Origin of the sequence: uncultured Tateyamaria sp. (assembly GCF_947496075.1) — a bacterium.
Classification (GTDB): domain Bacteria; phylum Pseudomonadota; class Alphaproteobacteria; order Rhodobacterales; family Rhodobacteraceae; genus Tateyamaria.
The window spans coordinates 1,014,740-1,404,855 of sequence record NZ_CANMBJ010000002.1 but is presented as its reverse complement, the minus strand read 5'-3'; the positions used below and the strand labels follow the sequence as shown (position 1 = coordinate 1,404,855).

The 390,116-nt window shown below is 57.8% G+C and carries 385 protein-coding genes, 4 tRNA genes, 2 pseudogenes and 1 riboswitch (1 of these 392 cut by a window edge); of the genes and pseudogenes, 183 read left to right on the top strand and 208 right to left on the bottom strand.

Annotation, left to right across the window (positions count from 1 at the left end; translation table 11 throughout):
* Positions 1-77 (top strand): annotated as a pseudogene (locus Q1A51_RS24335) (sulfopyruvate decarboxylase subunit beta); the annotation flags it as partial.
* A gap of 519 nt (positions 78-596) precedes the next feature.
* Positions 597-989 (top strand): chemotaxis protein CheD, encoded by a 393-nt coding sequence (locus Q1A51_RS10955; RefSeq protein ID WP_299671284.1) that lies wholly within the window; start codon positions 597-599, stop codon positions 987-989.
* Positions 990-1,362: 373 nt separating this feature from the next.
* On the opposite strand, the gene Q1A51_RS10950 is transcribed toward Q1A51_RS10955, so the two are convergent.
* From Q1A51_RS10950 to Q1A51_RS10910, 9 genes are all read right to left on the bottom strand, one after another.
* On the bottom strand, positions 1,363-1,755 hold the full coding sequence (locus tag Q1A51_RS10950; protein ID WP_299596152.1) for a hypothetical protein: 393 nt from the start codon (positions 1,753-1,755) through the stop codon (positions 1,363-1,365).
* A gap of 3 nt (positions 1,756-1,758) precedes the next feature.
* Positions 1,759-2,622, bottom strand: coding sequence for a protein-glutamate O-methyltransferase CheR (locus Q1A51_RS10945; RefSeq protein WP_299599614.1), 864 nt, complete (start codon positions 2,620-2,622; stop codon positions 1,759-1,761).
* Positions 2,622-3,080, bottom strand: a complete 459-nt coding sequence (locus tag Q1A51_RS10940) for a chemotaxis protein CheW (RefSeq protein ID WP_299596155.1) — start codon at positions 3,078-3,080, stop codon at positions 2,622-2,624. The genes Q1A51_RS10945 and Q1A51_RS10940 overlap by 1 nt, the downstream gene beginning before the upstream one ends.
* Positions 3,077-5,116, bottom strand: a complete 2,040-nt coding sequence (locus Q1A51_RS10935) for a chemotaxis protein CheA (RefSeq protein WP_299596158.1) — start codon at positions 5,114-5,116, stop codon at positions 3,077-3,079. Before Q1A51_RS10935 ends, Q1A51_RS10940 begins: the two co-directional genes overlap by 4 nt.
* A 7-nt stretch (positions 5,117-5,123) precedes the next feature.
* Complete coding sequence (locus Q1A51_RS10930; protein ID WP_299196418.1) at positions 5,124-5,489, bottom strand: response regulator; 366 nt, start codon at positions 5,487-5,489, stop codon at positions 5,124-5,126.
* On the bottom strand, positions 5,486-5,788 hold the full coding sequence (locus Q1A51_RS10925) for an STAS domain-containing protein (protein WP_299596162.1): 303 nt from the start codon (positions 5,786-5,788) through the stop codon (positions 5,486-5,488). Before Q1A51_RS10925 ends, Q1A51_RS10930 begins: the two co-directional genes overlap by 4 nt.
* A 171-nt stretch (positions 5,789-5,959) precedes the next feature.
* Entirely contained in the window at positions 5,960-7,042 is a 1,083-nt protein-coding gene (locus Q1A51_RS10920) for a dihydropteroate synthase (RefSeq protein ID WP_299196422.1), read from the bottom strand.
* A 165-nt stretch (positions 7,043-7,207) separates the two neighbouring features.
* Complete coding sequence (locus Q1A51_RS10915) at positions 7,208-8,137, bottom strand: methylenetetrahydrofolate reductase (protein ID WP_299596166.1); 930 nt, start codon at positions 8,135-8,137, stop codon at positions 7,208-7,210.
* Positions 8,138-8,162: 25 nt separating this feature from the next.
* Entirely contained in the window at positions 8,163-8,459 is a 297-nt protein-coding gene (locus Q1A51_RS10910) for a virulence factor (RefSeq protein ID WP_299196430.1), read from the bottom strand.
* A 207-nt stretch (positions 8,460-8,666) separates the two neighbouring features.
* On the opposite strand from Q1A51_RS10910, the gene Q1A51_RS10905 reads away from it, so the two are divergent.
* The 3 genes from Q1A51_RS10905 (at position 8,667) to Q1A51_RS10895 (ending at position 11,536) form a co-directional block, all read left to right on the top strand.
* The gene (locus Q1A51_RS10905) at positions 8,667-9,344 is read left to right on the top strand and encodes a sulfotransferase family 2 domain-containing protein (protein WP_299596169.1); all 678 of its coding nucleotides are present in this window, start codon (positions 8,667-8,669) and stop codon (positions 9,342-9,344) included.
* A gap of 68 nt (positions 9,345-9,412) precedes the next feature.
* The gene (locus tag Q1A51_RS10900; protein WP_299596172.1) at positions 9,413-10,537 is read left to right on the top strand and encodes a Ppx/GppA phosphatase family protein; all 1,125 of its coding nucleotides are present in this window, start codon (positions 9,413-9,415) and stop codon (positions 10,535-10,537) included.
* 273 nt (positions 10,538-10,810) lie between these two features.
* Positions 10,811-11,536, top strand: coding sequence for an RlmE family RNA methyltransferase (locus Q1A51_RS10895; protein ID WP_299599616.1), 726 nt, complete (start codon positions 10,811-10,813; stop codon positions 11,534-11,536).
* A 48-nt stretch (positions 11,537-11,584) separates the two neighbouring features.
* Here Q1A51_RS10895 and Q1A51_RS10890 read toward each other — a convergent pair whose 3' ends face one another.
* Positions 11,585-12,577 (bottom strand): GlxA family transcriptional regulator, encoded by a 993-nt coding sequence (locus tag Q1A51_RS10890; protein WP_299596175.1) that lies wholly within the window; start codon positions 12,575-12,577, stop codon positions 11,585-11,587.
* Positions 12,578-12,752: 175 nt separating this feature from the next.
* Between Q1A51_RS10890 and Q1A51_RS10885 the strand changes: the two genes are divergently transcribed.
* On the top strand, positions 12,753-14,126 hold the full coding sequence (locus tag Q1A51_RS10885) for a class II 3-deoxy-7-phosphoheptulonate synthase (protein ID WP_299596178.1): 1,374 nt from the start codon (positions 12,753-12,755) through the stop codon (positions 14,124-14,126).
* Between the two features lie 67 nt (positions 14,127-14,193).
* On the opposite strand, the gene Q1A51_RS10880 is transcribed toward Q1A51_RS10885, so the two are convergent.
* Entirely contained in the window at positions 14,194-14,856 is a 663-nt protein-coding gene (locus tag Q1A51_RS10880) for a PAS domain-containing protein (protein ID WP_299596181.1), read from the bottom strand.
* 215 nt (positions 14,857-15,071) lie between these two features.
* On the opposite strand from Q1A51_RS10880, the gene Q1A51_RS10875 reads away from it, so the two are divergent.
* The 12 genes from Q1A51_RS10875 to phoB all read left to right on the top strand — a co-directional run bounded on the left by Q1A51_RS10875 (position 15,072) and on the right by phoB (position 26,052).
* Entirely contained in the window at positions 15,072-15,986 is a 915-nt protein-coding gene (locus Q1A51_RS10875) for a YicC/YloC family endoribonuclease (protein WP_299196447.1), read from the top strand.
* Positions 15,987-15,990: 4 nt separating this feature from the next.
* Positions 15,991-16,641: a guanylate kinase gene (gmk, locus tag Q1A51_RS10870; RefSeq protein ID WP_299596184.1), complete on the top strand. Its 651-nt coding sequence runs from the start codon at positions 15,991-15,993 to the stop codon at positions 16,639-16,641.
* A complete protein-coding gene (locus Q1A51_RS10865) occupies positions 16,638-17,165 on the top strand; it encodes a gamma carbonic anhydrase family protein (protein ID WP_299596187.1) in 528 nt (175 codons plus the stop codon). The genes gmk and Q1A51_RS10865 overlap by 4 nt, the downstream gene beginning before the upstream one ends.
* Complete coding sequence (locus Q1A51_RS10860; RefSeq protein WP_299596190.1) at positions 17,165-17,488, top strand: hypothetical protein; 324 nt, start codon at positions 17,165-17,167, stop codon at positions 17,486-17,488. Before Q1A51_RS10865 ends, Q1A51_RS10860 begins: the two co-directional genes overlap by 1 nt.
* A complete protein-coding gene (locus Q1A51_RS10855; protein WP_299596193.1) occupies positions 17,485-18,672 on the top strand; it encodes an aminotransferase class I/II-fold pyridoxal phosphate-dependent enzyme in 1,188 nt (395 codons plus the stop codon). Before Q1A51_RS10860 ends, Q1A51_RS10855 begins: the two co-directional genes overlap by 4 nt.
* 12 nt (positions 18,673-18,684) lie before the next feature.
* A complete protein-coding gene (locus tag Q1A51_RS10850; protein WP_299596196.1) occupies positions 18,685-19,746 on the top strand; it encodes an ATP-binding protein in 1,062 nt (353 codons plus the stop codon).
* A gap of 132 nt (positions 19,747-19,878) precedes the next feature.
* Positions 19,879-20,919: a substrate-binding domain-containing protein gene (locus Q1A51_RS10845; RefSeq protein WP_299599618.1), complete on the top strand. Its 1,041-nt coding sequence runs from the start codon at positions 19,879-19,881 to the stop codon at positions 20,917-20,919.
* Positions 20,920-21,029: 110 nt separating this feature from the next.
* Positions 21,030-22,502, top strand: a complete 1,473-nt coding sequence (pstC, locus tag Q1A51_RS10840) for a phosphate ABC transporter permease subunit PstC (RefSeq protein WP_299596198.1) — start codon at positions 21,030-21,032, stop codon at positions 22,500-22,502.
* Entirely contained in the window at positions 22,502-23,830 is a 1,329-nt protein-coding gene (pstA, locus tag Q1A51_RS10835) for a phosphate ABC transporter permease PstA (protein ID WP_299596201.1), read from the top strand. Before pstC ends, pstA begins: the two co-directional genes overlap by 1 nt.
* A gap of 9 nt (positions 23,831-23,839) precedes the next feature.
* On the top strand, positions 23,840-24,637 hold the full coding sequence (pstB, locus tag Q1A51_RS10830) for a phosphate ABC transporter ATP-binding protein PstB (RefSeq protein WP_299596204.1): 798 nt from the start codon (positions 23,840-23,842) through the stop codon (positions 24,635-24,637).
* A gap of 11 nt (positions 24,638-24,648) precedes the next feature.
* Positions 24,649-25,350 (top strand): phosphate signaling complex protein PhoU, encoded by a 702-nt coding sequence (phoU, locus tag Q1A51_RS10825; RefSeq protein ID WP_299596207.1) that lies wholly within the window; start codon positions 24,649-24,651, stop codon positions 25,348-25,350.
* 12 nt (positions 25,351-25,362) lie between these two features.
* A complete protein-coding gene (gene phoB, locus Q1A51_RS10820) occupies positions 25,363-26,052 on the top strand; it encodes a phosphate regulon transcriptional regulator PhoB (protein ID WP_299596210.1) in 690 nt (229 codons plus the stop codon).
* A gap of 170 nt (positions 26,053-26,222) precedes the next feature.
* Here the strand turns inward: phoB and Q1A51_RS10815 are convergent, their stop codons facing one another.
* Positions 26,223-26,855 carry an OmpA family protein gene (locus tag Q1A51_RS10815; RefSeq protein ID WP_299596213.1) on the bottom strand — a complete coding sequence of 211 codons (633 nt, stop codon included), beginning with the start codon at positions 26,853-26,855 and terminating at the stop codon, positions 26,223-26,225.
* Between the two features lie 235 nt (positions 26,856-27,090).
* Between Q1A51_RS10815 and Q1A51_RS10810 the strand changes: the two genes are divergently transcribed.
* The 4 genes from Q1A51_RS10810 to tssI all read left to right on the top strand — a co-directional run bounded on the left by Q1A51_RS10810 (position 27,091) and on the right by tssI (position 33,484).
* Positions 27,091-27,819, top strand: coding sequence for a protein phosphatase 2C domain-containing protein (locus Q1A51_RS10810; RefSeq protein WP_299596216.1), 729 nt, complete (start codon positions 27,091-27,093; stop codon positions 27,817-27,819).
* Positions 27,820-27,824: 5 nt separating this feature from the next.
* On the top strand, positions 27,825-28,688 hold the full coding sequence (locus Q1A51_RS10805; protein ID WP_299596219.1) for a M15 family metallopeptidase: 864 nt from the start codon (positions 27,825-27,827) through the stop codon (positions 28,686-28,688).
* On the top strand, positions 28,685-31,078 hold the full coding sequence (locus Q1A51_RS10800) for an ImcF-related family protein (protein WP_299596223.1): 2,394 nt from the start codon (positions 28,685-28,687) through the stop codon (positions 31,076-31,078). Before Q1A51_RS10805 ends, Q1A51_RS10800 begins: the two co-directional genes overlap by 4 nt.
* A 93-nt stretch (positions 31,079-31,171) precedes the next feature.
* Complete coding sequence (gene tssI / locus Q1A51_RS10795; protein WP_299596226.1) at positions 31,172-33,484, top strand: type VI secretion system tip protein TssI/VgrG; 2,313 nt, start codon at positions 31,172-31,174, stop codon at positions 33,482-33,484.
* On the opposite strand, the gene Q1A51_RS10790 is transcribed toward tssI, so the two are convergent.
* The 14 genes from Q1A51_RS10790 to Q1A51_RS10725 form a co-directional block, all read right to left on the bottom strand.
* Positions 33,471-33,938, bottom strand: coding sequence for a TagF domain-containing protein (locus tag Q1A51_RS10790; protein ID WP_299596229.1), 468 nt, complete (start codon positions 33,936-33,938; stop codon positions 33,471-33,473). The two genes, tssI and Q1A51_RS10790, sit on opposite strands and share 14 nt — an antisense overlap.
* On the bottom strand, positions 33,920-37,468 hold the full coding sequence (tssM, locus tag Q1A51_RS10785; RefSeq protein ID WP_299596232.1) for a type VI secretion system membrane subunit TssM: 3,549 nt from the start codon (positions 37,466-37,468) through the stop codon (positions 33,920-33,922). Before tssM ends, Q1A51_RS10790 begins: the two co-directional genes overlap by 19 nt.
* 2 nt (positions 37,469-37,470) lie before the next feature.
* On the bottom strand, positions 37,471-38,817 hold the full coding sequence (gene icmH, locus Q1A51_RS10780) for a type IVB secretion system protein IcmH/DotU (protein WP_299596235.1): 1,347 nt from the start codon (positions 38,815-38,817) through the stop codon (positions 37,471-37,473).
* Positions 38,814-40,148, bottom strand: coding sequence for a type VI secretion system baseplate subunit TssK (tssK, locus tag Q1A51_RS10775; RefSeq protein ID WP_299596238.1), 1,335 nt, complete (start codon positions 40,146-40,148; stop codon positions 38,814-38,816). The genes icmH and tssK overlap by 4 nt, the downstream gene beginning before the upstream one ends.
* A 17-nt stretch (positions 40,149-40,165) precedes the next feature.
* A complete protein-coding gene (gene tssJ / locus Q1A51_RS10770; protein ID WP_299596241.1) occupies positions 40,166-40,627 on the bottom strand; it encodes a type VI secretion system lipoprotein TssJ in 462 nt (153 codons plus the stop codon).
* Entirely contained in the window at positions 40,624-41,937 is a 1,314-nt protein-coding gene (tagH, locus tag Q1A51_RS10765; protein ID WP_299596244.1) for a type VI secretion system-associated FHA domain protein TagH, read from the bottom strand. The genes tssJ and tagH overlap by 4 nt, the downstream gene beginning before the upstream one ends.
* Positions 41,934-42,962 carry a type VI secretion system baseplate subunit TssG gene (gene tssG, locus Q1A51_RS10760; RefSeq protein WP_299596247.1) on the bottom strand — a complete coding sequence of 343 codons (1,029 nt, stop codon included), beginning with the start codon at positions 42,960-42,962 and terminating at the stop codon, positions 41,934-41,936. The genes tagH and tssG overlap by 4 nt, the downstream gene beginning before the upstream one ends.
* On the bottom strand, positions 42,926-44,794 hold the full coding sequence (tssF, locus tag Q1A51_RS10755) for a type VI secretion system baseplate subunit TssF (protein ID WP_299596250.1): 1,869 nt from the start codon (positions 44,792-44,794) through the stop codon (positions 42,926-42,928). Before tssF ends, tssG begins: the two co-directional genes overlap by 37 nt.
* Positions 44,794-45,522: a type VI secretion system baseplate subunit TssE gene (gene tssE, locus Q1A51_RS10750; RefSeq protein WP_299196681.1), complete on the bottom strand. Its 729-nt coding sequence runs from the start codon at positions 45,520-45,522 to the stop codon at positions 44,794-44,796. Before tssE ends, tssF begins: the two co-directional genes overlap by 1 nt.
* 3 nt (positions 45,523-45,525) lie before the next feature.
* Positions 45,526-46,062 (bottom strand): type VI secretion system tube protein Hcp, encoded by a 537-nt coding sequence (locus Q1A51_RS10745; RefSeq protein WP_299196689.1) that lies wholly within the window; start codon positions 46,060-46,062, stop codon positions 45,526-45,528.
* 40 nt (positions 46,063-46,102) lie between these two features.
* Positions 46,103-47,608 carry a type VI secretion system contractile sheath large subunit gene (gene tssC, locus Q1A51_RS10740; protein ID WP_299596255.1) on the bottom strand — a complete coding sequence of 502 codons (1,506 nt, stop codon included), beginning with the start codon at positions 47,606-47,608 and terminating at the stop codon, positions 46,103-46,105.
* Between the two features lie 3 nt (positions 47,609-47,611).
* Complete coding sequence (gene tssB / locus Q1A51_RS10735) at positions 47,612-48,148, bottom strand: type VI secretion system contractile sheath small subunit (protein ID WP_299596258.1); 537 nt, start codon at positions 48,146-48,148, stop codon at positions 47,612-47,614.
* 24 nt (positions 48,149-48,172) lie between these two features.
* Entirely contained in the window at positions 48,173-49,294 is a 1,122-nt protein-coding gene (locus Q1A51_RS10730; protein WP_299596261.1) for a type VI secretion system ImpA family N-terminal domain-containing protein, read from the bottom strand.
* 81 nt (positions 49,295-49,375) lie between these two features.
* Positions 49,376-51,451, bottom strand: a complete 2,076-nt coding sequence (locus Q1A51_RS10725; protein WP_299596264.1) for a serine/threonine-protein kinase — start codon at positions 51,449-51,451, stop codon at positions 49,376-49,378.
* A gap of 150 nt (positions 51,452-51,601) precedes the next feature.
* Between Q1A51_RS10725 and tssH the strand changes: the two genes are divergently transcribed.
* The 5 genes from tssH to Q1A51_RS10700 are packed head-to-tail and all read left to right on the top strand — an operon-like array spanning position 51,602 to position 58,416.
* Positions 51,602-54,274, top strand: a complete 2,673-nt coding sequence (tssH, locus tag Q1A51_RS10720) for a type VI secretion system ATPase TssH (RefSeq protein ID WP_299596267.1) — start codon at positions 51,602-51,604, stop codon at positions 54,272-54,274.
* Between the two features lie 51 nt (positions 54,275-54,325).
* Positions 54,326-55,384: a DUF2169 domain-containing protein gene (locus Q1A51_RS10715; RefSeq protein WP_299596270.1), complete on the top strand. Its 1,059-nt coding sequence runs from the start codon at positions 54,326-54,328 to the stop codon at positions 55,382-55,384.
* Complete coding sequence (locus tag Q1A51_RS10710) at positions 55,381-56,409, top strand: 3-oxoacyl-ACP synthase (protein ID WP_299596273.1); 1,029 nt, start codon at positions 55,381-55,383, stop codon at positions 56,407-56,409. Before Q1A51_RS10715 ends, Q1A51_RS10710 begins: the two co-directional genes overlap by 4 nt.
* Positions 56,406-57,431 carry a DUF4150 domain-containing protein gene (locus Q1A51_RS10705; RefSeq protein ID WP_299596276.1) on the top strand — a complete coding sequence of 342 codons (1,026 nt, stop codon included), beginning with the start codon at positions 56,406-56,408 and terminating at the stop codon, positions 57,429-57,431. The genes Q1A51_RS10710 and Q1A51_RS10705 overlap by 4 nt, the downstream gene beginning before the upstream one ends.
* Before the next feature lie 28 nt (positions 57,432-57,459).
* The gene (locus Q1A51_RS10700) at positions 57,460-58,416 is read left to right on the top strand and encodes a hypothetical protein (protein WP_299596278.1); all 957 of its coding nucleotides are present in this window, start codon (positions 57,460-57,462) and stop codon (positions 58,414-58,416) included.
* 6 nt (positions 58,417-58,422) lie between these two features.
* Here Q1A51_RS10700 and Q1A51_RS10695 read toward each other — a convergent pair whose 3' ends face one another.
* The 5 genes from Q1A51_RS10695 to Q1A51_RS10675 form a co-directional block, all read right to left on the bottom strand.
* The gene (locus Q1A51_RS10695) at positions 58,423-58,770 is read right to left on the bottom strand and encodes a hypothetical protein (protein WP_299596280.1); all 348 of its coding nucleotides are present in this window, start codon (positions 58,768-58,770) and stop codon (positions 58,423-58,425) included.
* The gene (locus Q1A51_RS10690; protein WP_299596282.1) at positions 58,770-59,201 is read right to left on the bottom strand and encodes a DUF6484 domain-containing protein; all 432 of its coding nucleotides are present in this window, start codon (positions 59,199-59,201) and stop codon (positions 58,770-58,772) included. Before Q1A51_RS10690 ends, Q1A51_RS10695 begins: the two co-directional genes overlap by 1 nt.
* Positions 59,202-59,435: 234 nt before the next feature.
* The gene (locus Q1A51_RS10685) at positions 59,436-60,452 is read right to left on the bottom strand and encodes a hypothetical protein (protein WP_299671279.1); all 1,017 of its coding nucleotides are present in this window, start codon (positions 60,450-60,452) and stop codon (positions 59,436-59,438) included.
* A 6-nt stretch (positions 60,453-60,458) separates the two neighbouring features.
* Positions 60,459-62,657 (bottom strand): glycosyltransferase, encoded by a 2,199-nt coding sequence (locus Q1A51_RS10680; RefSeq protein ID WP_299596288.1) that lies wholly within the window; start codon positions 62,655-62,657, stop codon positions 60,459-60,461.
* 12 nt (positions 62,658-62,669) lie between these two features.
* Positions 62,670-64,919 (bottom strand): hypothetical protein, encoded by a 2,250-nt coding sequence (locus tag Q1A51_RS10675; protein ID WP_299596291.1) that lies wholly within the window; start codon positions 64,917-64,919, stop codon positions 62,670-62,672.
* A gap of 16 nt (positions 64,920-64,935) precedes the next feature.
* On the opposite strand from Q1A51_RS10675, the gene Q1A51_RS10670 reads away from it, so the two are divergent.
* The 3 genes from Q1A51_RS10670 to Q1A51_RS10660 all read left to right on the top strand — a co-directional run bounded on the left by Q1A51_RS10670 (position 64,936) and on the right by Q1A51_RS10660 (position 66,355).
* Positions 64,936-65,385: a hypothetical protein gene (locus Q1A51_RS10670; protein WP_299596294.1), complete on the top strand. Its 450-nt coding sequence runs from the start codon at positions 64,936-64,938 to the stop codon at positions 65,383-65,385.
* Positions 65,386-65,459: 74 nt separating this feature from the next.
* A complete protein-coding gene (locus Q1A51_RS10665; RefSeq protein WP_299196780.1) occupies positions 65,460-65,798 on the top strand; it encodes a hypothetical protein in 339 nt (112 codons plus the stop codon).
* Complete coding sequence (locus tag Q1A51_RS10660) at positions 65,798-66,355, top strand: hypothetical protein (RefSeq protein ID WP_299596296.1); 558 nt, start codon at positions 65,798-65,800, stop codon at positions 66,353-66,355. Before Q1A51_RS10665 ends, Q1A51_RS10660 begins: the two co-directional genes overlap by 1 nt.
* Here the strand turns inward: Q1A51_RS10660 and Q1A51_RS10655 are convergent.
* Entirely contained in the window at positions 66,352-68,208 is a 1,857-nt protein-coding gene (locus Q1A51_RS10655; RefSeq protein WP_299596298.1) for a hypothetical protein, read from the bottom strand. The genes Q1A51_RS10660 and Q1A51_RS10655 overlap by 4 nt on opposite strands.
* Positions 68,205-70,199, bottom strand: coding sequence for a caspase family protein (locus tag Q1A51_RS10650; protein ID WP_299596300.1), 1,995 nt, complete (start codon positions 70,197-70,199; stop codon positions 68,205-68,207). The genes Q1A51_RS10655 and Q1A51_RS10650 overlap by 4 nt, the downstream gene beginning before the upstream one ends.
* A 204-nt stretch (positions 70,200-70,403) precedes the next feature.
* On the opposite strand from Q1A51_RS10650, the gene Q1A51_RS10645 reads away from it, so the two are divergent.
* The 3 genes from Q1A51_RS10645 (at position 70,404) to Q1A51_RS10635 (ending at position 74,709) form a co-directional block, all read left to right on the top strand.
* A complete protein-coding gene (locus tag Q1A51_RS10645; protein WP_299596302.1) occupies positions 70,404-71,375 on the top strand; it encodes a radical SAM protein in 972 nt (323 codons plus the stop codon).
* 1,502 nt (positions 71,376-72,877) lie between these two features.
* Entirely contained in the window at positions 72,878-73,867 is a 990-nt protein-coding gene (locus tag Q1A51_RS10640) for a TIM barrel protein (RefSeq protein WP_299596305.1), read from the top strand.
* Positions 73,864-74,709 (top strand): PfkB family carbohydrate kinase, encoded by an 846-nt coding sequence (locus Q1A51_RS10635; protein ID WP_299596308.1) that lies wholly within the window; start codon positions 73,864-73,866, stop codon positions 74,707-74,709. Before Q1A51_RS10640 ends, Q1A51_RS10635 begins: the two co-directional genes overlap by 4 nt.
* Here Q1A51_RS10635 and Q1A51_RS10630 read toward each other — a convergent pair.
* Together Q1A51_RS10630 and Q1A51_RS10625 are read right to left on the bottom strand one after the other, a co-directional pair.
* Positions 74,694-75,536, bottom strand: a complete 843-nt coding sequence (locus Q1A51_RS10630; RefSeq protein ID WP_299596311.1) for an amidohydrolase family protein — start codon at positions 75,534-75,536, stop codon at positions 74,694-74,696. The two genes, Q1A51_RS10635 and Q1A51_RS10630, sit on opposite strands and share 16 nt — an antisense overlap.
* Positions 75,533-76,561 carry an aldo/keto reductase gene (locus tag Q1A51_RS10625; RefSeq protein WP_299596314.1) on the bottom strand — a complete coding sequence of 343 codons (1,029 nt, stop codon included), beginning with the start codon at positions 76,559-76,561 and terminating at the stop codon, positions 75,533-75,535. Before Q1A51_RS10625 ends, Q1A51_RS10630 begins: the two co-directional genes overlap by 4 nt.
* 93 nt (positions 76,562-76,654) lie before the next feature.
* Between Q1A51_RS10625 and Q1A51_RS10620 the strand changes: the two genes are divergently transcribed.
* From Q1A51_RS10620 to Q1A51_RS10610, 3 genes are read left to right on the top strand one after another with little or no spacing between them, the layout of a single operon-like run.
* Entirely contained in the window at positions 76,655-77,452 is a 798-nt protein-coding gene (locus Q1A51_RS10620) for a BtpA/SgcQ family protein (RefSeq protein WP_299596317.1), read from the top strand.
* Positions 77,452-78,546 (top strand): M20/M25/M40 family metallo-hydrolase, encoded by a 1,095-nt coding sequence (locus Q1A51_RS10615; protein WP_299596319.1) that lies wholly within the window; start codon positions 77,452-77,454, stop codon positions 78,544-78,546. Before Q1A51_RS10620 ends, Q1A51_RS10615 begins: the two co-directional genes overlap by 1 nt.
* On the top strand, positions 78,546-80,033 hold the full coding sequence (locus tag Q1A51_RS10610; protein WP_299596322.1) for an FGGY-family carbohydrate kinase: 1,488 nt from the start codon (positions 78,546-78,548) through the stop codon (positions 80,031-80,033). Before Q1A51_RS10615 ends, Q1A51_RS10610 begins: the two co-directional genes overlap by 1 nt.
* 24 nt (positions 80,034-80,057) lie before the next feature.
* Here the strand turns inward: Q1A51_RS10610 and Q1A51_RS10605 are convergent, their stop codons facing one another.
* The 4 genes from Q1A51_RS10605 to Q1A51_RS10590 form a co-directional block, all read right to left on the bottom strand.
* Positions 80,058-80,531 (bottom strand): GNAT family N-acetyltransferase, encoded by a 474-nt coding sequence (locus tag Q1A51_RS10605; RefSeq protein WP_299671276.1) that lies wholly within the window; start codon positions 80,529-80,531, stop codon positions 80,058-80,060.
* A 134-nt stretch (positions 80,532-80,665) separates the two neighbouring features.
* The gene (locus tag Q1A51_RS10600) at positions 80,666-81,586 is read right to left on the bottom strand and encodes a carbohydrate ABC transporter permease (protein WP_299596327.1); all 921 of its coding nucleotides are present in this window, start codon (positions 81,584-81,586) and stop codon (positions 80,666-80,668) included.
* Entirely contained in the window at positions 81,583-82,608 is a 1,026-nt protein-coding gene (locus Q1A51_RS10595; RefSeq protein WP_299671273.1) for a sugar ABC transporter permease, read from the bottom strand. The genes Q1A51_RS10600 and Q1A51_RS10595 overlap by 4 nt, the downstream gene beginning before the upstream one ends.
* A gap of 153 nt (positions 82,609-82,761) precedes the next feature.
* Positions 82,762-84,390: a substrate-binding domain-containing protein gene (locus Q1A51_RS10590; protein WP_299596331.1), complete on the bottom strand. Its 1,629-nt coding sequence runs from the start codon at positions 84,388-84,390 to the stop codon at positions 82,762-82,764.
* Positions 84,391-84,606: 216 nt separating this feature from the next.
* On the opposite strand from Q1A51_RS10590, the gene ugpC reads away from it, so the two are divergent.
* Genes ugpC through Q1A51_RS10570 form a run of 4 tightly spaced genes read left to right on the top strand, consistent with a single transcriptional unit; the run spans position 84,607 to position 87,673 of the window.
* Entirely contained in the window at positions 84,607-85,647 is a 1,041-nt protein-coding gene (gene ugpC, locus Q1A51_RS10585) for a sn-glycerol-3-phosphate ABC transporter ATP-binding protein UgpC (RefSeq protein WP_299596333.1), read from the top strand.
* 2 nt (positions 85,648-85,649) lie between these two features.
* A complete protein-coding gene (locus Q1A51_RS10580) occupies positions 85,650-86,297 on the top strand; it encodes a GDSL-type esterase/lipase family protein (RefSeq protein WP_299596336.1) in 648 nt (215 codons plus the stop codon).
* A 24-nt stretch (positions 86,298-86,321) separates the two neighbouring features.
* Positions 86,322-86,768 (top strand): RbsD/FucU domain-containing protein, encoded by a 447-nt coding sequence (locus tag Q1A51_RS10575; RefSeq protein WP_299596339.1) that lies wholly within the window; start codon positions 86,322-86,324, stop codon positions 86,766-86,768.
* A gap of 2 nt (positions 86,769-86,770) precedes the next feature.
* Complete coding sequence (locus Q1A51_RS10570; protein WP_299596342.1) at positions 86,771-87,673, top strand: ribokinase; 903 nt, start codon at positions 86,771-86,773, stop codon at positions 87,671-87,673.
* A 1,430-nt stretch (positions 87,674-89,103) separates the two neighbouring features.
* On the opposite strand, the gene Q1A51_RS10565 is transcribed toward Q1A51_RS10570, so the two are convergent.
* From Q1A51_RS10565 to Q1A51_RS10550, 4 genes are all read right to left on the bottom strand, one after another.
* The gene (locus tag Q1A51_RS10565) at positions 89,104-89,949 is read right to left on the bottom strand and encodes an enoyl-CoA hydratase/isomerase family protein (protein ID WP_299596345.1); all 846 of its coding nucleotides are present in this window, start codon (positions 89,947-89,949) and stop codon (positions 89,104-89,106) included.
* A gap of 88 nt (positions 89,950-90,037) precedes the next feature.
* On the bottom strand, positions 90,038-90,826 hold the full coding sequence (locus tag Q1A51_RS10560) for an SDR family NAD(P)-dependent oxidoreductase (RefSeq protein WP_299596347.1): 789 nt from the start codon (positions 90,824-90,826) through the stop codon (positions 90,038-90,040).
* Positions 90,827-90,838: 12 nt separating this feature from the next.
* The gene (locus Q1A51_RS10555) at positions 90,839-91,804 is read right to left on the bottom strand and encodes an LLM class oxidoreductase (protein WP_299596349.1); all 966 of its coding nucleotides are present in this window, start codon (positions 91,802-91,804) and stop codon (positions 90,839-90,841) included.
* Positions 91,805-91,817: 13 nt separating this feature from the next.
* Positions 91,818-92,594, bottom strand: coding sequence for a CmcJ/NvfI family oxidoreductase (locus Q1A51_RS10550; protein WP_299596352.1), 777 nt, complete (start codon positions 92,592-92,594; stop codon positions 91,818-91,820).
* Between the two features lie 110 nt (positions 92,595-92,704).
* On the opposite strand from Q1A51_RS10550, the gene Q1A51_RS10545 reads away from it, so the two are divergent.
* Positions 92,705-93,616, top strand: coding sequence for a LysR family transcriptional regulator (locus Q1A51_RS10545; RefSeq protein ID WP_299596355.1), 912 nt, complete (start codon positions 92,705-92,707; stop codon positions 93,614-93,616).
* A 668-nt stretch (positions 93,617-94,284) separates the two neighbouring features.
* On the opposite strand, the gene Q1A51_RS10540 is transcribed toward Q1A51_RS10545, so the two are convergent.
* The 17 genes from Q1A51_RS10540 to Q1A51_RS10460 all read right to left on the bottom strand — a co-directional run bounded on the left by Q1A51_RS10540 (position 94,285) and on the right by Q1A51_RS10460 (position 111,532).
* On the bottom strand, positions 94,285-94,989 hold the full coding sequence (locus Q1A51_RS10540; RefSeq protein ID WP_299596357.1) for a GntR family transcriptional regulator: 705 nt from the start codon (positions 94,987-94,989) through the stop codon (positions 94,285-94,287).
* 55 nt (positions 94,990-95,044) lie between these two features.
* Positions 95,045-95,791, bottom strand: a complete 747-nt coding sequence (locus Q1A51_RS10535; RefSeq protein ID WP_299596359.1) for a DUF1028 domain-containing protein — start codon at positions 95,789-95,791, stop codon at positions 95,045-95,047.
* Complete coding sequence (locus Q1A51_RS10530) at positions 95,788-97,569, bottom strand: gamma-glutamyltransferase family protein (protein ID WP_299596361.1); 1,782 nt, start codon at positions 97,567-97,569, stop codon at positions 95,788-95,790. The genes Q1A51_RS10535 and Q1A51_RS10530 overlap by 4 nt, the downstream gene beginning before the upstream one ends.
* Positions 97,570-97,580: 11 nt before the next feature.
* Entirely contained in the window at positions 97,581-98,468 is an 888-nt protein-coding gene (locus Q1A51_RS10525; RefSeq protein ID WP_299596363.1) for an ABC transporter permease, read from the bottom strand.
* A gap of 1 nt (position 98,469) precedes the next feature.
* Positions 98,470-99,414 carry an ABC transporter permease gene (locus Q1A51_RS10520; RefSeq protein ID WP_299596365.1) on the bottom strand — a complete coding sequence of 315 codons (945 nt, stop codon included), beginning with the start codon at positions 99,412-99,414 and terminating at the stop codon, positions 98,470-98,472.
* Positions 99,415-99,466: 52 nt separating this feature from the next.
* Positions 99,467-100,987 carry an ABC transporter substrate-binding protein gene (locus Q1A51_RS10515; RefSeq protein WP_299596367.1) on the bottom strand — a complete coding sequence of 507 codons (1,521 nt, stop codon included), beginning with the start codon at positions 100,985-100,987 and terminating at the stop codon, positions 99,467-99,469.
* A gap of 17 nt (positions 100,988-101,004) precedes the next feature.
* On the bottom strand, positions 101,005-102,108 hold the full coding sequence (locus Q1A51_RS10510) for a dipeptide ABC transporter ATP-binding protein (RefSeq protein ID WP_299596369.1): 1,104 nt from the start codon (positions 102,106-102,108) through the stop codon (positions 101,005-101,007).
* Positions 102,105-103,076: an ABC transporter ATP-binding protein gene (locus Q1A51_RS10505; protein ID WP_299596372.1), complete on the bottom strand. Its 972-nt coding sequence runs from the start codon at positions 103,074-103,076 to the stop codon at positions 102,105-102,107. The genes Q1A51_RS10510 and Q1A51_RS10505 overlap by 4 nt, the downstream gene beginning before the upstream one ends.
* Before the next feature lie 538 nt (positions 103,077-103,614).
* Positions 103,615-104,043, bottom strand: coding sequence for an integrase core domain-containing protein (locus Q1A51_RS10500; RefSeq protein WP_299596375.1), 429 nt, complete (start codon positions 104,041-104,043; stop codon positions 103,615-103,617).
* Positions 104,030-105,247, bottom strand: coding sequence for a hypothetical protein (locus Q1A51_RS10495; protein WP_299596378.1), 1,218 nt, complete (start codon positions 105,245-105,247; stop codon positions 104,030-104,032). Before Q1A51_RS10495 ends, Q1A51_RS10500 begins: the two co-directional genes overlap by 14 nt.
* 433 nt (positions 105,248-105,680) lie before the next feature.
* Positions 105,681-106,334 carry an HAD-IA family hydrolase gene (locus tag Q1A51_RS10490; protein ID WP_299596381.1) on the bottom strand — a complete coding sequence of 218 codons (654 nt, stop codon included), beginning with the start codon at positions 106,332-106,334 and terminating at the stop codon, positions 105,681-105,683.
* A complete protein-coding gene (locus Q1A51_RS10485; protein ID WP_366869858.1) occupies positions 106,331-107,227 on the bottom strand; it encodes an HAD hydrolase-like protein in 897 nt (298 codons plus the stop codon). The genes Q1A51_RS10490 and Q1A51_RS10485 overlap by 4 nt, the downstream gene beginning before the upstream one ends.
* Before the next feature lie 5 nt (positions 107,228-107,232).
* Positions 107,233-108,048 (bottom strand): phosphonate ABC transporter, permease protein PhnE, encoded by an 816-nt coding sequence (gene phnE / locus Q1A51_RS10480; RefSeq protein ID WP_299196832.1) that lies wholly within the window; start codon positions 108,046-108,048, stop codon positions 107,233-107,235.
* Positions 108,048-108,863, bottom strand: a complete 816-nt coding sequence (gene phnE, locus Q1A51_RS10475; RefSeq protein ID WP_299596385.1) for a phosphonate ABC transporter, permease protein PhnE — start codon at positions 108,861-108,863, stop codon at positions 108,048-108,050. The genes phnE (Q1A51_RS10480) and phnE (Q1A51_RS10475) overlap by 1 nt, the downstream gene beginning before the upstream one ends.
* Positions 108,860-109,651, bottom strand: coding sequence for a phosphonate ABC transporter ATP-binding protein (gene phnC / locus Q1A51_RS10470; RefSeq protein ID WP_299596387.1), 792 nt, complete (start codon positions 109,649-109,651; stop codon positions 108,860-108,862). The genes phnE (Q1A51_RS10475) and phnC overlap by 4 nt, the downstream gene beginning before the upstream one ends.
* A 59-nt stretch (positions 109,652-109,710) precedes the next feature.
* Entirely contained in the window at positions 109,711-110,685 is a 975-nt protein-coding gene (phnD, locus tag Q1A51_RS10465) for a phosphate/phosphite/phosphonate ABC transporter substrate-binding protein (protein WP_299596389.1), read from the bottom strand.
* Between the two features lie 10 nt (positions 110,686-110,695).
* Entirely contained in the window at positions 110,696-111,532 is an 837-nt protein-coding gene (locus Q1A51_RS10460) for a DeoR/GlpR family DNA-binding transcription regulator (protein ID WP_299596391.1), read from the bottom strand.
* A gap of 168 nt (positions 111,533-111,700) precedes the next feature.
* Between Q1A51_RS10460 and Q1A51_RS10455 the strand changes: the two genes are divergently transcribed.
* Genes Q1A51_RS10455 through Q1A51_RS10435 form a run of 5 tightly spaced genes read left to right on the top strand, consistent with a single transcriptional unit; the run spans position 111,701 to position 118,197 of the window.
* Positions 111,701-113,362 carry a Na/Pi cotransporter family protein gene (locus Q1A51_RS10455; RefSeq protein ID WP_299596393.1) on the top strand — a complete coding sequence of 554 codons (1,662 nt, stop codon included), beginning with the start codon at positions 111,701-111,703 and terminating at the stop codon, positions 113,360-113,362.
* Positions 113,359-113,826 carry an NUDIX hydrolase gene (locus Q1A51_RS10450; RefSeq protein ID WP_299596397.1) on the top strand — a complete coding sequence of 156 codons (468 nt, stop codon included), beginning with the start codon at positions 113,359-113,361 and terminating at the stop codon, positions 113,824-113,826. Before Q1A51_RS10455 ends, Q1A51_RS10450 begins: the two co-directional genes overlap by 4 nt.
* Before the next feature lie 57 nt (positions 113,827-113,883).
* Positions 113,884-114,909: an ABC transporter substrate-binding protein gene (locus Q1A51_RS10445; protein ID WP_299196867.1), complete on the top strand. Its 1,026-nt coding sequence runs from the start codon at positions 113,884-113,886 to the stop codon at positions 114,907-114,909.
* Positions 114,910-117,123 (top strand): iron ABC transporter permease, encoded by a 2,214-nt coding sequence (locus Q1A51_RS10440; RefSeq protein WP_299596402.1) that lies wholly within the window; start codon positions 114,910-114,912, stop codon positions 117,121-117,123.
* A 12-nt stretch (positions 117,124-117,135) separates the two neighbouring features.
* Positions 117,136-118,197, top strand: a complete 1,062-nt coding sequence (locus Q1A51_RS10435; protein WP_299596405.1) for an ABC transporter ATP-binding protein — start codon at positions 117,136-117,138, stop codon at positions 118,195-118,197.
* A 570-nt stretch (positions 118,198-118,767) separates the two neighbouring features.
* On the opposite strand, the gene Q1A51_RS10430 is transcribed toward Q1A51_RS10435, so the two are convergent.
* Complete coding sequence (locus Q1A51_RS10430) at positions 118,768-119,559, bottom strand: inositol monophosphatase family protein (RefSeq protein WP_299596408.1); 792 nt, start codon at positions 119,557-119,559, stop codon at positions 118,768-118,770.
* Between the two features lie 42 nt (positions 119,560-119,601).
* Here Q1A51_RS10430 and Q1A51_RS10425 point away from each other — a divergent pair, with 42 nt between their 5' ends.
* The 3 genes from Q1A51_RS10425 to Q1A51_RS10415 all read left to right on the top strand — a co-directional run bounded on the left by Q1A51_RS10425 (position 119,602) and on the right by Q1A51_RS10415 (position 122,241).
* Positions 119,602-119,967 (top strand): hypothetical protein, encoded by a 366-nt coding sequence (locus Q1A51_RS10425; protein ID WP_299596411.1) that lies wholly within the window; start codon positions 119,602-119,604, stop codon positions 119,965-119,967.
* A 584-nt stretch (positions 119,968-120,551) separates the two neighbouring features.
* Positions 120,552-120,734 (top strand): hypothetical protein, encoded by a 183-nt coding sequence (locus tag Q1A51_RS10420; protein ID WP_299596417.1) that lies wholly within the window; start codon positions 120,552-120,554, stop codon positions 120,732-120,734.
* Positions 120,735-121,941: 1,207 nt separating this feature from the next.
* On the top strand, positions 121,942-122,241 hold the full coding sequence (locus Q1A51_RS10415; RefSeq protein WP_299596421.1) for a hypothetical protein: 300 nt from the start codon (positions 121,942-121,944) through the stop codon (positions 122,239-122,241).
* 123 nt (positions 122,242-122,364) lie between these two features.
* On the opposite strand, the gene Q1A51_RS10410 is transcribed toward Q1A51_RS10415, so the two are convergent.
* The 4 genes from Q1A51_RS10410 to Q1A51_RS10395 all read right to left on the bottom strand — a co-directional run bounded on the left by Q1A51_RS10410 (position 122,365) and on the right by Q1A51_RS10395 (position 128,423).
* Positions 122,365-124,254, bottom strand: a complete 1,890-nt coding sequence (locus Q1A51_RS10410) for a S8 family serine peptidase (protein ID WP_299596424.1) — start codon at positions 124,252-124,254, stop codon at positions 122,365-122,367.
* A 126-nt stretch (positions 124,255-124,380) separates the two neighbouring features.
* The gene (locus Q1A51_RS10405; RefSeq protein ID WP_299596427.1) at positions 124,381-125,574 is read right to left on the bottom strand and encodes a phosphatase PAP2 family protein; all 1,194 of its coding nucleotides are present in this window, start codon (positions 125,572-125,574) and stop codon (positions 124,381-124,383) included.
* A 33-nt stretch (positions 125,575-125,607) separates the two neighbouring features.
* Positions 125,608-127,581, bottom strand: coding sequence for a winged helix-turn-helix domain-containing protein (locus Q1A51_RS10400; protein ID WP_299596430.1), 1,974 nt, complete (start codon positions 127,579-127,581; stop codon positions 125,608-125,610).
* Between the two features lie 194 nt (positions 127,582-127,775).
* Positions 127,776-128,423, bottom strand: a complete 648-nt coding sequence (locus Q1A51_RS10395) for a hypothetical protein (protein ID WP_299596435.1) — start codon at positions 128,421-128,423, stop codon at positions 127,776-127,778.
* A 345-nt stretch (positions 128,424-128,768) separates the two neighbouring features.
* On the opposite strand from Q1A51_RS10395, the gene Q1A51_RS10390 reads away from it, so the two are divergent.
* Positions 128,769-129,122: a hypothetical protein gene (locus Q1A51_RS10390; RefSeq protein ID WP_299596438.1), complete on the top strand. Its 354-nt coding sequence runs from the start codon at positions 128,769-128,771 to the stop codon at positions 129,120-129,122.
* A 266-nt stretch (positions 129,123-129,388) separates the two neighbouring features.
* Here the strand turns inward: Q1A51_RS10390 and Q1A51_RS10385 are convergent, their stop codons facing one another.
* From Q1A51_RS10385 to Q1A51_RS10370, 4 genes are all read right to left on the bottom strand, one after another.
* On the bottom strand, positions 129,389-129,829 hold the full coding sequence (locus Q1A51_RS10385) for a universal stress protein (RefSeq protein ID WP_299596441.1): 441 nt from the start codon (positions 129,827-129,829) through the stop codon (positions 129,389-129,391).
* Positions 129,826-132,438: a TRAP transporter permease gene (locus Q1A51_RS10380; RefSeq protein WP_299596443.1), complete on the bottom strand. Its 2,613-nt coding sequence runs from the start codon at positions 132,436-132,438 to the stop codon at positions 129,826-129,828. Before Q1A51_RS10380 ends, Q1A51_RS10385 begins: the two co-directional genes overlap by 4 nt.
* A 104-nt stretch (positions 132,439-132,542) precedes the next feature.
* Positions 132,543-133,490: a TAXI family TRAP transporter solute-binding subunit gene (locus Q1A51_RS10375; RefSeq protein ID WP_299201070.1), complete on the bottom strand. Its 948-nt coding sequence runs from the start codon at positions 133,488-133,490 to the stop codon at positions 132,543-132,545.
* Positions 133,491-133,546: 56 nt separating this feature from the next.
* Positions 133,547-134,410 carry a MurR/RpiR family transcriptional regulator gene (locus Q1A51_RS10370; protein ID WP_299596446.1) on the bottom strand — a complete coding sequence of 288 codons (864 nt, stop codon included), beginning with the start codon at positions 134,408-134,410 and terminating at the stop codon, positions 133,547-133,549.
* A 108-nt stretch (positions 134,411-134,518) separates the two neighbouring features.
* Here Q1A51_RS10370 and Q1A51_RS10365 point away from each other — a divergent pair, with 108 nt between their 5' ends.
* The 8 genes from Q1A51_RS10365 (at position 134,519) to Q1A51_RS10330 (ending at position 141,550) form a co-directional block, all read left to right on the top strand.
* Positions 134,519-135,838 carry an aspartate aminotransferase family protein gene (locus tag Q1A51_RS10365; RefSeq protein ID WP_299599620.1) on the top strand — a complete coding sequence of 440 codons (1,320 nt, stop codon included), beginning with the start codon at positions 134,519-134,521 and terminating at the stop codon, positions 135,836-135,838.
* A gap of 282 nt (positions 135,839-136,120) precedes the next feature.
* A riboswitch (TPP riboswitch) is annotated at positions 136,121-136,210 on the top strand.
* Positions 136,211-136,255: 45 nt separating this feature from the next.
* Positions 136,256-137,029: a hydroxyethylthiazole kinase gene (gene thiM / locus Q1A51_RS10360; protein WP_299596450.1), complete on the top strand. Its 774-nt coding sequence runs from the start codon at positions 136,256-136,258 to the stop codon at positions 137,027-137,029.
* On the top strand, positions 137,026-137,664 hold the full coding sequence (gene thiE / locus Q1A51_RS10355) for a thiamine phosphate synthase (protein WP_299596453.1): 639 nt from the start codon (positions 137,026-137,028) through the stop codon (positions 137,662-137,664). The genes thiM and thiE overlap by 4 nt, the downstream gene beginning before the upstream one ends.
* Complete coding sequence (gene thiD / locus Q1A51_RS10350) at positions 137,661-138,479, top strand: bifunctional hydroxymethylpyrimidine kinase/phosphomethylpyrimidine kinase (RefSeq protein WP_299596456.1); 819 nt, start codon at positions 137,661-137,663, stop codon at positions 138,477-138,479. The genes thiE and thiD overlap by 4 nt, the downstream gene beginning before the upstream one ends.
* Positions 138,476-139,414, top strand: coding sequence for an ABC transporter substrate-binding protein (locus Q1A51_RS10345; RefSeq protein WP_299596459.1), 939 nt, complete (start codon positions 138,476-138,478; stop codon positions 139,412-139,414). Before thiD ends, Q1A51_RS10345 begins: the two co-directional genes overlap by 4 nt.
* Positions 139,411-140,097, top strand: coding sequence for a thiaminase II (tenA, locus tag Q1A51_RS10340; protein ID WP_299596462.1), 687 nt, complete (start codon positions 139,411-139,413; stop codon positions 140,095-140,097). The genes Q1A51_RS10345 and tenA overlap by 4 nt, the downstream gene beginning before the upstream one ends.
* Positions 140,094-140,822: an ABC transporter ATP-binding protein gene (locus Q1A51_RS10335; protein WP_299596465.1), complete on the top strand. Its 729-nt coding sequence runs from the start codon at positions 140,094-140,096 to the stop codon at positions 140,820-140,822. Before tenA ends, Q1A51_RS10335 begins: the two co-directional genes overlap by 4 nt.
* Entirely contained in the window at positions 140,819-141,550 is a 732-nt protein-coding gene (locus Q1A51_RS10330) for an ABC transporter permease (protein WP_299596468.1), read from the top strand. Before Q1A51_RS10335 ends, Q1A51_RS10330 begins: the two co-directional genes overlap by 4 nt.
* Before the next feature lie 91 nt (positions 141,551-141,641).
* On the opposite strand, the gene Q1A51_RS10325 is transcribed toward Q1A51_RS10330, so the two are convergent.
* The gene (locus Q1A51_RS10325; protein WP_299596471.1) at positions 141,642-142,289 is read right to left on the bottom strand and encodes a GntR family transcriptional regulator; all 648 of its coding nucleotides are present in this window, start codon (positions 142,287-142,289) and stop codon (positions 141,642-141,644) included.
* A gap of 140 nt (positions 142,290-142,429) precedes the next feature.
* Between Q1A51_RS10325 and dctP the strand changes: the two genes are divergently transcribed.
* The 5 genes from dctP to Q1A51_RS10300 all read left to right on the top strand — a co-directional run bounded on the left by dctP (position 142,430) and on the right by Q1A51_RS10300 (position 148,113).
* Entirely contained in the window at positions 142,430-143,416 is a 987-nt protein-coding gene (gene dctP, locus Q1A51_RS10320; protein ID WP_299596474.1) for a TRAP transporter substrate-binding protein DctP, read from the top strand.
* 66 nt (positions 143,417-143,482) lie between these two features.
* Complete coding sequence (locus Q1A51_RS10315; RefSeq protein ID WP_299596477.1) at positions 143,483-144,031, top strand: TRAP transporter small permease; 549 nt, start codon at positions 143,483-143,485, stop codon at positions 144,029-144,031.
* The gene (locus Q1A51_RS10310) at positions 144,031-145,347 is read left to right on the top strand and encodes a TRAP transporter large permease (RefSeq protein ID WP_299596480.1); all 1,317 of its coding nucleotides are present in this window, start codon (positions 144,031-144,033) and stop codon (positions 145,345-145,347) included. The genes Q1A51_RS10315 and Q1A51_RS10310 overlap by 1 nt, the downstream gene beginning before the upstream one ends.
* Entirely contained in the window at positions 145,344-146,582 is a 1,239-nt protein-coding gene (locus Q1A51_RS10305) for a malonyl-CoA decarboxylase (RefSeq protein ID WP_299596483.1), read from the top strand. The genes Q1A51_RS10310 and Q1A51_RS10305 overlap by 4 nt, the downstream gene beginning before the upstream one ends.
* Positions 146,583-146,598: 16 nt before the next feature.
* Entirely contained in the window at positions 146,599-148,113 is a 1,515-nt protein-coding gene (locus tag Q1A51_RS10300) for a malonyl-CoA synthase (RefSeq protein WP_299596486.1), read from the top strand.
* 120 nt (positions 148,114-148,233) lie between these two features.
* Here the strand turns inward: Q1A51_RS10300 and Q1A51_RS10295 are convergent, their stop codons facing one another.
* The 3 genes from Q1A51_RS10295 to Q1A51_RS10285 form a co-directional block, all read right to left on the bottom strand.
* On the bottom strand, positions 148,234-150,036 hold the full coding sequence (locus Q1A51_RS10295; RefSeq protein ID WP_299599622.1) for an NAD(P)/FAD-dependent oxidoreductase: 1,803 nt from the start codon (positions 150,034-150,036) through the stop codon (positions 148,234-148,236).
* A gap of 145 nt (positions 150,037-150,181) precedes the next feature.
* The gene (locus Q1A51_RS10290) at positions 150,182-152,008 is read right to left on the bottom strand and encodes a sigma-54-dependent Fis family transcriptional regulator (protein ID WP_299596489.1); all 1,827 of its coding nucleotides are present in this window, start codon (positions 152,006-152,008) and stop codon (positions 150,182-150,184) included.
* A 168-nt stretch (positions 152,009-152,176) separates the two neighbouring features.
* Positions 152,177-153,694, bottom strand: coding sequence for an ABC-F family ATP-binding cassette domain-containing protein (locus tag Q1A51_RS10285; protein WP_299596492.1), 1,518 nt, complete (start codon positions 153,692-153,694; stop codon positions 152,177-152,179).
* A 368-nt stretch (positions 153,695-154,062) separates the two neighbouring features.
* On the opposite strand from Q1A51_RS10285, the gene Q1A51_RS10280 reads away from it, so the two are divergent.
* The gene (locus tag Q1A51_RS10280) at positions 154,063-154,827 is read left to right on the top strand and encodes an SDR family oxidoreductase (protein WP_299596495.1); all 765 of its coding nucleotides are present in this window, start codon (positions 154,063-154,065) and stop codon (positions 154,825-154,827) included.
* Here Q1A51_RS10280 and Q1A51_RS10275 read toward each other — a convergent pair.
* Entirely contained in the window at positions 154,824-155,693 is an 870-nt protein-coding gene (locus tag Q1A51_RS10275) for an acyl-CoA thioesterase II (RefSeq protein WP_299197120.1), read from the bottom strand. The genes Q1A51_RS10280 and Q1A51_RS10275 overlap by 4 nt on opposite strands.
* Positions 155,694-155,705: 12 nt before the next feature.
* Entirely contained in the window at positions 155,706-156,914 is a 1,209-nt protein-coding gene (locus tag Q1A51_RS10270) for a serine hydrolase domain-containing protein (protein ID WP_299596499.1), read from the bottom strand.
* A 77-nt stretch (positions 156,915-156,991) separates the two neighbouring features.
* Here Q1A51_RS10270 and Q1A51_RS10265 point away from each other — a divergent pair, with 77 nt between their 5' ends.
* Positions 156,992-157,603: a glutathione S-transferase family protein gene (locus Q1A51_RS10265; RefSeq protein WP_299596502.1), complete on the top strand. Its 612-nt coding sequence runs from the start codon at positions 156,992-156,994 to the stop codon at positions 157,601-157,603.
* Between the two features lie 88 nt (positions 157,604-157,691).
* Here the strand turns inward: Q1A51_RS10265 and Q1A51_RS10260 are convergent, their stop codons facing one another.
* From Q1A51_RS10260 to Q1A51_RS10215, 10 genes are all read right to left on the bottom strand, one after another.
* Positions 157,692-158,396 carry an ABC transporter ATP-binding protein gene (locus Q1A51_RS10260; RefSeq protein ID WP_366141795.1) on the bottom strand — a complete coding sequence of 235 codons (705 nt, stop codon included), beginning with the start codon at positions 158,394-158,396 and terminating at the stop codon, positions 157,692-157,694.
* Positions 158,393-159,148, bottom strand: coding sequence for an ABC transporter ATP-binding protein (locus tag Q1A51_RS10255; protein ID WP_299596506.1), 756 nt, complete (start codon positions 159,146-159,148; stop codon positions 158,393-158,395). Before Q1A51_RS10255 ends, Q1A51_RS10260 begins: the two co-directional genes overlap by 4 nt.
* Entirely contained in the window at positions 159,145-160,443 is a 1,299-nt protein-coding gene (locus tag Q1A51_RS10250) for a branched-chain amino acid ABC transporter permease (RefSeq protein WP_299197239.1), read from the bottom strand. Before Q1A51_RS10250 ends, Q1A51_RS10255 begins: the two co-directional genes overlap by 4 nt.
* Positions 160,440-161,459: a branched-chain amino acid ABC transporter permease gene (locus Q1A51_RS10245; protein ID WP_299596509.1), complete on the bottom strand. Its 1,020-nt coding sequence runs from the start codon at positions 161,457-161,459 to the stop codon at positions 160,440-160,442. The genes Q1A51_RS10250 and Q1A51_RS10245 overlap by 4 nt, the downstream gene beginning before the upstream one ends.
* Before the next feature lie 75 nt (positions 161,460-161,534).
* Positions 161,535-162,776: a branched-chain amino acid ABC transporter substrate-binding protein gene (locus tag Q1A51_RS10240; protein ID WP_299596511.1), complete on the bottom strand. Its 1,242-nt coding sequence runs from the start codon at positions 162,774-162,776 to the stop codon at positions 161,535-161,537.
* 183 nt (positions 162,777-162,959) lie between these two features.
* Positions 162,960-163,988: a phosphotransferase family protein gene (locus Q1A51_RS10235; RefSeq protein WP_299596514.1), complete on the bottom strand. Its 1,029-nt coding sequence runs from the start codon at positions 163,986-163,988 to the stop codon at positions 162,960-162,962.
* Entirely contained in the window at positions 163,988-164,986 is a 999-nt protein-coding gene (locus tag Q1A51_RS10230; RefSeq protein WP_299596517.1) for a nitronate monooxygenase family protein, read from the bottom strand. Before Q1A51_RS10230 ends, Q1A51_RS10235 begins: the two co-directional genes overlap by 1 nt.
* A 64-nt stretch (positions 164,987-165,050) precedes the next feature.
* On the bottom strand, positions 165,051-166,247 hold the full coding sequence (locus Q1A51_RS10225; protein WP_299596520.1) for an acetyl-CoA C-acyltransferase: 1,197 nt from the start codon (positions 166,245-166,247) through the stop codon (positions 165,051-165,053).
* Positions 166,248-166,338: 91 nt separating this feature from the next.
* The gene (locus Q1A51_RS10220; RefSeq protein WP_299596523.1) at positions 166,339-167,223 is read right to left on the bottom strand and encodes an SDR family NAD(P)-dependent oxidoreductase; all 885 of its coding nucleotides are present in this window, start codon (positions 167,221-167,223) and stop codon (positions 166,339-166,341) included.
* A complete protein-coding gene (locus tag Q1A51_RS10215; protein WP_299596526.1) occupies positions 167,220-168,044 on the bottom strand; it encodes an SDR family NAD(P)-dependent oxidoreductase in 825 nt (274 codons plus the stop codon). The genes Q1A51_RS10220 and Q1A51_RS10215 overlap by 4 nt, the downstream gene beginning before the upstream one ends.
* Positions 168,045-168,182: 138 nt before the next feature.
* Here Q1A51_RS10215 and Q1A51_RS10210 point away from each other — a divergent pair, with 138 nt between their 5' ends.
* Positions 168,183-169,178, top strand: a complete 996-nt coding sequence (locus Q1A51_RS10210; RefSeq protein WP_299596528.1) for an NADPH:quinone oxidoreductase family protein — start codon at positions 168,183-168,185, stop codon at positions 169,176-169,178.
* Here the strand turns inward: Q1A51_RS10210 and Q1A51_RS10205 are convergent.
* Positions 169,175-169,837: a histidine phosphatase family protein gene (locus tag Q1A51_RS10205; protein WP_299596531.1), complete on the bottom strand. Its 663-nt coding sequence runs from the start codon at positions 169,835-169,837 to the stop codon at positions 169,175-169,177. The two genes, Q1A51_RS10210 and Q1A51_RS10205, sit on opposite strands and share 4 nt — an antisense overlap.
* A gap of 26 nt (positions 169,838-169,863) precedes the next feature.
* Here Q1A51_RS10205 and Q1A51_RS10200 point away from each other — a divergent pair, with 26 nt between their 5' ends.
* From Q1A51_RS10200 to Q1A51_RS10180, 5 genes are all read left to right on the top strand, one after another.
* On the top strand, positions 169,864-170,865 hold the full coding sequence (locus Q1A51_RS10200) for an NADP-dependent oxidoreductase (protein WP_299596534.1): 1,002 nt from the start codon (positions 169,864-169,866) through the stop codon (positions 170,863-170,865).
* Positions 170,862-171,332 (top strand): MaoC family dehydratase, encoded by a 471-nt coding sequence (locus tag Q1A51_RS10195; RefSeq protein WP_299596537.1) that lies wholly within the window; start codon positions 170,862-170,864, stop codon positions 171,330-171,332. Before Q1A51_RS10200 ends, Q1A51_RS10195 begins: the two co-directional genes overlap by 4 nt.
* Positions 171,333-171,394: 62 nt before the next feature.
* Positions 171,395-171,838, top strand: a complete 444-nt coding sequence (aroQ, locus tag Q1A51_RS10190) for a type II 3-dehydroquinate dehydratase (RefSeq protein WP_299596540.1) — start codon at positions 171,395-171,397, stop codon at positions 171,836-171,838.
* Entirely contained in the window at positions 171,835-172,584 is a 750-nt protein-coding gene (locus Q1A51_RS10185) for a LuxR family transcriptional regulator (RefSeq protein WP_299197437.1), read from the top strand. The genes aroQ and Q1A51_RS10185 overlap by 4 nt, the downstream gene beginning before the upstream one ends.
* Positions 172,584-173,186 carry a histidine phosphatase family protein gene (locus tag Q1A51_RS10180; protein WP_299596542.1) on the top strand — a complete coding sequence of 201 codons (603 nt, stop codon included), beginning with the start codon at positions 172,584-172,586 and terminating at the stop codon, positions 173,184-173,186. The genes Q1A51_RS10185 and Q1A51_RS10180 overlap by 1 nt, the downstream gene beginning before the upstream one ends.
* Positions 173,187-173,555: 369 nt before the next feature.
* Here the strand turns inward: Q1A51_RS10180 and pip are convergent, their stop codons facing one another.
* The 6 genes from pip to Q1A51_RS10150 form a co-directional block, all read right to left on the bottom strand.
* Positions 173,556-174,473, bottom strand: a complete 918-nt coding sequence (gene pip, locus Q1A51_RS10175) for a prolyl aminopeptidase (protein ID WP_299596545.1) — start codon at positions 174,471-174,473, stop codon at positions 173,556-173,558.
* Positions 174,474-174,538: 65 nt separating this feature from the next.
* Positions 174,539-175,414, bottom strand: coding sequence for a translation elongation factor Ts (gene tsf / locus Q1A51_RS10170; RefSeq protein WP_299197475.1), 876 nt, complete (start codon positions 175,412-175,414; stop codon positions 174,539-174,541).
* A gap of 73 nt (positions 175,415-175,487) precedes the next feature.
* On the bottom strand, positions 175,488-176,303 hold the full coding sequence (gene rpsB / locus Q1A51_RS10165) for a 30S ribosomal protein S2 (protein WP_299197478.1): 816 nt from the start codon (positions 176,301-176,303) through the stop codon (positions 175,488-175,490).
* A 386-nt stretch (positions 176,304-176,689) separates the two neighbouring features.
* Positions 176,690-177,541, bottom strand: a complete 852-nt coding sequence (locus tag Q1A51_RS10160; protein ID WP_299599623.1) for a lysophospholipid acyltransferase family protein — start codon at positions 177,539-177,541, stop codon at positions 176,690-176,692.
* A gap of 2 nt (positions 177,542-177,543) precedes the next feature.
* Positions 177,544-178,305 carry a GNAT family N-acyltransferase gene (locus tag Q1A51_RS10155; RefSeq protein ID WP_299596548.1) on the bottom strand — a complete coding sequence of 254 codons (762 nt, stop codon included), beginning with the start codon at positions 178,303-178,305 and terminating at the stop codon, positions 177,544-177,546.
* A gap of 94 nt (positions 178,306-178,399) precedes the next feature.
* The gene (locus tag Q1A51_RS10150; RefSeq protein WP_299197487.1) at positions 178,400-178,582 is read right to left on the bottom strand and encodes a DUF3553 domain-containing protein; all 183 of its coding nucleotides are present in this window, start codon (positions 178,580-178,582) and stop codon (positions 178,400-178,402) included.
* Positions 178,583-178,620: 38 nt separating this feature from the next.
* Between Q1A51_RS10150 and Q1A51_RS10145 the strand changes: the two genes are divergently transcribed.
* On the top strand, positions 178,621-179,214 hold the full coding sequence (locus Q1A51_RS10145) for a histidine phosphotransferase family protein (RefSeq protein ID WP_299596551.1): 594 nt from the start codon (positions 178,621-178,623) through the stop codon (positions 179,212-179,214).
* On the opposite strand, the gene Q1A51_RS10140 is transcribed toward Q1A51_RS10145, so the two are convergent.
* The 9 genes from Q1A51_RS10140 to Q1A51_RS10100 all read right to left on the bottom strand — a co-directional run bounded on the left by Q1A51_RS10140 (position 179,211) and on the right by Q1A51_RS10100 (position 185,971).
* Positions 179,211-180,476 carry a glutamate-5-semialdehyde dehydrogenase gene (locus tag Q1A51_RS10140; RefSeq protein ID WP_299596553.1) on the bottom strand — a complete coding sequence of 422 codons (1,266 nt, stop codon included), beginning with the start codon at positions 180,474-180,476 and terminating at the stop codon, positions 179,211-179,213. The genes Q1A51_RS10145 and Q1A51_RS10140 overlap by 4 nt on opposite strands.
* Before the next feature lie 75 nt (positions 180,477-180,551).
* Positions 180,552-181,658, bottom strand: a complete 1,107-nt coding sequence (gene proB, locus Q1A51_RS10135; RefSeq protein ID WP_299596556.1) for a glutamate 5-kinase — start codon at positions 181,656-181,658, stop codon at positions 180,552-180,554.
* Entirely contained in the window at positions 181,646-182,680 is a 1,035-nt protein-coding gene (obgE, locus tag Q1A51_RS10130; protein ID WP_299596558.1) for a GTPase ObgE, read from the bottom strand. Before obgE ends, proB begins: the two co-directional genes overlap by 13 nt.
* A gap of 36 nt (positions 182,681-182,716) precedes the next feature.
* Positions 182,717-183,253 carry a GNAT family N-acetyltransferase gene (locus Q1A51_RS10125; RefSeq protein WP_299201076.1) on the bottom strand — a complete coding sequence of 179 codons (537 nt, stop codon included), beginning with the start codon at positions 183,251-183,253 and terminating at the stop codon, positions 182,717-182,719.
* 2 nt (positions 183,254-183,255) lie between these two features.
* Entirely contained in the window at positions 183,256-183,858 is a 603-nt protein-coding gene (locus Q1A51_RS10120) for a LysE family translocator (protein WP_299197579.1), read from the bottom strand.
* Positions 183,855-184,406 (bottom strand): GNAT family protein, encoded by a 552-nt coding sequence (locus Q1A51_RS10115; protein WP_299596561.1) that lies wholly within the window; start codon positions 184,404-184,406, stop codon positions 183,855-183,857. The genes Q1A51_RS10120 and Q1A51_RS10115 overlap by 4 nt, the downstream gene beginning before the upstream one ends.
* The gene (locus Q1A51_RS10110; protein WP_299596563.1) at positions 184,403-184,906 is read right to left on the bottom strand and encodes a GNAT family N-acetyltransferase; all 504 of its coding nucleotides are present in this window, start codon (positions 184,904-184,906) and stop codon (positions 184,403-184,405) included. The genes Q1A51_RS10115 and Q1A51_RS10110 overlap by 4 nt, the downstream gene beginning before the upstream one ends.
* Before the next feature lie 93 nt (positions 184,907-184,999).
* Positions 185,000-185,269, bottom strand: coding sequence for a 50S ribosomal protein L27 (gene rpmA, locus Q1A51_RS10105; protein ID WP_189370744.1), 270 nt, complete (start codon positions 185,267-185,269; stop codon positions 185,000-185,002).
* 12 nt (positions 185,270-185,281) lie between these two features.
* Positions 185,282-185,971: a 50S ribosomal protein L21 gene (locus Q1A51_RS10100; protein ID WP_299596566.1), complete on the bottom strand. Its 690-nt coding sequence runs from the start codon at positions 185,969-185,971 to the stop codon at positions 185,282-185,284.
* Positions 185,972-186,265: 294 nt separating this feature from the next.
* On the opposite strand from Q1A51_RS10100, the gene Q1A51_RS10095 reads away from it, so the two are divergent.
* Positions 186,266-187,279 carry a Hint domain-containing protein gene (locus Q1A51_RS10095; RefSeq protein WP_299596568.1) on the top strand — a complete coding sequence of 338 codons (1,014 nt, stop codon included), beginning with the start codon at positions 186,266-186,268 and terminating at the stop codon, positions 187,277-187,279.
* A gap of 24 nt (positions 187,280-187,303) precedes the next feature.
* Here Q1A51_RS10095 and Q1A51_RS10090 read toward each other — a convergent pair whose 3' ends face one another.
* The gene (locus tag Q1A51_RS10090) at positions 187,304-188,074 is read right to left on the bottom strand and encodes a DUF2059 domain-containing protein (RefSeq protein WP_299596571.1); all 771 of its coding nucleotides are present in this window, start codon (positions 188,072-188,074) and stop codon (positions 187,304-187,306) included.
* The gene (locus Q1A51_RS10085) at positions 188,075-188,902 is read right to left on the bottom strand and encodes a DUF2059 domain-containing protein (RefSeq protein WP_299596573.1); all 828 of its coding nucleotides are present in this window, start codon (positions 188,900-188,902) and stop codon (positions 188,075-188,077) included. It lies immediately after the preceding gene.
* A 160-nt stretch (positions 188,903-189,062) separates the two neighbouring features.
* On the opposite strand from Q1A51_RS10085, the gene Q1A51_RS10080 reads away from it, so the two are divergent.
* The 13 genes from Q1A51_RS10080 (at position 189,063) to Q1A51_RS10020 (ending at position 197,507) form a co-directional block, all read left to right on the top strand.
* Positions 189,063-189,152, top strand: a tRNA-Ser gene (locus Q1A51_RS10080).
* Between the two features lie 220 nt (positions 189,153-189,372).
* Positions 189,373-190,662, top strand: coding sequence for an integrase arm-type DNA-binding domain-containing protein (locus Q1A51_RS10075; RefSeq protein WP_299596576.1), 1,290 nt, complete (start codon positions 189,373-189,375; stop codon positions 190,660-190,662).
* Positions 190,663-190,852: 190 nt separating this feature from the next.
* Positions 190,853-191,059 carry a transcriptional regulator gene (locus Q1A51_RS10070; protein ID WP_299596578.1) on the top strand — a complete coding sequence of 69 codons (207 nt, stop codon included), beginning with the start codon at positions 190,853-190,855 and terminating at the stop codon, positions 191,057-191,059.
* 111 nt (positions 191,060-191,170) lie between these two features.
* Complete coding sequence (locus Q1A51_RS10065; protein ID WP_299596581.1) at positions 191,171-191,539, top strand: helix-turn-helix domain-containing protein; 369 nt, start codon at positions 191,171-191,173, stop codon at positions 191,537-191,539.
* A 192-nt stretch (positions 191,540-191,731) separates the two neighbouring features.
* Positions 191,732-192,400, top strand: coding sequence for a hypothetical protein (locus Q1A51_RS10060; RefSeq protein ID WP_299596583.1), 669 nt, complete (start codon positions 191,732-191,734; stop codon positions 192,398-192,400).
* Positions 192,393-192,725: a hypothetical protein gene (locus Q1A51_RS10055; RefSeq protein WP_299596586.1), complete on the top strand. Its 333-nt coding sequence runs from the start codon at positions 192,393-192,395 to the stop codon at positions 192,723-192,725. Before Q1A51_RS10060 ends, Q1A51_RS10055 begins: the two co-directional genes overlap by 8 nt.
* On the top strand, positions 192,722-193,015 hold the full coding sequence (locus Q1A51_RS10050) for a hypothetical protein (protein WP_299596588.1): 294 nt from the start codon (positions 192,722-192,724) through the stop codon (positions 193,013-193,015). Before Q1A51_RS10055 ends, Q1A51_RS10050 begins: the two co-directional genes overlap by 4 nt.
* Before the next feature lie 139 nt (positions 193,016-193,154).
* Positions 193,155-193,589 (top strand): hypothetical protein, encoded by a 435-nt coding sequence (locus tag Q1A51_RS10045; protein ID WP_299596591.1) that lies wholly within the window; start codon positions 193,155-193,157, stop codon positions 193,587-193,589.
* Positions 193,586-193,888: a hypothetical protein gene (locus Q1A51_RS10040; protein WP_299596593.1), complete on the top strand. Its 303-nt coding sequence runs from the start codon at positions 193,586-193,588 to the stop codon at positions 193,886-193,888. The genes Q1A51_RS10045 and Q1A51_RS10040 overlap by 4 nt, the downstream gene beginning before the upstream one ends.
* A 2-nt stretch (positions 193,889-193,890) precedes the next feature.
* Positions 193,891-195,045: a phage portal protein gene (locus Q1A51_RS10035; RefSeq protein ID WP_299596595.1), complete on the top strand. Its 1,155-nt coding sequence runs from the start codon at positions 193,891-193,893 to the stop codon at positions 195,043-195,045.
* Positions 195,038-196,633, top strand: coding sequence for a phage major capsid protein (locus Q1A51_RS10030; RefSeq protein WP_299596598.1), 1,596 nt, complete (start codon positions 195,038-195,040; stop codon positions 196,631-196,633). The genes Q1A51_RS10035 and Q1A51_RS10030 overlap by 8 nt, the downstream gene beginning before the upstream one ends.
* 149 nt (positions 196,634-196,782) lie before the next feature.
* Positions 196,783-197,301: a hypothetical protein gene (locus tag Q1A51_RS10025; RefSeq protein ID WP_299596601.1), complete on the top strand. Its 519-nt coding sequence runs from the start codon at positions 196,783-196,785 to the stop codon at positions 197,299-197,301.
* 20 nt (positions 197,302-197,321) lie between these two features.
* Positions 197,322-197,507 carry a hypothetical protein gene (locus Q1A51_RS10020; protein ID WP_299596604.1) on the top strand — a complete coding sequence of 62 codons (186 nt, stop codon included), beginning with the start codon at positions 197,322-197,324 and terminating at the stop codon, positions 197,505-197,507.
* 68 nt (positions 197,508-197,575) lie between these two features.
* On the opposite strand, the gene Q1A51_RS10015 is transcribed toward Q1A51_RS10020, so the two are convergent.
* The 5 genes from Q1A51_RS10015 to Q1A51_RS09995 all read right to left on the bottom strand — a co-directional run bounded on the left by Q1A51_RS10015 (position 197,576) and on the right by Q1A51_RS09995 (position 202,397).
* Positions 197,576-198,658: a hypothetical protein gene (locus Q1A51_RS10015; protein WP_299596607.1), complete on the bottom strand. Its 1,083-nt coding sequence runs from the start codon at positions 198,656-198,658 to the stop codon at positions 197,576-197,578.
* A 289-nt stretch (positions 198,659-198,947) separates the two neighbouring features.
* Positions 198,948-199,910 carry a hypothetical protein gene (locus Q1A51_RS10010; RefSeq protein ID WP_299596610.1) on the bottom strand — a complete coding sequence of 321 codons (963 nt, stop codon included), beginning with the start codon at positions 199,908-199,910 and terminating at the stop codon, positions 198,948-198,950.
* Positions 199,911-200,231: 321 nt separating this feature from the next.
* Positions 200,232-201,653 (bottom strand): hypothetical protein, encoded by a 1,422-nt coding sequence (locus Q1A51_RS10005; protein WP_299596613.1) that lies wholly within the window; start codon positions 201,651-201,653, stop codon positions 200,232-200,234.
* On the bottom strand, positions 201,653-201,889 hold the full coding sequence (locus Q1A51_RS10000; protein WP_299596616.1) for a hypothetical protein: 237 nt from the start codon (positions 201,887-201,889) through the stop codon (positions 201,653-201,655). Before Q1A51_RS10000 ends, Q1A51_RS10005 begins: the two co-directional genes overlap by 1 nt.
* Positions 201,890-202,064: 175 nt before the next feature.
* Entirely contained in the window at positions 202,065-202,397 is a 333-nt protein-coding gene (locus Q1A51_RS09995) for a hypothetical protein (protein WP_299596619.1), read from the bottom strand.
* Positions 202,398-203,047: 650 nt separating this feature from the next.
* On the opposite strand from Q1A51_RS09995, the gene Q1A51_RS09990 reads away from it, so the two are divergent.
* On the top strand, positions 203,048-204,187 hold the full coding sequence (locus Q1A51_RS09990) for a ParB/RepB/Spo0J family partition protein (protein ID WP_299596625.1): 1,140 nt from the start codon (positions 203,048-203,050) through the stop codon (positions 204,185-204,187).
* Between the two features lie 4 nt (positions 204,188-204,191).
* Here the strand turns inward: Q1A51_RS09990 and Q1A51_RS09985 are convergent, their stop codons facing one another.
* The gene (locus Q1A51_RS09985; protein ID WP_299596628.1) at positions 204,192-204,347 is read right to left on the bottom strand and encodes a hypothetical protein; all 156 of its coding nucleotides are present in this window, start codon (positions 204,345-204,347) and stop codon (positions 204,192-204,194) included.
* A 347-nt stretch (positions 204,348-204,694) separates the two neighbouring features.
* Here Q1A51_RS09985 and Q1A51_RS09980 point away from each other — a divergent pair, with 347 nt between their 5' ends.
* Positions 204,695-205,963, top strand: coding sequence for a DUF6538 domain-containing protein (locus Q1A51_RS09980; RefSeq protein WP_299596631.1), 1,269 nt, complete (start codon positions 204,695-204,697; stop codon positions 205,961-205,963).
* Here Q1A51_RS09980 and Q1A51_RS09975 read toward each other — a convergent pair.
* Positions 205,882-206,181 carry a hypothetical protein gene (locus tag Q1A51_RS09975; RefSeq protein ID WP_299197683.1) on the bottom strand — a complete coding sequence of 100 codons (300 nt, stop codon included), beginning with the start codon at positions 206,179-206,181 and terminating at the stop codon, positions 205,882-205,884. The two genes, Q1A51_RS09980 and Q1A51_RS09975, sit on opposite strands and share 82 nt — an antisense overlap.
* A gap of 536 nt (positions 206,182-206,717) precedes the next feature.
* Here Q1A51_RS09975 and Q1A51_RS09970 point away from each other — a divergent pair.
* Entirely contained in the window at positions 206,718-208,802 is a 2,085-nt protein-coding gene (locus Q1A51_RS09970; RefSeq protein ID WP_299596635.1) for a DUF3363 domain-containing protein, read from the top strand.
* A 209-nt stretch (positions 208,803-209,011) separates the two neighbouring features.
* Here the strand turns inward: Q1A51_RS09970 and Q1A51_RS09965 are convergent, their stop codons facing one another.
* From Q1A51_RS09965 to Q1A51_RS09930, 8 genes are all read right to left on the bottom strand, one after another.
* A complete protein-coding gene (locus tag Q1A51_RS09965) occupies positions 209,012-209,878 on the bottom strand; it encodes a transglutaminase family protein (RefSeq protein ID WP_299197712.1) in 867 nt (288 codons plus the stop codon).
* 272 nt (positions 209,879-210,150) lie between these two features.
* The gene (locus Q1A51_RS09960) at positions 210,151-210,672 is read right to left on the bottom strand and encodes a hypothetical protein (RefSeq protein WP_299596639.1); all 522 of its coding nucleotides are present in this window, start codon (positions 210,670-210,672) and stop codon (positions 210,151-210,153) included.
* 70 nt (positions 210,673-210,742) lie between these two features.
* Positions 210,743-210,988 (bottom strand): hypothetical protein, encoded by a 246-nt coding sequence (locus Q1A51_RS09955; protein ID WP_299596642.1) that lies wholly within the window; start codon positions 210,986-210,988, stop codon positions 210,743-210,745.
* Between the two features lie 65 nt (positions 210,989-211,053).
* Complete coding sequence (locus tag Q1A51_RS09950; protein ID WP_299197765.1) at positions 211,054-212,175, bottom strand: alanine/ornithine racemase family PLP-dependent enzyme; 1,122 nt, start codon at positions 212,173-212,175, stop codon at positions 211,054-211,056.
* The gene (locus Q1A51_RS09945; RefSeq protein WP_299596647.1) at positions 212,172-213,254 is read right to left on the bottom strand and encodes a DUF1611 domain-containing protein; all 1,083 of its coding nucleotides are present in this window, start codon (positions 213,252-213,254) and stop codon (positions 212,172-212,174) included. The genes Q1A51_RS09950 and Q1A51_RS09945 overlap by 4 nt, the downstream gene beginning before the upstream one ends.
* 205 nt (positions 213,255-213,459) lie before the next feature.
* Positions 213,460-214,311, bottom strand: a complete 852-nt coding sequence (locus tag Q1A51_RS09940) for a hypothetical protein (protein ID WP_299599624.1) — start codon at positions 214,309-214,311, stop codon at positions 213,460-213,462.
* Positions 214,301-214,654: a hypothetical protein gene (locus Q1A51_RS09935; RefSeq protein ID WP_299197790.1), complete on the bottom strand. Its 354-nt coding sequence runs from the start codon at positions 214,652-214,654 to the stop codon at positions 214,301-214,303. The genes Q1A51_RS09940 and Q1A51_RS09935 overlap by 11 nt, the downstream gene beginning before the upstream one ends.
* Positions 214,651-214,941 carry a hypothetical protein gene (locus tag Q1A51_RS09930; RefSeq protein ID WP_299671265.1) on the bottom strand — a complete coding sequence of 97 codons (291 nt, stop codon included), beginning with the start codon at positions 214,939-214,941 and terminating at the stop codon, positions 214,651-214,653. The genes Q1A51_RS09935 and Q1A51_RS09930 overlap by 4 nt, the downstream gene beginning before the upstream one ends.
* A gap of 265 nt (positions 214,942-215,206) precedes the next feature.
* Between Q1A51_RS09930 and Q1A51_RS09925 the strand changes: the two genes are divergently transcribed.
* Both Q1A51_RS09925 and Q1A51_RS09920 read left to right on the top strand, forming a co-directional pair.
* A complete protein-coding gene (locus Q1A51_RS09925) occupies positions 215,207-215,623 on the top strand; it encodes a hypothetical protein (RefSeq protein ID WP_299197818.1) in 417 nt (138 codons plus the stop codon).
* Between the two features lie 172 nt (positions 215,624-215,795).
* Positions 215,796-215,996: a hypothetical protein gene (locus Q1A51_RS09920; protein WP_299197832.1), complete on the top strand. Its 201-nt coding sequence runs from the start codon at positions 215,796-215,798 to the stop codon at positions 215,994-215,996.
* Positions 215,997-216,056: 60 nt separating this feature from the next.
* Here the strand turns inward: Q1A51_RS09920 and Q1A51_RS09915 are convergent, their stop codons facing one another.
* Entirely contained in the window at positions 216,057-216,788 is a 732-nt protein-coding gene (locus tag Q1A51_RS09915) for a Crp/Fnr family transcriptional regulator (RefSeq protein WP_299197838.1), read from the bottom strand.
* A gap of 154 nt (positions 216,789-216,942) precedes the next feature.
* Here Q1A51_RS09915 and Q1A51_RS09910 point away from each other — a divergent pair, with 154 nt between their 5' ends.
* Positions 216,943-217,179, top strand: coding sequence for a hypothetical protein (locus Q1A51_RS09910; protein WP_299197842.1), 237 nt, complete (start codon positions 216,943-216,945; stop codon positions 217,177-217,179).
* A gap of 47 nt (positions 217,180-217,226) precedes the next feature.
* Here Q1A51_RS09910 and Q1A51_RS09905 read toward each other — a convergent pair whose 3' ends face one another.
* Entirely contained in the window at positions 217,227-217,352 is a 126-nt protein-coding gene (locus Q1A51_RS09905; RefSeq protein WP_299197853.1) for a hypothetical protein, read from the bottom strand.
* 256 nt (positions 217,353-217,608) lie between these two features.
* Here Q1A51_RS09905 and Q1A51_RS09900 point away from each other — a divergent pair, with 256 nt between their 5' ends.
* The 3 genes from Q1A51_RS09900 to Q1A51_RS09890 are packed head-to-tail and all read left to right on the top strand — an operon-like array spanning position 217,609 to position 219,613.
* On the top strand, positions 217,609-217,815 hold the full coding sequence (locus tag Q1A51_RS09900) for a cold-shock protein (protein WP_299197892.1): 207 nt from the start codon (positions 217,609-217,611) through the stop codon (positions 217,813-217,815).
* Between the two features lie 39 nt (positions 217,816-217,854).
* Positions 217,855-218,883: a fatty acid desaturase gene (locus Q1A51_RS09895; protein WP_299596658.1), complete on the top strand. Its 1,029-nt coding sequence runs from the start codon at positions 217,855-217,857 to the stop codon at positions 218,881-218,883.
* Between the two features lie 49 nt (positions 218,884-218,932).
* On the top strand, positions 218,933-219,613 hold the full coding sequence (locus Q1A51_RS09890) for a hypothetical protein (RefSeq protein WP_299197917.1): 681 nt from the start codon (positions 218,933-218,935) through the stop codon (positions 219,611-219,613).
* A gap of 695 nt (positions 219,614-220,308) precedes the next feature.
* On the opposite strand, the gene Q1A51_RS09885 is transcribed toward Q1A51_RS09890, so the two are convergent.
* The 3 genes from Q1A51_RS09885 to Q1A51_RS09875 form a co-directional block, all read right to left on the bottom strand.
* Positions 220,309-220,548 (bottom strand): hypothetical protein, encoded by a 240-nt coding sequence (locus tag Q1A51_RS09885; protein WP_299596661.1) that lies wholly within the window; start codon positions 220,546-220,548, stop codon positions 220,309-220,311.
* A 271-nt stretch (positions 220,549-220,819) separates the two neighbouring features.
* Entirely contained in the window at positions 220,820-221,200 is a 381-nt protein-coding gene (locus Q1A51_RS09880) for a VOC family protein (protein ID WP_299596664.1), read from the bottom strand.
* Positions 221,201-221,240: 40 nt separating this feature from the next.
* Positions 221,241-222,329, bottom strand: a complete 1,089-nt coding sequence (locus tag Q1A51_RS09875) for a PQQ-dependent sugar dehydrogenase (protein WP_299596667.1) — start codon at positions 222,327-222,329, stop codon at positions 221,241-221,243.
* A 158-nt stretch (positions 222,330-222,487) separates the two neighbouring features.
* On the opposite strand from Q1A51_RS09875, the gene Q1A51_RS09870 reads away from it, so the two are divergent.
* The 8 genes from Q1A51_RS09870 to Q1A51_RS09835 all read left to right on the top strand — a co-directional run bounded on the left by Q1A51_RS09870 (position 222,488) and on the right by Q1A51_RS09835 (position 229,312).
* The gene (locus Q1A51_RS09870) at positions 222,488-223,687 is read left to right on the top strand and encodes an ABC transporter substrate-binding protein (RefSeq protein WP_299596670.1); all 1,200 of its coding nucleotides are present in this window, start codon (positions 222,488-222,490) and stop codon (positions 223,685-223,687) included.
* 88 nt (positions 223,688-223,775) lie between these two features.
* Positions 223,776-224,558, top strand: coding sequence for an ABC transporter ATP-binding protein (locus Q1A51_RS09865; RefSeq protein WP_299596673.1), 783 nt, complete (start codon positions 223,776-223,778; stop codon positions 224,556-224,558).
* Complete coding sequence (locus Q1A51_RS09860) at positions 224,555-225,127, top strand: hypothetical protein (RefSeq protein WP_299596676.1); 573 nt, start codon at positions 224,555-224,557, stop codon at positions 225,125-225,127. The genes Q1A51_RS09865 and Q1A51_RS09860 overlap by 4 nt, the downstream gene beginning before the upstream one ends.
* Positions 225,127-225,840 carry an ABC transporter ATP-binding protein gene (locus Q1A51_RS09855; RefSeq protein WP_299596679.1) on the top strand — a complete coding sequence of 238 codons (714 nt, stop codon included), beginning with the start codon at positions 225,127-225,129 and terminating at the stop codon, positions 225,838-225,840. Before Q1A51_RS09860 ends, Q1A51_RS09855 begins: the two co-directional genes overlap by 1 nt.
* Before the next feature lie 2 nt (positions 225,841-225,842).
* The gene (locus tag Q1A51_RS09850) at positions 225,843-226,316 is read left to right on the top strand and encodes a hypothetical protein (protein ID WP_299596682.1); all 474 of its coding nucleotides are present in this window, start codon (positions 225,843-225,845) and stop codon (positions 226,314-226,316) included.
* The gene (locus tag Q1A51_RS09845; protein WP_299596685.1) at positions 226,316-227,326 is read left to right on the top strand and encodes a branched-chain amino acid ABC transporter permease; all 1,011 of its coding nucleotides are present in this window, start codon (positions 226,316-226,318) and stop codon (positions 227,324-227,326) included. The genes Q1A51_RS09850 and Q1A51_RS09845 overlap by 1 nt, the downstream gene beginning before the upstream one ends.
* A complete protein-coding gene (locus Q1A51_RS09840; protein ID WP_299596688.1) occupies positions 227,323-228,627 on the top strand; it encodes a branched-chain amino acid ABC transporter permease in 1,305 nt (434 codons plus the stop codon). The genes Q1A51_RS09845 and Q1A51_RS09840 overlap by 4 nt, the downstream gene beginning before the upstream one ends.
* A 1-nt stretch (position 228,628) precedes the next feature.
* On the top strand, positions 228,629-229,312 hold the full coding sequence (locus tag Q1A51_RS09835) for a DUF2306 domain-containing protein (RefSeq protein WP_299596691.1): 684 nt from the start codon (positions 228,629-228,631) through the stop codon (positions 229,310-229,312).
* Here Q1A51_RS09835 and Q1A51_RS09830 read toward each other — a convergent pair.
* Together Q1A51_RS09830 and Q1A51_RS09825 are read right to left on the bottom strand one after the other, a co-directional pair.
* On the bottom strand, positions 229,302-229,541 hold the full coding sequence (locus Q1A51_RS09830; protein ID WP_366869788.1) for a Dabb family protein: 240 nt from the start codon (positions 229,539-229,541) through the stop codon (positions 229,302-229,304). The two genes, Q1A51_RS09835 and Q1A51_RS09830, sit on opposite strands and share 11 nt — an antisense overlap.
* Positions 229,542-229,661: 120 nt before the next feature.
* Entirely contained in the window at positions 229,662-231,203 is a 1,542-nt protein-coding gene (locus Q1A51_RS09825; protein WP_299596697.1) for a helicase HerA-like domain-containing protein, read from the bottom strand.
* A gap of 417 nt (positions 231,204-231,620) precedes the next feature.
* Between Q1A51_RS09825 and Q1A51_RS09820 the strand changes: the two genes are divergently transcribed.
* Entirely contained in the window at positions 231,621-232,265 is a 645-nt protein-coding gene (locus Q1A51_RS09820; protein WP_299198166.1) for an invasion associated locus B family protein, read from the top strand.
* A gap of 46 nt (positions 232,266-232,311) precedes the next feature.
* Here the strand turns inward: Q1A51_RS09820 and Q1A51_RS09815 are convergent, their stop codons facing one another.
* From Q1A51_RS09815 to Q1A51_RS09800, 4 genes are read right to left on the bottom strand one after another with little or no spacing between them, the layout of a single operon-like run.
* Positions 232,312-233,520, bottom strand: a complete 1,209-nt coding sequence (locus Q1A51_RS09815) for a beta-ketoacyl-[acyl-carrier-protein] synthase family protein (RefSeq protein ID WP_299596701.1) — start codon at positions 233,518-233,520, stop codon at positions 232,312-232,314.
* A complete protein-coding gene (locus tag Q1A51_RS09810) occupies positions 233,520-233,780 on the bottom strand; it encodes a phosphopantetheine-binding protein (RefSeq protein ID WP_299596704.1) in 261 nt (86 codons plus the stop codon). The genes Q1A51_RS09815 and Q1A51_RS09810 overlap by 1 nt, the downstream gene beginning before the upstream one ends.
* A gap of 33 nt (positions 233,781-233,813) precedes the next feature.
* Positions 233,814-234,905, bottom strand: coding sequence for a UDP-3-O-(3-hydroxymyristoyl)glucosamine N-acyltransferase (gene lpxD, locus Q1A51_RS09805; RefSeq protein WP_299596707.1), 1,092 nt, complete (start codon positions 234,903-234,905; stop codon positions 233,814-233,816).
* A 36-nt stretch (positions 234,906-234,941) separates the two neighbouring features.
* Complete coding sequence (locus Q1A51_RS09800) at positions 234,942-236,507, bottom strand: L,D-transpeptidase family protein (protein WP_299671260.1); 1,566 nt, start codon at positions 236,505-236,507, stop codon at positions 234,942-234,944.
* A gap of 354 nt (positions 236,508-236,861) precedes the next feature.
* On the opposite strand from Q1A51_RS09800, the gene Q1A51_RS09795 reads away from it, so the two are divergent.
* The 3 genes from Q1A51_RS09795 (at position 236,862) to Q1A51_RS09785 (ending at position 239,777) form a co-directional block, all read left to right on the top strand.
* Complete coding sequence (locus tag Q1A51_RS09795) at positions 236,862-237,431, top strand: DUF882 domain-containing protein (protein WP_299198224.1); 570 nt, start codon at positions 236,862-236,864, stop codon at positions 237,429-237,431.
* Positions 237,432-237,662: 231 nt separating this feature from the next.
* Positions 237,663-239,621, top strand: a complete 1,959-nt coding sequence (locus Q1A51_RS09790; RefSeq protein ID WP_299596711.1) for a bifunctional 2',3'-cyclic-nucleotide 2'-phosphodiesterase/3'-nucleotidase — start codon at positions 237,663-237,665, stop codon at positions 239,619-239,621.
* Between the two features lie 79 nt (positions 239,622-239,700).
* Positions 239,701-239,777 (top strand) — tRNA-Arg (locus Q1A51_RS09785).
* Positions 239,778-239,862: 85 nt separating this feature from the next.
* Here Q1A51_RS09785 and Q1A51_RS09780 read toward each other — a convergent pair.
* The 13 genes from Q1A51_RS09780 to Q1A51_RS09720 all read right to left on the bottom strand — a co-directional run bounded on the left by Q1A51_RS09780 (position 239,863) and on the right by Q1A51_RS09720 (position 250,016).
* Positions 239,863-241,092, bottom strand: a complete 1,230-nt coding sequence (locus Q1A51_RS09780; protein ID WP_299596714.1) for an MFS transporter — start codon at positions 241,090-241,092, stop codon at positions 239,863-239,865.
* A 266-nt stretch (positions 241,093-241,358) separates the two neighbouring features.
* Entirely contained in the window at positions 241,359-242,579 is a 1,221-nt protein-coding gene (locus tag Q1A51_RS09775) for a cysteine desulfurase (RefSeq protein WP_299596717.1), read from the bottom strand.
* A complete protein-coding gene (locus Q1A51_RS09770) occupies positions 242,572-243,177 on the bottom strand; it encodes a Yip1 family protein (protein WP_299596720.1) in 606 nt (201 codons plus the stop codon). Before Q1A51_RS09770 ends, Q1A51_RS09775 begins: the two co-directional genes overlap by 8 nt.
* Positions 243,174-243,656, bottom strand: a complete 483-nt coding sequence (locus Q1A51_RS09765) for a YIP1 family protein (RefSeq protein ID WP_299596723.1) — start codon at positions 243,654-243,656, stop codon at positions 243,174-243,176. The genes Q1A51_RS09770 and Q1A51_RS09765 overlap by 4 nt, the downstream gene beginning before the upstream one ends.
* 1 nt (position 243,657) lies before the next feature.
* Entirely contained in the window at positions 243,658-244,932 is a 1,275-nt protein-coding gene (locus Q1A51_RS09760; RefSeq protein WP_299596727.1) for a SufD family Fe-S cluster assembly protein, read from the bottom strand.
* Complete coding sequence (sufC, locus tag Q1A51_RS09755) at positions 244,932-245,687, bottom strand: Fe-S cluster assembly ATPase SufC (protein ID WP_299596730.1); 756 nt, start codon at positions 245,685-245,687, stop codon at positions 244,932-244,934. The genes Q1A51_RS09760 and sufC overlap by 1 nt, the downstream gene beginning before the upstream one ends.
* A 32-nt stretch (positions 245,688-245,719) precedes the next feature.
* Positions 245,720-246,034 (bottom strand): heavy metal-binding domain-containing protein, encoded by a 315-nt coding sequence (locus tag Q1A51_RS09750; RefSeq protein WP_299201084.1) that lies wholly within the window; start codon positions 246,032-246,034, stop codon positions 245,720-245,722.
* Positions 246,035-246,044: 10 nt separating this feature from the next.
* Positions 246,045-246,377, bottom strand: coding sequence for a hypothetical protein (locus tag Q1A51_RS09745; protein ID WP_299596733.1), 333 nt, complete (start codon positions 246,375-246,377; stop codon positions 246,045-246,047).
* Between the two features lie 90 nt (positions 246,378-246,467).
* Positions 246,468-246,722: a hypothetical protein gene (locus Q1A51_RS09740; RefSeq protein WP_299596736.1), complete on the bottom strand. Its 255-nt coding sequence runs from the start codon at positions 246,720-246,722 to the stop codon at positions 246,468-246,470.
* Entirely contained in the window at positions 246,719-246,910 is a 192-nt protein-coding gene (locus tag Q1A51_RS09735; protein WP_299596739.1) for a hypothetical protein, read from the bottom strand. The genes Q1A51_RS09740 and Q1A51_RS09735 overlap by 4 nt, the downstream gene beginning before the upstream one ends.
* 3 nt (positions 246,911-246,913) lie before the next feature.
* Positions 246,914-248,437, bottom strand: coding sequence for a Fe-S cluster assembly protein SufB (sufB, locus tag Q1A51_RS09730; RefSeq protein WP_299198375.1), 1,524 nt, complete (start codon positions 248,435-248,437; stop codon positions 246,914-246,916).
* Positions 248,438-248,456: 19 nt separating this feature from the next.
* Positions 248,457-249,500: an aminotransferase class V-fold PLP-dependent enzyme gene (locus Q1A51_RS09725; protein ID WP_299596742.1), complete on the bottom strand. Its 1,044-nt coding sequence runs from the start codon at positions 249,498-249,500 to the stop codon at positions 248,457-248,459.
* 54 nt (positions 249,501-249,554) lie between these two features.
* Positions 249,555-250,016 (bottom strand): Rrf2 family transcriptional regulator, encoded by a 462-nt coding sequence (locus Q1A51_RS09720; RefSeq protein ID WP_299198381.1) that lies wholly within the window; start codon positions 250,014-250,016, stop codon positions 249,555-249,557.
* Positions 250,017-250,174: 158 nt separating this feature from the next.
* On the opposite strand from Q1A51_RS09720, the gene Q1A51_RS09715 reads away from it, so the two are divergent.
* The 4 genes from Q1A51_RS09715 (at position 250,175) to Q1A51_RS09700 (ending at position 252,954) form a co-directional block, all read left to right on the top strand.
* The gene (locus Q1A51_RS09715; RefSeq protein WP_299198384.1) at positions 250,175-250,828 is read left to right on the top strand and encodes an alpha/beta hydrolase; all 654 of its coding nucleotides are present in this window, start codon (positions 250,175-250,177) and stop codon (positions 250,826-250,828) included.
* Positions 250,828-251,067: a hypothetical protein gene (locus Q1A51_RS09710; RefSeq protein ID WP_299596747.1), complete on the top strand. Its 240-nt coding sequence runs from the start codon at positions 250,828-250,830 to the stop codon at positions 251,065-251,067. Before Q1A51_RS09715 ends, Q1A51_RS09710 begins: the two co-directional genes overlap by 1 nt.
* Positions 251,064-251,639, top strand: coding sequence for an HD family hydrolase (locus Q1A51_RS09705; protein WP_299198390.1), 576 nt, complete (start codon positions 251,064-251,066; stop codon positions 251,637-251,639). The genes Q1A51_RS09710 and Q1A51_RS09705 overlap by 4 nt, the downstream gene beginning before the upstream one ends.
* Before the next feature lie 100 nt (positions 251,640-251,739).
* The gene (locus Q1A51_RS09700) at positions 251,740-252,954 is read left to right on the top strand and encodes an NADP-dependent isocitrate dehydrogenase (protein WP_299596750.1); all 1,215 of its coding nucleotides are present in this window, start codon (positions 251,740-251,742) and stop codon (positions 252,952-252,954) included.
* On the opposite strand, the gene Q1A51_RS09695 is transcribed toward Q1A51_RS09700, so the two are convergent.
* Both Q1A51_RS09695 and Q1A51_RS09690 read right to left on the bottom strand, forming a co-directional pair.
* On the bottom strand, positions 252,951-253,784 hold the full coding sequence (locus Q1A51_RS09695) for a class II glutamine amidotransferase (protein WP_299596753.1): 834 nt from the start codon (positions 253,782-253,784) through the stop codon (positions 252,951-252,953). The two genes, Q1A51_RS09700 and Q1A51_RS09695, sit on opposite strands and share 4 nt — an antisense overlap.
* A 3-nt stretch (positions 253,785-253,787) precedes the next feature.
* Positions 253,788-253,994, bottom strand: coding sequence for a DUF6356 family protein (locus tag Q1A51_RS09690; RefSeq protein WP_299596756.1), 207 nt, complete (start codon positions 253,992-253,994; stop codon positions 253,788-253,790).
* Between the two features lie 114 nt (positions 253,995-254,108).
* On the opposite strand from Q1A51_RS09690, the gene Q1A51_RS09685 reads away from it, so the two are divergent.
* The 3 genes from Q1A51_RS09685 (at position 254,109) to typA (ending at position 256,859) form a co-directional block, all read left to right on the top strand.
* Positions 254,109-254,567 (top strand): Lrp/AsnC family transcriptional regulator, encoded by a 459-nt coding sequence (locus tag Q1A51_RS09685; protein ID WP_299596759.1) that lies wholly within the window; start codon positions 254,109-254,111, stop codon positions 254,565-254,567.
* A gap of 11 nt (positions 254,568-254,578) precedes the next feature.
* On the top strand, positions 254,579-254,914 hold the full coding sequence (locus Q1A51_RS09680; RefSeq protein WP_299198416.1) for an SMR family transporter: 336 nt from the start codon (positions 254,579-254,581) through the stop codon (positions 254,912-254,914).
* A 127-nt stretch (positions 254,915-255,041) separates the two neighbouring features.
* Complete coding sequence (gene typA, locus Q1A51_RS09675) at positions 255,042-256,859, top strand: translational GTPase TypA (RefSeq protein WP_299599626.1); 1,818 nt, start codon at positions 255,042-255,044, stop codon at positions 256,857-256,859.
* Positions 256,860-256,897: 38 nt separating this feature from the next.
* Here the strand turns inward: typA and Q1A51_RS09670 are convergent, their stop codons facing one another.
* The 4 genes from Q1A51_RS09670 to recA all read right to left on the bottom strand — a co-directional run bounded on the left by Q1A51_RS09670 (position 256,898) and on the right by recA (position 261,901).
* A complete protein-coding gene (locus Q1A51_RS09670) occupies positions 256,898-257,449 on the bottom strand; it encodes a hypothetical protein (protein WP_299596764.1) in 552 nt (183 codons plus the stop codon).
* Positions 257,450-257,675: 226 nt separating this feature from the next.
* A complete protein-coding gene (locus Q1A51_RS09665; protein ID WP_299198442.1) occupies positions 257,676-257,963 on the bottom strand; it encodes a DUF1330 domain-containing protein in 288 nt (95 codons plus the stop codon).
* Between the two features lies 1 nt (position 257,964).
* Positions 257,965-260,652, bottom strand: a complete 2,688-nt coding sequence (gene alaS, locus Q1A51_RS09660; RefSeq protein WP_299596768.1) for an alanine--tRNA ligase — start codon at positions 260,650-260,652, stop codon at positions 257,965-257,967.
* A 169-nt stretch (positions 260,653-260,821) separates the two neighbouring features.
* The gene (recA, locus tag Q1A51_RS09655) at positions 260,822-261,901 is read right to left on the bottom strand and encodes a recombinase RecA (protein ID WP_299198488.1); all 1,080 of its coding nucleotides are present in this window, start codon (positions 261,899-261,901) and stop codon (positions 260,822-260,824) included.
* A 198-nt stretch (positions 261,902-262,099) separates the two neighbouring features.
* Between recA and Q1A51_RS09650 the strand changes: the two genes are divergently transcribed.
* Complete coding sequence (locus Q1A51_RS09650; RefSeq protein ID WP_299599627.1) at positions 262,100-262,699, top strand: gamma-glutamyl kinase; 600 nt, start codon at positions 262,100-262,102, stop codon at positions 262,697-262,699.
* Between the two features lie 5 nt (positions 262,700-262,704).
* On the opposite strand, the gene Q1A51_RS09645 is transcribed toward Q1A51_RS09650, so the two are convergent.
* The 3 genes from Q1A51_RS09645 to guaB all read right to left on the bottom strand — a co-directional run bounded on the left by Q1A51_RS09645 (position 262,705) and on the right by guaB (position 267,818).
* Positions 262,705-264,912: an ATP-binding protein gene (locus Q1A51_RS09645; RefSeq protein WP_299599628.1), complete on the bottom strand. Its 2,208-nt coding sequence runs from the start codon at positions 264,910-264,912 to the stop codon at positions 262,705-262,707.
* 252 nt (positions 264,913-265,164) lie between these two features.
* Positions 265,165-266,325: an RsmB/NOP family class I SAM-dependent RNA methyltransferase gene (locus Q1A51_RS09640; protein ID WP_299596772.1), complete on the bottom strand. Its 1,161-nt coding sequence runs from the start codon at positions 266,323-266,325 to the stop codon at positions 265,165-265,167.
* 44 nt (positions 266,326-266,369) lie between these two features.
* On the bottom strand, positions 266,370-267,818 hold the full coding sequence (guaB, locus tag Q1A51_RS09635; RefSeq protein ID WP_299198531.1) for an IMP dehydrogenase: 1,449 nt from the start codon (positions 267,816-267,818) through the stop codon (positions 266,370-266,372).
* A gap of 105 nt (positions 267,819-267,923) precedes the next feature.
* Between guaB and Q1A51_RS09630 the strand changes: the two genes are divergently transcribed.
* The 5 genes from Q1A51_RS09630 (at position 267,924) to Q1A51_RS09610 (ending at position 272,999) form a co-directional block, all read left to right on the top strand.
* Positions 267,924-268,910: an acyl-CoA desaturase gene (locus tag Q1A51_RS09630; protein ID WP_299596777.1), complete on the top strand. Its 987-nt coding sequence runs from the start codon at positions 267,924-267,926 to the stop codon at positions 268,908-268,910.
* Positions 268,894-269,850 (top strand): agmatinase, encoded by a 957-nt coding sequence (gene speB, locus Q1A51_RS09625; protein ID WP_299596780.1) that lies wholly within the window; start codon positions 268,894-268,896, stop codon positions 269,848-269,850. The genes Q1A51_RS09630 and speB overlap by 17 nt, the downstream gene beginning before the upstream one ends.
* A 163-nt stretch (positions 269,851-270,013) precedes the next feature.
* Entirely contained in the window at positions 270,014-272,053 is a 2,040-nt protein-coding gene (locus Q1A51_RS09620; protein WP_299596782.1) for an ASKHA domain-containing protein, read from the top strand.
* A complete protein-coding gene (locus Q1A51_RS09615; RefSeq protein WP_299596785.1) occupies positions 272,050-272,889 on the top strand; it encodes a class I SAM-dependent methyltransferase in 840 nt (279 codons plus the stop codon). Before Q1A51_RS09620 ends, Q1A51_RS09615 begins: the two co-directional genes overlap by 4 nt.
* Positions 272,890-272,925: 36 nt before the next feature.
* Positions 272,926-272,999, top strand: a tRNA-Gly gene (locus tag Q1A51_RS09610).
* 5 nt (positions 273,000-273,004) lie between these two features.
* On the opposite strand, the gene Q1A51_RS09605 is transcribed toward Q1A51_RS09610, so the two are convergent.
* Positions 273,005-273,409, bottom strand: a complete 405-nt coding sequence (locus Q1A51_RS09605) for a helix-turn-helix domain-containing protein (protein WP_299671257.1) — start codon at positions 273,407-273,409, stop codon at positions 273,005-273,007.
* Here Q1A51_RS09605 and Q1A51_RS09600 point away from each other — a divergent pair.
* From Q1A51_RS09600 to Q1A51_RS09580, 5 genes are all read left to right on the top strand, one after another.
* Positions 273,306-273,638, top strand: coding sequence for an NAD(P)-binding domain-containing protein (locus Q1A51_RS09600; RefSeq protein ID WP_299596792.1), 333 nt, complete (start codon positions 273,306-273,308; stop codon positions 273,636-273,638). The genes Q1A51_RS09605 and Q1A51_RS09600 overlap by 104 nt on opposite strands.
* Before the next feature lie 60 nt (positions 273,639-273,698).
* On the top strand, positions 273,699-273,863 hold the full coding sequence (locus tag Q1A51_RS09595; protein ID WP_299596795.1) for a hypothetical protein: 165 nt from the start codon (positions 273,699-273,701) through the stop codon (positions 273,861-273,863).
* 121 nt (positions 273,864-273,984) lie between these two features.
* The gene (nrtS, locus tag Q1A51_RS09590) at positions 273,985-274,227 is read left to right on the top strand and encodes a nitrate/nitrite transporter NrtS (RefSeq protein ID WP_299596798.1); all 243 of its coding nucleotides are present in this window, start codon (positions 273,985-273,987) and stop codon (positions 274,225-274,227) included.
* A 6-nt stretch (positions 274,228-274,233) separates the two neighbouring features.
* Positions 274,234-275,877, top strand: coding sequence for a sulfatase-like hydrolase/transferase (locus tag Q1A51_RS09585; RefSeq protein WP_299596801.1), 1,644 nt, complete (start codon positions 274,234-274,236; stop codon positions 275,875-275,877).
* 4 nt (positions 275,878-275,881) lie between these two features.
* Positions 275,882-276,436, top strand: coding sequence for a hypothetical protein (locus Q1A51_RS09580; protein WP_299596804.1), 555 nt, complete (start codon positions 275,882-275,884; stop codon positions 276,434-276,436).
* 11 nt (positions 276,437-276,447) lie between these two features.
* Here the strand turns inward: Q1A51_RS09580 and Q1A51_RS09575 are convergent, their stop codons facing one another.
* From Q1A51_RS09575 to zwf, 5 genes are all read right to left on the bottom strand, one after another.
* On the bottom strand, positions 276,448-278,067 hold the full coding sequence (locus Q1A51_RS09575; protein ID WP_299596807.1) for a long-chain fatty acid--CoA ligase: 1,620 nt from the start codon (positions 278,065-278,067) through the stop codon (positions 276,448-276,450).
* A gap of 188 nt (positions 278,068-278,255) precedes the next feature.
* Complete coding sequence (locus Q1A51_RS09570) at positions 278,256-279,635, bottom strand: peroxidase family protein (RefSeq protein ID WP_299596810.1); 1,380 nt, start codon at positions 279,633-279,635, stop codon at positions 278,256-278,258.
* A 363-nt stretch (positions 279,636-279,998) separates the two neighbouring features.
* Complete coding sequence (gene pgi / locus Q1A51_RS09565) at positions 279,999-281,573, bottom strand: glucose-6-phosphate isomerase (protein ID WP_299596813.1); 1,575 nt, start codon at positions 281,571-281,573, stop codon at positions 279,999-280,001.
* 5 nt (positions 281,574-281,578) lie between these two features.
* Entirely contained in the window at positions 281,579-282,247 is a 669-nt protein-coding gene (pgl, locus tag Q1A51_RS09560; RefSeq protein WP_299596816.1) for a 6-phosphogluconolactonase, read from the bottom strand.
* A complete protein-coding gene (gene zwf / locus Q1A51_RS09555; RefSeq protein WP_299198708.1) occupies positions 282,244-283,695 on the bottom strand; it encodes a glucose-6-phosphate dehydrogenase in 1,452 nt (483 codons plus the stop codon). The genes pgl and zwf overlap by 4 nt, the downstream gene beginning before the upstream one ends.
* Positions 283,696-283,903: 208 nt before the next feature.
* On the opposite strand from zwf, the gene Q1A51_RS09550 reads away from it, so the two are divergent.
* Positions 283,904-284,845: a radical SAM protein gene (locus tag Q1A51_RS09550; RefSeq protein WP_299596820.1), complete on the top strand. Its 942-nt coding sequence runs from the start codon at positions 283,904-283,906 to the stop codon at positions 284,843-284,845.
* A 285-nt stretch (positions 284,846-285,130) separates the two neighbouring features.
* Here the strand turns inward: Q1A51_RS09550 and Q1A51_RS09545 are convergent, their stop codons facing one another.
* On the bottom strand, positions 285,131-285,400 hold the full coding sequence (locus Q1A51_RS09545; RefSeq protein WP_299596822.1) for an usg protein: 270 nt from the start codon (positions 285,398-285,400) through the stop codon (positions 285,131-285,133).
* A gap of 232 nt (positions 285,401-285,632) precedes the next feature.
* Here Q1A51_RS09545 and gyrA point away from each other — a divergent pair, with 232 nt between their 5' ends.
* Positions 285,633-288,341, top strand: a complete 2,709-nt coding sequence (gene gyrA, locus Q1A51_RS09540) for a DNA gyrase subunit A (RefSeq protein WP_299599629.1) — start codon at positions 285,633-285,635, stop codon at positions 288,339-288,341.
* Positions 288,342-288,344: 3 nt separating this feature from the next.
* Here gyrA and Q1A51_RS09535 read toward each other — a convergent pair whose 3' ends face one another.
* From Q1A51_RS09535 to Q1A51_RS09520, 4 genes are all read right to left on the bottom strand, one after another.
* On the bottom strand, positions 288,345-289,970 hold the full coding sequence (locus tag Q1A51_RS09535; protein WP_299596825.1) for a hypothetical protein: 1,626 nt from the start codon (positions 289,968-289,970) through the stop codon (positions 288,345-288,347).
* A 94-nt stretch (positions 289,971-290,064) separates the two neighbouring features.
* The gene (locus Q1A51_RS09530; protein ID WP_299596828.1) at positions 290,065-291,540 is read right to left on the bottom strand and encodes a carboxypeptidase M32; all 1,476 of its coding nucleotides are present in this window, start codon (positions 291,538-291,540) and stop codon (positions 290,065-290,067) included.
* Positions 291,540-292,685, bottom strand: coding sequence for a heme A synthase (ctaA, locus tag Q1A51_RS09525; protein WP_299596831.1), 1,146 nt, complete (start codon positions 292,683-292,685; stop codon positions 291,540-291,542). Before ctaA ends, Q1A51_RS09530 begins: the two co-directional genes overlap by 1 nt.
* Positions 292,686-292,746: 61 nt before the next feature.
* Positions 292,747-293,475: an RNA methyltransferase gene (locus tag Q1A51_RS09520; RefSeq protein ID WP_299596833.1), complete on the bottom strand. Its 729-nt coding sequence runs from the start codon at positions 293,473-293,475 to the stop codon at positions 292,747-292,749.
* Positions 293,476-293,612: 137 nt separating this feature from the next.
* On the opposite strand from Q1A51_RS09520, the gene Q1A51_RS09515 reads away from it, so the two are divergent.
* The gene (locus Q1A51_RS09515) at positions 293,613-294,227 is read left to right on the top strand and encodes a thiamine phosphate synthase (protein WP_299596836.1); all 615 of its coding nucleotides are present in this window, start codon (positions 293,613-293,615) and stop codon (positions 294,225-294,227) included.
* Here the strand turns inward: Q1A51_RS09515 and Q1A51_RS09510 are convergent.
* Positions 294,224-295,417, bottom strand: coding sequence for a HupE/UreJ family protein (locus Q1A51_RS09510; RefSeq protein ID WP_299596839.1), 1,194 nt, complete (start codon positions 295,415-295,417; stop codon positions 294,224-294,226). The two genes, Q1A51_RS09515 and Q1A51_RS09510, sit on opposite strands and share 4 nt — an antisense overlap.
* On the opposite strand from Q1A51_RS09510, the gene Q1A51_RS09505 reads away from it, so the two are divergent.
* From Q1A51_RS09505 to Q1A51_RS09490, 4 genes are all read left to right on the top strand, one after another.
* Positions 295,416-296,219 carry a DUF4198 domain-containing protein gene (locus tag Q1A51_RS09505; protein WP_299596842.1) on the top strand — a complete coding sequence of 268 codons (804 nt, stop codon included), beginning with the start codon at positions 295,416-295,418 and terminating at the stop codon, positions 296,217-296,219. The genes Q1A51_RS09510 and Q1A51_RS09505 overlap by 2 nt on opposite strands.
* Positions 296,220-296,264: 45 nt before the next feature.
* Positions 296,265-297,158 (top strand): PfkB family carbohydrate kinase, encoded by an 894-nt coding sequence (locus tag Q1A51_RS09500; protein ID WP_299596845.1) that lies wholly within the window; start codon positions 296,265-296,267, stop codon positions 297,156-297,158.
* Entirely contained in the window at positions 297,155-298,075 is a 921-nt protein-coding gene (locus tag Q1A51_RS09495; RefSeq protein ID WP_299596848.1) for a pseudouridine-5'-phosphate glycosidase, read from the top strand. The genes Q1A51_RS09500 and Q1A51_RS09495 overlap by 4 nt, the downstream gene beginning before the upstream one ends.
* A gap of 72 nt (positions 298,076-298,147) precedes the next feature.
* Positions 298,148-298,894: a DUF502 domain-containing protein gene (locus Q1A51_RS09490; protein WP_299198809.1), complete on the top strand. Its 747-nt coding sequence runs from the start codon at positions 298,148-298,150 to the stop codon at positions 298,892-298,894.
* Positions 298,895-298,910: 16 nt separating this feature from the next.
* On the opposite strand, the gene Q1A51_RS09485 is transcribed toward Q1A51_RS09490, so the two are convergent.
* The gene (locus Q1A51_RS09485; RefSeq protein WP_299198812.1) at positions 298,911-299,942 is read right to left on the bottom strand and encodes a patatin-like phospholipase family protein; all 1,032 of its coding nucleotides are present in this window, start codon (positions 299,940-299,942) and stop codon (positions 298,911-298,913) included.
* Between the two features lie 72 nt (positions 299,943-300,014).
* On the bottom strand, positions 300,015-300,800 hold the full coding sequence (locus Q1A51_RS09480) for a 3-hydroxybutyrate dehydrogenase (RefSeq protein WP_299596853.1): 786 nt from the start codon (positions 300,798-300,800) through the stop codon (positions 300,015-300,017).
* Positions 300,801-301,167: 367 nt separating this feature from the next.
* Here Q1A51_RS09480 and Q1A51_RS09475 point away from each other — a divergent pair, with 367 nt between their 5' ends.
* The 3 genes from Q1A51_RS09475 to Q1A51_RS09465 all read left to right on the top strand — a co-directional run bounded on the left by Q1A51_RS09475 (position 301,168) and on the right by Q1A51_RS09465 (position 303,925).
* A complete protein-coding gene (locus Q1A51_RS09475) occupies positions 301,168-302,916 on the top strand; it encodes an extracellular solute-binding protein (RefSeq protein WP_299596856.1) in 1,749 nt (582 codons plus the stop codon).
* A 15-nt stretch (positions 302,917-302,931) separates the two neighbouring features.
* A complete protein-coding gene (locus Q1A51_RS09470; protein ID WP_299596859.1) occupies positions 302,932-303,588 on the top strand; it encodes an MIP/aquaporin family protein in 657 nt (218 codons plus the stop codon).
* Between the two features lie 118 nt (positions 303,589-303,706).
* Positions 303,707-303,925 carry a hypothetical protein gene (locus Q1A51_RS09465; protein WP_299596863.1) on the top strand — a complete coding sequence of 73 codons (219 nt, stop codon included), beginning with the start codon at positions 303,707-303,709 and terminating at the stop codon, positions 303,923-303,925.
* A 6-nt stretch (positions 303,926-303,931) separates the two neighbouring features.
* Here Q1A51_RS09465 and Q1A51_RS09460 read toward each other — a convergent pair whose 3' ends face one another.
* Positions 303,932-304,555 carry an XRE family transcriptional regulator gene (locus Q1A51_RS09460; RefSeq protein ID WP_299198883.1) on the bottom strand — a complete coding sequence of 208 codons (624 nt, stop codon included), beginning with the start codon at positions 304,553-304,555 and terminating at the stop codon, positions 303,932-303,934.
* 44 nt (positions 304,556-304,599) lie between these two features.
* Between Q1A51_RS09460 and Q1A51_RS09455 the strand changes: the two genes are divergently transcribed.
* From Q1A51_RS09455 to Q1A51_RS09445, 3 genes are all read left to right on the top strand, one after another.
* Positions 304,600-306,123, top strand: a complete 1,524-nt coding sequence (locus Q1A51_RS09455; RefSeq protein ID WP_299596867.1) for a class I adenylate-forming enzyme family protein — start codon at positions 304,600-304,602, stop codon at positions 306,121-306,123.
* Entirely contained in the window at positions 306,123-306,767 is a 645-nt protein-coding gene (locus Q1A51_RS09450) for a DsbA family oxidoreductase (protein WP_299596869.1), read from the top strand. Before Q1A51_RS09455 ends, Q1A51_RS09450 begins: the two co-directional genes overlap by 1 nt.
* A gap of 127 nt (positions 306,768-306,894) precedes the next feature.
* Positions 306,895-308,106 carry a multidrug effflux MFS transporter gene (locus Q1A51_RS09445; protein WP_299596872.1) on the top strand — a complete coding sequence of 404 codons (1,212 nt, stop codon included), beginning with the start codon at positions 306,895-306,897 and terminating at the stop codon, positions 308,104-308,106.
* Here the strand turns inward: Q1A51_RS09445 and mfd are convergent.
* Both mfd and Q1A51_RS09435 read right to left on the bottom strand, forming a co-directional pair.
* Entirely contained in the window at positions 308,103-311,552 is a 3,450-nt protein-coding gene (gene mfd, locus Q1A51_RS09440) for a transcription-repair coupling factor (RefSeq protein ID WP_299596875.1), read from the bottom strand. The two genes, Q1A51_RS09445 and mfd, sit on opposite strands and share 4 nt — an antisense overlap.
* Before the next feature lie 66 nt (positions 311,553-311,618).
* Positions 311,619-312,146, bottom strand: coding sequence for a component of SufBCD complex (locus Q1A51_RS09435; protein WP_299596878.1), 528 nt, complete (start codon positions 312,144-312,146; stop codon positions 311,619-311,621).
* Between the two features lie 102 nt (positions 312,147-312,248).
* Between Q1A51_RS09435 and Q1A51_RS09430 the strand changes: the two genes are divergently transcribed.
* The 4 genes from Q1A51_RS09430 (at position 312,249) to Q1A51_RS09415 (ending at position 314,958) form a co-directional block, all read left to right on the top strand.
* A complete protein-coding gene (locus tag Q1A51_RS09430; RefSeq protein ID WP_299671252.1) occupies positions 312,249-312,527 on the top strand; it encodes a hypothetical protein in 279 nt (92 codons plus the stop codon).
* 50 nt (positions 312,528-312,577) lie between these two features.
* A complete protein-coding gene (gene hemB, locus Q1A51_RS09425) occupies positions 312,578-313,579 on the top strand; it encodes a porphobilinogen synthase (RefSeq protein WP_299596881.1) in 1,002 nt (333 codons plus the stop codon).
* Between the two features lie 3 nt (positions 313,580-313,582).
* Positions 313,583-314,209, top strand: coding sequence for a LysE family translocator (locus Q1A51_RS09420; RefSeq protein ID WP_299596921.1), 627 nt, complete (start codon positions 313,583-313,585; stop codon positions 314,207-314,209).
* A gap of 182 nt (positions 314,210-314,391) precedes the next feature.
* Positions 314,392-314,958, top strand: a complete 567-nt coding sequence (locus Q1A51_RS09415) for a YSC84-related protein (RefSeq protein ID WP_299198927.1) — start codon at positions 314,392-314,394, stop codon at positions 314,956-314,958.
* A 126-nt stretch (positions 314,959-315,084) separates the two neighbouring features.
* Here the strand turns inward: Q1A51_RS09415 and Q1A51_RS09410 are convergent.
* Positions 315,085-315,978 (bottom strand): annotated as a pseudogene (locus tag Q1A51_RS09410) (NAD(P)-dependent oxidoreductase); the annotation flags it as partial.
* A gap of 89 nt (positions 315,979-316,067) precedes the next feature.
* Here Q1A51_RS09410 and Q1A51_RS09405 point away from each other — a divergent pair.
* The 3 genes from Q1A51_RS09405 (at position 316,068) to Q1A51_RS09395 (ending at position 320,565) form a co-directional block, all read left to right on the top strand.
* Positions 316,068-318,533 carry a penicillin acylase family protein gene (locus tag Q1A51_RS09405; protein WP_299596924.1) on the top strand — a complete coding sequence of 822 codons (2,466 nt, stop codon included), beginning with the start codon at positions 316,068-316,070 and terminating at the stop codon, positions 318,531-318,533.
* Entirely contained in the window at positions 318,530-319,075 is a 546-nt protein-coding gene (locus tag Q1A51_RS09400) for an rRNA large subunit pseudouridine synthase E (protein ID WP_299596927.1), read from the top strand. Before Q1A51_RS09405 ends, Q1A51_RS09400 begins: the two co-directional genes overlap by 4 nt.
* A gap of 71 nt (positions 319,076-319,146) precedes the next feature.
* Entirely contained in the window at positions 319,147-320,565 is a 1,419-nt protein-coding gene (locus Q1A51_RS09395) for a pentapeptide repeat-containing protein (RefSeq protein WP_299596930.1), read from the top strand.
* A gap of 367 nt (positions 320,566-320,932) precedes the next feature.
* Here Q1A51_RS09395 and hflX read toward each other — a convergent pair whose 3' ends face one another.
* The 4 genes from hflX to trkA form a co-directional block, all read right to left on the bottom strand.
* Positions 320,933-322,204, bottom strand: a complete 1,272-nt coding sequence (gene hflX, locus Q1A51_RS09390) for a GTPase HflX (protein WP_299596933.1) — start codon at positions 322,202-322,204, stop codon at positions 320,933-320,935.
* Positions 322,204-322,443: an RNA chaperone Hfq gene (gene hfq, locus Q1A51_RS09385; protein WP_007119530.1), complete on the bottom strand. Its 240-nt coding sequence runs from the start codon at positions 322,441-322,443 to the stop codon at positions 322,204-322,206. Before hfq ends, hflX begins: the two co-directional genes overlap by 1 nt.
* 128 nt (positions 322,444-322,571) lie before the next feature.
* Complete coding sequence (locus Q1A51_RS09380; RefSeq protein ID WP_299596936.1) at positions 322,572-324,119, bottom strand: potassium transporter TrkG; 1,548 nt, start codon at positions 324,117-324,119, stop codon at positions 322,572-322,574.
* Entirely contained in the window at positions 324,119-325,495 is a 1,377-nt protein-coding gene (trkA, locus tag Q1A51_RS09375; RefSeq protein WP_299596939.1) for a Trk system potassium transporter TrkA, read from the bottom strand. The genes Q1A51_RS09380 and trkA overlap by 1 nt, the downstream gene beginning before the upstream one ends.
* A 147-nt stretch (positions 325,496-325,642) precedes the next feature.
* Between trkA and Q1A51_RS09370 the strand changes: the two genes are divergently transcribed.
* Positions 325,643-326,104: a hypothetical protein gene (locus tag Q1A51_RS09370; RefSeq protein ID WP_299596942.1), complete on the top strand. Its 462-nt coding sequence runs from the start codon at positions 325,643-325,645 to the stop codon at positions 326,102-326,104.
* 2 nt (positions 326,105-326,106) lie between these two features.
* The gene (locus Q1A51_RS09365) at positions 326,107-327,120 is read left to right on the top strand and encodes an ester cyclase (protein ID WP_299596945.1); all 1,014 of its coding nucleotides are present in this window, start codon (positions 326,107-326,109) and stop codon (positions 327,118-327,120) included.
* A gap of 92 nt (positions 327,121-327,212) precedes the next feature.
* Here the strand turns inward: Q1A51_RS09365 and Q1A51_RS09360 are convergent, their stop codons facing one another.
* From Q1A51_RS09360 to dusB, 5 genes are all read right to left on the bottom strand, one after another.
* On the bottom strand, positions 327,213-328,625 hold the full coding sequence (locus tag Q1A51_RS09360; RefSeq protein WP_299596948.1) for a sigma-54 dependent transcriptional regulator: 1,413 nt from the start codon (positions 328,623-328,625) through the stop codon (positions 327,213-327,215).
* The gene (locus Q1A51_RS09355; protein ID WP_299671249.1) at positions 328,622-330,868 is read right to left on the bottom strand and encodes a PAS domain-containing sensor histidine kinase; all 2,247 of its coding nucleotides are present in this window, start codon (positions 330,866-330,868) and stop codon (positions 328,622-328,624) included. The genes Q1A51_RS09360 and Q1A51_RS09355 overlap by 4 nt, the downstream gene beginning before the upstream one ends.
* A 101-nt stretch (positions 330,869-330,969) precedes the next feature.
* Positions 330,970-332,331: a sigma-54 dependent transcriptional regulator gene (locus tag Q1A51_RS09350; RefSeq protein WP_299199083.1), complete on the bottom strand. Its 1,362-nt coding sequence runs from the start codon at positions 332,329-332,331 to the stop codon at positions 330,970-330,972.
* A gap of 3 nt (positions 332,332-332,334) precedes the next feature.
* Positions 332,335-333,426: an ATP-binding protein gene (locus Q1A51_RS09345; protein ID WP_299596951.1), complete on the bottom strand. Its 1,092-nt coding sequence runs from the start codon at positions 333,424-333,426 to the stop codon at positions 332,335-332,337.
* Complete coding sequence (gene dusB, locus Q1A51_RS09340; RefSeq protein WP_299596954.1) at positions 333,423-334,403, bottom strand: tRNA dihydrouridine synthase DusB; 981 nt, start codon at positions 334,401-334,403, stop codon at positions 333,423-333,425. The genes Q1A51_RS09345 and dusB overlap by 4 nt, the downstream gene beginning before the upstream one ends.
* A gap of 182 nt (positions 334,404-334,585) precedes the next feature.
* On the opposite strand from dusB, the gene ispD reads away from it, so the two are divergent.
* The 5 genes from ispD (at position 334,586) to Q1A51_RS09315 (ending at position 338,034) form a co-directional block, all read left to right on the top strand.
* Positions 334,586-335,251 (top strand): 2-C-methyl-D-erythritol 4-phosphate cytidylyltransferase, encoded by a 666-nt coding sequence (gene ispD, locus Q1A51_RS09335; protein ID WP_299596957.1) that lies wholly within the window; start codon positions 334,586-334,588, stop codon positions 335,249-335,251.
* Positions 335,241-335,720 carry a 2-C-methyl-D-erythritol 2,4-cyclodiphosphate synthase gene (gene ispF, locus Q1A51_RS09330; protein WP_299596960.1) on the top strand — a complete coding sequence of 160 codons (480 nt, stop codon included), beginning with the start codon at positions 335,241-335,243 and terminating at the stop codon, positions 335,718-335,720. The genes ispD and ispF overlap by 11 nt, the downstream gene beginning before the upstream one ends.
* A complete protein-coding gene (locus tag Q1A51_RS09325) occupies positions 335,717-336,211 on the top strand; it encodes a phosphatidylglycerophosphatase A (protein ID WP_299596963.1) in 495 nt (164 codons plus the stop codon). Before ispF ends, Q1A51_RS09325 begins: the two co-directional genes overlap by 4 nt.
* Positions 336,208-336,681 carry a CinA family protein gene (locus tag Q1A51_RS09320; protein ID WP_299596966.1) on the top strand — a complete coding sequence of 158 codons (474 nt, stop codon included), beginning with the start codon at positions 336,208-336,210 and terminating at the stop codon, positions 336,679-336,681. The genes Q1A51_RS09325 and Q1A51_RS09320 overlap by 4 nt, the downstream gene beginning before the upstream one ends.
* 171 nt (positions 336,682-336,852) lie before the next feature.
* Positions 336,853-338,034: an ammonium transporter gene (locus Q1A51_RS09315; RefSeq protein WP_299596969.1), complete on the top strand. Its 1,182-nt coding sequence runs from the start codon at positions 336,853-336,855 to the stop codon at positions 338,032-338,034.
* Here the strand turns inward: Q1A51_RS09315 and Q1A51_RS09310 are convergent.
* Positions 338,016-339,248 carry an MmgE/PrpD family protein gene (locus tag Q1A51_RS09310; protein WP_299596972.1) on the bottom strand — a complete coding sequence of 411 codons (1,233 nt, stop codon included), beginning with the start codon at positions 339,246-339,248 and terminating at the stop codon, positions 338,016-338,018. The two genes, Q1A51_RS09315 and Q1A51_RS09310, sit on opposite strands and share 19 nt — an antisense overlap.
* Positions 339,249-339,302: 54 nt before the next feature.
* Positions 339,303-339,746 (bottom strand): type II toxin-antitoxin system RatA family toxin, encoded by a 444-nt coding sequence (locus tag Q1A51_RS09305; protein ID WP_299599633.1) that lies wholly within the window; start codon positions 339,744-339,746, stop codon positions 339,303-339,305.
* Between the two features lie 75 nt (positions 339,747-339,821).
* Here Q1A51_RS09305 and hpt point away from each other — a divergent pair, with 75 nt between their 5' ends.
* Positions 339,822-340,358: a hypoxanthine phosphoribosyltransferase gene (hpt, locus tag Q1A51_RS09300; RefSeq protein ID WP_299596975.1), complete on the top strand. Its 537-nt coding sequence runs from the start codon at positions 339,822-339,824 to the stop codon at positions 340,356-340,358.
* Here the strand turns inward: hpt and Q1A51_RS09295 are convergent.
* From Q1A51_RS09295 to Q1A51_RS09275, 5 genes are all read right to left on the bottom strand, one after another.
* Positions 340,351-340,560, bottom strand: a complete 210-nt coding sequence (locus Q1A51_RS09295; protein WP_299596978.1) for a hypothetical protein — start codon at positions 340,558-340,560, stop codon at positions 340,351-340,353. The two genes, hpt and Q1A51_RS09295, sit on opposite strands and share 8 nt — an antisense overlap.
* A gap of 237 nt (positions 340,561-340,797) precedes the next feature.
* Positions 340,798-341,745 (bottom strand): lipoyl synthase, encoded by a 948-nt coding sequence (gene lipA, locus Q1A51_RS09290; protein WP_299596980.1) that lies wholly within the window; start codon positions 341,743-341,745, stop codon positions 340,798-340,800.
* 118 nt (positions 341,746-341,863) lie between these two features.
* Positions 341,864-342,325, bottom strand: a complete 462-nt coding sequence (locus tag Q1A51_RS09285; RefSeq protein ID WP_299596983.1) for a hypothetical protein — start codon at positions 342,323-342,325, stop codon at positions 341,864-341,866.
* Positions 342,303-342,509, bottom strand: coding sequence for a hypothetical protein (locus Q1A51_RS09280; RefSeq protein WP_299671246.1), 207 nt, complete (start codon positions 342,507-342,509; stop codon positions 342,303-342,305). The genes Q1A51_RS09285 and Q1A51_RS09280 overlap by 23 nt, the downstream gene beginning before the upstream one ends.
* 116 nt (positions 342,510-342,625) lie before the next feature.
* The gene (locus tag Q1A51_RS09275; protein WP_299596986.1) at positions 342,626-343,765 is read right to left on the bottom strand and encodes a DUF6456 domain-containing protein; all 1,140 of its coding nucleotides are present in this window, start codon (positions 343,763-343,765) and stop codon (positions 342,626-342,628) included.
* A 272-nt stretch (positions 343,766-344,037) separates the two neighbouring features.
* On the opposite strand from Q1A51_RS09275, the gene Q1A51_RS09270 reads away from it, so the two are divergent.
* Complete coding sequence (locus Q1A51_RS09270) at positions 344,038-344,337, top strand: DUF6477 family protein (protein ID WP_189370559.1); 300 nt, start codon at positions 344,038-344,040, stop codon at positions 344,335-344,337.
* Here the strand turns inward: Q1A51_RS09270 and Q1A51_RS09265 are convergent, their stop codons facing one another.
* A complete protein-coding gene (locus Q1A51_RS09265) occupies positions 344,338-345,882 on the bottom strand; it encodes a trimethylamine methyltransferase family protein (protein WP_299596999.1) in 1,545 nt (514 codons plus the stop codon). It abuts the gene before it with no gap.
* A 191-nt stretch (positions 345,883-346,073) separates the two neighbouring features.
* On the opposite strand from Q1A51_RS09265, the gene guaA reads away from it, so the two are divergent.
* From guaA to Q1A51_RS09235, 6 genes are all read left to right on the top strand, one after another.
* A complete protein-coding gene (guaA, locus tag Q1A51_RS09260) occupies positions 346,074-347,648 on the top strand; it encodes a glutamine-hydrolyzing GMP synthase (protein WP_299597002.1) in 1,575 nt (524 codons plus the stop codon).
* A complete protein-coding gene (locus Q1A51_RS09255; protein ID WP_299597005.1) occupies positions 347,639-347,917 on the top strand; it encodes an antibiotic biosynthesis monooxygenase in 279 nt (92 codons plus the stop codon). Before guaA ends, Q1A51_RS09255 begins: the two co-directional genes overlap by 10 nt.
* A complete protein-coding gene (locus Q1A51_RS09250; RefSeq protein ID WP_299199314.1) occupies positions 347,914-348,783 on the top strand; it encodes a DMT family transporter in 870 nt (289 codons plus the stop codon). The genes Q1A51_RS09255 and Q1A51_RS09250 overlap by 4 nt, the downstream gene beginning before the upstream one ends.
* A gap of 67 nt (positions 348,784-348,850) precedes the next feature.
* Positions 348,851-350,062 carry an outer membrane protein transport protein gene (locus Q1A51_RS09245; protein ID WP_299597008.1) on the top strand — a complete coding sequence of 404 codons (1,212 nt, stop codon included), beginning with the start codon at positions 348,851-348,853 and terminating at the stop codon, positions 350,060-350,062.
* Positions 350,063-350,168: 106 nt separating this feature from the next.
* Positions 350,169-351,104, top strand: coding sequence for a DMT family transporter (locus Q1A51_RS09240; RefSeq protein WP_299597010.1), 936 nt, complete (start codon positions 350,169-350,171; stop codon positions 351,102-351,104).
* A gap of 41 nt (positions 351,105-351,145) precedes the next feature.
* Positions 351,146-352,015, top strand: coding sequence for an ATPase (locus Q1A51_RS09235; RefSeq protein ID WP_299599635.1), 870 nt, complete (start codon positions 351,146-351,148; stop codon positions 352,013-352,015).
* On the opposite strand, the gene Q1A51_RS09230 is transcribed toward Q1A51_RS09235, so the two are convergent.
* Both Q1A51_RS09230 and Q1A51_RS09225 read right to left on the bottom strand, forming a co-directional pair.
* Positions 352,012-352,344, bottom strand: a complete 333-nt coding sequence (locus Q1A51_RS09230; protein ID WP_299597012.1) for a hypothetical protein — start codon at positions 352,342-352,344, stop codon at positions 352,012-352,014. The two genes, Q1A51_RS09235 and Q1A51_RS09230, sit on opposite strands and share 4 nt — an antisense overlap.
* A 40-nt stretch (positions 352,345-352,384) precedes the next feature.
* The gene (locus tag Q1A51_RS09225; RefSeq protein ID WP_299597014.1) at positions 352,385-353,296 is read right to left on the bottom strand and encodes a hypothetical protein; all 912 of its coding nucleotides are present in this window, start codon (positions 353,294-353,296) and stop codon (positions 352,385-352,387) included.
* A gap of 152 nt (positions 353,297-353,448) precedes the next feature.
* Here Q1A51_RS09225 and metA point away from each other — a divergent pair, with 152 nt between their 5' ends.
* The 4 genes from metA to Q1A51_RS09205 are packed head-to-tail and all read left to right on the top strand — an operon-like array spanning position 353,449 to position 356,906.
* Entirely contained in the window at positions 353,449-354,396 is a 948-nt protein-coding gene (gene metA / locus Q1A51_RS09220) for a homoserine O-succinyltransferase (RefSeq protein ID WP_299597016.1), read from the top strand.
* A 4-nt stretch (positions 354,397-354,400) separates the two neighbouring features.
* A complete protein-coding gene (locus tag Q1A51_RS09215; protein ID WP_299597018.1) occupies positions 354,401-355,372 on the top strand; it encodes an alpha/beta hydrolase in 972 nt (323 codons plus the stop codon).
* A gap of 54 nt (positions 355,373-355,426) precedes the next feature.
* The gene (gene ppk2 / locus Q1A51_RS09210; protein WP_299597020.1) at positions 355,427-356,296 is read left to right on the top strand and encodes a polyphosphate kinase 2; all 870 of its coding nucleotides are present in this window, start codon (positions 355,427-355,429) and stop codon (positions 356,294-356,296) included.
* On the top strand, positions 356,289-356,906 hold the full coding sequence (locus Q1A51_RS09205) for a TetR/AcrR family transcriptional regulator (RefSeq protein ID WP_299199394.1): 618 nt from the start codon (positions 356,289-356,291) through the stop codon (positions 356,904-356,906). The genes ppk2 and Q1A51_RS09205 overlap by 8 nt, the downstream gene beginning before the upstream one ends.
* A gap of 43 nt (positions 356,907-356,949) precedes the next feature.
* On the opposite strand, the gene Q1A51_RS09200 is transcribed toward Q1A51_RS09205, so the two are convergent.
* From Q1A51_RS09200 to rplM, 4 genes are all read right to left on the bottom strand, one after another.
* Positions 356,950-358,131, bottom strand: a complete 1,182-nt coding sequence (locus tag Q1A51_RS09200; RefSeq protein ID WP_299597022.1) for an LLM class flavin-dependent oxidoreductase — start codon at positions 358,129-358,131, stop codon at positions 356,950-356,952.
* A 146-nt stretch (positions 358,132-358,277) separates the two neighbouring features.
* Positions 358,278-359,060, bottom strand: a complete 783-nt coding sequence (locus tag Q1A51_RS09195; protein ID WP_299597025.1) for a class I SAM-dependent methyltransferase — start codon at positions 359,058-359,060, stop codon at positions 358,278-358,280.
* A 226-nt stretch (positions 359,061-359,286) separates the two neighbouring features.
* The gene (gene rpsI / locus Q1A51_RS09190) at positions 359,287-359,775 is read right to left on the bottom strand and encodes a 30S ribosomal protein S9 (protein ID WP_189370546.1); all 489 of its coding nucleotides are present in this window, start codon (positions 359,773-359,775) and stop codon (positions 359,287-359,289) included.
* Positions 359,776-359,777: 2 nt separating this feature from the next.
* Positions 359,778-360,239: a 50S ribosomal protein L13 gene (gene rplM, locus Q1A51_RS09185; RefSeq protein ID WP_189370545.1), complete on the bottom strand. Its 462-nt coding sequence runs from the start codon at positions 360,237-360,239 to the stop codon at positions 359,778-359,780.
* A gap of 158 nt (positions 360,240-360,397) precedes the next feature.
* On the opposite strand from rplM, the gene Q1A51_RS09180 reads away from it, so the two are divergent.
* A complete protein-coding gene (locus tag Q1A51_RS09180) occupies positions 360,398-360,715 on the top strand; it encodes a hypothetical protein (RefSeq protein WP_299597029.1) in 318 nt (105 codons plus the stop codon).
* Complete coding sequence (locus tag Q1A51_RS09175; RefSeq protein WP_299597032.1) at positions 360,715-361,761, top strand: hypothetical protein; 1,047 nt, start codon at positions 360,715-360,717, stop codon at positions 361,759-361,761. Before Q1A51_RS09180 ends, Q1A51_RS09175 begins: the two co-directional genes overlap by 1 nt.
* Here the strand turns inward: Q1A51_RS09175 and Q1A51_RS09170 are convergent.
* Positions 361,758-363,173, bottom strand: coding sequence for a PLP-dependent aminotransferase family protein (locus Q1A51_RS09170; RefSeq protein ID WP_299597035.1), 1,416 nt, complete (start codon positions 363,171-363,173; stop codon positions 361,758-361,760). The genes Q1A51_RS09175 and Q1A51_RS09170 overlap by 4 nt on opposite strands.
* Positions 363,174-363,266: 93 nt before the next feature.
* On the opposite strand from Q1A51_RS09170, the gene Q1A51_RS09165 reads away from it, so the two are divergent.
* A complete protein-coding gene (locus Q1A51_RS09165) occupies positions 363,267-363,500 on the top strand; it encodes a DUF1127 domain-containing protein (protein WP_299199515.1) in 234 nt (77 codons plus the stop codon).
* Between the two features lie 58 nt (positions 363,501-363,558).
* Here the strand turns inward: Q1A51_RS09165 and Q1A51_RS09160 are convergent, their stop codons facing one another.
* Positions 363,559-363,996, bottom strand: coding sequence for a PaaI family thioesterase (locus Q1A51_RS09160; protein ID WP_299199529.1), 438 nt, complete (start codon positions 363,994-363,996; stop codon positions 363,559-363,561).
* A 57-nt stretch (positions 363,997-364,053) separates the two neighbouring features.
* On the opposite strand from Q1A51_RS09160, the gene Q1A51_RS09155 reads away from it, so the two are divergent.
* From Q1A51_RS09155 to gluQRS, 4 genes are all read left to right on the top strand, one after another.
* Positions 364,054-364,839 (top strand): enoyl-CoA hydratase, encoded by a 786-nt coding sequence (locus tag Q1A51_RS09155; protein WP_299597040.1) that lies wholly within the window; start codon positions 364,054-364,056, stop codon positions 364,837-364,839.
* 544 nt (positions 364,840-365,383) lie between these two features.
* Positions 365,384-366,736, top strand: a complete 1,353-nt coding sequence (trmFO, locus tag Q1A51_RS09150) for a methylenetetrahydrofolate--tRNA-(uracil(54)-C(5))-methyltransferase (FADH(2)-oxidizing) TrmFO (protein WP_299597044.1) — start codon at positions 365,384-365,386, stop codon at positions 366,734-366,736.
* A 40-nt stretch (positions 366,737-366,776) separates the two neighbouring features.
* Entirely contained in the window at positions 366,777-367,382 is a 606-nt protein-coding gene (locus tag Q1A51_RS09145) for a methyltransferase domain-containing protein (RefSeq protein ID WP_299597047.1), read from the top strand.
* Positions 367,379-368,236 carry a tRNA glutamyl-Q(34) synthetase GluQRS gene (gene gluQRS, locus Q1A51_RS09140; protein WP_299597050.1) on the top strand — a complete coding sequence of 286 codons (858 nt, stop codon included), beginning with the start codon at positions 367,379-367,381 and terminating at the stop codon, positions 368,234-368,236. The genes Q1A51_RS09145 and gluQRS overlap by 4 nt, the downstream gene beginning before the upstream one ends.
* Before the next feature lie 7 nt (positions 368,237-368,243).
* On the opposite strand, the gene hisI is transcribed toward gluQRS, so the two are convergent.
* Positions 368,244-368,606: a phosphoribosyl-AMP cyclohydrolase gene (gene hisI, locus Q1A51_RS09135; RefSeq protein ID WP_299597053.1), complete on the bottom strand. Its 363-nt coding sequence runs from the start codon at positions 368,604-368,606 to the stop codon at positions 368,244-368,246.
* A gap of 75 nt (positions 368,607-368,681) precedes the next feature.
* Here hisI and Q1A51_RS09130 point away from each other — a divergent pair, with 75 nt between their 5' ends.
* Positions 368,682-369,134 carry an iron-sulfur cluster assembly scaffold protein gene (locus tag Q1A51_RS09130; RefSeq protein WP_299597056.1) on the top strand — a complete coding sequence of 151 codons (453 nt, stop codon included), beginning with the start codon at positions 368,682-368,684 and terminating at the stop codon, positions 369,132-369,134.
* A gap of 235 nt (positions 369,135-369,369) precedes the next feature.
* Here Q1A51_RS09130 and Q1A51_RS09125 read toward each other — a convergent pair whose 3' ends face one another.
* From Q1A51_RS09125 to Q1A51_RS09105, 5 genes are all read right to left on the bottom strand, one after another.
* The gene (locus Q1A51_RS09125; RefSeq protein WP_299199629.1) at positions 369,370-369,498 is read right to left on the bottom strand and encodes a hypothetical protein; all 129 of its coding nucleotides are present in this window, start codon (positions 369,496-369,498) and stop codon (positions 369,370-369,372) included.
* Positions 369,499-369,598: 100 nt separating this feature from the next.
* The gene (gene recG, locus Q1A51_RS09120; RefSeq protein WP_299597059.1) at positions 369,599-371,686 is read right to left on the bottom strand and encodes an ATP-dependent DNA helicase RecG; all 2,088 of its coding nucleotides are present in this window, start codon (positions 371,684-371,686) and stop codon (positions 369,599-369,601) included.
* Positions 371,683-373,773, bottom strand: coding sequence for an NAD-dependent DNA ligase LigA (gene ligA, locus Q1A51_RS09115; protein ID WP_299599637.1), 2,091 nt, complete (start codon positions 373,771-373,773; stop codon positions 371,683-371,685). The genes recG and ligA overlap by 4 nt, the downstream gene beginning before the upstream one ends.
* Before the next feature lie 173 nt (positions 373,774-373,946).
* Entirely contained in the window at positions 373,947-374,666 is a 720-nt protein-coding gene (gene ctrA / locus Q1A51_RS09110; RefSeq protein WP_299597062.1) for a response regulator transcription factor CtrA, read from the bottom strand.
* 99 nt (positions 374,667-374,765) lie between these two features.
* Positions 374,766-375,044, bottom strand: coding sequence for a DUF1153 domain-containing protein (locus Q1A51_RS09105; RefSeq protein ID WP_299199645.1), 279 nt, complete (start codon positions 375,042-375,044; stop codon positions 374,766-374,768).
* 126 nt (positions 375,045-375,170) lie between these two features.
* On the opposite strand from Q1A51_RS09105, the gene mnmA reads away from it, so the two are divergent.
* From mnmA to Q1A51_RS09090, 3 genes are all read left to right on the top strand, one after another.
* Positions 375,171-376,310: a tRNA 2-thiouridine(34) synthase MnmA gene (gene mnmA / locus Q1A51_RS09100; protein WP_299597067.1), complete on the top strand. Its 1,140-nt coding sequence runs from the start codon at positions 375,171-375,173 to the stop codon at positions 376,308-376,310.
* A 74-nt stretch (positions 376,311-376,384) separates the two neighbouring features.
* On the top strand, positions 376,385-377,140 hold the full coding sequence (locus Q1A51_RS09095; RefSeq protein ID WP_299597073.1) for a 3-hydroxyacyl-CoA dehydrogenase: 756 nt from the start codon (positions 376,385-376,387) through the stop codon (positions 377,138-377,140).
* On the top strand, positions 377,137-377,685 hold the full coding sequence (locus Q1A51_RS09090) for a sugar O-acetyltransferase (RefSeq protein WP_299597078.1): 549 nt from the start codon (positions 377,137-377,139) through the stop codon (positions 377,683-377,685). Before Q1A51_RS09095 ends, Q1A51_RS09090 begins: the two co-directional genes overlap by 4 nt.
* Here Q1A51_RS09090 and Q1A51_RS09085 read toward each other — a convergent pair.
* The 3 genes from Q1A51_RS09085 to bamE form a co-directional block, all read right to left on the bottom strand.
* Positions 377,682-379,493 (bottom strand): ATP-binding cassette domain-containing protein, encoded by a 1,812-nt coding sequence (locus tag Q1A51_RS09085; RefSeq protein WP_299597084.1) that lies wholly within the window; start codon positions 379,491-379,493, stop codon positions 377,682-377,684. The genes Q1A51_RS09090 and Q1A51_RS09085 overlap by 4 nt on opposite strands.
* Positions 379,494-379,659: 166 nt before the next feature.
* Positions 379,660-380,382 carry a GNAT family N-acetyltransferase gene (locus Q1A51_RS09080; protein ID WP_299597089.1) on the bottom strand — a complete coding sequence of 241 codons (723 nt, stop codon included), beginning with the start codon at positions 380,380-380,382 and terminating at the stop codon, positions 379,660-379,662.
* Between the two features lie 75 nt (positions 380,383-380,457).
* Positions 380,458-380,910, bottom strand: coding sequence for an outer membrane protein assembly factor BamE (gene bamE, locus Q1A51_RS09075; RefSeq protein ID WP_299552814.1), 453 nt, complete (start codon positions 380,908-380,910; stop codon positions 380,458-380,460).
* A gap of 102 nt (positions 380,911-381,012) precedes the next feature.
* On the opposite strand from bamE, the gene Q1A51_RS09070 reads away from it, so the two are divergent.
* The 4 genes from Q1A51_RS09070 (at position 381,013) to Q1A51_RS09055 (ending at position 384,060) form a co-directional block, all read left to right on the top strand.
* Positions 381,013-381,567 (top strand): DUF177 domain-containing protein, encoded by a 555-nt coding sequence (locus tag Q1A51_RS09070; protein WP_299597095.1) that lies wholly within the window; start codon positions 381,013-381,015, stop codon positions 381,565-381,567.
* 191 nt (positions 381,568-381,758) lie between these two features.
* Complete coding sequence (gene rpmF / locus Q1A51_RS09065; protein ID WP_189370522.1) at positions 381,759-381,965, top strand: 50S ribosomal protein L32; 207 nt, start codon at positions 381,759-381,761, stop codon at positions 381,963-381,965.
* 35 nt (positions 381,966-382,000) lie between these two features.
* The gene (gene plsX / locus Q1A51_RS09060) at positions 382,001-383,092 is read left to right on the top strand and encodes a phosphate acyltransferase PlsX (RefSeq protein ID WP_299199736.1); all 1,092 of its coding nucleotides are present in this window, start codon (positions 382,001-382,003) and stop codon (positions 383,090-383,092) included.
* Positions 383,089-384,060, top strand: coding sequence for a beta-ketoacyl-ACP synthase III (locus tag Q1A51_RS09055; protein ID WP_299199749.1), 972 nt, complete (start codon positions 383,089-383,091; stop codon positions 384,058-384,060). Before plsX ends, Q1A51_RS09055 begins: the two co-directional genes overlap by 4 nt.
* Positions 384,061-384,082: 22 nt before the next feature.
* Here the strand turns inward: Q1A51_RS09055 and Q1A51_RS09050 are convergent, their stop codons facing one another.
* Positions 384,083-384,523 (bottom strand): AraC family transcriptional regulator, encoded by a 441-nt coding sequence (locus Q1A51_RS09050; RefSeq protein ID WP_299597101.1) that lies wholly within the window; start codon positions 384,521-384,523, stop codon positions 384,083-384,085.
* 284 nt (positions 384,524-384,807) lie between these two features.
* Between Q1A51_RS09050 and ihfA the strand changes: the two genes are divergently transcribed.
* The 4 genes from ihfA (at position 384,808) to Q1A51_RS09030 (ending at position 387,499) form a co-directional block, all read left to right on the top strand.
* On the top strand, positions 384,808-385,110 hold the full coding sequence (ihfA, locus tag Q1A51_RS09045; RefSeq protein WP_299597104.1) for an integration host factor subunit alpha: 303 nt from the start codon (positions 384,808-384,810) through the stop codon (positions 385,108-385,110).
* A gap of 4 nt (positions 385,111-385,114) precedes the next feature.
* Positions 385,115-386,203, top strand: coding sequence for a MerR family transcriptional regulator (locus Q1A51_RS09040; RefSeq protein WP_299597107.1), 1,089 nt, complete (start codon positions 385,115-385,117; stop codon positions 386,201-386,203).
* Between the two features lie 69 nt (positions 386,204-386,272).
* A tRNA-Pro gene (locus Q1A51_RS09035) sits at positions 386,273-386,349 on the top strand.
* A 67-nt stretch (positions 386,350-386,416) separates the two neighbouring features.
* Positions 386,417-387,499, top strand: a complete 1,083-nt coding sequence (locus Q1A51_RS09030) for a 2'-deoxycytidine 5'-triphosphate deaminase (protein WP_299597110.1) — start codon at positions 386,417-386,419, stop codon at positions 387,497-387,499.
* Here the strand turns inward: Q1A51_RS09030 and Q1A51_RS09025 are convergent.
* From Q1A51_RS09025 to Q1A51_RS09010, 4 genes are all read right to left on the bottom strand, one after another.
* Positions 387,496-388,728, bottom strand: a complete 1,233-nt coding sequence (locus tag Q1A51_RS09025; protein WP_299597113.1) for a hypothetical protein — start codon at positions 388,726-388,728, stop codon at positions 387,496-387,498. The genes Q1A51_RS09030 and Q1A51_RS09025 overlap by 4 nt on opposite strands.
* A gap of 102 nt (positions 388,729-388,830) precedes the next feature.
* Positions 388,831-389,064 carry a hypothetical protein gene (locus Q1A51_RS09020; RefSeq protein WP_299597116.1) on the bottom strand — a complete coding sequence of 78 codons (234 nt, stop codon included), beginning with the start codon at positions 389,062-389,064 and terminating at the stop codon, positions 388,831-388,833.
* A gap of 72 nt (positions 389,065-389,136) precedes the next feature.
* Positions 389,137-389,799 (bottom strand): SMC-Scp complex subunit ScpB, encoded by a 663-nt coding sequence (gene scpB, locus Q1A51_RS09015; protein ID WP_299597119.1) that lies wholly within the window; start codon positions 389,797-389,799, stop codon positions 389,137-389,139.
* Positions 389,774-390,116, bottom strand: the 3' portion of a protein-coding gene (locus Q1A51_RS09010) for a ScpA family protein (protein ID WP_299597122.1). It continues 461 nt past the right edge of the window; the window shows 343 of its 804 coding nt (coding positions 462-804); its start codon lies beyond the right edge, outside the window — the gene reads right to left on this strand; it ends in the stop codon at positions 389,774-389,776. Before Q1A51_RS09010 ends, scpB begins: the two co-directional genes overlap by 26 nt.

Here is a 390,116-nt window from a genome sequence, read left to right as displayed (position 1 = left end):
GCAACGCCAAAATGCCGGTGATCACCATGGATCCCGTCGTGATCAAGGACCGGTTCATGAAAGCGGTCACGGCCTGACCTGTCGAATTGTTCCCGGTTGCAACATGTGACCGGGGACGCTCTTTAACGTCAAATTCATTGGCGCGCTTTTACCGTCGTTACCAAACTAAAAGGTAGTGGCGGTCAAACCGGTATGCGGCGAACACAGGCGATGAATACGCACATGGATGTCCTGTCTGCACGTCCTTACATCTCGCACTGTCTGAACGTTCTCTCGCGGCACGGTTTGCGCGGCACCGTTTTGGTGCACGTCTTCTCGATTTTGTTCTGCAGGGTCGGCTGCGGACTTTTTACGTGTCCTTGCCGCGACCTGACTGCAGGGCTGGTGACTGCGCGGATCGCACATGCCTTCGAAAACGAACGCAACTTGCATCGGATCAGCCATGGCATACGCGTGTTGCCGATGTCCGGCAGGCAAACCATGTGATGCGGCAAACGCTTTTTATAACACAGGGCGAGTATGCAACTGGCTCCGGGCCTGACATTGTTATCTCGACGCTTTTGGGATCCTGTGTTGCCTGCTGTTTGTGGGATCCTGTGACGCGCATCGGCGGTATGAACCATATGCTGCTTGCTGTGTCCGGAGGGGGCGACACAAGCTGTGCGTTGTCCGGTATCAATGCGATGGAAGTGTTGATCAACGACCTTGTCAAACTGGGTGCGGTGCGCGGTCGGTTGCGAGCAAAGGTGTTTGGTGGTGCCCGGATGATTTCGGGTTTTTCAGACATCGGAGCAAAGAATGCAGCTTTCACGCTGTCCTATCTTGGGCAAGAGGGCATCCCACTGATCACGCAGTCATTGGGAGGGAACAGCGCCAGGAATCTGCGCTTTTGGCCAGGTATTGGCCGCGCCATGCAAAAGATGACAAATGCCCCGGTACGGGATATGGCGTTTGCTGTACCGGGGGGAAATGGGGTCGAACTGTTCTGAAGCAGATCGTTTAAAAAGACTGGCTAGAATAGCTCGACAGAACCAGGTGGGGTGTCCTGATCATGAGGGTTGTCTGGATCCAGAATTGACCGCGTCTTGGCCAATTGCAGGTGTCTTGCAGAAGACGCGGCGACATGCGGCGTTGTCGCAAGTACACTGCAAACGACAACGAGATCCTGTAGAGACTGTGAAATTCGGTCGATGCTTTGCAATTGCAATATCTGATGTGTCGTCAGGGTGGTGCGAGATTGATCTGCCACCTCCGATACAATTTCGGAAACAGTCAACATGTCATCGCTTATCTCTGCAAGAACGCTTGCCATCCGCGATAATGCACGATTGCTTCGCACTGCATTTGAATTGGTCTGTGCCATTAGAAACGGTTGACCTCGGACTGAAGATGACTCTGTAAAATACTGGAAATAAATATTTTTTTTGTGTAATTGTTTATTTCAAGCTGCTGTTCCTGATCATGAGCATTTTGTACGACGCGTCCGGCAACCAAAGTGAAACCAATATCTTGTGTGCAGGATTGGCTTTGCAACGTTTGGGGCCGCTTCACCTTTGTCACCCTTGATATGTTGTAGGCTGAAGCGGCAAGCTGAACTGGTGCCATCGCAAGCAAGATCGATGTCGTCAACCCGTGTACTCGGCTGGAGATGCAGCGTTTCGCCTGGGCGCCAACAGTTTCTACACACGCGTCAAACCTTGCGGATGCATCGTCAACAACCATGATCTGTATTTGCCCCCTGAGTGCCATCCGCATGTCCTACTTGCTCCAATCGAATGCGTCGTCGCACTTGATGTAAGTCGTTGGCCCGGCGGAGCGGAAACCATAGGCGTTCGGGGACAGGATGCGTTCTGAATGCCCGAGAAAAAGTAAACCGGCAGTGGACAGAGCGGACTTGAAGCGTGGCCATAGCTGCGCCTGTTTTGACTGATCGAAATAGATCATGACATTTCTGCAAAAGATGGCATCAAACGCAAATTGCATGGGCCAGTCGTCAAACAGGTTGAGTTCTTTGACCGAGACAACTTGGGTCAATACATCAGACATTCTTCGGCGTGACTGGCTGTCGCCACAAGCGATTGTGAACGTATTAAGGTCATCTTCAGAAACGCCATTCAATTCCGAAGTATTGAATTCTGCACTGCGGGCTTGGGTAATGACTTGAGGATCGAGATCTGTGCCTAGGATCTTGAAGTTCGCTGTGGCCAGTGCCGGTTCCAAACGCAGCAGATGCATCGCGATCGAATAAGGTTCTTGTCCCTTTGAGCACCCCGCAGACCAGATGCGAATACGTTCATGTCGTTCAATGCGTTGTCTGAACATTGGCATGAGCCGGTCGCTAAGCATCTTAAAGTGATGAGCCTCCCGGAAGAACTGGGACACATTGGTGGTCAGGGCAGAGATCATGAAACGGCGTTCACTTGCTCCGTCTTCTGATGCGACATGATCTGCGTACGCCGAAAAGGCATCAAGGTTGAGCGCGCGTAGTCGATGCCTGAGCCGGGACTGAACCATCAGCTTTTTCTCGCGCACCAACTTGATCCCAGACTCGCGATAGGCCAATCCGGCAATCGCATCGAACTGCTCGTCGTTCAACTGGGGCAGATCTGGTGATTGACGCATCAAGCGGCGTCACTTTCCGGCAGTGCGATGACGTATGGCAAGTCCAGAACGCGTATCATGCGATTGTCCAACAGCGTTATCGCTGCGATGACGTTTCGACCGTTCTGTACGGCGGCATCTGGTGGAGTCTGCATGTCCTTGGGGTCAAGTGTCACGATATCCGAGACAGCATCTACCAATAGACCGATTGTTGATCCCTCGTTCTGGACCACAACGATGACGCTTCGGTCGTCCTGATCACATTTGGGCAACCCCAAACGTTCGGCCAGGTCCATGATCGGAAGCACAGTGCCCCGCAAGTTGATGACGCCGCGCATGAAGCTGGGCGCGAGTGGCATTGGGGTTGCGCGCGTCCAACCACGAATTTCGCGAACGGTCATTATGTCAAGCGCATACTCCTGATCCCTTAGTTTAAAGGTCAACAACTCCCTTTGCTTGGTTGTTTCAGTTGTGCTCATGTTTGGGGTTCCAATCTCGCACGCTTGGGGGCGGGGCTTTTGATCGTGTTGGTAACGATGTCTGCGGGATCGAGGATCAACGCCACTTGGCCATCCCCCAAAATCGTCGCGGCGGCGATTCCCGGTGGGCGGCAACAGCTGTCATCAAGTCCTTTGATGACGACCTGTCGCTGGTCGTGAACCTCATCCACGAGCAACGCAACCTGCGATTCATCCTCTAACATCAGAAGCATCGCTATGCGGTCATTGACCGTGTCACAGGGTGGCCGATAGCCAAGTGCTGCACCCAAATCAAACAGTGGCACAAAGCCATCGCGCACACGAACGACAAAATGGCCCGGTTGGATTTGTTCCAGTAAACTGTCTGATAGCGTGAGCGTCTCGGACACAGTATTCAACGGTAAAACGAGGGTTTCGCCTGCTACATCTATGACCATACCGTCCAGTACAGCCAAGGTCAGTGGAAGGGATATGCTGAATGTCGTTCCAGCGTTGGGTGTGGATCCGATTGTGACACGGCCACCCAGGCGATGGATGGCAGTGCGCACCACATCCATGCCAACCCCACGCCCTGAAAGGTCAGATACATCTGGTGCCGTGGAAAAACCTGGCAAAAATAGAAGCGTGTCAATTTCTGCGTCCGTCATGGCCACATCTTCCGCGACAAGACCCTTTTCGACCGCGGTTCTAAGAACCTTATCCCGGTCAATACCTTGTCCATCATCTGAAATCTGGATCAGGACGCGGCCAGACCTGTGCGCTGCGCTTAACCGGATTTCACCACGTGCAGGCTTGTTGTGCGCAAGACGTACGTCCGAGGGTTCAAGTCCGTGATCAACTGCATTGCGGATCATGTGGGTTAGCGGCTCGACCAATTGTTCGATGACCGTTTTGTCGACTTCGGTTGCCTCTCCAACGGTGACCAACCGCACGTCTTTGCTGACAGATGCCGACGCCTCGCGCACAATGCGTGCCATGCGTTGAAACAGTGATTTTACAGGCTGTGCTCTGATCATCATGACACTGTCCTGAATATCTCGGGTCAGGCGTTGGAATTCTTCGAGCCCGTACATGGCGTCAGAGTGGGGTGACACCCCTGCGGTTTGCAGGCTTTGGGCCAGCATCGACTGATTGATCACCAACTCACCGACCAGATTTGCGAGACGTTCGACCCTGTCTATATCGACGCGTACAACAGACTTACTTGGTGTGGGGGACGCGGTGCGCTGATCATCTGTTCTGGGCCGGATGGTGGTCCCAGAACCCGTTTCCTGGCATTGTGAGCGGACTGAGATTTTCATCCTGCACAGGCCATGGGCGAATTCGAGATGGGACGCGACACCTGCTTCATCAACATCAGTCGTCAGAACCAGTGACCAGCTTAGGTAAGTCTTGTCTGGTATCAGCTGATCAAGTGCGGGCAGGCGACTTGAGTCGCATTGGACTTTGATTTCACCAAGGGTCGCCAAGCGGTTGATAACATCCGAAACCTCGTGCCCTGTTTCGAAGAAGCCAGGCTCGGGTTCGAAGAAAATATTGTACTCCACGTAATGCTTGGACGGGTCCTCGCCAATCACAGCATCACTGGATTCTATTTCAACTGGTTCGCATTCATTGTCGTTCGCGTCTTTTTCCTGCGACGCTTGGCTGACCTGCACATTCAATTCGCGCAGTATTGCCTCGGCTTCTGATTTCGGATGGTCGAGATCATTTCGACATGCGCGCACCAAGTCCGATAGGTGATCTGATGCGCGAAAGAATACGTCCAGCAAGCCGGGAGTGGTACGCGCTTTACCTGCGCGGATGCTGTCCAGCGCAGTCTCAAACTGGTGTGCAAACTGCACCAGCGCCTCGAACCCAAAAGCGCCCGCACCTCCTTTGATCGAGTGGACGGCACGGAACACGACATGAATTGTCTCTTCATCATGCCTGCCGTCATCAAGGGCCTGCAGTCCATCCTGCAATGCCTCAAGCAACTCCTCGCACTCGACAAAAAAGGAAGCGCGAATTTCAGCCATGGGGTCCGCAGACGTCATCGTCCTGCTATCCAGCCACCATTTGCAACGCTTTCACCAGTTTCGCCGGGTCAAAGGGTTTGACGATCCACCCGGTGGCGCCCGCATTGCGCGCACGCATCTTCATCTCTGGGGCTGCTTCTGTCGTGAGGACAAGGATCGGTGTCGTCTTGTGTTGACCACAGTCACGAACAGCATCGATGAAGCCGAACCCGTCCATACGAGGCATGTTGATGTCGGTTATGATGACATCCGGATCGATGGCCTCCAGGACTTCTGTACCATGAACGCCATCTTCGGCGGTATGGACGATGAACCCCGCAGGTTCCAACGCGAAACGTATCATGTCACGCATTGTGCGGCTGTCATCAACAGCAAGAATTTCAAGATTCATTTGTCTTCCTCCTGCTGTGTCAGCTCCATAAGTCCCATGGCTGACAGTTCATCGTGGACAGCGTTCTGCACGTGCAGAACGCAAAAGGATGTATTGTTTTCGACGGCCCTGCGCCGCGCACTGAGCAACACTTGTGCCCCCAACGCCCCAATGTGCGAGGTGTCTTGAGCGTCAAGAAGGACATCACTGCCCGACGGGTGCGCCAACAGTTGCGACAGCAGATCGGGTGCAGATGCAGCGTCCAAACATTTGGGCAGTGGGATTGGGTCAGCCATGACGTGCACGGCAAGTTGCACCATTTTGATGGCTCATCCGGTCCCTCCTGATCGCAAAACGTAAGGAGTGTCTACCGGACGGTCTGTTAAAAGCGCGTTACTGAAGCTGTGCTTTGCGGGTACATGGGCGTCAAAAGAAAGACCGCCCAGGGCAATGGCACCGGGCGGTCCTTGTTAACGTTGTCCAATCAGAATTTAGCCGCGGCGGCGGCGTCCGCCGGCCCGCCCACCGCGTCCGCGGGCTTCTTCGCCCGCTTTTGGTGCAACGCGGTTGAACTTAATCCATGCACCGCCACCTTCGTCATTGTTGGTCAGGAAATTGGCTGCACGGATGGCTTCCATTTCCTTGCCTGCGCGCGGCTTTGTCGATCCCATTCCAAACATCTGGACGAACGCTTCGTCGTCCATCCCGTCGGGCAAGGCGATGCCTGCTGCCTCAACTTCGGCCCGCTTTTCGGCTATTTTTGTGGGCCCGACCGGTAGCGCCACGGGGTTCATGATAGCGGATGTCATGCCAGCGCCCATCGCCATGGGCAAGAAGGCATTGTTAATGCCATGCCGGTTTGGCAGACCGAATGAGATATTGGATGCGCCGCATGTCGTGTTCACACCCAGTTCTTCGCGCAGACGCCGCACAAGGGTAAAGACTTGCAGTCCAGCAGTGCCCATTGCACCGATGGGCATCACCAGCGGGTCGACGACAATGTCATAGGCAGGAATACCAAAGTCAGCTGCGCGTTCCACAATCTTCTTGGCCACAGCAAATCGAACATCGGGATCCTCGGAAATACCGGTGTCATCATTGGAAATGGCGACAACTGGCACGTTGTACTTCTTGACCAGCGGTAGAACGAGTTCCAGTCGTTCTTCTTCACCGGTCACGGAGTTCAGAAGCGGGCGACCTTCTGCGGCGGCCAGCCCGTTCTCCAACGCACCGGGAACGGAACTATCGATGCAAAGCGGGCAGTCTGTCACGGCCTGGACACGCTCCACCAACTGCCTCATCAGCTCAGGCTCAACAAAGTTGTTGTCTGCATACCGCGGATCTTCGGCCATCTTGTTCGAGAAGACGGCACCAGAATTGATGTCGAGTACCGTGGCACCAGCCGCAACCTGCGCTGCAGCATCCGCTTCGACCCGCGAGAAATCACCTCGCTCCAGTTCTTCGTTCAGGATTTTACGGCCTGTTGGATTGATCCGTTCACCGATTACGCAGAACGGTTGGTCAAAGCCAATCAGCGCGGTTTTGGTTTTGGATTCGATGACGGTGCGGGTCATGGGCGCGGCCTTTGTGCGTTGGTTTTGCGAAGTGTTGTTCCGATTCCCGTACTGGCGCACAGGTCAAAACGACATCCCACCGGTTGGAAAAGACACCTATCGCGCACGGGGCTGGTACGCGAGGGGGCAGGGCATGAAACCTTTTCAGGACAGTTATGAGTGATATTAGCCCAAGGCCGCAGGCACAGCCGACGCGCCGCCGTTTTCTATCGCCCAATTGGCATTCGTTTTGATCCCGCCAAGAGGAAAGAAATGCACGTGCGTCACATTGAAATCTGGGTTCGCAGCCTTGTGTGCGGCCAACTCTGACACGACCTCGGTGGGTTCGAATGGCAGCAGCAACTTGGTCACGTCTTTGGCGCGGCGCTGCAGTACACGCAACGATGGTCCAACGCCGCACGCAATTGCGAATTTGATCATGGTCTGCAGCTTGGCTGGTCCCGCAATCCCGATATGGATGGGCAGGTCAACACCCGCTGCCTTGAGGTTGTCCGCCCATGTGATGATTGGTCCGGCCTCAAAGGCAAACTGCGTCGCGATGGCCATTCTCGCATCGGTGCGCTCGGAGAATTTCTGTTTCCATGCAAGAGCTTCATCGACGACCTCCATCCCACCATCGGGATCAATATCCCTGTTGCCTTCGGGATGTCCTGCCACGTGCAAGTTCTTGAATCCGGCCGCGTCGAACGCACCACTTTCCATCAGCTGCATTGAGCTGTGATAGTCACCATGAGGCTTGTCCACACCGCCTGCCAAAAGCAGCGCCTGATCGACATTTGCCTCGCCCTGGTACCGAGCGATCCAGTCCTTCAATGTCGCCTCGTCCTTGATGATGCGCGCGGGGAAGTGCGGCATAACCGGAAAGCCTTCGGCATTCAGGCGCTTGGCGGTGGCCACCATATCTTCGATTGGCGTGCCTTCGATGTGTGCGATGTAAACGCGGGTACCTGCGGGCAGGATGGCGCGAAAATCATCAACCTTCTGGGATGTGCGCGGCATCACCTCAATGGAATAGCCTTGAAGGAACGCCTCTACCTCGGGCGAGAGGGTGCCGGCCACTGGACCGTCGTCACGTTTGAAGTTCAGCAATGCCATTGTGGCACCTCCCTGTGCTGGGGCGCTATGCCCATCCCTCGTTGTCAATCAGCGCCTTGATCCGCGCTTGGTCGTATTCGGTCTCGAGCCTTACAGCTTCACGTTCCGCAACTTCGGCGGGATCGCCATCGACGGTGTAAGGGTCCGCTTTGCGCCATTCAGCCAAATACGCATCGGCGTCCTTGGCGTTCACTTTCATTGCCGCGCGGTCGATGGCCTGTTCGAACCGTTCCGCAAGCTGGCGCTTGGAGCCACGACGCCCTTTGCCCACGATCACTTGGGCAGGGATGTCGCGCCAATAAACGATTGTGACGTCCGGCATGTGATTCCTCCGCGTGTCTTTTGCCCTAATACGCGACGATTTAGAGTATCTGAGGCTCAATTTCGACAAAGGACGCTACCGTTGCGACGTCGTGATTGGTGAGTCTGATTTGCAACAATCCCGCACTTTCAATTCGAAAGCCGTTTGGGCGTGCCGAAGCTTGGTTAAGATGGCCCTAACAAGACAAAAAAAGTCGGGCAGGAAATCATGGTTATTCGGGTCGATTCCCATCGGCTGGCCTATATGGCTGTGCCAAAGGCGGCGTGTTCATCGGTCAAGGCAGCACTGGCTGCAATTGATCCACTTCAAGCGGAAAACAACGCAAGCGCGTTCAAGCAGCAGCAAGTGCATGCCATTTATCCAACAGTACGGTTTCGCCCGCATCGCTGGAGTATTCTGGAAAATCATTATTGCTTCACGGTCGTACGTGACCCTTTGAAGCGACTGCTTGCAGTGTACACCAACCGCGTCGAAGGATTGGGTATTCTAAGTCACAGCCCGAAAATTCGCCGGGGCAGGGTGCATCTGCCCACTGAACCGGATCCAGATTACTTTTTTCAAAACCTGAGCGCCTATATTGCGACCTCTTCGGATATCAAACACCATGCCTTGCCGACCGAGCTGTTCACCGGCGCGGATTGGTCTGTCTACGATCGTGTCTTTCGTACAAGTGAAATGGATGATCTTGGCGTTGCGTTGAGCGAACACACAAGGCGAGACGTCGTTATTCCACATTTCAACTCAAGTGATCGGCGCCTGCAGCTGAGCGATCTGTCCCCGCAAACACAACGTGTTCTGGGTGTGCTGCTGGAAGAAGAGTATGCGCATCTTGCACCATTTTTCGACAATCCCTTTCATCAGCCACGGATGCATGCAGTCGCGTGATCAAGTCACTTGCGCGAACAGGTTGCACGACATATCGTCGTCTCAACTCGATATGAAAGGCGCAGAATATGGCGCCACAGCGTCCCCGAGGTGCGGGCGCGACAAAGACGAAAGGCACCCGACCGGGGGCCATGCCCGTGCCGCGTGCTCCTGGATCGCCCGAGCTTTATGCCGCGCTTGATCTGGGCACGAACAGTTGTCGCATGTTGATAGCCGAGCCAAAGGGCGCGGGCTTTCAGGTCGTGGACAGCTTCTCAAAATCTGTTCAACTTGGTCTTGGCCTAGAGAAATCCGGCAAGCTGTCGCGTGGATCCATGTCGCGGACCGTGCAAGCCATGCGGATTTGCCAGCAGAAGTTAAAGCGACACCAGGTCAGACGGATGCGCCTTGTCGCCACAGAAGCGTGCCGTAGAGCCCTGAATGCAAAGGATTTTGTTCAGCGCGTTCAACGCGAGACCGGGTTGCGGCTGGACATTATCGAACCCGAGGAAGAGGCGCGGCTGGCCGTTGTATCCTGCGCGCCATTGGTCAGCCCCAAGACAGAAAACCTTTTGGTCGTTGATATTGGAGGCGGGTCGACCGAGTTGGTCTGGCTTGATTTGTCTCAGGTTCCGCGCGCTGATCGTCCGCAGTCCATCATGCGGCTGCATTCGGGCTTTGAACAAGTTGCGTCAGATATGCCCGAGGCACGTGTCGTAGATTGGATAAGTGTTCCCTTGGGTGTCGCAACATTGCGCGAACAGTTTAATGACGTGGATGACGATGCTGCGCGATTTGCGCTGATGAGTTGGTTTTTCGAAGAGAACCTGGCCGATTTCTCGCCCTACCACGCGACAGAGCCAACCGAGCGTTTCCAGATCATCGGCACCTCCGGTACAGTGACCACCGTCGCGGCCTCGCATCTTGGTCTGAAGCGATATGACCGGACAAAGGTGGACGGTCTGCGCATGACGTCGGATCAGATCGACAAGGTTATTCGATCCTATCTGGCTCTGGGTCCCGGAGGGCGGCGTGCCGATCCCCGTATCGGATCGGACCGGCACGCCCTGATCATGTCTGGTGCGGCGATCCTTCAGGCCTTGATGCGCTGCTGGCCAACCAACCGACTGTCCGTTGCCGATCGTGGATTGCGGGAGGGGCTACTGTACGCGCAGATGAGCGCGGACGGTGTATTGGAAGATCAGCGGGTTTGACAGCAGCGGGGCCAACACAAGGCGATCCACAATATCAATGAGCTTTGCTGACGACACTTGCCATGCGCTCTGCATCAGATGGGGGACGGTCTGCATGACCACACTCAGTTCGAATAAGAAGATGCAGGACCGAGCGATCAGTGCTATCGGCAACGCACATTGCGGAAATTGGCAGGGGACACATGCATTTCCGCATGATCCACCCTATATTCGCGATCTCTTGTAGCGGATCATTTTGCACAAACCGCTGGCGTGAAATTGAAAGGTGGCAACGTGACCAAGACCCCGACAGGCAAGAATACATCAGGGCGCGGGCAGCGTGACCTGAAGGTCAAGGTCAAGAGTGCTCGCGGGCGCAAGTTGTCGTCGACCCGCTGGTTGCAGCGCCAACTCAACGACCCTTATGTAAAGCGGGCCCAAGCGGAGGGGTATCGCGGGCGTGCCGCGTTCAAGATCATGGAACTGGACGACAAGTACCGCTTCTTGGTGCCTGGTGCCCGAGTTGTAGATTTGGGAGCGGCCCCGGGCGGCTGGTGCCAGGTTGCGGTCAAACGCGTGAACGCGCTGGGTGAAAAATCAGGCAAGGCTGTCGGAACAATCCTCGGGGTCGATCTGCAAGAAATGGAGCCGATTGCGGGGTGCGAGTTGCACCAATTGGACTTCATGGAAGATGATGCCGATCTGAAGGTCAAAGACTGGTTGGGTGGCAAGGCAGATGTGGTCATGTCCGACATGGCCGCCGCGTCCTCGGGCCACAAACAAACCGATCACCTGCGCATTATCTCCCTATGCGAGGCGGCCGCTTACTTCGCCTTTGATGTCCTGGATGATAGTGGGACATTTGTCGCCAAGGTTCTGGCAGGCGGGGCAGAGGGCAGCCTTCAAAAGCTGCTCAAGCAACGTTTTGACAAGGTGGCCAACGTTAAACCACCTGCCTCGCGCGCGGATAGTTCGGAGAAATTCGTTGTTGCGACGGGTTTCCGCAGTGACAGCGCGTAACAGGTGTCCAGCACAGTCAAGCCGCCCCGCCTCAGCAATGCATTTGGCTTAGATTGACAGCCGTGCAGCGTGCGTGCCTCGTTCACGATACGGCGTCGTGTCGTAGTGCGACCGATAGCATTTCGAAAAATGTGACGGTGAGGCAAATCCACACGCCAAGGCCACGTTAATGACGCTCATGTCGGTTTGCATCAACAGGTTGCGGGCCTTTTGCAAGCGCAGTTCCATGTAGTACCGCTTGGGGCTCCGGTTCAGGTAGCGGCGAAACAGACGCTCAAGCTGCCGTGTCGACATGCCGACATCCTTGGCCAGAATGGAGGGGCTGATCGGCTCCTCGATATTCTGCTCCATGATCTGGATAACTTGGCTCAGCTTCGGATGCCGGACACCAATACGCGTCGGCACGGACAAGCGTTGGGTGTCCTGATCTGTGCGGATCGAGGAATAAATCAACTGGTCTGCAACGGCGTTGGCCAATTCCTCCCCATGGTCATCGGCAATCAGTTTCAACATCAGATCGATGGATGATGTCCCGCCTGCCGTCGTCAAACGTTTTTCATCGATGACAAAGACCGATTTGGTCAGTTCGACCTCCTGAAACTCTTCCGCAAAACTGTCCTGGTTTTCCCAGTGAATCGTTGCTTTCTTGCCGTCCAACAGACCGGCTTTCGCCAGCGAATACGCTGCCGTGCACAGACCGGCCATCTGGATCCCTTTCCGGGCTTCCCGGCGCATCCAGCTCAGCAGACGCTTTGTCGTCGCAGCTTGAACGTCGATACCGCCGCAAATCATGACCACGTCATCGCGGGTCAACTCATCCAGATCACCGTCCAGTTGGAAAGCCGGCCCCGCAGAGCAGTGCGCGACGTCTCCACCTTCTCCGACAATCCTCCATCTATAAAGCTCACGACCAGCCATACGGTTGGCGATGCGCAGACTTTCCAAAGCGGCCGAGAAGCAAAGCAGGGTGAAGTTGTCGAGCAGTACAAACACAAAACGTTTGGGCTTGGCAACTTCCTGAGGCGGGCGAGAGAACGACATCGCTGCGAGTGTCCTGTTATTATTGCCGGGCGTCGTGACCCGGAGATTTCGTCAGCCTGACCACGGCGGAAACGCCACGTCAAGAGGGCGCATTTGTGATATGGTGTCCTTCCAATAGCTTTTGTATAGAAGGCTCCGGTCATGAGACCGCTAACAGCTTTTGCGGAGAGACAAGATGAGCGATTGGACGAAATCTGACTGGCGCGCCAAGCCCCGGATCCAGATGCCCGATTACACCGATACTGCGGCCCTGAACGCGGTTGAGGCGCAGCTTGCAAAGTATCCTCCGCTGGTGTTTGCAGGCGAGGCGCGGCGGCTAAAGGCCCATCTCGCCGATGCGTCCCGTGGTGATGCGTTCCTACTGCAAGGTGGCGATTGCGCTGAGGCGTTTGATCAGTTCAGCGCCGACAGCATCCGGGACACGTTCAAAGTCATGTTGCAGATGGCAATGGTGCTCACCTACGGTGCCAAAGTGCCGGTGATCAAGTTGGGCCGCATGGCTGGCCAGTTTGCCAAGCCGCGCTCTGCCCCGACAGAGGTGGTGGATGGCGTGGAGCTGCCCAGCTACCGCGGCGACATAATTAATGAGCTGGACTTCACTCCAGAGGCGCGTATTCCGAACCCACGGAAGATGCTGCAGGCCTACACTCAGGCAGCGGCCACGCTGAACCTGCTGCGTGCGTTCTCGACCGGTGGCTTTGCTGACATGAACATGGTGCACTCATGGACTTTGGGCTTTGCCGATGGGGCAGGAGCAGAAAAGTACCGCGAAATCTCAGCCCGCATTCAGGATACCATCGACTTCATGGCCGCGGCTGGCATTGATGCCGATACCACGCATGAATTTTCGTCCGTCGAATTTTACACCAGCCATGAGTCGCTGCTGCTTGAGTATGAAGAAGCGCTGACGCGGATCGACTCAACCAGTGGCAAATGGCTGGCTGGTTCCGGTCACATGATCTGGATCGGCGACCGTACGCGGCAGCCCGATGGTGCACATGTCGAGTTTGCGCGTGGTGTTCAGAACCCCATCGGTTTGAAATGTGGGCCCAGCATGACAACCGAAGACCTGAAGGTGCTTCTGACCAAGCTGAACCCAGAAAACGAGGCCGGCCGTTTGACCCTGATTGCACGCTTTGGCGCAGGATCGGTGGGTGAACACCTGCCGCGTCTGATCAACACTGTCCGCGAAGAAGGCGCAGAAGTGGTTTGGGTGTGCGACGCGATGCACGGCAACACGATTAAGTCCTCGACCGGGTACAAGACACGTCCGTTCGACAGTGTTCTTCGTGAAGTGCGCGAATTCTTTGGCGTGCATGCTGCCGAAGGGACAGTGCCTGGCGGTGTTCACTTCGAGATGACGGGGCAAGACGTCACCGAATGCACTGGCGGTGTACGCGCCGTGACCGAAGAGGACCTGAGTGATCGCTATCACACGGCGTGCGATCCACGGCTGAATGCCTCGCAATCTCTGGAATTGGCGTTCCTGGTGGCCGAAGAGCTATCGCAATTGCGCGCCACCCGTGCCAAAGCACGCGCCGCAAGCTGATCGAAACAAAAGCGCGCCGAACAAACCGTTCGGCGCGTTTCTTTTGGTAGATCTTCAGATCTCCGGTCTATTTGTCGTCTGACTTCACCAGACGAAGATACGGAACACTTGGTCTTGGCGTCGTGGCTTCAAAGCTTTTCTGGCTTTCTGCAAAACCATCCATCTGCACGCGCTGTGGCCTGGCCTGAACAGTAGGTTCGATGGCTGCCGGTATGGCAGCGGGAGATGCAATCGGCCGAATACGCGCACCAACCACATTGAAGCGGCGCGGTGTCTGCCCGATTTCACCCTGGGCAACGAGACATCCCAGAATTCGGCTTACATCGCCGAGGTCGCTTTTGAGTGGCAGCAGAAGCAAACGGCATTCCATCTGCGGTTTTGAAATGTTTGTCTCTGCACTCATGCGCAATTCGCACATGGCGGGGCGTTGGCAGACATCTTCGATGGCATCGGAGATTTGACGACGACAAGGTGGCGTGATGAGAGATGTCAGTGGCATCCCGCGTACTTCCATCCCCATCAAGTCGCCGAGGTGACTGCCCGCGATACGAATACGTGCCATTCCGGGTGCGATGCGTTCCAAAACAAAAGTGTATTCGAGCGCCGATTCAATGCCGCGTGGGTCAATCTCGGACCGTTTTGGCATCAGGCGTGTGCCACGCAAGCCTTCCCAATAGGCTTCAACCTGCGAGATCGCCGAAAAACCTGTGTTTGCGCGGAACTCTGTCATTGCGCTCACATTGTGCGTGTTAAGGTCTGATTTGTCCATCTGTACATACTCTTGCTCGGTCCACCGAATGCTGTGCTCCGGGAATGATGCAAAACATATCAAATTTGCGGGAACCCGCGCGGTGAAAGCTAACAAATGGTTAATCATCGCCCTGTCCCCGCGGGGACACGGGCAGTGGCTTGCCCCGATGTGAACTTCCCCCTAAACGCAAAGACATGACCAAGACATCCAAAGATGGCGCGCTGCGCTCAATGACCGGTTTCTCGGCTGCCACCGGCGCATTCAACTCATTTCGCTGGGCATGGGACATTCGAAGCGTCAACGGTAAGGGTTTGGACGTGCGCTTGCGCGTTCCCGATTGGATTGATGGGTTGGAAACGGCGCTGCGGCCGCTCGTTGCAGCACGGGCCAAGCGCGGCAATGTCACGTTGTCGCTTCGCATCACGCGCGATGATGCGGCGGCTGGTTTGTCATTGAACGAAGAGACCATGCGCGCCGTCGTTCAAAGTCTTCTTACAATTGAAGCAGAGGCGATGGACCAGGGGCTGTCGCTTGCACCTTCCCGCGCCACCGACATTGCGAGTATGCGCGGCGTTATGGATGCGGGGGCCGCACAGGATGACACCGGTCCATTGCGCACGGCCTTGCTTTCGGAGGTTCCGGCGCTTCTGGACGCATTTGATGATATGCGGACGCGCGAAGGATCGGCCTTGCGCGAGGTGATGTTGGCGCAGTTGACCGAAGTCGGCAAACTGACCGAGCAAGCCGCGGCGTTGGCAGAGAGACGCAAGGACGATGTGGCCGCAAATTTGAAACGGAACCTTGCCCGCGTTTTGGACAATACAGACAGCGCAGACCCGGATCGTGTCGCACAAGAGCTGGCCTTGTTGGCGGTCAAGGCAGATGTGACAGAGGAAATTGACCGGCTGCACACACATGTCAAAGCCGCAGGTGCGCTTTTGAATGACGGAGGTGCGGTCGGGCGTAAGCTCGATTTCCTCATGCAAGAGTTCAACCGCGAAGCTAATACTCTATGCTCAAAAGCGCAAAATGCCGATTTGACGGCTGTCGGATTGGCGTTGAAAGCGCTGATCGATCAGATGCGTGAGCAAGTACAGAACGTGGAATAAGAATATGACCGACGCTCAGAACCGCCGTGGTCTTCTGATCATACTTAGCTCCCCATCAGGCGCCGGGAAAAGCACTCTTGCGCGTCGATTGCGGGATTGGGACTCCGGTTTGTCGTTTTCCGTATCGGCCACGACACGTGAGCCAAGACCAGGCGAAGTGGACGGTGAGCACTATCGCTTCATCTCTGAGGCTGCGTTCAAGGGCCAGGTTACAGATGGAGAGATGCTGGAACATGCTCACGTATTCGGCAATTTCTATGGCTCACCGAAGGGGCCCGTCGAGGATGCGATAAACAAAGGGCAGGATGTCCTTTTTGACATCGACTGGCAGGGTGCCCAGCAGATAACCAATTCCGCCCTGGGCCAGCATACACTGTCCATCTTCATCCTGCCCCCTTCGATTGCAGAGCTACGGCGCCGGTTGGAAACGCGTGCGCAGGACGACGCGGAAACCATTGCCCGCCGCATGCAAAGAAGCTGGGACGAGATAAGCCATTGGGGCGGGTACGATTATGTGTTGGTCAACGATGATCTGGACGAGACCGAAGAGCATCTGAAAACCATCATCACCGCCACGCGCCTGCGTCGTTTGCAGCAACCACAGTTGACGGACCATGTGCGCGCCCTGCAAACCGAATTCGAGGAGTTGCCATGACACTCTATTCGCTGGGCCACGACCGCCCGCAGATTGCGCGCGACACATGGGTTGCGCCGGACGCCAATCTGATTGGCAAGGTGATCCTCGAAGAAGGTGCTAGCGTCTGGTTCGGGTGCACGATCCGCGCAGACCACGAGGATATACGCATCGGCGCGGGCACAAATGTGCAGGAAAACTGCGTCATGCACATAGACGCAGGCTATCCTCTCACTATCGGTCCCGGCTGCACCATCGGGCACAAGGTCATGCTGCACGGCTGCACGATTGGGGAAAACAGCTTGATCGGCATGGGTGCGACGGTTCTGAACGGTGCAAAGATTGGCAAGAACTGCCTGATCGGGGCAGGAGCGTTGATCACGGAGGGCAAGGAAATTCCCGACGGCTCATTGGTAATGGGCGTGCCGGGCAAGGTGGTACGGGAACTGGACGAACAGGCCATCCAAGGTCTGCGCGCCTCTGCGCTTCATTACCAGGAGAACATGCGCAAATTCCGCGATACGATGGCGGAGGTACAGAGCTGATGCCGCATTGCGAACTGAGCTATTCAAGCGATCTTGCCATCGACGCCAAGGCGATCCTGGCAGAAGTTGAGGCCTGCATTCTGCGCCATGATGGCGGAGCGGGGGAAACCAAGGGGCGCGCGTATCCGGCACCCGTCTTCTTACATACGCATCTAAAAGCGTCCGTTGCACTGTTGGCCAAGCCTCATCGAAACGCCGCATTCACCGCTGCCTTACAAAAGGACCTTGTGGATGTGATTGCAGCACATCTGCCGCGTCCTTGCTGGTTGAGTGTGGACATCACGTTCAGCTCGCAGACCTATCATACGGAATTTCTGGAATGACCTCGAACTCCAAAGGATCGCTCGTGCGACCAACGCCACTGCCGGAAAGCGCATCGCGACCGGTTGTAACGCCGCTTAGCCCCTCGGTCGTCTACGCGTCCGACACGCCGGACATGCTGGATGCCCAGTATGACGGGGATCTGCATGGCTATACCTACAGCCGTGAAGGGCATCCAAATGCGGACGTCGTGGCGCAAGCCATTGATCGGATGGAAGGCGCGCCGCATATGGGCGTGCTAACCTCGTCGGGTATGGGGGCCGTGTCTGCGGTCCTGCTCGGGCTGCTGACGTCAGGCGACCGCGTGATTGGTGGTAACCAGCTCTATGGTCGGTCGCTGCGCATGATGTCCGAGGACTTGCCACGTTTGGGCATCCAGACGTCGATGGTCGATCCGGGGGATGCAAATGCCGTGCGCGCGGCCCTGCGCCCCGAAACTAAGATGATCCTGGTCGAGGTTGTTTCGAACCCGACCTTGCGTGTTGCGGATGTGCTGGGCCTGTCTGCATTGGCGAAAGAGGCGGGTGTGTTGTTGGTCATCGACAACACTTTTACCACGCCAAGGGCGTTCAAAGCGTTCGATCACGGCGCAGATATCGTCATACATTCATTGACCAAGCTTTTGTCTGGTCATTCGGACGTGATGCTGGGCTATGTCGCGGCAAAGGACCAAGCCATCAATGATCGGTTGCGCGTATTTACCGTGACAGCCGGGATGACGCCCAGCCCCTTTGATTGCTGGTTGGCCGAGCGGGGGCTTCTGAGCTTTGAATTGCGCTATGACCGGGCACAAGCGACAGCAGCGACCTTGGCCGAGCACTTGTCGGTTCTGCCAGGGGTGAAGCGGGTCATCTATCCAGCCCGTCGCGATCACCCGGACCATGCGCGCGCCGAAGCTTTGCTGAAGGGGCAGTACTGCAACATGGTCAGTTTTGAAATTGACGGCGGGCGCGAGGCGGCCAATGCCTTTGCCCGAGGGGCTGACGGCCTAAACTTTGCTCCGACGCTCGGCGATATTGGAACAACGATTTCGCATCCGGCCTCATCGTCTCACCGGGCGTTGACTGCTGAGAAACGTGCGGAGCTGGGTATGTCCGAGGGATTCTTCCGCATCTCGGTCGGCCTCGAAGACCCAGATGTGCTTTGCGATGTGTTCACGCGCGCTGTAGAGGCCGCACTGGCGTAAGGGGGCAGGGCGATGGGTGACGATGTGCTGGGCGCATTGCTTGCGGCCTTTCCCTTGCCCACACTCGCCATTGATGCATCCGAACGCATCGTGGCTGCCAATGTCGAGGCGCTCACACTGATCGGCCAACAGGCGTTGGATCGCAACTATGTGACGATGTTGCGCCAGCCTGCACTGCTCGATGCGATCGAAGCAACGCTGCAGGACGGTAAGGCACGGACCACGCGTTATCTTGGCAATGATGGTGCGCAGGATACGACATACACTGTGAGCGTCCGCGCCGTGCGGGGTGTTGGGCGCGACAGTGCGGGTATCGCCATGCTGGTGTTCGAAGATGTGACGCATGTCGAGCAAACCAGCCAAATGCGCCGGGATTTTGTCGCCAATGTCAGTCACGAGCTACGCACGCCTTTGACTGCGCTTATGGGGTTCATCGAAACACTGCGCGGACCGGCGCGCAATGATCCGGAGGCGGCTGAGCGCTTTCTGAACATCATGCAGGACGAGGCGGAGCGGATGAATCGCCTGGTCGGGGACTTGATGTCACTGAACCGGGTGGAGGGCGACGAACGCGTGCGCCCGACGGAGGTCGTATTTTTGAACGACGTGCTTGAGTCCACGCTGCGAACCCTAAGGTCACTTGCCGAGGAAGCTGGCGTTACACTTGAGCGTGAGTTCGGCGATGAAACCGTGCACCTGATTGCGGATGCCGATCAGTTGAAACAAGTCTTCACGAACCTGACTGAAAACGCGATTAAATATGGTGGATCGGGCGGGCGCGTCACCATTCGCGTGATGACCAGCACCCGGGAACCGGCCCTGCGTGCACCTGGGGTACGGGTGCAGATTGTAGACTATGGACCCGGCATCGATCCTGTGCATCTGCCGCGCATTACGGAGCGGTTTTATAGGGCAGATGATCACCGCAGCCGCGCGCTTGGTGGTACTGGCCTTGGCCTGGCTATCGTCAAGCATATCATCAACCGCCATCGGGGACGCTTGCGGGTCGAAAGCACGTTGGGCGAGGGCGCAACCTTTACCGTCATTCTGCCCGTACAAAAAAGTTTGGCGTGACGCGGCGGCAAATTGCCCGCTGTCATAAAACTGTTACGCAGTTGTCACAAAAGGATTGCGAGCGGTGCCTAGATGGGCACCAAGATCCTCATGGGGGGGATCATTAAGAAAATGCTCAGACAGGAGACATTCATGTCCTTTGTGAAACTCACCACGTCGGCGCTGGCTCTTTCAGCCATGGCTGCAACTGCGGCAGTAGCGCGCGACCAGGTTCAGGTTGCCGGTTCGTCCACCGTTTTGCCTTACGCTTCGATTGTTGCGGAAGCCTTTGGCGAAAACTTTGACTTCCCGACACCTGTTGTGGAATCGGGTGGTTCCTCCGCTGGTCTTAAACGATTCTGCCAAGGCGTCGGCACCGAGCATACGGACATTGCGAATGCATCGCGCGCGATCCGTGACAAGGAAATCAAGGCCTGCGCCGCAAACGGTGTGACGGACATCATCGAAGTGCGCATCGGATATGATGGCATCGTCTTTGCATCGCAAATCCAGGGACCCGAATACACGGCGTTCACGCCCTCAGACATCTTCAATGCGTTGGCCCCAAAAGTCATGTTGGACGGTGCGCTGGTCGACAACCCACACACGCAATGGTCCGACTTCAACGCGGACCTGCCTGCGACTGACATCCTGGCGTTCATCCCCGGCACCAAACACGGCACACGTGAGGTGTTCGAGGAAAAAGTAATCGCGGCTGGCTGTGAAGCCACAGGCGCAATGGAAGCCATGATCGCTGGCGGTATGACCGAGGATGACGCGGAAGATGCCTGCCTGAGCGTCCGCACAGATGGCCGTTCGGTCGACATCGACGGCGACTACACCGAAACACTGGCTTCGATCGACGCCAATACCAACGCCATCGGCGTGTTCGGTCTGGCGTTCTATGAAAACAACACGGACAAGCTGAAAGTGGCTACAATGTCGGGTGTTGAGCCAACGACCGAGACCATCGCCAAGGGTGAATACCCGGTGTCTCGTCCGCTGTATTTCTACATCAAGAAAGCCCACATCGGCGTCATCCCAGGTCTGAAAGAGTACGCTCAGTTCTTTGTAGCCGATGAGGTTGCTGGCCCCGACGGTCCGCTGGCGGCTTACGGTCTGGTATCCGATCCTGAACTGGCTGACACACAGCAAATGATCGCTGATGAAGAAACAATGGGCAGCAACTCATAATCTGAGCGATTGTTGAGAACTGCCATAAAAAAAGATCGGGCGGCGACGAACTGCTGCCCGGTTTCTGCTGACAAGACCGCGAAAGTGCGGCTTTCATTTTTGGGGGACACATGCCTGTTATCTGGCTCACGCTGATTGTTCTGACGATCTCGGCGGTTGGGTTCTTGATGGGGCGCCGACGTGCGCTAGTAAGCGCCGGTGGCGACAGCCGAAATCTTCACTCGCTGCCGATCTACTATGGCTCCAACGCTCTTATGAAATCGGTTGTTCCGGCCCTTGGGTTGATGATCCTTTGGTTGCTCGCGCAGTCCCTGTTCATCGACAGCCGTATCGTTCAGATGATCCCAGAAAGCGAAATCGCCGAAGGGTCGAACATCGGTCTTGTTATGTCTGATGTTCGCCGTACCGCAGACGGGCTTTCGAAAGCGGTAGACGCAGGTCTGTTGGATGATGAAACGGCACGGAACGCGGAATCCGATCTCGAAGACATTACGCAGCGGCTGAAAGATGCGGGTCAGGTCGTGACCGGCCAAATCACACAAACGGTACTACAGGCCTCTCAAGCTTACCGCGCAATGAGCCAGACATCGAACCTGCTGATGACAATCGCAGTATTGATTGTCGCTGCCGCTGGTGCCGCCTGGGGCACAATGGAGAGCTCCAAGTCCTTTCGGGCCCGAAACACGGTCGAACAGGGTATTCTGGCACTTCTGATCGCGGCTGCTTCGGTTGCAATCCTCACAACAATCGGGATCATTCTTTCGTTGATCTTCAACACGATTGAATTCTTCCGCTTGTACCCGGCATCCGATTTTTTCTTTCTGCTTGAATGGGCACCCAGCTTCTCCGGCCGTGGCGGTGCATCGAGCCTTGGGATTCTGCCCCTGCTGTGGGGCACGCTTTATATTTCACTGGTCGCTTTGCTGGTGGCTGTTCCCATTGGCCTTTTTGCGGCCATCTATCTGTCGGAGTACGCGGGCCCAAGGATGCGCAGCATTGCCAAGCCGCTGCTTGAGATCCTCGCGGGTATTCCCACCATCGTCTACGGTTTGTTCGCATTGCTGACCATTGGCCCAATTCTGTTGTCGGTGTTTGGTGACAATGGTCTGGGATGGATGCAGGGACAACGGGCCGTGCTGACTGCGGGCCTCGCCATGGGCATTATGTTGATCCCATTTGTCAGCTCTTTGTCTGACGACATCATCAATGCGGTTCCGCAAGCCATGCGCGATGGCTCGTACGGGCTGGGCGCGACAAAATCCGAGACCATCAAGCAGGTCGTACTGCCCGCAGCTTTGCCAGGCATCGTTGGTGCCATCCTGCTGGCAGCCAGCCGCGCCATTGGCGAGACGATGATCGTTGTGCTGGGGGCAGGGGCAGCAGCCCGGCTCAGCCTCAACCCTTTCGAAGCCATGACAACCGTGACCGCCAAAATCGTGTCGCAGCTGACGGGCGACAGCGACTTTGCCTCACCCGAGGCACTTGTCGCCTTTGCCCTTGGCATGACCCTTTTCATCATGACGCTCGGGCTCAATGTCTTTGCCCTCTACATCGTGCGCAAGTATCGGGAGCAGTATGAGTAATGACTGACGCAACAATGACCCCCGAAAGCGCACGCCCATCCCGGTCGCTGATACACGAGGACGCGCGCACCAAGAAACGCAATGCCTCCGAGCGTCGCTTCCGTGCCTATGGCATCGCTGCAATCTTTACGGGCCTTTTCTTCCTTGTGGCACTGCTGGCTGCAATCCTGAGTTCAGGTCTACCCGCTTTCCGGCAAGCTGTCGTCGAGGTGCCGTTCACGCTGACACAAGAGCAATATGACGCCGCCGAAAAAGCGTTGCTGAAAACCGGTATTTACACCGATTATTTCGTCACTTCTCTGACCCAAACAATGGAGAGCGAAGGTGTCGAGATCGAATTCGATGAGAAGGCCATCGAACGTCTTCTTGGTAAGGTTGGCGGCGATTTGCGTAAATTTTACCGTGCCAATGAAGATCAATTGGAGGCATCTGTTTCCTTCGAACTCGCAGCAGCATCGCGTGTGGATCGCTATCTGAAGGGCACATTCGCACGTGAAGACCTGCAAAGCGGCAACCGCTTCTTCATGCCTGAGGATTTCGACCTGATCGACGCTATGCGTGACGCAGGTTTGATCAAGCAGGTATTCAACTGGAACTTCCTTACTGGCGTGGATACGGGTGTGGACAACCCCGGTGGAGCGGGAATTGGTGCTTCGGTGCTGGGCTCTTTCTTCATGATGCTGGTTGTTCTCGTCCTGAGCCTACCGATTGGGGTGGCTGCGTCGATTTACCTGGAAGAGTTCGCACCAAAGAACCGATTTACCGACTTCATCGAGGTCAACATCTCGAACCTGGCCGCCGTACCGTCCATTGTGTTCGGTATTCTGGGTCTTGCCGTGTTCATCCAGTTCGCACATCTGCCGCAATCAGCGCCGCTGGTTGGCGGCCTGGTGCTGACGCTGATGACGCTGCCGACGATCATCATCTCGACCCGCGCATCGCTCAAGGCCGTGCCTCCGTCGATCCGGGATGCGGCACTGGGGGTAGGGGCCTCGAAAATGCAAGCGGTGTTTCATCACGTTCTGCCATTGGCCGCACCGGGTATTCTGACAGGTACTATCATTGGCTTGGCCCAAGCTCTTGGTGAAACCGCGCCGCTGCTGCTGATTGGGATGGTTGGCTTTGTTGCGCGATACCCGGGCACATTTGTCGAGGGTTTCATTGAGCCAAACTCGGCGGTGCCGGCACAAATCTACAACTGGGCCGCGCGGTCCGACGCGGTCTTTACCGAAAAGGCCTGGGGCGGCATCATTGTGCTGTTGCTGTTCCTGATCACCATGAACACCATCGCCGTTATCCTGCGGCGCCGGTTCGAACGCCGCTGGTAGGAGGCTACCATGAATGACATGAGAATTCTGGAGAGAGACGTGGACACAAACGACGTCAAGATCGCGGCCAAAGGTGTGCAGGTCTACTACGGGGACAATCACGCCATCAAGGACGTGGATGTCGAAATCGACGACAAGACCGTCACTGCATTTATCGGTCCATCAGGCTGTGGAAAATCAACATTTCTTCGCTGTATCAACAGGATGAACGATACAATTGATGTGTGTCGTGTGGTGGGTGACATCCATATCGACGGTGAAGACATCTATGACGCCAAGGTTGATCCGGTGCAGTTGCGTGCGAAGGTGGGTATGGTTTTTCAGAAACCGAACCCATTCCCTAAGTCCATCTATGACAACGTAGCCTATGGCCCGCGCATACACGGACTTGCAAAGAACAAGGCGGAACTGGATGAATTGGTTGAGAAATCTTTGCGTCGTGGTGCGATCTGGGATGAGGTAAAAGACCGTTTGGATGCGCCAGGTACCGGCTTGTCCGGTGGCCAGCAGCAGCGCCTGTGCATCGCGCGTGCCGTTGCGACCGAACCAGAAGTGCTGCTGATGGATGAACCTTGTTCGGCGCTTGACCCAATTGCAACCGCTCAGATCGAAGAACTGATCGACGAGTTACGCCAAAGCTACTCTGTGGTGATTGTCACGCACTCCATGCAGCAGGCCGCACGGGTCAGCCAGAAGACGGCATTCTTTCACCTCGGCAACCTTGTTGAATACGGTGAGACGGGTCAGATATTTACCAATCCCGTCGATCCACGCACCGAAAGCTATATCACTGGCCGCATCGGCTAAGGAGCAGACCCATGCAAGACCAACACATCGCATCGGCCTTTGACAGGGACCTTGAAGCGATCCAGGCGCAGATCATGAAGATGGGCGGCTTGGTTGAAAACGCAATTCTTGAGGCCGCCATCAGTCTGGAAACCCGCGATGAAGAGCGGGCGGAACAGGTTCGCAAAGGCGACAAGGCAATTGATGAGCTGGAAGAGTTGATCAATGAGGAAGCCGCGCGCGTGATTGCTCTTCGCGCGCCGACGGCAATCGACCTACGACTTCTGTTGTCCGTCATCAAGGTGAGCGCCAACCTGGAACGTATTGGAGATTATGCAAAAAACATGGGTAAGCGCACAAGCGTTCTGTCCCAGATGGCGCCAGTGAACGACAGTGCAGGTGCCTTGCGCCGCATGGCGAAAGAAGTGGAGCGCATGCTGAAAGATGCATTGGACTCCTATGTGGCACGCGATGCCGAACTGGCTCAGGACGTGATTGATCGCGACGCCGAAGTCGACCAGATGTACAATGCGCTGTTTCGCGAATTCCTGACATTCATGATGGAGGATCCGCGCAACATCACGGCTTGCATGCACCTGCATTTCATCGCGAAGAACATTGAACGCATGGGCGACCATGTGACGTCGATTGCAGAGCAGGTCGTCTATTTGGTGACCGGATCGACCCCGGAAGAAAACCGCCAGAAGGCGGACAAAACATCCGTTCAGGCTTAGGAGACAAGGCAGATGTCCGTCGATCAGCCCCGAGTTCTGGTTGTCGAAGATGAGCCAGCACAACGAGAGGTGCTAGCGTACAATTTGGAGGCTGAGGGTTTTGCCGTCAGCCGCGCGCAAAACGGTGAAGAAGCGCTGTTGCTCGTGGACGAGGATATGCCGGATATCATCGTGCTGGATTGGATGATGCCAAACCTGTCAGGGATTGAAGTCTGCCGCAGGCTTAAGATCAAGCCTGAGACCCGCAGCATTCCCGTGATCATGTTGTCTGCCAGAACAGAAGAGGTCGACAAGGTACGTGGGCTTGAAACCGGCGCGGATGACTACGTGGTCAAACCATACTCGGTGATTGAACTCATGGCGCGGGTGCGCAGCCAGTTGCGGCGCGTGCGGCCTGCGACTGTTGGTCAGAGACTGGAGTTTGATGACATCGTGCTGGACTCGGAAAGCCATAAGGTCACGCGCGGTCGGGACGAGCTGAAGTTAGGCCCGACAGAGTTCAGGCTATTGAGTACATTTATGGAAAAACCAGGACGGGTGTGGAGCCGGGAGCAATTGCTGGACCGGGTGTGGGGCCGTGACATTTACGTGGATACAAGGACGGTTGACGTGCACATTGGCCGTCTGCGCAAAGCGCTTACATACTTTGGTGGAACCGACCCTGTCCGCACAGTTCGAGGAGCTGGATACGCACTCGGTTGACGGTGAGTTTAATCTTGTAATATATTGATATTTAATGCTTAATTTCATAACGGCGCTCAAATTTTGTCCGAGCCTGATATTCGATGGGTTGTCTGTTATTGCCAGCCGAACCAGGCCCGCAAACCATCATTCAAGCGGACCTGCCAGCCTGACGCAGCAAAGATCCACTGTCAGCTGAGGGCTTGGAATTCCACACGGCGGTTTTCGTCAGCACGGGTGTTTTCAGTGTTGTGCGGAAAGCGTTCACCAAGTCCCAAGGTGGTCAGGCGATTGCTCTGAATGCCACAGCTTGCGGTCAGGTATCTACCAACCTCTTCAGCCCTCAGTCGGGATAAACGTTCGTTGTACGCATCCGACCCAGCAGAATCCGTGTGTCCGACAATCTGGAAGACCTTTATGTCGCTGTCGCGCATAACGACGCACATTTCATCCAAGATCTGGGTCTGGTCCGCCCCAATCGCGGCGCTATCAAAGGCAAAATTGATAAAGAGATTGACCTGCAATTCTTCCGCAAGTTTGCCGTATGTTGCAACCGGTGCGTTTGCAGAGGCGATCTGAGGCGCGTTCTCCGCATTGGGTGCCGTTGGCGGATTCAAACCTGTGATCGCCGTTGTTTGCGTATCGTCCAGCGGTGCTGGTGTCAGAGGTTGAAGCTCGGTCGAGGCTTGGGGCGTGCCCAAGGTTGGGCTGTCGACCTGAGCTTCGACATCCAGATCGTCCACGGTCATCAAAATAAGGTTCCGCGTCGGACCATTCTCGGTCGCACCGCTGAAGGCGTCACGTTGTGCTTGGAACCGTTCCATAATGTCGCTTGTATCAAGCGATTGGGCTATCAGCGGTCCAGTCAAACAAAGAAGCGCCGCTGCCGCGGCAGAGATTGTGCGCATAGTATCACCAAAAAGAAAATCGTTAGGGTATATCCCCAGAATACTGTAGCATCGGGAAAATTTCAACGTTTTGCCGGCTTCGGTTTTTTCAAATGTACAGACCAGAATTGCTCCTATTTCGGGCAAAACCTGACACTGTTGCGGAGCGCTCTTGAGATCGGCCTCAACACTTGCGCCGTTGCGCATCACGGGTGCGGGATTCACGCACAAGGGACTGGTGCGAGATCGAAACGAAGACGCGATACTGATCGATCCGAATGGAGAACTTTGGGCGGTGGCTGACGGAATGGGAGGCCACGGGCACGGCGATGTCGCCGCAGACATGGTGATCGACAGCCTTGCGACCTTGACCCGTACAGATGATCCAGAGGTGTGTCTGGTCGAAACTCTTCAGCGAAGCAATCAGGCAGTTTTTGCGGCAGCCGACGGGACAGTCATGGGAGCGACAGTCGTTGCCGCGTTCATGGACGCAAACGTAGCTTATTGCGCTTGGGTGGGTGACAGCCGGATTTACTTGTGGCGGCAGGGTCAATTGAAGCAAATGACCAAGGACCATAGCCACATCCAGGAATTGATTGATCAGGGTGTCCTCAGCAAAGAGGCAGAACGGTCGCACCCTGAGCGGAATGTGGTTACACGCGCCATTGGCGCGGAGCCGGATGTTGACGTCGATACATTTGTCTTGCCTCTCCAGTCAGCAGACAGGCTGCTGCTGTGCAGTGACGGCTTAAGCGGTGCTGTGGAAGATACCAAACTTGCGGACACAATGATGTTGAACAGGCCCGACAATGCCACGGCAGCGCGATTGTTGCAGGCGGCGTTGGATGCAGGCGCGCCAGACAATGTGTCGGTAATTGTCGTGACAGCAACGGAAGGGTAGGGCGCGTGCAGGCGAACTTGGTCGCAGCGACAATAGTTGCCATTGGTTTGGTTACCGGTGCCGTGGCTTTTGCCCTGGTCGGTGCGGTCTTGCAGGTCGAAGATGGTGGCGCGCTGGTGCGGTTGAACAGAGCAACCGTCGAAGTGCGTGAACTGCGCCGTACCCTTGAGGCGCAGGACGTAGAGATTGAAGCGGCCAAGCGGCAAATCGAAGAATTACGCAAAGCCTTGGCCGACGCGCGCGAGGCGGCAAATCGCGCGCCTGCAGTTGTCAATTCTCCCACCAGTTTGCGCGGTTTTGACCAGATCGGCGAGCATTCCGAAACCAAGGACATGACCGAACAGATGATCCTTGCCGACGAGCGGTTTAACAAAAATATCTCGCAGCCTCGCAACAGGATCATGCGCGAAGTCCTTGGCAATCCTCGTCAAACTTATGGCGTGAATTGCCAGAGTGTCACCAATCCCAGCCTGCGCGCCTTGTTGGAAACCCGGCAAGTCGGTCCAATCAAAGTCACCATGATCCGTCCGGCGCTGGATTCTCTGGAACGGATCATGAAGCGGTTGCAAGAGCAGGAACCGGATATCCATGCCGCTATTGGCACGGCCGGGGCGCTGTGCGCGCGTCTCATCAGGGGGTCGAGTACCGGCATCTCCAACCATTCCTGGGGAACTGCAATCGACCTGAAACTCAAAGGGCGACTCGACGGGTTCGGTGATGGATCCACACAGTTCGGGCTGCTTCTGATCGCTGAACTCTTCAATGAGGAAGGCTGGTACTGGGGCGCGACCTATTCACGAGAAGACAGTATGCACTTTGAAGTTGGTGTGGAGACTTTGCGCAAATGGGCCGCCGAAGGCTTGCTATGACGGCGCTGGAGGAGGAGGCCGCCGCATTTCGACAGTTCGTCGATGGCCTTGGTCCGAAAGACGCACGTGATGTGCCGCGCCTCGTGGACGAGCTTGCGGTGCGTTTGAGAAGGTTTTCGCAACGTGCGGAACGGGCGGGGGAACCGACTGTGACCTTGCGACCGGCCCGGATGGCCTTGGCCGTTTTTGCTGACCACAGGGTCAGGGCGTTGCCGAAGACGGATATTACCAAGTGGGGGGCCTTGGCTCAGCAGACCATCTTTGAGGGACGAGATGTCAGCGAAGCTGATCTGCGGGAGTTTCGGCGCATCGCGCAGGACCAGAATTATACTGCACTGGAAGCGCTTTTGTCCGATGTGCTTGCAACAGTCCGGAGAAAGTCCAGACCCAAGGCAGCGCGACTTCGCATCGTTCCGATGCTTTCGGTTTTACTTGTAACCGCGGTGATTGGGATGGCGGCCTATCTGGCATGGCTGGAACAAAGATTTCATGCGCAAGCGTATGCAGCCTATTCGGAATTTCAGAACGCCCTTGAGTTGGAGCAAACACGGGAGAGCGCCGCTATCCTGGCGCGCCTTGGCGCGCTGTCCGGCGATCTGAAAAACGTAGAAGCAGCGATAGTCCAAGCGCCGTTGCGCAATGTGCTGACTTTGCCTTTTGCCGACGCGAGAGGAGCTGCGGAGTCCTCCTATCGCCAAGCGGCTGCGCGGGCCATCGGCCCACTTTTGGCGGATGCGATAGAATTTGCCTTGGCAACGGAGGGACAAGGTCTGGCGGTGTATGATAGCTTGCGCGCCTATGGTATTCTGACCGGGCAGACCGCGTGGGAACCAACCTTCCTGATTGGATGGGCAAAAGCGCGGGAAGAAGCGCTCGGGCTCTCAGGGTTTTCAGAGCACATTGCATCACTGACTGGTCCGGTTGAGGGGCTTGTTCCTGCCGAGGCAGTGCTCTTGGAGCAGGCCCGCACCATCGCCACGGAGGCCAGTGAAGTGGACCGGACCTGGTTGGAGATGATCCGCGCGCCCGATGTGTTGTCCCTGCCGTCATGGTCAGCGTCAGAGGCCCTGCCCAACCTTTTGGATGTCGCGATCCGGCGCAGCGACACTCCTTTGGAGGTGCCTGGCCTTTACACTCGGGAGGGGTGGGACCGGGCGCAAACCATTTCCGCTGGTGTCGCCGTGACGAAAAGCAGGCAAGTGACGGAAGCTTTGTTTGGTCGCCCCTTGCCGCAGCAGAACGGCACAGTCGACCTGGTGATGGAACGGCTCCAGACGGAAACGATTGACGCCTGGACGAAATGGCTCGCCGATCTGCGGGTGCGACCTTTTGATGATCCTGATCGAGCGATCATCGTTTCCGGAACTCTATCGCAGGCCACATCGCCCTTGTCTGCTTTGTTTGAAGAGATCTGGACAGAAATTGGTGGGCGAGATCGCAGCCGCCCACGGCCGTTCCAGACCGAAATTGCGCGCAGTTTTGGACCGGCAATTCAGTACGTCGAACAGGGGCGGATGGAAGAGATCGCCGCGCTGTTTGCCGCCGTAAACGTAGCGCTGGTAACGCGTTCGCAAGATGCGGCGCGCGGGGATCATGCCATCCTTGCCGTGGCCGAGCGGGCGCGCTCAATTCAGTCTTTGCGTGCTGCCCCTCGGCTTGTCGTGCAGTTGGTCGAGGATACCCTTGCGCAAATCAGTGCGCCTGTGGTCGCAGATGATACGCCAATCTCCAGACAATGGACTCGGATTCAGGCGGCGTGTCAGGCGGAGTTGGAGGGGCGTTATCCGTTTGGAGAAGGTGCCGCAGTACCGGTGGCAATCACGACCAACTTTTTTGGTCAGCAAGGGCTGCTTCCCCAATTCTTCGCACAATATGCGCGTCCCAATCTGGAGACAGAGGATGGGCCTTGGCGCTGGAAGACCGAAGCGCGGTTTGCTGGGCTTTCGCCGGAGAGCGCGACGTTTCTGGAACAAAGTATGGCGATCAGCAGCGGATTGTTCGGCGGCAAGGGTTTGGGGGCAGAAATGATGCTTGCCACATTGGCGGAGCGCGGACAGGCCAGTTTTCGATTGGGCGGACAAACGGCGTCATTGCGTGCGTCGGGTGCCGCCAGTCGCCTTGCGTGGCCTGGTCCAGTGTCTGAACAGGGTGTGGCGGTGCAATTCAACGGTAGCGTCGAAAGCAGTCTGCTGTCACATCCCGGCGCCTGGGGGATGCACAGGATGTTGGATGGCGTGCGGGTCAGACCGCGTGACGAGGGGCGGCGCTTTCTGGTCGATCTGAGGGATGAGACCGGTCGAATTTTTCTGGAAGTACAGTTTGATGAGCCGGTCAACCCTGTCTCGATCCGGCCTCTGATGGCGGACTTTGCCTGTCCGTCTCAGCTGTGAAGACGAAGCAATAATTTTGCTGTATGTTACTGGTATTGTAGTGGGCGGTTTCGCCAATTTAATTTGAGTTGATCTGATTGCGAGAGGCATTTCATGGCCGAAGGACGCGCGTTTAGGCTGAGTGGGCCGTTGGACCCGGAAACACTTTTGTTTTCGCAAATGACTGGGCGCGATGCCGTCAGTGACTGCTATCGCTTCGTGGTCGAGATGCTCAGTGATGATCCGACTTTGCCTGTCGACGACGTGCTGGGCCAGCCGATGAACATCGAAATTGGGCTGGGCGATGATGAACCAGTCTATTTGGGCGGTTACGTGTCGGAGTTTTCACTGACCAAGCTGGAAGGCGTGGACGCCTATTATTCAGCCACATTGCGCCCGTGGCTCTGGTTTCTGTCAAAGTCGACCGACAACCGGATTTTTCAGAATTTAAGCATTGTTGAAATTCTCGAAGAGGTCTTCGGAGCCTACTCTGTCGCCAAGTTTGAGAACCGTTTGGAGGCAACTTACGACCCAATCCCTTACTGTGTGCAATACGGTGAAAGCGACCTCGACTTCGTGATGCGCTGGATGGAGCACGAGGGGATCTTTTTCTTTTTCGAGTACGGTGACGCGGATCAGACTCTGATTTTGGTGGATACCTTGTCGGCTTTGGCACCGGGGGCAGGGCATGAGAGCATACGCTACTATCCTGACCTGTCGCCTGCGGTTGAAGACACGCAAGGGATTACAGAGTTTTCCTGGACCGCCCGCGTGACGACCGGCGAGGTTGCCCAGACAGATTACGATTTTACAAAACCATCCGCGGATTTGATGTCAAAAAGCACCAATCCTGGCGTGCATGATTTGGGTGATCTGGAACGCTATCACTATCCCGGCAACTTCGACGAGCTCTCACGGGGTGACCATCTTTCGCTCTTGCGTATGCAGGAGTTGAAGTCGCCAGTGGGACGGGCCAAGGCGATTGCGACCGTGATAGGCGTAAATTCTGGAATGATCTTTGATTTGGAAGATTTTCCTCGCGAAGGTGATGTCACGGAATACGCGGTGCTGTCTGCGGATTATACACTTTGGGACGGTCAGTACGGGGCGGGGGAACAGAACGTCGAAGAAGGTTATGTCGTCAAATTTGAATTGACGCCAACAACCGAAGAATACAGCCCGCCACGCCGAACCCCGAAACCGGTCATGCGGGGGCCGCAAACCGCCGTGGTTGTTGGGCCGTCGGGAGAAGAGATTTTCACTGATGAATATGCCCGCGTAAAAGTCCAGTTTCACTGGGATCGCCTGGGTGGGTCAGACGAGAATTCATCCTGCTTCGTACGGGTGTCGTCCGTTTGGGCCGGATCGGGCTATGGCTTCATTCAGATCCCGCGGATCGGGCAGGAAGTCATTGTTGATTTCTTGGAAGGCGACCCGGATCAGCCGATCATCACGGGTCGGGTCTACAATGCGTCGCAAATGCCGCCCTATGCCTTGCCGGGAAATGCCACTCAGTCGGGGTGGAAATCTGACAGTTCGCTTGGCGGAGGCGGCTTCAACGAATTGCGGTTTGAAGACAAGGCGGGGTCGGAAGAGGTCTACTTCCAAGCGCAGAAAGACCATAACGAACTGATCAAGAACGATGAAGGCCGGGATATCGGGCACAATTTTCGCGAAGAGATCGGCAATGATTCCTTCCAGAAAGTTGGCAATGATGCGCGACAGGAGATTGTGCATGATCGAGCGGAGGTGGTCGGCAATGACAAGTCCACTGGCATTGGAAACAACCGCACCGTTCAGATTGGGGCGAATGATCACGAGACTGTTGGAGACAATCGCACGCTGCATGTCGGTGGGAATGAAACGATCACGGTAGACGGCGACAGTGATGAACAGATCATGCAAGGGCACTCGCAATATGTTCTGATTGATCAGAAGATCACTGTCGGTGGGTTGCGAAACATTAAGGTGGGAGGCATGGAAAGCCGCGCGGTCGGAGCGTGGCAATCGAATACCGTTGCGGGATACCGGTCCGTCACGGTGGGGGCATACCAGAAGCACGGGGTTTCAGGAGATGACAGCTGGCAAATCAATGGGGGTCAATCCGTCAGCATCGGCAAATCACAAGAGATAAAGGTTAAAGCCGACCAAAGCTTCTGGGTCGAAGGTGAAGGCACCTACATGGTCACTGGCAAGTGTTTCCATAGTGCTGAGGATGATGCCGCGTTTCGATCCAACAAGAACCTTCTTTTGGAAGCCGCTGATGACAGCATCACCCTGAAGGTCGGAAAATCTGAAGTTATTCTCAAGAAGGATGGCACCATCACCATTGAGGGCAAAGACATCACTTTGGATGCGTCCGGCAAAATCAACATCAAGGCAGGCGGTGAAATCACGTTGAAAGGCAGCAAGATCAATCAGAACTGATGTCTGACAAGACCTGAGCCAACGGGGTCGGAGGTGTTGACGAAGTCCAGATCGCCTCTGGCACTCCTGGCATCTCAGCGCCGAATTCCAACATTGGCAGCGCCCCCAACAATTCATCCGCGTCCCGCGCACCGGATGTTGCGCTTTGAGCAATGGAACTCAGGTTCTTGCAGCGGGCCTCGGCCCCTTGGAAACTTTCGTCCACGAAAGGGACCATGACCGCGAGTGGGAAGAAGCGCCCCGGGGCATCGAAACTGGGCAGAATGAGCGCAAGCCACATCTGGTTTTCGAAACAAAGGCTTGCCCGCAATCCATCTTCAGGCAGATCTGCGGTTGCAAGTTTTGTAAGCAATTGATCCAACGCCCGTTTGACGCCCGGCTTCAATCCACGTGATACAAAATCTCCGTGCCGTGGCAGTTTGCCGTAAAAACCAGTCAAAAGGACTCGGGGCATTGGAATCCGGAGAAAACCTTCAGGTCAAATGGGTTTTCTACGGAGTTGGCCTGAAGCTGGAAGCTGGCCGTATAGCCGCCGCGCGAAAGATTGAGGTTGAACACCTCGGGCAAACTACTGGGTGAGAGACCGCCTTCACTGAACAAACGCAAAATTGCCCACGCACCGGTTTGCGTTTGTACAACCTCCACGCCGGTATCAAGAGGTGCAAAGGACAGCGTTATCATGTTGCTGCCGTTCGGCCCGGGCCATGTGAGAGGTTGGGCTGCTGCGGCGGCGTGTGCGTAGGTCAGCAGTTGACCATCGACATTAAGCGAGACACGAGCAGCATTTGCCGACAAATCCTGAGGAACGAGGACAAAGCCGATCAACGGGCCAGCCCCACCAGGAAACAGGGCATCTCGAATGGCCCTGGCATTTTCGAAGGGAGCGAGCGCCTCATCGCTGAGCCCAAAGTCCGCTTGCCACCGCCAGGGGCGGTTGCTTGTGTTCACAAAGTCACTCAACTCATTTTCGATGAAGCCATCGATCAAGCCACCAGCGCCAAACAGTCGGGCAAAATCGAGGATGTTCACGTCAATTCCGCTCGATCGGTCAAAAGGATATCGCCCACGCGTGGCCTTTTGGCAAAAGGGGAGCACATCCGCGCGCCAGCTCGCATTCAGTTGCGCGACGATTCCATCGCGACTGACGGCCGTGGCATCCGCCGCGATCCCGGCAATCCAGTCGTCAACCGGATCAGGCAGAATACGTGCTTCGTTGGCAACCGCACCGGTCAACACAGACAGACCACCGGATCTGGCCAATGCTTGTTCCGGTTGCGGGCTGGCTGCAATGACTTGGATTTCGTTTGAAAGCGCCTGCAGCGCGGCGATCGTATCGCCCACAAGGGGCGGATTGCCGTCCACTTCTTTTACAGTGGCCTTCAAAGGGGCGAAATGGTCGGCAACAGGACGCCCTTCTAGCGCTTCAGCCAAGGCAGCATCGGTACCGATGCCTGAGGCGGCGAGCCTTGCATCGTCTGTCAGTCGCGCCACACCAGAGATTCTTTTGCGCGCGAGCGCCAACAAACCAGAACCGGACGTGACATCAATAACTTGCCCATCGTCGCGGGGATCAGTGAGATCCGTTTCGAGAACCACAGCCGTCAAAAACCGCTGGAGCGCACTGTCGGATCCCGCAAGGTCTTTGAGATTGGTCCGGGCGCGTTCCAGATCCGTAATCGGACTAACCCGAATGTCACGCAGAAGCCCGTCCCAGGCTTCGATGTAATCGTCGAAGTAGAGCTTTGTTACATCCGCCTCGATACTGCGTTCCGAAGCGCCCGCGCTTTCAGGGCAACCGCCTGCAAATACACTGCGATCCAGCGCCGCCTGAACAGCCACAGCACCAACACGCGGGGCAACAACGGTGTGAAAACCGTCATAGGTGAAAGCTCCGGGAATGCCGACGCGCAGTGTTTTCTCTGACAAGCGCGTAAAGACCTGCTGCCCGTTTGGCCCCATATGCTCTGCCGGAATCCATTGGGGCAGCCCGGCAACGTCCGGGTCATTCATCAAGGTCGCATATGCCCGTTTGCTGATTGGAATGGTGCAAACAATCTCCAACGCCTGGTTGACCAGTTGCGCATCCGGGTCGGGCCGTTCCGTTTGGGTCTGCATGATGGCAATGGCGGCCAGTTGGTGTTGGGCGGCTTCCGGACCCGCGAAAGGATCCAGAGGCGCATATTGCGGCAATTCCTCTTGCCACCAAGTAGTGACGAAGTCGGCATCAAAGGGCGCGAGCCCAGTCATCATCTGGTAGGTCTTGAGCGCGCCCAGCAAGTATTCGGGGTCGCGGATTTGACGCCACATCGTTGCTTCGAGCAGGGCAACCATCCGTGGTGTAAGAATATGATCAAGGGCCCGTTCATAGGCGATGTTTTGGGCAAGCTCACGGTCTTCTTGCGCGCTGGGGCCGATAGAAGACAGGAGACCGGCAGTTCGCACAGTGTTTGCGCGTGCCACTTCGCTTACCGCATCAAGGGCGAGGTTGAGATCAAGCGGATCGGTAGGCGCCTGTCGGGACGCAATGTTCGAGAGGCGCGGGCCCAAAGCCTTGAGGTTGTCCTCGTAGGCACCAATAGCGCGGGATTGTTGCACATAAGAGGTCACAAAAAGCCCGATCGCGATGAGTGTTGCGAATGAGGCTGCCCCAAGAGTTCCACGCCACAGCCAACGGTGACGAGCCACGGATTTGGCATCGAAGGTGCCCAGGCCGGCCTCTGGAAAGATCAGGTCAGTCATCAAGTCCCGCAAGAAGAATGACCGTTTATCTCCATGTCGACGAGGCGCGGCTTGTGTCGCTGGCATCCCAAAGTTCTGCGCCATACCAGCGACCATTGCGTCGAGCGGAGAACCTTCCTGCGTGGCGGATGTGAAGTAAAATCCGCGTAGGCGCGCAGCTTCTTCGTAACGGCTTTCGCCAAATGCCACATCCAAAAGCAGTTTTAATGGACGTGTGAGCGTGTCCATCTGGGTGGGAAAGCGGAACACCTGTGCACGTTCCTCAATCGGGAGGTCTTCGGCAATGCGGGCCGTACTTTTGCTCTCCAGCCGGGTGAGGAGGGCCTTCATCTCCCGATCTACGATTTCCGGGTCCAGCCTGGCCTCGACATTGAAAGTGCTGCCCCAAACCTGCTCGCGTTCGCGCGTTGTCAGATCGCCAAAGAAGGCTTCGAAGCCTGGGATCAAATCGGTCTTGGTCAGAAGAAGATACACAGGAAGATCGACGCCAAGTTCATCTTTCAATTCAGCAAGACGCGCCCGGATGATCCGCCCGTGTTCCCGGATTGAATCGTCGCCTTCCAAGAGATCATTGACGGATAGGGTGAGGACAATCCCGTTCAGAGCTCTTCTTCCGCGGTGCTTCTTGAGCATCTTGAGAAAGCCAAACCATTCTGCCGCATCGATCTGCGAGTCGCTTTGCTGTTCAACATATCGGCCGGCCGTATCAATCAGAACGACATCTTCAGTGAAGAACCAGTCGCAATTTCGCGTGCCACCAATCCCTTTTAGGTCGTCGGACAGATCAATCGGAAAATGCAAACCGGATTGCCGCAAAGCGGTTGTTTTGCCTGTACCAGGTGGGCCGATGATCACGTACCAGGGCATGTCACGCAGGAATTTGCGCCCTCCAAGTTTGGACCGCTTCATTTGATCCAACACGCCTTTGAATTTGCCCTCGATCTCGGCGATGTTGGCGTCGCCTGGTGCTCCTTCCTCGGGCTCAGGTGGTGCGGCGAGGTCGGTGACGAAAACGCGGTTGGCCCGCGCGGCTCGCATTTGCCGCAGCAGCATGGATACTAGCCAGACAATCAGGATCAGACCAATGGTCACGATCCGCGCAACGGCAGATTCCAGCGGTGCAACCGAGCCGATCTTCACAATCCCACCCAGGGACCAAATCAAGCCACAGAGAAGCGCGATTCCAAAAAGGGTCCACAAGAAGCGGGAAAAGAGGAAACCAAAGAGCTTTTTCAGGATCTTCATTTTTAGACCTTCTTTCCAAGGAGGATCTCGATCCGGCGGTTTTGTGCCCTTCCTTCTGACGTCGCATTGTCTGCAATTGGTTCTGTGGCTGCGCGTCCACGCACCTCTATCAAGTCGATGGAGACGCCCTGGGAAATCAGAATATCGGCAATGGTCTGCGCCCGCGCCTCGGACAATCGCTGATTTGATCCGAATGGATTCGAGCGTTGGACAGGGATATTGTCGGTATGACCAAGGATTGTTACCGACCCGATGAATTCCTGATTTTCAATGATGACCTTTGCAATGGAATGCACAAGATCCAGATATTCTGTGTTCAAGTCCGCCTTGGCGGAGCGAAAAACCTCTGGGTTCGTTGCCTGAACAGCAAGGACCGTAAGCGATACATCTTCGCGACCTTTTAGTGCTGAGAGATCATCTTGGGGAGCCGCCGCCGCAAAGAGCGGCAGCATATCGAGACTAACCACCTCAAGCTCAATTTCGGGGATCGGCGCGGTATCCCGAACTGGTCGATAAATCTCGGCTGGTTGCAACGGGGGCAGGGCACCTGCGGCCGTGTAGAGGACTTCGGATTGATCCGAAAGCCGCATCGACAGAAAGACATAGCTGAGCAGCATTGCAACGGAGGCGATCACCAGCATGGCCCAAACCGGGATTATGAATTTCTCCTTCTCTTGCGCGGCCACGACACCTTTCCAATTGGGGGACAAGGGAGCGGCCTCTGCATCGAGGTCACGAAGTTGGCGGGCCATTTGCGCTCGAACTTGAGACAAAGCGCCGTCACCTGCGGCCCCTGTGCTGCGATGTTCGCCGCGAAAGCCGAAGGACAAACAATGAAACACCAGTTCCAGCAAGTTCGGGTCACGTTCAGGGTATCTCAGCAGGTCTTCGGCGCGCACGAAGAATTGCTCGCCTGCGTCCACGTCTCCATAGAGCGACGCGACAAGTGGCTGAGCGGGCCAATGCGACTGTCCGCCCCAAGGGGTGTTGAGCGCAATATCGTCTAGCAGAGCACCGACAAACCAGGCCGCTTGGTCAGCACGGGCGAGCGGGACACCCGCCGATACAGCGCCATCGCGAGCGTATGTCAGATTGTCCAATAGCCGGGTGCGCAAGGTTTCAGGGTTTTCAACTTGTTGCGCCCGCTCAAGCTCCGGTGCCAACCCCAGCAGCAGCCCAAAGTTTGACAGAAGTGGATTGTCGCCCGCACGGTTCTGGCGCATGCGTGCGGACGTATCAACGGCTCCGACTTGCGGTATGGGCGAAGGCGGTGACGGTTTCGCGCGCGCAGGACGGATGCGTGTGCGCCCGGCGTCCGTTTCCAGACCGAAGGGATCCTCATCCGTCATCGTTTCACCGCGTAGCAATCAATCAAGGGCTCTTTCTCGAGCTTACCGGCAACCCCGAGAACAAAACCCGGCGCATCGGCAAGCTTGGCCCAGTGGTCAGAAGCGCGGTCAAGTTCGAGGCAGAGACGTTCACCATCATATGGAATTTCGCGAGGCTGCGAATGCAGTGGTTTCAGTGGTATGCCCGTCAGCTTGGATTTCCAAAGCGTGTCGAACTCATCCGCAGCACCCACTGTGGCCTGCTCTGCAAATATCTTGCGCAGATGCGCTTCCGACATATCGCCACCAACACGCAGTACAATCCGGTGATCATTTATGATCCCTCTGTCATCCAAACGGACCGTCCAGACGTTTTTGGAGTGGCCGGCCACCTTAAGAGCGATGGATTTCTGTTCAACGTGTCGTAACGACAGAATGAGCGACCGCAGGGTGTCTGCAATGGCCATGAAACTGCCCTGAGGATCTTCATGCTGATAAGCTGGCAGCTCCGTCATCGTGCGTGCTGATGATCCGAACGTCGCCATCCGCCCCGCCAATCCAGCAAGTTCGAGGAACAAAGAAGACGGATGAAAGAGGTTTTGACCCATCATATGCGCAATGCGCGGACGGGCGGCGTTGGCAAGCTCGAGGATCAGCAGGTTTTCGACAGATGCGCCTGCACCGCCCATCACAACGCCACCATGGGCTTGCGCGATCCGGTCGAGACCGGTCAACACCTCCTGTAAAAAGGCGGCGTACCATGGGGCCGCTGCGGTAGCGAGGGCAGGGGGCAGATAATCTGGGTCGAGTGCAACCGACCCGTCAGCAAGCAAACCATCGATGCGCGCGATCGGGAGAACTGTGTAACCGTCCGTTGAATCGTCAGGGAGAAAGAGCTTGGGCGCAAGACGAGCGACCTCGATCTCTACCGGGTCCGCGCCGCCCTTGATCGTGTCTCGGACAGTGGTGATTTGTCCCAAGTATCGCGCCCCCTGTGCGCCGCCGCTCTCGGGGTCCATTGTTGCGATGCCGGGCTGCAGTGCCGGAATGCCGAGCTTGACGACGCCCGCCTTCGTGCTTGCGGATACTGGCCGGGCCTTGATTCCGATACTCATGTCGGGAAGCAGGAAAGGTGTGCCATCCGGGAAAATGCCTTGTACCTCACCCAGTCCGATCTGTCCCGCCTGAATCGCGCCGCTGTCCAGCTCAAGGAGGGTGAAGCCGTAGCTCTGATGCTCTGGCGCCTGCAGCGCACCCCGTACCAAAGCGTCGGTATGGCGGTCCTGTTGCTGCAAGTGCTGAGGCCGCAGGAACAGCCCCTCTGACCAGATCACGCGGTTGGCGTCGTTCATATGACTTATCGTCCTTTTTAAGAAACCGAGAGGCCAGAGGCCGTGACCGAGATGTTGAGAAGTACATCGCCGGTCGCGGGCAAGCCTTGCGTCAAACGGAATACTTTGCCCCCCGGCTGACGGAACCCTGCGACAATCCCAAGGGTCGAAGCGCCTTGCTGCACCTCGACCGGGAACGTCCCTTGTGCCATACCGCCGGGGGCCAGCACCAACTTGTCCGCGCGTACAAGGTCCGCGGCGAGAGCGCTCTCCGGATCTTGCAATGTCGCGAAATCCACACTGGAGAACTGATTGGCGGACCGGAGTTGAACCAGAGTCACCGTCAATGGTCGCCCACTGCCGTCAGGACCGGTATTTGCACCGTCGGTCATGTTGGCAGTTGCCATAATGGAACCGGGTACGGGGTCATTGGCCAGACAAGCCGACAGAAAGGCTAAACCTCCCGCTGAGAGAATAGCATTGCGGCGTGTGAGTGTCATCTTGAAGTCTCCTTCCCATTGCCTTCATATGCGTCGCGAAAATTGTCACCGACCTCGCCAAGAAAACGTTCTTCGGCGGCGCGGGCGATCTCCTTGTATTTTTCCGTGTAGGTCTGCCAAAGCTGAGCGGACTTGCCTCCTGCAAGCAACGCTTCAAGCACGCCGGTTTCTGCGATCTCCCGTTCAATCTGTTCTGGATCGAACTGATCAATCATGCGCCGAAGTGCCGATTGCAGGGCGTGCCATGTTCGCAACTGATGATCGGCCAGATCGCGATAGGCGCCCACGATCGCGTCGTCGGCAGACTGGTAACCTGGCCGATCGCCGGAGATCATGGCGTCCAGGGCATCATCGGCCGTCGCCAAAAACTTCAGCGGATTCACGTCTGCGCTTGAGATCAACGTCTGTGCCACACGGACTTGTTGTTTGGCGCTTGCCCGAGCCCGCAGAAGCTGCATCACGCCGTCGATCAGTAGGCGATACTGACGCCCTATTTCAGTAGCTTGGGCCACTGGGTCAGAGCCAATTGCATCCGTTCCCAGGCCCATGCCTTCAAGCAGCGCTGCCAGTACCTCACTATCCGTGACTGTTTCTTGCGGTGTCACTTCGTTCGTTTCTGCGGGTCGAATGCCAGAGGTAAATTCCACAACCACTGGGTCTTCCCGTTCCTTATCTGGTGTTTCCACAGGTGCAACTGCTTCGTCACGGGAAATCGGTGCATCGAAATAGCCGCCGGAGGATGGAACCGCTTTCTGTGGCGTCCGATCCGCCAGATTCAGGTCAAAGGGATCGTCAATGCCAAAGGGCTTGGGTGATGATGCTTCAATCTGGTCAGTATCGGAATGGCCTGACGCGCGATCATAGGGGTCAAACGGATCGGGTAAGCTCTCTGGGCGCGGAGCGGGTTCCGGCCGAACAAGCGTATCATCTTGACTAAAATCGAATGGCGAAGTCTTGCGCTGCGGTGTTTCAGGGTTTTCAACTGGCACCGCTTCTGCAGCCATGTCTACTCGGAAGACGAAGTCCCCCATGCGCAAGCGCATACCGTCTTCCAGCACGACCGAATTGCCGGTCCCCAATGCGGTTTCGGAACCGTCGACAAATGTTCCTCCCCGACTGGCATCGGTTGCTGTCAGTTTTCCGTCCGTCATCGCCAGAATGCAGTGACTGCGAGACAAGTAGCGTTCAGGGTCATCAAGTTGCCAGTCAGCATCTGCTCCCCGCCCAATCACAACTTGCCCAAATTCGTACGTGAAACTCATGCGGGCCTGCGGCGTTGCCGCGCTTTCTATGATCAGATTTACGGTCAAGCGGCATCCTCCAAACGGAAGGTCACGTCGTCAGCATCCCGGTCCCTCTTGGGCAAGACCCAGGCAGTTCGGCCCAATTGGCAGCTCCCAAGACGTGCAGCTGGAACTTCGGCCCGATCCAATACAAGCCGAATGTCAAAGGTGATGTCATGTCCATTTGCAAACAGGATAGCATGACGGATAGCGGTGCGCTTTTTGGGGTCATCCAGAAGCGTCGTGAACTGCTGGAATGAAAGCGGCCCTAAACGCAGTTCAGCCCGGTGTTGACGCGAGAAACAACGTTCGCCGACCACAACTGCACCGCCGAGTGTGGAATATGCCATCCCGAGACGGCTTTGTTGGTGGCGCGGAATTTCGTCCCAATGGCCCAAAAATTCATTCAGAGAAACCGGCGCGCCGACCACGTCCTCCAGATAGCTGACCAACCGTTCTGGCGATTGCGTACGCACAGCGAGTTTTGTGGTATGGGCAAGTTTTGCCTTGTCGTGCTCGGGATCGCGCGTGCCAGGAAGCCCCAGCCCCGCGAGGCTGGCAATGATTGCGGGCGTGCGCCCATCGCCACGGCCCGCCTGAACTTCGGATTGCGCGTCGGCCCACGCGCGCCAGTAGAGGGCAATCAGTCGATGCTGCAACACATCCAAAAAATCTCGAAACGCCGTGTCCGATGTGACCCCATCACTGTCGCCAGCGAACCAACGGTTCGAGAGGCGCGCCATCACCCAACGGGTCATAAAAAGGGGCATAGGACCTTCTGGTCCAAGCAAACCAAGAACGTTGGCGCTGACCTGCGTTTGCTCGCCGTCGATGGCAACGCTTTCTACATCGCGTGTGGCAAATGACAGCCTGATGTGCTGTCCCAGTCGCGCAGGCTCGTTCTCCGGTCCACCAACTGCGCCGAACCGGCGACCGTCGACTTCTTCAATTCGCCGGAGCAGGGCGAAGAATTCACTGCGCCCTGCGTCACTTGCAATTTGAGCGAGAGTATCGCTCATATCATCGCGCGATTGCCGAGGCTGAGCGGCCATGAGACGTCCTCCTGCGATCCAATGAGAGTGGTTTTTGTTCGAACAACGGCGTTGATGGCAGCATGGCGACGGAAAAGCTGCGCCAGAATGGCGGACATCAACAAACGCGAGTGTCCGGCCAGCACTGTCTCATCAAGGCTGAGACCAATTTCGGTCCCTTGCCCGAAACACATAGGACCGGCGATTGGGAGACGCTCCATTATCGGTTTGGCGGAAATGGAGCGCAGCGCTTGTGCGTGGCGCTTCAAAGCCGGATCACCGCGATCCGCATAAAGCGATAACAGCGCCCGAATGGGTTCCGCATCGGTGTAAGTCTCCGTGAGTGACACTTGATTCAGCGCCATCTGGCTAATCCAACGCCATGCGACTTCGTCGCGACGAGTTTCGCGCGCGCTGGCGGACGGCAGAGTCGCTTGCAAACTGGCTCTGGGGCGTTTGATTGCCTGCAACAAAGTGATGTCGTTCACAGGCGCACCAGTCTCGAGTGTCAAAACTGGGGTGTCATCCAAAATCGGTAAGTCACGGTTGGTGCAAAGGGCGCGTATGTCCAAACGACCAACGTTGCGCCCTGTGGCGGAACCGTCGTGACTGAGCGCGATATAGAAGTCATCACCTGGATAGGACGTTCGCATCTGACCACGCCGAATTTCGTCTTCCACCGGACGCCGAGGGCGTCGTTTCGTGGCATAAGACAGGCGCGAACCTTTATCTGATGTGGCGGCAAATGAAGATGGGATCGCGGATTGAGGCCCATCTGTTTCCACATCTTCAACGCTCAAGAGCCGGAAAATCTCAAAGTCCATCGTGCGGGTGCGATCTGCGTGGACCAAATGCGCGGCTCGGGCGCGGTCCAATTCGACGATGTTACATTCCCGCTCAAAAAGATTGACGATGGGTGTTACAAATAGCTGAAAGTCTTTGACTGAAAGGTCCGCCAAGTCAGGTTGTTGTTTGTCCAGAAGGATGATGATCTCGACCGAGCCGTCTGATTTTTTTACGAAACTTTGCAAGCCGGTCAGCCGGACATAGTGGAAACGCTCTGGCATCAGGAAGTATTCCCGCAACAGGCTGTACCCCTGAAACGACTCCGACACAGACGGCAATAGAGTCTCCGAGAGGGCCGTTCCGATCATCTCGACTTGGCCAGCCTGAGAGAACCCGCTGCTTTTGCCACGCGCCATCAAAGTGGTGCCATGGCCGTGAATCGCATCAAACAGCAGCCCCCCGCGCGCTTGATGGCCAAGATACAGGTCCAACTGATCAATCTCGATCTGGGACAACGGTATAGTAGACGCAGAGCAGAGCTGAAGTTTGATCCCTGCTGCATGACGAGCACCGTCCAAGTCGTCTCCCAACCCGACCGCTTGCAGTGCTCCGATATCCTGCAGGTATTCAGCTGCTCCGATCTTGATTGGCCAGAGAGTTACATCCTGCGCGGTCGTGTAGCGGGCGCGGGTGGCAAGACCGTCGCGCAGCCCGGAAACCATGCTGGTTCCGCGCGGCACTGTGTACCCGGTAACCATTTCCTCGACCTGATCCCCGGGCGCGAACTTTACGAGCGACATCGCCGGCGCAGGTGCCACCAGATCGGGGTAGAGCGCGTCCAGAAGCGCCTGCACATAGCGGCTGCTTTCCGCATCGACTTTCAGGCGTGTCCGTGCCGACAGATATGCGACGCCTTCCAGCAACCGCTCAACATACGGATCCGGGCAAGGGACGCTATCAAGCGACAGGTTGCGCGCCACAGCAGGGTGAAGTTGGGCGAACTCTTTTGCGAGGTCCCGGATGTGCGTCAGCTCATCTTCGTAGTAGCTGAGAAACGTGGCATCCATCACCGATCCTCCAGCACGGTGGCAGCCGATCCGCTATCAAGATCAATGGTGGTTGACAACCTGAGCCGCTCGGGCGTGGGTGACAGCATTAATGTGGCATCCACATCAATGCGCATGCCGATCTTTTCGCTTTGACGGATGTTGATCCGGATACTGTCCGGTTTCAGCCGCGGTTCAAAATGAATCAGCGTTTGCTTCAATTCTCTGCGCAATGTGGACTTGTCGAAATCTGTACTTGTACGACCAGCAAAGGACGGCACACCATAGTTCAGAACAGAGGTTTGGACTTGCGGGTAGTCCGCCAGCAGGTCCTTTGCGGTTTGATATCTGTTGGCTTCCCGATCGGTCATCATCGGTTCCGCTTCCATCCGTTCCACATTGAACAGCATCTCGATGTCGCGCCGCACGGCTTCTCGCAGGACCTCTCGTGTCACCATGATACCGCTGGCTTGGATGGCGCGGCGTCGGTCTTGTTTCTGTGTCAGTTGGAACAGGCGTTTCTTGGTGTCATCGTCCAAGAGCTTGCCGTCAGCGGACGCAGACACGCCATGTTCCAAAAGCTCATCGAGTTTGTCGGCACCGCCAAGATCCTTAGCGAGGCCACGACGGAGGGAACTAATCTCTGCATCCAACCCCGGAAGATCGTTGACCAACCGATCCCAAAGCGATGGCTGAAGCGCCTCGCTTTGGGCTTGTGGTTCACCAATTGATCCCCTTCTGGGCGTCATAAATTAGACGCCCGCGGCAATATCGAACGTGATTTCGTGTTCGTCACCGGCGGAGTGATCGTCAGCCTGGACTGTGTACTTGTAGGTCACGTTTTCAAACACAATGCCGACTTCTTCTAGAATCGTGTCGGTTGCTCCGTCCGAGAAGCTGTCGGCGTCGGCATCTTCTACATAAGAATCCTTGCCAAGATTCGCCCCCCCGGCCATCCGGAACGACGAGATCGTGGCGTTCTCCATGGTGATGACGAGGTAGTCCAAATGCGCGTCACCGCTGTCCTTGCGTATGGCAAGAGTCATGGACGGGAAGGATTTGCCCTGCATACAAGCCAAAGCAAGATAGGCCGATGCGGCATCCTTGGTTTTGGTCAGTTTCACAGCACCGACTTGCGCACGACTGCGAGACCGTCCGCTGCCGATTTGCGCTGATGCGGCTTGGGCGATTTTCCACTCGACCCCAACGATATCAATTTCGTCTTCGTGATCAGCCCGTTGTGATTCACCCTGAATTTCGTCGATGAGAAGGTAGCCAGTAATTGCCATTTTGAAATTTCCTTATGCCAAAAGGTGAAGGCGAGGGCGCTTAAGCGCCCTTCACCGATGGAAGTTCCGAAACCAGCCGGAGCGACGCATTGATGCCTTCAAGCTGGTAATGGGGGCGGAGGAAGAAACGCGCGTTGTAGTAGCCGGGGCGCCCTTCAACACTATCAACTTCAACCTCTGCTGCGGCCAACGGACGCTTTGCCTTTGCGGTGTCGTCCGCCATTGCCGTGTTGGCCAGCACGTAGCGGTTGATCCACTCCGAGAGCCAAACCTGCATGTCGGCACGTTCCTTGAACGTACCCACTTTGTCACGTGCGATCGCCTTGAGGTAGTGCGCAAACCGGCTGACCGGAAAGAGGTAGGGCAGGTTTGCTGACAACCTCTCATTGGCTTGCGCATCCGGATCGACCAGGCGCCCGGCGCGGGCCTCGTCGTCCTGCAAGCTGTGCGCTCCGATGAAGGCTGCGGTATCGGTGTTTTTGCGGTGAAGAATGGGCATCATACCCAGCTTTGCCAATTCCGCTTCTCGGCGATCATCAATCGCGATCTCGGTTGGACACTTCATCGCGACGGAACCATCGTCGGTCGGGAATGTGTGCACGGGCAGGTTCATCACCGTTCCGCCTGACTCAACACCACGAATCTGAGTGCCCCAACCATAAAGCTTGTGCGACCTATTGATGTTGACGCCCATCGCGAACGCGGCGTTCATCCAGACATAGTTCTCGTGATTGCCTTCAATCTTTTCTTCAAAGTCGAAGCCCTTCACCGGTACGGTCTCGGCTCCGTAGGGCAGCCGACCCAGAACGCGCGGCATCGTCAGCCCAATGTACCGGGCGTCTTCGCTTTCACGAAGGGATTGCCAGCTTGCGTAATCAGGGGATGACACGATCTGCTCCAGATCCTGTGGGTTTGGCAGCTCTTGCCAACTGTCCATGCGGAACAGTTGTGGGGCAGCAGCAGCGATAAACGGAGCATGTGCTGCAGCGCAGATGCCGGACAAGTTGCGCAACATACCCACATCCTTTGGATGCTGCGAGAACTCGTAAGCGCCGACGATGCAGCCGAAAGGTTCACCGCCGAACATGGAATACTCATCGCTGTAGACCTTTTTGAACATATCGGCCTGATCCCACATCTGGCCTTCGAAATCCTCGAGGTGATCTGCAAGATCCTCCTTCGTGATGTTCATCACTCGAATCTTGAGCTTTTGATCCGTCTCGGTGTTGTTCACCAGATAGTGGAGACCGCGCCATGTGCCTTCGATCTCGCGTACCTCCGGGGCATGCATGATCTCATTCATCTGATCGGTCAAAAGGCTATCGATACCGCCAATCAAGGATTTGATCGATTTGACTGCGTTGCCGGAAATTGTGGCAGCACCGCTGCGCTCCTTGGCTGCAAGTGCAAGGTTCCCCACAAGGTTTTTCAGTTTGTCGCTTTCGCTTTCCTTGATCCGGAAATCCTTTTCCAGAAGAGCGGAAAATTCACCAAGATCCAGCGTTTCTTCTTCTTTTGATGCGCCTTGTGCTTCTGTATCGGCCATAGCTTAACCCTCCTCTCCGTCTTTGTTGTTCATCGCCGCTTCTGCTGCCTCCGCCAAAAGCGGCTCGTTTGCCAAAAGCTGAGCAATTCTCTTTTCGGCGTCTACTCGCCCGTCCATGTAGCTAAGCAACTCTTCCAGTTGCTGCCGCATCTTCAGCAGCTCATTCAGCTGCGGCACCTGTTGCGCCACTTTGTCCGGCGTGAAATCTGACATGGATTCAAAGGTCAGATCGACAAACATCTCTTCGTCTGCTTCTTCGCCGTCCTTGCCGGGCAGCGTGTTCTTGACCCGGGCCTTCACACGCGGCGCGAGCGCTTCCATGAACTTCGGGAACCGGCCTGCGTCAGTTTCGACAAATTTCCGTTCGCCGATGGGTTTCACGGCTTCCTTGGTTTCAGAAGCCCCGGCGAGGTCCGCAACAACCCCCATCACGAAAGGCAACTCAATCGTAGTTGGGCTGCCGTAGTGCTCTACGTCATACGCAATCTGCACTCTTGGTGCGCGATTACGCTCTATGACCTTCTGTTTGCTGTCTGCCATGATTTGCTACGTCCTTCATTTAAATTACTTTGGTTTGCCATTGCCAACACCAGCGACGTTCCTGAATTCCTTGATCCCGCTGGGTGCGATCTCTTCCATCAACTCGATAAAGTTCATTGGAACCATGCGCCGCATCCGTTCCGCCAGGTGCGGGATTGGGCTGCTTGGTTCAGTGCGGTTATAAAACTCGATAATCTGCGTGAGGCTTGCGATCACGTCCTCGCGGCTGTTGACACCTGAGCTGAGTGTCTGTTTTGCCGGGGCGGTCGGCGCCGCGCCGTTTGATGTTGCCGACCCGGCTGCCTGTGTGGTGGGATGTTCGTTTGCAGTTGCTTGCATGTTCGCCTCCATCACCTGTTTGGTGCGGGTCAGGAACAGCTCAAGTTCCGGAAAAATGAGGCCCGTACCATCCTCGAACTTGCCCGATGTGGTATAGACCTCACAAAGCCTGGCAAGCTCAGCCAGGGCCGAGGCGACATCGGTCTTCAAGGCGTCTGCAACCTCTGGCTCTTCTGTTGCGATGGCGCGGCACGCTGCAATGACACGCGCTTGGTTTCTTTCGTGACGTGCCAGTATTTTGGCTTTGTCATCTTCAGACAATCCTTGCGGCGCTTCGTTGATGCACTCGAAATCTGTGCGTGCGGCGTCGGCCATGTTCTGACCGGTGACAATCCCGATACCGCGTGGTTGCAGCAGGCCGTTCATTTCCAAATCGCCGAGGAGCCCGTTGTCATCGTTTTCGAGTTGCTTGAGCGCATTTGTGCGGCGCAAGGCAGCATCCCTAGGCGAGTCCCTGTCGCGCAACATCGGGTGCACGCTGTCCCAGTATTGCTCCAGCGTTTTTGTGATCAGTTGCAATCCCTGAACAAGCCCGCCAAGTCCGTTTGTATTGCTGAGCGCGCGAACGACAATCACCAAAAGGCGCAGATCGCGACCTGTCTTGGCTAACGATGCGGCTTCGTCAAAGAGGTCTTGCCATCCCACATTCGCGGCTGTGGGTGGATCGTCTTCACGTTCCGATTTTCGAACTTCACGTGCTGCGGGTTCCAGTTGTCGTTCAATCGCATGAAAAGCTGCCTCGTTGCGCAGATCAACGCCAGAGGGGGATTCCGAGTCTACAGTACTGAGGAAGCCGGACAGCTCCATACGAAATTCCTAGACAAAAAAACTACAACAAAAAGTGACTTGAGCTTTGTGGAAATGTCCGATTCGGTCAAATTTTTCCTGTCACGGACGTGCGTCAATGATGGAAAACCTGACTGCGCGAACGTTCTCAGGTCGGGTTTTCATGACCTCTTCGAGGGCCTCGACCGTGCCGTCCACACTCATTGTTGTTGGGTACAGACCATCGAACAACGATTCGTCGCTCAGAATCGCAATGATCTCGGATTTCCCGTAATTGGTGTCCGCAATGCGCGTGGCAGCCTTGCTGTTGTCGGCAAGGAATTCGTCGATCGTATGCAAAACACGTATCCGCCGAAGCCCACCTTCCACCTCCGCCATTTCGGCGATGCGGTTCTCTTGTCGGTTGATGTTGGGCACCAGGTGGAACAGAGTTCCGTCCGGGTTCACTGCCATCACCCAGAGCGCACCGTCAGCGTATGTGTCAGGCACAAGAATATCCACGACTGGATTTTGACCCGTTGTGAACACGCCAGAAAGGTTTCGTTCACCGGTTTCGCCATTGGACAGGGCGATAGAAACATCGCCAATTGGAACATCGTCCAGGATCTGCCGGATCGCGCAGAGCTGCGGGTTCAAGACATCTACCTGAACGTTCAATCCGCGTTCGCCGATCCGCGGTGTCAAACCGTCGGTCAGCGCGGTGCGTGTTGTCGCGTCAGCGACGTTGCCCTGAATTTCAATTGCTGCCGTCAGTCCGAAACGTCCATCTGTATCGCCTGACACCTCAAGTGGACCGCAGTCCGCCAAGCCAACCAGCGTTGACTGTACATCGGCCATTGTCACAATAAGTGGCCCGGCGTTGAGGTCGCTTGTGATGGTCCATCCTGTTGACGCAGCGAATGTACGCAGATTCTGGATCACAGTAGATTTCTCAGCCACGTTGGTGGCCAAACCGGTAATTTGAGCCGTCCGTTCCAAGACTTTTAAGTCGCCACTCTCCAGAGGCGCGAGAGCGGAGATGATGTCAGAGGCGTTCTTTATCCACTGATCACTGGGTACTCCGCGTGCCAAAGTAATGTTGCCAGTCGGAGCCGTGCCAAAAGCAGCAGTGACGCTCGCCTGCAACGCGGTCGCGTCCTCATCAGTTGGAGCAAACGTCGTGAGCGTCGGTGGGCCTGATGTGTCGAATTCGAAATCCAGCCTGTAGGTCTCAAGCGGAGGAGGCGGGTCGAATACACCGCCAAGCCATAGGCCGCCTCCGACCGCCACCAAACCAAGGATCGCAAAAACGGGGACCAAAGCTCGCTTCTTGAGCGGCTTCTCTTGTTGTTCCGTCGGTCGACCAGACGGTGCAACCGCCAAGTCAACATCACGCAGGATTTCGGCCGCGCTGGCGGGACGACTGTTCGGATCCGGTGCGGTAAGCCGGTCTATGAATTCTTTCAGCTTGTCCGGCACTCCCGCTGTATCGAGTGCACTTTGCTTGCGGCGAATGATCTCGCCCACGGCGGCGCTGGCGAACGGTGTTTCGCCTCGAAACGCAGCCAAAAGCGTGGCGCCGAGGGCATAAAGGTCAGAGCGTGCGTCCACCTGGCCGTCGATTTGCTCAGGCGCAGAATACTCGTATTTGCCCGCAAAATCTGAACCTACGATGGTTTTTGCACCTGAGGCGGTGTCCTTGGCGATACCAAAATCGATGATTGTTGCCTGAGCAGGATCGCCTTCTTTCAGGATGATATTGTCAGGCGAAAGATCGCGGTGAATGATGCCCTTGTTATGGGTTGCTTCCAGCCCTCCAAGAACGCGGTGCAGAATAATCAGCAGTTCCCGCTCGGACATCTGTCGCCGCGCCATTTCATCCGACAAGGGCGGACCATCCACAAAATCCATCACCAGAAAAACATGGCTGTCATCAGACAGGGAGCATTCCGTGTAACGCACCACCGCATCATGATGGATTGCGCGGATTTGTTCCTCGCGTTTCATCAGTTCGATGTAATCTGCATTCCCAGAGAAGTTGCGATTCAACGCCTTGATGGCGACCTTCCGACCGGTGATCTTGTTAGAAGCCAGATACACTTCACCTGTGCCGCCGCGTCCCAGGATGCGATCGACCTGATAGGTGTTGTTTAGGACCTGCCCAACGGTGAAAATGTCGCCCGGCAACTGACCTGTCATGTATCAACCCCTCTTAAATTCTTGGGATTCCGGTTTCAAAAAATGTCTTTATCTTTGAATTCACGATAGGTTAGCCTGACCGTGGGCGCGACATTTTTTTTGCCCATCTGTGTTTTGAAGAAGTCCATTTTCCAGAAGGAGGGTCTGATCATGGCCCAATCTGCCGCGTCCGGCTCGATCAAGCGCAAAGAGCTTGTGGGCAAGCTCAACCCATTGTGCCTCAAAAGCTTTTCTGCTGCGGCAGGCACCGCCAAGTCGCGCGGAAACCCGTATGTCGAGCTTGCTCATTTTGTACAGGCCATCGCTGCGGAACCGCAAAGCGACTTGAGTCTGTTGCTTGCCGCATCGGGCGTTGATCAAGGCAAATTGGATGCTGATGTGACTCGTGTCTTGGATGGTCTGCCTGCAGGGGCAGGCGCGGTTGAGGAATTTTCCGATCACCTTTTCCTTGCGATCCGTGAAGCGTGGACATTGGGCCAGTTGGAATATGGTGACGAAACGGTACGCTCCGCCTACCTACTTCTCGCCATGCTCAAAACAGGGGTTCTTGAAGGGCTGTTGTTTCGCATCAGCTTGGAATTCGACAAACTGGATGGCGCCGCCCTGGCAGAGCAACTGGACGAGCTTTTGGCAGACAGCGTCGAGGGTTCGACGCCCGAGGCACCGGACAAGAAACCTGCACCGGGCGGACAATCGGCGCTTGAGCAATATGCGACCGATCTGACCTCCGAGGCGAGAGACGGCAAATTGGACCCGGTGATCGGCCGTGATCCGGAAATTCGGCAGATGGTCGATATTCTCATGCGGCGGCGGCAAAATAATCCGATCCTGACAGGCGAAGCCGGCGTTGGGAAAACAGCGGTTGTCGAAGGCTTCGCTCAGCGCCTTGCCCAGGGAGATGTTCCTCCGCAATTGAAGGGTATTGCCCTTTGGGCATTGGATGTAACGCTGATGCAGGCCGGCGCTTCGATGAAGGGCGAATTTGAAAAACGGCTGAAGTCTGTCGTTGATGAGGTGCAAGCTTCTCCGACACCGATTGTGCTGTTCATTGATGAGGCCCATACGCTGATCGGGGCAGGGGGGGCAGCAGGAACCGGCGACGCCGCCAATATCTTGAAACCGGCACTTGCTCGGGGCGAGTTGCGCACCGTCGCGGCAACCACATGGGATGAATACAAGCAACACATCGAAAAAGACCCCGCCCTGACCCGGCGCTTTCAGGTCGTCAAGGTTGAGGAGCCATCCGTAGAGGTCGCCACCCGGATGTGTCGCGGCGTCGCGGGCGTATTGGAAAAACATCACCAGGTCGAAATACTCGACGAAGCCATTGCTGCTTCTGTCGAATTCTCTCACCGCTATATCCCGTCGCGTCAGTTGCCCGACAAGGCGATCAGTCTTCTGGATACGGCAAGCGCACGTGTCGCTGTATCTCAGCACGCAACGCCAGCCGCAATTGAAGACCTGACCCGGCGCAAGACTGCACTGGAACTTGAACAGGCCATTGCAGAACGCGAACAAGTCATTGGTATTGACGCGTCGGACCGGGCCACCCAAACCGCCGCAGATCTGAAAATCGTTGAGGGTGAGCTGGAGCGCGAAAGTGCCCGCTGGGACGCTGAGAAGGCTTTGGTCGCTGACATTATTGATTTGAGATCAAAACTCCGATCCACCGGACAATCCATTGACGCGGAAAGCGAAGATCAGCAGGCCGATGAAGCCTTGGATCCAGCCGAGCGCGAGGCCACCCTTTCGGAACTGAAATCGAAAATTGCGGAACTGACCGAAGAGCAAGGAGAAACGCCGCTGATCCTGCCGTCCGTCGATTCTGCCGCGGTAACGTCCGTCATTCAGGATTGGACCGGAGTGCCCGCCGGTCGGATGATGGCCAGCGAGGCGGAAAAAGCTTTGGAGATGGTGGAAACCATCACAAGTCGCGTGACCGGTCAGGATCATGCGATTGAGATGATCGCTTCGCGTATCCAGACCTCTTACGCCGGATTGTCCGCTCCTGAAAAACCAATTGGTGTTTTCATGCTCTGCGGGCCGTCCGGCGTTGGGAAGACCGAAACCGCGCTTGCGTTGGCTGACATGTTGTACGGCGGCGAGCAAAACCTGATCTCGATCAACATGAGCGAGTTTCAGGAAGCGCACACTGTCAGCACACTCAAAGGCGCGCCCCCGGGCTACGTTGGCTACGGGAAAGGCGGTATTCTGACTGAGGCAGTCCGGAGACGACCCTATTCGGTTGTCTTGTTGGACGAGGTCGAAAAGGCCCACTCGGATGTGCATGAGATATTCTTTCAGGTCTTTGACAAGGGCATGATGGATGACAGCGAAGGGCGCAGGATTGATTTTAAGAACACGCTCATACTGCTGACTTCGAACTGTGGCACCGACGAGATCATGGCAATGACCGAACAAGGCAAAGTGGACTGTGATCTCGACGATCTGACCGCATCCTTGCAGGAACCTTTGCGCAAGGTGTTCCCAGCAGCTTTGCTGGGTCGGCTAGTCGCCATTCCTTACTATCCATTGTCAGATGAGATGATAGAAGTGATCGCCGGACACAAGCTCAACGCCATCGCCAAGCGCCTCGAGAAAGAACATGATGCGGAATTGATTATTGGCGAAGGCACTCTTGACCTAATCAAAGCCCGTTGCACCGAAATTGAGAGCGGTGGGCGAATGATAGATGCGATCCTGACGAACACTTTGCTACCTCAGATGTCCCGTCAGCTTTTGGATCGCACGCTGGATGGGTCCACGTTGACGTCTGTCACAGTCACCGGTGGCGATGACGGGTTTTCATATGATTTCTCCTAGGGCGCGGTGATGCAAGTCTACAACCAAACTCGCTTTGTTCATGAAAAAACGATGGGACTGGATAAGGCCGGGCGCGAGTATCTTTCGTTTGTGTTCAAGGGGACTTGGGATTTTCCGGAAGAAGCTGGCCAGCCCGCGCAACTGGCCGAAATACAGACGCCATTGACCATGGCGGATGAGTATTCCGGCGAACCAGCCTATTCCGCTCCGGTTCGCGAAACTGACTTTGCCTTTCGTAAGCCACATCCCGAGGTTATCGTCCATGGGGCAGCTTATGCTCCGCAAAGCAAACAAGCGGACCGGGTTCGGGTCGGCATCAGGGTCGATGATTGGTCGAAACAGTTTGACGTGGTGGGCTACCGCGAATGGCAGGTGATCGGCCCCGTGGTCCGTGCCAGCAAAGCGCTGCCATTCCGTCGGGTTCCCATCGGGTACGACCATGCCTTTGGCGGGCAAGACAGGTTCGACCCCGAAGACGATACGCCTAAGGTCTACCGCGACAATCCAGTTGGGTGTGGCTTTGCGTCTCCCGCCTATCAGGACCAACTTACGGGTCTTGCCCTGCCGCTCACCGAAGCCATCGGTGAAGAGGTTACGTCACCCTACGGTAGCTACAAACCGATGGCGTTGGGGCCGATTGGACGGAATTGGCCGGATCGCTCGCAATATGTCGGCACATACGATCAGAACTATGTCGATAACATCTTTCCATTTCTCCCCCCGGATTTTGATGATCGCTATTTCCAATCTGCGCCACAGGATCAATGGCTCAGCGGGTTGCGCGAAGGCGCGCCGGTACTTCTGGTTGGCCTCACCCCCGCGGGTCAGGAACAGTTTGTCTTGCCCAAGACCAAAACACCGGTCACGCTATTTCGAAATGGTAAGATTTGCCTCGAACAGGAAATCACGGCCGACACTCTTTTAATCGACACCGAAGCGCGGCAGTTCAGTCTTGTCTGGCGATTAGAAGCGAGAATCCAAAAAGCCTTTATCGAGTTCAACGAGCTTTGGCTGGGGCCGCCAACGGGACCCATGGTTCGTGCCCGAGAAGAAGGACGTCGCTACATTCGCGCTGTCGCAGAGATCGGCAACGAAAGCGAAGACGCGTGAACGGATTGCGCATCTCTGCGGCAGGCATGGTCACGGCAGTTGGCCTGGACGCACCATCTTCGTGTGCTGCATTGCGGGCCCGCATTGACGGCTTTGCCGAAACGCGTTTCGCAGGACCGGGCGGGGAATGGTTAAGAGGTGCTGCCGTGCCCCTGCCACGGCAGTGGATCGGAGAAAAACGATGGGCGCACCTGGCAGCGGGAGCTCTTTTGGAAGTGTTGAAGCAGGCCAACGATTGCCAAAGTGTCGAAATCATCCTGTGTCTGCCCGAAGAAGACCGACCGGGGCGGCCCATTCTTGATGCCGACAGTTTTCTACATCGAGTGCAGAAGATTCTGGGGCTGGATTATTCCCTGCGCAGTAAGGTGGTGACGCACGGGCGCCCGTCTGGCATTGTGGCGCTTAGTACCGCACGCAAGGCTCTGGCCAGAGATCCAAACCATGAAATCGCGATCTTGGGGGTCGACAGCTATCTGACTGGGCGCACGATCCAGCACTATCTATCTCAACAACGCCTTCTAACAGCAGACAATCCTGAGGGTTTTCTTCCCGGGGAGGCTGCCGCTGCGGTTCTTTGTCGAGGGGCCGGGCCCGGAATGAACGTCGGTGGCATTGGTCTGTCCCGAGAAGAAGCACACTTTCTCAACGGTCAGGACGAGAATGGTTTTAATCTCCCATTGCGCGGGGAAGGGATGGCTGCCGCTTACAAGGCTGCGCTGTCTGAGGCCGGTCTTGGTCTACATGAGATCGGTGTGAAAATCGGCGACCTGATCGGCGAAACTTTCTGGTTCAAACAAAGCGAGCTTGCCTCATTGCGTACACAACGCGAACGCAGTGAAGTTCATCCTATTTGGCCCATCGCCGCGGCCTTGGGGAACATCGGTGCGGCGGTCGTACCGGTGATGCTAGGATGGGCGCTCGCCGCGGTGCGGAAAGACTACGCTCATCAAAAGCCGCTTTTGATTGAGTCGTCTGCCGACGACGGCGCCTGTGGCGTCGCGATTGTCGGAGGCCTTAGCGCATGACCGTTTTCGCAAACAATCTGGAGATTTCTGCAAAGGCGCAAGGCTGCAAAATTATCGCAGCATTCCCTGACACTTGTTTCACCCCGCCTCAAACTCCAGCTACCCCGCCGGGCGTGCCCATACCCTATCCCAATTTCGCCATGGACAGCGATCTGACCAAAGGCAGCAGCAAGGTGCTGATTGGCGGCAAGGAAGTGAGCATGGAGAATGCGAGCAAGTGGTCCAAAGTTTCTGGGGATGAGGCTGGCTGCGCCCCGAAGAAAGGCATCATTACATCAAAGAACACAGGCGCGGCTTACGCGAAAAAGTGGTCGATGGATGTAAAAGTGGAAAGCAAGGGGGTGGTGCGGTTCACGGATATGGCAACCACCAACCATGCGAGCGATCCCGGTGACGATGCGCCTTGGATCGTCGCGGGCATACCGGGGCCGCCAGTTGTATTCGAAAGCGCAAACTGCCTTGTTGGATCCTATGACGGAACGAAAGACGCGTGTAACGAACGCGGAGGCCAGGCACACCATATCATTCCGGACCAATACGTCAGACAGGGCAATCGCGGTACTCCGCCAAGTGATCCCGCATTTCCATCCGAAGGCGAGGGTTGCAGTATCTGTGTTGGTGGAAACGCCTACGGCTCCGCAGCTTGCGAGGCCAATCCGAGATCCGCGCGCGGAATTGCCAATAGGGATTCAACCGTCGAAAGCGGCCGCTCCTATGCGGCAGCGACTGGAACAACAAGCCTTGCCACGCTGCGCGGTCACGGTTTCCTGCATCAGTTTGACGAACGTTTCCGCGAAATGTCTCCTCCGTCAGTAGCGAACGCATTGAAAACCGCGAATGACCTGCTTGATGAATGCGTTGCATACGACCAATCCGCCGTTGATAGCGAATGCGCCGAGAAGGCGAAGGAATGCATCGCTCAGCAATACTCGACGGCGAAAAAGCAAAACAAAAACCTGAAGAAATTCAAACCACGAAGCCAAGCCTCCAAGGACAAGCGTCAGTCTCGGTTGTTTGGATAGTTTGTTGCAATCCTGAAGGGCCATTTGAATGTTTACGCTTCCGATCTCAGAAACACACGCCATCGCCATTGACGATTCAGATGAAGACAGCTGGTCTGTCTACACTGTTGATTTTGACAGATGGACGTTTGAGTCTTTCGACTTAGAGGGCGAAGGCTCTGTACAAGGCGCACATTATGACGAAAGCCGGGATTTGGTGTGGATTGTGGCGCATGGTGCATTGTTCGCCCTGCAGCCATCTGAAGAAGAACTCTTCGGAGCACCACAACCACCAAAGGATTTCTTCATTTACGCAGTTTTGGGTAACACGGATCAGGTCTATGCGTGTGGCGAGTATCAGAACCTTTGGCAGTTTTCCTGGTCGAGCAAACAATGGACACCCTTGCTGGAACCAGGCCCAAAACCACCACGCTCGGACGATGCGCAAACTCAGTCTCAAAGAGTGAAAGAGTATGCACGAAACCATCCTCCACTTTATGCCGGTTTTGCAGTAGGTTCTGACTTTGTTTTCTGTGGTGCGCTTGGCGCGCTCGTTCGGGTACGTCAAGGTAACGTCGAGACGACTGAAATCGCGACCGGTGCGCGCCTCGTTTCGGGGCACGCCGAAAATGGGCATATCGTGTTATCCGGGGACAGCAACGGGGCGGAAATTTACAAGGGCTATTTCGACAGTGGTTTTGAGCTTTTCTTTGCTGACAAACAGCCATCCCTGCATCGTACCGCGCTAAACGACGGGGACCGATTTATTGCTATTGCTGAGTACCCTGCATCCAATCTGCACAACCTTTACATCTACGAAGATGAGGAGTTGATCCCATACAATACGGGCTGTGCGCGCGAACCTTTTCCACTAACAAGCCTTTCCACGATTGGCGACACTCTTTGGGCGACTGATCTTGCTGGCATGTTTCGGCGAAAAAACGGGAAGTGGTCCTATGTCGGCATCGAAGATCTCAAGAGCGGAGCGTGGCCAGAGGATGCATGATTTTGATCAAACATGCCGCTCCAAATACGCCCTTACTTTGTCCACCTCCAAACCCGCCACGTGCATATCCTTCGCACTCGGCTGAAGCATTCGAACCACGAACAATTCGCCGCGTTCCGGGAACTCGGCAAGACGATCTTCGGCCATTGCCAACCCCTCGGCCCCAGCAATTCGAAGGCCGTCCAGATGCGCTTCCAATCGCTCGTTCAGCCGGGCGACTTCTTCCTCCTGAGCTTCTCGGTCGTCTGGGTTTTCTGGCTTTTGCTCCTGTAGAACCGCATCATATTGCGTCCAGAGGAAAGCTGCCTGTTCGGCATGCTGTCGAAGGATATCGGGTAGGGCAGGGGCCGCCATTAGTTCAGGTTGATCGATCCGCCGCGGATCCGGTTGGATGCAGAGGCGTGGCTGACCAGATAACTGCCACGAATGGTGATATGCCCGTCCTTCTCCATGATGATACGCGCCTTTCCGCAGCGAAGATCAATCCGGTCCTGCGCTTCGATCACGACGCGGTCACCATCTCTAACGATATCAACCGCTGGCCGTTCCGGCTCGGTCACTCCGGGTTGGACGATACGACCGATAATTAGGGGCCGGTCACGCCGCCCGTCTTCGAAAAGGAGCGCCACTTCGCATCCTGTGTCCTCGGATCCCAGCGCCACGGTTGATCTTGCTGCAATCGCCTCGTCTTTGGGGTTTCCAGCGAAAACGACCTGCGCCGCGCCATCCTGCACACCAAGAAAGATGCCAATGGCCACTCCATCCAGCGTTTCATTCGCTATCATCACTGGCGCCTCCCTTTAGCTGCAGTGCTTTGCGGGTGAACCTGTTTTGTGGTGGCGGAACACCAATGCCTCGCGGCCAAACCCGGGTCGAAATACTCTGCAATGCCTGCCAAATTTAACTGAATACTGAGCCACATCTATGCGTTCGATCAATACTTTCAGCCTAGCTTAGTTAAAGAATTGAGGCAAACCCTTGTGTTCGGCTCATTGGCCATTTGCAAGGTGTCAATCAGCCTATCCGGCTGGTGGCGAAGGGTCGAGGTTCGCAGCCAGTTCATTGAAAAGAAGAGATATATCTGACCTGAGTTGTGGTGAAAGCATGCCCAACGGCAGTTGTCGGATTTGCTTTTCAGTGGGTGCCAGGTAGCTTTCAACAGAGTCAACAAAGTGGCTGCCATACTTCTGTGCAACCGCTTCTTGCTCCTGCGCGATCCAGTTCGTTTCATTCGAAAGGGTGATGGGTACTGCGGCATGATACTGAGCGGCAAAACCGGGCATCCAGTCCAACATATCGTCCGCGATACGTTCAAACAGCTTCTTTCTTAGATTGAGCCGCTGGGGATAGTTCAGGGAGGTGTTGCCAAAGATGTTCATGTGGCGACCCAGTTCGACCTGCCAGTCTGGGGCGGTTGTGTTTAACTGCTTGGTTCTGAAAGCGTTTTCGTGACCAATTCCAAAAATGTCATCCACGAAATCCTGACCGTAATTTTCCACCTCACCGTTCCGCGCATCGTAGCAAAGAATGCGCAAGGTGTCGGACCCAAAGAACTCACAAAGACGGTCCAGATGGAGCATTGGCAACGGAGGAACAAGATTGGGCCGCCCGGCGTCAATAACAGCGTTTTCAAGGTACTCTTCAAACGATAGTTTTTGACCGTGTTTGATCAGTTCGCGCCAATGGCTTGCCAGCAGGTTGGGCAAGCGACGGATGACATAGATGATCTCGACCCGAGTTTCGCCAAAGGCCGATCTCAAGCGCTCCAACCCTTTCATATCCAATGCTGAAATGAGCTCACTTGAAATGAAGACTGTGTCATGTTCGGCCATCTCATTGGCCAAATCCAACAGCAAAGAGCTGTCTTTGCCCCAGCAAGCGCGCGCCACGTCCTGATGTGCCGCGCCATCGAGTCCAGTGATCGGATAGTGGATACCATATCGCGCCAAAACACGCCTGTTCGTTGCAAACATATGCTGCAGCGCCGTCGATCCGGTCTTGTGTGGTCCCACATGAAGAACGATGCGATCGGCCATAGCGTGTTACCGATAGCCCAAATCAGCGGCGAGAGATTTTGTGATGTCTTTTACCGGAGACGTGTAGGGTTCCATCGAGATGGTTTCCGAACGTCCCAAAATCATGCCGTTGTTGGCATTGGGTGCGCCGAGAAGTAAGAATTGCAGGGTTTGTCTCATATCAACCCGCCCGGCTTGGAGATCTTCCATGCGGATTTCGGCGTAAGGCGTTGACCGCTCCAAAGCGGCTTGCCGCGCATTGGCCAATCGGCGCGTCCATGCGCTTGCCTGTCGCCGTTCCTCCCCCCGGGTATTCTGCAAGCGGTGGATCCAGGCAGGATGACTAAGGAAGTTCAGGACAGGGAGCGCAGTCTGTGGAACGATCGGCGACGTTTCAAGATGCAATCGTAGCCCGGGAAACGAAGCGGACAAGTTGGAAGACAGCTCATTGAAGTCAGCCTTTTTCTGCGCCAAAACAACGATGTCCGCACCAGACTTGATCTTAACACGCCGCTCCTCCGTACAGCGAAATATGGGCAGCGTCTTGGTTTCCGTCGGTAGGCTGTCAATGGCACCTACAATGTCAAACTGCGCAGCCGCCTTTCGATTCAGATGCCACAATTTCTGCAAATCGCGTCTGGCAAAGACACGGCTGTAGTACTGTCCCCGGATATCGTCCAACGACAAGCCCAGATAGTGATCAAGCCGCAACCTATTCAACGCCACGTCTTCCGCCCTTCGAGAGATGGTATGCCCGCCCGTCGCCATCCAAACATCCAAGGGTGCGTCGCGACGGAAAAGTCGCTGTTTCTCGTCCCGCTCCATCATCCTTGTGGTTTGGTTCATAGTTCTACGGAAATTTCTGGAATCGTGCACCTCATCTTCGAACAACGGCAGATGCAGGTATTCTTCACATGCGAAAGCGGCCTGATTGACGGAACGCACTGCCTCGGGAATGGTCAATCCATCTTTGGGCGTGAGGAATTCATCTACATCCGCATGAATTACCCAATCACCCTTCTGGGCCTGCATGACCTGCGACTTCAGTTCTAACTGCGCAGTCAGATCGAACGCACCGAAAAAGGGTGTGGAAATGATATCCTTGACCGATGTTCCCAGATGTCCGGTAGCGATCCTTTCGGTGTCATCGGTCGATCCATGATCGATCACAACAGTCTCGACGCCCATTTGTCGGTAATGATCTATGAACGCTGGCAACATGGCTTCCGCGTTGCGACATGTCACGATGGCGGTCACTTCGGGGTGTTGACGTCCAACAACCGGTGCCGACTTTGGATCGGTCTTTGCAACACCGGGGAAGTCCAGTTTCTTATCGGAGTGATACTCTGCAAGCTGAGAAAGCTTGTCCTGCCGATTTGAGAGTGGCAGTCCAATTCTTTTGAACAGGCCCAGTCGGCGTAAAAAGACATCCGGTTCGTTTACGGCCAAATACTCCTCATGTTTGCGGGCATTCAGTGCAAGCAATGCCGGCAGGGCTCCGATGGGGATGCTCTTGGTCTTGAGCAATTGCCAACTGATGCCAAAGATCGGCCACCGTCTGAGTTTGAAACGTTCCGAACCTTCCGTACCGCATGCTGCATAGGTGATCCAGCCCGTTTCCTCCCGAAAAAGCAGACATGCAGGAAGCGAAAGCTGTGGTCCCTTCGACAGCAAAGACACCATGAAATACCAGTCGTATGCGTATCCGGCATGCATCGGAAAAGAAGTGCGCGCAGCCTTGGTCCGCATCAATCCATACATCCGCGTTCCACCCGGATGGGCGAGATATCGTTTGATCCTTTCTGTCTTGAGACCCTTCAGAAATCCAAGGTTGGGGACTGGATGAGGCGGTTCACCTATGAAGGCAGCAGAAGGGATGACAGACACCGCTGAAGGCGCGGCATCAAGCGCAGCAACCGTCGCTTCTAGAAAAGCAGGATCCCAATAATCGTCACCTGCAAGCCAGGCGAAGTAGGTTGTGCGTGCTTTCCTGAGGGCAAGTTCAAAGTTGTGAAAGACCATCCGTCGATCATTCACGCGTACCGATATACGTGGGTCAGCCGTCGCTAATTCTTGCGAAATTCCAAACGTTTCGTCGTCGGATTGGTCATCCGTGATCAGAAGTTCCCAGTCCCGAAATGTTTGCGCCAACACGGAAGACACTGCACGTTCCAACGTTTCGGCGTTGTTGAAGACGGGCATTCCGATTGTGACGCGGGCGGTCATGCGTCAACCCATCTAAACTGCATGAAACGCGACACCGCTTGGTTTTCGCGTCATGGCCAATGTTGAGATAAGATTGGCTGCCTGCTGCGCCCCGTTTTCCAACTTCGCGCGGTTACAATTCAGCCGCAGTGTTTCGCGTGTTTTTGGGTCAAGAAGACGGCGCAGCGCTCTTTCAAACTGCACCGCGTCATAGCTGCGCGCACTGAGTGCCAAACCACATTGAGCGGCGTAGTCCGCACGCAGCCATTGTTCGTCCTGTTCGGGATGTTGGTTGGCCGTAAACAAAGTTGGCAGAGCGGCTGCTATGTTCTCGTGAAACGTATTGTAGCCTGCCAGTGCTATCGCACCGTCGAAAGCATTCAGCAGCTTTGAAATCGGAAACGCGTCCAAAGTCTTCACGAAGGCCGGTAACTCAGGCGCTTTTTGCGTTATACGCCATCGCGCGAAAACGAGCTGGATCGGGCGCGCCTGCAAAGCGGGATCGCCGATCGAGCAGATTTTCTTGAGCACCCCTTGCATGTCAAAATTGTTACCGGAGCCCAATTGCAATACAAATGCTGGACGATCCGGATCGAGCCCGATCAACGCACGCGCAGCTTTGCGATCCAAAATCTCTGACTGATCAAGATAGCGGATGCTCGGCACTTGCCGCGCCTCAACTCGTCTCCCAACGGTTGGGCCACGATCCACGGGTGCCGCGAGTTCACCTGGTTCTAGCACCGTATCAAATCGGGAAGCATGCTGCAGGAACTCTTCGCCTACATCTGCCGGCCAAAGTGGTCTGCGTTGCCAGACACTCCACATCTGCGGAAAGTCCGGAAGAACCCGAAGCAGCGGATCATAGGGAACATTTCCATCGAGTACCAGCACATTGGGCCTGTGAAATCGCAAAACCATGTCCAACTCGGCCGAGAGTTTTTGGTTCCAATCGCTGTACTCGATCCCAATGGATCTAAAAAACGGCAGGTACTCAACCTTGAAACCCTGTGTCTCGGCAACACCAAACGCCTTGCTCATCGTCACAATGACAGGGTCACACTGATCGGACAAACGTCGTGCGGTTGCCAGACAGCGGGTAATGTGGCCCATTCCGACGCCATTGGACGTTAGGTAAAGAACACCGGCCTTGCGTGCAGCGGTAGCTTGTGGAAGCCGGTTCGGCGGGCCGATCATTGCTGCGACCCGAGCGACGGATTTATCCGGGCCGAAATGCGATTTCACGAACTCCACGGCACGCTCTGACTGTTTGGTGTAGGCTTTGGGGTTATTTTCAAAGCCCAGTACTTTGTCCAAGACTTCAATCGGCTCGCAATACACTGCCGCGTGTCGAAAGAGCGGTTCGAAGTGTTCAGGCAAAAAACAAACAAGACCGGCCGCCATGGCTTCCAGAATGGACCGACCAAAGGCTTCAGCCCAAACCTCGCTATGGAAGTAAGAGAAATAGTCCAAACCAGCCAGAAAGTCTTCAACCGGCATGGCGCCAAAGGGCAGAACATCCCAGTTCTGAGGTCGTTCCTCGACAATCTCATCCAGCTGGTTGCCCCATCCCATCAGTCGAACACGGAGTTGTTCCGCTTCCGGGTAGGCATTCTTGAACTCTGTTTCACTGTCCGGCCACTTTTCGACACCCGGTCGACTATGACGACCAAGCACCGGCAGCTGCCCCTTCAGTCTGGGGCGGCTTTTGCGAAACCCATCAGCATCGATCGTGTTAACCCAATCGGACTGGGTCAGGGCAGGGGCCAAGGCGACCTTTTTGAATGCACCGCGAACCTTTGGACCAACAGGCGCCCAGACGACGTGGCCGAACTGCGCTTCTGTTATGCGCATTGAACGCAACAAATTGTATTGTTCGTTTCCGTAGGCATCGATGGGGGGATGATGCACAATCATAACAAAACGTGGACAACTGATCTCCAAGGGCAACGCCGGCAGGTGTTCGAACACAGCCGGATGATGCAGACAACACAACTCGGCCTCAACCGGTTGACCAGGTGGAACCAGACACGCCAAGCCATCTTCAGCCAAAGCGCGAATTCCAGGATGAAAGCTGCGCCGCCCATCAAAAAGGTTGCTCGCATAGGCCAGTAACCCGACCCTGTAACCCGCGCCGTGCAACGCCTTCACATCGGAGACTATGGACGTGGACGTTCCGCCCGGAAAGCGAAAGTCTCCAACAAGTAATACATCGACTCTCAAAACTGGCTTTCTCGCAAAAACTTGGGTTACTCTAGCAAGGAATTGATGTTTGTCTATTTGCAACGAACAAGGATTCCTGATGGTTTGGAGCAAGTTCAAGCGGGCAATTTCTGCAGGTCGTCAGGCGGTTGATGCCTCTTTGACTGGTGACTCATCAGTGCAAGAACCGTACAAAATCAGCTGGGCGCTGATACACTTGGACGATATCAAGACTGCCGAACACAACCTGAACGATCACCAAGTCATTTGCGAGCGATCTGGATTTCGCAGTCTGGTCATTTCCAACACGTTTCCACCGATTTTGATCAATCGTCCTGAGGTGATTTTTGAGTATGTGCCCTTGGACATGCGCTCAAGCTTGGATGAGGGCGCAGGGACGGCGACATCAGAAGAGTATTTGATGGCCCGCTTGGATCACATCACGCAGTTTTGGCAGGTTGTCGGATGTACATGGCATGGCAACCGCTCCACCGAAATCAGGTCGATTGCAGCCAAACGGCACGGGCCGGATTCTGTCTTTGCAGCCTGAAGTTGATATTCGTGTTTTGATTGGCGGCCGGTTTCTGCTATGATCTCTGCATTGAATTTTTAGGTTGTATTGAAATGGCCCAGATCACCCGCCTCGCTCTTTTTTGGCGCGCTTTTTTCTTATCATTGATTTTCGGATCAACCGCGGCAAGTGCGGACGAAACTGAAAACCGACTATGGCAAAACACGGTGTCTCAAAACACGCCGAGTGCATATTTCAACTACCTCAGCAGCTACCCGGCAGGTGTATTTGTTGAGCAGGCTGTCAACGCGCTGGTTAATCTGGGTTGCGTGAACGAGCGTGGGATAGACATTTCATGCCGCGAAGCTCTTGGCACCGACAGATCAATCGGGAACGAAAGTGTTGATAACGGCGGCCAACGCGCTCAATCCGGTGGTGGGGGCCTCTACTAATGACCGTACTTCTACGTTCCTTTTATGCCGGATGTGCGGCTCTCGTGTTGACGGGATGTAATGCGATACCAAACGAAGAAGGTTTGTATCTGATTGAAAAACCAGAAGGGGGTGTATCGTCCGTTCGAACCTCCAAATCGATCACTCAGATTGCCGCTGCTTTTCAAGCTGCCGGCTTCGGTGACGTTGCAATTATTGACGGTGGTTCAACCGTAGAGGCCAGCACCCGATCAGAAAAAATGGTCAATTGCGGGACAATCGCGCAGGTTGCTCTTGGAAAGAGGGCCACTTTTCCTGGGTCGGCGCCTCTCGCCGCGGTCATCTACAATGAAGAGCTTTTTGTTCGCTTAGTTAGCACAAGGTCGACTGTGCGCGTTCAGATGGGGCAGGGTGACCTCTATTCGATCTCGGAAGATCATAGGGTGACGCTTGAATACCAGACGCCCGATGGAACCTCTTTGTTTCGCCAGACGAAATCCTTTGACCAGCAGCAAGGTGCTGCATTTGCTGATGGCGTCACCTGCGAGAGTGCAGGCGCAGCAAGAGCTGTTCTTTAGGGTAAGCGCCCCCAGACAGCATCCGCTGTCCGGATCAGAGCTGTGGCAGTATCCTCGTCCAACTTGTCTGCGGCTTCCAGAAATGCTTGCTTGCGCGCAATTCTTGGCTTCAGAAACCTTAACCATTCGGCATCCCTTTTTGGCCAAGTTTGGATTTTGCCATTCCCAAGAAGGGTTTCGAGGGCGCCCAGGTAAGCGTCGCGGTAAGGGCCATCGCTGGCGAACACAATTGCATTGTCCGACAGAACGCCTGAGTTGAAATCGCATTCGGCGAAAAGTGCCGCTTCTTTCCTGGATTTGGGCTGACGGCGCTCCCCTAGATGCTTTGGAAGGACGGCGTACGGCATCTGGTCCGGTGCATCCAGAAACGTCCGAACTGCCCCAAACCGTATGCCGGAGTGAATGATCTGGCTTGTCAATTGGCAGTAACAGGAATACCCGATCACGCGGCCGTCTGTGCACAAATTGGGATCGGGGACATGCTTTTCCATCTCGGTCGTCGGTTGAACCGCTTTGTCAAAGACAAAACAGTATCCATCGATGTCCAAAGACTTGATCTTGTCCGCCGGAACCGTTGGGTAGTCACAGGCCCGCCGGGCAGGGCGGTTTTTGTCTTCGAAAACACCATCCGCACGCAAGTGTTCAATTTTTCCGAAGGCGTGCGGGTTGCCCAAGGCATCGGCGGCCCGAAAATACCAATCCGCCATCTCTCTTGACGCAGACGCTTGGCACGCACGCAGATAGGTCAGCCCGGTATTGTGAAACGCTGAAGGGTGGTCGAGAGTCCGAGCGACATCAAATAGCGGGCGAGCAACCTCGGCGTTATGGGCATCAGGTGCTGCCATCATAGTCAGGTACCCAATCGCATCATGTCGACTTGCCGCAGGGGTTGCCGACAGCAAATCCGCGTCGACCAGCCATTGAGACTGAACAGTATCGAACTCCGCAATCGGGAAATTCAGGTCCGCTCGGATGCAGTCGCCCATCTTGAGCAGGTCGTCTTCCAACCAATCCCATCTCCACGGTCCATCGGTTCCAGCCAGCCCATAACGCGGTGCGACGTCATGCGACCAGAGCTCCGACAGCCACCCATAATCATTGACGCACCTCGGGTCCTGCAACTGTTTCTGCGCGTGGTGGAGCAACCCGAGACGAGCGCCGTACAAAACCCAATGCCCATTAGGCGCATGCCGCCCAAGTGTGCACCAAACACCCAAAATGCGGGCAACGCTGGCCTGTTGCCAACCATCCAGTGACAGCCTGCCGACCTCTTCAATAGCCAACTGATATAGGAATACGGCCTCTCGGTATCCTGCACGAAAACCGTGCAACGCAGTCCGCGCAGGATCGGTGTAGGTGCCGCGTTCGGGACGGATGATCTGGCCCGAGCGACCAGGAAGCACGCCGCCAATGTCATGGTCCATCGACACCTTTTCATCCGGTGCCGCCTCATGCGTTTGCATTTCCTGCAAAAGCCTGGTCGGCCAAAGCTTGACGGAACCGTTACCGCTCCATAGTCCATTGACCTGATTTCTGCTGAGCCAATCAAAGCGAAACAAATCATGCATCAGCGCCGTCGGCACAGTCGCCTTCAACAGGCGCGGATCGAGTCGTGTATCCGCATCTACCGTAACCAGCCATTGTCCTTCAACGGCTTTCGCTGCCGCCTTATGACACGCATCCAGTCCTTTCACGCCATGGACACGCATTGCAGTTGGAACTTTTGACTTCAAGTCCCTCCAATTCCAATCTGCCCAGGGCTCATCATAGGACAGAAAAACGAACGGCACATCGCCTAACTGACAGGTCTCCTCGTCCTGGCGGGTCTGTGCGATGGGCGTGTGTTGGATCATTCGCTGACAAGGTTGAAGTCAAGCAGACCGTACTGCTCTATCCAGTCAGCGGCCATCTGCTCTCCGCTCTCGATTTGCTGAGACGACATTTCGCCTATAATTGACGCAATGCGCACCTCAGCATCGTTCAACTGTTTGATCGAGTCACGTGTGTCCCGCAATAACGCCCCGTCCCGTGCGATGATGTAATTGGCGTAGGCCTCGGGAAGATTGGGTTGGCGGTTCCGAGTTCCGGTGCGCAGGATACTGCCGATGTAATTGTGGGCTCCTACGAAGTTTCTTTGCGCTGACAAACGGAAGTAAGAAAGGGCCTTTTCGAGATCCTTCTCAACTCCGTTGCCCTTTTGAAAGGCCTTGCCGAGTTCCAATGCCGCAAAGGGGTTTCCTTCTTCGCTTGCTCTGGCTAGCCAACGGATGCCGGTTCTGGTGTCCCTCTGAACGCCCTTGCCAGCCATGTAAGCCCTTCCAATAAGGTTCATAGCGTCTGAGCTGCCAAGCGTTGCTGCAGTTCGGTAGAACTCCAGAGCGGTTTCATCACTCTTCGGCACACCAAGACCCTTGCGATATGTGCCACCGTAGGCGACGTATGCTGGTGCATAGCCCGCATCCAAGGACAGCCTCATCCAACGTCTGGCCTCGGGGAACGACTGTTGCCGTCCCCAGCCTTCGCGGTAGTAGACACCCAAAAGCAGCCGGGCAGGGGCCGATCCCAGGAGCGCGGCCTCTTGAACAGATTCAAAGGCTTTCTCGTTGTCCGGTTCAACTCCCATACCCAGCCGATAGGCTGTTGCGATGCCGGTATACGCCGTCGGGTTCCCACGCGCTGCGGCAAGTTCATAGTAGTGCAGCGACTCTTCAAACCGTTCATCCAGATTAAGGACCCGGGCCAGCAATCCAAGAAGCCTCGCATTCGTAGCGTCGTCTCGAACTGCCTCAACACAAGCCCGCATCGCCGCGCGCGTATTGACCAAGTCATGAGGTACAGGTTCGACTAAGGCCAAAGGATCCCCAATCCCGGTCGCGAGGATGTCGCATGCTGTAATCTGAACCAGAAGCCCGCCGGGCACATCCTCATCTGCGTCTCTGACACGCAGATCCAGCAGCGGAAAACTTGGTGTTCCTTCAGCGCTCACAAGGGTCAGTTGTCGCTGAGCCACTTCAGCCAATGTGTCCTCGGGGAAAAGCGATGCAAACTGCTCGAAATCTCTGGGATCCGCACTGTCCACAACGGTCAACCATGCGGTGGTCGACAGCGTTATATCGCGGTCGGACACAAGCTGCGCCAATGCCTCGGCATCTTCCGCAAACCGTGGGCGCAGAGTGATAGCCTCCTTGGAATTGTCAACATACCAAGGGGTTTGAGCGCCCCCTGTGGCCAACCGAACCCGCGCGCGAACCAGCCTTAAAACGTCTCGGAATTCAGTTTCCGCACTTTTGAGCGCCGTCACCAACGCAGCAGTGTAAGGGCTGTTGCCATATGCGCCGTCAAATGCAACTGCGCCAGGTGCGGTTGCATACGCCACGATAGTGTTGTCAGGCGCATCAAACAACGCGAGGCCAACGCCAATTGCTTCCTCGTTTGGGAAAGGGGAGTCGCGGCACGCATCCAAGATGACAACCAGCGACTGTGTGTCAAAATCGTTCAGTGTCTTGATCAGATCGTTCACGGATATCGCGTTGCGCTGCAGAAAATCAGCCCCGGCCGGCACCAGATCTGAAGGCAGTGCATAGTTCTTCCCACCAACTTGCAACCCATGACCGGCAAAGTAGAAAAGGCCAAGCTCTGCGCCCTGATGCTCTCGTCCAATCTGATCGACAGTCTCTTCTATTTTAGCCTTGGTCGCATTCTCCAAATAGTAGACTTCAAAGCCCATGTCGTTCAGCGATGCAGCGATAGCGCGAGAGTCATTCACAGCGTTGCTGAGCGATGGTATGGCGCGACTTTCGTATTCGCCCACACCCAAAATAAGTGCCCAACGACCGTCAGCCAACGCAGGACCTGCCGTGAGGCAGAGAAGAGCGAGGCAAAACCCTGCTCGCACACAGAAAGCGATAATCAACTTCACACTTGGACTTACGGTCATCATCACACCGGCCCTCTAAATGATTTGGATAAAAACAGCGAAAGCTTGGGTCCTTCGCCGATTTGAGTCAAGTTGTACGAAACTGTGCGCTGCAAAGGCAGAGGGTTTAACTTGGACGACAACGGTGCGACTTACGTATCTTTTGAGCACACAAACGCAGTTCATGCCCGGACCGTGCTTGTTGACTGGATGCTTGGAAATGCGTGCAGCTATGCCTGTTCTTACTGTCCAAAGTCTCTACATGACGGCACGGTGCGGTGGCAAAACCCGGATGACGTGGTCGACTTTTACGACCGGCTTCAAATCCACTACGTTACACACCGCGATCGACGTGTCTGGCTACAATTCACTGGGGGAGAGCCAACCATGCACCCTCAGATCGTACGTATCCTGGAAGAGGCGAGTGCACGTGGGTTTTCAGTAAGTTTGATTTCCAATGCATCTCGGACACATCGGTTCTGGACTAAGATCAAACCGCACCTGAACGCCGTTATTCTGACGTACCATAGCGAATTCGTAGATTTTGATCACTTCAAAGGCGTTGGCGAGATTTTGGTTCCTGATGTACCCATGCACATCAACATCACCATGAAGCCTGCAGAATTTGGCAAAATCCATGCAGACGCTCTTGAACTTCGCCAGGCATTTCCCGACGCAACAATATCGCTCAAACCGCTCCGGGTCGATTTTGCAACCGAGCTCTACGAGTATTCTGACGCACAAATGGCGATCATGGACGCTGGGTTGCCGGGCTGTTCAGGACATCCCGATAGATTGCCCAGAGCCACGATGACAGGAAGAACCGCTGACGGCAATCGGAACCGTCTGCGTGCAAATGAAATCATTTTGCGCAATCTGAACCGGCTCATGGGTTACCGGTGCAACGCGGGACTCGAATCTCTGCGTATCAATGCATCCGGCCAAGTTTTTCGCGCGACCTGTGGCGTAGGAGGATCGATCGGGACGTTGGGCGAAACGTTCGAACTTCCATACGCACCTATTTCTTGTACGGCCCATAAATGCGGATGCACCGCTGATATATTGATCACCAAGTCGCGCGCTGAGCAGTTCGTGCGCAGGTGAGACGTCATCGGGTTCAAGCTTGAGCAAAACGCGTTCACTCTGAGTTTCTGTCGTGGGGTGTTACGCGCTAGAGGTCCTTTAAGATTTTACATAATGTGGATTATACGTTTTGTGAGTGTGCCAGAATGCATGAGGCTCCCAAGCCAAAGAAACCAATCACATAGCAAAATTTGAATTTTCGAGCTTCCACGCCAAGCGCATGAATTACGACACCCAGCACTCGCGACGATCCCAGTCTTAATCTCCATCACCCTATGGCCAAGACCAAGCAAGCTTGCGAATTCCTAGTCCAACTCTGATGCCGCATTGGCGTCCGGATCGCGTTTGAAATCAGCATCTTGGTCAACGAGGCCACCGATTTTTTGCTGCGGGCATTGCTCCAAAACCCGTCCCATGCTGGGTTTGAAACATGACACGAGCAAATTTCGCGCTTATGCTTCGACGCTCCGCTCGTTCGCAGCCGCCTTTTCTTCAAGTGCACAAAAGTCTTCTTCAGAGAGGCCCGTAGAAGCAGCTTTCTCAAGTAGTGTCTCCAATCGGATACGCCTACTCTGCTTTGGACTTTTCTTTTTTTACAGGGCCCTGCAGTCCGTACTTATTCTAAAACAACGATATCTGTGTCTGGACAGACAACATGATGAGATTAGTTCAATCAGCAATGCTGGATCGGAAACTCTCCTGTAGAGCGGCTTCACAATTATTAGTAGCTTGCTGTCATTCTCAATTTAGCGTGTCTGCTCAATCAGAGCTCTGAGTGTCTTTGTCAGTTTGTTTGGAGATACCGTTTCTTCGATAAATTTAAGCCCCCTGCCCCGATAGTCATTTTCTGCTTCTGCTTCTGGCTTCGCAGTCGCAAGTCCGACCTAAAGCCGCCGTCCAGCTGACGTTTCAGATGCTGTGGCTGTAGCCTGCCTTGCAGACCTTCGCCGCGCTTGCAAAATCTTGGGTTAGTCCAACTTATGGATTGCGGGACTTCGCTGCTGTTTGCTGCGGCTGCACCAAAGTCAGGTTTCGGCATTCGTTTCGTCCCAATGGGATCATCGAAGGACGACATGTCAAACTCCCCGAACTTGCCGAGGATATTCTGCGCGTTCTCAGCCGGCAACTGATCGACCTGCACAACCGGCTTGGCTGGTACGAGATCACGATGCGAATCTAGCGCTCGCCTTTGCCGGCAGGCGCAGCTGCTGCAGACAATTCCTGCGGTTGGGTCTGTCGCGGCATCGGCTGTCGTGGCGACGATTGGCTTAGGTCACCGTGCTGTTGTCGCAGGTTCCGGCGTTTCTGGCATGATTTTCACCCTTTCGATCCTGAACTTGGTCAGATGTATAAGCACGCCGAAACGAATTCTGCGTTGCTGCGCTGATCAACAGATGCAAGTGCGCTGTTTCGAAGTGCCACATGCAGACGCAAATGCGCCTTTACGGAGCATGGACCAAACGAACCCGCCATCCCTCTGCCCGTATTGTGATTTCAACGCAGGACACCGTATCCTTGTCCGTATGAAAAACCAAATTCACCCGCCGAGATACGCCGCACGCCTGAACGCTTTCAAGATCGGGGCCAACGACTACTGGCCCCAGAAAAACACCGTGACCACGGCCGACCTGCTTTCACGCGCAGCCACCGCAGGCTTGACAGCCGCTGATCTGAATTTCCCAGATCACTTTGTGGATGACACACCTGCGGAGCTCAGCTTGGCACTACACGACAACGGGATGGTGCTGAACGGTGTCGCCATGCGGTACTACACCGACGACCGCTACAAGCTGGGCGCCTTTACCAACCCAGATGCATCCGTGCGTCAGTCTGCGATCGACGAAACCAAGCGGGGTTTGGATGCGCTCAGCCAGATGGGCGGCACCCTGATGACCCTCTGGATGGGGCAAGATGGGTTCGATTACTCCTTTCAAATGGACTATGCACGCGCCTGGGATGCAACACTTGAGGCCATGGCCGAAGTGGCCGACCACAATCCCGCCATCGATATCGCACTTGAATACAAACCCAACGAGCCCCGGGCCTTTGCCTTGATGCCGGATGCGGCAACGACCCTTTTGGCACTGAGCGAAATGAACAGACCCAACACCGGCGTTACGTTGGACTTTGCGCACGTGCTTTATGCTGACGAAATGCCGGCCTACGCTGCCGCTCTTGTCGGTCGGTATTCACGTATTCTGGGCGTTCATCTGAACGATGGCTACGGAAAATGGGACAACGGTCTGATGGTTGGTGCCGTCCACCCGATTCAGACGGTCGAGTTGCTGGTTGAACTCGAGCGCGCGGGATATGATGGCACGATCTACTTTGACACGTTTCCTGACCATTCCGGCCTGGATCCAGTTGCCGAAGCCCGCACGAATATCGAAGTGGTCGAGCGGTTGCGCGGAGTGGCCGCCCGTCTTGTCTCAGATTCAGAGCTGCAACGCGCAATCGCAAAACAAGACGCACCCACGGCAATGCGTCTTGTGCATGCAGCGATGCTGCCGTGAGTGTTTTTGTTGCCGGTTCGCTGCATCTTGACGTGGTGCTGCGCGCACCGGATTTGCCCCGGCTGGACGAGACGGTGACTGGCTCGGCCGTGACCTATGTGTTTGGCGGCAAAGGTGGAAATCAGGCCGTGGCCGCGTCCCGCATGGGGGCCGATGTGGATTTTGCCGGCCGCATTGGCAGTGACCGCTTCGGAGACATGATCCGGGACGCACTAGTGGCCGCCAGTGTCAATATAGACCAGGTCCAGGTGGACGGGGGTGCCAGCGGCATGAGCGCTGCCATTGTCAATGACGATGGAGACTATGGCGCCGTTATCGTCTCGGCGGCCAATCTGCGCATTGATCCCGAAGCCATCACACTCCCGAACAGCACAAAGCTGGTGCTCCTTCAAAACGAAATTCCCGAAGCGGTGAACTTGGCCGTGGCGCGGCAGGCGGTGCAACGGGGTGTCCCGATATGGCTCAACGCAGCCCCCGCACGCACGTTGTCACCCTCACTGGTAGACGCCATCGATCTGCTGATCGTGAACCAGGTCGAAGCCGAATTCTACACCGAAGCCACGTCAGACACGCGTATACTACGGACATTGGGCGCAGGTGGTGTGTCGTTCCATGGCACCACCTACCCCGCCCACACAGTCAATATGATCTCGACCCATGGCGCAGGGGACATGTTTGTGGGCGCCTTGGCGGCACAAGTCGCGGTTGGCACATCCATGACCGCCGCCATCGCGTTTGCGCAAGCGGCGGCGGCGTTACACGTTTCGACACCGGTTGATCAACGCGACAGCATCACGCCTGACAAAGTCCAAACGTTCCAAGCGGATCAACTCAACCGGTAGAAGCGCGCCGCTGTTCCGCCGAAAATCCAAGCGCGGTCGGCGTCTGACAAATGCGCGGTCAGGTTGTGCGCGATGTCGTGCCACGCATCATACTCGGCTCGTAACCGACACACGGGCCAGTCCGATCCCCACATCACCCGCTCGGGTCCGAATGCGTTTAGGATATGGTGGGCAAAGGGGCGGATGTCCTCAATCCCCCACCCATCGTCAGCTTCAGTCACGAGGGCCGAAAACTTGACACAAGCGGCGGTCCGGTCGGCCAACTTGGTCATCCCATCCGCCCATTCGGCAAAAGCATCCCGGCCCGCTTGCTGGTCACGGATCTGAGGCTTCATGCAGTGGTCATAGACAACCCGCATCTCTGGATACTGTGTCACCAAAGTCGTGAAATTCGAAATGTGTTGTGGAAACCCAAGCGCGTCAAACGTAAGGTCCAGATCGATCAGCGCGCGGTAGGCCCATTGCACGTCCTCTCGCAACATCCAGCTCACATCCGGGATATCCTGGATCATCGGGCGCACGCCGCAAAATTTCGGGTGTAATGCCAGCCGTGTCAAATGGTGCAGATGGCTGGGATCCTCAAAGTTGATCCAGCCGACCACGCCCTTGATCCAAGGCGTGGCGTCGGCAAGGCCCAACATGTATTCGGTTTCTTCCACGCTGGCCGCGGCCTGCACGATGACAGTGCCGTCAATGCCCAGGTGATCAACGTGCGGCGCGAGGTCCTGAGGGGCATAGGCACGGTTCAGTGTCGCATTGTCCTTGGGCATCCAATCGTAATCACCGCGTGCCGGTTGCCAGAGGTGATGATGGGCATCGATCTTCACGTGGGCGCGTCCTCGCGCATCAGACCTTCGGACTTCAAGTCGGCCCAAAGCGCCGACGGGATGTCCGCGCATGCGGCTGCCAGATTGCTCTCCATTTCTGAAACTCCCTGGCCGCCGGGGATGACCGTGACATGCGCGGGGTGCAACAGCGGGAACTGGAACGCTGCATCGACCAACCGGACGTTATGGGCTTGGCAGACCCGTTCAATCGCGGTCACACGGTCGATGACGTCCTGTGGCGCAGGATCGTAGTTGTACCACGCCCCCTTGCAGGCGCCGGTGGCGAGAATGCCGGAGTTGTACGGTCCGCCAGTTACAATCCCGATCCCGCGCGACTCGCAAAGCGGCAGAAAACTGTCGAGCGCCGTCTGTTCAAGCAGCGTATAGCGCCCCGCCAACAGGAAGAGGTCAAAATCCCCGCGCTCGGCCAGCGTCTGGCACACTTCCCACTCGTTGATCCCGCCCCCGATCGCTGTGATCAGCCCTTGATCGCGCAGCGACACCATCGCGTCATAGCCGCGCCCGCCAAAGAACTCTTCGATCCGCATGTCCGAGGCCTCTTTGGAGCCATGGGTAAAGATACAAAGGTCGTGAACATAAAGGATGTCGATCCGATCTACGCCAAGGCGCGAAAACGAGTGCTCGAAAGAGCGCATGACACCATCGTAAGAATAGTCATAGTGCTCGCGCCGCATTGGAACATCGAACCATTTTCCACCCCCTGTCCGGTATTCGGGCGCGCAAGGTTTGATCAGCCGCCCGACCTTGGTCGACAGCACATAATCATTGCGCGGTTTGCCACGCAGAAACGGGTTCAGTCGGGTTTCGGACAGCCCCAGCCCGTACAGCGGCGCGGTGTCAAAATACCGCACACCATTGTTCCAGGCGGCATCGAGGGTCGCACGCGCGTCATCGTCGCTGATCGCCCTGTACAGATTGCCCAGCGGCGCAGTCCCGAACCCCAGTTCGGTAAACGTCAGACCCCCGTTGTTCATGCGGTCCCAATGTCGCGTCTTCAGATCCATGACCATCTCCCCATCCTGCCATTCTGACCTTAGCGCAGTTTCTTTTTGCCTGAACAGCCCGCTGTTCCTAAAGTCGACGGGGGAGGATTGTGGATGGCGGAGAATTTTACCCGGGTGTTCGGCGCGACCAAGCCGGTCATCGGGATGGTTCATATCGGTGCGTTGCCAGGTGCACCGCTTCACGATCCATCCCTTGATCTATTGGCCGCTGCCCGTGCGGATCTTACAGCGCTGCAGGATGCAGGCTTTGATGCCGTGATGTTCGGCAACGAAAATGATCGCCCTTACGAGTTTCAGGTCGATACCGCTTCGACCGCTGCGATGGCGCACCTGATCGGTCAGTTGAAGCCAGAGATCAAAGTCCCCTTTGGCGTCAACATGCTTTGGGATCCCATCGCAACGATCGCACTGGGCGTGGCAACCGGCGCAGATTTCGTGCGCGAGATATTTACGGGCACCTATGCCTCGGACATGGGCGCTTGGACGCCGGACGCGGGCAAGGCCATGCGCTACCGTGATCGGTTGGGACGACCGGACATGGCCATGCTTTACAATGTATCAGCCGAGTTTGCCTATTCCTTGGACCAACGCTCGTTGCCCAACCGGGCGCGCAGCGCGGTGTTTTCTTCGGTCCCGGATGCCGTCCTGGTCTCGGGCCAAATCACAGGTGAAGCCGCTAAGATGTCAGACCTGGAAGCGGTGAAAGCCGTCGTGCCCGACTTGGCGGTGTTGGCCAATACCGGCGTCAAGCACGATACTGTGGCGGATGTCTTGGCCATTGCAGATGGTTGCATCGTTGGGTCATCGCTGAAAGTCGATGGGCACACCTGGAACCCCATCGACCCCGACCGCGCAGAGACCTTCATGGATCGCGTGCGACAGGTACGCTGATGAAAGAGCGTCTCAAACAAGATCTGATGGACTTGATGCTGGTGCCGGGCCTTTCCGGCCACGAAGACCGTGTGCGCCGCGCCATTCAGGCACGTTTGGTCGAAATCGGGGTACAAAGTCGATCCGACCCCTTGGGCAATCTAGTTGCTCAGTTTCCGGGCCAGGGACCTGCGGTCATGCTGTTCACTCACATGGACCAGCTCGGTTTTGTGGTGCGCAAGATCGAAACGGACGGGCTACTCAGGATCGAGCGTCTGGGCGGCGTGCCAGAGCGCGCGCTTGCCGCGCAAGAGGTGTTGATCTGTGTCGGCGAAGGCCGCGATGTGCCAGGTGTCATTGCCAACAAAAGCCACCACGCGACAGGACCTGACGAAAAGTTCACCGTGACCCCATATCGCGAGCTCTTTGTCGATGTCGGGATGTCATCGGATACCGAAGCCGAAGCGGCCGGCATTCGTATCGGCACGCCTGCGGTCTACGCACCGCATGCCGGGCAACTGGCGGACGACCGCATTATGGGAACAAGTGTCGATGACCGGGCGGGCTGTGCTGTGTTGCTAGAGATCGCCCGCCAGTTGAAAGATCGGCCCGCGGGTCCTCCGGTACATCTGGCATTCACAGTGCAGGAGGAATTCAACCTGCGCGGCGCGCTGCCCCTCGCCCAGACACTGCAACCCGACATCGCCATTCAAATCGACCTGATGCTGGCAGCAGATACCCCGGGTATGGACGGGCACGGCGATATCTCTCTCGGCGCCGGGCCAGGTATCAGTCTTTATTCCTTTCATGGGCGCGGGACGCTCAACGGTGTGATCCCGCACCCTGCAATGGTAGATCTATTCGAACGGGCGGCGCAGTCCGAAACCATCGCCCTTCAACGCAGCGCACAGGGCGGCGTGCTCACGGACCTCTCCTATGTGCAATTGGTCGGACAGGGCGTCGCCTCGATCGATGTCGGGTTTCCAATGCGCTACTCCCATTCGGCGCGCGAGGTCTGCGATCTGGGTGATCTGGTCGGACTGACACAGCTAATCAGCGCTGCCCTGTCCCGCATCGGCGCCGATTTTTCACTCGACAGGGATGATTACACCTGATGGCGTACACGCTTGGCATCGACATCGGCACCTACGAAACCAAGGGGGTCCTCGTTGACGAAACCGGAACGGTCCACGGACAGGCGGCACGGGGCCACCAGATGCTTGTTCCCCAACCCGGCTGGGCCGAACACCGCCCCGAAGAGGATTGGTGGGGCGATTTCGTCCATGTCAGCCAGACCCTTGTAAAAGACAGCGGTATCGACCCGGCAGATGTAAAGGCGGTCGCCTGTAGCGCGATCGGTCCCTGCATGCTTCCGGTGGACGCGACCGGGGCGCCATTGATGAACGGGGTGCTCTACGGCGTGGATGGACGGGCCGAAGCCGAAGTGAGCGAACTGACGGACCGGATCGGCGAAGACACCATCATTACCCGCTGCGGCAATGCGTTGACGTCGCAATCGGTGGGCCCCAAGATCCTGTGGCTCAAACGGCACCGTCCCGAGGTCTACGCAGATACAGCACATATCCTGACCTCAACCAGCTTTCTGGTGCAGCGCCTCACGGGCGAAGTGGTCATCGACCACTACACGGCCGCAAATTTCTCTCCTCTCTACGACGTCACAACACAGTCATGGGTCGGCGATCTGGCAGACGACATTCTGCCCCTGAGCAAGCTGCCCCGCTTGCTTTGGTCGAACGAGATTGCGGGTCATATCACGCCAGCGGCAGCCGCCGACACGGGGCTTGCAGCAGGTACGCCGGTGACCGCCGGAACGATTGACGCCGCAGCCGAAGCGCTGTCGGTCGGGGTGGATCACCCCGGCGACATGATGATGATGTATGGCTCGACCATCTTCATCATTCTGCGCACACAAACGCGCGCCGCCGATCCGCGCATATGGTACGCACCCTGGCTTTTTGAGGGAGAACACGCCTCGATGGCAGGGCTGGCCACGTCGGGCACGCTGACCCATTGGTTCCGGGATCAGGTCGCTCGTGATCTGGATGTGGCAGAGGCTTTTCCCATCCTGGCTCAAGAGGCCGCAGGATCGCCCCCGGGTGCCAATGGCCTGCTGATGCTGCCCTATTTCTCGGGCGAACGCACACCCATCCATGACATCAACGCTAAGGGCGCCCTGTTCGGCCTGAACCTGACCCACACACGGGGCGACATATACCGCGCCTTGATCGAAGGGATCGCTCACGGCACGCGGCACGTCACCGACACGTTCGCCGAACTGGGCCAGTCACCAACTCGTTTGCTCGCCGTTGGCGGAGGCACAAAAAATGCGCTTTGGCTGCAAGCTACATCCGACATCACCGGCATTGATCAGATCGTATGCGAAAAGACGGTGGGAGCCAGCTATGGCGACGCGTTCCTCGCCGCCCTAGCGATTGGGGCTGTCGAGCGGAACGACATTGCAAAATGGAACCCCGCGCTACATATGATCCCGGCATCCCCACGAGCGGAATACGACACGGCGTACACTCTCTTTCGCAGGCTCTATGCGCAGACGAAAGACATTGCGCGGGAGTTGGGGTGAAGGCCGACGATGCGGACAAAGCTGTCATACAGTCTCGAGGCGATACTTTAGAAAGATTGCACCGTCGTAGTCGATCTCGCCGACGTGCTTTGCGCCAAGTCTTTTGAGCGCGCCCAGCTTCTTGCGGGAAGGTGGTAAGAGGAATGTGACGTAAGGGATGCGGTCGTCCGCCATGGCAAATTCAATTGCTTTTCTTGAGATGCAAGCCCCAAGGCCAAAGGCGTCAGGCCGCAAGACCAAGCCGAAATCCCACTCGTCACCTTCCTTCTGAAAACCGCCCCATCCGACATACTGGTCGTCCGATAGGAATGCCCAGTGCCCAAGGCCATCACGCACCCAACACTGTTCTTTTTTAGCGACGAATTTTGCCGCAATCTCGGCGTCCCATTTCACGGACAAAAGCGGCATGTGCTCCGCCATCCGTGAGTCAGACATGTGGGCCGCAATCTCGGTTGGTTCAACTTCGGACAAGCGTGCAAAGGTGATGTCGTGTGTCAAATTGGCTTCCATCCGCGAATTTGGGGCTAGTAATTCAAATGATGCGGACTGACAACATATGCGCCTCGTCGCAGTGACGGACTGGACGAGTTTGAAAGTCGCAGATGATGCGAGAGCAGGCATCTACTCCGTGACTACTTCACCGCTCCTGCCGCCATGCCCTTGATAATGTATTTCTCGAGAAAGATGGCGACGATAATCAGTGGCAGGATCGCAGCCGAAGACAGCGCCGCCATGGACCACCAGTTGATCCCTTGCGATCCGGTCTGACTGGCCACCATGACGGGCAAGGTTGTGGCATTGGTCGAACTCAGCAGAGCGGCAAAGAAGTATTCGTTCCAGCACAGCACGAGGCTCAGGATGAATGCCGCGACCATGCCCGGAAGCGCGATCGGCAAAACAATCTGGATGAAGGCGCCCCAGATGCCCAAACCATCGACCAGAGCGGCCTCTTCCAGCTCAACCGGAATGCCCTGGAACTGGTCACGCATGATCCAGATCACGATTGGCAGCACCATCAGAGTGTACAGCAGGATCAGACCAATCTGGCTGTCGAGCAAGTCAAGTGAGCGGTAAAGGACTAGGAACGGCAGGGCCAGAACCACGGGCGGCAGGATCATCTGGCTCAGGAAAAAGAACGAAATGTCCGAGTTGCGCATGAACCCGAACCGGTAATTGAACCGGGACAGACCATAGGCAGCGAGCGACCCCAGAACGACGGCAAGCAACGACGCTGAAGTGGCAACAATTGCACTATTCCAGAAGCGTTTCAGAAATTCTTCCCGCACGGTCGACACTTCTCCGATCAACCGCGGTGAGATGCCCAGCGACTCCCACCCCTTCCAGCGCGGGGTGAAATCCCACCAGGGCACCATGTTACCCCGCATCACGTCCGGGGCCAGCTTGAATGAGGTGGTAATGGTCCAGTAGATCGGGAATAGGCACACGATGGCCCAGACGATCAGCGCGGTGTAAATGGCCACTCTGCTGGTCCACCATTTCATGCGGACTACGCGATCCGCGTCGTGATCCTTGAAAACGGCAGCATTGGTCATGCGGGGCGCTCCATCCAACGGCTCACCAGCTTGAGCAGCAGCGTGACAAAGATGATGATCAGCACGAGGTACACCATCGCCAGAAGCGTGCCATATCCCACGTTCGAACGGTCACGGTACTCACGAAAAATGAAACTGGTGACCGAGTCAGTGGCGCCGCCCGGTCCGCCAGATGTCACGTTGATGATGATGTCTGCCAGCTTCAGTTTGAAGATGACGCGGATCACGATAGCCGTGACAGACACGGGCAGCATCAAGGGAAAGATCACCTCCTTGAAGCTTTGCCAGCCCGACGCCCCGTCCACTTTTGAGGCTTCGATCACCTCGCGCGGCAGCGCCTGAAGCCCTGCCAGCAGCATGATCATCATGAACGGGATAAAGGTCCACGCGTCCATCGCCATGATCATGAAGCGGGCAATCTCCGGGCTGCCAAAGAAACTCGGTTCGAACCCAAGTTCGCGCACAAGCCGCGAGATGGGGCCGAACCGCACCTCCAGCATTGACTTGCCAATCATCCACGATACCGCAACCGGGCTCAGCATCAGGGGCAGCAAAAAGACTACGCGAAAGAACTTGCGCGCCCGGATTTGCGCGTTCAGCAACAGCGCAAGGCCAAAGGCGATCACGTATTCCACGCTCACTGCCATGACGTAATAAACCATGTTTTTCAATGCGTTCCAGTAGAACTGGTCGTTCCACATCTGCACCATGTTCGCCCAGCCATTGGGCTTCGGGCCATCAACGGACGCCAGGTTCCAGTCCGTAAAGGAGATGTAGAGCGCAAAAAGCAATGGAAAGACAACAAGGCTGATCACGAACAACGCGGCAGGCAAAACAAACAGCGTCCGCTTGCCCGCTTCGCCCCGAATCATGACCTGCGATACGCAGAGGGCCGTCGCCCAAAGTATGTAAGCGTACAGCACGGGGCGCCAATTTCCGAAACCTTGGCCAACCCGGTCCATCTCGAACGCCATTTGCCATGCGGCAAGACCGACGCAAAGCAGCCCCGCACCCCAGACCATGCTTTTTCCCAAACGCTTTCGCGTTTCGGAAATGTCATCGGCGGTTACTGTGTGAAGAAGGTCGCCTTCAGCGCTCATAATGCAACAAGTGGCCTGTATTTTCCGTGAATTGGGCGACGCTGTTGCGCCGCCCAAACTTGATGTTCGCCAGAATCAGAGGCCCAACGATGCCCGATACACCGCGATCTGGCTGTCCCGCCCGATCTGATCGGTGATCTCTTCCCAGGCCGCAGCAATGGCATCCGCCGTTTCCTGCGCCGACCCATACTGCCCCGCATAGCCCTTGGCCAATTCGTCCTCGGCAACCGAGTAGTATTGGAAGATGCCGGGGATACGAGGTTCGATGGCTGCGTTGGGGTGGTTGTAACTGTCGGCGTTCGAACCGAGGTAATCCTCGATATACGCGCGGTCGTAGCCCGCCTCTTCCCACTCTTCGAACTGGAAGTGCGAGTTGCGGTAAGGCTGAAAACCCGACGGATAGGCCGACGCCCAAAGCGATAGGTCCTTGCCACCCAAATGGGCTGCCGCGGACCAGGCTGCTTTCTTCTTTTTCTCGTCGCCTTCGACCGTGGCCATGACATAAACACCCCACCCGATGTAAGCCATATTGGGCGCTTCGTTGCGCGTGTCTTCCCATGCGCCGGACTGTGCGTTGTAGACTCGGTCCGAGGCCGGGTTGATGCCAAAGCCAACCACATCGCCCACAACAGACGTGTCCGACGTACGGGCCGAAGAACCCACATCGCCCCACCACATCAGCATGGAACCCGTTCCTGCAAGGAATTGCTGGAAGGCTGTCGTGCCGGGGTCCGCATTGATCTGGTCTGCCGGGTAAGCGCCCGCTTCAATCAGGTCCATCACATCCTGAATGGCTTGCACCCAGGCAGGGTTGTTGACCATGGGTGCCATGGTTTCGGGGTCAAAGAGCCACGCGGGCGAATTCGGGTGTTTCGCATAAGCCGCAGCACGGTTTTCCAGGAAGTAGAAGCCAAAGCCGCCCCAGCCCTTCAACGGATCAAGATAGCCGTGTGCGGGCAGGCCGGTCAGCGGGTCCTCCTTGCCAACAAGATCCTTGGAGACCTGATTGATCTCTTGCCAGGTGGTAGGTACCTCGGCGCCGCCAATACCGTCGGGTCCGAAATAGTCCTTACGATATGCAAAGCTGTGGCAATCGCCGTCAATGGACACACGGTACGTCTTGCCATCCCAGGTGCCCACGGGTGCCTTGAGGTAGTCGACATAGTCGTCCATGTCGATCTGTTCCTTGACCCAATCAGGCATCTCGGACGCGAGGCCCTTGCCCAGCACGTCGCCTTCGAACGGCGCGCCCATTTCGATGATATCGAAGTCAACGGTGCCAGTGGCAATCGACTGTTGCAGGCGGGCATTATAGTCGGCTTGCGCCAAGTCGATCCAGTTGATCTTGGCGCCGGTATAGGCCTCCCAAGGCTTCAGGAAGCCGCGGAACAGGAAGTTGTGCAGATTCTGGTTGTTCAGGCCCATGAACGTCAGTTCGACGCCTTCGAACTCGCCTTCGGCCACGTTCTCCTTGGTCGCCCCAAGGCACATTTCGCCAACCTTCTGCCAATCGCTGTCGGTGGGAGATCCAGCCCCGACTCCGGGGATTTTCAGGATTTCGGCACGGACGTTTCCGTGTCCATCGGCCAAAGCTGCGCCCTTGGGCATCATGGCTGCAGCACCCACCGCGGCGGTGCCTTTCAGCATCTGCCGCCGGTTCATTTTCTGCGCCGCTCTAATGTAATTATACAATCCGGTCTTCATATCCATCCTCCCTGGATCTCGTGATACAAATCATCCTTGGGCAGATGGTGGGGCGCATTTTTTGTTATTTTTTCTAGGTGATAGCGCCTCGTACTCCCCCGAGGAACCCTCACTATGCGTGAGATTTACGTTAAGTCAACAAAAGCTGACCCGCGCACGTAGACAACAAAAACCCCTTTCACTAGCATCCAATTTCTAAGTGGAGGGAAGCCGCGCATGGCAGGCGTCAAGATTCAGGACATCCGAAAATCATACGGTGCCGTAGAGGTTATCCACGGCGTCAACGTGGACATCGGCGACGGGGAATTCGTGGCGCTTGTTGGCCCGTCGGGGTGCGGGAAGTCGACGCTCTTGCGCATGATCGCCGGGCTAGAGCCGATCAACGGCGGCACCATCGCCATCGGTGATCGTGTCGTGAACAACCTGCCGCCAGCAGAGCGCGACATCGCCATGGTGTTCCAGACCTACGCGCTGTACCCGCACAAATCCGTCGCTGAAAACATGGGTTTTGCACTGAAAGTGTCCAAGGTCGACCGGGTAGAGATTGCCCGCCGGGTCAAAGAAGCCGCCGAAATCCTCAGCCTCACCGAATATCTCGACCGCAAGCCCCGCCACCTCTCCGGTGGGCAGCGGCAACGTGTGGCGATGGGCCGTGCCATTGTACGCGACCCGCAAGTGTTCCTGTTTGACGAACCTTTGTCCAATCTCGATGCCAAACTGCGCATCCAGATGCGGACGGAAATCAAGGAACTGCACCAGCGGCTCAAGACCACGACAATCTTCGTCACTCACGACCAAATCGAGGCGATGACACTGGCCGACCGTATCGTCGTCATGCAAGGCGGCAACATCGAACAAGTCGGCACACCGCTTGAACTTTATGACAACCCGGCAAATGAGTTCGTGGCGACGTTTATCGGCGCGCCGTCCATGAACCTTTTGAATGCTGACCTGTCTGACAAGCAGATCAGGATCGCCGATCAAACCTTTGCCGGGCCGTCAGGCGCGGGGAAAGTGCGTCTGGGTGTACGGCCCGAACACCTTGTTCTGGCCGACAAGGGACTGGCCATGCAGGTCAAAGTGGTTGAACCCACTGGCTCCGAGACCATGGTTTTTCTGAATTTCGAGGGTCAGGATGTCACCGCAGTCTTTCGCGAACGCCACGCGTTCGAGCCCGGACAGACCGTTCATTTGGCGCCGGATCCGAGCTGCCTGCACGTCTTTGACAGTTCCACCGGCCAAAGACTGGCAATCTGATCATGCCGCCACGCACCGTCCTTTGTTTTGGTGACAGCAACACGCATGGGACGGTTGGCATGACCACCGCGGCGGATCGACGTCGACACGACAAACAGGACCGTTGGCCAAGTGTGATGGCCCGTTCGCTGCCGCGAGATTGGGACATCATTCCGGAAGGACATCCCGGGCGCACGGCTGTCTGGGATGACCCCATCGAGGGTATTCATAAAAACGGCGCGCGCGCGCTCCACGCCATTCTCGAAAGCCACAGGCCGGTAGATCTGGTCATTCTTGTGCTGGGCACCAACGATCTCAAATCGCGCTTTGGCCTGTCGGCCCATGACATCGCTCTTGGCCTGCAGCGGCTCGTGACAGAGGTTCCTGGGTCCGACAGCGGCCCCGACTCCCACGCGCCCGGCGTCCTGTTAGCCGCGCCAGTCGTCGTAGAGGAGGTTGGCGTGCTGAAAGAGTCGTTTGCAGGCGCAGGACCCAAATCGGCGGCCCTCCCCGCCCTGCTGAAGAGCGTTGCCACCCGACACGGAACCGCGTTCATCGACCTGAATGGCGTTGCCAACGTCGATCCGGTGGACGGTGTCCACCTCTGCGCCGGTGCGCATGCCGCGATCGGCGCGGCCATGGCCAAGGCTGTCGCGAACCAAATGAACTGATTGCCCAAGAAAAGGAGTTCACACATGCTCAAGGGAATTGATCCGATCCTGAATGCCGGCGTGCTGTATGCGCTGCGGGCGATGGGTCATGGTGACGACCTGATCATTGCCGACACAAATTTCCCCTCGGACAGCGTGGCCCGCGAGACTGTACTGGGCGAGGTCCTGCGCATAGACCGCCCGGCGGCGGCGGTCGTGCGCGCCGTGTTGTCCGTCTACCCCATCGATACCTTTGTCGACGATGCCGCCGCACGGATGGAGGTGGTGGGTGAACCAGATACCATCCTGCCGGTGATGGAAGAGGTCCAGGCCGAAGTTAGCGCCGTCGAAGGCCCGACACTGTTGGGGATCGAACGCTACGCCTTCTACGAGCGGGCAAAACAGGCCTATGCCGTCATCCAGACCGGAGAGCGGCGGTTCTACGGTTGCTTTGCCCTGCGCAAGGGCGTTGTCGGCCCGGATGAGGGCTGACCATGGGTACCGTTGTCATATTGGGCGTCTTTGTCGCCGACACCGCCTATCGCGCCGATCGTATACCAGTGATGGGCGAAACAGTCATGGGCAATGCCTTTGCATTGGGGCCAGGCGGAAAGGGATCAAACCAGGCCGTGGCCTGTGCCCGTATCGGTGCTGACACGCATTTCATGACCAATCTCGGGCAGGATGATTTCGGCAAGCTGGCCCTCAACACCTGGGCTCAGGCCGGGGTCACACCGCATGTGCGTGAGATCAGCGACAGCTACACCGGAGCCGCCTTTATCTTCATCGAGGAACGCACAGGCGACAACGCCATCATCGTATCCCCTGGGGCCGCGGCCCTGATCTCGCCGGCGGATGTCGAGGCGCACAAGGACTTGATCTCCAGCGCGGACGTGTTCGTCACGCAACTGGAACAGCCGATGGATGCGGCCATGCGCGGGCTCGAACTGGCCCGCGCCACTGGCGTCATAACCGTTCTGAACCCCGCCCCGGCCGCTGATCTGCCCGAGGGCATGCTGGCACTCTGTGACTACGTCACCCCGAACGAGACCGAATGCGAGGCGTTAACGGGCATCGCAGTCACAAACGAGGTCGAGGCGGAAGCCGCCTGTGCCGCGTTGATTGCCAAAGGCGTGCGCACACCGATCATCACCATGGGCGAACAGGGCGCATATCTATCGGGTCACGGTCTGGTACCCGCCGTGCAGGCCGGGCCGGTGGTCGAAACAACGGGCGCCGGTGACGCATTCAACGGGGCTTTTGCCGCGATGCTGGCCAATGGAGACACTGCGCTGCGTGCGGTACAGTACGGCTGTGCGACAGCCGGAATCTCGGTCACGCGCGCCGGAACCGCCCCTGCGATGCCGTATCGATCAGAGGTGGACGCGCTACTCTGAGCGTCCGGCCCATCGACAAGAAACCGGACGCCGTTGTCAAAACTGTCGCACAGAACTCCCTTAAGTTGCACTTGGCATGCGTGTTGCGAAATCCAATGCGACGGTCAGATATGGTTTGCCAATCGCTTCTCTAGTGTCTGGTTCAACGACGAATATGTCTGCGAACGCAAGCCGGAGCCAGAAATCAAAGAATTCTTGATTCTCAGATATTTAAAGCGCTAAGTAACGGATTTTTCTGCAACCGCAGTCTCAACAATAAGGAGATCCAACCGCCATGTCGGATTCTCAAAATGATGAGACTGCTACAGTGAGCCCCCCTGATCCAAGGAAACAATCACATAGCGATTTGAGGTTATAGCTGCTTTTGGCGCGCGCTACTTGGCCTACTAGCACTCAGTCAAAACGGTAGTCACACCGTAGCTTTCCTACGAAATCTACTAACCACGCGCTCATCTTCGAGCGCGGCAAGCAACTGCTCACGATGGTGCTCAGCATCTCGTCGACGACCTAGGCGCGATGCTGGTCTGGCCATGCTTCATCGAACACCTTCCCAGTCAGCACAACCTAAGCAATTTTCCCCCTTGCCTGAGGTATGTCGGCCCTTGTCGGCTGGCCTTGCCAGACTGAACGCATGGTTGTAGAGCGTCTCAATACCAAATCGACACGTTTGGATCGGTGGAATGCTGTGGAGTTTCACAAGGCGGTCCTTCCGACAGTGCACACAAGAGTCGTGGTTTGCGCCGCGTTTGTTGCTGAATCGAAAGAAACTGCCAGGTCATCGGATACCTTTGAGATGTCTGCGAGGCGCTGTCTGCCCCCTGCCCCAACAGAAATGTTCTGTTGTTTGGTCCATCTGCTGTCGTCGTCAGTGACCGGCCCATGCGGGACATTCAACGCAGCTTTTGTATCCTGCGGTCGCACTCGCATTGCCGACATACGCTGCGTCAGCAAAGTCTGGCGCCGCTCGAACTCACAATTCGCGGGGCAAAACGAACTTCCAAGATTTTCGCCCTAGAGCAAAATCAAGGGCCGCGGCCCCCCCCAGCGATTGCCAGACCGCCCGCAAAGGGTGGCGATTTTTTGGCCTCAGGCATTTCAAGTCGAACCTTTGCAGGCTTGGCAGAAGTGAAGCGCATTCAAATCCGGTCACATCGCCACCCCGCGGTCTGACGATCGCACGGCTATATCAACTGTCTGCTTTTCGGCTCACAACTGACCTCGGAACGTTTGGGATGAAAGTACAAAGTCCGGACAAAACTACCTTCGCTGTGTTTGCAATGATGCCCAGATTTCGGTGGCGCATTTTATGTGGGGCGGCGGCGGTAATAAGGGCCCTTGCTGCAGCTGCCTCCAACTCGCTTGGTAGGATCCGAGTCTATAGCTGGTCGCCCGACAGGTGGGGCAGCCAGCTTGTGCTTCTTGAAGGCGGTTCAGTTGATGTCCTGAACCTTTATGACCAGCTCGTTCCAGTTGCGCTGGTTTTCGATGTCGTGTTCCAGTGCCTGTTCGTCCGCTATGGTGAAGCGTTTAATCGCGGGGGTTTTGCTGGTCGCCTGGTAAAGCCAATAGGCCTCGGCCTTCAGTGCGTCATCGATGGGCTTATCAATGGATTCGTAGACCATCTGCTTGCAAGCGTTGATCGAGGCCGCCGGGAACTGCGCGATGCGATGCGCCAGCGCGTCGATATACGGCCCGATCTCATCTGGCTCCAACGCTTTGTTAATTGTGCCCATGCGCTCGGCGTCGTCTGCATCGTAATCCTGCGCACTCAGAATGATCTCAAGCGCGCGGCCAAGGCCTGTTTGCCGCGCCATGCGCGACGCGCCGCCACCGCAGGGCAGGATGCCCATTCCCACTTCCATCTGCATGAACTTGAACTTGCCACGCGCGGCAAAGCGCATATCAAGCGCGAGGGCCAGTTCGTGCCCGCCGCCACGCGCGAACCCTTCCAGCTTGGCGATGGTGGCCTGGGGGACTTTGCTGATGCGTTCGCAAACGGATTGAAGTTCCAGCAGATGCGCCTCGTCGCGCGAGACGGCTTCTGTTGACATGTCCTTTAGCAATTCCGTGTCATAGTGACAGACCCAGATCTCAGGATTGGCCGATTGAAAGACGACGACCTTTGTCTCGCGATCGCGTTCCAACCGCATCGCCAGGCTGTTGAGATCGGCCAACATTTCCTGACCTTGCACATTCACGGAACCGAAATCGAAGGTCACTGTGGCAATGGCGTTTTCGACTTCTACGTCGAAGGTTTGAAAGTTTTCATATTTCATGAGGCAGTCCTTTCTTGGGCCTCGGCATCAGAGACGCGAGGGGGTGGGTTAAACGGTTGGGGATTGGGGCGGCGCGTGCGCCGCGGTCCTAGCTTTGCTGGCCGAGGATGGTCCTGATCGTTGTCATAACATCCGCCGCATGCGCCGCATCGAGTGCTGCGGGATGCGGGTTGGCAAAGGCGCCGCTGTCATTGTCGAAGTATTTGCCCGACGCATCGGCAAACCGGGACCCAAGCGCGGCCTCTATCAGTATATCAGCGCCGATATTCATGTCCTTGCCGGCCACGCCAAAGCCCTCTTTAACCATCTTCGAGGCGAGCAATGACCCAGGATTCACTGCGATCATTGTAGGCCCTTCGGGCAACGTCCTCGCCCATTCACGGGTCCAGATCGTGATCGCCAATTTGCTTTGGGCATAGGCGCCCATTTCGTCCAGTTGGCGTTGACCCAGCATCGCTTCCCTGTCCACGGGCGCCTGTGCTGCCGACGACAGGTTCACAACGCGGCCATCCTGCGGAATGATCGGTAGCAAAAGCTCGGTCAGCATATAAGGCGCGTAGGTGTTGACCACAAAACGGATATCAAGCCCGCCGTTCAGCGTCGGGTTGGGCGCGCGCAAAACGCCCGCATTGTTGATCAGAACGTCCAGTTTTTCGTGCTTGGCGCGGATGTCACCGGCCAGTGCTTTAACTGCGGAAAAATTCGACAAGTCGGCAACAAAGCTTTCCACCGTGCCGCTGATACTGCCGGCGGCGGCATCAAGTTTTGCAGCGCTACGCCCGTGCAACAAAATACGGTGCCCATCGACCGCCATCTTCTGAGCAGTCAGCAGGCCAATTCCGTCTGTCGAGCCTGTGATGAGGATTGTTTTGGTCATACATTTTGTCCTTTAATGAAAGTCGGGCAGCAAATCGTCCGCCAACTGCTTCAAAGTGGTGTCAATTGGGGCTTGATTGAATCGCAGGTTCAGAGCGATGTGGTTCACGCCCAGGGCTTCGATGTCGCGCAGATAACTGCGTAGGAAATTGGTGCCAGATTGGAACCCCAGGTGGATTGGCCGTGGCTGTGCATCTGGCGTTTTCAGCAAATCAACGTAAAGCGATTGCATCACCGGTTTGTTTGGCTGCCCCATCGTGACCAACCGCTGCCGGTAGTCGGCAACCACCCGGTTCTGGGAGGCAACATCGCGCGGATAGGTCATCCACCCGTCGCCATTTTGCGCCGCCCAATCCGATGTTTGCTGGCTGCCCCCTGTTATGAGCAGTGGCAGACGGCTTCCGACCGGTTTGGGCAGCAGGTCAATGTCGCCCAGCAAACGCCCCTGATCGCTTTGATGGCGCGGATAGGGCTCTGCCGCCGCGCGGATGTAGCCAAAGCTGTCGCGAAACCGCGCGCCGCGATCCGGGTAGCTGTGGTTCAGCGCCGGGTATTCCTCGGGCCGGTCACCCGATGCCACCCCCAGCAGTACCCGGCCATCTGACAGAACATCCGCCGTCGCTGCGGCCTTGGCCACATGGGCCGGATGGCGCAGCGGCAGGATGATGCTGGCGGTGCCAAGCGCGATACGCTGCGTCGCTGTGGCCAATGCACCCAAATACACAAACGGGTCGAAAATCTGCCCTGCATCCCCGAAGTCTGGAACGTTAAAGGGTACGTCGCGCAGCCATAGGGCGGAAAACCCCAACTCTTCGGCCAGTTGTGCTGTTTCGATATGGTCCCGCATCGTCGGTTCATGGCCAACGGCATACGCCTCCAGTGGCAGTACCAAGCCAATGCTCAGGCGGCCTGGCTGGAACGCAGTATTATAGCCTGCGTTGATGCGCGGGAAGCTCGCGTTTTTGTGGTCGTCGAACATGACGGTTGCTTTCTCAGTAGCGCACCAAGGTGCGGCTTTCGATGCTTTTGCGGATGCTGGTTAGGCTTGGGTCCTCGACCATGTCCAGCGCACTGTGCCCGATGGATGGCAGGCCGCGATTGTCGTAAATGTTAAAAAACGCAACCTCGTCCGGCGTCATCACCGATTGATAAATCCATTCATGATCCGGATTGCCCACAAGCCCCATGATCTGGCCCTTGCGATCCGGGTAAATCAGATCCAGCAAAATCCAGTCTGTCGGATCAACACTTGACGGACGCACGAAGCCAAGAGGCGCGCTGTTGATTGGCTGCTCTACAGGCCGCCAAACATTGATGAAGGCGTAATGCCCATCCTCCCATGTCGCCGCCTTTTCCGGACCTAGCAGATCGATCAGACGTTTTTTTGCGCCGTCTTCGCTGTAGTCGCTGTGCACGTTGCGCGCTGGTTTGCGTGTTGCATCCGGGTCATCCACGCGCACGGTATGGTCAAAGATCATGACCTCGCGTGCGTTCAGCTTGTTGTTCAAAAGCTGCGTCAGTTCGCGGTCGTAGGTGTCTTTCCAGTGGTCGCCGCAAAAATCCTGCACCGCACTGGGGTAGGTTATGAATTCCACGGCATCAGCCGCGAACGCCACCGGACGCTTTGCTGTCCGAGTGTCCGACAAGGTCACCTGTGTCACCACCAACTCGGGCGAGATCAGATTGCCGACGATGCCACCTGCATCCAGCTCGAACGCTTGGCGTTCGTCCTTGTGAACGTGGTAATTAACTGTGGCCGTGCGTGTCATCTGTATCGTCTCCTCAGGGGTGTCAGCCTTGCGATGAAACCAAATATGATTGCTATCAATTTATAAATAAACAGCATATTCTGGTATTTATAATTCGGGATTTGCATATAATGGGTTTCAATACAGACGGATTGCGGTTGTTCGTTCTGGCCGCAGAAATGCTGAACATCAGCGCCGCCGGTCGCCGCCTTGGCATGGCCCCAGCCGTGTCCAGCGCGAAACTGGCAAAGCTGGAACACGCCCTTGGGGCCGAGCTTCTGCACCGTACGACGCGTAAGGTTTCGCTTTCCATTGAAGGGGTGGATTTCCTGCCCTTCGCGCGTGAGATGATCGCCCAGGAAGAGGCCGCACTGGCTGCCCTCGGCAAAGGCACCGCCAATGTCAGCGGCACCCTGCGGTTCGCCGCACCAAGCACGTTCGCACAGCTTTACATCGCGCCCATCCTGCCAAAGTTCCTGGACCAGCATCCCGATCTTACGCTGGATTTGCACCTGTCCGATGTGCAGTTCGACCTGATCGAAGGCAGCTATGATCTGGCCCTGCGCAACGCACCTCTGCTCGATACCAGTCTTAAAGGCCGCAAACTGGCTGATGACCAGCGCATTCTCTGCGCTGCCCCTTCCTATCTGGCCGTGCATGGCACGCCGAAATCCCCGGATGAACTAGCCAATCACAAGCAAATCGCGTTCAGGCATCTGCGTCCCCGTCTGCTCAGGGCTGCAGATGGAGAGACCGGCGAGTTTAGTCCGGGCGCTGCAAAAAGCCAGCTGATCATCGATGATGGGCTCAGCCAGAAACACGCGACCTTGGCGGGTGCAGGTATTTCCCTAAACTCTCTCTGGAGCGTGCATGAAGAGATCGCCTCAGGACAGCTCAGGCGCGTTTTGCCGGACTACGAAGGCGACGACGGTAACGCGCTGTGGCTCATCTATCCCAAGTCCAACGTGCTTTCCCCCAAGGTCCGTGTGTTTATGGATTTCCTGATCGCCGAGATCGGTAAAACCCCGCCATGGGAAGGCTAAGCTAGGGCTTAACTTACTGCTAAAGCGGTTATTGATGCGCTCCGTGGCATTGGTAAATTGGGCTCACTGTAGACCTCGAGGCAGACGCAGCATCCAACGCCGTATCCAGGGATCGATCATTGAGCTGCCGTTCGATAATCGTGGACAACGCTGCGCTGCGGCCTGTCGAAGGAGACATTCGCTGCGGTGGCAAAACCGACAGCTGGATGAACTAGCGGCATGCGGGTCAAACGTCGCTTCGCCGCAGTCGGGCTCTTAGCCAAGATGCAAGAAATGCGCGGTTCAAGCTCTAGCCGTGCATTCCAATGTTGGTACTGACGGAATACTTGTGGCCACACACCTTCTGATTGCCAGGGTATCGGAAAGCTAAGCGTATTCGGCGATTAAATTCAGTGCTTAATGATGTACGCAACCGGCACATTCCTGTGCCTCCTTTCCGCGCCTCACCGCCGCCTGTGAGGCGGAGCAGCACCTGCGCGATTTTTTGAGATCGGTTTCACCACAACAGGCAATTCTGTCTCGATCCAGTCGATCGACATGGTAGAGGCGTTTGTATGTCACGTCGAAAGCATTGGATGAACGGCGCAAATGCTGAAACGGTTTCGGTATCGCCACGGTGCTGCCTAACCCGATACCTTTTTAACTGATTAATTTGGTTGGGGGCGTCCTTAACACATCTTTTCCATCACCAATTCGTCGCGCAAGGCAGCAAACCGTGTTTCAAGGTGGTCGAGCATTGCAATCCGCGCAGCGTCTGCATGGCCGGCTGCAATTGCTTCCACAATTGCGGTGTGTTCGCTGTGGGTGACCTGCAAAGACGTCTCGGTCCGGCCCTTGGCCCGAATACGGACCCAAGAAGGGTTGGATCTGATTTTGTCCAACATCGAATATGCAGTCAGAAGAGGACGGTTGCGGGCGCATTGTGCGATCAAGCGATGCAAGGACCCGTCCCAAAGCTCCATGGCCTGAGCATCGGTCGCCTCCCATTGTCGCTGAGCCAACATGCGTAAACGCGTCACTTCTTCCGGAAGCACACGTTGAGCGCACAAAGCAGCCAACTCGGGCTCAATACAAAGGCGTGCCTCCATGACTTCCAGCGCATTGGTCTCGCCCGTGACCTTTGCGGCTAGATCGCCCATCGGGTCCATCGGCTGTCCCGCAAAGGTGCCCTTGCCCTGCTTGCGCCAGACAAGACCTTCGGCTTCCAGCGCATCCAGTGCCTGCCGAATAAAGCGCCGTCCGACCCCGAAACGGTCCGCCAATTCGCGCTCGGTGGGCAGCTTTCCTTCGGATCCAAGATCCTCGGATTTGATCAATTCGAGCAGACGCGCGCGCACCTGTTGCTGCGGACCTTTGGGCGGCATGACGTTCATTTCAGTTCCAGTCTCTCCAAACGATCAAAATGTGCTTTAGAGGGTGCCCCCTATATTATTCAAGCTCAACCGCATGTGACCGGCTTGGACGGCCAGCGGCTTTTCGTTCCGCTTCGGCGCGCGCAATATCTGCATCGATCCCTTCGCGGGTCGGAAAGCCTGAAAATCGTTCGGCCGTGGGCATACCTTTGGCGAAGTGAACGTATCGTTCCTGAGCAACGTCACACAGGCGCGCCAGTTCACCCAACGGATCGGCATGATCATCCGCGCGCAGGTCAAGCCAAGGGTGGGCTTGCCCACGATGGATAACAAGACCTGCAGCCTGTCGGCCACGCTTGTCCCCACCGGTCGCTTCTCCGGCCTGCATCGCAGTGATCAAACGCTCTGCAAAGGGAAGGCCGACGCCCTTGCTATAAGCGTCGGATGTGGCATCAAGCACTTCCCCGCCAGCCAGCATATTGCCCGCAACCGAATGATCGTTGCGCATCAGATGACCAGCCCAATCAACGCAGTCTGATCCTGTGTGTGCCGCAAAATGGCCGTTGATGTCCATCATATGCGCCTGCCGGATCGCGTGTCCTTCGTCGCGCGCGACCAGATCAGTCAGGACAACCTCGGCAGTCTCGCCGGCCATCATCCGCGCGCGTCCTTCGGTTCCCCAAACGGGATTGCAAAACGCTTGGCTTGCGACCGCGACCTTGTCCGAGACAAAGGGCACCACGGCGCCGCAGGCAAAGAACTTGCTGGCGACAATCAGACCGATGCTTCCATCAGTGTCTTTGGCAATCAGGGAAAACGTCATCGGCCCACCGCATAGGCTTGCATCAATCGAGGGGTGGCGGCCGCACGCAGTGTGCCATCCGGCTGGCGCAGCGCCGCCGTGAGGCGCCCCACCGTCCATGGCTCTGCCACGGTCACCTTGTGCCCGCGCGTGCGCAGATCATCAATCACGTCATCGCCAACATTGCGTTCGATCATCATTTCACCTGTCTTGACCTCTCTGGGAAAGAACGAGCCTTGGAAGTGCATGGAATGGAAAAGCGGCTGGTCCATGCACTCTTGCAAGCCCATGCCGAAGTGCACAAATCGCAGGAACCAGATCAGCTGCCACTGGTCTTGCTGGTCACCACCGGGCGTGCCGAACACCAGTTGGACGCCATCCTTCTCGGCGTAACTAGGGGTGAGCGTCGTCCTTGGGCGGCTCTTGGGCACGAGCGAGGTCGGCAGGCCCTTTTCCAGCCAATACATCTGCGCCCGCGAGTTTAGTGGGAAGCCGAGCCCCGGCACAACCGGGTTACTTTGCAGCCAGCCTCCCGACGGCGTGGCGGCCACCATGTTGCCCCAACGGTCAATGATATCCAGATGCACCGTATCGCCGCGTTTTTCGGTGAGATGCGACATCGTAGGTTCTTGTGAAGCCACGCTGCCGACCTTGAAATCGCGCTGTGCGCGTTCGATGTAGGCATCCGCTTGCGCCTCGAACCCCGGCACCCGTCCGGGACGTTGCGCGAGTGAGGCATCGGCCCCGATCAGCTCGCGGCGCTCGGCGTTGTATGCTTCGCTCAGCAGCACATCCATCGGGATTTCGCTGAAATCTGGGTCGCCGTAATAGGCCTCCCGGTCTGCATAGGCGAGCTTCATCGCCTCAATCACCGTGTGCACGAATTCCGCCCCGTTCGGGTCCATGGCACCAAGGTCAACCCCTTTGAGGATCGCCAGCGCCTGCAAAAGCACTGGACCCTGAGACCAGGCGTGGGTCTTGTACACAGTCCAGCCATGGTAGTCGTAGCTCAGAGGCGCCTCATATGTCGCCCGCCAGTCAGCCATGTCCGAAGGGGCCAGAACGGCGCTGTGCTTGGTCTCTGACACGTCCATGACGTGCGCATCCTTGAGATAGTCGAAAATCGCCTTGGCGACGAAGCCCTCGCGCCATTCGTGCCGGGCTGCGTCGATCTGAACCTCTCGTGTGTCACCCACGGCCGAGGCCAAGCGATCATAGGTTGCCGCCAGATCGGGGTTTTTGAACAGCTCGTTCGGTTCTGGCGCGCGGCCACCGGGCGTCCAGACTGCAGCGGAAGTGGGCCATTCCTCCTCGAAGAACGCGTGCAGCCCCGCAATCGTGTTGGCAACGCGCGGCAAGACGGGATGCCCATTGCGGGCATAATCGATGGCCGGCTGCATGACTTCGCGCAGGGTCATCGTGCCGTGATCACGCAGCATCAGCATCCAGCCGTCAAAGGCACCGGGCACGACCGTCGCCAAAAGTCCTGAACCGGGGATCAGGGTCAGACCCTGCTGTATGTAGTGCTCAATCGTTGCATCTTCGGGTGCTACGCCTTGAGCGCAGAGCACTTCGACCTTGCCGGTTTCGGCGGAGTAAAAGATCGCGGGCATGTCCCCGGCAGGGCCATTCAGATGGGGCTCGACCACTTGAAGCGTCAGCGCGGTTGCCACAGCTGCGTCAAAGGCGTTGCCGCCTTTCTCAAGGATGCTCATCCCCACCGCCGACGCGATCCAATGCGTCGAAGTTGCGACGCCAAAGGTGCCTCTGATCTCGGGGCGGGTTGTGAAATTGGACATGAAGCCTCCAGTTAGTGTTCGCGCGGGTCAAGCGCATCGCGCAGGCCGTCACCCAAAAGATTGAACCCCAGCACCACGAAGAAGATCGACAGGCCCGGCCACATGGCCATCCAGGGGGCTTGATTGAGGAAGTTCTTGGCGGTGTTCAACATGGACCCCCAGCTGGGTGCAGGGGGTTGTTGACCTAGGCCCAGAAACGACAGGGACGCCTCGGCGATGATGGCCGTGGCAATTGTCAGCGTCGCTTGCACCAGAATGGGCGGCAGGACGTTGGGAAAGATGTAGCGCGAGAGGATCTTGGGCGTTGGCAGACCGATTGCGCGTGCGCTTTCGACATAATCCTCTTCCTTGATGCTGAGGACCTGCCCGCGCGTGAGCCGGATGAAAATCGGTGTGGCCGAGATCCCGATGGCAATCATGGCATTGGTCAGGGACGGCCCCATAAACGCGGCCAGTGCGATCGCGAGGATTAGGAACGGCACAGCCAGAAGCGCCTCGGTGCAGCGCGAAATGACGGCGTCGGTCCAGCCGCCGAAATACCCCGCAACGATGCCCAGGGGCACGCCAAAGAGAACGGCGATCCCAACCGAGACAACGCCCGCTGCCAGGGAGGCTTGCGCGCCCCAGATCAATCGGGCCATGACATCGCGGCCGATTTCGTCAGTGCCCATCCAATTCTCCCCGCTTGGCGCTTTGCGCACCGCGCCCCAATCCGTCGCGGCAGGATCGGGGATCGGTAGTATCGGGGCTGCCAGCGCAATAGCGATGAAGAACACGACCAGCGCACCGCCGACCATCGCGCTCTTGTGGCTGCGAAATTTTTTCCACACGCGGTTCTCGGGGCGGGCCTCTAGCAGGGGATCATTGGGCGCTGGCGCTTGGGTCGCGGTCTGGGTCATATCACTGCTCCCTCAAGCGCGGGTTGAGGACGAAATACATGACGTCCGCAAACAGATTCATGAAGATGAACCCCACAGCGGTGACAAGCACGATGCCCTGCACAACGGCATAGTCGCGGTTGAATACCGCATCGACGACCAGCTTGCCAAAGCCCGGAATGGTAAATATCTGCTCGGTGAGAACGGCCCCCGCCACCAGTTCCCCAAACAAAAGCGCGGTTAGTGTCACGATGGGCGTGAGCGCGTTGCGCAGGGCATGTTTGAGGATGACGACGCGTTCGGCCAACCCTTTGGCGCGCGCCGTGCGCACGTAGTCTGCACTGAGCACACCGATCATCGAGGATCGGGTGTGCCGCATCAAGGTCGCGGCAAGCGCCGTGCCGAGCACAAAGGACGGCATCAGCATCGTGCGGATCGATTGCCAGAGATCCTCTGACGGCGGCACGTAGCCGGAGGCGGGCAACAACTGCCATTTCACCGACACCAGCAGGATCAGCATGATCCCCAGCCAGAAATTCGGAATAGACAGCCCCGATAGGGCAACCACATTAGCAACGTAGTCCGTCGCAGTGCCCTTTTTGACCGCGGATAGGATGCCCGCTGGAATGCCGATCACAAGGGCAAAGACCATCGACATCAGAGCCAGTTGAATGGTCACGGGCAGCTTTTGTGCCATCAGCTCGGTGACGGGCTGATTGGTTCGCAGCGACACACCCAGATCCCCCTGAAGGGCGTTGCCCACCCAGGCTAGATATTGCACCGGGATCGGATCGTTGAGGCGGTATTTTTCGCGCAACGCCTCCAGCACGGCCGGATCACGCTCTTCTCCGGCCAGCACCAGAAGAGGATCGCCCGGCAACAGATGTTGCAGTCCAAAGACCATGATCGAGATGATCACAATCGTCGGAATGGCAATCAGGATGCGTCGCAGCAGGAACGCCAGCATGTCAAAACCTCAGCAGCAAAGAACCCGCAGGGGCAGCGCGGACAGGTCATGATCACTCTTCCCAGGTCACGTTCTCGAGGCGGATCATGCCGTCGGGATAGGGTGTGAAGCCCTTCATGTTGCTGTTGTACGCCCAGATCCAGTTGACGTGGTACAGGAACACCCGGTTCAGATCGTCCAGCAGAATGGTCATGGCTTCATCGTAAAGCGCTTTGCGCTCTTCGGTGCTGCCAGCCACGCGGGCGGCGTCCATCAGTTCGTCCATCTTCGGATCGGAGTACTTGGAGTCGTTGATCCCGCCATTGGTGGTCACGAACGGGTGGTTGTTCCCGTCCGGGTCAACACGACCTGACCAGCCGATCTGGCTTGCGGTATAGTCGCCGGCGGATTGGTCAGCCAGCAGCGTCGCGAACTCTTTGGAGGTCAGTTTGATGTCGATCCCGGCCTCAGCAGCCATGGCTTGAACCACCTGCATGACTGCAAGCGGCTCGGTGGAATTGGGCACCTGAACTTCCAGCTCCAGACCATCGGCAAAGCCCGCTTCTGCCAGGAGTGCCTTCGCTTTTTCGATATCGCGGGCTTCTAACGGCAAGGACTGATTGTACCAGGGTGAAGTCGATGGGAACGGTTGGTTGCCAGGTGCAAATGCACCCTCGAAGACCACTTGGTTCAGCGCCTCGCGGTCAATCGCGTAGCTTAGCGCCTGGCGCAGACGCTTGTCGTTACCCCATGGGTTGTCGCCGCGGGGCCCGTTGTTGATGTTGAAGGTGATCGCCTGATAGCCGAGTGATACCGCGCTATCGACGATGATGTCGGGATCGTCGTTGGCTTGTGTCAGGTCCGTCGCGTTCAAGCGCTCCAGCATGTCGATGTCGCCCGATTGTAGGTTCGCAAGACGCACCGTGGTGTCGGGGATCGGCAGGAAGGTGATGCTGTCAAAGTGGATCGCCTCAGCGTTCCAATAATCGGCGAACTTGGTCAGAACGATCTTGTCCTGCGCCACGCGCTCCGTGAAGCTAAACGCGCCCGAGCAGACAGGGTTCAACCCGAAATCCGTCCCAGCCGCGGCCGACGCCGTGGGTGAGACCATCATACCTGCGCGGTCGGCCAGTTGCGCCATAAGCGTTGCGTCGGGTCCGGCGAGATTGAACACAATTTCATAGTCGCCCGTGACTTCGGTCGAGGTGATCGAGGCCAGCTCGGATTTGCGTCGCGACTCGTCCATTGTCTGCGACCGTTCGATATTGGCGGCCACCGCTTCGGCGTTGAACGGCGTACCATCATGGAACACCACGCCCTCACGCAGCTGCATCGTGATTGCTGTGCCATCCTCCGACGTGCTCCAGGAGGTGGCCAACTGCGGGATGATTTCGAGGTCGGGTGTGATGTCCACCAGCTTGTCGCACAGCGAGGCGTAGACTATCCGCCCCACAAATGTGCGCGATTGGTCGGGGTCCAGCACGTCTGCGTCCGATTGCAACGCGATCCGCAGATCCTTGGCAAGCGCCGGGCTGGCAGTGAGCGCGGTTGCGCCAACCAATGCAGTGATAATGGCCTTTTTCATCTGTGACATCTTCAAATCCTCTCTGTTCATGGCTGATCCTGTTTTGCATTGTGCGTGACGGCGCCGCCTTCTGTCGCCGCGCGGTAAAGCGCGAAACGTGCCTCGGCAGTCTTGGATTTCTGTGTTGCGGTTGATGGGCGGTGCCGCCGTTGCAACGTGTCTGCGAAATGGCAGGCTACCTGATGGGATGCGTCCTGTACGGCACTCAGATGCGGTTTTTGCGTTTTGCAAAGCGCCTGCGCGTGTGGGCAGCGTGTGTGGAACCGGCAGCCCGGCGGCGGATCCGATGGGCTGGGCATTTCGCCGTGAACCGTCGCACTATGATCCGTCACTGGCCCGTCCATCGACGGGATTGCGGCCAAAAGCGCCTGTGTGTAGGGGTGTTTGGGCTCCGAAAAGACATCCTCGGTCGTGCCAATCTCGACAATCCGGCCCAGATACATAACGGCCACGCGGTCGCTCATGTGCCGGATCACGCCCAAATCATGTGCGATGATCACAAGGGTCAGCCCAAGGTCGCGGGACAGATCGCCCAAAAGATTGATCACTTGCGCCTGCACCGAAACGTCCAGCGCCGAAACCGGCTCATCCCCGATGATGAGCTTCGGCCCTGAGGCCAGCGCGCGCGCGATGCCGATCCGTTGACGCTGGCCGCCACTGAATTCGTGAGGATACCTGTCTGCGTGTTCGGCGCGCAATCCAACTTGGCGCAGCAGCTCGGCCACCTTGGCGCGACGGTCCTGTGCGGACAGCGCGGGCGCATGAATTTCTAGAGGCTCCGCCACAAGCTTGGCGACCGTCATCCGCGGATTCAGAGAGGAGAAGGGATCCTGAAAAATGAACTGCATGTCGCAGCGCAGCGTCTTCAGCTCTTCGCCCTGGATCGTACTGACCTGTCGTCCGTCGAACAGCACATCGCCGGAGGTTGGTGTCAAAAGCCGCATCAGCAGGCGTGCGAGCGTCGATTTTCCACAGCCGCTCTCGCCCACAATCGCGAAGGTCTCTCCGCGCCGCACTTCAAGTGAGACACCGTCGACCGCCTGCACAACCGGCGTTTGAGATAACCAGCCAGAACCCATTCCAAAATGCTTCACGACATCGATGGCCTCGAGGATGACGTTTTGGTTCAACGGGTCACCTCAATGTGTTCTTCAAGAGGCGCGAAGTGGCATGCGACGTGGTGCTGCGGGGCAATCTCCGAGAGCGTGGGTCGCTGCGCACATGTCGCCGCTGCGAAGGCGCACCGGGTTCGGAAACGGCAACCTTTAGGCATATTCGCAATCGTCGGAACCGTGCCCGGAACAATCGCCAATCGCTCGCCCGGACGGTCCAGCCCGGGCATCGCGCTCATCAGACCAATCGTGTAGGGATGCTGCGGGTTGTCAAAAACCTCTCTCACGGGCCCTTGCTCAACCACCTGACCGCCGTACATGACCGTTATTCGATCGGCGATCTCTGCAACAACACCAAGATCATGGGTGATCATGATGGTGCTCATCCTGGTCGCATCGCGCAGGTCCCTGATCAGGTCGAGGATTTGCGCCTGTATCGTCACATCAAGCGCAGTTGTCGGCTCATCCGCGATAAGAACCTGAGGGTCGTTGGCCAGAGCCATCGCGATCATGACCCGTTGACGCATACCGCCGGACAATTGGTGTGGATACTCGAATAGCCTCTGAGAAGGGTTGGCAATGCCGACGCGTTGCAGCATGTCTTCCGCACGGGCACGCGCTTCGGGGCGCGTGGCGCCACTGTGTTGAATGATCGCCTCGCATATCTGATCCCCGATGCGAAAGGCTGGGTTCAGGGATGTCATGGGTTCCTGAAAAATCATCGCGATGCGACTGCCACGCATGACGCGCGGCAAGGTATCGCGCGTGAGATCGAAGATGTCTTCTCCAACCCTCAGATTTCCCGATGAAATTATCGAGGATTCTTGCGGAAGTAATCCCATTAGAGCCATCGCAGTGACGCTCTTGCCGCAGCCAGACTCGCCGACAATGCAAAGCACTTCACCCGATTTGGCCTCTAGGGATACGTGATCCACGACGTCATTTGATTGTCCGCGGAAGCGCAAGGCCAAGCTGGTCAACTCCATGGCACAACCATTAGGTGGCTCATGCAATCCGGTCTGACAATCTTGCTTAACTTGTGACACTGCTTGGTTCCGTGACAAAGAACGTATGAAAATACGAACCAATTTAAGATTGGTATCGGTCCTTAAACGTGTCAAACTGTCAATACCAAACCGGCTGGGTCAGCCCGTTGAGCCGCTAAGGGCAACATTCAGTGCATATGGATCAGGCAAAAGGCGCTGCAGACGATCGGGAGGCCGTTCTGCTCTTGGATTGAACGCAGCAGCGGGGGGCCGCAGTAGGCCTGTACTCGTGTTTGCGACCGAAATGGTTCGCTATGTTGCGCAATTGCGCCTGGAGTGTCTCAATTCGAGAGTACCACGCCTTGCGAACCGAACCGACGCCAGTTGATCATGCATAAGCGCCAGACGAATACGTCAGTTCGTAGCTGTGCTGTACAGTTCGTGCCTATCCACATGTTTCCGGGCCACAGAACTGTGCTTTTTCAAATAGCGTTTCCAGGCCTGGTGGGCGCCTGATGCGGGGCCTGGTGTGATTGCATTACTTTCTGTGATGGATGACGATCAAAGCTCGCTCGGTTGTGGTGAACCATTTGGCATTCAGAACTTCCCGGCGAAGTGTCCCATTGAACCGCTCATTGCATCCATTCTCCCAAGGTGATGCAGGATAGATGCGGATAGACTTGATGCCAACCCGCCGGAGCCAGCCCTGCATTGTTCCAGCGGCGAACTCAGGCCTGTTGTTTGATTGGACGTACTCTCGCGAACCTTGCTTCAGCAGTAACGGATAGAACGCTTCGAGAACGTTGTCAGCTCTGAACCCATCTCCGGCATTGATGTTTCTCGCTACGCGCGCAGCGTGAATATCGCCGCATGTACTCAATGCATAGCGCTGCTTGGCAGCGTAAAGAGCGGCCATCGGAGCAAGGCGCGCACCTAAGGTGCGCGCTCCGATATCAAGCGACGGCATTCGCCACCGTTTTTGACACGCCTTTGTAGTGGCGCTCTACAGCCTTACCAAGCGAGACAAGGTAGCCGTTAGTCGTCACGAGCGTCTTGTCGATATTCTTCCAGCCTGAGGCATCGGTGCTCGCCGCCCCTGTCGCGATCTTGGCCGCATCCACAGCCGTTTCGAAGGCGTTGATCCATTTATCCAGATTCTTCAGGCCTTTGTCATTCATCAAGTCGTCGAGTGTCTTTTTCGTATCTTTGTGAAATGTCTTGTAGTTGGGTAGTTTTGTGACACGATCCTTGACCATCGTGATCAGCGTGCCGACCTCAGTCTCGATCTTGCTCACATCTTGGGCCACCTCTTTCGGCAGCTTCTTTGCAAGCGACTCCGCCTTCTCCAGCAGCTTGTTCAAACGTTTGCTCAGCGTGTGCGCCTTCTGCTCATATTCGACCATCCGGCCCTCGTAGAACCTAAGCTCTTTCTGCATTTGCTTGCCCGTTTTGCCGCAATAGCCCGTGATGCTCGCGGCGAATGACTTCAGCACATCTGCCTTCTTGCCCTTGCCGCCCGCCATCTTGTCTGACAGTGCGTTCACGCCGGTTTCGATCCGCTCCTGTACCTTTTCCAGCTTTCGGAAGATGAGATACAGTTCATTGGCCGTTGAGACCGCATCCTTGAGCGTACCCTGTACAGCAAAGACGATTCCAACCGGCCCCGCTGTGACGACTTTGATCGCATTGATGGCAACGCCTACACCACGCAGGGCGAAGTCGACCCTGACCTTTATCCTGAACTTCTTGTAAGCGGTCTTTAACTTGACGTAATCGTCCCAACCCTTTTTTGAGGCCGCATCCATCTTGGATACATAAGTATTCGACACTGTGTTCAGCTGCTTTTCCAGAGCGGCAGGAAGAGCCTTCAGAGTTTTGACGGCCAGAATGTCACCTCTATCCGTGATGGCCTGGCGCTTTGCCGCGACAACCTTGTCGTATTCCTGAGTGATCTTCGACATCTCAGCAATCATCTTGTTGAACAAGAGCTCACAAGGATTTCGTATCTTTTCAATCAAAAGCGGGTCAGCCTTAATCTCTTTGAAGACCTTGTCGGGAAACGTCGCCGTATAGTCAAAAGAGATTTTCGGCGCATTCAGCAGTTGCGTTTTTTTGTGCTTTTGAATGACCTTCCAAATGTCGGGGTGACTAATGATGCTCCAAGTTGCCATCGATCCTATCCTTTGCCATTGAAATTGCGCGTTCCGTCCTGACAACACGGGCGCAGGCGCACTTATTCATTTCACCGCAAAGAAATCGGATGCAGATGCTCTTAGGCTTTAGGATCGACGCTACCAAAAATACCAGAATCGGGAGTCTTGGAAATTCAAAAGACAAAGTAACTGATTTTCCTTTTCTTGAGCCAGATGAAGCCAATACTGCCGAAGGCGTAATGGATGGCGTGGCAGTCAGGAAACGGTGACAGCGTCACACAAAAGGGTCGGATGGACCGGCCATTCACCGGATATCTGATGCGCCGTGAGGGTTTATTCTGCTGACATGCTTGAAGTCTTCAGCCGATTGATCAGGTTCAACTACTGCGGTTCAATAGTGAATCACGCACTTCTGTGTTGGATCTGGGAACACTGTGAGCAGTAAAAGAACTCACATGCCATCAAGATAGGACACAAGCAGATCGGGCAAGTCACTGAATGCCGCGAATGCGACGTCATGTGGAATCAAGGAGATCGGCTGTTTTCGATATCCCTCGCTGAACAGAAAAAATGGGATCGAAGCGCGCCTGGCGGTCTCTGCATCGATCTCGCTGTCACCAACATAGATCAAAGGGCCATCGCCAAGCTCTTCGTAGACAGCAAGAAGAGCCGCTGGATCAGGCTTGCGGCCCAGTGGATTGTCTCCTCCTGACACGGCCTCAAAAAAGTCGGCCAACCTCAGATGCTGCAGAACAGCCATTGCGGGGCGATAGAGCTTGTTGGTGCAAACACCCAGGCGGTAGTCGCGAGACAGGCTGGTCAGAGCTTCCAGAACACCTGGATAGGTGACAGTCAGGCCGACGGCGTCATCGTAACGTGCGACCACGTCACTCAACAATTCATCCTGCAAGCTGTCGGGCAACCCACCTGCGGCGCGCATCTTTTCGACAAAGACGGTAACCCCTTCGCCAATGAAGTCATGTGTCTGCGCAAGCGAGATCGGATCCGCACCAAAACGCGCCAAAGCCGCGTTGGCGATACCGCGAATATCTGGTGCACTGTCGATCAACGTGCCGTCGAGATCAAAGACGATACGGGCGCTCATGGTCGGCATACCACGTAGTCCGGCACAATCCCAGAGCGCGCGATAGCGTGCGGGACATCGTGGCCCGCAAAGAAACCGTAGTCGGAGATCAGGGCCGAGGCGATGCCTGCCGTCTGCGCCCCGAGGATATCTGTGTGCAGGCTATCATAGACCATCAGGGCGCGCGCTCGGTCGACGGGTCCAATCCGTTTGAACGCCAAATCGAAGATGTTGGTAAAAGGCTTGCCGAAGAATTTCGGGACGACCTTGGTTCGATCGGCCAGACGGTGAGCAAAATGGCCGGGTTCGGTGGAAAACCCTTTCTCTCTCGGGGCCACGATATCCGGGTTGCCCACCACGACCGGACGCATGCGCTTTGCGAGCGCGTCTTCGAGAAGGGCCTGCCGAGCGTCGGTCCAGGCCGCCGAGCCGATCAGCAAGAACCCGTCGACCGTGTCATATAGTGCGGGGTTTTCCTCAAGGTAGGTGAGACTGAGCCCTTCAAAGTCTTGCAACCCGATGCTGCGCGTGGCCATCAGCCCCCAATGCATGCCACGCTCCCCGTTCATTTCGGCAAGCAGCGTCGCGCGGCTGGTGATGACGTCCTCCGGCGCGAAATCATAGTCGAGGCGGGTGTATTTCTTAATTAACGTGGCATGGGGAGACCCCGCGGCGTTCGAGACCACAAGCACACGTTTGCCCACAGCCTTCAGGTCCATGATCCTTTGGGACGTGCCGGAAATGGCCGTCTCACCGATATTGAGCACGCCAAAAGCGTCGAGGAAGAACACGTCGAAGTCATCCGCGACATCGGCAAGTGTCTCCACCGTCTTGTAGGTCCTGCTATCGGTGGAAATCGGTGACAGCCGATACCGGGCAGCCTCATAGGCATGAAACGCCTCTTCTACCGACATCGCGGTCAAATTATGGCTCCGCGGACTTTGGCCGACACCCATTCGCTGATGACAACAGCGGCGAGAATGACGATCAGGATCAGGCTGACTTGCGGCCAGGCCAACACGTTTAGCGAGGCCGAAAGCTGCAAACCGATGCCGCCCGCCCCAACCAGCCCCAGCACGGTGGATTCGCGGATGTTGATGTCCCAGCGGAACACGGCGATTCCGGCAAACGCAGGCAGGATCTGGGGCACGATCCCGTAGGCCATGACCTGCCAGCGGCTGGCACCCGTAGCTGTAATCGCCTCGACCTGGGTGTGATCGATTTCCTCAATCGCCTCGTAGAGCAGCTTTGCACAGAACCCGATGGAGCGGATCGCAATTGCAATCACACCTGCAAAGACGCCGGGGCCAATGATTGCGATCAGCAAGAGCGCCCAGATGAGCGAATTGATGGAGCGTGTGGACACAATGATCAGCAGCGCGATGGGCCGGATAATGAGCGCCGAAGGCGTCGTGTTGCGCGCGGCCAGAAAGGCCACTGGGACGGCAAGGCAGAGCGCAATCATCGTGCCGAGGGTCGCGATGTTCAGCGTATCCCAGATTGGACGGCCAAGCTGCGTAATATATTCCCATCGCGGCGGTGTCGCACGTGTCCAGATATCGTTTGCGATGCGCGGGGCGTCCCAGACAAAGAACCAAGTCGTCGAGGCAGAAATGATCTGCCAGCAATAGACAAAGACAGCCACGCCCAGGAGCCAGCCAAACCAGCGGATCAGGCTTTCGCCCGTCGTCCGCCGACGCCAGACCCGCGCATCCTCGCGTTCCAGAACCGGCATTACTGAACCCTCGCCCTGATGATGCCTGACAGATACTCAAGCGCCATGACAATCACGATGATCATGATCAGAATGGCAGCTGCAGTGTCATACTCGTAGCGGTCAAAGGCGGTATTGAGCGTGGCCCCGATGCCGCCCGCGCCCACGAGACCCAGGATCGCGCTTTCGCGGAAATTGATGTCGATCCGGTACATCGAAAGACCCACAAGGCGCGGCATGACCTGCGGCTGAACCCCGTAGTTGATCCACTGCGTCCAGCGCGCGCCGGAGGCTTTTATGGCCTCCGCCTGCACTTTGTCCATGGCCTCGATGTCTTCGGCCAAAAGCTTGGAAAGGAAACCAATGGTGGCGAAAGACAAGGTCAGAAAGCCCGCGAGTGGGCCAAAGCCAAAGATCGCTACCAGCAGGATTGCCACGATAATTTCTTGAAGCGCACGACTGATGGCGACGATGCCCCGGCAGACCACGTAAACCGGAAGAGGGGCGATGTTGCGCGCCGCACCAAGGCCGATTGGGATCGAAATCAGGATGCCAACAACCGAGGCAGCAACCGTCATGACGATGCTCTCCAGCAGCCCCTCCCAGATGTCAGTCCAGCGCGAGGTGAAATCCGGGCTGGTGAAGGCGAGCACGAATTGCCAGCCTCGGTCGAGGCCGTCGTAGACGCGGCCCCAGTCGACCTCGATCGTCGACACAGCAGCAATCAGATAGACAATAAAACCGATGATCAGCGTCCAGCGCAACCAGGCGCGTTTGACGAATGGCGGCTTTTTCCAGCCTCGTCCCAGCATCTGGTCGAGGGTTATGTCGCTCATTCTGCCGCCTCGATCTCGTCATCCTCGACCTTCTCAATGGTCGCTTCCCAGTCTTCCTCGCCATAAATCTCAGTCAGCTTGTCGGGGGTCAGCCCGTTCGGGCCACCGTCATAAACGATCTCGCCCAAGCGCAGGCCAACGACGCGGGGCACAAACATCTGGGCAAGAGCCACGTCGTGGATGTTGATAATGGCGGCAAGGCCACGTTCCCGGCACAGTTCGGTGATCAGGCGCATAATCTGGCGGCTGGTCTTAGGATCGAGCGATGCGGTGGGTTCATCCACCAGGAGAAGCTTCGGGTTTTGAATGAGGGCCCGGCAGATACCGACACGCTGACGCTGACCGCCAGAGAGCTCGTCTGCGCGCTTGTCCGCCATATTCAGCAGACCAACACGGTCCAGCAGGCGAAACGCCTCGTCGACGTCCGATTGTGGATAACGACGAAGGAAGCTACGCCAGAACCCGACATAACCCAGTCGACCCGACAACACGTTTTCCATCACTGTCAGGCGTTCAACGAGGGCGTATTCCTGAAAGATCATACCCATCTCGCGGCGCGCCTTGCGCAGTGCGCCCGCACCGAGTTTGGTCAAGTCCACATCCTCTAGCAGGACCGCACCGCTTGACGGTTCTACCAAGCGGTTGACGCAGCGGATCATCGTGGACTTGCCTGCCCCGGAGGGACCGATCAACGCCAGAACCTGGCCTTTGGGGACGTCGAGATCAATCGCCTTCAACGCCTGGTCGCCCGTTTTATATGTTTTGGTAAGCTTTTGAAGGCGCAGCATGAATTGCCCCAGATAAGGGTGGTTGGCGGGCCGGTATGGCCCGCCATATCAAGTATGGATCACTCGCAGGCGTAGGAAACGCCGTTGGCCGTATCGATCTTGCGGATGACTTCCCAGAATTCCTGATAGGTCATTTCCAGGAACTGGCCCTCGTTCGATTTCTCGAACTCGGCCTGCAGCGTGGTGCCTTCCCACTCGAAGTTGAAGAAAGCATTGCGGATCTTGTCCTGCAATTCCGGCTTCAGGTTATAGACCGTGCCAAAGCCCGTGGTGGGGAAGGTTTGCGATTTGTAGATTGTGACCACGTCGTCTTCGCTGATCACGTCGCGGCTGATCATGCGGGACTTTACCGAGTTCGCGATCGAAGCCGCCATGTAGTCCTTGTTGGCCACACCGAGGATCGAGTTGTCGTGTTTACCCGAGAAGACGGGCTCGAAGTCCCGCTCGGGCAACATGTCGAAATCACCCTTCAGGATCGCTGACGGGGCCTTGAAGCCTGAGTTCGAGGTGGGCGATGTAAATGCAAGCTGCTTGCCCTTGATATCCTCGACCGCCTCGATACCGGAATCAGGATAGGTGATGATCTCCATCTCATAGCCGAAATTGCCGTCCTTGGAGGCCATGATGGTGAAGGGACGGAAGCCCGCACAGTTCACAGCCAGCGGGTTGGAGCCGGTGTTGAAACCTGCAATGTGCAGACGGCCCGAACGCATCGCCTCTATCTGAGCTGCGTTATTCTGGACAGGGAAGAACACGACGTCCTTGCCGGTTTCCGCCTCAAGATGTCCGAGGAAATCTGACCAGGCCGTTTTGTAAACCGCGGGATCTTCAACCGGTGTATAGGCAAAGATCAATGTGTCGGGATCCAGTTGGTCCGCCGCATCGGTGGGGATGTCTGCGATCAGGTCGCCATCCGCGTCGCAAAAGCGCGCGTCCAGATCACCACGTGGGCAGTCCTGCGCAGATGCCGTACCGCCCAGTGACATGAGCGCAATGGCAGATGCGCCGAGCAGTAGTTTGATATCCAGTTTCATATTGTCCTCCCTAGGATGCGGCACTTTCGGCCGCGTTTGATTTTTGTGTTTCGTCCGCGGCATTAATTTCCACCCCCGCGGCGACCAGGGCGCCGAGAAGCGCGCCGGTTGGTTTTGTATTGACCACAATAGACTGAAGTTCTGACAGGTCACCTACTTGCGCCAATCCTTTGCGCCCAAATTTCTCGGAATCAATCAAAAGATGCCGTGATGCTGCACGCTGCAGCATCATGCGCTTGACCGCCGCAAATCCCCGCACCGTCTCGGACAGCCCTTCTTCGGAAAAACCCGACGAGCCGATCATGCAGCGATCCACATTGAACCGGCCTAGAAATTCCAACGTCTCCGTTCCGATGACAGCCGATTCCGCTGCCAAGTAATCGCCCGGGCATAGCAGGACCTGTGCCGCGCCATGGCCAAGGGTCATAGCTACCGGAATGGAGTTTGTGATCACCGTGCACGGCGTTCCTCTATATGCCAATGCGCGCGCCATCTCGATAGTGGTCGAGCCGGAATCGATCATCAACGTTTCGCCGTCCCGCACCAGTTCGGCTGCACGCCGGCCTATGTTCTCGCGCTCATCAATGCGCGCATTGGCGCGTTCATCGAGACCGGGATAGTGCCCTTGAGCTGGTGCGGAGGCGCCGCCATGTGCTCGCGCTATGAGGCCATCATCAGACAACGCGTCTAAATCACGGCGAACAGTCTCGGTTGAAACGTTGAAGCGTCCAGCAAGTTCGTTGATCCGCACATGCGGGCGCAACTTGAGTTCGAGGAGGATTTGCCGTCGTCGCTCGGTTTTTTTAAACCGGGCCTTTTCCTTACGCTTGTCCTTTGGTTCCGGCATATAGCGACAAATCCCCTGCCCTTCCAAAATGTGACCTTTCCGTCGCCGGTGCAATTAATTTGTTGCTTAGGCCACAAATTAATGCAACGTTTTTGAAAAGATTGGCAAAAACCCGGAACTCAGTATGCGAATGCAGCACTTACGGGACATCCCAAAAACAAAGCGCCCATGATTTTTTTGGCCGCCCAACTCGCGGCGGCGGTCGCCTTGCTTCTTTGGTCCATAAACGTGATCCGAACCGGTGTTGAACGGGCCTTCATGCCAGAGTTAAAACGGTGGCTACGCGCCCTTTCCGGCAGCCCTATCTCAGCTGCATCGGGTGGCATTGTGTCCGCGATGGTGGTGCAAAGCGCTACCGCCGTTGCCTTGATCGGGGCCGGGTTCGCCGTCTCCGGTATGTTGGCAGTCCCTGCCGCATTGGCTCTGATCCTTGGGGCCGATCTGGGCTCTGCACTTATGGCGCAGGTGTTGTTCCTGCCCGTGCAGGCTGCCGTTCCATTCGCTTTGCTGGCCGGCATCCTAACGTTTTTTAGGGCACGTCAGCGCAAGACCAAACAGGTTGGACGCATTCTGATCGGCTTTGCGCTTGTACTGATGTCACTGCAAATGATCCGTATGGCAACAACTCCAATCGGCGAAAGCGAGATCGTGCAATCGATCGCTGCGTATCTTCATGGTGATCTGGTTAGTGCCTTTGTAATAGCGGCTATCCTGGCATGGGTGATGCATTCCAGCCTTGCCGCAGTTTTGACCTTTGCCTCCTTTGCTGCGACTGGCCTTGTATCACCCGCTGTTGCGATGGCGCTGGTGATCGGCGCAAACCTAGGCGGTGCGGTCATCCCCCTTGTCTTGCTGTCAGGTGCCGAGCGGCCTGCGCGCATCGTGGCTATCGGCAATCTTGCTGCGCGAGGTGGAGTGACGCTCGCGTTCCTTGCAGCGCTGGTTCTTGGCGCGTTCCAGCCAGCCATTGGACTCGTTCCCGCCGGCCAATTAGCTATTTTGACTCATATTCTCCTGAACTTTGTCATGCTTTTGGTCGCGCTTCCTTGCGTCAGTATGCTGATCCGCTTGGGCGAGGCTCTGGTGCCTTCGCGATCCGACACCACCACGGACACGGTCAGCGCGCTAGACACCACTACGCTGGATCACGCGCCTTTGGCGTTGGCCTGTGCGCAACGCGAATTGCTGAGCATGGCCGAAACTGTTCAAACGATCCTTGTCCCAGTGATGAAACAGTTTCGAAGCTGGAACCCTGACATGGCGCGGCAAATCGACCTTTGCGAAGACAAGATTGACCAGATGCACTTCGAGACCAAAATCTACATCTCGCACCTACGAGAACGTGATCTCACCGAGGCGGATCAGAAAAAAACACTCGAAATCGTCGCAACGGCAAACAGCCTTGAGGAAGCAGGCGATCGTATCGCCGTCAATCTGGCTGCATTGGCACGAAATATGCACGATAGCGCCCTGTCTTTTTCGGATGAAGGCCTGCAAGATCTTGAGCATTTCCACGATCAAGTTGTCACCAACGGTCAACTTGCGCTTCAGGTGCTTACCACCGGCGATGCTGAAGCGGCCCGGCAGTTGGTTGCTGAAAAGGATCGTATCCGTGTCGAGGAACTAAGGTTGCAAGAACGACATTTGAAGCGCCTGCAACTTGGCAAAACGGCGAGCATCGAGACTACGAACATCCATCAAGACGTGTTGCGCCTTTTGAAACAGGTAAACGCCGCTCTCAGCTACGTCGCCTATCCGATTGCCGAGGAAACAGGCGACCTTCTGGGCAGCCGGTTGGCACACCGCAGGCGCGTTGGAGGTCTGGCATGAGCGCAACGCATCATGAAGCCGAACAGATCACGGCCCTGCCTTTGCGATGGGACAGGAAAAACAGATTGCGTGTCCTGATGGTCACCTCCCGCGACCGGGGGCGCTGGATCATGCCCAAGGGCTGGACAATGGATGGCAAAAAGCCGTGGCAGGCCGCCAAGATCGAAGCCCTAGAGGAAGCTGGCGCTGTCGGCTTTGTATCGGATCAGCCGATTGGCAACTATCACTACATGAAAGGACTTGCGAAAGGACAATCCGTTCTCTGCCGGGTGACGGTCTATCCGATGATCGTTGATAAGTTGAAACGTCGCTGGAAAGAACGCGAGGAACGCAAGAGACACTGGTTTTCGCTCAAGGAGGCTGCAAAGCTGGTCGAAGAAAAAGAATTGATGACAATGCTACAGGATCTGGCTCAGACCCCGGATATCCTGACAGCACTGGAAGACCTACGCCCGGCCGCATGAGCCGGGATTAATTAAAGCCGGGCAAACCGGATGACTTATTCCAATGGGAGGACAACAATGAAAAAACTGACACTGACAGCGGCAAGCTCGCTGATCACGCTGGCCGCATCAATGGGTGCCGCACAAGCTGACAAGCTGACGTTTTATTGCTCGGCACAGGAAGACTGGTGCCAGCTTATGGCGCGGAGCTTTGAGGATGCCACGGGTATCGACGTCAACATGACGCGCAAGTCGTCGGGTGAGACCTTTGCTCAGATCCGCGCGGAATCGTCGAATCCCAAGGGAGATGTCTGGTGGGGTGGCACCGGCGACCCACACCTTCAGGCGGCCGAAGAAGGCCTGACCATGGAATATGTCTCGCCGATGCGCGACCAGTTGCATGACTGGGCGATTTCTCAAGCCGAAAGCGCAGGCGACAAGACCATCGGTATCTATTCGGGCGCTTTGGGCTACGGCTATAATGCCGACCTTCTCGCAGCGAATAATCTTCCGGAGCCCGCCTGCTGGAAAGACCTTCTGCAGCCCGAATACAAAGGGCACGTACAGATGGCCAACCCGAACTCGTCTGGCACGGCCTACACCACTCTGGCCTCTATGGTGCAGATCTTTGGCGAGGATGACGGGTTCGAATTCATGAAGGGCTTGCACGCCAACATCAACCAATACACCAAGTCCGGTTCTGCTCCGATCAAGGCCGCGGGCCGCGGTGAAAACACTGTTGGCATCGTATTCATGCATGACGCCGTGAAACAGGCTGTGTCGGGTTTCCCGATCAAGGTTGTCGCGCCTTGCGAAGGTACCGGGTATGAGATCGGCTCCATGTCGATCATCGACGGTGCGCGGAACGAGGAGGAAGCCAAGAAGTTCTATGACTGGGCTCTCAGCACCGACGCGCAGAACCTTGCCCTACAGGTGAACGCCTTCCAGGTGCCCTCGAACAAGGGCGCAGAAACCTCTGAAAGCGCGCCGGATATGTCGACGATCAAGCTGATCGACTACGATTTCAAGAAATACGGATCGTCGGACGAGCGCAAACGCCTGCTGCAGAAATGGGACGAAGAGGTATCGGTCCTGCCGCAGTAAGTGAGCGACACCACAACAAAAACGACCCATCCGGCTCTGATCTTCTGGATCATCGCTGGGTGGGTCGGCTTCTGTCTTCTGCCATGGTATATGGTAGAGGACGGCCTCTGGTCGTTCGAATGGCTGTTTGACGGCTACCCGTTTGACGCCGATTACGCGCCCGGACTGTTCCTGACCGTACAGGGCGAAAAGCTGTGGCTTGCACCGCTTCTGTTCCCGCTGACCTTGCCGCTCTTGGCTCTCAGTCGTCCGAAGTCCGACCCATTCTACGCCAAGATATTGATCCTTGCAGGTACTCTCGGCTTTGGTTGGTTGATTTTCCAGGGTTTTTCAATCGGCATCCGTGGGTTCAATTTCGAATGGCAGGAGGCCCTGTTCGGGGACCTCAAGATTCGCCAATTCGGCATGGGCTACGGCGCCATGATATGTGCCTCCGCCTTCCTGTTTGTGTTAACTCAAGGCATCGCTGCACGGGGTGCGATCAACGGCGATGTCTTTGTCGTCAGTGCAATTGGCGGGATCATCACCATCGTCACCGTCTTCGTATTTTTCCCAATTGCCAAGATGCTCTTCGCTGCATTCGTGACCGAAGATGGAGCATATTCCGCATCGGTCTTTGCGTCGAAATTCTTCGACGACCGGCTTTGGAGCTTGGGCTGTTTCTGGGGCGCGCGGTGCGGGGCGGCGTGGAATTCACTAATTCTTGCCATCCTTGTTGGCCTCATAACCACAGCTCTTGGCCTCTGCTTCGCGCTTGTCGTGACCCGCTCGGGCTTCCGCTACAAACGCGCGTTGCGGGCGCTAACGGTCCTGCCGATCATAACTCCGCCCTTCGTAATTGGTCTGGCACTGATCCTGCTCTTTGGTCTGTCTGGCTCGGTCACCGTGTTCTTCGCCGACCTCTTCGGCGCCCAACCCACCCGCTGGCTTTACGGCATGCCAGGGGTGCTGATAGCCCAGACACTTGCCTTCACGCCCATTGCCTTTCTGGTACTCATCGGCGTGGTCGAGGGCGTGTCACCCTCCATGGAGGAAGCCGCGCAAACGCTGCGCGCGAACCGGTGGCAGACATTCCGAACCATATCGCTGCCGCTGATGCGCCCAGGTCTCGCAAATGCCTTCCTGCTGGGTTTCATCGAAAGCATGGCCGATTTTGGTAACCCGCTGGTTCTGGGCGGCAATTTCGACGTGCTCTCGACCGAAATTTTCTTTGCCATTGTGGGCGCGCAATATGATCAGGGCCGCGCGGCGGTTCTGGCCATGGTCTTGCTGTTTTTCACACTATCGGCCTTCTACGCACAGCGCGCCTGGCTCGGGAAGAAGAGCTACACCACAGTGACGGGCAAAGGCGACGCAGGTGTGCATCCCCTGATGCCAGCAGGCCTTTCAGTGCCGGTTCTGCTGATTGCGCTGTTCTGGGCTGTCTTCACGGTCATCGTTTACGGCATGATCATCTATGGCAGCGTGGTGGAGCTTTGGGGCGTCAACAACACCCTGACCTTCAAGCACTATATCACGGCCTTCTCCGTCCGCATCGAGGCGGAGGGCATTCGCTGGACCGGGGCCGCCTGGGATAGTTTCTGGACGACGATCACCATTGCCGCGCTTGCAGCGCCTCTAACCGCCGCGGTGGGTTTGGTGACCGCCTATCTGCTGACCCGCCAGAGTTTCGCAGGCAAGGACACCTTCGAGTTCGGCACGATGCTCAGCTTTGCCATTCCGGGCACCGTGATCGGAGTCAGCTACATCCTTGCCTTTAACGTACCCCCGATCGAGATCACCGGCACCGGGGTCATTCTTGTGGTCAGCTTCATCTTTAGAAACATGCCGGTGGGGGTCAGGGCCGGCATCGCCAGCATGTCCCAGCTGGACAAATCGCTTGATGAATCCTCGCTCACGCTGGGAGCCAATTCCTGGCAGACCTTCCGCCGGATCATCTTGCCGCTCTTGCGCCCAGCCATCCTTGCGGCGTTGGTTTATAGTTTCGTGCGCGCCATGACCGCGATTTCGGCGGTGATCTTCTTGGTCTCAGCGGAATACGACATGGCCACCAGCTATATCATTGGCCGGGTCGAAAATAACGATTACGGCCTTGCAATCGCCTACTCCACGACGCTGATCTTCGTGATGCTGTCTGTTGTCGCCTGCATGCAGTTCACTGTTGGGCGGACACAGATCGGACGGCGCATAACCCAATCGCGCACCAATGTGTAAGGACCTACGCTCATGAGCATTCAATCCAAGGCAGCACCCGTGCGGTTCGAACAAGTCTCCAAGAAATTCGGCAAGGATGTGGTCGCCGTCGATGCGATCGACCTCCATGTCGAGGCGGGCAAGCTGGTGACACTGCTCGGCCCGTCCGGCTGCGGCAAAACGACGACGTTGCGCATGATCGCGGGGCTCGAAATGGCGACATCGGGCAAGATCACGATCGGGGATATCGATGTGACCACCCTGCCCGCCACTGACCGCGATGTTTCGATGGTGTTTCAGTCCTACGCCTTGTTTCCGCATATGTCAGTGCTTGAAAACGTCATGTATGGGCTGACCTTTTCGGGGTTTGCAAAGGATGAGGCGCGCAGCCGCGCATTGCATGGCCTCGATCTTGTCGGTCTCAAAGGGTTTGACAGCCGTCTGCCATCCGAGTTGTCGGGTGGCCAGCAGCAGCGTGTCGCCGTCGCGCGGGCGTTGGTGTTGGAACCTCAGGTGCTTCTCTTTGATGAGCCGCTTTCAAACCTAGACGCCAAGCTGCGCAGGCAGGTGCGCGAAGATATTCGCGCCATTCAGCAAGATCTTGGTTTGACAGTTGTCTACGTCACACATGATCAGGAGGAAGCACTCGCCGTCTCGGATGAGATCGTCGTCATGCGCAACGCTGCCATCGCCCAGATGGGCACGCCACGCAATTTGTATGACGCGCCCAACGATCGCTTTGTCGCCGATTTCATCGGCGAGGCGAATTTGCTGTCCTGTGAAATTATCGCCGTTGACGGTGATACGGCCACAATCGAGATCGAAGGCTACCAACACGCATTGCCGTCACGCGGTTTGGGCCGAGGGCCTGCGACCATCGCGGTGCGTCCCTCACGCCTTGTCGTCGGTGCTGATGCAGGGATATCTGCCAAGGTGGCCAAATCCACCTATGTCGGTGTGCGTATGGAATACACGCTCACCGGTGCCTTTGGTCAGGTCTTCGCTGTCCACGACGACGTGGAGGCACCGCTTGAGCCGGGTGCCGAAGTCTGCATGGGGTTTGCCGCCAAGGGCCCCGTTCTTCTCCCTGAATAAACCCCGCAACTCATCGTCGTCTCGCATCCCAAGGTTACCGTCGATCCGAGCATTCCCATCCCCGACTGGGGGCCAAATGAAACGGGTCGTAATCGGACCGCCGCCTTCGCCGTGTTGGCAGAATTTGTCATGTCACGCATATCTGGTCCAGCGTTGAGCAAAAAACGCGCGACACGTCAGCCATTTTGGCTGCGCCCGTGGAATTGAGGTGCACACCCATCCGCAACTTGGTGAGAACGACCGCAGCTCCGCTGGTTTTCTGCCACCTGCCGAATTTGAAGTTGCGGCAGATGCGTTCTTTGTGACTTCCGTGTCACCAATTTTCGAGGTTGGGAAACTGCCCACGATGCCTGGTCCCGCATCGTCGTAGCCGTGACCAAAATCATCAACAACCGCACAAGGGCAGACCTTGGGGTTTCCACTCATGGTGCCGTTGGGACACCTCTGTGGTGCGCACTGGCAAAGCGTCTCATCAACCGAACACATGATCAGCCAGAGAAATGCCATCTCTGGACCGCCGATCTTGTCGCATTTCAGCCGGCCATTGGCTAGCAAAGCGTCGGTTGGCGGTCATACTCTCCAGGCATTCTCCGACATCTCAAGCAAGGTTTCAAAGACATCTGGCGTGCCAACGATAACTCGTCCCCCCTCACGGATCATCGAATCGGCATCCTGATCCTCGATCACGCCGCCAGCCTCCGACACCAGGAGTTGACCGGCCAGGCAATCCCAGGCGTTCATGTGTTCTTCAACGTATCCAAGCAGCCGTCCGGCCGCGACATAGGCCAGAGACAAGGCACCGCTTGCGTTACGATGAAACATTGCACCCCGCTCAATCAGGCCAGCCACGATCGGTACCACGTGCCGCGCCTTCACGCGGTTCGAGTATCCAACCGCGACGGTGCCCGCTGTTAGGGGAGTGCCGCTGGCAACCCGCATCGGAGCACCATTCAGCTTTGCCCCAACGCCCCGAAGGGCGGCAAATGTTTCGCCAACAATCGGATCGTGGATGACGCCCAACTCTGTGCGCCCATCCCTTACACCCGCAAGAACGATGGTCCAGGTGGGAATGCCATTCACAAAATTGGTGGTCCCATCGATCGGGTCGACCACCCAGTCAAAGCCGCTGCTCCCAGCTTTCGGTGTGTACTCCTCGCCCACGATCCCGTCATCGGGCCAGGCCGTTTCGATTTGTTTACGGATATAGGTTTCGACGTTCCTGTCGGCCTCGCTCACCCAATCCTGAGTGCCCTTTTGATCGACAACAAGTGTAGCCCTATTTGCAAAATAGTCGCGTGCAACGCCACCAGCCGCGTGGCAAAGTTCCGTCGCAAATTCCAAACGTTCTGATACGCTGTCCAACTTTCCAGTCCCTCCCAGTATTTTTTGCCTTTGAAGACACTTATGCCCTTTTCGCTGCGACGCACAGATCGTCGGCACGGCAATCGCAGGACGAGACAACACCGTAGCTACCCTTCTCCAGTTAAGAAGCGTCAAAGTTCATGTGCTTTACAAGTTGGTACTCCGCACCAAATCTGCGGAGATGAACCCCTGCTCGATATCGTTTTCAACAGGAATACCCGCTGGGATTATCGCTCGGCGCAACATGACGATCCCAATCAAAATGCTGCATACAACCACACATTGCGTGGTTACGGTATCTGTAAATCGCCGGGAAAGCTGTGTCCGTCGCTCGAAATTGCCGAAATCGAACTAGAGCAAACGGGGGTGGCGTTTCAGGAAGCAGTTAATTCAGCTTTCCTGGATTGAAATGTTCAGGCCAACTCAACCTCATGCGCATTTTGGGCTTTGACTCGCTGTCTTGAACCAAAAACTGTTTACTTTGACCCTGACCGTGTTTCTTGGAACATACTTCTCGGCTTGAACCTCGCTTGACCACCCGCTTACCAAAGGTGCCAAGCATTTGGTTTTTGTCGCTCCAGTCGATTTTTTGGACTTCGTGTACTTGTCAACATAGTTCATGCCAGTCGCAGCGAAGCTGTGCAAAAAGCTCATTTTGACTGATGGTGCAACAGGCATAAACGGCCACGTTTCTTTGTGTTTCGGCGATAAACCTTCGGCCCAGGCCACTCAAAATCCACCGGAAGTCCAATTCTTCTTTCCTGCAATGGAAGCAATATCAAGGCAACCGCAACGGCGCGGTGAAGACTTAATGCAAGGGAACACAACATGATTGAGCACTGCAAGTCAGCTCTTCTAGCAACGCTTCTCATCCCCTCCGCAGCGCAGGTGCAGATCAACATCGGTGACGCGCTTGGCACATCAGAAACTGCACTTCGAGCCGCGCTCGCAGCGCACGGATACATCGCCACAGAGATAAAAACGAGGATGGAGTGATTGAAGTTGAAGCCGCAAACGGTGCTCAATCCATCGAATTCGATATTTCACCAGAGACGGGCTTGGTTCTCGCGGCCTATGAAGACGACCACGACGATGATGATGAGGGAGAAGCCTCGGACGACAATGATGACGAAGGAGAAGACGACGATAAACATCTCCCGGTGCGCCCCTTCTAGTGGGCGCACCTTTAGTCAGGATGAACGAATGAATTTATCTCGTGCCACGGTGTTGTGATTTGTGCTCGCGCTTCAAACGATCTGTTGCGCATACTTTCTGATGGGCATCGCTTGGGACTTGCTGTGGCCGGCCGTCCACAAACCGTCTCGCGGACAGCGACGTATTCGAGGCCTTGGTTACGATCGCACTTTTCTTTGGTTTGGCGTTCACCAGCAATGAATTGCGCCAAACACTGACGCGCCAAGATCAGATTAAGATTGCCTCAGGTGCGTTCAGCGAAGTGATGGAGGCGCGCTTCAAAGCTTAGTCACTGACAAGCGTCGAGTGTGAAATCGCGATGTTGGCGATCAAGGGCTTCTCTATCGCGGAAATGGCAGAGCTCTGCGAAACCAAATAAGGCACAGTCACAGCACAATGCGCATCCGTTTACAGAAGGGCCGACGTCGCAGGGCGTTTGCAGCCATTAAGCGTCTTTCTTGATGATCTTATGGCAGATGATTTGGTTTCTGCCGCGCAAAACGCTGCGCTTTAGAGATTGGCCATGAACCCCATCGGGATTATCCTAATTGCGGCGACCACACTGTTTCCCGCCCATCAACTTTTCATGCTGCCGAATGTGACGAACCAAGTCGCGCTCTTCTCGCAGTACCTTGGCTTGGGAGCTTTGGTTCTCATGGCTTCGGGCAAACTCTGTCCACCCGGCTCAAGGGCACTGAAACGCTCTTTAGTGAATTGGATCGGGTCTGTGTTATGCATAAGTGGGCGGGTATCGTCGCTATGTTCGCGCTTCTAATTCACGATACCATTGATGCAGACACGCTTGGTTTGGAGCCCAAACCCCGCTCAATGAGCCTGCCGAGACCTGGCGTGAGATCAGCTTGTATGGCCTGTTGATCCTCGTCGGGATCTCAGTCGCAACCTTCATCCCCTATCACCTTCGGAGATGGACACACAAAGCCACGGGAGCTCTGTTCACGGCTGGCGCTTTCCATTTCTTCTTCATCATAAAACCGTTCACGATGGGCGATCCAGCGAGGCTGTATACTGGCCTTTTCTCCGTGGCGGGACTGGCAGCATAAATATGGATGCTGTTTCCCTATAAAATGCGCCCGGGTTATGGATACCAAATCACAAATATTCAAAGCACCGGCAGTTACTATGTCGCCAGTTGGAGAGTCTTTGAGGGCCATGCCCGGACAATTCGGAGTGCTGCGATTTACAGGCGCTGGCACAGAAGAGCCGCATCCATTTAGCTTCTCGAAGATCTGCAGCGACGGGTTGCTTTGCGTAACGGTCAAAGACCTCGGAGATTTTACGTCAGACCTCAAAACCGTCACTTTGCTTGGCCGAGAGGTTGCTATCCAACGCCCGTTTGGCCGATTTCGGTGCTCTGGACCAACCGCCGAGATTTGGGTCGAAGGTGGCATCGGGATCACACCGTTTTTGGCGTGGGCCGATGCACTAGAATGTGACGCCCCGCGGGTCGACCTGATTGTTCACCATTAAAGGACAAGAGGTCAGCAATGCAGCACCCGGCTCAATCAAGTGTGCACACGAAGAATAAGCCGCCTTTGTCCAGTTTCCTACTACATCTAGGAAACCTGCGCGGCCTAGGGCCGCGCGTTCGTTTCAAGACCATTCGATTGGGATAGTGATGCCGCCGTGGCCCATTCTTTCCGGTTCTGTGCCCGGAGGCAGATCGAAAGGATCTTCCTTGGCTGCAAGTGCGACCCACTCACGTGCAGTTCCGTTCCAATCAGTGATCGCGTCCGACGCTTTGCGCGCAACCCTTGGTGCCGATACGCTGGTACCATTGAGGCGCACATAAGATCCGCTGCGCGATCCCGCTGAAACCACACCCCACAGCACCAGGGATTCATCACCTTCCGCAGCGACATCAGGTCCATTTCGCGAAGGTTCGGGTGTCATTGGCGTATGGGTTAGTGGCCCCGCTGCAGAGTAGTATGAGATAATCTCGTTTCGCTTTGTATAGGCGGCAACCACGATCGGAGAAGGCCCACAGGCAAACCCACTGAGCGTTCCTGCACGCCTGATCGGGCTTGGCGTGTCCGGAGGATCAACGGGCAAAGGAGCGCCAAATGGGCCAAAGCGCACATAGTCGCCATTGTCAAAATAGGACTGTCGACCGCCGGGGCGGTATCCAGGAAGTGTTTCATCGCGTCTGACCCAGACCTGCACTATTTGATCCGGCGCGATATCTTTAGGTTTGGCACAGATATTCCATCGTCCTGATGGTGCCAATGCACGGCCCGGATCAAGACTGGCGGTCGGCTCAATAGCCAAGGTGATGAGCCCCCGCGCCGTTGGCGCCGGCTCAAAAGTGTAGAGAAGCGTCGCCACCACCCGACCCAGCTCGTCAAGAAGTGTTTGGTGCTGTCCTGGCTGAGCTTTGACCGTCAGGCTTTCGGGACCAAAAGGCGGTGTCACAGTGACCGAGACATAATCCGGGGGAGGATCAGATTCCGAAAACGGCATCCAGAGTTCAACGTGACTTGCAGTCCGGTCGTCCGGCAAGACTCGAAGATCAAGTGTGATCCCGTCCGCATTCTTGCCGTCAAATTGCAACTCAGCGTGTGCGCGTGCCAGATTGCCGTTGCCCGCTGGCAGTGTCATCCAACGTGTTTGTTCAGGATCGCTCGAAAGAAACTGCTCGAACAGGCGAGACACCTCACTGGTCCCATCGTGAGGACCCGAGAAGTTGCCATACGAAAAGTTGGTGACCATCGGCACGGGCTCACCATCATATTTAAAGCGAGAGGCCTGCTTGCCCAGCACATGGAGAGCCAGACAAAGTGCGGGCAACAGACTGATGCCTGACGTGTCCTCGACCACGCGGGGTGGCAGTACTGCGCAAATGATTGGGCGCGTGCCGTCATTCAGCTCGGGAGCGAAACCAGTCGACAGGCCCATCACATGCGTGCCGTGTGAGCGTCGCAGCGATACGGGTGAGAATTTGCCCTGTCTGTAGTCAATTTGAGCCGTGTGGCTATAGAACTGATCTTCGTCCAGGAGGTCTGACCGGGTGAATTCACGGAGATACTTGTCAATTTCATCGGCGTCGAGCACCCTGCCCTGCGAGGCGTCACCACGATCAGGGTTTGGCGGCGCAGGAAGAACGGTGCAAAATTCGACACGCGTTTCTTCGGGTTCAGCACGAAACAGTTCGTGCGCAATGCCAATTCCATCATCGATCATTGCCGTCACAACACTGCCCTTGGGCACTTCGATCGGAGACAAATCTGGCGCATCTGCTTCAAATGACAGCCACTCCTCCGGTGTAAGCAGCCCCAAATGCACATTGACAACATTGTATTCGTTTTGGGTGTCGTTCAGCGCTTCGATCAAGTTTCGCCGCGCGAAAAGGCTCACGAATTGCCGCTCAGGGCGTCTGCTGCGATCAGCTTTGTCATACGCGGACGGCAAAAGCAGATCGCTGGGATAGTCAGCCGCCAAGCGCTCCTCGAGTTCAGCGAGGCTGATGCTTTCAAGCTCTACCATCGCTGAAAGCCAATCAGAGTCCCGTATATTCAGGCTCTTAGACAGCCTGGTAAAGGTGAGTGCATCGATGGGTGCTTGTTCGTCCCTTGATGACGATGTCCAAGAATAGGCCATGGCCATCTGCCCTCAAACCGTTGGGTTGGGGTTGAAATCAACCCATTCGGCTTGTGCCTTGTTCCACAACCAGGCGAGCCTTGGATCCGGTGCGCTGCAGGATGTGCGCTGTGTCGCGGTAGCCCAAACGCCGTCCGGTCCTGTTGATTGGTCTTTCTGGGTGTCGTCATCCGCTTTGTAGAGCTTGTGCCACTCGAAATCGCTACTTCCAGCGTAGTGATGTCCGTGGAACTTGGCGGTCGTCCAGCCATTCCCTGTGCTCAGATCATAGATAAAGTCAGCGAGGGTCAGCCCGAGCATCGCTCCGGTTGCGCTGTCGACAGGGTAGTGGACACCTGCCACAGTTCGGTTAGTCGCAATGCGTGCCGCAAGCCGCATGAGCATTTCACCCCAATGCCCCCCTGCCCCGTATTGTGGTGTTCCAGAATGCAGCATCAGCTTCCAAATCAAGCGAGCCATGACAAAGGCTTCTGTCGCGTGCCCACTGGGAAGCGAACCATGGGTTGGTGTGGCGATCATCGGTTGTACTTGCGGCGACAATTCAATCGGTCGCTTGACGGCAAGAACGTATTTGAACTGCTGTTCGCAGAAATTCGCGAAGCGAAGACCGGTGGCGAGCAATTCAAGCGTATACGGTGTGCGCGCCGGATCAATAAATCCAATAGTTTGGTAAAACGGCACAGGTGCCGGAATCTGAGAGATAATCTCAGCACCGCGATCCTGACGAATGTCCGCATAACCCGTCAGAAAGCCCATCTGTTCTTCAAAGACCTCCATCTTGGGCGCCTTGATTCTGGCGAGCTTCTTGTAGTTGCACCCGGGCTTGCCCGTGTGCGCGTCCTCTTTGCGCCAAAGTGTTGCCTTGGCCGTTTGGCCTTGTTCGAAAGTCAGCTCAACCTGGGTGTCCAGTGCGAAAGAAAAGATTGCGGCGCGCACTTCGCGCGAAAGACGTTGCAGGTTCTGCACGTCGTTGGGCACGCCCGGTTGGGTGCCAGGAATAGGACCCAATGGAGCCCCAACAATCCCGTCGCGCGTGGTTACAAATGCTTCTGCGGCAATAGGGCCTTCTGGGAGGCCGAAGGCCGCATATGACCCGTAGGAGCCATAAGAACCATAGGATCCGTAGGACCCATACGAGCCGTAAGAACCATACGACCCATAGGACCCGTACGAGCCCTGAGGGCTTCCAAAGAATTCTGCGGTCATTTTAACCTTCCTCCAGCTTCGTATTAAGATTATTCAATCGGGAACACCTGCATCACGCAGGGCTTTGGCAAATGTCTTACCAGTATTGAATTCAGCGCTCGGAGAAGACTTCAACCAACGGCTCACTCGAAGATCGGGTTGCAGTTTCAACAGCTTTGATACGGTTTCTCGTGCTTCCGCCGTTTTTCCCTGACTGTGCTGTGCCACAGCCAAAACGCGCAAAGTGGATGTGTGAGTTCTGTTCAGTCGCAACGATGCCAAAGCCAACTCTTCCGATCGAGCGAAGTTGTTTGGCGTCAGCCACGCGCCTGCCGCCATGACGAGATAGAAAAAGCGATGCGGATCAAGCGGTGCCAGATGAAGTGCACGCTCCGTGTCACGCACCCCATCCTCCCCGCGATCCTGGAATGCGAGAAGCATGCCTCTCAGCGATCTTGCATTGGCATCGTTTGGGTTGATGTCCAGTGCCATGTCATAGCGTTCTTCTGCATCATCGAGCCGATGCAACAGATTGGTCAGAACGTGCCCCTCGCATGCAAGGGCCAGTACGTTTTCCGGGTCAAGATCCAGTGCACGGCCTGTGCAATCAAGCGCTGCCCGGGCATCCTTGTCAGGGTCCTGCGACCAGCCTTGAACCACGCGGAGAAGATGCCATCGCGCGCGCCAGGCGAAAGGTGTGGGATGATTTGGCACGCGTGCCGACAATACGTCGATCAGATCACGCGCCTTCTTGAAATCCTTGGGTGAAAGCCGATGCATCAACCCCACGGCGGCGAACATCAACGAATAATTCTGCAAACTTGCCAAAGGTCTGGTGTTGGCCCGGCGAATTTCGTTGATCAGAACGGCGCGGCGCACCTTTGCAACAATCTCGTAGGCCTGCTCACAATCACCAAGCAACTCGTCCTGAGTCATTTCGAGTCGGAGAGCCCATAGCACATGCTGACTGGCCACTTCGGTGAATTCTAGATTGAGCTGCAGCTTGTCGCCGCGCTTGATGTACATGCCCGAAAGAACAAATTCAGCGTTCAGCAGCCGCCCGGCCTCAAGAAGATCGGCCGGACCATGCACAAAGGACGCTGTGGACAAGCGTGAGGTCACGTTGATCTCTTCCGATGCGCTTAACACCGCTGTCACCCGATCCGCAAAAACAGTGCCAAGAATGTCCGGCCCATCTTGGCTCATGTTCTGCAAAGGCAGCACCGAAATGGTTGGCAAGAGAGGTTGATCTTCAAAACCTTGCCCGAATGTATCGCCTGGTCCCTCCGACAGCAGGCGAAATGCGCGCGTGTTTTGTTGATCGTCGATGTATCCGAGGTCTTCAAAAACAAGTTGCGGGAACGCGTGGGCCATGTCCCGAATATCGAGGCTGCTCAGCACTTCTCCCGGCCGCGCGGCATCCAGCAGTGCAGCGAGTTGTGCGGGATCGCCGTATTCAGCGGCGAGTGCACTGGACGCCCCGCTGCCTTGCGCCCGCCTTAAACATGTCGCGGCGGCTTCTGTAAGGCTGGTGAAGGTTTGTTTCTCTACGTCCGAGGAGGCGTCTAGGGTCGTGTGTGCAGTCTTTTCGGCCTCGAAAGATGCTTGCTTTGTTAAGACGACAACGTTCCCATGGCCTGAGCTTAACTCTGCCATCGTTCCCAGATCAGCTGGCATGCTTGTCTGGCCGGGTCGTTCTACGCTTTCCAAGACGGCGTTTAAAATAAACCCGCGTTTTGGGACGGTCTTTAAGATCGCGCGATCTGTGTCACCGATTGCGCGGCGTATATCTGCGATACACTGCGTCAGACTATCGTCGGTGACAGACAGCCCGTCCCACACCGTCTCGATCAGAGTGTCCCGCGGCACCAGTATGCCTGGGCTTTGTGCCAGACACCGCAATACGCTTGCTGATTGCGCACGAAGCACAACATGCGTGCCGTCGGCCCGCTGTAGCTGATCACGGTTGGGATCGTAAGTGACGTCCCCCAACACAACCAGTGTGTCTGTGTTGAGTTTCCCCGACACGCAGATTCCTTCCCCCCGGACCGCGCCATTGTGTTCGCCGTTAAGGTTTCGCAAAGCGGCGGGGGTTTCAACAAAAAAGCGAACTTTTTGCCCGCCATGCGCGTATTTGTCAGAGGTCTGGATATGGTGTTCGGCCGCGTGCTTCCGCTCCTTGCACGCATTTTCATGCGGAACCGTTATTGTCGCGGCGCCAATCACTTGCAATTCTCTTGCAGAAAGACGGCCGGATCACCGGACTGTACACATATCAAATCCTGAAGTCCGATGGACTGGCCTGTACGCGTTGACCGGGCCGTAACCGTCAAACGGCGCGCCCCAGTGAGGAAGTGTGGTGGCAGAAAAGGGTCTTTGATCCGAATGCCCATGACATGGGGCGCGCCGAAAGCAGTAGAGATCAAATCGCCCGACGTACCTAGCTTGAACTCGAATACGTCCAGGTGTGATGGCAGGTACGATGACACACCTATTATTTCTCCAAGCGGCTCCAGCGTTACAAACATGGATCGATCGAGATGGGGTGCTGGGGCAAACACGCCAGGCGTGCCGTGATTATGTGATATCGCAAGCGTTGGGATCGGCGCAGTTTGTGTGCAATACATCCAATGTGTCTGTACCTGCATGCCCCGCGCATCGCGCCCTAGAGCAACGTAGGTGGCGCCTGTTTGCAGCTCTCCGCATGAAATGCTGGTCGAAACCTTCAAGCCCTCATAGACCAATCCGTTTACAGTACCACGTACATATTCTGCCTCGCCACCAGTGAGGCAATGCGGCACCTCCAGAGGAATGTCCGCGTAGTACGGAAACAGCTCCAGGTCTGTAAGTGATTGAACTGACAATTCCATTCCTGCCCAGCAACAAACGATCCATATGAATGTAGAGAAAGCCAGCCTGCCAAGGGATCATGCGCCACGGCGGTCGCAACAATACCCTGCCCCTCTCCGCGTTCATTGGTGGCCGGAATAATGCTCAGTGTACTGAAATAATTCTGAAAACTTTCCGAAATCTCGGAACAACCACCCCTGCGACCGAGATATTTTCATTTCGGGAAGGTTTCGGCTCAATTTCAAGACAGTGCGCTAGCGTTTGGCGATGCTTGTGGAGCGGGCCGTGATGGTTGGTTGCCTAGCATCCCGATTGGATCAGTTCCGCCAAATACAAACTAAGCTTTTGACATGGAGATTTTTCAGATGGCCGATGAAGTATATGAATTTGATAAGGAAGCGGTTGCTGCAGCATTGGAGGCAGCGCGGTCCCACTATGCTGACAAAGTCGATGCAATGGCAGATGGCGTTACAGAGGATGGTCACCTGTCGATGGCCGCCGGGTGCGTTTCTGTAACAGTGGAAAACGGCAAAGTCTGTCTCAACTTGCCGCTTGGTTTCGGTAAGTACTGTTTTCCCATTCCCAACGTCATCCCGAACGGGACCGCTGCAGAGGCATGCCTGCACATCTGCACCACCTGGGGCATTCCAACCGGGGTCAAGGTGACCATCAGCGTCGCGGGCAAAGTGATCGTTTCGAAATCCTTCGGCAAATGCTGACCTAAACAATTTCAAACGGTCTTGAGACGGACATCAGAGGCCGAGAAATTTAAAACAAGTCATAGATGAAACAGACCTCCGACATCGGTTTTATGCACGATGTCGGAGGCATTTTCATGCTCCAACCTTAGTGTTCCAGCCTAAGACGGTCGCGTCGTTCACGGCAGACTGTCCCCGCGAGCAAGACAACGACCATATGGCACCTCGGATACACACCTTTGATGGGGGCCAAGCAACAACCTCAGACTGCGGCTGGCAATGTGCGGCTACGGGGCGCTTCTGACAACGTAGACCGAGCAAGTTGAATGCCGGACTATTCGTGCCGCATTAGGCCCAAGCAGAAAATCCTTCAAATCCGGACGGCTGGCACCCAAAACAATCAGGTCCGCATTGTCCAATTTCGCTGTCTTCAAAACTTCTTCGTAAACACTGCCTGTTGCTACAAGATGGCGAACGGATTGGTTTGCCTTGGCCCCCAATACATCTTCTCCAAAGGAAGACAGCAACTGGGCAGCCCCGTCTTTGGCTGTCTGCACGTCATGGTCTTTGAAATAGGCACCAACAACACTCGCCCCAAAATCCGGCACAACTGTGATGAGATCAAGCTGCGCACCATCCATGTCCGCCAGCCGCTTTGCTGCTTGCAGAACCTTGGTTTCGTCTTGGGGTCTGTTGATGTCCACGGCGCAGAGGACTGTCTTACTCATGCCATTTCTCCTTCGCGCAAGGGCGGAGTCACCCGTCGCGTTTGCAGCCATATGATAAATGCCAGGAGCAGAAGTGCTGGGATGAAGATAAGCTCCTTCGGAAGTTGCTGTGCCGTCGCTCTCACTGCGCTGATCGAAACGGGATTGTCACCGTAGAAATCAAATGAATCCAGCGCATTGCCCAACTCGGTTCCAAACAAGGGTTCTTCCAGAATAACCGTGTCCCCTTCGGTAACGAGCATGAACCCAAGTTGATCCAGCCGCGCATCCGCTCCTTCAACATCCGGGATGGTTACTGGCACCGTCAGGTCTTTCATCTCGAGTGTGTCAAAATCCGGACCGGAAATGATCACCCTAAGCTGGTCACTCGGTGATGCGTTGCCAACCGCTTCGGAGAAGGCTGCTGGTGCCACATCCTCGAAGGGTGGTTGGATCTGGTTCATGAAGACACCTGGCCTAAACAGCGCGAAGGCGATCACCAGCAGTGCAACCGTTTCCCAGATACGATTACGTGCAAAGAACCAACCCATCGTTGCGGCCGTAAAGACCAGAATGCCGATCGTGGCGACAACAAATACAATGATCCCCTGCGTCCATGTGACATCAATCAGCAAGAGATCGGTGTTGAAGATGAACACAAATGGCAGGGCCACGGTCCGCAGCGAGTAGAAGAATGCCGTGAAACCGGTTCGGATCGCATCACCACCCGACACAGCCGCCGCTGCAAAGCTCGCCAACCCAACAGGTGGCGTGACATCCGCCATGATCCCGAAATAGAACACGAAAAGGTGGACCGCGATTAGCGGCACAATCAGTCCCGACTGCGCGCCCAGTTCGACCACAACCGCAACCATTAGCGAACTTACGACGATGTAGTTAGCCGTCGTGGGCAAACCCATCCCCAGTATGAGGGACAGGATCGCAACGAAGATAAGCATCAGGATCAGATTGCCACCTGACAGAAACTCGACGAAATCTGCCATTACCTGACCGATGCCCGTCAACGACACTGTACCAACGATGATACCGGCAGTTGCTGTTGCAAGACCGATACCGATCATGTTGCGTGCGCCGTCGATCATCCCCTCGATCAGATCAATGACACCATCCCGCAGCCGACCAATCGAATTGTCTTCACCTCGGAACATCGCCTTGAGCGTCTTTTGCGTGAGCAAAATCCCAAACAGCAGGAACGTCGCCCAGAAGGCAGACAAGCCAGGCGATTTCCTTTCGATCATCAGGAAATAGACCAGCACGATGATGGGCAGCAGGTAATACAGCCCCGACTTATAAATCCTCGCGACCTCGGGCAACTCCACGACCTCGGCGTTGGGATCGTCGGGCTCTAGATCAGTAACCTGTGACGCGAGATAGACCAAGGCCACATAGACCAGCCCCAGCAGTGCCGCCAAAATCCAACCGGACCCAGACGGGAAGAGCGAAACGACCCAACCGACCGGATACTGCGTCGCGTAACAAAGAACAGCGAAACCGGCAAAAAAGGCAAACATGCCGCCGATTGTCCGACCCATGCTGACGACCTTGTTTCCGATTGTCGGCATGTTGTTTTTAACAGCTTCCAAATGAACAATGTAGACGAGCGCGATATAGCTGATGACCGCAGGCAAGAAGGCGTGCGTGATCACCTCGACATATGAAATGCCTACGTATTCAACCATCAGGAACGCAGCCGCGCCCATAACAGGTGGCATGATTTGACCGTTTACAGAGGATGCGACTTCGACTGACCCGGCTTTTTCCGCGCTAAAGCCAACGCGTTTCATCAGCGGTATGGTGAACGTTCCGGTGGTTACGACATTGGCAATCGAAGAGCCCGAGATCAGCCCAGTCGCGGCCGATCCCACAACAGCCGCCTTTGCCGGGCCGCCGCGCAAGTGCCCCAGGGCGCCAAACGCCATCTTGATAAAGTAGTTCCCTGCCCCGGCCTTATCGAGCAGCGCGCCGAAGAGAACGAAGAGGAAAACGAACTTTGTCGATACACCCAGCGCAATGCCGAAGACGCCCTCGGAGGTGATCCACATATGGCTCATCGCTTTGCGCAGCGACGCACCGGCCCATCGAATCTGATCTGGCACCCATTCTGAAGATCCAAAGAAAACATAACACAAAAAGACAATGGCGAGGATGACCATCACCGGTCCAAGCGTGCGGTAGGCCGCAATGAAGAGCAGTGTCAGGCCCGCGAGAGCGAAATTGGCGTCCGCGGCATCGGCAAGGCCACCAGCAGCCACGATTTTCTCATAGAAAAAATAGCCATAAAGCGCGAGGAACGCGCCTCCCAGACCAAGAACCCAGTCGTACCACGGTATGCGATGCCGTGGCGAGGACTTGAAAAGAGGGTAAGCCATCGCTGCAAGGAAGACGGCAAAGGCCAAGTGTATCTGACGAGAGTTGTTGATCAAATCGCCGGGCAAAATGTAGGGCGCGGCAGGTGATGCCAACAGGACCTGAAAAACCGACCAAACCAAGGCTACCACCGCGATGGCCGTTCCAATTGCGCCCGTAGGGCTGCGGGCTCCGCTGTCGCTGGCCGCAACCAGTTCCTGAAGCTCTTGTTCGCTGAGTGTGCGGTTGTCGGTCTGTGTCATGGTGTCCCCGTCATGTGATGGCTTGTGCCGGCGTCCCGCTCTTTCGGCGGATTAGGGAACCAAGGGCGCCGAAACGCCCTTGGTCACAAAATAGACAGGTGGTCTTATTCGACCCAGCCTTGTTCACGATAGTACTTTGCAGCGCCATCATGCAGCGGTGCGGACAGACCCGCCGATGCCATCTCTTCTGGCACCAAGTTTGCAAATGCAGGGTGCAACCCTTTGAAGTCATCAATGTTTTGGAAGACAGAACTCACCAGAGTGTAGACCACGTCTTCGGATACATCTGCGGACGACACGAATGTCGCGCCAACACCGAATGTCATCGTGTCATTGTCGTTGCCACGATACATCCCACCAGGGATGGTTGCCGTCCGGTAGAACGAGTTCTGTTCAACCAGCATGTCAACAGCATCACCAGCAACTTCAACAAGAACGGAGTCGCAAGCAGTCGTCGCTTCTTGGATCGACCCGGACGGGTGACCGACCGTATAGACCATCGCGTCAATCTGGTTGTCACACAGGGCAGCCGATTGTTCCGCAGCTTTCAGCTCTGTCGCCAAAGCGAAATCATCCGTGGTCCAACCGAGCGCCTCCATAAGCACTTCCATTGTGCCGCGCTGACCGGAACCGGGGTTACCGATGTTCACGCGCTTGCCCTTCAGGTCTGCGATTGTCGAGATGCCGGAATCTGCCCGTGCAACAACGGTAAAGGGCTCTGGGTGGACCGAGAACACGGCCCGGAGGCCTTCAAAAGCACCGGCTTCTTCAAAGCGTGATGATCCATTAAACGCGTGGTACTGCCAGTCGGATTGCGCCACACCAAATTCCAGCTCACCTTCGCGAATTGTGTTGATGTTGTAGACAGAGCCACCGGTCGACTCGACCGAGCAACGCACGCCGTGATCGCGACGCCCCTTATTCACGAGGCGGCAAATTGCGCCACCTGTCGGGTAGTACACGCCAGTCACACCGCCCGTGCCAATTGTAATGAACTCTTCCGCAGTTGCGACGGGTGCCGTCAATGTTACAACCGCAACACCGACCGCCATAATCTTGAATTTATTAAACATTCTGTTCTCCCTTTGATTGATATTCAGCAATTTGATCATTGATCCCAAACCTCGGCAAGCACCCTGTTGGCCGCTTCCACCTCGGCAATTCGTGTCCGTGCTGCCGGTCCTGTTCGGCTCACCAAAACCCCGATGATGGCTTCGACCAAGAACATTGTCACCACGTAGGATGAATAAAAGTGAGGGCTGTCTGTCGGCACGACGAAGCTGACCGATGCATGTTTCAGCGCCGGACAACGGTGCGTGTCGGTGACTAGAACAACATAAACGCCCTGCTGTTGCGCGAGTGCAGCCGCTTGAATAGCGCGTTCCGAAAATGGCGGTTTTGTCACGATTATTAATGCATCGCGTTCATCCAGGCCAGCCATCCCGCCACCCAAAGATGCGCCCATGCGGCTCGCCATCATCCAGTTGTCCACACAGAAGCTTGCCATATAGGACAGGTATTCCACGACCCCTGTCGACCCTAGTGCCCCCAACAGCATCACCTTGCGTGCAGCAGCCACTCGATCCACGGCACCTTCAAGTGCCCTGCGATCCAGGCTATCCACGAACGTCTGCAAGTTTGATTGGCACGCGGCGAGATGTGCGTCCACGAAGCTTGCACGTCCTTCTTGGTGTTGGCTATGCAACCTTTCCGCACGCTCGGCAAAGTTGTTCACGCTCCGCCCGATTTTCGCGCGCATCTCTTCACGCAGTTCTTCGAAATCAGCATAGTCCAGAGCGCGAGCCAAGCGCGAGAACGCGGCAGGTGAAACACCACTCTCACGAGACACAGTTCGCAGAGTTCGCGAAGCGACATCCACCGGGTTATTGGCAAGATAATCTGCCGCCTGGCGAAGCGTATAGCTCAGACCGCTGTATCGATCGGAAAGCCGTGTTTCAAATGTCGAATCCAAATGGACCCCCTCAGGACATGCCGAAAGTGTTTCTATTGTTTCAGTCATTGTCAACGAATGGATCATCTGTTTCAGTCGCTGCACCCAATGAACGCCACTGGATCAGCCATGTCGCATGTTTTTTCGCGGAATTCGAATACCACCCTACCTGTCGCAGTGCGCGGTGAAGGAATATATCTCTATGATTCAAATGGGAAATCTTATCTAGACGGATCAGGAGGTGCAGCCGTTTCTTGCCTTGGTCACGCGGATAAAGATGTCATCGCTGCCATGGCTGACCAGATGAGTAGGTTGGAGTTCGCGCATACGGGCTTTTTAACATCAGAACCTGCTGAAACATTGGCCACGCGCCTCGTAGCTCACGCCCCTGAAGGGATTGAAAAGGTATACATCGTTTCAGGCGGTTCCGAGGCTGTTGAAGCGGCACTCAAACTTGCGCGTCAATACATGCTCGAAATTGGCCAGCCGGAACGAAAACGTTTCATTGCCCGTCGTCAGAGCTATCACGGGAACACTCTGGGCGCACTTGGAACCGGTGGTAACATGTGGCGGCGCGCGCCCTTTGACCCGGTCATGGTGTCCGCATCCCACATCGCACCTTGCTATGCGTACCGATTCCAAGACGACGGAGAGACAGAAAACGACTATGCGCTTCGCGCGGCAAACGAGTTGGAAGATGAAATCTTGTGCCTCGGTCCTGAAACCGTCGTTGCCTTCATCGCGGAACCGGTTGTCGGTGCAACAGCGGGTGCTGTTCCCCCTGCCTCAGGCTATTTCAAACGCGTTCGCGAAATCTGTGACAAGTATGGCGTGCTTTTAATACTTGATGAGGTGATGTGCGGCATGGGCAGAACCGGCACCTTCTTTGCCTGTGAACAGGAACATGTCCGCCCTGACATCGTTGCAATCGCGAAAGGTCTGGGCGGTGGATATCAACCCATTGGTGCAATGCTATGCTCAGAGGCAATTCACGATGCTATTAAGCAAGGAAGCGGCTTCTTCCAACACGGGCACACCTATCTTGGCCACCCAATTGCCTGCGCCGCTGCAAATGCCGTTGTAAACAAGCTGACCGCAGGAGGTCTGACCAAACGTTCTGCGGAAATGGGTCGTTACTTCGAGCAGTCACTTAACGCGGAATTCGGTCAACACCAGCACGTCGGCGATATCCGTGGGCGCGGCATGTTTCGCGCGTTGGAACTTGTCAAATACAAGGATACCAAGGCTCCTTTCGCACCTGAAAAAGGTCTGGCAAAATCCATCAAGGCAAAGGCGATGGAGAATGGGTTAATCTGTTATCCCAACGGCGGCACAATCGATGGCAAACACGGCGACCACATCTTGCTGGCACCGCCCTACATTTGCACCGAAGCACAGATCGACGAGTTGGTCGAGAAGCTTGCGCAAAGCCTGCAAGACGTTTTGTAAACGCCTGTAAAATTTCAGTTCTGCCAAGGGAACGGTCAGCTCACCGTCGTAAGTAGACGCCGAAAAATACTTCTAAAAGAGAGCTATATCGCAAGCGCAGTTCGTCAATAAACTCGTTTAAAAGCTGCGTGCGGTCAGGGTCGAACAAACAGATCACAGCGGTGGCATCAAGTGGGCACAGCGGACGAGAACTGAGGCTTGCTCTGAAACGACGCCCCGTGTCGAGACCATTCACAATGGCGTCCGATCTTGTTTGACTACGTAATCTCACCGTTCTACACCTCGCAGTGCCAGGGGCGCTGCAAAGCTGAGACGTACCCTTTGAACCTGAACCAGATAATGCTGGCGGAGGGAGGTCGCAGGTCACTCAACAATAGGTGACACGTCTCCATTTTCGTCTGCGAAAACGGAGACACTATGGCTTACCAAGACGTATTGACACCCCTTCGCGATAAGAACCCTTTGGTGCACTGCATCACCAATTATGTCGCGATGAACGTTGCTGCGAATGTTGTTCTCGCTGCGGGCGCATCACCCGCAATGGTGCACGCTCCGGAAGAGATTGCGGATTTCACACCAGTATGCGCGGCCGTGACAATCAACATAGGAACACTTTCCACCTCTTGGGTGGCAAGCATGCTGGCGGCCGCACAATTGGCCAATGACAGTAACATACCATGGGTGTTCGACCCTGTTGCGCATTTCGTCAGTGGATATCGCAAGGCCGTCGCCCAGGATTTGCTGGCGTTACGTCCAACCATCATTCGCGGAAATGCATCCGAGATACTGGCACTTGCCGGAGAGTCCGGCGCTGGCAAAGGGGCTGACAGTGGGGATGCGGTCGAAGCTGCAAAAGGCGCAGCGCAAAACCTCGCTGAAAGATATGGCGCAGTAATTGCCGTAACCGGTCCGACTGATTTCGTAACCGATGGCTCTCAGTCGGCCCGGGTTCAAGGCGGCTCGCCGATCATGCCCAAGGTCACTGCTTTGGGATGCGCTCAGGCCGCGCTGATGGGTGCATATGCTGCAGCAGGTCCCGCATACGATGCAGCCGTCGGTGCTTTGTCGCATTTCAAAGTTGCCGGATCACAGGCGGCGTCGAAGGCACAGGGGCCCGGCAGCTTTCAAATGCATTTCCTTGATGCGCTGGCAACTACTCAGCCTGCCGACTTGGCGGGGGCCGTCACATGATACCGGATCTTCGGCCGCGCTTGCGTCTGTACCTCGTGACCGATCCACAGCTTTGCAGCACTGCAGGCTTAGAAAACACAGTGCGACAAGCCGTTGCAGGCGGCGTCACAATGGTTCAGCTGCGCAACAAGCATGCGACAACCGCGGCCCGCATCGACATGGCACGCGCGTTGAGGGACGTCCTGTCTGGCACGGGCGTCCCTCTGGTCATCAACGATGACGTCGAGGCTGCGGTTGCAGCGGATGTGGATGGGGCTCATGTCGGTCAGGGCGACATATCAGCCGCTGACGCACGCGCGATGCTGGGGCCGGATAAAATACTTGGGCTCTCTTGTGAGAATGCCCAAGCCGTGCACGCGGTCAATCCCGCAGTCGCGGATTATCTCGGGCTTGGTCCTGTCTTTGGCACGACAACCAAGGCTGATCACAAGCAACCAATCGGCTTTGATGGCTTGGCGGGATTGGTCGCACAGTCTCCACTACCCAACGTCGCGATCGGCGGGCTGAAGGCAAAACACCAGCGTGCAGTTCTTGAAAGCGGCGCCGATGGGCTGGCTGTGGTTTCCGCCATTTGTGGTCAACCGGATGCGACAGCCGCTGCGCGCGCTTTCGCAGAAACGGAGGCAAAATTATGATACCCAATGTCCTGAGTATCGCGGGGTCGGATCCGTCCGGTGGCGCGGGTGTTCAAGCGGATATCAAAGCAATATCCGCAAATGGCGCATTTGCAATGGCAGCGCTGACGGCTTTGACGGCGCAAAACACACGAGGTGTCACCGGCATTCATCTCGTACCACCAGACTTCGTCATGGCTCAAATCAACGCGATCTTCACCGATATTCGAGTGGATGCCGTGAAAATTGGGATGATCGCAAATGCAGAGATCGCCCAAGCCGTTGTGACCACGCTTGACACCTGTAAGGCTCCGGTCGTCGTTGACCCTGTCATGATTGCCAAGGGCGGCGCCGAGCTTCTTCAGGCCGACGCTGTGGACGTTGTCCGGAATCAACTGTTGCCACAGGCAACGCTGTTAACCCCCAACTTGCCAGAAGCAGCGCATCTATTGGGGACCAAAACGGCGGCCACGCGGACCGAAATGGAAGCGCAAGGCCGCGCTTTGACCCGATGCGGACCGGGCGCAGTTTTGATGAAAGGTGGCCATCTTGGCGGCCCCGACAGCCCCGATTGCCTCGTCACAGGCCAAGATGTCAGGTGGTTCGAAAGCCCCCGAACAAAGACCCGGAATACCCACGGGACGGGGTGCACGCTGTCTTCGGCATTGGCAGCGCAGCTGGCCAAGGGGCAAGACCTCCCCGCTGCGGTCACAGCTGCCAAAAGCTACGTCACCAGCGCCATTGCCCGTGCAGATGACCTTGCGGTCGGACACGGACACGGACCCACACACCATTTCGCGGCTTTCTACGCCGACGTGGAAGGAACTCACGCATGATACCGATTGTCATCGCAGCCGCCCTGTCGATCTGCGCAACGCCACTTTGGGCTCAAGACAAAATGACTCTTCTGCTGGACTGGTTTGTGAACCCCGACCATGGACCGGTGATCGTTGCACAAGAGAAAGGTTTCTTCGCAGACGTGGATTTGGAGGTTGAGATCATTGCCCCTGCCAATCCGTCTGATCCACCAAAGCTTGTAGCAGCTGGTCAAGCTGACATGGCGATTTCGTATCAACCTCAGCTACACCTGCAAATTCACGAAGGACTGCCTTTACAACGCGTCGGTACGCTGGTCGCAACACCGCTAAATTGCCTTTTGGTACTTGATGACGGTCCAATCGCGTCGCCAGCCGATCTCGAAGGGCGCAAGGTGGGCTTTTCCGTCGGCAGTGTAGAAGAAGCCGTTTTGGGTCATGTATTGAACACCCATGGACTAAGCTTGGACGATGTCGAACTGATCAACGTGAACTGGTCACTATCACCATCTTTGATGTCAGGTCAGGTGGACGCAGTCATCGGCGCATTCCGCAATTTTGAACTGAACCAGATGGATATCGAAGGCGTACCCGGCCGCTGCTTCTACGTCGAGGAAGAAGGGCTGCCGCCTTACGATGAACTGATCTACATCGCCAACCCGGGCACAATGAATTCTGACCAGATCCAGCGTTTCCTGGCTGCCACGGAAAAGGCGACACAATACATCATCAATCACCCAGAAGAGAGCTGGGAGATTTTTTCGGGCACGGCGCCTGAGTTGCAGGACGAACTCAACAGACGTGCGTGGGCAGACACATTGCCCCGGTTTGCCTTGCGTCCCTCGGCGGTGGATGTCGGTCGTTACGCCAATTTCGAAACTTTTTTGTTCGAAGCAGGCCTGATCCCAAACATTAATCCGGTTTCTGACATAGCTATCGATGTGATGGCGCAATGATTACGCAGCCGTACGGAAAGACTTTTGCAATGTGGCGCAGCGGTTACCCTGACACATGGCGGGCTTACACGCATCACAGATTTGTCGAGGGGTTGCGCGAGGGCACCCTGCCCCGCCCCGCGTTTCTACACTACCTGATCCAGGATTACGTCTTTCTCGTCCACTTCGCTCGCGCATGGTCCCTCGGCGTCGTCAAAGCGGAAACACTGGATGAAATGAGAGTCTGCGCAGGCACCGTCGACGCCCTGGTCAATCACGAAATGGCTTTGCACATCAAAACATGTGCAGCCGAAGGGATTGATGAAGCTACATTGTTCAACGCATCCGAGGAGTTCGAAAATCTCGCCTACACGCGTTACGTGATGGATGCCGGGCTACAGGGGGATTTTCTGGATCTGATGGCCGCATTGGCCCCTTGCTGTTTTGGCTATGGAGAGATCGGGGCGCGCTTGGCGCAAGATGCTGCCGCCGATGCGCCCTATCATGACTGGATCAACACTTATGCGGGCGAGGATTATCAAAAAGTCATAGCCAATGTAGGACGCATGATAGACGCTGCCGTCGCGCGCCGTTTGGGGGAAAACCCGCAACAAGCCGCTCGGTGGGAACACTTGCAGCAGCGCTTTACCACAGCCACAGAGTTGGAGGTGCGCTTTTGGGATATGGGAATGCGGGCAGCGTGACACCGACAGCCCCATCTATCCATATCAACGGCTCCTGCTCTATCGACGGCCTGCCTTTGTTTGGGCCTTTGGAAATGACACTGAACGCAGGTCAATGGACCTGTGTTCTGGGGCGCTCCGGCGTCGGAAAATCAACGCTTCTGCGCTTGACGGCAGGATTGGAGTGCGGCGGAGTTTTCCAAGGGACGATCGCCGCGTCTGACCACCACCCCGTCAACAACCGGGTGAGTTTCATGGCGCAAATGGACCTATTGCTGCCTTGGCTTACCGTAATCGAGAACACGGTTCTGGGCGCACGCCTCCGCGGAAAGCAACCTGATTTTCTGCGCGCTAAGAACCTGCTTGAACGTGTAGGTCTTGCCGACCACCTTAAAAGGAAACCCAGGGAGCTGTCGGGTGGGATGCGCCAGCGTAACGCGCTTGCCCGTACACTAATGGAAGACCGACCCATCGTTTTGCTGGACGAGCCGTTCTCGGCTCTTGACGCCAGTAGCCGCGCCGAAATGCAGGAACTGGCTGCCGAGGTGCTGGTTGGGAAGACAGTACTTCTTGTCACCCACGACCCGACGGAGGCGGTGCGCCTGGGTCATCAGATCATTGTTCTTGGGCGAACATCAGTGCAAAAATGGCCTGTGCCCGCCAATCCACCGGTCCGCGACTCCTTTGCGCCGGATACCGTCACTTGCCAGAGTGATCTTCTCTCCGTCTTGCGGGGGCTAATGTGAGCAGGCTGGGTTACACGATTGGTGCCTCTGCCCTCGGACTGCTTTTATGGCAAGGAGTGGTTTGGGTCACTGACGTTCCTAATTTCATCCTGCCGCCGCCATCCAGAGTCGCTGCCGCCGCCTGGGACAATCGCATTTTGCTGATGGAACATGCCAGCATCACGCTGACCGAAGTTCTATTGGGCCTGTTGATTGGCTCATGTTTGGGAGCATTCACCGCAATCCAACTGGCACTTTTTCCCCGGCTGCACCGGTTGTTCATGCCGCTCCTGGTATTCACGCAGGCCGTTCCTGTTTTTGCTCTCGCCCCTATTCTGACGCTGTGGTTTGGGTACGGCATTGCGTCAAAGATCGTGATGGCGGTCCTCATCATATATTTTCCGGTCACCAGCGCATTCTATGATGGACTAACCCGCATCCCACCAGACGTGTTGGACCTGGCACGAACCATGGGCGCGAGCAAAAGGCATATCATGCAAAGGATCAGAATACCCTATGCTCTTCCGTCATTGGGAACCGGGCTGACCCTCGCTGCCGTATACGCTCCAATCGGCGCGGTCATTGGTGAATGGGTCGGCGCGTCGAAAGGTCTCGGATATCTAATGTTGTTGGCGAACGGGCGGGCAAAGACAGACCTGATGTTTGCAAGCTTGATTGTCTTGGCCGTGATGACAGCCACGCTGCACTTTGGCGTGACAAAAGCGGCAGTGGGGTTGCAGCAGAATTGAACGCGGCACCAACACCATCAAAGCCACCGCTGTTCGTACATTAGAACTTGGCCCAAAGTCCAAAACTGGTAAGTCATGGTGCTGATGGATTTCAGCGTTTCAAACTGGCAACAAGCTGGTGAAATTTCTCACCTTGGATAGCAACGTGACTGCGTAGCACCGATGCAGCTCTGTCGGCGTTGCCCTCTTGCAGCGCAAGCAGAACCTCTGAGTGCTCGCTCATGGACTGCTCCAGCCTGCCTCGAAACCGAAGCTGGATCCTGCGATATGCCTTAAGGCGGTTTTGAAGTTGAAGCGCTTGTTTTTCGAGAAAGCTGTTCGTCGAGGCACGATAGATGATTTGGTGGAACGTTTCGTTCTCTGAATAGTAGCGGTCAGGATCGGAGTCTTGAATGGCTTCCTGGCATCGCTCATTTGCAGCCGTCAGCGCTTCAATATCTTGATCCGTCATACGCATGGCAGCCAGGCGCCCGCACACTGCTTCGATCTCGGCCATGGTTTCGAACATCTCCATCAGCTCGACAGGACCAGGTTGACGGATAAACACACCGCGACGAGGCACCTGTTCAGCCAACCCAGACGTCACCAGAACTTGAAGTGCCTCGCGGATGGGCGTCCGCGATACATGAAACTGTTCCGCCAACCGCAGTTCATCCAGTCGTTCGCCATCGCGAAATTCCCCTGAGAAAACAAGTTGCTCAAGGGATGCTGCAATCTGATCTGCGCGCCTGATATCCATAAAGGAGGTTTACCATTTGCCCCCTCAAATGCAACCACCTTAATATTGTATACAAGAAAGTTGACTTGTTATGCACGGTGTGGAAGCGTTGAAGTGCAGTTTCAACCCACGAACGTTGATTCACGCCTAGGGAGGACAACATGAAATTCAAATCACTCACAGCCGCAGCCATTGCGACGTGCGTCGCTGCCGCGTCGACCGTAAGCGCGGAAACACTTCGTCTATCGCATCAATGGTCCAACAAAGACGTACGCCATCAAGTGGCCCAGATGGTTGCCGACGAAGTGGCAGCCGCTGACGTTGATCTCGAAATCCAGATCTTTGGCTCAAAATCGCTATTCAAACCACGTGAGCAATATCGACCACTAAGCCGCGGCCAGTTGGACATGACCGTGCTGCCACTCAGCTATGCCGGTGGCCAACAACCCGCTTTCAACCTGACGCTTATGCCCGGCATGGTTAAGAACCATGACCACGCCGCACGTCTCAGTGAGTCGCCTTTCATGGAGGCATTGGAAGAGAAGATGGCCGATGACGACGTGATGGTTCTGGTTCACGGCTATCTGGCCGGTGGGTTTGTCGGTAAGGACAAGTGCATCACAAAGCCGCAAGACGTGCAGGGTCTGCAGACACGTGCGGCAGGCAAGGCCTTTGAGCAAATGCTGGCCGGGGCCGGGGCATCCATTGCGTCCATGGCCTCGTCTGAAATCTACAACGCGATGCAGACGGGTGTTCTGACCGCCGCAAATACGTCGTCATCGTCGTTTGTGTCCTACCGCATCTATGAACAGGTCAGTTGCTATACACCAGCCGGCGATGTTGCTCTGTGGTTCATGTATCAACCTTTGCTCATGAACAAATCGCGCTTCGATGCGCTGACACCTGAGCAACAACAAACGCTGCTTGGCGCATCGGCCAAGGCGCAGGCCTTCTACCTTGAGGAAGCCAAGAAGCAGGATGCAGCATCGGAGCAAGTGTTCCGAGACGCTGGCGTAGAAATCGCACAGATGTCAGCCGAAGATTTCGAAGCTTGGCGCGCTCTGGCTCAGGAAACATCCTATGCCAAGTTCGTGTCCGAAGTCGAAGGCGGTCAAGAACTTTTGGATATGGCGCTGGCCGTCGACTAACATCTTTGCCAAGGGGTCGCCCGAACCGGCGGCCCCTCCCCAACAGTTTTTTCCAAGGACATCATGATGGCGGGTCAAAGCTCCGCCGCGATTGCGCGCACCGGCAATAATCCGTTTCTGCGCTTCGTGGCTGCACTATCCACACTGGCAGGTTGGTGTTCTGCGGCGATGATTGTTGCCGCTGTTGCAATAACTTGCCAAATGATCTTCATTCGTTTCGTTCTGAATGGATCGACCATCTGGCAAACAGAGGCCGTCATCTATCTCGCCATCGGCGCGACATTAATCGGGCTGCCTTATGTCCAGCGCCTGCGCGGGCACGTGAACGTGGACCTTGTGCCATTGGCCTTGAACAAACGTTTGCGCTTTGCCCTCGCCGTTTTCACACTTTCGCTGTCCATCATCATGGTGACGATCATGCTCTGGTACAGTTACGAGTTCTGGCATCTGACATGGGAACGCAACTGGCGCTCGGACACGGTTTGGGGTGTCCGACTGTGGATACCCTACCTCGCCTTGCCTGTGGGTTTCGGGTTATTCCTGCTGCAACTGATTGCTGACATGGTCGCAATGCTGCTCGGGATTGAGAAGCCGTTCGGCCTGGAGGACGTGTAATGGACCCGCTCACGCTTGGCGCACTTGTCGCGGTCTGCACGATCCTGGTCTTGTTCTCGGGCGTTTCCGTAGCTCTGGGGCTTCTGATTGTCTCCACGGGCTTCATCATGGTTTTTGACGGTGTCCGATCCCTCGAATTGATGCCAGAGATCCTGTTCGGAAAGCTGGACAACTTTGCCCTGCTGTCGATCCCGATGTTCATCATAATGGGGGCATCCATCGCGTCAACGCGGGCGGGTGCCGACCTCTATGAGGCCCTTGAACGTTGGCTAACCCGCGTTCCGGGGGGGCTTGTGATCTCGAACCTCGGGGCCTGCGCCCTCTTTGCTGCTATGTCCGGGTCAAGCCCGGCCACCTGTGCCGCGATTGGCAAGATGGGTATTCCCGAGATGCGCAAGCGCGGGTATCCGGATGGTGTCGCGGCAGGTTCCATTGCTGCCGGTGGCACACTCGGCATCCTGATCCCGCCATCCGTTACAATGATCGTATATGGCATCGCGACCGAGCAATCCATTGGGCGCCTTTTCCTCGCGGGCGTTATCCCGGGTTTGATGCTGGTGGGCCTGTTCATGGTGTGGTCTCTCTACTCCACTTGGCAATCAGGTAATCGCGCCTTGCTGGCGCACACAAATTACACTTGGAGGCAAAAGCTCGAGATACTGCCGCGCGTCCTGCCTTTCATTTTCATCATCATTGGCGTGCTTTATGCGATGTACGGAGGGGTCGCTACGCCATCTGAAACGGCTGCCGTCGGAGCCCTTTTGTGCCTGATGATCGCGATGATCATCTACAGGCTTTGGAACCCCAAAGACCTGTGGATGGTGCTGCGCGACAGCACGAAGGAAAGCGTGATGATCCTGTTCATCATCGCAGCGGCAGGCGTCTTTTCCTACATGCTGTCCAGCCTTTTCATCACGCAGTCCATTGCGGCGTGGATTGGTACATTGGACGTGAATCCCTGGGTGCTGATGGGAGCGGTCAACATTTTCCTTTTGATTGCCGGATTCTTCTTGCCACCGGTTGCCGTGATCCTCATGGCGGCACCCATTCTGCTGCCGATCATCACAACAGCGGGCTTTGATCCAATCTGGTTTGCTGTGGTGCTGACCATCAACATGGAAATCGGGTTGATCTCCCCCCCCGTTGGGTTGAACCTCTATGTTATTAATGGGATTGCACCCGACATCTCGCTCAAGACGATCCTCAAGGGATCGCTTCCATTTGTGGCGTGCATGGTGATTGCGATCATCCTTTTGTGCATCTTCCCGGGTTTGGCCACTTGGCTACCCAACGCTGTAATGGGCACCGCGATATGAGCTACTTCGCTGATCTCATTTCCACGGTTTTCGAGCGGCGCTATGCACGTGCCGTGTCATCTGATGCGCAAGGGCGTGCCATAACCGAATTGGCCCAAGATCTGCTGAGCGCGCGCGGGGAAGTTTCCGGCAGTACGCTCGCAAGGCTTATATTGGATCAATACAGCGGCGGCGATGACCAGCTTAAGCAGGCGTTCTTTGAATTCATGATGCGTGATCTGGAAATCGATCCAGTGGATGTTGTCGAAAGCCTCAAGACCTACAAGGAAACACCTTCCAAGCGCAGCTATCGTGAATTTGTGCGCGCCAGTGAACCGAAACGGCAAGAGCTGTTGCGTCGTTTGAATCAAGTACCGGGTGGGACACGGCACTTGGTATCCATGCGCAAAGATCTCTTGCGTATGATGCGTGACGCTCCAGTGCTGGAGCCCCTTGATGTGGATTTCCAACATCTGTTTGCATCATGGTTCAACCGCGGCTTTCTGGTGCTGCGCCCCATCGACTGGGCAAGCCCCGCCGAAATCCTTGAAAAGATCATCGCGTACGAAGCTGTCCACGCGATCGACAGCTGGGAAGACCTGCGCCGCCGCCTACAACCTTCGGACCGCAGGTGTTTTGGGTTCTTTCATCCCGCGATACCGGATGAGCCTTTGATCTTCGTCGAAGTCGCGCTGACCAAGGGCATCCCGAATTCCATTCAGAACCTTCTGGCTGATGGGCGCAATCCCATCGATGCCGAAGAGGCTGACACCGCAGTGTTCTATTCCATCTCCAATTGCCAGGATGGGCTTGCGGGCATTTCATTCGGAAATTCGTTGATCAAACAGGTGGTTGCGGACCTGTCTCGTGACCTTTCAAACCTTCAGACATTTGTGACCCTGTCGCCAATCCCCGGCCTGACAAGATGGCTGAACCGGGCGGATGCTCCGCTTTTGCAAAACGCGTCCATTGAGGTAAAGGTCGCGCATTATCTGCTAGAAGCAAAGCGCGAGGATGGACTACCCGTGGACCCAGTTGCACGCTTTCATTTGGGAAACGGTGCATCGGTACATGCGGTCCATGCCGATGCGGATTTGTCCGACAATGGAATACGACAATCGTCTGGTGCCATGGTGAACTATATCTATGACCTTTCTCGCATCACAACGAACCACGAGCACTTCGTGACCCACAAAACAGTGGCAGCGTCATCCGACGTCCGCGCGCTCAGTTCCACGCTCTCAACCAAAACTTAGGTAGTCAAAGCGACCGATGCCCAACCCACTCTACGACACACTGTTTGGTCAGCACCGCGCAAGCGATGCGGTGTTCCTGCATTTACCCGGAGGCCTTTCGCTCACCTACGAAGCTTTTCTGGACATCGCAGCACAGTATGCAGGTTTGATGGCCGATATGGGCCTGACGGCCGGAGATCGGGTTGCTGTTCAAACCGCCAAGTCTCCAGAAACGCTGGCTGTATACGCCGCGTGTGTACAGGCTGGTTTGGTCTTCTTACCGCTGAACACGGCCTACACCCCGGACGAGGTGGCCTATTTTGTCGAAAACAGCGGCGCACGCCTGGTGCTTGTAGAGGGCAGTAAACGCAATGCTCTGGCTGCGATCACAGAACGGTGCGGGGCGAAGCTGGAGACTCTGAATGCGGATGGTTCAGGTTCATTTGCGGACAACGCAGCGCCCTACTTGAAATCTTTTGAAACCGTATCTCGCACGGGCAGCGACCTTGCAGCACTGTTGTACACCTCCGGCACGACTGGACGGTCCAAAGGGGCCATGCTGACTCAAAGCAACTTGCTGTCCAACGCTCAGGTGCTGCAAAAGGAATGGCGTTTCACCTCACAGGATGTTTTGCTCCACGCCCTTCCAATCTTTCACACGCACGGTTTGTTCGTAGCAACCAATATCACCCTGCTGTGCGGCGGCCAGATGATCTTCTTGCCAAAATTCGATTTGGACCAGCTGATCACCCAACTGCCGAATGCAACTACAATGATGGGTGTGCCAACGTTCTACACGCGCCTTTTGGGAGACGCCCGTTTTACGAAAAACCTCACAACTCATATACGGCTGTTTGTATCCGGCAGCGCCCCACTACTGGCCGAAACACACATCCAGTTCGAAGAACGGACAGGCCATCGCATCCTCGAACGATACGGCATGACCGAAACCAACATGAACACGTCCAATCCCTATGCGGGAGAGCGCCGCGCTGGAACCGTTGGCATTCCTCTGCCCGGAGTTGAGTTGAAGATCACTGATCCCAAGAGCGGTGTGTCACTGCCGAATGGAGACATCGGCCAGATAGAAGTACGCGGTCCAAATGTCTTCCAGGGATACTGGCAGATGCCTGAAAAGACGGCCGAAGAACTGCGTGCAGACGGATTTTTCATCACTGGTGATTTGGGAACGATTGACGAGGACGGTTACGTAACAATCGTTGGGCGCAACAAAGATCTGATCATCTCGGGCGGGTACAACATCTATCCAAAGGAGATAGAGTTGATCTTGGATGAGCAGGACGGCGTTCTCGAAAGCGCCGTGATCGGGGTGCCGCACAGAGATTTTGGCGAAAGTGTCTTCGGCATTATTGTTGCGATGCCTGACCGCCAGCCCGATCTCGATGCCATAGCCGCCGAAATCGGTTCTTCGCTTGCGCGCTTCAAGCAGCCAAAAAAGCTCGTCATACTTCCTGAACTTCCCCGAAACACGATGGGGAAAGTTCAGAAGAAGGCGTTGAGAGAGCAATTTGCCGATACCTTCACCAAGTGAAATGATCGGCTCACTCCCACAGCTTGGGTGAACCGCTCCGGCGCCCAATAGGGCGTGAAATCTGTTTCACAATTTCGTAAGCGGGTACCCAGGTAACACGTGTTGCCCCGGGTACACTGATTAGCGACCCAGATGGTGAGAGGCCTGCAATTTGTAAACGGGCGTGTCGATCCGCTCATATCGCGCCTTCAGTTGCAGAGAGAGGTACTGCGAATAGTGTCGTGACTGGTGCAGGTTGCCACCATGCATCCAAAGGTTCTCCTGCTGTGTTGGCTTCCACATGTTGCGCTGCTCCCCTTCCCAAGGGCCCGGGTCCTTGGGTGTGTCGGAGCCAAGACCCCAGCACTTGCCAACCTTGTCTGCCGTGTCCTGATCAATCAAATCAGCGACCCAACCATTCATTGAACCGTAGCCTGTCGCATAAACGATCAGATCGGCTTCGAGCTTCGTGCCATCCTCAAGCAATATCCCGTCTTCAACCACTTCGCTGACCTGGCCATGGGCAAGCTTGATCTTGCCGTCGATGATCAATTGACTGGCCCCTACGTCGATATAATAACCGGAGCCACGACGCAGGTACTTCATGAACAAGCCCGATCCGTCAGCCCCCCAATCCAGTTGGAACCCGGCCTTTTCAAGACCTGCATAGAAGTCCGCATCGACCTCCCTGATCTTGTCATACACGGGCTTTTGGAACTCGTGCATGATCTTGTAAGGCAAGGAGGCAAAGATCATGTCCGCCTTCTGGGTCGTCACGCCAGCTTCGAGGGCCCGCTCTGAATAGAGATCGCCCAGGCCGATCTCCATGAGGGGATCAGATCGGACGATATGGGTTGTCGACCGCTGAACCATTGTTACGTCAACATCATTTTCCCACAATGCGGCACAGATATCATGGGCGGAGTTGTTGGACCCGATGACAACAGCTTTCTTCCCCTTGTAGGTATCGGGACCCGGATGCTTGGATGAATGATGCTGATCTCCCTTGAACTTATCCATGCCGGGGAAACTCGGGACGTTTGCCTTGCCTGACATCCCGGTGGCCATCACCAGTTGTTTTGGTCGCAATGTGATTTCTTCACCGTCACGCTCAACCACTACAGTCCATTCTTTGGAGCCTTCATCGAACTTGGCAGATTTCGCCGTGGTCTTGGTCCAATAGTTCAACTCCATGACCTTGGTGTACATCTCCAGCCAATCGCCGATCTTGTCCTTGGGCGAAAAGACGGGCCAGTTTGATGGGAACGGCAGATAAGGAAGGTGGTCGTACCAGACCGGGTCATGCAGGCAGAGCGACTTGTAGCGGTTGCGCCAACTGTCTCCAGGTTTGTCGTTTTTCTCGATAATGATTGTGGGCACACCAAGCTGACGCAGCCGTGCACCAAGCGCAATTCCACCCTGCCCGCCTCCGACGATCACGGTGTAGGGCTGGACAGAATGGCCGAGCTCGGCAATCTCCTGATCGCGTTCTTCGCGCCAGGATTTCCGACCTTTTCCCACACCATGCTTGGCACCCAGTGGTCTTTCATAGCCAAGCGGCTCTTCGTGACCTTTCAGCTCTGTCATTGACGTGAGCAGCGTCCAGATCAATCCGTCTTTCAAACGGATAAGGCCATAGCCTCGTGACACATCGGTTTCGAACGTAATCCATGCGGTTACAATGCCGCCTTCTTCAGTGACAGCCTCGCCTTCTGCAACTTGCCAACCTTTAGGTTTGATTGCTGAAAGCTGAGCTTGCAGCATGTCGCGGATCGCATCCTGCCCCTCCATCGTGCGGATGTTCCACGTAAACGAAACCAGATCGCGCCAAAAGCAATCGGCCTGGAACATGGACACGAACTCATCCACTCGACCATTTTCCAAGGCATCGCCGAACCGGTTCAGTGTTTCCTCGACTTGGTCACTATGTGATGTATCCAGCATGAAATGATCCTCCTCCCATTGTTTGAAGGCGATCATTGCCGGGGGCGTTCAAGAGACCTATCCAAAGCGTACGGCCCCGCTGCGACGCAGCGCGAATGGAGTTGAAATTCTGTTGCATTCTGATGCAACGCCACACCCTGTGGCATCAGGGGCGCCTGATCCCTGCGCGTTTCATTTGTCGGTGGATCGTTGTTCTGTCCACGCCACGCAAGCGCGCCACGCGCGATATGTTCCACCCGCATTCACTCAAACAGCGTTCAAGATCTGCAACCCAGCCTGCAGCATGGTCAGTTTTCGGATGGATCACCGGCTTCGGGATATGTTCAATGTCAATGAAACCATCGTCACTCAGCGCCATCGAAACACGCAACGTGTTCCTCAACTCCCTGATGTTGCCGGGCCATCTGCGGTTCCTAAGATGAGATCGAGCACCCTCGGAGATCGTGAACGTTTTTGGTGAAGCAATGCCAGCCAGCCGCATGATCTTGTCGACAAGACCGTCAATGTCAGTACGGTCATCAAGGTCCGGAAGATCAAGGCACGCGCCACCCAATCGAAATATCAAGTCGTCGCGCATCTCGCATTCGGACAGTGGTACAGTGCTTGCTGAGATAATCTTGGCTTTGATGGCAATTGGGTTGGCGCCGCTTGTGGGCCGTATTCCATCGTCCGTGAGCGCACGGGCCAGACGTGCCTGAACGGTTGCTGGCATTTCATCTGCCGCATCGAGAAACAGCACACCATCCCGCGCACGAGCAACAAGACCGCCATCACCGCTGTTGTCCCCAAAAAGGATAGTTTCCAAATGGCGCCCTGGGAAATCTGCGCATTGAACGACGACAAATGGAGCACGCTCATCACGTTTTTTGTGAATGGCGCGAGCCAGTCGCTCTTTTCCAGTTCCGCTCGAACCTGTAATCCAGATCGGCACGTCATTCGCTGCCAAGCGCTCTGCTTTGCTCAGCGTCTGTTCAACCTTGGGGTCGCCACAGTGCAAAGTCGCAAATGCATTCGACAGTTTTGCCGACAAAGGGAGTTTGCGGAGGCGGGTCGCAGGCTGTGGAGCTATTGCATGTGCATAGACGACATCACCCGATTTAAGGAACACACATCGCTCCCGTGTGGGACGGCTTCTGGAGAACGTGGGAAGGTCATCTATTTCAAGATCCAGAAATGAATTCAGTAACTTTCCAACGACCGCACTGCCCACAGGACCGGACAAAATGCGTTGAGCCTGTCGCGTAGCACCAATGATCGTTCCAGAATTATCGATGGCCAGCGCGCCATCTGGATCCACATCTACAAACTCCGGGCGTCGAGAAAAACGCAACACCCAATGTGTGCTCATCTCAGCCATCAGGTTGGCAAGCTCGATACGCCGCGCCGCTGTTTTGACCATGTGCAACGCCAGCGCCTGCGTCGCCTTTGGTTGTGGAGATCGTAGCAATGATACATCCAGAACAGCGGCCAAACTGCCACTGAGATCATAAATGGGGGCTGCGCTGCAACTCAGCGGAACGTGGTGCAGATCAAAATGATCTTCCTGATGAACTGTCACCGCCCTGCCGGTTGCGATACAAGCGCCCACGCCATTTGTCCCCGATTGTGCTTCGGACCACGACGACCCGAGAAACAATCCCGACGCGCGCAGATCGTCCTCAAAGTTTGCATCGCCAAAGTAGTCGACGGTGACACCTTGTGCATCAGCGAGCAACAAGACGTAGTTCTGGCTTGCAACCTGTTGAAACAGGTCTTCCAACCCAGACCGTGCAATTGAGGTCAATCGCTCGGCCTGCTGCTGATGATGTCGGAGTTGGCGTTCCGGCAGAATATACGCTGGCGTTGGTTTGGTTGGATCAAGCCCATGCTGTTCGATACATCTGCGCCATGACGCAACGACAAAGTCGTCGCGTTGCACTGGGCGTTCCGACAGAGCGGCTTCAATCTCTTTGATATGTTCTACTGCAGACATCGTTTCCTCCAAAACGGTTCTGCTCTCGACCTCAGTGTCAGGATATTGTCTGTGGCGCGTTTGTCCAATACGGCGATGCAGCCGGTGCTTTAGCGAACAGGCGGATCGACATCGCCCTGTAATTACGGATGCGTCTCTTGTGCAGGATCACACGACATCAACCGTGATTTATGGTGTTTGCATTTCGGCGTTGAGGAAGTCGTCCGGGCTATCGACCTCTTGCAAAGCCTGTCCTTGAATACACCAAAACCGGTTGCCTACATTTCGCAGAAAACGTCTGTCATGGCTGACCAGCAGACAGGATGTATCGCGGTCAATCAGTTCATTCTCCAACGCTTCTTGACCGTCGATATCCAGATGGTTCGTGGGTTCATCAAGCAGATAGAAATTCGGGTTTTTCAGGCGAAGCACCAACATGGTCAGCCGCGCCTTCTGCCCACCGGACAGGGCTCCAATCCTTGTATCCTGCATCTGATAGCTGACGCCCGCACCGGCCAATACCCCCCGCGCCCGTTGATCACCGATGTCGAAGTTGTGTGTCACAGCGCGCATGGGTGTATCGTCGTCTGAAAGCTGGCTGAGATGCTGATCAGAATACCCGGCGACGGCAGATGCCGCGCATCTAATTGTTGTGTCTTCACCGTCCAAAGCGCGTGCGATCATCTTGACCATTTGGGTCTTGCCCGCACCGTTCGCACCCAACAACACGACCCGATCACCCGGCGATATCCATTTCTTTCCGGTTCTGTATAGCAACCTATTGTCTGGGGTTTTGACTACAACGTCATCAAGGGCAATCAATGCTTTGGCGTGCGTTCCGCTGTTCGATAGCTTGATGTCTCCTGCGTTTTTACCCTTATGCGCAGGTCTTGCGGCGGCTTCTATTTTGTTAGCTCGCTCGGTCAGCTGCTTTGTCTTGGTCAACAGCAGATCAGAGCCGGAATTCACACCCACATTCTTCAACTTCGCCGCCTGCTTCCGTAGCTGCTGCGCCTTGTTTAGATCATTGGCAAACCGACGCGCGTCCGCCATGTCGGCTTCTTCGAGGGCCGCGCGGGCAGCCGAAAACGGCAACGCAAAGAAGCGCGACTGCTCTGGGCGCAAGAACAGCGTGCCATTGGTCACAGCATCCAGGAATGCCCGGTCATGCGAAGTCATCAACACTGGCAAATCACTGGGCAACGCGGCCATCCAGCTCTCAAGAGCAGCGATACGCTGCAAATCCAAGTGGTTGGTGGGCTCGTCCAGCAGCAACAAACCCGGCTCGTTGACCCAGACGGCCGCAAGCATCGCCATGCGTTGCCACCCGCCACTAAGCTCTGCCAGTGATCTGTGTTGGAACTCATATGGAACGGACAAATCATTCAGCACCACGTCGACACGCCAGCTTTCATAATCAACCTGTTCAGATGGAAGCGCCGCCAATACCCAATCATACATCGTGTAGGACAACGCATGTGTTGGAAGGTCTTGCGTTACAAAGCCAATGCGCAGCCCACGGGCCCGCGTGATTTCGCCGCTGGTTTGGTCAATCTCCCCGGCAAGACAGGACAGAAGTGTCGACTTTCCGCTGCCGTTTTGTGCAACCAGACCGATGCGGTTGCCTTTGGAAATTGTAAAGCTGAGGTCAGAAAAGAGCGTACTGCTCAGAGTTACCGCCAGAGCGTTTGAATGCAGGATAGCCATAGGAATCTCGGAACACGGAATGGGTGCCGCAGCGCGGCTTTGGGCAGACCGGGTGGTGAGATTACCTTTGGTCAGCCCTGCAAACGAATTTACAGGGCGACGCGGGGACCATGCTGAAGTCGACGTGTGATGCGCATGCTCAGCTTGTGCCCTCCCATTGTGACTATGTTTCTCGAACTACGACACTAACGCCCATTCGCCCATTTGGCAAACATCTGCTTTGACTTACACCGACTGACCAGCGGAAGGTATCAGACGCCAAGCAACGGCCTACTCCAACAATCGCTAACAGCCTGACTTGGCATCAAAACCGATGCGACTTACTGTGTGATAGTGCCTCATTCGACGCACCGGCATCGAGGTTGCTCATGGATATCAAAGACAAGATTATCGTCGTCACCGGTGCAGCCGGAGGTATAGGCCGTGCACTCTGTTATGCGTTTGCAAATGAGGGCGCCGAACACATCATTTGCGCTGACCGTGATATCGTAGGCTCCGAGGAAACCTCGAATAAAATCAAAGGCACAGCGGCAAAAGTTGATGTCGCAAACGAGGAACAGATCAAGTCCCTGATAGAAACAACCGAAGCGTCTGTCGGCCCGATCGACATCTTCTGCTCCAACGCAGGTGTTTTGGTCGAAGGTGGCGCAGAGGCGCCAGATGCAGACTGGCAACGTTTGTGGGATATCAACGTGATGGCGCATGTCTGGGCGGCACGGCACGTTGTGCCGCGCATGACAGAGCGTGGCGGCGGTTATCTGCTGAACACCGCTTCTGCTGCCGGTCTTCTGAACCAGATTGGATCAGCTCCATACGGTGTGACAAAGCACGCGGCCGTGGGACTTGCCGAATGGTTGGCCATCACGCATGGCGATGCCGGTATCAAGGTATCGGTCTTGTGCCCCCAAGCGGTTCGCACCGCAATGACCGAAGGTCACGAAGACCATGTAGCAGCCATAGACGGAATGCTTGAACCCGAAGATGCCGCGCGTGCCTGTGTCGATGCCATCCGGGATGAGACATTTCTGGTTCTACCGCACGCGAACGTACTGAAGTACATGCAGCTTAAGACGGGGGATTATGACCGTTGGATTGCTGGCATGCAAAAATTGAACCGCGCTTACAGCGGTTAACTCTTCGGCGTGATTGGGCGAATAAGCCCTTCTTGCGCAACCGATGCGACTAGCGTTCCGTTCTTGTCGTAGATCATGCCGCGGTTAAAGCCCCTGCCTTTGCCTGACCACGGACTGTCCATGGTGTACAAGTGCCAGTCGCAGAATTCCGCAGGCGCATGGAACCACATGGCATGATCAAGACTGGCCGCCATCACACGCCCAGTGAACCAGGTTTGTCCGTGGCGCCGCAATGCCGTCCCCAATAGGTTCAGATCCGACGCATAGGCCAGAAGGCAATGTTGCAATTGCGGACTGATCCCGCGCGCCGCAGCCATGCGGAACCAAAGGTGACTGCGGTCATCCATCGGGTCCGGCGCGAAGAAATCACGCGGCGCAACCTCTCGGATATCAATCGGACGCGGGCGCAGGAACTCTTCATGGAACTTCTCAGGTATCCGATCCACCACGGCTTCGCGCAGCGTTGTACGGTCGGACAGGTGGTCCGGACCTTCTACATCCGGCATGGGGTGTTGATGCGACCAGCCGTCCTCATCCGCGTGAAAGGACGCAGACATGTTCAGGATCTGCCGCCCATGCTGGATTGCCACGACGCGGCGTGTGGTAAAGCTGCCACCGTCGCGTGCCCGGTCGACCTGGTAGATGACCGGGATGGACGGATCGCCCGGACGGATAAAGTAAGCATGTAACGAATGGCACAACCGGTCCTCGACTGTGCGATAAGCTGCCGCCAATGCCTGCCCGATCACCTGACCGCCAAAAATACGCGTGGGTGTCTCGCCACCCTGCCCGGTTCCACGGAACAAATCGACTTCAAGCCGCTCTACGGCGAGAAGGTCCAACAACGTCTGATGTGCATCTGTCATGGATTTTTCCTGTCACATCAATGCGCCATGCACCAGCGCTTTGAGTTCGGCCCGTGCCGGGTAGCTGGAGGACGGGCTGAGTTGGGTGAAGAAGACGACGCTTACATCATGTACACGGTCGACCCAGAAGAACGTAGATGCCATACCACCCCAGCTGAAATCACCAATCGACGAAGGTACGCGGCTGCGGGCCGGGTCGATAACGACCGCACCGCCAATCCCAAACCCCATGCCGTCCATCGGTTGTTCGGCAAAGCTCGCGGGGCCAAGGCTGGCGATATCTCCGGGCAAATGGTTCGACATCATGAAATCGGCCGTCGACGGTGATATCAGCCCCTGCCCTCGGTTCCGCAAGCATTCGGCGAACGACATGTAATCGTCGATTGTCCCGACCAGGCCGCCGCCACCGCTGAAACAGGTGGTGCGCCGGAACGGAGAGTTTGCAGCAGCATCAAAAAGCCTGAGCGAACTGTCACCGTTTGCGGCAGCGTTCAAGTCCATGGCATCCCCGGCCAGCGGAGTATACAGGCTGGCAAAACGGTCAAGCGTTCCATCCGAAACCGAGAACCCGGTGTCCCCCATACCCAGTGGGTCCAGCACCCGTTCGCGAAAGACTTGATCAAGCGCTTGGCCGGTGACCACCTCGATCACTCGGCCAATGACATCGATGCCAACCGAATACTCCCAACGCCGCCCGGGCGAAAAAGCCAACGGCAGTTCGGCCAGCACGTCACATTGTTCGGCCAACGTGCCCGCTGTGGGTTTAAACAGCAAATCCTGCTCTGCCATCGCCTCTGGCAGAACACCCGGATTGAATGGGTAACTCAAACCAGATCGATGAGTGAGCAAGTGGTGCAAAGTGGGGGTGACACAGGGTTCGGTTTGCGACAGATCAACCGCCCCGGGTCGAAGGGCACGCATATCGGAAAACGCGGGTAGAAAACGGGACAGCGGCGCATCCAGATGCAGCAAGCCTTCTTCAACCAGCATCAGGAGGATCAGCGACGTGATTGGTTTGGTCATCGAATAGATGCGCGCCACAGTGTTCCGATCAAAAGCAGCCCCGGCTTTAAGATCCCGCACACCGGATTGAGCGTAACAAACTTCCTTTCCGTGCTGACGGATTAAGACAGACAAGCCTGCAAGTCTCTGGTCGGATGTATAGCGATCTGCCCAATTCTGAACACGGGCAAGGCGGCGTGAATCTAGCGTCAGTGACATATCACCACGATACGGGGCCTTGCCGCCTTGCCAAGACAAAAGACTGGGGAATAGCCTGAAACAAAGGGAGGATCTCAATGCTCAAGCTTTACTTTGCACCGCGCAGCCGGGCGATACGTGTGGCATGGCTGCTGGAGGAGATGGGCCTCGATTATGAGCTTGTGTCCTACGCCCTCGGCGATCCTGCCATGCGCAGCCCTGAATACCGCGCCGACATTCATCCCATGGGCCGCGTGCCGGTGCTGGTTGATGGCGATGTGCAGATCATGGAAAGCGGCGCGATCCTTGAATACCTGCTCGCACGCCATGGCGACGGTCGGTTTCGACCGGCTGAGAGCAGCGCGGATTATCCCAACTATTTGCAATGGCTGCATTACTCCGAGGGTATGCTGATGCCGCAGGTGAACAGCTATATGGTCGAAACATTCTTCTTGCCGCCCGAACGGCAGTCCAAAATCCATGCCAAACGCGCGAAAAAGCTGCTTGGACAGATGTTGGTGCCCGTCGATGCCGCTCTGGACAGTCGGGACTATCTGGCCGGTGACTTTTCTGCAGCTGACATCATGACAGGATCGGCGGCGATTTCTGCAAAAGGTATTGGGATCGACATGTCTCAGATGCCGCGGTTGGTTCAGTACGTTGATCGACTGACAACACGGTCAGCGTACAAAAAGGCCGCTGCACTTTAGTCCGAAGGCAGCGACGCTACATCGACATTCTGGTGTCGCTTCCTCCGCCCGGCTACCGCCCCCGTTGATATTTTCGCTCAGAAGATAGTCAGACTTCCAACCACTCCTTACGGATGTCATCACGTGCTTTCAATTCTGCGGGTGTGCCTTCAAACACGACCTGCCCATGTCCCATGACATAGACGCGGTGCGCGATATCCAAAGCGATGGACAGTTTTTGTTCGACAAGCAGTGTTGCAATCCCTCGTGCCGCAATCTCCTGCAGCAGTTGTGCGACCCGTTGCACCATTTGCGGCGATAGACCTTCCGTCGGTTCGTCAATCATCACGAGGTCCGGATCGCCCATCAAAGTCCGACACATGGTCAGCATCTGCTGCTCACCACCTGACAGCACAGACGCCTCGACATCAGCCCGGTGTGCAAGGTTTTCGAACATGTCGAACATGTCCTGCATCGACCAACGTCCCTGCCCATCCTTTTGACCGGGTTTGAGGCCCAAGATCAGGTTCTGACGGGTCGTGAGCCCCGGAAAGATATCCCGGTTTTCGGGCACGTACCCAATCCCGAGATTGGCAACCTCGTAGGCTTTCTTGCCCGCAATCTCCTGCCCGCGGAACTTCACCGAACCATGCGGTTCCACTTCCCCCATCACAGCCTTGCACGTGGTCGAGCGCCCCACCCCGTTTCGGCCCAGCAGCGCAACAATCTCTCCCTCGGCGATCTGGATATTAACGCCCTGGAGGATATGGGACTTGCCGTAATAGGCATGCAGGTCAGCAACATCGAGCATCAGTGCGTCTCCAATGCTTCACCAAGGTACGCTTCCTGAACCTTGGGGTTTGCACGAACGGCTTCAGGTGTGCCGGTCGCGATGATTTCGCCGTAGACCAATACCGATATCTGATCTGCAAGGCCAAAGACCACGCCCATATCATGCTCAACCATGATCAATGTCTTCCCCGTTGTCACGGTGCGGATCAAATCGACGATGTAGTCGGTTTCCGAATGGCTCATCCCGGCGGTGGGTTCGTCCAGCATAATCACATCTGCACCACCGGCTATCGTAATCCCGATCTCCAACGCGCGTTGCTCGGCGTAGCTGAGCACACCCGCGGGCAGATCGCGGCGGGCCGTCAGGTTGATCTGGTCGAGGATTTCATCGGTCCCTTTCGTCAGTGCGCGGGAGCGCCCAACCATGGACCAGAAATTATAGCGGTATCCCATGGACCACAGCAACGAACAGCGAACATTTTCAAACACTGTCATCTTGGGGAAGATGTTAGTGATCTGAAAACTGCGGGACAGACCCATGCGGTTGATCTCGAAGGGGGCCTTGCCGGCGAGGTCCTGACCGTGAAGGCGGATGGCGCCCTCGGTCTGGGGAAAGCGGCCAGTGATCAAGTTGAACAGAGTCGACTTGCCCGCGCCGTTAGGTCCGATGATCGCGTGTCGTTCACCCTTGCCGATGCTGAGGTCCACACCGCGAATGATCTCGGTTTGGCCAAAGGACTTCTTGAGTCCGTCCAGTTCCAGCGCGGCGCTCATCGTGGGGCTCCGTCGGGAGTGTTGGCATCATTCCACGCCTCGGCCAGTGCGGGTGCCGTGGCGCGCACGATGCCAAAGCCGATCAGGGTGACAGCGATCGCGACAATCCAAGGCAGCATGGTGTGACTGTCGAATGTGATCCAATAAAGGGTCATGCTATGATCGCCCGCACTTGCATGACGCAGATGGAACGTCATCTCGATCAGCGCGGCGGCCCCCAAGCATCCAACGGCACCAGCCCCTAGCGTCTTGAGGTAGGGTATGCCTAGCCGACCCAGCTTGCCAAGGCGCATGGCTGGCACATGCATCATGATCAGCCCTGCGAGCCCACCGGGAAAAAACATCACCGTCACGACAAAGACGATGCCAAGATAAAACCCCCACAGTTCGGTTTGCAGGCTCAGCACGGTCTGCACCAAGGTGAACACTATGGCGCCCAGAATAGGTCCAAAGAAGAAACCGACACCGCCCAAGAAGGTGGCAAGCAGGATGAGCCCGGACTGCGTGGTGTTCAAGTTTTCTTCGGTCAATATCTCGTAGTTGACGGCAAAAAGCGCGCCCGCGACCCCTGCGAAAAAACCGGATGCGACAAAGGAAAAGAAGCGGACCCAGCGCGCGGAATAGCCCAGAAATTCGGCCCGCTCGGGGTTGTCGCGTACGGCGTTCGCCATACGGCCGAGCGGAGTGCGGGAGTAAAGATACATCAATGCAGCAGATATCAAGAGCCATGCAGCGATCAGGTAGTAGACCTCGATCTGTTGCAAAAATTCGACGCCGAAGAACGGCATGCCGTAAGTGCGGTCGCCCGATATCCCCTCTTCGCCACCGAAAAAGGCGACGATGATGACGGAACAGGCCGCGATCAACTCGCCCACGCCCAGGCTGATCATGGCAAAAACCGTGCCCGCCTTGCGGGTCGAAAAGCTGCCAACGATGGTCGCCAAACCCATGCCCATGAGCCCGCCAAAGATGGGCAGAAGGGGCAGCGGGATACCGGCAAAGAAGTCATCCATGTTCATGATGTGAACACAGGCGAACCCACCGACACCGGCGTAGACTGCGTGACCGAAGGACAGCATGCCGCCCTGCCCCAGCAGCATGTTGTATGCCAGCGCAAAGATGATCGTGATGGCCATCTGGTTCATGATGGTTATGGCAGAATTGGCCGTAAAAATGAACGGCAGAACCATCAGCAATACTGCTGCGATCCCCCACGGCACCAGTGGGATGACCATGGAGCCGGCGCGCATCCGTTGTGCTGGTTTTGACGGGTCTGAGGTGAACTGATCTGTCATGCGTCACGCTTTCCGAACAGGCCATAAGGACGGAAAATCAGGATCAAAACCATAAGGATGTACGGCAGGATGTCCGCAATCTGCGGGCTGGTGATCGACCATAAATCACGCCACGCGCTGTCCCAGATCGGTTCGGGTTTGGTAAAGCCTGCCCATGTGAGCAGGTCTTCCATCCGCAGGTTATAAGCTTTGGAAAAGGTGGTGATCCAACCGATGAGCAAAGAAGCGACAAGCGCGCCCCAAAGCGAGCCCAGCCCGCCAATGACGATTGTGACGAAGACGATTGAGCCAAGGACAAAGGCCATACCCGGGAATGTGCCCAGCACGGGCCCAGCGATGACGCCAGCCACGCCAGCCAGCGCCGTACCGACGCCAAACACACCCATGAAGATCAACGGCACATTGTGCCCCAAAGCCTCGACCGTTTTGGGATATGTCAGGGCGGCCTGGATAATCATGCCAACGCGTGTCCGCGTCAGGACGTAAAGCAATCCAATAAAGATCGCGATCGAAATGAAGATCATGAAGATCTTGTAGGCAGGGATGGAATTGCCCGCGATGGAGAACGCGGTGAATTGCAGGATTTCGGGCGTGGCATAGGGCATCTGGTTCTTGCCCCAGATGAACTGAACCACCTCTTCGATCAGCAACGCGAGTCCGAAGGTAAAGATCAGCTCTGGCACGTGGCCATATTGGTGCACACGCCTAAGCCCATAGCGTTCCACACCTGCTCCGAGCACACCAACAACAAGCGGCGCGATGAGCAAGCCCATCCAGAAACCGATATACAGACTGATCTGGAAGGCGAAATATGCGCCCAGCATGTAGAAACTGGCATGGGCAAAGTTGAGCACGCCCATCATGGAAAAGATCAGCGTCAGACCAGCCGACAGCATGAAAAGCAGCAGGCCGGTCACAAGTCCATCGATCAGATTGACGAGGATAAGGTCCATATCAGGCGTGATCCCAATGCCGCTTGCGCGACGCGATTTCTGTTTGAGAATGAGGGGTTCCACCCCTCAAACTCCCCGTGGTATTTTTGGTCAGAAGAAAAATGCGGGGCCAACGAAACGCGGCCCCACTGGATCAAGTTACGGGCGGCGCATCTTGCAACTTGTGGGGCTGTCGGCCGCGGCCATCTCGACCGTTTTTACCACCTTTACGCCGAAGCCGGAATTGTCGTGGTCGTACACGACGTCATCAGTATGCTCCATGATGTGTACGTTCTGGATCAGCTGGTGATCGCTTTCGCGCATCATCAAATTGCCACCCCAAAGACTTTCGTGCTCCATTCCGGCAAGTGCGTAGGCCACTGGCACAACGTCGTCGGCCGTACCGGCCTCGTTGATCGCCTTGGCCAACATCTCGATCACATTGGTGATGCGGGCCTGGCTCAAATTGCCATCTGGATACTTGGCCTTGAACGCCTGAATATATCCTGACGCGGTGTCATTTGGCGGTGGGTTCAACTGCCCCTCTGCCACGAGCCGCAAGCTGCCCACCCCGGCATCCCCGAAGGCTGCGGTGATCCCATCAGCTGCGGCGTAATATGTATAGATCGGGCCAGTAAATCCATTCTCCAGCACGGATTTGCCCAGGCCGACCATATCGGCACCCCAGTTGCCGGTAATGACGGCGTCCGCCTCAGAAGCGACGATCTTCCGACTGTAGGGGGTGAAATCCTTGACCTTTCCGATCGGGTGCAGCTCATTCCCGACGATTTCGATTTCAGGTGCCTTTTCGCCGAGGTACTTCACAGCAGCGGCTGCCACGGCCTTGCCGAAGCTGTAATCCTGTCCAATGATATAGACCTTTTCGATGGCGTCATTGCTGACAATGCTGTCGGTCAATGCATCCATCTTGATGTCCGCATTGGCGTCAAAGCGGAAGTGCCAGAAGTTGCACTTGTCGTTTGTCAGCGCCGGATCCACGGCAGAATAGTTCAGGAACAACACCCGGTCCTCCGGGTTGCGGCGGTTGTGCTTGTTGATCGCTTCCGTGAGAGCGTTGGCGACACCGGACGAGTTACCCTGCGCGATGTAGCGGATGCCCTGGTCAATCGCGACCTGTAATTGGATCAGGGATTCCTTGGGGCTGATCTTGTTGTCAAAGGCCACAATCTCGAACATGTCGCCGTCCAGAACGCCGCCCTTCTTGTTCACCAGCTCCTCGGCAGCGAATTCGTATTGATGCAAGCCGTTGGTGCCTGTCCCTGCAAATGGGCCAGACAAGGGGTCGATGAAAGCGATCTTGATCGTGTCAGCACCAGCGGCAAACGCGCTGGCGGCCAAAGTAAGGGCAGTGGTCAGCCCAAGCATGGTGGTAGTGCGCATGATGTTCCTCCCTAGGACGCGGACCGCCAAGGCGGCCTCTTTCGGGCCAGTTTACGAGGCGGGATAGATCCAGCGTTGCACAGGTACAGGATAAGTCAAGCGTCTAGGTTGAATCCGGGCGCGCGATTGCCACACGTTAATAATTCTTGATGCATAGCTTTACAAGAGCGCGATAAGGCTATGTTATTGATCACTTTCTAGGGCCTTCAATCCGTTGTCAGCAAACACAGGAACAAACGCGCCCAGTTGCATGGCCCGTTCCGGGTTGGACGCATTTCCGTCAATGGCTCGTTTCAGCACCCCCTGAATGATCGCCCCCATGCGAAAAAAACAAAACGCGACGTAGAAACCGAACCGGTCGACGCGATCCAAACCCCGTCTTTCGCAATATGCCCCAACAAATTCTGCATCAGACGGCAGCCCCAAACTGGCGCGATCTACGCCCATCAATCCGCGGCCCTGTGGTCCGGCGGGCAACTGCCATTGCATGATAACCGATGCCAGATCTGCATAAGGGTGGCCGATTGTGCTTAACTCCCAATCCAGCACCGCCAGACAACGCGTGCCCTCGGTTTCGAAAATCATGTTGTCGATGCGATAGTCACCATGCACCAGCGTACGCTGGCCATCATCTTCGGGCATGTCAGCGTCAAGTCGCTCAATCAAGCTGTTCATCGACGGGATATTCTGGGTTTCGGATGCGCGATACTGCTTTGTCCAGCGCCCAACCTGCCGCTCCAAATAGTGACCGGGCGGGCCATAATCGGACAGTCCGACCGCCTCGATATCAACCTCGTGCAGCGCCGCCAAAACGCGGTTCATATCTGTGATGATTGCCGACCGATCCTCATTGTTCACCCCGTCCATGGTCGGTTCGTTGAAGTTCCTGCCTGCGACATGGTCCATCACGTAAAAGTCCGAACCGATGACGGATGGTTCTTGGCATAAAACATGCATTTTCGCGACCGGCACGTCTGAACCATGTAGCGCCTTTTGCACCCGAAACTCTCGATCCACAGCATGAGCCGATTTCAAAAGTTGACCTGGAGGCTTGCGGCGCAGAACATAGTTCCCCGCATTCGTCTGCAAAAGAAAAGTTGGGTTGGATTGGCCCCCTGCGAACTTTGTCGCCTCGATGGCTTTGTCAAACCCTGGCAACTTGTCTTTGAGAAAGGCCGCCACAGCGGCTGTATCAAGCGTTTGGGTGTCCATCACAGTTTTCCTGAAAAGTCCTGCGCCAGTCGTGCCTGGACTTCCGCATATTCGCTGGCGATCCTGTCGACAATTGCGGCCGCGGGTCCTATCGAGGTAACGGCCCCCACCCCCTGTCCAGAGCCCCAAATCGTCTTCCAGGCCTTGGGCTTTGACGACCCCGAAGAGAAGTTCATCGATGCCGCATCTGCGGTGGGTAAGTTGTCGGGATCCATACCAGCCGCCTCAACCGAACCACGCAGGTAATTGCCCCACACCCCAGTAAACAGAGAGGAATAGACGATATCTTCAGCGCCGGCGTCCACAATCATGTCCTTGTATCCCTGCACTGCGTTGGCTTCGTCCGTCGCAATAAAAGGCGAGCCGACATAACCAAAATCGGCACCCAACGCGCGGGCCGCTAGCAATGCTTCACCCGTAGCGATAGCGCCAGATAGGGCCACTGGACCATCAAACCATTCGCGGATCTCGCGGATCAAGGCAAACGGCGATTGCTGGCCCGCGTGACCGCCCGCCCCCGCGGCGACAGCGACAAGACCATCGGCCCCCTTGTCGATCGCCTTGCGGGCAAACGTGTTGTTGATGATGTCATGCAGGACGACGCCTCCGCAGGAATGCGCGGCCTCGTTCACTTCGACCCGTGCGCCCAGTGACGTGATCCAGATTGGCACTTTGTGCCGGACGCAAATCTCCAGGTCGCGCTCCAGCCGTCCGTTCGACCTGTGCACAATCTGGTTGACGGCAAAGGGGGCAGCGGGTGTGTCGGGATTGGCCTGGTTGTGGCGGTCAAGCTCTTCTGAAATCTGGGTCAGCCATGCATCCAGCAGCGGTGGCTCGCCGTCGTCCTCACGCGCATTCAGCGCTGGAAACGATCCGACAATGCCCGCTTTGCATTGGGCGATCACCAATTCAGGTACGGAGATGATGAACAACGGAGCTGCGATCATTGGAATGCGCAAGCCCTGCAACGCATTTGGCAACCTGTCCTGCTGTGTCATTTGTTTATCCATCGCCCAGCCTGTTGTTTCCCCAAAAGATCTCGACCGCTCAAAGATATGATGCTCAAAGCACTTCAAACAGGCCGGCCGCGCCCATGCCGCCACCAACACACATCGTGCAAACAACATGTTTGGCACCGCGTCGCTTGCCTTCGATTAAAGCATGGCCAACCATCCGCGCACCTGACATGCCATAGGGATGCCCGATCGAGATGGCACCACCATTCACGTTCAACAGCTCATCCGGAATGCCAAGCGTGTCGCGGCAATACAGCACCTGAACGGCAAAGGCTTCGTTGAGTTCCCACAGACCAATGTCATCCATCGTGAGCCCATGCGCCTCAAGCAGGCGCGGCACGGCAAAGACCGGACCAATGCCCATTTCGTCCGGCTCACAGCCAGCGGCCATCACACCGACACAACGACCAAGCGGGGCCAGCCCCTTCTTTTCGGCCAGCGACGCCTCCATCACGACGGCCGCTGACGCACCATCAGACAGCTGCGACGCGTTTCCGGCTGTGATGTACTCACCTTGCGTTACGTTAATACCATTTGAAAACACAGGTTTTAGACCCGCAACATTTTCATATGTAGTTCCGGGGCGATTGCCCTCGTCCTTGTCTAGGGTGACTTCATGCTCCGAAATCGCCTTGGTTTCCTTGTCCTGAAACTTCATCACCGTTGTGATGGGCACGATCTCGTCCGCAAACTTGCCAGCCTCTTGGGCGGCGGCGGTGCGGGCCTGGGACTGTACCGCGTAGCGGTCTTGGGCTGCGCGGCTAATGCCATACCGATCAGCGACAGTTTCTGCCGTTTCCAGCATGGTCATGTAGATTTCCGGCTTCTTCGCCTTAAGCCACGGGTCGCCATGCGCGCGCATTTCAGGGGTCTGAACCATCGACACAGATTCGACCCCACCGCCAATGACCACATCCATCCCATCGTGCACCACCTGCTTGGAGGCCGTCGCAATGGCCATCATGCCGGACGCACATTGCCGGTCCACACTCATGCCTGCCACTGTCACAGGCAGTCCGGCCCGAATGGCCGCCTGCCGCGCAATGTTGCTGGCAGTGTGCCCCTGCTGCAGCGCCGCCCCAAGGATCACGTCCTGTACTTCGCCCCCCTCTACACCAGCGCGTTTGACCGCATGTTCGATCGCGTGCGCTGAAAGGGCCTGGGGCGTCGTCGTGTTGAACGCCCCACGATACGCTTTGCCGATGGGGGTACGAGCGGTAGAGACGATGACAGCGTCGCGCATTTATCTAGTCCTTGCTTGGTTTAGGAGAATTGGACCCGGGCGCTTCCCCGGCCCCCGGAGTTTACTTGGCAAGATGAAGGAGCATTGCCCGCTACCAGTCAAGATCGACCCCTTTGGCCTTCGCTGCCCGCAACGCGTATTTGCGGGTCTGTGCAAAAGCGTTTTCCAATGGTTCGGCGCCTGACGGGTCGATGATTTCAGACCATGCGGCGGCAACCGCCTCAGGCGTGATGTCACCTTCGATCAACGTGCCCTGGGTTTCAGTGATTTGAGTTACCGCGAACGTACCTCCTCCCGCTGACAGGATCATGCAGCTTGGGGCATCCCGACTGACAAGATGCAGCACACCGGGTGTGATTGTTCCTGGCTGAAGCAGATCAAGCGCCACCTGCGGCAGCAGTCCCTCGGTCATTGCGGTTGCGGCAGTGGGGGCCAGCGTGTTCACCCGGATGTCGTCCCGCGCGCCTTCAAGGTGCAGCACATTCATCAAACCGACCATACCAGCCTTGGCCGCCCCATAGTTGGACTGACCAAAGTTGCCATACAGCCCTGACCCGGACGCCGTCAGAAGGATACGCCCATAGCCCTGGGCACGCATGATCGGCCACACGGCGTGACAGCACTGCGCCGTTCCTATCAGGTGCACATTGATTACCTTAGCGAAGTCATCCATGTCCATCTTGGCAAAGGTCTTGTCCCGTAGAATGCCGGCGTTGTTGATCAAGATGTCGATCCGCCCCCAGCGATCCATAACCTGCGCAACCATATCACTAACAGCGCCCGCATCTGAGACGTCTGCCGCGATGGCTACGGCCTTCCCGCCCGCCGCTTCAATTTCCGAAACCACTGAAGAGGCGTCGCCCATATCATTTACAACGACACGCGCACCGCGCTCAGCCAGCCCCAGAGCATGGGAGCGGCCTAAGCCTGCTCCGGCGCCAGTCACAATAGCAACCTGATCGTCGAAGCGGATCATCCCTCCAGCGCCGCACGGAACAGGTTTGGCCCCGACATGACCTGAATCCCCCCGGACACCGGCAGGATTGCACCTGTCAAATAGGCACCGCCCTGCCCGCACAGGAATTGCATGCAACCAGCAATATCCTCATCTCGGCCAACGCGCCCCAGCGGCACATCCGCACCAACCTTGTCGCGCATATCTTCGTCAGCCGTGGCGAAAGCGGTCATCTTGCTGACAAACGGGCCCGGTGCCAGCGCGTTCACGGTCACATGGTGCCCAGCCAGCTCCTTGGCCATGATCTTGGTCATATGCAGCACTGCCGCCTTGGATGCGGCATAGGAATATGCCCCATCGCCCAGTGGCGCATCGCCCATGACCGACCCCACGTTGACAACGCGCGCCGGATCATCGGCAGTCGCACTCTTGATCAGTATCGGCAGCAGGCTTTGCGTAAGGTGAAATACGCCTGCCACGTTGACATTCATGACCTTTTCCCACGCCTGATGTGGGAACTGTCCCATGGGTGCGCCCCAGGTGACACCGGAATTGTTCATGAGGATATGCAGCTTGTCGGTGCGCTTGGACACCTCGGCGACCAGCGCTGCAATTCCTTCTTCACTGCCGACGTCCCCTGCAAACCCTTCGGCGGAACCCTGCGCATCTATGGCGTTCAGCTCCGCTGCCACCGCCTCACAGGCGTCACCCTTTCGGCTTGCAATCAGAACACGAGCACCCGCCATCATCAGGCCGGTGGCAGCCATCCGCCCAATGCCAGTCGCACCGCCGGTGACCAGAGCCACCTTTCCATCCAATGAAAAAAGGGTTTTGGGATCCATGGCTCTCTCCTCCGATCTGCGGGCTACCGTAACGTCGCCCGGTCCACGGCTTTACAGCCGCGCCTCCTCAACTGCAGGATGTGACAAAGGCAGGCACATTGCACCCCTGCCGTAACGTCATGGGTGGGAGGACCCGATATGCACGCCATGCTCAGCACCGCACCCGGTGGCCCTGAAACGCTGGAATGGACCGGACAGCCAACTCCCGAACCAAAGAAGGGAGAAGTGCGGATCGCGGTGAAGGCTGCGGGCGTCAACTTCCCCGACACATTGATCATTCGTGATCTTTATCAGGTCAAACCCCCACGCCCCTTTGCCCCCGGCGGCGAGGTGTCCGGTGTTGTCGAAGCGCTGGGTGATGGCGTGTCGCATCTGGCGGTCGGCGACCGTGTTCTGGCCATGACCGGCTTTGGTGGTTTCACCACCCACCTCTGTGCCCCCGTAACATCTTGTGTGAAAATTCCGGACGACATGCCGTTTGATGAGGCCGCGTGCTTAATTTTCACATACGGTACGTCCCACTACGCGTTGAAAAACCGAGGGGAGTTGAAGGAAGGCGAGACTCTTCTCATTCTTGGCGCGGCTGGTGGCGTTGGTGCGGCAGCCATAGAGCTTGGCAAAGCGGCAGGTGGCCGTGTGATCGCCGCTGTGAGTTCACAGGAAAAAGCGCAGTTTTGCCGCGATCTGGGCGCTGACGATGCAATCATTTACCCGCGCGAGATGGACCGCGACGCGCAAAAGGCCCTTTCGGCCGAGATCAAGAAAGTTGCAGGTTCAGAAGGTGTGCACGTGGCCTATGACGCCGTGGGAGGCGACTATGCCGAACCGGTGATCCGCTCGATGGCTTGGGGCGGCCGGTTCCTGGTCGTTGGGTTTCCGGCCGGTATTCCGGCCATCCCGTTGAATCTAACCCTGCTAAAATCGTGTCAGATCGTCGGCGTGTTCTGGGGCGCATCAATCTATCGCGATCCCAAGGGTCATATGCAGAACATCACGGAACTCTTTGAAATGTATGGAAAAGGGAAAGTAAAGCCGCACATCTCTGCCAGTTTCCCAATGCAGGACGCGGCCAAAGCACTGGAGTTGATCGCCGACCGCAAGGTGCAAGGCAAGGTCGTGCTTACAAACGACTAGAGGTGGTCCAGGTGCTGCGTTTCATTGAAACCCCGGACGATCATACGTTCGCCATGGATCACAAGGCGGCTGATCGACCCGTTGGCAGCGCCAAGGAATGCAAAGGGCTCAGAACCTGTTGCCATCGCAAGAGCTGCACCGATCACGCCGCCATGGACAAATACCGCGACGCGCTGGTTCGCGTGCGCTGCCGCGACACCCAACAACCCTCTGCGCACCCGGCCAAAAAACGCATCACGCGTCTCTGCCCCGGGAATCGGCGACCAATCCTGCGTGTCCCTGACACATTGATAGATCGGGTCTCCCTCCGCCGCCTTGATGCGATACAAGCCACCATCCCAGTCACCAAGGTTCACCTCATGCAAATCGGGATTCTCGATCGGGGTCATATTCAAATGTTGCGCCAACGGTGCAGCCGTTTGATGTGTACGCATCAACTTCGTCACATAAAGCGCTGCAAAAATTTCACCTTTCAGACGCTCACCAACAGCGGACGCCTGCCGCTCGCCCTGCGGATGCAAAGGCGGGTCACCGCTGCCATCCTTCATCGGAAAACTCACGCCGGAACGCGCTGGCGCGCTTTCCCCATGCCGTATCAGAAACAAGTCAGCCGCTCCCTCGGGCGGCGCGTAAACGGGTTGGCGGTATTCTTTCGTCATGCCCCCTCATACACAGGAGCCATCCTATGACCAACCGCCAGATTGTCGTCGCTAGCCTGCCTCAGGGTGCACTTGGCCCTGAACACTTCGAGCTGCAGGAGGCGGCAATGCCCGCACCGCAGGAAGGCGAGGTGCTCCTGCGCACCATCCTGATGAGTATCGACGCCGCCAACCGGTCGTGGATGCAAGGCGCAACCTACCGCGACGCGGTGAATGCGGGTGACCCAATGCCCACCTACTCCATATGCGAGGTAATGGAGAGTAAGTCGCCCCGCATCGGCCCCGGCGAAATTGTCGCGGCAGAGAGTGTTTGGGCCGACCATGTCATCCGCCCTGCCCACAAGTTGCAAAAACTGCCAAAGATCCAGCCGCTCAGCCACCTGCTGAGCGTTTATGGTATTGCAGGCAAGACAGCATTCCACGGTCTGATGCAGATTGGTCAATCTTTAGCTGGCGAAACCATCGTGGTGAGCGCTGCCGCAGGATCCGTTGGTGGTTATGTTGGTCAGATCGGCAAGGCCCTTGGCTGCCGCGTCGTCGGAATCGCCGGAGGACCGGAGAAATGCGCATTTGTCACAGACAATCTCGGTTTCGACGCCTGCATCGACTACCGGGCGGGCGGCGTGTTCAAAGCCCTCAAGGCAGCTTGTCCGAATGGCATCGATGTTCATTTCGATAATGTGGGCGGAGACATTCTTGAAGCCACATTGGCCCTCATGAACGAACGTGGTCGCGTTGTATGCTGTGGCGCAATCAGCCAATATGACACGACCAATCCAACCGGTCCCCGCAACCTGCCCGGCGTTGTTGTTGTCAAACGCTTGCGTATGGAGGGGTTCATCGTCATGGACTTCGCGCGCGACGACGCCAAAGCAACACGCGCTTTGCAAGCCTGGGTCCAGCAAGGAAAGATCAAGGTCACCGAGGATATCGTCGAAGGTCTGGAAAACGCCCCCAAGGCCCTGATCGGCCTCTTGAACGGGGACAATACCGGCAAGCGCATGGTGCGTGTTGGCGCCGATCCATGAGCATTGACGCGGCGCTGGATAGCCTGTCGCAACAGATCGGCACCGAAGTTGGCGTTTCAAACTGGATCACGGTCGATCAGCCAATGATCGACCAGTTTGCCGCCACAACCCATGATGATCAGTGGATTCATGTCGACCCGGTGCGGGCAAAGGGAACACCCTTTGGCAGCACTATTGCCCATGGCTTTTTGACACTCAGCCTGGCATCGCGTTTCGCGTACGACTGCTTTCCTCTCATGCCTGGGCAAGCCATGGGAATAAACTACGGCTTCAATCGCCTACGATTCCTCGCCGTTGTGCGGCCCGGCAACCGGTTGCGAGGACGTTTCACCCTCAACGACATTCAAAAGCGGAACGAAAGTGAACTGTTGCGCACCATGGCACTGACGATCGACATCGATGGCTCGGAAACGCCAGCACTTGTTGCAGAATGGCTTGGATTGGCGGTCTTTGACCAATCGGCTTAACCCTGCACTGGACAGATATAGGGCAGAGTGGATAACACCGTCATAAATCTAAGGTTTTTCCCATGACTTCTGTTCTGGTCCTTAACGGTCCCAATCTGAATCTGCTCGGCACCCGTCAGCCCGAGATTTATGGCGCAACCACCCTGCCCCAGGTCGAACAGCTATGCCGCGAGTACGCTGCGAAGAATGGCTATGACGTCACATGCACCCAATCCAACCACGAAGGTGCCCTTGTTGATACCATTCACGCCGCGAAAGGAACGCATGACGGTATTGTTCTCAATGCCGGTGCCTACACCCATACGTCCATCGCATTGCACGATGCGATCCTTGGAACCGAATTGCCGGTCGTCGAACTGCACCTCAGCAATATCCACGCGCGCGAAGCATTCCGCCACAACAGCTATATTGCGCCGGTGGCCGTCGGGATGATTTGCGGCTTTGGCGTTGCGGGGTATACTCTGGCTCTGGACGCGTTGATAGGACACCTTGGGGGGCGGACTTGAAAAGCTATCTGCACAGGTTGTCAAACTGTCAAACCATAGAGGAACTGTGGGAAGCCCATTCGCGCAGGATGGCCGAATACGGGTTTGACAGATTGATCTATGGCTTTACCCGCTACCGCTCGGGCAATTCGCTGGGTGATCCCGAAGATTTCATCATCCTCACAAACCACGACCGTGCCTACACGGATACATTTCTTGGCGAACAGCATTATGTCCACGCCCCCATGGTCAACTGGGCTTTGAACAACGAAGGGGCGTGCAGCTGGGGTATCCTCGCGCAGATGCAATCCTCTGAAACGCTGAGCAAGTCAGAACAGCGCGTGCTTGAATTCAACTATTCCATGGGTGTGACTGTGGGATACACGATCAGCTTCAAGTCGGTCTCGGCCCGTTCAAAAGGTGCAATCGCCCTGACCGCGCGTGAGGGCATGACGCAGGAAGAAGTCGATGCCGTGTGGGCCCAACATGGGCGCGACATTCACCTTATGAACAATGTGGCGCACCTTAAGATTCTCACCCTGCCCTATACGGCACCCAATCGATCCCTGACCAAACGCCAGCGCGAAGCTCTGGAGTGGGTCGGCGACGGCAAAACAATGCAGGATATTGCAGTTCTGATGGGGCTGACATCGGCGACGGTGGAAAAACATCTTCGCCTTGCACGGGAGGCGCTGGCGGTGGAAACCACAGCCCAAGCCGTCCTGAAGGCGGCATTCGCAAATCAGATGTTTATCCTCGAAGCATAATGGCTCATTCCGCGCGACTGATGTATCTGAGCCATCCGCAGGTTCTGATAGATCCCGACGTACCGATCACCGAGTGGTCACTGAACGATGTAGGCCAAGCGCGGATCAACGCACTTGCCCAAATTGCTCACGATAGGCTGAAGGGCACGCACTCGGTTTTTTCCAGCCCCGAGCGCAAAGCACGTGACGCAGCACACCCACTTGCTTCTGCCTTAGAATTGAACGTCATCATCGCCGAAGACAGCTACGAAAATGACCGTTCTGCCACAGGCTACTTGCCCCCGACCGAGTTCGAAACCACTGCGGACACATTCTTCGCCAACCCTACGCAGTCAATCCGGGGCTGGGAACGCGCGCAAGATGCCCAAGATCGCATTCTGACCAGCGTGCAAAACATGGCGCGGACGGCGCCGCCTGGGGACATCCTGGTCGTAGGACACGGTGCGGTTGGCTCGCTTCTGTATTGCGCTTGCGCCAATACACCAATCAGCCGTGACCATGATCAAGGCCCCGGAGGAGGTGGCAACGTGATGGTTTTTGACCGCGCGAATCTGCAGGTCCGATCGCACTGGCAGCCTTTGGAACAAGCCTTCGAAATCTGATCAAATGCGGTCGTTCGGTCATTTTCTGTGTATGACTGCCCAAAAAAGATACAAAAACACAACTCAGAGACGAGCTGGTGAAATTTTTGACCATTGGGTAAGGAATCCCCCACTTTGCTAACACGTCGTAAATTTGGCATTGTAGGCGTGTTCCGTGAGTGGTGGCTTTAGCCAGGGAACAGCGAAACGGACCTCTCGCGATTACGAGGGCACTGCGTTTCGACCGGATCTTCCGGACCCGGCTCGCCTGTGTATTTTTCAGCAGGTGGGTCGGACTTTGTAGCGTCCACGTGTCTCATCCCCGTGGCCAAGGACGCCGACAAACGGGCGGGATTGCGACCCCAAACGCGATCTCGCCCACCTTTGCCTTCAGAGCACCAATGAATCCGTCGCTGAACGGATGACCCGGACCATCTCTTTGTCCAAGGCGGAATGGGTCGTGCCATCCAGCACCCGCAAGGTCGCCGCCGGCCAAACTTGATCCAATTCCCACGGCGCGCGCAACGGGCAAGACGGATCAAACCGGCTGTGGATCATGGTACACGGGACGTGCGCGATGGTCCCGACATTCCGCAGCAATTGATCGTCGTCCATCCAAGCCCCATGGGCAAAATAATGCGTAACGATCCGCGCAAACCCCAGCCGAAAGGACGGGTCAGAATAGCGGGACCCCGGCGTGTGAATATCTCCACCAAAGATCCCGGTCTCCCACTGGCACCACGCATCCGCGGCCGACTGCGCACGGACAGGATCTTGCAACAGCTCAGCATAGGCACGTATACGCTCCACCGTCGCCTCGGGGGCCATGCTCACCTCCGGCACGGCTGCACAAAACTCCTTGTATGCTTCGGGAAACATGTTCCCCACATCCCCATACAACCAACGCAAGTCTCGCTCCGCCGTTGTTGCCACCCCCGCCAGAACCAGCGCCCGCACGCGCGTGGGATGGGCCTGTGCATAGGCCAAGGCCAACGTCGACCCCCATGATCCGCCAAACAGCACCCAAGCATCCACGCCCAGATGGGCACGCAGCATTTCGATGTCGGCAATCAGATGCTGTGTCGTGTTAGCGTCCAAAGCGTCCAGCGTTTCGGAGGCAAGAGGCGTTGACCGACCACAACCGCGCTGATCCAGCAGGGTCACGCGGTATCGCGACAGATCAAACAGATCATAGTGTCCCGGCTTGCAGCCAGATCCGGGCCCACCATGCAACACAAGGGCATCTGCGCCCTGCCCGGCCTGTTCAAACCACAGCCGGTGACCATCGCCCACATCCAACATAAACATCCCCTCCAACGCAAAACGGCACGCCACAATGGGCGCGCCGTTTCACATTCAATGCAAGGGAAAGATTAGCCCTGAGCTGCTTTCGCAACCTCGGCTGCAAAGTCTTCCTTTTCGACTTCGATGCCTTCGCCCACTTCCAGACGGGCAAAGCCGGTGATGGTTGCGCCCGCTTCCTTGGCAGCCGCCTCGACCGTCAGGTCGGGGTTCACAACAAAGGACTGGTTCAGCAAGGTTGATTCGGCGACGAATTTCTTCATCCGGCCCACGATCATCTTCTCGATGACCTGCTCAGGCTTGCCGCTTTCACGTGCAATATCCATCTGAACCTGCTTTTCTTTCTCGACCACGGCAGTATCCATGTCGGCCTCGGACAAAGCTGCAGGGTTTACAGCCGCGATGTGCATCGCAACCTGCTTGCCGAACGCTTCGTCGCCGCCGTCCATGGCGACCAGAACACCGATTTTACCCATGCCGGCAGTTGCCGCGTTGTGGACATAGGACACAACTGTACCGCCGGAAATCTTGGCCATGCGGCGGACCGACATGTTCTCGCCAATGGTTGCGATCTTGTCAGTCACGACGTCTGCAACGGACTTGCCACCCATGTCGGCAGCAGCAAGTGCTTCAACACCGTCCACGCCCAAAGCGGCGGTGGCGATGCCGGACACCATTTCCTGGAATTCAGCGTTCTTGCCAACAAAGTCGGTTTCCGAGTTCACTTCAACCGCAACGCCAGTGCCACCGTCGACAACAACGGCCACCAGACCTTCGGCAGCCGTCCGGCCCGATTTCTTGGCGGCTTTCGCCAAGCCCTTGGTGCGCAGCCAGTCAACAGCGGCTTCCATGTCACCACCGGTTTCGGTCAGCGCTTTTTTCGCGTCCATCATGCCTGCGCCGGTGCTGTCGCGCAGTTCTTTCACCAATGCTGCTGTGATTGCCATCTCTTGGCTCTCCTCAAATGGGTGTGGGTTGCGGCAGGCCTTAGCCCGCCGCACATGTCAGTTGTGTGACGCTTCAGCTTTCTGCAGGCGCTTCGGCAGCAGGCGCTTCAGCAGCGGTTTCTTCTGCAGGGGCCTCTTCGGCGACAGCTTCCTCAACCGGTGCTTCTTCCATCGCACCCAGATCAACGCCGGCTGCACCCAGTTGGGCGCTCATGCCGTCAAGGGCTGCGCGCGATGCCAGATCGCAATACAGCGCAATGGCACGGGCCGCGTCATCGTTACCGGGGATGATGTAATCCACACCATCGGGCGAGCAGTTGGTGTCGACCACAGCCACAACCGGGATACCCAGCTTGTTGGCTTCCGCGACGGCCAGCGCTTCTTTCTTGACGTCGATGACGAACAGCAGATCAGGACGACCACCCATCTCGCGGATACCACCCAGCGAGGCTTGAAGTTTGCCCTGGTCACGTTCCATGCCCAGACGCTCTTTCTTCGTCAGACCTTCAAAACCGTTCTCGGACTGCTCATCGATCGACTTCAGGCGGTTGATCGATTTCGACACGGTCTGCCAGTTGGTCAGCGTGCCACCCAGCCAGCGGTGGTTCATGTAGTACTGCGCGCATTTCTCGGCTGCATCCGCAATGGGCTGTGCCGCTTGACGCTTGGTGCCAACGAACAGAACGCTGCCGCCTTTTGCGACAGTGTCGCGGACAGCTTGCAGGGCCTGATCCAGCATCGGAACAGTCTGCGTCAGGTCCATGATGTGGATGCCGTTGCGCGCGCCATAAATGAAGGGCGACATGCGCGGGTTCCAGCGCTGTGTCTGGTGACCAAAGTGTACGCCTGCTTCAAGCAGCTGACGCATGGAGAACTCGGGAAGAGCCATGTGCTTTATCCTTTTCCGGTTTTCGCCTTGCCCGGGGTATCAGCGCGGATGCGCCAACCGGTGGACATCTGGGGATGTCTCCCCCATCTGCCCGCCCCGAACTGCGGAGTTAGTGCGCGCCGATTATGCCAAGCGCTCTGAAATGGCAAGCCCCATTCGACACCATCCACGCCCGGCTGCACAATTGCGAGCACACCAGTTACAGGCGACTGGATTGGTATCGCGCGCAAGCGCGTCCTTTGGATCAAATAAGCACAAGATCTGATGCGCAAGAGCAGTCTTGCCATAGTGTGGTGCATCCCCGGTGTACGGGGGGGTGCACAGGGAGTGTACGGGGGTGACAGGCCAGCAGCGTTCGGTTGTCCGGCCACGCACGCAGCAAAAGGTTAAACTCCGGTCTCGTCGCTTACCGCCTGTTCACCCGCTGCAAGCGCATGACTGGCGCGTACCGCCACCTCCGCCGCCGCCGCCAAAGCCTTGCGATCCGCAAAGTCGGACACACGCAAGGGCGCGTGATAGATCACCTCCACCCGTCCATGTTGCGGCAATGCAAGCGTTGCCAAAAGGTGTGTGCCGAATTCCATGTCACCCCACCAGCCATAGGTCCTAGCATCACGGCGTTGCGGCGCATGGTACACCACCGTGACCGGCTGTACGGACAGATGTGGGCGCAGATCTTCAGCGAAGAATGACGCGAACAAGGTCGTCTTGAACGGCAAAACACGCAAACCGTCTGTACTGGTGCCTTCGGGGAAAAACAAAAGCCTTTGACCGGCCAGCAACCGCTCTTGGAACAACTCCGTTTGCACCTTGGCCGCGCGTGGATCGCGAGCAATGAACAACGTGCCTGTTGCGCGGGCCAGCGTACCGATACCGGGCCATCCCGCCACTTCTGATTTCGACACGAAGTAGATACGGTCCGCCGCGTTCAGAACAAAGATGTCCAACCAGGACGAGTGGTTGGCCACGATGGCACCCCGCCCTTTCATCGGTTTGCCAGTGCGGATGTAGGACAGCCCAAGCCAGAACATGGACAAGCGGCACACCACCTGCGTGATCCAGGGCGTCCACGGGCGCGTCAACCCAAAAAACGGCCTTTCGATCATACGCAAAGGCAGGAGCAACGCCAATCCGATGAGAATGATCAAAACGATACCCGCGCCTCGCCAAAGAATGCGCAGCACCGCGGTCGGACCACGCACCACATGGTCAGGCGGCGGTGCACCGTCCCATGTCATGCTCATGAAACTGCTCCATAAATCCGCCTCTGACGGTCCGACATAGCAGCAGTGTCCATGATCAGGCACACATCTGTCGTGTTGAAGGCATGATCGACATAGGCCCCCTCCCCCACGACACCGCCAAGGCGCAGATAGGCTTTGATCAAGGCAGGCATGTCCACCATCGCCGCGCGTCTGTCGATCTGATCTTCGGGTATCAGGTTCATGGCGGCAGCGTGTGGCGCTCGAGCCGTCACACGCAGCGGTTCGGGTGCAAGGTGACGGTGATATAGGAGTGACAGAGGTTGCGCAATGGCTCGTGGATTGGTGCCGTGGAACGACGCGACGCCAAACATGATGTCAATCTGATGCTCCGCCACGTAAGCGGCAAGACCATTCCAAAGATGATACAGCGCCGCCCCTCCGCGATAGTCTTTGTGCACGCAAGATCGACCTAGCTCCAGCAATCTCCGCCCCGTCGCGCGCAAGGGTGCCAGATCATACTCATCTTCGGAATAGAATTGCCCCGCTGCCTCGGCCTGTTCGGCGCGCAGCATCCGGTAAACGGCAACAACCTGTCCCACCGCATCATCGTACAGAACAAGATGATCAAAAAAGGGATCGAAGCGATCACGCTCAAGGCCGGCATGATGGTCCACCATCGCGCCACCACCGCCCAGTTCGCGCACGAAAACATCGTAACGCAAGGCCTGCGCTGCCCGCAGGTCCGCCGGGTCGTCTACAAGGCTCACACGAAATTCTGGGTCTTTGGTCAGGCTCATCGCGGGCGGTGTATCGGCATATCTTGAAAAAGGGTAGAGATTGACGCCGCATGCGACGAGAGGTTGCAATGCGTTAAGGTTTTAGAAAGGATGTTCAAGCATCAAAGACCGGGATCAAAGCAATACGCGTTCCATCGATCACCACCTTGCCCTCATTGGGAAAATTCACGGTGACCTTGGCGCCGATGTTGCTTTGGACCTGCCCAATACCCCACTCATCGTACTGGGGATGACGCACCAACATGCCGGGAGCCAGAATGGCATTCAGATCTTCCATATCCGGGCCTTTACCATTTCACTGTCTGGGGGCCGCTGATGGGCCAAAGTAACATCAACCTGGCTGCATTGATCGGCAGCCGCATTTGCCATGACCTCATATCGCCAATCGGGGCCATCAACAACGGCCTCGAGCTGCTGGGTATGTCCAACGGGCAAACGGGGCCCGAACTTGATCTGATCTCGGAAAGCGTGGGCAACGCCAGCGCGCGTATTCGATTCTTTCGCATCGCTTACGGTGCCGCAAGTGCACAGCCGCTCGGCCGGGCCGAGGTTGTGTCGATCCTATCGGACAGCATGGATGGCGGACGGCTGAAGGCCGTCTACGGGCCGCTTGACCCGCAACCGCGCTGGGCTGTGCGGATGGCCTTTCTCGCGGTACAATGTCTTGAAACGGCTCTGCCCTATGGCGGGCGGATTGAAATTGCGTGCACTGATGGCACATGGGACATCACAGGCCATTCCGCCAAACAAAGTGTCGATTCATCGCTTTGGGGCCTGCTCAAAGGAGAAGGCGTCAACGAACTGGCCCCAGCCCACGTGCAATTCGCCCTGTTGCCCGAGGTGGCGGCAGACGCACAGCGCAAGATTTCGACACAACTTTTGCCGGACAGGCTGACAATCCGGTTTTAGGCGCGCACTGTTCCATCGCCACGCACCAAGTACTTGAAACTGGTGAGCTGTGCTGCACCCACCGGCCCGCGTGCATGCATCTTGCCCGTCGCGATCCCGATCTCTGCGCCCATGCCAAACTCGCCGCCGTCTGCAAACTGGGTGGAGGCGTTGTGCATCAGAATCGCGCTGTCGAGTTGATCAAAAAACTTGGCAGCGGCCCCCGCATCCTCGGTCAGGATACAATCGGTGTGGTTTGAGCCATGGATTCGGATATGCTCAATCGCTGCATCAACATCCGAAACCACGCGCGCGGCAATGTCCATATCGAGGTATTCCTTGCCCCAATCGGCGTCGGTGGCGGCCAACACGCCTTCGATCGTCTGCAACGCGACATCTGCATGAACACGCACACCCGCGTCCACCAACGCGCGGACAACGCCCTGACCGATGGTCGACGCAATATCCCGGTGAATCAACAAGCACTCCGCGGCCCCACAGATACCCGTGCGCCGCGTTTTTGCGTTCAAAACAACCTTGAGGACCTTCTCGGGATCCGCATCCTTGTCGATGTAGATGTGAACGATCCCTTCAAGATGAGCAAAGACAGGTACACGCGCCTCGCGCTGTACAAGACCGACAAGACCTTTGCCGCCACGTGGCACTATCACATCGATAGTGTCGGTCATGGTCAGCATTTCACTGACCGCGGCACGGTCTCGCGTCGGCACAAGCTGGATGGCATCTTCGGGCAAGTCGGCGTCGCGCAGACCCGCTTGCAACGCGGCATGGATTGCACCCGACGAATGAAAGCTCTCTGATCCGCCACGTAGGATAACAGCGTTGCCAGCTTTCAGGCACAGGGCACCCGCATCCGCCGTCACATTGGGCCGGCTTTCGTAGATAACGCCGACAACCCCTAGCGGTGTCCGAACACGTTGAATGTTCAGCCCCGTGGGCTGGGTCCATTCGGCCAGAACCTCTCCGACCGGGTCAGCCTGTTCAGCCACCGCGCGCAGACCGTCGACGATCCCTTGAATACGCTCTTCATCCAGCCGCAGGCGATCCATCATGGCATCGGACAAGCCCTTGTTCCGACCAAATTCCATGTCCAGCGCGTTCACCGCAATAATCGCATCGCGGCTGTTCCACACATGCTCTGCCGCGCTGATCAAAGCGGCATGCTTCCGCTCGGCGCTGGCAAAGGCCAATGACGCCGCGGCAGTTTTTGCGCGGGTGCCAATATCGGCCATCAATGCAGGGATGTCGGCGAAGTCTTTCATGGGTCACGTCCTTTTTCAGGCGGTACGCCGCAGATTTCCATGCCTCCGGCGGTGGTATTTATAGTCAGAAGAAGATCACAGCGCCATATCATCGCGGTGGATCAAGGCGGCCCGTCCCGGATACCCCAGTAGCTTCTCGATCTCGGCGCTCCTGTGGCCTTTGATCTTTTGCGCTTCATCCGCTGTATAACGACTGAGACCCAGACCAAGTTGGTGTCCATCCGGCCCCGTGATCGCCACCGGGTCACCGCGGCCAAACATTCCCGAAACTGCATGAACTCCAGCAGGTAACAGACTGTTTCCTCTTGACAATGCCTGTGCAGCACCTGCGTCCAGCGTCACAGTTCCAAGCGGTTTCATGGCCGCAATCCAGCGTTTGCGTGCAACTTGCGGGTCCAGTGTGGCAGTGAACCACGTCGCGTTCGCGCCTGTTTCAAGCCCGGTAAGTGGGCGCAAGGCAGCACCATGACAGATCGCCATCGCGCATCCCGCGGCCGTCGAGGTTTTTGCCGCCATGAGCTTGGTTTTCATTCCACCCTTTGACAGCCCCGACCCGGCATCGCCAGCCATCGCTTCGATCTCGGGCGTGATATGGTCGATGAAATCATAGCGCTTCGCCTCTGGATCATCGGCAGGGTTGGCGGAATAGAACCCGTCCACGTCCGACAGCAGGACAAGAACGTCCGCGCCTATGGTCGCAGCGATCTGAGCGGCCAGTCGGTCATTGTCGCCAAACCGGATTTCATCGGTCGCGATCGTGTCATTCTCATTGACGATCGGCACGACATTCAAGCCAACCAAGTGCTCCAGTGTCGCCCTGGAATTCAAATAGCGGCGTCGGTCGCGGCTGTCCTCCAACGTCATCAACACCTGGGCGGTCGTGATGTCGTGCGGCGCCAAAGCTTCCTCATAAGCACGGGCAAGGCGAATCTGCCCAACCGCCGCTGCAGCCTGCGACTGTTCCAATGCAAGATCAGTGGCAGGTAGACCCAGAACCTCGCGCCCCAGCGCGATGGAGCCTGACGAAACAAGAACAACCTGTACGCCGCACGACTTCAACCAAGCCACGTCCTGCGCAAGGGCGGTGAGCCAGTCCTTACGAAGCGCGCCCGTGGTCCTGTCCACCAACAGCGCTGACCCGATCTTGACCACCAGCCGTTTGGCCGTGATCAGGGACGCCATGGCTCGACCTCTTCCTGCGGACGGTGGCGCAGACGATCCTCATCTATCTGCCCCCGCAAGGACCGCAGCACTTCGGTGACGCCGTCGCGCGCAACACTCGACATCATCATCACCGGGCCGCCGGATGCTTCTTCGAGTGCGGTACGGGCTGTGGCGCGTTCGTCTTCGTCCAACGCATCAATCTTGTTCAACACTGTCACGCGCGGCTTGTCGGCCAGATCACCGCCATAGGCCTCAAGCTCGCCAATGATAGTCTCATAATCCTCAGCCACTGTTTCCGATGTGCCATCCACCAAATGCAGCAGGACCGCACAGCGTTCAACGTGGCCCAGAAACAGATCACCCAAGCCCCGCCCTTCAGACGCACCTTCGATCAGGCCGGGAATGTCGGCCACAACGAATTCGGTGTTGTCCACCCCAACAACACCAAGGTTGGGATGCAGCGTGGTAAACGGATAGTCCGCAATCTTGGGTCGCGCATTCGACGTGGTAGCAAGGAATGTCGACTTGCCCGCATTCGGCAAACCCAGCAAACCCACATCCGCGATCAACTTTAGGCGTAGCCAGAGCGTACGCTCGACACCTTCTTGACCGGGGTTGGCACGACGTGGCGCCTGGTTGGTGGCAGACTTGAAATGGAGGTTGCCCCAACCACCGTTCCCACCACGCGCCAGTTCGACCCGATCACCAACACTCACCAGATCGGCGATCACCGTCTCCTGATCCTCATCAAGGATTTCTGTCCCCGCGGGGACACGTAGCAGAATGTCGTCGCCATCCTTGCCGGTGCGCTGACGCCCCATGCCTGGTTGGCCGTTCTTTGCAAAGAAGTGCTGCTGGTAGCGAAAGTCGATCAGCGTGTTCAGCCCATCGACGGCCTCTGCCCAGACGGAGCCCCCGCCTCCGCCATCGCCGCCGTCCGGGCCGCCATATTCGATGTATTTTTCGCGCCGAAACGAGATGCACCCGTTTCCGCCTGCACCCGAACGGATGTAGACCTTGGTCAGATCAAGAAACTTCATGGGTGGTGTCCTAGCGCGGGGGACCAGCCCCCGCAATCAGAGTTTGCGACTATAAGTCCATGTGGGCACGGTCGCATCCCGCGCGACCGAGAACCCTTCGGCATCGCCCAGATATTCGAACCCGCAATGTGTCAAGACGCGAGCCGAGGCCGGATTGTCCTGAAACACGCTGGCAAACATCGTGGCATTGTCCATCGGATTGGCATCCACAAGCGCCTGAACCGCGTCGGATGCAAGGCCGGTGTTCCAAAAATGTGGAGCGACCCAATATCCTACCTCGGACTGGTTGCGATCCATACGGGTCAAGGAGATCAGACCCATGATTTCCGCGCCGCCGGATTTGAGCCCGTCCATCGCCCAGACATCTTCCTCGCGCTCATCTGCCATGGCGCGCGCCACAAAGGCTTCGGTCATGCCAGGCGGGATCGGATGTGGAATAGATTGGGTGTTGCGGGCGACGCGCAGGTCGCTCGTATACATCTCGATCAACCCCATGTCCGACCGGCGCAACGGACGCAGTACGAAGCGTTCCGTTTCGATCACATTCTGGGTCACGATTTTTTCCATCTCCACGGTCATGTCCCTCCTCCGAACAAAACAAACAGAACCGACGCGACCGTCAGGGCCGCGAGGGTATACATCAAATAAGGTTCCGCACGCGTTCCTGCGAGGGTGCGCGCGATACGATCACCGGCAAGTGTCCAAAGCGGGTGAAACAGCACCTGCGTGGCGAGCAATATTCCACCAATCGTTGCCGTTGCGATAACGGCATCCGTACCGGGAGATACAAAGCCCGTGAAACCTGCAACAATCATTGCCCACGCCTTGGGGTTCAACGGGTGCACTACAAGTCCAGCGACGAAGCCAGGCGCGGCAGCACTCGGGTCGGATGCACCAAGGCGCAGTTGTGACACCTTCCACGCCAGCCAGATGATGTAGGCAGCAGATACCCATTTCAGGGTTTGGAACACCCACGGTGCCCGATCAGCCAATTCCATCAGGCCAAAACCAACAGGCCAGATGATAAGCTGCTTTCCCAGCGCGACACCGGCCACGAATGGCAAAGCCGCGCGAAAGCCGTACCGCGCCCCGGTTGCCAAAAGCGCCATGTTTGCAGGCCCGGGTGTTCCGACCTGGCTGGCTGCAAAGACGGCAAAGGACATCGCCGCAACTGTCATGGCAGACGCACCAAATCGCGGTCGAGCAGGCCCATCACCAAATCATCATGCCATTCGGCATCAATCAATGCAGACTCACGTTCGCGTCCCTCGACGACAAACCCCACTTTTTTGTAGGCAGCAATGGCGCGGGCGTTGAATGCCAGCACCCGGCAACCCAACCGGTGCAATCCCATGTCATCAAACGCATGCGCCCCAAGCAGGCGCATCGCTTCGGAGCCGAAACCCTGCCCCAACGCATTGGGATCCAGAATGCCGATACCGATCAGAGCCCTTCGGTCGGCGCGATTGATCAAGTGCAGACGGATGGCGCCCAGCAGGTCGCCACCAACATCGATCACCCAAGCATGACGATCCTCTTGCTGCACAGTAACCCATGCCTGTGCAGCATCACGAGTGATATCCCGCACCTGCCCCGGATCACCGCCAAACATCTTCACGATATCCGGCGTGTTGCCCAAGGCAAAACGTGCATCGACGTCGCCAGGAACTACGTCACGGAGAACGACACGCGGACCGCGCAGTACTGGTTTGGTGGATGCCGTCATCCGATCATCTCCCACGTGCTTTGGGTCAACACCATGCGCTGCAAAACATGACAGTCGCCTGTCGCCGGGCATCTGGCCTGCGTCTGCGATGTCCGCACAAATCCCAGCTTCTGAAGCACATGGCGCGATGCCACGTTTTCCATGAAATGGCTGCTTTGCAGGTCCGAAGACGTCATCGCAAAGTGGCGATTAACCATGGCCCTGCACGCCTCGGACGCATAGCCGAGACCCCAGTGGTTCTTTCCCAGCCAGTATCCAAGCTCGCCCTCGGTACCAATGCATCCGACGACCTGCTCTCCCGCACAGATAACAAAGGTGTTGCCTCCACCGACTTCAACGCGCGCAATGAAGTCATTGGCATCCGCCAGCGTATAGGGATGCGGCACGCGGGTCAGCCAGCGCGACACATCCAAGTCACCCACCAATGCGGCGAACACGGCAGCGTCCTGCATTCCGGGACGGCGCAGGGTCAGGCGGTCAGTGGTCATTAGGTCTGTCATCAGACCCTCCTCGCTGGTTGCGGGGGGCGGAAACGAAAAAGGGACCGGCGTTTCCGCCGATCCCTGATTTTGTCAAAACCTTTTGGGTACGGCTTATTCAGCAGCCTCCGCAGCTGGGAGCACGGAGATAAACGTGCGACCCTTGAGGCCTTTGTGGAAGGTGACGGCGCCATCAACGGTTGCAAAGATTGTGTGATCTTTGCCCATGCCTACGCCTTCACCCGGCCAAAACTTGGTTCCGCGCTGGCGCACGATGATGTTGCCGGGAATGGCGGCTTGGCCACCATAAAGCTTTACGCCAAGACGGCGGCCAGCGGAGTCGCGACCGTTACGGGATGAACCGCCTGCTTTTTTATGTGCCATGCGTCTCTCTCCTTAGCCTTGGGTCTTTTCTTGGGCCTGAGCGATCCAGCCTTCACGCTCGATCCGACCTTTAAAAGACAGTTTCTCGTCCATATCAGCAACGTCCTCTGGGGTCCATGCTGCGATCTGCGCGAAGGTGGTCACACCCGCTTCGTGCAGTTTCTTCTCAAGCGCGGGACCAACACCCGACAGTTGCTTCAGATCGTCGCCACCGGCTGCGGCCTTCTTGGGCGCGGCTTTCTTGGCTTCCTTCTTGGGCTCTGCCTTGGCTTCAGCCTTTGGCGCTTCGGCTTTCGCCACTTTCTTGGCAGGCTTGGCGGCAGCGGGTGCTGCGGCAATGCCGAACCCGGCGCCGTTCACTGCAGCCATCACGCCCGACTTGTCCGCACCAGAGGCAAGGATGTCGGTGATCTTGACCAGCGTCAGTTGCTGACGGTGACCCTTGGTGCGCTTCGAGCTGTGCTTCCGGCGACGCTTGACGAAGTTGATCGTCTTTGGGCCTTTGATCTGTTCGATGACTTCGGCTTGCACGCCTGCACCCGAAACAACGGGCGAACCGACTTGGGGCTTGTCGCCACCAACCATCAGCACTTCGTTGAATTGGACTTTGTCACCTGCGTTTGCGGCCAGTTTTTCAACTCGGAGCGTGTCGCCCGATTGAACTTTGTACTGTTTGCCGCCGGTTTTCATAACCGCGAACATTGCGTTCTTCCTTTTGTTACCGCGTCTTGTGGTCCCCGGTCTCGGGAGTTTACGGCACTTGCCACCTCAGACAGCGCGCCCATTCGGGCGATATCCATATGATCTGACAACGCAAACGCCGCCAGAATGCGCGCTTATTCAAGCATTCCTACGGCAAGTCAAGGGGCTGGCGTTACTCCCAAGAAAAAACACTTAAGCGGGACTTTGCCGATGGCGAAACGGGCAGTCACATTTCTACCCAAGATAGCAGATTGTCATTTTGAATATTTGCTCTGAAAGCGAGGCAAACACAGCATGCCTTTATATACCTTGCAGTGGGTCTACCAGCTTGATGATTTTGACACATCCGGCGGAAACATTACGCCTCCGAACGAACGCAGCGCGCAAGCGCAGGGGGATCCGCCCTTTAGCATTCGGTTGGATCCAAGCGCGCAGCCAATGCAGATTGTCATTGATGATGACGATCCGAATTTCAACGAAGCACCGACAGACACCAATCAGGTGTTAGCGAGTCCAGTCACGATTGATAACGTCACCTACCCGGCCGGTTCGCAGGTAGTCATCAACTATGTTCTAACCGACGACAACGGGTTTGAAGGCTTTTCAATTACGATCGGTGAGAACAATACCGGAAACAACACAACGACAGCGTTCATTTCCAACCAACCAGTGGTTCCGGGCCAGCAATACATATTTACGGATGAAGGTAATATTGGCCGTAGCCCGCGACCCTACTCCGAGTTTGTTTGCTTTACACCAGGCACCCGCATCCGGGTCCCCGGCGGGACACGTCCTGTCGAAAAGCTGAAGCCCGGCGACTTGGTCAGCACCATGGATCATGGCCCCCAACCGGTGCAGTGGGTCGGAACGCGAACCGTACCTGCAATCGGTGACCGTGTGCCGGTAACAATTTCGGCGGGCATACTGGGCACAAGGCGCGATCTGACCGTGTCACCAAATCACAGGATCCTGCTTGAAAGTGGTGCAACCGAAGTCCTGACGGGAGAGTCGCGTCTTCTGGTCGCCGCCAAACACCTCGTGAACGGCGACACCATCCGCAGCGCACCCAACGGCTTCGTCACATACGTCCACATCATGTTCGACGCACACAGGGTCGTTTGGGCAAATGGGTGCGCTGCAGAAAGCTTCTATCTTGGCCCGCATGCCCGTCGCACACTGGACCCAGACCAAACCGCAGAAATCATAGCGCTCTTCCCGGAATTGGCGCACACGAACTGTCCGGAAGCAGACATGGCATATCCCATTGCAAGCTCTCACGAGGGCCGCATATTGGCGACTTACCTTTGAAGCAAACAATCGTTTGACATCATTTCAGAGTTCATTTTGCGGCAGAAGTCGGCCCGCCGCCTGTCCCAATCCATAGGAAAGCGTTGTGTAGCTTTGACCGAAAGCAAGGAACAGGGCATCGTCAACAGCCATGCCCACATCGGTTTCCCAAAAGGCTGTGTAGATGGCAATCTCGTCATCCGTCATCGCCGATTGGGCCAGCGCGTTGTACCCGCGCAACCAGCTCTCCGTATCGACTAGAATGCGCGCGCGCAGTTGATCCATATCCGGGGCTTCATCATTTCGGCCTGAGCTGTCCGACACCCCATCTAAAAAAGCGGCCTGCGCCGCAACGGCAACGTCCGTATTCCGTTCGATCAAATCCCGAGACACCAAGTAGTCCGTAACCTTGTCGCCGCGCGCAGCCGGGCTGGCCTTGGCGGCATCTTCAACGGAATCATCGAGAAATGTCTGCCGCGCCTGCACCTCCAGCGCAATAATACGTTCGCCCAGCTCGCTCTCGAAGAACAACAGCGCCTGCGCCGCCGCCTCCGGCTCCAAGTGTTCCGCCATTATGGTGCGCAATTCGGTTTCCATGCGCGAAGGATCATACAGCCGTTGCACGGTATCCGCCCATACATCGCCGCCCTGCCCGTTCAAAAATGCCTCGTCAATCGATTGCCCCGCTTCCAGGCCTTCAGTGACAAAGGCCCCGATCAATTCGGGCACGCCCATCGCATCAATCAAACGGTTGACGTCAGCCCAGGCTGCCTGCGTGAGCATCCATAGTGACAGGCTCAGAACGGCAAGGCGCATCTAAAGCTCCTGACTGGGTTGCAACGATTGCATGGCACGGGCCAATGCCTCGAACCGGTTTGCCATGATCTCGTACTGCACCGCGTTCATCAGGTCGTATACGTGACGCATCTTTGGGTTTTCGAGGGCTTTGGCATATTCCAGCACCTCTTGATCGGAAAAAGACTGGTACGTGTAAGCGGCGCCAGTCAACGCGCTTGCCGCAATCTCTTCCTTCAAGACATCCTCATCGCTGGACAGAAGCTCGCGCAAATCCGGCTCCTCCAGCTGCAATTCAATGATACCCGCACCCGCGGCAGCCATAAGGAACCGGACCTGGATTTCCTGAATTGCTCGGATACTTACCCCCGCGCTGTCAGACGCTTTGTTCATACGCTTGAGATAGTCAAGACGAGGACTGTCCAATCGTTCAAGCCCCGCAACAATAGCTTCGCCACTGTCGTGCTTCAGCGCATCATCTTCCTTCATATGGCTGGCGTTTTCAGCTTGAACCAGACGTTGCCCAAGGTCCGTTGCATAGAAATCCGCCGCATGGGTCAGCATGTCGTCTTCGAGGGTCCTTTCCAGGATATCCAGAGCCAGATCATGCATGACCTCGGTTTTGAAGACATCCTTTGTAAGCCGGGTCCATTCCGTTCCAAAATCTTCGGCCTGCAAACCAAGCATTTCGGGGGCAGAACTTGCTGACAGTCGGATACTTTCAAGCGCAACATCGAAACCTGTGACTTCAAGAAAATCCTGCAGTTTGGCCCGATCCGCCGCAAAGGCGGAAACAGACATGGCAAATGTCAGGACAAGGGCTGCAAATCCGTATCGAAGAGCACGCATGGGATACCTCATTTCTATCTGCTCGGGCATATCAACCTCAGCACCAAGGGTATGTGTTTTTGCGAGCGCGTCCATCAAATTTCCCGTGTAAACGGCTTTGATGAAAAACTGCCTTGCGCGTCGGCGTCGTTCACCGTAATTGAGCGCACCAGACCCCCGCGGAGAGGTGCCGGAGTGGTCGAACGGGGCGGTCTCGAAAACCGTTGTGGGTGCAAGCCCACCCAGGGTTCGAATCCCTGTCTCTCCGCCAGCTACCGTTTTTTTTAGTTGAGACGTAGCCACCCCAAACGGGGACAAACAGCACCCAAACCCCTTATTTACAAGGCGATGCAGGAAATTTTCTGTTTGCCGAAACGCGGTCAGCGTTCCTATATCCATGTCATTAAGCGACAAAAAAAAGGACAGATGAGAGGACAGACAGACCCGCACTGGGCAGTTTGTTCTTCTTTGTTCCACGGAAGGACCGACCGATGGCAATCGAAAAGCTACAAGACCGCCAGATCAAAGCACTGGCCAAATCCAAGTCCGGCAAGTCCGATGGCGGGGGCCTCTACTTTGAAGGCCGGGGCGACGGACAGGCCCAAATCTTGTTCACATACCAGTGGAAGGGCACCAAGGAACGCCTCTACATCGGCATGTATCCCGCCATGACGCTGGCAGACGCCCGCAAGCAAGCCGCCAAGTGGCGGGCCATCCACGCTGCTGGCGACAATCCCAAAGCCTTCAAGGCGCGCATAGATCGGGATGAACGGTTCCCGCCCCGCACGCTGGAAGACGTGGCCAGTGAATTTTGGGATGACGTGAAGTCCCCCACCCTGTTTCATGGCGAAAAGCCCAACCAGTGGTTCAACCCCATGCGGCTTTACATGTTGGAACCGGAAAAGGACCACTTCCCTCACGGCTTCAAGGTGAAGCTGGGCAAGCGCAACATGGAAGACATCAGCATCCACGAAATGGCCAAGCTGATCCTAGAAATCCGCAACCACAGCAATGACCAAGCCCGCAAGGCCATCATCTGCCTGCGCCAAATCTTCAAATATGCACGCGGTATCTGTGGCCAGAACGTGGACCGGAACTTCATGGATGACGTGGAAGATGGTCTGCCCATCGACCACCGGGGCCGGAAGAAGAAGCCCCAACGCAAGCGCCACCTGCCCGTCACCGAACTGCGCGCCTTCTACCAGTCGCTGGGGGACAGTCTGGATGATCTGGCCATGCGTTTTCTGATGCTGACCGCCCTGCGCACCCAGAACATGCGGTGGCTGACATGGGATGAAATCCACGGCAACTTGTGGGTGCAGGAAGGCGACCGTATGAAGTCCAAGGAAGATGAAGACTTCATCCAGCCCCTAAGCCGGGAAGCCATGAACGTGATCCGGCTGGCCTTGGCCCATCGCAGCAATTCCGGCAACTATGTTTTCCACAATTCCAAGGCGTTCAAAAAGGGCGTGATCACCGAAAACCGGCTGAATGACATCCTGAAAGAACGCGGGGTCTACGGCAACGATTTGATGAAGACCGTCACGGGCCACGGCTTCCGCACATCGTTCATGACTTGGGGCTTTAAGACCTACGGTGTGGATGACCCGCTTATCCGCGAATGTATGGCCCACAAAGTGGTGAAGGGCGTGGGCTGGCACTATGACCAAGACCCGCGCATTGAAGAACGCCGCGAACGTCTGGAAAGCTGGGGTCAGTTCTTGACTGCACCCGTCGAAACAACCGCGCCTGCACCCAACATCATCCAGTTTGGGCGGTAATTGTTACAGTTTCGATCACAATCGGCCTTTTTTTTCGCAGGGCAATTTGCATTCGGGCACGTTCGGGCACGTTCAGGCAAGAATGGCACAAACGTGTGCAAAAACAGCAATTTGACACAACCCGCGTTCCCTGAAAGCAGAGTCATGACCGCCTGAACGGCGGCGTGACTCAAAGCAAGGGAAACAGCACATGGCCAAACTTCTGAACATTGATGAACTATGTGACCGGCTGGGCAATCGGTCCAAAAAAACCATCCACCGCGACATTGTAAGCGGCACCATTCCGCGCCCCGTGAAGATGGGTGGCCGGAACTACTGGCATGAAGACGTGATTGACCAATTCATCGCTGATCTGCCCGTGGGTGGTCCGACCCTCAAGGATCAGTCCACCGCATAAGAAAACCCCGGCGGACTGATCCACCGGGGTCCGTACCCTTCATGAAAAAGGCACGTCTTATGCACACCACGTCACTAGCACGTGACAGGCTTGCCAGCAATCGGGGCAGGCATGGGCAGAACCAAATTCAAACGCGGCAATGCCAAGTTTGTCCAAGTCCACCACTGGCTGATGGACACGCAGGCTTGGCTGGACCTCAAACCGTCTGCGGTGGTGGTCTACCTGTCGCTGAAACGTCAATTCGACGGCACAAACAACGGGCAGATTGCTGCGTCCCAGCGGGTGTTGGCAATGCGGACGGGACTGTCCCGCGATACCGTTCAGCGCGCGTTGCAAGAACTGGAAGCCGCTGGGTTTCTGGTGGTCACGCAGCGGGGCTTTCTGGGCGTAGAGGGGGCAGGAAAAGCCACAATGTATCGGCTGACGGAACTGGCCACAGCGGACGGAAAACCCGCCACCAAAGACTTCCTGAAAAAATAAAATCCCGGACTGATTTTGCGGCATTCCCGGACCGATTTTGCCGCCGTTTGTATTTTTCGGCGGCAGGATTTTTGCAAAACGGACTGATTTTGCCGCCGTTTGGGGTCGGACCCCGGACTGATTTCCAGGCCATATATACATCTAGCCATGGGCAGGTGTTTTCCGGGAAGCGCACCAACCAAGGGACCCATCATGATTGAAGACCTCTTGGCGACATGCAGCGCGCCCCATCACTTGCCTATTTTTTTCAGCCGCGTGGACAACAGCCCTTTGGTGTTCGTGAACGCGACAAGATCAACCACTGAATGGGCCAGCATTCGGGTGGAACTTGGTCAGGATGCGTTTGACATCGGCTGGAATGGCAAGCGTCTTAGCTGGACCGACGACACCAAGGCCCTTTATCGGCACTATCGCCAGTTCCATCATGGCTTGTTCATCGCATTGAAAGGCATGTCCCCCACGGACGTGGTTTTGCAGGCATTGGAAATCTACCACGATGACATGGACGTGCCTGTGTCGCCCCGGCCTGAACCGCTGCACCCGGACAGCCCGAACACGGTAGTGGACATCAGCGTGATGGCGCGCCCCTATCCCTTGTTCGCCCGTGTTCGTTCTGTTCACACAACCCAGATTGAACTGGTCACGCTAGTGCCGGGGCAAAAAAAGCGGTGGGCGCGGCGGACCTTCTACAAGCGGGAACATGGCCCACAACCGCCTATTCCGCTGGATGGTGGTAGCGAACCGCAATTGAGTTTGCTGAAATCGTTTCGTCACCAGATCACCATGACCGATCTGCGCGCCGTGACCATCGGGGCCGCTTGGACTGACCTGCGGACCATCGCGGACCAGCCCCATGGATGACCGCATCTACACGTGCCTGCACCATCGTGGTTTTGAACTGCGCCAGAAGGCAACGCCGGAAGTCGAATATGTGGACCTGATCCGGGACAAATACCTGACCGATCCGGTTGGGTCGGTTCAGGACTTCATGGCTGAACGCAATCGCAACGTGATCCAGAACGCGCGCCGGTCTGGGAAGCTATCCGCGCCGCTGATGAAGCGTGTGATGATCGGCGGGGTGGCACACTGGGTGCCCCAGAAGCCTGTGGAAATCCTTTCCGGGGGTACGTCCCCGGAAAACACGACAACCGCGCCAGATGGCGCTAAAAACGGGGTGCCTGAATGAAACACGGGACGAAAATGGAAGCCCAGATTGCCCTTGCAGCGCTTTTGGCGTCTGAAACCGAAAATCCGGCTGATCTGGCGCGGGGATTGCTGCGGGAATTCCAGAATTCGGTGCCCGCTGAAATCGTGCGCGGGATGCAATTCTGTGACTATGCGATAAAGCGGCGGGTTCATCAGGAAAACGACCCTGACAAGCAAGCCGAACTGCGCGCCCGTGCGCGGCGTCTGGTTCAGTCGGAAGCCTTGCTGGTGGAATGGATGGAAACCCGGAAGGCGCGGCAAGCGTCATGATCAGTCGCGTGCCCATGTGAAATACTGACAAATATCGCGAAGGACCGTGAAGGACTGACAAAATCCGAGAACCGGGCTTTTGACGCATCCGCAAATTTGGGACCAATAGGACGCCAAGTGAACTTTCCTTGGCGACCCGATGCCCACCACCCGCGTTTCAGTTTCAACAGAGTGGACCGATCTTGGGACCGGCCCCCTGACTGCGTTTCAGTCGCGGAACCGGGTTTGGTATCAGTCCGGGGATGTGGCCCCAACTGACCCCCGCACGGGCTACCTTCACGCCGCGCAAGGGCAACCCCGCCCAGTCAGCTTCACGCAAGCCACGAACGTCTGGGCACGTGCCGTAGAAGCGGAAACCCCCATCATGGTGGTCAGCGGCGCTTTGGCGTCCAACCAGAACCCCACCACATTACTGGTCTTTGAACTCTATTCCCAGCTTCCCGATCCAACCACGCAAGACGTGGGCACCATCGCATTTGTCACAGCGGACCCCGTTGATGTGCTGAACGGCGGTCACGTGGTTCTGGGCGCGTCACCGGGTGCCAAGGGCACCTATTGGGGTGCGCTGTCATGATTGTGGATGTGGCAGCACCGCAGGGCCAATGGGTCAAGGTGTCAGAAGGCCCGGTCAGTGTGTTTTGGAACTTGGGTTACATCAGGTTTCACATCGGTGAAGTTCCCCCGACTGATGAATTTGTGTCCGTCACGCTTCACGCGCAGGGACAGCCTCGGTCCTTCACATTCAACGGTGTGGAACCGCTTTGGATCATGTCGCCTGTCAGTGAAGGGTCCGTCAAAGCCATCCAGATCAGCACGTCCGAACTGTTCCTTGTCGATGCGGACGGCAACGTCCTTCTGGACGGGGGTGCCTGACCATGTGGCCATTCACCCGCAAGCCCATCGAACAAAAGGACATCGGGTCCAGCGCTTTTGACATGCTGTGGCCAACTGCCCAGACCGTCACGGGACAGGTCATCACGCCTGAATTGGCGTTGCGCCAGCCCACCGTTCTGGCCTGCACCCGGATCATCACCGAAACCGTGGGACAGCTTCCCCTGCACACCTACACGCGCGGCCCGGATGGGTCCGTGGAACGTGACACCACGTCCGTGTTCCACCGCATGTTCCGCCAGCGTCCAAACGACTGGACCACCGCCTATGACTTCAAAGTCCACATGCAGGCGGACGTTCTGTTGCACGGCAATGCCTATGCGCTGATCATGCGCGATGGACAGGGCAATCCCAGGTATCTGCGCAAGCTACCGGCCCGCGCGGTCCATGTGCAGGAAGACCCCCGCACGGACGCACCCGCCTACCGCGTCACGCTGAACGAGGGCGGCGACAAAACCTATTCCTTCCGGGATGTGATCCACCTGAAAGCCTTGCACGGGCTGTCGGTGGTTACGCAGGCCCGTGAAGCCATCAGCATGGCCTTGGCGCAGGAAAAGGAACTGAACCAAGCCCTGTCCACTGGTCAGCGTCCAAACGGGTTCATTGCCTTTGAAAACCCGATGACGGATGACGCTATCAGCCGCGCCATCAAGCAGTTCCAGCAACTGGGCGAAAAGAAGGGCACCGCCATTCTGGACGGTGGGGCCAAGTATTCGCCCATTTCCATCACGAACGTGGACGCGCAGTTCTTGGAACAGCGCCGCCACCAGATCGCAGAGATTGCCCGCGCCTTCCGTGTGCCCCTGCACATGCTGCAAGAACTGGAACGGGTCACACATCAAAATGCGGAACAATTAGGCAGGCAATTCCTGCAATTCACCATGCTTCCTTGGCTTACGCTTTGGCAGCAAGAAATCGCGTTGAAGCTGATGCCGGAAGACGGGTCAGTCTACGTTGAATTCCTGACAGACGACATCGCCCGCGCCGATCTTGCCGCGCGCTATCAGGCGTTCGCGCAGGCCGTCCAGAACGGAATTCTGAACCCCAACGAAGTCCGCGCCATGGAAAACCGCGCGCCCTACACGGGCGGCGATGAATTCTTGCGGCCTCTGAACATGGAAGGGGCAACAGATGCCTAAAGATACGCAGACCGAATTCATGGACGTGGAATTCAAGTTCCAAGGTGGGGACACCGGGATCATTGAAGGGTTCGCGTCCACCTACGGCGGGGACGGTGACGGTGTGATGGATGTCATCCAAGCGGGTGCGTTCACCAACACGCTGAACGCGATTTCATCCCGTGGGATCAAGCTGAAAATGCTGCGCGAACATGACCGCGCCAAGCCCATTGGCGTGTGGACCAAGCTGACCGACACACCGCAGGGCCTGAAAGTGGAAGGCCAGATTGCGATTGATGCCGATGACGGGCGCAACGCTCACGCGTTGATGAAATCGGGCGCGCTGGATGCGCTGTCGATTGGCTACCGCGTGGCGGCGTTTGAACCCCGTGAAGGTGGGGGCCGCATCCTGACCGACATCGAACTTGTGGAAATTTCTGTGGTGACGTTCCCGGCCAATGCTGGGGCGGTGATCACGGATGTGAAGGGGGCGATTGACCCCAAAACTAAGGCCCAGAAGGCCGCAACAGAAGGGGCTGACGACATGCCACTTGATACCGCGTCCGAACTGGACGCCAAACTGACTGAAACCAAGACCGCGCTGGACAAGGCGCTGAACCGCATTGGTGATCTGGAAGCCAAAGCCCAGACCGTGCCAGCCGCCGCCAAGGGTGAAGATGAACCCACCGTGGAACAGAAGGCGTTCGCGGAATATGCGCGCGCTGGCAAAGAGAACATGGGCGCGGATGAAGTCAAAGCATTGCAGAACGCGGCGGACGCACAGGGTGGCTTCCTTGTGCCGGAAGACTTCCGGGCTGAACTGATCAAGACCGTGACCGAAACGTCCCCGATGCGCCAAGTGGCCCGGACGACATCGACGGGCCGGGATGAATTGGTCCTGCCCAAGCGCGTGACCAAGCTGCAAGGCGGCTGGACGGCGGAACTTGATGACCGCCCTGAAAGCGAACCCACTTATGGCCAGATCAAAATCCCGGTGCATGAACTGGGCGTCTGGACATCCGTTTCCAACGCCAACTTGGAAGACAGCGCCTTTGACATGCAAACCGAACTCACGGCGGATTTTGGTGAGAGTTTTGGCGAAATGGAAAGCTCCGCCTTCATCCTTGGCGATGGCGTGGGGAAGCCCACCGGCATTCTGACAAATGTAGACATCCCGGTGACGCCTTCCGCAGCGGCTGGGGTCGCGGACGCGGATGACCTGATCACCACTTTCTACGCGGTCAAAGCGGCTTACCGGAACCGTGGCGCATGGATGATGAATTCCAGCATGTTGGCGGCGGTGCGGAAGCTGAAAACCTCAAGCGGTGACTACCTCTGGCGCGAGAGCCTTGCAGACGGTCAGCCCGCCACCATTCTGGGCCGTCCCGTCTATGAAGCCGTGGACATGCCTGACCCTGTGCCAAACGCCAAAGCGGCCATTTTCGGGGATTTCAGCCGTGCCTATCGCATTGTGTCCCGTGTGGACCTGTCGGTCCTGCGGGATCCCTACACGTTGGCAGGCAAGTCCGCTGTGAAGTTCCACGCGCGTCAACGTGTTGGCGGTGACGTGGTCCAGCCCGAAGCGGTGCGCGTCCTGCAACTGGCCTAAGCGTCAAGTATCCAATTTTGAAGGGCGGCAGGGAATGCCTTGCCGCCTGTTTTGTTGAATTTGAGCATGAATGGGCACGGATAACCAATTGGGTGTGTGGGATTTATTTGGTAAGTTAAAGTGAAATTCCAAATGATCAGAGGGCCGTAATGCTGACATTGACCCAAGCCACCGAATTGTTGGCCATCACCTACGAAGTCAGTCCCAACGAGCTGCAAAAAACCCGACAAGAACTGGGCCGTATGGGGCTTCTTCCTTTGGCGTCCGGGCGCGACATCCCGCAGGCAAACCCGCAGCGCATGGCGGTCCTGTTCATGGCTCTGACTGGCGCGCGGCCTGACCGGATCGGGGAACTTTTGGATTTAAGGCGCTATGACGAGCAACCGGGTGACAGCGATGACGCGACCACCTTGGCGGAAGTACTTGGGTTCAGCTTCATGGGGTTAATGAACAACCCGGAAGAAGGTCTGGACCTACACCTGAACGCGTCCCTGTCCGGTGATCTGCGGGTGACAATGACGCACGGTGCAAAAACCTGTATGACGTTCGGGGAACCGGGCGCGCAAGGGGGGTACATCCGGTTAACAGGTTCGGTGTCGATGATGCCCCTTGCACTGTTCTGTGACGCCGCACGCGCTCTGCAACCGCCCTATAAGGTCAGCCGGTGATTGCCCCCCGCCTTCATAACATGCCCGCGTCCTTGGACGTGCTGCGCGGTGCTAAGGAAATCGCTGACTTTCTGAACACCACGCCTGCACGTATCTATCGGCTTCACCGAGAACGCCGCATCCGCACCTTCATGGAAGGGGCCACGATCTGTGCGCGCAAGGCCACCCTTATGGCAGACATCGAACGACAAGAAGCTACAAAATGAGAGTGCTTGCACTGTCTTTCCGCCCCCAAAAGCGCAGGAAGCTAACTTTGCAAAGTATTGGCGAAAGATCAAACGCCAAATGTTTGTGCAACTTCTCTCCTCAATAGCTGAAGGTTCTCATCATCAATTACAGGGTGGATTTCATCATCGCTTGAAGTTGCAAGCTTAAATGGAAGATTGTCCGTCCATAGACTTGCAATCCTGCCTTGAGCGACGGGCCATAAAACTAGCATCATCTCTGGTTGTTCGGCCAGTAATTTGGCAAAGACGCGGTCGTGAACATGCTGATCCAACTCGTTAACACGCTGTTTGAGCGGATTTCTAACCTCTATCGATCTGAGGTGAACTAGGCCTTGGTTATCAATTATTATTTCAGCAATGAAGATGTGTTCATCAAGCTCGACCAAACTGGCGTAACGAGTTATCACAAAATTGGGCTGAATCTCGGAAAGAACTACGACTGAATAGTTCAGCCTTTGAAAGCCTGCAGCACTGGCACAGAACAACTCGTACCAGCCTCCGAACCTGAAGTATTCGAACGTTTCGTCGACTAGGGATAGCGTGAGTAGTCGACTTATTCTGGAAAAGACAAAGCGGGTCGTGTCATCCACTTGCGTCCCTTCCTTCATTCTTGATTCTGAGATCAAGCCATCGAAGGTACTTATGAAATTGGGATCAATAAATAAGTCCACCCCGGACCCACTTAATCGTATCGAGAAGTTGTCAGTGCTTTCTAATCGGCAATTGAATGAGTTGCTCAACAATTCGAAGCCCTGACCTTTAGGCCTTACGATGGAAATGATAAACGACACATCATCTGTTCCGTCTTGATCAAAATAACTGTTGAGGGCTTCCAGAGCAGGTTCCAGTGAGAATTCTTGCGCTACCTTAAGCGATTGCTTTTCAATAATTTTTAGCCCGAGTGTTCCTTTCAACACGCTTCCAGAAAACGAAGCCAATATCCCGTTTTGAGAGATAAGCGTCTTGCTCAGAAAGTACTGTTGAGAAAAACTACGTATGTCGCGTCCAGCGTCTGGAAGCAGAGGTGTTGCGATAGTACGGCCCTCGTGATCAGATGCGTTTCGCGTAATCAGGATGTCCGAAATTTGGTAAAAGCTATTTTTGCCCGTAACAGATGCAATGATAGTCACTAATCATACGTTCCCTTGTTTGACGAAACACCGTATCTCAAGCTGATCATAGAAGATACCGGACGGTGGGTTTCTTGCGAAAGAGCGGCCTGCTAGCGCAACGTGACCTAGGTCGCTTAGCGATCAATGTCTGCTTTGGGCTGCGAACGGTCAACTGACTGAAGCCGTCGGATGTCGGCAAAGAGCTCATAGTAACTGATGCTGCATTGCTCACGAACGTCCGCTGTCTGCTCAGTCCATCAACTGCTCATTGCGAGTAGATGTGATCAATTGCGTCAAAGCCTCTGGTTCAGAATCCTAACCAATCAGTAACTTGGCCAATCACTAGAACAACAATTATGAATATGGCAGCCTGAAAGAAGTCATCGATCCTTCCGCGTATTGCCTGAACATCGCGAGAGAGTTTTGCGACAGTCTTTTCAACGTCTCTTTCAAAAAGCTCTATATCTTCCTCGAGATAATCATCTTCATCTGGCTCATCCCGACGACTAGCCGTCCTGTTTGCGAGACTCGGCGACCATTCTAGCAATACCTCTTGAAGTCGTGCACGCGTGAAGCCGCTTGAGCCCTTCGAAGTGCCATAAGCGCTTTCACCTTCATCTTTACTCAGGATGGCATAATTGTAGCGGTGACTAGGCATGCCAGCGCCCATGCTTTCATAGTCAAATTCGTAGAGATCAGCGAAAATATCCAAGCGCGCCGAACGAACTTTTCCGGCCTTTATAGCTTCAACTAGGTCGTCGAACTTTTCCCGTGATAGCAACAGTTTCGCAAAGACCTGAGAGCCGTGATGGTACTCACCGTCACTGTGGAAATGGATTCGGCCCGTTTCTTCGCTAAGCCATCCTTCGTCTGGCATATCCTCTTCATCGCGAAGAAATGAGAATTGGTCGATAGTGCTAGTCTTGACCAAATTTTTAAGTTCTGTCGGATAGATCGACACATCGAGCTGCGAAAAGACTTCGTTCGGATTTTCGTCCAGGGTGATTGAGTGAAGTCGACAGTTGTCCATCGACCCAAGGGCACTAATGTACTCTCGTGTCGAATAACCGGTCTCGCTCTCTGGCTCCTTTTCGTCCTTCAATTGCCACGAGGTTTCGTTGAGCACAGAAATTCGGTCCAGTTGGACGTGAATGGAATTTGGCCTCTTTTCAGCCGTCCCTTCGTGCTGCTTTCCGTCTAGTTCGTAGGTGTAGGCGAGCGTGGTCCCATCTTTCTTTTCCCAACTAGTTGTATCTTTGAAATCGCTCATTGCAGTACCTCTACGTACAAATTATTCCACAACACTAGTTCGATACAGTCGAAGCATACAGCGCCGATCTTTCTGAGGCCGCGTGAAACCAGACATTGTCTCTCAAAAATCGAATGGCAGCTCCGTCGCGCATTGCCGACCTCAAGCAATGCATCGATCTCGCACGTGCGGCGAATGGCTGGTTCGGTGAAGCTGCATCGCGGCAACGGCGACCTAGATGGAAGTCCGGAATGGGCCGACAGTCGTAACTGGTCCGATCTGATGGGCACCGCAGCCACACGCCACCGTTATGGTGTTCCAGATAGCAATAGCGGGCGCGCATTATGCAGCCGCCCGTTGGTAATTGGGCCAGTCAGCACTATCCAAGCGCCGCTTAATGATCGCCCGCGCCACGCCTGTTTCCATGTGGGCTGCATTCACGGAACGGTAGGTCACCCCATCAATGCAGACACCTATAAGGCTTGGTTTTCCGCATTTGCTGGCGCGCTTGGCCAGTGACGCATCGGGGGATGAGTAGGACGGGAAAGACGGGCTTTTGCACCGTGTTTTGATTGTGGTGATGTCCCATCCCGTTGCGCGGCTGGCGGCGGAAAGCGTGGTGTAGGTCGCGCCGTCAATCCTCACTTCCACCGCGTTCTTGGCCAGCGCGCCGCACCGTTCTTCCTTTGCTATACCTTCCCCTATCACATCTGGGAAATTGGAAGATTTTGCGCGGCTGATCATGCCGCCCACGGTGATCCTTTCCGCGTTTGCTGCGTCGCTCATCGTCTCATACTCGACACCATGAGCCCAAACGCGGGTGCGCTTCACCGATTGCTTTTCTTGTTTTTCAATGGTGCCGGTCAGGTCAATGTAGTCGGGAAAGTTGCTGGAACGCAGCCGTTTTTGGAACTGGCCCGGTGTCAGATCAAGCGCCGCCACCGCGCCCAGATGGCTTTCAAATTCCACGCCATCCACCATGCAGGCCTTGAAGCGGGACTTGCGCGGGCGCTGGCCTTCATCGGTGTAGTAGTAACCTTCCCACCCGAACACGACGTGTTTATGGATCAGGCGCGCATCTTCCCCGGTCTGGCGGGCGGCTTCTGATAATGACGGGAATACACCTGCGGGCACATGGACTTCCTTCATGTAGCGCCCCAGAATGCCTTCCTGCGTTTCCTGTTGCCCTTCATCCACGTAATAAAAACCGGGCCAGCCTTTGCCGATCCGCTGCGCAATCGCACCGCCAGATACACCGATGGCGTCCGCCGCTTCCGCCATTGAACCGTAAGTGACCCCATCAGAGACCACAGCGCGTGCAATGGGGTTGTCCGCGCCCCGCAGGGCAAAGTGTCCCCTTGTGCCATCACCACCGTCCGTGCGGTTCGCCAGCGGCCCAGCGTCCAGTTCCTTACGCCCGATCATGGCGATAAGGTCAATTTCCAAGTCCAGCGCGGCTTGTTCATCTTCAAAGCTGTCCACAATCGAAAACTGGACATCAAAGCCCCGTTCTTGATGGATGCGGAAAATGTGGGCTTTGCGTTCGTTGATCTTCTCAGACGGGGCGCTGTGTTGCAGCACGCGCGCGCCTGTGCCTTTGCCAACGTAGAAGGGAACAGGTGCGCCCAGATCGTTGCGCCAGATGATATAGGCATACCACCGCGCAAGTGATGGAAGGGCTGCAAGGATGTCTGTGCGGTCCTGTGGTTGAATCCCAAGTAGGTCAGGCCAGTCCACAGTGGTCCATTGTTCATGACGGGTCATCAGATCACGCCCCACAGCTTCAAGCCCATGACCAAGATCAAGATGAATTGCGCCACAAAAATCCAGCCAATCGGGTTCAGGGTAGAGGCGTTTTCAAGCGCTGGAATTTGCGTGCGGCTCACGCTGGTAAAGATCACCGCCTGATAGGCAGCCGGGTCTTGGGATTCAGCCGCCAGATCAGCGCTGGCCTGTCGCACGCGCGCATCCTCGCTGTTCATTGCTGGGTAGAAGATCATTGTTCAGTTCCTTGGTTCGTTACGTTGGTCACACTGGGGACATTGGAACGTGCATGGGTGCGTTGAAGGGGAAAGCGCTGGATCAATCGTCACTTTGACAATCATCCGCAGTGCGCCCATATCGACATTGCTGATCGGGCGCACCGCGTTGGTCACACATCCGGTTCCTTTTGGTTCAGTGTCCGGTCAGCGCCTCAACTGTCATCAGCATTGTATTGGCAGATGCCAGCGCCACGTTCTTGGCCTGCGCCATGGTCATGATTTCAGCCGCGTCTGGTCTGTCGGTCATGTCACCAAACCAGCCGGAAGCCATCGCATCTTCTTTATGCTCAAACACGGTTGCGTGGCGCAGGGTCACCCCGTCCATTGTGTCAGCGTCCATGAACTCGCCATCATCATAGCCAAGGACAAAGCCTTCATCTGGCAGGGCTGACACCGCCGCCACAGCCGCATCCATCAGGGCTGCGGTGTGTGTGTTGAACGTGTGTGTTGAGGTCATCATAGTCATTGTCATTTCCTATTGGGTTACGTTGTGCCGTCATTGGCAAGACCGAATTAGGCGACGTTCCCAAGCGAAAACAATATCCTATTTCCATCACCTGACGACGCGTTGTCACGCAATGCAAATGTGAATGAATTCAATCACTTGTCCGAAAGCAGAAAAAAGATGACGTGGCGTCACGCAAACATGAAGCGGCAAGCCATGACCGGGGGGGGATCAAAAATCTGCGGGGATGGACGCCGACGACCGCCCACCCAGCGAACTACAAATTTTTTGAAATTGCAAAAAAACACACGGTTCCAGAAAAGATTGCCGTTCTGTGCATTTTTGCTATTCTGTCGGTGTCGATTGATCGCCCCCCTGTGTTTCGGGCCGAAGACATCACATCCCAAAGGGTCGCGGGTTTGGTTAGCCTGTGACCCTTTTTCAATTCCGGGCGCGCTTTGGGCGGGAATTCGGGTTAGCAGTTGCAATTCCGGCAATAAAAACAAGCGCTTGACCTGTTTTTGATGTTCTGGAATGCTGGATGCGTCCCGGTGTTTGTGGTTATCCGCCGGGATAGGGTGGCCACCCGCACGTATTGCAGAATCAATTTCAATCGGTTTCGTTCATTTTCGATAGCCACGCCAATGAACTGACACGGACCAGTTGAAGCCATGGCTGTTTTACTCTCTCTTATCGACCCGAACCCATACCGGGATTTTGACAATTACCCGATTGACCAAGATGCAGTTGCAGTTCTGGTCACATCCATCAATGAAACCGGCTTCTGGGGCGGGGTATCAGGCCGCAAGGTTGGTGACCGCTTCCAGTCCGCCGCTGGCCACCACCGCATAGAGGCGGCGCGCAAGGCTGGGCTGGACCACGTGGAAATGAACGTCCGCGATTATTCAGACGTTCAGATGGTGGCCATCATGGCTGATGAAAACCTGACCCAGCGGGGAAACGTGGTGGCCGCAACACTGGACAGCGTTGCCGCAATCACGCGGCTTGTGGCGACGGAAGTTCTGTCCGGGAAATTTCCCAAGCAGACACACAACCGCTTCATGTCCGACTTCTGGTCTGAAGGCGTCGGGCGCAACACGATCCTGAACCACCCCGCAGGCAAGAACCTGAAAGATGATGGGGTCCGGGCTGCGGTGGCCACGTTGAAGGCGTCTGGCCAGATGGCCCGGTTGATCCTACGCGCGGCGCAGGATGTCGATGCGGACGCCGAAACCATGGCCAAGGCGCAAGCGCTGGTGGACGGTCAGCCCCAGACCTATGATGCGCAAGCGGCAACCGCGTTCAATGTCCCGGCGCATGAAAAAGCATTCCGTGAAGCCATGCTGACGCCCGCTGCGCAAAAACACGTCCCAGTGGAACAGCACGTAGCGCTGGCGGAACACGTTAGGAATTCAGTGGACAAATATGCGGGTAGGCTTGGCCGGTCAGGTTCATCATTGGACGTGATGCGCGCTGCGTCTGAGGTGGTGGCGCAGGCGGCGGGTATTCAGCGTGACATTGACCACCAAGAAAACGAATGGCTTTTGGACCAACGTAAATCCGAAAAGTTGAAGGTTCTATGCCGTAGGGTCAGGCACAGTTTACTTGAAGCAGAGGGTTCAATGCAGGAACTGGAAAAGCTGATTAAGGAATGGCCGGAAGATCAGTTTATGCAACTGGACCAAATGGCGCTGTTTCATGCACAGACCAGCCACAAAATATTGGGCACTGGATTAGAGCGACTGCGCAGCGCAGAAGACGCCGATGAAGCGCCAATTGAAGTTAACCCCAAACAGCTTCCTAAGTCGTGATTGATCAATCCAGATCGGGCGGGGGCACGTTGTGCTTTTCGCACCAGTCTTTCAGGGCGCTGTAGATATCCTGTGGTCCGGGGGTCGCGCGCCAGCGTTCCAGTTCCGCCAGCGCGTCCCGTAGATCATCCGGGCAGAAGGTGGGCCACTTGGTCTTCATAGTGCGGTCCTTTCACTGGTCACAAGGCGAATATGACCGCGTTTTTGTCCTGACAAAACAGGGTGAGTCAAAACGCCCCACCAGCACCCCAAACAGGGACATTTTGAACGGACCTAATAAAGGACAGATAGAAGGACAGACAGGCCAAAAAAACAGCGTAAGTCATTGATGTACAACAAGCTATGAAACCCTGTCTCTCCGCCACTAAAGGTTCGACGAGGCCCTTCTCAAGCACCTGATAGTGATGTTGAACTCGGCGTTTTCGCGCTGACGGCGGCTCTCGGTCCGCTTGATTTGCTGCACATTTTGCTACACAATTTGCTGCACAAATGGGGGATTTATCCGCCATGAGCATCGCGAAACGAGGCCGTCTCTACCACCTCCGCCGCCGTGTCCCGCGCCGGTATCGGGGCGTCGATCCGCGCGAAACCGTCTGGATCAGCCTGCACACCGACTCGGAGACCATCGCCCGCGGCAAGGCGGACCGCGCGTGGAGCCAGATGATCGAGGCGTGGGAAGCGCGTCTGGCCGGGAACAGCGCGGATGCTGACGCCCGCTACGAAGCCGCGCGCAACCTGGCTCGAGCGCGGGGCTTTCGGTATCTGGATGCTGGGGCTGTCGTCCAATTGCCGGTTAAGGATGTCGTCGAGCGCGTCGAGGCGATCCCTGCGCCTGCAAACCAGCCCGATACAGTGGAAGCCGCCGCCCTTCTCGGCACCGTCCCCAAGCCCCGCATCACGGTCACCAAGGCACTGGAACTGTACTGGGGCCTCGCCAAGGAAAAGACCCTCGGCAAGAGCGAAGACCAACTCCGCCGCTGGGAAGCACCCCGAAAGAAGGCGGTGAAGAACTTCGTCGCGGTCGTCGGCGACAAGGAAATCGCCAACATCACTCGTGACGACATGCTGGACTTCCGCCAATACTGGCTCGACCGGATCGAGGCGGGCGAGGTCACAGCGAACTCGGCCAACAAGGATCTGATCCATCTGGGCGACGTGATGAAGACCGTGAACACGATGAAGCGCCTTGGCCTGGCGCTGCCGCTCGGCGAGTTGTCCTTCAAGGAGGGCGAGAAGCAGACCCGCCCGCCATTCAGCGAGGACTGGATCAGGACGCGGCTGCTCGCCCCAGGCGCGCTAGACGGGTTGAACGGTCAGGCCCGCGCCCTGCTGCTCGGGATGATCAACACGGGCTACCGGCCCTCCGAAGGCGCAGCGCTCACGGCGGACACAATCCGGCTCAATGTTGACGTGCCACACATCTCGATCGAACCCGAGGGACGGCAATTGAAGTCGCACTATGCCCGCCGCGTGATTCCCGTGATGGGGGTCTCGCTCGAGGCCTTCAAGCAGTACCCGGGCGGCTTCCCGCGTTACCGCAATCGGGCAAGCCTCAGCGCGGTCGTGAACAAGTTCCTCCGCGCCAACGGCCTGCTCGAGACGCCGCGCCACTCGATGTATTCCCTGCGCCACACCTTTGAGGACCGCATGCTTGCCGCCGGGATCGACGACCGCATCCGCCGCGACCTCTTTGGTCACCGGCTCGACCGGGAACGGTACGGCAAGGGGGCATCGCTGGAACACGTTGCCACGCTTGTCGCCCGCATCGCCTTCTGAGCCAGCAACGCCCGCGCCCGGCGCTGCGCTTCCGACAGTCGCCTCTCCTTCTTCACGGCTGCGGCCAGTTCTGCCTCCAACCGCTCGAAGAGCGGCGCAAAGGCCGCGTCCTCCGCGACCAGCATCGCCACCTTCACCAACGCCGCCTCGATCCGCATGGTATCGACCGGCTGGGCCGGATGCATGCGAGACGTTGAAGGGCGTGCTGACAGTGTCATGCGAAATAGCATGGTTCGGCGCGTTTGGATTGTGCAGAGCATCAACCCGCTGCTCGCAAAACGGCTTGCCATAGCGTGCAGATCGGACAGTTGGATTGTCGAGCGCTCCAGCGTCTCGTGATGAATTCGACCGGCGACCGGCACACCTCAGAGCGCTGCTGCCGTATTTCGAATCAAGCCGGTTCGGTCGGCAGCATTGGCTCGCTGGGATCATGCGAAAGATCACCTGATACGCCGCTTGGGAGAGCCGCCAAGGAGAACGGAAGGGGATGGCAAGATAAAGCGAGTTCCTCGCCGGCCGGGCCTATGGCCCTAAGCTGTTGTCTGCACATGGGGTTTTGGCGTGCCGGGTTGGCACGCGGTGCGGTGCGTCGGTGCCTGACGCTGCCATTTACAGAGCGTTTCCAGCATGTTGCGCCGTGCCATTGTGCGGCGCGGCTCCGTGAAGCTGCGCCGTGGCTTCTCTTTGCACGCCACGCCGCGACGACCCTCGGACGCCCCTTGATTCCCACGACGCGCCCCCCAATCGTCACCCCATGACCCGCGACGAGACCGACTTCCGCATCCGCCCCGGCAAACCCCGGGATCGATCCCAGAGAGCTCCAACCGTGCGTCGTCCGGCACGGGGATTTCTGGCCGATGTGCACCGGGCGATCCGCCAGGCGGGCGGCGATCCCAACAGGCTTGCCGGGAAGAGGAAGACAAGCGGACGGTTCAACGCCCGCGGTCGGGGTGCGAAGGTCGCAGCAGCGTTGAAGGGCCGGAATCCGTGGTCCCGCGGCTTGGACGGGAGCCGAACGCGGGCCCGCCGGGTGACCGTGAAAGCGCGGATCGTGAAGCTGAACCCGCAGCGCGGTGCGGCGCGCGGGCGGTCTTTTGTCAGCGCAAAGGCGGTCGATGCGCATCTGCGGTATCTGGAGCGCGATGGTGTCACGCAGGACGGCGAGAAGGGTCAGGTCTATTCGGCGGATCAAGACACAGCCGACGGTCGGGACTTTCTTGACCGGGGTCGCGACGACCGGCACCAGTTCCGCTTCATTGTTTCTGCGGAGGACGCCATCGACCTGTCCGACCTGCGCGAGACGACTCGCGATCTGATGGCCCAAATGGAGGCCGATCTGCAGACGCGCCTCGATTGGATCGCCGTCGATCACTACAACACCGGGCATCTGCACACACACGTTTTGGTCCGCGGCGTGACCGACAACGGCAAGATTCTGAACATCGCGGGCGACTACATCGCGCACGGAATCCGTGAGCGGGCGAGCGAGATCGTGACGCTGGAACTGGGCCGCCAGACCGAGCTGGAGGTGACCGACCAGCTGCGCCGGGAGGTGGAGGCGGATCGCTTCACGCGGCTAGACCGGATGCTGATTGCCGAGCAGGAGGCCGCCAACGAGTTCGCCGATCTCCGCCCGGATCACGACACGCTGGAGACAATGAAACGGAACCGCGCGCTGCTGATCGCCCGTGCAAGGCGGCTCGAGAAGATGGGCCTGGCGACAGAGGTTCGGTCCGGCGAATGGCACATCTCCGACCGCGCCGAAGGTACCCTGCGTGCTCTGGGCGAGCGCGAGGACATCATCAAGTCAATGCACCGAGCGCTTGAGGGCAACGACCTGGATGAGACGCGCGGTACGTCCCAACTCGCCGTCCATCGCGACAAGCTGCGCGAACGGATCACCGGCCGGGTGCTGGCGCGTAACCTCGCGGGCGATGGAAATGGCGACCGGGTGCAGCTGATCATCGACGGTACGGACGGTCGCGTGCATCAGATCGAGCTGCGTACCGAGCGCTGCGACGGCATCGGCCGCGGCATGATCGTGGCCGCCGCGCCGCCGCCGACCGAGCCCCGCGCCGCCGACCGGAACATCCTCACAGCGACCGGGAGCGATGGCACCTACCACCCGTCCCGCCATATCGAGATTGCCCGGGAAGAGAAGATCTCACCCGATCCGGAGCGCTTCGTCGCGGCTCACGTGCGCCGCCTAGAGGCCCTACGCCGCGCCGGGATCGTGGAGCGCTGGAGCGAGGATTGCTGGAAGGTGCCGCCAGACCTGCCCGAGCGCGGGCTTGCCCATGACCGGAAACGACATGGCCCAGGCGCGCGGCTGGAGATGCTGTCACCGATGGGGCTGGACAAGCAGGTGTCCCATGACTGCGCAACCTGGCTCGACAAGGAATTGATGCGAAAGGGCAGCCCCGACCTGCGTGAAGCGGGCTTCGGCCTGGAGATGAAGCGGGCCATGGAACGCCGCAAGCAGGTTCTCGTCCAACGCGGCGACGCGCAAGACCTCGGCCAAGGCCGCATCCGCGCCCCGCGCGACCTTGTGCAACGGTTGGAGGCCCGCGAGATCGAACGCGTCGGCCGCGCCATGGCTGCGGAGCGCGGCCGCGAGTGGACCCCCATCAAACCCGGCACCCGCTTCGGCGGCGATCTCGTCGGCAGCACCCAACTCCCCAGCGGCCGTTTCGCCATGATTGACAATGGCTTGGGCTTCAGTCTCGTCCCCTGGAACGACGTTCTGGAGCGACGGATGGGCCAGCAGATTGCGGGAATTGGTTTGCCCGGTGGGGGTGTGGACTGGGCGTTCGGACGGAAGCGCGGGTTGGGGTTGTAGTGGCGCTTGGCCAAGGTGACCTGTGCTTGCAATCGGCAAAAGGTTGTATGGTCCCAAGTTGCCGCGTCCGGAGTAAGATCCGCCTCAGGATCGGTGCGCAACACCGAAGTGCGGGCCGTCGAAAGGGACCGCCCAATCATCCCCAAATTTTGCTTCGGGACTGAGCGATTGATCTGAAGTGGCTCGGTCTCCATCTGGCAGTTGCGCAATCATACACTCTCAGCTTTCACCACCACCTCCATGGCAAGCAGATCTGTATCTTCTCCCCGGAAGCTGCCGGTTACCGGAGCGACCTGTGATATGTTCCGCGCAACGGCCACCGGAATCAGATTGCCCGACCCCACCGACCTGTTCGTTGGGTCGAACGGGATCCAGCCTGCCCCGGGAACGAAGACTTCGACCCATGCATGTGTAGAGCCCGAGCCAGCAGATCCGAGCCGGTCATCACTGGGGTTGTAAAGATAGCCGGACACCAGACGCGCCCCGAAACCCAGCGTTCGGATAGCCTCGGCATAGAGGACCGCAAAGTCACGACACGCACCGTAGCCCCGGTCGAGGGTTTCGAGTGGTCCTTGCGTGCCTTCGCTCTCGCGGATCTCATATGTGATCTGCGCTGTGATGCCATTGCTGACGTCCTTGAGGAGTGAAAGCGTATCCGTTGGCCTGCGCATCACGAATTGCTCGACCCAGTTTGACAAGCGCCCTGCGTCGTCTTGGTATTGTGGCGCAGAAAGCGCCCCGAGATCTGTCCACTCTTCGGCGGAGTAAAGGAACGGGTAGGACGTCGCAGAGGCCGCGATCGGGAAGACAGGCCAGTCAGGCGCGGTGAGCATGGCGGTCGTGTGGGACCGGATCGAAAGCGTATCCGTTGTGACATCAAAGTTGGCGATGGCGATAGCGTTTCCAGCAACATCGTGGGACCAGTCGATGCGGGCCGTCGGCGTGATTTCAAGATCGAAAGCCGTCAATGTCAGGTCCCGCGTTTCACGAGGACGCAACATCAGCCTGTGTGATCCAAGGGCCACGACGGTGCGATAGCGATAGGTGGTCGTGTGTGCAATCGTGATCGTCGGCATGCAGCAGATCTAAGTCGACCGACCGCCAGAGCGAGACCGACCTTTGCTGACGCCTTCGGGCACTGCCGCGCGCCATGCTGTCGTGCCTTTGCATTTTGCACAGATGCGCTGGCCGAACCCTTCGCTCCAAAACGAAGCATCACAACGCAAGCAAAACCGCGGCTTCGGCACATCGCCAAGCGCGCGGCTGGGGTGATCCATCAGGATGTTGTCGACTTTTGCTTGCATCATATCCTCGCGTTCATTTGGTCCCTGAAATTGCATTTCGGACATCATACGGAAACGGATGAAGTGCGCGGTCGGCACGGCATCCCCTCATTCTCGGCGTCATGAATGTCCGAAGCGTCCCGCGAAGCCCCCTGCGCTGTTGCGTTTTCGGTCTCAGCGTCCGCGTTATCCATGTCAATCTGCGTCGTCAGCGATCCCGAGTAGAGATGGCGCAAATACGCCTCGGACACCCCGTCTGCCTGCATGACGAGTTGCACCATCGGATCGGTCAGCATTTCTTCGAGAAAGACCTGTGACAGGTCCTTGCCGGACAGTTTGTCTCTCGCACGGGCGCGGTCAAGATCGAGAAGCGACACAGACAAGCTCCGCGTTAATCCCGGATGGGACAGGCGTGGATGCAGATGGACCACGACAGAGGCCTTCCAGGCTTGAGGGTCCTTGTGATCAGGTGGTGAGGCGAGTTCTGTCTCGATATCATACTCACCGGCAGGAAGCGTTTCGTCAAAGCCGGGAAGTTTGAAAGGCCGATCAAAAACCGCGACGGTCTTGGTTGTTTGGTCGTCCATTGCGTTTGATCCTTTCACTTGAGCAGTCTTCCACGACATGGCGCAAAACCCGCCCCTTCCGTTGCATGCTTCAGGTTTTCTTCAGACCCGGAGTATCCTGTTTCGCGGCAGTGTCCGGTGCCTTGATTGCCGGTTCCTTTTTCGATGGTTTCGCAGGTTTGGCTTTCAGTATGGCAGCAGCTCTGGTCGTCAGGTCTTTGAAAGACATGATCTTCATCCTTTTTGGGTTTTCCGCTGGAATTTCCAAGCCTCGATCAAGCTCGAATTCTCGAATGCGGCTTATCTGTATATGTGTACTGATCGGCCCTTTTACCATGGCGCGGTGTCGGACAAGTCGGCGGAATGTGACCTTCGTAGGCCCCGCGGGGGATCATCTGGACGTCATACCAGGGTCAGGAAGGGGTGAGTCTCTCGGTCCTTGGCTTTTCCGTTCATTGTTTGCTTGCCATGAACAACCTTTGCGACATCTGGAGCGCTCATCGCCCGCATGAGAGCGCTATATTTCATGCCCATTTTTATCTCGGAGCCAACGGGCACGGCGGATTTGGCTGTGTCGACAACGGTGTGGTCGCTTGTCGCGCCGATGATCACAATTCCTGAGGGAAATGTAAGGCCGCTTGCGTCAGTGTCCTGCTGACCGACAGCAAGGATGGTTCGGACACGGAGGTCATCGTTCCGAACCAATTTGAGCATCCCAAGCTCCGGAGCAATTGACCTGGTCAGCAGCGGGCTTGGTTTGCGGCTTGTTTCGATCACCTCGGCAAAAATGGTAAAGGCGTCCGTATGAAGGCCAGTTATCGGATGCCCTGTCACAGGGTCGGTGCCCAGCAGGATCGCCTCACCCAAACGCAGGTTGTTGACCCGCCCGGTTGAAACTTCGCTGAGCGCCCATGGCAAATTGGCCGAGCCACCTCCTGACACAAGATCTACAACGGGTCCGCAGGCGCCTTCGACTTGGTCGGCCAGGCCCGAGAGCCTGGCTATGTCATCGCTTGTTGGCGCCACGTTGCCCATGCAGGCAAAATTTGCAGCGATGCCTTCGAGAGCAACACCGGGCGTTGCGATGACCCGAGCGGCGGCGTCTTCAAGGTCCTCGGGCATGACGCCTTCGCGCATATCTCCCATTTCGACCATCAGGATGACACCGTGCGACGTACCTTGATTATTCGCGGCTGCGCCCAGCTTCAGGATCGTGGCCATCTCTGTGTTGTAGCTCGTGTCACAAGAATTGATGACGTCTTCCATCTCGCTCAGCAGCGGTGCGCGGATCATTGAAATTGGGCAAGTGATCCCCGCCTGCCGCATCCGAACGACGTTTTTGATGCGTGCGTCTGCAAGACCGGTAACGCCACCTTCCAGCATTGCCTCGGCTACGTCAGGATGCCCACACACTGCCTTGGTCACGCCGGTGACCGAGATTCGACGAGCGCCAAGACGTCGGACGAGATATCGCGCGTTGGCCTGGATCTTGCCCAGATTAATTTCCACTCGCGGCGAGGTCATTCCGCGGCCGCGAGAGGCACGGGCCGCAACTGCGGAAACGCGGCCAGGACCATGTCGCTGAGGTGCACTTCCGGCCGGGTCAGCGCGTCCGTCACCGGAACGCCAAGATCCCTTGAAAGACTGTCAATCGCACGATCGACCTCGGTGCCCGTCATCGCTTCGTGATTGAGCGTGATACCAATCACCCGTGTGTCGGCAAAAGCTTCGATGAGGGCGATTTCGCTTTGCGGCATGGGCATCGGCATGGCGGGAAAGTCGCAGCGATGGGCGCGTTTGGGCGCATGTTGAAGAACAACACCGTGCGGCTGGCTGCCGCGCAGAATGAATGCCGAAGTGCAAAAGGCCGGATGGCTCAGCGCGCCTTGCCCTTCGATCAGGATGACGTCCGGATCATCGCCGCGAGACGCCGCGACAATCACGCGTTCCAGTTCCCCGCAGCAGAATTGCGGTGGCACGGCGTCCATGGCGATGCCGTATTTTGCGCCCTGCATAAGTCCCGTCTGGCCGGTGCCGACGAGGACGGTCTTGATACCACGCGCGTTCAGTTCCCTGGCCAGAATGGTCGCTGTCGTCCGCTTACCAATTGCACAATCCGTTCCGAGTACGGCAATGCGGATTGCCTTCACCTCCGACACGCTTCCGTCAAACAGTCGCATGTCCTTGCTTGGTCTGGGTTTGCGGATATCGCGGATCGTTACGTTGGCCGCATCTGCGGCGCTCGAGATCTCGGGGTCATCACCGAGGTATTCGTGCAGACCACTGACGATGTTCATGCCGAGTGCGATTGCATCCAGTACGATCTCTCGATCTGTAGGCGACATCTTCCCTGTAGAGGGGGCCATCCCATAGATCAAAGTGTTGGGGATATGCGCCTCTCGCGTAACCGCAGCCTCGAGGTCTTCGACAATGGGGATGTCGTTACTCACTTTGTCCAGCACCTGCCCGCTGTCGCGCCCTTCAAGCCGGCCGTCGATGACCGATAGAATGCGGTAGGCCTGGCTGTGACGGACAAGCCCATTTGCGGTCTTGCCGTCGATCTGACCGAAGTTCCCCTCACAATAGATAACCGCTGTGGGCACCCCTTTTGCTATAGCTTTTCTGCCGCAAGTTCGACTGGATGCGGATACGTCAGGTGGAGCTTGCGGGCCCATCTTGGATAGCCTTGCCGTCGGGTTTTCTGCAGTGTCCGATTCCATGATTATTCCTTTGCCAAAAGGGCTTATCCGGGGCCGATCACTTGAAGCGTCCGGGCCGGTAGCCGCGTTTCAATTTCGATTGCGCGCGCTAGTCGTTCAGGACGCAACGCCCCTGCGATCGCTGGAAATTCCTGTGGCATTCCCACCGGTTTCCCGATCTGTCGAGATGCGCATTCTCGGGGAGGTCGATTTTTGTGCAGCCGTCTTTGGACTCTGCAAAGCCGCGATGACACTTCCAGCCCGGGCCATAGCCTGCATCGTCGAAATATGCATTCTCCGGGACGATGACAGCCTCACAGATGTCATCGCGTTCGAAATAGCCCCGCTCACATGTCCAGGGCTGGCCATACGACGACGCGTTCAGAAAGGCATTGTCGGGAACCGCGATAGCGGCACATGTCTCACCTTCGACCTGGTAGCCGCGGTTGCAAAGCCAAGCGGCGCCATAGGAGTCGGCCGACAGATACGCATTGTCCGGCACAACAACTTCCAGGCAAATGCCGTCGACCTTAATGTAGCCGCGCAAGCACCTCCATCTTTGTCCTGAAGGGTCGAGATAGCCGCCTTCGGGCACGACGACCTCAAGACAAGCCGGGCCATCGACCTCCTGAAATCCGTGCAGACACTCCCAGCCCTTGCCGTAGGTCCGGTTGGTGGCATAGGCGTTCTCCGGAACGATGATGGCAAGGCAGGCATCGCCGTCACGCCGGTACCCACGATGACACTCCCATCCTTCGCCATAACTTTTGGGCTGCGCATTCGTGGGCATCGGGGCAGCCTGAGATTGGGCGAAAGACGGCGATCCGATTGCGATGAGCGCGACGAATGCGAGCGCGAGGAATTCCGCGGAGGCTACTGCAGAGCGGGACGACACCATTGCAAGCGCGCCTGCGATGCCCTTAGACGAAATAGGCGACAGTTTGAGGCCACTACGATGCATCAAGGTCGAGACCTTCGATGCATGCCTGCGCCAGATCACGGTTCGGGCCATCCGATCCGGGCATCGTCGCCCAGCCTGTTTCCATGACCGCGTCGCGCCGCTTGAACGAGGACGCCTCGCGGATTGTTGCGAGCTTCGCCAAGCGTTCATTGTCGGCGCGGGAAATGTCGAGGCAGAAGGGCACAAGCGCCGCGATCACTTCTTCCTGCGCCATCTTATTGGCCATCTCCTCCGCGCCGCCTCCGGTCATCCATCCGCCCCAGGAAAATCCAACGATGCCGACGAATGCCGCGCCAAGGAGCGCGCCGTAAATGCCGGGTTTAAGCCATTCGGGTGTTGTCATGTCTTGTCCTCCTGCGGAGAAAGCGCCGCTTCGCTGTCATTGGTGGTTTCCGGGAGGGCTTGATCACATGCGATGGCATGTTCCAGATCCTCCTGTGTGATCACTTGCATCGTCGTTTGACCCGCTTTGCTCCCGCGCCCCTGGACCATCAGATATGTCGCGATGCGCCGGTAAGCCTCGAAGCTGAGGCCTTGCATAAGCTCTTCCTCGACAACGATTTCATACGTGCCGGCCGCAAGCTCCCGCTGGCTGTCGCCAATCATGAAGTCGTTGGAAAACGTCACCATTGATCTGGTCGAACGCGTGAGCACCCCGGGTCTCCATTGAAAAAATGCTGAGCTTTCCGCCGTCGCCATGGGGGCAAGCGTCGAAAGGAACGCCTCGTTGAGGCAAGGCTGATAAGTGCACATTAACCGAACCCTCGCGGGGCGATGCTGATCGAGGTTAGCCCCCGTCCGGTCCTTTGCTGTCAGGGTGAGAGGGAAAGCCGTTCCGCGGCTTCAGACACCTGCTTGCAAGTCTTCGCATCCGTCGCACGCCGAAAGGAAACCCATGTCCGCCTCAGACGTCCTTCATCCGGATGGCAGCGACTACGATGCCTTCCTTTTCGCGGAATTGGGCGAGGACAGAACCGGTGCAGCCGTGACGGTCTTGTCTGCGCTTGCACGCCTTGACCTCGAGCCTTGGACCGAGGCGCGTGAGCTTGCTCGTCTGGGCCGGGAGGGTGCGCAAGTTCGGCTGACAACGCATTTTGAAGCGATTACCGACATTCCGGCGCTGGCGCTGGCAAGCGAGGGCAGAGCAGCAAAGCTGGTTTCATTGTTGCCGTTGCGTGCGCCGCTTCGCGTTCCGAAATCACTCGAAGCAGACACCAACAGTTTTCCAAAGCTATCGATGTCTTGGACAACGATTGCCCTCGTTGGAGTCGTGGTTCTAGCGTGGTTCTTCTATTTGGCTCAAACGGGCTAACCTGCGTCAGTGCAAAGACGCGATCGAACCGGTTAGGTGATGCATGTCTACCGCTAATTGGGTTGGCATTATTTTCGAGTACCTGAGGGGCGTGGGACACATGCAGTCTCCAAAGAGTCTGCATGTGTTCTGCGCCTCTTATTTCTCGGACCGTCCAGGAAAGGACATTCCCATGAATGAAGAAGACCAAACCGAGGAAAACCAGACCGTGAAACACATGGCCTCCGTCAAGGCTGCCTGGGACAAGGCACCCGAGGGTCCCAAGAAAGCGACCGCTCTGAAGCATTATCAAGCGGCCGAGAAGGCGCATGAAGCCGAAAACGACGAAGAGGCACACAACGAACTCAAGCAGGCAAGCCGCGCATTGGTGTAAGGTCGGCAAACCTGTGAAATGACTGCAAGGCCGCCCAAAGCCAAACTTAGGGCGGCCGTTTCACGTTAACAAAGGCCGTGATTGATCGAGATAGGCCGGATCGAAATCCGCCAATGCAACCAGCCCCTCGTAGTTATCGAAGGTTACTAGCCCGCCCTGAAACGTGACGAGTCCGCGTTCGCGGAGCTTACGAAGGACGCGGTTGACGTGGATGGCACTTAACCCCAACGCATCTGCCAGATGATACTGTGTGAGCGGACAGGCGTAGCCTTCCCTGCTCCCCATACCTACAAGCGACAGTCTCACGCCAAGCTCCAGCAGGAAATGCGCCATACGCGCATCCGCATCGCGCCGCCCCAGTCCGACCAGATGCTCGACAACCATCGCCTCATCGCGTGACACGGCCCAGAGAATGGCCGTGGCGAGCCGTGGTGTCTCTGCAAAGGCTTGCAGAAGATCGCTCACCAGAACCTCCGCGGCCTCGATACCGACGATGGGTTCGATCCCGTGATCGGAGGTGTGAAGAAGAACGCTGCGCAGCCCCAGGAAATCCCCCGGTATTTGGAAATCAACGATCTGCCGCGATCCATCAGGCTGAATCTTGTAAGACACAACCCAACCCGATGCCAGAATATAGGCCGCCTGTTCCGATTGGCCTTGATGCACAAGGTCACGTCCTGCGGAGAAGAATTTCCGTCGCTCATGCAATCGCTCCAGCACGCCAAGTTCTGACGCCGAAAGCTTGACGAATGCGGAGAGCTTTCGGGTGAGCGGGCTGGTTTCGATTTTCATAACTGGTCCCTTTCGAACCGGCGAATGCGCCAAGAAGAATTCTCTATAGATACTGCTTTCGATCAGTGCGGACGACAGAACGCACTATGACAGTGTCAAAGAACATCAAGACCTCGCCCGTTCACGATGGGACGAAAGTAAAAGGAAAGTTGCGATGTCAGACCAACAAGACCCCGCGGGCATGGCTGCCCTCTCGATTTGCGAGGCCCTGCTGCTCGCCTTACAAGATCGCAACGTGCTTCCAGAAAGCGAGATCGTCGGTATTCTACGCGATGCTGCGGAAACCCACGAAAAAGCAGGTGGTCCGGAATCGGAACGGCAATTGCACGCGGCAACCGCCGATCTGATCAACGAGATCCTCGTCGGAGGAAACCTGTCGCGCCGCTCTTAGAGTTGTTTGTGCGAAGCGGACGTTCTGCGACGCACCTTCCAGGCCTGCTATGGATCGACCGACTTGGTCCCTGATGCAGCGCTTTCGTCTGTTTTGGTCGGTGTTACCGGATCTTTTTCTTGCGAGGCCTTTTTGTCGGCGGCCTCTTTCTTCGCCAAGTCGTTGAACGACATTCTGGCTTTCCTTTTCTGGCTGCCAGGGTATCCGGCAGCTTGTGAGCCATAGGGGTTTGATGCTCTCTTGGCAAAGGAAACATCGGCAATCAGACAGCTTGCGCCTTGTAACCCTCTTGGGTAGCTACCATGTCTGATGTGCTACTGACCTCCATTCGAAAACCTGTTTTCCTTCGCCGGCTCACAGCGCTCGACACTGTCGTGAGAAGCCGGGCTGCCGCATATTGTGGGCAGCGATCAAATAAGGAAAATTCACATGGCCAATGGCACAGTGAAATGGTTCAACTCCACAAAAGGCTTCGGCTTTATCGCACCGGAAACAGGTGGGAAAGATGTGTTTCTGCACATCTCCGCACTTGAGCGTGCAGGCATGACGACCCTGAACGACGATCAGAAGGTGACCTTCGATGTCGAGGCAGGTCGCGACGGCCGCGAAAGCGCAACAAACATCGCGCTTGCCTGAACAATGCAACGGGGCGCTGCTATGGGGCGCCCTATCGCCATGACCGATTCCGCCGCAACGACCCAACCAAAACGCAAGGCCTCGGAATGGTCGCGTCTTATGGCGCGGTACCGCACGCCGAACACGGCCCGAAGTCTTTTCGAGTTGTTTGTCACGGTTGCGCCATTTGTCGCGATTTGGGCTGTGGCCTGGTGGATGCTGTCGGTCAGTACAATGCTTGCCGTCATCTTGGCATTAGCAAACGCAGCCTTCCTGGTCCGCCTGTTCATGATCCAGCACGATTGCGGCCACGGATCCCTGTTTCACAGTCGACGCGCGTGCGACTGGTTGGGACGTGTCATTGGCTTGGTGACGCTGACGCCCTATGATGTCTGGCGCAAAACCCACTCGATCCACCATGCGACGACCGGCAACCTGGACCGTCGGGGCACTGGCGATCTGCCAACGCTGACTGTCAGAGAATATCAGGAAAAGGGGCGGATCGACCGGAGCTTGTATCGACTTGTCCGCAATCCGATCTTCCTGTTCGGGGTCGTGCCATTTTATACTTTTTTCATCCAGTACCGGCTGCCGGTTGGTTTGATGCGATCAGGGTGGCGCTATTGGTTGAGTGCGCTCGCGACAAACGCCGGTATCGCAGCTATTTTGGCGACGCTCGTCTGGCTCGGCGGTTGGCACGTCCTGGTGTTCGTGTTTTTTCCAACGATGCTTCTCGCCGCGATGGCCGGCATGTGGTTCTTCTATGTTCAGCACCAATTCGAGGAAACCAGCTGGCAACGCGACGAGGATTGGAACATTTATGAAGCAGCGCTGGAGGGTAGCTCATATTATGCACTGCCCGGCATATTGCGCTGGATCACCGGGAATATCGGCGTCCACCACGTACATCACCTGGCGAGCCGAATCCCATTCTACCGTCTTCCCGAGGTCCTTCGCGACCATGAAGCTCTCGCCAATACCCGGCGTCTCACCCTCCGTGACAGCCTGCGCTGCGCAATGCTGGCGCTCTGGGATGAAAAGGGCCGACGGCTGGTCTCCTTCGCCGAAGCACGGCGGCTGACCGCGTAAGGCGGTCACATCGACACACGAAACTCAATAATCCGGGAAAGGATTCCCCATGACACGTTCCAGTGCACAAGGCAGAACAGATGCGGGCCATGACCTCTTCAAAGGCATGACCAAGAAGAAGAAAGCAAAGGACAGTAAGAAAGACACACAGCCCCCGATCCAAGTCGGCGAACACGGAAGATATCAGATCAAGTCGGGCCTCCTCGCGGGCAAATTCGTTGCCCGCGCTTTTGCCAAACCGCCAACGAAAGCGCGCGGCATGATCGCCGAGGCGAGCGGCGCCACCCAAGAGGCCGCGATCACCGCCCTGCATGACGTCATCGACGCCCGGGAAAGCAAAATGACCGAGAACCGCAGAACGGACCCGCATACCGGCGCATCCGTGCCGAGCATCGAGGAATACACTGAAGCGCTCGGGCAGGTGGCGCTGACACGCCCGCAGCGCGCATTGCTAGCGGCGTTGTCGTTGGCAGACGAAGACGGTTTGACAGAGGTGCGCGTGGCGAACGGCGCGGGCTACAAGTCCCGTGCATCCGCCAACAGATCGCTTGCGAGTGCAGGCCGGTTGATTGCCACCTTTCTTTCCTCGGAGACTGTATCGAATGGTTCTTCAACCAATCTGGACGGAACCGCCGTTCTTGGATTTCGGGGCGAGCCCGAACATGACGGGGATCCTGGAAACTGGATTCTATACCCGGAACTGCGCGACGCAATCCGGGCCGCGCTGTAACGGAAAGCACCGCTCGTTCAACGCGGCGGTCGGTTTCGGCTGCCGTGCGAGCGCGCGGTTACAGGAAAGAAAGAAAGCATTTGGCATTGCTCGGAAGCGAGCAACTCGTGCTCTTGTTCCAGCTAGGTTGGAGTGAAAACGATATCTGCTACACATTTTGCTGCACAATCTGCAGCGCAGCAAGACATTAATCGCAATAAAAACAGTGTATTAATATACCGAAGTTTCGGTAACTTCGGACTGTCTCTCCGCCACATATCTTAACTTAGCGTTATTTTTCAATCTGTTGAACGGTACTTACACCTTGATGTATCCGCTGTTTGTCCGCTTTTACCGGGCACGGCGACAAATCATACCGACAAATCAGCCTTGCATCGGGCAAAATGCCGCCGACAAACTGCTCGTCTCGTTCTTTCCGGCCTCAAGGCGGGCAAAGCTCCCAAACAGACTGTTGCAGAGCCATCTCAGTTGGTCGGTAAAGTAAAAGACCAATCAGATAGGCCAAACGCGCCTGTTGAGCTGCATACGTTGCCTTGGCCATGGGTCGCTTTCAAATGCCCGAGCCGGCCGCTGCAGCAGGTGATCGGCTTGTTTGGTCTGGCCCAAGTCCCGCGTCAGGTTGATAAGAAGACGTCAGAGTGTGCCAATTCAAATCCCACGCGCCGCCACGCTCCAGCAGCCAGATGAAATACAGCTCAACAGTGATCCGGCACATGATCCAACAGTCTGTGCAGCCGGTCCGCGGTCGCTTCAACCCTGCCTGCATCATGGAAGAGCTCTGCCTCGATCATCAAGATCGCAGGCGTGCCTGACGCATTACCTACGTCCTTGGCCAATCCCAGAAGACGCCATGCTTCGCTCGGGCGACCATCTAGACGCGCCGCACGCGCACCAGCAATCAAAGTCCCTTGGTTCGTAAAACTCGCTTCAGCCATTTTGCAAACCTTATGGTTTAATCGCGCAATAAACGTCGGCCCGCTTTGCATGGAACCAGCACGCAACTGCGGGACCAAGAATCCAAAGACATCACCCGAGACGCAATGCGCCATGGCACTGTGTTTGTCACGACGCCCAATGACAACCAAAATGACTGCGATTTGCTCATTGCCGCCGACGGCAGGCATCAAAAACAGACGCGTCGCCTCTTATAAGTTATTTTTAAACAAAACTCTGCAGCAAGCACGCCGCAGACTCTGCTAGTGGTGCTCACTCACCAATAAAATCAATGTGAATATGATTGCCGTCTGGATCCCAGACGTTGAAGGCCGACAGATGCATCTCTTCGATGCCGGAACGGCGATAGGCGACACCCCTTTGTTGTAGCCGATCCTGGAATGCCTCTGCATCCCCGGAGGCGCGAAAGGCAAAGTGTTCGAGCTTGAGGGCCGTTTCAGATCCCGCAGCCCCATCGTCTTCAACCGCAACCAAATGAACAGCGGCAACATCCCCAGCGTAAAGCCACGCACCATCCATACTGAACGCGGGACGTACACCCGCTGAAAGCCCAAGGATCTCCTCGTACCACTGGATCATTTCGGCAAGGCGCGTTGTGCGCAGATTCACGTGATCGAGACGTTCGATAGGCATGGGTGTACTCCTCTTCCGCGGCCACCCTATCGCACTGCTCTCAACGCGTCATCCGGTACACGGTGCCTTTGCCGACCGATATGAAAAGGATGCTGCCGTCAGGTGCCTCGACGATGTCGCGCACACGCAAGGTTTCATCGCCTTCGATCTGCTCGACTTCGCTGGCACTGATGTCGTCCACCGCCAGTCGCGAAATGTAGCTGAACTTCAGCGAACCAACGAACATGTCACCCTTCCATTCAGGAAACATGTCGCCCTGGTAAATCATAAGTCCGGATGGGGCCATCGACGGGTCCCAGTAGAATGCCGGCTGCTCCATGTCAGCTCGCGACGTGCCTTCTCCGATCTTCGCACCGGAGTAATGGACGCCATAGGAAATCACGGGCCACCCGAAATTCGCCCCCTTCTGGACGCGGTTCACCTCGTCCCCGCCGCGCGCGCCGTGCTCTGCTGTCCACAGCGTGTCATCAGCATCCAGGCCCGCCCCTTGCGGGTTGCGATGCCCGTAGGACCAAATATGCGGCTGGATGCCTTCCTGGCCAACAAACGGATTGTCTGCGGGCACCGTGCCATCCCTGTTTACTCGAACGATTGCACCGTTGTGATTGGACCGGTCCTGCGCGGACGGGCGGTCACCTCGATCCCCGATGGTCACATACAAAGTGCCATCCGGTGCTTCGACCACGCGACTGCCGAAATGGCGCCCACTGCTTCCCCCTGGTGCGCTTTCAAACAGGTCACGCAGATTTTCGAGCCGTGTTCCATCCGTGCTCAGCTCTGCCGCTGCGAGTGCGGTACCCGATCCGCGGCCCTGCGGTTTGGAGTAAGTCAGGAAAACGGTCCGCGAAGTCGCAAAGTCGCGCGAAATAGTAACGTCCAAAAGCCCGCCCTGCCCTGCGGCAGCAACACGTGGCACGCCATCCACCGCTTTCGCTTCACCACCAGACGCATGCACCAAACGTCCATCACGTTCAGTCACCAACAACGAACCATCCGGCAGTTCCGCGACCCCCCAAGGCTCATCCAGCCCCGTGACAACCGGCGTCACCGTCACAGCCCCCTGATCCGTTTCCAGCGCAAGGGCGGATACAGGCAAAAAGGTCATGGCAAAAACAGCAAAACGGCGCATCTGAGCATCCTCCATCTTGGGTACATACCTTAGCTAATCATTCATCCAGCGCGGTCCACCCACATTCCCGTGGGTTACCACGGACTATTCGACTTTTCTTTTTTGCATCGCCCGCTTACGCTCCGCCGCAGGACAATGATCCACAGGGAGAAAAGACAATGAAAAAACTGCTTATGGCGTCAGCCGCCACGGCATTGATGGCCGGCACTGCATTCGCCGACGGACACGCAAAAGAAGTCAAAATCGGTATCATTCTGGGCTTCACCGGCCCCATTGAATCTCTGACACCGTCGATGGCCGATGGCGCTGAACTGGCAATGAAAGAAGTCGCCGATTCCGGCTTGTTGCTGGACAGCGCCACCGTGACACCGGTACGCGCGGACAGCACATGCGTTGATGCTGGTGCGGCGACCGCAGCCGCTGAACGTCTGGTAACCTCGGACAAAGTTGACGGCATTATGGGCGCGGACTGTTCAGGTGTGACCGGCGCGATCCTGAACAACGTGGCAGTCGCTAACGGTGTCGTCATGGTGTCGCCCTCGGCGACCTCGCCCGGCCTGTCGCACAACGACAATGAAGACAACGGTTTGTTCTTCCGCACCGCGCCCTCCGACGCGCGCCAAGGCGTCGTGATGACCGAGGTGCTTATGGAAGAAGGCATCAAGGAAGTCGCAGTAACCTACACAAACAACGACTACGGCAAGGGTCTGGCAGATTCGTTCCAGGCCGCCTTTGAAGCCGCGGGTGGTACTGTAACCATCAACGCGGCCCATGAAGATGGCAAGGCGGACTACTCGGCCGAAGTCGGCGCGTTGGCAGCAGCTGGCGGTGAGCGTCTCGTGGTCGCAGGCTATGTGGATCAGGGCGGCTCCGGCGTCGTGCGTGCAGCATTGGATTCCGGCGCATTCGACACCTTCCACTTCCCCGACGGGATGATTAGCGCCAAGCTGGCCGAGAACTTCGGGGACGAGATTGAAGGCTCGACCGGTCAACACCCAGGCACCGACAGCCCGGGCGCCGCGAAGTTCGAAGAGATGGTTGGTGACGCGTTCGACGCCACCTCGCCCTTCACACCCGAAAGCTATGATGCAGCAGCGTTGATCATGCTGGCGATGCAAGCGGCCAACTCCAAGGACAGCAACGACTACAAAGAGCATATCATGGACGTAGCCAACGCGCCGGGCGAACAGATCTTCCCCGGTGAGCTGGCAAAGGCCTTGCAAATCCTCAAGGACGGCGGCGAAATCGACTATGTCGGCGCCACAGCCGTGGAACTGATCGGTGCGGGTGAATCGGCGGGCAACTACCGCCAGATCGTCGTCGAAGGCGGCGAAATCACCACGGCCAAGTACCGCTAAACGGTTATCCAAACTGATGGACAGCCCGGGCATTCCCGGGCTGTTTCAATATCTTGAAGACCGCTCTTAAAGCGGCACGGGGAAACATATGATCGTCGTTGACGACATTCACAAACATTTCGGCGGGTTTCATGCCGTTGACGGCGCATCGCTGTCAATCCAACCCGGTTCGATCACCGGCTTGATCGGACCGAACGGCGCAGGAAAAACCACACTTTTCAATGTGATCGCAGGCGTACTTCCACCGACGTCTGGCCGCGTGACCATGGACGGCGAGGACATCACCGGCCTGCCACCGCATACACTATTCCACAAAGGGCTTCTGCGCACCTTCCAGATCGCGCACGAGTTCAGCTCCATGACCTGTCGCGAGAACCTGATGATGGTCCCCAGCGCGCAATCAGGTGAAACGCTTTGGAACACATGGTTCGGGCGCAAGCGCATTGCCGATGAAGAACGTGCGCTGGCTGCAAAAGCCGATGAAGTGTTGGAGTTCCTGACCATCGAACATCTGTCCGGCCACAAGGCGGGCCAGGTCTCAGGTGGACAAAAGAAATTGCTGGAACTCGGACGCACCATGATGGTCGACGCCAAGGTCGTGTTCCTGGACGAGGTCGGCGCAGGCGTGAACCGCACCCTACTCAATACCATCGGCGACGCCATCCTTCGTCTGAACAAGGAACGCAACTACACATTCGTCGTGATCGAACACGATATGGATTTCATCGGCAAGATCTGCGACCCGGTCATCTGCATGGCCGAGGGCAAGGTACTGGCCGAGGGCACGTTGGCCGAGATCAAAGCCAACGAACAGGTGATCGAGGCGTATCTGGGCACCGGCCTCAAGAACAAGGACAAGGTGGGCGCATGAAACGCATCGCACTTGCATATTGCGCAACGCTCGCACTGACAGCAATGCCGGTCCTGGCGCAGGAAACCTGCCATGACGTTACCGAAGGTGTGGAATATTGCACGGACGCGGAACAGCGTCGCGGTTTCATTAGCCAAGCGATCTATCCCGATCTGTTCGGTGTGTTCACCCTATCGGACGACCCGTTGATTTCCACAAATGTAGTTGTCATGCCGCTCGACCGTACGCTCATCGACAGCAATGACATGGTCGGCATGATCTTTGAGCAGTACCGCCGTGGCACACCGCACTTTTCCAACGTTGGCAACCTGCAAGTGCGCGGCTCTACCATCGACGGACGCGCCAGCATTCAGGTCGATTTCATGGCCCTGAGCAAGGACAACAACCCGCGCGGCGGGTACATCGTGGAGGCACTGCCGGGTGCTGATGCGGTTTTGTTGATCTACACGGTTCAAGAGCGTCACGCCAAGGAAGCCGACGGTCGGCCCGGTCCCAAGGTCGAAGCCATTACAGATGAAATGCGTGCCGCCCATGCCGCCGCTATGCAAGACTACAGGATTGGCCTGTGATGTCCGACACCTTCCTGATTGGCGACACCATGACCGGCGGCTACGGCAATGGCCCCGACATCCTTCACGACTGCACCGTGGCGGTTGAACCTGGCGAAATTGCCGTCATTGTCGGCCCCAATGGCGCAGGAAAGTCGACGGCGATGAAAGCCGTCTTTGGCATGCTGGACGTGCGCCAAGGCGCGGTGCGGTTGGATGGTGAAGACATTACGGACCTCACCCCGCAGGACCGGGTCGCCAAGGGCATGGGGTTTGTCCCCCAGACCTCCAACATCTTCACCTCGATGACGGTCGAGGAGAATCTCGAAATGGGAGCCTTCATCCGGCGCGACGATTTCTCGGACACGATGGCGCAGGTCTATGATCTGTTTCCGATCCTCAAGGAAAAGCGTCGCCAACCCGCGGGTGAGTTGTCAGGCGGACAGCGCCAGCAGGTTGCTGTGGGGCGCGCGTTGATGACCCAGCCCAAGGTGCTGATGCTGGACGAGCCGACTGCCGGGGTCAGCCCCATCGTGATGGACGAGTTGTTTGACCGGATCATTGAGGTCGCCCGCACTGGCATCCCGATCCTGATGGTCGAACAGAACGCCCGCCAAGCACTTGAAATTGCAGACAAAGGCTATGTGCTGGTGCAGGGCCGCAATGCGTATACGGGGACGGGCAAGGAACTGTTGGCCGATCCTGAAGTGCGCAAGAGTTTCTTGGGGGGATGAGCATGAAAAAACGACCCGCTTCCCATTATTCAGAATCCTTGTTTCGCTCTGTTTTTGCCAGACGCAACGGGCGCAGGGCCTTTTTTCTGGCCACTCTGGCCACCATGACGGCAACGAACGTCACTGTCGTTTCACCGCTATCTGGCGGAGAACTCATTGGTTTTCAGCTTGAGTGCCAGTTTTCGCATGCGATTTCTTATGCAGATGCCGTCGAAGTCAACTTCGAGCCCGCCAAAGCGATTGTCGATCTGCAAGCACCTCCTGTTTTGGCAGATCACGAGGACGGACATCTGTTTGAAGTAAAAGGCGCAGATGGCGCAAGACACTTCATTGTTCCTTACTATGGCTCAACACTTGCAGGCGAGTTCTTCACCGTTTTCTCGGATGGGAGAAGTGTCCGCACTCAACACTATGCCACAAGTGAGAAAAACCTTGGCGTACATTCAGACCTAGGAACCTGTGAGGTGATCGAATAATGGACCTCCTCAACGCCTTCATCACCCTTTCAAACTTCGTCCTGATCCCCGCCATCGCCTATGGTTCCCAACTCGCTCTTGGTGCGCTTGGCGTGACCCTCATCTACGGCATCCTCAGGTTCTCCAACTTCGCCCATGGCGACACGATGGCCTTTGGCACCATGGCGACGATCCTGATCACATGGGCTTTCCAATCTGCAGGGATCAGCGCAGGTCCCCTGCCCACTGCCCTGCTCGCCCTGCCCTTTGGCATCGCAGTCTGCGCTCTGTTCGTGTTGGCGACCGACCGCGGGGTCTACAGTTTCTACCGTACGCAAAAGGCGAAACCGATCATCTTTGTCATGGTCAGCCTTGGTGTCATGTTCATCATGAACGGCCTTGTCCGCTTCATCATCGGCCCCAATGATCAGCGCTTTTCGGACGGTGAGCGATTCATCATCTCGGTCCGCGAATTCAAGGCACTCACGGGGCTCAAGGAAGGTCTGGCGATCAAGACCACCCAAGGGCTGACCGTCATCACCGCTATCATCGTTGTCGCTTTGCTGTTCTATTTCTTGAACCGGACCCGAACGGGCAAGTCCATGCGGGCTTACTCGGACAACGAAGACCTCGCGCTGCTCTCAGGCATCAACCCGGAACGCGTCGTCATGGTCACGTGGCTGATTGTTGCGGCACTGGCGACAATCGCGGGCGTTCTCTACGGCCTCGACAAGTCGTTCAAGCCCTTCGTCTATTTCCAGCTGCTGCTGCCCATCTTCGCCTCCGCCATCGTCGGCGGGCTTGGTAACCCGCTGGGCGCCATCGCGGGCGGCTTTACCATCGCGTTCTCCGAAGTGATGATTACCTATGCATGGAAGAAGGTGGCTGGCTATGCCCTACCCGATGCGCTCGCCCCGGACGGGTTGGCACAGCTTCTGTCCACCGACTACAAATTCGCCGTCAGCTTCGTCATCCTGCTGATCGTGCTCTTGTTCAAGCCCACGGGCCTGTTCGCGGGGAAATCCGTATGACCGACACGACACGCAACTTAGTCTACTTCGGCTTCATCGCGGCGCTGATCATCGGCACAGGGCTCATGACGTCATGGAACCTTGCCATTACCATCGTCAATTTCGGGCTGATCTCGGCCATCATGGCGCTGGGGGTCAACCTGCAATGGGGGTTCGCGGGCCTGTTCAACGTGGGGATCATGGGATTTGTCGCACTTGGAGGGCTCGCCACTGTGCTGATCTCCATGCCCCCCGTGGGCGAGGCTTGGGCCGCAGGCGGCGTACGGGTGATCCTCGCCCTGATCCTTGGGGCCGCGACAATCGTCGGCGCCATTCTCGCCTACAACGCATTGCCCAAGGGACGAATGCGGGCCATCGGCATGATTGTGATCCTAGTTGCCGGGTTCTTCATCTACCGCGCCGTTTTTGACGGCGGTGTGCAGGCGGTTGAGGCGGTGAACCCCGCCAACGCAGGTTACTTGGGCGGGCTTGGCCTGCCCGTGTTGCTGGCATGGCCCGTGGGTGGCCTTCTCGCTGCCGGGGCCGCATGGATCATCGGGAAAACGGCGCTGGGTCTTCGATCCGATTATCTCGCCATCGCAACATTGGGCATTGCGGAAATCATCATCGCAGTACTGAAGAACGAGGATTGGCTGGCCCGCGGCGTCAAAAACGTTGTCGGTCTGCCCCGCCCTGCGCCCTATGAGATCAATCTGCAAAACAGCGAAACATTTGTGGAGCGTGTAACGAACCTTGGCTTCGACCCGGTCACGGCCTCAACCCTCTGGGTCAAGGCCATCTACGCGGGGCTTTTCACGGTCGTCCTGCTGATCCTCTTCATCCTTGCCCAGCGGGCTCTACATTCGCCCTGGGGCCGGATGATGCGCGCCATCCGCGACAATGAGGTCGCAGCCGAGGCCATGGGCAAGGATGTCACCGCCCGCCATCTGCAAATCTTCGTGCTCGGCTCGGCCATCTGCGGCATCGCGGGCGCGATGATGACCACACTGGACGGACAGCTGACACCGGGCACCTACCAACCGCTGCGCTTTACCTTCCTGATCTGGGTCATGGTGATCGTGGGTGGCTCGGGCAACAACCTTGGTGCCGTGCTGGGCGGCTTCCTGATCTGGTGGCTCTGGGTGATGGTTGAACCCATTGGGCTTTGGTTGATGCAGGTGGTCACCTCAGGCATGGCCGAAGGCTTCTGGCTGCGCGAACACCTGCTCGACAGCGCGGCCCACATGCGACTTTTGACCATGGGGGTTGTCCTGCTTCTGGTGCTACGGTTCAGCCCGAGAGGGTTGATACCGGAGAGGTAACATGCAGCGCACAGCACGCCGGACCGGATGGACGATTGCCGGGCTCGTGCTGCTTTTCGTGCTGATCCAGGGCTTTGTCTGGCACTCCGTATCGCGCGGCACACTTGGCCTGTCCGGCAACCCGTCTGCCATTGAACGGCTTGTCGGGCCACGCGCCAGTCTTTTCGCCCTGTTCGCCCATATGGTGTCGGGTGCGCTTGTGACCTTGCTGTCTGTCATCCAACTGGCTGGTCCGATCCGACAACGCTGGCCGCGCGTTCACCGCATGTCGGGCCGCGTTCTGGCCGTGATGGCGTTGCTGACAGGTGTCGGCGGTCTGATCTACGTCGCTCTGAGTGGCACAGTTGGTGGGCCGCTTATGTCGATGGGGTTCGGGGTCTACGGTGTGCTGATGATCACTGCTGCGATCCAAACGCCCCGCCTGGCCATGGCCCGCGACTACGCGCGCCACAGGCGCTGGGGTTTGCGCCTGATCGTTTTGGGCTTGGGGTCCTGGTTGTACCGTCTGCACTACGGCCTTTGGTACGGGATCACCTGCACGATAGGAGAGCAAACCTGCGGCCTTGCTGCCGAACCGGACTTTTCCGGGCTGTTCGACCAGATTCAGGTCTTTGCCTTCTACGCCCCCTACCTGCTTGCGCTCGAATGGTGGCTGCGCCGCGCGCCAGCTCCAATCAGAACGTGATATCCGCCGCAACGCGCAGATCGCGCAGGGGCCGCACAATATCTATGGATTTCTGATAAAGCGGATGCGCCTTGTACGCCTGCAATGCGCGCTTGTCTTTGAACTCGGCATAGACAACCACATCAACCTCATCCGAAAGAGCATCGTTATGGGTGTTCTTCCGAACCGAGATCACATCGGCATGCGGGTTGGCTTCCAGAATGGATAGGCCATCAAACACACGGTCCACGTCCTTGCGCTCCTTCGCCCGGAAAAACACAACATGTCTCAGTCGATGCGCGTCAGGCATAGCAATCCAGCCCCTATCTTGGCGAAGGCGCAACGCCTTCTTGCCCGATATGGTGCAAGACTAGCGCCCTTTGAAGAGGCCACCCAAAATGCCGCGGACCATGCGCCGCCCCGTGGTGCCGGTCAGCTCCTTCACAACCATCTTGGTCATCGCCTCGCCAAAACTGGCCCCCCGGCGTGTGGACCGCGATGTTGAGCGTGTAACCCGCGCGCCAGAGTACCGGCGACCCGCATTGAACTCACGCAGGACAGGTTCCAGCTCTTCAGCCTTCTCCTCTGCGTCGGCCGCCTCTTTGGCTGCCGTATCCGCACGTGCCTTGAGAATTTCAAAGGCGGATTCACGGTCCATCGGCTCATCATACTTGCCTGCCATATCGCTGGCCGCCAGATGGGCAGCGCGCTCACCATTGGTAATCGGTCCAAGTTGCGATGACGGCGGCCGGATCAACGTGCGTTCGACAATCCCCGGAACCCCCTTCTTTTGCAGCATCGAGGTCACGGCCTCACCCACCCCGACCTCGCGAATGGCCTCTTCGGTCTCAAACCTTGGGTTTTCACGGTAGGTTTCTGCCGCCATCCGCAACTCCTTGCGGTCCTTCGCGGTAAAGGCGCGCAACGCATGTTGAAAGCGATTGCCCAATTGGCCAAGGATGTCCTCGGGTACATCAGCAGGGTTCTGGGTGATGAAATACACACCAACCCCCTTGGACCGGATCAGTCGCGCCACCTGTTCCACCTTGTCGACCAACGCTTTGGGCGCGTCCTCAAACAGCAGATGCGCTTCGTCAAAGAAGAACACGAGCTTAGGTTTGTCGGGGTCACCCACTTCGGGCAGTTCCTCGAACAGCTCGGACAGCAGCCATAGCAGGAAGGTGGCATAGAGTTTCGGCGCCCCCATCAACTGATCCGCGGCAAGAATGTTCACCATCCCCTTGCCGGAAGCGTCCGTGCGCATCAGGTCTGACAGTTCCAACGCTGGCTCACCGAACAATTGGCTCGCCCCCTGGTTCTCCAGCACCAGCAAGCGCCTCTGGATCGCCCCAATGGATTGGGACGACACATTGCCATAGCGCAGGCTGAGGTCCTTGGCGTTCTCGCCGACCCAAACCAGAAGCGCCTGAAGGTCTTTCAGGTCCAAGAGCGGCATGCCTTCTTCGTCTGCAAGACGGAAGGCAATGTTCAGAATGCCCTCTTGCGCTTCGGTCAATTCAAGCAACTGCGCCAGCAACAACGGCCCCATCTCGGACACCGTTGTACGTACCGGGTGACCTTGTTGACCGAACATGTCCCAGAACGTCACCGGGCAGGCATGGTACGTGTAGTCGGTGAAACCGATCTTCTCAGCCCGCTCCGTGAAAGGACCATGCAGCTTGTGATCAGCTGTGCCTGACTTGGCCAGCCCCGACAAATCACCTTTGACATCTGACAGAAACACCGGAACCCCCGCATTCGAGAAACCTTCGGCCAAAATCTGGAGCGTGACGGTCTTGCCCGTTCCAGTTGCGCCGGCAACAAGCCCATGTCGATTGGCGTATTTCAGCGTCAGCCCTTGCTTCTCAGCATAGTCTACGCCGCCTCCACCGATAAAAAGACTGTCACTCATTGCTGTTAACCTTTTGTCCATTGGGCCTGCCGCGCCGACCATACAAAGTTAACACTTGGGTGCCATAGTGTTTTTGTTCTCGTCGAGATGTCCTCCCGGCGCTGAACACTTCCTCCCTGTCAGACTGGGCCGCGCTTCGTGCGCGGCCTTTTTTTCTCAACTAAACCGAACGGTTTAGATATTGATTTCACGGTCTTTTTATTTTCCGACATTCACTGTTGACCGTTGCGCGGCGCTCTCGTAACTTCCCGCGCATAAGTCGGCCAGTCCGACGGGGAGAGAAGAGATTGGAAAAGGGGGCTTTGGGGTCCCCTTTTTTGCTGTTTAATGCCGGTCACGAAAACTTTGCCCTTTACCCCTGACACCGCCTTTGGTCCGTGTTAGCAGTCAGGCAAATGCAACAAGAGCGGAATTGACATGCGCACTTCACTGATTGCCCTCTCCGTGGCCCTTTTGCTGCCACTTGGCGCCATGGCCCAGTCCACGGACACGACAACAGAAGGTACGGCCACAGAAGACGCGGCACCTGAAAACACAGACGAAGCACCGACTGTTGGAAATGCCATCGAAGACCAGTTGAGCCTCGGCGAAGATGCGTCGTCGCCACAGGTTGGTCAGACCTACACCAAGGAAACCAACGGAGACTGGGAACTGCGCTGCATCAAGGCAGAAGAAGGTGAAGAGCCTTGCCAGATGTACCAACTGCTGTCGGATGACGAAGGCACTCCGGTCGCAGAGGTTTCGATCTTCCGCCTGCCCGAAGGTGGTCGCGCTGTTGCGGGTGCCACAATCATCGTCCCGCTTGAAACATCCCTGCCCCAACAGCTGACAATGGAAGTCGACGGCGGGCAAGCGCGCCGGTACCCATATGCGTTCTGCAACCCGATCGGGTGCTATTCACGCGTTGGCCTGGTGGCCGAGGAAGTGGCACAGTTCCGGCGTGGTGCAAATGCAAAGCTGACAATCGTACCGGCGCTGGCTCCCGATCAGAAAGTCGAACTAACTATGTCGCTCAAAGGGTTTACAGCCTCTTTCGACAAGACATCGATCGCTCAATTCTGAAGACAGTACACAACCGGACAGAAAAGGCCGCCCTTTCGGGTGGCCTTTATATTTTGCGCAGGGCCAATACCGCGTTCATACCGCCAAAGGCAAAGGCGTTGGACAGGACAACATCAACCTGAGCCTCTCGCGCTTCGTTCGGAACAACGTCAAGCGCACATTCGGGATCAGGTTCTTCATAGCCAATCGTGGGTGCAATCACACCGTCGCGCAGGGCCATGATGCACGCCAGCAGCTCCACCGCTCCGGTGCCGCCAATCAGATGCCCGTGCATCGATTTGGTGGATGAAATCATCAGCTTGTCAGCATGCGGCCCAAACACGTCGGCAACAGCAGCGCATTCCGTTTTGTCGTTGGCGGCAGTGCCTGTCCCGTGGGCATTTATGTAACCGACCTCATCCGCGTTGACGCCAGCATCCGCCAGCGCACCGGACATAGCACGCGCTGCACCGTTTTTGGACGGCATCACGATGTCCGCCGCATCCGACGACATGGCAAAGCCTGCAACCTCGCACAGAATTTCTGCCCCACGTGCCCGCGCATGTTCATATTCCTCGAACACGAAAACGCCCGCGCCCTCGCCCTGCACCATCCCATTGCGATTGGCTGAAAAGGGGCGGCAGGCATCCCTGGACATTACACGCAGCCCTTCCCAAGCCTTGACGCCACCAAAGCACAACATGCTTTCCGACCCGCCCGTGATCATGACCGGAGCCATGCCGGTCCGCACCATCTGAAAGGCTTGCGCCATGGCGTGGTTGGAGGACGCGCATGCCGTTGCGACGGTAAAGGACGGCCCCTTGAGGTTCCATTCCATCGACACGTGGCTGGCCGCTGCATTGTTCATCAGCTTCGGCACGACAAAGGGATGAACGCGGTTCTTTCCCTCTTCATAAACAAGACGGTAGTTCTGGTCCCAAGTGCTGACGCCACCCGCAGCCGTGCCCAAAATGACACCGGATCTGGCGGCTTCATCGCCTGAAAACGTCAGTCCCGCCTGCTCGATCGCTTCCTTGGCAGCAGCCAGAGTGAACTGCGTGAACCGATCGTAAAGGCTCATCTGCTGGCGGTTATAGCGCCCGTCGGCTTCGAACCCACGGACCTGGCCACCAATCTGGATGGCCAGCCGATCCACGTCCTGAAAATCCAGCTCACCAATGCCGCATTTCCCCTCGCGCATTGCGGCAAGTGTTTCGGAGACATCATGCCCCAGGGCATTCACAGTGCCCGCGCCGGTAATCACAACACGGCGCATCAGGTTTTCTGTTCGGAAACCAGCCGTTCAATGCCGGTAATGATCGACTGAACGTTCGATATATCGAAATCGCTCGCCTTTGGTTCGTTAGCGTTGAAAGGGACTTGGATGTCGAACTCTTCCTCAATGGCGAAAATGCTTTCCACCAGGCCAAGGCTGTCTATCCCAAGATCTTCCAGCGTGTTCTCCGGCGCCACATCGCTCCGCTCAAGCATCGCCTGCTCTGCAACGATCTCGATCACCCTGTCCTTGATACTCATGACAGCCGCCCCCTTGCCTGACTTGAGGTTGATTTAGTCATTGGCGTTGGACTTGAAAACCGCTTTCTTCAACTCCGCAACGTCGCGAAGAACGCGGGTCAGTCGCCGTGTGTTCTTGAATATGTCCAGGTTGGTTTTCATCTCGGTGGCGGGATAACCCATCATGACCTTTCCATCACGCACGGAACTCAACACCTTGCTAGCGGCAGCCAACACCACGTTGTTTCCGATTGTAAGGTTATCGGACACGCCAACCTGTCCCGCCATGACAACGAAGTTGCCCACCGTCACCGAACCGGCAAGGCCAACACAACCGCACAGCAGGTTGTCTTCGCCGATGACACAGTTGTGGCCGATGTGAACAAGGTTGTCGATCTTGGTTCGATCTCCGACTATTGTGGGACGGATCGTGCCATTGTCGATGACAGTATTACTGCCCACTTCCACATCGTCGCCAATGAAAACTGCGCCAAGGCTAGCGATGCGTGCCCACGGTTGCCCGGAGGCTTCGCCCTGATCGCCCAGGGACTCCCTGACGGCCTCCACACCGCTCTTTTCCGGAGTGACAAAGGAAAACCCGTCGCCACCAATTCGAACGCCCGGCTGAGCGATGAAATTGGCACCAATACGTACACCCGCGCCGATGCTGACATGTTCACGCAAATACGCGTTCGGGCCAAGAGACGCACGCCAACCGACAAAGCACAAAGGACCTATGATCGACTCATCACCGATCTCCGCGTCAGGGCCGACTACGGCACCCGCTGCAATGGTGACATCGTCACCGATCCGTGCCGTTGGATCTACAACCGCACTGGGATGAATGCCCGATCCAAACCCCTGCCCCGGATCAGCCATGGTGGTCAGCTGCGACATGGCAAACCGTGGACGTTGAGGCAGAACGGCCGCGTTCAGGCCCAATTCTTCCCAATCGGCTCCATCCCACAGCAGGGCCGCCTTGGCTGCGCCCGCCGCAATAGAACCTGCATACTTGGCGTTGCTGGCAAGGGCCAAATCCTCTGGCCCCGCCTGACCGGGCTCTGACAGGCCCGTCACCACCATGCTGGTATCACCAACCGCCTCCGCCTCCAGTGCATCGGCAATCTCGGCAATGGTGTAACGCATGGCGGTCCCCTTTGGCTGCAGCCTCAGGGGCAGGATTTACCCCTGAACCGCGCGCAGGGCCACCCCTGCATTCGCAAGCGCGTTCCAGATCTTGGCGTCACGGCCATAGATATCGCGGCGGTACTGGGTGTGCCCCTTCGCAGTGCTAAAGGCCGTGCGGTAAATCAGGTGCACTGGCACCGGCGCCTTCAGATCCACGCGCGTTTCTCGACCCGTCGCCAGAACCGACTGGAAGTACTTTTCTGGCTGCGCTTCCTGCTTGGCCAGCAAAGCGTAGGCAAAGTCGAAGGGATCAGCCAGACGCACACAGCCATGGCTGTAGGCACGCACTTCTCGGCCAAACAGGTTCTTGGCCGGGGTGTCATGCAGATAGATGTTGTGCACATTCGGGAACATGAACTTCACCAGACCCAGCGCATTGCCCTTGCTAGGCGGCTGACGCATGGCGAATGGGAATGTCTTGGCCGTGTACTGAGAGAAGTTGACCGCACCGCGATTGACCTTTCGGCCACGGCTGTCGGTGATCTCGATATGGCGCACGGCGTTGCGATTGGCCTTGAGCGCCGGCAGGTACTCCTTGGTCACGATCGAACGCGGCACGTACCAGCTGGGGTTGATGACCATGAACTCCATCACGTCCGAGAATTCAGGCGTGGGACGATCATCCTTGTTGGCACCAACCACCGAACGGGTTTCGAATGTCACCTTGCCACCATCGATGATCTTGGCGGTGAAGTCTGGGATGTTGACCAGGATGTGACGTTTGCCGCGCTCCTGATTGACCCACCGCTCCCGCTCCATCGCAACCATGATGGATTGCAGGCGCTGCTGCACAGATGTGTTCAGCTCTGTCATGGTACCCTGACCGGCCACGCCGTCAGCGACCAGGCCATGCGCCAACTGGAATTGCTGCACAGCCGATTGGATGCTCGCATCATAGGTCTGCGTGTTGGTACGCTTCAGAAACCCCATGGCAATCAGGCGATTGCGCATGATGGCGACGGCATCGCCCGTCTGACCAGGCTTCAGAGAGTTCACGGGCACCTTCTGACCCCAGCCACCCTTGGCCAGCAGCCGCTCCATGCGCAGCTTCTCTTTCATGAGGGCGTTGTATTCCATCGTCTTCGGCGCCAGCGCCTTGAAGAAGCCGGACGGTGAGGATTTGGAGAAGTTCACCAGATACGAAGTGCGATCCCGATATGGCACCTGCCGCACGATGGCGCGATCCACGCGCGAAGGGACCAAAACACCGGTCTGCAGGTCACGCGCATATTGCAGGAAGGTGCGGCTCATCTCGACTTCGACCAGACCGCGATCACGCTGTGTCTTGGCCGCCTTCATCTTGGCCTGAAGGCCTGCCGCATCATAGCGCGCAGCGGGCAGACCGTGATTGTCAGCATTGGACAACGCCTTGAACAATGCTGCGCGACGCTGGCGCTCGCGGCCAGTCCGTCCTGTCCACAGGCTGCCGTAGGCGTTCGCCTTGTAGAATTCGGCGATGTCCGCGTCCCGCGCTGCTGCCTCGGCCACGGCCTGCTTGAAGGCCGTCACCTCAGCCGAAGCTGTCTGCGGTACGACAGTTAGAAACGCTGCCGCCGTCATGGCCAGCGCCATCATCCAAATTCGAGAAAAAATCACCGTCACGTTGCACCTATTATTCTTGTACGCCAATTGATTTGGGTTATCCCAAAGCGTCGCGCGCCCTGTCTATTCACATTGCCGGTAGAGCAGCAAGAAGCACCTGCATGATGCGCGCCTGCATCGCTCTGGGGCGTCTGCGCCACAATGGTCAGAGTTTGCGCAAAAATCTGCCCAAATGACTTGCGACCGTTACATGACCCGATTCAGCACTTGGTAAACGAATCAAGCTATGCAATACAAATGTTGCATCTGGGGATGAGATAGCAAACTCCGTGTAACATCACGGACAGGCAGGCGTACGGGACGCGCAGTGACATGACAAAAAATACCTCTACGGGCATGACCCGCCGGGCAGTACTTGGTGCATTCGCAGCGACGGCGATCACGGCGGCACCGACTTTCTCAAACGCAGCAGGATTTCTTCGAGGCGCTGGCGATATTCGTCGCCTTCGGATGTATTCCGGTCGCACCGGTGAACGGATCGACATGATCTACTGGATTGAAGGTCACTACATCAAGGACGCGGTCAAAGAAGTGAACTACTTCATGCGTGACTGGCGGACGGATGACGTGAAATCCATGGATTTGCGCAATGTTGATATCATGGCGGCAGCGCACAACCTGCTCAACGTCGATGAACCCTACATGCTTCTCTCGGGCTACCGCAGCCCGAAGACAAACGCCATGTTGCGCTCGCGCAGCCGAGGTGTGGCCAAGAATTCTCTACACATGAAAGGTCAGGCCGCCGACTTGCGCCTATCGACCCGCTCGGTGAGCCAGATGGCTCGTGCCGCACAGGCATGCCGCGGTGGCGGCGTTGGCAAATACTCCGGCTCGAACTTCGTGCACATGGATTGCGGTGTTGTGCGATCCTGGGGCGGATAAACCTGCACGATCGCAGCTCGAAGTAAGGCGCCATAGGCGCCTTTTTTCGTTTCAGAGAAACGATGTTTTTTACCGCCGTAATCCATGCAGCGCCATCGGCAAGAATTTGGTCAATCCCTGTGCTCAAACGCGGCAAGAATGCGCGATCTTCTGCCAGAACAGACATGAAACTGTGACAGAACGGCATTACGCGCCTAACGTGAACAACAGAACAACTCCCGGGGGATCCAAATGACACATCTCATTTCACGCCGTACGTTCCTGGCCACCACAGCCACCTTCGCGGCCATGCACCCGTTCTCCTTGCGCGCCAGCACCAATCAGGCGCACCTGCGCATCATGGAAACCACAGACCTGCACGTGCACGTCTTTCCTTACGACTATTACGCCGACAAACCTCGCGACACGGTTGGCCTATCGCGCACGGCCTCGATCATCGAAAGCATCCGGGCCGAGGCCACGAACTCCATGCTCATCGACAATGGCGACTTCCTGCAGGGCAACCCGATGGGCGACTACATCGCCTATGAACGGGGCATGAAGGAAGGGGACAGCCACCCGATCATCACTGCCATGAACACCGTCGGCTTCGACGCGGCCACCTTGGGCAACCACGAATTCAACTACGGGCTCGATTTCCTGATGAAGTCGCTCGCAGGCGCCGACTTCCCCGTGGTCTGCGCCAACGTGTCCAAGGAACAAGGCGCGGACGCCGCAGCGGATACCACGCTAGTGCCTCCCTTCGTCATCCTGGACCGAACGGTTACGGATGGTTCGGGTGAAACGCATCCGATCAAGGTTGGCCTCATCGGCTTCGTCCCACCGCAGATCATGAACTGGGATCGCCGCCACCTCGAAGGCAACGTGCAGGCCCGCGACATCGTAGACACCGCTAAAACCCTCGTACCGCTGATGAAAGAACAAGGCGCCGATATCATCATCGCGCTCAGCCACTCCGGCATCGGGGCCGCAGACCACAGCGACGGGATGGAGAACGCCTCCGTCCCCCTCGCCGCCGTGGACGGAATCGACGCGATCCTCACGGGCCACCACCACCAGGTCTTCCCCTCGCCCACCTATGCCGACATGCCCGCCGTCGACGTGGCAAACGGCACGATCCATGGCAAGCCAGCAGCCATGGGCGGCTTCTGGGGCTCGCATCTGGGTGTCATCGACTTGATGCTGGAACGCGATGGCTCCAGCTGGCGCATCACCGGCCACGGGTCCGAAGCACGGCCAATCTCGAAACGGAACGAAGACCGATCTGTCACCGCACTCGTCGAAGACCACCAACCGGTCCTCGATAGCGTCCAAGCCGACCACGACGCTACGCTGGCTTATGTCCGCCGCGCCGTGGGCAAGACCGACGCACCGCTGCACAGCTACTTCGCGCTCGTGGCGGATGACCCCTCGGTCCAGATCGTGTCGATTGCCCAAAGCTGGTACATCGCCCAGATGATGCAGGGCACCGAGTACGAAGGCCTGCCGATCCTCTCTGCCGCCGCCCCGTTCAAGGCAGGTGGTCGTGGAGGCCCCGAATACTTCACAGATGTGCCCAAGGGCGATGTCGCGATCAAGAACGTGTCCGACCTCTACCTCTACCCCAACACCGCCCGCGCCGTGCTGGTCTCTGGGGCCGAGGTCAAGGATTGGCTAGAACGCTCCGCCGGCATGTTCAACCAAGTGGAACCCGGCAGCACCGACGCGCCGCTCCTGAACCCCGACTTCCCAAGCTACAATTTCGACGTGATGGACGGCGTGACCTACCAGATCGACCTCAGCCAACCGTCCAAATTCGATCCCAAGGGCGAATTGCTCAATGCGGACGCCAACCGCATCGTTGACCTGAAATTCAACGGTGAACCTATTGATTCTGAAGCGCAATTCATCATCGCAACGAACAACTACCGCGCGGGCGGCGGCGGTAACTTCCCCGGAGCCAAGGGCGACACGATTGTCTTTGAAGCCCCCGACACAAACCGCGACGTGATCGTGCGCTACATCGTCGAACAAGGCACAATCAGCCCCCGCGCCGACGCCAATTGGTCCTTTGCACCTCTCGACGGCACATCGGTCCTGTTCGAAACGGGCCCCAAGGCGCAGGACTATATCGACGATGTCAAAGGGGTGACAATCGAACCTGCAGGAGACGGCCCCGACGGTTTTGCACAGTTCCGCATCTCACTTTGACGTGCAGGGCGCAGGGCACCTGCGCCTTACGATTTTGCAATTGCAGGGCGCGGATGGCACCGCTATACCGCGCCCCAGTGGACCATTAGCTCAGCTGGATAGAGCGCTGCCCTCCGAAGGCAGAGGCCAGAGGTTCGAATCCTCTATGGTCCGCCATCTCCCACACACTGATCGCGTGCATCGCACTAACCACTTCCGATTGCATCGACTTTAAAGGTGATCAACCTCAGCCAATCCCGGACTAACCTCTGCCATGATCCAGCGCCTGTGCCGGGGACATCCGTTGCGCTTTGCGATAGTCCAGTACAAACAGCAAAGCCGACGACGCAATAGCAATCACCGCACCAATCATCGCAACACCTTGATAGTCGGTCACGCTCGTCCCAACCGCAAAAATCGCAGACGCAATGATCGCGCCGCCAAAATGATTGACGGACAACAGCGAACTTCCGGCCCCTGCCCGGTCTGCAACAAGGTTCTGCACATACCCAATGGGAATAGACAGGATGATGCCCGCACCAATCCCCGCTGGCAGCACCAGCCACCACGCAAACCCAATAGACGGCATAAGACCCAAGACAGCGAGAAAGCCACCATAAATCACAACACCGATCAGGATAAGAAACGAGGCTGAAACCACACGCAAAAACCGAACCGTCAGCATCATGACGGGAATTTCGATGAAGGCGACGAGGCCCGCAAAGACGGCGACGTCGGATTCGACACCGCCAAGGTTGTTGAGGATCAGCAGCCCCAGCAGAATATTGTACAGCCCATTGGTGGCCGAGATTACGCAGATCAGAACCATGCGCAGCAACAGGCCCGGCTCTGTCAGCTCCGACAAAGACGCCAACAACCCCTTGCCGGATTTCACGGTCTGCGACACCGTATGGTCCCGGCGCCACAACGTCAGGACGGCGGCAAGCGCCAGGACATTTGCAAAAGCGACTACAGCATAGGCCGCGAGCACATCGACACCCTTTACGAGGGCATACCCCCATACTACGGGTGTCAGTGCAAATGCGCCGGAAAACGTCGCCCGGGACAGCGTGGCCGCATAAGAACGATCAAGCTTCGGGTTCTCATTGGCCGCCACAACAGAGATTGCGAAATATTGGGTGAACGCCGTCGCTCCGACGGGAAACAGCACGACATGCACCAGCAAGAAAGCAATCTTCGAAGGCACGAAAAACATCAACAGCCCGGCTGCAGCGCCAACTGCCAATGCGGCCAGCAACGCTTCGCGAAATCGTCCTGTCTGGTCCGTGTAGATGCCCACCAGTATGGACGCGACGACACTGAAAAACGCCCCACCCGTCACGATCAGAGCGTAGGCTGCATCGGAAAAACCAATCTCCTCGATCCCAATGATCGACTGGAACGGGCCAACCGTTGCCGCGCCAACGCCCATAAGGATCAAGCCAACCAGCGCCACTTGAAGCAGTCTGTCGGTCAGCGCTGTCTTGATCATTGATGAGTTCCAGACTGAGCAGTGGGGAGATCACGCAAAGGAATATGCGCCTGCCCCTCTATATGACGCGCAATCACAGATGGAAACGACGCGACGCACATGCTTGTGCCGAACCGCCGCCCGGCTTCGGCCAGCAGCATCGCTCTCGGCTGGTTAACTTTGATAGAACGCAGCGCGCGCGCCTCAAGCCCCTGATTTACGGACGCTTTCACAAGTCGCTCAACAACTCGCAAATCGACCGAACGCCTTGTCCCCGCGGGGACAGATCACGCAAACAGGTCGTGTGCCAACTCCAAAGCGTCCACGAGCACGTCCACCTCTTCCTTGGTGTTGTACATGCCAAAGGACGCCCGACAGGTGGCGTTCAGCCCCATGTGCTCCATCAACGGGCCCACACAATGCTGTCCCGCCCGCACCGCGACACCCTTTTTGTCGAGGATGGTCGAGATATCATGGGCGTGCCCAGCCCCGTCCAAAGTGAACGAGAAAATGGCGCCCTTATCCGGGGTCGTCCCCTGTACCTGCAGCCAGTTGAGCCCGCCCAACTTCTCCACCGTGTAGTCACGCAACGAATCCTCATGCGCAGCGATGGCCTCCATCCCGTGACCCATCATGTAATCCAGCGCGACCCCAAGCCCGATCATCTGCACGATACCCGGCGTGCCCGCCTCAAACTTATGGGGCGGATCGTTGTAGATCACACCGTCCTTGCTGACCTCCTTGATCATGTCACCACCGCCGATGAACGGGCGCATCTCGGCCATGCGTTCAGCTTTGCAGTAGATGGCGCCGGATCCCGACGGACCATAGAGCTTGTGACCGGTGATCGCGTAGAAATCCGCACCCAGATCCCGCACATCAACCGGCATGTGCACGGCCGCTTGTGAGCCGTCGACCAGCACGGGCACGCCCTTGGCACGGGCCCCTTCACAGATCGTTTTCACATCCACCTTGGTGCCCAAAACGTTGGACATGTGGGTGACGGCCACCAGCTTGGTCTTGGGTCCAATCGCATCAATGACCTTCTGAGGATCAAGCGCACCGGTGGCGTCCACATCCACCCATTTCAAAACGACACCTTGCCGTTCGCGCAGGTAGTGCCAGGGTACGATATTGGCGTGGTGTTCCATCACGGACAGCACAATCTCGTCGCCGGCCTCCATCCGTGGCATGGCCCACCCATAGGCCACCATGTTGATGCCTTCGGTTGTGCCCGAGTTCATCACGATCTCATCCTCGGAGCCTGCATTCAGGAAACGCGCCAACTTGCCTCGGACGCCTTCATAATTTTCGGTCGCGAGATTAGAAAGGAAATGCAAGCCTCTGTGAACATTTGCATATTCCTCGGAATACGCTTTGGAAATGGCGTCAATCACGACCTGCGGCTTCTGAGCCGATGCGCCACTGTCCAGATAAACCAGCGGCTTGCCATTCACCTCACGGCCGAGAATGGGAAAATCCGCCCGGATGGCGTTCACATCATACATTCGCAAGTCCTCCTGCCGTCACGCCGGTCAACGTAACAAGCATCATCATTCCAACAAACAGGCCTGCCAGCACGATGATAAGCAGGCCAAAGGCACGAAACAGCGAGTCAAAGCGCAAGGCCGCGCTGACAAAATGCAATAAAAGCCAAAAGGCGACGATGGCAACAACCAGCGCCACAAGGCCCGCGATGCCCGGCACGATCAAGCTCAGCACAAGCACAAGCGCCTGTGCAGCCGCACGCAGGGCCTGCAACCAGGTCAGCAGCGCCAGCATGTCGGTGAGTTCACCATGTCCGCCAAGGGCCCGTCCGGCCCAGACAAGCCCGTGCACCATGACCAGAAGCCCGCCCGCGATCATCGCAAACAGCGCAAAGGGCCGTTCAAGCAGGGCCAGAAGCGGTATCGCCGCCCGTGCGGCAGGATCAATCGAACCCGGGGCAAGCACCACGGGCGCGGAGGCCAAAATCGCATTGACCGCTGCCACGGCAAATAGCGCAAAATACAGGGTCTGCCGGTCCAGATGCCACCCGATGATCCGCTGTGCTACCTCCTTGGGATTGCGCAGCGTGTCGACCGCCAGGTCCGCGACGGCGTTCACGCTGCTCGCTCCTGCGCGATGGATCCACCGATCCAAAACCACATGAACACCACGAACCAGATTAGGCCAACCACCTGCAGCTCGATACCCGGACCGATGAAGCCCGCGATCAGACCATGCAGCAGGATCAACGGCGATGATGCAAGCAGCGCCCAAAACAGTGCCAGCCGCGCACCATAAGGCGTGCCCTGCCCGCGCAAAATATATCCAACACCCCGCGCAGCAAAAGCGATCATGTAGAACAAAAGTGGTGCCACAAAAATCCACGCCAGAAGCGATGCGCCCATCAGCATGTTCAGATCCTGACCGGTCAAATGCGCCTCTCGGGCCAGTCGCGGCAGTTGCGCGATGAAGACCAGGGCACATGACGCCATGAGATAGGCCAGCGCACGATCTTCGCGTTGGCCAAGCTCAAGCAGGCGCCGTATGACGCGCCCTGGACCACGATACGTGGCCGAAATGTTCCGCGTGATGGCCATCTTAGCCCCGGTGACGCTCCAGCCAGCCTTGCAGGCGTTCAACCAATGCGTCGCGCAAAACTTCGTCCTCGATCTCTTCCACCGCCTCGGCGAGGAAGGCCAACGTCAACAGATCTGTTGCGATCTCAGCCGGGACACCGCGCGAGCGCAGGTAGAACAACGCATCTTCATCAATGGCACCAGACGTGGACCCGTGGGAACAGGCCACATCGTCGGCATAGATTTCAAGCTCGGGCTTGGCGAGGAACTGGCTGTCATCATCCAGCAAAAGCGACTGGCTGATCTGATAACCGTCTGTTTTCTGGGCCCCTTCCTTGACCAGGATCTTGCCCTGGAACACACCGACAGCACCGTTGCGCAGCACCTTCTTGAACACCTGGCGGCTTTCGCAGCGCAGCGCGTCATGGGTGACAAACACCGTGTCGTCGTGGTGGAAATCGCCATCGCCCACGCAGGCGCCGGCCACATGCGCCACCGCATCGTCACCGGTGATATCGATCACGCATTCGTTGCGGGTCAGGCGACCATTCACGGTCAGCGTGAACGACTTGAACACGGATTCGGCGCCCAACCGCGTAAAGATATGCGTGGCTGCGCGGCGTTCGTGGTCCCGCCCCTGCGCACGTACATGATGGAAGGTCGCGCCATCGGCCACATCCACTTCCATTACCTTATTGAAACGTGCAGCGGCCGGGCCGGTTTCGAGCAAGGTCACCTCGGCACCCGGATCAAGCTTGATCACGTGGTGCAAGATCGCGTCCGACGTTTCGTTTTCATGCAAGTAGATGAAATTGATAGGTTTTTCAGCCTTGCCCGTGACATGAATCAACACGCCATCGGTGGCATAGGCCGTGTTCAACGCTGCCAACGGCCTTGGCACGTAGTGACCGTTCCCCTCAAGCGCACCGTAAAGGTCGGACGCCCAGTGAATATCTGCGCTTTCGGCCAGCCGGTCGATGCGTACACCAGACAAGGTCAGATCATCAGACTGATCGGCGTCGAATACACCATCGACAAACACGATCTTGAGCCGGTCAAGGTCGCCAAACAACGGCCCCTCTTCGTTGTGGAACAGCGCGGCGACGGGGGCTGTGGGCTGCACAAGGCTGTCCGGCCGTGTAAACTTCCAATACTCGTCGCGCCGTCCGGGCAGACCCATTTCACGCACACGGGCCAAGGCCGCCTTGCGTGCGGCATCTGCCCAGCCGTTTTGCGGCATGGTCAGGGTGTCCAACCGATCCTCGGTCGGGTTCAATTTTGGTGCGGGTTCAGCCATTATGCCACCTCGGCCAGGATGTCGGCGTAGCCGTTGTTTTCAACTTCAAGCGCCAGCTCGGGGCCACCGGTTTTTACGATCTTGCCGTCTGCCATGATGTGCACAACGTCCGGTTTGATGTGATCGAGCAGACGCTGGTAGTGCGTGATCACCAGGAACCCGCGCCCTTCGTTGCGCAGCGCGTTCACGCCTTCGGCGACCAGCTTCATCGCGTCGACATCAAGGCCGGAATCGGTTTCATCCAAGATGCACATCTTGGGCTCCAGCATCGCCATCTGCATGATTTCATTGCGTTTTTTCTCACCGCCCGAGAATCCAACATTGACGGGACGCTTGAGCATATCCGCGTCGATTTTCAGGGCCTTGGCACGTTCACGGATGACCTTCAGGAAGTCAGCGGCGCTCATTTCATCTTCGCCGCGCGCTTTGCGTTGCGCGTTCACAGCCGTGCGAAGAAAGGTCATGTTGCCGACGCCAGGAATTTCGACCGGGTATTGGAAGGCCAGGAACAGGCCCGCCGCGGCGCGTTCTTCCGGTTCCATCTCGAGCAGGTCTTCATCATCCAGCGTGGCTTCTCCGCTCGTGACTTCGTAGCCGTCGCGGCCCGACAGAACATAAGACAGGGTGGATTTGCCCGAGCCGTTTGGCCCCATGATCGCGTGCACCTTGCCTGCTTCGACCGTGAGGTCGACGCCTTTCAGAATCTGCTTGTCTTCTTCTTCAAGTTGCACATGCAAGTCTTTGATGTTCAGCATTTTTCTTTTCCTCGTCTCGCGCCTGTCGCGCGCTATTGCAGAATGACAGCAGTGCCCGAAACACTGACCATCAACATTGAGTCCCCAACGACCTCGTAGTCGAGGTCTATTCCGATGACGGCGTTCGCGCCGAGCGCTGCCGCACGTTGTTCCAGTTCCGCCATCGCCATATCGCGTGCGTCCTGAAGTTTGGATTCATATGCGCCGGCTCGACCGCCAACGATGTCCCTGACGCCGGCAAAGAAATCGCGGACAATATTGGCCCCCATGATCGCCTCGCCCACGACAATGCCGCGGTAGTCGGTGACCTTGCGGCCTTCGACCGTGTTTGTCGTGGTCAGGATCATCTTGCGCCCTTCAGTCATTTCCATGTGGCTGACTGCAGTCTCGGCACAGACCGTCACCGGCACGGGCACACCGCAGAATTGTGACGAACCGAAGTGTCAGCGCGCCCCAGCAGATGAAGAGGACAAGCCCCATCAGGATCTCGAACCGTTCGGCGTATTTCGCGATGAACCAGCCGTCTTCGACCATCTCGGCAACAATTTCGTCATGCGCGATAGACAGCATGAACACGATCAGGTGGCCAAGGATCACCAAGGTGAGTTCGCGCGTTTCCGGCAAGAGCCGACCGGGGTGTCCGAACCGAACCTGCAGGCCGCTTGGCTTGCGTGGTGTATCAGGTGCCATCGAATTACCCTCCCTGCACAAGCGCAGTCTGCTGCCGAACACGGACCTGTCCATCGGTGGCGTCTACGCAGGGCGCTGTTGTTTTGCAGTTCATTCCACATCCTCCGACGTAGCGCGGGCGAACAACCGTTGGGTTCCCATGGCCACCGCAACAGACAACATCAGAAGCGCAAGCCACACCCAGAAGGACGTCAGCGCTCCCGGCGCAAGTGACGCAGCCACAATCATTCCACCGATCACGGTGATGACAAAGGCCAGCCCGCCCTGCTGCGTGCCGTCCAGGTTAGAGACCACGTGACGTTTGATCCTGGCTTCGGATTGCTGTGTGTTGGACAGATCTGTCATCGATCCGCCCCGGCAAAAAGAAAGAACGCCGCCCCGATTGCGCCACCTGTCATGGCCCCGCCGATGGCGAGCGCCGACGCGAAGTCAGGCAGCAACATCGCACCCACGCCACCGCCGATTGCCGCGCCCCCAAGGACGGACAAGGCCATGATCGCAAAGGCGGACCGGGATTCCTTCTGTTCAGACATGGATCAGCCCACCGATCCTTCCAGCGAAATGGCAACCAGCTGCTGCGCTTCCATGGCGAACTCCATGGGCAACGCCTGCAGCACGTCCTTGCAGAAGCCGTTGACCACAAGGGCCACCGCCTCTTCCTCGTCCATGCCACGGCTGCGGCAGTAGAACAGTTGGTCGTCGTCCACCTTGGACGTCGTCGCCTCGTGTTCGACACGGGAAGAGTTGTTCTTCACCTCTATATACGGAACCGTGTGGGCACCGCATTTGTCGCCGATGAGCAAGCTATCACACTGGGTGTAGTTGCGGCTGTCCTTGGCTTTGGGGTGCATGGACACCAGACCACGGTAGGTGTTCTGGGCCTTGCCCGCACTGATGCCTTTGGACACGATCCGCGACTTGGTGTTCTTGCCCAAGTGCACCATCTTGGTGCCAGTGTCGGCCTGCTGCATATTGTTGGCGATGGCGATGGAGTAGAACTCGCCCTGGCTGTCGTCACCGCGCAGGATGCAGGACGGATACTTCCACGTCACGGCAGACCCGGTTTCCACCTGCGTCCACATCACCTTGGCCCGGTCGCCCCGGCAATCGGCGCGCTTGGTCACGAAGTTATAGATGCCGCCCTTGCCGTTTTCATCCCCGGGATACCAGTTTTGAACGGTGGAATACTTAACTTCGGCATCTTCCATGATCACGATTTCGACCACAGCGGCGTGCAGTTGCGAGGTATCGCGCTGAGGTGCCGTGCACCCTTCAAGGTAGGACACGTAGCTGCCCTTGTCCGCGATGATCAGCGTGCGTTCGAACTGGCCGGTGTTTTCGGCATTGATGCGGAAGTAGGTCGACAATTCCATGGGGCAGCGGACACCCGGCGGGATGTAAACAAATGAGCCATCCGAGAAGACCGCGCTATTCAGCGTGGCATAGAAATTGTCCTGCACCGGCACGACTGATCCAAGGTATTTCTTCACCAGCTCGGGATGTTCCTTGATCGCTTCGGAAATCGAGCAGAAGATCACGCCAGCTTTTCTCAGCTCCGCCTGGAACGTGGTGCCAACGGACACGGAATCGAACACCGCATCCACCGCGACCTTGCGGCCCTCGGCGGGTGCATTCTCGGCCCCTTCAACGCCAGCAAGGATCATCTGCTCCTTCAGCGGAATGCCCAGCTTTTCATAGGTGGCGAGCAGCTTGGGGTCGACCTCGTCCAGCGACTTCGGCTTGACCTCCATCGATTTGGGGCGGGCGTAATAGTACTGGTCCTGAAAGTCGATCTCGGGGTAGTCGACCATGGCCCAGTCGGGTTCCTTCATCTGCAGCCAACGGTCATAGGCTTGCAGACGCCATTCGGTCATCCACTCCGGCTCTTCATTCTTTTCCGAGATGAGCTTGACGATGTCTGGCGTCAGGCCCTTTGGCGCGTATTCCATCTCGATGTCGGTTTCCCAACCGTACTTGTACGCTCCACCCACCTCGGCAACGGCATCTACCGTTTCCTGATCAACACCTTCCTTGACTACCACATTTTCCATGTCGGACATCCTCTCGCATCTGAGCGGTTCACGCCGCCCGCGCCTCGTGTTTCTTCAGCTTTTGCGCCCACACATCGACAAAGCGCAAAACATCTTCTTCCGTTGTCTCAAGCCCCAGCGACACCCGCACTGCCGATGCCGCCTCAAGCTCCGAATAGCCCATGGCCTTCAGCACCCGACTGGCCTTGACCTTGCCACTGGAACAGGCCGAACCCGCCGAGATGGCAAAACCGGCCAGATCCATCTGCATCACCTGCGTTTCGCCCTTCCAGCCGGGCGTGATGAAACAGGAGGTGTTCGGCAGCCGCGTTGCCTCTTTCCCGACAAAAATAGTTGTCTTTGACGCAGCAGCAAGAGCCTTTTCTAGAATATTTCTAAGTTTCTCGACGCAGGCCCACTTTCCATCGGCAACGTCACGTTGTGCAGCCTCGGCTGCGGCCCCAAATCCGGCGATCCCGATGACATTCTCAGTGCCAGACCTGCGGCCCATTTCCTGACCGCCGCCGCGTATCTGCGCCTGCACATCCAGACCTTGTCGCAAGACCAATGCACCTACGCCCTTTGGGCCACCAAGCTTGTGACCCGAAACCAAACCCATCTCTACGCCCAGCCAATCGAACCCAAAAGGCAGCTTACCGAAAGCTTGCGTCAGATCGCTGAGGGCGAGCCCCTGCTGAACATCCTGCACCACACCTGTTTCGGAGTTGGCGAACTGCAGGCAAGACGCAGCGGGTGTTGCTACCCGAACATGACCGTTGGCATCCGCGGCCAAAACCGGGTCAATCCATGCGCCCACTGCATCATGTTCAACAGCAGATCCGTGCAAGGACCGCCCGGCGCAGGCAAGAGCCGCCGCCTCGGTCGCGCTGGCTGTAAAGACGATGTCGGCAGCCGATGCACCCAACGCGTCAGAAACCTGCCCCCGCGCTTTCTCGACAATCGCTTTGGCCGCGCGCCCCTCGGCATGCACCGACGACGGATTGCCCACCACATCCATGGCACGCAGCATCGCCTCGCGCGCCTGCGCCCGCAGAGGTGTCGTCGCGTTATGATCCAGATAGACCCGGCTCATGTCTTCCCTGTTTCAAAAAATCCCGGGGGTCTGGGGGCTGGCCCCCAGTCGACATCAACCATCATCGACGACCGCAAAGAGGTTCGGTACCGCAGGACACGGGGCCAATTCGTTTCCGATCACATCCGAAAGCCGCGTCTGGTGCAGGAAGACATATACATGGGCGCTCAGCCCTTCCCAAAGCCGATTGGTCAGCGACTGCGCCTTGGACCCGGACGCCGCACCAGTGGCTCCGGCCCCCTTGTGCATCGCATCCACCTTTTCATCGACCGCTGCCAGAATGTCAGCAACACGGATGTCGGACGCCGAACGCGCGAGTTTGTAGCCGCCGCCCGGTCCACGCACTGACGACACCAGGTCAGCGCGCCGCAGCTTCACAAACAACTGTTCCAGATAGGGCAAAGAGATGTCCTGCCGGGTCGAGATATCGCCCAGGCTCACAAGCTGATCGCCCGGCTGCATCGCAATGTCAGCCAGCGCCACCATCGCATAGCGCCCTTTGGTCGACAGTTTCATCTCAAAACCCCCAATTGACGTCACCGACACAAGGCCATACATCGTTGCCACTGCAGGATGTATGACCTGTCGGATAAGTTAGAACCGTTCTAAGGTGCCCGATCAATTTCGTCAAGAAATCGGAACCCAAAAAAAGACGCGCGAGGACAGAACACCATATGCCCGAGGTCATTTTTCCCGGACCCGAAGGCCGCCTCGAAGGCCGCTACCACCCCCAAAAAGAACGTGATGCGCCGATTGCCATCGTTTTGCATCCGCACCCGCAGTTTGGCGGCACCATGAATCACAAGGTGGTGCACGCGCTGCACTACGCTTTTTACAACATGGGGTTCACTGTTCTGCGCTTCAACTTCCGTGGTGTCGGACGCAGCCAGGGCGAATATGATCAGGGTATCGGCGAGCTGAGCGATGCCGCTTCGGCCCTCGACTACCTGCAGTCGATGAACAACAATTCCAAGCACTGCTGGGTTGCAGGCTTTTCGTTCGGCGCGTGGATCGGCATGCAGCTCTTGATGCGGCGGCCGGAGATCACCGGATTCATCTCGGTGTCGCCCCCCGCCAACATGTACGACTTTTCGTTCCTGGCGCCCTGCCCGTCTTCGGGCCTGATCATCAACGGCACATCCGACCGTGTCGCGCCGCCCGCGGATACAGAGGCGCTGGTGTCCAAACTGCATGAGCAAAAGGGCATCACCATCACGCATACGCAGGTCGAAGGGGCCGGCCACTTCTTTGAAGAGCCGCACCTGGACACTTTGATCGGCAACACGACCGATTATGTGAAACGGCGCCTGACAGAGACCACGCGTTAATGGCTGACCCCGTTGTCGTCGAAATGGCCAACAAGCTGGCCGAGGAATGTTTGGCTGTGCAGAACGAGCTGGGCAACGACCGCTTGTTCATGGAAGTGGGCGATGTGCTGGGCGCATCGTCCCAAACGCTCGAAGAGGCATTCCTGACGGCGATCCGTACGCGGATGGCGAATGACGCCGGTCGCCGCTTCCTGGCGCAGAAACTCAAGGCGCATCGCGCGGAACAGGCGCCTGAGTGACGCGGCTGGATCAGCAGATCGCCTTTCTCAACGAGGCGGACAAGCTCAAATCCATCCTGCGCGCAACGACCCTGGCTGACGGCAGCCGGGCGGAAAACAGCGCGGAACATTCTTGGCACCTGACCCTCTATGCTTTGGTCCTTTCGGATCAGGCGGGCCCTGATGTCGACATCAACAGCGTCATCAAGATGCTGATCCTCCACGATCTGGTCGAGATTGATGCAGGCGACAACCCTATCTTCGAAGACGTAGATGCCGCTACCGTCGCGGCACAGGAACAGGCTGCGGCCGATCGCATCTTTGGCCTTTTGCCTGTCGATATTGCCCAGGCGTTGCGCCCGATCTGGGAAGAGTTCGAAGCGGCCGAAACCCCGACTGCGCAGTTTGCGAAAGCGCTGGACCGGTTTCAACCACCGATGCTGAACCTCGCGTCGGGCGGTGGCAGTTGGACAGACTACAATGTCACCGAAGAAACCATTGCCACCCGCGTCGGCACAAAGATCGAGCGTGGCGCACCGGGACTGTGGGATTATGCCAGCAAACGCATCAGTGCGTTCTTTGACGCGCTCTAGTGCAGCGTAATTTCTGTATACCGTTGCATACAGTCTTTCCAAACGCCTTCCAACCCGCTAAGCGCTACGCAGGACCGATAGTGCTGCAAAGGACCCATCCATGACCAAGATCAAGGTAGAGAACCCCATTGTCGAAATGGACGGGGACGAGATGACCCGCATCATGTGGGACTTCATCAAGAAGAAGCTGATCGAACCCTATCTGGATATCGACCTGCTCTACTACGATCTGGGGATCGAGGAACGCGACAAGACCGAAGATCAGATCACCATCGACGCCGCCGAAAAGACCAAGGAGGTGGGCGTCGCCGTCAAATGCGCGACCATCACACCGGATGAGGCGCGGGTCGAGGAGTTTGGCCTCAAGAAGATGTGGCGCAGCCCCAACGGCACCATCCGCAACATCTTGGGCGGCGTGATCTTTCGCCAGCCGATCATCTGCCGCAACGTGCCCCGCTTGGTCCCCGGCTGGACACGCCCCATCGTGGTGGGTCGTCATGCCTTTGGAGACCAGTACAAAGCCACGGACATGAAATTCCCTGGTGCAGGCACGCTGACCATGAAGTTCGTTGGCGAAGACGGCACCGAGATCGAGCACGAAGTGTACAAGGCCGACAGCGCGGGCGTGTTCATGTCCATGTATAACGTCGACAAGTCGATCTACGACTTTGCACGTGCGTCCTTCAACTACGGCCTGAACCTTGGTTGGCCGGTCTACCTGTCGACCAAGAACACGATCCTTAAGCAATATGACGGGCGGTTCCTTGAAATCTTCCAAGAGGTCTATGACGCCGAATTCAAGGAAAAATTCGAAGCGAAGAAAATCTGGTACGAACACCGCCTGATCGACGACATGGTGGCCTGCGCCATCAAGTGGAACGGAGGCTTTGTCTGGGCCTGCAAGAACTATGATGGCGATGTGCAGTCAGATGTTGTGGCCCAAGGCTTCGGCTCGCTTGGCATGATGACCAGCCAGTTGATGACACCCGATGGCAAGATCGTCGAGGCCGAGGCCGCGCACGGCACCGTCACCCGCCACTATCGCCAGCATCAGGCGGGCGAGCAGACCTCGACCAACTCCATCGCGTCGATCTATGCTTGGACAGGCGGCCTGAAGCACCGGGCGAAGCTTGATGACAACGCACAGCTCAAGCGCTTTGCCGAGACATTGGAAAAGGTGATTGTGGACACCGTCGAGTCCGGTCACATGACCAAGGACCTGGCGCTGCTTGTCGGTCCCGATCAGGGGTGGCTGACCACCATGGGCTTCCTCGAGAAGATTGACGAGAACCTGAACAAGGCGCTTGCAGGCTAAGCGACCTTTTGATGACGAGGCGGCCTCGCCCTGCTCGTGGCGGGGTCGTCCCAACGGCGCGATGCGAAATGGCTCGTGGACACACCATCGGGGCCAAAACCGCAGAAGGTTCCGGGTGCCACCGCGGTCCATCCTTCGTGATCGGCATCGAATGGCTCGGACACAATGGCCCATCCCTGCCAGTTTTCCTTCCATCGATAATAGAGCGACGGCGACTTATCGTCAGATGCATAACGCGCTGCATAGAGCGTTTTACCATCGGAAAAGGCAACGCTAAGCCGCATATGCGGGGCCGTCCCGTGGCGCATCGACAGAGTTTCAAGCTGGTGCACCGCGTGTTCCAACGCCCGCTGAGGGTCAGTGTCCAGCCCGGCACCCGCCGCCAACAGGAACAGGGTTTCAGAATCCGTGGCACCTTTGCGATGCTCATACAACGCATCCGTGATCAGCATATCCGCCTTCTTGCGAAACGAACCGAATCCACCGACCTGACCGTTATGCATGAAGGACCAGCGTCCAAGGGCAAATGGGTGACAATTGTTGCGACTGGTTGCCGTCTCTGTCGACGCCCGCACATGCACCAGAAACATGCCAGATTTCACCTGACGGGCGATGGATTGCAGGTTGGGGTCCGACCATGCCGGATAGACATCGCGAAACAGCCCCGGTTCCGGCCTATGGGCATACCACGCCAAACCAAACCCATCTGCATTGACGGCTGTCTTGCACTCCTCTGCCGACAAGGATTGATTGACCAGCGAATGCTTTGGCTCTGCAATCATGTCTGACAGGAACAAGGGTGCGCCCGTGTAAGCCGCCCATCTGCACATGGATCAACGACCGCGATTGTGGGTCTTGGCATACATCCCAGCGATCATGTTGCTTGCTGTTTTTTCGAACAGGCAGGGGATCACAGCGTGGATCAGCGCCGCACCGCTGGCCAGAAACAAACGGACAGCAAATCCGCCCGCGAAAACAGCATGTTGGGCATAGCTTTCATCCACGCTGCGGGGATGGGACAGAAACATACGGGTCAGCATCTGAAACTCCTGAATTGGTTTCGATCATCCTATGCTGGTGTAGGCATACTTTTTTCCCAATTTGACCCCGTCCGGCCCCTTGTGTTGTGACATGCTCCCACCAACATAAGGGTTATGAAGACATTTGATGACATCGACATGCGAATCCTGCGCGAGTTGCAGCAGGACGCGGGTGTTTCACTTGAAACGCTCGGGGAACGGGTTGGCCTCAGCCGGAATGCATGCTGGCGACGTGTACGGGCGCTCGAAGACAGTGGCGCGGTCAAGGGACGGGTGGCATTGCTGGATCCGACGGCCGTCGGTCTGAGCCTGATGGTGTTCATGCAAATCCGCACACAAAGCCACGACCCCGACTGGCAGCAGCGGTTCAACAGGGCTGTCCAGGCGATTCCCGGCATTCTGAGCGTTTACCGGATGACCGGTGATCTGGACTATTTGATCCGGGCGCGCGTATCAGACATGGCGGGTTATGATGACCTGTACCAACAGCTGATCCACCACGTGCCCATTGCAGACGTGTCGGCCAGCTTCGTTATGGAAGAGATCAAGGACAGCACAGCGCTGCCCATCTGAAAGACACGCCAATGCCCCTTCACTATGTTTACCTTGTTCTGGCCGTCGCTGCCGAGACGATCGGTACCACCGCCCTGCAAGCCAGCAACCAGTTCACGCGGATGGGTCCAACGCTGCTGGTCGTTCTGGCCTATGGGGTGGCGTTTTACTTTCTGGGCATTGCGCTGAAATACATCCCCGTCGGTATTGCCTATGCCCTCTGGTCTGGGCTGGGGATCGTTCTGATCGCTTTGATCGGCTTTGCGGTGTTTGGGCAGGTCCTTGATCTGGCTGCCGTGCTTGGACTGGGATTGATCATCACAGGGATTGTGGTGATTCAGCTCTTCTCTACAACGGCGACACACTAGGGGTCTTTGACCCTTTCATTCTGCATTGCGGCGCTATATGGGCCGGGCAACGGGCGCACTGTCACTCAAGACCGTGTCGCCAACATCGGACATCTATGTCCTACCGCTTCGCTACTTGAGGACAGATATGGATCTGCGCAACATCGCCATCATCGCCCACGTCGACCACGGCAAGACCACGCTTGTGGACGAATTGCTGAAACAGTCCGGCACATACCGCGACAACCAGGCCACAACCGAACGGGCCATGGACAGCAATGACCTCGAGCGCGAGCGCGGGATCACCATCCTGGCCAAGGCGACATCCGTCGAATGGAAGGGCACGCGCATCAACATCGTGGACACGCCCGGCCACGCCGATTTCGGCGGTGAGGTTGAGCGTATTCTGTCCATGGTCGATGGTGTTGTGCTGCTGGTGGATGCGGCCGAAGGGCCGATGCCGCAGACCAAGTTCGTAACCTCCAAGGCCTTGGCGCTGGGCCTGCGCCCCATTGTCGTTCTGAACAAGGTCGACAAACCCGATGGAGAGCCGGACCGCGCGCTTGACGAATGCTTTGACCTCTTTGCCAACCTTGGTGCGGATGATGACCAGCTTGATTTCCCGGCGATGTACGCTTCGGGCCGCTCAGGTTGGGCAGACATGGAGCTAGATGGCCCGCGCAAGGACCTTTCGGCGCTGTTTGATCTGATCGTGGATCACGTCCCTGCCCCGGCACAAGTCGCAGCCAAGGACGAACCCTTCCGCATGCTGGCGACCACTTTGGGATCGGACCCGTTCATTGGCCGTATCCTGACGGGCCGTGTCGAATCCGGAACCTTGAAAGCGGGCGAAACCGTCAAGGCTCTCAGCCGCGATGGCACGTTGATCGAAAACTTCCGCTGCACAAAAATCCTCGCCTTCCGCGGGCTGGGCCAGCAGCCTATCGATCTGGCCGAGGCGGGCGATATCGTCACGCTTGCAGGCATGTCAAAGGCGACCGTGGCCGACAGTATCGTTGCGACATCCGTGAGCGAGGCCCTGCCCGCACAACCCATCGATCCACCAACCATCACCGTCACCTTTGGCATCAACGACTCGCCCATGGCCGGTCGCGACGGCAAGAAGGTGCAATCACGTGTGATCCGTGACCGCCTGATGAAAGAAGCGGAATCGAACGTTGCCATCAAGATCACCGACACACCGGGCGGCGACGCCTTCGAAGTTGCGGGCCGCGGCGAATTGCAGATGGGTGTCCTGATCGAAAACATGCGCCGCGAAGGATTTGAACTCAGCATTTCGCGCCCGCAGGTTCTGTTTCAAGAGATCGACGGCGTCCGGCACGAACCGATCGAAGAAGCCACGATTGACGTGGATGATGAATACTCAGGCGCGGTCATCGAAAAGCTGACCGGCGTGCGCAAGGGCAATCTGGTCGAGATGAAACCGGCCGGCGCCGGCAAGACCCGCATCGTGGCCCATGTGCCGTCGCGCGGGTTGATCGGCTATCACGGCGAATTTCTGACCGACACGCGCGGCACCGGCGTGCTGAACCGCGTGTTCCACGAGTGGGCGCCCCACAAGGGGCCGATCCCGGGCCGTCGCGCTGGCGTCTTGATCTCGATGGAAAACGGCCAATCCGTCGCGTTCGCCCTCTGGAACCTCGAAGAGCGGGGCCGCATGTTCATCGGGGCGCAAGCCGACGTCTATACCGGCATGATCATTGGTGAACACAGCCGCGACAACGACCTGGAAGTGAATCCACTGAAGGGCAAGAAGTTGACCAACGTGCGTGCCTCGGGCACGGACGAAGCGGTGCGTCTGACGACACCGATCACCATGTCACTGGAAGAAGCAATCGCTTACATCGACGACGATGAACTGGTCGAAGTCACGCCGAATGCCGTGCGGTTGCGCAAGCGATATCTGGACCCGCACGAACGCAAGCGGATGGCGAGGGCCAGCTGATCAGGAAGGCGGACACACCGCCCTCCCTTAGTCGGTGATCAGTCGTCAAACGGGAAAACGCCGGTGTCGTCTTTATCGCCACCTTTCTCTTCGGCAGCACGCACGCGCTTCTCGATCTCGTCCAGATGACCCAACTCGAACGGCCGTGCCGGACGCGGAATGTGTTTGAGCACCTGTTCGATCCCGTCCTCTGCCAATTGTGCCGCGTCGTTCGGAATCGCCTCTTGTTGTACGGCGTCCTGAACCGCAGCCAAAAAGATGCGCCCGCACCGATGTGCGCTTGGGTTGAACAGCGTGACGCATTGATGTTGGTCACAGCACGCCTGAACCACCGCGCTGTCGGTGAAATGATTGACGTAATAAAATCCATCACCGATGCGGAAACTCCAGACCGCGTTGATCCGATAGCACCCAGGGGGCACGCGAATGCTGCGATGGCCACAAGGCGCGGGAATGACGGCATATTCCCGGTCGCACCAGCGCAGGATCGATCCATCGCAGTTGTAGATGTTGATGTACCAGGTGCGGCTGCTGATCTTGCATGGATCATCAAGGGCGGTCACCCAAACGTTTAGATTTGCCAAAGACATAAAGAATTCCTCCCAGAAATGGGCACAAACGCCCCGTGGGGCGCAAAAGAAGTGCATGTTTGAATTCAGGGGCGAGATGTCGCGCGGGGCACAACCCCCGTCCCAACGATCAACGACGCGACAATTGCGCCATGAGATGCACTATATCACACAAGCGTGAGTCGAAAAACTCGCCTTTCGGGATTTCTGTCAGACGTTGGAAATGATGGTGCACGCCGACAAATGGCTACTCAGTCGTTTCGACAATCAAGAGTTCGCGTTCCGATGCGCCGCGCGCATGTTCAAGTGCGGCTTGATACGCGTCGGAATGGTAGCACCGCTCGGCCGTTTCGACATCGGGGAACCGGGCCACGACATTGCGGGGCCGGTCCTTGCCTTCCAGCTGCACGTAACGCCCGCCCCGGGCGATGAAGGTGCCGCCATGGTTGGCGATAGCGACCGTCGCGCCTGCTGCATATTTCTTGTATGCCTCTTCGTCCGTCACCGTGACATGTGCAATCCAGAGTGCTGGCATCTTATCCTCCCATGACCGCCTTGGCAGCCGCGATGGCCGCGTCGGCATTTGCTGCATCCTTGGCCCCGCCCTGGGCCATGTCCGGGCGACCACCACCGCCCTTGCCACCCAGCTCCACCACGGCAGCCTTGACCAGATCCACAGCGTTCACGCTGTCAGTCTTGTCCTGCGTGACACCAGCAGCCACGGCCACTTTGCCATCTGCATCCGCGATCAAAAGGATCGCGCCGGTGCCCATGCGGCTTTTGTGCTCGTCAATCAGCGCAGGCAGATCACGGCCTGTCACACCGCTCAGCACCTGCGCGAGGAACGGTGTTCCGTTCACATCCTCAGCTTCGGGCGCGGCTTGCCCGCCACCCGCCATCGCGAGATCACGGCGCAGCTGCGCCACTTCGGCAGCCAGCGCCTTGCGTTCGTCCATGAGCGCCTTGACGCGGGCCGGCACGTCCTGTGCCTGCGCTTTCAGTTCGGTGGCGGTTCGAGCCAAGAGACCTTCTTGATCACGCAAGTGTTTCATCGCGGCCTGCCCCGTCAGCGCCTCGATCCGGCGCACACCGGCGCTGGACGCGCTGTCACCCAACGTGACAAAAGCCCCGATATCGCCCGTTTGGCGCACATGCGTTCCGCCGCACAATTCAAGCGAATAGGTATCGCCGCTGATGCCTTTGCCCGATCCGGCTTCGGTGCCCATGGACACCACACGCACCTCATCACCGTACTTTTCGCCGAACAGCGCTTGCGCTCCCAGGTCACGCGCATCATCGGGCGTCATGATCCGGGTCTCGACCGGTGCGTTCTGGCGGATATAGGCGTTTACCTCAGCCTCGACCGTGTTCAATTCTTCAAGGCTCATCGCCTTGCCATGGCTAAAGTCGAAACGCAGGCGATCCGGCGCATTGAGCGAGCCGCGCTGCGCCACGTGATCCCCAAGCGCATTCCGGAGCGCTTCATGCAGCAGGTGCGTGGCCGAGTGGTTTGCACGGATTGTCGTGCGCCGCGCGTGATCAACCTCGAGCCGAACGGGATCACCAACAGCCAGTTGACCGCTGTCCACCCTGACGTAGTGAGCATAAAGCCCGCCAGCCCGCTTTTGCACGTCGCTTACATGTCCGGAAAATCGAGTCTCGTATTCTTCCTGGCTTCCTTCGACGATCCGCACATGCCCATGGTCGGCAACCTGCCCACCCGATTCCGCGTAAAACGGGGTCTGATTGAAGACGACCCAGGCACCGCCTCCATCGACATCCAGTGATGGGACTTCAGCACCCTCACTGACAATGGCAAGCACCACCCCTTCAGCGATTTCGGTGTCATAGCCCAAGAAATCGGTGGCGGCGTGACTATCTGCCACGTCGAACCAGACGGTCGCATCCGCAGCTTCGCCAGATCCCGACCACGCGGCACGGGCCTTGGCCTTTTGCTCGGCCATGGCGGCATCAAAGCCTTCCGTGTCCACCCCACGTCCCTTTTCACGCAAGGCATCCTGCGTCAGATCAAGCGGGAAACCATAGGTGTCATAGAGTTTGAACGCTGCGGCTCCGGGCAGATCAGCATCATCGGCCAGCCCGGCGACCTCATCATCCAGCAGCTTCAGCCCTCGGTCGAGTGTTTGCTTGAACCGGGTTTCCTCGGCTTGAAGCGTTTCCGTGATCAACGCCTGCGCCTGACCCAATTCCGGATAAGCCGCGCCCATCTGCTGCACCAGGGCAGGCACCAGCCGGTACATGACCGGGTCCTTGGCCCCCAAAAGGTGCGCATGCCGCATCGCGCGGCGCATGATCCGGCGCAGCACGTATCCGCGCCCGTCATTCGACGGCATCACGCCGTCCGCAATCAGGAACGAGGTCGAGCGCAAGTGATCTGCAATCACCCGGTGATGCACGTTCTGGTCGCCATAGGGATCAACGCCCGTCACATCTGCGGAGGCTTCGATCAGCGACTTGAACAGGTCTGTGTCGTAGTTGTCGTGACTGCCTTGAAGCAACGCCCCAATGCGCTCCAGCCCCATACCGGTATCGATGGACTGCATCTCAAGATCGATCATAGACCCATCTTCGAACTGCTCGTTCTGCATGAAAACGATGTTCCAGATCTCGATAAAGCGGTCGCCATCCTCCTCCGGGCTGCCGGGCGGGCCACCCCAGATGTGGTCGCCGTGATCATAGAAAATCTCGGTACACGGACCGCAGGGACCGGTCGGCCCCATCTGCCAGAAGTTGTCGGAGGTCGCGATGCGGATGATCCGGTCCTCGGGCACGCCAACCTTCTTCCAGATCTCAAACGCTTCATCATCGGTGTGATACACGGTGACATAAAGGCGATCCTTGGGAATTCCGAACTCACCGGTGATCAGGTTCCATGCGAACGGGATCGCTTCGTGCTTGAAATAATCGCCGAAACTGAAGTTCCCCAGCATCTCGAAGAACGTGTGGTGGCGGGCGGTGTAACCCACATTGTCGAGGTCATTGTGTTTGCCCCCGGCGCGCACACATTTCTGCGCTGTTGTTGCCCTAGTATAGTCGCGACGCTCAAGCCCCGTGAACAGGTTCTTGAACTGCACCATGCCCGAGTTCACGAACATCAACGTAGGATCGTTGCGCGGCACCAGCGGGCTGGAAGGCACAACGGCATGCCCTTGTTTTTCAAAGTAATTCAGAAAGGTCGAACGGATGTCATTGAGCGATGGCATGGGCATGGTCCCGGGGCGTCAGATCAGTTGCCCTGACATAGCCCCGAGGGCGGACAGTGTCCACAAACGAAACGGGGCGCCGCCGTCGCGACACCCCGTTCCGGATATTGTCCGCACCACGTCTGGCGCGCCGGGGATGTTCTGGGCCCGGTCCCCTGTGCCCGACCGATCAGGCCTCGAGGATATCGTCGTCCTCGACCTGCTCATGCTTGGGCATATCGAAGTCGAGCCCATGCGCCGCTCGGATTTTGTCTTCGATGTCATAGGCGATACGGCCGTTTTCCTTCAGGAAGGTCTTGGCGTTCTCACGCCCCTGCCCGATCCGCTCATCCCCATAGCTGAACCAGGAGCCCGATTTCTCGACCACGCCAGCCTTTACTCCAAGGTCGAGCAGTTCGCCCATTTTCGAGATGCCTTCGCCATACATGATGTCGAATTCCACCTGCTTGAAGGGCGGTGCCACCTTGTTCTTAACAACCTTGACGCGCGTCGCGTTGCCGACAACCTCATCACGATCCTTAAGCGCGCCGATACGACGGATATCGAGCCGGACGGAGGAGTAGAATTTCAGCGCATTGCCGCCCGTCGTCGTTTCGGGCGAGCCGAACATGACGCCGATTTTCATGCGGATCTGGTTGATGAAGATCACCATGCAGTTGGAACGGCTGATCGACCCGGTCAGCTTGCGCATCGCCTGACTCATCAGGCGGGCTTGCACGCCAACGCTGCTGTCACCCATGTCGCCCTCGAGTTCTGACTTCGGCGTCAGAGCAGCAACAGAATCAACAACCACCATGTTCACGGCGCCGGAACGCACCAGCGTATCAGTGATCTCAAGCGCTTGTTCACCGGTGTCCGGCTGCGAGATCAGCAGCTCATCAATGTTTACGCCCAGTTTCTTGGCATATTGCGGGTCCAGCGCGTGTTCGGCATCGACAAAGGCACAGACACCGCCCTGTTTTTGCTGTTCAGCCACGCAATGCAGGGTCAGCGTGGTTTTACCTGACGATTCAGGGCCATAGATCTCGACGATGCGCCCCATGGGCAAGCCGCCTATGCCAAGCGCGATGTCGAGGCCAAGCGAGCCGGTCGAGCTGGCCTTGATGTCCTGAATGGCGTTCTCGTCACCCAGCTTCATGATCGACCCCTTGCCGAACTGACGTTCGATCTGGGCCAGTGCGCTGTCGAGCGCCTTTTGTTTGTCTGCCGATTTCTTGTCTGTCATTGTCAAAAGGTCTGCCGTTGCCATTGCTTTGGTCCTTTGTGTCATACCCGCCGGGGGGCGGCAATCACTGCCGAGGCTGCTTCGATGTTCTCCTTGTGTTCCTTATGAGATCAAATCGGGAACATTTCAATAAATTTCTACGTAACTACCTTTTGCCGGCACGGGTTAAGGAGTAGTTTACGCGCCAAAGCAAAGATGAAGAAAAGCAGAACGGGGCAGGAAATGCTGGTGTTTTACAAGGCAAAGCTGGCGTTTCTAGCCGTGCCCAAAACGGGCACGTCGGCCTATGAAACCGCGCTGGCGCCGCATGCGGACCTGATCATTTCCGAGCCTCCCGCGCTGAAACATGCGCCGGTTTACCGTTACAACCGATTCATCCGCCCCATGTTTCTCAATGTCTGCGATGTCGACCTGGATGTCATGGCCGTTATGCGAGACCCGATAAGTTGGTTGGGCAGTTGGTGGAGATATCGGCAACGTCCGTTTATGGCAGGCAAACCAAATGCCACCCACGATATCAGCTTTGACGACTTTGTGCTCGCCTACATGAAGGGCAACAAACCACCGTTCGCAGACGTCGGAAGCCAATACAAATTTCTTGAACGCCAGCCGAACGGCACAGGTGTAACACATCTGTTTCGATACGAGGACCAACAGCGATTGCAAACGTTCCTGACGGAACGGCTTGGCGTGACTTTTGAGTTGGGACAGGAAAACGTCTCGCCCGCACGCGCGCTGGATTTGTCACCTGACGTGGAAAAACGGTTTCGCCGAAAATTTGCCGAAGAGTTCGCCCTTTATGAGAGCATTCCGACAACCTGACGCGTTCAATGCAGCTGCTGGTGTACAGTCTCTGCGAGATCGTTCAGTGAAAACGGTTTCGGCAGGAAAACCGAATTTGGAATCTCCCGCTGCTGATCCGTCAGACGATCTTCGGCGTAACCCGAGACAAAGACGACGCGCACATCCGGACGTTCCTGAAGCGCTTCTCGTACCCAGGAGGGGCCATCTTTTCCGGGCATAACGACATCCGTCACAAAAAGATCAACGTTCAGAGACGCATCCTCCAATGTCTTGAGGGCTGCCTCGGCCGAGTCGGCCTCAAGCACCGTATACCCGCGCAGCCGCAAGGCGCGACTGGCGAAAGCGCGGACCGGTGCTTCGTCCTCGACCAGCAAAATCACCCCATCGCCATGTTTCGGCTCTGCCATTTGCGTTGGCACCTTCGCAGCTGGCGCTTTCGTCGTTGTCACTTCAAGGACCGGGAACATGATTGAAAAGCACGTGCCCTGCCCCGGCGTGCTGTCGACAAAGATGAACCCGCCTGTCTGCTTTACGATCCCGTAGGCGGTGGAAAGACCCAAGCCAGTGCCCTCCCCGGTTTTCTTTGTTGTGTAGAACGGTTCGAACACTTTTTGCAGCTTGTCGGCGGAGATGCCCACGCCCTGATCAACGACGCGCAGACACACATAATCGCCAACGGGTACACTCACCCGATCGCGTTCCAGGGGCTCGGACAAGGTCATACACTCGGTCTCGATCTGTATTTCGCCGCCATCCGGCATGGCGTCACGCGCGTTGACGACAAGGTTCATCAAAACCTGCTCCAATTGTCGCTTGTCGGCGCGGATGGGCTTCAAAACTGGATCGTGGGATAGGTTCAACGTGACCTTTTCGCCCACCAAACGGTTCAGCAGATGTGTGAGGTCCGACATCGTGTCGCGCAGGTCCAACTCTTCCGGGCGCAGCGTTTGCTTGCGAGAGAACGCAAGCAACTGGCCCACAAGAGCAGCGGCGCGATTGGCATTCTGATTGATCTGCACAAGGTCGCTATAGTCCGGGTCGCCTTGGTCATGACGTAGCAACAGCAGATCACAATGGCCCGAAATCGCGGTGAGCAGATTGTTGAAATCATGGGCAACACCGCCCGCCAGCTGACCAATTGCCTGCATTTTCTGGCTCTGCACGAACTGCGCTTCAAGTGTCTTGAGTTCGGTCGCATCAGCAAGGACAGCGATTACGGACACTTCACCATCTTCATTCATCCGATTGAGCGCGACCTGAACAAACATTTCCTTGTCCGAACGCGTTAACCTCAGGAATTCCGATTGCTGAACCGCCCGCCCCGACACCGTTTCTTCGAGCCAATCGCTGATCGGACGCCCCAGGCCAGCCATCAAATCCGAAATGTTTTTGCCTTCGGCCAGCGCGTTTCCGATCAACTCGGATGCGCAGCGATTGAAGCCACGCACATCACCGGCGGGCGAAAACCGGACCAGCGGCACGGGCAAATCCTCAAGCGATGCCCAACTGCCTGATTTCTCATCGTCGCCTTCGGTTGGCGGCGGCAGAAGATAATAGGCCCGGCGCCCCGCACCCGCATCGACCTGCGTAACAAGAACGTCAACCGGACCATCCGGCGTCGTCAAAGGGTTCACAGATCCCAATTTCACTGGAACCTGTTCAAAAACGGCTTCAAGTGTTTTGATCCGCCCACCGACAAGTTTGCGGGCACTTTCGTTCATATAGAGAACGGCACCTGTGCGACCGACCATCAGCATCGGCAAACCAGGGCCGTCGGCACTGCGCCCTTGTCCTGTATCCGGCGCAGCCTCAAGCCGCCAAAGCAGCGTGTCGTCTTCCATTTCGTGTACAGCAAGGCGCATGTGCCCTTTGCGTGTCACGATATCCTCGCGTGCCGCCCCATCAATCTCGGCCTGCTTCCTCAGCCGGAACAAAATACCACCCGGGTTCGCAAAGGTATTGCGCAACGTGCCTGCCATCGTCTCACCCTTACGGGTGGCATAGGTCTGTCGCGCCGCCGCATTGGCTTGCAACACCTCGCCGTCACTTGTGCACACAAAGCTGGGCGACGCGTCTTTTTCAATAAAGGCGGCGATGGAAGATATCGTGCTTTCGTGGCGCGATCGGGATTTTCGGGCCCGCAACGTGACTGCAAAGCCAAGGCCCATTACGGCCAGCGAAGCCGCCAACAGGCCCATCTGTATCAAACGATCGGGTGCAAGAACGCCCATCACGCCAAGCAATACAGCCGCGCCCAGAAGGCTGATGGCCCGATGCGAGCCGTCCTTTTCGGGCCGTGTCAAATTGAATGGCGATCCCACACTGTCGGGCACCAGGCACCTCGTCTCTCTCGATTCGTTGTGCCTTTCTGCGACCAAAACGGTTAACTGCCTCTTAAGCCCTGTCCGTTTCTGCGCATCCAGAAGGTGACGCCAAAGGCGAAACATCCCAGCACGATAAACCTGAGGTTGAGTAAGCCCTTCTCAACCAGCGCGTGTCAAGTGGGTAGCAAAGAAACCATCGCCCCACTCGTCAACAGCCCAACGCTGTGTCGCATCTATGCTGAAGTCTGCGGCCCCATCGACGAAGTTTTGCACCTGCTCTGCATTTTCCTCACGCAACACGGAACAGGTTGCATACAGAAGCGTTCCACCCGGCACGACAAGCGCTGCAGCTTGGGCCAGTATCTCGCTTTGAATACGTGTCAGATCATCCAGACGGTCCTGGGTCAGTGCCCATTTCGCATCAGGCGCGCGCCGCCATGTCCCAGACCCCGAGCAAGGGGCATCGACGAACACCAGATCAAACGGCGGACTGGATGCCAGACCTCCGGACGGACAAATCTTGATATCATGCCCCCCGCGCGCAGCCCGTGCGGGCAGATCGCTCATCCGAGCCGCATCAACATCACTGGCAGTTACAGACCAGCCAAGCGCAGCCATAGCCAACGCCTTGCCACCACCGCCGGCGCACATGTCCAGCGCCTTGCCGGGAGCGCCAAGACCAGCAACGGCAGCCTGGCTTGACGCATCCTGTACCTCCACAAGACCGTTTACGTAGGCCAGCGCGTGCCGAACACGGCGCGCGCCTTCGGTAACTGTCAGCGCCGTCGCGGCGCGGGGATTGGCAATGGTTTCAATACCGTCCTCTTTCAACGCCAATTGAGCGTCGGCAACACTGGATTTGGACATGTTGACCCTGAGGGTTACGGGCGCACGTTCAGTCAAGGCGCGTGCGGTCTGTTCGGCCTCGTCTCCAATACTGTTTTCAAAGATTGGAACCAGCCAATCCGGTAGATCCCAAGCGACACCCTGGGGATCAAGCGGTTTGCTTCTTTCACGCTCCAAATCGGACAAAGGTGCGGGCGCATACCCTCGACCATCAAACAATGTGTCAGGGTCAATGCCTTGGTCGCGCAATCGCCCAATCATGCGTGCGCGCCCGCTGTCCGCGCCACCGCGCGCAGCATCGCTACGCCAGTGTCGCAGCACATCAAAAACGTGATCACGGATGGCCGCGCGATCCTTGGAACCGGCAAACCGACTGGCACGCGCCCAGCGGGTCAGTGCCTTTTCGGCCGGTTGTCCAGCGTCGATGGCGTCAAGTACTTCGATGGCCGCTGCGACGCGTGCACCGGGTGTCATTGCGCCAAAATCACATGATGTTCACACCGTAACACCTTGTTTTCTCACATAGCCCGATAGTTCGGCGACTCGCGCGTGATCTGTACGTCATGCACATGGCTTTCCTTGAGGCCAGCGCCGGTGATCTTCACGAAATTGCAGTTCTTCCGCATCTCATCGACGGTCGCGCAACCGGTGTAGCCCATTGCAGCCCGCAAACCACCCACCAACTGGTGGATGACGGCCCCCGCCGATCCCTTGTAGGGCACTTGCCCCTCGATCCCTTCGGGCACCAGCTTGTCACTGGCCGCGTCCTTCTGGAAATACCGGTCGGCAGACCCGCGCGCCATCGCGCCAAGGCTGCCCATGCCGCGATAGGATTTGAAGCTGCGGCCCTGGTACAGAATGACCTCACCCGGAGATTCGTCTGTCCCCGCGATCATGCTGCCCACCATTGCGCAGGATGCGCCCGCCGCGATGGCCTTGGCGAAATCGCCTGAGAACTTGATTCCGCCATCCGCAATAACCGGCACATCGCCCGCCGCAGCGGCACAATCCATAATAGCGGTCAGCTGGGGTACACCCACGCCCGCCACCATCCGCGTGGTGCAGATCGACCCGGGGCCGATACCCACTTTCACGGCATCCGCGCCCGCGTCGATCAAAGCGCGTGTGGCCTCACCGGTAGCAACGTTGCCCGCAACAATCTGCACCTCGTTCGACAGGTTCTTGGCCCGGCGCACCGCCTCGGCGACACCTTCGGAATGCCCGTGGGCTGTGTCGATCACGATCATGTCGACACCGGCATCGACCAGGGCTTGCGACCGTTCAAAGCCAGCGTCCCCAACGGTCGAAGCCGCCGCCACACGCAAACGCCCCAAATCGTCCTTGCAGGCGGTCGGGTTCAACACGGCCTTTTCGGTGTCCTTGAGGGTCAACAGACCCGTCAGCTTGCCCTCAGCATCTGTCACCAGCAGCTTTTCGATCCGACGCGCCTTCATCAGGCTGATCGCCTCGTCCCGGTCCGCAGGTTCGTGCAGGATGGCAAGATCTTTCGTGGTCATCATGACCGATACAGGCGTCTTGTCATTCTCGGCAAAGCGCATGTCGCGATTGGTCACGATCCCGACAACGCGCCGGTTTTCATCCACGACGGGGAAGCCGGAGAACCCATAGCGTTCGGACAACTCGCGCGCGTCAGCGAGGGTCTGATTGGCGTTAAGCGTGATGGGGTTATAGACGATTCCGCTTTCGAACCGCTTCACCCGGCGGACCTCCTGTGCCTGTGCCGCGATATCCAGATTGCGGTGCACGACCCCCATGCCGCCAGCCTGCGCCATGGCGATGGCCATGCGCCCCTCGGTCACTGTGTCCATGGCCGAGCTGAGCAGCGGGATATTCAGATCAATGCTGCGGGTGACCCGCGTGCGGGTGTCAGCGGTCGTGGGCAGCACGCTGGACGCGGCCGGAACCAGAAGAACATCATCGAAGGTGAGCGCCTCGCGAATCTCCATGGGGGTCTCCTTGGGAGGGTTCGTTTGACGCCTCCCTATTTCATGGACCTGCAAAAATGGGAAGCCCTATTGCGCGCAAGATTTCAACGCGCCACGCTGCCCTTCATGCACACTGAAAAACTGTCCCGCATGCCCACCCTTTGCGATACCGAGCGCATCGTCTCGGAGCCGGGCACGTGCAACATGCGTGGAACGATCCGCACTGACCTACCGAAAACCCTGTGGATCACCGGCCATGGCGTCTTGGGGATAGTGGGTGTTCTGGTGTTTCCGCAGTGGGACGCGGCAGTGGTTTTTCTGCTGCTGACCGCACTCACCGTCTGCGCTGGCCACTCCGTGGGCATGCACCGTTTGCTGATCCACCGCAGCTTCGAGACGCATCGTCTGATCGAATACATTTTGGTCTGGCTGGGCACATGTGTCGGGATGGCCGGTCCGATCGGTATGATCCGGACTCACGACATGCGTGACTGGCATCAACGTCAGCGCACATGTCCGGCACATCCAGCGCATCGCGCCGGATTTCTGAAAGACGCATGGTGGCAACTTTGCTGTCGCTATGACCTCGCCTGCCCCCCACGCTTTGTGCTCGAGCAGCGCGTGGCCCAAGATCCCGTCTATGTCTGGATGGAGCGCATGTGGTGGCTGCAGAACCTGCCTATCGCTCTATTGCTCTTTGCCTTTGGGGGATGGGCTTGGGTGCTGTGGGGCGTCGGCCTGCGTATTGTTGCCTCTCTCGTTGGCCATTGGTGGATCGGCCATGTCGCCCATCGGCGCGGACACCAGGGTTGGGTCGTTGCAGGACTGCCGGTACAGGGTTTCAACGTACCCGGCTGGGGCCTTGTGACCTTTGGAGAGAATTGGCACGGCAATCACCACGCTTTCCCTTATTCCGCCCGCCTCGGCGTCGAAAAAGGTCAGATCGACCCGGGGTTCTGGCTTATCTCCACGCTCGAGACATTTGGTTTGGTATGGAACGTCAAAACACCCGGTGACGAACCGGATCGGCCCGGCCTCACCCGCCTGCAGAACGGGGCTTGCAGCGGCACCGAAAGCGCGGGCATGGTCCAGCCCCATGACAAATACATATGATACCGGCCGCCTGAACCTGCCATTTGTCGGCATATCGACCTTCGGCAAACGCCCCTATGCCGAGGATTGGACAGCGCTCAATGCCGACGTAGCCATCCTTGGCGCGCCTTTTGATGCCGGAACGCAATGGCGTTCGGGCGCCCGGTTCGGCCCGCGGGCGGTGCGCGAGGCGTCCACGCTGTTCAGCTTTGGCCATGCCGGGGCCTACGATCACGAGGATGACGCGACCTACCTGCCCGAAACCGTGCGGATCGTGGATATGGGCGACGCGGACATCATCCACACGGATACGGAAGGCAGCCACGCCAACATTGAAGCCGGTGTGCGGGCCGCCTTGGCCGCAGGTGCCCTGCCGGTCACCATTGGCGGTGATCATTCGGTCAACATCCCCTGCATCCGGGCCTTTGACGGGCAAGGCGACATCCACATTCTTCAGATCGATGCACACCTGGATTTTGTCGATGAACGCCACGGCGTGCGGTATGGCCACGGCAACCCCATGCGACGCGCGGCAGAGTGTGACTATGTGACCGGGCTGACGCAGGTCGGCATCCGCAATGTCAGCTCGACCGCCAAGGAAGGCTACGATGATGCGCGCGCGATGGGCTCGGACATCCTCTCGGTCCGTCAGGCGCGCGCGCTTGGGCCCAAAACAGTGATTGACCGCATCCCCGAGGGCGCGCGTCTCTACATCACCATCGACATCGATGCCTTCTGCCCCTCGATTGCGCCCGGCACGGGCACGCCAAGCCATGGCGGGTTTCTGTACTATGACGTGCTGGAGATGTTGCAAGCGGCGGCGAAACGGCACGACATCGTGGGAATTGATCTGGTTGAAGTGGCGCCCGACTACGACCCAACGGGCTCAACCGCCATTCTGGCCGCACAGGTTTTGATGAACCTGTTGGGCTTCATCTTTCACGCCCGCGCGTCTCACTAGCGTGCAAGGGGGCCAGCCCCCGCCCTTCGGGCCCCCAGAAGTTTATCTGGCAAGATGAAGAGGATCGAAAACTGACGTGTGTGTGACGCCCTATGTCGCTTGACACCTTTCCCCTGCCCGTGGCCCGACTATTGTAGGGGCAGGCAAGATCACCGAGGCGCTCATGAGCACTGATCCACTCGTCGTATTTACCCCGTCCGGCAAGCGCGGGCGTTTTCCCGTCGGCACGCCCATCCTGACCGCCGCCCGCCAGCTTGGCGTCGACCTTGATTCCGTCTGTGGCGGGCGCGGGATTTGTTCCAAGTGCCAGATCACACCCAGCTACGGCGAGTTTCCCAAGCACGGTGTGACCGTGGCCGACGATGCCCTGTCGGAATGGAACAAGGTCGAAGAGCGTTACAAATCCAAGCGCGGGTTGATCGATGGCCGCCGCCTGGGATGTCAGGCCACGGTCCAGGGCGACGTGGTCATTGACGTGCCCCCGGAAAGCCAGGTGCACAAACAGGTGGTGCGCAAACGGGCCGAGGCGCGCGACATCGTCATGAACCCCTCGACCAAGCTTTACTATGTCGAGGTGGCCGAACCAGACATGCACGACCCCTCGGGCGATCTGGAGCGGCTGGTCGGCGCCATCGAGGCCGATTGGGGCATCAAGAACATCCACGCCGATCTGCACATCCTCCAGGACCTGCAACCGGTGCTGCGCAAGGGCGCGTGGAAAGTCACCGTCGCCATCCACCTCGGCGATGACGAAAACGCGCCGCGGATCATGCATATATGGCCCGGCTATTACGAAGGCGCGGTCTATGGCCTTGCTGTCGATCTGGGGTCCACCACCATCGCCGCGCACTTGTGTGATCTGACAAGCGGAGAGGTCGTGGCCTCCTCGGGTATCATGAACCCGCAGATCCGGTTTGGTGAGGATCTGATGAGCCGCGTCAGCTACGGCATGATGAACACCGGCGGCGCGGGTGAAATGACGGCAGCTGTGCGCGAGGGAATGAACGCCCTTTTCACCCAGATCGCGACCGAGGCCGAGATTGACAAGGGCCTGATCGTGGACGCCGTCTTTGTCTGCAACCCGGTCATGCACCACCTGTTGCTGGGCATCGATCCGTTCGAGCTGGGTCAGGCCCCCTTTGCCCTTGCCACATCGAACGCGCTGCGCCTGCGGGCCGATGACCTTGACCTGAACATCCACCCCTCAGCTCGGATTTACCTGCTGCCCTGTATCGCGGGCCATGTGGGCGCAGATGCCGCTGCCGTGGCCCTCAGCGAGGCACCGGACAAGTCCGACGATCTGGTCCTCGTGGTTGATGTCGGCACCAACGCCGAAATCCTGCTCGGGAACAGGGACAAGGTACTCGCCTGTTCCTCCCCCACCGGACCCGCCTTTGAAGGGGCGCAGATCAGCGCAGGCCAGCGCGCCGCCCCCGGCGCAATTGAACGGGTCGAGATTGATCCGGTCACCAAGGAACCGCGCTTTCGCATCATCGGGGTTGACCTGTGGTCCGACGAAGACGGGTTCGAGGCTGCCGCCGCGGGCACCGGGATCACCGGCATCTGCGGCTCTGGCATCATCGAAGCCATTGCCGAAATGCGGCTGGCCGGACTGCTCGACGCCTCGGGCCTGATCGGCAGCGCGGCGCAGACCGGGTCGGATCTCTGCGTGCCCGACGGGCGCACCCAAGCCTATGTCCTGCATGACGGCACCGCCATCGGCGGGCCAAAGATCACCGTCACCAACCCTGACATCCGCGCCATCCAGATGGCGAAGGCCGCGCTTTATTCTGGCGCGCGCCTGCTGATGGACAAGTTTGGCGTGGATCAGGTCGACCGGGTCGTGCTGGCAGGCGCATTCGGCGCGCATATCTCGTCCAAACACGCCATGGTGCTGGGCATGATCCCCGACGCCCCGCTGGACAAGGTGACCTCGGCGGGCAACGCCGCCGGAACCGGCGCGCGCATCGCGCTCCTGAACCGCGACGCCCGGGGCGAGATCGAAGAGACGGTCCGCCGTATCCACAAAGTCGAAACCGCCATCGAACCGCGCTTCCAGGAGCATTTCGTAAACGCCTCCGCCATCCCCAACTCTGCCGATCCATTCCCGATCCTGAACGGGATCGTCGATCTGCCAAATGTCAGCTTCAACACCGGCGGCGACAGCGAAGGTGGTGGGCGCCGTCGCCGGAGACGCGCATGAGCAACGCGGAGCAGGAAGAGTTCTGGACCGATGCCGCCGGTCCGAAATGGGTCACACAGCAGACGCAGATGGACACGCTTCTGGCCCCAGTGCTCGACCTGGTTCTGGACCAAGCCGCCCTTCGGCCCGGTGACCAGGTGCTGGATATCGGCTGCGGTACGGGCGTCAGTGTCGTGGCCGCTGCACGGGCGGTGGGCGGCCAGGGCCATGTGACCGGGCTTGATATCTCGGAAACGATGCTGGATCTGGCCGCGGCACGGCTGCCGGACATGACGAACGCGGCGCTTTTGAAGGCGGACGCCCAAACACATCGGTTCGACACGCCTTTCGACGCAATGATCTCCCGCTTTGGCGTCATGTTCTTTAATGACACGGTGGCGGCACTTTCCAACCTGAACGCGGCCCTTGCGCCGGGTGGGCGCATGACCTTCGCGGCATGGGGACCCGCACCGCAGAACCCCTATTTCATGGTGCCGGCCAAGGCAGCCGCCAGCGTGCTGGGCCCTATGCCCAAGACGGACCGCACGCTGCCCGGCCCCTTCGCGTTCGAGGACAGCACGCGGATACTGGCGCAAATGGCGCAGGCCGGGCTGAAGAACACGGACGTTGAAACGGTGTCGGTCGATCTGACATCGGTGGGCGATGTGGCCGAGACCGCGGCGTTGATGATGCAGATCGGACCGGCAGAAGCGGCCGTGCGCCACCACGGCGTGGACGCCGAAGCCGCCCAACAGGTGCAATCCGCCGTGGCCGACGCCATCGCGCAATTCGACACCGATGACGGGCTGCGCATTCCGGCCTGCATCCACATCTACAGCGCACGCAAACCCGCTTGACGCCAACCGCCCCCACGCCTATCCCAAGCCCCGAGCGCGGGTATGGTGAAAAGGTATCACGGCAGCTTCCCAAGCTTTAGTTACGGGTTCGATTCCCGTTACCCGCTCCACAACCTTACCCTTCGGGATAGTTGACTTCCGCCCATACCTTGAGTGCCCGGATATGGGGTAACAGGTCCGCACCGCGGTCTGTCAGGCTATACTCAACGCGCAGCGGCATTTCGTCGAACGGCTCCCGATGGACCAGGCCGTCGGCTTCCAATTTGCGCAAAGTTTGGGTCAGCATTTTCTGCGTCACACCATCCAAACGCCGCCGTAGAGCGCAAAAGCGTTCAGACCCATCGGCAAGGGCAACAATCGCCAACAAGGTCCATTTCTCTGCCGATCTGGCAAAGAACTGCCGCGATGGGCAGACCTTGGCAAAGCTCGGGGTCAAAGCCGAACATACCGTTTTTCTGGGCAGTCGTACCCCGGTCAAAGAACAGGTCAGTCTGGCAAGTGCCTGCGCCGACAGCGACATGGTGATCCTCGCCATGCCCTATACCGCAGCGCGGGACACGCTGGTCCCACTCGCAGCTGCTATTGGCAACAAGATCGTTGTTGATGCGACCAATCCGCTAAATGATGACAGGAGCCCGCTGCAGCTTGGCGAGTCCACCTCGGCGGGTGAAAATGTGCCGGATTGGCTGCCTCAGGCGCGGGTGGTCAAAGCCTTCAACATCATCTTCGCGGACATCATGACAAAGTGAGGCTTGAACCGGGATGGCAGGGCCGCGACGGCTTTCATCGCGGAAAATGACGCAGACGCCGTGGACACTGTCAAATCGCTGACTGCGCGCATGGGGCTCACCCCGGTGGTGACCGGCCCGTTGCAGATCAGCCAGCACCTTGAGGCGATGGCGCATTTGAACATCGCGATAGCTGCGGGTCAGAACGGCGGGACAAATGCCGCCTTCCTGTACCACCAAGGTTGAAAGAGATGGCAGGCGGTCGACCCGCCTGCCACCGCTACAGATCACTATCGCGTGCGTATGCAGGTGTGACCTTGATTTAGGAACCGTTTGGTCCACTTTTGCCCAAAAGGAGATGTGCACCGTGCCACACGTCAACACATGGCAAATCGCAACCGACCGCACGGTGATGAGGCGCGCGACCAAGATTGCTCTTGTCGTCGGCATCGTCATCGCGGTGATCAACCACGGCGATCGGATGGCTGCGGGCCAGATGGACGCCAGTGCGTGGCTGAAATGCGCGCTGACCTTCCTTGTGCCCTACTCCGTCTCCACCTACTCTTCGGTCATGGCCGTACGGGAGCGGCTGCAAAGCCTCGGGGACTGATCCACTTTGAACATTCTGTTTGTGATGTATGACCAGCTGCGGTTTGACTACCTCAGCTGTGCCGGGCATCCGCATCTGCATACGCCGAACTTCGAACGTGTGGCGGCGATGGGCGTGCGTTTCACCAACGCCTATGTCCAATCCCCGATCTGCGGCGGATCGCGGATGTGTTTCTATACCGGACGCTACGCTGCATCTCACGGCGCCCATTGGAATGGGTTTCCCTTGCGGGTGGGCGAACACACGTTGGGGGATCACTTGCGCAAGGTCGGCATGTCCTGCCACCTGATCGGCAAAACGCATATGACGGTCGATGCCGAAGGGATGGAACGGCTCGGGTTGGACGCAGAAAGCGTGATCGGCGTGCGCACATCGGAATGCGGGTTCGACCCATGGGTGCGTGACGACGGGCTCTGGGCCGAAGGTCCAGACGGTTTTTATGATGAAAGGCGAAGCCCTTACAACGAATACCTCAAGTCAAAAGGGTATGACGGCAGCAACCCATGGGCCGACTACGCCAACGCCAGTCTTAAGGACGGACAAATCGCATCCGGCTGGTTCTTCGACAACACCGACCTGCCCGCCAACATCCGCGAGGAGGACAGCGAAACGCCGTGGCTCACCTCGGAAGCGATCCGTTTCATCGATCAGGCGACCGGCCCATGGTGCGCGCATCTTAGCTACATCAAACCGCACTGGCCCTACATCGTTCCCGCACCCTACCACGACATGTATGGCCCCAACCACGTGCCCGCCGCCACCCGCGCCGACGGCGAACGGATCAATGCGCACCCGGTCTTTGACACCTTCATGAACGGCCCCGTAGGCCGCGCCTTTCAGGATGAAGAGGTGCGGGCCAAGGTCATCCCCGCCTATATGGGCCTGATCAAACAGTGCGATGACCAGTTGGGCCGCCTGCTCGATCATCTCGAAGCGACGGGACAGATGGGCAGCACCATGATCGTGCTGACCTCGGACCACGGCGACTATTTGGGCGATCACTGGCTGGGTGAGAAAAACCTGTTCCACGACCCTTCCGTCAAGGTGCCCATGATCATCTATGACCCGCGCGAGGCTGTGAACAGCACCCGCGGCACCACATGCGATGCACTGGTCGAATCCATCGACCTCGCCGCAACCTTCGTTGAGGCCGCAGGTGGCACCGTGCCCGACCACATCATCGAAGGACGCAGCCTGCTGCCGTGGCTGCACGGAGAGACGCCCGACTGGCGCGACTACGTGATTTCCGAATACGACTTCTCGGCTCAACCCGTCGCGGTGAAACTTGGGCTTGAGCCGCGCGACTGCCGCCTCTTCATGGTGTTCGACGGGCGGTACAAGCTGATGCATTGCGCGGCCCCCGGTCTGCGCAACATGCTGTTCGATCTCGAAACGGATCCGGACGAGTTGATCGACCTTGCCAAGACCGACGCCCACATTGCCATCGAAGCCCGCCTGCTCACGCATCTTCATGACTGGAGCCTGCGCATGTCGCAACGCACCACACGGTCCGAAGACCAGATCAAGGCAATGCGCGGCGCTTCAAACGGCAAAGGCATCCTGATCCACCTCAAGGACGGCACGGAAGTTGATGAAAAACTGACACAAAAGTATCGCGGCCCAGCCCGCCAGATCCACCTCAAGGACTGATCCCATGCATCGTCGCTTCTGCTTTGCCACGTTGGCAATCACCGCGCTCCTTGCGCACCCCGTCATTGCGCAACCAGCCTACGACATGGGTGCCCTTCCCAAGGGCGCAACGTTCACGTGGCACGCGGACAACGGCAATGCCACGGTCAAGTACCTTGGCCAGAATGGCCCACTCTTCAAATTCCGCTACACCCGCGACGCCAGCCAGGGCCGGCCCGTCAAGGTCACCTCCTGGTCGGACCGCGCAGGCAATACGGTCAAGGCACGCGTCCCAGGCGGCACGGTCACCTTCACCCCACATGATTGCAGCATGACGTCCGGCACCTGTCAGTACACAGAATCCCATTCCCGCTATGGCAGGCGCAATGTTGTCTCTACCGTTACAGTCAAAGGCAGCATCTGGCACTACACCAAGCATGAAGACCGGGTGTCACCGGGCACTTTGTTTGAGAAAGGCACGGTCAGCATCGACCAATACGGGGTGGCGCTCGACCGTGACTATCAGCATTTCGAAAACGGTGCCGTGACCAAGACGGGTTGGACCCGGCGCAATCGCTGACCGATACACCGTCAGCCGATCAACACCTCGCCAAACTCCTCACGCAGGTTCCGCTTGAGAACCTTGCCGGTCGCATTGCGCGGCAGCACGTCGGTGAAGACAACCTTGTCCGGCACCTGCCACTTGGCGATCTTGCCGTCAAAAACGGCCAGCACTTCGGCCTCCGATGGCGCTTGCCCCTCGGCCGCCACCGCCACCAGAACCGGGCGCTCGTCCCATTTCTCATGCCGCGCCCCAATCACGGCCGCATCGGCCAGCGCCGGATGCGCGATGGCGATATTCTCCAGATCCACAGACGAAATCCACTCGCCCCCCGACTTGATGATGTCCTTGGACCGGTCCTTGATCGACAAATACCCATCCGGGTCCAACGTCGCCACGTCACCGGTGTCAAACCAGCCGCCGGTCAGTGTTTCGTCCACGGTCTTCTGGAAATAACTGTCCAGAATCCAATGCCCCCGCACCATCAGCGCGCCCTGTGCCTCTCCGTCATGGGACAATGGGTTGCCGTCATCATCCATGATTTCCAGCTCGACACCCCACGGCGGGCGGCCCTGGTTCTCGCGCAGCTTGTGCTGCGCATCGATCGGCAAGTCGGTGTGTTTGGCCAGCGGCTGGTTGGACGACCCAAGCGGCGACATCTCTGTCATGCCCCAGGCGTGGATCAGCTCCACATCATATGTCTCGCGGAAGGCGGCAATCATCGAGGGCGGACACGCCGACCCACCAACCACGGTCCGTTTGAGCGACGTCAGTTGCGACCCGGATTTCTCAGCCTCACCCAAAAGCCCCAGCCAGATCGTCGGCACGCCCAAGGCAATCGACACCTTGCACCCGTCAATCAGCTTCACAAGCGACGGCCCATCCAAACCCGGCCCCGGCAACACCATCCGCGCGCCCACCTGCGCACAGGCATAGGGCGTGCCCCATGCGTTCACATGGAACATCGGCACAACGGGCAGCACAACGTCGCGGGCCGAAAAGCCAATGCAATCAGGCGTGTTCGACGCAAAGGCATGCAGGACAGTGGACCGGTGGGAATACAGAACACCCTTGGGGTTCCCCGTCGTTCCCGACGTATAGCAAAGCGACGACGCGGTATTCTCGTCGAATTCCGGCCACGCGAAATCAGGTGATCCGGTGGCGATCAACTCGTCATAGAACTCCAGCCCCTCGATCTCCGCCGCAGCCGCCTCGTCGCGGCCTTCCATCAGCACCACATGTTTCACACCCGGGATCTTGTCGCGGATGGCTTTCACAAGCGGGACAAAGGTGCGGTCGATAAACAGCACCCGATCCTCGGCATGGTTGATGATATAGACCAGCTGTTCGGGAAACAGACGCGGATTGATGGTGTGGCACACCAGACCGGCGCCCGACACGCCAAAGTAAATCTCCAGATGCCGCCGGTTGTTCCACGCAATGGTGGCGCAACGGGCATGTGGTTCCAGACCCAGCTTGAGCAGCGCGTCGCCCAGCCGATTGGCATTGGCCCCAACCTGCCCCCATGTCGTCTCTTCGACGCCACCACCTGTGTTCACGGACGTAATGGCCGTCTCACCATGATACCGCGCAGCATGATCGACCAGTGAAGAAATAGTCAGGGGGTAGTTCATCATTTGGCCAAGCATCGGCGCCTCCCGTTTTTCCTGTCAGAGCAACGCCTTGCCTGCACGGCCCTCCCCGACCGCGCGCGTTCCTCCCTTGGGTCAACCCTGCCAAGGGGCGGCGGCCCATGCAAGCGCGGCGTGCACGGGATGACGCAAAGACAAGGGGCCAGCCATCGACCAGCCCCTCGTTCGAACGCCTCAGGCTTAGATCAGCCGCATTGCAGCGCCTTGGCGTGCTGAATATGACCGCGATGTGCCTCGACATAGGCGATCAAACCGGCCAACACACTCGGCTGCCCCTTGAACCCATGCCACGGCTTGAAATGCGGCACATGCAGGAAGGTCGTCGGGTCACGCTTGAGCAGGTTGGCAAAGACCGACGCCACCAGACGGCCTCCGGCCCCGGTCAGCTTGCCATCACCCTTCTCCTTTGCCTCTTGCAGGCAGTAGAACCACAGCGGCGTCTTGGTGATGCCCTTGGCCTTGAGGATCGCAGGCGGATCAATGGCATGGGTGCCCAGATGCGCCGCCAAGTGCTGACCGCTGGCCAGCTGATAGGTATAGCGATCACGCACCATGTTGCGCAGGGCCAGGTTGCGGGACTGATCCAAGGTCAGCGTTTCCTCGATATCCGCCAATTCAATCGGCGCATGGACAAAGGGCAGGTTCAAAAGCGGCATACCCAGTTTTGGCCCCACCGGCCGCGCCTTTTGCGAGGTGACCGCCCCATTCATGCCAAAGAACTTGGCATAATCGATATTCCCGCTTGTGGGCCTGCGGCCAAAGCCAAGGGTTGCAAACAGCCCCTTGGGATCGGCGCCTTCCGTCAACGCATACTCGAACTGGGTCGTGGCGTGACCAAAGCGATACCCGGCCCCGGTAAACTCCACCGGCATCACCGGCGCGTCCCAGCCAAAGGCATGGTTGTCCAGCGCCCAATCCAGGCATTCCTGCTGGACAAAGGCAGGCAGCAATTCGCACCACACGATCCATTGGTAATGCAGCCGAATGAAGCGGCGGACTTCCTCGAAGTTGGTCAGCTTGGGGCTGACATGATCATGCCAGACATGGTTGGGCAGGCCCTCATGGGCGCACGCCTTGATGTCCTTCGCATCATCGCCATCTTCGACGCGCTTGCTCATCAGGATGTTGTGCAGCTCGATGAAAATCGCCTGCACTTGGGCCACAATGATGTTCTCATCATTGCGCGGATCGCCAATCAGCGCCTTGCCCGCACAGGTCCGGGCCAGGTCACGCGGATTGTCCTTGCGACCAAAGACAAGAAACTGCTCTGCCTCGCCCTCACCATACAGATGCGGTGACGCCTCCGGCCCCGCACCATAGACGCAATCCAGATCAAGGCTCGGCGTCCGCACATTCGGGATGGTCGAAGGATCGATACGGGAGCCAAGGGCAGATGTCGCATCGAGCGTAATGTCGTGATCCACGAATTGGCCAAGAAAGGTCATGCCAGCATCCGCATGTCCGTCCTCGTTCTCGGTCGCCCCCATCGACTGCGAAAGCTCATCCAGCGCCGCAATGACATCCGCGTGGGTGATGTTCTTGATGTGAACAGGGTTCGCGGGCAAGACCCGCCCCAGTGTCTGCGCAAAGGGCCTTGAGGGTCCCTTGCCATGAATACACGTTTTGAAAAGTTGATCGAGCCGTGTCAGCCCGTGTTGTGTGCCAGCCATAATATTGGCCTCCGGTGCATGTTAAAGAAACAGAGCGCAAAATATAGCGCGTCCTGCGCAACATTATTACATCCGGACACAGCACCGGGTCAGGTCAGGCATTCCTGACCGCCACAAGTTTGGGCGAATAACCGCTCACCAAAGGCCAAATAACTCAGTTTTTTCGCAAGGATACAATCCTGAATTGAACTAAAAAACACCCCGTTTCCATAGAAATGGATCGCGTGGGGCGCCGTTCAGACCATTCGACAGCTGTTTTTAGCGGTGCGCATGCAGATATTTGACCAGCGCTTGGGTGGAGCCGTCCTTGCCATCTGCAGGCGCCGCCCCCTCGACAATGGGCTGCAAGGCCGTTGCAAGTTCCTTGCCCAACTCAACGCCCCATTGGTCGTAAGAGTTGATGCCCAGAATGACGCCCTCGACAAACACCCGATGCTCGTACAGCGCCACGATCTGACCCAGGGTGAACGGATCAAGCGTGGGATAAATCAGCGTGGTAGACGGCCGGTTGCCGGCAAAAACCCGATGCGCCGCCTGACGCTCCAACTCGTCTCCCTCGAACTTGCCGGCAATCTTCGCGCGCGCCTCATCCAGCGTGCGCCCGCGCATCAACGCCTCGGACTGCGCCAAACAATTGGCGACCAGCAGGTCATGATGATGGCGCAACTCGGGTTCATGCCCCGCACAGGCCACCATGAACTCGCAGGGAATGACTGACGTACCCTGATGGATCAGCTGGTAAAACGCATGCTGTCCGTTCGTGCCAGGTGCACCCCAGACAACGGGACCACTCTCAACCGGAACAGCACCTCCATCCATCGTCACCGACTTGCCGTTCGATTCCATCTCAAGCTGTTGGAAATAGGCAGGCAACTGCCCCAGCCGCTGATCATAAGGCAGAACGGCGCGTGACGCGTGCCCCAGCACCTGCCGATGCCAAATGCCCACGAGGGCCAGCATCAAAGGCATGTTTTCGACGCCCTCAGCAGCCCTGAAATGCGTGTCCATATCCTGTCCGCCGCGCAGGAAGGCACGGAACCCATCCGGCCCCACGGCCATCATCAGGCTCAGGCCAATCGGCCCCCACATTGAATAGCGGCCCCCGACCCAATCCTCGAAACCAAACACACGCTCCGCCGGAATCCCGAACTCGGATGTTTTCTCAAGGTTGGTCGACAGGGCCGCAAATTGCGCCGCCGGATCGCCACCATGATGCAGCATCCACGCCCGCGCCGTGCGCGCATTCGTCATGGTCTCGATCGTGGTGAATGTCTTGGACGCGACAATCACAAGCGTCGTCTTCGCATCCAGCCCGCGCAGCGTGTCCGCAATATGCGCGCCATCCACGTTCGACACGAAATGGCAGCGTGGCCCGTCATGGTAAGGCGTCAGGGCCTGAACCGCCATGGCAGGCCCAAGGTCCGACCCGCCGATCCCGATATTGATCACATCGGTGATGGCACTGCCGCGGATCTCGCCTGCATAAGCCTCCATCCGGCCAAGCGTTTCCAGAACGCCCGGCATGACATCCTCGCCATCGACCAGAACCGGACCACCATCCAGGTTCCGCAAGGCCGTGTGCAGAACGGCCCGCCCCTCGGTCTCGTTGATCTTTTCACCGGAGAACATCGCATCACGCCGTGCCGCAACGCCCGATGTCTCGGCCAGGTCCAGCAGCATATCAAGTGTTTCAGCATCTATGTTGGTCTTGGAATAATCGAACAGCATGTGCTGCGTCTGAACCGCGAACACATCCGCACGCGCATCATCGAACAGGTCCAGAAGGGCGCGGCCGGACACGGCCTCCGCCTTGGCCTTCAAAGCGTTCCACATGTCTCTTACTCCGCCCAGTGCACCGTCAGGCCGCTCATAACAGCTTTGATGGGTGCCTCAACCGGGTCGAGGCCCTCTGCGCGCTCCAACGCCGCCCGCTTCTCGGACCCATAGATCACGAGATGCTTTGCCATCGCCCCCGCAAGGGCCGGACCTGAGAACGAGATCCGAGGCTCCTGCCCCGCAACCGACACCGGCACAACCAAAGGCGCGTTATCGGCCAGCATCGTGTCCAGCCCGACAGCCCCCGGAAAAAGGGACGCCGTATGCATATCCGCACCCATCCCCAGCAACAAAAGCGAGATTGGCATCTGGTCCGCCAATTGCTCGGACAGAGCCGGAGAGGCCTGTTCAGGCGTTTGCCCGTCCCTGTAGAACGGCACGAACTTGGCCTGCGCCGCACGGCTCTGGAACAACCGATCCTTCAGCAGCTTCGCGTTCGACCTGTCGTGATCCTCCGGCACCCAGCGCTCATCGCTCAGCATGACATTGACGCGCGACCAGTCCAGATCAGCCGCACACAGACTGTCAAAGATTGGGCCCGGCGTCGTCCCGCCCGGCACAACGAAAGAGGCTGAGGGATGCACCAGCAGGCAGTTCTTCAACTCGCTCGCCAGCGCATCGGCCAGTCCCATGGCCAGCAGGTCACGGTCAGGATACTCAACGATATTCATGGGGCCACCTTTCTCCACACTCTGGTGTCGCGGGCCAGAAGCTGAACGGCATCCACTGGCCCTTCGCTGCCCGCATCATAGGTCTTCGGCACTTCCCCACGCGCTTCCCATCCATTTATGATCGGATCGGTCCAGGCCCAAGCCGCCTCGACCTCATCGCCACGCATGAACAGGGTCTGGTTGCCACGGATCACATCCATGATCAAACGCTCATACGCATCAGTCTGATCCGCGCCATCCGCCCCCAACGCCTCGGCAAAGGACATATCCAGTGGCACATCAACCAAGCGCATGCCCCCTGGACCGGGTTCCTTGATCGTTACGCCCAGCGTAATCCCTTCGTTCGGCTGCAACCGGATCGACAGGACATTGCGATGGTCCGATTGCTCGCCAAAGATCGAGTGGTTCAATTCCTTGAACACCACGGTAATCTCGCTGGAACGGGCTTTCAGCATCTTGCCCGTACGCAGGTAAAACGGCGTCCCCGCCCACCGCCAGTTGGAAATGCCCACCTTCATGGCAATGTAGCTTTCGGTGCGCGTGCGCGGGTCCCCCACCGCCTCGCGATAGCCGGGCTCGCTCTCGGACGCTTCATATTGACCGCGCACGATGTGATACGGCTCGACATCATCCAGCGCCCTGATCACCTTCAACTTTTCATCGCGCACCGCATCAGGATCGAATTTGGATGGCGGCTCCATCGCAATCAGGCACAAAAGCTGCATCAGGTGGTTCTGCACCATGTCCCGCATCGCGCCCGACTTGTCATAATATTCACCCCGACCACCCACGCCGACCGTCTCGGCCACGGTGATCTGGATGTGGTCGACATATTGCGAATTCCACAACGGCTCGAACAGCATGTTGCCAAAGCGGACCGCCATCAGGTTCTGCACCGTCTCTTTGCCAAGATAGTGATCGATCCGGTAAATCTGGCTTTCGTCGAAATGCATGGCCAGGTCGCGGTTCAGCGCCTTTGCCGAGGGCAGATCGCGGCCAAAAGGTTTTTCCACCACGATCCGGCTGTCCGCATCGGTCAGCCCATGCGCATTCAACCGATGGGCCAGATCCGCAAACAGGCTTGGACCGACAGAGAAGTAATAGGCACGCACCACATCCGGGCGGACAAGTTTCGCCAGCTCGTCCCACCCCTTGTCGCCTCGGGCGTCGATCGTGACAAACTCCATCCGCTCCAGGAAACCGGCTAGCGTGCCCTCTTCACAGCTGTGGATCCCACCAAACTCTGCAATCGCCTCGGCCACGAACTCGCGGTAGGCCGCACTGTCCATATCACCGCGTGCGGCACCGATCACCCGGGCCCCCTTGGGCATTTGCCCTGCACAAAAACGGCGGAACAGACCCGGCAGAATCTTGCGGCGTGCAAGGTCTCCTGTGCCGCCAAAGATCACCAGATCAAACGGATCGACCGGGATAACGCGCGATACCATGGCAAGGCTCCCTCTTGCATGCCTAGAAAATGTTTGCGCTACCACTAGCAGATTCAAACAGATACTCAACGCCCGATGCTGCACCTGCATCACACGGTCACATATTTCTATCACAAAGCCGTCAATGGGACACAGTCCGCTTTCACCTTGCCGCCGCGCGACATAACTCTACGCTCGGACCGCACAGAAAAAGACGGAAACAGGCGATATGAAAGACTTGGCAAATCCGGGCAAGTTCCAGGATCCCCATGTAACGGCCAAGGGCGAAGCGCGGGCAACGGTTGCGCTGACCCATCCCGAAACCCTTTGGTTCAACACCGGCACGCTGTGCAACATCGCCTGTGCCAACTGCTATATCGAAAGCTCGCCCACCAACGACGCGCTGGAATACATGACGGCGGATGAGGTCTCCGGCTATCTCGACCAGCTTGAAGACCGCAAATGGAACGTGCGCGAGATTGGCTTTACCGGTGGCGAACCGTTCATGAACCCCGCCTTCCTCGACATGGTCGAACGGTCGCTGGATCGCGGATACGATGTTCTGATCCTGACAAACGCCATGGCCCCAATGATGCGCCCAAAGGTCAAGGCAGGCATCGTGCCCTTGGTCGAAACCTATGGTGACAAACTGACCTTCCGCATCTCGCTCGACCATCACGCAGCCGCTGTCCACGACACGGAACGCGGTGTCGGCACCTTCGCGAAAACCCTGCGCGGCGTGGATTGGCTGTCGTCCATCGGGGCTCGACTGGCTGTCGCGGGCCGGATCGAAATGGCCGAAGACGAAAATGAGGCACGCGCCGGATATGCCGCGCTCTTTGCCAAACACGGCTGGGACATCGACGCCCAAGACCCTGGCATGACGGTCCTCTTCCCCGAAATGGACGCTAATGTCGAAGTGCCCGAAATCACGACCGCCTGCTGGGGCATCCTGAACAAACATCCCGACGCGGTGATGTGTTCTTCCTCCCGCATGGTGGTCAAACGCAAAGGGGCCGCAGCCCCCGCCGTTCTGGCCTGCACCCTCCTGCCCTACGACCCGCAATTCGAGATGGGCGAAACGCTCGCGCAGGCCGAGGCGGACGTTTCTCTGAACCACCCGCATTGCGCCAAGTTCTGCGTCCTCGGCGGCGCCTCCTGTTCCGCCTGAGCGGGACGCATCCCGGGTCCGGCGGGTGGGCGAATTTGCGCAAGCAAAGAGTGCACATGACGGACAAAAACCGACAATGGTTAACCGCTGCACGCACCTTACCAATGGGTTAATGGGCCCCGCGCATCCAAAAGACGCAGTTTTCCCGCCAAAATGTGCAGTTTCGAAAATTGATACCGAAATCAGGTCAAAAACGACCCCGCAAGATGCGCAGTTTGCGTCTCAAAACACGCAGTCTGGTCGATCAGCCGCCCGTCGCACGCCACCGCGCGCGCCATTTACCTCTCAGTGCAGCGTGAATTCACCCGTCACATTCCGCCACTCCCCCGGTGCGATCATCTTGCGATGGGTGAAGCGCACCGAATGCAGTGCGCCCTCGATCTCGGTCTTCCAGAAGTCGATGAATTTGAACAGGCGCGGGTGGTCCGGCGCGAGGTCATAGTCCTGCCAGACAAAGGTGTTCAACACGTGCCTGTAATCCGGCATGTGATAGATCATTTCGGCCGTTGTCAGGCCATATCCTTTCAACATCAGTTCCGTTTCGGTATCTGCCATGTTTCGCCTCCGTTTTTTGCCTTGTTGGTCTAGCAGAACGGATCGAGTATTAATTTTCAATAAAAACAGTATCTTGGCACCAGACACAGCAGACTGCTAACAACCATCGCCTCCGCACCATTGCACCCTATCTGCGCTTTCTGATAGACTGCACCGCAATATATAGCGCACGCGACAGAACGAGCAGATCAACGTGAACGACACGCCCCAACCTCCTGAAAACGATGATGAAATGATGCCCGAACGGCCAGCCTATGATGGCCCCTCGGTCTCGATCGAAGACGAAATGCGCACGTCCTACCTGGACTATGCCATGTCTGTCATCGTGTCCCGTGCGATCCCCGATCTGCGCGACGGCTTGAAACCAGTGCACCGCCGCATCCTTTACGCGATGCATGAAACCGGCAACACGCACGACAAATCCTACCGCAAATCCGCCCGCCCCGTGGGCGATGTCATGGGTAAATACCACCCCCATGGCGACAGCGCGATCTATGACGCCTTGGTGCGCATGGCGCAGGACTTTTCGATGTCCCTGCCGCTCCTCGACGGGCAAGGCAACTTCGGCTCCATGGACGGCGACAACCCCGCAGCCATGCGCTACACCGAAGTGCGGATGGACAAACCCGCCGCCTTTGTTCTGGCCGACATCGACAAGGACACCGTTGATTTTCAAGACAATTATGATGGCAAGGACCGCGAACCCACCGTCCTGCCATCGCGCTTCCCGAACATGCTCGTCAACGGTGCGGGCGGCATCGCCGTCGGCATGGCGACCAATATCCCACCCCACAATCTGGGTGAAGTGGTCGACGCCTGCCTTGCCCTGATCGAAGACCCGGACCTGTCGTCCGAAGCCTTGATCGACTACGTGCCTGGCCCCGACTTCCCGACGGGCGGCATCATGCTGGGCCGCTCCGGCGCGCGCAAAGCCTATCTCGAAGGGCGCGGCAGCGTCATCGTCCGGTCCAAAACACGGGTCGAAGAGCTGCGCAAAGACCGTTACGCCATCGTCATCGACGAGATCCCGTATCAGGTGAACAAGGCCACGATGATTGAACGCATCGCCGAGGCTGCCCGAGACAAGCGGATCGAGGGGATTTCCCACGTTCAGGACGAATCCGACCGCAACGGTGTCCGCGTCGTGGTCGAGCTGAAACGGGATGCGACTGCAGAAGTCGTTTTGAATCAGCTATTTAGATTCACGCCAATGCAAACCTCCTTCGGCTGCAACATGCTGGCGCTGAACGGCGGACGCCCCGAACAACTCACGCTTCGGCGCTTCCTGACCTCCTTCCTCGACTTCCGCGAAGAAGTGGTGATCCGTCGTACTGCCTTCGATCTGCGCAAGGCTCGCGACCGCTCACACATCCTGTGTGGTCTCGCAGTGGCGGTCTCAAACGTGGACGAAGTTGTTGCCACTATCCGTTCCTCCGCCGACGCCGCAGAGGCGCGCGCCAAGCTGATGGAACGCCGCTGGCCCGCAGCAGAGATCGAAAGCTACCTCCGTCTCATCGACGATCCACTGTCGAAGATGCACGATGATGGCACCTATAACCTGACCGAAATCCAGGCCCGCGCGATCCTAGATCTGCGCCTGCAGCGCCTGACCCAGATCGGGGTCAAGGAAGTCACTGACGAACTTGAAGAACTGGCAGCTAAGATCCAAGAATACCTCGATATTCTTGGAAGCCGCGAACGAATCATGGGCATCATCTCGAACGAGCTAACCGAGGTGAAGGAGCTCTTCGCCGTGCCCCGCCGTACCGAGATTGTCGACTGGTCCGGAGACATGGAAGACGAGGACCTGATCGAGCGCGAGGACATGGTCGTGACCGTGACCTCCGGCGGTTATATCAAGCGCACCCCGCTTGCCGATTTCCGCAGCCAGAAGCGCGGTGGCAAAGGTGTGTCGGGCATGCAGACCAAGGAAGAGGATGTGATCACCACCCTCTTCGTTGCCAATACCCACACGCAGCTTCTGTTCTTCACGACCGACGGGATGGTCTACAAGCTCAAGACATGGCGCTTGCCGCAGGGCGGCCGCACGTCCAAGGGCAAGGCCATCGTGAACATTCTGCCCATTCCCCAGGGGGTTAGCATTGCCGCCATCATGCCAGTCGACCGGGATGAAAAGGAATGGGACGACCTGCAGGTCGTGTTTGCCACCTCTGCCGGGACCGTGCGCCGCAACAAGCTGTCTGACTTCACCAACGTCATGCGCAACGGCAAGATCGCCATGAAGTTCGAGGACGAGCACGCGGAGACAACCCTGATCAACGCCCGCATCGCATCGAACGACGATGATGTCATGCTGGTCACCAATTCCGGCCGAGCCATCCGTTTCCCGGCAACCGACGTGCGCGTGTTCAACAGCAGGAACTCGGTGGGCGTGCGTGGTGTCAAGCTTAGCGGGTCGGACAACGTCGTATCCATGTCGATCATACGCCACTTCGATGCAACCAGCGATGAACGGTCGGCCTACCTCAAAATGCGCCGCGCCGTCGCCGGACTTGCCGACGATGGCGAAGCCTCCGATGAGGAAGAAACCAACGCCAACGCAACCATCAGCCAGGAACGCTATGCAGAAATGTCTGCGGCCGAAAACCTGATCCTGACGATCACGGCGCAAGGATCGGGCAAGCTCAGCAGCAGCCATGACTATCCTGTCCGTGGACGCGGCGGTTTGGGCGTGGCGGCGATGGACAAGGCCATGCGCGGCGGCGACATCGTTGCATCCTTCCCCGTCGACTTGGATGACCAGATCATGCTCGCCACATCCAAGGGTCAGTCAATCCGCGTGCCCGTGGATGGCATCAGCTTCCGCTCGCGCAACGCTGGAGGCGTACGCGTCTTCAACACCGGCAAGGGCGAAGAAGTCGTCAGCGTCGCATGGATCGCTGATCAGGGCGACGAAGAGGAAGAAGGCGGCGAAGGCTGATCTTCAGTTCAGCGGCGGCAGAACATCTTGTAACGGGATCGGCGTGTACCACAGCGTGTCGATCTCGGCCTCGCGCACGGCATCGCAGTGCGGTATGTCACGCGCCATGTCCACGACGATGGCATAGCTCTCTTCCATTAACGGAATGTGTTCGGCGCAACTTGGGTACACATCCACGTCGTGCTCGCAAATGTGCGCCCGCAGCCGCTCTGCGCGTACAAATGGGCACAAGATATCTCGTTCAAAGTCTACGCTTTCAGCGGCCTTGACCCACTGCGGTGTCGCACCATCCTTTTGGGCATCATAGTAGGTCTGTACTTGCCGGGTTTTTGACAAAAGATACAAATCGAGCCCTCGAACAATGTCACTTTCATAGACAAGCGCGTTTATTTCGGCGTCTTCGTAAGCGTAGTACTGACTGAAATCGCTTTGGATATGCGCGCTCGCATATCTGTGCCAAAAGTCGCTTGAGTACGGTGCAGCATGAAGCCTGCGAACTGAAAAGTCGCGCTTCTGTTTGGCCAGAGCCTCAAGCCGCTCTGCCTTGTCCACCTCGCTTTCATCGCTGTTCACGCGCCGTGTCGTCGCGCTGCCGTCTGCGTTAAAAACGGTGATCCACGGCAGTTCGAATTGAACATCCTCAACCATGTCCAAAAGGCGAAGATTGAGCGGGTCCATTTCAAGGAACGCAAGACTGCGCTCAAGATGAGCCCGTCGCATCTTGTTTTTCATGTTGCGGCGCTTGTGGTAGAGGCCGAAGCGGTTTTGGAACGTGCTCGCCCACCTGTCCAGATCCATCAGTTCATACAGATCTGGTTCCATGCTCACGAACGCACTTTCGATCCAGTCCAATTGAGCTTCGGACACTGTGTCATGGCCAAAATTGTTCATCATGTTCAGCAATCTGACCGTTACCATGTCCGGATTGTCGGGGTTGTAGTCCGGCCACTCAGCGATGTCCTGGTTTCTTACGTCGCCATAAACCGTCTGCCCGTACATCAGGCACAAGGTCCGCGCCTCGTCCGAGATGCGAGTGGCATATTCCTGGCAAAAGGTGGCTATCGCCTCCATTCCGTAGCGCCCAACAAAATCATATGCACGTTGCAAGGTGCCCCAATTCGGATGACTGTCCATGACACGATTCACGGCAGCGACAGGATCACCAACCTGTTTGTCATAGCCATACATGACAATCACAGCATCAGAGGCCGGGATCAGACCGGGTGCCGCGGCATAGGCAAACCGGGCATGCAGCACGCCTTGGTCCCGCATCTTGCGCGCGACATCATAGCTCCAACCGTTGCGGCTTGACGCGATGGCGCCTGCAGCATTCCAAAGGCTCCAGGCTCGGGCAATCCGCGCATAATGATTGCCTGTGTCCCGGTTCAACCACTCCTTCACAAAGGTGGTTGTTTTCGGGTGGCTGCGCGACAATACGATAAACAAATCGCGCATGTCATCCGCGCTCAGATCATCCCGTTCAAAGCGCTGTTGTGCGTCTTTGATAAATGCCTGAACGGCGATGAAGTCACCGTCCTGAACCTTGTCAAAAAGCTGCCGATCAAGCGATGGCTCTGCACTTGCTGCAAAGCCAAAGACCATCAAAACCAACGCCAGAATTGCGCGCATCACAGCCACCTCTCAATACTATCAAGAGTAGTATCGTGGCCGATTGCGACTCAGCTGGGCCCACACTTGGGCGATGCTGTGGCGCAGAACAGTTCTACAGCCTGTAGATGCCCGCGAACTTGTTCCGAAGATATGCGACCAGAGGCTCTGGGCCGGGGCTGCGCCCGCCGGCACGTTCGATCACCTCGCGCGGCTCATACAGGCTGCCATGGGTTTGCAAATTGTCGCGCAGCCACGCCGTCGCCGCCGATGTATCCCCTTGTGCCAGCTGCGCATCAAGGTTCGGCACGGCGGCACGCAAAGCCTCGTGCAGGCACCCGGCATAGACATTGCCCAAGGAGTAGGTCGGAAAATATCCGAACAATCCGACGGACCAATGCACATCCTGCAAAACACCATTTGACGGTTTGTCGACCGCATACCCGAAATCGGCCTCGAACCGATCATTCCAAGCGGCTTCCAAGTCATTGACGCTCAGGTCCCCAGACATCAGCGCCCGCTCCAGATCAAAGCGCAAAAGCACATGCAGATTGTACTGCACTTCGTCCGCTTCGGTCCGAATATAGCCGTTCGAGACCATATTCACCGCAGCAAAGAACGCATCCTCCCCCTCGATCCCGAAATCCCCGAACGCATCCCGCATCTGACCGTAGAGCCACCCGGTAAAGGCACGGCTGCGGCCCAACTGGTTCTCGTAGATGCGGCTTTGGCTCTCATGCACTCCCATCGACACCCCGCGCCCCAGCGCGGTCATCAGATAGGCATCGTCGATGTTCTGCTCATAGCAGGCGTGCCCGACCTCGTGGATGGTCGAGTAGAAGCAATTGAACGGGTCTTCGAGGTTGGTGCGCGTCGTGATCCGCACGTCTGTGCCCGACCCGGATGAGAACGGGTGTACTGCCTTGTCGATCCGCCCATGGCCCATGTCATAGCCGAATGTCTTGGCCAACAGCGTGCTCAGCCGAAGCTGCACCACGTCGTCAAATGTCCCGGTGACTCCATCGGGCGCAGGGCGCTCCAGAATGGCCGCGCGCAGGGATGTCAGAGCGGGCCGCAGTGCCCCAAACATCGCTTCCAGATCCGCGCCCGTGGTGCCCGGCTCGTAATCCTCAAGCATCGCATCATACAGATCGCCGCCATTGGCCAGCGCCGCACCTTCTTCGCGTTTGAGGGTGACAACCTCCTCCAGCACAGGCGCGAACGCCTTGTAATCATCCGCTTCGCGCGCCTCGGCCCATTTGCCTTGTGCCGTCGACGTCACCCGCGCGATCTGGGCTGCAAGATCGGCCGGCACCTTCGACGCCCGGTCATAGCTGCGCTTGATCTCGCGCAGCTTCGCCGCACCCACCTGGTCCAGCACGCCCCCTTCAATCGCGGCCAACCATTCACCCACCTGCGGATCAGTCCGGCGGGCATGCAGAACGCTTTCCATCGCCGCCATTTCCTCGCTCCGTTGAGCAGCAGCGCCGCGCGGCATCATTGTCTCCTGGTCCCAGCCCAGACGTCCCGCAACCTGCCCCAAGGCCTGTGTCGTGTGATCAAAGGCCAAAAGGTCGTCAAACGCTTTCATCAGGAAGTTCCTCGAATGGATGTGGCAATGGGATAGGCCGACAGGAAACGGGCGCGCAGGATCAGCGCCCACAGCACCACAGCCAGGAATTGGTGCAGGATCGCCACTTGCCAAGGTGCCCCATAAAGCACGGTCGCGATGCCCAGTACGACCTGCAGGCTCATCGCTGCAAAGACGGCATTGAAAGCAAAGCGCGTGTTCTCATGCGCCGATCTGCGTCCGCGCAACCAGACCACCACTGCAAAGGCAAACAGCAGATAGCCGGTCACGCGGTGGATAAACTGGACCAGCCCGGGGCTTTCAAAGAAATTCCGCCAGAAGGGTTCAAACACAAAGGCACTGGCCGGGAACACCTGCCCGCCCATCAGCGGCCAATCGGTATAGGACCGCCCGGCATCAATGCCCGCCACCAGCGCCCCAATCAGGATTTGCAGAAAGGCAAAGTGCATCAGTCCCGTCGACATCGAAAACAGCTTGGCCTCTTTCGACCGGCGCGCCTGCATCAGATCCCGCTCGGACCGACCAAGCAGGTAGGTATACCATGAAATGAAACCCAGAATGACAAAGGCAAGGCCCAGATGCGTGGCAAGCCGGTAGCTGGCCACATCCACCATGCCCTCGCCCTGGGTCACACCGCTGGCAACCATCCACCAGCCAATGGCCCCTTGCAGGCCACCCAGAACACCCAGCCCCAACAATCGCGGCGTCCAACCCGTGGGTATCTGGCGGCGGATCAGGAACCAGAAAAACCCGATGGCCCAGACCAGACCAATGACCCGACCCAACTGCCGGTGCCCCCATTCCCACCAGTATATGACCTTGAAATCTGCGAGCGTCATCCACTGGTTCTGGATACGAAACTCATCAATCTGCTGGTACAGGGCAAACTCCGCCTGCCAATCCGCTTCGTTCAGTGGCGGAATGGCCCCGGTAAAGGGACGCCATTCCGTGATGGACAGGCCGCTATCGGTCAAACGGGTCAAGCCACCTACTGCAATCATCACGACCACAAGGGCAAAGAGGATCATCAACCAGACGCGAATGGCACCGCGCGCACCGCCCCTGCCCTTGTCGATGACCCCGGTTTCAACCACCTGTTTTTCAGTGGTGCCAACCTCTTCGAAAATGCTGCGGTTCTTTGCCATTTCAGCCTCGGGTTTCTGTGTCGACGCGCAACCTAGGCCCGCCCGTAGCCAAGGTCCAGCATCACTGACGCGACGCCCAGCGGACCATCTGACGCAGCATGCCATGCAGGGTCTGTACGTCGGCACGTGTCAGGGGCATCCGGCTCCACAGATTGCGCAGGTTCATCTTCATGCTTGGCGCCTTGTGCTCGGGGAAAAAGAACCCGGCGTCCTCCAGCCGCTCCTCGAAATGACGCGCCAAGTGGTCAATCTCATGGCCGTCGGCCCAGTCCGTGCCTGCCATCTCAACCACGCGATGTTCTACCTCTGCACTCGCACGCATCCACTCATAGCCCACCAGCAACACGCATTGGGCCAGGTTCAGCGACGGAAACTCGGGGTTCACAGGCACCGAGATCAGGGCATTGGCCTGCGCGATATCCTCGTTCTCAAGGCCCGCGCGTTCCGGGCCGAACATCACGGCCACATGCTGGCCCTCGGCAATCCTGCGCGCCGCGTCCTGCATGGCCGCCTCGGGGCTCAGGACATCCTTGGTCATGTCCCGCATCCGCGCCGTCGTGGCATAGACAAAGCTGCAATCCGACAGGCTGCCCGCCACGTCCGGATGCACCGTGGCTGCATCCAGCACACGGCCTGCCCCGCTGGCCATGGCCACCGCTGCCGGGTTCGGCCATCCATCGCGCGGATCAATGATGCGCATCCGGTCCACGCCAAAGTTCAACATCGCCCGGGCCGCAGCCCCGATGTTCTCGCCCATCTGGGGACGCGTCAGTACAAATGTCGGTGTCATGGCGCGCCATCTACCCCGCGACGACACACCCGACAATCCCTTTCACTTTGCAAAATAAACTTCCGCCGGAGGCATAAATCTTTTCATCCCATGTGTTTTCCGGCTAGAGCGACAACCAGAACAAAAGGACCACGCCAATGAGTGCCCCCGAGCAGCCGCAGATCTATCTTCTGACCCCGCCCGTGTTCGAATTGTCGGTGTTCCCCGATCAACTGGCCTCGGTCCTCGATGCACATGACGTGGCGTGCATCCGTCTGGCCCTGGCCACCCGGGACGAAGATCGTATTTCCCGCGCCGCCGATGCCTGCCGTGAAGTGGCCCATGCCAATGACGTGGCCATCGTGGTAAACGATCATATACAACTCGCCGAACGGCTGGGTCTGGATGGCGTACACTTGTCCGATGCCTCGAAATCGGTCCGCGATGCGCGCAAGGCGCTTGGCCCGGATGCCATTGTTGGCAGCTTCTGCGGCACATCCCGTCATGACGGCATGACAGCAGGCGAAGCCGGTGCCGACTATGTCGCCTTCGGCCCGCTCACCGGGGTCGGAGATGAAGCCACGGCAGAGCACGACCTGTTCGCCTGGTGGTCCGAGATGATCGAGGTGCCAATCGTGGCCGAGGGTGGATTGACCCTCGACATCGTCAAGCGGCTCGCCCCCATCACCGATTTCTTCGGCGTCGGCGAAGAGATTTGGGGCGACGAGGATCCCGCCGCTGCCCTTGCCCGCCTGATGGACCCTCTGGGTTAAAGAAGCGTCCGCTCGATCACCCAATAGATCGCCACAACCGCGATGATCAGTGATCCGGTCATCGACCACGCCCGGAACATCACGTTGTAATCGGTGATCGTCTCCTCCTGCCCCTCAAGGTCAGAGATGCGCGCGGCACGTACGCCCAGCCACAGCGCGAACGCCGCCAAGGCAATGACGGTCAACTGACCCAGCTCAACCCCGACATTGAACCCGATCAGGGCCGGGATGAATTGCCCCTCTGGCAGACCGAACTCCCCCAGCACGGACGCAAAGCCAAGGCCGTGCAACAAACCAAAGCCAAACACGATCATGGGCCGCCACCGGTTGAGACCACGGGCAAAGATGTTCTCGACCGCGACATAGACGATCGAGGCTGCAATCAGCGGCTCAACGATACTGCCGGGCAGGTTCACCAGCCCCAGCGCGCCAAGCGCCAGCGTGACCGTGTGCGCCAGCGTAAAGGCCGTGACCTGCCACAGAAGTGGACCCAAACGGGTCGACAGGAAGAAAAGACCAAGAACGAACAGGATGTGATCCAACCCCTTGGGCAGGATATGGTCAAAGCCAACCGGGACGTAGGCACCAAAAGTCTGCCAGCCAGACGCCTCATCCCCACCGGCAACCGCAATCGGGCCACTGTTCTCGCCACCACCAATCAGCCCGGTATAGGGCGCCTCTACCCCTTGCTGGCGCAGGATCAGATCCCCCGCACCGTCAGGCCAGGCCACCTGCAAAACGTTTGTCCCCGCGGGGACGGCTCCGGTCAGCGCCACGTCGGAAATGCGCGCAAGCTCTTCATTTGGCACCTCGGGCACGGTCACATTTTCAAGGCTGAGTGCAACGGGCTCACCATTGGCGATCAGCAACGGCAAACCGTTCCATGTCGTCACAAGCGTAGGAACACGCGCCTCGACCTCTGCGCCACTCAATGCGCGCAAGGCGTCATAATCGCCCGCATTCTCGGCATTATCCGTATCTGCCACAACATCCAGATCGATGCCCGACAACTGCGCCTCGACATTCACGCGCACTTCAAGCCGCACCGCACCATCCACAACGGTCAGGTCCGCAATCGTCGGCACAACTTCGTGAGCCACAGCCACATTGGACCAAATCGCCCAGCAAAGAGTTGACAACACCGCCCAAAGCCGCAGCTTCAAAGGCACTCGAAGAAAGGCAGCCTGCATGTATATCGTCCGTCTTCTATTTGCTCTTTGGTGCGCCATCCTGACGACAAGCGCAACCGCTCATGAATTCTGGATTGAACCAGAGACGTATCAAGTGGAGCCATCGGGTAAAATCGTGGCACGACTGAAGAATGGTGAGAACTTCGAAGGCGTGAACCTGGCCTATTTCGACCGTCGTATCGAACGGTTCGACGTGGTGGTCGGAGACACCATACGCTCGGTCGAAGCGCGAATGGGTGACAATCCGGCCCTTGATGTGCCCGCACCTGTCGACGGTCTGGTCGTGGTTGTGCATGAAACGACATCGTCTTTGTTAACGTATAAAGACTGGGCAAAGTTTCAGAAATTCGCCGATCACAAGGATTTCGCAAACATCGAAGCCCGGCACGCCAGCAATGGCTTCCCTGAGCCACCTTTCAAAGAACGCTACACCCGCCACGCTAAGTCCCTGATCGCTGTTGGAGATGGTCAAGGCGCGGATCGGGCACTGGGTCTGAAAACCGAATTCATAGCGTTGACCAACCCCTACGCGCCAGCGTTCGATGGCACTATGCGGGTGCAAGTCAATCTCGACGGTGCTGTGCGGCCAGACGTACAGGTCGAGGTGTTTGATCGTGCTCCTGATGGAAATGTTGCCGTCACCCTGCATCGCACGGACGACGCGGGCATCGCATCCGTTCCGGTGGAACCTGGTCACGCCTATCTGTTCGATGCCGTATCGATTGCGCCGATAACAGATGGCGGCGACGCCGTATGGGACACGTTCTGGGCCGCTTTGACATTCGCCGTCCCGACCCGGTGACCACATCCCCTTGCCTCTTCCCGCAGTGGACGGCACAAGGCGGGCATGACGCGCTCACATGACATTCTCTGCATCGGTTCCGTCCTCTGGGACGTGATCGGCCGCGCGCCGCTGGCAATGCGCCAAGGATCAGACGTGCCGGGCAGGATCACCCGCCTACCCGGCGGTGTTGCCATGAACATCGCCATGACATTGGCCCGTTTCGGCCTGACACCAGCCTTGCTGACGGCCATTGGCCGCGATGCTGAAGGGGACGAGTTGATTGCCGCCTGCACCGCGCGCGGCATGATCACGGACACCGTCTATCGCTCCGAAGACTTGCCAACCGACCAGTACATGGCCGTCGAAGGTGCCAATGGCCTGATCGCAGCCATCGCAGACGCGCATTCGCTGGAAAGCGCCGGAGCCAAGATCTTGCGCCCGCTGACCGATGGCACCATCGCAACAGATCGCGCGCCCTACACCGGCCTTGCAGCCCTTGATGGCAACCTGACACTGGACCTGCTGAACGAAATTGCGACCAGCCCGGTTCTTGCAAATGCAGACCTGCGCGTCGCCCCCGCCTCTCCCGGCAAGGCCGAACGGTTGGGTCCGTTTTTGACGCACAGCCGCGGCACGCTCTACGTGAACCTCGAAGAAGCGGGCCTGCTCTGCCAACGCGGTTTCGAAACATCAATGGACGCGGCCGAGGGTTTGCTGGACCGCGGTGCGGCCCGTGTCCTTGTGACGGACGGTGGCAACACGGCCACCGAAGGATCGGCTGACGGGCTGGTCAGCGAAACACCCCCGCAGGTTTTGGTCACCCGGATCACCGGCGCCGGTGATACATTCATGGCAGCCCACATTGCGGCGGAAGTCCGGGGCGCAGGACGCCCCGAAGCGCTGCATGCCGCGTTGGAAGCCGCCGCGATCTATGTTTCAGGAAAGACGCCCACATGACCCTGTTCACCCCCTCACCCGAAGTCGCAGATGCATTGGCCACAGGCGCGCCCGTTGTCGCGCTGGAGAGCACGATCATCACGCACGGCATGCCCTATCCGCAGAACCTTGAGGTCGCGCGCCAGGTCGAGGCTGACATCCGCGCGGCCGGAGCGGTGCCCGCGACCATGGCCGTCATCAACGGCACATTGCATGTTGGCCTCACAGAGGCGCAGCTTGAAACACTGGCGCAGTCCAGGAACGTGGCCAAGCTGAGCCGTGCGGACATGGCAGCCTGCATCGCCAATGGCGGCACCGGCGCGACAACAGTGGCTGCAACGATGATCGCGGCCCGGATCGCGGGTATCTCAGTCTTCGCCACCGGCGGGATCGGCGGCGTGCACAAGGGGGCGGAAAACAGCTTTGATATCTCTGCCGACCTTCTGGAACTGGCGCAGACCCCTGTGACGGTCGTTGCAGCTGGCGCCAAGGCCATCCTCGACATTCCCAAAACGCTGGAGGTCTTGGAAACCCAAGGCGTGCCCGTCATTGCCTATGGGCAGGACGACATGCCCGCCTTCTGGTCGCGCAGTGCAGGCGTTGCCGCACCCCTGCGCATGGACAGCGCCGCATCAATCGCCGCGGCCCACACGCAACGCGCCGTCATGGGCATTCCGGGCGGCCAACTGATTGCAAACCCGATCCCCGAAACGGACGAGATTGACCGGGCAACACTTGCCCCCATCATCGCACAGGCCGCACGAGACGCGGATGCACACGGCATCACCGGCAAAGGGGTGACGCCGTATCTGTTGCAACGCATCTTTGAGTTGACGGACGGGCGTTCGCTGACGGCAAACATCGCTTTGGTGCGCAACAATGCGCGGCTGGCAGCCGCCATTGCAACGGAATTGGGCGCAATGGGGCCAAATGCCTGAATAAAGGGCGGAAACCATTGTAGTGCCGGACACGTTGACTTACTTCTTCCGTGAACTTGCGCCGGGATCCTGATGACCACTCCTTTTGACCCCAAAGAGCCCAGGCAGCCTGGCCTGTTTTCCGGCTTGCGCGCCTCCTTTCTGACCGGTCTTGTGGTTATTGCGCCTGTTGGCCTGACCATCTGGCTGATCTGGACTGTCATCGGCTGGGTCGACGGGTTCGTCTGGCCGCTGGTGCCCACGGTTTGGCAGCCGGATTCGATCGTCAACTATTGGCTGAACAATCCACGTTTCATCGAGCGCAACGGCGCTGTCGTTCCGAACCCGGATTGGATTCATGTGAACGTCCGCGGCGTGGGCGTGATCGTCTTCCTTCTGTTCACGATCTTCGTCGGCTGGATCGCCAAGGGTTACATCGGCAATTCGCTGATCCGGTACGCCGAAAGCCTCGTGGGACGTACCCCGGTCGTGCGGTCGATCTATTCCGGGATCAAGCAGATCTCCGAGACCATATTTGCCCAATCCGAGCGGTCATTCGAAAACGCATGCCTGATCGAGTATCCGCGCAAGGGCATCTGGGCCATCGGCTTTATCTCGACCACCGCCAAGGGCGAGGTCAGCGAAAGGGCGGGCAACACCGGCGCGCTGCTCAGTATCTTTGTGCCCACCACACCAAACCCGACATCGGGCTTTCTGCTGTTTCTGCCAGCCGAAGACGTGATCGAATTGGACATGTCCGTTGAGGACGCCGCAAAGTTGGTGATTTCCGCCGGGCTGGTCTATCCCAATGGCAAGGATCCCACCAAACCGCCGAAGTGACAGGGACCGCAGAAGTTCAACTGAACATCTCGGGCATATTCAAGCTGTCACCATTGCCGATCCGGTCGAAATGCGCTGCCAGAAATTCCTCTGCTGCGCGCGCGCCCGCATCCCGCAACCGCCCCATGACAAAGCCATTCGGGACAATCTTGGTCGCAACACTCAGGTCGTTCATCAACGCATCGTCAGCAATCATGTGCATGTTGACCCGGCGCATATTGCCGCGCTCAATCGTCCCCTCGTCAATCAGCCGCTTCACAAATGAAATGGCGCGCATTTCGCGCAGCAGGGACGAATTGAAGCTGATCTCGTTGATCCGGTTCTGGATCTGCTGCGGCGACCGTGGCAATTGCTCACGCTCCAGCGGATTGATGTTGATGACAACGATGTCGTCTGGCAGTGACGCGTCAAAAAGCGGGAACAGCGCGGGGTTACCGGTGTAGCCGCCATCCCAGAACTCCTCATCCTGACCGGTTTCACTGTCATAGACGGTGACTGCCTGAAACAGCGTCGGCAGGCAGGCCGAGGCCATGATGGCATCCGGCGTGACCTCGGCCTGCTTGAAAACCCGCAGCTTGCCGTTGCGCACGCGCGTCGCGTTGATGAACAATTGCGGGCCGTCGTCGCAACAGACTTTCTCCATGTTGAACTTTGACACGATGTCGGTCAGCGGATTGCGATAGAACGGACCATATAGATATGGCGACAGCATCCGCCCGACCGCATCGCCCACGGCATAAGGTATAGAATTTTCAAGCGCCTGGGACACCTGTGCTGGGCCAAACGGAGCCATCCATTGCGCCATGCGCATGTCCTGCACACCAGCCACCTGCCCCCAAAGCCAATCAAGGTTCTCGCGCGCGTCGTCTTCGCCGCCGATGGCCAGTCCGGCCTTGACGGCCGCACCGTTCAGGGCACCGGCAGATGTGCCCGAAATCCCCGCCACCTCGATCCGATCATCGGCCAGCAGAACGTCCAGCGCCCCCCATGTGAACGCGCCATGTGCTCCGCCCCCTTGCAGTGCCACGTTGATTTTCTTGCGCGTCATGGATCAACCCTTTGATCTGGTGGAGAGTGCGGGAGCCTCCGGCGGAAGTTTACTTGGCAAGATGAAGATGGATCACAGCGCTGTCCAACCGCCGTCAACGCTGATGGTTGTGCCGGTGATCTGGTCCGCCGCAGGCGAACAAAGGAAGACGGCGGTGCCACCCATCTGTTCCGTGGTCGCGAACTCCTTGGACGGCTGGCGCTTGAGCATCACATTCTTGATCACCTCTTCGCGCCCCATGTCGTATTCCTTCATCGTGTCGGGGATCTGGCTTTCAACCAGAGGCGTCAGCACATAACCCGGGCAGATGGCGTTGGCTGTGATCGGCTCTTCGGCCGTTTCCAGTGCCGTGGTCTTGGTCAAACCGACAACACCGTGTTTGGCGGCGATGTAAGCTGACTTGTACGGCGACGCAGTCAACCCGTGGGCCGAGCTGACATTGATGACCCGGCCCCATCCGGCGGCGCGCATCATGGGCAGAGCCGCGGCGGTGGTGTGGAAGGCCGAACTGAGGTTGATGGCAATGATGGCGTCCCATTTCTCAACCGGAAAATCAGGAATGCCTGCCACGTGCTGAATACCGGCGTTGTTGATCAAGATATCACATGCGCCCGCCTTTTCGATCAGGGCACGGCATTGATCCCCCTTGGACATGTCGGCCTGAATGTAGCGGGCGTTTGTCTCGGTCTCGTCCGCGATCTTAGTGGCCAGTGCATGGTCTTCGGCACGGTCGGTAAACGAGTTCAGGACAACGTCCGCCCCGGCGCGCGCCAGTTCCCAGGCCATACCCAGACCAATCCCCGAATTCGATCCGGTGATGATGGCCGTCTTGCCGGTCAGGGAAATTTCAAAAGCCATGGGCGGGATCCTTTCATCAGTGCTGTGCGCATCCTGTCATGCTGCACTTGCGAAAGGAATGGCCACGCGGCCTGTCAGGCTGCGTTCCGCACAAAAAAAACGCCAGCACGAAGCTGGCGTTAAGTTATTGAGGCAGGTTTCATACAGGCAAGAAACCTATCGAGCAGTGACTTCGTTATACGCAAACCCGCCCGAAGAGTCCAAGCTAAAAGTTTGATAATGCGTAAATGTCCGATGGCCGCTATTGTTAACAAAACAAGGGCGATCAAGGATTGTTTACAAAATGAGCAGGCATTTTTTCCAAATTGGACGCGCAAAAATCCATGCAACGGGTTTGATTCTTGCCGGCCTAGTATCGATGGCCTCAATGGCACAAGCAGAGCCAAGCCATGGCATAGCTATGTATGGCGACCCTGCCCTTCCACCGGATTTTGTGGCCCTTCCGCACGCAAACCCCGATGCCACCAAGGGTGGTGCCATCACGCTGGCCAACACTGGCAGCTTTGATTCGCTGAATCCCTACATTCAAAAGGGCAACGTGCCCTGGCAGCTGCGCTTTCTGACCCATGAAAGCCTGATGGGTCGCAGCCGAAACGAACCATTTGCCCTTTACGGGTTGCTCGCCGAATCGATTGAGACGGATGAGGACCGGTCCTGGGTCGAATTCACCCTGCGCGAAGAGGCGCAATTTTCGGACGGCAGCCCCGTGACGGTCGAGGACGTGCTGTGGTCCTATGAAAAGCTCGGCACCGAAGGGCACGGTCGCTATCGCAGTCTGTGGACCCAGATCGAAAGCCTTGAACAAACCGGCCCGCGCAGCATCCGCTTCACCTTCAACACGGAAAACCGGGAACTTGCCCTTCTCGCCGGGATGCGTCCGATCCTTCAAAAGGCGCAGTGGGAGGGCAAGGATTTCGCCAATTCCACGATCAACGACGTGCCCATCGGCTCCGGCCCCTATGTGGTCAGCGGTTATGAGGGGTCGCGCTATGTCACGCTGACCCGCAACCCGGACTACTGGGGCAACGACCTGAACTTCCGCCGTGGCACATTCAACTTTGATGAGATCAAAATTGATTTCTACGGCGATGGCGATGTGGTGCTGGAGGCCTTCAAGGCAGGTGAGATTTCTGCATGGCGTGAGTTCAATGCCGAAACCTGGAACAGCGAGTATGACTTCCCGCGCGTCCAATCCGGTGATGTCATCAAGACCGAGATCACCCACCAGAAGCCGTCAGGCATCACCGGCTTTGTCATGAACACCCGCCGCGCACCCTTTGATGACTGGCGGGTGCGCGAGGCCCTGATCACCGCCTTCAACTTCGAATACATCAACGACACGCTGACCGGCGGCGCACAGCCCCGCATCACCTCCTACTTCTCGAACTCGCTGCTGGCGATGGAGCCGGGCGCCGCCAAGGGCCGCGTCGCAGAGCTTCTTGCGCCGTTCAACGGCAAACTGCTGCCCGGCGTCATGGAAGGCTACGCCCTGCCCGAAAGCGACGGCACCTTGCGCAACCGCAGGGCCTTGCGACGTGCCATCGGCCTGCTGGAAGAGGCCGGCTGGACAACACAGGAAGGCAAGTTGCGCAACGCTGACGGTCAGGCGATGCGTTTTACTATCCTGCTGGACCAGCAACGGACCGAGGACCGGGCGATTGCCAACCTCTACATCCAGACACTGGAGCAGCTTGGCATTGACGTCACCGTTGACCTTGTGGACGGCGCTCAGTTCACGGCACGCGAAGACAGTTTCGACTTCGACATGACCTATATCCGTCGTGCGCTATCCCTGAGCCCCGGCAATGAACAATGGTTCTATTGGGGAACCGACGCGGCGGTCGAGGACGGCTCCGGCAACCTGATGGGTGTGCAGGACCCGGCCATCGACGCCATGATCACCGCCATGCTGACCGCCACAACGCGTGAGGACAGCATTGCAGCCACACGCGCGCTCGACCGGTTGCTGATCGCCGGGCGTTACGTCGTGCCGTTCTGGCAATTCACGACCGGCCGCATCGCTCATGTCTCAGAAATGAAACACCCTGAGGTGATCCCGCTTTATGGCGACGGGCCGGACTGGATGCCTCAATTCTGGTGGTGGGACGCGAACTGACCCTCGGCCACTGACATGACACAGAAACTCTGGGCCGAAGGGCTGGGCACCGCGCTGCTTCTTATCGGTGTGGTCGGCTCCGGCATCATGGGCGAGGCGCTTGCAGGCGGAAACATCGCCATCGCCCTGCTGGCCAATGCTATCGCGACCGGCTGCATGCTCTACGTGATTATCACCGTGCTTGGCCCGATCTCCGGCGCGCATTTCAATCCGGCAGTCACGCTGGCCTTTTGGTTGCGCGGCGACATCGCCACGCGCCCTGCCCTTGGTTATGGGGCTGTGCAGGTTGCGGGAGGCATTCTGGGCGTCTGGGCCACGCACCTCATGTTCGATTTGCCCGTCTTGCAGAGTTCCACAACCTTGCATCGGACCGGTCTCGCGCAATGGTGGTCCGAGGGCGTAGCCACCTTTGGATTGCTCTTCGTGATCTTCGGTGGCCTGCGTTCGCGCCCCGAGGCTGTACCGACTTTGGTCGCACTCTACATCACCGGCGCTTACTGGTTCACGGCCTCAACCAGCTTTGCCAATCCGGCAGTTACCATTGCACGCGGATTTTCCGACACGTTTGCAGGCATTTACCCGGGGCATGTTGCGGCCTTCGTCGGCGTGCAACTTCTGACCGCTCTGATCGCGCATCCGATCCTGCGCAAACTGCTTTTGATCAAAGGTTGAACTGTCACGAATTTGCAATATTGTCTGGCGCAGGGTGGATGTCTGGCCTGCAGTGGGACCTGCTGGCCGCCACGTGCAAGCACCGCACGTGGTAAACCAAAGGTAATCGGGGGTATACATGAACTGGAATGATCTGACCCGCAATTGGGCGGACAGCTACCACGCGCTGTGCCAGGAATTTCCCAAACTCGAAGCCAGCGCGATGCCCTTTCTCAAGGCAGATCAAGACCGCTTTGAAAGCTACCTCGCCGCAACCCACGACATGTCATTGAAAGAAGCGCAGGACGCGTTTGACGCCTTCCTGTCGCAGCGCGCCCAGGCTCTGCACACCGCGTGATCGCGCTCAGGCGAGTGACGTTACCCACAAGATCAAAGCATCTTCGTCGCTGACGGACACCACATTGTGGCCCATCGTGGCATCGTAATACGCGCTATCGCCCCGCCGCATATCGACGGGTTCATAAAACTCGGTATACAGGCGGATGACTCCGGTCAGCACATACAGGAATTCTTCGCCATCGTGCCGCACCCAACCATCGAATTCATCCATCGACCGCGCCCGTACACGCGCACGATAGGGCAGCATCTGCTTCTTGGTCAGCGTCTCGGCCAGCAACTCGTGCTCGTAGGTCACCGTGGCCTGCGCATTGCCCTGCCCCGACTGCGTAACAACCATGCGGCCGTTGATCTGGCCCTTTTCCGGCGGCGTGAACAACTGCGGCACACTGATCTCAAGACCAATGGCCAGCTTCTTGAGCGCCTCGTAAGTGGGCGACATCTGACCGTTTTCGATCTTGGACAGGGTCGACCGGGCCAATCCGGCCTGGTTCGCCGCCTGTTCCAGCGTCCAGTCGCGCGCCTTGCGCAACTCGCGCACACGTGCGCCCAGATCCAGCGGCTCGGCTGTTTCATCGTGGCCCGTAGAGCGGGCGATCTGGATCAGTGTCTTGGGATCTTTTCCTTGCATGACGACTTCTATAGGACGCAGGCCCAAGGCTTGCAACGCCGCCCATGCTGAGCGTCGTCGACAGCGGCCCGATGCCGCCCTGCCCGTCCCCGTTCAACATGGCCGCTCACGTCTTGGGCCACGCCGACACCCAACCACAAAAAGTCGCGTTGTCCGTCGTGAACGGCGACCAAGCGACATCCATGACATACGAAACCCTGAAGCGCGCTGTGCTAGGCACGGGCGGCGGGTTTCTGGCGGCAGGATGTGCGCCCGGCGATATCGTGCTGCTGCGCCTTGGGAACACAATCGACTTTCCCATCGCATATCTGGGGGCACTGGCCGTGGGCCTTGTCCCCGTCCCGACATCTGCCGCGCTGACCAGACCAGAGGTTGCGCGGATCGTGTCCGAGCTGCGCCCCCGCTTGATCCTGCGGGATCCCGGCGTGACAACCGCCCGCGGTGCGCCAGAGATTGGCCTGGCCACACTGCAGGCCTTGCGCAACCATCCCCCGGCCGACTGGCACATGGGGGATCCTGAACGGTTGGGTTACATCATCTACACGTCCGGCACGTCGGGCCAACCCCGCGCTGTGGCACACGCGCATCGCGCCATCTGGGCGCGGCAATTGATGCATGATGGGTGGTATGGGCTGCGCGCCGACGACACTCTGATGCACGCTGGCGCCTTCAATTGGACCTATACGCTGGGAACCGGGCTGATGGACCCGTGGACCGCTGGGGCAACGGCGCTCATCCCTGCCGCAGGCACACCGTCCGAGGTGCTTGGCCCGCTTCTCGCCACGCACAAGGCCACGATCTTTGCTGCCGCACCAGGCGTCTATCGCCAGATGCTCGACCGCGCAGAACTGCCAGCCTTACCAAACCTGCGCCATGGCCTGAGCGCCGGGGAAAAGCTGCCGCAAACCACGCTGGACAGATGGCGGGACACAACCGGCACCAACCTGTTCGAAGCCTACGGCATGTCCGAATGCTCGACCTTCATCTCGGCCAGCCCAGCACATCCTGCCAAGACAGGAACGCTCGGCCAACCGCAGGCCGGACGGCATGTTGCAATCCTCGGCGACGACGGTCCGGTTCCGCGTGGCACACCCGGCACCATCGCCGTGCATCGATCCGATCCCGGCCTGATGCTGGAATACCTGCACGCCCCTGACGACACCGCCGCGCGCTTTGACGGAAACTGGTTTCTCACTGGCGATTTGGGCGCCATGGATGAGGACGGGCAGATCACCTATCTGGGCCGTAACGATGACATGATGAACGCAGGCGGGTATCGCGTATCCCCGCTTGAGGTCGAGGCGGCGTTGGCGGACGCGCCCGGTCTGACCGGCGTTGGCGCCACCCAGATCGAGGTGAAGCCCGGCGTCTTCATCATCGTCGCGTTCTACACCGCAGCCGCACCACTGGACGAGGACAGCTTGCGCGCCTATGTCGACACCAAGCTGGCGCGATACAAACACCCCCGCGCCTATGTTCACCTGCCAATGCTGCCCACCGGCGCAAATGGCAAGCTGGTTCGGCGGCGGCTGCCCTTGTTCTGGCCCAAAACGACGAAAGCCACCTGATGCCCGATTCGATCAAGCTCGATATCATGTCCGACCCGATCTGCCCGTGGTGCTATATCGGCAAGGCCCACCTGGATCGCGCGCTCGAAGCGCATCCGGACCACCCATTCGTGATCGAATGGCATCCCTTTCAACTTAACCCTGACATGCCCGCCGAAGGCATGGATCGGCGCGCATATCTGGAAGGTAAGTTCGGTGGCAAGGAAGGCGCGGTGCGGGCCTATGCACCGGTTGTGGAACATGCGGAAAAGGCAGGCCTCAAGATCGATTTCGAGGGCATGAAACGCACGCCCAACACGCTCGATGCCCACCGCCTGATCCACTGGGCCGGGATCGAAGGCAAGCAGACAGCAGCGGTATCGTCCCTGTTCAAAGCCTATTTCGTCGAAACACGGGACATCGGGGATCACGATGTTCTGGCCGATATCGCCGACAGTATCGATATGGACGCAAGCGTCGTGCGGCGTCTTCTGGCCTCTGATGCAGACCGCGAGGATATCTCGGCACGGGACGCGCACAGCCGCCAGATGGGCATCCAGTCGGTACCGACTTTTATCGTGGCCAATCAACATGCGGTACCGGGTGCACAACCGCCTGAACTTTGGGCAAAAGTGATCTCGGAATTGCGCGAAGGCGCAGCTTGATCTGCCCAATCGATCACAATTTTACCATTTGATAGATTTTCAACCCTAAGTCGTTGCCATTCTCGGTTTAGATGGTCAATGTGGCGCGCAATCGCGTCATAAGAAGCCGAGAAGGACCGTATCAACCTTGACGAAACCCGAGGGACAACGACTGGGCAAAATCGAATTCATCACCTTGATGGCGATGATGTTCGCGACCATCGCGTTTTCCATCGACGCAATGCTGCCCGCCCTGCCCTCTATCGCCGCTGAAATTGCCCCCGGCGGAGTCGCACAAGCCGCTCTGGTGATGACTTTTTTCGTGATCGGCATGGGACTTGGCACCTTTGTCACTGGCCCTTTGTCGGATGCCATCGGGCGCAAACCCATCGTGTATCTGGGGCTTGCCGTCTATGCTCTTGGCGCGGTCCTCAGTTGGATCGCCCCCACGCTTGAACTGATGCTTGCAGCACGAATTCTGCAGGGTTTGGGTGCCGCGGGTCCGCGTGTTGTGTCCGCAGCCATCATCCGCGACCTCTATTCGGGGCGCGCCATGGCCAGCATCCTGTCATTGACCATGATGGTGTTCCTTCTGGTGCCTGCAATTGCTCCACTTTTGGGCAAGATCATAATGGACGCCGCCGGATGGCGGGCAATCTTCCCAGCGTTCCTCATCTTTGCGGTTCTGCTGCTTGTCTGGTTCGGCACGCGCGTGAACGAAACACTGCCGCGGGCCAACCGCCGCCCTCTGCGCTGGCCGCTGATGAAGGATGCGGTGCGGCAGATGTTTGCACACCGCACCGTACGTCTGTCGATCTACGTACAGACACTGATGTTGATGATCCTATTTTCAATCCTCACCATGGTACAGCCAATCTTTGAGACGTCCTTTGATCGGGCGGACAGCTTCCCGCTCTGGTTCGGAGCGATTGCACTTGCCTCGGGTGTTTCAAGCCTGCTCAACGCGGCCATCGTGGGCCGGTTCGGTATGCGCAAACTGGTGACATGGGCGCTGACGGCTCAGGTCATTGTCTCGACCGTCTTTGTCCTGTGGATGATGGCGGACATGCCCGGCCTGTTCTGGTTCTACATTTTCTGGCAATGGGGCGTGATGTTTCAGGGTGGCCTGACCGTTGCGAACTTGAACGCCATCGCCATGGAACCGATGGGCCATATCGCAGGCATGGCAGCGTCGGTGATTGGTGCCGTGTCCACAGTTCTTGGGGCTGCGCTCGCGTCGCCGGTTGGGTTAATGTTCGACGGCACGCCCATGCCTTTGGTCGCGACCGTCCTTATTGCCTGTCTCGTCGCATCAATCCTGATGCAAATGATGCGCCGGGCCGAGCAGGCGATCGCCTAGGCTTTCGCCTTCTTTTGCTGCATGACCTTCTCAGCCAGATCGCGGGCAATGGCAAACGCACCCTTGATCTTGTCGCTGTCCTTCTTCCAGTCCCGGCGCACGACAATCTTGTTGTCCTTGACCTTCGCCAGCCCACGCTGATCCTGAATGAAGTCCACAAGCCCCTGGGGTGAGGCGAACTTGTCATTGTGGAACTGGATTGTGGCCCCCTTCGGTCCGCCATCCAGCTTGGCAATCCCGGCCCGCTTGCACATGGCCTTGATGCGCACGACCAACATCAAAGTATTCACTTCCTTGGGCAACTTGCCAAAACGGTCGATCAGCTCGGCAGCAAAGCCTTCAAGCTCCACCTTCGTGGTCAATTCAGACAGACGGCGATAGAGGCCGAGGCGCACGTCAAGATCAGGCACATATTGCTCGGGGATCAGCACGGGCACACCCAGATTGATCTGCGGCGCCCATTGGCCGTCATCATCGACCATGCCCTCCATCTCGCCGGCCTTGATCTTGCCAATCGCCTCTTCCAGCATGGATTGGTACAGCTCAAAGCCCACGTCGCGCATCTGGCCGGATTGTTCCTCGCCCAGCAGGTTCCCGGCCCCGCGAATATCCAGATCCTGAGACGCCAGCGTAAACCCGGCCCCCAGCGTGTCGAGCGACCCAAGCACCCGCAGCCGCTTCTCGGCCGTGGCCGTCAGCTTGGCACGCGGCTTCGTCGTGAGGTATGCGTATGCGCGCGTCTTCGACCGCCCCACCCGGCCCCGAATCTGATACAATTGCGCCAGCCCGAACATGTCGGCCCGGTGAACCACCATCGTGTTGGCCGTCGGAATATCCAGGCCCGACTCCACAATTGTCGTCGCCAAAAGCACATCGAACTTGCCGTCATAGAAGGCGTTCATGCGGTCATCCAGCTCGCCCGCAGCCATCTGACCGTGCGCCACGACATAGGTCAGCTCGGGCAACTGCTCTTTCAGGAATTCCTCGATCTCGGGCAGATCACTGATGCGCGGCACGACATAGAAACTCTGCCCACCACGGTAATGCTCGCGCAGCAGCGCCTCGCGGATCGTCACGGCATCGAACTCGGACACGTAAGTGCGGATCGCAAGCCGGTCGACGGGCGGTGTGCCGATGATCGACAGATCACGCACGCCGGTCAGCGACAGTTGCAAGGTGCGTGGAATGGGCGTGGCCGTCAGGGTCAGGACGTGCACATCCGATCGCATCTGCTTCAGCCGCTCTTTATGGCCGACACCAAATTTCTGTTCTTCATCAATGACCAACAGGCCGAGATTGTTGAACCGTACACCCTTGGCCAGCAGCGCATGGGTGCCAATGACAATATCTGCCGTGCCCTTGCCCATGCCGTCGCGCGTCGCCGACGCCTCCTTGGCGCTGACAAATCGGGACAACTGCCGGACCTCGATCGGAAAACCACGAAACCGCTCGGCAAAGCTCTTGTAGTGTTGCCGCGCCAACAACGTCGTGGGCGCAATCACGGCAACCTGCACACCGGACATGGCCGCGACAAAGGCCGCGCGCATCGCCACTTCGGTCTTACCAAAGCCCACATCGCCACAGATCAGACGGTCCATCGGCTGACCCGCATTCAGGTCGTCCATCACGGCGGCAATGGCCGTCAGCTGATCATCTGTTTCCTGATACGGGAAGCGCGCAGCAAAGGCGTCCCACATCCCCGGCGGCGGCTCCAGAATGGGCGCTTTGCGCAGCGCGCGTTCCGCGGCAATACGGATCAACCGATCCGCCATTTCGCGAATGCGCTCTTTCAGCTTGGCCTTCTTGGCCTGCCACGCGCCGCCGCCCAAGCGGTCCAGCAACCCCTCTTCATGGCCGTATTTCGACAACAGCTCGATATTCTCGACCGGCAGATACAGTTTGGACCGCTCGGCATATTCCAGCAGCAGGCATTCATGGGCAGCACCCGCGGCGGTCACCACTTCCATGCCCACATAGCGACCGATCCCGTGGTCCACATGGACCACCAGGTCACCGGGCGACAGCGACTGCGTCTCGGTCAGGAAATTCTCGGCACGGCGTTTTTTCTTGGGCTGACGGATCAGACGATCCCCCAGAACATCCTGCTCGGAAATGACGGTCAGTCCGGGCGCTTCGAACCCATGCTCCAGCGCCCAAACCACCAAGTGTAGCCCACGCTTGCCAATGCGCGTCGCGTTCGGGATCGGAACAACTTCGGCCAGCCCTTCGTCCTCGATCAGGCCCGTCAGACGTTCACGCGCACCTTCCGAATAACTGGCAATGACAACGGGACCATCCGCCATTTTTGCTTTAATATGAGATGCCAAAGCACTAAAAAGGCTAATGGATTCCAATTGTCGCTCGGGCGAGAAATTACGTCCGATCCGCCCTCCCGCATCCGTGACGCCCGGACCCGTCGCTTGGGGAAGCTGGGCAAAGGACAACACGCGAAAGCCTGCAACCGCGGCCTCCCATGCAGCATCATCGAGGTAGAGACCCGCCGGGGCAGCAGGCTTGTAAACGGAATCCATCTTGGACCGTTTTTCCATCGCCAACCGCCGCGTCTCGTACTGGTCCTCGATACTCTCCCACCGCGCCAGCCGCGCCGGCGTCACCTGATCATCCAGCGTGATCGCGGCCCCGGGAACATAGTCAAAGAGCGTGTCCAATCCCTCATGGAACAAGGACAACCAATGTTCTGCCCCCTGATGCTTCCGCCCCGCACTCACCGCTTCATACAGCGGATCGTCGGTGCCAGCCGCGCCAAACTCCAAACGGTAATTCTGCCGAAACCGCGTAACGGCCGCCTCATCCAGAATGACCTCGGACACGGGCGCCAGTTCCACCACGTCCAGCTTTTCCGTGGTCCGCTGCGTGGCTGGATCAAAGCGGCGCGCGCCATCCAGCACGTCACCAAACAGGTCCAGGCGCACAGGCCCCAGATCACCGGGCGGATAGATGTCGATGATGCCACCACGAACGGCATAATCCCCCGGCTCCATCACCGTCGGGCTTTGCACAAACCCCATGCGCACAAGGAAATTGCGCAGCGCGCTTTCGTCCACCCGATTGCCAACCGTGGCAGAAAACGCCGCCTCGCGTAGCAAATCCCGCGCAGGCACACGCTGGGTCGCGGCGTTCAGCGTGGTCAGCAGGACAAACTGCGCAGGCATACCATGCACAAGGGCCGCAAGCGTCGCCATCCGCTGGGCCGAGATGTCAGCATTCGGCGACACGCGATCATAAGGCAGACAGTCCCACCCGGGAAAGACCAGCACTGGCATGTCAGGCGCAAAGAACCGCAACGCGGCCTGCATGGCCGCCAGTCGCTTGTCATCGCGAGCCACGTGCATGACCGGCGCGCCCTTGGACACTTCCTGAAGGATCAGCCTGGCGTCAAACCCCTCGGGTGCGCCAGACACGGTGATATGGGTCTGCTCGGGCATGGGCGGCAATTCACTCGGCAGGGAACGGGATCAAGGGGCCTTCAATTGGGTCTTTCAACCAAACTGTCAACCGCCGAAAGGGCCAATCGACAGGTTCTGATACATGCCCCACAAGGCTGTGATGAAAATCGACACCATGCCGATGGCCTGCACGATGGTCCGATGACGGGTCAGGCGCCGCCAGAGCGCTTCGCCGGTCGCCTGTTCATCCTGGATCAACCGTGCTGTCGACAGGTTCAGGGCACCCACAATGCTCATGGGAAAGCCCAGCAGAAACAGGGCCTGTGCAAACTCGACCCGATACACGAAGCCCAGCAGCGCAAGACCAGTGAGCAGGAAACAGGCCAGCCCAAGCAACCACAGCCCTGATACGCCACCGATGAACAGCAGACGATTTGTGTTGATACGGACCAAGTCCTCAAGATCCTCGGCCGCCTGTCCACCATGGCGACGCGCCCGCGCCACCATGTCATATGGCACGCCCAGCACCCAATGGCTTGCTGTTGACCACACGACCGCCAGCGCAATCCAGAACCACAGGTTCGAGAACGAGCGCATGTCGATCAATTCAAAGATTGTGTCGTACCAGTCCACGCGCTGTCCCGTTGTCCCGTGTGCCGGGTCCTCTTGCCTGTGTTGACGCCCCTCTTAGCGCGGGGGCGGCGCAGTGCCTAGACACCTGCAAGCGAAAAAAATATGCGTCACATCGGGATCACAGAAATTACAGTACGCGAGACACACATGAAAGAGATTTCACCCGGTTTTCAGGAGAAGATGGCCCATCTGCGGTCCGGCATCCGTGGGATGTATCGCGTTTCTGAAAACATTGACTTGGTCCACAGTGGCAACGCAGACCGGCCCATTTCCGTCAGGTTTGTGCGCAGTCATGGACGCCGTTATCACCCAATGACACGCGATGAGGCACTATCGCTGGCGGCGGCACTTCTGGAGCTAACGGAACGCGACCTTGCCTGACATCTCGGTTCGTGCCACCCATGCACTGTCACCGAAACCGGACATTTTCCATGCGCCCCACCCAAGCACCCTATCCCGCCACCCGCCTGCGCCGCACCCGTCAAAGCCCTGCAATCCGTGGGCTTGTGCGACAGAATACGCTGACGGTGGAGGACTTCATCTGGCCCATCTTCGTCCGCAGCGGCGAAGGCATCGAAGAGCCCATTCCCTCCATGCCCGGGGTTGTCCGTCGGTCGGTCGACAAGGTGGTCGAAGCTGCGCGGGAAGCTGCCGACCTGGGCATCCCCGCCATCTGCATCTTCCCCTATACTGGGCTCGCAGAACGGACCGAGGATTGCGCAGGCGCGTGGGACCCACAGAACCACGCCAACCGGGCGATCCGGGCGATCAAGCAAGAGGTGCCCGAGATCGCAATCATGACTGACGTGGCGCTTGATACCTACAACATCAACGGCCATGACGGCTTTGTCGAAAACGGCGAGATCGTGAACGACCGCTCGGTCGAGGCACTGGTGAAAATGGCGCTCAGCCAGGCCGAGGCCGGCGCCGACATCATCGGCCCCTCCGACATGATGGACGGACGTATCGGCGCCATCCGCCAAGCCCTCGAAGGCGCCGGCCATCAGAACGTGATGATCCTCAGTTACGCCGCCAAATATGCTTCCGCCTTCTACGGTCCGTTCCGCGACGCGGTCGGGGCATCGGGCGCGCTGACGGGCGACAAGAAAACCTACCAGATGGACCCCGGCAACTCGGACGAAGCACTGCGTCTGATCGAACGGGACCTGGCCGAAGGGGCCGACATGGTCATGGTCAAACCCGGCCTGCCCTATCTCGACATCTGCCGCCGGGTCAAAGACAGCTTCGGCGCGCCCACCTTCGCCTACCAGGTGTCGGGCGAATACGCGATGATCGAAGCGGCCAGCGCCAATGGCTGGGTCGATCATGACCGGGTCATGATGGAAAGCCTCATGGCGTTCAAACGGGCGGGCTGCGATGGCATCCTGACCTATTTCGCACCAGTGGCCGCGCGGCTTTTGGTAAAAGGCTGACATGTGTTTGACCAACTCAATCTCTGGATCATCGTCGGCGCTGCGCTGCTCGGTGGCCTGACCCCCGGCCCCGCGACCCTTGCTATTGCAGGCACATCCATGGCCCGGGGGCGCGCCGTCGGGCTCGCGCTTGCATGGGGCGTGTCCAGCGGATCAGTGATCTGGGCTGTCGCAGCAGCGCTTGGCTTTGGCGCGCTCCTGCTGGCAAACCAGTGGCTCTTGGAAACGGTCCGCTATGCTGGCGCCGCCTATCTCGCCTGGCTCGGCCTCAAATCCGCCCGCGCGGCCCTGCATGACCGCCCCTTGGCACCGCGGGACATAGGCACTGCTTCCTACCTGCGCTGCTGGGTCCAGGGCGCACTCATCCACCTGACAAATCCGAAGGCAATCATGTTCTGGGGATCGATCATGGCCATCGGCCTGAAACCCGGCGCCGATGCCAGCGGTGTGGCCGCCCTTGTCGGCCTTTGCATCGCGATCTCCCTCACGCTGATGACCAGCTACGCGCTTCTGTTCTCCAGCGCTGTTGCCACCCGCACCTACCTCAAGCTCAGGCGCCTGTTCGAAACCACCTTCGCCCTCTTCTTTGGCGCCGCAGCCTGGCACCTGCTCACACAGCGCAATACCTGAACACATCCTTCCTCGTTTTTAAAATCCCGGGGGAGGCCAAAGGCCGAGGGCAGAGCCCCAAAAAGCACGGCAGAAAGCCGCGCACGCATCACCACGTAGTGACACGCACATGCAATCGGCGTATATTTGCGCATAAGCGCGGCCAAACCGCGCAAAACCAAGAGCTATACAGGCGGTTCAAAATGAATACGAATGGGATCTCGCGGCGTGCCTTCGCCGCAGGGGCGCTGGCCAGCACAGGTGTGTTGGCGGCATGTGGAAACGGTGTCGGCAGCCGCGGCAGTGCGCTGATTGACAGCCGCGTGGATGTCACGCTGCAGGAAATGTACCGCAGCTACCCGAACACGGTGGACCTGGCGCAAAAAGCCAATGGCATGCTGGTGATGCCACTGGTGACCGAGGCCGGCCTCGGCTTTGGTGGCGCCTACGGACGGGGCGCACTGCGCGTCGATAACGTGACAGTCGATTACTACTCGATGGTCAAAGGGTCTGGCGGCCTGCAGATCGGGGCACAGCAATTCGCGCATGTACTCTTCTTCATGACGCCCGAGGCTCTCACAGACTTCCGCCGCAGCCCCGGTTGGGCCGCAGGTGCGGATCTTGAATACGTGGTGTCCGACCAAGGCGACAGCGTGGCCGCGGATACCACGACAGCCCTGTCCCCAGTCCTCGCCGCTGTCTTTGCACGTGCGGGCCTGCGCATCGGTGCCACGCTCGAAGGCACCAAATACACACGGATCATTCCTTAAATCGTGGGTCGGTGGGCGGGCGCATTTGCGCAGCAAACAGTGCCGCCCATCGACAAAGCAAGGGCTTCGCCCGTTCAAACCTCAAACGCGCTCCCCTGAGCGTTTGCCGCTTACGCGGACAGGGTTTCACCCAATATTGCGCAGCCGCTTGAACAGGCTCGACGTGTCCCAACGCCCGCCCCCCATCTTTTGAACATCCTTGTAGAACTGGTCGACCAGCGCCGTTACCGGCAGGCTCGCGCCGTTCTCATTCGCCGTATCAAGGCAAATCCCAAGATCCTTGCGCATCCAGTCGGTCGCAAAGCCGTGCTCGAAGTGATCGTCCAGCATCGTCTCATAGCGGTTCGACATCTGCCACGACCCGGCAGCCCCTTGCGAAATCACTTCGACCACCGCGCGACCATCCAGCCCTGCCTTTTCGGCAAAATGCAGCGCCTCGGACAGTCCCTGCACGACGCCAGCAATGGCAATCTGGTTGCACATCTTGGTCATCTGCCCCGCACCGCTGTCCCCAATGCGGCGGCACAGCTTGGCATAGGCCTGCATGATCGGCTCGACCCGGTCATAGGCGCCCTGATCCCCACCACACATGATCGAAAGCTGGCCGTTTTCGGCCCCCGCCTGGCCGCCCGAAATCGGCGCATCAACAAAACTGACCTGCCTCGCGTCGGCAGCCGCATACAATTCCGCCGTCACCTTGGCCGACACGGTTGTGTGATCGACAAAGACGGTGCCGCTGCCCATCCCGGCAAAGGCACCATCGTCCCCAAGACACACCGATCGCAGATCGTCGTCATTGCCCACGCAGGCCATCACGAAATCAGCGCCTTCGGCCGCAGCGCGCGGTGTGGTCGCCATGGCACCACCATAGGCATTCACCCAGTCCTGCGCCCGGGACGCCGTACGATTGTACACCGTCACCTCGTGACCCGCCTTTTGCAGATGTCCCGCCATCGGAGCCCCCATCACACCCATGCCCAGAAATGCCAGCTTCGCCATCCGTAATCCCTCGCCATTTTGCGCAGCCCTTTGGCTTGCGCTTCTTCCCTTGCCTACCTAACAGTCGTGGCCCAAGCGTCAACGCATCGAAGGCAAGGATCACAGACGGCATGGCAGTGGTGTTTCAATGGTTGGTCCGCCTGACCGCGGGGGTGATCGTGCTCGTCGTTCTGGGCGTTGGCATGGTCTACTACCTCGCCGCACGTTCCCTACCGAACTACGATGCGCGCGTGCGCGTGCCCGTCATCTCAGCCCCGGTCGAGATCGTGCGCGACAACGCCAATGTGCCGCATATCTTTGGTGAAACAGACACGGATGTGTTCCACGGCCTTGGCTTTGCCCATGCGCAGGATCGGCTGTGGCAAATGATGATGCTCCGCCGCACGGCCCAAGGTCGGCTGAGCGAGCTTTTTGGCACCACAACGGTCGACATCGACAGCTTTGTCCGCCGCCTCGATCTCTACCGCCTGTCCGTCCAGTCGGTCGAGGCACAGGATCCGGCAACACGCGCCGCGCTCGAAGCCTACGCATCGGGCGTGAATGCGCGGCTGGATCAGATCAATGCCGAGGCGTTGGGGCGCGGCGCACCCGAGATGTTCCTCTTCAATACACCCCTCGCCCCTTGGCGGCCCGCCGACAGCATCGCCGTGGCCAAGCTCATGGGCTTGCAGCTTTCCGGGCACCTCAGCGAAGAAGTGCTGCGCGCCCGCATGTCACTGGCGCTCGACGACCCTGCCCGGCTGGCAGATATTCTGCCCGATGTCCCGGGCGAAGGCATCGCCAGCCTGCCCGAATACGCATCCCTCGTGCCCGGCGTGGAAAACGACTACGCCGCCGCCGAGGCGGAACCGCACCCCCTGTCCCCCTTCAGGCCACGCGGCTTTGCCGGGGCCTCCAACGCCTGGGCCGCCGCTACGGCGCGTTCCGCGTCCGGCGGCACATTGCTGGCCAACGACCCGCATCTTGGCTTTTCTGCCCCCGCGATCTGGTACCTTGCACGGATGGAACTGGATTCCGGTGGTGTGATCGGCGGTACAATCCCCGGCGTGCCCGCGGTGCTCACGGGACGGTCTGACCGCCTTGGCTGGGGCCTGACCACGGCTTACGTCGATGATCAGGATGTGTTCATCGAGGAACTGAACCCCGAAAACCCGTCGCAGTATCGCACACCCACAGGCTGGAAAGACTTCGAATCCCGCGATTCCATCCTGCAGATCGCGGACGAGGATCCGGTCACGCTCACCCTGCGCTGGACCGACAATGGCCCGGTCCTGCCGGGCAGCTTCCGCAACCTGCGCACGGTCACACCGCCCGGACACGTGGCGGCGCTCAGCTGGACGGTGCTCAGCCCGCGTGACACATCCCTGACCGCCGCCATGGGCATCATGAAATCGCAAACCGTGGCCGAGGCGATCACCGCAGGCGAAAACTACATCGCGCCCGCCCAGAACATCACGCTGGTCGATCGCGGATCGATCGCGATGAAAACCATCGGCGCCGTGCCCAAGCGTGACGCAAACCACCAAAGCCAGGGGCGCCTGCCCAGCCTCGGTTGGCTGGCCGAGAACCGCTGGCAGGGGCGCATGGCCTATACCTCGAACCCCGGCTTCGTCTCACCCGTGGGCGGCATCCTCGGCAACACCAACAACAAGACCGTTGACCGCCCCTTCCCCAACCACATCAGCTTTGTCTGGGGCGACACACAGCGCGTCCAACGCTGGCGTCGCCTGATGCAGGCGCGCGAGGTCCACACGCGCGACAGCTTCATCGAAGCACAGCTCGACACCGTCAGCTTCACGGCCCGCTCGCTGCTGCCCCTGATCGGGGCCGAGCTTTGGTTCACGGGCGAAGCCGCCCCAGGCGGCACGCCCGAACGCCAGCGCCAACGCGCGCTTGCCCTGCTCGCCGAATGGAATGGCGAGATGAACGAACACTGGCCCGAACCACTGATCTACGCTGCCTGGCTGCGCAAGCTGCAGGACAGGCTGATCCGCGACGAGTTGGGGCCAATGGCCGACACGCTGACGCATGTCGAACCGCTCTTCATCGAACGGGTGTTCCGCAACGTGGAGGGCGCGGGCGTCTGGTGCGACGTGCGCCAATCCGCGCCGGTGGAAACCTGCCCCGACATGGCCCGCCTCGCGCTCGACGACGCCCTGCTTGAAATCAACGAAACCTACGGCAGCCAGTTGGAAAGCCTGCGCTGGGGTGACGCGCACCAGGCCACCCACGACCATCAGGTGCTGGGTGACGTGCCGATCCTGCGCTACTTCGTCAACATCCGGCAATCGACATCGGGTGGGGACAACACGCTTCTGCGCGGTCTGACCAGGGGGACCGGGCCGGACCCGTTCCAAAACGTACATGGCGCGGGCTATCGCGGCGTCTACGACTTCGCCGACCCGAACTCTTCCGTCTTCGTCATCTCGACCGGGCAATCCGGCCACTTCCTGTCCCGGCACTACGACGATCTGGCCCAACTCTGGCGACGCGGTGAATACATCCCCATGTCGCTCGACGAAGGGCTCGCACGGGCGGCAGCCGTCGGGGTCACCCGACTTGAACCGCTGCAATGACAACGATCCTGTTCAACAAACCCTTCGGCGTTCTGTCGCAATTCACGGACAAAGGCACCGAGGGCTCGCCCCGCCCCACGCTTTCCAATTACATCGACGTGCCCGGCGTCTATGCGGCGGGACGACTGGACCGGGACAGCGAAGGGCTGATGGTGCTGACCAGCGATGGCAAGCTGCAAGCCAAGATCGCGCACCCGAAATACAAGGCCCCCAAGACCTACTGGGCACAGGTCGAAGGAGCGATCACCAACGATGCCCTCGCGCTGCTGCGCCAAGGGATCACGCTCAAGGACGGCCCCACAAAACCCGCCAAAGCCCGCGCCATTCCCGCTCCGACCATATGGGATCGCGATCCGCCCATCCGGGTGCGCAAGTCCGTGCCCGACAGCTGGCTTGAGCTGACACTCACCGAAGGGCGCAACCGCCAGGTGCGGCGGATGACGGCACATGTGGGCTTTCCCACCCTTCGGCTGATCCGGGTGCAAATCGGCGACTGGCACCTTGACGACCTGCAACCGGGTCAGTGGCGCGCCCTGCGCTAACACGCTTGCCCGCAGGGGACGTTCGCGCATAGGCTCACGGCATTGCTTCACGCATTGCACATGATGCCATTATGAAACGCCTGCCTCTGCTCCTTTTGTGCCTGTTCTGCCTGGCCCTGGGCTTTGGTCTCAGCGCCACGTTCCAGAACGCGGCGCTCGCCCAAGCGACACGCGACCTCGCGCCAATGGTCGCCGCAATGCTGCTGGCGGGGTTGATCCTTGTCCTGATCGCGATCTGGACAGGCTATCGGCTTGCCCAACGCTGGGTGCGCAAGACGCTGGACGCGCAAGAGCACATGACAGAAACGGAAATGGTCACGGGCCTTGTCGATCACTTCACCACACCCGACGGCATCGACAACCCGACACCCCAGGAACGGCGTCACGCCGCCATGGTCAATCTCGGACTGTGGCTCGCCCGGCGCGAAGCCGTGCAATTTTCCTTCAACGCAACCGTGACAGTGGTCGGCGGGTTGGTGGGGGCGGCAACGCTGTTCCTGCTCTACGAACAGAACCAGAAATTCGACATCCAAAACGAACGGATCACCCTGCAGACAGACGCCAACATCACCCAAAGCCTCCTGATCGAAGGCGCGCGCCGCGCCGCGCTTGCTGGCGACCTCACGGAGTTGCTGGCAGATATCCGCGACGTGACCGATCCGGCAAACAGCCATCCGAATTGCCTTGAATCACAGCGATCTCCCTGCTGGATCATTGCCAACGAAAACGCCCCCCGCGGCGCGCGTCGGACCCTCAGGCTTCCTGACCCTCTCAGGGAACGCGTTTCACGTTTCCTTGTCCGCAACACGCCATATCTTCTGGCGCGGTCCAAAGGGGCCGATATCGACTTTGACGCGCCCCTGCGCGATCAATTCGACTTTCCGACGGTCAGCCCGGAACGGGGCCAAATGCTTCAGGCGCTTGTCAGCGCCAACGTCGCACTGTCAGGTCTGGACTTCTCGTGGGCGCAACTGGACGGCGCCGATCTGAGTGCCGCTGATCTCTCTGCCGCCAACCTGTCCAACGCAGACTTCCGCGGCGCCATCCTCGGAAACGTCAAGATCATCTCGTCAAATCTGCGCGCGGCCAATTTCGAAGATGCCGTGCTGTTCTTTGCACAGCTCGACCGCACCTTTCTGTCCGGCGCCAACTTTGCCGATGCTTCGCTCAATCTCGCCTCCTTGAAAGAGGTCAACCTGTCCAAGGCGAACCTGCGCAACACCGACCTGACGGATGCAAACCTGCAAGGTGCGGATCTGTTTCAGGCGGATCTCATCGACACGCAGTTGACTGGCGCGGATCTCACCGATGTTGATGCATCGGGCACGAACCTGACCGGGGCATGGGCATGGGCCGACGACCCGCCGACCGGAATGGCTGACATCTCCCGGATTTCGCTGTGCGTGTACCCGGGGGATGTGGCCTCGGTCACCCCGATGGCGCTTGATCGTCGCGGCAAGCCCAGCCCCTGCGTGGCGCCCAATGGCTGATGCCGCCGCACAGCGCCTTCGGATGTGGCAGCGGCGGCGCAAAACAGTGAGGGTCAGCGCGACACCACGGCGTCTGTTCGACGGCCCACGACCGCATTCCTTGCCTGGCCGATCACATTGAAAATTCTTGTTTGAAAGCAGTATGTTAACCCTCTCTGTTAACCATTTGCGACCGTCGCAGGCAAAATACGCAGTTTGGGGCGCAAAACGCGCAGACTCCAGAATTCGCCCGGTTTGGGACGGTTTTCGGGCCTCCGAAACATCGCAGTTTCTTATGCAAAATATGCAGTTTGGTATGGTTGCTGCGCCGTGTGACCACGCAATTCACCTCGGACTGCCCAGGTTAACACAGCGTACGCCGGGGCGGTCAAAGCCCCTCGAACCGCGCCTTCTGGATCGCCGTCCAGCGCACGTCGAACTCGAAACCGTCCTCGCCCTGTCGCTCGGCCAACACCACGTCCTGCTCAAACAACCACGCCCGCTTGCGTCCCTCGGCATAGGGCAACACCAGCGTCTCTTCGGTGACGGCGCCCTGCAACGTGTCAGCCACATCCGCCAGCAGCGCATCGATCCCCTCACCCGTGATCGCCGACATGGCAAACACGTCCGCGTCACGATCCGCACGCGCACGCACTGCATCGGCCTCGTCATCGGGCAACAGATCAATCTTGTTCCAGACCTCGACCATCTCACGCCCTTCACCGACACCCAGATCGGCAAGGATGGTGCGCACGTCCTCGGCCTGTGCCTCAGTTTCCGGATGCGAGATGTCGCGCACATGCAGGATGATATCGGCCGCCAGAACCTCTTCCAACGTGGCGCGGAATGACGCCACCAGTTCAGTGGGAAGGTCCGAGATAAAGCCCACAGTGTCCGACAGGATCACCTCGGGGCCATCCTCCAGCTCGACACGCCGCATGGTCGGGTCCAACGTGGCAAAGAGCATGTCCTTGGCCATCACATCTGCGCCTGTCAATCGATTGAACAGGGTCGACTTGCCAGCGTTCGTATAACCAACCAACGCTACGATCGGATATGGCACCTTGGCCCGCGCTGCCCGGTGTAGGGTCCGCGTTTTGACCACCTTGTCCAGTTGCCGCCGCAAGCGAACAAGTTGTGTATCAATGGCCCGTCGGTCGGCCTCGATTTGCGTCTCACCGGGACCACCAACAAACCCAAGCCCACCCCTTTGGCGCTCCAGGTGGGTCCAGGCGCGGACAAGGCGCGTGCGTTGATAGCTCAGCGCCGCCATCTCCACTTGCAACACACCCTCACGGGTGGCGGCGCGGTCACTGAAAATCTCCAGGATAAGGCTGGTCCGGTCGAGCAGCTTGACCTTCCACGCCTTTTCAAGATTGCGCTGCTGCACGGGCGTAACCGGCCCGTCGATCAACACAAGCTCAACGTCGGCCTCTTTGATGCGCTCGGCGAGTTCCTCGATCTTGCCGGACCCGAACAGCAGGCCAGCGCGGACGCGCGGCAGCGGCACAATCTCGCTGCCCACCACCTCAAGCTCGGGCAGCGCATGGGCCAAAGAAATGGCTTCGGCCAGCGCGAATTTCGCTTCGCGCCGGTTAGGATCGGATTTGATATCGGGGTGGAGCACCCAGGCGCGGGTAAACTCCGGCAACTCACCCATCAAGAAGCGTCTTCGCCCTCATAGAGGCTGATCGGCTGGCTTGGCATGATGGTCGAGATGGCGTGTTTATAGACAAGCTGGCTTTGTCCATCCCGGCGCAACAGGACGCAGAAGTTGTCGAACCACGTGATAACCCCCTGCAATTTCACACCATTGATCAGGAAGATGGTCACGGGCACCTTCGTCTTGCGCACGTGATTCAGAAATGCATCTTGTAAATTCTGTCGGTCCGAAGCCATGTCGGTTAACCCTTTTTTTCTTGCTAGGCCTGCGGATCAGACCGTCCCTCCGGACGGAGTATGTATTGGGGCTTGGGAAGATTCCAGCCCAAAAAACAGTCCGTTACGGACCTACCGCAAAGGCCCGCCTACCCGCGCCACAAATCGGGTGTGAAAAGGGCGATGATCGCAAGCGTCTCCAAGCGTCCCAACACCATGGCGGCGGTAAAGATCGCCTTGGCTGCATTGTTCAACTCGATCAATGCGATCGGTGCGTCCGTAGCCACCCCCAAAAGTGGTCCCGTGGTCGACAGCCCCGACACCGCAAGGACAAGGGCGGTGTCAAAAGCAACGCCCGTCAGGGTCAGCAAGATGGTGATCAACGCCAGGGTGAGCGCAAAGAGCATGAAGAAGATCCACGCAATGAACGCCCCATCCTTTTGCAGCCGTCGCGCGCGCGGCCCCGCGCTGCTGACAGACGACGGATGCACCAGCCGCTCCATCTCGCGCACACCGTTGCGATAAAGTGCAAAAACACGCAGCAGCTTGACGCCTCCGGCGGTGGTGGCGACGCCCCCACCAATCAGGGCCAGCCCCATCAGCAACAAACCCGGGGTTTCCAGCCCAGACCACGCCTGCGCGTCCACCCAATTGGCCGAGGCAAAGCCGGTCGTTGTCAAGAAAGACAGAACAGTGAATGCACTGCCCCAAAGCGCCCGCGCCGCATCGGCCAAGTCACTCTCGGCAGCGACGTCAAAGGCGCCAAGGAAATGGCGCAGAAACAGGAAAACAGGCACCGCGATGACAACAGCAATACCGATGCGAAACTCCGGGTCCTGCACCAGCCCGCCGGACTCTGCCGTGGTCGTGTCCGTTGAAAAGGTCAGGCGCGACAGGGCAAACAGCATGAACAGCAGCATCACCGCCTCTCCCGCCATGCCCGAGCCTCCCCCACCCAACCCGCCAACCGGCGAAATGCCGGACGTCGCCAGGATCGCCATCGCATGACACAAGGCCACGAGGCCGGTATCTCCGCCCGCCGCCAGAAGCACCCAAAGCAACATGGTCAACCCGGCATAGATCGGGATCAGGACAGCAGACACCTTGGCCAAACGCTCACGCACTTCGGGGGCCGTCATACCGATATCACGGCTGGCGCTACGACCGGGTTCGGCCCGCGCCGTCACCTCGAACCCCCCAAGGTTCAGCGGGGCGAGAATGGCAGATGCCGCCACCCACATCATCAACCCACCCAACCAGCCGACAATCGACCGCCAAAGATGCAAGGTGCCATTCAACCGGTCCGGATTGTCGAACATGGTCGCACCGGTCGTTGTGATCGCGCTCACCATCTCGACATAGGCATTCAGAAACGTGGTGGTGCGCAGCCCCTCGTAGAAGGGCACGGCAAGGATGACCGGCAAAATGGTAAAAGCGCTCATCAGCGACAACAGCGGACCTAGGGTGCCATGGCGCGGATCGCGGCCCGCATGAGCCAGACCGATCAGTGCAAAGGTCACCAGCCCCAGGAGACCAGCATACAGAAAGGCCCGCGCCGCCACCAGATCGCGCACGATACCGCCGTAGACTGCGGGCACCAGCATGGCCGCCGAAAACACGCCAATCAGCAGCAGAAATAGCGGCAACCGCAGAACGGAGGCCCAGAACGGCTGCCGCGGTTGAACGCGTCCCGGCATCAAAAAAAGTCGATGGACACCTGCATCAGGCGCTCCACCTCTGGCACGTCAGTGGCCAGCGCAAAGATGGCAATCACGTCGCCCTCGTCGATGCGGGTGCTGCCCACGGGTCGGATCACGTCATCGCCCTTGCGTACGGCACCGACCAGAACCCCCTCGGGGAAGTCAATCTCGTTGATCTTCTGACCGGCAAGAGGTGAAGTCGACAACACCTCGGCCTCGATCACTTCGGCATCGGCATCCCCGATGGAATAGACAGAGCGCACGCGCCCATGCCGGATGTGACGCAGGATGGACGACACGGTTGTGGCGCGCGGATTGATATACGCGTCAATGCCCAGCGGCCCCATCATCGGCACCAGCGTCGGGTCGTTGATCAGGGCAATGGCATAGGGACAGCCCTCGGCCTTGGCACGCACGGCGGCCAGCATGTTGGTCTTGTCGTCGTCGGTCACGGCCAGCATGGCATCGGCCCGCGACACGCCCGCTTCGGCCAACAGGGTCACGTCCAGACCGTCCCCATTCAGTACGATTGTGCGCTCCAGCGCCTCGGCGGCCAGTTCCGCGCAACGCCGGTTGCGCTCAATCACCTTGGCGCGCACGCGGCTCGCCCGCTGTTCAAGCGCGCGGGCAACAGTCAAGCCAACATTACCCCCACCTACAAGAACCACACGCTCTTGCTTGCGCATGGTCTTGCCAAACACTTCCATGGTGCGCGGCACGTCATCCACATGGGCAAAGACATAGGCTTCGTCCCCCGCAAACAACTGGTCCGAGGCTTCAGGGGCAAACAGCACCCCGTCCCGCCGCACGCCGACAACGACAACGCGCAAGGTCGAAAACAGGTCGGTCAGCTGGCGCAAAGGTGTATTCAAAACCGGACAATCTGCATCCAATGCAATGCCCAGAAGCTGGGCCTGCCCATCAATGAAAAGCTCGGTGTCGAATGCGGCGGGCGCGCTCAGACGTTGCAAGGCCGCAGCGGCCACCTCGCGCTCCGGCGAAATCACCACGTCGATGGGCATGTGATCCCGGCGATACAGGTCGGAATAGATGGCGGTCAGATAGGACTGGCTGCGCAGACGTGCGATCTTGCGGTTTACCCCAAAAACGGAATGCGCCACCTGGCAGGTGACCATGTTCACTTCATCTGAATAAGTCGCAGCAATGACCATGTCGGCATCCCGGGCGCCGGCACGTTCCAGAACGTCCGGATAGCTGGCAAAGCCCGCCACGCCCTGCACATCCAGCGTGTCCGTGGCACGACGCACCAGATCGGGGTCATTGTCGACCACCGTGACATCGTTGCGCTCGCCCGAAAGATGGCGTGCAATCTGCCACCCCACCTGGCCAGCCCCGCAGATGATGACCTTCATCCATGTCCCCGTTTTGACGTGCCGCATCGCGGCACATTCAGCCTCTTTGCATGACAGAGAGGGCGCAGGGGGTCAACGTTTGCGCAAAACCTGCCGAAGGGTCATTCGTGAATTGTCAAATCTGGCAAGCTTGGGCAAGATTGGACCATGCGCGCCATCGTCACCCTTCTCGCACCTCTGGTTCTGTCCGGCTGCCTGCCGCTGTCGACTTACTATGCGGAAGGCGTCAGTTTTGCCCAGTTCGAACGGGACAACACCAATTGCGACGTGCGTGCCGTGCGCGATGCACCTGTTGCAAACCAAGTCCGTCAGGGGGCACCGATCTACGTTCCGCGCCGGGTCTGCAACAAGGACGGGCATTGCTACAGCCGCGGCTACTGGATACCCGGTGATGTCTACACCGTTGACGTCAACGCCAATCTGCGTGCACGGGTCAAGGGCCAGTGTATGGGTGATCTTGGCTACCGGCCCGTCGAAATACCTGCATGTACCGAAGGGGTTGCAAGTGCCGCCCCTCCCGGTCCATCAACCATCCTGCCTCGGCTCAATGCCCGCAGTTGCGCCATTCGGACCGGCGATGGCCGGTTCCGCATCGTTACCCAAGGATAATCATGACCACAGATCTCGCCCGGGCCAAAGCCGTCGTGCTGGCCCATCACGCCGCCCTCGGGCGCGCCGAACCCGGATGCTGCGCGACCGCACTATCGCAGCATTTCCTGCCCGACATGCTTTGGCGCGGTATGCACCCATTCCATGAACAGCACGGTCCCCAAGCGGTCGCCGACACGTTCTGGTCCCCATTTCTGACAGCCATGTCACGTGTGCAGCGGCGTCAGGACATCTTCTTTGCCGGGCACAACCATCTGGATGAAGGCGGCGGCACATGGGTCGCATCCATGGGCCATCTCATGGGCCTGTTCGATGCGCCCTTCCTTGGCATTCAGCCCACGCGCAAGATCGCCATGGTCCGCTATGCCGAATTTTCGCGGGTCGAAAATGATCGGATTGTCGAACAGGCTTTGTTTGTCGATCTGTTGCATCTGATGGCGCAGGCGGGTCAGTACCCCCTGCCCGGCATGACTGGCGCGCAATTGGTTCAGCCTGGCCCCATGACACATGACGGCCTGCTGTTCGACGATCAGGACCCGGCTGTCGGTCAGGCGACGCTCGACCGTATCCACGCAATGATGGACGCGATCACACAGGCCAATGCGTCGGAAACACCGCCTTCCCCGCAAGTAGAACTGGCGCAGGATTGGCACGATGACATGATCTGGTGGGGACCAACGGGCATCGGCGCGACCTACACGATTGACCGCTATATCGAACAACATCAGCGCCCGTTCCGCACGCAGCTCGGGGATCGCACCTTTAATGGCCACATCTGCCGCATGGCCGAAGGGAACTACGGTGGTTTCTTTGGCTGGCCCAACCTCACGATGGAATGCACAGGCCCATATCTGGGCTTGCCGCCCTCGGGCAGAAAGGCGGACATGCGGGTTGTCGATTTCTACCGTCGTGATGGGGACAAGCTGGCAGAGAACTGGGTGTTCATCGACATCCTGCACTTCCTGAACATGCAAGGGCTGGATGTGCTGGCGCAGCTGGATGTGCGCAAAGGTTAACGCGATTTAACCTTTGCGATTCTCAACCACCTGATTTCAAATGATTTTACAAATCTGTCCCCGCGGGGACAGATTTTGAACTTCGGTTGCGCTTAGCTTGCCTGCGCCTCTTCCTCATCCAGATGCGCCACGCGCGCGCCAGCCTTGGACGAGGTCACAACCCCCAACGACTTCAACTTGCGATGCAAGGCAGACCGTTCCATGCCAACGAAGTTCGCCGTCCGGCTGATATTCCCGCCAAAGCGATTGATCTGCGTCAGCAGATACTCCCGTTCAAACGCTTCCCGCGCCTCGCGCAGCGGCAGGGTTGCCAAGGCGCCAGACAGAACCACACGACCCTCTTCGCCCGTGGGTTCCTCCGAACCAGGCAGTTCCTTGGCATCAATGGGTCCGGTTCCGTCGCCAAGGATCAAGACCCGCTCAACCATGTTCTTGAGCTGCCGCACGTTGCCAGGCCAAATCATCGTCTGCATCAACGCGGCGGCGTCCTCGGTCAGGTCTCGCTTGGGCAACCCCTGCGCGGTGTTGCATTCGTCGATGAAGTGCTCGGCCAGAACCGGAATATCCTCGCGCCGTTCTTCGAGGCTTGGCACCGCAATCGGCACCACGTTCAGACGGTGATACAGCTCCTGTCGGAAGGTCTCGGCCGCAATGGCCTCTTCCAGATCGCGGTTGGTGGACGAGATGACGCGCAGATCCACACGCACCTTGTCATTGCCACCCACCCGCAGGAATTGCTGGTCCACAAGCACGCGCAGGATCTTGGATTGTGTGCCGATGGGCATGTCCGCCACCTCATCGAAATAGATCACGCCCCCATGCGCCTGCTCCAGCAGGCCAGGCTCAACGCCACGCTCGCCGCCCTCTTTGCCAAACAGAACCTCTTCCATGGTTTCAGGCGCGACGCCCGCGCAATTCACGGTGACAAATGGCGCGTCGGATCGGTTCGAATTGGCGTGGATGTAACGCGCGGCCACTTCCTTGCCCGACCCGGCAGGACCCGTCAGCATCACGCGACCATTGGACTTCGTGACCTTGTCGAGTTGTGAGATCAGCGCACGGAAACTGGCCGACGCACCGATCATCTTGGCCTGGGCCACCTCGGGGCGACGCAGGCTCTGGTTCTCGCGACGCAAACGCGAGGTTTCCATGGCACGGCGAATGACAACCAGCAACTGGTCTATATTAAACGGCTTTTCGATAAAGTCGTAGGCACCCTGCTTGATCGCGGCCACCGCGATCTCGATATTGCCATGGCCCGAAATGATGACCACGGGAACACCAGGGTTGTCCCGCTTGACCGCCTTGAGAATGTCGATCCCGTCCATCCGGCTGTCCTTGAGCCAGATGTCCAGGATCATCAGCGCAGGCTCCTCCGCCTCAATCTCGGCCATGGCGTCATCGGAGTTGCCTGCAAGCCGGGTCGTAAACCCTTCGTCCTTGAGGATATCCGAGATCAACTCCCGGATATCCCGTTCGTCGTCCACGATCAGAATGTCACTCATACTGCTTCCTCTTCCTCAACTGCTGGTGCGGATGCCATGACGGGCAGCGTGATCACAGCCATGGCTCCGGAATGGGTTTGGCCCTCGAACGGGGCCGCATCTTCGAGGGTCAGGGTGCCCCCGTGTTCTTCGATGATCTTTTTGACGATTGGCAGGCCAAGGCCGGTGCCTTCGTCCCGGGTGGTCACGTAAGGTTCAAACAAGCTCGCCCGATCTTCAGGCAGACCGATACCATTGTCCGAAATTGCGATCACAGCACCGGTTGGACCGGTCTGCATGGCAACTTCGATACGAGGTGAATGCCCATTCGGAAAACCATTTTTCCCTAAGCTTTCAATAGCTTCCCCGCCGTTCTTCACAAGGTTTGTAAGGGCTTGCGAAATCATGGTCGCATCCACTTCGGCGTAGATGGCCATATCGGGCAGATCGGCCACGATATTTACCCCTGGTTGACCGGATTGCTGCAGAACCACGGCATCCTGTACCAGTTTGGTCAGGTCATGGCTTTTGCGATCCGGTTCAGGCATGCGGGCGAATTTTGAAAACTCGTCGACGATGCGCCGCAGATCGCCCGTTTGACGTACGATCACATCGGTCATCTGTTCGAGACTGTCGCTGTCCTCGCCCACCCTGGGGCTGAACTTGCGTTTGATCCGCTCGGCGCTGAGCTGAATGGGGGTTAGCGGGTTCTTGATCTCGTGCGCGATACGGCGGGCAACATCGCCCCACGCCGCCATGCGTTGCGCCGACACCAGGTCAGTCACGTCGTCAAAGGCAACCACGTAGCCTTCGAGCTGCCCCTCGATACTGCGACGTGTCGCCATTCGGACCAGCAGGTTTTCGAGATGACCGCTGCGCGTCACCTTGACCTCACCTGTTGCCACCTCTTGTGGACCGGCCTTGAGCAGCGCAAAAAGCGCCGCGAATTCAGGGACTGCGACGGCAAGTGGCACAGCCTCGCGCCCTTCTTGCCAGTTCAGAAGCTGAGCACCGGAGCGGTTTACAAAAGTCACCCGTCCGCTGGCATCCACACCTACCACCCCGGACGTCACAGAGCTGAGCACGGAATCGAACAAGCGCCGCCGCCGTTCGATCTGTTCGGTGTTGGCCAGCAAAGTGTGGCGTTGCCCTTTTAGCTGCCGGGTCATCTGGTTGAAATAGCGGCCCAGCATCGCGATTTCGTCGTCGCCTTCTTCCTCGCGCACCTGCACGTCGAGGTCGCCGGCCCCAACCCGTTGCGCCGCACCTGTCAGGCGCCCAACCGGGCCGGAGAGACGTTCAGCGAACCATAGTCCCAGCCAGATCGCTGCCAGAATCAAGATGACCGCAAAGCCCAGATACAAAAGGCCAAATTGGAACAGCACCGTGCCCCGTTCACTTTCAAGCTGCTGATACAGCCGCACCGTTTCCTTTGTCTCATCCAGCAGGGACAGGATTTCGCCGTCGACCTCGCGGCTGACATAGAGGAAGCGATCCACGTAACTGGCCAAGGGAACAAGTGCGCGAAATTCGTTGTTCGTCCAATCCTGAATCACCAACCCGCCCGTATCGAGTGATTGCGAGATTTGATCCGTGGAGGGTCGTTCAAAATTGAAGAGGTAAGAGCGGTCGCCTCGGGCACGTAGTTCGCCCGTGCCATCAACCAGGAACGCCTCGCGCAGACCGCGTTGCACCTGCACCTGCCCTTCGCTTAGCACTTCGCGGTCACCGACCACCTGCGCCCCGCGCACCGTATCGATGTAGCGTCCAAGCGCCCGCGCATCTGTGATCAGGTCGGTCCGCTGTTCCGATTCGTATGCTTCGGCCGCGGCAAGCGATGCTCCGACCACGCGGCTGACGCGATCAGAGAACCACCCTTCAAGCCCGATGTTTACCGTCAGCCCTGCGAACACGGCCACCGTTACGGTTGGGATAAGGGCCAGCACCGCAAAAACACCGGCAAGCCGGAGGTGTAGTCGCGAGCCCGCCGATTTTGCACGCCGCGCCGCAATGAGACGCGCGATTTGCGACAGGACCAAAGCGCCCAGAAGGAGGACATAAACGAGGTCAGCAAGCAGAACGAGCCGCAAAGACAGGGCATTTGCACCCTGACCCTGATCCAGCGGTCCAAGGACAAGAACTGTCGCAAGAGCAAGGACGGGGCCGAGAAGCACAAGACCCAAGGTCGCCGCGTTGCGCACCCGTCTGCGTCGCCGCAGACGGCCGAGCGTCAACCACCAGCTGGTGCGTGTTCCGGATGCCACGTGGCCCGACCTCGATGATGTGGCACCTTCGGTGCCGTACCGCCATATCCAGTGATCCGGGGGACAAGTGCGCCCCATCGGCCACGGGTTGTGTGGCAGTATTACATCAACTTACGGCGGCGTGTCACCTCAATATCCAGATCTGTAATTTTCTTGCGCAACGTATTGCGGTTGATGCCGAGCAGGTCCGCGCATTTCGCCTGGTTCCCACCTGTCGCATCAAGGGCAATCTCGATCAGCGGCGCCTCAACCTCGCGCAGGATGCGTTGGTAGAGGCCCGGAGGCGGCAGCATGTTGCCGTGCAGGTCGAAATACCGTTTGAGGTGGCGCCCTACTGAGGCCCCCAGCTTTTCTGTATCGCCCGCACTGCGGATCGGTTCGAGCTCCGGCTGGCTGCCAAGCACCTGTTCGACTTCGGAGGCCGAGATTTCGAGGGCGCGGCTGGTGAGCCCGAGACGGCGGACTGCGTTTTCCAGTTGGCGGACATTGCCCGGCCAGGAATAAGTGCGGAAAATCTCGGCTGCGGCGTCTGACAGTGCACGGCGCGGCTGGCCGGTCTTTTCGCCTCGGACCAGGAAGTGTTCCGCCAGAAGCGGGATGTCATCGACGCGTTCACGCAGCGCCGGAACGTTCAGCGTGGCCCCGGACAGACGGTAGTACAGATCCTTGCGCACCTGCCCCGCTTCCATCGCGGCGGTCAGGTCCGTTTGCGAGGTGGCGAGGAAGCGTGGGACATATTCGCCCGGCGTGTCCATCATCCGCACGATGCGGGCCTGGATTTCCTCGGGGATGTCACCGATTTCGTCGATCAGAAGTGTGCCGCCCTTGACCCGTGCCAGCACCCGCGCAGGCCCTTCGAGGTCTTGCAACTCGGCTGCCGTGACAGTGACAAACGGAAGCGTACGACGATCGGAGAAGTCGTGGATGGCCCGTGCAATCAGGGATTTGCCCGTACCGCTTTCACCCCAGATCAGCACCGGAAGGTCGGTGTTCATCACCCGTGCCACGACGCGGTAGAGCGCTTGCATGATCGCCGTGCGTCCGACAAGAGGCAGTTCATCCGGGCGGTCGCTGTTCTCTTCCCTTGCCGGCGCATGGGCCTTTTGCTCGAGCGCCTTTGCCGTGCGTTTCATCAGGTCCGGCAGGTCGAAGGGCTTGGGCAGGTAATCGTAGGCTTCGGCTTCGGCGGCTTGGATCGCTGTCATGATGGTGTTCTGCGCGCTGATCACGATAACGGGCAGGCCTGGCCGGTCCTCGCTGATCTTGGGCAGCATTTCGAGGCCATTGCCGTCCGGCATCATCACGTCCGAGATCACAACGTCGCCCTTGCCCTCGCCCACCCAGCGCATCAGCGTGGTCAAGCTGGAGGTCGCGTGCACCTTGCACCCGGCGCGGGTCAGCGCCTGGGTCAGAACGGTGCGGATCGTGCGGTCGTCATCAGCGACAAGAACGGTGCCATCCATATGCTAGTCCTTTGTTTGGTCTGGGCCCGGTTGGGCAGATTTGGGGGCGCGCGGCAGGGACAGGCGGAACACTGTCTTGCCGGGCACGGAGGTGACTGAAATCCAGCCGCCGTGGTCGGAGATGATCTTGGACACGAGGGCAAGGCCAAGGCCGGTGCCGTTTTCCTTACCCGACACGAAAGGGTCGAAGATGTCGGCAGCAATGGCGTCCGGCAGCCCCGGGCCGTCATCGATGATCTCGACCTGCAGGGGCAAGGATTGACCGGCGCCATCGGCGCGGCGCAGGCGGAAGGAATGTTCAAAGTAGCTATGCAGGCGAATGGAGCCGCCGCCTTTGCCCGCGGCCTCAGACGCATTCTTGAGCAGGTTGAGCACAACTTGCAGCAGTTTGTCCGGGTCGCCGTAGGCTAAAGGCAACGAGGGGTCGTAATCCTCGATAATCTTCATCTCGGCCCCGAACCCCAGCAAAGCGGAGCGCCGCGCGCGATCCAGCACGTCGTGGATGTTCACCGGCTTTAGGTCGGGAGGCGAGAGATTGCCAAACTGCTCGACTTGTTCGAGCAGTTTTACGATGCGCCGCCCCTCTTCAACAATCAGGTCGGTCAGTTCCAGATCCTCGGGTTTGAGGTTCATGCTAAGCAGTTGCGCCGCCCCGGTGATACCTGCGAGCGGGTTCTTGATTTCGTGGGCCAGCATCTCGGCCATGCCGATGGCGGACTTGGCGGCGGACTTGACCGAATGGTTCTGCGTCATCCGACCCGACAGTTCGCGGGGCGAGATCATCAGCACCATGTGATCTGCCGCACCGATCAGGGGGGCGATTTGCAGCGCGCATTGCAGGGGCGCGCGCCCGCCGTGGCCCACATCCACGTCATTTACAAAGAGAGGCGTGCCGTTCTTGCGCGCACGCGCGAGGCTTTCCTCCAGCGGCGCATCCACTGCCAGTTCATCCCACAGCGGGAGCCCCTTCATTGTCTTGGCCGACGCGTTGAAGAAGCCCTCGGCCGCCGAGTTGATATCGACGATATCATCATGTGGCCCGATGATGATGACCGGCACGGGCAGCGAGGCCCAAAGATCCCCTGCACCGGTCATGCTGCCACTACCCCGGTTTCGGGACGCAGCGCGCGCGGCAACATGTCCATCGTGGCCTTGGGTGTCTTGGCCGTCAGGACGGCACGACGCAGGTCGGCGGGTGTGCATGCGGTGTCCATGAACCAGCCTAGGTGCTTGCGCGCCACCCTTAGACCCAGCAGTTCGCCATAAAAGCGCAACATCCCGTCATAGTGGGCCATTACCATTTCGGCAAAGGCATCCCCCGTGGGCACGTTCGGTGCGGGCGTGCCGTACAGCGCGTGCGCAACCTCGGCCAAAAGCCATGGTTTGCCCTGTGCACCCCGTCCGATCATCACTCCATGTGCGCCAGACTGATCCAACGCTTGCTTTGCCGTGGCGGCGTCCACGATGTCTCCATTGGCAATCACCGGGATGTTCACCGCATCAACCACCGCGCGGATCGCAGCCCAGTTGGCGTTGCCCTTGTAGAACTGGCACCGCGTGCGGCCATGGATCACGATTTGCCGGATGCCCGCAGCTTCGGCCCGCGCGGCAATCTCGGGCGCATTCATCAAGGCGTCGTCCCAGCCCAAACGGGTTTTGAGGGTCACCGGAATATCGACCGCATTCACCACTGCCTCGATCAGCGTCAAGGCGTGATCCGGGTCGCGCATCAGGGCAGAGCCAGAGTATCCGTTCACCACTTTCTTGGCGGGACATCCCATATTGATGTCGATGACTCGCGCGCCTTGCCCGGCGACCATCTTGGCCGCTTCGGCCATCGGTGCCGCCTCTCGCCCCGCGAGTTGAACTGCTGTGCCATCAGCCCCCAATCCCAGTTCTGCCTTTTCGCGGCTGCCGGGGCGCGCGTTGAGCATATCGTGGCTGGCCACCATTTCAGACACGACCATACCGGCCCCAAACCGGGCCACGAGGGACCGAAATGGAAGGTCAGTGATTCCAGCCATCGGAGCCAGCATCACAGGGGCTGTCATGTCGAGGGGACCAGTGGCCATCAGGTTTGCCTAATCCTTGTGCGATACTGTCTGGTATTGCACGTGCGGGGTTTTCTCAATCACTGCAACGCTGTTTCCGCACTCAAGGCTGACGTGTTGCCTAAAATTTAGGCAGAACTTCTGATCATGGACAGGCCGCACATCTCCGCCTAGAGATCAAGCATGAGTTGGAAAACCCAAGAATGAAGCGGGCCGCCGCCGTGATTGTCGCTGCGGGGCGCGGTACGCGCGCCGGAGGGGATGTGCCCAAGCAATGGCAAGACCTCGCTGGGCGGCCAGTCGTGTCACATACGCTGGCGGCCTTTGCCAAACATGGCAGTGTTTCGCAGCTGGTGCTGGTTGTGCATCCCGATGATGTAGCGCGCGCATCCAAACTGGCACCTGCGGATGCAATGATTGTGCAGGGCGGCGCGGACCGTGCCGCGTCTGTAAAGAACGGACTGGCATCAGTGCAGGACGCCGAATTTGTTTTGATCCATGACGTGGCGCGACCGCTGGTTACGACCCCGACCATCTCGGCTGTGTTGGATGCACTTGAACAGAATGCCGGTGCTGCGCCGGCCCTGTCGGTGACCGATGCGCTGTGGACGGGTGCCGATGGTCGCGTGACCGGCACGCGGAGTCGCGACGGCTTGTACCGAGCACAGACCCCACAAGGCTTTCACCTTGAGGCCATCCGAGCGGCGCACGCGGCCCATCCCGGCGGCGCTGCGGATGACGTGGAGGTTGCCCGTGCCCATGGTTTGGCGATTGCCATTGTCCCGGGTGATGAAGACAATCTGAAAATCACACACCCGGCGGACTTTGAGCGGGCGGAACGGATCTTGCGAGGGCGCGATGGACATTAGACTGGGAAACGGATTCGACGTGCATGCCTTTGGCCCTGGCGATCATGTGACACTGTGTGGCGTGCAGGTCCCGCATGATCGGGGTCTTGTCGGTCATTCCGATGCCGATGTCGGCATGCACACGGTGACCGATGCAATCAATGGCGCATTGGCGCGCGGCGATATCGGGCAGCACTTTCCGCCCAGTGATCCGCAGTGGAAGGGCGCCGCAAGCGACATATTCCTGCGCCATGCGGTGGGCATGGCCCGCGAGATGGGGTTCGAGATATCGAATGTCGATTGCACACTGATCTGCGAAGAGCCGAAGATCGGGCCACATGCGGCAAAGATGCGTGCCGCGATGGCCGAGATCATGGACCTCGAAATCGACCGCGTGTCGGTCAAGGCAACCACGTCCGAACGGTTGGGCTTTACCGGGCGCGGTGAAGGCATTGCCTGCATCGCCACAGCAGCGTTGATCAAGTCATGATTGCACGGATTTTGGGCACCGCTTGTTTTGTGGGCTACATGAGGCCCGCCCCGGGCACGTGGGGCTCGTTGATTGCGTTGCCGTGGGGCTGGGCCCTGCATCAACTGGGTGGCTTCCCATTGCTCGCTGCCGCAACGGCCATCTATTTTGTCGCCGCTTGGTGGGCCACTGCACAGATGACATCGGGCGGCGGCGACCATGATCCTTCCGAGATCGTGGCGGACGAAGTGGTCGGCCAGTGGATCGCCCTGTTTCCGCTGAGCTACGCGGCGTGGGATCGTGGTTTGGACATTCTTGTGATGTGGCCGGGTTGGATTGCCGCCTTCGTGTTGTTCCGCCTGTTCGACATCTGGAAGCCGTGGCTTGTCGGCTGGGCGGATCGGCGCGGCGATGCGCTTGGCGTCATGCTGGATGACGTGATTGCCGGTGTGTTTGCAGCCATCGGCGTGTTGGCGTTGGCGGCACTGGCGCACGGGATCTTGATAGGATGAGCCTTGCCAGCGAAGTCCTTGAATTAGCGAAAGATAGCGGCATCATGATTGCCACGGCGGAGAGCTGCACAGGTGGCATGGTGTCCGCTGCATTGACCGACATTCCGGGATCGTCTGCGGTGGTTGAGCGGGCATTCGTCACCTACACCAACCAGGCAAAGATGGACATGTTGGGCGTCGCGGCAGCAACCCTTGAAGCCCACGGCGCTGTCAGCGAAGAGGTCGCGGCCGAGATGGCAGAGGGTGCATTGAAACATGCACCCGTTCAGCTGGCTGTATCGATCACTGGGATCGCAGGACCGGGCGGATCAGAGTTCAAACCCGAAGGGCGCGTGTGTTTCGGCATCGCCGATGCCAGTGGCGTCCGCACGGAGACGGTAGAATTCGGCGCCCAGGGCCGTGACAAGGTACGTATCGCAGCACGGGATCATGCGCTTGGGCTTTTGAAAGCCGCGTTAGTGCCGGCCTAAGCGCTGCTTTTCTCCTTGCCCTATTTTTGTGCGAATACCTCAAAAAATCGCACAAAATATATGCACTAACTAAAATGCCCTTAAAATCAGCACGCCTGACCCCACGCGCCTCTTTTTTCCGCAGGCGCTGTCAGCCAGACGACCCCGCATATAAAAATTCCGGAGGGGACAATGAACGGAGCCGATACCGCCTGGATCATCGTGGCAACCGCACTGGTGCTGCTGATGACGTTGCCGGGCCTTGCGCTATTTTATGGGGGCCTTGTGCGCGCCCGCAACGTGTTGAGCGTTTTCATGCACTGCTATGCCGTTGCCTGCCTGATGAGTATCCTGTGGTTCGTGGCAGGTTACTCCATCGCATTTGGCGACGGCGGGTCCGGATACTGGGGTGGCCTGGGTAAGCTGCTGCTCAGCGGTGTGGACGCTGACAGCCTGTCGGGCACCCTGCCCGAGGTGCTGTTCTTTGCCTTCCAGATGACATTTGCCATCATCACGCCCGCCCTGATCGTGGGCGCATATGTCGAGCGCATCGGCTTTGGCTTTGTCCTGCTGTTCTCGGCCCTATGGATGCTGTTGTGTTACGCACCGGTCGTGCATTGGGTGTGGGGCGGCGGCATGCTGGCCGATGGCGGCATCTTTGGCGACGTTGGGGTCAAGGATTTTGCCGGTGGCATCGTGGTGCACGAAACCGCTGGCATTGCAGCCCTTGTGCTTGCTGTCTTCCTGGGCGCGCGCAAGAACCAGACCACACCGCCGCACAACCCCGGCATGGTCATGATGGGCGCTGCCCTGTTGTGGGTCGGTTGGTTCGGCTTCAATGGCGGATCGCAACTGGCCGCTGACGGTGGCGCCGCCATGGCCCTGACCGTCACCCACATCTCGGCCGCGATGGCATCGCTGACCTGGGCGCTGTGGGAAAGGATCAAGTTCGGCAAGGCGTCCCTTGTTGGTATGGTCACCGGGACCATTGCAGGACTTGCGTCCATCACGCCTGCGTCCGGCTTCGTTGGTCCGGTTGAGGCCATGATCATCGGTGCTGTCGCGGGCATTCTGTGTCAGGAAGCCGTGAATCTGATCCGCAATGTGGTCAAGATCGACGATACGCTGGACGTGTTCGCCGTGCACGGTGTTGGCGGCATCTTTGGCACGATCATGATCGCTGTCTTTGGTGTAGGCAGCTGGGCTGCGCAGCTCGGGTCGCTGGTCATTGTCGGTGTCTTCACGCTGGTCGTAACGGTCGTGCTGATCTTTGTCGTGCGCGCCATCACACCGCTGCGCGTGGATGAAGAGACCGAGGTCAACGGCCTCGACCTCGCCGTACATGGCGAGCGCGCTTACGACGTTAGCAGCTGAGCAAAGGCTGGCAGGTCATCGTCTTTGATGGCCTGCGCAATCTGATCCGCCCGTGCGCCCACCAGCGCGCGGGCTTTTTCGTGGATGCGGTTGGCGCGGGTCTCAAACGGAAGAGGCGTGTCGAGGTCATGGAAACGCTCCGCCCCATCCACGATCACACGCGCCTGCATTTCGGTCAGGTCATCGACAGGCGACACGGTCACCCGCCCCCGCCACGACACAAGTTGAGGATCTTGCGCACAGGCATCGGTAAAAGCGCTGATGTTGCCCGTATCCATGCCATACGCTGTCATGGCCAGAACATGGGCGTAGGAAAATTTGGCCCCAAGACCGGTATCAGGCGCAGCTTGATTGCAGGCGGTCATCCACCTTGGATGGGTATGCACCTCAACCCTCGTCGCATCACGCAGCGGAACGTCACGAACGGTTTCAAGAGCGGCATGGAGGCCGTGGCAACAGGCATGAAACTTGTGGCTGACAGAACCCATGCGCCACGCAATCGGCACCTCTGCCCCTTCCCCGTGATGTGTGTCGCCAAAACCAAGCGCACCTGCGAGGCCGTCAGGGGACCCGGTCATGCCCGCTTGCGCCCACAACGTCGCTTCGACCCCGGTCCGCGCGGCCAGACCTGCGTTCAGCGGTTTGCCCATTGTCCCGAATTGGGACTTCAACCCAGACGCCATTGTCGAACATAGCCCGAGTGCGTGCCGCATCTTATCGCCATCCAGACAGAGAAGCCGTGCCGCCGCAATCGTTGCGCCAAAGGCCCCTGCCGTCGCCGTCTGATGAAACCCGACCTGATAGTGCCCCCGCCCCAGCCATAGTCCAGTTGCAACCGACGCCTCAGCCCCGACGACCGCCGCATCAACCATGTCGTTCAGCGGCACGCCCTGCATCTGCGCCACGGCAAGCGCTGCCGGGATCACCGCAACAGAGGGATGGCCGATATGCGCAAAATGCGTGTCGTCATAGTCCAACGCGTGGGACAAGGTGCCGTTGACAAGCGCGGCTTCTGCCATCGTCCCACCACGCCCGTCAAAGCGTGTGGCAGGCCCATCCGTGTCCAACGTTGCAGCCCAAGTATCGAACGCCCCGTCACGATGCCCCGCCATACCGCAGGCGGCCCAGTCCAATAGGGACAAACGCATCACCGCGCGCACATCTTCCGGCGGTTCAGCCAGCGCGTAGGCCAGAAGCTGCGCGGTAATGTCCATACTTCCCTGTTTCAAAAAATCCTCCCCGAAGGGCCGGGTTCAACCGGGTCGGTGCTATCCATACAGCGCGGCCGCACGCCGCTCGAACGCCCTAACAATGCGCTGCATCGCCTCGTTGAATACAACTCCAATGATCCCTTGCAGAATGGCGTTCCTGAACTCGAAGTCCACGAAAAAGGAAACGTCGCATCCGCCTTCGGCATCAGCGAAAGCCCAGTTGGATTTCATGTAGCGAAAGGGACCATCCAGATATTCCGTATCAATCTTTTTGTCGGCGGGATGTAGCACGACGCGAGAACCGAACCGTTCACGGAACACTTTGAAACTTATGACAAGATCCGCCTCCATCACCTGACTGTCCCCTTGCTGCGTGACTGTACGCACGCGCGCTGCGGCACACCACGGCAGGAACTGAGGATATTCGCCCACATCTGCCACCAGATCGTACATCTGTTGTGCGGTGTAAGGCAGGAAGCGGGTTTCGGAATGGGTGGGCATTGCGGTAAAGGTGACCTTGAACAAGCGTTGCGCAGGGATGTGTCGCGGTTGTCATGCAAAATCAAGGGGAAGCGCATGTCAGAGCGGCCATATGTCATAGACAGAATGATCTCGGCCAAGGCGATTGCCGCCCGGATCGAGTCGCTCTGTGGGGAAATACAGGACGAGTTTGCGGGCACTGACAAACTGGTGGTCGTTGGGCTCTTGCGCGGATCCTTTGTGTTCATTGCCGATCTGGTGCGCGAACTGGACCTGCCCATCGAGGTCGATTTCCTTGAAGCGTCATCCTATGGCGACGGGATGGTAAGCAGCCGAGAAGTGCGCATTCTCAAAGACTTGCGCGGCGCAATTGAAGGGCGTGATGTGCTGGTCGTCGAGGATATTGTCGACACCGGCTATACCATGCAGCACGTCATCCGGCTGCTGAAGGGGCGCAAGCCATCAAAACTGCGCACCATTGCCCTGCTCGACAAGCCGAGCAAGCGCGAGGTTGAGGTCAAGGCAGACTGGACCGGTTTCGAAATCCCGGATGAATTTGTCGTGGGGTACGGGATCGACTACGCGCAGCGCAATCGCAACCTGCCCTATATCGGCAAGGTCCGGTTCACTTGAACAGCAGCACGACCCCCTTCCGTTGCACAGTACCGTTCCTCAAGTCAGCCGACCGCGCGTAGCGTGTCGGCTCATTGCGGGCCGTAGCCGCAATCGCATCAATAGCGTCATGCAAATGGGCGATTGCCACTTCCTGGGTACGCGCGTCCAAGCCGGCGATAAGCACCTCCAGCTTTTGGATGGTTCCCATTGAATCTGTCATGGGGCGCACTCCCACGTGTGTCGTTCATTTTTGATATGTGAAGCAAGCGCGAAAGCTGTCAAGGTAAATTGACACGCCTCCGATTTCTATTTCGCCGCAGCGCTGAACAGTGCACGGAAATCGTGGACAGGCGCACAATAATGCAGTTCCTTGAGTGCACAGAGGTGAGCCTGTCACGACAGACAATTGATGCTACAGACTGTTGCGCGATACGCCTTGTGCGCACAGAGCCGAGTGTCAGGCGAGTTTTGCCTGTCGGGCTGCGCGCAACCGAGCGAAGTCATCACCGGCGTGATAGGATGACCGCGTCAATGGCGTCGCTGACACCATCAGAAATCCTTTGCCATAGGCCGCTTTTTCGTAGGACGCGAATTCGTCCGGATGCACAAAACGGTCCACGCGGTGGTGTTTTGGTGTCGGCTGCAGATATTGGCCAATTGTCAGGAAATCGATGTCAGCGGCGCGCATGTCTTCCATCACCTGGATGACCGATTGCCGATCTTCACCCAGCCCCACCATGATCCCTGACTTGGTGAACATGGATGGGTCCAGTTCCTTGACCCGTTGCAGCAGACGCAGGCTGTGGAAGTAACGCGCACCCGGGCGCACCTCCGGGTACAGGCCGGGCACTGTTTCAAGGTTGTGATTGAACACGTCGGGCCGCGCTTCGACCACCACTTCAAGCACAGAAGGGTCGCAGCGGATAAAATCCGGCGTCAGAATTTCGATTGTTGTCTCCGGGCTGCGGTGCCGAATGGCGCGGATCGTCTGGGCGAAGTGATCCGCCCCACCGTCCTCGATGTCGTCGCGGTCGACGGAGGTGACGACCACGTGGTTTAGACCCAGCTTTTCAACCGCATGTGCCACGCGACCGGGCTCGAACGCATCCAGCGCTTCGGGTGGCTTGCCCGTTGCGATGTTGCAGAAGGTGCAGGCGCGGGTACAGACCTCGCCCATGATCATCATGGTGGCGTGGCCCTGGCTCCAGCACTCGCCCACATTCGGGCACCCGGCTTCTTCGCACACGGTGACAAGCCCGTTGTCACGCATGATCTTGCGTGTGTCTTTGTACCCTTCACTGACCGGTGCCTTGACCCGGATCCAATCCGGCTTTTTAGGCTGCGGATTATCAGGTCGCCGCGCCTTTTCCGGGTGCCGCTGCTCGGGGATTTTCAGGTCGCGCATGGATCTCTGCCAATTGGTTCAGCGTTAAACTTGTTCTAACATAAAGACTTTCCCGCTGAATACCACGTGGCGCATGGCCGCTATGCAAAGAGTGCGGAAAAAGCGTTGCTTGCCCCCTTCAAAAGCGATGCCGAACGCCCAACACAAAGCCCGTCGATCCTGCATCAACTTCGAACACACCATATCCGTCAGAGCGGTGATGCAATCGCACAAATGCGGATCTATGCGGATCAGATAGCCCGAACTCAAGCTCGGCCATCCAATGGACGAACAGACGCTGAGACGCGCCATTGCGGTCGATCTCGACCTGTGGAATTTCGGACGCGTAGGACAATCCGATACCGGCGGCGATCGAACGCACTACCGTCTCCTTTTTCGGAACGTATCGCAGGACAACCGGCACGGTTAGTTCAAGAAGATCCTGACGTCCGAAATGCACCGCCAATTGCGCTTCGAATCCATAGCGAAAGCGGCTGTCGCCGATTTGGCGATCCCATCCCAGCGCACCGCCTACGAGATGCGAATCCGCAAACTGCACCCGCCCAGGGACCAATGCGTCATGCCATCTGTTTTCGGTCATGGTGCCGACAAACCCAGAAAAATACATCTGTCGCTCGGCGCGCGTTGCAGACACGCTGCACATAAAAAGAAGCAAAATCACCATCATCACACGGGCGTACGCACACAGCGCCATCGCTGATCGATGCATCCAAAACCTCCACCGCAAGTACGTTCAAAGTTTTGACGATGCCATCATGCTTCACCGCCCGTTGACTGTGACCAACCGCACCGGCGGGCAAGCGAGTCACACAGGAACAGAAACCAAAAAAATGGCGCTGCGGGGAGGACGCAGCGCCATTTGGCGGAACAGGCGCGGTTTTCAGCCGATCAGGCCGCCGCCCGGTCCCATCGTCTCGTCATAATGCTGTTTCAGGCGCATCAGGGCGATGCGCAGCACGATCTTGCCGGACCGGGCGGACCAGCCGAGTTGCTTTTCAGCACTCTCGAGCCCTTCCAGGTAACAACAGCAGCGCAGAACAACATCCGACAGGCCAGGACCGAGATCCCGCAAGGCCGCCGCAACACGCGTGCGGGCCCCTTCCGGCCCATTGCCGACACCGCTGTCCATCGCAAACCCACCGCGCCCGCCGCCCGTCAGGAAGCGGTCCCAGTTTTGGGCCACGCGGGGCCCCATCTGGGCAAGTTCAAAGTCCTCGCGCAGGCGTTCACCTGCAGTGACAAGATCATCTGAAAGAAACGGTTGCCCCGCCTTATCACGGCGGCGCGCCAATGCCGTCAGCGGAGATTCAGCGAGGTTGTAGCGTACCTTGCGTGGCTGGCCCGTATCCGTGTCGCGCACCGTACGCTCGCCCCATTGACGGTGCTGGTCTGCGAAGGGTGTTGCAGCCTCGGCAAAGCCCGGCTGCGCGTCTTCAACCTCTCCCATCATCTCGGCAAGGGCCGTACGGCCCGCGGGCGTGATGCGGTACCGCGTAATGCGCCCCGCGCTTTCCGCGCTGATCCAATCCTGAAGCGCCATCGCTTCGGCAATCTTGCGATCAACCACGGCAGTGCGCGTGCTGCTGCCGGTCACGCCATCGCGTACGACGACCGCCTTTTCCATATCAACCGCGACCGCCAGAACCGCCCCGGTTTCACAGAGCCGCCGCAGAATGCGGACCGAATCCTGTGTCATCATGGTGGTGTCTGGACCGTGGTCCCGCGCAAGAGCATTTTGCATTTCCGGATCATCCTTCATGGGCTGAGGTGCAGCCGACGAACGTTTCCGACCCAGAGACTTCCCCAATTTACGCAGCACTGCATCCACCAAAGGATCGTCGCGACGGGTTTCAAACCGCCGGATCTGGCGCAGTACGGTCGAGGCATGACAGCCCGACTTGCGCGCCAGTTCGCGGATCGGCAAACCGGCTTCGGTGTGTGCAAGGTAGTGTACGGCCCCGTCTGGAACCCAGGCAGGCAGGTTCAGGTCCGTCGAGCAGAGTACATCGCTGTGGCGCATAGCTGTTTTCCGTCCTTCTTCCCTTTTTGGGCCCCGAATGTCTTTGTTCGCATCGGGTTATCCACAAAAACATCCACACAACCTAGAGCTGCATTGATTACTGGATCGTTAACATTCATCGATATACGCAGCATTGTTTCCAAAAGATAAACAGTTGCTAAACGAACGTGCGCGGTCAGCTTGACGTGCGCAACACCCGTTCAGGTTGTGCAATGGTTTGCTTGCACTCACCCGACGGGGATCGGGTCGACATCAAGTTTAGGAGACCGGAAATGCAAGATATTCTGACAATGCTAAGCGCACTTCGTCGTCCACGCCTGCTGATGCGCGCCGCGCGAATCGGAGCGGAAGACTATCGCCGAAACGCGCATCTGCCGCGTCTTCTGGGCTACGGACAGTTGCCCCGCCACGGTGCCGCACTTATGCGCCTGATGGAAATCGAAGGCGACCTGAATGCCCAGCGCGTCAATGACGATTCGTCCTACAGCCTGCTGCGCCACATCGACATCCTGATCGCGATTGTAGGCGAGGCGCGTACGCTGCGGGCAGCACAAAGCGACCCCGCAATCTGATCACATGAAACTGTCAGGCTCTGCCGCTTTCTTTTCGGCCACGTAGGCATCCAGCGCCTCGCGCGTGGCAGGGTCCATGGCGGGTTGCTGGTAGTCCGACAGAAGCTTTTGCACCCGAAGCGTGGCCAGCGCGGCCGTATCCCGCGCGCCCTCGTCTTCCCAAGTTTCGAATGGCTTGTAATCCAGAAGGTCTGACTTCCAGAACGCTGACTTGAAGTTCGCTTGCGTATGGGCGCATCCAAGGTAGTGCCCGCCCGGCCCCACTTCTCGAATGGCGTCCATCGCCTGCGCGTTCTCGTCCACCTGCACGCCGGCAGCCAGATGGTGCAGCGTTCCAAGCTGGTCCGCATCCATGACGAATTTCTCGTAAGAGCTGACCAGCCCGCCCTCAAGCCAACCACATGAGTGCAGCATGAAGTTTACACCCGACAGAAGGCCCATATTTAGCGAATTGGCCGTTTCATAGGCGGCCTGCGCATCAGGCAGCTTCGAGCCGCAGAATGACCCGGCCGACCGGAACGGAAGCCCAAGCCGACGCGCCAATTGCCCGGCGCCGTAGGTGATGTGCGATGCTTCCGGCGTACCAAAAGTTGGCGCACCTGAATTCATGTCTATGGAGGTGACAAACGCCCCCATAATGACCGGCGCCCCTGCCCTGCACAGCTGGGAATACGCGATGCCTGCCAGCACCTCGGCCAGCACTTGTGTGAGCGTCCCCGCAACAGACACGGGCGCCATGGCCCCACCCACGATGAAGGGCGAGATAATGCAGGCCTGATTTGCCTGCGCATAGACCTCAAGCGCACCCATCATCACATCATCGAAGGTCATGGGCGAGTTGATGTTGATGAGCGATGTCATCACCGTGTTCTCGGCCACAAAATCCTTACCAAACAGAATTTCCGACATCTCGACCGAATCGCGGGCACGGCTGGGTTCGGTGACAGATCCCATGTAGGGCTTGTCTGACAACGTCATATGGGCGTGCAGCATATCGAGGTGCCGCTTGTTCACCGCTACATCCGTGGGTTCACAGACGGTGCCGCCTGAATGGTGCAGCCATTTCGACATGTAACCCAGCTTCACAAAGTTGCGGAAGTCTTCCATCGTCGCGTAACGTCGGCCGCCACTGGCATCCCGAACAAAAGGCGGGCCATAGACGGGGGCGAGGACAAGACTCTTGCCACCCACCTCAACCGTACGCGCGGGGTTGCGCGCATGCTGGGTGTACGATGACGGCGCTGTTTCACACAACTTGCGCGCCAGGCCACATGGAATGCGCACCCGTTCACCGTCTACATCTGCGCCCGCATCGCGCCACCTTTGCAAAGCGGCCGGATTATCGGGGAAGTTCACCCCGATCTCTTCCAACACCTTCTCGGCGTTGTTTTCGATGATTTCGAGAGCCTCTTCCGTCAACACCTCGAAATTCGGGATATTGCGTTCGATGAACTTCGCGGTCTCGAAGGACACGGCACTGCGTTCGGCCCGTCGTGCAGCACCGCCGCCACCGCGTCCCCGTCTGCGTGTCGGTGCCTGTTCCATGCCGCATCCCCTTTTCACATGAATTGATGCCAAGGTGATTACCCTATCCCAAACCCAACGGCGCGCGGTTAGCGTCCATCAAGGGAAAAAAGCGACATCCTCCCTTCTTCTGACAAAAAATACGACGGGGTCTGGGGCAGAGCCACTGTCCGACGCTTGCCACCCCTGACACACATGCCTATTGCACGCACATGACCGACCAGATCCATGACCGCCTTCTCATCATCGACTTCGGTAGCCAGGTGACGCAATTGATCGCGCGCCGCCTGCGCGAGCTGGATGTCTATTGCGAAATCCACCCCTATCAGAACGTCGATGCCGACCTGATTCGGGACATGGCGCCCAAGGCCGTCATCCTGTCCGGCGGACCGGACAGTGTGACGCGTGACGGCTCCCCCCGGGCGCCAGACGCCTTGTTCGATATGGGCATACCGGTTCTGGGTATCTGTTATGGCCAGCAGGTGATGATGCAGCAGCTGGGTGGCCTGGTCGAAGGTGGAAAAATCTCTGGTGGAGGTGGCACGGCAGAGTTCGGCCGTGCTTTTGTCACGCCGGAAGGGCAGCTTAACCTGCTGGACGGCTGGTTCGGTGATGGCAAGGAACAGGTGTGGATGAGCCACGGCGACCATGTGTCCAAGCTTGCCCCCGGTTTCGAGGTCTATGGCACCTCGCCCAACGCGCCCTATGCGATTACCGCGGACACCACGCGCAACTTCTATGCCGTTCAGTTCCACCCCGAGGTGCACCACACCCCCAAGGGTGCGAAACTTTATGAAAACTTCGTGCGGTTGGCGGGTTTTGCCGGCGATTGGACGATGGGTGCCTACCGCGAGGAAGCAGTGCAGCGTATTCGCGATCAGGTTGGTAACAAAAATGTCATCTGCGCCCTATCCGGCGGTGTCGACAGTTCCGTCGCCGCGGCGTTGATCCACGAGGCTGTTGGGGACCAGCTGACCTGTGTTTTTGTCGATCATGGCCTGCTGCGCAAGAACGAGGCCGAAGAGGTCGTTGGCATGTTCCGCGACCACATGAACCTCCAAGTTATCCACGCAGACGAGACAGAGCTGTTTCTGGGTGAACTTGAAGGTCAGTCCGATCCCGAGACCAAGCGCAAGATCATTGGCCGCCTGTTCATCGACGTGTTCCAGAAATACGCTGACCAAATCGAGGGTGCCGAGTTCCTGGCCCAAGGCACGCTCTATCCGGACGTCATCGAAAGCGTCAGCTTCTCGGGCGGTCCGTCGGTCACAATTAAATCGCACCACAATGTGGGCGGTCTGCCGGAAAAGATGGGTCTGAAACTGGTCGAACCATTGCGTGAATTGTTCAAGGACGAAGTGCGCGCCCTGGGCCGCGAGTTGGGTCTGCCCGATCACTTCATCGGTCGCCACCCATTCCCCGGCCCCGGCCTTGCCATCCGCTGCCCGGGAGAAATCACGCGGGCCAAGCTGGACATTCTGCGCGAGGCGGATGCTGTCTATATCGATCAGATTCGCAAACACGGGCTGTATGACGAGATCTGGCAGGCCTTCTGCGCCATCCTTCCCGTGCGCACGGTCGGCGTGATGGGCGACGGACGGACTTATGATTATGCCTGCGCGCTGCGCGCGGTTACTTCAGTCGATGGGATGACGGCAGATTACTATCCTTTCACCCATGAATTCCTTGGTGAAACGGCGACACGCATCATCAATGAAGTTCCGGGGATTAACCGTGTCACCTATGACATCACGTCGAAACCTCCGGGCACCATCGAATGGGAGTAACGCTGGATGGGTTTCTGCGCTGTGCGTCAGAGGCAGAGGCAGCACGTGTGCGTGCAGCGCTGCCCGAGCACGTGCGTCTGACACGGGCCGAACCCGGCTGCATTCGATTCGATGTGTTGCCCACAGACGATCCGTTGGTTTGGACTGTCTCGGAAGAGTTTACTGATCCCGCAGCTTTTGATGCACATCAGTCTCGCGCCTCCAAATCTATCTGGGCGAAAGAAACAGCGGGTATTGCTCGCGACTACGCCATCAAGGGCATGCCATGAGTCCAGTCCTTAGGGCAGCGCTTTGGATGACAGGGTCCATCGCGTCTTTTTCGACCATGGCAGTCGCCGGACGCGAGGTTTCCGACAGCCTCGATACGTTTGAGATCATGATGTATCGGAGCGTCGTTGGCATCGTGGTCGTCTGTGCGTTCGCCTTGGCCACCGGTGCCTGGCGCAGCATCAAGACGGATCGCCTTGGTACACATCTGGTCCGCAACGTCGCGCATTTCACGGGCCAGAACCTTTGGTTCTACGCGGTCACGGTGATCCCACTTGCGCAGGTCTTTGCGCTGGAGTTCACCTCGCCTATCTGGGTGATTGTTTTGAGTCCGCTGATATTGGGTGAACGGCTGACCCGCGTGCGCGCACTGGCCGCGATTATGGGGTTCGTTGGCATCCTGATCGTTGCGCGGCCCGACATGGCCGGGATCAACGCTGGTGTTATCACCGCAGCGTCCTCGGCCATCTTCTTTGCGCTCACGATCATGTTGACCAAGCGGTTAACCCGGCACGAAGGGATCACATCCATCCTGTTCTGGCTGACATCCATGCAGTTGGTCATGGGAATCGCCATGGCGGGATATGATGGCGACATCGCCCTGCCCGACCTGCAAACCGGGCCTTGGGTATTCCTGATCGGCTGCGCTGGCCTGTTGGCGCATTATTGCCTGACCAACGCACTTTCCATTGCACCTGCAACCGTCGTAGTCCCCATTGACTTTATTCGCCTGCCAACCATCGCAGTGATCGGGATGCTCGTTTATGGCGAAGTCATTGATGTTTGGGTATTTGTTGGCGCGGCCGTCATCTTTGCGGGCAATTACGTGAACATTCTGGTCGAATCGCGGCAATCCAAAGCGATGTGACCCGAATGTCACAAACTTATGACGCTCCGTCACGAGCGCTCATCTGCCCTAGCGTCAATATTGACGCATGCCCCTTGAAAAAGGCTTATACCATCCCAAAGCGCACCCACTCGACATCCACTCTGTGCGCCATTTGGGAGGAAATAATATGAAAACCCGTCTAATGACGGTGGCGGCGCTGCTGGCGTCCACCGCATCTGCTCACGCCGTCGGCCTTGACCGCTCCGGTCAGAACATTGGCATTCTGTTCGAGGAAGGCAATCGTGCGCAGCTTTCGTTTGCCTACACCGATCCTACAGTTGAAGGAACAACGCAGTCCACGTTCCCTGTTCCTGGTATCGCGGGTTCGCCAATTGCCAACGTCGGAGACTCGTATCTGACTTGGTCGGGTGCGATCAAATACGATTTCAACGACCGGCTGTCCTTGGCGTTCATTATTGATGAACCATACGGAGCGGACACTTTCTACACCGAAAGCCCGGCAGCATCGGCTCTAGGCGGAACTGGCGCGACGGTAGATAGCATCGCTTACACCGCCTTGGCCCGATACAAGTTCAACGACAATTGGTCGGTCCACGGGGGACTACGGTACCAAGAGGTATCCGCAAACGTCAGCTTGGGTGGTTTCGCATTTGCCCCTGCTGGAGCAAATGGATTTAACGCTGCGTTCGCATCAGATGGCGCATTTGGCTACGTTGTTGGTGCAGCTTACGAAATCCCCGCAATCGCGTTGCGTGTCGCTCTGACGTACAATTCAAAAACAAGCCACGACCTGCCCACTGTTGAAACCATTCCCGGCGTACCTGTTCAGCTCAGCAGTGTTACAGAAGTGGATACTCCTGAAAGTCTGAACCTAGATTTCCAAACGGGTATCGCGCAGAATACGTTGCTTTTCGGTACGTTGCGCTATGCTCGTTATAGCGATACCGAAGTGATACCTGAAAACTTTGGGCGGTCTTTGACGGACCTCGAAGACGGGTATGACTTCTCGATTGGTATTGGTCGTCGCTTCAATGAAAAGTGGTCGGGATCCGTATCCGTTGGTTTCACAACTGAAGGGGATGACGACCTTGTGTCGCCCCTTGCTCCTAACAACGGTTCACAGTTCATCGCAGTCGGCGCGAAATACGATGTGAATGAAGACTTCGCGATCGCAGGCGGCGTGCGCTACACGTTCCTCGGAGACGCTATTGCTGCACCGGGCGGTTCGACCCCCGTAGCGGACTTTGAAAGCAATGACGCGATTTCTTTGGGCCTGCGCTTCGAATACAAATTCTAAACTTGTCCCCGCAGGGATACATCAGAAACCCCGCCTTTCTAGGCGGGGTTTTTCTTTGCGCAGGTTCCGGGTGGCGGAAGACAAGTCGGGCTGACAGGGTGCGTCCATGACAGCACAAAAAACCCTCTCGGGGCGCGCCTGGTCCGAACTTCTTCTTCTTGGTTTGATCTGGGGCGCGTCATTTCTGTCCATCCGCATCGCTCTGGACGAGATTGCCCCCCTGACCAGCATCGCACATCGCACATTCTGGGCCATGTGCGCCCTGTGGCTTGTGGTCTGGGCAATGCGCATGCCGGTGCCGCGCAATCCGCGCATCTGGGTCGCGTTTTTGGGCATGGGTGTTCTGAACAACGTTATCCCCTTCGGTCTCATGGCTTGGGGGCAGCTTTACATTGAAACCGGTCTTACCTCGATCCTGAACGCGGCCACGGCCATCTTTGGCGTGATTGCAGCAGCGCTCTTTTTTGCGGACGAGCGGATCAGTGCCCGCAAGGCAGTGGGTGTTGTCCTTGGGTTTTTCGGCGTGGCGACTGCGATCGGACTTGAGAACTTCAAATCCTTCGATCTGCGCAGCCTGGCCCAAGTGGCAATTGTGGCCGGCACAGTCAGTTACGCTCTGGCTGGCGTTTGGGGGCGGCACTTCCTGAGTGGTTTACGCCCGCAGGTCGCAGCGGCGGGCATGTTGACGGGGTCCAGCCTGGTGACAGTTCCGTTAGCCTGGGTTGTCGATGGGCCAATCAGCCTGAACCTGCACACCGACACTGTTCTGGCCATTGCCTACTATGCAATCATCGCGACGGCAGGCGCCTACCTTCTCTACTATCGCGTTCTGGCCATGGCCGGATCGGGCAATCTGATGCTGGTAACATTGGTCATTCCACCGGTCGCAATCATCCTGGGTTCAATTGTGCGGGACGAGGTACTGAACCCAAACGCCTTTGCTGGTTTCGCCCTGCTGGCGCTTGGGTTGGCCATCATCGATGGTCGCATCCTCACCCTTCTGCGACGCAGGAGCGTTGACCGCCCCACCCCTCGCGGCTAGGACAGCCCAAACCGGAAAACGGCGCGGGGACCTTGACGACAATGCTTTATCGCGATGCGGACAGCTGGCGGGCCGCTCCGTCGAAACGTGTGCTTGTTTTTGGCATGTCCGGTTTGGGCAAGACACACATGTCCACGACATTGCGCGACAGCGGGAATTGGTTCCACTACTCGATCGATTACCGGATCGGCACGCGCTACATGGGCGAACGCATTACCGACAATGCCAAGGCCGAAGCGATGAAGGTGCCGTTTCTGCGCGATCTTCTGATGTCCGACAGCATCTATATCGGCTCGAACATCACCTTCCATAACCTGAGCCCTGTTTCCACCTACCTGGGAAAACCAGGCGACCCGGCCAAAGGTGGCTTGCCAATCGCAGAGTATCGCCGTCGGCAAGAGCAGTTCCGCCTGTCAGAAATCGCCGCGCTTAACGACACCGGCTATTTCGCTGAACGGGCGCAGCAGCTTTATGGATACCCCAATTTTATCTGTGACACAGGCGGGTCGATCTGCGAATGGGTCGATCCCAACGATGACAATGACCCTTTGATGACCACGCTAAGCTCTGTCGCGCTTCCGATCTGGATCAAAGGGGACGAAGCACACACTGCCGCGCTGATCGCCCGCTTCGATAAAGCGCCGAAACCCATGGCGTATCAGCCTGACTTTCTGCTGGGCTGCTGGTCTGAATACCTTGCCGAAACGGGTGACGCCGAGGACAAGGTCGATCCCAATGCCTTTGTCCGCTGGACCTACGCCCGCGCGCTGGCACACCGCCAACCACGATACGAATCGATGTCACGCTGGAGTGTGACAGTGACCGCAGACGACGTGGCCACCCTGAACGGCGAGGCCGACTTTGTCGATCTGATCGCAGACGCACTGACCTCTAAACTGCACAGCGGCTAGGCGACGATCCGGAACAGCTTCGTCGCGCGATCCAGCCAGTTCGCAGCAATCTTGAGCGCATTGGCCGCTTTTTCCAGTTTACGAAGGTCCGCCTTGGCCGCCTTTACCGCGGCACGCAGACGAGCGCCCGCAGTGGATGGCTCGCCTGGGCGCGGTGTTGTCAGCTCAACATACTGCGCGCGCCGCAGCTTGGTCATGCCGCTCCGGATATCTCGGGCCGTCCGCCGCAGCGCCTTTTTCTGGCTCAGATCAGGTTCTTCATCCGCGCGCTCCTCCAACTCGGCCGAGGCTGCACGTCCTACAATCAACAACTCTTCATAAGTTGCCATTCCAATGACATTTTTTTTCATAAATCACCTATTCAAATAATCAGCCCTTGAGGGCCTGGACCTGTTTGACCAGCTTGCCAATCTCGGCCGCATCCGGTCGAGACTTTACCTGCTCCAACAACAGTTGGTGTTGGCGCCAAATGGCCAGCAATTTGACTGACTGCGCCTTGGCCTTCTGCTTTTCAAAGCGCTTGAACTCTTGTTCATACGCCCGCACAGCGGACAGATATCCGGATGTACCCTGTGCGTCCGTCATGCGCCCATAGGCAGCATCCAAACGGTCGAAAGCGTCCAGCATGTCATCATCACCCTTGATCTCGAAATGCGCGATCAACTCGTAGACGATTGTGCGGATTTCAGGATGCGCTGTTGAGACGAGGCGCTCCAGAATAGCGCGACGACGTGCCTCAACCGCCGTTCCGAGCAGGTTGCCCAATGCGCCAACTTGTTCAGCATTTAGGGGTGCGTTCTTGGGCGCCACATTCACCGTTGCAGCAAACTCGGTCAGGCTTTTGTTGAAGGCATTGAAGTTGGTGGTCACGTCACCGGCCACCGAAGACCCGGAAATCGCGGACAATGTCGCTGCATAGTCCTGCAAGGTTTGTAGCCCCTCTTGCGCAAACTTCGCGTCGCCCCTCTTTTTCGACAGGGTGACCTTTGGCGTCAGATCACAAGGCGCAACCGCCTGATCATCTGGGACTGTGCTGAGATCCAGAGACAGCGCCACATCCTGACAGCCCAGTGGCGCGGCATAGATGTCGCGCCCACTGCGGGCAGCTGCAGCAACGGACGCGCGCGTTTGCTCGGCAACAGCCCTATCAATCTCCGGTTCGGCAGACTTGGATGCAGCAGCGACTGTTTCTCCGAACGCCTTGACGCCGGGGCCAGCATCCGGCGCGTTGCAGGCAGATAGTGCAAATAAACAAAGGGCAATCAGGCAAAAACGTGCCATCGCAGACCTCCTGAAATCGAACTTTATAAAATATCGTCAACCATCGGTTGGACGTCACACCCCTGTCAAGGTTTGTTTACCAACGCCTACACATCTGGAAACCCGGGCCAGCAACCGCTATCTGATCGCGACCACTGTGAAAGATTGCGATCATGCCTATCAAATTGCCATCCACCCTGCCCGCCTATGACGTTCTGACGAACGAAGGCGTGATGGTAATGGACGAGGAGCTGGCAAGTCATCAGGATATCCGCCCGCTGAAGATCGGGCTGTTGAATCTGATGCCCAAGAAGATCCAGACAGAAACACAGTTTGCGCGCCTGATCGGGGCCACGCCTTTGCAGATCGAGCTGACGCTGATCCGTATGTCGGACCACGAGACAAAGAACACGGCCGCCGCGCATATGGAGAGCTTTTACCGCCCCTTTCAGGAGGTGAAGGCGCAGAAGTTTGACGGGTTGATCATCACCGGCGCCCCCATCGAGCACCTGGAATACGAGGACGTGGATTACTGGGCCGAGTTGGAAGAGGTCATGGATTGGACCCAGACCAATGTGCACTCCACATTTGGTGTGTGTTGGGGCGGGATGGCCATGCTGCATCATTTCCACAGGGTGCCCAAACACCTGCTGGGGTCAAAACTGTTCGGCACGTATCGGCATGCGAATCTGGCGCCTGCATCGCCATATCTGCGGGGCTTTTCCGATGACTGCGTGGTGCCTGTCTCTCGCTGGACCGAGGTACGTGCACCGGAGGTCGAAGCCGCTGGCCTGCCCGTCTTGCTGGGCTCGGATGTAGCCGGGCCGTGCCTGATCGAGGACCCAGCGCACCGCGCCCTCTACATCCTGAACCATTTTGAATACGACAGTGACACGCTAAAACAGGAATATGACCGCGATCTGGCCAATGTTCAGGTCGAAGGAGCCGAGATCGCCCTGCCTGTCGACTATTTCCCCGGCGATGACCCGACGCACATGCCCACCAATCGGTGGCGCAGCCATGCGCATCTTCTTTATGGCAATTGGCTGTCCGAGATTTATCTGACCACCCCGTATGACATGAACCGGATCGGCCAGGACCGCACCGATCTGCGGGGGTAAGGATATGAAAACGATGTTGGTTGTGTTGGTGGTACTGGCCATTGTTGGCATCGGAACCGTGCAAGTCCTTGCGCAGAAGCGCGAACGCAATGCGGCAGTTCACTACCCACCTCAGGGCACGTTGATCGACGTGGACGGCGTGGCTGTGCATGCGGAACAAATGGGCCAAGGTCCGGACCTGGTGCTGATCCACGGTGCATCGGGGAACACGCGGGATTTCACCTTTGCCTTTGCCGATCTGCTCAAGGACCGGTACCGGATCACAATCCTCGATCGCCCGGGGCTGGGGTGGAGCGACCGGGCCGGGCCGCAATATGAGCGGATCTGGACCAATGCGCACGAGGATCCGATCACGCAGGCGCGTCTGTTGCGTGCAGCGACACAGAAGCTAGGTGTCGAAAACCCGATTGTTCTGGGCCATTCCTTTGGGGGCATCGTTGCCCTTGCCTGGGGTGTCGAGTTTGATGATCTGGCTGGCATCGTGTCCGTTGCTGGTGTCGCAAACCCTTGGCCAGGCACTTTGGACTGGACCTATACGGTCGGCGGCACAGCTTGGGGCGGCGCGTTGTTGATCCCACTGTTGTCGGCCTTCGTGCCGCAAACCTATGTCGACACTATTGTTGCGGGTATCTTTGAACCCCAGAAGGCCCCGGCCGGGTACCTGGAACACGTCGGATCGGCGATGACCCTGCGCCGCAACACCATGCGCGCCAATACGCGACAGGTGAACTGGCTGCGCCCACATGTTGTGGACCTGTCCGCGCGCTACAACGCGATCACTGAGCCTGTAGAAATCGTGCATGGAGATGCGGACACAATTGTGCCGCTGGACGTGCATTCCATCAAACTGCCCGATCAGATTGCTGGCGCCAACCTTACAGTCCTGCAAGGTGTGGGACATATGCCGCACCACACGCACGCCAGCGATGTAATTGCAGCAATTGACCGCGTCGCTACCCGTGCAGGTTTGCGTTAAACGGCTGTCTCGCCCATATTACATGTTAAGAGCAGTAACTTGGGGTCTCGAACCATGAGCCTTCCCTTCGATGGCGCGATCACCGAATTCTTCGAGACCGGTGCGCCCGATGACATTCGGGACAAGCTTCGCACAGCGGACAAAGACGACATCCTGACACCCACTTATCCGCACGACGAAAGAATGAGCAGGAAGGCCTACGAGCGCGAGATGGATGCCCTGCAGATCGAACTGGTCAAGATGCAGAACTGGGTGTCGAACACCGGGGCACGCGTAACCTGTGTCTTTGAAGGCCGGGACGCGGCCGGTAAGGGCGGCACGATCAAGCGGTTCCGCGAAAACCTGAACCCGCGTGGTGCCCATGTTGTAGCGCTGTCCAAACCCACGGAAACCGAAGCCTCTGAATGGTATTTCCAACGCTACATCAGGCGGTTGCCCTCGGGTGGTGAAATCACATTCTTTGACCGTAGCTGGTACAACCGCGCAGTGGTCGAGAAGGTTTTTGATTTTTGCACCACCAAGCAGCGACAGCATTTCTTTGTTCAGGTCAATCCGTTTGAAGAGATGTTGGTCGATGAAGGCATTCACGTCTTCAAGTTCTGGCTGAACGTCTGCCGTGCCGAACAGTTGCGCCGTATTCTCGCGCGTGAGCGGGATCCGCTGAAGCAATGGAAACTCAGCTGGATTGACGTAGAAGGATTGAAACGATGGGATCTCTATACCGATGCCATCCGCGAGACCTTGGACCGATCCCACACCAGCCACGCGCCTTGGACCGTCGTGCGATCCGATGACAAAAAGCGCGCGCGGCTCAATGCGATCCGCACGGTTCTGCATGGGCTCGACTACACAAACAAAGACCCGCAAAACATTGGAAAGATAGAAAAAGGTATTTGCGGCGGACCGGATATCTGGGATGCCTAAACGCGGGTACCACCACGGTAACCTGCGTCAGGCCCTGATCGAAGCTGCCCTGCAGCTGATCGAAAACAAGGGTCCAACCGGGTTCACGCTGTCCGAAGCGGCCAAGCAAGCAGGTGTGACCCCCGCGGCGGTCTATCGTCACTATGAAGGGCGCGAAGACCTGATCGCGGAATGCGCACGCCAGGGCTATGGCATCTTTGCCGACTTGATGGAGCACGCGTACCAATCCGGGCAGCCGTCTGCGCTCGCCGCCTTCGAGGCCACTGGACGCGCCTATCTTGCCTTTGCCCGCCGTTTTCCCGGCCACTACATCGCGATGTTCGAAAGTGGCATTTCGACCAACCGCACGCCTGAGCTTGCTGACGTGGTGACACGTGCAAATGCTGTCTTGGAAAAAGCAGCGGCGGATTTGTCTCAGCACATTCCTGAAGACAAGCGCCCCCCAGCCTCAATGTTCTCGGCCCATATTTGGGCCCTGAGCCACGGGGTGGTTGAGCTGTTTGCACGCAACTCACCCGGCACAACATCGCCCTTCCCGCCCGAGGATTTGCTCGAGACAGGGATCGGGATCTATTTGCGTGGTTTGGGCCTGATCCGTCCTGACGACTGATGCGTCGCCCACGTGTTTGCGCGAGCGACGCATGCGCGCGGGCCTATTCAGCCGGCTCGCTTGTGTGCCGCGCCTCTTTCTCAGCCTCGTATTTGGCTTGTGCAGTCTCAACCGCTTTCATGTGAATATCTGCCAGCTCCGGACGTAGTTTTTGCGCGCGCACGGCCGCATTCATTGTCGCCAAATGCTGCCCTTGGAAATGCGGGAACACTTCACGCGCGATCAGTTCGTAGGATTTCTTGGTCGCTTCGAAGTTGGCCCAATTGTGCGCGAGCATCAGATACGCGCCAAAGCCGCCATTCGACTGTTTCCAGAGACGGTCAATCTGCGCTTTGCACATTTCCGGCGTGCCGATAGCACCAAATCCGCTGTCGTTGATAAAGTCGATCATCTCTTTGGCGTTCTGTCCGGGCATCGACATCTGCGGGAACGCCGCAATTTCCTGGAAATAGTTGAACCAGTGTTCAATCCCATACTCCACATCGCGCCGCGCCTGTTCTGCTGTTTCAGCAATGTGGCAGAGACCAACAAGGCGCCATTTCGAACGGTCAGGCGTGTGACGATGATGTTTGGCCTCTTCCTCAATCACGTCCCAATGCAGCGCCAGCGCATCAAACCCTGCAGCCGTTGTCGCCCCGATCGAGATCAACCCGGTACCGTATTTGCCAGCGAGTTTCGGCCCTGTCGGCGAGGCGACCGCGGCCGTCGCAAGGTCAAAATTGGAATAGGGTCGCAGATGCAGCCGTGCATCCTTGAGCACCCACCGATCATTCTCAAAATTGACCGGCTCGTCCGAACGCAGCAGTTGCGTGATCACGTCAAGCCCATCGGCAAGAAGGCCGCGCGTGTCTTTTTGGCTCAACCCGATCATCGCGGCATCGGTCGGCAGTGATCCCGGCCCAAGGCCCAACATGGCCCGGCCCCGCGTCAAGTGATCAAGCTGCACGATCTTTTCGGCCACCCAAAGCGGATTGTGATAGCTGACCGATACAACACCGGTGCCCAGCTTGATCCGCCGCGTGCGTGGCGCGGCTGTTGCGATCATAATCTCAGGGCTGGCTGAAATCTCCGACCCCGCCGAATGATGCTCTCCAAACCAGACCTCGTCATAGTCGCACCGATCAAGCCATTGAACCAGTTCAAGGTCCTGTTCGAGCGCCAGTGTCGGATTGATCCCCGGCTTATGAAACGGGGCGAGAAAGATGCCAAAGCGCATCCTGTCCATGGTGTTTCCTCCCTGATTAGTCACTTGGGTGACGTCAGGTCAGGATACGGTCGCGTTTCGGGATCGCAAAATCAATTTCGGGTTGTAGGCCGACTTTCGCGGATTGCATCGGTCGGCATCCCAAAGGCTGAACGGGCAAACTAGTGTTAGTCCGCCGTCCGCTGAACCTGCGAATGAGTTGGACGCTGCGGCGTCTGCTTTTCAAGAACGCAAATCGAATCGTGGATGTGGATCGACGTGAAATGCGCGGCCAAATGTGGGTGCTGCTGACCGTTCTGGTGATACCAATGATGCATGTCGTCAATCATGGTGCGTATCTGGTTGAAGAAATTGTCCTGAGCTCGAACACCGCCGCCCCAAGAGGGCCAGTAGGCGGTGTGCAAATCCTCTATCATGTAGATCCCACCATCCGTTACCTGCGGTAACAAGGCGTCGAGTGAAGCCTTGATATGCTCCATAACGTGGCTGCCATCGTCGAGCACCACGTCAACACCACCCATTTCGGCTACCACATCGTTCAGAAACCCGGTATCCGCCTGTGATCCGATCCGCACCTGACCGGCGATCCCGTCATAGGCCCGGCAATTTTCGTCAATATCGATGCCGAAAATCACGGCTTCCGCACCAAAATAACGGCGCCACATGGACAGTGACCCGCCCTTGGACACCCCGATTTCAAGAAACCTCAGCGGGCGATCGCGCCACGGTGCGAAATAGCGGTCATAGATCGGCAGATAGTGGTGCCACTTGTGGACCAACTCGTCGGCCCCCTCGGCATAAATTTCCAACAAGTCGCCCGAGAATTGGTACCGATCCTGAATGTCCGCACGCACATCCGCACCCAGAAATTTATGGCTTTCGAGGTTGGCAACGCCATCCACCTCGGCCTGGCCACTGGTGTCGCCCCGTTTCAGCACCTTCTTGAACATTCCAACCTGCCTTTCACTTGCTGCTCGGAGCTAGCACAGCGATGCGCGTACACGCAATTAAATCGCCTGCAGCGAAGGGCGCGATTGGACGTTGGCAACGCGATTGAATGCAGGGCCATGGCAGGTACAATGCAGCAACCCAAAACCGAAACACCACGGTCCGCCCAAAAAAGCAAAAGGGCCACCTATTTGAGCGGCCCTTTCAACAGAATATGAGTGATGCAGCTTAACGCTTGGAGAACTGGAAGCTCTTACGCGCTTTGGCCTTACCGTATTTCTTACGTTCAACCACACGGCTGTCGCGCGTCAGGAAGCCGGCGGCTTTCAGTGCGCCGCGCAGGCTAGGATCATACAACTGCAGGGCTTTCGAGATGCCGTGCTTGACTGCGCCGGCTTGCCCCGACAGGCCACCACCCTTGACGGTGGCTGTCACGTCAAACTGATCTTCGACACCGGCAACCTGGAAGGGTTGGCGCAGAATCATCTGCAGCACGGGGCGTGCGAAATATGTGTTCAGCTCTTTGCCGTTCACGGTGACCTTGCCGGAACCCGGCTTGATCCAGACACGGGCAACCGCGTCCTTCCGTTTGCCGGTAGCATAGGAACGACCGAACTCGTCACGGACGGGCTCGCGCGGGGTCATTTCGACTTCGACCGGGGCAGCGTCGCCAGCGACGGCTTGCAGGTCTTCGAGTGTGTTGATTTCGTCAGCCATCTTCACGCGCTCCGGGTGTTTTTCTTGTTCATGGACTTCACGTCCAGAACTTCGGGGCTTTGTGCCTCGTGCGGGTGCTCTGCCCCGGCATAGACACGCAGGTTGGTCATGATCTGGCGGCTCAGACGGTTGCCGGGCAGCATCCGCTTGACGGCCAGGGTCACAACGCGCTCGGGATGTGCGCCTTCAAGGATCTGCTCCTTGGTGCGCGACTTGATCCCGCCGGGGTGGCCGGTGTGCCAGTAGTGGTGCTCCTGGCGTTTGTTGCCGGTCAACTGGATCTTGTCCGCGTTGATGATGATCACGTTGTCGCCACAGTCCATGTGGGGTGTGAACGACGGCTTGTGCTTGCCACGCAGACGCATGGCGACGATCGAGGCAAGACGGCCCAGAACAACGCCCTCGGCGTCGATCAGGATCCATTTCTTGTCGATGTCCGCAGGTGTTGCGGTATAGGTTTTCATATGAGTGAATCCCTTGAAGGGTGGAATTTCAGATTGCGTGGTTATACAGCAGGGCAAACCTGCGTCAACGGCAGGAAACCAGTTTTAAGCAAGCAAAATCAGTCTCTTAAAAATAAGGTATTATTATACCCCATTTCGCAGCATGGATGCCCGCCGCTATGATACTCGAATTCGCACCACCTGCCCTCGCAGCCTTAGCGCTTCTGGTGTGCGCAACTATCGTAGGCGCACCTGCCATGCGCAAGCTGATCACGGTCTATGAAGCCAAACATGAGCTAAAGCATGGCTCTGCCGGATGGCTGCGGTCGATCCGCGGTTGGTCCATGGTTGCATTCTGGCTGATGACCACGTGGTTCGCCGCCACCATCATTGGCGACTGGGCCGTGAATGGAGACCTTGGGGCCGCGATTGATCGTGGCTGGCTGCGCCTGCGCATCCTACTTGAGATCGCAATGGCCATAATGGAGTCCGATTGATGGATGACATCAGCGCCGCGCAGTCCGAACTGCAATGCAGCAATTGCGCAGGGCAATGCATCTATGACCCGGCGCAACAGGCGTTGGTTTGCACAAGTTGCGCAACGCGCTACGGCTTGGAAACCGAACACGATGACCGTGCGGCACAAGAGTTCGATTTTGATCCGGATACGCCAGAGGATGACTCGCCCGTATTGGCTGAAACCCGCGTCCATCACTGCGAAACTTGCGGCGGGGACGTGGTGTTTGTTGGCCAAACCCTGTCCGAGCGTTGTGCCTATTGTGACGGGCCAGTGGTGCTGGCGACCAGCGACACCGGCTATCAAACCAAGGCGCTGATCCCGTTTCGCGTGCCCGAACACGATGCGCAGGTGGCGGCCCTGGATTGGGTTGCCAAGCGTTGGGCCGCGCCGTCTGATCTGAACGCGGTTGTCGCCAAGGCCCGCGTGGCTGGCCTTTATGTCCCGTTCTGGACCTTCGACAGCGAAGAGGCCGTGAACTATTGGGCCAAGTACAAGATACGCAGGAACAAGCGAACCGTTGTGCGAAAAACCTCGGGCGCCCTGCGCATCACATTTGACGATCTGCTGGTCCCCGCATCGCCTCACATCACACCCTTGATCCGCGACGGCATCCTGCATGACTTTGAACCGCGCCGACTACGCCCCTACCGCCCTGGCTACCTGGCCGGGTTTGGAGCCGAACGACACCACCAATCTGTGGCCGAAGGGCTGGCCGCAAATGCAGAGGACAAGGACCTTTTGATCCGCAACCGGATCAAGGGACACTTGGGCAAGTCTGGCGTGCATGACGTGCGCTATATCACTGACACAAGCGGTGTTCGGTACCGCCGCATCCTGCTGCCTGTTTGGATCCTGCACTATCAGTACAAGGGCGCAGCGATGAAAGTCGTTGTCTGCGGTATGCAAGGCCGCACCTATGGCGAGCGCCCGTTTTCATGGGCGAAACTTACGGGATACGCGGCGGTGTTGTCCGGCCTGACAATAGCTTTTGGCCTCGCTTGGGGCGCTGGCGGTCTGCTTTAAACCCCGATCTGATCGGGCGGATTGTCCAGCAGGTCTCGCAACCTTTCGATGGCAGCTTCGAAGGACTGCAGGCTGACCCCTGCATTGATAGCGATGCGCACGGCATGCGGTGTACGCGCATCTCGGCAAGCATAGTCTTCAGCGGCACGGATGCCGACGCCTTGCTTTGACGCTGCTTGCACAAATGCGCCAGCCCGCCATCCTTCGGGCAACCGCAGCCATAGGAATGGGACATCCTTGCGCCAAGCGATGTCATAGCCGCCCAGCACATTTACCGCACGTTGAACATACGTGCCGATGCCCTTGCGCGCGCTTGCCATGAGATCAGGCAGTTCGGGGTGAACCAGCAGGGCTGCGAACAGGTCGGTCATCGGTGTGGCCAGACCAAAGAACGAATATTCGGCTGTGCGCCGCAGGACATTGGCCCGCCCTTTTGGTGCAACAGCAATTCCAAGCCGCAAGGCAGGTGTAATGGATTTGGAGATCGAGGAAATGTACCAAGTACGCTCTGGTACAATCATCCTATAACTGGGGGCCTGTGCCTGCCCAAGCCTGTAACAATCATCTTCAAGGATTTGCAGGTCATGACGGCGCGCGACCTCGGCAAGCTCTTCGCGCCGGGCCCGTGGTGTAAAGCCACATGTGGGATTATGCACTTCGGGAGAGGTGCAAAATATCTGCGCATCATGCGCCTTGGCCGCCGCGTCCAATGCCTCCGGTATGACCCCTTGTGCATCCATTTCGACAGGGATCGTGTCAGTGCGCAGCAACTCGGCAGCACGCCGAAAGCCCGGATAGGCGAGATCCTCAACCAGGATTGCGGGGCGTCGCCCTTTCAGAAGCGCCTGAAGTATCAGGAGAATCGCATTCTGCCCGCCATTGGCCAAAACGATGTCATCTGGTCCAAAAGATCCAATCGGCGCCCCGGCCAACCAAGCCGCCGAGGCTGTGCGCGCCTGCGCGCCTCCGGCCCGCGTCGGATAGTGCATCACCCCTGAGGGCGGGTCGTGGGCAACTTTCGCCAGAAGCTTACGGATCAGTGTCGCCTGCCCAACGTTGGGCAAATGAGGAGAGAACAGGTTGACGTCCCAAGTCTGCGCCCCGGAATTATGCGTGACACTATCGACTTCGATAGGTGCGTCTGAGAAAAGCGGCCCCTTTTCATCGGGTTGCGCGACGAAAGTGCCACGCCCCACCTCTGCCTTCAGGGTCCCATCATCCGTCAACAGCGTATACGCACGCGCCACAGTGCCAGGTGTAATACCAAGGCTCCAAGCCAGATCGCGCACGGGAGGCAATTTGTCCCCCGGTGTCAGATCATGGTCCGAGATACGCTGACGGATGACATGCATCACCGCCTTGTATTTCGGCCCTTGTCCATCCAGCAGATCAGGCGACCAAATTGTATCCATTACAATGTTTCCGTAGCGTTATCTGATTTCGCATTGTATCACATATTCATGGCAATATCGCCACATTGTGTCAATACAATTTAGGAGTTTCCCATGACACATTACATGCAAACGCCCGCCTCGCACCTGGCTTACCTGACTGCGCAGAACCGCATTCCGGCAACCTCGGTTGTCGCGCTGCGCATTGCGGTGATGCTGTCGAAATGGGCCGAACGTCGTCGCAGTCGCCTGGCCTTGCGCCAGTTGGATCCGCACTTGCTGCGCGACGTGGGACTGACACCCGCCGAGGCTGAATACGAAGCCTGGCGCGTGTTCTGGCGGGCGTGACATCCCCGTGGCACCTGCCAGACCTCTTCCTTACGGCCGGGCTTGACCCGGCCGTTTTTTATTTCTGCAGATCAACGCCTTGGGGTGGAATGGCGTAGGTCAGACTGGCCCGCGCCACAGGCTTGTCATCACCCTCCGAGAACAACAAGGCATCCGTCACCGACAATTGCTTGCCCAGCTTCAACAAACGACCATGCGCGATCAGATCAACCCCTGCCTTCGGTTTACGCATGAAGTCGATGGAACAGTTTGTCGTCACAGCCAGCGCTCGCGGCCCAATATGGGCCAAAGTCACCATGTAGGCCGTCACGTCCGCCAACCCGAACATCGCAGGCCCTGAAACCGTACCCCCTGGGCGCAAATGCCGATCCTGTACCAGTAGACGCAGAACGACCCCCTCTTCTGTCACCTCCTCGACATGGAACTCACCCGCAACTTCCAAGAACACCTTTTGTAGAAATGCGTTCATCTCGGGCGCGGTCATTACAACAGCCATGCTTTTCCTTCCCTTGTCCCTGCCCTAGGGTGAGCCGCAAATATGTTGGAGGGCAAGATGACAATTCTGGAACGTGAGGTCACAGGGGCAGTTGCTCATCTGCGCATGAACGCACCTGATCGCCTGAATGCGCTCTCGGATGAAATGATCGCGGAATTGCATGGTGCTTTGGATGATGTTGCGAATGACAGTTCTGTGCGCGCCGTGGTGCTGTCGGGTGCGGGCAAGGCTTTTTGCGCGGGCCATGACCTGAAACAGATGACGGCAGGACGACAATCAGCCGATGGCGGAACAGAGTATTTCAAAGATTTGTTCGACCGTTGCGCCGCAATGATGGCGCGCATTCAGTCCCTGCCCCAACCCGTCATTGCACAAGTGCACGGCATCGCGACGGCCGCGGGGTGCCAACTGGTAGCAACCTGCGACCTTGCTGTCGCGGCACATGGGACACGGTTTGGGGTCAATGGTGTAAACATCGGCCTGTTCTGCTCAACGCCGATGGTGGCGCTGAGCCGCAATATCCCACGCAAACAGGCCTTTGAAATGTTGACCACGGGCGAGTTTATCGAGGCAGCACGTGCGGTTGAGCTGGGCCTTGTTAACCATGCCGTGCCGATGGAAGAGTTGGATGCAACGGCCCGCGACCTTGCCAACCGGATCGCTGACAAGCTGGGCAGCGCGGTCAAGATCGGCAAGCAGGCATTCTATGAACAGCTTCAGATGCCCATCGCCCAAGCCTACACTTATACAGGAGAGGTTATGGTCGCGAATATGATGAATCCGGATACGGTCGAGGGTATTGACGCGTTTATCGAAAAACGCCCACCAAACTGGTCACAATAACCCGGCAAAAGCGGATAAAATCCCGTAAGAGTTTTGGTTGTTTCCAAATCGTGGACCGACTATTTCCGATATACCACTAGCAATTTGGGCACAAATGAGGCACAAATTGGACACGGTTAACAAACCAATGACATTTTTGGGTCGCCGAGTGCGGAAGGTCCCTCCAGGTCAGCCTCTCTCTGACCGACCATCCCCGCAGCGGCGACCCCAAAAATCTCCCTTCAAAATCGAACAATTTCTGGGCCCGCCAACGGGTGCGTTACCTATGTAACCGGCCCGCAATCACCAGGAGGCGCAACAATCACCGGGTCCTCGGGGCTGCATGGCTCTCCGCTGATCGGATAACGGTCCGGTTCCTCGCACGCCTGCAAGGCGAAGAGTGCTGAAACCACGAAAGCGAGTCTGAGTAGTGTCATAGTCCTGTCCTGTACAATTGTGCACCCTGCATAGAGGCCGCCGAGCAAGGCCACATTGATCCTTATCAATTGCCAAAGCGGACTGGGCATGGATTGCGCGACCGACGCGCATGCCCTACATCCGCGCCATGACACAGATCCTTCATATCGTGGGCGGCGGCATGGCCGGGTCCGAGGCTGCTTGGCAGGCGGCAAACATGGGCGTTCAAGTCGTGATCCACGAAATGCGTCCCAAAGTTGGCACCTTCGCGCACCAAACCGGCCTTTTGGGCGAGATGGTCTGCTCTAACTCATTCCGCTCGGACGACAGCGAGCAGAATGCCGTTGGGTTACTGCACTGGGAAATGCGCGCAGCGAACGGGCTGATCATGCAAACCGCTGACAAGCATCGCTTGCCTGCAGGTGGCGCACTGGCTGTTGACCGCGACCCCTTTGCGCAATCGGTGACCGACACGCTGATGGCGCATCCCAAAATCTCTGTCGAATACGGAGAGATCGCCGCCCTGCCCGATGATGGTCACTGGATCATCGCCACTGGCCCGTTGACTTCCACAGCTTTGGGGCAAGCGATTTCGAATGAAACGGGCGCCGCAGCGCTGGCATTTTTCGACGCAATCGCGCCGATCGTCTATTTCGACTCCATCGATATGGACCAAGCGTGGATGCAATCGCGCTATGATAAGGGCGAGACCGAGGAAGAGCGTACCGCCTACCTCAACTGCCCCATGGACAAGCAGCAGTACGAAGACTTCATCGACGCACTGCTGGCTGCCGACAAGACGGAGTTCCACGAAGGCGAGACAGCGGGATACTTCGACGGCTGCCTGCCCATCGAAGTGATGGCAGAACGCGGTCGCGAAACGCTGCGCCATGGGCCGATGAAGCCCGTGGGCCTCACGAACCCGCACCAGCCAGATGTCAAGGCGCACGCAGTCGTGCAGCTGCGGCGCGACAACAAACTGGGCACGCTTTACAATATCGTCGGCTTCCAGACAAAGATGAGGTATGGCGCGCAGGCCGATGTTTTCAAATGCATTCCTGGACTTGAGAATGCTCGTTTTGCGCGTCTTGGGGGCATTCACCGCAACACGTTCCTAAACTCCCCCACACTGTTGACCGCAGATATGCGCCTGAGGTCGCGCCCCAATATCCGCTTTGCGGGACAAATCACCGGTGTCGAAGGATATGTTGAATCCTCGGCAATGGGCCTGCTGGCAGGACGCGCGGCAGCTACCGAGATCCTTGGCGGTTCGTTGGACATGCCCCCGGCCACAACGGCCATGGGTGCCCTGATCACCCACATCACCGGTGGGGCCGACGCCAAGACATTCCAGCCGATGAACGTCAACTTCGGTCTTTTTCCTCCGGTCGAGGGATTGCGAGGCGGCCGGCGTGGGCGCAAGGACCGCTACAAGGCCTACACCGATCGGGCCAAGGCGGATTGGCAGGCTTGGCTCGCCCCGCAGGCCGCAGCCGCCTAAATACTGGACTGATACGGCATCAGGCCTTTACTCTGTTGGCATGACTGGATTTTTGGACAAGGCCTATCAGGCACGCGACGCGACTTCGACCCGCGCGCTTTATGACGATTGGGCCGCCAGCTACGAAGCGGAAGTGGCCGAAAACGGATATGCCACACCAGGCCGTTGCGCCGAAGCATTGCGGAAGTATGTGGCCGACCTCTCCGCCCCGATCCTCGACTTCGGCTGTGGGACAGGTCTGTCAGGCCTGGCGTTGAAGTTGGCTGGGTTCGAGGCCATCGACGGCGTCGACCTGTCTGCCGAGATGCTCGAAGGCGCACGCGCCAAGGGCGTGTATCGGCACCTCGATCAGATCGAAGCAGGCGGAGCGTTGCCAAGAAACAGCTACACGACTATGGCCGCGATCGGCGTCATTGGCGCAGGGGCCGCGCCCATCGACGTACTTCATACGCTGATGCGGGCGCTACCCAAAGGCGGTAAACTGGTGTTCTCTTTCAACGATCACGCGCTTGAAGATCCGGCAAACGAGCGCGGCGTGGCCGCGTGGACCGATTGCGGCGCTGGCCGCCTGCTTTTCAAAGAGGACGGCGATCACCTGCCCGGCATTGACTTGAAGTCCAATGTTTACGTGCTTGAAAAAGCGTGACTTTCGTTACCCGCTTTGCACCTTCACCGACGGGCCCACTGCATCTGGGTCACGCGTATTCTGCTATGCTGGCGCACGACATGGCACGGGCTGAAAGTGGCGATTTCCTGCTGCGGATTGAGGATATTGATAAATCACGCGCGCGGACCCACTGGGAAAACCAGATCTATGACGACCTGCGATGGTTGGGCGTGACGTGGGATGGGCCGGTGATACGCCAGTCAGAGAACACGGCAGCCTATTCCCATGCACTTGATGTCCTCTGGAACAAGGGATTGCTTTATCAATGCGACTGTAAACGGCGGGATATTCTTGATGCGGCACAGGCACCACAAGAAGGCACCCCGACGCACGGTCCCGATGGTCTCATCTATCCCGGCACCTGCCGTCACACGCATCCGCGCATCGGTCCGCGCCCCGAAACAGTGGCCTTGCGGCTCGATCTATCGGCCGCGATTGCCCAGATCGAAACTCCGCTCACCTATTCAGAAACGGGTAAGAATGCGGGGCAAATCCAAGTCACCAATCCGATGCAGACGATCGGGGATATTGTTTTGGCGCGCCGGGACATGGGTACGTCTTACCATTTGTCCGTTGTGGTTGATGATGCGGCCCAAGGAGTGACCCACATCATACGCGGCGCTGATTTGGCAGAAGCAACTGGCATTCATGTCGTCCTGCAACACTTGCTAGACCTGCCTACCCCAATCTACCAACATCACCGCCTGATCCGGGACGATGCAGGCAAACGGCTGGCAAAGCGCGACGATGCGCGCGCGATCTCGAAATACAGGGCCGAAGGTGCCACACCGAACGACATCAGGCAGATGGTCGGTCTGCCGCCTGCACCGTAAAGCCGTGTCACTCCATCGGTGCCATCAGCTCGATCTCGGACCCATCCGTCACATCCGTATAAAAACATGTCCGGCGCCCGGTGTGGCACGCAGGTCCTGATTGCTTCACTAGCATCAGCAGGCAATCCCGGTCGCAATCCACACGCAGCGACACAAGCTCTTGCACATTGCCTGAGGTCTCCCCCTTGACCCAAAACGCTTGCCGCGAACGTGACCAATACGTGACACGCGCGGTCTCCAAGGTGCGGGAAACCGCCTCGGCATTCATCCATGCCATCATCAGCACCTCATGGCTGTCCGCATCCTGCGCAATGGCCGGGATCAATCCCTGGTCGTTGAATTTCAGGCTGTTGGGATCGAAATCCGACATGGCAAAACCTTTTGCATCTGTGTCCGAGCCGACTATGTAGGGGGAAACGCCACACGACACCAGAGCGGAGGGGCCATGCCCGCCGATACCGACCTGATCAAGCTTTATTCCAGCCGCATCCTGGGCCTCGCCGCTGATATTCCGCATCACGCACGGCTGGCTGACCCTCACGCCACGGTTAAGAAGCGCTCGCCCCTTTGTGGATCAACCGTGACAATTGATGTGCAAGTGGAAGACGGGCGCATTGTTGGCTTCGGTCAAGATGTCAAAGCATGCGCTCTTGGTCAGGCTGCAGCGGCTGTCACGGGCGGTGCCGTCATCGGGCGCACACTCGACGAAGTGCAAACGGCCCGCGATGCGCTGCGCGCCATGCTGAAATCTGGTGGTCCTGTTCCGGAAGCCCCCTTTGATGGGTTCGAAGTTCTGGAACCCGCCCGAGACTACAAGAACCGACATGCGTCTATCTTGCTGAGTATCGAGGCGACGGCAAAAGCTATGGAACAAGCACTGCAATCCGATTGCGCCTGAGCAGTCGTTAACCAGTCGGCCTCCAACCCATCGCACCGCCACAACTCATTAAATAGATAAAAAAAAGCGCCGCACATCCGGGCGGATGGCGGCGCAGGGAAAGCGTCTCTTGCGTGGGACAGATCCAAGACCCGTGGCAAACGGGGGCGTTCAAACAGCAGGCAGAGCTGGTGAAACGCGGGACAGCACCTGGGACGGGCGCGGTATGGGATCAAGCAAGATCGCAGGCAGAAACTCAAATCAAAGACGGCAGGTGCAGCGCAACAACCAACATCACCGTCAGGGCAGCCGCGCCCGCAGCATCCTGAAGCAAGGTGGCTTCGGCGCGGGAGGCGATATCCTTGATTTGGCGCAACGTGGTCATGTCGACATCTCCATCTTCGAGTTGCCTCTTTGTTCTCATATTATTAACCATGCGTAAAGAACTTTTTAAGAACATTTGCGAACTTTTCGGAACAAACCGCCTAACCCACTGAAATCAAACGGATCGCTTCGTCCTGTCGCATAAGCCACAAGAGAACGCGCGCCGCCTTTCCCCGCGGGGACAAAAGCTCGGGGTCTTCGGTCAGCAGTTTGCGGGCGTCTGATTGCGCAATCGCCATCAAACCCGCCTGCCGCTCAAGGTCCGCCACCTGAAACTGCGGCACGCCAGATTGGGCTGTGCCGATCAGGTCGCCATATCCCCGCATTTGCAGATCAGTCTCGGCAATACGAAATCCATCCTCGGTCTCACGCAAAACTTCCAGTCGCTTTTGTCCGGCATCCGACAACGGCGCTTGATAAAGAAGCAGGCAAGTTGAGGCAGCATCCCCCCGCCCGACACGTCCACGCAACTGGTGCAACTGCGCAAGACCAAAGGTTTCTGCCCGCTCGATCACCATGATCGTGGCGTTGGGAACGTTTACGCCCACCTCGATCACCGTTGTCGCGACCAGCACACCTATCTTACCTGCCTGGAAGCGGGCCATGGCAGCGTCTTTTTCCGCAGGTGGCATTTGGCCGTGGACCAAGCCAACGCGCTCCTCACCCAACACTGCGCGCAAACGCTTGAATCGTTCCTCGGCTGCGGTCAGGTCGACAGCCTCGCTCTCTTCGACCAGCGGGCAGACCCAGTAGGACTGCCGCCCCTCGTCCATCGCGGCCTGCAAACGTGCAACCACTTCATCCATGCGGCCGGTGCTGACCATGGCCGTTTTGATCGGCTTGCGCCCGGGCGGCTTTTCATCCAGCACCGACACATCCATATCGCCATACTGCGCCAGAGCCAGCGAGCGTGGGATCGGCGTGGCCGTCATCACCAACACATCCGCCGCCCCACCCTTTTTGCCAAGAGCCAACCGTTGCCGCACACCGAAGCGATGCTGTTCGTCAACAATGGCTAAACGCAAATCAGAGAACACAACGTCGTCCTGAAAAACGGCATGGGTGCCCACAAGGATCTGAATGTCGCCACGGGCCAGCGCCGACAGTTTCGCGCGACGCTCCGCACCTTTGTCCCGCCCCGTCAGCAACTCCAGAACAACGCCGGCATCTTCGGCCAAGGGCTGCAAGCCTTCCAGATGCTGACGCGCCAGGATTTCGGTCGGCGCCATCATCACGCCCTGCCCGCCTGCTTCGACGGCAATTAGTAAGGCCATGAACGCGACCAGCGTTTTGCCCGCGCCCACATCGCCCTGCAAAAGACGGTTCATGCGGGTGGATGCCGCCATGTCCCCGGCAATCTCGGCAATGGCGCGTTCCTGCGCCCCCGTGGGTGCGTAAGGCAATGCGGCGCGCACGCGCGCCTGAAGCCGTTCCGTACCCTTGGTTTCGATCCCCACGGTCTGACGTTCGGACGCGCGCGCCAAAGCAAGGGTAAGCTGATGTGCCATCAACTCATCGTACGCCAGCCGCGTGCGCGCAACAGCATCCGGAGACAGGTCACCTTGCGCCTCAGGCGTATGCACCGCTTGCATTGCCGAAGAAAAATCGGGCCAGTTTTCCTGCATCAATTGCCCCGGATCAATCCACTCCGCCAGTTCCGGCACACGGGCCAAGGCAGAGCGGGAGGCCTTGAACATGGTCTTTTGCGTGACCCCTGCCGTCAGGGGATAGACCGGTTCGAACGGCGGGATACCTCCGGCCTCTTCCACGGGCAGGATATGGTCGGGATGCACCATGTTCGCGATGCCATCGAACAATTCGACCTTGCCAGACACGACGCGCGTGCTGCCGGTCGGTAGCACCTTGTTCAGGTAGTCGCTGCGCCCATGGAAAAAGACGAGTTGAAAGCTGGTCTGCGCATCCTCTACATGAATGCGATATGCACCGCCACGATTGCGGGCGGGATGATGGGCGCCCACCGTCACCTTCACCGTCAGGGTCGTGGGCAGTGCAGCCCCCTCAACCGTGTCACGCAAGGCACGATCAACGCCCGTGTGCGGCAAGGTGAACAACAGGTCACGCGGCGTAGAAATGCCCATATGGCCCAGGTTCTGCGCCGTCTTGGGCCCAACACCGTCGAGCGTTTCAATATCCGCAAAGAGCGGAAACAGGATTTCAGGGCGACTCATATCGACCCAATCAGATCCAGCCAGCCATCTTCATCAATGGTTTCAATGCCCAGATCCGCCGCCTTTTTTGCCTTCGATCCCGCACCAGGGCCAGCCACCAATAAATCCGTCTTCGCACTGACAGAACCGGAGACCTTGGCCCCCAAAGCCTCGGCCCGCGCCTTTGCCTCGGCTCGTGTCATCTTTTCCAATGTACCGGTGAAAACGACTGTCTTACCTGCGACCGGGCTGCCCGATGTGTTTGGGCGTGCTGCCTCTTCAATGTTCAAATGCGCGACAAGGCGGTCAATGCTCGCGATCTCGGCCTCTTGATTGAAGGTTGTGGCAAGCGATCCGGCCATGACCGCGCCGACACCGTCGATGCTGAGCAGATCCTCCCACGCCTCGTTGCCTTCTTCGGCACCGCGCATCGCTGTGCTGAACGCGTCCCATGTTCCGTAGTGCGTGGCCAGGAGGTTCGCTGCGGCCTCGCCAACATGGCGAATCCCGAGCGCGAAAATCATGCGCCCAAGCCCAATGTTGCGACGCTCATCAATAGCATCAAACAGATTTGCCGCTGACTTTTCACCCCAGCCTTCACGGTTCTTAAGTTGCTGCAGTCCGGCGCCATACCGGTCGCGTAGGGTGAAAATGTCAGCCGGTTCAGTAATCCACTTGTCGCCGTGGAATTGTTCCACCTGTTTCGCGCCCAGTCCGTCGATGTCGAACGCAGTACGGCTTACAAAATGCTTCAGCTTTTCCACCGCCTGCGCCGGACAAATCAGCCCGCCCGTACAGCGGCGTACAGCATCGCCCGGCTCGCGCACGGCCTCGCTGTTGCACTCGGGGCAGCGGTTCGGCATGACATAGGGCTCTGCATCCTTGGGGCGCTTGGACAGATCAACATCCGCTACCTTGGGAATCACGTCACCAGCGCGGTAAACCTGCACCCAATCACCTACACGGATGTCCTTGCCGTCGCGAATCTGTTCACCTTTGTTGTCACGGCCCGCGATGTAATCCTCGTTGTGCAACGTGGCGTTCGACACCACGACACCGCCGACAGTGACAGGTGTCAGGCGCGCAACCGGGCTGAGTGCGCCGGTGCGACCCACCTGAATGTCGATGGCTTCAAGTCGGGTCCAGGCTAGCTCTGCAGGGAACTTGTGGGCCACAGCCCATCGCGGCGTGGTGGACCGGAAGCCCAGCCGGGACTGTAGCCCGAGGTCATTGACCTTGTAGACAACGCCGTCGATGTCATAGCCAAGCGTCGCGCGCTCCTGTTCGATCAGGCGGTAATGCCTGATCATCTCTTCCGGCCCATTACACAGTCGGGTGAGCGGATTGGTTTGGAAACCAAGAGTGTTCAGCCGTTCGATGGCCCCCATCTGGGTATTCGCAAGTGGATCGGACAGCGCACCCCAAGCGTATGCAAAGAACCGAAGCGGTCGGGCACGTGTTATGTTGGCGTCAAGCTGACGCAGCGACCCGGCCGCTGCGTTGCGTGGGTTGGCAAATGTTTTTTGCCCCGCGGCTGCCTGTCGATCATTCAGCGCTTCGAAGTCTGGGTGCGACATGTAGACTTCACCTCGCACCTCCAGAATCGCAGGTGCCCCTTCAAGCGTGCCAGGAATGTCGTCGATCGTGCGGGCATTGGCCGTCACATTTTCGCCCACGGCCCCGTCACCGCGCGTGGCTGCCTGCATGAGAACCCCGTCTTCATAACGCAGGGACAAGGACAGGCCATCAATCTTTGGTTCTGCAGTGTAGGACAGTGCCACATCCGATCCGAGGCCAAGATACTTCCGAATGCGCCCGTCGAATTCAGACACATCCGCATCGTCAAACGCATTTGAAAGTGACAGCATCGCAACAGCATGGGTGACCTTGGAAAACCCGTCGGCTACCGGCGCACCCACCTGTTCGCTTGGGCTGTCACCCCGTTTCAGATCGGGAAAATGCGCTTCAATCTCTGCGTTGCGGCGCTTGAGGCGATCATACTCGGCATCACTGATGTCAGGGGCATCTTCGGTGTGATAGGCAGCATTGGCGCGCGCCAGAATATCCGCCAGACGCGCAAGTTCCGCCACGGCCTGATCCCGAGTCATCGCGTCGATCTTGATAGTGTCCGTCACAATTCATCCCCTGCGCTTGTCGCGCCAAGAGATAAAAGCCGAAGCGCAAGTGGTCCAGTCATTGATGAACGTCGAAAGGTGAAACAAAAAAAGGGTCGCTGCACTACCCCGTGCGGCGACCCTTTTTCGGAGGGTTGTAGCGGCCTCTAGGCGCCCACGGCCATCGGTGTATTGTCTGCCATCTCTGCCGGCTCTGGATCGCGCAGCACGTATCCACGACCCCAAACGGTTTCGATGTAGTTCTGACCGCCTGTGGCATTGCTGAGCTTTTTGCGCAACTTGCAGATGAACACGTCGATGATTTTCAGCTCAGGCTCGTCCATGCCGCCATAAAGATGGTTCAAGAACATCTCTTTCGTCAGTGTCGTGCCCTTCCGCAGGCTCAGAAGCTCAAGCATCTGATATTCTTTGCCGGTCAGGTGGACCGTTTTGTTGTCAACACTGACTGTCTTGGCATCCAGGTTGACGGATACATTGCCGGTATTGATGACGGATTGCGAATGCCCCTTCGAGCGGCGGATGATGGCGTGGATACGTGCAACCAGTTCTTCGCGGTGGAATGGTTTTGTCAGGTAGTCGTCGGCGCCAAAACCGAACCCCTTGATCTTGTTTTCGGTGTCGTCCGCGCCTGACAGGATCAAGATCGGCGTTTCAACCCGGGCCAGACGCAATTGGCGCAGCACTTCGTGCCCGTTCATATCGGGCAAATCCAGATCGAGAAGGATCAAGTCGTAATCATAGAGCTTGGCCAGGTCGATCCCTTCCTCACCCAAATCCGTCGCATAAACGTTCAGGTTGGCATGGGTCAGCATCAGTTCGATGCTTTTCGAGGTGGTTGGGTCGTCTTCTACAAGCAATACGCGCATTCTTCGGATCTCCACACAAAGGGCGTTCAGGTGTTGAAGCAAACGTGAACCGAAAAGGTTAACTACACGTTACCCTTGATGAAGTCGTAACTTAACAACCTAAAGTTGTCTATATTTTTGTAGTGCTGTTGCCTTCAAAGCCTCCTCTCCGTGCGTCGAAACGGCGCGAACCCATTCGTGAAATTCCTCTTCGCTCAACCCATAGCGCTCAAGTGCCGCCTCTTGCGTGAGAAGACCGTACAACACGCCGCGCACCACTGCGGCCTTGCGCGACGCGACCCAGCGCCGTGTCGTGGCGGGAGGCAGGTCCGCTTGCGTCAGCACGGAACCATCCGGCAAGGTTACAGCACGTGGGCCATCCACTTTCTTCAAATACATCACACACCGCTCACTATTCATGTTTGCGCAGAGCTTGGGCGAATGCGTTTAATGCGCCGTTAAACGGGGCCTTGAGACTATTTCGGATTTTCATATATATGCGCCCAATCCCCTCGGAGATCTGCCATGCTTGACCAAAACGGTCCGCTCAACTCACTGGGCTTTGCCAAAGACCCGGCTGACACTCGTGTCGTCGTCGCCATGTCCGGCGGCGTGGACAGTTCTGTTGTGGCGGCAGAGCTGAAGAGCCAAGGCTACGATGTCGTAGGTGTGACTTTGCAACTCTATGATCATGGCGCAGCGCTTGCCAAAAAGGGGGCGTGCTGTGCTGGTCGCGACATTCATGATGCGCGCCGTGTGGCCGAAGAGATGGGATTTCCCCACTATGTCCTCGACTACGAAAACGTGTTCCGCGACGCGGTCATTGATGAGTTTGCTGACAGCTATCTGGGCGGCGCGACGCCAGTCCCATGCATCCGCTGCAATGAGCGGGTGAAATTCAAGGATCTGCTTGAAACAGCTAAGGATCTTGAGGCCGATTGCATGGCGACCGGTCACTATATCCAACGTAAATTGGGCGCGCACGGGGCTGAGCTGCATGCAGCAGCAGATGCCGGACGCGATCAGAGTTATTTCCTGTTTTCGACCACGTCTGAGCAGTTGGACTACCTGCGTTTTCCATTGGGCCATCTGCCTTCCAAAGACGACACGCGCGCGCTGGCTGCAAAGTACGGATTGGGCGTGGCGGACAAGCCTGACAGTCAGGACATCTGCTTCGTACCCAATGGCGACTATGCGTCAGTCATCCGCAAGCTGCGCCCCGAGGCTGCGGCCCCTGGTGACATTGTCGATCACACCGGGCGGGTGTTGGGCAGCCATGACGGGGTGATCAACTATACGATTGGACAACGGCGCGGTCTGGGAATCGGCGGCCTGGCGGATCCGCTTTTTGTCGTAAAGCTGGATGCCGAAAACCGGCAGGTTGTCGTTGGACCCAAGGAGATGCTGGCCACCCGCACGATTCCCGTGCGCGAAGTGAATTGGCTAGGCGACGCCCGATTCGACAGCAAAGACGAGTGGCATGTGGCCGTCAAAGTCCGATCAACCCGACCACCGACCGACGCGATCATCCGGCCGATCAGCGCAACCGAAGCCACCGTTGAACTGGCTGCGGCCGAGGCGGGTGTGTCCCCTGGGCAAGCCTGTGTGTTCTACGATCGGGACAGCAGTCGCATCTTTGGCGGTGGGTGGATCCACCAGGGTTAGTCCCTGCGCCTTGTCAGACGATGCTGCTTCCGGTTAACTGAACATACGTTCATATTTTGACAGGAGTGGCTCGCATGAAACTCGACACAACCATGGCGGTCGTAACGGGCGGCGCGTCCGGGCTTGGCGAAGCAACCGCACGCCACTTTGCAGCGCAGGGTGCGCAGGTAACACTGCTGGACCGCGACGCGGAACGCGGAACGGATGTTGCAAGCGAGATTGGCGGACACTTTGCCGAAACTGACGTGACGGACGAAACATCGGTCGCAGCAGCCATTGATTTGGCCCACAGCAGGATGGGCGGGTTAAACGCGGCAGTGAATTGCGCGGGCATAGCCGTTGGTATCAAGACAGTAGGACGTGATGGGCCACATCCCCTTCCCGCCTTTCAAAAAACGATCGACATCAATCTGGTTGGCAGTTTCAACGTCGCGCGTCTGGCAGCGGTGGCGATGGCCGACAATGAACCCGAGTCCGATGGTGCGCGGGGCGTGATCATCAACACAGCCTCGATTGCCGCTTTTGACGGGCAGAAGGGTCAAACCGCCTATGCCGCGTCCAAAGGTGGTGTTGTGGGGATGACGCTGCCAATGGCACGCGATCTCGCATCGTCTGGCGTGCGAGTCATGACGATTGCACCGGGCATCTTCAAAACCCCGATGCTGGCCGGGTTGCCCGAGGATGTGCAGGCAGCCCTGGCAGCCGATGTGCCAAACCCGCCACGTTTGGGTGATCCGAATGAATATGCACGTCTTGCAGCCTTTATCGTCGAGATGGGTTATTTGAATGGCGAGGTCATCCGCTTGGATGGCGCACTGCGGATGCGATGATGCGCACCGAGCGGGAAAAGATGGAGGCAGGTGAGTGGTACACCTGCCTTGATGATACGCTGGAAGACCTGCGTATGGTGGCATTGAATGCGGTGCACGCACATAACCATTTGTCCCCGTCAGAGCGGCGAACACTTAGCGCGCCATTGCGCGCGCTTTTTGCCCAAGTGGGTACAAATTGCCTGATCGAAGCCCCCTTTCATTGTTCCTACGGTCGGAACATTCATCTTGGGGCCGAGGTGTTTATCAATAGCGGCTGCGTGATCCTCGACAGCGCCTCTGTGCGGATTGGAGAGGGCACAATGATTGGCACAGGTGCGCAGATTCTGTGTGCGGATCACCATCGTGATCCAGTCAAACGGCGTGCCGGAATAGAACGGGCATTGCCTGTGACCATTGGTGCGGATGTGTGGATCGGGGCCGGTGCGATCATCATGCCTGGAGTTACGATCATGGACCAAGCGATCGTGGGCGCTGGCGCCGTTGTGACCAAAGACATTGCCGAAGGCGCAACGGTGGTAGGTGTCCCTGCCCGTCCGACTTAGGCTTCGGCCTTCTCCTCAAGCATCAGCCACTCTTCTTCCGCGGCGTCCAGCTTGGCCTGTCGTTCGGTCAATGCCTCGGTTGCCTTGCGGAATTTGACCGGCTCACGAGTGTAAAGATCAGGGTCAGACAACAACACTTGCAGCTTGGCCAATTCCGCTTCAAGCCGCTCAATCTCGGCTGGCAGCGCTTCAAGCCGGTGCTTTTCCGTAAAGGACAACCCAATCTTGGGCGACTGTTTTGGCTTGGCCGTGGCGGCCCCCGGTCTCTTAACTGCTTCAACAGATTGCGGAGTTTGTTTCGGACCGCGCTGGGATTGATAATCGCTCCATCCACCAGCATAGACAGTGGCCTTCCCGTCCCCCTCCATCGCAATGGTGGTGACCGCCACACGGTCAAGGAAATCACGGTCGTGACTGACCAAAAGGACCGTGCCATCATACTGGCCCAGCAGGTCCTGCAACAAGTCCAGTGTTTCGACATCCAGATCGTTGGTCGGCTCATCAAGCACCAGGACATTGGACTGCCGCGCCATGATGCGTGCCAGCAGCAGACGCGCCTTTTCACCCCCTGAAAGGGACCGCACGGGCGCACGCGCTTGCGCTTCATCAAACAGGAATTCCTTAAGGTATCCAACGACATGCTTCGGGTTGCCACGCACCATGACCTGATCGGCCTTGCCGCTGACTCGCATGTCGGGATCACTGGTCAGACTGTCCCACAGGCTGGCATCCGGGTCAAGTTTCGAACGGGCCTGATCAAAAACGGCCAGTTCCAGATTGGTGCCCATTGTGACCGTACCGGTATCGGGCGCGACCTCTCCGATCAGCATCTTGAGCAAAGTGGTCTTTCCGACACCATTCGGGCCGACAAAGGCAATGCGATCACCGCGCTGCACCTTGAGCGAAAATGGCTCGAGGATCACCTTTCCATCGTAAGACTTTGAAATACCTTTTGCTTCCAACACCTTCCGACCGGACTTGGGTCCTGCGTCCAATGCCATCGCAGCCGCGCCCTGACGCTTGATCTGAGCGGCCCGCTCGGCACGCAGGTCTTGCAGCGCACGCACGCGGCCCATGTTGCGCTTACGTCGCGCGCTGATGCCTTCGACAGCCCATCGCGCCTCGGCCTTGATCTTGCGGTTCAGCTTGTGGCGGGCGGTGTCTTCTTCATCCCAGACCGTGTCTCGCCAAACTTCAAACGCCTCAAAACCTTTTTCCTGGCGGCGAACACTTCCTCTGTCTATCCAAAGGGTTGTACGGGTGAGCTCACGTAGGAATGCTCGGTCGTGGGAGATGAGGACAAAACCGGCTCGGGTGGCCTTCAATTCGGCTTCGAGCCAGGCAATGGCTTCGATGTCGAGGTGGTTTGTCGGTTCGTCCAGCAGCATCAGATCCGGCGCTTCGGCCATCAAGCGCGCCAATGCAGCGCGGCGGCGCTCCCCTCCGGAGGCAGTCTCCACCGGGCGCGCCGGATCGAATTTCAGCCCTTCGCCGGCCCGCTCAACCTTGTAGAGATCGGACGGTTCCAACCCGTGAATTGCAAAGTCACCCAGCGTCGCAAACCCTTTCATATCAGGGTCTTGCTCCATGTATCCGACGCTCACGCCCGGACCTGGAACGACCTCACCGCGGTCTACTTCGACCAAGCCGCCCATCACTTTCATCAGTGTCGACTTGCCCGATCCATTGCGACCCACAAGGGCGATACGATCGCCCGGTTGTACAACCAGGGACAGGTCATCAAAGACGGGATCGCCGCCAAATGTGAGCGAGATATCGGAGAGCTGAAGCAGAGGAACACGGGCCATATCCGGGCAGCTAGTGGGTCAATCCGGGGGCGTCAACCAGGGTGTCACCCCCCGTGCAGCATCCGTACACCCCTTGTACACCCCCAACGCACGCTGAAATGCCTGCTTGCGCAACGATACCCGTATGGACTGAGGTCGCGCGCACTGGCAGACTGGACCGTTGAAATCAGCCGATGACGGCGCGCAACAGCTTTTTTCGGGCCGGCGGAATGGACCCGATCTCGACCCCGGTAAAAACGTGCAGCGTGTTCATCTTGTCATCAACCACCGCATGGTCGCTGACCCAGCCGCCCATCATCAGATAGGTCCGCAATAAGGGCGGCATACGTAGCATCGCCTTTTTCGCGTCCGGCTTGCGGCGCAGGCGCGCGGCATATTTGAAGACTTTTGGCGCCTTGACCCGCGGCAACCACCGTTTGGGGGCTAGATGGCGCGCCTTGAGCATCGCGAAGGCATCCAGATAGTCTGCCGTTTCGGTACCTGAGAAAGAAGAACAGCCAAAAAGGAGTTCGACCCCTTCGTCATCTACATATGCGGTCATCGCCCCCCAAGCGACACGCAGGATGTCCGGGTCCGCCGCAGCGGGATCGACACAAAAACGGCCCATCTCGACCATCTTGCCATCAAAAGCTTCCAGCGCAGTGAGTTCATAGTACTGGGCCGAATAGCTGTGCGAGATTGTGGCCCCGGTGAGAGGCAGCATCCGGAAGCAGCAGACAAGCGCGTCATCCGCGATTCGGTGGATCAAGATATGCTTGCACCGGTCATCAAAGACATCCGCATCCGACACCAGCCCAAAACAACGGGCGCGCAACCTCTTGGCAGCTTCGATGTCAGCAAGGCCCCCGGCTTGCCGCGCCACATACCGCCCTTTTTTCAACCTGATCATCGGTTCAGCCTCCTGCCCAAGCCATATGTTGCCCCGATAACATGGGGCACATGACGTGCGGATGAACCCAAAAGATCAGAGGACGCCCTGTGGCCCGATGCGGCCGATATTGCCCAAAAGCTGACGCAAGAAGCTGGTGTCGGTTACACCGCTTTCGGTCACACGACGCGACAGAGCAACCACACGTCCGTCTTCAAGGCCAAAGCGTTCGATGTTCTGCAACACACCATCGGCATCGAAAGTAATTGCCAAAACCTGACGTTCTACAACTTCTGGGCGGCGTGGCCCGAATGTGCGCACCTTGCTGCGAATATAGAAGTAGTCCCCGCCTTCTAGAACACCGCCTGCTGTTGGTGGTCCAACCACATCTTCGACCGATGCGCGTGTGTCGATGCCGACGACGAGTTCCGCAAGATCTTCCTCGGGTGGGACATATCCGTGATTGCGGAACGTGGGCGAGCATCCCGCGACACCAAGCGAGACGATCAGGGCAAGCCCTGCAGCGGATAGTGGTGTAAAGGTCGCCATCTGACCCCCCCTTGTTATAAGCCACCCCTTGCTCAGGGCGCGTGGTGCTTTTATCTCGACTTACTCAAGCTTTGGCCTTGGTTCAAGAAACGAAAGCGATCCATGTCACAGACGCCCCCTTCCACCACTGCGCTACGCGTCAGTGGTTTGGCGCAAAACGCCTCAACACCGTTCCAGGTTTTGCCGGATGCCAAAGCAATGGCAGCCTTGGCGGACGCATTGGAATTGAGCGGACTGCGCAAGTTGCGGTTCGAAGGGCAGATCAAAGCCCATGGTGCAACAGACTGGTTGCTGACCGGCACGCTTGGCGCAACGGTCACGCAGCCCTGTGCAGTGACGCTGAAGCCAGTGACCACGCGGATCGATTTGCCTGTTCGCCGTCTGTATGTGCGCGACTATGAAGAGATCGATACGCCGGAGGCAGAAATGCCAGAAGATGACGAAGTTGAACGCCTAGGCAACTGGATCGACCCCGAGACCGTCATGATCGAATCCCTGAGCCTTGCCATCCCGGATTTCCCACGGGCCGACGGTGCCGAGTTGGGTGAGATGGTGCTGACCGAACCGGGTGTTGCGCCCCTGACAGACGAAGCTGCCAAACCCTTTGCCGGTCTGGCGGATCTGAAGTCGCAGTTGAGCGACGAAAAAGACGACTGATTTGCCCTTGCGTCCCGGCCAAGGATGCGTATTTTGCCGCCCTCACGAGATTTTGGGTTGGACATGGCGTGGCGCTTTGCCTAAACGCTGCTCAACCCGCACTTGGAAGACCAAACACCCGATCCGGGACCACGAAACACCTCGCATCCGCGCACGATACGCGGCGCTGCCCGAACCAAAGGCCCACTTCAATGGCTGTACAACAGAATAAAGTGTCGAAATCGCGCCGCAACAACCGCCGCGCCCACGACAGCTTGACCCCCGCCAACCCCAACGAATGCCCCAACTGCGGTGAGCTGAAGCGCCCGCACCATGTTTGCGCGGCATGCGGTCATTACGACGACAACGAGATCGTCGCCATGACCGAAGAGGTTGATCTGGAAGACGACGCGGCCTGAGTGGCGTCACAGGCGACAAGGCAAGACAGCGCGCAATGACGGCCCCTTCCACAGACCCGGCCGACGCGGCAGCAGAGCTTGCCTTTCCCATTATTCTTTCGGTCGACACGATGGGCGGGGACATGGGCCCCGCCGCGGTCGTGTCCGGCTGTTCGACATCTGCGAAAAAGAATCCAAAGCTGGGCTTTATCCTGCATGGTCCGCGGGAAGAGCTGGAAACGCTGATTGGCCGCCGCAAAAATCTTGTGGGTCGATGCGTGATCCGTGACGCCGCGGGCGTTGTGACAATGGACGACAAACCCAGTCACGTGGTGCGCAATGGCAAGGGCACCTCGATGTGGTCCGCCATCGAATCTGTGCGCGCGGGCGATGCGGACGTGGCTGTGAGTTGCGGAAACACCGGCGCGTTGATGGCATTGTCGATGATCCGCCTGCGCAAGCTGCCGGGTGTGAACCGCCCCGCCATTGCAGTCCTGTGGCCCAGCAGGAACCCGCAAGGCTTCAACGTGATGCTGGACGTAGGCGCAGATGTGCGCGCCGACGCAGATGATTTGCTGCGCTATGCTCTGATGGGGGCGTCCTATGCCCGGAATGGCATGGACCTGCCCCGTCCTCGAATCGGCCTGTTAAACGTAGGTACGGAGGAACATAAGGGCCGCGCGGAGCTGAAAGAGGCATACGAACTGATTGGTGCACAGGCCGATGCCGCAGAGTTTGATTTCGTGGGCTTTGTCGAAGGTGGTGACATTCAGGGCGAGGTTGCAGATGTGATCGTCACGGATGGTTTTACCGGAAACGTCGCCATCAAGACCGGCGAAGGCACGGCCAGCCTGATCGGTGATCTTCTGCGGGAAGCGTTCAAGTTCACCCCCCTGTCGCGCCTGGCCTATCTGCTGGCCTTTACGTCGATGCGACGGCTGCGCAAACGCATTGATCCGCGCCGTGTAAATGGCGGTGTTTTCCTTGGTTTGAACGGAACGGTTGTCAAATCGCACGGCGGAGCAGATGCTACGGGTGTTTCGGCGGCCATAAAACTGGCGGCCCAATTGTCCGAACAAGGCTTTAACGACAAGCTCGCCGCCCGGGTCGCCCGGGCCACGCAGCGAGCAGAGGAGAGCAATAGATGACGCTTCGTGCGGTGGTCCGTGGCGTGGGGCATTACCTGCCCGAACGCGTGGTCGAGAATGCCGAATTCGAGGCAACGCTCGACACATCCGATGAATGGATTCGATCCCGTTCGGGGATCGAGCGGCGCCATTTTGCAACCGAAGACGACACGACATCGTCCATGGCAACAGCAGCGGCGCAAGCGGCACTCGCGGATGCGGGACTGCAACCGGATGACATTGACGCCATTATACTGGCCACATCAACGGCAGACCTGACCTTTCCGTCCGCTGCAACGATGGTGCAAGACAAGCTTGGGATGACCGGTGGTTTTGCCTTCGATGTTCAGGCTGTGTGTGCCGGCTTTGTCTATGCCCTGTCGAATGCGAATGCGCTGATCGTGTCGGGCCAGGCCAAACGGGTCATGGTCATCGGAGCGGAAACGTTTTCCAAGATCATGGACTGGACCGATCGCAGTACCTGTGTGCTCTTTGGTGATGGTGCAGGCGCTTTGGTTCTTGAAGCCCATGAAGGCGGCGGCACCGCGGCGGATCGTGGCATTCTGGCAACCGATCTGAACTCAGATGGTCGGCACCGTGACCTGCTTTACGTCGATGGCGGTGTGAGCACCGGCACAAGCGGCTATCTGCGGATGCAGGGGAACCAGGTGTTCCGTCATGCGGTGGAAAAACTGGCGTCAACGGCGGAAACAGCCATGGAACGCGCAGGTGTAACGGCGGATGAGGTCGACTGGATCGTGCCGCATCAGGCCAATATCCGCATCATCCAAGGCACGGCCAAGAAGATGGGGATCGCAATGGACCGCGTCGTCGTGACGGTTCAGGACCACGGCAACACCTCCGCGGCGTCCATTCCGTTGGCTCTGTCGGTCGGTCGTGCGAGCGGTCAGATCAAGGATGGCGACCTGATCGTGACCGAAGCTATCGGCGGTGGGCTGGCTTGGGGCGCTGTTGTGCTGCGCTGGTAGCGCGGCCCTTCCGCCATACGCGTCACCGCGACGACACCCGCAGCGCTTGAGGGCGAACACCAAGCGTACCTCGAAACGTATCTGCTAAAGTCTGCTTGTTCTCGAGACCGGTGACAAATGCGATTTCATTGAGGTTGAAGCGGGTATCGATCAGAAGTCGCACGGCCAAGTCCACGCGCATCCATGTCAGGAAATGCATGGGAGGCATCCCCGCACGCGCCTCGAACGCACGGCGGAATGCGTGACGGCCCATGGGGCTGAGCTTGTGTAGCATATCTTCTGTGATACGTTCACCGATACGCGCGCGCATCCACGTAACGATCCGCTCATATGATTTTTCGCTTAGCGCCTGATTTCGGCGTGCAAGTGCCTGCCCGCCGCGGCCCTCGTTACAAGGATCAGCGGCTGGTGGGATGGTGAGAATAGTCGGAACATCTTTGAGTACGGCAGCATGATGCGGCACGGTTTCTCCTCCCGGCATGTAATCATAGGTTGAATCTACATCAAATCTTGTGACCAGTCTTTCGTGATTTGGTGACAGTTTTTTCACGCGATGCATTTTCCGCGGATTTTCGCCTATTCTCCGAATACGTTGCCGTTTGGTCGGGTGATCGTTGTGCCAACCAGCGGAAATGCAGAAAAAGCCGGCCAGACCGGCCATAAAACGTACATCCGGTGTCGTGGCCAAGGTCTTGATATTGACTCGGAATTTCTCCGCGCCCTATGCTTTGCCAAAGGGGAGAACTTATGACTGACAAGACATTGACGCGCATGGATTTGAGTGAAGCCGTTTTCCGCGAGGTGGGACTGTCACGAAATGAAAGCGCACAGCTGGTGGAAAGCGTCCTGGATCACATGTCGGACGCGCTTGTGCGCGGCGAACAGGTCAAGATTTCATCCTTTGGTACTTTTTCAGTTCGGAACAAATCTGCACGTGTTGGTCGCAACCCCAAAACCGGTGAAGAAGTGCCCATCAACCCGCGCCGTGTCCTGACCTTTCGCCCCTCGCATCTGATGAAAGATCGCGTGGCCGTAGGCAACAAGTCCTGAACAGATGGCCAAGTCCGCGGACGCCTTTCGCACGATTTCGGAAGTTGCCGAGTGGTTGGGCGTTCAGACCCATGTTCTGCGCTTTTGGGAAAGTAAGTTCACCCAAGTCAAACCCGTAAAACGCGCAGGCGGCCGACGGTACTATCGCCCAAGCGATATGTTGCTTTTGGGTGGCATTCGCAAACTGCTGCATGACGATGGCCTGACCATCAAGGGCGTTCAAAAAATCCTGCGCGAAGAAGGTATGGCGTACGTCGCCGATCTGTCCCCTCCGCTTGATGCGGAAACAGACGCCCAGTTGGACGCAGATCTGGCAGCACGCATCGACGAGGATGTAACTCCGCCGCCTGTTGAGGCTGATGTATTGCCCTTTGAGTCCACTCAGGACCCTGCACCAGCGTATGTTGCGACGGACCAGACATCGGATGATGACGACGTTGCCGATGTTGACAAACCGGAAGCGGCGGCAACGGATGCGCCTTTGCCCTCCTTTTTGCGCACTCAAGCACCTGAAGCCGGTGCCGAGGCCTCTGATGCCGATGATAAACCCGGTCTCCCCTACCCGCCACTGGTCGAGGATGCACCCGCGCAGGATGAGGAGCAGGCGAACGCTGATGCGCCTGCCCTGACCGACGACGTCGCGGAGCCTGCGCCTGAAGAACAGGTTTTGACGCCTGAATCCGAAGCTGCGAAATCAGATGATGCCGATGTGCCAGCTGAGGCTGAGGCTGCGAAGCTGAATTCTGCTGAGACACAAACAGAGGATGAAGCAACTGAAGACACGGAAGCGGAGCCCGCAGCTACGTTGCCGTCATTTCTGTCTGACTATGCGGAACCGGCCACAGCGGACGAAGATTCTGTTGTCGCGCAAGCGGAGGAAGCAGAGCCTATTGCCGCAACTCCGAAGCCCAAGATTGTCAACGTGCCCGACGATCCCGACCCAGAGACCATTCTGGCTGCCCCATCGGCACTGAGCAAGGCAGCGGGCCTGACACATCTGAGCGATGCGCAGCGCAATATGATCCGCCCCCTTTTGACACAGCTGACCGCATTGCGCGACCAGATGGCAAGCAACCGGCGCGACCCGCGCTAAGAAGAACGCAAACCTCGTGCAATTCCCCCCTTGCCCCCGGCCAGAAATCGGGTATGACACCCCACACGTCGGGCTATGGCGCAGCCTGGTAGCGCGTCCGTCTGGGGGACGGAAGGTCGCAGGTTCGAGTCCTGCTAGCCCGACCACTAAACACCGCCCCGGCGCTACGGGGTCACTGGCCGCAGGCCCCGCAACACGACACGAGGGGGCGATATGATCGGCGTACTTCCCGACATGGAACTGAAAGCGATGATGGATCGCGGTGAGATTGCCGCAGACCCAGCCGTGATTGATGCACAGGTCCAACCCGCTAGCCTTGATTTGCGTTTGGGTACCGTCGCCTATCGCGTGCGTGCATCCTTCCTTGCAGGCCATGGTGCGCGCGTCAGTGACCGGCTGGCTGAATTCCAGATGCACGAGGTCAATCTGTCCGGCGGCGCTGTACTGGAAAAGGGCTGCGTCTATGTCGTGCCCTTGATGGAAGCGCTGGACCTGCCCGACGAGGTGCAGGCGGTGGCCAATGCCAAAAGCTCGACCGGGCGCTTGGACCTGCTGACCCGGACGATCACTGATGGCGGCACCGAGTTTGACCGCATTCCACCGGGCTACACCGGCCCACTCTATGCCGAGATTTGCCCGCGCTCGTTTTCCGTTCTTGTCCGGCCCGGCATGCGCTTGAACCAGATCCGCTTTCGCGCAGGGCAAGCGGTGCTGAGCGATGGCGAGCTCAGCAAGCTGCACGATGATATGCCATTGGTGAACGGGCCCGCAGTCATTGACGAGGGTTTGGGCTTTTCCGTGGATTTGCGTCTGCCGGACACAACACTGGTGGGATACCGGGCCAAGCCGCACACAGGTGTAATCGATCTGGACAATATCGGCCATTATGACCCCGCCGAGTTCTGGGAAGAGGTGCACGCGCGGGACGGTCATATCATCCTCGATCCTGGCGCATTTTACATCTTGGTTAGCCGTGAGGCAGTCCACATCCCGCCCGACTACGCTGCCGAAATGGCCCCCTACCTGGCCATGGTGGGCGAGTTTCGCGTGCACTATGCCGGTTTCTTCGATCCCGGCTTCGGGCACGATGCAGCAGGCGGTACCGGTTCACGCGGCGTACTTGAAGTGCGCTGTCACGAGGCGCCTTTTGTCCTTGAGCATGGGCAGATTGTCGGACGCCTGATCTACGAGCGGATGGCGGCGCAGCCTGCGCAGCTCTATGGCGCGGGCATTGCCTCGAACTACCAAGGCCAGGGCCTGAAACTATCCAAGCACTTTGCTGCGCCCAACACCTAGCTGCCGTCTGCGGGCTCCGCTGGCGGTTCACCGTTCTGCGGGGTCGGAGGATCTGGCTTGAAGATACGCTTGCCTGCCGATTGGATGGAGGCAAAGGCATCCTCGGCCATGAAGCCGGACAGGAATGCGATGAAGGCCACGGTATAGGGGCTGAGTTCGACATCGTTGGCAGGCCCACTGCCTTGTGTCAGGGCCAGCATGCCAGCGCCGGAAAACAGGAAGATGGCAATGGCGGCGGCAATCCCCTCGCCCACGTTCACGAAAAGCCGTGACAGAGTCAGTGTGTCTGCTTCTTTCGACGAATAGTAGCGACGTGAGAAGGCAACGACCGTGCCCAGCCCCCCGGATGCAATGGTCACAATCAAGGTCAGGAAGATGGTGGGAAAACTGACAAAGCGCATCAGGATGTCGGGAAAGATTGGAAAGTTCAGCGACAGTGCCGACAAGCGCGCGCGCGCAGGATCACCCGGCCCCAACGTATCCTGCAGTGCGAGTATCTGATTGTTGTGGCCGGTCCAACGTTGCCGCAGCTCGTCAATCTGGGCCTGCATCGCCTCCTTCTCGGCTTTGATGACCAGCGAAGCACTGTTTGCCGTTTCCACTGCGTCGGACAAAAGATCCAGCGTCACAAATGTCTGGTCATGTAGCGCGGTGAACCTATCCGTAGTGTCCAGATCGACATCGCTCTTTTCAAGCCCATCGTCCAGCGTCCGCATCAAGGTCCGCAACTGTAACTCCGCCGTCTTGGCACGCAGGGTCGGTTCCGCCGTTGACACGGTGCTGTGCAAGGTTTCGAGCGTGGTGTCATAGACAAGCCGCTGGGGTCCAGCCAATGCAAACTGGTATTCTGACAGCTTGCCAAGGGTTGCGTCCACCTCGGCTCGCAAGGTCGATTTGGCAACGGCGATTGCGCCAAAGGAACGGCTGTGTCTGGCCTCGATATCCGACATCTTGGCGGCGTGAAGCTGAATGTCCCGCGTGACACCCGTCTTTGCCCGTTCCAAATCCTGTTCACGCTTGATGATGAAAAGCAGATTGTCGATGTCCGACACCAACGCTCGGCTTTCCTGCGTGGCCGTTTGCGCGACAGGCTCAGCCTGCCAAGCTGTGCGATAGATGTAGCTGCCAAAGCCAATCGTGACGAACAGCACGAAAATGACGTACAGCCCGATGACTGTGACGCCCAATGAAACTGAAGATACAAAAATGCTGGGCTTGCTATGTGCCATAATGAGTTCCCCCCAGAACAATGAGAGTTACGCTACGGCACTGAATTTATGCAATCAACGGTGGTTTTCCCCACCTTCACGCACGGTCTGACAACTATTGGACTATTTTCGTTCCGCTTTTGCAGCTTGCCGTGCCTGACGCGCTGCACGTCGCGCACGCCGTTGTTCCCGCACTTCAGCCTGCGTCGGGCCGTCGTGATCGTCCAGTTGAGGCTGCTGCGGCGGTGCCGACTGCCGACCGCGCGTTGCGCGGTTTACGCCAGCATCAATACCCCTGTTGATTGCCTTGCGCATGATGATCCGCATGATCATGTTGATGATCTGATTTACATTCATGGGACTGCTCCGCCCTGTTCGCCTTGGTCCAATATAACGACAAATACGTCGAATTTCAGATCGAATCTTTTTTCAGTCTTCAAAAAGCTCGGACTGACCCTCTTCGCTTTCGTCTTCCGGATCGGTCTCGGGGCCCGGAAGTGTTCCGGGCGGCGGGCGATTCTCCAGCAGGCCAGCGGCACGCAATTCCTTGAGGCCGGGCAGATCGCGGGCGTTTTCCAGACCGAAATGATCCAGGAAGGATTGGGTGACAACAAAGGTCACAGGCCGTCCGGGGGTCATCTTGCGCCGCCCAAAGCGTATCCATTCCAGTTCAAGCAGCTGATCGACGGTGCCGCGGCTCACGCTGACGCCGCGGATCTCTTCGATCTCAGCCCGGGTCACGGGTTGGTGGTAAGCGATGATGGCCAGCGTCTCGATTGCGGCTCGTGACAGTTTGCGCGTCTCAACCGTTTCCTTTTGCATCAGGAATCCAAGATCGGCGGCTGTGCGGATTGCCCACGCATCACCGACCTTCATGACCTGCACACCACGCCCCTCATAGCGCTTGCGCAGATAGACCAATGCTTCTGCCGCGTCGCAACCATGCGGCATACGGGCCTCCAACTCGCGCGTAGTGACGGGTTCTGCTGTCGCAAAGAGAATGGCTTCGACCATCCGCTCCTGCTCGGCCATGGGCGGGGCCTCGAACAAGCTTTCTTCTTGATCTTCAGTTTCTTCTGTCACGTTGTTCATCTCTCTTGCGCAGCTGAATGGGCGCGAATGTCTCGGACTGCCGGATTTCCAGATGCCCTTCCTTCACCAGTTCCAAGCTGGCGGCAAAGGTGGCGGCCGTCGCGGATCGGCGTTTGACCGGGTCCATCTCCCAGCCCTCGGGCAGATAGGACAGGATGTCGGTCCAGTCACCGGCAAAACCGATAAGGCCGCGCATCCGGTCCAACGCCTGTTCCATGGTGAATACGGCGTCGCGGTCCATGACAAATGGCCGGAATTCGTCGCGCGTGCGGATACGGGCATAGCCCTGCATCAAGTCCAACAACGTGGCGGTGTAC

Coding starts and splice junctions, on each gene's coding strand:
- Q1A51_RS09095 (WP_299597073.1), top strand. CDS start 376,385: ATGAAACTCGACACAACCATGGCGGTCGTAACGGGCGGCGCGTCCGGG.
- Q1A51_RS10745 (WP_299196689.1), bottom strand. CDS start 46,062: ATGGCAATTACTGGCTACCTTCTCATCGACGAAATTCAGGGTGAATCA.
- Q1A51_RS10500 (WP_299596375.1), bottom strand. CDS start 104,043: ATGCCGTCGCTTGATATCGGAGCGCGCACCTTAGGTGCGCGCCTTGCT.
- Q1A51_RS10290 (WP_299596489.1), bottom strand. CDS start 152,008: ATGTCTGCAGTAGAACATATCAAAGAGATTGAAGCCGCTCTGTCGGAA.
- Q1A51_RS09530 (WP_299596828.1), bottom strand. CDS start 291,540: ATGAAAGCGTTTGACGACCTTTTGGCCTTTGATCACACGACACAGGCC.
- ihfA (WP_299597104.1), top strand. CDS start 384,808: ATGACTGACAAGACATTGACGCGCATGGATTTGAGTGAAGCCGTTTTC.
- rpsI (WP_189370546.1), bottom strand. CDS start 359,775: ATGGCTGACGAAATCAACACACTCGAAGACCTGCAAGCCGTCGCTGGC.
- Q1A51_RS09915 (WP_299197838.1), bottom strand. CDS start 216,788: ATGAAAATCGAAACCAGCCCGCTCACCCGAAAGCTCTCCGCATTCGTC.
- Q1A51_RS09860 (WP_299596676.1), top strand. CDS start 224,555: ATGAAACGCATCGCACTTGCATATTGCGCAACGCTCGCACTGACAGCA.
- Q1A51_RS10005 (WP_299596613.1), bottom strand. CDS start 201,653: ATGACCCGTCATGAACAATGGACCACTGTGGACTGGCCTGACCTACTT.
- Q1A51_RS09205 (WP_299199394.1), top strand. CDS start 356,289: ATGCCTAAACGCGGGTACCACCACGGTAACCTGCGTCAGGCCCTGATC.
- Q1A51_RS10010 (WP_299596610.1), bottom strand. CDS start 199,910: ATGAGCGATTTCAAAGATACAACTAGTTGGGAAAAGAAAGATGGGACC.
- Q1A51_RS10280 (WP_299596495.1), top strand. CDS start 154,063: ATGGATATCAAAGACAAGATTATCGTCGTCACCGGTGCAGCCGGAGGT.
- Q1A51_RS09090 (WP_299597078.1), top strand. CDS start 377,137: ATGATGCGCACCGAGCGGGAAAAGATGGAGGCAGGTGAGTGGTACACC.
- Q1A51_RS10250 (WP_299197239.1), bottom strand. CDS start 160,443: ATGACAGATCAGTTCACCTCAGACCCGTCAAAACCAGCACAACGGATG.
- typA (WP_299599626.1), top strand. CDS start 255,042: ATGGATCTGCGCAACATCGCCATCATCGCCCACGTCGACCACGGCAAG.
- tssJ (WP_299596241.1), bottom strand. CDS start 40,627: ATGACACTCACACGCCGCAATGCTATTCTCTCAGCGGGAGGTTTAGCC.
- Q1A51_RS09285 (WP_299596983.1), bottom strand. CDS start 342,325: ATGACCGAAAACAGATGGCATGACGCATTGGTCCCTGGGCGGGTGCAG.
- ppk2 (WP_299597020.1), top strand. CDS start 355,427: ATGAGCCTTCCCTTCGATGGCGCGATCACCGAATTCTTCGAGACCGGT.
- Q1A51_RS10915 (WP_299596166.1), bottom strand. CDS start 8,137: ATGGCATTGCTGAACTTCAAACGTGACGACGGTCCAGTGGCCGGCACC.
- speB (WP_299596780.1), top strand. CDS start 268,894: ATGACAAATACATATGATACCGGCCGCCTGAACCTGCCATTTGTCGGC.
- Q1A51_RS10540 (WP_299596357.1), bottom strand. CDS start 94,989: ATGAACGTCATGCCGCCCAAAGGTCCGCAGCAACAGGTGCGCGCGCGT.
- Q1A51_RS09315 (WP_299596969.1), top strand. CDS start 336,853: ATGAACGGAGCCGATACCGCCTGGATCATCGTGGCAACCGCACTGGTG.
- bamE (WP_299552814.1), bottom strand. CDS start 380,910: ATGGCGACCTTTACACCACTATCCGCTGCAGGGCTTGCCCTGATCGTC.
- sufB (WP_299198375.1), bottom strand. CDS start 248,437: ATGTCCGACATGGAAAATGTGGTAGTCAAGGAAGGTGTTGATCAGGAA.
- Q1A51_RS09885 (WP_299596661.1), bottom strand. CDS start 220,548: ATGGCTGAAGCGAGTTTTACGAACCAAGGGACTTTGATTGCTGGTGCG.
- Q1A51_RS10385 (WP_299596441.1), bottom strand. CDS start 129,829: ATGAGTAAGACAGTCCTCTGCGCCGTGGACATCAACAGACCCCAAGAC.
- Q1A51_RS09255 (WP_299597005.1), top strand. CDS start 347,639: ATGGGAGTAACGCTGGATGGGTTTCTGCGCTGTGCGTCAGAGGCAGAG.
- Q1A51_RS10790 (WP_299596229.1), bottom strand. CDS start 33,938: ATGCCCCGAGTCCTTTTGACTGGTTTTTACGGCAAACTGCCACGGCAC.
- Q1A51_RS10885 (WP_299596178.1), top strand. CDS start 12,753: ATGAGCGATTGGACGAAATCTGACTGGCGCGCCAAGCCCCGGATCCAG.
- Q1A51_RS10100 (WP_299596566.1), bottom strand. CDS start 185,971: ATGTTCGCGGTTATGAAAACCGGCGGCAAACAGTACAAAGTTCAATCG.
- Q1A51_RS10140 (WP_299596553.1), bottom strand. CDS start 180,476: ATGAAAGACTTCGCCGACATCCCTGCATTGATGGCCGATATTGGCACC.
- Q1A51_RS10225 (WP_299596520.1), bottom strand. CDS start 166,247: ATGCGCGACGCTGTCATCGTCTCTACCGCTCGTACCCCCATCGGCAAA.
- Q1A51_RS09130 (WP_299597056.1), top strand. CDS start 368,682: ATGCCCGCCGATACCGACCTGATCAAGCTTTATTCCAGCCGCATCCTG.
- Q1A51_RS10490 (WP_299596381.1), bottom strand. CDS start 106,334: ATGAGCGCCCGTATCGTCTTTGATCTCGACGGCACGTTGATCGACAGT.
- rplM (WP_189370545.1), bottom strand. CDS start 360,239: ATGAAAACCTATACCGCAACACCTGCGGACATCGACAAGAAATGGATC.
- Q1A51_RS09580 (WP_299596804.1), top strand. CDS start 275,882: ATGCATCGTCGCTTCTGCTTTGCCACGTTGGCAATCACCGCGCTCCTT.
- Q1A51_RS10090 (WP_299596571.1), bottom strand. CDS start 188,074: ATGCGCCTTGCCGTTCTGAGCCTGTCACTATGGATGCTCACGCAGGCA.
- Q1A51_RS09870 (WP_299596670.1), top strand. CDS start 222,488: ATGAAAAAACTGCTTATGGCGTCAGCCGCCACGGCATTGATGGCCGGC.
- Q1A51_RS09810 (WP_299596704.1), bottom strand. CDS start 233,780: ATGAGTATCAAGGACAGGGTGATCGAGATCGTTGCAGAGCAGGCGATG.
- Q1A51_RS09415 (WP_299198927.1), top strand. CDS start 314,392: ATGAATACGAATGGGATCTCGCGGCGTGCCTTCGCCGCAGGGGCGCTG.
- pgi (WP_299596813.1), bottom strand. CDS start 281,573: ATGTGGAACGCTTTGAAGGCCAAGGCGGAGGCCGTGTCCGGCCGCGCC.
- Q1A51_RS09740 (WP_299596736.1), bottom strand. CDS start 246,722: ATGACAGATCTGTCCAACACACAGCAATCCGAAGCCAGGATCAAACGT.
- rpmF (WP_189370522.1), top strand. CDS start 381,759: ATGGCTGTACAACAGAATAAAGTGTCGAAATCGCGCCGCAACAACCGC.
- Q1A51_RS10310 (WP_299596480.1), top strand. CDS start 144,031: ATGGACCCGCTCACGCTTGGCGCACTTGTCGCGGTCTGCACGATCCTG.
- Q1A51_RS10935 (WP_299596158.1), bottom strand. CDS start 5,116: ATGACGTCTGCGGACCCCATGGCTGAAATTCGCGCTTCCTTTTTTGTC.
- Q1A51_RS10240 (WP_299596511.1), bottom strand. CDS start 162,776: ATGCGCACTACCACCATGCTTGGGCTGACCACTGCCCTTACTTTGGCC.
- Q1A51_RS10620 (WP_299596317.1), top strand. CDS start 76,655: ATGGCGGAGAATTTTACCCGGGTGTTCGGCGCGACCAAGCCGGTCATC.
- Q1A51_RS09710 (WP_299596747.1), top strand. CDS start 250,828: ATGGCTGACCCCGTTGTCGTCGAAATGGCCAACAAGCTGGCCGAGGAA.
- hflX (WP_299596933.1), bottom strand. CDS start 322,204: ATGGGTGAGTTGCCGGAGTTTACCCGCGCCTGGGTGCTCCACCCCGAT.
- trkA (WP_299596939.1), bottom strand. CDS start 325,495: ATGAAGGTCATCATCTGCGGGGCTGGCCAGGTGGGGTGGCAGATTGCA.
- Q1A51_RS09160 (WP_299199529.1), bottom strand. CDS start 363,996: ATGGCTGTTGTAATGACCGCGCCCGAGATGAACGCATTTCTACAAAAG.
- Q1A51_RS09815 (WP_299596701.1), bottom strand. CDS start 233,520: ATGCGCCGTGTTGTGATTACCGGCGCGGGCACTGTGAATGCCCTGGGG.
- ispF (WP_299596960.1), top strand. CDS start 335,241: ATGGACATTAGACTGGGAAACGGATTCGACGTGCATGCCTTTGGCCCT.
- Q1A51_RS09215 (WP_299597018.1), top strand. CDS start 354,401: ATGAAAACGATGTTGGTTGTGTTGGTGGTACTGGCCATTGTTGGCATC.
- Q1A51_RS10940 (WP_299596155.1), bottom strand. CDS start 3,080: ATGAGCACAACTGAAACAACCAAGCAAAGGGAGTTGTTGACCTTTAAA.
- Q1A51_RS10850 (WP_299596196.1), top strand. CDS start 18,685: ATGGGTGACGATGTGCTGGGCGCATTGCTTGCGGCCTTTCCCTTGCCC.
- Q1A51_RS09645 (WP_299599628.1), bottom strand. CDS start 264,912: ATGGGCGTTCTTGCACCCGATCGTTTGATACAGATGGGCCTGTTGGCG.
- Q1A51_RS10890 (WP_299596175.1), bottom strand. CDS start 12,577: ATGTCGTTCTCTCGCCCGCCTCAGGAAGTTGCCAAGCCCAAACGTTTT.
- Q1A51_RS09605 (WP_299671257.1), bottom strand. CDS start 273,409: ATGTCGCTGTCGGCGCAGGCACTTGCCAGACTGACCTGTTCTTTGACC.
- Q1A51_RS09800 (WP_299671260.1), bottom strand. CDS start 236,507: ATGACGGCGGCAGCGTTTCTAACTGTCGTACCGCAGACAGCTTCGGCT.
- Q1A51_RS10150 (WP_299197487.1), bottom strand. CDS start 178,582: ATGGAAGATCTGAATGCCATTCTGGCTCCCGGCATGTTGGTGCGTCAT.
- Q1A51_RS10615 (WP_299596319.1), top strand. CDS start 77,452: ATGAAAGAGCGTCTCAAACAAGATCTGATGGACTTGATGCTGGTGCCG.
- Q1A51_RS09485 (WP_299198812.1), bottom strand. CDS start 299,942: ATGACGCGCAAGAAAATCAACGTGGCACTGCAAGGGGGCGGAGCACAT.
- Q1A51_RS10095 (WP_299596568.1), top strand. CDS start 186,266: ATGCCTTTATATACCTTGCAGTGGGTCTACCAGCTTGATGATTTTGAC.
- Q1A51_RS10580 (WP_299596336.1), top strand. CDS start 85,650: ATGCCGCCACGCACCGTCCTTTGTTTTGGTGACAGCAACACGCATGGG.
- Q1A51_RS10160 (WP_299599623.1), bottom strand. CDS start 177,541: ATGACATGGGACGGTGCACCGCCGCCTGACCATGTGGTGCGTGGTCCG.
- Q1A51_RS09995 (WP_299596619.1), bottom strand. CDS start 202,397: ATGACTATGATGACCTCAACACACACGTTCAACACACACACCGCAGCC.
- phnC (WP_299596387.1), bottom strand. CDS start 109,651: ATGCTGCGCCTTCAAAAGCTTACCAAAACATATAAAACGGGCGACCAG.
- Q1A51_RS09165 (WP_299199515.1), top strand. CDS start 363,267: ATGACACATTACATGCAAACGCCCGCCTCGCACCTGGCTTACCTGACT.
- Q1A51_RS10295 (WP_299599622.1), bottom strand. CDS start 150,036: ATGCTGGATACATCACATAGTGACCAAGTCGAGGAAACACTGAACCGG.
- Q1A51_RS09895 (WP_299596658.1), top strand. CDS start 217,855: ATGACCGATTCCGCCGCAACGACCCAACCAAAACGCAAGGCCTCGGAA.
- Q1A51_RS09250 (WP_299199314.1), top strand. CDS start 347,914: ATGAGTCCAGTCCTTAGGGCAGCGCTTTGGATGACAGGGTCCATCGCG.
- Q1A51_RS09900 (WP_299197892.1), top strand. CDS start 217,609: ATGGCCAATGGCACAGTGAAATGGTTCAACTCCACAAAAGGCTTCGGC.
- Q1A51_RS10195 (WP_299596537.1), top strand. CDS start 170,862: ATGAGCATTGACGCGGCGCTGGATAGCCTGTCGCAACAGATCGGCACC.
- Q1A51_RS10690 (WP_299596282.1), bottom strand. CDS start 59,201: ATGATAGCGAATGAAACGCTGGATGGAGTGGCCATTGGCATCTTTCTT.
- Q1A51_RS10945 (WP_299599614.1), bottom strand. CDS start 2,622: ATGCGTCAATCACCAGATCTGCCCCAGTTGAACGACGAGCAGTTCGAT.
- Q1A51_RS10410 (WP_299596424.1), bottom strand. CDS start 124,254: ATGGTAGAGCTTGAAAGCATCAGCCTCGCTGAACTCGAGGAGCGCTTG.
- Q1A51_RS09650 (WP_299599627.1), top strand. CDS start 262,100: ATGCTGGTGTTTTACAAGGCAAAGCTGGCGTTTCTAGCCGTGCCCAAA.
- lipA (WP_299596980.1), bottom strand. CDS start 341,745: ATGCGCGACCTGAAAATCCCCGAGCAGCGGCACCCGGAAAAGGCGCGG.
- Q1A51_RS09505 (WP_299596842.1), top strand. CDS start 295,416: ATGTATATCGTCCGTCTTCTATTTGCTCTTTGGTGCGCCATCCTGACG.
- alaS (WP_299596768.1), bottom strand. CDS start 260,652: ATGCCATCGCTCAATGACATCCGTTCGACCTTTCTGAATTACTTTGAA.
- pip (WP_299596545.1), bottom strand. CDS start 174,473: ATGTTTATGTTGGATGTGGGCGATGGTCACCGGCTGTGGTTTGAACAG.
- Q1A51_RS09475 (WP_299596856.1), top strand. CDS start 301,168: ATGGCACAAGCAGAGCCAAGCCATGGCATAGCTATGTATGGCGACCCT.
- Q1A51_RS10815 (WP_299596213.1), bottom strand. CDS start 26,855: ATGGAACGGTTCCAAGCACAACGTGACGCCTTCAGCGGTGCGACCGAG.
- Q1A51_RS10665 (WP_299196780.1), top strand. CDS start 65,460: ATGGCCCAGATCACCCGCCTCGCTCTTTTTTGGCGCGCTTTTTTCTTA.
- ispD (WP_299596957.1), top strand. CDS start 334,586: ATGAAGCGGGCCGCCGCCGTGATTGTCGCTGCGGGGCGCGGTACGCGC.
- Q1A51_RS09795 (WP_299198224.1), top strand. CDS start 236,862: ATGACAAAAAATACCTCTACGGGCATGACCCGCCGGGCAGTACTTGGT.
- recA (WP_299198488.1), bottom strand. CDS start 261,901: ATGGCAACGGCAGACCTTTTGACAATGACAGACAAGAAATCGGCAGAC.
- guaB (WP_299198531.1), bottom strand. CDS start 267,818: ATGGAGATTCGCGAGGCGCTCACCTTCGATGATGTTCTTCTGGTTCCG.
- Q1A51_RS10625 (WP_299596314.1), bottom strand. CDS start 76,561: ATGGATCTGAAGACGCGACATTGGGACCGCATGAACAACGGGGGTCTG.
- Q1A51_RS09910 (WP_299197842.1), top strand. CDS start 216,943: ATGTCAGACCAACAAGACCCCGCGGGCATGGCTGCCCTCTCGATTTGC.
- Q1A51_RS09145 (WP_299597047.1), top strand. CDS start 366,777: ATGACTGGATTTTTGGACAAGGCCTATCAGGCACGCGACGCGACTTCG.
- Q1A51_RS09295 (WP_299596978.1), bottom strand. CDS start 340,560: ATGACAGATTCAATGGGAACCATCCAAAAGCTGGAGGTGCTTATCGCC.
- Q1A51_RS09515 (WP_299596836.1), top strand. CDS start 293,613: ATGAGTGCCCCCGAGCAGCCGCAGATCTATCTTCTGACCCCGCCCGTG.
- Q1A51_RS09310 (WP_299596972.1), bottom strand. CDS start 339,248: ATGGACATTACCGCGCAGCTTCTGGCCTACGCGCTGGCTGAACCGCCG.
- Q1A51_RS09520 (WP_299596833.1), bottom strand. CDS start 293,475: ATGACACCGACATTTGTACTGACGCGTCCCCAGATGGGCGAGAACATC.
- scpB (WP_299597119.1), bottom strand. CDS start 389,799: ATGAACAACGTGACAGAAGAAACTGAAGATCAAGAAGAAAGCTTGTTC.
- Q1A51_RS09950 (WP_299197765.1), bottom strand. CDS start 212,175: ATGACCTCGCCGCGAGTGGAAATTAATCTGGGCAAGATCCAGGCCAAC.
- aroQ (WP_299596540.1), top strand. CDS start 171,395: ATGACTTCTGTTCTGGTCCTTAACGGTCCCAATCTGAATCTGCTCGGC.
- Q1A51_RS09500 (WP_299596845.1), top strand. CDS start 296,265: ATGACGCGCTCACATGACATTCTCTGCATCGGTTCCGTCCTCTGGGAC.
- Q1A51_RS09175 (WP_299597032.1), top strand. CDS start 360,715: ATGGATGACATCAGCGCCGCGCAGTCCGAACTGCAATGCAGCAATTGC.
- Q1A51_RS09245 (WP_299597008.1), top strand. CDS start 348,851: ATGCCCCTTGAAAAAGGCTTATACCATCCCAAAGCGCACCCACTCGAC.
- Q1A51_RS10220 (WP_299596523.1), bottom strand. CDS start 167,223: ATGATCCGCTTCGACGATCAGGTTGCTATTGTGACTGGCGCCGGAGCA.
- Q1A51_RS09970 (WP_299596635.1), top strand. CDS start 206,718: ATGACCCGCGACGAGACCGACTTCCGCATCCGCCCCGGCAAACCCCGG.
- mfd (WP_299596875.1), bottom strand. CDS start 311,552: ATGCCCGAGCAGACCCATATCACCGTGTCTGGCGCACCCGAGGGGTTT.
- Q1A51_RS10545 (WP_299596355.1), top strand. CDS start 92,705: ATGGGTTTCAATACAGACGGATTGCGGTTGTTCGTTCTGGCCGCAGAA.
- Q1A51_RS09640 (WP_299596772.1), bottom strand. CDS start 266,325: ATGACACCCGGTGCACGCGTCGCAGCGGCCATCGAAGTACTTGACGCC.
- Q1A51_RS09085 (WP_299597084.1), bottom strand. CDS start 379,493: ATGGCCCGTGTTCCTCTGCTTCAGCTCTCCGATATCTCGCTCACATTT.
- Q1A51_RS09270 (WP_189370559.1), top strand. CDS start 344,038: ATGCAAGATATTCTGACAATGCTAAGCGCACTTCGTCGTCCACGCCTG.
- Q1A51_RS10110 (WP_299596563.1), bottom strand. CDS start 184,906: ATGACAGACCTAATGACCACTGACCGCCTGACCCTGCGCCGTCCCGGA.
- Q1A51_RS10670 (WP_299596294.1), top strand. CDS start 64,936: ATGGTTTGGAGCAAGTTCAAGCGGGCAATTTCTGCAGGTCGTCAGGCG.
- Q1A51_RS10065 (WP_299596581.1), top strand. CDS start 191,171: ATGGGCAGAACCAAATTCAAACGCGGCAATGCCAAGTTTGTCCAAGTC.
- Q1A51_RS09690 (WP_299596756.1), bottom strand. CDS start 253,994: ATGCTGACCCGTATGTTTCTGTCCCATCCCCGCAGCGTGGATGAAAGC.
- tsf (WP_299197475.1), bottom strand. CDS start 175,414: ATGGCAATCACAGCAGCATTGGTGAAAGAACTGCGCGACAGCACCGGC.
- Q1A51_RS09470 (WP_299596859.1), top strand. CDS start 302,932: ATGACACAGAAACTCTGGGCCGAAGGGCTGGGCACCGCGCTGCTTCTT.
- Q1A51_RS10560 (WP_299596347.1), bottom strand. CDS start 90,826: ATGACCAAAACAATCCTCATCACAGGCTCGACAGACGGAATTGGCCTG.
- Q1A51_RS09480 (WP_299596853.1), bottom strand. CDS start 300,800: ATGGCTTTTGAAATTTCCCTGACCGGCAAGACGGCCATCATCACCGGA.
- Q1A51_RS09725 (WP_299596742.1), bottom strand. CDS start 249,500: ATGAGCCGGGTCTATCTGGATCATAACGCGACGACACCTCTGCGGGCG.
- Q1A51_RS09455 (WP_299596867.1), top strand. CDS start 304,600: ATGCTGAGCGTCGTCGACAGCGGCCCGATGCCGCCCTGCCCGTCCCCG.
- rpmA (WP_189370744.1), bottom strand. CDS start 185,269: ATGGCACATAAAAAAGCAGGCGGTTCATCCCGTAACGGTCGCGACTCC.
- Q1A51_RS10595 (WP_299671273.1), bottom strand. CDS start 82,608: ATGGTCTGGGGTGCGGGGCTGCTTTGCGTCGGTCTTGCCGCATGGCAA.
- Q1A51_RS09460 (WP_299198883.1), bottom strand. CDS start 304,555: ATGCAAGGAAAAGATCCCAAGACACTGATCCAGATCGCCCGCTCTACG.
- Q1A51_RS10900 (WP_299596172.1), top strand. CDS start 9,413: ATGGCGCCACAGCGTCCCCGAGGTGCGGGCGCGACAAAGACGAAAGGC.
- Q1A51_RS09380 (WP_299596936.1), bottom strand. CDS start 324,119: ATGCCGGGACGCGTTCAACCGCGGCAGCCGTTCTGGGCCTCCGTTCTG.
- Q1A51_RS09225 (WP_299597014.1), bottom strand. CDS start 353,296: ATGGCACGTTTTTGCCTGATTGCCCTTTGTTTATTTGCACTATCTGCC.
- Q1A51_RS10550 (WP_299596352.1), bottom strand. CDS start 92,594: ATGACACGCACGGCCACAGTTAATTACCACGTTCACAAGGACGAACGC.
- Q1A51_RS09070 (WP_299597095.1), top strand. CDS start 381,013: ATGTCACAGACGCCCCCTTCCACCACTGCGCTACGCGTCAGTGGTTTG.
- metA (WP_299597016.1), top strand. CDS start 353,449: ATGCCTATCAAATTGCCATCCACCCTGCCCGCCTATGACGTTCTGACG.
- Q1A51_RS10300 (WP_299596486.1), top strand. CDS start 146,599: ATGCCCAACCCACTCTACGACACACTGTTTGGTCAGCACCGCGCAAGC.
- Q1A51_RS10215 (WP_299596526.1), bottom strand. CDS start 168,044: ATGGATCCCAAAACCCTTTTTTCATTGGATGGAAAGGTGGCTCTGGTC.
- Q1A51_RS09825 (WP_299596697.1), bottom strand. CDS start 231,203: ATGAGTGACAGTCTTTTTATCGGTGGAGGCGGCGTAGACTATGCTGAG.
- pstC (WP_299596198.1), top strand. CDS start 21,030: ATGCCTGTTATCTGGCTCACGCTGATTGTTCTGACGATCTCGGCGGTT.
- Q1A51_RS09700 (WP_299596750.1), top strand. CDS start 251,740: ATGACCAAGATCAAGGTAGAGAACCCCATTGTCGAAATGGACGGGGAC.
- Q1A51_RS09680 (WP_299198416.1), top strand. CDS start 254,579: ATGCCCCTTCACTATGTTTACCTTGTTCTGGCCGTCGCTGCCGAGACG.
- Q1A51_RS09745 (WP_299596733.1), bottom strand. CDS start 246,377: ATGGCACCTGATACACCACGCAAGCCAAGCGGCCTGCAGGTTCGGTTC.
- plsX (WP_299199736.1), top strand. CDS start 382,001: ATGACGGCCCCTTCCACAGACCCGGCCGACGCGGCAGCAGAGCTTGCC.
- Q1A51_RS10730 (WP_299596261.1), bottom strand. CDS start 49,294: ATGGAGCTGTCCGGCTTCCTCAGTACTGTAGACTCGGAATCCCCCTCT.
- phnD (WP_299596389.1), bottom strand. CDS start 110,685: ATGAAACTGGATATCAAACTACTGCTCGGCGCATCTGCCATTGCGCTC.
- Q1A51_RS09850 (WP_299596682.1), top strand. CDS start 225,843: ATGAAAAAACGACCCGCTTCCCATTATTCAGAATCCTTGTTTCGCTCT.
- Q1A51_RS09395 (WP_299596930.1), top strand. CDS start 319,147: ATGAAACGCCTGCCTCTGCTCCTTTTGTGCCTGTTCTGCCTGGCCCTG.
- Q1A51_RS10575 (WP_299596339.1), top strand. CDS start 86,322: ATGCTCAAGGGAATTGATCCGATCCTGAATGCCGGCGTGCTGTATGCG.
- ugpC (WP_299596333.1), top strand. CDS start 84,607: ATGGCAGGCGTCAAGATTCAGGACATCCGAAAATCATACGGTGCCGTA.
- Q1A51_RS09240 (WP_299597010.1), top strand. CDS start 350,169: ATGACAGCACAAAAAACCCTCTCGGGGCGCGCCTGGTCCGAACTTCTT.
- Q1A51_RS10565 (WP_299596345.1), bottom strand. CDS start 89,949: ATGAAATATGAAAACTTTCAAACCTTCGACGTAGAAGTCGAAAACGCC.
- Q1A51_RS10120 (WP_299197579.1), bottom strand. CDS start 183,858: ATGACAGTTGCGGCGATGTCCTTTGCCGTCTTTGCAGCCAGCCAGGTC.
- Q1A51_RS09020 (WP_299597116.1), bottom strand. CDS start 389,064: ATGAATGTAAATCAGATCATCAACATGATCATGCGGATCATCATGCGC.
- mnmA (WP_299597067.1), top strand. CDS start 375,171: ATGCTTGACCAAAACGGTCCGCTCAACTCACTGGGCTTTGCCAAAGAC.
- Q1A51_RS09370 (WP_299596942.1), top strand. CDS start 325,643: ATGCGCGCCATCGTCACCCTTCTCGCACCTCTGGTTCTGTCCGGCTGC.
- Q1A51_RS09105 (WP_299199645.1), bottom strand. CDS start 375,044: ATGTATTTGAAGAAAGTGGATGGCCCACGTGCTGTAACCTTGCCGGAT.
- Q1A51_RS09305 (WP_299599633.1), bottom strand. CDS start 339,746: ATGCCCACCCATTCCGAAACCCGCTTCCTGCCTTACACCGCACAACAG.
- rpsB (WP_299197478.1), bottom strand. CDS start 176,303: ATGGCTCTTCCCGAGTTCTCCATGCGTCAGCTGCTTGAAGCAGGCGTA.
- Q1A51_RS09775 (WP_299596717.1), bottom strand. CDS start 242,579: ATGTATGATGTGAACGCCATCCGGGCGGATTTTCCCATTCTCGGCCGT.
- Q1A51_RS10600 (WP_299596327.1), bottom strand. CDS start 81,586: ATGACCAATGCTGCCGTTTTCAAGGATCACGACGCGGATCGCGTAGTC.
- Q1A51_RS10025 (WP_299596601.1), top strand. CDS start 196,783: ATGCTGACATTGACCCAAGCCACCGAATTGTTGGCCATCACCTACGAA.
- Q1A51_RS10030 (WP_299596598.1), top strand. CDS start 195,038: ATGCCTAAAGATACGCAGACCGAATTCATGGACGTGGAATTCAAGTTC.
- Q1A51_RS09920 (WP_299197832.1), top strand. CDS start 215,796: ATGAATGAAGAAGACCAAACCGAGGAAAACCAGACCGTGAAACACATG.
- Q1A51_RS09450 (WP_299596869.1), top strand. CDS start 306,123: ATGCCCGATTCGATCAAGCTCGATATCATGTCCGACCCGATCTGCCCG.
- Q1A51_RS09510 (WP_299596839.1), bottom strand. CDS start 295,417: ATGCAGGCTGCCTTTCTTCGAGTGCCTTTGAAGCTGCGGCTTTGGGCG.
- Q1A51_RS09820 (WP_299198166.1), top strand. CDS start 231,621: ATGCGCACTTCACTGATTGCCCTCTCCGTGGCCCTTTTGCTGCCACTT.
- Q1A51_RS09840 (WP_299596688.1), top strand. CDS start 227,323: ATGACCGACACGACACGCAACTTAGTCTACTTCGGCTTCATCGCGGCG.
- Q1A51_RS10610 (WP_299596322.1), top strand. CDS start 78,546: ATGGCGTACACGCTTGGCATCGACATCGGCACCTACGAAACCAAGGGG.
- Q1A51_RS10275 (WP_299197120.1), bottom strand. CDS start 155,693: ATGACAGATGCACATCAGACGTTGTTGGACCTTCTCGCCGTAGAGCGG.
- Q1A51_RS10455 (WP_299596393.1), top strand. CDS start 111,701: ATGATTTTTTTGGCCGCCCAACTCGCGGCGGCGGTCGCCTTGCTTCTT.
- Q1A51_RS09350 (WP_299199083.1), bottom strand. CDS start 332,331: ATGGATGGCACCGTTCTTGTCGCTGATGACGACCGCACGATCCGCACC.
- Q1A51_RS09575 (WP_299596807.1), bottom strand. CDS start 278,067: ATGCTTGGCCAAATGATGAACTACCCCCTGACTATTTCTTCACTGGTC.
- Q1A51_RS10700 (WP_299596278.1), top strand. CDS start 57,460: ATGTTTACGCTTCCGATCTCAGAAACACACGCCATCGCCATTGACGAT.
- Q1A51_RS10000 (WP_299596616.1), bottom strand. CDS start 201,889: ATGATCTTCTACCCAGCAATGAACAGCGAGGATGCGCGCGTGCGACAG.
- tssE (WP_299196681.1), bottom strand. CDS start 45,522: ATGACGCCCAGAAGGGGATCAATTGGTGAACCACAAGCCCAAAGCGAG.
- Q1A51_RS10230 (WP_299596517.1), bottom strand. CDS start 164,986: ATGACACAGCAGGACAGGTTGCCAAATGCGTTGCAGGGCTTGCGCATT.
- Q1A51_RS10535 (WP_299596359.1), bottom strand. CDS start 95,791: ATGACGTTTTCCCTGATTGCCAAAGACACTGATGGAAGCATCGGTCTG.
- Q1A51_RS10695 (WP_299596280.1), bottom strand. CDS start 58,770: ATGGCGGCCCCTGCCCTACCCGATATCCTTCGACAGCATGCCGAACAG.
- Q1A51_RS09325 (WP_299596963.1), top strand. CDS start 335,717: ATGATTGCACGGATTTTGGGCACCGCTTGTTTTGTGGGCTACATGAGG.
- Q1A51_RS10680 (WP_299596288.1), bottom strand. CDS start 62,657: ATGACCGCCCGCGTCACAATCGGAATGCCCGTCTTCAACAACGCCGAA.
- Q1A51_RS10910 (WP_299196430.1), bottom strand. CDS start 8,459: ATGCCGGACGTCACAATCGTTTATTGGCGCGACATCCCTGCCCAAGTG.
- tenA (WP_299596462.1), top strand. CDS start 139,411: ATGATTACGCAGCCGTACGGAAAGACTTTTGCAATGTGGCGCAGCGGT.
- Q1A51_RS09195 (WP_299597025.1), bottom strand. CDS start 359,060: ATGTTCAAGAAGGTGCTGAAACGGGGCGACACCAGTGGCCAGGCCGAG.
- ligA (WP_299599637.1), bottom strand. CDS start 373,773: ATGACTCGGGATCAGGCCGTGGCGGAACTTGCGCGTCTGGCGGATATT.
- Q1A51_RS10920 (WP_299196422.1), bottom strand. CDS start 7,042: ATGACCCGCACCGTCATCGAATCCAAAACCAAAACCGCGCTGATTGGC.
- Q1A51_RS10085 (WP_299596573.1), bottom strand. CDS start 188,902: ATGCGTGCTCTTCGATACGGATTTGCAGCCCTTGTCCTGACATTTGCC.
- Q1A51_RS10055 (WP_299596586.1), top strand. CDS start 192,393: ATGGATGACCGCATCTACACGTGCCTGCACCATCGTGGTTTTGAACTG.
- Q1A51_RS09890 (WP_299197917.1), top strand. CDS start 218,933: ATGACACGTTCCAGTGCACAAGGCAGAACAGATGCGGGCCATGACCTC.
- zwf (WP_299198708.1), bottom strand. CDS start 283,695: ATGGTATCGCGCGTTATCCCGGTCGATCCGTTTGATCTGGTGATCTTT.
- Q1A51_RS10450 (WP_299596397.1), top strand. CDS start 113,359: ATGAGCGCAACGCATCATGAAGCCGAACAGATCACGGCCCTGCCTTTG.
- Q1A51_RS09985 (WP_299596628.1), bottom strand. CDS start 204,347: ATGAAGACCAAGTGGCCCACCTTCTGCCCGGATGATCTACGGGACGCG.
- Q1A51_RS09230 (WP_299597012.1), bottom strand. CDS start 352,344: ATGGCAACTTATGAAGAGTTGTTGATTGTAGGACGTGCAGCCTCGGCC.
- Q1A51_RS10255 (WP_299596506.1), bottom strand. CDS start 159,148: ATGAGCGCCGCGCTGGAACTGGACGGACTCAAGAAGTCCTTTGGCCAA.
- Q1A51_RS10875 (WP_299196447.1), top strand. CDS start 15,072: ATGACCAAGACATCCAAAGATGGCGCGCTGCGCTCAATGACCGGTTTC.
- tssK (WP_299596238.1), bottom strand. CDS start 40,148: ATGAACGACGCCAACCGCGTGATCTGGTCAGAGGGGCTGTTCCTGCGG.
- Q1A51_RS09155 (WP_299597040.1), top strand. CDS start 364,054: ATGACAATTCTGGAACGTGAGGTCACAGGGGCAGTTGCTCATCTGCGC.
- proB (WP_299596556.1), bottom strand. CDS start 181,658: ATGGCGTCCCTGATCACGGCCAAACGGCTGGTGGTCAAGATCGGGTCA.
- pgl (WP_299596816.1), bottom strand. CDS start 282,247: ATGAATATCGTTGAGTATCCTGACCGTGACCTGCTGGCCATGGGACTG.
- Q1A51_RS09780 (WP_299596714.1), bottom strand. CDS start 241,092: ATGATCAAGACAGCGCTGACCGACAGACTGCTTCAAGTGGCGCTGGTT.
- Q1A51_RS10375 (WP_299201070.1), bottom strand. CDS start 133,490: ATGGCGGTCGGTGTTGCGGTTGTAACATTGACGGCACCCGTCGCAACT.
- Q1A51_RS09720 (WP_299198381.1), bottom strand. CDS start 250,016: ATGAAACTGTCGACCAAAGGGCGCTATGCGATGGTGGCGCTGGCTGAC.
- ctaA (WP_299596831.1), bottom strand. CDS start 292,685: ATGGCAAAGAACCGCAGCATTTTCGAAGAGGTTGGCACCACTGAAAAA.
- Q1A51_RS09235 (WP_299599635.1), top strand. CDS start 351,146: ATGCTTTATCGCGATGCGGACAGCTGGCGGGCCGCTCCGTCGAAACGT.
- Q1A51_RS09495 (WP_299596848.1), top strand. CDS start 297,155: ATGACCCTGTTCACCCCCTCACCCGAAGTCGCAGATGCATTGGCCACA.
- Q1A51_RS10860 (WP_299596190.1), top strand. CDS start 17,165: ATGCCGCATTGCGAACTGAGCTATTCAAGCGATCTTGCCATCGACGCC.
- Q1A51_RS09430 (WP_299671252.1), top strand. CDS start 312,249: ATGCGTCACATCGGGATCACAGAAATTACAGTACGCGAGACACACATG.
- gmk (WP_299596184.1), top strand. CDS start 15,991: ATGACCGACGCTCAGAACCGCCGTGGTCTTCTGATCATACTTAGCTCC.
- Q1A51_RS09835 (WP_299596691.1), top strand. CDS start 228,629: ATGCAGCGCACAGCACGCCGGACCGGATGGACGATTGCCGGGCTCGTG.
- Q1A51_RS10525 (WP_299596363.1), bottom strand. CDS start 98,468: ATGACCCAGACCGCGACCCAAGCGCCAGCGCCCAATGATCCCCTGCTA.
- Q1A51_RS10075 (WP_299596576.1), top strand. CDS start 189,373: ATGGCAATCGAAAAGCTACAAGACCGCCAGATCAAAGCACTGGCCAAA.
- Q1A51_RS10520 (WP_299596365.1), bottom strand. CDS start 99,414: ATGCTGGCGTTCCTGCTGCGACGCATCCTGATTGCCATTCCGACGATT.
- obgE (WP_299596558.1), bottom strand. CDS start 182,680: ATGAAGTTTCTTGATCTGACCAAGGTCTACATCCGTTCGGGTGCAGGC.
- phnE (WP_299596385.1), bottom strand. CDS start 108,863: ATGAGCGACATAACCCTCGACCAGATGCTGGGACGAGGCTGGAAAAAG.
- Q1A51_RS10855 (WP_299596193.1), top strand. CDS start 17,485: ATGACCTCGAACTCCAAAGGATCGCTCGTGCGACCAACGCCACTGCCG.
- Q1A51_RS09965 (WP_299197712.1), bottom strand. CDS start 209,878: ATGCCGACGATCACGATTGCACACACGACCACCTATCGCTATCGCACC.
- Q1A51_RS09735 (WP_299596739.1), bottom strand. CDS start 246,910: ATGTCTGAACAGAAGGAATCCCGGTCCGCCTTTGCGATCATGGCCTTG.
- tssF (WP_299596250.1), bottom strand. CDS start 44,794: ATGGATGCCACGTTTCTCAGCTACTACGAAGATGAGCTGACGCACATC.
- ctrA (WP_299597062.1), bottom strand. CDS start 374,666: ATGCGCGTATTGCTTGTAGAAGACGACCCAACCACCTCGAAAAGCATC.
- guaA (WP_299597002.1), top strand. CDS start 346,074: ATGACCGACCAGATCCATGACCGCCTTCTCATCATCGACTTCGGTAGC.
- Q1A51_RS09170 (WP_299597035.1), bottom strand. CDS start 363,173: ATGGATACAATTTGGTCGCCTGATCTGCTGGATGGACAAGGGCCGAAA.
- Q1A51_RS09040 (WP_299597107.1), top strand. CDS start 385,115: ATGGCCAAGTCCGCGGACGCCTTTCGCACGATTTCGGAAGTTGCCGAG.
- Q1A51_RS09955 (WP_299596642.1), bottom strand. CDS start 210,988: ATGGTAAAAGGGCCGATCAGTACACATATACAGATAAGCCGCATTCGA.
- Q1A51_RS10305 (WP_299596483.1), top strand. CDS start 145,344: ATGAGCTACTTCGCTGATCTCATTTCCACGGTTTTCGAGCGGCGCTAT.
- sufC (WP_299596730.1), bottom strand. CDS start 245,687: ATGCTGAACATCAAAGACTTGCATGTGCAACTTGAAGAAGAAGACAAG.
- Q1A51_RS10725 (WP_299596264.1), bottom strand. CDS start 51,451: ATGACAGGTCAGTTGCCGGGCGACATTTTCACCGTTGGGCAGGTCCTA.
- Q1A51_RS09030 (WP_299597110.1), top strand. CDS start 386,417: ATGATCGGCGTACTTCCCGACATGGAACTGAAAGCGATGATGGATCGC.
- Q1A51_RS09935 (WP_299197790.1), bottom strand. CDS start 214,654: ATGACAACACCCGAATGGCTTAAACCCGGCATTTACGGCGCGCTCCTT.
- Q1A51_RS09930 (WP_299671265.1), bottom strand. CDS start 214,941: ATGGTGACGTTTTCCAACGACTTCATGATTGGCGACAGCCAGCGGGAG.
- recG (WP_299597059.1), bottom strand. CDS start 371,686: ATGAGTCGCCCTGAAATCCTGTTTCCGCTCTTTGCGGATATTGAAACG.
- Q1A51_RS10655 (WP_299596298.1), bottom strand. CDS start 68,208: ATGATCCAACACACGCCCATCGCACAGACCCGCCAGGACGAGGAGACC.
- Q1A51_RS09125 (WP_299199629.1), bottom strand. CDS start 369,498: ATGACCACGTTGCGCCAAATCAAGGATATCGCCTCCCGCGCCGAAGCC.
- Q1A51_RS09670 (WP_299596764.1), bottom strand. CDS start 257,449: ATGTCTTTGGCAAATCTAAACGTTTGGGTGACCGCCCTTGATGATCCA.
- Q1A51_RS09615 (WP_299596785.1), top strand. CDS start 272,050: ATGAGCAACGCGGAGCAGGAAGAGTTCTGGACCGATGCCGCCGGTCCG.
- Q1A51_RS09545 (WP_299596822.1), bottom strand. CDS start 285,400: ATGGCAGATACCGAAACGGAACTGATGTTGAAAGGATATGGCCTGACA.
- Q1A51_RS09465 (WP_299596863.1), top strand. CDS start 303,707: ATGAACTGGAATGATCTGACCCGCAATTGGGCGGACAGCTACCACGCG.
- Q1A51_RS09405 (WP_299596924.1), top strand. CDS start 316,068: ATGGCAGTGGTGTTTCAATGGTTGGTCCGCCTGACCGCGGGGGTGATC.
- hpt (WP_299596975.1), top strand. CDS start 339,822: ATGTCAGAGCGGCCATATGTCATAGACAGAATGATCTCGGCCAAGGCG.
- Q1A51_RS09855 (WP_299596679.1), top strand. CDS start 225,127: ATGTCCGACACCTTCCTGATTGGCGACACCATGACCGGCGGCTACGGC.
- Q1A51_RS10660 (WP_299596296.1), top strand. CDS start 65,798: ATGACCGTACTTCTACGTTCCTTTTATGCCGGATGTGCGGCTCTCGTG.
- Q1A51_RS09665 (WP_299198442.1), bottom strand. CDS start 257,963: ATGCCAGCACTCTGGATTGCACATGTCACGGTGACGGACGAAGAGGCA.
- Q1A51_RS10460 (WP_299596391.1), bottom strand. CDS start 111,532: ATGCCGGAACCAAAGGACAAGCGTAAGGAAAAGGCCCGGTTTAAAAAA.
- Q1A51_RS10925 (WP_299596162.1), bottom strand. CDS start 5,788: ATGGTGCAACTTGCCGTGCACGTCATGGCTGACCCAATCCCACTGCCC.
- Q1A51_RS10205 (WP_299596531.1), bottom strand. CDS start 169,837: ATGACGAAAGAATACCGCCAACCCGTTTACGCGCCGCCCGAGGGAGCG.
- Q1A51_RS10270 (WP_299596499.1), bottom strand. CDS start 156,914: ATGTCACTGACGCTAGATTCACGCCGCCTTGCCCGTGTTCAGAATTGG.
- Q1A51_RS09320 (WP_299596966.1), top strand. CDS start 336,208: ATGAGCCTTGCCAGCGAAGTCCTTGAATTAGCGAAAGATAGCGGCATC.
- Q1A51_RS10200 (WP_299596534.1), top strand. CDS start 169,864: ATGACCAACCGCCAGATTGTCGTCGCTAGCCTGCCTCAGGGTGCACTT.
- Q1A51_RS09630 (WP_299596777.1), top strand. CDS start 267,924: ATGCACACTGAAAAACTGTCCCGCATGCCCACCCTTTGCGATACCGAG.
- Q1A51_RS10555 (WP_299596349.1), bottom strand. CDS start 91,804: ATGTTCGACGACCACAAAAACGCGAGCTTCCCGCGCATCAACGCAGGC.
- tssH (WP_299596267.1), top strand. CDS start 51,602: ATGGCCCAATCTGCCGCGTCCGGCTCGATCAAGCGCAAAGAGCTTGTG.
- Q1A51_RS10380 (WP_299596443.1), bottom strand. CDS start 132,438: ATGACACAGACCGACAACCGCACACTCAGCGAACAAGAGCTTCAGGAA.
- Q1A51_RS10325 (WP_299596471.1), bottom strand. CDS start 142,289: ATGGATATCAGGCGCGCAGATCAGATTGCAGCATCCCTTGAGCAACTT.
- tssB (WP_299596258.1), bottom strand. CDS start 48,148: ATGGCAGACAGCAAACAGAAGGTCATAGAGCGTAATCGCGCACCAAGA.
- Q1A51_RS09760 (WP_299596727.1), bottom strand. CDS start 244,932: ATGGCTGAACCCGCACCAAAATTGAACCCGACCGAGGATCGGTTGGAC.
- Q1A51_RS10390 (WP_299596438.1), top strand. CDS start 128,769: ATGGCCGATGAAGTATATGAATTTGATAAGGAAGCGGTTGCTGCAGCA.
- Q1A51_RS10590 (WP_299596331.1), bottom strand. CDS start 84,390: ATGAAGACCGGATTGTATAATTACATTAGAGCGGCGCAGAAAATGAAC.
- Q1A51_RS10800 (WP_299596223.1), top strand. CDS start 28,685: ATGACGGCGCTGGAGGAGGAGGCCGCCGCATTTCGACAGTTCGTCGAT.
- Q1A51_RS10705 (WP_299596276.1), top strand. CDS start 56,406: ATGACCGTTTTCGCAAACAATCTGGAGATTTCTGCAAAGGCGCAAGGC.
- Q1A51_RS10435 (WP_299596405.1), top strand. CDS start 117,136: ATGAGCATTCAATCCAAGGCAGCACCCGTGCGGTTCGAACAAGTCTCC.
- Q1A51_RS10640 (WP_299596305.1), top strand. CDS start 72,878: ATGAAAAACCAAATTCACCCGCCGAGATACGCCGCACGCCTGAACGCT.
- Q1A51_RS10530 (WP_299596361.1), bottom strand. CDS start 97,569: ATGTCCAATTTCACAACCCGCCCCGAGATCAGAGGCACCTTTGGCGTC.
- Q1A51_RS10365 (WP_299599620.1), top strand. CDS start 134,519: ATGTCGCATGTTTTTTCGCGGAATTCGAATACCACCCTACCTGTCGCA.
- Q1A51_RS09940 (WP_299599624.1), bottom strand. CDS start 214,311: ATGCATCGTAGTGGCCTCAAACTGTCGCCTATTTCGTCTAAGGGCATC.
- Q1A51_RS09875 (WP_299596667.1), bottom strand. CDS start 222,329: ATGCGCCGTTTTGCTGTTTTTGCCATGACCTTTTTGCCTGTATCCGCC.
- Q1A51_RS09550 (WP_299596820.1), top strand. CDS start 283,904: ATGAAAGACTTGGCAAATCCGGGCAAGTTCCAGGATCCCCATGTAACG.
- Q1A51_RS09765 (WP_299596723.1), bottom strand. CDS start 243,656: ATGGCCATCACGCGGAACATTTCGGCCACGTATCGTGGTCCAGGGCGC.
- Q1A51_RS10950 (WP_299596152.1), bottom strand. CDS start 1,755: ATGCGGATGGCACTCAGGGGGCAAATACAGATCATGGTTGTTGACGAT.
- tssC (WP_299596255.1), bottom strand. CDS start 47,608: ATGGCCGATACAGAAGCACAAGGCGCATCAAAAGAAGAAGAAACGCTG.
- Q1A51_RS10930 (WP_299196418.1), bottom strand. CDS start 5,489: ATGAATCTTGAAATTCTTGCTGTTGATGACAGCCGCACAATGCGTGAC.
- Q1A51_RS09265 (WP_299596999.1), bottom strand. CDS start 345,882: ATGGAACAGGCACCGACACGCAGACGGGGACGCGGTGGCGGCGGTGCT.
- Q1A51_RS09200 (WP_299597022.1), bottom strand. CDS start 358,131: ATGGACAGGATGCGCTTTGGCATCTTTCTCGCCCCGTTTCATAAGCCG.
- Q1A51_RS10495 (WP_299596378.1), bottom strand. CDS start 105,247: ATGGCAACTTGGAGCATCATTAGTCACCCCGACATTTGGAAGGTCATT.
- Q1A51_RS10515 (WP_299596367.1), bottom strand. CDS start 100,987: ATGTCACAGATGAAAAAGGCCATTATCACTGCATTGGTTGGCGCAACC.
- Q1A51_RS10285 (WP_299596492.1), bottom strand. CDS start 153,694: ATGGCTATCCTGCATTCAAACGCTCTGGCGGTAACTCTGAGCAGTACG.
- Q1A51_RS10570 (WP_299596342.1), top strand. CDS start 86,771: ATGGGTACCGTTGTCATATTGGGCGTCTTTGTCGCCGACACCGCCTAT.
- trmFO (WP_299597044.1), top strand. CDS start 365,384: ATGACACAGATCCTTCATATCGTGGGCGGCGGCATGGCCGGGTCCGAG.
- dctP (WP_299596474.1), top strand. CDS start 142,430: ATGAAATTCAAATCACTCACAGCCGCAGCCATTGCGACGTGCGTCGCT.
- Q1A51_RS10035 (WP_299596595.1), top strand. CDS start 193,891: ATGTGGCCATTCACCCGCAAGCCCATCGAACAAAAGGACATCGGGTCC.
- Q1A51_RS10020 (WP_299596604.1), top strand. CDS start 197,322: ATGCCCGCGTCCTTGGACGTGCTGCGCGGTGCTAAGGAAATCGCTGAC.
- Q1A51_RS10865 (WP_299596187.1), top strand. CDS start 16,638: ATGACACTCTATTCGCTGGGCCACGACCGCCCGCAGATTGCGCGCGAC.
- pstB (WP_299596204.1), top strand. CDS start 23,840: ATGAATGACATGAGAATTCTGGAGAGAGACGTGGACACAAACGACGTC.
- Q1A51_RS09905 (WP_299197853.1), bottom strand. CDS start 217,352: ATGTCGTTCAACGACTTGGCGAAGAAAGAGGCCGCCGACAAAAAGGCC.
- Q1A51_RS09925 (WP_299197818.1), top strand. CDS start 215,207: ATGTCCGCCTCAGACGTCCTTCATCCGGATGGCAGCGACTACGATGCC.
- Q1A51_RS09080 (WP_299597089.1), bottom strand. CDS start 380,382: ATGATCAGGTTGAAAAAAGGGCGGTATGTGGCGCGGCAAGCCGGGGGC.
- Q1A51_RS10425 (WP_299596411.1), top strand. CDS start 119,602: ATGCCCTTTTCGCTGCGACGCACAGATCGTCGGCACGGCAATCGCAGG.
- phoB (WP_299596210.1), top strand. CDS start 25,363: ATGTCCGTCGATCAGCCCCGAGTTCTGGTTGTCGAAGATGAGCCAGCA.
- Q1A51_RS10070 (WP_299596578.1), top strand. CDS start 190,853: ATGGCCAAACTTCTGAACATTGATGAACTATGTGACCGGCTGGGCAAT.
- Q1A51_RS10845 (WP_299599618.1), top strand. CDS start 19,879: ATGTCCTTTGTGAAACTCACCACGTCGGCGCTGGCTCTTTCAGCCATG.
- Q1A51_RS10050 (WP_299596588.1), top strand. CDS start 192,722: ATGAAACACGGGACGAAAATGGAAGCCCAGATTGCCCTTGCAGCGCTT.
- Q1A51_RS09980 (WP_299596631.1), top strand. CDS start 204,695: ATGAGCATCGCGAAACGAGGCCGTCTCTACCACCTCCGCCGCCGTGTC.
- Q1A51_RS09490 (WP_299198809.1), top strand. CDS start 298,148: ATGACCACTCCTTTTGACCCCAAAGAGCCCAGGCAGCCTGGCCTGTTT.
- Q1A51_RS09685 (WP_299596759.1), top strand. CDS start 254,109: ATGAAGACATTTGATGACATCGACATGCGAATCCTGCGCGAGTTGCAG.
- Q1A51_RS09695 (WP_299596753.1), bottom strand. CDS start 253,784: ATGTGCAGATGGGCGGCTTACACGGGCGCACCCTTGTTCCTGTCAGAC.
- Q1A51_RS09055 (WP_299199749.1), top strand. CDS start 383,089: ATGACGCTTCGTGCGGTGGTCCGTGGCGTGGGGCATTACCTGCCCGAA.
- Q1A51_RS10235 (WP_299596514.1), bottom strand. CDS start 163,988: ATGGACACCCAAACGCTTGATACAGCCGCTGTGGCGGCCTTTCTCAAA.
- Q1A51_RS09620 (WP_299596782.1), top strand. CDS start 270,014: ATGAGCACTGATCCACTCGTCGTATTTACCCCGTCCGGCAAGCGCGGG.
- Q1A51_RS09715 (WP_299198384.1), top strand. CDS start 250,175: ATGCCCGAGGTCATTTTTCCCGGACCCGAAGGCCGCCTCGAAGGCCGC.
- Q1A51_RS09345 (WP_299596951.1), bottom strand. CDS start 333,426: ATGACCGGTGCAGGGGATCTTTGGGCCTCGCTGCCCGTGCCGGTCATC.
- Q1A51_RS10395 (WP_299596435.1), bottom strand. CDS start 128,423: ATGGAATTGTCAGTTCAATCACTTACAGACCTGGAGCTGTTTCCGTAC.
- Q1A51_RS10210 (WP_299596528.1), top strand. CDS start 168,183: ATGCACGCCATGCTCAGCACCGCACCCGGTGGCCCTGAAACGCTGGAA.
- Q1A51_RS09365 (WP_299596945.1), top strand. CDS start 326,107: ATGACCACAGATCTCGCCCGGGCCAAAGCCGTCGTGCTGGCCCATCAC.
- Q1A51_RS09180 (WP_299597029.1), top strand. CDS start 360,398: ATGATACTCGAATTCGCACCACCTGCCCTCGCAGCCTTAGCGCTTCTG.
- tssM (WP_299596232.1), bottom strand. CDS start 37,468: ATGAAGATCCTGAAAAAGCTCTTTGGTTTCCTCTTTTCCCGCTTCTTG.
- Q1A51_RS09275 (WP_299596986.1), bottom strand. CDS start 343,765: ATGCGCCACAGCGATGTACTCTGCTCGACGGACCTGAACCTGCCTGCC.
- Q1A51_RS10405 (WP_299596427.1), bottom strand. CDS start 125,574: ATGACCGCAGAATTCTTTGGAAGCCCTCAGGGCTCGTACGGGTCCTAT.
- Q1A51_RS10145 (WP_299596551.1), top strand. CDS start 178,621: ATGGGCCAAAGTAACATCAACCTGGCTGCATTGATCGGCAGCCGCATT.
- Q1A51_RS09535 (WP_299596825.1), bottom strand. CDS start 289,970: ATGCGCGCAATTCTGGCGTTGGTTTTGATGGTCTTTGGCTTTGCAGCA.
- pstA (WP_299596201.1), top strand. CDS start 22,502: ATGACTGACGCAACAATGACCCCCGAAAGCGCACGCCCATCCCGGTCG.
- Q1A51_RS10485 (WP_366869858.1), bottom strand. CDS start 107,227: ATGTCGGTAGAAGAGGCGTTTCATGCCTATGAGGCTGCCCGGTATCGG.
- Q1A51_RS10060 (WP_299596583.1), top strand. CDS start 191,732: ATGATTGAAGACCTCTTGGCGACATGCAGCGCGCCCCATCACTTGCCT.
- Q1A51_RS10345 (WP_299596459.1), top strand. CDS start 138,476: ATGATACCGATTGTCATCGCAGCCGCCCTGTCGATCTGCGCAACGCCA.
- Q1A51_RS09360 (WP_299596948.1), bottom strand. CDS start 328,625: ATGAGTGACATTCTGATCGTGGACGACGAACGGGATATCCGGGAGTTG.
- thiE (WP_299596453.1), top strand. CDS start 137,026: ATGATACCGGATCTTCGGCCGCGCTTGCGTCTGTACCTCGTGACCGAT.
- Q1A51_RS10905 (WP_299596169.1), top strand. CDS start 8,667: ATGGTTATTCGGGTCGATTCCCATCGGCTGGCCTATATGGCTGTGCCA.
- tssI (WP_299596226.1), top strand. CDS start 31,172: ATGGCCGAAGGACGCGCGTTTAGGCTGAGTGGGCCGTTGGACCCGGAA.
- phnE (WP_299196832.1), bottom strand. CDS start 108,048: ATGCCGGTTCTGGAACGCGAGGATGCGCGGGTCTGGCGTCGGCGGACG.
- gyrA (WP_299599629.1), top strand. CDS start 285,633: ATGATGCCCGAACGGCCAGCCTATGATGGCCCCTCGGTCTCGATCGAA.
- Q1A51_RS09750 (WP_299201084.1), bottom strand. CDS start 246,034: ATGATCCTGACCACGACAAACACGGTCGAAGGCCGCAAGGTCACCGAC.
- Q1A51_RS10155 (WP_299596548.1), bottom strand. CDS start 178,305: ATGAGCCTGACCAAAGACCCAGAATTTCGTGTGAGCCTTGTAGACGAC.
- phoU (WP_299596207.1), top strand. CDS start 24,649: ATGCAAGACCAACACATCGCATCGGCCTTTGACAGGGACCTTGAAGCG.
- Q1A51_RS09400 (WP_299596927.1), top strand. CDS start 318,530: ATGACAACGATCCTGTTCAACAAACCCTTCGGCGTTCTGTCGCAATTC.
- tssG (WP_299596247.1), bottom strand. CDS start 42,962: ATGGCCGCTCAGCCTCGGCAATCGCGCGATGATATGAGCGATACTCTC.
- Q1A51_RS10315 (WP_299596477.1), top strand. CDS start 143,483: ATGGCGGGTCAAAGCTCCGCCGCGATTGCGCGCACCGGCAATAATCCG.
- Q1A51_RS10505 (WP_299596372.1), bottom strand. CDS start 103,076: ATGGAGTTGACCAGCTTGGCCTTGCGCTTCCGCGGACAATCAAATGAC.
- Q1A51_RS09975 (WP_299197683.1), bottom strand. CDS start 206,181: ATGACACTGTCAGCACGCCCTTCAACGTCTCGCATGCATCCGGCCCAG.
- Q1A51_RS10115 (WP_299596561.1), bottom strand. CDS start 184,406: ATGACGGCATCCACCAAACCAGTACTGCGCGGTCCGCGTGTCGTTCTC.
- Q1A51_RS10040 (WP_299596593.1), top strand. CDS start 193,586: ATGATTGTGGATGTGGCAGCACCGCAGGGCCAATGGGTCAAGGTGTCA.
- thiD (WP_299596456.1), top strand. CDS start 137,661: ATGATACCCAATGTCCTGAGTATCGCGGGGTCGGATCCGTCCGGTGGC.
- hemB (WP_299596881.1), top strand. CDS start 312,578: ATGCGCCCCACCCAAGCACCCTATCCCGCCACCCGCCTGCGCCGCACC.
- Q1A51_RS10445 (WP_299196867.1), top strand. CDS start 113,884: ATGAAAAAACTGACACTGACAGCGGCAAGCTCGCTGATCACGCTGGCC.
- Q1A51_RS09990 (WP_299596625.1), top strand. CDS start 203,048: ATGGCTGTTTTACTCTCTCTTATCGACCCGAACCCATACCGGGATTTT.
- Q1A51_RS09025 (WP_299597113.1), bottom strand. CDS start 388,728: ATGGCACATAGCAAGCCCAGCATTTTTGTATCTTCAGTTTCATTGGGC.
- Q1A51_RS09845 (WP_299596685.1), top strand. CDS start 226,316: ATGGACCTCCTCAACGCCTTCATCACCCTTTCAAACTTCGTCCTGATC.
- hfq (WP_007119530.1), bottom strand. CDS start 322,443: ATGGCTTCGGACCGACAGAATTTACAAGATGCATTTCTGAATCACGTG.
- lpxD (WP_299596707.1), bottom strand. CDS start 234,905: ATGCGTTACACCATTGCCGAGATTGCCGATGCACTGGAGGCGGAGGCG.
- Q1A51_RS09865 (WP_299596673.1), top strand. CDS start 223,776: ATGATCGTCGTTGACGACATTCACAAACATTTCGGCGGGTTTCATGCC.
- dusB (WP_299596954.1), bottom strand. CDS start 334,403: ATGGCCACTGGTCCCCTCGACATGACAGCCCCTGTGATGCTGGCTCCG.
- Q1A51_RS10880 (WP_299596181.1), bottom strand. CDS start 14,856: ATGACAGAGTTCCGCGCAAACACAGGTTTTTCGGCGATCTCGCAGGTT.
- Q1A51_RS10265 (WP_299596502.1), top strand. CDS start 156,992: ATGCTCAAGCTTTACTTTGCACCGCGCAGCCGGGCGATACGTGTGGCA.
- Q1A51_RS09960 (WP_299596639.1), bottom strand. CDS start 210,672: ATGGACGACCAAACAACCAAGACCGTCGCGGTTTTTGATCGGCCTTTC.
- thiM (WP_299596450.1), top strand. CDS start 136,256: ATGGCTTACCAAGACGTATTGACACCCCTTCGCGATAAGAACCCTTTG.
- Q1A51_RS10045 (WP_299596591.1), top strand. CDS start 193,155: ATGCCCACCACCCGCGTTTCAGTTTCAACAGAGTGGACCGATCTTGGG.
- icmH (WP_299596235.1), bottom strand. CDS start 38,817: ATGACGGATGAGGATCCCTTCGGTCTGGAAACGGACGCCGGGCGCACA.
- Q1A51_RS10180 (WP_299596542.1), top strand. CDS start 172,584: ATGGCTCATTCCGCGCGACTGATGTATCTGAGCCATCCGCAGGTTCTG.
- Q1A51_RS10685 (WP_299671279.1), bottom strand. CDS start 60,452: ATGGCCGATCGCATCGTTCTTCATGTGGGACCACACAAGACCGGATCG.
- Q1A51_RS10715 (WP_299596270.1), top strand. CDS start 54,326: ATGGGACTGGATAAGGCCGGGCGCGAGTATCTTTCGTTTGTGTTCAAG.
- Q1A51_RS09790 (WP_299596711.1), top strand. CDS start 237,663: ATGACACATCTCATTTCACGCCGTACGTTCCTGGCCACCACAGCCACC.
- Q1A51_RS09880 (WP_299596664.1), bottom strand. CDS start 221,200: ATGCCTATCGAACGTCTCGATCACGTGAATCTGCGCACAACGCGCCTT.
- hisI (WP_299597053.1), bottom strand. CDS start 368,606: ATGTCGGATTTCGATCCCAACAGCCTGAAATTCAACGACCAGGGATTG.